We start from the raw sequence: 450852 nt of genomic DNA, 5'->3' as shown, positions 1-450852 counted from the left end.
TTTGGGCGACGTGGCCGCCTGCGGCGCCAGCAAACCGGCGCCGATTTCGGCAAGCACGGCGGCGCACGCGCGGGCCGCCCGGCTGGCATCGGACCGGGGCGAATCGGGCAAGGGCGCGGACAAGGGCGAGGACAACTGTGTGGCGTGTGGCATAGGCGTGGCTGACAGTGTGGGTGAATGGCCGCATCCCTGTGGCAAATGGCGCGGGTTCGCTGCTGCAGATGACATTTTTGTTATGATAGCCGAATATCGATTTGCCGCGGCGCGCGAGCGGAACCCCACGGCTGGCCACGGCCCCGCCCTGCAGCGCTCGCATCGAGTTCATTTCATTACATAAAGGCATCGACCATGTTCATATTTTCCCCAGTCAAGTCCCTGCTGTCGGCGTCGCTGGCCGCCGCCATGTTGTTTGCCGCCGCGCACGCGCAGGCGCAGGCGGTGCTGCGCGTGTCGGCCATCCCGGACGAGGCGCCGACCGAGTTGCAGCGCAAGTTCAAGCCGCTGGGCGAGTACCTGGAAAAGAAAACCGGCATGAAGGTCGAGTTCACCCCGGTGACCGACTATGCCGCCTCGGTCGAGGCGCTGATCAACAAGAAGGTCGACATGGTCTGGTTCGGCGGCTTCACCTTCGTCCAGGCCAACCACCGCAGCAAGGGCCAGATCACGCCGCTGGTACAGCGAGCCGAGGACGAGAAGTTCAAGTCGGTCTTCATCACCACCAACAAGGACATCAACAAGCTCGCCGACCTGAAGGGCAAGACGCTGTCGTTCGGTTCCGAATCGTCGACCTCCGGCCACCTGATGCCGCGCTCCTTCCTGCTGGGCGCGAAGGTCGACCCGGACGCCGACTTGAAGCGCATCGCCTTCTCCGGCGCGCACGACGCGACGGTGGCGGCGGTGGCCGGCGGCAAGGTCGACGCCGGCGCGCTCAACATCTCGGTATGGGAAAAGCTGGTGGCCGAGAAGAAGGTCGACCCGGCCGCCGTGCGGGTGTTCTACACCACCCCCGGCTACTTCGACTACAACTGGAGCGTGCGCTCGGACATGAACGCCGACCTGCGCAAGAAGATCAGCGACGCCTTCCTGGCGCTGGACATCAACAAAGCCGACGACAAGGTGATCCTCGACCTGCAGCGGGCCAGCAAGTTCATCCCGACCAAGGCCGAGAACTATAAGTCGATCGAAGCGGCGGCGAACAACGCCGGCCTGCTCAACAAGTAAGCGGACCCGGGCGGCATGAGCACCATGAGCACCGTGAGTACCTACAGCCTGAAGCAACTGACGGTGCGCCATCTTGGCGCCGGCCGCCCCGCCGCGCTGCACCAGATCAGCCTGGAGGTGGCACAGGGCGAACAGTTGGCGCTGATCGGCCCCTCCGGCGCCGGCAAGACCACGCTGCTGTCCACGCTGGCCTGCGCGCACCGGCCCGAACCGGGCGACGGCCGCTTGCGCGCCTTCGGCGTCGATCCGTGGGCGCTGTCCGAGAAGCAGCGGCACCGCCTGCGCGCGCGCCTGTTCCTGGCCCCGCAAACGCCGCCGCTGCCGCCGCGCCAGCGCGTGGTGACGGCGGTGCTGGCGGCGCGCCTGCCGCAATGGAGCTTGTGGCAGGCGCTGGTGTCACTCATCAAACCGCAAGACCCGGAGGCGGCCTGGCAGGCGCTGTCGCGCTTCCAGCTGGGCGACAAGTTGTACTCGCGGGTCGACCGCCTGTCCGGCGGCGAACGCCAGCGCTGCGCCCTGGCGCGGCTGCTGCTGTCGAACGCGCAGGCGCTGCTGGTCGACGAGCCGCTGTCGGCGCTCGACCCGACGCTGTCGCAATTGACGCTGGCCACGCTGCGCCAGGAGGCCAGCGCGCGCGGCGCCACGCTGATCTGCAGCCTGCACCAGGTCGACATGGCGCGCGCCCACTTCCCGCGCATCGTCGGCCTGAAGGATGGCCGCGTCGTCTTCGACCTGCCGCGCCAGGACGTCAGCGACGCCATGATCACGGAGCTATACCAGAACGAGGCGCTGGGCGAGACGCCCGCCGCGCCGCACGAGACGGCGGCGCGGCTGGCCGTCGGCGCCTGCTTCTAGTTGTCGCCCATGCAGTCGCCGACGCCGCGCTTCGAGCGCCACCCCGACCCCGCCTGGCGCGGCCGCGTGACGATGGCCGCGCTGGCCGTGGCCGTGCTGTGGCCGACGCTGGTGGTGAGCGAATTCAAACCATCCATTTTGTTCGACTGGCAAAGCCTGGCGGCGACCGGGCAATTCCTGGCCGGCTTCGTGCCGCCGGCCCACTCCGCCGAATTCCTGCAGATGCTGCTGCGCGAGACCTGGCAGACCGTCGCCATCGCCACCGCCGGCCTGAGCCTGGCGCTGCTGGGCGCGATCCCGGCCACGCTGCTGGTGACGGAGCGGCTGTCGGTGTCGCGCCTGGGCACCGGCCGCATGCGTACGCTCTCGGCCGCCGTGCGCCAGGGCGTACGCTGGCTGCTGGTGCTGCTGCGCAGCGTGCCCGAGCTGGTATGGGCGCTGCTGTTCGTGCGCATCATCGGCCTGGGGCCGACCGCCGGCGTGCTGGCCATCGCCCTGACCTACTGCGGCATGCTCGGCAAGGTGTACGCCGAAATCCTCGAATCGTCGGAGGCCCACGCCAGCGAGGCGTTGCTGAAAAACGGCGGCGGCCGCCTGGCTGCGCTGCTGTACGGCGCGCTGCCGGAATCGGCCTCGGAACTGGTGTCGTACACCGTCTACCGCTGGGAATGCGCGATCCGCGGCTCGGTGGTGATGGGCTTTGTCGGCGCCGGCGGCCTTGGCCAGCGCATGGACGAGTCGATGAAAATGCTCTCCGGCGGCGAAGTGTCGGCTATGCTGCTGGTGTTCGTGCTGCTGGTGGCGGGCGCCGACGCGGTCTCGAAAATGTTGCGCAGGCGGCTAGGATGAACGCCGCCACGCCCGCCCGCCCCCCAACGGCCACGCCGCCACGGCCCTGGTCCACCATCGCGCTGCTGCTGGCGCTGGCGGCGTTGGTGCTGGCCAGCTTCGCCTCGCTGCCGCTGAAGTGGGCGGCGTTCTTCACTGGCGAGGCCGGCGCCAGCGCGCTGGAATTCCTCGGCGGCTTCGCGCCGCCCGACACCGCCGCGCCCTTCCTGAAAAAGACCGCGTGGGCGGCCGCCGAGACGCTGGCGATGTCGGCGCTGGGCACGCTGCTGGCGGTGGCCGCCGGCATGCTGTTCGCGTTGCCGGCGGCCGGCCGCTTCGACCCGCTCTCGCGCGGCGCCACGCGCGCGCTGCTCAACGTGCTGCGCTCGATCCCGGAACTGGTGTGGGCCTCGATCCTGCTGATCGCCGCCGGCCTGGGGCCGTTCGCCGGCACCCTGGCGCTGGCCTTCCACACCGCCGGCGTGCTGGGCCGGCTGTTCGCCGACGCGCTGGAAAACGCCGCGCCGCTGCCCGAGCACAGCCTGCGCGCCAACGGCGCCACGCCGATGGCCGCCTTCTTCTACGCGACGCTGCCGCAAACGCTGCCGCAAATGCTGTCCTACACGCTGTACCGCTGGGAGAACAACATCCGCGCCGCGGCGATTCTGGGCGTGGTCGGCGCCGGCGGCCTGGGCCAGATGCTGAAATACCACCTGTCGCTGTTCCAGACCCAGAAGGCCGCCACCGTCATCCTGGCAATGCTGCTGCTGGTGGCCCTGGTTGACGCCGTCAGCTTCGCCATGCGGCGCGCCCTGACGCGCTAGCCGTTCGACCCCGCCAACCTTGGATCGCCCCGCCATGCTAGAACTACGCCACCTGTCGAAATCCTACGCCACCGGCCGCCCGGTGCTGGCCAACCTGTCGCACCGCTTCGGCGCCGGCGAATTCGTCGCCATCATGGGCGACTCCGGGGTCGGCAAGTCGACCCTGCTGAACCTGATCGCCGGCCTCGACGCGCCCGACCCCGGCCTTGAAGCCAGCCCGATCCTGATCGACGGCGTCGCCATGTCCGGGCTCGACGACGACGCCGCCACGCGGCTGCGGCGCGAGCGCATGGGCTTTATCTTCCAGGCCTTCCACGTGCTGCCGCACCTGACGCTGCTGCAAAACATCGCCCTGCCGCTGCTGCTGAACGGCCTGCCGCAGGCGCGCGCGGCCGAGATGCTGGCGGCGGTCGGCCTGGCCGGGCGCGGCGACGACTTTCCGCGCCAGTTGTCGGGCGGCGAAATGCAGCGCGTCGCCATCGCCCGCGCGCTGGTGCACCGGCCGGCCCTGGTGCTGGCCGACGAACCGACCGGCAACCTCGACCCGGACACCGCGCACGGCGTGTTGTGCCTGCTGCGCGACGAAATCAAGGCCAACGGCAGCTGTGCGATCATGGTCACGCATTCGCACGCGGCGGCCGAAATGGCCGACCATATCTTGGTATTAAGTAAAGTTGGACTACAAAAAACAACATTCGTCAACCGGGTTGCACAAACTATCAGTTAATTTTTTCAACAATGCGCCACGACAATTCGGAACGTAGTACTATTGAAACATCCTTGCTTCGTTATCAATAATGTACTGGACCTGCGCCACGCATAAAGCAACATTGCTTGGTGTACAAGCACCGGGGCAGCCACCCCTTCTTTTTCCCTTAACCTAATAGGAGGAGTAAATGAACGTACGGCAAAAGAAGCTGGAAATGATAGAAGCGATGAACCGCGCGCGCGCACTCGAACCATCGAGTTTCGTGCCAAACAAACTGCTCGACACGCTCATCGAAAAGATGAACTTGAAGAACGACGCGGAGTTATGCCGCGTATTAGAGGTTCAACCACCTATCATCAGCAAAATCCGGCACAGGAAACTGACCGTCGGCGCGACGATTCTGTTGCGTATGCACGAAAAATCGGATCTCAGCATCCGGGAATTGAAAGAACTGTCGACCCCGTCAATGCACTGAGTAGCCACGCTACTTGCAATGCCAGGCGCCGGCATCACGGTCCACGGCGCCGAAACAACGCGCTCGCACGAAACAGTACCGCTACACAGCAAGTCGTACAGCCCAAACAACGCTGCACGCTTTCCCTCCCCGCCGCTTTCGAGCGCGCCCGCCGCACACTTTCCTTGCTGCAAACAAAATTGGTAATGCGTATTATTCCCATTCTTATTCGCGTTTCATTGGCGCGCCGGTGCTATTCAGTATCGGCGCCTCAGATGAACTGCGGCACGGTGGTCAGCTTGTCCGGATTGCGCATGATGAAGACCGCGACGATGCGACCCTCGTCGACGATGAACGATTGCGCCGACTCGATCTTGCCGGCGACATAGCGCAGCAAGCCGGGCTCGCCGTTGATTAGCGCCGAACGATAAACCACCTGGGACGGGAACTGGTGTTCCAGCGACCAGTACACGCCCGCCACGCGCCCCGCCCCGTGCAACATGTGGAGGAAGGAATTGACCTTGCCGCCGCCGTCGGCCACCAGTTGCACCCGGTCCGACATCATCGCCTTCATGGCGGCGCGGTCGCCGTTGCCGGCGGCCTGCATGAACTTCGCCAGCAGCTCGCGGTGCGTGTCCTTCGGCACGTCGAAGCGCGGGCGCTCCTGCTGCACGCGCGCCTGCGCCCGGTGCACCATCTGACGGCAGCTCGCTTCCGATTTATTCAGCATCGCCGCGATGTCGGCGTAGTCGTGGTCGAACACCTGGCGCATCAGGAAGGCGGCGCGCTCCTCCGGCGACAGGCGTTCCAGCACCCACATGAACGCCACCGAGACCTCGCTCGCCAGTTCGGCGGCGCTTTCCGGCGTGCGTTCGTCCAGCTCCACCAGCGGCTCCGGCAACCACCAGCCGATGTAGGTTTCGCGCTCGGCCTTGCGGGTACGCAGGCGGTCGATGGCCAGGCGCGTGGTGACCGTCACCAGCCACGCCTCGGCCGATTGCAAGGCCGCCGGCTCGCCGCCGTGCCAGCGCAGCCAGGCGTCTTGCACCACGTCTTCGGCGTCGGCGCGGATGCCCAGCATGCGGTAGGCGATGGAGAATAGCCGCGGACGAAGCGCGGCGAAGGTGTGTTCCTCGTGGGGGCTGGCGGGGTCGTTCATGGCGCGCAAAAGATGCTGGTGGGTGGACAAAACGCGGACGCTGCCTGTTGCCTGACAGTGTAGTCCGGCGCGGGCGGGTTTGGCCACCGCCGCGGATCGGCTGGCGCCCGGCTTGACGTCCCTGGCGGACGACAAACCGGGCTGGCCGTTTAGAAGCCCGGCGCCGGCACCTCGGGGATCTGGTTGCGCAGGCTCAGGTTGATCAGGTTCCACCCCTTGATGGCGGCGACCGCATAGCTTAGCTCGGCGATTTCGGTGGCGCTGAAGTACTGCTGCAACTCGGCATAGGCGGCGTCGGTGTCGTCGCGCTGCGGCAGCGCGTTGACGGCTTCGGCCCAGCCCAGCGCGGCGCGTTCGCGGGCACTGAAGAAAGGCGCTTCGCGCCAGCCGGCCAGGGCGTTGATGTGGCGCGGGTTGGCGTCCTGCTTGATCAGCTCGCGCCAGTGCATGTCGACGCAGACGCCGCAGCCGTTGATTTGCGAGACCCGCAATTGCAGCAGTTCGACCAGGCGTTCGCCGAGCGAGCTCTGTTTGACGGAGGTCGACAGGCTGATCATCGCCTTCAGATTGGCGGGGGCGAGCGTGAAGAAGGCGATGCGGGCGGCGTGGGACATGATGGAAACCTTTGGCTTGAGAGCGGAAGGCACCCATTGCGCCTTCCATATCGTATAAGACGCGGGGCTTGGGCAGCTTGTGACAGGAATTCGAATTTTTTTCCGCAGAGGCGTTTTTGTCCCGCTTCCCGGCCTGCTACGCAGCGAAAGCGGGCAACCGTGCTAGCGTACAATCGATGCCGCCAAGCCAGCGCCGGGCTGGTCGCATTTGCTTCGATTCCATGTCGCCTTTCCACCGTAACGATACCCGCAAGGAACGGAACCATGCTCCAGACACTAGCCTTCATATTGCTGCTGGCCGCTAGCGGCTTCGCGGTCGCCACATATGGCAACTACCATTGGAAGCGGGGAACTCGGAATTTGCGCAGCGCCCTCAACGCGGCGCGCATTCCCGTCACGCCTCAATTCGTCGACTTTCACGAACTTGAGGGTTTGCCCGCGCCGGTGCAGCGCTATTTCCGCATCGCGCTCACGGATGGCATGCCCATGGTGGCCAGGGTGGACGTGCGGCACCGCGGCGGCATGAATATGAGCGCGACCTCGACGCAATGGAAGCCGTTTACCTCGGATCAGCAAATAGTGACGAGGCGACCCGGCTTCGATTGGAACGCCCGTATCAATATGTTGCCCGGCGTGGCGGTGCTGGTGCACGACGCCTACGTTGCCGGCGAGGGCTCGCTGCGCGCCGCATTGCTGGGCCTGGTCACCGTGGCGGATATGCGCGGCACAGCTGATCTTGCCAAAGGAGAGTTAATGCGCTTCTTCGCCGAGGCCGCGTGGTATCCCACCGCCCTACTGCCCAGCCAAGGCGTCAGCTGGGAAGCCGTCGACGCGCATTCCGCACGTGCGACGCTGGTCGACGGCGCGGTCACCGTCACGCTGCATTTCGGCTTCGATGAAACGGGCGTCATTGAAACCGTAAGAGCGGATGCTCGTGGCCGCACGGTGGGCGGTCGGACCGTCCCGACGCCTTGGCATGGGCGCTTCTGGAACTATCAGGATAAAGGTGGAATGCGCGTGCCAATCAACGGGGAAGTGGCATGGATTCTGCCTGACGGCGCCCAGCCGTATTGGCGCGGCGAAGTTACCGCCATTGCTCACGAATTCGCCAAATAACGGCATTGAGCTCTGGGGATGTCATGCGCGACGCCGCCGCCCTTACGATAATCAAGGTCATCCACACCATCGCCTGGGCCTTCTTTGCGGCTTGCGTCCTTGCGATTCCGATAGCCGCATGGAGGGGCGATTTGAGTTTGGCCCTGGGTCTTATCTCCATCGTATTGGTGGAAGTCCTTATCCTGGCGGCGAACAAAAGACGTTGTCCGCTCACCAAGGTAGCGGCACGTTACACGGACGACCGCCGCGACAATTTTGATATCTACCTGCCGCTCTGGCTCGCGCGCTACAACAAATAGATCTTCGGCGGGATTTTTGTGGCGGACTTGCTTTTCACGCTGGCTCGATGCCTCAATTTATCGCCCAGCTGAAATTCCTTTCTCGAGAACAAAAAAACCGAGGTGAAGGAGACCCGTTCGCGGGTACCAGCCTGTGGCATATACTGCTACTTTCACAAATGCACCGACGGAGTTTAGTGCCGGCTACAAGGACCTTTCATTGAAAAAATGTCCAAGCCGGAACTGATCCCAGCTTCGTGAGCCCGGCTTCGCGACAGCGCAATATCGCCGACCAGCTCACACAACGAGGCATGGTTTTCGATTCCCAACTACTCCTTTTTTACACTTCGAGTAAGTGCACTTAAGCGTTGACCGTTGGGCTGCCGATGTGGAAATGTGTGTATTTTTCACTTGGGCAACATGGTATCCTTTATCTTCAGGTAGTGTTCGGCCACAACCGGACCTAATCAATACAGAAAGAACAGCCGTATGCCGCCGCTGATGAGCGATACGAAGTGGGACGAACTGAGACTCGCGATGTATGAGTTCGGGCCGCTATCGCCAAAATGGCGCACAGTAGAGTGGATGTAATCGGTGCCACCTTACCGTTCTAGCTACCCAACATTCGGCCAGAAAATGCCTGCTTTTTCTCGTAACAGCCGGCCAAGTACCGAGCGAAATGGGCTGTAGACTGCCAGAAACGCTCATTCACCGGGCCATAGGATGACGTTTAAGACGGACTTGCCGGAAACGGTAAAGTTCATTGATTAATTGCCGGGCGGCCCGCTGCTCAGCTACTCCTTAGGTGTCATAAATATGCAAGTTGAGTCAATGGCCGAGAATCTTTTTTTCACTACCGTGCGAATTGATACGGTTAGCAATGATGGCAACAACGGATCGGGCACCGGGTTCCTGTACACACACCGCATTTCGGAGACAGAGCATGCCATCTTCATCGTGACCAACAAGCACGTTGTCGAAGGGATGCGCGCTGGCGCGCTAACCTTTCATCAACGGAAGGACGGTAAGCCCAACCTTGGAAATGGCTTCCGTCTCGAAGTCCACGACTGGCCCCAAGCATGGTTTGGCCATCCGTTCAAGGATATCGATATTGCCATTTTACCCTTCATTCCGCTGGAAGCCCACATCAAACAACAGTATAATGTCGACCTATTCTTTCGCTGTGTCGACTCTAGCATGGTACCCACGCCAGAGCAATTCGAGCTACTTGATGCTATCGAGTCGGTTACGTTCATCGGCTATCCGAACGGTGTTTGGGATAAGAAGAATTTAATTCCCGTAGCTAGGCGCGGAACAACGGCCACACCGCTATCTGTTAACTTCGAGGGCACCCCGCGTTTCGTTATAGACGCATCTGTTTTTGGTGGGTCTAGCGGTAGTCCAGTGTTCATTCTCAATCAAGGCATGATTACAGATAAGCGCGGTAACACCTCTATCGCTTCGCGTGTCCTCTTCGTGGGTGTCGTCGCCGCTGTATTCTTTCGAACTGCGCTCAACGAAATCATCGCGGTGCCAATTCCGACACAAACTCGACCTATGGTGGTGCAACAAGAGATGATTGATCTGGGCGTTGTTTTCAAGGCTGAAACTGTTGTCGAGACCGTTAAAGCCTATATGAAGGTTCGAGAAGGCACCTAACCCGGCCATCAAGTGACTCCAGAGTGACCTAGAAATTACTGACCGCTTCGGAGCAGAAGCAGAATTCGCATCAAGGATGAGAAATTATTTCATTTCGGCGCCACCCTTTATCTCCTGAACCACAACAAAATAAATCATGGCTAATAAAAAAAAGAACAAGCTGGCGTGGCTGGGGGCTTTTTTGATGCTTTCGCAGGTGTCGCCAGCGAGCCATGCGGAAATATACAAGTGGGTAGATGCGAATGGGAAAACGCAGTATTCAGACAACAAAGACCAGGCAGGCAAGGCCCAGGTGGAAGAGTTGAAGGTCAAGTCGACTCCGGCCCCCTCACCGCCAACGGCTTCATCCATGCCGACTTGGCAGCAGAGGGAAATGGAGTTCAAGCGTCGCCAATTGGAAAAAAACAGGATGCAGGAACCATTCCGGATATCCGAAGGCCCGAAGGCCCGTTGGACGTTTAAGCCAAACCAGCCGGAAACTGACGCAACTCGATGCGACCTCGCCCATGACGTCAAAAGTGGCGCGGTGAGCCACCGTAATGGGGAGCGCATCGATAGCAACGACCGGGAGGTTGCGGATCGCGATATCCGCGCCTATTGCCGCTAATATATACGCCCCGTGGGCAAGGCCTGCCGGCTTATAGCAGGCGCAGCCGCAGGCGCTGCAGCGCTTGCGTGAACGCTGCCGGCCGGTCCAGCGCCCGCGCCAGCACCAGTGCGCCTTGGATCGCGCCCACGACTTCCTCCGACAGCGCCTGCGCTGCGTCGGCGTCGCGGCCGCCGCGCAGCAAGGCCGCGGCCAGCGCGCCTATCCACTCGGCGAAGTAATCGCTGACCTGCGCGGCGAAACGGTCGCGCTCGCATCCGAGCGCGAACACGCCGACCAGGCACACTTTCTGACCCGACAGGAAATACGTCTCGACGGCGTCGAACATGGCGTCGACGCCGGCCCGCGCGTCGGCGCCCTCGCGCAGCGGCGCGAACACTTTCAGGCGGAACCAGCCGTCGATCTCGGCCAGCACAGCGGCGGCCATGTCGTCTTTGCCGCCGGGGAAAAAGTGGTAGATGCTGCCCTTGCCCAAGCCGGTCCCGGCGCTGATCCGCGCCAGGCTGGCGCCCTCGAAGCCGTAGTGGCGGAACACTTCCGCCAGCAGCGGCAGCACGTCGCCGCGTTCCGCGATCGTTCTCGCCATCGTTGTCTACCTATCCGTTCGTTTGTTTTAGAAACCCATTTCGCTCAGCCCCGGGTGCTCGGCCGGGCGCGGGCCGTTCAAGTCCCAGTGGAACCGGCGCTCGGACGGTTCGATCGGGGCGTCGTTGATGCTGGCGTGGCGCCGTTGCATCAGGCCGTTGTCGGCGAAGTCCCAGTTTTCGTTGCCGTACGAGCGATACCACTGGCCGGCGGCGTCGTGCCACTCGTAGGCAAAGCGCACGCCGATGCGCTTGCCGTCTTGCAGCCACAATTCCTTGACCAGGCGGTAGTCCAGTTCGCGCTCCCACTTGCGCGTTAGCAACGCCACTATAGCAGCACGGCCTTGGACGAACTCGTTGCGGTTGCGCCACCAGCTGTCTTCGGTGTAGGCCAGTGCGACTTTTTCGGGGTTGCGGCTGTTCCAGCCGTCTTCCGCGAGGCGTACTTTTTGGGTGGCGCTGTCGAGGGTGAACGGCGGCAGGGGTGGTCGGGTTGGCATGCTGGGCACCTTAAAAATGGGATTTGTGTACTGCTTGGAACACTATGTACCGATCAGTACAATTAGTGTAGCCCGGGCTGCGGCGGAACACAAGCATCTTTTCGTAGGGTGGCTTTGGTATTGAAACAAGCAATGGCACAACCCTGGGGTGTTCTTGCCGACGCCGGTTTGACTAGCAGGATTGATGTGGCGCAAGGTGTTCCCGCATGGCAGGGCCAAGGTGGCTTTATTGCCATTACCGCCCTTGTGCCTGCTTCGCCATGGATACTCCTACTTCTACTCCGCCCCCGGCCGGCACGGCGGCGCGCGCCGCCGCGCCGCTGCTGTGGCTGACGCTGACGCGCGACCCCCACGCCAGCGTCAACGACAACCACGTCGCGCCCGAGTGGGGCACCGAGACGTATGTGCTGTCGGGCGCGCGCGGCCTGGGCAGCGACGAGGTCTCGGTGCCGGTCGGCGAGGCCGACGTGGTCGAGCTGATCCTCACCGACGGCACCCGCCTGCTGGCCGCCGCCGACGATCTCGAACGCTATCTGGGGCCGCCCGCCGGCGGCAACGGCGCGGCCACGCTGGCGGTGGGCCAGGCGCTGCGTCCGAGCGGCCGGCACCTGCCGGCCGGCGCCAGCCGCGACGGCCTGGGCGCGTGGATGCTGAAGGCGCTGCGCATCTACCGCAGCGGCGCCGGCGGCATGACGGCGCTGGCCGCCGCCGGCGCCTTCCAGGACCGCCAGTTGCAGCACCGGCTCGGCCTGTACCGCTGCGGCGTCGAGCGCTGGGAGCTGACGCCGGTGACGGCGCTGGCGCCGGCGCGCGAGCCGCTGCTGGTGCTGCTGCACGGCGCCGCCTCGTCGACCGAGGGCACTTTCGTCGGCCTGTGGACGGCCGGCCTGGCGCCACAACTGGGCGCGCTGTACGGCAACCGCATCTTCGCTTTCGAGCACCGCACGCTGACCGACAGCCCGGTCGCCAACGCGCTCGATCTGGTGCGCCAGCTGCCGGCCGGCAGCGTGCTGCACCTGCTGAGCCATTCGCGCGGCGGCCTGGTCGGCGAGCTGCTGGCGCGCGCCCAGCGCAGCGACAGCCGCGGCGCGGTCGACCTGACCGGCGACGGCGTCGAGCGCCTGAGCGAGAACACCGTCGGCGGCGAGCCCTTCAACCAGCACGACATCGACCATTTCTGTTCGCAGGCGGCGCTGGCCGGGCGGCTCGGCTACCAGGCCGACGCGGCCCGCCTGGCCGAGCTGAACGTCGAGCTGCAGCGGCGCGCCATCCGCGTCGAACGCTTCGTCCGCGTGGCCTGCCCGGCGCGCGGCACCACGCTGCTGTCGGGCCGCCTGGACCGCTGGGCCAGCGTGATGTTCAACCTGCTCGGCGGCGCCCTGCGCGTGGGCAGCCTGGCGCAGCCGGCGCTGGCGCCGCTGGCCGAGGCGGTCGACGTCGGCAGCTCCTTCCTGCTGGCGCTGGTGCAGCAGCGCTGCGACGCCCGCGTGCTGCCGGGGCTGGAGGCGATGATGCCGGACGCGCCGCTGGTGGCGCTGCTGAACGCGCCCGACGTGCGGGTGAAAAGCCCGCTGCACGTCGTCGCCGGCGACTTCAGCGGCACCGGCCTGCTGAAGTGGCTGGCCGACAGCGCCGCCGAGCTCTACTATGGCGGCCAGAGCGACCTGGTGGTCAACACCACCTCGATGACGGGCGGCGCGGCGCGCCAGGCGCCGCTGCTGCAAGCCTTCTTCAGCGGCCCGCGGGTGCACCACTTGAACTACTTCGAGCTGCCGGCCTCGGCCGCCGCGGTGGTGCAGGCGCTGGCCGGCGACGACCAAGCCTACCGCGGCCTGCCGCTACCCGAACACGGCCTGATCGCCCGCGGCGGCGAGGCGCCAAAGCGGCGCGAGCGCGCCCCCATCGTGCTGCTGTTGCCCGGCATGATGGGTAGCCACCTGCAGGTCGGCGCCAGCCGGGTCTGGTTCGACCCGGTCAACCTGGTCGACGGCCAGATCGAGCGCCTGGCCGTGGGCCGGCCCAACATCGTCAGCGCCGGCTGGGTCGAGCAGTACTACGAGCAGTTCGCCCAGTTCCTCGCGCTGAGCCAGGAGGTGCGCCCGTTCACCTTCGACTGGCGCCTGTCGCTGCGCCACACCAGCGCCGCCTTCCTGCCGGTGCTGGACGCGGCCATGAGCGACGCCGAGCAACGCGGCCAGCCGCTGCGCATCGTCGGCCATGCGATGGGCGGGCTGGTGGCGCGGCTGGCGCTGAAGGACCGCTGGCTGCGCTTCGCGGCGATCCCCGGCAGCCGCCTGCTGCAGGCCGGCGCGCCCAACCGCGGCTCGCACGCGATGGCGGCGGTGCTGCTCGGACGCGACGACCTGGTGCAGATGCTGGCCAGCTGGATCGGCTGGCGCCACACGCTGCGCGACTTCCTCGGCTTCATCCGCGCCTTCCCCGGCGTGCTGGAGGCCTTGCCCTGGCCGGCCGACGCCGGCGGCCGCGCCGGCGCCGACGGCAACGACTATTTTTCCGCCGCCACCTGGCAAGCCTGGGCCGACGGCGACCGCGGCGCCGCCCGGCCGGACGGCTGGCAGGCGCCGCTGGCCGAGGCGCTGGAACAGGCCCGCGCCACCGTCGCGCTGCTGGAGGACGCGCCGCTCGACCCGGAGCGCACCAGTTACCTGGCCGGCTGCGCCGAGACGCCGCTGGGCCTGCGACTGCGCGGCGGCCGCGTCGAAATCGCCTACGGCGGCGCCGGCGACGGCCGCGTGGCCTGGGACGGCGCCGCGCCGCCCGGCGTGCGCACCTGGTACGTGGCGGCCGCGCACGGCGACCTGCTGTTGAAAAAGGAAGCCTTCCCGGCCTACCAGCAGTTGCTGGACACCGGCCACACGCTGCTGCTGCCGGAGGCCCCGCCGACGCCGCCGGGCGGCGCCGCGCCGCGCTTTCGCGCCCGCGAGGGCGGCGCCGCGCCACTCTATCCGAGCGCCCAGGAGGTGCTGGCGGCGGCGCTGGGCGGCGCCCGCCCGCTGCTGCAGCGGCCGGCGCCGCCCGAGCACGTCACCCTCGAAATCGTCCACGGCAGCATGGCCAACGCCGACATGCCGGTGCTCGCCGGCTGCTACGCCTACGAGTCGCTGCGCGGCAGCATGTCCTTCCTCGACCGCCTGCTCGACGGCCGCCTGCAGCAAATCTACGCGCTCGGGCGCTTCCCGCAAAGCCCGGACGAGGCGGTGGTGGTGCTGCAACAGGCGCGCGCGCGCCGCCCCGGCGGCGCCATCGTCATCGGCCTGGGCGCGCTGGGCGAATTGACGCCGGGCGAGTTGACGCGCGCCTTCGCCGGCGGCCTGGTCGAATACGCCCGCGTCAACGAGCAGTTGCAGCAGGCCGAACTCAACGCCGCGCCCTGCCCGCAGCGCCCCGGCGAGGCGGCGGCCGAGGCGGCCGCGCGCGCCGAGCCGCCCGACCCGGGCCTGCGGGTGGCCAGCCTGCTGTCCGGTTCCGGCTACGGCGGCCTGAGCATCGCGCTGTGCCTGCGCTCGCTGATCGACGGCCTGCGCGCGGCCAACCGCCGCCTCGAGGACGCCGGCCTGCGCAGCCGCATCCGCCACGTCAGCGTCTACGAGCAGTCGGAGGCGCGCGCCATCGCCGCCGCCGGCGCCATCGAGCACATCATGGGCGAGGCGCGCTACCAGAACGCGCTGGCCTTCGACGGGCGCATCAAGCGCAGCCCGGGCGGCTACCGGCGCGTGCTGCCGGCGCTGTCGGGCGACAACGGCTGGCGCCGCGTCCACATCGTCGCCGCCGACAGCTCCGGCGCGCTGCGCTTCACGCTCGTCACCGACCGCGCCCACAACAGCGTCGACGAGGAACCCAACCAGCGCCAGGCGGTGGACGGCTTGATCATGGACGCCACCGACAACACCACCGACCAGCCCGGCCTGTCGCGCGCGCTCTACGAGTTGATGCTGCCGAACGGCCTGAAGGCGGCGATTCCCGAAATGCGCGGCCTGATCCTGGCGGTCGACCAGAGCGCCGCGATCTACCCGTGGGAATTGATGCGCGACGAGGCCGACGGCGAGGAAAGCCCGCTGTCGACGCGCATCGGCATGGTGCGCCAGCTGGCCACGCCGCGCGAGCGCCCGCGCGGCCTGAGCCCGCTGTCGAACAGCGTGCTGGTGGTCGGCGACACCGACTCCGGCATGGCCGAGCTGGCGGCGGCGCAGGCCGAGGCGCAAGACGTGGCGCGCCTGTTCAGCGCCAACGGCTACAACGTCGTCGACCTGTACCGGCCCAAGGCGCAGCAGGTGCTGGTGCACCTGTTCGATGAAAAGTATTTCGCCATCCACCTGGCCGGCCACGGCGAGGTGGAGGGGCCCAGCACCCCGCTCACCGGCCTGGTGCTGGGGCCGAAGACGCGCCTGACGGCGGCCCAGATCAGCAAGCTGAAACGGGTGCCGCAGTTCGTCTTCATCAACTGCTGCCACCTCGGCGACATGCGCCCGGACGCCGCCGCGCCGTGGTCGAAGCTGGCCGCCAACCTGGCCACCGCCTTCATCGAGATGGGTTCGAAGGCGGTGATCGCGGCCGGCTGGCGCATCGACGACCAGGCCGCCGCCGTGTTCGCCCACAGCTTCTACCAGGCCATGATGGGCGGCGAATACTTCGGCGAGGCGGTGCGGCTGGCGCGCGAAACGGCCTACCTGCGCTTCCCGGCGTCGAACACCTGGGGCGCCTACCAGGCCTACGGCGACGACCGCTACCGCTTCCCCAACACCGAAACGAAGCAGTGGCGCGCGCCCGACTACCACTACCACGGCCAGTTGCTGGCCGACCTGGAGACGCTGCACGCGCGCATCGCCGGCGCCGACGCGGCGCGCCGCAAGTCGCTGCAGGACAAGCTGCACAGCATCGAGGAGGCGGCGCGCATACGCTTTTTCGGCTATGCCGACATCCGCGAAAAAATGGCGGCGATCCGCGCCGACCTGGCCGGGCTGGAGAATACGCTGCGCGCCATCGAGCACTACCGCGCCGCGCAAAGCGCCGCCGACGGCCTGCTGTCGATGCACGCGCTGGAGCACCTGGCGCAACTCGAGGTGGCGCAGGGCGCCGCCCTGCTCGGCGTGGCCGTCGACGACGGCATCGAGCGCCCGCCGGCGCCGCAGCCGGAGGCCGGCGAGGCGCTGATGCAGAACGGCCGCCGGCGCCTGGAGCTGCTGATCGAGCTGGCGCCGACGGCGCGCCGGCTGGCGCTGCTGGGCCTGTATTGGAAGTTGGTGGCGCGCCTGGCCCGCCTGCGCGGCCGGGCGCCCGAGGCGGCGCTGCTGGCGATGACCGCGGCCTACCGCCGCGCGCTGCGGGAGGCCGGCCTGCGCACCGGCGCGGCCGACTACGAGATCATCTTCAACGCGCTCGCCGGCGCCTTCCTGCTGAAGGCGGCCGGGCGCGACGAGGCCTGGCGCGAAATGCGCGGCGGCCTGGCCGCGCTGCTGCAGGGCGCGCTCGCCAACGCGCACCAGCGCTACGCAGAGGAACGCAAGGCGGCCGACATCTGCGTTGAGCTGGAGGCGGCGCTGATCGCCGCGCTGTGGGCCTGCTACGAGGGACCGCCCTACCCGGCCGTGTTCGACGCCGCCGAGCGGCGCAAGGTGGCCGCGCTGTACACCGAGGCGTTGCGGCGCCACGGCACCGTCGGCGAACCGCAGGCGCTGGCGGTACAGGTGCAATTCATGCTGGAGATGCTGCCGCCGCAGGCCGCCGACGGCAGCATCGAAGCGCGCCTGCGCGGCGCGCTGCTGGCGTTCGCGGCGCAGCTGCCGCTGCCGGCGTAGCGCCGCCGCGGATGCGCCGCCAAGCCGTCGCAGGTCGGCTTGGCGCGGCGTAAGCCGACGCCGGGCGGCGGCCGGCGCTTTACCGGCCGGCCGGGGCGACGCCGTAGTGCTTGGCGTAGCGGCCGTCCAGGTTTGCCAGCGGCATCATCATGAACATGTCGGCGCTTTCGAAGTCGGGGTCCCAGGCCGGTTCGCCGCAAATCCAGGCGCCCGAGCGCAGGTAGCCCTTGATCAGCGGCGGCACTTGCGGCTTGTGCGCCGCCTCCACCTTGTGGATCGGGAACGGCAGGTGCGGCGTGACGCGGTACTCGGACGGCGCCATGTGCTTGGCGGCCAGCGCCTGGTACACCGCCACCGCGTTGTGGCCGCCGTCGGCCAGGCTGATGCTGGCACAGCCGACCAGGTAGTCGCAGCGCTCGCGCCGCATGTATTCGGCCAGGCCCGACCAGAGCAGCATGATCACGCCGCCGCCGCGGTATTTCGGATGGATGCAGGCGCGCCCCGCTTCGACCATGCGCCCGCGCACGTTGTTCAGGCGCCCCAGGTCGAACTCGTTTTCGGAATACAGGCGGCCGATCTTGCCGGCCCGCGCCGCGCTTAGCACGCGGTAGGTGCCGACCACTTTCAGGGTGTCGGCGTCGCGCACGATCAGGTGGTCGCAGTGCTCGTCGAACTCGTCGCTGTCGAGGCCGTCGGCGCGCACCAGCGCGGTCAAGCCCATCGTCTCGATAAACACCTTGTAACGCAGGCGCTGGACTTCGCGCAGCTCTTCGGCGGTGCTGGCCACACTGAGGACCAGTTTGGCGGCGTGGCCCTTAACGTCGGCCGATGCGATTAAGTTTTGCATGCTTCATCCTTGGTTATAGAGACGAAGCAAGCGTACTAGTTAATTATTTCAGGGAAATGACATCGGCGCGCCATTTCCCTGAGCTGCCTCAATCCTTCTTTGGACGCCCGGTCTTCAACTGCGGCAGCGCCGACAGCACGCTCTGCAGCGTCGCCATGTCGATCTGGCTGATCAGCGCCACGCCGATACGCAGCAGTTCGCTTTTCTTGATCTCGAACCCGGCTTTCAGGCAGGCTTTTTTCACCTGGCTCAGCACCGCGTATTCGCCCTCCGGCATGGTGAAGCTGTCGCGCACCAGTTTTGGCTTGCGGGCCTTTTCCTTGGCCAGCGCCGCGGCGTCGACCTTGGCGCCGGCCTTGGCGGCGGGCTTGGCCGCTGGTTTGGCGGGCGCTTTCAGCGCCGGCTTGGCAGCCGCTTTCGCCTTGGCGGCGGGCTTAACGGCCGCCTTCGCGGCCGCTGGCGTGGCTTTGGCCGCGGCGGTTTCCGGCGCGGCCTTGACGGCGGCCGGTTTGGCGGCGACTGGTTTGACCGCCTTCACCGCGGCGGCGGGCTTGGCTTTGACGGCAACCGGCTTGGCGCCATCCGGACCGGCCAGGGCCACCGCCTTGCGCGCGCTCAGCGGCGCCTTGGCGGTGCGCTTCGGCGCGGCTTTGACGACGGCGGCGGCGCCGGCATTGTCGGCGGCGGCGCCGATCGACGCGGTGGTCGGGAACGGCGAGCCTTGGCCGTTGGCGGCGCCGGAGGCGTCGGCGGCGATGGCGGGCTGGGCGGTTTTCAATACGCTGATTTTGCTCATTTTCTGTCCATTTGGTAAATAATATAAACAATATATACGATTTATGGAAAAATTGCTTGATCCATATCGGCACAACCTCGGACGGGGCTTGGCTAAGCGGTGGCGCGGATGCTGAAATCAACCCCGACTTCATCCCACAACTCCTGCTCCTTCTCGATCCAGAACGACACCGTTGGATGGTGCGCCACCCAGTCGCGCTTGATTTCCAGTTCGATGCGGTTTTTCATGCGCAGGCGCAGTTCGCTGAAATCGGCGTCGATGCGGGCGTGCATGAACAGGATCGCCAGCCGCAGCGCCAGCACCGCCTTGGCGAAGTCCGGCTCGGCCAGCGCGTCGCCGATTTTGCGCAGATTGCCCTTCTGCGCCATGATCAATTTGCTCATGGTTTTCTGCTCGCGCGTCGTGAAGCCCGGCAGGTCGGCGTTTTCGACGATGTAGGCGGCGTGCTTGTGGTAGCCGGTCTGCGACACCGCCATGCCCACCTCGTGCAGCATGGCGCTCCAGCGCAGGCACTTGTTGAGCGCGTCCGTGTTCGGCTTGAGCTGGGCGTACATCGCCACCGCGTTCTCGGCCACGCGCAGCGCGCGGCCCTCGTCGACGTGGAACTTTTGCAGGCAGGCCTGGACCGACTGCTCGCGCCGGTCGCGCTTGGTCGAGCGCAGGTACAGGTCCCACATCACGCCCATGCGCAGGCCGGCCTCGACCGGCGCCATCGCCTCGATGTCGAGTTCGTGCACCAGCGCGATCAGAATCGCCAGGCCGCCGACGATGGTGCCGGCGCGGTCCAGCTTCAGGCCCGGCATGTCGATTTTACCGACCTGGCCGAACGCGATGAAGCGCTGCTTCAAGGCCTCCAGGCTGGGACCGGACAGGTCGCCGCGGCCCAGGTTGTTCTTGGCGATGATGTCGGCGATGGTGCGGATGGTGCCCGAGGAGCCGTAGGCGTTCTTCCAGTGTTGCGGCCGGTATGGCGGCGCGGCGTCCTCGAAATGGCTGCGCGCCGACAGGATGGCCGCCTCGAACGAGGGCGCGTCGATGCGCCCGCCGACGAAAAACGACAGGCTCTGCTTGACGGTGCCCAGCGAGAACGACTCGACCCGTTCGATGTCGGCGCCGCGCCCGAGTATCAATTCGGTCGAGCCGCCGCCGATGTCGACCACCAGGCGGCGCTCGCCGGGCAGCGCCAGCGCGTTGGCCACGCCCATGTAGATCAGGCGGCCCTCCTCCTCGCCCGAGATGATCTCGATCGGGTGGCCGATGGCCTGTTCGGCCAGCGGCAGGAAGACCGCGCCGTTGCGCGCCACGCGCATGGCCGACGTCGCCACCACGCGCACCGCGTCAAGCTCGTAGCCGGCCAGCATAATGCGGAAATTGTTCAGGCAGGTCAGCGCCGTCTGCATCGCCGCCTCCGTCAAATTGCCGTTCGCGTCCAGGCCGGCGGCCAGGCGGATCGGGTCGCGCACGCTTTTCAGCACGCGGATGGTGTCGCCGTCGTGCTTGCCGATGTGCAGGCGAAAACTGTTGGAACCTAGGTCAACCGCAGCGTACATACCAGCCTCTTATGTTTTATTATCGTGATTCGCACAGGCTTTTGATGAAAAAATCCACCCACGTTACACCAGCGATGTGACCGCCCGGTGACACGCCGCGCGCAACGCGCAGACTGAATCCTACTGCATTGTGAATGGTTTATACCGTTTATTTGAATAGCGGCGGGCGCGCCGTCCGCGGGTCGGCTTAACCCAAGGGGCTTACCCGACAATGTCGGCCGGGAGCGGCGCGTCGCGGTTCGGCCAACGCCGCCCGGAAGCCGGGACAAGGGCCGGCTTTGTCGCTGCCGCGCCGCTCAGGCGTCGAGCGGGGCGGCGGCGGGCGCTTCGACGACGCGGTTGCGCCCCGCGCGCTTGGCTTCTTGCAGCGCTTCGTCGGCGCGCTGGAACAGGCTGACGCTGCTGTCCTCGGCGCGGATGGTGGTCACGCCCAGGCTGGCGGTCAGGGTGATCACCGCGCGCTCCGTCTTCACCGGCATCCGCTCGACGGCGGCGCGCACGCGCTCGGCCACCACCAGGGCGTCGGCCAGGGTGGTGCGCGGCAGTTGGATGGCGAACTCGGCGCCGCCCAGGCGGCCCATCAGGTCGCTGTCGCGCAGTTGCTTCTTGCACACGTCGACGATGGCCTTGAGCACCGCGTCGCCGACCGGGTGGCCGTAGCTGTCGTTGACGCGTTTGAAGTGGTCCAGGTTCAGTACGATCATCGCGGTCGGCGTGCCGGGCCGGCGCGCCAGCGCCATCCACGGCGCCAGCGCGTTGTAAAAGCCGCGCCGGTTCGGCACGTCGGTGAGCGTGTCGAGCACCTCGAGCCGGGCCAGTTCGCGTTCGCCGCGCTCGCGCGACAGCAGCAGGTAGCCAAAGCCGTTGCTAAGCATCATCAGGTAGAACGCGCCGAGGCCGGCCGCCTGCATGCCGGCCGGGGTGATCCAGGACCAGCCGTCCGGCAGCGCCGCCGGCAGCGCGCCGCTGGCGCCGAGCACCAGCGCCAGCGCGCTCAGCGTCACCACCAGGAAGCGCTGCAGCATGCCGGCGCCGGACCAGCCCAGCGCCAGCGCCGCCACGCCGGCCAGGAAGAACACCGCGACGATCAGCGCGCCGACGGCCGAGCGCAGCGCCTGCTCCATGTCGAGCACGTAGCACAGCACGAAGCCGGCCACCGCCAGCACCAGCGCCGGCAGCACCACGCGGCGCCAGCCGCCGCGCCCGGCCGCCTCCCACGAGGCGCCGGCGTCCAGCGCCACGCCGGCGAACAGCAGCGCGCTGCCGACCGGGATCGAGAGGAAGTCGGGGATGATGCCGCGGAAGTACAGCAGCAGCCAGGCCACCGCCTGGCATTGCTTGGCCGCCGACCAGGTCGACAGGCCGGGCGAGGCGGCGCGGCCGTAGCCGAAAAAGAACAGCCCGGCGCACAGGCTCAGATTGCCCAGCGCCAAAGCGAGTACCAGTGTTTTGATGTCCATGTCGTTGCCGGAAAAGGTGGGCGCGCCGATGGCGGGCGGCTCGACCGCCGGGATTGCAGGGGCCCGGTGGTCGGCTCGCCGTCAACCGACACCGTGAATCCGGGGTCAAGCCGCGCGGGTCCGACCCCGGCTCTTCGCCGCGCGCTTAAATCTCGTGTTCGACGTTGTTGCTGCCGTCGCCGATCTTGCTGGCCCAGGCCTGCACGAAAAACTGCTTCTCGTCCTCGCTGGGGGCCTCGTGCCAAAAGACGATCAGGGTGCCCTTGTGGTCGTGGATCTGCGCCACTTTTTCAATGAACAGATGATTCCCGGCCTGGTCGGCCAGCGCCGCCGTGTAGCCGTAGACGCGGGTCAGCCGCTCGATCCGGTCCGGCTCGGTAAAGCTGTTGGTCGCGGTAATAGTCGGGTGGTCCAAAAACATACGCTTCTCTCCATGATGGCCGCCGCGCCGGCCGCGCCGAATCCTGTATGCTGCGTGGATCGGTCAGCCGCCGCGCTGTCGCGACGGGGTGCTTAGGCAGCTTATCAGAATTCTATGCACGAAACAAAATATTGACCACCACCACCCACTGATTTCGCATGCCAGAACCCCTGCGCCACCGCGCCCCGACCGAACCACCCCAGCCGGCCCTGGTGCACACCCGCGGCGACCGCCGTTCGCTGGAGTTCAAGCCGGGCATGATCCAAAGCGAGATGCGGCTCTCGCGCCCGGACGAGCTGGTGCTGCGCTACGCCCGCGCGATGATGTGCTTCACGCTGTTCCAACCGCGCCCGCGGCACATTATCATGGTCGGCCTGGGCGGCGGCTCGCTGGCCAAGTTCTGCTACCGCTACCTGCCCGAGGCGCGCATCACCGTGCTCGAACTGCGCGCCGACGTCATCGCGCTGCGCGAGCAGTTCCTGATTCCGCCCGACGACGCGCGCTTTCGCATCGTCCACGCCGACGCCGTCGACTACCTGGCGCACGCGCCGGCCAGCGCCGACGTGCTGCTGATCGACGGCTTCGACGAGGGCGGCCTGCCGCCGGCGCTGGGCAGCGCGCGCTTCTACGCCGACTGCCGCCGCGCGCTGCTGCCCGGCGGCGTGCTGGTGGCCAACATCTTCAGCTACGACCGCCACTACCGGGCCATGCTGGGGCGCTTGCGCCTGACCTTCCGCAACCGCCTGTGCTGGTTCGACGGCATCGCCGGCAACAACCGCATCCTCTTCGCCGTCAACGAGGCCACGGGCGGCGCCTTCGCCGCGCCCTCGCGCGCGCTGCGGGTGCTGAGCCTGGTGGAATGGCGCCGGCGTTTCGGCCTGGCCTTCCTCAACCCGCTGCTGGCGCGGCTGGTGGTGCGGCGCCTGAGCCGCGCCGCGCCACAGCGCCCGCGCCGCCCGCCGCCTTGATTTTGTTGCAAATGCGCAATTACTATACGTCGGGAACTGTCCGGGGGCGGCGATGTATGACACACTATCGGCAGCCGCGGCAAGTCGCGGCCGTCCCTTTTTTTACCCGTAGGAAAAAACCATGCCGCGTCGCCGCCTGTCCCTGTCGATCTCCGCCGCGGCCGCGCTGACGCTGGGCGCCGGGCTGGGCGTGACGGCGCTGCTGTTTAGCGCCGTCAGCCGGCTCGAATACGACAAGATGGCGCTCAGCTTCCAGCAGCGCGCCACCCTGCGCGCGACGGCCCTGCACAAGGGCCTCGACGACGCCGTCGAGGTGCTGACGGTAACCAACCAGTTGTTCGCCACCGTCGAAGCGGTCTCGCGCGAGCAGTTCCGCGTGTTCACCGCGCCGCTGCTGGCGCGCTACCCCTTCATCCAGGCCTTCAACTTCCACCGCGTGCTGGCGCACGCCGAGCGCGCCGCGTTCGAGGCGGCGCTGCGGCGCGAGCATCCCGGCTACGCGATGACGGAAATGCGCGACGGCAAGCTGGTGCCGGCGCAGCGGCGCGCCAGCTACCTGGTGGTCGACTACCTCGAACCGATGCGCGGCAACGAGGCGGCGCTGGGCATGGACGTGGCGCCGAACCGCTTCTCGCTGGCGGCGCTGGAGCAGTCGCTGCTGCGCGGGCGCGCGAGCGCGACGGCGCTGCTGACGCTGGCGCAGGAAACCACGCGCCAGCGCGGCTTCGTCATCGTCGCGCCGGTGTACCGCCTGGGCGCGCCCACGGCCACGCTGGCCGAGCGCCGCGCCGCGCTGGTCGGCGACACCGCCGCGGTGGTGCGCGCCACCAGCCTGGTGCACAAGGTAATGCAGGGCGCCGACCTGCTCAGCGATCCGCAGATCGAGCTGAGCGTGTACGCCAGCGCGGCCGCCGACCCGGCCCAGTTGATCTACCGCAGCGGCGCGCCGGACGCCGCGCACGCGCCCGCCGCGCCGCTGCCGCGCTGGCTGCTGTTCGACTACCGCGACAGCAGGGAGCACAGCTTCAACGCCGCCGGCCGGCCCTGGCACGTGCGGGTGCAGGCGCGGCCGCGGCCTTTCCTGGCCGACCACGTCGGCTCGCTCTCGACGCTGCTGGGCGGCATCCTGTTCACGCTGCTCACGACCGCCTTCGTGCAGACGCTGGCGCAGCGCTCGCGGCGGGTGCAGCGCCTGGTCGACGAGCGCACCGTCGACCTGAAGCTGAGCAACGAGCGCCTGAGCGCCGACGTGCGCGCGCGCAAGCGCACCGAGCGCGCGCTGCAGGAGAGCGAAAAGCGCTTCCGCCGCCTGCTGGCGCTGTCCTCGGACTGGTACTGGGAGCAGGACGCGCAGTTTCGCTTCACCAACATCACCAGCGGCTTCGCCGACAAGTCGCAGATGCCGCTGGAACGCTTCATCGGCCTGACGCGCTGGGACAACAACGCCGAGATGCGCGAGTCCGAGTGGGGCCAGGCGCACATCGCCGCCGTCAAGGCGCACCAGCCGTTCGCCGACCTGGAGTACCCGATGGCCGACCGGCACGGCCAGATGCGCTGGTTCAGCATCAATGGCGAGCCGCTGTTCGACGACAAGGGCAACTTCGAGGGCTACCGCGGCACCGGCGCCGAGATCACCGAGCGCAAGCTGTCGGAGCAGCGCATCCACCACATCGCCCACCACGACGTGCTCACCGGCCTGCCCAACCGCGCGCTGCTGCGCGAGCGCCTCGGCCAGGCGATCGCCGCCGTCGACCAGGGCGGCGAACCGCTGTGGGTGCTGCTGATCGACCTGGACCGCTTCAAGTTCATCAACGACAGCCTCGGCCACAAGGCCGGCGACCTGCTGCTGAAAACCGTGGCGGCGCGCCTGAAGGCCGGCCTGCGCGAAAGCGACACGGTGGCGCGCCTGTCGGGCGACGAGTTCGTCGCCATCCTCGGCCAGCGCCCGGAGCAGGCGCTGGCCGGCGAGGTGGTGCAGCGCCTGATGGACCAGGTGGCGCAGCCGGTTACGCTGGAGGGCAAGGAAGTGTTCGTCTCCTGCAGCATCGGCGTGGCGGTCTACCCGGGCGCCGGCGGCGGCCAGCAAAACCTGATCGAGCAGGCCGACATCGCCATGTACTGCGCCAAGAAACAGGGCCGCAACAACTTCCAGTTCTACGCCCCGCAGATGAACGAGGCGGCGCAGGAGCGCATGCGCATCGAGGGGGCGCTGCGCAGCGCCCTCGAACGCGACGAGTTCGTGCTGCACTACCAGCCGCAGCTGGACCTGAAGAGCGGCCTGATCGTCGGCGTCGAGGCGCTGCTGCGCTGGCAGCACCCGGAGCTGGGCGTGGTGGCGCCGAGCCGCTTCATCGCGCTGGCCGAGGAAACCGGCCTGATCGTGCCGATCGGCGCCTGGGTCATGCGCACCGCCTGCGCCCAGAACCAAGCTTGGCGGCAGGCCGGCCTGGGGCAGTTGCGCATCGCCGTGAACCTGTCGGCGCGCCAGTTCAGCGAGGCCAACCTGGTGGCCTCGATCGCCGCCGTGCTGGCCGAGACCGGCCTGGCGCCGGCCTGCCTGGAGTTGGAACTGACCGAGAGCCTGTTCATGCACGACATCGGCGTGGCGGTCGACCAGTTGCACGCGATGAAGGCGCTGGGGGTGCAACTGTCGATCGACGACTTCGGCACCGGCTATTCCAGCTTTTCCTACCTGCGGCGCTTCCCGATCGACGTGCTGAAGATCGACCGCACCTTCGTCAACGACATCGCCAACGACGCCGACGACGCCGCCATCGTCGACTCGATCATCGCGCTGGCCCACAACCTGAAGCTGCGCGTCATCGCCGAGGGCGTCGAAACCGAGGCCCAGCTCGACTACCTGCGCCAGCACGGCTGCGACGAAATGCAGGGATATTATTTCAGCCGGCCGCTGCCGCCGGAACAGTTCGAACAGATGCTGCGCCAGGGCCTGCGGCTGGCGCCGGCGCCGGCGTTGCCGCAGCCGCGCCTGGTGACGCGTTAGCGCGCGGCTATTCCTGCAACAGCACCACGGCGCCGCGCACCACCACTTTCGCCAGCGCCAGCACGTCCCAGTTGGTCAGGCGGATACAGCCGTGCGATTGCGTCTTGGCGATGTTGCCCGGCTCCGGCGTGCCGTGGATGCCGTAATGCGGCTTGCTCAACTCGATCCAGGCGGCGCCCACCGGGTTGTTCGGGCCGGCGGCGATCTTCGCCTTGAGCTCGCCCGGCTTGGCGTCCCAGAACAGTTTCGGATTGTATTGATAGACCGGATTGCGGGCCACGCCGCGCACTTGCCACTGGCCGAACGGCAGGGGGTCGTGCGCGCTGCCGGTGCTGGCCGGGAATTGCGCGAACGGCATGCCGGTGCCGTCGAGCAGCGTCAGCGTGCCGTCGGACTGGTCGACCAGGATTGTCGCCGCCTTCGGCAACGGCGCCGCGGCAGCCACGTTCGGCACCGCCAGCGTTTCTCCGGCGCGGCCCAGCACCTTGCCGGGGTTGAGCCGCTTCAGCAAGGCCGGACTGCAATGGAATTTTTCGCCGAGCGCCTCGACCGCGTTGGCGTAGGCCAGCGCGCCGAGCTTGGCTTTCGCCGCCATGCCGGCCGGCACCGGCGCGTACGGGCCGGCGGCGTCCCGCGCGCTGACCGTGTAGGCGACCAGCAACGGCGCGGTGTCGGCGTTGAGCCGCGCCCAGGTCGCGCTATCGATCACGCCGGTGACCGGCAATTGCTTCAGTTTTTGAAAGCCGCGGATGGCCTGGCGCACATTGCCGTCGTAGGAAGCGCCCAGCTCGCCGGATGAATAGTGCGCGCGGTCCAGCAATATGCGCGCGCGCAACACGTTGGCGCCCTTGGCGCCGGGGCCGACCGGCAAGGCGCGCTGGGCCGGCGTCAGCGCGTCGGGCGCCAACGGCGCCGGGCGGGGCGCGGGCGCAGCGGCGGCGGCGGCTGCGCCCAGCGTGGTAAAGACGGACGCAAACGCAGTCAACAGTAACAGTGATCTCAACAAAACTCTTCTTGGCCCGATGGTGCGTTATTACCCTGGTTTACTTTTTAGCGCCGGAGACTTTCTTGCGCGACAGTTTGCGCAATTGCGCCTGCTCGAAGCGCGCCACCTGCTCGGGCGTCACCAGTTCCAGCGCCGGCACGGCGACCGGCTTGCGCTCGGCGTCCACCGCCACCATCGTGAAGTAGCAGCTGTTGGCGTGGCGCACCAGGCGCTGCTGGATGTTTTCGGTGACGACGCGGATACCCACTTCCATCGACGTGGTGCCGGTATAGTTGATCGACGCCAGGAACGTCACCAGTTCGCCGACGTGGATAGGCTGCAGGAACATGACCTGGTCGACCGACAGCGTGACGACGTAGCTGCCGGAATAGCGGCTGGCGCAGGCGTAGGCGACGCTGTCGAGGTATTTCAGGATGGTGCCGCCGTGTACGTTGCCGGAGAAATTCGCCATGTCGGGCGTCATCAGAACCGTCATGGTCAGCTCGTGCGCCGACCAGTTCATTGCATTGTCCAAGCGAACTCTCCATGTGGATGGCGCGCGCCGGCATGGCGCCGCGCCGTTTACTTCTTGCCGATTCTTACATTCCGAGGGTGCCGATGTCGACCAGCGATTCGCGGCCTTTGTCGCTGATGTCGTAGCCTGCGCCCGCTTCGCGCGCGATGATGTGGGCTTTTTTGCCGAGGAAGTAGGCGACGTCCTTTTCCAGCGGCGCCAGCGGGTCGGCGGCGATGGCGCGCAGGCCGTTGATACAGCGCCGCACGAACAGCAGTTGCTGGGCCTTGTCGGTGATCGACAGGCGGCCGTCGCCGCGGAAGCTAAGCAGCTTCAGGCCGGACAGGCGCTTGGTGTTGCGCGCCACGCAGGCACTGACGCGTTCGGTCTTGATGCCGGCCGCAACCTGCTCGAGCGCGTCATATTCGTCTGTTGTGAGTTTCTCGTTCTTCATTACATTTCCATAAGGGACAGCCAATTCGGCCCCCATGGTACGCGCCCGGCAGCGCATCGGCAACAGGCAATTCATTTACGCCGCGCACGACGGGCGCACGCGGCGTGCGCTACGCTTATGCCAGCGCGTGCATGCCGGCCCAAAACAGCCCCGAGCACACCAGCAAGGCCAGGAAAACCAGCGCCGCGACGCCTCTGGAATTGAACGCCCGGGCGCGCCTGCCAAGATAAATCTTATTGTGTAAGGAACTGCCCATGCTGGTCTCCGCTACAAGAATGATGGTGATGTCTTATTATATGAACAGTTTCATGACGGCCGCGTGACGCACCGCAGATACAGTCAACTGTGTAGCTACCGAGCAACATATTCGGGCGCAAAAATGTGCTTCTGAAATCATTCCCGCGCGATGGCAGGGCCGCCCATATCGCGCGCCGCGCGCCGCCGGGCGCTGCTAGGATGGACGCAGGCAGTCGCGCGCCGCAGCGGCTTTCCCGGGTAGCGATTTTCCCTGCGGCCGCGTTCATGCACAGGAGGGGACACGATGAACCAGACCAGCGGGCGGCCAGGCCCGGAGCGGGGCGAGCATCTGTGGGACGAACCGGACATTGGCAGCGGCGAAAAAACCCCGGGGCAAAAAGACACGGAAGAGATCATCAAACAGATTCCGCCGCTACCGGAGACGCGTCCGCGCGGCAAGGACGACGCCGCCCCGCCCGGCCGGAAACGCCGGGCGGGAAACGCTACCACGCCTTGATGGGCGCCTGCGGCGGCGTCGGCTCTTTTACCGGCACCGGCTCGGGGATCGGATCTTCCTCGGGAACCGGGCTGTGCTCGGGATCCTTGTCCGGTGGCGGAATTTCCGGTTCCGGCGTCGAATGCGCCCGTCTGGCGACGCCGCCGTCGCCGCCGCCCGTGCCGATATTGGTCTGTGTTGTCATAGTCCCTCCAGTTCAGCCTAGTGCAAACTGCGCAAAAGCCATGTTAGCGAGTGCCCGAGCGGCGCGTTTGTGCGCGATCAAGGCCGGTGGCGCGCACGACAGCGTGCCGCGCCCTTCCATCAGACTACCCGCAAGTGGCGGCGACTGGCGCAGCGTTGCGCGCGCGGCCACACCCGCGCCGGCGATTCGATACCTTCGGTCATGTTTGCTGGCGACCAGATCGGGCCGTACAATCGGTTCACCCGGAGGTGCCGAGTATGGAGCGAAAGAGGATTCTTTTTGTTGCCGAGGCGGTTACGCTGGCGCATGTCGGCAGGCCGCTCGCCCTGGCGCACATGCTCGATCCGCAGCGTTTCGACATCCATTTCGCCTGCGCCGACGGGTACGACTTTTGTTTCAAGGACAGCGGCTTCACGCGTTGGCGCATCGACAGTATTTCCAGCGCCCAGTTCCTGCAGGCTTTGGCGAAAGGCAAACCCGTCTACAGTGAAGCGACGCTGTCGCAGTACGTCGACGACGACCTGCGACTACTCAAGGAGGTGCGGCCGGACGTGGTGCTGGGCGACTTTCGACTGTCGCTGTCGGTCAGCGCGCGTCTGGCCAGGCTGCCCTACGTGGCGCTGAGCAACGCCTACTGGAGTCCGTACGTGCGGCAGCACTACGAAGTACCCAATCTTCCGCTGACCAAAGCCTTGCCGATCCCCTTGGCCAACGCACTGTTTCGCATGGTGCGCCCGCTGGCCTTCGCCAGCCACACCGTGCCGCTGAACCGGCTGCGGCGTCGACACGGACTGGCCTCGCTGGGCCCCGATCTGCGCCGGGTCTATACCGACGCCGACCATACCGTTTACGCCGACATCCCCGAGCTGTTTCCCGCGCGCGGGCTGCCCGCCAGCCACTCCTATTTGGGAGCGGTAATCTGGTCGCCGCCGCTGTCGACGCCGGAGTGGTGGAACGACCTGCCGCAAGACAAGCCGGTGCTGTACGTGACCTTGGGCAGTTCCGGCCAGGGCCAGCTGCTGCCACAAGTGCTGCGCGCGCTGGCGCCGCTGCCGGTCACGGTGCTGGCCGCGACGGCCGGCAATATCGAACTCGACAACATCCCCGCCAACGCCTTCGTCGCGCCGTTCCTGCCCGGCGCCGAAGCGGCCGGCCGCGCCCGCCTGGTGCTATGCAACGGCGGCAGCCCGACCAGCCAGCAGGCGCTGGCCGCCGGCGTGCCGGTGATCGGCATCGCCAGCAATCTGGACCAGTTCCTGAACATGCATGGCGTCGTCGCCGCCGGCGCCGGCACGCTGCTGCGCGCCGACCGTTTCAGCGAGCGGGCGCTACGCGGCTGCGCCGAGGCCATGCTGAACGACGCCGGCGCGGCGGCGGCGGCCAAGACCGTCGCGCGCCAGTTTCGCGCCTACCAGCCCGGCACGCGCCTGACGGCGCTGCTCGATACGCTGCCGGCCGCCAGATGAGGGCGCCCCCCCCCCCCTTCCCCCGCCACCCCGAGCGTTTTTTCGGCGAAGATGCACCTCACCGCGTCGTGGAAGCGGTCGCTGGTTCGTCGTAGCGCAAGGCCTGCACCACCAGCGAAAATGCCGGAGATGGCTGCCGATCGCGTGGCGCCCAGCGCGGCGGCGGCGGCTTGCCGGACGCGGCGACACCACCAATCAACGCAGTTAACCTTATTGGCAGTCGCCGCACCCTTGCGGAGTCGATGATCGGCTCGATCAAAGAGAGCCGGGAAATGCTCGCCTTCTGCCGCGCAGCCGTCGGCTTTCTTTACAGCCGCCTCGAGCGCAACGCCGGGCCGCTCCGGAAAACGCGCGTAAGCGTTTGATTTTGTTGGCATTCTTCACTCTGGCACGAATTTCGCTGCGTACTGGCTGTGCGGCTCGTTCTACCAGGCGGCGCAAAACAATGAACGTCAATCAACCAGACTATCAGTGAGGTATCGTTATGAAACTGTTTAAACTGAAACTCATCCCGGTGGCAGCCGCCCTGGTGTTGATGAGTGCGGCCGGCAGCGCCAGTGCGGGCGCGTATGGCTACTCCTACGACAATATTTTCGGCCTGACCGTCACCAATCCGACCGGCGTGGTATCGGTTGCCGGCACCACCAACATTTCCCGCGCCACGGCGACGCTGAACGGTACCAGCGTCATCACCGGCGGCTCCGGCATGCTCGACGCGCCGCAAGCCGCGGTGGGCGCCGTCGCGCTCGGCCAAAACAATTTCCAGCAGCAAGGCCCGGTCGGCACCTACTCGCGCGGCGATGCCCAGATCGTCAGCACGCAGTTCCCGCCCTTCCCGCCCGGCGCCACCAGCACCCAGGCGGTGAACGTGGCCGAGGCCCACCTGGACTTCGCCGGCACGGCCGACGCGTCCGGCCGCAACGGCTCGACCACCGGTTTCTCCGTCAATTTCGTCGTTGGCTCGCCAACGGCGACGCTGCGGTTCAACTTCCAGGCCGATCCCTTCATGCAGGTATTCCTGCAAACCCTGGCCGGCCCCGGTTCGTCGGCCGCCGCCAACCTGGTGGCGACCTTCACCATCACCGACGCCGCCGGCGCCATCATCTTCGTCTGGGCGCCGGACGGCGTGGTCGGCTCCGGCATCACGGGCGGCGTCGAAACCGCCGACGCGGCCAGTCTGAACACCAATCTGTCGACCAACTTCCTCACCCGCGGCTCGTTGTTTACCTACAATCCAACGGGCTGCCCCGTACCGGTGGCGCCAGGCACCGGCACCGGTTGCGGCGGCGCCTACACGGCACTGACCAACGCCTTGGAGGCGGGCAACTACACCTTGACCCTGAACGCGGTGGAAAGCGTCGATCTGGTCAAGACGGCGGTGCCGGAGCCTGGCACGCTGGCCCTGCTGGGACTGGGCCTGGCCGGCTTGTGCGTCAGCAAGCGCCGCAAGGCCTAAACAAGTCGGGGAACTCCCCAGCCGTTAAATTGGCACGCTTTTCATCGGTCGGATTACGCTGGCCGCCGCGGCCCGGCATCCGCGCGACGGCACTTGAGCAACAAGGCGGGGAACTCCCCCGCCTTTTTTTGCGTCCGCATTTGCGGGCCCTGTGTATCACAGAGCACATTCCACGGCGTGCTTATTACGACGCTGTGCCGGCAACGGAAGCGGCAGCCACGCCCGATTCAGGCAGCGTCGAATTGCCGTCAGCCTTCTTTACATCTTAATGAAAATACGTCCAGCATCGAGGATGCTAAAACACTAAGTTGTTGATTTTCATGCACATATCTATCCTGGCAGGAAACTTGCATAGTCATATGTAAGTCCCGCCAATCAGGGGCCCAGCGATGTTCCTTTTGACCCACCCGACCATGCGAGGCATCTAAAATGAAACTGTCGTCCCTGAAACTGATCCCGGCCGCCGCCGCCATCGCCCTGCTGTGCGCCACCGGCAACGCCAGCGCGGCCGCCTACGGCTACTCCTACAACAATGTATTCGGCCTGATCATTAACAATCCCACCGGCGTGGTCAGCGTGGCCGGCGTCACCACCGTCTCGCGCTCGACGGCGACGCTGGGCGCCGCCAGCGTCATCCGCGGCGGCGCCGGCTTCCTCGACGCGCCGCAGTCGGCGCTCGGCGCCGTCACCAAGGGCGAGAACAATTTCACTCCGCAAGGCCAGGGCGGCCCGTCGTACTCGCGCGGCGACGCCCAGATCATCAGCACGCAATTCCGGCCCTTTCCGCCCGGCGCCACCAGCACCCACAAGGCCAACGTCGCCGAAGCCTTCCTGGCGGGCGCCGGCACCGCCGACGCGTCCGGGCGCAACGGCTCCACCACCGGTCTTTCCGTGCTGTTCTCGGTTGCCTCGCCAACCGCGACGCTGTCCTTCAACTTCAGTGCCGATCCCTACATGGCGGTGTTTCTGGACGCGATGGCCGGTCTCGGCTCCACCGCGACCGCCAACCTGGTGGTGTCGTTCAGCATCACCAACGCGGCCGGGGTCAACGTCTTCAACTGGACCCCGGATGGCGTGCTCGGCTCGGGCATCTTCGGCGGCGCCGAGAGCGCCGACGGGGCCAACCTGAACACCAACCTGTCGACCAGTACCCTGACCAAGGGCACGCCGTTTACCTTCAACCCGAGTCCCTGCCCCGTACCGACCGGCACCGGCACCTCGACCGCTTGCGGCGCCGCGTTCGCCGCGCTGACCACTCCCTTAAGCGCCGGCAACTATACGCTGACCTTGAATACGATAGAAAGCGTCGACCTGGTCATCACGCAGCAAGTGCCGGAGCCGGGCACGCTGGCCTTGCTGGGGCTGGGGCTGGCCGGCCTGTGCCTCGGCGGCCGCCGCGGCGCGCGCCCGGCGGCATAGGCACATACGCCCGGGCCGGCCCGCCTCAGCCGGGCGGCCCGCCGCGTTTCAGCAGGCGCGCCGGAATCCCGCCCCACACCTCGCCGGGACCGATCTGGCTATCCTTGGTGACGACGGCGCCGGCCGAGACGATCGCGCCGTCGCCGATGCGCACGCCGGCCATCACCACCGCCGACGCGCCGATCGTCACGCCGTCGCCGATGTGTACCGTTTTCAACTCCAGCCGCGCGCCCTCGATCACATGCGCAAAGATCACCGCGTCGTGGCCAATGATGGTGTTCTTGCCGATCCGCGTCAGCGGCGGATCGAGGATCGCGCCGGCGCTGTAGGTGTTGCCGCCCAGCCGGGCGCCGAGCGCCAGGTAGACCAGGCGCATCAGCGGCACCGGCAGCGCATGGGTGCGGATCAACGAATTAAACAATATCAGGTAAAACAGGATGTTGACGTTGGCGATGAACTCGGCGCGCGAGTCCGGCGCCACGTCGCCGTCCAACAGCGGCAGCCAGCACAGGAACAAGCGGTAGACGGCAAACGCGTACAGATAGTTCAGCAGCACGGCGGCGGCGACCAGCGCCACGCCCCGGAAGTCGCCGAGCGGCAGGTCGCCGAACAAGCACGCGGTGCTGGCCAGCGCCAGCGCCAACACCAGCGCCAGCAGCAACAGGAAAAACAGGATCTGGCTTGCCTTGATCTCACGCATGGCGTCTGCCGGAACCGGCTCCGCCCCCGCCCCTGCCCCCGCCCTGTACCAACAAATCCTGGAGCGGCCGGCGCGTCGAGCGCGCCCGCGCCGCGGCGCCCGCGCCGATGCGTCCCATGAACACGGCGCGCTGGCCGCAGTCCTCGCCGATGAGCGCGGCGCAGCGCGCGGCCAACGCGCCGGCGTGTTCCTGCATGCCGGGCACGCGCGAGAACATCCTGCCCTCGCGCACGTAGCGCGCGAAGATCAGCGGCGTCAGTTCCGGTTGCAGTTGCAGTTCGAGCAGGGTCGCGGTCAGCCAGAAGCGCTGCATCGCCCGCCCCGCCGCCACGTAGTCGTCGATCGAGCGCGGCTGCTTGGTGGCGACCAGCGCGAAATGGGCGGCGCAGGCCAGGCCGGGAATCAAGTCCATCTGGATGCGCGGCGCCACCGTGCCGGCCAGGAAGGTGTTGAAAAATTCGACCCGGCGCCAGCTCTGCATGATCCAACGCATCAGTTTGCTCGTCATCGGATCGACCCCCAGCGCCTGGTCGGGAATGCGGTCCTCGCTGTAACGGGCGTTCCATTCGATCACCGCGCGGTGCACCTGGTGCGCCTCGGGCATGGTCAGGCGCAGCTTGGCGTTGGCAAACATCAGCCGCGCCGCCGCCAGGCGCTTGCCGAAGCCCTCCAGCCAGACGATCTGGTAGCCCTCGGGCAAGGCGGCGGCCAGCGCGCTTTTTTCCACCGCGCTCAGCGCGCGCGTGCGCAGCGGCCGGCGCTGCACGCTGCGGCGCTGGATGTAGCCGGACAGCGGATCGGCGGGCTGGCGCGGCGCGGCCTCGAACGCGACGTCGAAGGTCGGCAAGTGCTCGGGGGCGCCGCCGCGCCGCTGGGCGCGTAACCGCAGGCCGTAGCCGCTGGCGGCGATCGCCATGGTCTCAAGCAAGGCGCCGAGCGAGATCTGGCTGGGGTGGCCGTCGAGGTCGTAGACGCAGTGCGCGCGCGTGTCGAAGCCGTGCACGACGATGTGGCGCTCGTCGACGATTTCAAAGCGCCAGGGTTGGGTGTTGTCGCCGCTGGGCGCCCAGCGCGCCAGGTCGAGGATGCGTTCCAGGGTGCCGTCGAGCAGCATGGTCATGGCCTTTCCGCCGCTCTGCGGCGCTTGATTATCATCATCGCCAGGCGCTGCAGCGGATGGCGGTTGCCGCCCGGGCGCCAGGTGCGCACCAGCTTGTTGCGGAAGGCATCGAAGTGCACGCCATGCGGCGCGGCAAGCACTTTTCCTCGTCGCAACAGGATCTTCAGCGCCTCGGTGGCGGCGGCGCCGGCGCACAACTGGCACCCCATGATGGTCGACGGCCCGCGCTGCTCCTTCAGGTTGATGGCCGAGGGGTCGACCAGGTAGGCGCCGTGCAGGCCCGCCGGCGCCAAGCCGACCAGGAAGCGCAGCGCCTTCTCGGCGTCGGGCAGCTCGCCCCAGCCGAAGTATTGCTCGAACGTCATTCGGCCCGGCATGAAATTGAGCAAGGCCGTGCCCATCCCCAGCGGCGCCGCCGTGATCGCGGGAATGCCGAGCCGGGCGCACATGGCGAAGGTCGCCTGGCGGGCGCGGAAGGCGAAAAAATCCAGGCCGTCGACGTACAGGTCGACGCCGGCGAAAAAATCTTCCAGGTTGGCGCCGTTGACGCCGTCGGGAAAGCGCGTGATCGCCATCTCGGGATTGATGTCGCTGGCCATCTCGGCCAGCACGTCGACCTTCGGCCGGCCCAGGGTCGACATCGTCGCGCCGACCTGGCGGTTGAAGTTGGCGATGTCGAAATGGTCGAAATCGGCGATGTGGAAGGCGCCGATGCCGAGCCTGGCCAAGGTCAGCAGGTGCACCCCGCCGACCCCGCCCATGCCGGCGATGGCGACGCGCTTGTGGCGCAACTGCTCTTGCTCGGCCGGCGTGACCCAGCCGATGTTGCGCGAGAAAGCGTCGCGGTAAGAAAAACTGCCTGTCATGTTCACCTCCTTGATTACAGCCGAGCTTGCCAGCGGCTCTAAGGAGATTGGATCAACGGCCCAGGTAAAAAGTTCCGCAAAAAAACAGTTTATTTAACGCACGACGGCCGCCAACGTCGCCGCCAGCTCGCGCCGCAGCCAGCCGAGCACCGTCTGGCGCCGCTCGTCGCCCTCGAAAGGCGTCGGCGAGAGCAGGAAATACACCGAACCGTCCTCGACGAAACCGCCCGGCGGCGCCACCAGGCGCGCGCTGGCCAGTTCCTCCTCGACCATGTAGACCGAGCCGATGGCCACGCCCAGGCCGGCGCCGGCCGCCTGCAGGCTCAGATAAAAATGCTCGTAGCGCGCCGCCGTGGCCGCCGCGACCGGGCGCCCGCTCGCCGCGCCCCAGCGCTGCCAGGCGTCCGGTCGCGACTGCGTGTGCAGCAGGCCCTGTCGCTCCAGATGCAACTGTCCGCCCTGCAACAACGCCGGCGCGCACACCGGCGCGGTCCACTCCCGCGCCACCGGCTCGGCGTGGCAGCCGGCGCCCCAGGCGAAGTCGTTGCGCCGCAGCGCCAGGTCGACATGGCCGCGCTGGAATTGCACCGGGCCGCCGGCGGCGAACAGGTGCAGCTCGATCTGCGGGAAGGTGGCGCGGAAAGCGCCCAGGCGCGGAATCAGCCAGCGCATCGCCAGCGTCGGCTCGCACGACAACACCAGCGGCCGCTGCGGCGCGGCTTGCTGGATGGCGCGCACGCCCTCGGCCAGGCGCGCCATCACGTCGTCGCAGGTGAGCTTGAAGGCGGCGCCCTCGCGCGTGAGAAAAACTGCCCGATTGCGGCGCTCGAACAAGGCTACGCCGAGCGTCTCCTCGAGTAGCTTGATCTGGCGGCTGACGGCGCCGTGCGTCAGGTGCAACTCGTCGGCGGCGCGCACAAAACTCAGGTGGCGGGCCGCGACCGCGAACATGCGCACCGCGTTCAAGGATGGGGCATGCAATGCCATCTGTGATTTTTCCTCAAGTATTTGCTTGAGTATACATCGATTTTCACCCCACCCGAATTCGGCAAAAATGGGTTTTCCCGGCACGCCGGGCTCACCACAAGGAAACGCCATGACCGAATTGCTCGCAGTAGCCGTGATCACCATCCTGGCCGTGATCAGCCCCGGCGCCGACTTTGCCATGGTCACGCGCAACAGTTACCTGCACGGCCGCCGCGCCGGGCTGCTGGCCGCCGCCGGCATCGCGCTCGGCGTGCAAGTGCACGTGTTCTACACCATGCTCGGGGTGGGACTGCTGATCGCCCACACGCCCAGCCTGTTCCTGGCCATCAAGCTGGTCGGCGCGGCCTACCTGGTCTACATCGGCTACCGCACCTTCGTCGCCAAGGCGGTACTGCAACCCGACCTGTCGGCCCAGCCCGCCGGCAGCGCGTTGGCGGCCTTGCGCAGCGGTTTCATGACCAACGCCCTCAACCCGAAAACCACCTTGTTCGTGCTCAGCACCTACACCCAGGTGGTCGGCGCCGACACCGCCACGGCCGCGCAATTTGGCTACGGCCTGTTCATGTCGCTGGCGCACTGGCTTTGGTTCAGCCTGGTTGCGCTGTTTTTTTCGGACCAGCGCCTGCGCGGCGCGATGCTGCGCGGGCAAAACGTACTCAACAAGGGGATCGGCGCGGTCCTGGTCGGCCTCGGCCTGACGCTGGCGCTGGCGCCGATGGCGCGTTGACGAATGGACCCGCGGATAACCGCCGTACAGGCTGCTGATCCTGGCGGTGCCGTTCGCCCCGCAGCGCAGCGCGACGGGGCGCCGGCTTACGCCAGCGCTTCCTTGGCCGCCTCTTCCGGCGTCAAGCCGTCATAGAACTGGTCGGTGAACCATTCAACCTGCTCTTCAATATGCTCCTGGGCCTGGGCCTGCGTTGCGCCGCCCGCCACCAGGAAGCCTTCGACTTCGATACACCAATGTATCAACGCCAGTGTTTCCGGATCCAACTCTTCGTTCTTCTTTGCCATCTTGTTGCCCTATGCGTGGTGTGTCAATGATTCAGTGCTGCGCCGCTAGTTTAACAGCATAGGCCGGACGGGAAACCACGCCGGGGCCGAGCAAGGCGGAAAACAAGGGCGCCCGCGCTTATTTCTCGGGGTACAACACCACCTGGACGTAATTGTCCATGTTGAAGTAGCGCTTGGCGACCGCCTGCAACTCGGCCGGCTGGAGCGCCTTGACCCGTTCCTCGTAGCTGAGAATGGCGGCCGGGTCGCTGCCCTGCAGCAGCGCCGTCTGCAAGCGGCCCAGCCAGTAGCTGTTCTCGCGCATCGATTTCTGGTGGTTCTTGATCCAATTCTCCTGCACCTTGGCCAAGTCGCTCGCCAGCGGGCCGTCCTGCTTCATCCTTTCGATCTCGGCGAACGTCGCGGCAATCACCTTGTCGACATTTTCCGGCGCCGTCGGCAAGCCGGCGCTCAGCGAATAGCTGCCGTAGGGCAGCTTGTTCAGCCCGCCCTGAAAGCCGCCGCCATAAATCAGGCCCATCTTCTCGCGCAGCACCTCGGTCAGCTTGATGTTCAACACCTCCACCAGCGCCTGCACCTGCATCTGCCCGGCGTCGGTGTACTCGGCGTCGCCGCTGAAGGTGATTGAAATGGTGCTCTTCGCCTCGCTGCCCTTGCGCACCTCCTTCTTGACCACGCCGCTGACCGGGCGCACGCCCAGGTCCTTGTAGACCGCCGTCACCTCGCCGGCCGGCAGACTGGCGAGATAAGTGGCGATCAAGGGCTTGATCTGCTCCACGTCGAAGCTGCCGACCAGGAAAAAGGTGGTGCCGCGGGCGCTGGCAAACCGCTCGCGGTAAATCTCCAGCACGCGCGCCAGCGTGATCTTGTCGAAATCCTCGGGCCGCGCCGCCCGCGCCAGGCGCGGATGGTGGTGATACATCGTCGTCTGCACCGTGTCGACGAACACCGACTCCGGCCGCAACATCGTGTTCTTCGCCAGGTCCTGCTGCTTGCCGATGAAGGACTGGTAGAGCGCGTCGTCCTGGCGCGCGTCGGTGTAGCGCAGGTAGACCAGTTGCAGCATGGTTTCCAGGTCGGCGGTGCTGGAACTGCCGGCGACGCCCTCGTTCAGGTTGCCCAAAAAGGCGCCGACGCTGACGGTCTTGCCGGCCAGGATTTTCTGCAAATCCGTCGGCGTGTAAGTCTTCAAGCCCATCTGGCCGACGATGGCGCTGGCGTAGCGGGCGTTGAACACGTCGGCGTCGCTGAACAGCGACTGGCCGCCGAAGCGGGTCGCGCCCATTAACACCTGGTCGTTCTTGAAGTCGGTCGGCTTCAGCACCACCCGCACGCCGTTGCTCAGCGTCAACTCGGTCAGGCCCAGCGCCGCGTCGCGCCGTTCGGCGACGATGCCGCCGGCCGGCGGCGGCGCGTCCATCACGGTGCTGCCCAGCACGCGCTCCTGCTGCGGCTTGACCTCCAGCTTTTCCGCCGCGGCGACCGCCTTCAGCAGGGCCGCGGCGGTCGGCACGACCACGCCGCGGTCCGAACCCATAAACACCACCAGCTTTTTCTGGTCCCGCGGCAAGGCCTCGCGCACCGCCCGGTTGACCTCGTCGAGCGTGATCAGCGGCAGCAACTCTTGCACATAGCGGTACTCGTTCTCGATGCCGGGAATCGCTTCCTGTTCGAGGAAATTGCGTATGTACTCGGCCGTGTAGCCGGCCGAGTCGGACTTGTCGCGTTCCTTGTAGCTGCGCTCGTAGTTGCGCAACATATTCTTGCGGCTACGTTCGAACTCGACGGCGCTAAAGCCGAAGCGGCGCACCCGCTCGCCCGCCTGTATCAGCGCGTTGGCGGCCGGCGCCACGCCGCCCTTGCCCAGCAGCGCGTAGGCGCTGAACGACTGGTAACCGCGCACCAGCTTGCCCATGCCGCTGCCGCCCTGGATGAACGGCGGCTCGGCCTGCTGGGTCAGTTCCTGCATGCGCGCCGCGAGCATCTCGCCGTACAGGCTTTCAATCATCTTTTCGCGGTAGCCGCCGAAGGTCCCGTCGGTGCGTATCGGCCGCACCGGATAGCGGATCAACAAGGTATTGTTGGGGGCCTCCTTGTCGGTCACCACCAGTGCCTCGTCGCGGGCGCGCGTGGCCACCTTGGCGTACACCCGCGGGCGCGCGTTGGCCGGGTTTTTCAGCTTGTCGAAGTGCTTGTGGATCATCTGTTCCGCCTCGGCCGGCTCGATGTCGCCGACCACCACCACGGCCATCAGGTCGGGCCGGTACCAGTCGCGGTAGAAACGCCGCAGCGCGTCGTACTTGAAGTGCTTCAGAATGGCTTCCTTGCCGATCGGCAAACGCTTGCCGTAGCGCGAGTCGTTGAACAGTTTCGGCAACAACACCTTGTTCATGCGGTCGTCGGCGCCCTTGCCCAGGCGCAGTTCCTCAAGCACGATGCCGCGCTCGCTGTCGATGGCCGCGTCGTCCAAGGCCAGGCCGTGGGCCCAGTCTTCCAGCACCAGGAAGCCCTTGTCGATATTGTCCTGCTTGTCGGTGGGAATCGGCAGGATGTAGACGGTCTCGTCGAAACTGGTGTAGGCGTTCAGGTCGGCGCCGAACTTGACGCCGATCGATTGCAGATACGAGATCAGCGCGCTTTTCTTGAAATTGGTCGAGCCGTTAAACGCCATGTGCTCGGTGAAATGGGCCAGCCCCTGCTGGTCGTCGTCCTCCAGCATCGAGCCGGCCTTGACGACCAGGCGCAGCTCGACCTTGTTGGCCGGTTTGCCGTTCTTTTGAATGTAGTAGGTCAGGCCGTTGGCCAGCTTGCCGACCTGCACCTGCGGTCCGACCGGCAGCGGGTCGCCCAGTGTAATGGCGGCGTGCGCCAGGAAGGACAAGGCCAGCATGGCCGCGCCGGAAATAATTCGCAAAGGGTACAGGTTCATTTTTGCCGAGGTAAGGAAAGAATTTTCGTAAGGTACACCGATTCGCCGCGCTTGGGCTTGATTCGCGCGCGCCGGCGAAAAAAATACAGCCCGGCGCCGCGGCCCGCGCACCGCGCCGCGGCGCCGGGGAACTTCTGCTACACTTGGCGCGCCGGCAATTTTGCCGGTAACAATACGTCTTCGGGGCGGGGTGCGATTCCCCACCGGCGGTAAAACCGGCAACGGTGAAGCCCGCGAGCGCTTGCGCAAGCAAGGTCAGCAGATCTGGTGTGACTCCAGAGCCGACGGTATAGTCCGGATGAAAGAAGATGTGCGGTATCCGCAGTCCCGTGTCGAGCGATCGACGCGGGTGGCTGTGCCTATCCGCTTGCCCTGGAGCGTTTTTCGCCATTTGTGCGAGGAGCGTTTCCCATGTTAGTCAATCACTTTTCCCTGACCTCCCCCCACCTTGACCTTGAGGGTCGCATCCACGCGGCGCTGGAGGCCATGCGCGCCGGCGTCCCGGTGATCCTGCTCGACGATTTCGACCGCGAGAACGAGGCCGACCTGATCGTCGCCACCGACAAGCTCAGCGTCGAAACGATGGCGCTGCTGATCCGCGAATGCAGCGGCATCGTCTGCCTGTGCCTGCAGGCCGACACCGTGCGCGCGCTCGAACTGGCGCCGATGGCGCCGGAAAACGGCAGCCGCTACGGCACCCCGTTCACGGTGTCGATCGAGGCGCGCGAGGGCGTCACCACCGGTGTCTCGGCGGCCGACCGCGTCACCACCGTGCGCGCCGCCGTCGCCCGCGCGGCCAAGCCGCACGACCTGGTCAGCCCGGGCCACGTGTTCCCGCTGCGCGCCACGCCCGGCGGCGTGCTGGCGCGCGCCGGCCACACCGAAGGCTCGATCGACCTGGCCATCATGGCCGGCCTGAACCCGGCCGCGGTGCTGTGCGAGCTGATGAACCCGGACGGCAGCATGATGCGCGGCGACGCCATCGAACGCTTCGCCGAACTGCACGGCATGCCGATCCTGACCATCGCCGAAATGATCGAGTGGCGCAGCCGCGAAGCGAGCTAACCCCACCGCCAGCGAGCCGGCAACGCTGAAAATCAACCCGAGGCAAAAAACCGGGGTCAGACCTTCAGGGTCTGCCCCGGCGTCACGCCCTTGGTTTTGATGAATTCAACGGCGAAGCCGCTGAACGCGGGTATGCTTGCCCCCCGCCGCCCGAATTTGTCGCGAATCCGCCGCGCCGCCGCGGCGCCGATGCTAAGATAACAGCATGACTTCACAAGCATCACTTTCCTCCGGCTTCAGGCGACTGCACCGCTCCGCCATGGCGTGGCTGAGCAGTTGGTGGCGCCTGCTGCATTTCGCCGTCCTGTTTTTTTCACTGGCGCTGTCGCCATCCACCTACGGCCGCGCCCACCGGCCCGCGCTGGCGCGCCAACTGGTGCTGGCCACCGCGCCCAACCTGATGTGGTTCACCGTGCTGTCGGCGCTCATCAGCCTGGTGCTGATCCGCATCGTCGTCGTCACAGCGCTCAGCTACGGGCTGTCGCGCTTCGCGCTTGAAATGGTGGTGCGCGTGTTGGTGCTTGAACTGATCCCGCTGACGGCGGCGCTGTTCGTGGCGCTGCGCATCACCCTGCCCGACGGCATCGAGTTCGCCCAACTGCGCGCCCGCGGCACCCTCGACGCCATGCAGCGCGAGGGCGCCGACCTGCTGCACCGCGAATTCTTCCCGCGCGTGGCGGCCGGCGTGTTCGCCGTCTGGATGCTCGCCGCGGTCAGCTGCGTACTCTCGCTGGTGCTGGCCTACCTGACCATCTACGGCTTCACGCCGTGGGCGCTGCAAGGCTACACGCGCACGGTCGGCCAGGTCTTCAACCCGGCCGTGACGCTGATCCTGATGCTCAAGATCGTCTTCTTCAGCTTTGCCGTCGGCCTGATCCCGCTGGCCTCGTCGTTCAACGACGACAGCGCGGCCGGGCGCCGCATCATGCGCCTGCGCAGCGTGCACGGCCTGTCCGAAATGCTGCGCCTGTTCTCGGTCATCCTGCTAATTGAAATCGCCTCCCTGATGGGCAACTACTATTAATAACAACAAGCCACCCATGACCGAACCGACTCCCAACGCCGGCGCCGACGCCGAACTGGCGCCCGACGCGCCGCTGCCAAGCACGCCGCCGGTGCGCAACGCCGAATTCAAGGCGGCCCTGCTGCTGGTGCTGATGTTCGCCCTGGTGGCAGGCTCGGTGTTGTACCTGATGTACGCGCGCGGCGCCTTCGAGGCGACCCAGCAACTGGTGCTGAAAGCCGACGACTCCGACGGCGTCGTGGTCGGCATGGACGTCACCTTTTCCGGCTTCCCGGTGGGGCGCGTGCGCCGCATCGAACTGGGCGCCGACGGCAAGGCCCGGGTCATCGTCGACGTGCCGCGCTCGCAGGCGCACTGGCTGCGCAGCAGCAGCATCTTCACGCTCGAACGCGGCCTGGTCGGCGGCGCCAAGCTGCGCGCCTTCAGCGGCATCCCGGCCGACCCCGAGCTGCCCGACGGCGCCGCGCGCGACCTGCTGGTGGGCGACGCCGGCGCCGAAATCCCGCGCCTGCTGGCCGCCGCCAAGGATCTGCTGCAAAACCTGACGACGCTGACCGCGGCCGACTCCTCGCTCGACGTGGCGCTGCGCAACGTGCAGGGAGTGACCACCAAACTCAACGGCCCGGCCGGCGCGATGGGCCTGATCGGCGGCGACGACAAGAACACGCAGCAACTGGTGGCGCGCGCCAACGCGCTGCTGCTCACGGTCGACAAGGTGGCGCAGAAAGCCGACAGCCTGATCGGCAACGCCGACAGCCGCGTGTTCGGCAAGGGCGGCGTGATGACCGACGCCCAGGCCACCGTGGTGCAACTGAACGCGCTGCTGGCCGACACCCGCAGCAGCCTGAAGAAACTAGACGCCGTGCTGGTCGAGGCGCAGGCCGTCGGCGCCAACGCCAAGGCCGCCACCGCCGACCTGGCGCCGCTGCGCGCCGACGTCGAAAGCAACCTGCGCAAGGTCGAACAACTGGTAAACGAACTGAACCGAAAATGGCCGTTCAAACGCGACACGGAGATCAAACTGCCATGACATTGAACGCCCTGCCCCGCCGCCTGCTGGCGGCCAGCCTGCTGGCGAGCCTGGCCGCCTGCGCCGGCGGCCCGCCGGTGCCGGATTGGCAAATGAACGCGCAAAGCGCCATCGCCCGCTTCGAATCGGCCTACCTGGACGGCAACGCGCGGGTCGAGGCCGCCGAGTTCGCCCGGGCGCGCCAGCAAGTCGCCGCCACCGGCAAGGTCGACCTGCTGGCGCGCGTCGAACTGCTGCGCTGCGCCACCCGCGTGGCCAGCCTGGTGTTCGAGGAATGCGCCGGCTTCGCGCCGCTGCGCCAGGACGCGGCCGCGTCGGAACGGGCCTACGCCGCCTATCTGGCGGGGACGGCCAAACCGGACCAGATAGCCTTGCTGCCGGCCGCCCACCGCGACGCCGCCGGCGCCGCCACCGACGCCGCCGCCGCCGCGGCGGTGGCCGGCATGGGCGAGCCGCTGTCGCAACTGGTGGCGGCGGGCGTACTGCTGCGCGCCGGGCGCGCCAGCCCGGCGCTGCTGGCCACCGCGGTCGAGACGGCGTCGGCGCAAGGCTGGCGCCGCCCGCTGCTGGCCTGGCTCGGCGTGCAGGCGCTGCGCGCCGACAAGGCCGGCGACGCGCAAGAGGCGCAGCGCCTGCGCCGGCGCATGGACCTGGTGCAGGGCGCCGCAACGACGCCCTGACGCCGCCCGGCCGCTACATCAGCCGCGCCGACAAGTCCTGCAAGCCGACGCCACCGCAGAGGGTCTGGCTGGCCGCGCCAAACGCGGCATCGGCCATCATCGCCTGGACCGGCGTTAGCGAGATGTTCGACAGGCCGCCGTATTTGGCATACTGATAGGCCAGGTCGGCGCCAATGGCCGCCGTGTCGCTGCCGCCGAGGTGAAAACTCAGCAGCGACGACGACAGCGCCCAACTGCTCAACGACGGGTTGGCCGCGCGCGCCTGGTCGAATGCCGCCGCCAGGCCGTCGAAACTGAAATGCTCGACTTTCCGGTTGTTCAACTGGCTGGGCGACGCCGCGTTGTAATCCGCCGTGCCCTCGATCAGCAATTGCAAGCTGGCGACGCTGTGCTTGTCCACGCCGAGGTACCAATCCTTGAGGGTCAACTGGTACTCTGTGGGTTCTCTGCCTTAAATGCAAAATAATAGACCATGGCCTGAAATATCTGCGGCAGCGGCAGCCCATGCCCGCCGTCCAGTTCAGTGGATCGGCAACGCCGTCGTTAGTGCCGGCATAAGAAATAACAATGTCGTTTGTTCCATTATTCCTATATGCACCTGCCGAGAAGCCCGTCCATATGTCAAGTTCCCAGTCGAGTTGACTCCAACCGGTGGGGATATCGATCCTATTTTCATCGGAAGCAGCATAAATAATAGTCGCAAGCTGCATGTATTCAAACGCGCTTGGCATGACATACCTCCGGATAATTTATGGTTCTTAGTTTATAAATCACGTAACTAACCGCAAACCATGCGAACTGGCCCGACTTGCCGGAGCGCGATTCGGTAGCCCAAGTTCGCATTTTCACGCTGTTTTTCCTTCAAACTGACGAACTCCGGCATATCAATACCATCTCGAATAAGTAGATTTGTTATGCGCCGTTCGAATTTATCGGGAAGTCTTTCTTCAATCCACGTGCGATTTCTGTAAACATATTTCGTATAGATCTCGCACCCCGCCGAGACGTGGACGCTGGCCACGATCATTGCCTGTCCCGCCTCTAGGTCGAAAATCAACGGTATTTCCGGCCAGGTGCTCGGCGATAATTTCGTGGTTTTCCATTCGATCACCGACGTAGCCCCGTCCGCAGACGCAAATCGAATTCGATGCTCCTTTGGCTTTGTCCCGCTACGGTTATGGGCCCACTCGTCACCGCCACGCGCACGTATCGTTTCCCGCTCAACAACGATGACTCTGCCATCACTCAATTGCACCTCCTCTTTCCATTTTTCGCTACCGCCCACGCACGCGCTCATACTAACCACCATGAAAAAAATCAAACCGACGGCAATGATCGTCTTTAAGCAAGAATTTTCGTCACACATGAGATACTCCTATCGAAGATCAACGCCGGGACGGCCTGCGGCAATTGCGGCTGGTCAGTGGCGCCGCCGGGTTCGACAGGCAACCACGCGACCAATAAAATGAAAATGATAATAGTATTTTTGAAATAGTGCGAATTGGTTTTAGTCACTGGTTCCTAAAGAATCTCACAAAAAAGTTCGATGTCGCGGTACTTGAACGGCAGAGCGCCGCAACGTCCGCGCGTGGCCAGTCTGGTGTTCGGGGACGGATTGGTTAGCGCTGAGGATCGGTACGCATGGGCGCTTGCGCGATTCGTCACTCAAGGCATGAGTGTGCTGAGCGAGTAATGGTGATTGACAAAGAGATGTGGTGGAATCGGCGAGCGACAGGCACCGTATACCTGGTTGGAATGGCGGGCAGGCACAATTCAAGACGCTAGTTGTCGCACACCGTCAGGACCGGCCCCACCTGCCTGAGCGCGGGCCGTTTCCCCATACGGGCGCCGCCAGCTTGCTTTTCCCGCAAACCGACGAGTTGCGGCAGGTCCGCGCCGTCCCGGACCAGCAGGTTCGTCGAGCGCCGCGTGAAAGTGTCGGGCAGCCGTTCTTCCACCCAGATGCCGTTCCAGTAGACGTATTTCGAGTACATTTCGCACCCCGCCGTAAGCTCGACGCTGGACATTACCACCGGTGCGCCGTCCTCGACATCAAAAATCAACGGTACTTCGGGCAAGCCATCCGGGGATTTTTTGGTGGTGTTCCAAACGATCATTTTCTTCGATCCGTTCGCCGGCTCAAGCCGAATTCGTTGCCTCTTTGGCTTGCCGACGCGATCGTTATGCGCCCATTCGCTGCCTTGCTCGAATACGGTCTCGCGCTCGATGACGATAATACGGCCGTCGCTTAGCTGCACCTCCTCTTTCCATATTTCGCTGCCGCCCCGGCATCCGCCGAGCGTAGCCAATAGCAGTGTCAAGCCAACGCAGCCAAGCGTTTGTGCCAAGCGGTGCGGCATGGAAGTTCTCCTTTGATGCTGTCGGCAGACGTGCGGAAACCCGCCTTCGAATTAAAGGATAGCAATTTGCTGGGAATGGAATTTACGATTACTCAAGGGAAAGTCACGCGGCGTGGCGAGCGCATGAAAACCAAGGGCAAGGGCCGGGGTTGGGCCTTCCCGCCTTGGCGCCGAGGGTCCGCGACCCCATGTTTGGGCCGCGGGCTTTTGTCGCGCCTTATTCGGCTTTGGCGGCCGCTTCGCGCAGCTTGTCTTTTTTACTCTTGCGCGCGCCCTTGACGCCGCCGTTGACGGTGTCGGTCGCGGCGTGCTCGACGATGACGGCGGCCGGCTCGACCGGCTCGAAGCCGGCGATGATTTCGCGCGCCAGCAGCACGTTCTGGCGCTTTTCGATCAGCCGGAAATGCGCCTCGGTGTCGGCGCTGACGAAGCTGACCGCGACGCCGCTGTGGCCGGCGCGGCCGGTGCGGCCGATGCGGTGGGTGTAGTCGACCGCCGAGCGCGGCAGGTCGTAGTTGACCACCGCCGGCAATTGCGCGATGTCGATGCCGCGCGCGGCAACATCGGTTGCCACCAGCACCTGGATGCGGCTGGCCTTGAAGTCGGACAGCACCTGGCTGCGCGCGCCCTGGCTGAACTCGCCGTGGAAGGGGTCGGCCTTGATGCCGTTGCGCTGCAGCTTCTCGGCCACGTGCTCGGCGGCGTATTTGGTGGCGACGAACACCAGCACGCGCTCCCATTTCTGTTCCAGGATCAAGTGCTTGAGCAGCATGGTGCGGCGCGACGCGTCGACGGCGATGGCGCGCTGCAAGATGTCGGGCGCGTCCTGCGGCGCCGATTCGACTTCGATGCGCACCGGCGCGCGCAGCAGCGTGTCGGCCAACGCCTGCACCTCGTCCGGGAAGGTGGCCGAAAAGAACAGGGTTTGGCGCTGCGCCGGCATCATGCCCAGCAGGCGGCCGATTTCGTCGCTGAAACCCAGGTCGAGCAAGCGGTCGGCCTCGTCCAGCACCAGCATGGACACGCCCGACAGTGTCAGCGCGTTGTGGTCGATCAGGTCGAGCAGGCGGCCCGGCGTGGCGACGACGATGTCGGCGCCGCCGCGCAGGTCCATCATCTGCGGATTGATCGACACGCCGCCAAACACGATGGCGGTCTTCAGCGGCACCGGCAGGTGCTTGGCCAGCTTGCGGATCGCCTCGCCCACCTGGGCCGCCAGTTCGCGCGTCGGCACCAGCACCAGCGCGCGCACTCGGCGCGGGCCGCTGGCCGGCGCCAGCATCGCCTGCAGCAGCGGCAGCGCGAACGCGGCCGTCTTGCCGGAGCCGGTCTGGGCCGCGCCCAGCAGGTCGCCGCCGCGCAAGATCACGGGAATCGCGCCGGCCTGGATCGCGGTCGGCGCGTTGTAGCCGACTTTGCCGGCGGCGCGCACGAGTGAGGGAATCAGACCCAGTGAGGAAAATGGCATATCGGGCCTTAGCATTCGAAAGTGTGGGATTGGCTGGCTGCGCAGCAAAACGCTGGCGCCATGCCGGTTGAGAGGTGCAAGGACGATAGTATAAATCAAAACCACGGGCGTAACCCCGGGGTCGGACCCCGCGGGCCGACCCCGGCTGGGCGCCAGGGGCTTTTTTTAGCGTTGCCGGCCGGCTAAGTTCGCCGCCTCAGGGCGCCTGCACCGTCTGCAGCGCGGCCTTGCCGGACTCGCTGAGGAAAGGCGCCAGCTTGGCGTATGGTACGACGATGTCCATGTCGCACGCCTGCGCGACGTGCGGGAAGGTGGTGGAGAACACCATGCCCTTGTCGCCCAGCGATAGTTGGTAGTAGCGCGCCGCGGTCAGCAAGGGGCCGCACTCCGGGTCGCTGGTGTCGGCGCCGTCACCGGAGAGGATCAGCTTTTGCAGCGCCGGCGTCGCCTGGCTATCGCCCTTGCCGTCATGCTTGAACCACATCCACAGGTCGACCTCCGTGCCGCCGGCAATGTCGACGGTGCGCTGCTGGAGTTGGTGAAACGGATACGCGCCGCCGCAAAAGCCTTCCCTATGCTGGCCAATGGACAGCCAGTTCTTGCTCCAGTATGTGATGGTCATCGAGGAATTGTAGTCCTGGCCCGGCGCCGCGCAGTCGAAGTACTGCTGCATAGCGGCGCGCGCGAACCGGTCGATCAATTTGTTGACGCCGGCCATGCCTGGCAGCGCCGGCGGGAAAGCCAGCGACTGGATCGAGCCGCCCAGCGTCGACAGCTTCGCGTACGCGCGCCGCCCGAACACGGCCGCTTGCCGCGTCACCTTCTGGGCGTCCAGCCGCGGGCCGTTGAAGGCGTCGGACAGCGCGTTGCCGGCGTCGTCGCAATTGCCCTTGCCGTCAGCGTCCGCATAGCTGCGCGTTAATACTATCGGCGCCTTGCGCTGGCCCTTCGGACCGCTCCACTCCCCTTCCAGCCGGTCCGGCGCGACGGCGCGCACACGCCAGCGGCCGGTGGCGCCGTCGCCGCGGCCCTCGGTCCAGGCAAGGTTCTTGCCGTCGACGGCGCTCAGCGGGATGGTGTTGGAATGCTTCAGGTAGTAATACTTGGCGTCGTCCGATCGGTCGAAGCAAGCCAGCACTTGCTGCTTGCCGACGCTACCGCTCCAGACCCCGGCGCGCGCCGCGATCTGAGCGGCGTCACCGGTGGCCGCCGCCGGTAGCGACGCGGCGACGAAAAAAGCGCACAATAGGCCCTGTAGCAAATTAGTCATGTTGAATATATGAAATGTGAATCGGAATATCGCCAGTATGCCTTTGCGACTGATTTTCAGACGTTCAGCCGGCCATTGGCGCCTTTGTAAATCCTCAAGAATCGTTGGTGCGGGCACTTTGCGACGCGCGTTTGTCCGCGAATTTCTTCTGCCACCGACGTTGGAGTAATCATGCACTGCCTTTCAATTTAATAGGAGAGCAATATGAACCAAGCACAAGTGAAACCTATCCCCGAAGGAATGCACACGCTCACCCCGCACCTGGTGTGCGCCGGCGCGGCCGATGCGATCGAGTTTTACAAGAAGGCGTTCGGCGCGACCGAGGGTGGCCGCATAGCCGGCGCCGACGGCAAGCTGATGCACGCGATGTTGCAGATCGGCGACTCGCACCTGATGCTGGTCGACGAATTCCCCGAATGGGGCAGCTTCGGGCCGAAGTCGCTGAAAGGCTCGCCCGTCACGATCCACATGTATGTGAACGACGTCGACGCCGCCTTCGCGCGGGCGCTGGACGCCGGCGCGACCGTCGCCATGCCGCTGCAAGACATGTTCTGGGGCGACCGTTACGGCGTGCTGCAAGATCCGTTCGGCCATAACTGGTCGCTGGCCACCCATGTGCGCGACGTCAGCCCGGAAGAGATGCACAAGGCGGCCATGCAAGGCTGCGTCGACGCATCGCAAACATAAAGGGGCCGGCCATGCGTTTCATGATCATAGTGAAAGCCAGCGCGCAATCCGAAGCCGGCGTCATGCCGAGTGAGCAATTGCTGACAGACATGGGAAATTTCAACGAGGAATTGTCCAAGGCCGGCGTGCTGCTGGCCGGCGAGGGTCTGCATCCCAGCGCGATGGGCGCCCGCGTCATATTTTCCGGCAGCGACCGAACCGTCGTGGATGGCCCGTTCGGCAATACACAGGACTTGGTCGCCGGCTTCTGGCTGATCAAAGTCGAGTCGAAGGAGGAAGCGATCAAATGGGTCAAGCGCTGCCCGAACCCGATGCCGGGCGATTCGGAAATTGAAATCCGCCAGGTGTTCGAGAGCGAGGATTTCGGCGCCGCCCTGACGCCGGATTTGAAGCTGCAGGAAGAGCGCATGCGGGCCGGCACCAAGCTGGCGGTGTGAGCGTTGGAACAATCAACACCACAGGCCTAACCCCGAGGTCAGACCTAGGGTCTGACCTCGGCTCCGCGCCGTTGGTTTACTATCGGCGTCTCCGGCTCTTTACTTTAAGAAAACATGACATCGAATATCACGCGACGCATGGCGCGGGTCGCCCTGCCGCCGCTGGCGTGCGCCCTGCTCTGTTCCTGCGCCAGCCTGATCGGCCAGCGCCAGTTGGAGCTGCCGCTGGCCAAGCTGCAGCAAGGGCTGGAGCGCCGCTTTCCGCTGGAAAACCGCATGATGGCGCTGCTGCACGTCGAACTGACCCGCCCGCGGTTGGCGCTGTTGCCCGACGACCGTATCGGCCTGGCGTTGGAGGCAAAGATCGCGCCGCCGTTCACCAAGCAATCCTGGCGCGGCGGCATGGCGATGTCGGGCCGGCTGCTGGTCGACGCCAGCCGCAACGCCGTCTTCCTGCGCGAGGCCAGGGTTGATCAATTTACAGTCGACGGCGTCGACGCGGGCGTGCAGCGCCAGCTCGCCAAGGCGGCCAATCTGGTGGCGCAGCAAATCGCCGGCGAGGTGCCCTTGTATAACTTCCGGCCGGAAGAGCTGCGCTACGCCGGCGTCCAATTCGTCCCGACCGGCATCCGCACGACGGCCGAGGCGCTCATCGTTACTTTCGAGGCGGCCAAGTAAGTTGATGCGCAACTATTCCGCTTACGCTTCCGCCATTTCCTTGCGCCGCTCGGTCATGGCTTGGCGCCGGCCGACGTCGGCCGCGGCGTTGAGGTCCGCGGAAAAGTCGTCGACCTGGATCGAGATGTCGGCGTAGCGCGCAAAATCCGATAGCACGTGGCGTTCTTCGGCCGTGATCAGCCCGCTGGCGGCGGCGTCGGCCACCCATTCGCGCATCTCCACCAGGCTTTGCGGAATCGCCGCCAGCGCGCCGGAGTGGACCGCCGGTTTGAAGCGGTGCTCGATCGCCTCGACCTGCGGCAGCAGCGCGAAGGCCAATTCGCCGCAGGCAATCGGGTCGCCGAAGTCGTCGGCGACGAAGCAGTCGGCCAGCAGCCGTTCGCGGCCCGGGCCGGCCGTTTGCATCGCCTCGGCCACCTCGCCGCCGAGCGCGTCGGACGGTTCGCGGTAAGGCAGGCCGAAGGGGAACACCAGCAGCCGCAACGCCAGCGCCAGCGCGCGGTTCGGGAAGTTGTCGAGCACGCCGATCAGCGCGTTCTGGGCGCGCGCCAGCGCGTCCTGCACCGACCAGTGCACGTACGGCGCGTCGGCTTGCGGCCGGCCGTCGTCCTCGAAGCGTTTCAGCGTGGCGGAAATCAAATACATCTGCGACAGGATGTCGCCCAGGCGCGCCGATATGCGCTCGCGCCGCTTCAGCGAACCGCCCAGCACGAACATGGCGAAGTCGGTCATCAGCGCGAACGCCGTCGACAGGCGGTCGACCGCGCGGTAGTAGCGCAGCATGTCTTCGGCGGCGGCGCGCACTTCGGGCTTGAGCAGCGCGCCGGTCAAGCCGTAGCACAGTGCCCGCGCCGCGTTGGCGCACACGAAGCCGACATGGCCGAAGAAGGCGTCGTCGAAGTCCAGCAGGGCTTTGCGGCCGTCGGTTTCGGTGCTGGCGTGCATTTCCTTGAGCACGTAAGGATGCGCGCGGATAGCGCCCTGGCCGAAGATGATCAGGCAACGCGTCAGGATGTTGGCGCCCTCGACCGTGACGGCGATGGGAATTTGCTGGTAGGCGCGCGCCAGGAAGTTGCTCGGCCCCATGCAGATGCCCTTGCCGCCCAGGACGTCCATGCCGTCGTTGACGACCGCGCGGGCGCGCTCGGTGACGTGGTATTTGGCGATGGCCGAGATCACCGCCGGCTTTTCGCCCAGGTCGACCGCCAGCGCCGACAGCTTGCGCGTCGCGTCCATCATGTACAGGTTGCCGCCCATGCGCGCCAGCGCCTCCTGCACCCCTTCGAACTTGCCGATGGCGGTCTTGAACTGGCGGCGGATGGCGGCGTAGGCGCTGGTGCCGCGCACGGCCAGCTTGGCGGTGCCGACGCTGGCCGACGGCAGCGAAATCGCCCGTCCCGCCGCCAGGCATTCCATCAGCATGCGCCAGCCCTTGCCGATCTGCGGCTGGCCGCCGATCACCCACTGCATCGGGATGAAGACGTCGCTGCCGGAGGTCGGGCCGTTCTGGAACACCGCGTTCAGCGGCCAGTGGCGCCGGCCGATGACCACGCCCGCGTGGGTGGTCGGGATCAACGCGCAGCTGATGCCCGGCTCGACGCCGGGCGGCAGCAGCTTGTCGGGGTCGACGGCGCGAAACGCCAGGCCCAGCAGCGTCGCCACCGGCCCCAGCGTGATATAGCGCTTGGTCCAGCTGACGCGCAGCCCCAGCGTTTCGCGGCCCTCGAACTGGCCCATGCAGACCACGCCGGTGTCGGGAATGGCGGCGGCGTCCGAGCCGGCGTACGGGCTGGTCAAGGCGAAGCACGGCACCTCGGTGCCGGCCGCCAGGCGCGGCAGGTAATAGTCTTTTTGCGCGTCGGTGCCGTAGTGCAGCAGCAATTCGGCCGGCCCGAGGGAATTTGGCACCATCACCTGCACCGCCAGCGCCGAGCAGCGCGTCGACAACTTCATCACCACTTGCGAATGCATATAGGCCGAGAATTGCTTGCCGCCGTATTGTTTCGGGATGATCATGCCGAGGAAGCCGCGGTCGCGGGCGAACTGCCATGCCTGCGGCGACAAGCCCTGCCACAGCTGGGTGCTTTCCCAATCGTCCACCAGGGCGCACAATTGGTTGACCTCGTTGCCGAGGAAGGCTTGCTCTTCGTCGCTCAGCGACGGCGCCGGCAGGCTGAGCAGTTTATTCCAGTCGGGCTTGCCGGAGAACAAGTCGGCGTCCCACCAGGTGGTGCCCGCCTCCAGCGCGTCGCGCTCGGTCTCGGACATGCTCGGCAGGATGCGTTTAAACAGGGCCAACAGATGCGGACTGACCAGGCTGCGGCGCAGCGACTTGCTGGCCAGCAGCACCGCCGGCGCGCCCAGCACCACCAGCAGGACCGCGGCGGCGAGCGCGTCAATGACGTCGCCGGCGTAACCGACGACGATCCACAGCGCGATTGCCGCGACCCACAAGGCGCCAGCGGCCTGGAACAACATCAGCGCCACAGTTGCGACGACAGCCGCCAGCATCCACATACCCATCTCATCTCTCCCTTTGCGCAGCGGCCGGAAGTCGAACGCTACAGGCCCACTTTACTGAGATAGGCGGTGGATATCAGTGCGGTATCGCGCATAGGACCCGCGCATTCTGCATATTTATTAAAATTGCCAATCCGGCACGGTTTTACTCAGCCCGCCGCGCGCAGCAACAACTGGCCGCCCAGCGCCATCAGCGCGGTGAAAAAGCAGCGCCGGAACAGCGCCTGCGGCATCTTGCGGCGCAGCCATTGCCCGGTCGCCATGCCGGCCAGGGCCGGCAACAAGGCCAGCGCCGACGCGCCGGCGCCGCGCCAGTGCAGCGCGCCGGACCACGCCAACTGCAGCGCCAGCGCCAGCGTCGACACGGTAAAGGCCAGCCCCATGGCCTGGACCAACTGGTCCCGCCCCAGCCCGAGCGCCTGCAAGTAAGCCACGGCGGGCAATACGAACACCCCGGTCGCGGCGCTGACGACGCCGGTCGCCGCGCCGACCAGCGGCGCCAGCCAGCGCTCGAGCCGGGCCGACACGCTCCAGCTCACCGCCACCAGCCCCAGCGCCGCGTAGACCATCAAGGCCAACCCCAAGGCGCCGCCGGCCCAATCGGCGCGCAGCCGCTGCGCCAGCGCGGCCCCGGCGGCGGTGCCGGCGCACACCCCCAGCAACAGCGGCCACAGCCGACGCAGCAACGGCGTGCAATCCGGCCCGGCGGCCAGTTGCCATAGATTCGTCAGCAACGAAGGCAGTAACAACAAGGCGGCCGCCTCCATCGGCGTCATTAGCAGGCTCAGCAAAGCGATGGCGACGGTCGGCAGACCCAGCCCAACCGCGCCCTTGACGGTGCCGGCCAGCCAGAAGGTCGCCGCGATCAACAATATATTTTCCATGCGCCCAGTCTGCCGGCAAAGGCGGCGCATGGAAATGTGGGATACACTGAGCCAGCCTTCGGCGCAGCCATAGGCCGACGCTGGATTCGACGACCTGACACGACCCGACCATGCGCTTTGATTTGACCGACCTGCAACTCTTCCGCCACGTCGTGGAGGCGGGCAGCATCACCGCCGGCGCCGAGCGCGCGCACCTGGCGCTGGCGTCGGCCAGCGCGCGCCTGCGCGGCATGGAAGACTTGCTGGGCGTGCCGCTGCTGCTGCGCAAACGCCGCGGCGTCGACGCCACCGAGGCCGGGCGTACGCTGTTGCACCACGCCCGGGTGATCCTGGGGCAAGTGGAGAAAATGCGCGGCGACCTCGGCGACTATGCGCAAGGCCTGAAGGGCCAGATACGCCTGTTGTGCAACACCTCGGCGCTCAGCGAATTCCTGCCGCAAGCCTTGGCCGACTACCTGCGCGCGCATCCGCAGGTCCACGTCGAGGTCGAGGAAAGGCGCAGCGGCGACATCGTCCAGGCGCTGTTCGACGGCGTCGCCGACATCGGCATCGTGGCCGACAGCGCCAACAGCGATGGCCTGCAAACCTTCCCTTTCCGCGACGACCCGCTGGTTGTCGTGGCGGCGCCGGCGCACCCGCTACTCGCCGGGCCGGGCGGCGGCGGCGGCGACATCGCGTTCGCGCAAACGCTGGCCTACGACTTCGTCGGCCTGGCCGCCGACAGCGCGCTGCAACAGCACCTGAGCGAACACGCGGCGAAACTCGGGCAGCGCCTGCGCTACCGCCTGCGCCTGCGCAGCTTCGACGCCATTTGCCGGGTCGTCGAAAGCGGCGCCGGCATCGCCATCATTCCGGCGGCGGCGGCGCGGCGCTATGAAAAAATGCTGGCGATCCGGCAGCGGCGCTTGACCGACCCCTGGGCCATGCGCCATTTGCTGGTCTGCGTGCGCCGCCACGACGACTTGTCGGCCCACGCCCGCGCGCTGGTCGGCGCGCTCAAAGCCTGAGCCCGGCCCGGCCGGCGCCGCTGTCGGGCCGGCATTTATCGCGCAAACGGCGACGCCGTGTGCCAAATCAGTTAATATTGCGAGATGGAAATGTTAGCTGGGGTATAAGTTGTTAGTGATTATCGGATTCATCGTCGTTCTGCTCTCCATTTTTGGCGGCTTCGCCCTGCAGGGCGGGCACTTGGGCGCCCTCTTCCAACCGACCGAGTTGCTGATGATAGGCGGCGCGGCCATCGGCACTTTCGTGGTCGGCAACGACTCGAAGGCGATCAAGGCCACCATGGCGGCGTTGCCGTCGCTGATGCACGGCTCGAAATACACCAAGTCGCTGTATATGGAGTTGATGGGCTTGCTTTTCGAAGTGCTCACCAAGATCCGCAAGGAAGGCTTGATGTCGCTGGAAGACGATATCGACAATCCCTACGGCAGCGCGATCTTCCTCCAGTATCCACGCACCATGTCCGACCCGCACATCCTCGAATTCATCACCGACTACCTGCGGTTGATGGTGTCGGGCAATATGGACGCGTTCCAAATCGAAAATCTGATGGACAACGAAATTGAAACCCACCACGAAGACGGCGAAATGCCGATCCAAACCATTGCGCAACTGGCCGACGCGATGCCGGCGTTCGGCATCGTCGCCGCCGTGATGGGCGTGGTGCATACGATGGCCTCGGTCGGGCTGCCGCCGGCCGAGCTGGGCGTGCTGATCGCCAACGCGCTGGTCGGCACCTTCGTCGGCATCCTGCTGGCCTACGGCTTCGTCTCGCCGGTCGCCAGCCTGCTGCGGCGCAAGCACCACGAATCGCAAAAGATGCTGCAGTGTATCAAGGTGACACTGCTGGCCAGCCTGAACGGCTACGCGCCGGCGCTGGCGGTGGAATTCGGCCGCAAGGTCATCTCCAACACCGAACGGCCCTCGTTCGACGAACTGGAAAAGCACGTGCGCCAGGTCAGATACAAGAACTAGGCCGCCGGGCCGAAGCGCGCCCTAGGGGGCCGGCGGACAGGTCCAAGCCTGCGCATCGCGTAGCAGCCCACCACCAGCAGGCAGGCGGCGCCGATGATGCGCTCCGACGACCAGCCATAGTCGTTGACCCGCAGGCCCAGCGCGTACACGCCGTTGGCCCAGATCGGCAACAACAGCATCGCCGCCACGCGCGCGCTGACGGCGACCGTGCGCGCGACGTCGGCGCCTACCGGCCACAGCGCGCCGACGAAGAAGGCGGAAAACAGCAACTGGATCGCCAGTTTCCAGGCGGCGTCGAAATAGCTCGGATAGCGCGCCACGAGGCGACGCTCCAGCGCGCCGGCCAGCACCAGCGCGTGGGCGATGTACAGGCCGACGCCGCAGAACACGAACAGCAAGGTCGACGGCATCGGATCGACGCGCGCGCCGGCGCCAGCGTCATCCCGCCAAGCCGGCGCGCCGTCGAGGCGCCAGATGTCGTACGGCGCCAGCGCGACGACCACCAGCGCCGCCGCCAGCATCCAGGCGGCGGCGCGGCGCGGCGCCAGATGCCCCAGGCTGGTGAGCAACATCGGCGACAGCACGCCGAGCAACACCAGCGGCGCGAACAGATAGGGCTGGGTGGCCGGCCACAACTGGTCCGCTTTCGCCAGATACAACAGATACAGCAGCGCGCCCTGCAACAGCCCGACCGCCAGGCGCGCGGCCGCCACCCTCGGCGTCGCCACCGTGTCGAGCGTGAAGGTGTCTTTCGCGGCGGGCGTGTGCGACATGCGGCAGTCCTGTCTCAATAAGTACGAGCGCCGCCATGATCGCACCTCGTTATGTTTTTTTTAATAATGGCCGGAGCGGCAACAGCTGCGCCAGCCCCCAGGCGAACTCCGGCAGCAAGAACAGCCACAGCACCGGCGCGCCGGTGGCCAGCAGCGCCCACACCATCCACGTCGAAAAGAGCAGCCGCGCCGCGGCGTCGTAACGGCCGAGGCGCGGCTGCGGGTCGCGCACGCGCAACGCCGACCAGACCAGCACAATGCTCCCGAGCAAACAGCAAATAAGCACGTGGAAGGGTTCGAACGCCGGCAGGGCGGCGCCGCCCAGCAACACGTTCACGTTCGACAGTTGCTCGCGCACCAGCGCGAAGCTCCACGGCGTGGCGAAAGGCGCGGTCAGCAGCACATCATAGAGCGCGCTGGCGCGCACGATGTGGCGAAAATCGGACGGCGACACGGACGGCATCATCTTCACACTCCCAGAAAAGTAATACGGCAATGCTAAAGCCTAGAGTACACTCCAAGGTCAAGCGCAATGGAGGCGATGCATGCAAATAGGGGAAATGGCCGCGGCCACCGGGCTTAGCCGCGACACGCTGCGCTATTACGAGAAACGCGGCCTGCTGCGCGCGCGCCGCGCCGGCAACGGCTACCGCGACTACCCGCCCGAGGCGCTCGACTGGCTGCGCTACATCCGCATCGCCCAAAGCCTGGGCTTCACCCTGGCCGAAATCGAAGCCGACTTGCCGCTGCTGAACGCGCCGGAGGCGTCAGCGCCGCAACTGCGCGCCGCGCTGGCGCGCAAACTGGCCGACATCGACGTCCGCATCGCCGGGCTGCACGGCCTGCGCGGCGAACTGGCGCGCCGCCTCGACGACAACATGGCCGCCTGCCCGCTGAGCCCGCCAACACTTCCGGGCTCAAGTCTCGATATGGCGGTGTTGTTGTGAAACGACATTGACGCGGATGGTCGACGCGTAATCCGGCGCGCCGCTCCGGGCCAACGTTGTCGGGTGACGCCGTCGCGGCTGGACCGACCTGCGAAAATCGCGCTCACGGCATTCGGCTCGCCCCCCCCAAGGGCGGCGGGCACGTGGGCAGGCCAACAACGTTATAATAGTTGGGCTTGACCGCGGCCATCCGGCCGCCCTCCCCAACCGCTCTTCCGCTCTGGTCCGCTACGTGAATCCACATCTCGACAAACTGCAATCGTATCCGTTTGAAAAACTGCGCCAATTATTTGCCAAGGTAAGCGTCAATCCGGACTATTCCGCCATCAGCCTGGGCATGGGCGAGCCGAAGCACCCAACCCCGCCGTTCATCCAGCAGGCGCTGGCCGACAACGTCGCCGGACTGGCCAGCTACCCGACCACGATCGGTTCGCAGGCGCTGCGCGTGGCCATCGCCAACTGGCTCGAACGCCGCTACGGCATCGCGCCGCTGGACCCGGCCACGCAGGTGTTGCCGGTCAACGGTTCGCGCGAGGCGCTGTTCGCGCTGGCGCAAACGGTCATCGACCCGGCCGCCAAGTCGCTGGTGGTCAGCCCGAACCCGTTCTACCAGATCTACGAGGGCGCCGCCTACCTGGCCGGCGCCGAGCCGTATTTCGTCAATTCCGATCCGGCGCGTAATTTCGGCTGCGATTACGACAGCATTCCGGCCGCCGTCTGGGAGCGCGTCGCGCTGCTGTTCGTCTGCTCGCCCGGCAACCCGACCGGCGCCACGCTGACCCTGACCGACTGGGAGCACCTGTTCGCGCTGTCCGAGCGCTACAACTTCGTCATCGCCGCCGACGAGTGCTATTCCGAGATCTACCACGGCGACCAGCCGCCGCTGGGCGCGCTGGAGGCGGCCCACACGCTCGGCCTGGCCGGCGCCCCGCGCCCGTACGCGCGCCTGGTGGTGTTCTCCAGCCTGTCGAAGCGCTCCAACGTGCCGGGCATGCGCTCGGGCTTCGTCGCCGGCGACGCCGAGGTGTTGAAAAAATTCCTGCTCTACCGAACCTACCACGGCGGCGCCATGAGCCCCACCGTGCAGGCGGCCTCCGTCGCGGCCTGGAACGACGAAACCCACGTCGAAGAGAATCGCGCAAAGTACCGCGCCAAGTTCGCCGCCATCACGCCGCTGTTGCAGGGCGTGCTGCAAGTGGAACTGCCGGACGCCGGCTTTTACCTGTGGGCCGACGTCAGCCGCACCGGCCTGTCGGACACGCAATTCGCGCAGCGCCTGTACGCCGAATATAATGTCACGGTATTGCCTGGCAGTTACCTGGCGCGCGACGCGCACGGCATCAATCCAGGCAGCAACCGGGTCCGCATGGCGCTGGTCGCCGAGGCCGAGGAAGGCTTGGAGGCGGCGCGCCGCATCGTCCAGTTCTGCCATTCCTTATCAGCATCTTGAACCCCCAACCAAAGAACATCATGAGCCAACAATTAGAGCAAATCATCGAGCAGGCGTGGGAAAACCGCGCCGAGATCACCCCGGCCAACGGCGCCGCCGAGCTGCGTGACGCGGTCGGCCACGTTATCGCCGGCCTCGACGACGGCAGCATCCGCGTCGCGCAAAAAACCGGCGCCGACTGGGTCGTCAACCAGTGGGTCAAGAAAGCCGTGCTGCTGTCGTTCCGCCTGGAAAACAACGTCGTGATGAGCGGCGACGGCACCATGCAGTTCTACGACAAGGTACCGACCAAGTTCGCCAACTACACCGAAGCCGACTTCGTCAAAGGCGGCTTCCGCGTGGTGCCGCCGGCCGTCGCCCGCCGCGGCAGCTTCATCGGCAAGAACGTCGTCATGATGCCGTCGTTCGTCAACATCGGCGCCTACGTCGACGAAGGCACCATGGTCGACGCCTGGGCCACCGTCGGCTCCTGCGCGCAGATCGGCAAGAACGTCCACCTGTCCGGCGGCGTCGGCATCGGCGGCGTGCTGGAACCGATGCAAGCGAACCCGACCATCATCGAGGACAACTGCTTCATCGGCGCCCGCTCGGAAATCGTCGAAGGCGTCATCGTCGAAGAGAACTCGGTGATTTCGATGGGCGTCTACATCGGCCAGTCGACCAAGATCTACGACCGCGCCACCGGCGAAGTGAGCTACGGCCGCGTGCCGGCCGGCTCCGTCGTGGTGTCGGGCAACCTGCCGTCGGACGACGGCAAGTACAGCCTGTACTGCGCCGTCATCGTCAAGCGCGTCGACGCCAAAACCCGCGCCAAGACCGGCATCAACGAGTTGCTGCGCGGGATTTAATTCAGCCACACCGGGGACAGACCACGTTTTCCGAGAAATACTTTCTCGGAAAACGTGGTCTGTCCCCAAACTGATGAAGGGGTACACGATGGCCATGGAACGCTTATTCCAGTTGATGAAGGAAAAGAACGCGTCGGACATGTTTTTCGCGGTCAATTCCCCGGTCCACCTGAAGATCAACGGCAATCTGATTCCCATCAATCAACAAAAGCTGGAGCCGGACAACATCGGCTCGCTGCTCTCTGAAATCTGCACGCCCGAACAAGTGGCCGAGCTGGAACGCGAGAACGAACTCAACATGGGCATCTCGGTGCCCAACTTGGGCCGCTTCCGCCTGTCGGCGTTCCGCCAGCGCGGCAGCATCTCCGCCGTGTTCCGCTACGTGCCCGCCAACATCCCGGCGCTGGCCGACCTCGGCCTGCCGAGCGCGCTCGCCGAGCTGATCATGGAAAAGCGCGGCCTGATGCTGATCGTCGGCTCGACCGGCTCGGGCAAGTCGACCACCATCGCGTCGATGCTGGACCACCGCAACGAGTTGCGCTCCGGCCATATCCTGACCTTGGAAGACCCGATCGAGTACCTGTTCAAGAACAAGCGGTCGATCGTCAACCAGCGCGAGATCGGCAGCGACGCCAAGGACTTCTACACCGCGCTGCGCAATTCGATGCGCCAGGCGCCCGACTGCATCCTGATCGGTGAAATCCGCGACAAGGAAACCATGGCCGCCGCGCTGGCCTACGCCCAGTCCGGCCACCTGGTGCTGGCCACGCTGCACGCCAACAACAGTTACAACGCGCTGAACCGCATTATCAGTTTCTATCCGATCGAGAACCGCGCGTCGCTGCTGCAAGACCTGTCGTCGACGGTCAAGGCCATCGTGTCGCAGCGCCTGGTGCGCTCGATCAACGGCGGCACCCGCACGGCGGCCGTCGAGATCATGGTCAACACCCGCCACATCTCCGACTTGATCGAACGAGGCGACATCAACCAGATCAAGGAGGCGATCGAGAAAAGCATGTCGCCGGGCTCGCAGTCGTTCGAGCTGGCGCTGCTGCAATTGGTCAAGGACGGCATCATCAGCCAGGAGGAGGCGCTGGCCAACGCCGATTCGGCCACCAATTTATTGTGGCTGCTTAACAACGGGCCGGACAGCAAGAGCGCCCAGGCCGAGCCGGAAGCCAAGGCCAGCACCGAGGCGTCGTTTACCGAGTTTACGCTGAACACCTGAGGCGCCCAGCCGCCTCCGCTCGCCCTATTTCACTTCGCGCGCCAGTTTCAGCATTTGGTAGCTCAGCACCAGTCCGCGCCGCTTCGCCTCGGTCTGGTTGATGCGGAACGCCAAGCCGTTCGGCTCCAGTACCAGGCCGATCACGGCGCCGCTGCGAAACGATTCGGCGCTGTCGCCGACGATCAGCACCGGGCCGTCGGCCAGCAACTCGCGCCAGCGCTGCAGCTCGGCCCGCCCTTTCATTCCCAGCACCAGCAACTGGCACTGCGGCACCGCTTGCGGTTCGCTCAGGTACAACAGGCGCACCGGCGCCGCCCCGGGCGCGCCCTGCGTCAGCCCGCGCAAGGCTTCCTGCAACGGCGCGTCGCCGGCCACGCAGTAGGTGAATTCGCGCGGCGGCGCCGGCGGCCATTCGGTCAGTTGCGCGAAGCGGTAGATGAAGGCCGCCTTCAGTTGCACCTCGTCCGGGCCGGCCCACGCCGGCGCGGCCAGGCCCAGCCAGCACAGCGCGGCCAGCCAACAGCGGCGCCTCATGGAAGGAAACGCCGCGTCAGCGACAGCCGCAGCACCCGCCCCTCTTGCAGCAGCGACACGCCCGGCGTCCAGGGCCGGTCGGCATAGCGCTTGTTGGCCAGGTTGTAGAGTCCCAGCGACCACTCCGCCTCGGCGCCCGGGCGCCACAGCAGTACCGCGTTGACCAGCGCGTAGCCGGGCAAGTCCTGCGCGTCGGTGCGGCGCCGGCTGGTGCCGAGCGCCTGCCACGACAGCCGCAGCGCGTCGCCCGCCAGCGGCTGGCTGAACAGGAGTTTGACCAGCGTGCGCGGCGAATTGCTCAAGCCCTGGCCGTGCGCGTCCTTGCTGTCCTGCAGCGACACGGCGGCGCGCAATTGCCGGCCGCCGTCCCAGCGCCGCTCCAGCCCCAGCTCGGCGCCGGCGTTGCGGATCGGGCCGCTGTTCTCGACGAAGCCGGTTTGCTGGTTCACGCCGATCAGGTCGCGCAAGCGCGAAGCGTAGAGCGACAGCCGGTATTGCAGGCGCGGCGTGGGCGCGTGCTCCCACGCCAGTTCCAGCGTGCGTATCCGCTCCGGCGCCGGAACGGCCACCTGGAACGGCGCGTTGACCTGGAACTCGTACAGGTTGGCGGCGCGGAAGGCGCTGCCGTACATCAACTTCAGCGTCGCGTCGGCGACGCCGCTCCAGACCCAGGCCAGGCGCGGATTGCTGCTGCCGCCGCCGGCCGTGGCCTGGTCGCGGCGCCATCCGAGGATCAGGCGGTGCGCGTCGTTGAGGCGCCAGGCGTCCTGCACGAACAGGCCGCGGCGCCGGTTGTTGCCGAAAAACTCGGCCAGCACCGGCTCGCCGACGGTGCCGGCGCTGATTTTTTGCTCGCGGTCGCCCTGGTATTCGACGCCCGCCATCAAGTCGTGGTCGCGCCAGCGCCGCGTGCTCAGGCGCAGGTCGGCGTTGACCCAGCGCCCCAGCGAGACGGTGGCGTATTCGCGTTCCAGCGCGTCATCGCGCAGATACGGTTCAATGTAGCGGTACTCGCTGCGCTTGGCCGAGACGGCGCCGAACAAGGTCCAGTCGTCGCCCAGCGCGCGCTCGTACGCCAGCGCGGCGAAGCTGCCGTTGACGACGGCGCGGGCCTGGCCGAAGTTGTGGCCAGGCTCGGCCCCCAGCGCGCTGGGGAAGCCGCGCTCGCGCTGGCTGACGCCGCCGCGCAAGGTCCAGCCGCCGGCGCGCGCCATGCCCAGCACGCGCTCGCCGCGGTCCCAGTTGCGCTCGGCGGCAAGGTCGCGCTCGGCCGGCGCCACCTCGACCGCCGAGGCGATGCGGTCCTGGCGGAACGCGCTCAGCGCCAGCCAGCCCTCCCAGCCGCGTTCGGAGCGGTGGCCCCAGCTGGCGCGCAGCTGGCGCAGCCGGTCCGAGTCGACGGCGGCGCTCACCTGCGCGCCGCGCAATTTGTCGCTGCCCTTGGTAATGACGTTCACCACGCCGAGGAAGGCGTTGTTGCCGTACAGCGCGGAGCCGGGGCCGGGCGCGAATTCAACCCGCTCGATCAGCCCGACGTCGACCGGGAACTCCGGCCCCAGCACGCCGGCGTCGTAGATGTTCTCGTTGACGCGGATGCCGTCGACCAGGAACAACAGGCGCGAGTTCAGGTCGCCCGGCCGGCCCAGGCCGCGCGCGCCGACGTAGACGAATTCGCCGTCGCCGCTGACGAACAGGCCCGGCATGCTGCGCATGACGTCGGCCATGTTGCGCAGGCCGTAGCGGGCGATGTCGGCGTCGGTGACGACGTAGGTGACAGACGGCGCCTGCGCCGCGCTTTCGGCGTAGCGCGACGAGGTCGACACTTCGACCTCGCGCGGCACCTCGCTCAGCGGCTGGCGCAGCAACTGCTCCAGCGTAGGCTGGGCGGCGCTGGCGGGGGGCTGGGCCGGGGCCGGGGCCGGGACTGGCACTTGAGCTTGCGCTTGCGCTTGCGCCTGTTGCAGCGCCGGCCAGCAGCACGCCGCGGCCAGCGCCAGCCGCAGCGCGGCGCCGCGGCGCCTACTCGGACTGCGCATCGCCGGCCCTCCTGAAGGTGTTTTTGCCAGCCCGCTTGGCCGCGTACATGGCGCGGTCGGAGGCGTTCAGCAAGGCGCTCGGGTCGCCCGCGTCGAGCGGGTAGAAGGCCAGCCCGATGGTGGCGCCGACCGGCATCAACCGGCCGGCGACGTGCAGCGGCGCGCGCACCGCCTCGATGACGCGGCGCGCCAACTGCTCGGCGGCGGCCTGGTCCGGCAGCGCCGGCAAGATCAGCGCGAACTCGTCGCCGCCGAGCCGGCACAACACGTCGCGCGCGCGCACCGCGCCGGCCATGCGCTGCGCCACTTCGCACAGCACGGCGTCGCCGGCCTCGTGGCCGTGCTCGTCGTTGACGACCTTGAAATTGTCCAGGTCGATGAACATCAGCGCCATCAGCTCGGCGGCGTGGGCGCTGTGCACCAGGTGGCGCTGCAACTCGCCCTGGAAGAACAGCCGGTTCGGCAACGCGGTCAGGCTGTCGCGGTGCGCCAGCCGCTGCATCTGCCGGCCGGCCACTTGTTCCTGTTCCAGTTGCTGGTGCAAATCGGCCTGCCAGATCTCGATGCGTTTCAACATCTCGTTGAAGCGTTCGGTCAAGCGCCCCACCTCGTCGCGCCGGTGCACGGTGGCGCGGCGGCTGTAGTTGTGGTCGCGCGAGACGCGCTCGGCCAGGTCGGACAGGTCGACGATGGGCGCCAGCGCCCGCCGCTGCACCGCGCGCAGGCCGCGCGCCGCGACCCAGATCGCCAGCGCGATCAAGGTTCCGGCCAGGCCGGACAGTTGCAGCAGGGTGCGGTGCAGGCTTTGCAGGCTTTCGCGCACCACCAGCGCGCCGACCCGCTCGCCCTTCAGGCGCACCGGCACCCACACCTCCAGCGCCTGCGCCGAGGTGCTGGTGACGCTGGCGCGCGTGGCCAGTTGGCGCGGCGGCGCCAGCCGCGCCAGCGCCGCGCCGGGCTCGGCCTGCCAGTGGGCGAACAGCACGTTCTGGTTGGTTTGCACCTGCACTTCGAGCAGGTCGCTGCGGCGCGAGAACGAAGCCAGCTCGTTGCGCGCGGCGGCGGCGTCGACGAACACCAGCATCGGCGCGACGCTGTTGGCCAGCAGCTGCGCGCCCAGTTCGGCGCTTTGCGCCTGGCGCGCGCGCGCGACGAACCAGGTCGCCGTGGCGATCAGCGTGAACGTCAGCAACATGGTTGCGCTCAGCACCAGCAGGTTCAGCCGCGTCAGGCGCCGTACCAGCGAGTCGCCGGAAGCGCGGGGCTGCGGTACGTGGGTGGCGCTGGTCTGGTCGGTCATGGCTGCGGTGGCGGCTTGGCGGCGGCGTGGTGGCGACTGGGGAAACGGCATGGCGGCGCCGGGAAGGGGCGGTCCGTTCCGGCGCACAATTTCCTCAAGGAATTATCTTTCTATGGGATTGTATGCCGAAAGCCCGCCGCGGTGGCGCAAAAGAGCGGCGATTGCGCCGCGGCGTGGCGCGCCGGCCACCGCAGCCATGGTATTCTAGCGCCCTTCGAGCGGACACTTTGGCCCGATCAACCCTGCCAGCCCCCGATTTCTCATGACAATAACCTTATATGGCATCCCGAACTGCGACACGGTCAAAAAAGCCCGCGTCTGGCTCGCCGACCAGCAGCAAGCGTTTACCTTCCACGATTTCAAAAAGCAGGGCCTGGAGCGCGCCACCGTCGCGCAATGGCTGCAACATCTGCAATGGGAGGCGCTGGTGAACCGCAAGGGCACCACCTGGCGCAATCTGAGCGAGGAACGCAAGGCCGCCGTGGTCGACGCCGACAGCGCGCTGGAACTGATGCTGGAGTCGCCGTCGGTGATCAAGCGGCCGGTGCTGCATGATGGACAACAGTTCCATGTCGCGTTTTCGGACGCGCAGTACCGCGCGATTTTTGGGCTGTAGACTGTCAACCAAGCAACTCCTGTAACCCCGGGGCCAGCCCCCCGGGGTCTGGCCCCGGCCGCACCTCCATAATAAATATATATGACTTATTCCAAGACTCTCGCGCTGACCGAAAAACTGCTGGCCCTGTCCTCCGTCACGCCCGACGACAAGGGCTGCCAGCGCCATCTGATCGACCTGCTCGAGCCGCTCGGCTTCGTCTGCGAAACCATCGAGTCGAACGGCGTCACCAATCTGTGGGCGCGCAAGGGCGCGACGGCGCCGCTGATCGTCTTCGCCGGCCACACCGACGTGGTGCCGACCGGCCCGGTCGAGCAGTGGCGCTCGCAGCCGTTTATTCCGACCCACCGCGACGGCAAGCTGTACGGCCGCGGCTCGGCCGACATGAAGACCTCGATCGCCGCCATGGTCGTGGCCTGCGAGGAATTCGTCGCCGCCCGCCCGGCCCATAGCGGCTCGATCGGCTTCCTCATCACCAGCGACGAGGAGGGCCCGGCCACCGACGGCACCGTGATCGTTTGCAAGATGCTGAAGGAACGCGGCGAACAGATCGACTATTGCCTGGTCGGCGAGCCGACCTCGGCCGACACGCTGGGCGACATGATCAAGAACGGCCGCCGCGGCTCGCTCGGCGGCAGGCTGACCGTCAAGGGCGTGCAGGGCCACATCGCCTACCCGCAACTGGCGAAGAACCCGATCCACCTGGCCGCGCCGGCGCTGGCCGAGCTGGTCGCCGAGCAATGGGACGCCGGCAACGAATACTATTTGCCGACGTCGTGGCAGATGTCCAACATCCACGGCGGCGCCGGCGCCTCCAACGTCATCCCGGGCGAACTGGTGGTCGACTTCAACTTCCGCTTCTCCACCGCCAGCACCTCCGAGGGCTTGAAGGCGCGCGTCCACGCCATCCTCGACAAGCACGGTGTCGAGTACGACATGAAGTGGACGCTGAGCGGCCTGCCCTTCCTGACCCCGCGCGGCGAGCTGAGCGACGCGCTATCGTCGGCGATCCTGGCCGAAACCGGCATCGAAACGGAGTTATCGACCACTGGCGGCACCTCCGATGGCCGTTTCATCGCTCAGATCTGCCCGCAGGTGATAGAATTCGGTCCTCCTAACGCAAGTATCCACAAGATCGACGAGCACATCGAACTGCGCTTCATCGATCCGCTGAAGAATATCTACCGGCGTACGCTGGAGAACTTGCTGCCGTAACCCCAATATCCAGGCCCGCTCGCGGGCCGCCTTTTTTTCGAGAGCGCCCATGAGCCCGACCTCTTTCACCACGCCGCGCGACTTGCTGCGCTACGCCGTGACCCGCTTCAACAGCGCCAAGTTGTTTTTTGGCCACGGCAGCGCCGAAGCGTTCGACGAGGCGGCCTACCTGATCCTGCACACGCTCAAGCTGCCGCTGGACAAGCTGGAACCCTTCCTGGACGCCAAATTGCTGGCCGACGAAGTGGCCGCCGTGCTGGCCGTCATCGAGCGCCGCAGCGTCGAGCGCGTGCCGGCCGCCTATATCACCAAGGAAGGCTGGCTCGGCACGTACAATTTCTACGTCGACGAACGCGTCATCGTGCCGCGCTCCTTCATCGCCGAGCTGGTGCCGGACTTCTTCTCGCCGTGGGTACCCGATCCCGAGGGCGTGGAAAACATCCTGGAACTGTGCACCGGTTCCGGCTGCCTGGCGATCATGCTGGCCGACGCCTTCCAGAACGCCACGGTCGACGCCGTCGACATCTCGCCGGACGCGCTGGCCGTGGCGCGCCGCAACGTCTCCGACTACAAGCTGGAGTCGCGCGTGACGCTGATCGAGAGCGACCTGTACCAGAACGTGCCGGACAAGAAATACGATTTGATCATCACCAATCCGCCGTACGTGAACTCTACGTCGATGGGCAAGTTGCCGCAGGAGTACCTGTGCGAGCCGCGGATCGCCCTCGACGGCGGCAGCGACGGCATGGACCTGGTGCGCAAGATCGTCGCCGGCGCCGCCGAGCGCCTGACCGACGACGGCATTTTGATGGTTGAAATCGGCAACGAGCGCGCATTCGCCGAAGCCGCCTTTGGCGCGCTGGGCCTGACCTGGCTGACCACCAGCGCCGGCGACGACATGGTGTTCCTGCTGACCGCCGACCAGTTGCGTTTGAACTAATAGCATGAAGCCGGGGCGCCGGCGGCTCCGCCGCCGGATGCACGCCTCTGGTTTACACATTGGCATTACCTGAACTGCATTCCCAGCGAGACCGGGGTTGTGTTCTTCACCCCATAACAAAGCATAAAAATGATACGTTTTCTACAAGTAAGCCTGATGCGCGGCATCAAACCGTTGTTGGAGCAAGTCGACGTCACCCTGAACCCGGGCGACAAGATCGGCTTGATCGGCGCCAACGGCGCCGGCAAATCGAGCCTGTTCGGCCTGCTGCGCGGCGAGTTGCACCCGGACCAGGGCGAGATCGACTTCCCGGCCAAGTGGCGCATGGCTTACGTGGCGCAGGAAACCCCGGCGCTGGACCGCGCCGCGCTCGACTACGCGATCGACGGCGACGTCACGCTGCGCAAGCTGGAAAGCGAACTGGCGCGCCTGGAATCGGAGCCTGAAACGACCGAAAACGGCATCGCCATCGGTAATATGTACAGCGCGCTGGCCGACGCCGACGCCTACACCGTGCAGTCGCGCGGCGAACAATTGCTGCTGGGCCTGGGCTTCACGCTGGACCAGATGCAATTGCCGGTGGCCAGCTTCTCCGGCGGCTGGCGCATGCGCCTGAATTTGGCGCAGGCGCTGATGTGCCCGTCCGACCTGCTGCTGCTCGATGAACCGACCAACCATTTGGATTTGGACGCGATCATCTGGCTGGAAGACTGGCTCAAGCGCTACCCCGGCACCCTGATCATTATTTCGCATGACCGCGACTTCCTCGACGAGGTCGTCAACGTCGTCGTGCACATCGACGAGCGCAAGCTCAAACGCTACTCGGGCAACTACTCCGGCTTCGAACGCCAACGCAACGCGCAACTGATCCTGGCCGCCGGCGCGCTGGAAAAGCAAACCCGCCAACGCGCCCATCTGGAATCGTTCGTCAACCGCTTCAAGGCCCAGGCCTCGAAGGCGCGCCAGGCGCAGAGCCGCATGAAGGCGCTGGCGAAAATGGAAGAACTGGCGCCGCTGCGCGCCGCCGCGGAATTCTCGTTTGAATTCCGCGAGCCGCTGAACGCGCCGAACCCGCTGCTGGTGCTGGAAGACGTCGACGCCGGCTACAACATCGAGAACCCCGAGACCGGCGTCGTGACGCAAAAGAAAATCGTCAACGGCATCAACTTCTCGCTGCAAATCGGCCAGCGCATCGGCTTGCTGGGCGTGAACGGCGCCGGTAAGTCGACGCTGATCAAAACCATCGCCGGCGAAATCGGCCCGCTGACCGGCGACGCCGTCATCGGCAAAGGCTTGTCGATCGGCTACTTCGCCCAGCACCAGGTGGAAATGCTGCGCCACGACGAATCGCCGCTGTGGCATCTGGGCAAAATCGCCCCCGGCGTGCGCGAGCAGGAACTGCGCAACTTCCTGGGCGGCTTCAACTTCCCGGGCACCATGGTGACCAGCTCGATCCGCCCCTTCTCCGGCGGCGAGAAGGCGCGCTTGGCGCTGGCCCTGATCGTCTGGCAGCGCCCCAACCTGCTGCTGCTCGATGAGCCGACCAACCATTTGGACCTGGAAACGCGCGAGGCGCTGACGATGGCGCTGGCGCAGTTCGAAGGCACGCTGGTGGTCGTCTCGCATGACCGGCATTTGCTGCGCGCCACCACCGACCAGTTCATCATCGTCGCCGACGGCAAGCTGCAGCCCTTCGACGGCGATTTGGACGACTACAAGGATTGGCTGTTCAAGACCAAGCTGGGCAAGGGCACCACCGTGCTGCCGGCCGCCGGCAAGGACAACAAGACCGACTTCCCGGTCGCCCCGACGGTGGCCGCGGCCGCCCCTGCGGTCGACAAGCGCGACCAGAAACGCGTCGACGCCGAAGAGCGCCAGCGCCTGACCGCGCTGCGCAAGCCGATCGAGAACAAGATCAAGCGCCAGGAAGAGCAGATCGCCAAGCGCAACGTGCAAAAAGAGGAAGTCGACGCCAAGCTCGGCGAGCCGGGCATCTACGACGCCGCCAACAAGGCCAAGCTGAAGCAATTACTGGCCGACCAGACCTTCTTCACCAAGGACCTGGCACAGTTGGAAGCGGAATGGCTGGCCTTGCAGGAACAGCTGGAAGCGCTGGCGGTTTAGTCACGCCAACCCGTTACGCCAGCGCGGGCGGGTCGCCTCAGGCGGCCTGCCTGGCGCCGGCGCCGACCCGGCGGATCGACATCAACTTGTCGATATCCACCAGAATCAGGCGGCGCCCGCCGATCTCCCCCAAACCCAGCAAATAGTCCACCTCGTTCTGCGCTTCCGCGCCGGGAATCGGGTGGATGTCGCTGTTGCACAGCGTAACGATGTCGGTCACGCCGTCGACCACCATACCCATCACGCAATTCGACAATTTCAGAATGATCACGTCGGTCATCGGATCGGTCAGCACCGGCCTGTCGCTGAAAGCGATGCGCATGTCGACCAGCGGCATGATGACCCCGCGCGAGACGGCGACACCGCCGATGATCTCGCCATCGGAGGCGAAACGGTCCAGCTCCTTGAACGGGCGCAGCTCCTGCACCCGGTCGAAGTCGAGGCCGTACTCCAGGCCGCCGAGGCGGAAACTCAGATATTGCCGCTGCGATTCGTCCACCTTGCCGATACGGGCGGCATCGGCAAAGCGCGTAGTCATTGGCTGCATGGGGTTCCTTTCGTCCGGGGGTGGCTGCCGCGAGGAGCCGCGAATACCCATGCTAACCAGACTCCACCCGCGCGGCGTTGAGCGACATCAACATTGCTAGCGGCGGGCGCCGCAACAACGCCGGCGCCGGTGATTCTTGCAAAGCATAAAGAAGGCGCTACAATAAGACCGCCCAGGGCTTTCCCACATGCCGTGAGCGTGTCGTAGATCGGGTTACGCCGTGCCGGCCAACCCGACCTACGACGCGCTATCAACGGCATTCGGGTCTGGCCGCGGATTCACGCCCTTGCTGTTGCTGTTAATCGCAGCCACCGGCGCTCCACCAGCCACTTCATCGACACAGGTAATCACCATGTTCCACTGGCTGCAGCGTGTGTTTTCCCGGCCCGCCGAAGCGCGCCCGCCAACGGCGCCGCCGCTGGCCGCGCCCGTCATGCCGGCGCCATCCGCGCCGCTGTCCGACGGCGTCGCCGTGGCCCGCGCCGCGCCGCCGGCCGGGGTCTCCTTCGAGCAAAAAGACAACGTCAACACCAACTACCACGCCTGGCTGTTCGGCGCGCGCGACGACGGCGACCTCGACGTCACGCCGCAGGAAACCCAGGTGCTCGACGCGCTCGAAGCCATCATGACATCGAAGCAATCCGGCACCGACCTGGTGCGGCGCCTGCCCGGCCTGATCCCGCAGGTGCTGCAAAGCCTGCGCACCGAGCATTTTTCAGGCGCCGAAATCGCCCGCAAGATTTCCAGCGACGTGGTGCTGGTGGCGGCCGTGATCCGCCTCGCCAACAACGCCAGCCAACACCGCGCGCAGCGTATTACCAGCGTCGAGCACGCCGTCATCGTCATCGGCCAGGAAGGCTTGCGCCAACTCGTCACGGCGGTCGCCTTCCACCCCATCATCGACTTGAACTCCGGCCACTTCACGCGCCTGCTGGCGCCGCGCATCTGGGACCAGTCCGAACGCTGCGCCGTGGCCAGCCGCGTCTTCGCCGAGCAACAAGGCATCGATCCCTTCCTCGCCTTCCTGGCGGGCGTGGTGCAAAACGTCGGCCTGCTGGTGTCGCTGCGCATGATGGACCAACTCGCCAAGGACCCGGCCGAACTCGGCTCGACCTTGTTCTGCGCCGGCCTGCTGCGCAACGCCCGCCTGCTGTCGTGCAGCATCGGCCAGGAATGGAACTTTCCCGAAGCGGTCACCCTGGCCATCCGCGAGCAACTGAGCATGCACAAGCGCGCCGCCATATCGCCGCTGGGACAATTGCTGGCGATGACCGACTATCTGAGCAAGGTAAAAATTTTGGTGGAAAACGCGCGCCTCGATGAAAACCAGTCCGGCCTGTTCAACGGCCTGCCGCCGCACGCGCGCGCCTGCTACGACGAACTCGGCGCGCTCGACGCGGTCGAGGCGGCCATCGCCGCCGGCGCGCCATGAGCGGGGCCGGCAACGACGCCGCCGCCCCGCCGCTGGCCGGCATCCGCGTACTCGACCTGACCCGGCTGCTGCCCGGCCCGGTCGCGACGATGCAGCTGGCCGACATGGGCGCCGACGTGCTGAAGATCGAAGACCCCGGCGCCGGCGACTACGCGCGCGCGATGGGGCCGGTGCGCGCCGAGGTCTCGCAATTTTTCGTCGCCGTCAACCGCGGCAAGCGCTTCCTGCGCCTGGACCTGAAGGACCCGGCCCAGCGCGAGCAACTGCTGGCCCTGGTCGAGGACGCCGACGTGCTGGTGGAAAGCTTCCGCCCCGGCGTCATGGCCAAACTCGGCCTGGGCTGGGACGTGCTGCGCCGGCGCAAGCCGACGCTGGTGATGTGCGCCATCTCCGGCTACGGCCAGGATGGCCCGTTCGCGCAACTGGCCGGCCACGACATCAACTACATCGGCTACGCCGGCATGCTGGCCAACAACGCCGGCCCGGACGGTACGCCGGCGCTGCCCAACCTGCAGGTGGGCGACCTGCTGGGCGGCGCCCAGAGCGCGCTGCAAGGCATCCTGGCGGCGCTGCTGGCCGTCAAGATGGGCGGCCCGGGCCGCTTTGTCGACATCTCGATGAGCGACGCCGTGCTGGCCCACAACATCATGCCGCTGGTGGCCGTCAACAACGGCGCCGAGGCGGCGCCGGCGCGCGACCTGCTGACCGGTGGCGTGCCCTGCTACAACGTCTACCGCACCGCCGACGCGCGCTTCATGGCGGTCGGCGCGCTCGAACTGAAGTTCTGGCAACTGTGCTGCGACGTGCTGCAACGCCCCGACCTGAAGGCGCGCCACTGGCAATTGGGACAGCAGGTCGGCGGCGCCGACGCGCTGGCCGTCAAGGCCGAGCTGGACGCCATCTTTGCCGGTCGCAGCTTGGCGCAGTGGACCGAGACCTTCGCCGCCAGCGACTGCTGCGTCACGCCGATATTGACCAGCGCCGAGGCGCTGCGCCACCCGCTGTTCCAGGCGCGCCGCATGGTGTCGCAAGAGCGCCACCCCACCGAGGGGGTATACTGGGCCGTTGCGCACCCGATCAAATTTGAAACCTGATGTATTTAAGCTGATGTATATCGTTAACACCACCGAAGTCGAGTTCAGCGCCATCCGTGCCCAGGGTCCGGGCGGCCAGAACGTCAACAAAGTCTCCAGCGCCATCCACCTGCGCTTCGACGTCGCCAACTCGTCGCTGCCGGACGCGTACAAGGAGCGCTTGTTGGCGCTGCGCGACCAGCGCATCACCAAGGACGGCGTCATCGTGCTGAAGGCGCAGCAGTCGCGCAGCCAGGAGCAGAACAAGGAAGAGGCGATCCGCCGGCTGCAGGAGTTGATCGACAGCATCACCATCCTGCCGACGGTGCGGCGCGCCACCAAACCGACCCGCGGCTCGCAGCGCCGCCGGCTCGACAGCAAGAGCACCCACGGGTTGCAGAAGCAGTTGCGCGGCAAGGTCAGCGGCTAACTGCACTCGGCGAGACGGACGTATCAAGTCCGCACAGCCTGCTAAATACGAAAATTCGATGGAATGTTAACGAACACTCCTTGTGCCAACGCAACTTCCCGTGCGTAATTTCGCATTATAAACATTGCACAATCAATATTTATATGCGTGCCACGGGAGCCATGCAACATGCCACAGAAGACCGATTCCCAGCCCCTTGCGTCCAGCCTCCAAGCCATGCTTGCCGGCTTCACGCAAAGCACCCGCCTGCTGCAACTGACGACACCGCTCGGCCCCGACAAATTACTGGTCGAATGCCTGCGCGGCGAGGAAGGCCTGAGCCAGGGCTACTCGCTCAAGGTCGCGGCGCTGTCCACTGACGCCCGCATCCCCCTGAAATCGCTGGTCGGCCAGCCCGCCCGCGTCGACCTGCTCACCAGCGCCGCCGGCGCCCGGCGCCCCTTCCACGGCCACATCACGGCGGTGGAAATGACCGAGGCGAACGGCGGCTTCGCGCGCTACGCGCTGACCATCGAACCATGGACCGCCTTCCTGGCGTTGAACCAGGACAGCCGCGTCTTCCAGGACATGACGGTGTGCGACATCCTCGACGCCGTCTTCGCCCCCTACTTGGGCCAGGGCCGCCTGATGCCGGCGTGGCGCTTCGACATCGCCGAGCGCGACATCTACCCGCGCCGCAGCCTGACCACCCAATACCAGGAAAGCGACCTCGCCTTCATCCTGCGCCTGATGAGCGAGGAAGGCCTGTTCTACTACTACGAACACAGCGCCGGCGACGGCCCCGGCCTGGGCGGGCACACCCTGGTCGTGGCCGACCACAACGGCAGCTTCCAAGCCAACGTCCAGGCCGACATTGCGTTCACCCAGCCCGGCGCGGTGATGAAGGCGGATAGCCTGGACCGCTGGCGCACCACGCTGACGCAGCGGACCAACGCCATCGAACTGAGTTCCTGGGACTACCGCTCCTGCCGCGACAACCCGGTCGGTGCCTACGGCGACATCGGCGACGGCGTGCGCCTGCTCAGCCGCGACGCCCCCGGCGCCTACGCCTACCAGAGCCGCGCGCAGGGCCAGCGCATCGCCGACAACCAGCTGCAGGCGTTCGAGGCGGGCAGGGAAATCCACACCGCCGCCGGCACCGTGCGCACCGCCCGCGCCCGCACCACCTTCACCCTGCGCGGCCACCACCGGTTCGACGGCGCCCGCGACGACGACGGCCGCAGCTTCCTGATCGTGCGCGCCGTGCACCTGGCGCACAACAACCTGAGCGCCGAGATGCGCGCCGGCATCGTGCGCGAACTGGGCCAGGGCGCGCTGGCCGCCGCCAACGAAAAGGAGCAAGCGCACAGCCTGCACGCCAGCGGCAGGCACATCGGCGAACGGCCGCTGTACCGCTGCCGCCTCGACGCCATCGGCCGCGCCACGCCCTACCGCAGCAGCGGCGTGGACGGCCACGGCCACCTGCTGCACCCGCGCCCGACCGTGCACGGCCAGCAAACGGCCATCGTCGTCGGCCCGCCCGGCAGCGTTATCCACACCGACCGCGACCACCGCATCCTGGTGCAGATGCACTGGCAGCGCGGCGCCGGCAGCCACAGCCGCCTCGACCACCCGGCGCCGGACGGCCACAGCGGCGCGCCGGCCGACCACCGCGCCGGCACCTGGGTGCGCGTGGCCACGCCGATCGCCCCGGTGGCGGGCGCCAACTGGGGCGCCAACGCGCTACCCCGCGTCGGCCAGGAAGTGCTGGTGGACTTCTTTGAAGGTAACATCGACCGTCCCGTCGTCATCGGCGCCGTCTACAACGGCAAGGGCCAGCCCGACGCGCAGCACAACCAGGCGTTCAAGGGCGCCGGCGCGGCCACCGGCAACGCCCCGGCCTGGTTCCCCGGCGAGGGCGGCGGCCACGCCCACCCGGCCGTGCTGTCGGGCTTGAAATCGCAGGCGATGGCCAGCAGCCAGAGCGGCGCCGGCGCCTACAACCAGTTGGTGTTCGACGACAGCCCCGGCCAGCCACGGCTGTCGCTGCAGCGCCACGCCAAGGCGCACCGCGGCAACGACGAGCTGAACCTGGGCCACCTGCGCCACCAGAGCGACAACCAGCGCCTGGCCAAAGCCGGCTTCGGCGCCGAATTGAAAACCGAGCACGCCGCCGCGCTGCGCGCCGGCCAAGGGATGCTGCTGTCGAGCGACGCCCGCAACGGCGCCAGCGGCAGCCAGCTCGACTCGAAGGAGGCGCAGGCGCAGATCGAGCGCAGCCACGAACTGCAACTGAGCATGGCCGGCACCGCGCAAAAGCACAACGCCGGCATCAAGGACGACAAGGGCCAGGCCGAGCCGGCACCGGACACATTGCCGGCAATCGCCCAGATGGTCAACAGCGTCGAGGTGCTCAAGGGCACGAACGGCGGCGGCGGGCAGACTCCGGTGACGGCCTACACGGAGGCGCAGTTGCAACTGTCTAGCGCGGCCGGCATCGCCGCGACCACGCCGACGAACGCCATCCTTGCCGCCGGCAACACCGGCAGCGTCACCGCCGGGCAGGACATCAACTTCGCCGCGCAAGGCAACAGCTACTATCTGGTGAAGGCGGGCATCAGTTTGTTCACCTACGGCAAGGCCGGCAACAAAGACAAGCCGAACCAGGAAACCGGCATCAAACTGCACGCGGCGACCGGCAAGGTCAGCAGCCAGAGCCAGTCGGACAAGACCAGCATCACCGCCGACAAGGCCGTCACCGTGGCCAGCGTCACCCAGAGCGTCAACATCGCCGCGAAAGAGCACGTGCTGATGACGGCGCAGGGCGCTTATTTGAAGCTCGAAGGCGGCAACATCATGGTTCACGGGCCGGGAACGATGGACTTCAAGGCCAGCATGAAGGAGTTGACCGGACCGGCCAGCAGCGACGCGCAACTGGCGGCGCTTCCCAGCCTCTCCGCGATGGCCTCCGTCAATGCCGCCGGCTCCTACACGGGCCGCTACACCCTAAGCAAGAATCTCGACAACGCGTTCCAAGGATATCGATACAAGATCGAATCCAACAAACAGCTACTGGCGGAAGGCAAGACCGATAAGGCCGGTCGCACCGCCTTCATCGACACCGAGCAACGCAGCCAAGTGAAAATCTACAAAACCATCATGCGGGACGACCAAAAAATCGACGAACAATGGGCGGCGGCGCTGGACCGCGCCGCCGACGGCAACCCCGCCAACACCGGCGGCGCCGCGGAGCCGCTGCCCGACGATTATCTCGACCAATATGGGGAGGACGCCTAATGCCGGTTCCACTCATTATTATTGCGCTGGGAGAAATTGCACTGCAAGCCGGCGTGTGGGCTTGGCGCGGCTATCGCGCCTATGACACGGCCCAGACAGCGCTGGAGGCCGCCGAGATGGCCAAGTCGATCGCCCAGAGCAAGGAACTGATCAAGCACAAAATTCGCGGCGTCATCGAAAGCATGTCGCAGGAAATCGAGGTCAAATGCTCGACCTTCGCACTGGTCGACCCCGGCGGAAAAAGCACCGTCTCGCGCCGGGGCAATGAAAACTTCGAGTGGAAGGAATACATCGAGCGCAAGATCCCTTTCCGCCCCGCGATCAGCATCGTGTGCAAGCTGGCGCTGGAGGCACCGATCAAAGTACCCCGGCGTATCCGCAAAAAAATAGGCGGCGAGATTCCCGAAGGTACGATTGAAGTCACACTGAAACAAACCACGGCGTCGCTGATGTTCGAAACCATCGACCTGATGCTCGATTGGAAGAGCCCGCTAAAAGCCGAACCGAACTACAATCGGGCAACGCAAAAAGGGTATCTCGGCACCCCGCCGACGCGCCCGCACCGGATTAGCAGCATATTCCCGTTCTGGCCCCGGCCGCGTGGAAGTTTGGCGCCCGATCTGGTCATTCCGGAGTACCGACAGAAGCCGTGGGAGATCGACAACGTGTTTGCAGCAGTGGAGATCAAGTTTCCAAATGACTGGGTGAAAAAGATTCAAATGGACGACTATGTTGATTTGATGACACCGAAGACCGGATTACATAGAGATAAAATTGGCCACGAGCGAGTCGCACTAATGCGCGTACCAGAAGACTGCACTGCTGTCGTTGCAGACAAGCCTCATGAGAAGAAGCAGAAACAGGCAACCACAACGAGGAATAGAAGATGAGCACTACGGAACGATTTTTTAGTGCTGAAGACGTAGAAGGAATGGTTAAAGATCTCAAGGAATGGCCAAACATGTCGTGTGACGATGGCAATCAAGATTTAGGCGTCTCTCCTTTTATTACTTTCTATTTTTTATACGACACCAAGCAATCGTTAAATACATCGCTGCTTATGGTGGACATTCATGAAGAGTTTGAGCGCTTAACGGGAAAGCCTTACCTTGTCGCCACGCATCCAGATTCTGAACGGCCGCATCCTTACGGGTCCAAGCGCATCCCTGATTTGCGGGATTTTTCGCGCAAGAGGAAAAGTAATCAAGCGTTCATTTTCGATTTTTCTGATCAAAAAAATCATAACTCATCTCCCTCGACTGCCGGATATTTTTGGAAAACCAGGGATTACATGAACGACAAAGAAAATTTTTCAAATAAAATATATTCGTCGATTCAATTCTACTACCGCTGGTCATGGTGGCGCAAAAATAAGAACGACTGGAAAGAATTTATTTTATTGACTATGGAAAAGTTGAAAGCCGACCAGGTTTACAGCGGTTTTGCTATGGCCAACCCGTTGGCGTTCGGTTCGCGATCGGAGGTGACGGTTTGGGAGCGCGCACTGACACCGCGATTCTTTGGTTTGGATATCGATTATCAATTTTCAAGCCGTCATGAATTAACAACAGGAATCCGCCCCCCAACCTGGGGCTTCCTTCTCTCGGACTTTTGGCGCGAAAAACTGGACATCAGCCGTGAGCAAGTCAAGACTACCCTGCACCATCCGCAGATTCGCATCGACGAGCTCAACATCGGTCTGTGGATCGAACTGGGCGAAGAACCGTCCCTCTACCCAGTCGAGGACGGAGTACCCGAATTACCGGTGTTGCTCAACAAGCTTCTCAGGCCAATCCGCCATGACCACATGGGCCTGCTGGGCTTCGGCCAATGGGACGGCGACCCCAACGAACGCTTTACCAACGCCGACGAGTTGCGCTGGGTGCGGCGCTTCGACACCGACAGCGACTGGCCAAGCGCCGAGCTGCGTCAGAGCCGCAAAGACGAGGACGTGGATGCCGCCGCACCGGCGCACGAACCGTTGGAGTTGCGCGCACACGCTGGCGAAGCCTGCCCGAAAACCGGCCAGTGGCAAGCGCTTGACATTCCACCGCAAACCCGGCGATTTGAACAGGGCGAGGTCATGAGCAACCTTGGATCTGCATATGGCTTGACAGTATGGCGATTTCTGAACGAATGAAGTAGTAATACGCTCAGATACACAGCATGGAACGGTTGGAGCTGTTGTTGGTGCCGGCTGCACTGAGCTAAACATCCCTACACAGCAGACAAAGCGGCTCGTTTCAGCGCGGGCGTTTGCTTATTTTTCGGCGCGCTGCAGCGACGGGTCGCCGTTCAAGGCAAACGGCATGGCCCTGGCCCACCGGTTGGAGGAAAGCGAAAACGTCAGCGAGCGGACATAGTGGTACCACCCGGCAGGCACATACAGGAGATCGCCGGAATTGACGGTGCATTCGATCATGGCCGCCCGGCGCGCAAGGGGAAACTTCTCGAAATCCGGCGCCTCGGGGTTGAACGGCGAGCCGAACAGGATGGCATTCGCCTCGCTGGGGTAGAGGAATTCGTCGTGGTGCGGCGGCGACAGGAAAATACGTTTGCTGCCCCATATCTGCGCGAAGATATTGTCGTCATAGTCGCAATGCAGCGGCGTCACCGTTCCCCAATCCACCCAAGTTAAGAATTTTTCTTTAAAAGTAGAGCGAAATACAATAAAAAGCTTGACATGCCAGTGAGGTAGGGCGCGGTCAGTGAGATTTTTTACCTCATTGGCCGCTATGTCCCTTGCCGCACTGTTCAACGATCTTGCCGCGCATTTGCAGTCCGTCGAATTCCTTCTGACGGCCCGACATATTGAACACCCCGCCGCATTTTCCCGCCAGCGAAAATTGCCGTTGCCGGCGCTGGTCGCGTTGATGCTTACCGGTATGCGCATGAGCGTCCAAGCCGAGCTCGACGTATTCTTCGCCCATCTGCAGCAACGTGCGCAATTGGTGCGCAAGGTGTCTGAGCAGGCGTTCGCCCAGGCGCGCGCCAAGCTGTCTCTGACGGCCATTCCCCTGCTCAACGACTGGCTGGTCGCACGCGCCGAGCACCACGGATTTGTGCCGCGCTGGCGCGGCCTGCGTTTGGTCGCCGCTGATGCTTCGACCATGCGATTCGGCTTGCGCGCCAGCCACGTCAAGCGCGCCGCGCTGGCCGATCAAATCCTGTTCGGCCTGTTCCTTCCCGGCGCGGAATTGATGCTTGCGGCCTCGCTGCACGGCATCGAGGACTGCGGCGAGCGGCAAATGCTGGTCGAACACCTGGACCGACTTTCCGGCACCGATCTTCTGCTGCTCGACCGGGGCTACCCGTCCCGATGGCTGGTATCGCTGCTCAAACATCGCCACATTGCGTTCTGCATGCGCGTCGAGAAGGCCGGCAACGGCGGCTTTCCCTGCGTGCGCGACTTCCTGCGCTCCGGTCTGAGCGAGCAGCTCGTCATGCTGCGCGCGCCCGACCGGCGCGACGCCGACGATTATGAATGCCCCCGAGAACCCCAGCAGGTGCGCCTCGTCCGCCATGTCGCGCCGAACGGCAAGGTGCGGGTGTTGATGACCAATTTGTTCGACAGCGCGCGCTTTCCCGCCGACGGCTTCGGCGACCTCTACCACAAGCGCTGGCGTATCGAGGAAGCCTTCAAGCGGCTCAAGCATCGGCTCAATTTGGAGCATGTGTCTGGCCTGTCCCAGCAAGCCGTGGTGCAGGACGTCGCCGCCAAAATCATGTGCGATAACTTGCAAACCCTGGCGGCCTTGACAGCCCACGACAGCGCCGACCTGCGCGCAGCCGAGCGCATCAACCACGCCTATGCGCATACCGCCCTCAAACCATTGTTGCCGGCCCTTCTGCTCGGAAAAAAGGTGGCGAAGTTACTGCGCGAGGTGCTGCGCCTGATTGCGAAACGGACACACATCCATCGGGAAAATCTATCCAAAACACGCAAAACCAGGCCGAAGCCGCACAAGCACATGATCCAAAAACCATGTTAAAAGGTTGGAAAATCCCTAACTTGGGTGGATTGCACCGTTCCCGCGGGGCCTAGCCAAAATCGCGGCGGTCCCATTTTGTCAAAATACGCGGGCCAGTGGCACATGCTGTTCAATTCGCGCAATTCCAGATTGCCCAGGTAGGGCGGCAGGTCTTCGGTACCGGTAGCGACCAGCTCAAGATACTCCAGCATTGTCATATCCTGCATGGCCCGGTCGGGCGCGAATGCCGTGTTGATATAGTCGCCCACGCGCGCGCGCACCGGCACGTGGCTAAAGCGCTCGCGCAGCGTTTGCGGTGTCAGGGCGCACAGCGGCCAGCGGTTGACCACCCCGGTGATCAGGAATGGCGAGCCTTTTTTGGCAAGGGTACGGAACGCCGCGGCGTCGAGCCTGCCCATGCGCGTTACGTCGAAAATAGCCGGAGTGTCACGGCCGACGCGCTTGATCGCCGCACGCATATCCTGGATTGACGTAACGCCGCGCACCTGCGCATCCTTGCGCTCCCGCGCCTGCTTTTTGGCGATGGCATCCTCCGGCGACGTCGACGCCGGCGCCAGTATGGGCGGCGGCAAGCGTGGCGACACGCGCGCTTGATTACCGGCCACCGTATTTTTCTCTTTTGACATATACCTCCACGATCTTCTCCTTGCTACCGCACCGGCAAACAGGCGCGAAAAACCCGCTAGTTTACCACTTTGCCGAGGCGGAAAAGCGATGTTGGGAAGGCGCGGCGGCGGACGGGGCTGAACCGGCGCCGGCCATCGATCCAGCAGCCGTTCTACTTGTGTCAGAATATCGGCAACGACAACGTGGTTGTACCAACCGCGGTCCGCCCGGTTTGACTTTGAGGAAGCACATGCAAAAACTAATTTCAGAATTGACCAGGTTATACCTTCCGGCCGGCACCTTGTCGCCGGAGGTGCTGGCGCAGCACGTGCTGGGCCAGACTACCCTTGCGGTCAATCTGACAACGGACGATGGCCTGACCCGCGCCATGGTGATCGCCTTCGACAAGGTGGGCGATAGCGAGGACGCGCAGCATTGGAGCCTGTTGTGCGCGGTCGCGAATGCCTTCCAGGCCGAACTCGGCTTTCCGGCGCCGGCGGTGAGTATCTCCGGCGCAAACGGTTATGCCCTTTGGCTGTCGCTGGAGACGCCCGTTCCAGCGGCCCAGGCGCAACGGCTCCTCGAACTGCTGCGCAGGGCGTACTTCCCGGACATCGACCTTCGTCCCGAGACGGTGAGCGCGCCGGTCGAGTTGCCGCCCTGCCTGCACCAGCGCACCGGCAAGTGGGCGGCGTTTATCCACCCGGGCATGGGCGCCTCCTTCGCCGACGAGTCGGGGCTGGAGATGGCGCCACCCTTCGCCGGACAAGCCGCTTTCCTAACGGGCTTGCACAGCATCAGCGAGGCACAGTTCCGCCAGGCCCTGGCCAGACTCGAACAGTCGCACGGTGCCGCGCCGGTGCTGCGCGCGCAGGCGCCCGCGCACGCCGCAACCGCGGACGGCTTGCTGCTGAAGGACGCAACGCTGGAGGATATCGTCAAATTCCTGCACGCGAAAAACATCGAGCCGACCTTCCGGCACGTGATCCCAAAGTAGTGGATCTGTAAGGGCCGCGCGGAAATTGCTTTGGCGGCTGTTCCGTGGCAGCATAGCTCATCTGCACCGCAGAGCCGTCGATCTCCGACCGGCTTCGGCCGGCGACAAAGGAAGCCCATGAACCGCAGCACGCTGCTGGCACCGCTCCTGACCACGACGTTGTGCGGCGCCGCGCTGGCCGAGCCGGTGCCGCCGCCGGACTGGAAGCCCGATCCGATGCAGGCGGTGGCGCTGCCGGTCAAGCCGGCGACCAGGCTGGCGCTCGGGCGATTCACCGTCAGCTTGGCGAAAACCACGCTCAAGCAGGTGCGCGACGCGCTCGGCGCCGGCAAGATCGAGGAAAGCGCCGGCGACGGCCGCTCCTGGCTCTGCTATACGGTGCAAACCGGCGCCGCGCCGGAGCGCCTGTGGCTGGTGGCCGACGGCGCGCTCGGCGGCCCCGAGCACCGCGTGACGCTGCTGCACGCGCTGCAATTGCCCGCCCTGCTGCCCTCGCCGCGCTGTCCTCTGCTGCCGCGGCGTTTCCTGCCGGCGCGCTTCGACAAGGACTTGTGGCTGAAACAGCCGTCGCTAAAGGTGACGCAGGCGTTCGGCCAGCCGTCGGTCAACGCCGACGCGCGCTGGTCGTACGCGCACACGGCGAAAACCACCACGGCGGGCAAGGATGGCGCGCCGCAGCTGGAGGTCAGCAACCGGGTCGAGGCGCAGATCAGGGATGGCGCGATCAGCGCCATTATTGCGACGCAAACCAGCGTGGAGTAAACCAGCGGCTAGGGCCGGGGTCAGCCCCTCATGCCGCTAAGTGAAGCTTCCGTGGGTCGGATTGGCGGAACGCGTAATCCGACGCCGAGCCGCTGCCGACGCTACGAAAAGCCTTCACTTAGCGGCGTTAGTTGTGCTGCAGCGTATAGGTCCAGTCCAGGCTGCCGCTGCCGCCGACGAAGATGATGTCGGCGCTGGCCGCGCTGCCGCGCAGTTTGGCTTTGATGTCGCGCGGCGGCTTGTCGTACACGCGCCCGCTCTCCGGGTTGAAGACGACGCTGCGCACGATGATGTCGCCGGCCACTTCCCGCACCAGGCAGTGCGATTCGCCGGCGGTGGCGTGCTTTTGCTGCTCCACCTGCGCCGCCTGCTCCAGCATCGACGCCTGCTGCGCCTCCATGAATTTGAGTTCGATGCCCAGCTTGGCGATCGACTTCAGCGCCGGCGCCACCGTCAGCGCCATCTTGTGGAATAGCGGCACCTGCTCCGGCTGCAGCAGCAGTTGGTGTTTGCGCACCTTGTCGGCCAGCATCAGATAATTGCGCACGTCGAGCGGCTCGCTGACCAGGTCGATCTCGTGCTGGACCTTGACGACGGCGCGGGCGAAGCCCTGCGCGCGCACCAGCAGTTCGGCGATTTTACGGTCCAGCCTGGCCATGTCCGGCACCAGCGCGTACACCAGCATTTCGGTCTGCTTGCGCGGGCCGGCGCTGTCGATCCGCACGGCGCGCCCGGCGATGGCGCAGCCCTCGGCGACGCCCACCACCACCTCGTCGGCGATGATTTCGCAATTGCTGGCGTGGCCGACCACGACCCGGCTGCCGGAGATGACGCAGCTTTCGGCGCGCTCGACGTGCACCGCGCCGTCGCTCGTTTGCAGCACCGAGCCGGAGGCGACGCCCTTGACGACGATGTCGCCGTGGGCGTTGAGGGCGGTGCCGCCGATCAGGTTGCTCAGCAAGGTGATGCTGCCGCCGTGCGAGTGCAGATGGCCGAAGACGTCGCCGTGCACCGTGATGTCGCTGCCGTCGACGCTGCGCTGCTCCTGCACCTCGCCGAATTCCTCGTACTCGGCGCGCAGCTTCAGGTTGCCGGTGGTGCGGCTGCTGACGCCGTCGCGGCTGACGATCTTGACGCCGATCGAGATCACGCCGTCGCCGTCGACGTTGACGAAGCCGTCCTGTAGCGCAACCAGGAACTGTTCGCCGCGCACGCGCTCCAGTACCGTGCCTTCGCCGGCCAGCGCCGCCAGTTCGACTTCCGCCGGCGCCGGCGCCGGCAGCGCCTCGCCCGACAACTCGTAGCCCGGCAAGCCCGGCGCGCTGGGCACCTTCTTGAGCAGGCGGGCGTTCTTTTTCACCTGCGGAAAGCGGTTCTTGAAGGTCAGCAGGTCGAGCCGGCCGTCGGCCGTCTCGCGCGGCGCGTCGTCGCGGTGCATGTCGGCCGAGACTTCGACGATGGCGGCGTCGCGCCCCGGCGTCGGCTCGAACCGGCGCGCGACGACGATGCGCTCGACCTTGCCCGAGGCGATGATGGCGCGCACGGCCGCGGCGTCGATGCCGAAGCACACGCCCTTGCCCCACATGTCGGCGACGAATTCGTCGAAGTCGAGGCTGGCCGGGCGCGCCGGCACCTTGCTGCCGTCGGGCAGTTCGAGCGCCTCCAGGAACTGCGCCTCGAAATAGTATTCGGCAACGCCATGCCGGATCTTGACGAGCTTGTAGAGCGCGCGCCGCGGCGGCGCGAACTGGCACAGCGCGTCGGCGAAGCGGATCAGCGCCTCGCCGTTGGCCGCGCGCGGCAACGCCGGGCCGTGGTTGTAGAGCGCCTTGATGAAGGCGGCGTAGTCCAGGCCGGCGAAGTACTGGTTCGACTGGAATACCTGCCCGACCGCCGCCAGCAGCGCAGGCGCCGCCACGGCGGGGTCGATATACACGCCGTCGCCGCGCCGCAACAGGCCCGGCGGCAGCACGCCGACGCCGCCCGGCGCGCCAACGGCGCGGCTGTCCGTCACGATCGAGTCATCCGACATCAGCGTCCTCCGCGTTCAGGCAGGCCGAGTATAACGATGCCACGTTGTCAATTTTATCGAACAAGTTGATTCCATGGTCAACATTCCGGCGCACGACCACCTTGCACGCAATAAATTAATCTTACACGCAAGCCAAATGGCGTTGGGAATAATTGAAGGAATAAGCAGGCGGCGCGTGCGCCGCGTCAAAGGCCGCGCACGCCAAGTGGGCGCGATTTTCGTAGCTCGGGTGGACCCGCCAGGGCGCGAGCCGGCAACGTTGGCTCGCATCCCGCCCGTTCCGCCGCGGCCAAGCTAGCGGCGCGGCGGCGTCGAGTAGATGTCCTGGCCGGCTTCGTTGATCTGGCGGCGCAGGTCGCGCCGCTCGTCCGGCGTCAGGCGGCCATTGCGACGCGAAGCGTCGGCCCGTTCCTGCATCGCGCGGCGCTGCTCGTCGGCGCGGCCGTCGCGCTGCTCGCCGCGCTCGCGGCTGTCGTTGTTACTGCGCTGGACTTCGTCGCGGCGCTGCGGGACGGGAGCATCGCCGGCCGCGCCGGCCAGACCGCCGCCCAACAGCGACGCGGCAACCAACACGGCGGCAACGGAGGAGTGAACGCAAAAGAGCGCGCGGGCGGCGGCGTGACTGTTTTTGGGTTCGATTTTCATTGTGTTCCTCTTCCGCGATGCCGGGTAAAGATATAAGCTTTAATTCCACTGATGCCCCAGTGTATGATGCTTTACACGGGGCAGTAAGAGCAAATGGGTAAAGTTTGTAACACATTGTAATGGGTCGCCGCGCGCGTTCTCCGACGAGCGCCGAGACGTTACCATAGCAACTTAGATCTGACAACACGACAACCAAATGACCACAACTTCGACGACCAATTCCGCCAACTTGACAACGACGCAGACCAGCAATGGCCACCAGGCCAAGATTATGGTGGTTGACGACGACGTGCGTTTGCGCGATCTGCTGCGCCGCTATCTGACCGAACAGGGTTTCAACGTCTTCACCGCGGAAAGCGCGACGGCGATGAACAAGCTGTGGCTGCGCGAGCGCTACGACCTGCTGGTGCTCGACCTGATGCTGCCGGGCGAGGACGGCCTGTCGATCTGCCGCCGCCTGCGCGGCGCCGGCGACCAGACCCCGATCATCATGCTCACCGCCAAGGGCGAGGACGTCGACCGCATCGTCGGCCTGGAAATGGGCGCCGACGACTACCTGCCCAAACCATTCAACCCGCGCGAGCTGGTGGCGCGCATCGGCGCCGTGCTGCGCCGCAAGGGTCCCGACGAAATCCCCGGCGCGCCGTCGGAGACGCCGCAGACCTTCGAGTTCGGCAATTTCATCCTCGACCTGGGCACCCGCACGCTGAAGAAGAGCGGCGAGACGGTGCCGCTGACCACCGGCGAATTCTCGGTGCTGAAGGTGTTCGCGCGCCACGCGCGCCAGCCGCTGTCGCGCGAGAAGCTGATGGAACTGGCGCGCGGGCGCGAGTACGAGGTGTTCGACCGCAGCCTGGACGTGCAGATTTCGCGGCTGCGCAAGCTGATCGAGCCGGACCCGTCCAGCCCGCTGTACATCCAGACCGTCTGGGGCCTCGGCTACGTCTTCATCCCGGAGGGGCAGCCGCGCTGACCGGCGGCGCGCATGAAGCACCTTCCCGTCATTAGTCTGGCGCGCCTGAAAAGCGGCCTGTTTTGGCGCACCTTTTTCCTGCTCAGCGTGCTCACCACGCTCAGCATGGCCGCCTGGATCGCCATGATCAGCGTGGTCCAGCGCGAGCCGCAGGCGCAGCAGATTGCGGCCCAGGTCATTTCCGTCGTCACCATCACGCACGCCGCGCTGACCCACTCGGCGCCGGAGTTGCGCAAGGAATTGCTGTTCGAACTGGTCAGCAACGAGGGCATCCGCGTGCTGCCGCTGGAACCCGACGACAAGGTCGAGCCGCCGCCGGACAACTGGCTGATGCCCGAAATCGTCGCGATGGTCAAGGACAAGCTGGGCAACGATACGCGCTTCTCGGCGCGCGTCAACAGCGTCCCCGGCTTCTGGGTCAGCTTCAAGATCGACGACGACGAATACTGGCTGATGCTCGAACGCGAGCGCATCCGCGGCTTGACCGGGGTGCAGTGGCTGGGCTGGGCCAGCCTGGTGTCGCTGCTGTCGCTGCTGGGCGCGGCCGTCATCTCGAACCGCATCAACCTGCCGCTGGCGCGCCTGACGGTGGCGGCGCGGGCGATCGCCGCCGGCAAGGCGCCCGAGCCGCTGCCCGAGAGCGGGCCGATTGAAATTATCGAGGCCAACCGCAGCTTCAACCAGATGGTCGACGACCTGCGCCAGGTCGAATCGGACCGCGCGGTGATCCTGGCCGGCATCTCGCACGACCTGCGCACGCCGCTGGCGCGCATGCAGCTCGAAGTCGAGATGGCGCGCCTGTCGGACGAGGCGCGCGAGGGTATCCAGTCCGACATCGCGCAGATGGACGCGATCATCGGCCAGTTCCTCGACTACGCCAAGCCGACCGAGACGGCCAGCTTCACCAGCGTCGACGTCAGCGCGCTGCTGGCCGACAGCGCGCGCGAGGCGATGCGCATACCCGACATGGCGGTGACGACGGCGATCGCGCCGGACGCCCACGTGATGGGCAACGCCACCGACTTGAGACGCGTGATCAACAACCTGATCGAGAACGCCCGGCGCTACGGCCGCAGCGCCGACGGCGAGCGCATCGAGGTCGACATCGGCTGCCACCTGAAGAGCGTGCACGGGGCGCGCCGCGTCGTCATCGACGTGCAGGACCACGGCCAGGGCGTGCCCGACAGCCAGATCGAACAATTGCTGAAACCGTTCACGCGGATGGACACCGCGCGCGGCCAAGCCAACGGCGCCGGGCTTGGCCTGGCCATCGTCGAGCGCGTGCTGCTGCGCCACGGCGCCGAACTCCATCTGAGCAACCGCGCCGGCGGCGGCCTGCGCATCCAGATCACCATGCTGGCGGCCTGAGCGAAGCCTGGCCCCGGGCCGGAGCCCCGTGAACGGGCCGCGCCGGCGCGCCGATGGCGGCCCGGCTACTCGGTCAGCATTTTGCTCATCAACATCTCGGTGGCGCCATAGCCGTACAGCGAATCGCTTTCCAGGCCGGGCGTATCGTAGGGCACCGACTCCTCCCGTTCCAACTTGCCGGGGTCGGCGTCGGAATAGGTGGCGCGCCAGGCCCGCTTGAGCATGTCGGCGCGGCGGATGAACGATGGAATCGGCCAGGCCTCGCGCTCCCACTCGTCGGACACGCCGATCACCGGCCAGCGCTCGTTGACCAGGCCCAGGTCGCCGGTGCGCAGGCGCCGGATGGCCTGGTGCGGCTGCAAGCGCTCCAGCTCGGCCAGGGCCGGCAGCGCGTCGCGTTTCGGCCCAAACAAATACGCCAGGATAATGCGCCCCGACGGCGCCATGCGGGCCACCACGCCGACGGCGTAGCCGCCACCCTTCAACGGTACGGCAAACCAGGTGCCCTCTCGGTACGGCAACAACTTCATTCCAACCCCTCTCTTATTCGACAACTAGGCGGAACAATACGCCAGGATTGAAAATCGCGTCGCAGCGCACTACTCGTATTGGAACTGGGCGACGATCGGACCGGCCTTGAACAGCGCATCCTTGAGCTCCTTGTCGAGCCGGTTGTCGCGCCGGCGCATCCATTCCAACAGCATCGCGGCCTGCCTGCGGCAGACGTCGCCGCGTTGCGCCAGCACGCGGCGCAGCTCCGGATCGGTACACGCCTCGAAGCGCTGGTTGCACAAATCCAGCGCGGCCAGCTCCTCGGCCAGCGTGGCGATGGCGCGGTGCATATCCAGCGTCGGCGCCGGCAAGGCGGCGCCCGCTTCCTGCAATTCCTCTTGTGACATACAGCACTCCCTCAGTTGGCATGAGGCGCATTCTCCACCGCCGGCGCGTAAACCTCAAGCGGCACACATGTTGTAATTCGGCCCACGGCGGGCGCGGCGGCGGGCCGTTCGTGATAAGCTTCGGCTTCGCTAGGGGTCCTGGGAACGCTGTTTCCGGGTGAGAGATACCCTCCGTACCTGATCTGGATAATGCCAGCGAAGGAAAGCGCAAAGTCCCCTCCTTTGATTGCTCCTGCGCTGGCCCCGGCCGAACAAGCAGCTTGTCGGCAGCGCCGACCTGAACCACGAGCATATTATGTCTACACCGAATTTATCGATTTCCCTTATCGCGCTGGCGATCCTGCAAGCTTTCGCCGCGCCCGCCTCGGCCCAGTCGGCCCAGCAGGAGATGCCGGAAGTGGTCGTCACCGGCAACCGCGCCGGCGCCGCCGGCCGCGCCTCGGTGGCCGGCTTTTCCGACGCGCCGCTGCTGCAGACACCCGCCTCGGTCAGCGTGGTCTCGCGCGCCCAGATGCAGGACTTGCAAATCCGCTCGACCAGCGACGCGATGAAGTTCGACGCCAGCGTCAACGATTCCTACAACGCCGTCGGTTACGCCGAGCAGTTCTCGATCCGCGGCTTCGCGCTCGACAACAGTTCGAGCTACCGCAAGGACGGCCTGGCGATCCCCGGCGACACCCAGATTCCGCTGGAGAACAAGGAGCGCATCGAGGTGCTGAAGGGCCTGGCCGGCTTCCAGTCCGGCGTCGCCGCGCCCGGCGGCATCATCGACTTCGTCGTCAAGCGCCCGACCGCCGCGCCGCTGCGCTCGGTCACCGTCGGCGCCAGCGAGCGCGGCACGCTGTACGGCGCCGCCGACCTCGGCGGACGCTTCGAGGACCGCCGCTTCGGCTACCGCATCAACGCCGCCGCCGAGCGCCTGCGCTCCTACATCAAGGGCGCCGACGGCAACCGCAAATTCGTCTCCGGCGCCTTCGACTGGCAGATTTCGCCGCAGGCGCTGCTGCAAATCGACGCCGACTACCAGGACAAGTCGCAGGTTTCGGCGCCCGGCTTCCAGTTACTCAGCGATACCGCGCTGCCGGGCGGCGTCGGCGCCGATGCGATGCTGAACCTGCAGCGCTGGAGCATGCCGGTGCAGACCCAAAGCAGCAACATCGGCCTGCGCTTCCATTACCAGCTCAACCCCGAATGGCACGCCACGCTGTCGGCCAACCGGCACTCCTTCAAGCGCGACGATTACACCGCCTTCCCGTACGGCTGCAGCTCGGGTCCCGAGTATGTCGAGCATTTCTGCGGCAACGGCGACTACGACGTCTACGACTACCGCAGCCTGGGCGAGTCGAAGTCGCCGCTGGCGACCCAGGCGCTGGTCCAGGGCAAGTTCAGCACCGGCGCGCTGCGCCATGAATTCACGGCCGGCACCTCGTACTTCCACCGCCTCGACCGCGCCGGCGTGTACACCTATGACTACGCCGGCACCAGCAATATCTACCGGCCGGTGCTGGTCGCGCCGACCGGCCTGAGCTCCGGGCCGGTGCGCGACCGCCGCACCGAGAACGAGCGCGCCGTCTTCGCCCAGGACATCCTGGCGCTGGCCAGCAACTGGAAGTTGCACGCCGGCCTGCGCTACGTGCAAGTGAAGCGCGACGAGTACCTGCCCAAGTCCGACACCAACGTCAAGACCGACGACAGCTTCCTGCTGCCGAACGCGGCGCTGGTCTACAACCCGCTCGACAACGTCGCCGTGTACGGCGCCTACTCGCAGGGGATGGAACACGGCGGCGTTGCGCCGCACGAGACCTCGAACCACGACACCGCCCTCGCGCCGTCAAAATCGAAGCAGATCGAAGTGGGTGTGAAAGCCGACCTGACGCGCGACTTGACGGTGTCGGCGGCGCTGTTCCAGATCCGCAAGGGCCTGGAGTATACGGACTCCACTGTCGATCCGAAGGGCACGTATGTGCGTAACGGCTTGGCGCAACACCGCGGCCTGGAACTGGCGGCGCAGGGCAAGGCGACGCCGAACCTGAGCTTGGGCGTGTCGGCAACGGCGTTGAACACGCAACAGTCGGGCACCGGCATCGCCGCCATGAACGGCAAGCGCGTCACCAACGTGCCGGCGTTCAAGTCGTCGGTGTACGCCGACTACGCCGTGCCGCAAGTGGCCGGCCTGAAGCTGAACGGCACCTGGCTGTACGCCGGCAAAAAAGCCTTCACCAAGGAAAACACCGTGTTCGTGCCCGCCTACCACGTGCTCAACCTGGGCGCCGCCTACGCCACCAAGATCGGCAACACCGCGGCAACCCTGCGCGCCAACGTCGACAACGCGCTCGACAAGTTCTACTGGCGCGACGTGACGCAGGAATCGGGCGGCTACCTGTTCCCGGGCGCCCCCCGCACCCTCAAGGTGTCGGCGCAGTTCGACTTCTGACGCGTGGCGGCGCCGCGGCGCCGCTGATGCAAGGACAAACCAGCGGCGCGCCGCTGGTTTTTTTTCGTTTCGGCGGCGCCTCAGGGGCGGCTCAACAACAAAGCAATGTTGTAATTTAGAGTTATCAAATACAAATTAATATTGCGTCAACAATTTAACTGTGACAACATTGATTCGCTGTCTGAATGTCAACAGCACGGAGCCGGGAGTAGCCGTTTCCAATCGATGCAGTCGTCGCGTGCACGTCTGCTTTTTTTGTCGTATTTAAGGGGTTTTATGCGTAAAATTATTTTCCTCACTTCGATCCTGGCCACCGGGGCTGCCCACGCCGACTGGGTCCCGCGTATCGAGTCCGCCAGCTACACGGCCAACCTCACCGTCAACGGCAGCAACGCGCTGGCATATTCCGAAGACAAACGCCTCTACGGTCCACTCGGCGGCGTCGCCCGCGAAATGCAGGCCGTGCCCGCCACGCTGCAGAGCGGCCTGAACGCCGTGATGTCGCAGCAAATCACCGCCAACGGCGCCCGTTTCCTCGACGGCACCCTGAGCGGCAACGCCGCCATCACGATCCGCCCGCAAAGCAGCGGCGTGGCCGCGTTGGCGTTGACCGGACTGAGCTACCGGGTCCGCAGCGGCTATTCGGGCAAGAAATGGGGCGTCTTCAGCTACGATTGCGTCAACACGACGACGATGAGCAATATCGCCATCAACGCCCAGTACGGTACCGCCGACGGCAACATGCCGGCCGACCAGGTCGGCATGACCGCCAACGTCAGCTCCTCGACCGATTGCGACTCCAACCTGAGCTGGATTCTGCCGGTGCTGGGCAACCTGCTGATCAAGAACGCCGAAGGCAAAATCTCCAGCGCCGTCCAGGATGGCGTCAAGGGTGGCCTGGCGAAGATCAAGGACGTGCTGTTCTTCCAGCGCGACGCCAACTGGCTGGTCGGCCTGAATCGCCTGATCCCCGCCGACAAAGTGGTTCAATTACCCGATGGCAGCAGCTTCCCGATCGGCCAATATGTGCAAAACAATCTGGGCTATCTGCTGGCCAACAGCCAGATCTCGATTAACTTGGGTGCCGGCGCTCCGGTGCGCCCGGTCTACGGCATGAACGAGCCGCAATCCGACGTCTTCAGCGGCGATATCATCACCCTAGCGGTATCCTCGCCGGCCGTGTCGTTCGCCGTGCAAGTGGGCGAGCGTTCCAACGTCAGCTGGTCGTGGAAGTGCAGTATCCGCGATCCGAGCCGCGTGTGCCAGATTCCTTGATCGGACGCGGCGTCGCACGCCGCCCCACGCCTCACTTGAACTAAGCGGCGCCCGGTGCGGCGCCCGCGCCGCCGCCGGCCACGCCGGCCGGCGCAGCCCCGCCGCACCGTCGCGCGCCCGCCTTTCCCCACATACAAGCGCCACCGCTCAAGCGGGCGCCGGCGCGCCGAGTACGGACTCGGCTTGCAGCAGGCGCCGCGCCAGGGGGCCGTCGACCAGCAGGTAGGGTATCGCCCGCGCGGCCAGCTCGTCGAGCAGCATCCGGTGTACGCTCTGGCGCACGCCCTCCGACTCGCGCTGCAGGCCGTCGGCGACCCACGGGCTGTCGGGCGCCGTCACCAGCGTGACGTCGTAGCGCCGCGCCGCCGTCAACGCGGCCAGGCCGGGGTCGACGCCGCCGAAATAGAAGCGGCTGTAGAGCGCCGTCATCAACGGCGTGGTGTCGCAAAACAGCAAGGCGCCGGCGCGCGGCGCGGCCGCCAGCTCGCGCGCGACCTGGGTGCTGGCGATGAAAAATTGATCCGACTCCAGCGGCACGCGAGCGCGCGTCTCGACGAACTCGCGCAGGTACTCCGGCACCCAGACGGTGTCGTAGCGGGCCGCCAGCGCGGCGGCGAAGGTCGATTTTCCGGACGACTCGGCGCCCAGAATCGCCACCCGCACGCAGCCTGCCCGGCTCACTTCAACACCATTGCGTCGGCGGCGGCGCCGTCCGCCGCGCCCTTCCAAGCGCGCAGGCCGAGCGCCGCCATCACCACGAACACCGCGTATAGGATCGCCGTCAGCATCAGGTTCTTGTACAGGTACAGGCCGACGTAGAGCACGTCGACGACAATCCAGATATGCCAGTTTTCCAGCTTTTTGCGCGACAGCAGCAACTGGCCGAGCAGGCTGCCGGCCGTCAGGAAGCCGTCGGCGCGCGGCACGTCGGTGTCGGTATAGGTTTGCAGGAACCAGGCCAGCACGGCGAAACCGAGCAGCCAGCCGGCGCCGGCCAGCGCCCAGCCGCGCCCGGCCAGCCGCGTCACCGGCAGCTGCGCGCCGTTGGCGGCGCCGCGCAGCCATTGATACCAGCCCCAGGCGGAAACGACGATGAAGACCAGCTGCAAACCCATGTCGCCGTACAGCCTGGAATGGAAAAAAACCATGCCGTAGGTGACCGACGAGACGATGGCGAACAGCCAGGCCCAGTGGCTCTGGCGAATATTGAGCGCAACGTTACACAGCGCCAGCACGAAGGAGACCAATTCCAGCGGGTTGGTGACGAAACCTAAAAGGGCGATCGCTTGGTTCATGAATAGGGGGAAGATGGCGGCAGTGGGATGCCGTCGAGTTAATCGGACGCGGTCCGATCGGCTCGGCCGACTTTGGCGGTATGCGCCCCGGCGGCCGGCCGCGGCGCAGCGCAAGACCGGCAAAACCCGGTGGCGCAGTATGCAAGATTCAGCTTGAATATGCAAGATTCGGCGCGGCGCGGCGAGGCGCCGTTGGCGCGCTCGCCAACGTGTAAAGCAAACCAAAGGCAGAGGGCCGGGGCTACGCCCTTGGTTTCTTATTTGACGTCAGGCGCCGAAGCCGCCGCCTCCCGGGGTTTCGATGGCGAAGACGTCGCCGGCGCCCATCGCCGCCGTGTGGGTGGCGCCGAAGCGTTCGACCGTGCCGTCACTGCGTTCGATCCAGTTGCGTCCCAGCGCCCCCGGCGCGCCGCCCTCCAGCCCGAACGGGGCGATGCGGCGGTGTCCGGCCAGGATGTTGGCGCTCATGCTTTGCAGGAAGCGGATGCGCCGCAGCGCGCCGTCGCCGCCCCGGTGCAGCCCGGCGCCGCCGCTGCCGCGGCGGATCGCGTGGCTTTCCACCAGTACCGGAAAGCGCCACTCCAGCACCTCCGGGTCGGTCATGCGCGAGTTCGTCATGTGCGTCTGCACCGCCGCCGTGCCGTCGAAACCGGGACCGGCGCCGGAGCCGCCGGCGATGGTTTCGTAGTACTGGTGGCGCTCGTCGCCGAAGGTGAAGTTGTTCATCGTGCCCTGCGACGCCGCCATCACGCCGAGCGCGCCGTACAGCGCGTCGGTGACGTATTGCGACACTTCGACGTTGCCGGCCACCACCGCGGCCGGGTAGCGCGGGTTCAGCATCGAGCCCTCGGGGATGATCAGCTTCAGCGGTTTCAGCACGCCCTCGTTCATCGGGATGTCGCTGTCGAGCAGGGTGCGGAACACGTACAACACCGCCGCCTTGCACACCGACAGCGGCGCGTTGAAGTTGCTCGGGCGCTGTTCGCTGGTGCCGCTGAAGTCGACCGTGGCGCTGCGCTCGGCGTGGTCGATGCTCAGCTTGACGCGGATCACGGCGCCGTCGTCCATCTCGTAGGCGAAGCTGGCGTCGCGCAGGCCGCTGATGGCGCCGCGCACGGCCGCCTCGGCGTTGTCTTGCACGTGCCGCATATAGGCCAGCACGACGTCCTCGCCGTAGCGGCCGCAGGCGCGCAGCAGTTCGTTGGCGCCGGTCTCGCAGGCGCCCAGTTGGGCGATCAGGTCGGCGACGTTCTGGTCGATGTTGCGGCTCGGCCAGGGGCCGGCGCCGAACAACTCGCGCACCAGCGCTTCCAGGAAGACGCCGTTGTCGACGATCTTGATATTGTCCAGCAGGACGCCCTCCTCCAGGATGCTGGTGCTGTTGGGCGGCATCGAGCCGGGCGTGATGCCGCCGACGTCGCCGTGGTGGCCGCGCGCCGCCACGAAGAACAGCGGCGCGCCCTGGTCGGCGCCGTAGATCGGGCACACCACCGTGATGTCGGGCAGGTGGGTGCCGCCGTTGTAGGGCACGTTGAGCACGTAGGCGTCGCCCGCCGACATGCTCTCGCCGTGCTGGCGGATCACGCACTGCACACTGTCGCTCATCGACCCCAGGTGCACCGGAATGTGCGGCGCGTTGGCGATCAGGTTGCCGTGGCGGTCGAAGATGGCGCAGGAAAAGTCCAGCCGTTCCTTCATGTTGACGGAATAGGCGGTGTTTTCCAGCGTCGTGCCCATCTGCTTGGCGATCGACATGAACAGGTTGTTGAAGATCTCCAGGTGGATCGGGTGCGCCGCCGTCGTCACCGCGTGGCCGGCGCCGGCGTTGGCCCCGGCCGCCCTTTCAAGCATGATCGAGCGGTCCTCCAGCACCCGCGCCGACCAGCCGGCGTCGACCACGATGGTGGCGATTTCCTCGCGGATGATGGCCGGGCCGGCGACCACGCTGCCCACCGCCAGCGCGGCGCGCACGTGCAGCGCGATCGGCACGGTGGCGCCGCCGACGTAGCTGAGCACCTGGCCCGGCGCCGCTACGGCTGCGGCGGCGCCGGCCGGCACCTCGATGACGAAGTCGCCGCCGTTGCCGGCGCCGATGGCCTCGGCCGAGATCGACTCGATCACCAGCGGCTGGCCCTCCATGGCGAAGCCGAAGCGGCCCTTGTACAGCGCGGCGAAGGCCTCGGCCATCTGCGCGTGGCCGGCGCAGGCGATGACGAAGGCCGAATCGGTGTCCTGGTATTTCAGGCGCGCGCACAGCTCGAGCGTGATGTCGTCCGGCGCCACCTGCTGCGCCAGCAGTTCGGCGCGGGCCTGGCGCGCCAGGCCGTCCAGCCGCGGCTGCAACTGCGCCAGCGCGGCCTCGGACAGCACCTGCTCGACGGCCGCCTCGCGCATCGCGCGGATGTCCGCCAGGCCCATGCCGAAGGCCGACAGCACGCCGGCGAACGGGTGGATGACGATGCGTGTCATGCCCAGCACGTCGGCGACGCGGCAGGCGTGCTGGCCGCCGGCGCCGCCGAAGCAGCACATGGCGTAGTTGCCGACGTCGTAGCCGCGCTCGACCGAGATCGACTTGATCGCTTGCGCCATGTTGTCGACCGCCACCGCCAGGAAACCGTCGGCGACCGCGCTGGGCGACATGCTGGCGCCGGTCTCGCGTTCGATCCGCGCGGCCAGCTCGGTGAAGGTGCGCTCGACCACGGCGCCGTCCAGCGGCAGGTCGCCGTTCGGCCCGAACACGTGCGGGAAGTGCGCCGGCTGCACCCGGCCGAGCATGACGTTGCAGTCGGTGACGGTGAGCGGGCCGCCCTTGCGGTAGCTGGCCGGGCCGGGATTGGCGCCGGCCGACTCCGGCCCGACCTTGAAGCGGCCGTGCTCGAAGCTGCAAACGGAGCCGCCGCCGGCCGCCACGGTGTGGATGTGCATCATCGGCGCGCGCACCCGCACGCCGGCCACCACGGTCTCGAAAACCCGCTCGTAGGCGCCGTCGTAATGCGCCACGTCGGTCGAGGTGCCGCCCATGTCGAAGCCGATCACCTGGCGCAGGCCAACCGCGGCGCAGCTCTTGACGGCGCCGACGATGCCGCCGGCCGGGCCGGACAGGATCGCGTCCTTGCCCTGGAAGCGGGCGGCGTCGGTCAGGCCGCCGTTCGACTGCATGAACATCAGCCGCACCGCGCCGGTTTCGGCCGAGACCCGCGCCACGTAGTCGCGCAGCACCGGCGACAGGTAGGCGTCGACGACGGTGGTGTCGCCGCGCCCGACGATCTTCATCAACGGGCTGACCTGGTGGCTCACCGAGATCTGTGTAAAACCGGCCAGCTCGGCCAGCGCGCGCAGGCGCAACTCGTGCCGCGGGTAGCGGTAGGCGTGCATCAGCACGATGGCGATGGCGGCGACGCCCCTGGCGCGGATCCGCCGGAACTGTTCCAACAGCAGCGCCTCGTCGGGCGCGCGCAGCACTTCGCCGCGCGCGCCGATGCGCTCGTCGACTTCCAGCACCTCCTCGTAGATCAGGTCGGGCAGCTCGATCTTCATGGCGAAGATGTCGGGCCGGTCCTGGTAGCCGATGCGCAGCTGGTCGGCGAAACCGCGGGTGATCGCCAGCGCGGTGCGCGCGCCCTTGCGTTCGAGCAGGGCGTTGGTGGCCACCGTGGTACCCATTTTGACCACCTCGATCCTCTCGACCGGCAGCGCCTCGCCGGCTTGCAGGCCGAGCATGTCGCGCATGCCCTGCACTACCGCGTCGTCGTAGCGCTCGGGGTACTCCGACAGCAGCTTGTGCGTGACCAGCTTGCCGTCCGGACGGCGCGCGACGATGTCGGTGAAGGTGCCGCCGCGGTCGACCCAGAATTGCCAGCGCAGCGGAGCGGGGGAGTTGTGGTTTTTCATGGCGTGTCTCTTTTATGGATAGGTGGTCAGGATTCGAGTTGCTTGCCGCGGGTTTCCGGCAGCGTCAGCGCGGCCAACACCATCACCCCGTACGCGGCGGCGGCGAACAGGCCGATGGCCTCGCCCAGCGGCATGTGCTTGCTGCTCATGCCGATCAACAGCGGGAACAGCGAGCCGACGGCGCGGCCCATGTTGTAGCAAAAGCCCTGCCCGGAGCCGCGGATGCGGGTCGGAAACAGTTCGCTGAGGAAGGCGCCCATGCCGCTGAACACGCCAGAGACGAAAAAGCCCAACGGGAAGCCGAGGAACAGCATCACCGAGTCCGTCACCGGCAGGCGGGTGTAGGCCAGGGCGATGCACAGCGAGCCGACGGCGAACAGGATGAAGTTCTTCTTGCGGCCCAGCTTGTCGGTCAGGAAGGCGCTGACGATGTAGCCGACATACGAGCCGAGGATGACCATGGCCAGGTAGCCGCCGGTGCCGAGCACGGTCAAGTGGCGTTCGGTTTTCAGGAAGGTCGGCAGCCAGGTGGTGATGGCGTAGTAGCCGCCCTGGGCGCCGGTGGTCAGCAGGACGGCGCGCAGCGTGGTGCTGAGCATGGCCGGCGAGAAGATGTCGGTGAACTTGGCGCGCTCGGCGCCGTCCCGCTGTATTTTCTGCTGCGCCACGAACACTTCCGGTTCCTCGACGAAGCGGCGGATGAAGATCACGAACACGGCCGGCAGGATGCCCAGCAGGAACAGCGAGCGCCACGCCAGCTCGGGCGGCAGCAGCGAGAACATCAGCGCGTACAGCAGCGCCGAGGCGCCCCAGCCGATGGCCCAGCCGGCCTGCACCATGCCGACCGCCTTGCCGCGGTCTTTGGCGCGGATCACCTCGGCGATCAGGATGGCGCCGGCGGTCCACTCGCCGCCCATGCCAAAGCCCATCAGGCCGCGCGCCAGCAGCAACTGGCCGAAGTTCTGCGCCAGGCCGCACAACACGGTAAAGACGGCGAACCACAGGATGGTGATTTGCAGCGTGCGGACGCGGCCGATGCGGTCCGACATGACGCCGGCGATCCAGCCGCCGAGCGCCGACGTCAGCAGCGTGACGGTGCCGATCAGGCCGGCGTCGCCCTTGCTCAAGCCCCAGGTGGCGATCAGCGTCGGGATCACGAAGCTGAGGAACTGGGTGTCCATGGCGTCGAGCGCGTAGCCGACCTTGCAGCTCCAGAAGGTGCGGCGCTCCTTGCCCGTCAGCTCGTGGAACCAGGAAAAATAGCCGCCCTTGGCCTCGGCTGGCATCACTTCAGTGTTCATGTGAATCTCCTCTTGTTGTAGTTATGTTGTAGTAAATCGAATGCCCGGGACCGCAAACCCAGCCAGAGGCTCGGAGCATGGGCGGCAGACCCTCGGGGACACGGTGTCCCCGTCTGACCCCAGGTTCACGCCCGTAGTCTTTTTAAAAAGCCGCCAACGACGCGTTGGTAATATCCGTCACCAGCATGTAGCCCGGTTTATGCGTCAGCACCAGCGCCAGGCCGGCGCCGCGGATCGCCTCCTGCGGCGTGACGCCGCAGGCCCAGAACACCGGCAACTCGCCCGGCAGGATGTCGACGGCGTCGCCGAAATCGGGCCGGCCCACATCCACGATACCGATTTCGGCCGGATCGCCAAGGTGTACCGGCGCGCCGTGGATGGCCGGAAAGCGGCTGGTGATCTGCACCGCGCGGATGGCGTCGCGCGCCTTCATCGGCCGCATCGACACCACCATGTTGCCGGCGAACGGCCCGGCCGCCTGGTTCGCAATATTAGTGCGGTACATCGCCACGTTCTTGCGTTGCTCGACGTGGCGCAGCGCGATGCCGGCCTGCATCAGCATCTGCTCGAACGAGAACGAGCAGCCGATGGCGAAGGCCACCATGTCGTCGCGCCACAGCTCGGCCAGCGTCTCGGCCTCGGCCGCCAGCGCGCCGTCGCGGTAGACGTAATAAGCGGGCACGTCGCGGCGCACGTCGAGGTCGCGGCCCAGCGCCGGCAGGTTCCACTGCCCCGGCTCGCCCACCGCCAGCAGCGGGCAGGCCTTCGGATTGCGCTGGCAAAAGCGCAGGAAATCATCGGCGTGGGCCTTCGGCAATATCACCAGGTTGGCCTGCGCAAAGGCGCCGCAATAGCCCGCGGTTGGAACGCGGAAGTGGCCGCTGCGCACGGCGCGCCGCAATTCAAGTGGTGTCATGGTGTGGTCTCGTTGGTCTCGGGGAAAGCAATGAGTCAAGCATAGACTTGATCAAACGACTAGGCCAACTAGTAATTATTGCTGTGGCAGGTAAGTTTTACTTACCTGCCACGGCTATCCGCAGGGGCAAGGTTAAGGTATTCTTGACCGTCAAATCCACCCCGCCCCCGCCCTGGAGCGCCATGAATACCCGCTTCATCGACACCTTTGTGATGCTGGCCCAGCTGCGCAGCTTTCGCGCCACCGCCCGCGCGCTGCACGCGACGCCGGCCGCCATCTCGCTGCGCATCAAAAGCCTGGAAGAGGAGTTGCAGACCGAGCTGATCGACCGCGCCTCGAAGGAATTCCGCCTGACCGCGCACGCCGAATACCTGCTCGGCCACGCCAAGGCGGTGGTCGACGCCACGCGCCGCCTGCAAAGCGCGGCGCGCAAGGAAAGCGCGGTGCGCGGCCGGCTGCGCCTGGGCGTGATCGAGTCGGTGGTGCACAGCTGGCTGGCGCAATACATGCGCGAACTCAACGCCAATTATCCCGAGCTGGAAATCGACCTGGCGGTCGATATGAGCCATGTGTTGGAACGGCGCCTGCGCGCGCGCGAACTGGACCTGGTGATCCAGGTCGAGGGCATCGACAGCAACGAAATCGTCTCGGAGGCGCTGGCGATCTACCCGGTGCACTGGATCGCCAAGAAGGGCCTGCTCGACACGCGCAAGGAGGGGCTGACGCAGCGCCTGCTGCAAACGCCGATCCTGACCTTCGGCCGGGGCACGGCGCCGCAGCGCATGCTGGAGGAAATCGTCGCCAAGATGGCCAACCTGGCGGCGATTCCGCTGGAGCAAACCCGCATCACCTGCTCGCCGTCGGTGGCCGCCATCGTCCAGCTGGTGCGCGACGGCTACGGCGTGGCGGCGATTCCCAGCCTGTTCGTCGCCGGCCTGCTCGACAGCGGCGAATTCATCGAACTGCCGGTGCAACCGGTGCCGCCATCGATCATCGTCTCGATGTGCCTGCACAGCAACGCCGAAATGCTGGTGCACGCCGCCGCCAACACCGCCCGCCTGAGCTGCGCCAACTACTGCGCCCAGATCGCGCCGCGCTACATCGAGGCGGTGCACTAGTGTTTCGGGCGGGCGAGCAGCGCCAGCGACACGGCCAACAGCGCACCCCTCATCGCCCGGACCGCGGGTTTATTTGCGCGGGTATTTGATGCGCATTTCCTTCAGCAGCGCGTCGGCGTGGTCGACTTCTTTCATCACCCACAGCATGTAGCGGATGTCGAGGTGGATCGCGCGCGTGATGTCGCGGTCGAAGTACCAGTCCTTGGTGATCGATTCGTAGGTCGAATCGAAGTTCAGGCCGACCAGTTCGCCGCGCTTGTTCATCACCGCCGAGCCGGAGTTGCCGCCGGTGGTGTCGGCGCTGCTCAGGAAGTTGACCGGCACGGTGCCCAGCGCCGGGTCGAGGAAGGCGCCGTAGCGCTTGGCTTTGACGGCCTCGATCAGCGCCGCCGGCACGATGAACGGTTCCTTGCCGGTGTGCTTGTCGACGATCCCTTCGACGGTCGTAAACGGGCCTTTGCTGATGCCGTCGCGCGGCGAGTACGGCGCCACCGTGCCGTAGGTGACGCGCAGCGTCGAGTTGGCGTCGGGGTAGACCGGCTTGCCCTGCGATTGCTTCCAGGCGATCACGGCCCGCATGTATTGCGGGATCACCCGTTCGAGGTTGCCGTCGACTTCCTTGCGCCGCTCTTCCAGCGCCAGCGCCACCGGATGCAATTTGACCGCCAGTTGCAGGAAGGCGTCGTCGGACTTGGCCAGCGTGGCCGCGTCCTGCTCGACCCCGGCCAGGCGCTTGGCGGTGTCGCCCAGTTGCGTGCGCGGGTACAGCGCGGCGACCGCGTCCGGCGCCGGCAGCAGCGCGTCCAGGCCGGCCGGGTGGGTCTTGGCCGGCAGCGCCGCGTAGCGTTGCAGGCCGGCGGCGAAGCGGGCCTGGTCGACCGGGGTGGCGTAGGATTGCTCCAGCCGCGCCAGGCGCGCCTTGATGAAGCTCAGGTCGCGCTGCTGGTAGCCCGACTCGCGCTGGGCGTCGGCTTTTTCGCGCTCCAGCGCCAGCCGGTACACGGTGCGCGCGCTTTTCAGCAAGTCGCTGTTGGTGGCCACCGACCAGGCGAATTCCTCGTCGCCCAGCGCCATGTCGGCGGCGATCACCGCGTCCAGGTCGGCCAGCAGCGTCGGCGACACGCCCGCCCGCGGGTGCCCCGCCAGCCAGGCGCGCAATGCGGCGTCCTGGCCGTCCTTGACGGCGGCGATGTCCTTGCGGGCAAAACCGTCCAGCAAGCCCTGGGTTTTCTTCAGCCCGTTGTGGAGGCTTTTGACGACGCTGGCGTAGCGCACGTCGAGCGCGGCGTCGCCGGCGCTGGCGGCGGCGATGGTGTCGAGGTCGGCGCGCAGCTCGGCCACCTTGGCCGGGAAGCCGACGTCGCGCGCGGCGCGGATTTCAGCCGGCAGCTTGTAGCGGCTGGTGCGCCCCGGGTAGCCGGCCAGCAGGATAGGGTCGCCGTTTGCCAGGCCCTCGGCCGACACCACCAGGAAGTGCTTCGAATGGTAGGGCACGTTGTCGGGCGACGGCTCGGCCGGGCGGCCGTCCTTGCCGACGTAGGCGCGCAGGAAGGCGTAGTCGCCGGTGTGGCGCGGCCATTCGTAGTTGTCGACGTCGCCGCCGAAGTTGCCGATCTTGTCGGACGGCGCGTACACCAGCCGCACGTCGCGGATCAGCATCTGGCGGATGCGGTAGTACTCCATGCCGCGGTGGAAGCTGGGCACCGAGCAGCGGTACATCTTGTCGGTTTCGCATTCGGCGATCAGGGCCTTGACGCGGCTTTCGACTTCCTCGTGGCGGGCGCGTCCGCTCATGCCGGCGTCCAGGCCCCGCAGCACGCGCGCGCTGACGTTTTCCAGCTTGTCGGTGACGTACACCAGCGTGTTGGGGCCGCCCGGCAGTTCCGCGGCGCGGTTCTTGGCCAGGAAGCCGTCGGCGATGTAATTGTGCGCCGGCGTCGAGTTGCGCTGCACCGCGCCGTAGGCGCAATGGTGGTTGGTCACCACCAGGCCGGCGTCGGAGACGAACGAGGCCGAGCAGCCGCCCAGCGAGACGATCGCGCTCATCGGGTGCTGGGCCAGGTCGGCCAGTTTTGCCGCCGGTATGGCGATGCCGATGCGTTTCAGTTCGGATGTCAGTTGCGGCAATTGGTGTGGTTGCCACTGTCCCTCGTCGGCATGTGCGCCGGCGAAGACGCCGATCAAGGCGACGGGTAGTACGATTGTTTTTAACAAGATATCCCCTATTTGTAAAAAAGCCAGCGCAGTATATCCCTGTTGCTTAGGCCTGGAAGCGCTTTTCTGCCGGGGCGGCGCCGGGGCCGGCGCGCTCGGGCAGCGGCATGCGCATGGTCAGCTGGCAACCGGCGCCCTTGCTGTAGGCGCCGATCTGGAACTGGCCGCCCAGCGCGGCGACCCGCTCGGCGATGCCGATCAGGCCGAAGCACTGGGCCTTGCGGCGCTGCGCCGGCGCGATGCCGACGCCGTCGTCGCGGATCAGCAGCGTCAGTTCGCCTTCGGCGGCGGCCAGTTCGATCTCGGCGCGGCGCGCGGCGGCGTGGCGCAGCACGTTGCTGAGGGCCTCCTGGACGATGCGGAACAGGACGATTTCAATGTCGCCGCCGAGCGCGCCGAAGATCGCCTCGTCGCGCACCAGCAGCCGGCAGTCGATGCCGCTGCGCTTCTTGAAGTCGCCGATCTGCCACTCCATCGCCGCCTGCAGGCCCAGGTCGAGCACCAGCGGGCGCAGCGCGTTCATGATCCCGCGCACGCTCTTGATGGTGGTGTCGACGTTGGCCAGCACCGCGCCGACCTTGCCGTGCAGGCGCGGATGCGCCTGGCCGGTGCGCGCGCTGAGCATCGAGATGTCGATGCGCAGCGCCAGCAGGTTTTGCCCCAGTTCGTCGTGGATGTCGCGCGAGATGCGCTGGCGCTCGTCCTCCTTGGCCGTTTCCAGGTGCTCCGCCAGTTGGCGCAGTTGCGCGTGCGACTGGCGCAGCGCGCCCTCCATCGCCTTGCGCTCGCTGATGTCGGTGTGCGCCACCACCACCCGCAGCGGCCCCGCCGACAGGAAGCGGCTGACCTTGACCTGGAACCAGCGCGCCGCGCCGCCGCTGCGGAACTCGTATTCCAGCGCGAAGGCGGCGCGCGCGCCACCGATGACGCCGCGGATGCCGGCCGACAGCTCGGCGCCGGCGCCGCGTAGCCAGCGCGGGTCGCTTTCGCAGTGCGCCAGGTAGCGCTCGCCGACGCCGCGGTGGCCGGCGAAGGCCAGGCAGGACTGGTTGGCGTGGATGACGCGGCCGTCGCAATCGAGCACCAGCACGCGGTCGGTCAGCGAGTCGATGGTGGCGTGGAAAAAATGCTCGGCGTCGCGCAGCGCCACCTCGGCGCGCTGGCGCTCGCCGACTTCCTGCAGCAGAAGTTGGTTGGTGCGCACCAGTTCGCCGGTGCGCTCGACCACGCGCTGATCCAACTCCTGGTGCAATTGGCGCAGCGCGGTCTCGGCCAGCTTGCGCTCGGTGATGTCGGAGAACACGCCGACGAAATAGTCGGCGCCGCCCTCGGGGGGGTGCATCTGCGTCAGCGACAACGACTGGACGAAGCGGCTGCCGTCCTTCTTGCGGCTGACTACCTCGCCCTGCCAGCCGCCATCGCGGCCCAGGCTGTCCCACATGCCCTCGAATAACGCCGGCGCCTGCAGGCCGAACGCCAGGAAGGCGGGGTTGCGGCCGATCGCCTCCTCGGCCTGGTAGCCGGTGATGGCGGTGAAGGCCGGGTTGACCGAGATGATGCGCCTGGTCGCGTCGGCGATCAGCACGCCCTCCTTGATGGCGTCGAGCACGACGAAGGCGCGCCGCAGCGCCATCTCGCGCGCGCCCGGGCCGCCCAGGTCGGTGACGATCATGCGGCACGCTTGCGAGGCCGGGTCGACGTTGGCCTCGATGCGCACGCGGTCCACCGGCGCGGCGCCGGCGCCGCGGAACAGCGCCACCTCCAGCACCTGCCGCGCGCCGCTGTCGAAGACCGCGTCGATGAAGTCGCGGAAGCGGCGCTGGCCCTCGGGGGCGATGAACTGCTCGAATTGTCGGCCCAACAGCTCGGAGCGCGGGCTGCGCAGCAGCGCCGCGGCGGCGACGTTGGCGCGCGAGATGCGGCCGCCGCGTTCGATCGAGAAATAACTGGCCGGGGCCAGCTCGTAGAGTTCGGCGTAGTGGTTCAGGCCGACCTCGAACTCGTCCTTGATCAACTGCAGTTCGGCCAGCGCGGCGCTCTGCATCTCCAGCTCGATCTGGCTCACGCGCAGCGCGTGCAACTGCCTGTGCATCTCGCCGTGCGGGCCGGGGCCGGCGCCGGCGGCGGGCTGCTCGGCTTGCGCGCGCATCAGCGCCGCCTCGGCCGGACCGCCGGCGGAGCGGTTCACTTCACGCTCTCGAGCGTGGCCTTGCCTTGGCTCAGTATTAGGCGCAACTGCGCTTCGAGCAGCTTGGACTCGGTGATGTTGATGAAGGTGACGACGACGCCGTCGATGACGTTGTCGATGGTACGGTAAGGCATGATGCGCACGTTGTACCAGCGCCCGGTCTTGGTCGGCACCTGGCGCTCGGAAAACACCAGCGAGCGGATCACCTCCTGGGCGTCGGTTTCCAGGTCCGGGTAGTCGAGGTCGTTGACGATGTCGCTGAGCGGGCGCCGCGGGTCGGTGGCGATCAGCTTGTAGATTTGCGTGGCCGGCGCCGTGAAGCGGCGGATGCGCAGGCCGCTATCGAGGAAGATGGTGGCGATGTCGGTGCTGTTGAGCAGGTTCTTCATGTCGCTGTTGACCAGCGACAGGTCGTCGACCTTCGAATGCAGCTCGGCGTTGACGGTGTACAGTTCCTCGTTGAGCGACTGCATCTCCTCCTTCGACGTGGTCAACTCCTCGTTGGTCGATTGCAACTCCTCGTTGGCCGATTTCAATTCCTCGCGCGAGGTTTGCATTTCGTCGCGCACCGCCTGGATCTCGGTCCGGGCCTGCAACAGTTGCTGCTCCAGTTCGAGCACCTTGGGGTTGGGCGAGCGGCCGCGCTTGGCCGCGGGCAGCAGCGGCGCGCTGGCGAAGGTTAGGAACACCATGCCGTGCCGCGACTCGGGCTGGCTCAAAGCCTCGGCGCTCAGGTCGACGCCCTGGGCCAGGCCGAGGTGGTCCTTGACCACCAGCCCCTTCAGGCGGACCACGCCCTCGCTGCCCAGCGCCTGCTTGATCAGGCCGGCCAGCTCGTAGCGCAGGCCCTCGCGCGCCATCGCGTGGATGTTCCAGTTGGCCTTGCCGGCGGCCGGTTCGAGGAAGGCGCCGGTGCGACCGTTGATGTAGAGGATGTCGCCGTCCGGGTTGAGCAGGGCCGCCGCCGGCGAATAGTTTTGAAGCAGCAACTGCTCCACGTGGGATTGAATCTTTCCGGGCATGCTCACTTCTCTCGAGGGTGTGGGGGGGGGACGCGGCCGACAGTTTGGTCGGAAAATACGTCGGCAGGCGCTGGCGCGCCAGGTTGTCGAGGCGGCGGTACAGCCGGGTCGTCGTCGTCAGCGGCGAAAACAGGTCGGTAAAATGGCCCGGCGTGTCGGCGCTGCCCAGCAGCAGCAAGCCGTCGCGCTTGAGCGCGTAGTGGAACAGCGGAATCAGGCGCTGCTGCAGCTTGGCGTTCAGGTAGATCAGCAGGTTGCGGCAGCACAGGATGTCGAGCTTGGTAAACGGCGGGTCCGAAATGATGTTCTGCTGGGCGAAGATGATCATGTTGCGGATCTCCTTCTTGACGTGGTAGCCGTCCTTTTCCGCCACGAAAAAATGCTTCAGCCTCTCGGCCGAGACGTCGTTGGCGATGGCCGGCGCGAAGCGGCCCAGGCGGGCGCGGTCGATGGCGTCGCCCGACAGGTCGGTGGCGAAGATCTGCAGCGAGTATTTCGCCGTCGGGTTGACGTTGGCCACCACCTCGTTGAACACCATCGCCAGCGAATAGGCTTCCTCGCCGGTCGAGCAGGCCGGTATCCAGGCCTTGAACGCGCGCCCCCCGGGGTGGGCCGCCAGCAGCTGCGGCAGCGCCACCGCCTTCAGGTATTCCCACACCTTCTGGTCGCGGAAGAAACTGGTCACGCCGATCAGCATTTCCTTGAACAGCAGGTCGATCTCGGCCGGGTTCTCGCGCAGGTAGGACACGTAGCCCTCCATCGACGAGATTTGGTACAGACTCATACGCCGCTCGATGCGCCGCAGCACCGTGTTGATCTTGTAGTCGGTGAAGCTGTTGCCGGTATGCTCGCCAAGCAGCTCGACGATCTCGTGCAGCGCGTTCTTGCCGCGGTGCTCGTCGCCGGGCAGGTTCAGGAAGCTGCGGAACAGGTAGGAGATGATCTTTTCCGGCATTTTCTCCGGCATGTCGATCAGGTCGACGACCTCGGCGCCGATGGCGCTGGCCGGCATATACTCGAACTTGGCCGAATCGGGGAACTGCGCCAGCGTCAGCCCGTTGCGTTCCTTGATCGCCTGCAGGCCGCGGGTGCCGTCGCCGCCCATGCCGGAAAAGACCACGCCGACCGCCAGTTCGCCGCGCTCGGCCGCCAGGGCGGCGAAAAACAGGTTGATCGGCAGGCGGTGGCCGCGCTGCTGGGACGGCTCGGCCAGCAGCAGGCGGCCGTCGGCGATGCCCAGGTCGGCGTTTGGCGGGATGACGTAGACGCGGTTCGGCCGCACCTCCATCCGGTGGGTGATTTGCGCCACCGGCAGGCTGGTGGCGCGCTGCAGCAGCTCCGGCAGCATCGCCTTGTGGGTCGGGTCGAGGTGCTGGATGACGACGTAGGCGATGCCGCTGTCCTGCGGCACGTTGGCGAGGAAGGCGACGATGGGGTCGAGTCCGCCGGCAGAGGCGCCGATGGCGACGATCGGGAACAGCGGGCGCGGCGGCGCCTTGGCACTTTTCAGCGCGCTCGGTTTGACCGGCTTCGGGCTGGCGTTGATGCGCCCGGTCGTCATCGCGGAACTAAGAGTGAAACGGGCATCCTGGGCACCTGAAAGTTGCGAATCCACATTCTTGCGTTCGACAATTATATGAATGGGATTGCATATCTATCAAGGCGAATGCTTGATTATCGCGCGCCGCGACAACTAAACATGATATTTATCAAGTCAATGTCAAAAAATTCCTAGCCCCGGCGGCGAACGTGTCGTGCCGGCGCGCTCTTGCGCCAACGCGCTTTATTCGCCGGCCCTGTGCGTCCACGGCACTTTTAACGAGGTCGTTCAGTTAGCGCGCTTTTCGTAGATACTATGAATGAAGGCGGGTCGGCAAAAGACGCAAATTAATCCTAAAGTGAAGGTTCGAAGAATCAACTTAGGAGAAAATCATGCAACCGACCCGCGCCAACGATTTTACGCCTGAAGTCGAAGTTTTTGCGGTGGCATTAGAGTTGTCGAGCAAGAGCTGGAAAATTGCCTTGCACGACGGAAAGAGAGAGAAGCCGGCGATTCAGACGGTTTCCGGCGAGACAGCGGCGGGGCGCCTCAACGAAACGGTGCAGGAGATTGAGAAGTTCAAGGCAAAGTGGGGCCTGGCCGTCGAGGTACGCACCGTCGTGCTGTACGAGGCTGGTCAGGATGGCTTCTGGATTGAACGCGCCCTCTCGAAGCTGGGCTACGAGGTGGTGATCTGCGACCCTGCCAGCATTCCCGTCGAGCGGCACAAACGGCGGGCCAAGACCGACCGGCTCGACGCGATCAAGCTGGTGCTGACATTGCGGGGCTGGTTGCGTGGCGAGTACGACCGGATGCACGTGATCCGTGTTCCGACGGTGGAGGCCGAGGCGCAGCGGCACGTGGTACGGGACCGCGGCGAGTTGCAAAAGGAAACGCAGCAGCACCGCGACCGGATCCGCAAGCTGCTGCGCACCGTCGGCTGCTGGGATGGCGTCGGCGGCGATGTGGGGGCGCGGCTGAACAAGCGGGAATTGTGTTGCTACGACGGCGATCCGCTGTCGGCGCAGCTGCAGCAGCGGCTGGAACAGGAGTGCAAACGTTTGGAGTTGGCGCAGCAACAACTGGCCGCGCTGGAAAAAGGGATGGCGGAGCAATTGCCGCCGGAGGTGCGCCAGCGCATTGCCGACCTGGAACGGTTGAAGGCGGTGGGGCCGGTGGGCGCGACGAGGTTGGTGCTGGAGCTGTTCTGGCGCAAATTCGAGAACCGCAGGCAGGTGGGCGCCTGCGTCGGTTTGGTGCCGCAGCCCTACGACAGCGGCGAGAGCCGGGTTGACCAGGGCATCAGCAAGCAGGGCAACCGGCGCGTGCGTGCGCTGTTGATCGAGATGTCTTGGTTCTGGCTGCGCTACCAACCCGACAGCGTGATGACGAAATGGTTCGCCCGGCGCACGCAGGGAGGCCAGAACAAGCGCGGCAAGCGCATCGCCATCGTCGCGGTGGCGCGCAAGCTGGTGGTCGCCCTGTGGCGCTACCTGGAGCATGGGATCGTCCCCGAAGGGGCGCAGTTGAAACGAGCGGCATAAGGGAGTAAGGCGGCACGTTCAGTACCAGTGGTTGGCATTACGTTGCAGTACGCAGCAGCAAGGAGTAGGCAGGCCCGTAACCCGACCTGGTTGCCCATGGCAACCGACCCTAGTAGATGGGGCTTGCACGCATCAAGGTCACTAAGCGCAACGCGCATGCAGAATTAGGCTGGGGTAGCAAAACCAGCGGATAGAAGGTGGTGGGACGTGAAGTCTCACGCAATGATGACCGAGAGCTTCGAACTGGGCTGTACGAACGACGAAAGCAAAGCGCTGGCAATGAACGAAGGCCAAAACGAAACAGGTCGGCATGGCGCCAAGCCGCAATATGCGTCATGGCGCCATGGACCAGCATATTTCGGTATCGGCGGCGTCAAGGGTTCGCTTCGCCGGGCTTCGCCCGCCCTTGACCCCGCCGATACCGAAACAAGGGATAGGATAAATTTGCGAAAAACCAGTTGACTTGGAATTCACCATAGAAGGTCGGGTTAGCGCACAGCGCGTAACCCGACTGGCGTCGTCGGCGGCTCGGCGTCGGATGACGCGTGCCTCATCGGACCTACGATAGGTTGCCGGGGAAGTCTACCATTCCAGGCCGAGGATGGCGTCGTGGTAGTCGGTGGCGCCGACGCGGAAGGTGCGCGTGCCGACCTGCTCGAAGCCGCAGCGCCGGTAGAACGCCAGCGCGTCGTGGTTTTCCGCGTACACGCCCAGCAGCACCCGGCGCGCGCCCCGCTCGCGCGCGTGCGCCAGCGCCGCGTCCATCAGGCGTTTGCCGATGCGCTGGCCGTGGAAGCGGTGCAGCAGGTAGACGCGCTTGATCTCAAGGTCGTCGGCGCGCGGCGCGGCCACCGCCAAGGTGGACGGGCTGAGCACCAGGTAGCCGACCGGGGCGCCGCCCGGCATGGCGTCGGCCAGCCACAGCCGCATCGCCGGCTCGGCCAGCCAGGCGCGGTACAGGCCGACGTCGTGCTGGCGCGCGCAGTGGGCGATGATGTCGGCGCCGTCGAGGATGCCGGCGAACGCCTCCAGGAACGTCGCCTGGCCCACCAGCGCCAGCGCCGTCTCGTCGCCGCCCTTGCATGCCCGGATCTGTATTGCAGCTGGTTTGTCAGTCACTGTCTGCCTTTCAAAATGCGACAAACCGGACGAGTCCGGTTTGTTGTGAATATCGGAACGGCTACTCTACCATCACGGCGAGCCGCACAGGCAGTGCGTCAGCGCGGCGAACGGTTTGCGCTCGACGCCGACGTTGGAGAGCCAGCGCAGGTCGTGCGCGATGCCCAGCGCGGCGCCCGGCGGCAGGCCGGTGCCGGCCGTCAGGCCCAGCTTGACTTGCTCGTCCAGGCCCAGCGCGCGCACCGCCGAGCCGGCGAACAGGCCGAGCACGCGGTCGAACTTGGAGATGTCGCGCTCGATGTAGGCGACCCGGTAGCCGCCCTTGAGCTTGGCGCGCCGGGCGGCCGACGCCAGCGCGTCGCCGTAGCTGCCGACGGTGTCGACCAGGCCGCGCTCCTTGGCCTGCGCGCCGGTCCAGACCCGGCCCTGCGCGACCGCGTCGATTTTCTCCGGCGTGCTCTTGCGCGCCTGCGCGACCTTGCCGGTGAAGTCGGCGTAGATGTGGTTGATGCTACCCTGGATCACCTGGGCGAAGCGCGGGTCGAGCGGACGCAGCGGATTGCTGGCGTCGCCCAGCCAGGTGGTGGTGGTGCCGGCCGTGTGGATGCCCAGCTTGTCGATCACCTTGTCGGCGGTCGGCACGATGGCGAACACGCCGATCGAGCCGGTCACCGTGCTGGCGTCGGCGATCACCTCGTCGGACGCCATCGAGATCCAGTAGCCGCCGGACGCCGCCACGCTGCCCATCGACACCACCACCGGCTTGCCGGCGGCGCGCGTGAGTTCCAGCTCGCGCCGGATCAGCTCGGAGCCGAAGGCGCTGCCGCCGGGCGAGTCGACCCGCAGCACCAGCGCCTTGATGCTGTCGTCTTCGCGCGCCTGGCGGATCAATTTGGAGGTGGACAGGCCGCCGATCGCGCCGGGGCCCTCTTCGCCGTCGCTGATCTCGCCGGAGGCGACGACCACGCCGACGGCGTCGCCCAACAGCTTCGGATGCTGGCGCGCCAGGTACTCGTGGAACGAGACCTGGCGGAAGGACTTGCCGTCGGCTTCGGCGGCGCCGCGCGCCATCATCAGGCGGCGCACCTCGTCGCGGGTTTTCAAACCGTCGACCAGCTTGGCCGACAGCGCCACCTTGGCCATGTCGCCGCCGGCGGCGCTCATCAGCGCCGGCAAATCGTTGATGTCCTTCATCAGCGCGCCCTGCGGCAGCTTGCGGGCCTTTTCCACTTCGCCGGTGTAGGCGCTCCACAGCGCGTTGTTGAGGGAGCTCTCCGCTTCGGTGGCGGCGGCCGACGGCCCGTTCGACACGTACGGCTCGGCGAAGCTTTTATAGGTGCCGACCTTGAGCAGGTTGACGGTGACGCCGACCTTGTCGAGCGCGTCGCGGTAGTAGTTGCGGTAGCGGCCGAAACCGTCCAGCAAGACCCCGCCCATCGGATGCATCAGCACCTCGTTGGCGTGGGCGGCGACCAGGTACTGGCGCTGGTTGTAGCCGGAGCCCCAGGCGGTGACATGCTTGCCGGTGGCGCGGAAGCGGTCCAGCGCCGCGCCCACTTCGCGCAGCGAGGCCAGGCCGCCGCCCTGCAAGTCGTCGAGCACGATCACGGCGCCGCTGATGGCCGGGTCCTTGCCGGCGGCGTCGAGCACCGTCAGCACGTCGCGCAGCTGCACCGCTTTCTTCTCGTCGCCCTGGACGTTCGACCACAACGTGTCGCGCACGCTGCCGCTGTGCTGTTCAAGCAACTGGCCCTGCAGGTCCAGCACCAGCGTGGTCTTGGGCGCGAGCGCTTGCAGGCCGCCGCCGAAAAACGCGTAGGCCACGCCGGCGAGTATCGCCAGGAATAGCAGGTTGAACACGAAGCGGCGCGTCGCGTCGAGCGTGCGCCAGACAAACCGCAGGCCGCGGCCCAAGGGGGGGAAGGGATTCAGGGACATCGATACTCCGGCAGGTAGGTTAACTGGGATGAAGTTGCATATTATTTACTGTAGACCGAATATACAGCACAGCGCGTTCAATTAGACAGGGCGGTGGCCGGTTCGGTTTCCGGCGCCGACATCAATAACAGCGCGCCGAACACCAGCAATCCGTTAATGATAAGCAATTCCAATCCCAGCCGATAGCTGCCGAACAGCTGTTCTTGATAGCGCTCAAGGAAGGCGCACAGCAGCGGCCCGGCCAGCGTGGCCGGCACCACCCGCGGCGCGGCGACGTTGCGGCGCGTCAGCAGGCCGAAGGCGAACAGACCCAGCAAGGGACCGTAGGTGTAGCCGGCCAACTTCAAGATCACGCCTATCATGCTGGCGCTGCCGATCCACTTGAATCCCATCAGCAGCAACAGGAACAGCGCGGCGAAGCCCAGGTGCACGCGGTGGCGCCAGCTGGTCTGGCGCGCCTGCGTCCAGCCGCGCCGCGGCAAGCCGAGGATGTCGATGCAAAAGCTCGACGTCAGCGCCGTGATGGCGCCGTCGGCGCTGGGGAACAGCGCCGAGACCAGCGCGACGAAAAACACCAGTTGCAGCGCCGCCGGCATGTGGCCGAGTACCACCGCCGGGAAAATCTGGTCGCCGACGGCGCCGACGCCGACCAGCGGCGCGTACAGGTACAGCAAGCCGCCCAGGAACAGGAACAGCGACAGCACGCCGACCAGGATCGCGGCCAGGCTGAGCAGGTTCTTCTTCGACTCGGCCAGGGTCTTCACCGAGATGGTCTTTTGCATCATCTCCTGGTCCAGGCCGGTCATCGCGATGACGATGAAGACGCCGGCGAGCACCTGCTTCCAAAAGTACGCGGGGCTGTCGACGGCGCCGGTGACGACGCGGGTCAGGCCGCGCGCCTCCATCCGGCGCAGGCTCGCGGCCACCGACAGGTCCATCGCGTTGAGCAGGAAGACGACGCAGGCGAGCAGTCCCAGCAGCATGGCGGCGGTCTGCAGCGTGTCGGTCCAGACGATGGTCTTGACGCCGCCCTCGTAGGTGTAGAGCAGGATCATCAGCAGGATCGCCGCGCTGCTGAGCCAGAACGGCACGCCCAGGCTGTCGAGGATGCAGGCCTGCAGGATATTGACGACCAGGTACAGGCGCGCGCTCGCGCCCAGCGTGCGCGACAGGATGAAGAAGGCGGCGCCGCTCTGCCCGGCGCGCCGGCCCAGGCGCAGGTCGAGGTAGTGGTAGATCGAGGTCAGGCGCAGCCGGTAATACAGCGGCAGCAGCACGCCGGCCACCACGGCGTAGCCGATCACGTAGCCGAGCACCAGTTGCAGGTAGCCGAAGCCGTCGCGCCCGACCGCGCCGGGCACGCTGACGAAGGTGACGCCGCTGAGGGTGGTGCCGACCATGCCGAAGGCGACCAGCATCCAGTTGCTGCTGCGGTTGCCGATGAAGAAGCTCTGGTTGGTGGCGTTGCGCGAGGTCAGCCACGCCACGCCCAGCAGCAGCGCGGCATAGCCGAGTACGCAGGAAAACAAGATAGCAGGTGACATGGCGCGGTCCGCAATGGTTCAGTTGGCCGGCAATATACACCCGGGCTTCGCCCCCAGCGCGGATAAGTGAGCGTGCCGGCAACGCCGAAACCAAACCGGGGGCCCACGGCCGCGGCCGGACCCTGGGCGTCCGCCCGCGGGGTGGCGCCGGTGGTGTTGCCTATTCAGCGCCGAAGCCGCCCACGCCCGCGTGATAGAATTTCGCCACCCTGCCACTTCGCCACCTTTCCGGGATGCCAATGCGCCTGCTCCACCTCCCCCTCCTCCTCGCCGGCGCGCTTGCGCTGGGTGGTTGCGCCAGCCTGAGCAAAGACCAGTGCCTGGGCGGCGACTGGCGGCAGATCGGCTTCTACGACGGCATCAAGGGCCTGCCCAGCGCCGAACTCGACAAGCACGCCAAGGCCTGCGCCGAGTACGGCGTGCAAACCGACTTCGAGCGCTACCACGCCGGGCGCAGCAAGGGCCTGCTGAACTACTGCCAACCGGAGAGCGCCTTCCAGGAGGGCCGCGCCGGGCGCGCCGACAACGTCGCGGCCTGCCCGCCGAACCTGCAGCGGGACTTCCAAGGCGAGTACCGGCGCGGCGCCGAAATTTACGCGATGGAAAGCCAAATCGCCAACCTGCGCTCGCAGCTGTCTTCGAACGACGACAACATCCGCTCGAACAACCGGCGCATCCACGACATCCGCACCGCGCTGGACCGCTCCGACCTGGGCGCCGACGCCCGCAAGAACCTGCTGAGCGAATTCAACCGCCTGGTCAACGACAACAACGCCATGACGCGCGACAACGGCTACCTGCACCGCGACCTCGACCGGCGCTACGACATGCTGCGCCTGCGCCTGCGCGACTTCGGCCGCTGAGGCCAGCCGCGCAACAACCGCGGCCGCTGTCGCCCCATCGTCGTACTTTCATTCCCTTCCAGCCTTGCCTGGGGTACACTATTTTTCGCGCATGCAGTTTTAGCCGGAAAAGGACGCTAAGACGACGCGGCGCCAGCCATCGCCAGTGAGCAGGAGTGCAACATGACAGTGTTTCGAACGCCGCGTTCGTCCCTGCCGGCGCTGCCGTGCCTGCTGCTGGGCGCCGTGTTGTGCTGCCTGTCGGGCGCGGCCCGGTCGGCGCCGCCGGCGCAGCCGACGCTGCGCCTGGCCAGCCTGGAATGGCTGCCCTACGTCGGCCCGGGCCTTGAGCGCGGCGGCCTGTCCGGCGCGGTGGCCGCCGCCGCCGCCGCGCAGTTCAACTATCACGTCGACATCGAGTACTTCCCGTGGAGCCGGGCGATGCGGGTCGGCCTCGAAGAGCGCCATTTCGCCGGCTACTTCCCGGCCTATTACACCGAGGAGCGGGCCCGGCAATGCTATTTTTCCGCGCCGATGGGACAGAGCACCATCGGCCTGGCCTACCTGAAGGACGCGCCGCTGCATTTTCGCAGCGCGGCCGAGCTGAGCGGCCTGACCATCGGCGTGGTGGCCGGCTACTCGAACGGCGACGCGTTCGACGCGCTGGTCAAACAAGGCAAGCTGCGCACCGATACCTCGCCGGCCGACAGCTTCAATCTGAAAAAACTGCTGGCCGGGCGGGTGCGCGCGGCCGTCGTCGACCAGGCCGTGCTGCGTTACCTGATGCTGGCCGACCCGGACGTGCGCAAGGGGCGCGCGCGGATCGCCTTCCACGAGCAGACGCTGGCGCAGTTGACGCTGCACGTGTGCTTCCAGCGCACCCCGGCCGGGCTGAAGCTGCGGCAAGCGTTCGACGCCGCGCTGCAAGGGCTCGACATCGCCAAGATCGAGAACGCGTATTTCCAGCAGTTGGAAGGCAAGGAACCCGCCGGCGCCAGGTAATCGGGCCGGTCCAGAATCACGCGGCCACGCCGCGGCACCCGCAAGGAGCAACATTAGATGCACCTTAGACTGCGCTCATCCATCGTCCTCACGGTCGTCATCGGGCTGCTGATCCCGGTCTCGATCAGCAGCGTGCTGACGCTGGGCCAGCGCGAGCGGGCGCTGATCCTGCGCAGCGAAAGCAACCACGCGCGCGCCGCCGACATCCTCTCGCTGGGCATGCAGGAACCGCTGTGGAACATCAATCCCGAGGGCGGCCTGCCGCTGCTCGAATCGCTGCTGGGCGACACCCGCGTCGTCGCCATCACCGTGCGCGACGGCAAACAGCGCGAATTCCTGTCGAAATATTATCCGGAGCGGCGCAAGGGCCGCCAGTTCAAACTCGACAAGCCGGTGCTGCACGAGGGCAAGCAGATCGGCGACATCAGCCTGACCATGGACAGCGGCCAGCTCGACGGCGAAGTGGCCAACGACCGCTGGGGCGTGGTCTGGACCGTGCTCGGCCAGCTGCTGTTCAGCGTGGTGCTGATCGTCACGCTGCTGCAGCGGCGCGTGCTGATACCCATCAAGCGGCTGATGCACGAATCGGGCCGGCTGGCCGAGCGCGACCTGTCGACGCCCTTCGTCTGGCAGCAAAAGGACGAGCTGGGCAGCCTGGGCGGCAGCCTGGAGCACACGCGCCAGGCGTTGCAGGCGCTGTTTTCCGAAATCGAAAGCAAGAACCGCATGCTCGAGGCCGACATCCAGCACCGCGCGCTGACCGAACGCGAACTGCAGCGCCACCGCGAGCACCTGGAGGAGCTGGTGCGCGAGCGCACCGCCGAGCTGCAACTGGCCAAGGAGCGCGCCGACGTCGCCAACCAGGCCAAGAGCACCTTCCTGGCCAGCATGACGCACGAACTGCGCACGCCGCTCAACGCGGTGCTCGGCTACGCCCAGATCCTCAAGCGCGACAAGGGCCTGAGCGAGCGCCAGGCGGTCGGCCTGAACACCATCCAGCAAAGCGGCGAGCACCTGCTGATGCTGATCACCGACCTGCTCGACCTGGCGAAAATCGAGGCCGGCAAGTTCGAGCTAGTGCCCGAGCCGGTCAACCTGGCGGCCTTCCTGGCCGGCATCGTCAACATCATCCGCGTCAAGGCCGAGCAAAAACACCTGCGCTTCGTCTTCCAGGGCGACGCGCAACTGCCGCACACCGTGCTGATCGACGAAAAGCGGCTGCGCCAGATCCTGCTGAACCTGCTGGGCAACGCCGTCAAGTTCACCGACGCCGGCGAGGTCCGGCTGCTGGCCTCGGGCGGCAGCGAGGCGGGCGACCGGGTGCGGCTGCGCTTCGACGTCGAGGACACCGGCGTCGGCATGAACCCGGGCCAGCTGGGCCACATCTTCCAGCCGTTCGAGCAGGTCGGCGACACCCAGCGCAAATTCGGCGGCACCGGGCTGGGCCTGTCGATCAGCCGGCAACTGGTGCGCCTGATGGACAGCGACATCGGCGTGCGCAGCGAACTGGGCGCCGGCAGCGCCTTCTTCTTCGAAATCCACGTCGGCCAAAGCGCGATGGAGGTGGCGCCGGCCGGCGAGCGGCGCATGGTCGTCGCCTACCAGGGCGCGCGCAAACGGGTGCTGGTGGTCGACGACATCGCCGCCAACCGCGACATGCTCAAGGAATTGCTCGACACGCTGGGCTTCGACGTCGAGCTGGCCGAGAACGGCCTGGAAGGGGTGCAGCGGGCCGCCGCCAACGCCCCCGACGTGGTCTTGATGGACATCGTCATGCCGGTGATGGACGGGCTGGAGGCGACCCGGCGCATCCGCGCCCTGCCCGGCCTGGCGCGGGTGGCCATCATCGCCATTTCGGCCAGCGTCAGCAAGGAGGAAGAGGAAGACACCCTGCTGGCCGGCGCCAACGCCTTCATGACCAAGCCGGTCGACCAGAACCTGTTGCTGGAAAAAATCGGCGGCTATCTGGGGCTGACGCTGCTCTACGAGGCGGACAGCGAGGCGCCGCCCGCCGCGCCGGGCGGCGCCGACGGCTTGGCCGCGCCGCCCGACCATGAAATCGAGATACTGGTGCAACTGGCCAAGGAAGGAAACATGCGCGACATTCGCCGACAGGCCGACCACATCGAAGCGCTCGACCCGCGCTACCAGGCGTTCGCCGAGCGGCTGCGGCAACTGGCGAGGGCCTACCAGTCCAAGGCCATCCTGGAAATGGTCAACGCCCACGCCAAGGAAAGGGACGCCAGATGAACCCGGCAACCGTGCTGATCATCGACGACACGCCGGCCAACGTCGCCGTGCTGGCCGACTATCTGGAGGACCAGGGTTTGCGCGTGGTGGTGGCGCAGGACGGCGAGGAGGGGCTGGAGCGGGCGCAGTTCGTCCGGCCCGACCTGATCTTGCTCGACGTGATGATGCCGGGCATGGACGGCTTCGAAACCTGCCGGCAATTGAAGCTGCGCGCCGAGCTCAAGGACATCCCGGTCATCTTCATGACCGCGTTGACCGACTCGAGCAATGTGGTGAACGGCTTCGCCGTCGGCGGCGTCGACTACGTCACCAAGCCGATCCAGATCGAGGAGGTGCTGGCGCGCATCAACACCCACCTGTCGATGCGGGCGATGCACCAGCAGTTGAGCGAGCAAAACCTGGTGCTGCGCCAGGAGGTGGCGATGCGGCTGCAAACCGAGGCCGAGTTGCAACTGGTCAGCGACGAGCAGCAATTGCTGATCGCCAAATTGCAGCAAGCCCACGACCAGTTGCTGCAGTCGGAAAAAATGGCCTCGATCGGCCAGCTGGCCGCCGGCATCGCCCACGAAATCAACAACCCGATCGGCTTCGTCAACTCCAACATGGGCGCGGTGCAGGGTTATTTCGACACGCTGTTCAAGGCCATCGACGCCTGCGGGGAGGCCATCGCGCAGGGGCCGGACCAGCGGCAGATCGCGGCGCGCTTCGGCCAGCTCAAGCAGGCCGCCGAATTCGACTACCTGAAGGACGACTTCGCCGAGCTGATGAAGGAGTCGCTGGAGGGCTTGAAGCGGGTCAAGGACATTGTCCAGGCGCTCAAGGATTTCTCCCACGTCGGCGAGTCGAACTGGCTGGCGGCCGACCTGCACCGCGGCCTGGACAGCACCTTGAACATCGTCAACAACGAAATCAAGTACAAGGCCGAGGTCGTCAAGCAATACGGCCAGCTGCCGCTGGTGAAATGCCTGGCCTCGCAGCTGAACCAGGTGTTCATGAACTTGCTGGTCAACGCCGCCCACGCGATCAAGGAATTCGGCGTCATCACGATACGCACCGGTTGCAGCGGCGCGGACTGGGTCTGGGTGGAAATCAGCGACACCGGCCAGGGCATCCCGGCCGACATCATGAAACGCATCTTCGAACCGTTCTTCACCACCAAGGCGGTCGGCAGCGGCACCGGCCTGGGCCTGTCGCTGTCCTACGGCATCGTCAACAAACACGGCGGCCGCATCGAGGTGCGCAGCGAGCCCGGCCAAGGCTGCTGCTTCACCGTGCACCTGCCGGTCAACCCGCCGTAGCGCCGCCCAGTTGCTGTCGCGTAGGTCGGATTAACGCACGCGCAATGCGACAATGTTGGCCGAAGCGTCGACAATGCGGCGCGCCGCCGGCCGCCGTTCTGCTATATTTGCGGCGATTCGCCAACCCGACCCACCACGCACATGTCGACCATGACTCCAGAGTATTTAAGTTTGTTGCTGACCCTTGAGATGCCTTACGGGAAATACAAAGGCCGCGTGATCGCCGACCTGCCCGGCCACTACCTGGGCTGGTTCGCGCGCGAGGGCTTCCCCTCCGGCGATCTGGGCAAGCTGATCGCCCTGATGTACGAGTTGGACCACAACGACCTGCGCCACCTGCTCGACCCGCTGCGGCAGCGCCCGCCGGCCCGCCGCCCGCACTGAACCGGGCGCGCCGCCCGCCACCGCGTCACTGCTTGGAATACACGCCGCGCAGTCCCGAATCGGGGTCGCTGACCTCCAGGCCGCCCTTTTCCAGGCGCAACTGCAAACGCTCGAACGGCGGCGCCCGCAGGTCGCTCTCGTTGACGGCAATGGCGGCGATGTTGTCCTTCGAGCGCGCCGGCGGGATCGCCAGCCATTGCCACTCGCCCTTGGCTTGGGCGCGCCGCAGGCCGGCGCGGGCCCATTGCTCGCTGGCCGGCATCTTGACGATGGCGTCGCCGTTGCGGTCGGTGACGGCCGTCTTGGTCTGGCCGGACTTGCTCTCGAATATCACTTCGATGTCTTGCACCGGCCCCACGCGCGGCACGCCGACGATCGCCACCCACGCGCCCTTTCCGGCCGGTTTGCGGATGTTCAATTCCTCCTCGGTAAACAGGCGGAACGCCATCTTGTCCGGGCGCGGCGTCGCTACCAGCACGACCTTGTCGCCGTCGACCTCCCAACGGCCCTTGGCGGATTGATCGACGGCGCCGTAACTTAACATCCACTCGAATTTGCCGTCTTCGGCCAGCAGCAATTCCGAGCCGACTTCGGTCATGCCCTGCAGGTAATAATGCCCCGGCAGGGTCTTCCCGGCGGCGCCGTCCAGCGCTTGCGCCGGCGCGGCGTGGCCCAGCGCGGCCAGCAACAGCGAGCCGATCCAAACAGTTTTCTTCATCAGGTATCCCATCAAATGTTACCGGGTGCCGTGGCCGGCGGCCCCTCGCACCCCGTGTTCACATTCTAGCGCCGCTTGAGATGGACCGAGGTTCGGTAGCGCGGGCGCGCCGGCGCGCCCGCGCCCGCCCTCACGCCGCCGGGCCCTGCTCGGCGCCCTCGAAGATTTGCGTCAGCGCGCAGCGCAACTCGCGCAGCTTGGGCGGCTTGCTCAGCACGCAGTCGACCTGCACCATGTTGTCGCTCTCCGGCACCAGCCGCTGGCCCCAGCCGGTCAGCATGATCAGCGGCGTCCGCGGCGACATGCCCTTGATCGCCGCGGCCACCTTGCGCCCGTCGACGTAGGGCATGCCGAGGTCGGTGATCACCAGCGCGAACGGCTCGCCCTGCTCCATGGCGGCGCGGAAGGTGTCGATGCCGGCTTGGCCGCCGTCGGCCGCGACCACCGCGTGGCCGTCGATTTCAAGGATGTCGCGCAGCGCCTTGAGCACCATCGGGTCGTCGTCGACCAGCAGGATGCGCAGGCTGGCGGCGATCGGGTAGGAACCGGCCGGCTGCGCCAGCTCGGCGGCGACCGCCGGCAGCAGGAAGCGCAGGCTGACCACGGTGCCCTGCCCCGGCGCGCTGCGGATGTCGATGTGGGCGCCGTGGCGCTCCATCATGCCGTACACCATCGCCAGGCCGAGGCCGGTGCCGCGCTCGCCCTTGGTGGTGAAGAAGGGTTCCAGGCAACGCCGCTTGGTGCTCTCGTCCATGCCGACGCCGCTGTCGCACACTTCCACCAGCACCACCCGCGGCAACGCCGGCGCGCCCGCCGGCGCCAGCTCCGGCTCCGGCGCCAGGCGCGTGCGCACCGTCAGCGCGCCGCCGTCCGGCATGGCGTCGACGCCGTTGAAGATCAGGTTGGTGAGCGCCTCGCGGATCTCTCCCTCGATGCCCATGATCGCCGGCAGCCCCGCCTCGAGCTCGGTGCGCAGGTCGATGACGATGCCGCGCTGCTGCGGCATGTCGCTCCAGCGCGCCCGCGTCAGGTCGACCACCTGCCGCACCAGCAGGTTGGCGTCGACCGGCGAGAGCGACAGCTGGGGCTCGCGCTGGCGGTAGAATTCGCGCATCCGCGCCACCGTCGCGGCGACGTCGTCGATGGCCCGCTCGATCACCTCGAGGCAGTGGCGCCCGTGCGGACTGAGGTTGACCTCGGTCTCGAGCAGCGACTCGGTGTACAGCGCCACCGGCGAGATGGCGTTGTTGATGTCGTGGGCGATGCCGCTGGCCATCTGGCCGAGCGCGCCCAGGCGCTCCTGCTGCATCACCGATTGCTGGGTCTGGCGCAAGTCGTCGTAGGCGCGCTGCAGCGCGCCGTACAACTGGGCCTGGTTGGCGGCCAGCGCGACGTGCTCGCTCAACTGGCGCAGGAATTCGCACTCGCCGCTGGAAAAGCTGTACGGCGCGCGCCGCGCCACCACCAGCACGCCGAACACGGTGTTCTCGGCCAGCAGCGGCGCCATCACCAGCGCGCGCAACTCGCCGCGCGCCAGCCGCTGCGGGAACGGGAACGCCACTTCGCCGATGTCGGCCTCGTAGACCAGCTCGCCGCGCACGCAGCGCGACAGGCCGTTCTCGTCGATCGGGATGCGCGACAGCTCGCTCATGGCGAATTCGCGCGCCAGTTGCTCGCTGAGCAGGCCGACGCTGGTCACCACCAGCATCTTGTTGGCCGGCTCGTACAGGCAGATGCAGCCGAAGTCGAGCGGCAACTGGTCCTCCAGGCTGCGGATGACGACCTGGAAGATGCTGCGCAGGTCTTGCCGCTCGCCGATCGAGCGGGTGATCTGGTGCAGCAGGTTGAGGCGGCCGAGCTGGGCGTGGACCTTCTGCTCGGCCTGCTGGCGCACGATGATCTCGCCGTGCAGCACCTCGTTGGCGTGCACCAGGTCGTCGCGCGAGACGGTGGTGCGCTTGAGCTTTTCGGTCATGTGGTCGAACGCCCGCGCCAGGTCGCCGATCTCGTCGGTGGTGTCGACCCCGAGCGAGAAGTCGAGGTTGCCGGCGCCGACGATCAGGGTGCCCTCGCGCAGCTTGTCGAGCGGGCGCGTGACGCTGCGCAGCGTGATGACGATGACGCCGGCCACCACCAGGATGACGATGCCGCCGAAGGTCGCCACCACCAGGTTGGCGCGCCGCTGCGCCTGCAACACGCCTTCGCGGCTGCGCTCGGACAGGCTCAGCGCCGCCGAGATCATGGCCTGGGTCTTGTTGGTGATTTGCCCGGACAGGCGGGTTTCGAGCTCGTCGAGCACCTCGGCGCCGACCCGGCCGCCGGCGCGGTGCATGCGGTTCGTCACCAGCAGGCCGAACAGGACGTCGACGCGTTCGAGGTTGTGGCGCATGCCGGCGACGACGTCGCGCTCGTCGCCGCCGTCGAAGTCGCGCGTGGCCGCCAGCGACTTGGCCAGCGAGGCGTTGCGCTGCTGCCATTGGATGCGGGTGCGGTTTTGGTGGTGCAGCGCGTACTCGAGCGACAGGTAGCGCAGCGCCGTGACCGCCTGCAGCACCTGGCTGGCGCTCTCGTTCTTGGCCAGCTCGCGCTTCATCTGCTGGCCGGTCAGCCACAGCATCGCGACGATCACCGCCACCACGATCACGCAGAACAGTTCGGCCAGCTTGAGTCGGGTCGAGATTTTCACGGCGCCCTCAATGGATGATCGTCACGGCGGACGGCTGCACCGCCTCGAGGCCGTCGAGGTAGACGTAGTCGAGGTAGTTCGGCACCTCGGTGCGCTGCGTCATCTTGTTCTTGATGGCCCAGCGCGCCTGGTCTTCCAGCGCCAGGATCAGGCCCTGGTCGAGCACCACGCTGAAGCGGTAGCTCGGCCACGAGGCTTGCCACTTGCTCTGGTCGCCCTTGGTGCGGGCGGCCAGCACGGCGCGCGCCGCCTCCGGCTGCCCGGCGCAAAAGCTGGCGCCGCGCACCAGCGCGCGCAGCACCTTCTTGATGGTTTCCGGGCGGCTGGCAACATAGTTGCGCATCGCCGCCAGGTTGTAGATGCTTTCGTACACGTCCTGGCCGTAGAACACCACGGCGTTGCTGCCCAGCTGGCTCTGCATCTGCGTCAGGAACGGCTCCCAGCTGGCCACCGCGTCGACGTCGCCCTGCTCCAGCGCCGCCGCCATCTCCTCCGGCTTGTAGTTGCGCATGATCACCTCGTTCGAACGCAGCAGTTGGCGGTTGAGGAAGGCGTCCAGCGTGAAATGGCCGGAGGTGCTCAAGCTCACGCCGATGCGCTTGCCCTTCAGGCTGGCCGGCGTGACGACGCCGTTGTCGCGCCGGCCGACGATGCCGTGGTCCTTCTCGGTCTTGAAGAAACTGGCGATAACCGACACCGGACTGTCGTTCAGGCCGGCGAACATGATGGGGATGTCGGCCACCGTGCCCAGGTTGGCCTTGCCCTGCAACACCGCCTCCATCGCCGCCTTGCCGCTCGAATGCGCCTGCAGCACGGCGAGGATGCCCTCGTCGGCGAAATAGCCGCGCTCCAGCCCGGCCACCACCGGGCAGCTGCCGACGTAGTCGATATTGGTGGCGATCACCACCTGCTCGGCGTCGCCGTTGCCGGCCGGCCCGGCCGGGCGGTGCAGCCAGGCGTACAGCGCCGCCAGCGTGCCGACGGCCAGCAGCAAGGCCCAGCCCCAGGCGGCGCGGCCGCCGCCGCGGCGCGGCAAGTGCCGTTGCGGCCCGGCCATCATCGCCCCCCCCGCGGCGCGGCGGCGCGCGCCGGCTCGCCGTCGAGCTCGCGCAGCAGCGCCAGGCTGGCCAGCGCCGCCGCGTTGTCGGCGTCGCCCTCCTCGTGCCAGGCCGAGACCGACACGGCGACGATGCCCATGCCGCGCAGCGCGCGGAACAGCGCGTGCATGTCGGCCCAGCTGGGGCCGTGCTTGACGTGGTATTTCAGCGCCGGCGTGTCGGCCTCGGCGTCGACGACGTCGGTGTCCCAGTGCAGGTACAGGCTCTCGTCCGGGCGCAGGTGCGAGAGGACGGCGTCGATGCCGCAGGTGACGATGGCCGAGGCCCGCACCGCCTCGGCCTCGCCGGGGTCGAGCTCGCGCGCGTCCGACAGCACGACGCGGTGCTCCGGGTAGGCTTGCACGCCGACCGCGGCGACGAAGGCGCCGATGGCGTCGCGCCCGGCCTGGCGGCGGTCGCCGCGCCCGACCAGCACCGCCAGCGGCATGCCGCCCAGGTACTGGGTCTGGGTCGTGCCCCAGGTGTGGAAGTCGCCGTGGGCGTCGAGCCAGAGGATGCGCTCGGGCGCGCGGCCGCCCTGTTGCAGCCCGGCCAGCACGCCCGAGGTCGACATGCAGTCGCCGGCGATGCACACCGGCACCAACCCGGCCCGCACGCGCTGTTTGACGGCCTCGGCCAGGCGGGCGTAGATCAGGCCCATCCTGCGCATTTTTTCATTGGCGTCGGCGATATGCGTCTGCCGCAAATCCGGGTCGGCGATGACGTCCCAGTCGTGGCCGTCGAGGTCGGCGACGCGGCACAGGCCGGCGCGCCACTGGCCCATCAGGAAGGGCACGATCAGGTGGCGGTTCATCGCCAGCCCTCCGGCTTCATCGCGTAGCCGAGCGTGGCCATCATCGCCCGCACGTCGCGCCGCTCGCCCAGTTCCAGCATCAGTTGCTGGCGCTTTTTCCAGCGCATCGGCCGCGGCGCGTCGGTCGCCATCATCACCCGCAGCGCCGGCGGCGGCGCCATCGGCCGCGCGCCCAGGTGGTCGGTGATGCGGTTCAGCTGCGCCCCCGGCGAGGCCAGGAATTGCTCGAACGAGATGCGCAGCGCCGCCACGCCGCTGGCCAGCACCGCGCGGTGCGCCGACAACCACTGGTTCAGGCAGACCTGCTCCAGCGTCGCCTCGGTGAATTCGCGCCAGTTCGGCGGCAGGTCGAACTTCCACCAGCGCCGGCCGAACGGCGTCAGTTCGGAATAGCCGCCGATGGCCAGGCGCTGGCCGACCCGGCGCAGGTCGTGCGAGAAAAAGCCGACCGGCGAGAGCCAGCCGTCCATCAGGCCGTTGACCGACTGGGCGTAGCCGCGGCTCAGGTGCAGGTAGTGGACGCGCGCGTGCGGGAACAGTTGCTGGTAGATGCCGATGCGGTAGACGTCCGACGGCGCCTTGAACAGCACGATCTTGTTTTGCGCGTCGTGCGCCGTGAACGGGCGCTGCTGGTGGCGCGGCACGACGAAGGGCGGCTCCTCGATTTTCGCCGCCTCGTCGAAGCACGGGCCGCCGCCGCCGGCGCCGCCGTCGTCGTAGTAGTTCAGGCGCCACGGCGCGTCGCGGTACACCTCCGCCAGCACGCTGCGCTGCAAGCGCTGCTCGTCGCCGACGCCGTCCGCGGCGGCGTCGGCCAGCGCCCGCCCGATCGCCGCCGTCAGCCGCCGGTGGCCGGCCGGCTCGGCGAACAGCGCCGGGAATTGCAGCAGGCAGCGGTTGACCCAGCGCCGCTGCAGCGCCGCCGCCGGCGCGGCGTGCGGCTGCGGCACGCCCAACTCGTCGAAGATGTTGTCGGCCACCGCGGCCGGGTTGGCCAGCGCGTCCAGCGCGTCGCTGTCGGCGTTGTAGCCGAAGCCGTTGCCGGTCAGCGCCAGCAGCGGTTCGATCTCGCCGTCCAGCGAGGCGATGTCGGGATGGCCGGCGAGCACCTCCTTGAGCAGGCTGGAACCGGAGCGCGAATTGCCCAGGATGACGACGACGGTGCGCACCAGCGGCGCCAGCGGCGAGCGGCGCACGCCGCGCAAGCGGTTGACCGCGTCTATCAGTTCGCTCATGCGGCTGCCGTCGCGCGCGCCCGCTTCATGACGAAGGCGTAGAAAGTCTTGGTGCCTGCCTTGTCGGCCGAGGCCGTCGCCATCGCCCGCACCGTGAAGCCGGCCGCCTTGGCCAGCTTGCGCACCGTCTCGACCGAGCCGAAGTTGGCGTGGGCGAAGTAGATGCGCCCGTCCGGCTTCAGGTAGCGCCCGACGTCCTGGAAGAACAGCGTGTTGGTCTGGAAGTCGGTGTCCCACTGCGACTGGGCGACGACGTCGTGCGCCGGCTTGTCGCGAAACGGCAGGTTGGCGGTGATGACGTCGAACTGCTCGTCGCCGACGCCCTCGAACAGGTTGGAGCGGCGCACTTCCATGACGGCGCCGAAACCGTGCTGGCGGGCGTTGTAGCTGGCGCTCTGGATCGCCGCCGGGTTGACGTCGACGGCCAGCACCCGCCCGGCGCCCTGGTAGCAGGCGAACACGGCGATCACGCCCGAGCCGGTGCCGACGTCGAGCACGCTGTCGCCACGGCGGATGCGGAAGTTCTGCACCAGCGGCTGGCTGTCGGTAAACGGCCAGAAGGTGTTCGGGAAGACCAGGAACTCCTTGTCGAGGTAGCGGATCGACTTGCCGCCCTCGGGCACTTCCTTGAACAGCTTCTGCCGGCCTTTTTGCCAGCGGTCTATTTGTGCATCGTTGCTGCCGGTTACGTTGTGCATGTCAGCCACCTTTCAAAAAAACTGCCCGTCGGAAGGAAAGAACTGTTTGAAAATGTGCCGCGCGCCGCTACGCGCGCTGCGGCTCGGCGCCCAGCCGCAACGCGCCGTCGATCGCCTCGCCGAAGCCGGCGACGTCGATCGGTTTGCTGATGTAGCCGAAGAAGCCGGCCGCCATGCCGCGCCGCACGTCGCTGCGCATCGCGCTGGCGGTCAGCGCGATGACCGGGATATGCGCGGTGTTGGGGTCGCTGCGCAACTGGCGCAGCGTTTCCACCCCGTCCATGCCGGGCAGGTCGAGGTCCATCAGGATCAGTTGCGGCGCGTGCAGGCGCGCCAGTTCGATGCCGCGCTGGCCGTCGGTGGCCGTCAGCAGGTCGAGGTCGGCGCGCAGGCGCAGCAATTCGCGCACCAGTTGCACGTTCATCGGGTTGTCCTCGACGTAGAGCAGGCTGCGGCGCGACCGGGCGGCGTGCTGCGGCGGCCCCGCCCGGGCGGCCTCCGGCCCGGGCGCCGCCGCCGCCGCGGCCGGCGCCGGGCCGACCCCGCGCAGCGCCAACTCGACCCAGAAGGTGCTGCCGACGCCGACCGTGCTGGTGACGCCGATCTCGGCCTGCATCGCCTCCGCCAGGCGCTTCGACAGCGCCAGCCCGAGGCCGGTGCCCTCCTCGTTCGAGCCTTCGCGGCCGAGCCGGTTGAAGGACTGGAACACGGCGTCGAGCTGCTCCTGGCTCAGGCCGGCGCCGGTGTCGCGCACGCAGATGCGCACCCGCCCGGGCCGCGCCGGCTGGCACTCCAGGGTCACCGAGCCGTGTTCGCGGTTATACTTGATGCCGTTCGAGAGCAGGTTGACCAGCACCTGCTTGAGCCGGGTGCGGTCGGCCAGCACGTACAGCGCGGCCTGCGGCGGGAACGCCAGCGTGATGCCGCGCTGCTGCGCCAGCGGCGCGATCATGGCCTGGCAGTCGAGCAGGACCTCGGCCAGCGCGACCGGCTCGAGCGAGAGCGACAGCGCGCCGGCCTCGACCTTGGCCAGGTCGAGCACCTCGTTGATCAGCGTCAGCAGGTGGCGCCCGGCGTCGACGATGTGCCAGGCGAATTTTTTCTTTTCCTGCGGCGTCGACGGCAGCACCTCCGACGTCAGCACCTGGGCGAAGCCGAGGATGGCGTTGAGCGGGGTGCGCAGCTCGTGGCTCATGTTCGACAGGAACACCGACTTGGCGACGTTGGCGCGTTCGGCCTCCAGCTTGGCCAGTTCGAGTTCCTTGTTCATCGCGTCGAGTTCGACGGCGTGCTCGCGCGCGCGCTGTTCCAGCATCGCGTTCTTGATGCGCAGCAGGCGCGCCTCCTGCGCCCGCGCCAGGATCGGCAGTAGCGCCGCTACCTTGAACGGCTTGACGATGTAGTCGAGCGCGCCGATTTTCATCGCCAGCACCGCCGAGGCGATGCTGCCCTCGCCGGTCATGATGATGCAGGTCAGGTCGGCGTCGAGCTTGCGCGCCTCCTGCACCAGGGCGATGCCGTCGATGCCGGGCAGCATCAGGTCGGTCAGCAGCAAGTCGAAGGGTTCGCTGCGCAACAGCGTCAGGGCGGCCTCGGCGGTGACTAGGCCGGTGGTTTCATAATGGTGCGCGCCCAGCGTGTCGCACAGCGCCCGCATATGCGCCGCCTCGTCGTCGACGATGAGAATGCGGGGATGCGTGCCGGGTGTGCTCATACAGCCTCCATGCTGCCGCGGAAAATCCGGTACCGGCGATGTGGGGCAGTCCCGTAGCGCGCCCGCCCCCAGTTGGCAATCTGGACGCTCACACTGTCGGCCGGCGTGCGCAACGGCGCATGGCATCCCCTCCTGAACAGCTGAAAATCGCAGCAACTTGTTTCAGAATAGCACCAGCCTAGGCCGCCAATATACGCGCATTGTCACCGTCCTTTGCGGCGGATCAATGAAGCCCGGCCATGGCGGCCATGCCTAGCGCACGTTGATCTTTCGGGCCAGCAACTGTGCCAACTCGCCGCTGTCGAGCAGGCTTTTCAGCTCACTGGCGCCGCCGATCAGCACGCCGTGCACGAACACCATCGGCAGCGTCGGCCAGCCGCTCCACATTTTCAGCGCGGTGCGGCGGCGCCACTGGCTCAGGTAGCTGCCGTATTCCAGGTAGTGGTAGGGCGTGCCGAGCGTGTCGAGGATCTTGCGGGCCTTGCGCGGGAAGGGATTTTGCGCCATGCCGACCAGTACCACCGGATGGGCGGCGACGGCGGCCTTGACCTCGGCGACGATATCGGCGTGGCTGGCGCTGACCCTGGCGCGGATGGCTGGATGTAAATGCGTTTCGTCGAGGATGCTGCGGCTCATGGGAATCCCGTGGTAGAGGTGGTGGCGGCGCCGGATGGCGGCGAGGGTAATGTCTGGCGCATTGTAACGTTTGGCCGGCGCCGCGGCCGCCTCAACCGGCCCGGCCCGGCAAATGCGCGAGCAGGCGCTGGAACAGGCCCGGCTCGCGCATGCGCTCGCGCCACCAGTGCAGCGCGGCGCCGCCCTCGCCGGCGCGCCAGGCCAGATAGAAGGTTTCGGCCGGCTTCGGCTCCTCCACCTGCTTCTCCACCAGCAGGCCGCGGGCGATGGCGGCGCGCGCGCACGGCTCCGGCAGGAAGCCGAAGCCGAGCCCGGCGACCTGGTAGTCGTACTTGCTGTGCATGCTGGGCACGGTCAGCGCGTCCTGGCCCAGCGGCAAGCCGACGGTGCGCGGCGCCAGCTGGCGGGCGGTGTCGGCCACCACCACGGCGCGGTGGTGCTGCAACTGGCCGCGCCCCAGCGGCGCCGGCTCGCGCGCCAGCGGATGGCCGGGCGCGACGGCAAAGACGAAGGACAGCGTGCCCAGCGGCTGGGCCACGTAACCGCCGCCGGCCGGGCCGTCGCCGGGCGCGCCCACCAGCAAGTCGACGCGGCGCTCAAGCAGCGCCTCCCAGGTGCCCGACAGGGCCTCGGCGACCATGCGCAAGCGGGTCTGCTGCGCCACGGCGTAAAAGGCGCGCGCGTCGGACTCGAAGGCCAGCGCCGAAAACATCGAATCGTAGCCGATGCCCAGCTCGGTTTCCCAGCCCGAGGCGACGCGGCGCACGCGCTGTTCCAGGTCGTGCGCCGCCTTCAACAGGTAACGCCCCTCCTTCAACAACTCCTGGCCGGCGCGGGTCAACAGCACGCGCGGACCGTTGCGTTCGAATACTTGCACGCCCAGGTCGCCCTCGAGTTTGGCGACGGTGTAGGAAATCGTCGACGGCACCCGGTGCAATTCCTTGCCGGCCGCCGAGAACGAGCCGCGGCGGTCGATCGCGTCGACGATTTGCAACGCTTCCAGGCTGAGTCTGAGCATTCGATTTTTTCGATAGTAAGGCTGTATATTTTCCGTTTTTTGTTTCCGGAAACGGCGCGTACACTGTGCTTCATCGAGGCGCAGATACGCGAAAGGCGGCAACGGGGCCGGTTGAAATTATCGCATATCAGCCTTAAACCAATGGAGTTAGCCATGTTACAAATTCGTCAAAGTGAAGATCGCGGCCAAGCCAACCACGGCTGGCTGGCCTCGCAGCACAGTTTCTCGTTCGGCCACTACCACGACCCGCTGCACGTCGGTTTCGGAGCGCTGCTGGTGATTAACGAAGACCGCGTCGCGCCGGCCCAGGGTTTCGGCAGCCACGGCCACCGCGACATGGAAATCCTTTCCTACGTGCTGGACGGGGCGCTTGAGCACAAGGACAGCATGGGTAGCGGTTCGGTGCTGCACTACGGCGATGTGCAGCGCATGAGCGCCGGCAAGGGCGTGCGCCACAGCGAGTTCAACCACTCGCACAGCGAAGGCCTGCACTTCCTGCAAATCTGGATCGCCCCCAACGTCAGCGGGATCGAGCCGAGCTACCAGGAAAAGCATTTCGATCCGGCCAGCAAAGCGGGGCAACTGCGCCTGGTGGCGTCGGGCGACGGCCGCGACGGCTCGGTGCTGATCCACCAGGACGCCTCGCTGTACGCCAGCATTCCGGCGCCGGGCCAGCGCCTGCAGCACCGCCTGGCGGCGGGCCGCAACGCGTATGTGCACCTGATCCGCGGCGCGCTGCTGGTCAACGGCGCCGCGCTGAAAGGCGGCGACGCGCTGAAAATCAGCGACACCGAGCTGGTCGTATTGGAACAGGCGGACGACGCCGAAGTGTTGCTGTTCGACCTGCCGCCGGTGTAATCCAGCAAAGGGCCGCGCCCGGCGTTGGCACCCAAGGCAAGCGGCCCCTTGGTTTTTGCTTGCGCCGGCATCGGCCCGGAGTGCTAGCGCTATTTGAATATAGTCGAAAAGCGGACAACGAATTATTTCCCGTCCAAGTTTTGGTATGATGACAGGGCGCGCCGGATCTGATGCAGTCGGATCGGCGCGCCTTTTTACTTTTATCGTTACTTTTTAAGAGCACAGCCATGCAGCGCGCAGACACCCCGGTTAAAGAAGAATTGGACTATATGAGCTCTTGCGCGTTGCCGACGCCGTGGGCCCAGTTCACCCTGCACGCCTTCGTCGAACACGCCACCGGCAAGGAACACCTGGCCATGACGCTGGGCGACATCGGCGACGGCGAACCGGTGCTGGCGCGCGTCCACTCCGAATGCCTGACCGGCGACGTGCTGTTCTCGCAGCGCTGCGACTGCGGCGCCCAGCTCGAGGGCGCGCTGAAGAAGATCGCCGCCGAGGGCCGCGGCATCCTGCTGTACCTGCGCCAGGAGGGGCGCGGCATCGGCCTGATCAACAAGATCCGCGCCTACCGCCTACAGGAGGCCGGCGCCGACACCGTGCAAGCGAACGAGCAACTCGGCTTCAAGGCCGACGCCCGCAACTACGCGCTGTGCCAGCCGATGTTCGGCCAGTTCGGCATCACCAGCCTGCGCCTGATGACGAACAATCCGCGCAAGATCGACGCGATGGAAAAACTCGGCATCAAGGTCGCCGAGCGGGTGCCGCTGCTGGTCAACCGCAACGCCTTCAACCAGCACTATCTGAACACCAAGGCAAGCAAGCTCGGCCATATGATGACGCCGGCCACCCCGCCGGCGCCCGAGGACGGCGCGCTGTAGTCGTTTGTCGCGCCGGCACGATTTCCCAGGAGATGCATGAATTTACCTAAGCTCGCGCTGTGGCTGGCCTGCCTGAGCGGCGCCGCCATCGCGGCGCCGCCGACGCCGGCCGAGGCGCCGCCCACCACCACGGCCACGGCCACGGCCGATACCGGCACGACGGCGGCGTTACCGGCGCCGTCCACCGCCGCGCAAAAACTGTATTCTTCCGCCAAGAACGACATCCTGCAGGTGCGCGTGCTGCTCAAGAGCGGCCGCACCCAATCGTCGGTCGGCTCGGGCTTCCTGATCGGCACCGGCAACCTGGTCGTCACCAATTACCACGTCGTCTCGCAATTCGCGCTGGACCCGGACACCTACGTCGGCGAATGGGTCGACACCGGCGGGCGCCGCGGCAACGTCGAACTGCTCGCCGTCGACGTGCTGCACGACTTGGCCGTGGTGCGGGTCAACCGCAACGGCACCGGCTTTTTCAAGATGCCCGACCAGCTCGCCGCGCTGACCCAGGGCCAGTATTTGTATTCGCTGGGCAATCCGCTCGACCTCGGCTTCGCCATTTCCGAAGGCTCCTACAACGGCGTCATCCTGCGCAGCTTTTACGAACAACTGATGTTTACCGGCCCGATCAACTCGGGCATGAGCGGCGGCCCCAGCGTCACCGTCGACGGCGACGTGGCCGGCGTGAACGTCTCGAAGCGGCTGGACGGCGAGCTGGTGAGCTTCCTGGTGCCGGCCCGCTACGCCCAGCAATTGCTGAACAAGGTGGCGGCGCAGGCCAAACCGCCCAAGGATTTCAAGCCGGTCGTCAGCGAACAATTGCTGGCCCATCAAGCCATGCTGGTCGAGCGCCTGCTGGGCACGCCGCTGACCTTGAAGGCGATGGGGCCGTACCGGGTGCCGGTGCGCGAATCGGAACAAATGCGCTGCTGGGGCCGCTCCAACGTCAAGACCGACACCCCCTTCATGATCGACAACACCAGTTGCGCGATGGAGGCGGCGATTTTCATCTCCGGCACGCTGCAGACCGGGCAAATCTCGATGCGCCACGAATTCCTGCGCAGTAACACGCTGGGGCCGGTGCGCTTCGCCGAACTGGCCGGCGCCGCGTTCAAGAACGAGCACTTTGGCAGCCACAAGGACGCCCACCTGACCGGCCCGAGCTGCACCGAGCAATTCGTCAAGAACCACAGCCTGCCGCTGCGGGCGGTGCTGTGCGTGCGCGCCTACCGCAAATTCGCCGGCCTGTACGACTTCGCGCTGCTGACGGCCAGCGCCGACAGCGGCCTGATGAGCCTGCAAAGCCGCATCGACGCCCGCGGCGTGTCCTACGACAACGGCCTGCGCAGCGCCCGCGTCTTCCTCGACGCCATCGCCCGCGGGGGCAAGCCGTGAGGCCGCCGTACTGGATTGAAACGCTGGCGCGCAACGGCGAGGTGCTGAACCGCCACCAGGCCGGCGCGCTGCCGATCCGCCTCGGGCGCGGCTACGACAACGACGTCATCCTCGACGACGCCCACACCGCCGCGTGCCACGCCGTGATCGAGGCCGACGCCGACGGCCGGCCGGTGCTGCGCGACCTGGGCAGCCAGAACGGCAGCGTCCACCGCGGCAAGCGCCTGGCCAGCATCGCGCTCGACGGCGACACCGTGGTGCGGCTGGGCCACACCAACCTGCGCCTGCGCGGCGCCGACCACCCGGTGCCGGCGGAAGCGGCCGACACCACCATGCACGGCTGGGAGGGCGGCACGCCGGCGCTGCTGGGACTGGGACTGGTCGGCGCCACCACCGTGCTGAGCACCTGGCTCAGCGACGCCCAGCCGTTCCAGGCGGTGGCCTACCTGCTGGTGCTGTCGTACGCGCTGGCCGGCGGCCTGGTGTGGGGCGCCGTCTGGGCCTTCGGCAACCGCCTGTTCGGCCGCCACGCGCGGCTGGGGCGCCACCTGTTCATCCTCGGCTGCGGCATGGTCGCGCTGCAGGCGTGGGAACTGCTCAGCTCCGTGGTAGCCTACTCGTACTCGCTGGAATGGTTGACGCGCTACGGCCGGCACGCGCTGATCGCGATCGTCTGCGGCATGGTGTTTTTCCACCTGCGCACGATCAAGCCGCGCCATCCGCGCCGCCTGGCGGCGACCTGCCTGGCGCTGCTGCTGGTCGGCTCCAGCCTGGCCCTGATGAGCAACCTGCAACAGCACGGCCGCCTGGCAGACGAGCCGTACATGTCGGTGCTGCTGCCGCCGGCGTTCCGGCTCAGCCCGGACCACAGCCCGGACGAGTTCCTCAAGCGCGCCGCCGCGCTGAAAGCCGGCGTCGACGCCGACCGCGCCAAAGCGGCCGCTGGCGGCGAAGCCGACGACAACGACGAGCAGGCGGATTAAACAGCAAGCCGGCGCCGCCCCCACGGGGTCTGGCCCTGGGCTTGCGCCCCGGTTTACCTCAGCGAGCGCAAAAACAAGCCCAGGCCGCCAACGGCCAGCACCAGAATGACCAGCAAATCAAACGCGCTCATGCTGCGCAGACTGAAATTAACCGAAGTGATCACGCCGAACAACAGCGCCGCCAGCGAACCGATCGCCAGCGTCCAACCTAGATAGCTGCCGGCCTTGTAAAACACTATGCCGACGCCAAACACGAACGGCACCAATATCATGCCACCGGACACGCCATACGAGCCGCCGTAACCGGACCAGCCAAAGACGCGCGCGCCCATGCCGAAACTGGAACTGACATCGATCGCCTTGAACAACATGTAAAAACCGGCGCACATCATGACCAAGCCAATGAAAAACTGGCCCACCCCGCCGTCGCTTCCGCCCGCACCCTTCATCTTGCCGCCTCGCCCAATTGGAAAATAGCGTTAACTATAACAAAAAGCCCGCATATCGCGGGATTGAGCTTGGGACACATTGGCCTCAGGCGCCCGACGGCCCCTTCAGTTCGACCGTGTTGCCCTCGGGATCGAGCAGATATATCGACCACCCCTCGCCTTCGGCGCCGTAGCGCAGCGCCGCCGGCCCGCTGGCGACGCCGGCCGCCGCCAGGTCGGCGCGGATGGCGGCCTCGTCGAACGGTTCGACGCGGAAGCAGACGTGGTCCAGGTTGCGCCCCGCGGGTCCGGGCGCGGCGCCGCCCATGCGGCCCAGCTTGCCGTCCACCGGCACCAGGTCGACCAGGCAGGCGCCGGCGCGCAGTTGCAGCAGGCCGATGTCATCGCGGCGCCGCTCGACCGTGCAACCCAGCACATCGCAATAGAAGCGCGCCATCGCCTCTAGGTCAAGTACGCGTAACACAATATGATCGATTTCACGGATGTGAATCATCGTTAGCCCTTTCTTTTCTGATTGCCTACACCGCAGGTTGGAGCCGCGTGGCAAAATACAAGTACGCTTAAGTCCGGCTGAAAAGGCAACGAGGAGACGAGGATCATGGTTGATTTGAACGAGCTGCGCTATCTGGCGCTGTCATTTCCCGACGCGACCGAAGAAGAACACCACGAGCGCCCGTCGTTCCGCGTCGGCGGAAAGATCTTCGCGACCCTGCCGGACGACGACCATATCAACGTGATGCTGGACCCGGAGGCGGCGCGCATCGCCGCCATCATCACCACCGACGGCTGCAAGGAGCTGTGGTGGGGCGAGCGCCTGGCCGGCATCACCGTGACGCTGGAGCTGGCCGAACTGGACATGTTGGCCGCCGTGCTGACCGCCGCCTGGCGCCGCAAGGCGCCCGACGCGCTGGCCAAGTCGATCGATCCGGCGGCGCTGTAGGCGTGCGCTTACCTCCTTTCAAACCAAGGGCGTAAGCCCCCGGGCGCTGCCGGCCCGCCAGCTTAACTGCCGTACGGCCAGCCGAGCAACAATAGCTCGGCCAGTTCGCGCAACTGTTCGCGCGGCACGCCGGCCGCCGCCTGCACCGCCATGCCCTGCGTCACCGTCATCACGTAGCGGGCCAGCTTTTCCGGACATGACCCAGCCGGCAAGTCGCCCTCCCCCTGTGCGCGCGCCAGACGCGTGCGCAATTTCAACTCGCTGCGCAGGCGCCGCGCCGCCAACTCGTCGCGGATCGGCAGCGCGTCGTCGCTGCAGGCCAGCGCCGCGTTGACGCCGAGGCAACCGTGCGGCACGTCCACCCCGGTCTGCGCGTCGACGTAATCAAACAGCAGCCGCTCGACCACCGCGCGGGCGCTCGGCAAGGCCAGCGCCGCGTCGAAAAAGTGCATGCGCGTGTCGCTGTAGCGCTCCAGCGCCTTGTGGAACAGCGCCTCCTTGTTGCCGAACACGGCGTACAGGCTGGGCCGGTTCATGCCCATCGCCTTGGTCAACTCCGGCAACGAACTGCCCTCGTAACCCTTTTCCCAAAACACCTTCATGGCGCAGTCGAGCGCCTCGTCGGCGTCGAAGGTGCGCGGACGGCCGACTTTCATGGGGACTTTAATTTGTTTCATACCGATCGGTAATAAATTAATTGACAAGAACAGCTTCTTGACCGATTATATACTGACCGGTAAAAAACACAAGGAGCCAGCGCCCGCACCAGGGTAGCCGGCCGGGAGACCCGTACCACACCATCCCTAACCCCAACCCTGTCTGGAGATATATATGCACGCCAACCAACACAACGCCGCCGCGCCGCCGCCGGCCGAAGCGCCGACCCCGCCCGGCCTGTCGCCCTGGCTGGCGGTGGCCTCGGTCGGCATCGGCGCCTTTGCGCTGGTCACTTCGGAATTCCTGCCGGTCGGCCTGCTGCCGGCGATGGCGGCCGACCTCGGCATCACCAAGGGCCAGGCCGGGCTGATGATCACCACGCCCGGCGTGGTGGCGGCCTTCGCCGCCGTCCTCGTCACGGTCGGTTCGGGCCGGCTCGACCGCCGCATCGTGCTGCTGGCGCTGACGGCGCTGCTGGTGCTGTCGAACCTGATCGTCGCGCTGGCGCCGTCGTTCGGCTGGATACTCGCCGGGCGCGCCCTGCTCGGCGTCGGCGTCGGCGGCTTCTGGGCCATCGGCACCGCGGTCGGGCCGCGCCTGGTGTCGCCGGCGCACGCCGCGCGCGCCATGGCGATGATCTTCGCCGGCGTCTCGCTGGGCACGGTGGCCGGCGTGCCGGCCGGCGCCCTGATCGGCGAACTGGTCGGCTGGCGCGTCGCGTTCGGCTCGGCCAGCGCGATTGCCGTGCTGGTCCTGCTGGGCCAGGCCTTCCTGCTGCCGGCTCTGCCGCCAACCCAGGCGATCCGCCTGCGCCAGTTGCCGGCCATCCTGGGCATCCGCAAGGCGCGGCTCGGGCTGATCGCCACCGCCTTGCTGTTTGTCGGCCAGTTCGCCGCTTATACCTACATTTCGCCGTTCCTGGCGCAAGTGGCCGACATGCCGGCGACCGTCATCAGCGCCTTGCTGCTGGCCTACGGCGTGACTGGATTCGTCGGCAACATGCTGGGTGGCTGGGCGGTGGGCAAAAGCGAACGCGGCGCGTTGATCGCCACGTCCCTGGTGCTGGGCCTGGCCGCGCTGGCGATGCCGCTGTTCGGCGCCAACCAGATCGCCGCCACGGTGCTGGTGGGAATTTGGGGCCTGGCCTTCGGCGCCATGCCGATCTCGGTGCAGACCTGGATGTACAAGGCCGCGCCCGATCTGATGGAAGGCAGCAGCGCCTTGTTCGTCGCCACCGCCCAAGTGGGGCTGGCGTCGGGCGCGCTGGTGGGCGGCATTGCCGTCGACCATCTCGGCGTCGGCAGCGCGATGGTGGTCGGCGGCCTGTTCGCCCTCGGCTGCACCGCCGTGATCTGGACCTTCGGCCGCGACCGCGTGGCCGCGCTGAAAGTGGTAGCCATGCGCTAACCGGCGCACGCCGCCAAGCCGGCTCCGCTGCGCGCTAGGCGCCGCGGAGCCGGTCCAACACCAGGCAGTATTCACCGCCGTGCTCGCCCGCAACAGCCTTGATGATGCCGCTGCCGCCAACGTTGGCAAACACGCCGGTGCCGCTGCCGGGCACGATGTCGAGTTTGCCGCTGACGCCGGCCAGCGGCGAAAAGCAACCGTCATGTTTGACGATAAAGCTGCCCTCGCGTCCGGCGGCAAGCGAGACGATGCGTTCGTATCCGATAAAAGGCACGTCGCCGCCGGCGACGGCCGGATAGGCCAGTTGGTACTCCAGGGCGCCCTCGCCTTCGATGCCGCCGCTCAGTGCGTTAACAATTGTCGCGCGGCTCAGCTTGCCCGCGCCGGCGACGTCGCTAATCGGCGTTTCGGTCCAGGATGTGGCGCTGAACCGGGAGCTGATATTGACAGGGAAATCGAATGGCATGCTCTGCGTCCTTGCGTGAAAAGATACACAATAAAAATGGCTTGATGGCGCGCCAGGCGATCGCTTGATGGCGCCTTAACACATGTTTACTTTAGCATAATACTGTACGTACACACAGCAATTCGAAGCCGGACGCCATACCGGACTAGGCGCAGCAGCGCCCGGCCCGTGGCAGCCGGTGGTAGCCGGTGGTAGCCGGTTGGGCCGGAAGATTATGGCGAAGGCGGCAACGCTTCCGAGGCGCTGGCATCAGTGGAGGCGGCCGGCGACGCCGCGCCCGCCCGCTCCGAAGCACTGGCATCGACGATGGCGGTGGACGATGCCGTGACCGTCCGCTCCGAAGCACTGGCATCGGTGGAGGCAAGGGACGATCCCGCGGCCGGTGAAGGGGTCGGATTGGCGTCGAGGCCGACCCGCTGGGCCGCGAATTTTGGCGCCGGCGTCGCGCTGCCGGTTTGCTCGCCGCCGCATCCGGCAACGACCGCCGCGACCATCACCGCACCAAGCAGCCCATTATTTAAAAATCGCTTCATTGCTTCTCCATTTGTATAGGCTTGACGCCGCCGCGCGGCATCCGAGCACCACGGCCCGAATTGTAAAGGGCAAGGTTACGAATTGGCAATGTTTAATTTTTGATAGCCATTTTTGATAGCCATGTAGTACTACGGGAACGTAATCTTGCGTTTAGATGCGTCCGCGCTTGAACTCGGCCAGGAAGGCTTTGGCCTGCTTCGGCGACAACACCACGTCGGCGTCGCCGTGGTAGGCGTACAGAAAGGGCGTGCCGCCGAGCCGGTCGGTCAGCTTCGCCGCCAGCAGGAAGGTGGTGCCGAGCGGATACAGGCTGGTGTCGCTCAAGCGGCGTGCACACTGCACCGTCAGCGCCGGTGAAAACGCCTGGCCCGGCACCGGGCGGATCCGCACGGCGGCGCCGACCAGGCGCGACTCAACGGCAACTTGCCGGTATGCATACGTATCACGAACCATCACACTCTCACTCTGCTGACCACGGCGCCCCGCCCGGCCGGGCTGGCGAAGGTCTACATCTTAAGGCAATTCCGCGCCGGGCTGTGGCTCGTCGAGCAGCGGCGCCAGGCGCAACATCGCAAAATCGAGCCCTTCGTGCAGCGCCCGCACGGCCTCCCGGCCGAGCGCCAGTTCCAGTTCGGCCTGGGCGTTGCGCCATGCGGCGCGCGCCAGTTGCGCCTTGGCCCGGCCCGCGTCGGTGATCGTGGCGATGCGCTGGCGGCTGTCCGCGCCCGGCAGCAGCGCCACCCAGCCGGCTTCGATCAGCGGCTTCAGGTTGCGCGTTGCGGTGGTGCGCTCGACGCCGACCAGCAGCGCCAGTTGCGCCACCGGCAGCGCCGCGTGCTGCACGCACTTCAACAAGGAATACTGGGTCGTCTTCAGGCCGACGGCGGCCAGGTGCTGGTCGTACAGGCGCGAGACGATGCGCGCCATTTTACGCAGCGTAAAGCAGGTGCAGGGTAGGCGCCCGACGGCGCCCGCCGCCGGGTCGGGGTGCAAGGTGGCAGTCATATAAATAGGTGCATATACACGCAAATGCCGAAAACCCATTATAGTGCAGATCTGTGGCGGTTTTCCTTCGATTCAAGCAACTCGACAAAAGGCACACTCATGCAAGCACAAGACACCCTGCAAACCTGGCTGGCGGAAGAGGCGCAGATGCGCGCCCGGCTGGCGCCGCCCGGCGTGGCCGAGCGCAGCGCGCTGCGCGAACGCAGCGGCATGGAATTTCTCGGCGGCATAGGCGCCGGCGAGATCCCGCCGGCGCCGATCGCCGATTTGCTCGGCATCGTGCCGATCAGCGTCGAACCGGGCCGCGCGGTATTCCAGGGCACGCCCGCCTTCGCCCACTACAATCCCAGCGGCAGCGTACACGGCGGCTACGCCGCCACCCTGCTCGACACCGCTGTCGGCTGCGCGATCCACACGATGCTACCCGCCGGCAAGGGCTTTACCACGCTGGAGCTGAAGGTTAACTACATCCGCGGCATGAGCGACAGCACCGGGCCGGTGCGCGCCGAGGGCAAGGTCATCAGCGTCGGCGGCCAGGTCGCCATCGCCGAGGGCCGCATCACCGACGCCGCCGGCAAGCTGTACGCGTTCGCCACCACCACCTGCCTGGTGTTCCCGATTTAAGTTGTCCGGCCCGGCCGGCGCCTGCCGGGCTATTTCCCGCCCCGCTCGGCCAGCACGCGCAACGCCGCCTCCAGCACCGTGTCGCGGCCGCGCCGCAGGTCGGCCAGCAGCGGGCGCACCAGCTTGTGCGGCCGCACGCCCACGCCGACGAAGGCGCGCCCGTCCGGGTAGGTGTCGCTTTTGGTACAGACCGGCGCCGAGCCGCCGCCGGGCAAGGCGAAGATCAGCGGCTGCCCGGTACTGCCGCCGGTCGGCTCGCCGACGATGGCGCCGCGCCCGATCGCGTCGAACGCGACGGCGAAATCCTCGGCGGCGGAATAGGTCGCCGCGCCGCTCAACAGCACCACCGGCCCGGCGTAGTACCGGGCGCCGTCGGCCGGCCAGCTGCCGCCGCCGCCCGCAAACGCCGGCATCGGCTTGCCCCAGGCGCGGTAGCTCGGCAGGTACTGCCGCGTCGACCAGGCACTGCCGGCGAACGGCTGGTCCGTCAGCGTCGACAGCACGCGGTAGCCGAACGCGCCGTTGCCGCCGCCGTTGCGGCGCAGGTCGATGATCAGCGCCGGCGCCCTGGCGATTTGCGCAAACGCGGCCATGAAGCCGTCGGCCGCCGTGGCGTCGGCAAAATCGTTCAGCGCGACATACACGACGCCGCCGGCGAGCACGCGCATTTCGAACGAGGCCACGGCGGGCTTCGCGGCATAGCGCACCCGCTCGGTCGGCATCGCCAGCGCCAGCGTGAACGCCCGGCCGTCGGCGGCCCGGAAGCCGACTTCGCGCGCCGGTCCCGCCGTACCGCGCAACAAGCTGGCTGTGAAGGTTTTCAACTCCAGGTCCTGGGCGCTCGACGCGCTCTCGAATGACGCCACCTTCTGCGCCGCATAGGTCTTCACGGCGGCGCCGTCGACCGTGGTGATTTCCACGCCGGGCAGCACGCCGCGCGACCGCAGCGCCCCGTCGAACACCTCGGTGACGACGACGCGCCCCTCGACCAGCGCGGTCTCCAGCATCGGTTTGCCGTACAGGTCCCACATTTGCCCGGGCGGCATAATATTCGTGTGGCCGTCCCGCAGTGTGGCGCACAGCTCGGCGAGCACCTGGTAATACTCGGCGGTGGACCTGCTCGCCCTGACCTTCGGCAGATAGGCCAGGTACTGGGCGTCCCAGTCGAGCGTCTTGAGCTTCTCGACAAACACGAAGTTATACTTCACCTCGGACCAGAACTTGGACAGCCCGGCCACTTTTTCGTCATCGCTGATGTTGTCTCGGTAGGCCGTCGTAAAGGCCGGCGACTCCCACAACAGGGCCTCCGGCGCCGCGATGCCGGCGTGGCCGGCGGCCGATACCAGCGCCAGTGCTGCGAATAAAAGAATGCGTCGCGCCATCGAAGTTCCCAGTCCACATAAAAATCCCGGGATTATATATGGAATAATAACATTTCATTAAAGGCAAACCACTCGGCGGGACCGTTTAGATGCCAACGATGCCGAGCGTTTCGGCGGCGGCCGCGAAGCCGGGGTCCGCCAACAGCTTGGTCGCCGTCGCCATCTGGATTTTCGGTCCGGCGCGGTCGAACAATATCACCGCCATCTCGGTATTCAGGTGCCGCGACATATACACGAAGCCGTCGAACCGGCCCGGGTTGCGATGCACGGCCAGCGACCAGTGCTGCGTCGTCGCATAGTCGCAGGTGCCGCCCAGATCGGCGTGCCCGCCCAGGCGCTTCAGCGGCGCGCCGGTCAGGTTGGCCAGGCGCAAGGCCGAACCCTGGAAACGCCACACATATTTGCCGTCGAGCGTGGTCTGGGCGATACCGTAGCCGCCATCCAACGGCACTTCGTCGTGCAACACCGATTCGGCAATCGCCACCGTCAGGCTGAAACCCAGATAGCAGGCCGAGAATTCGGCCGCGTCGGCCGCCGAACCGGGGGCGTCGAATCGGTTCGCGCCGCTGCGGCCGAAATAAGGTTCGCCGGTGCCGTGGCTCGATATCCTGAACAGCTTGGCCGGATCGCAGCGCTTGAATGCCAATTTTTCGGTGGACAGATAAGGTGGCGGCAGTCCCAGTGCCTCAGCTGCCAAGTCAGCGCTCCGCGAAGCCGGCCGCGGCCACCAGAACGCCGTCGAAGTCGCCGTTGGCAAGCGCCACCAACGGCGTGCGTCCGCCCAGCGAACCCTTGCCCGTCGTGAAGAACTGCCATTTGCTGGGACCGGGCAAATCGCCGAGCGCCTGCGAGACCCGCTCGACTTCGCGGCGGTCGTACTTGGGGTCGGTGAAAAAAGCCGGGTACAACTGCTTGCCGGCGGGGCCATCGAGGGAAAACATGCGGTTTTCCTTGACCGCCTTGCTGACCGCCTGCCGGCTGATCGCCAGCCGCTCCCACACCTCGGCCGGGGTCAACAAACTGCCGTCGGCGACATGCTTGGCGCGCGCGGCCGCCGCTTGCCTGGCGTGGTTCGTCAGGAATGCTTGATTGTCGGCGGCGCCGCTTTCGTTCGCCGCGGCGCGCTTGGCCGGCGCCCCCGCGGGCTTGCCGCCGTCGGCCAGCCTGGCCAGCAGGCGCCTGACCTGGCTCATGGGAATTTCGGGAATCAGCTCGCCGAGCAGGGTTTTCGGCAATTGCTCGGCATTGGCCTCGGCGTCGGCCAGCATGCTGGGATCGACCTTAATGATCAGATAGCCCTGCCCCAGACTGGCCAGGCCCTTGATGTGGGTAATCGGCACCGACTTCACGCCGGCCTTGTCCTTGCCAACCAGTTGCGTGACAGTATGCCGGCCGTGCGGCGCGGCGCCGGCTTGCGACGGCGCCAGTGTACTCTTCTTTGCGTTCGATGCGGGCATGATGAACTCCTGTTGGCTCATACGTCAGTGTACACCAAGACTGAAGCGAGTCAACCATGTCAACCAACAAGTGGGAATAGCCGTGACAGGAGCGGGCGGAGGCGTCAATCCGAGCGCAGCAGCAGCGCGACGGCTTCCGCGGCAATGCCCTCTTCCCGTCCCAGGTAACCGAGCTTTTCGTTGGTCTTGGCTTTGATGTTGACCTGGCCGGCGGCCAGGCCGAGGTCGGCGGCGACGTTGGCCACCATCGCGGCGATGTGCGGCGCCATCTTCGGCCGCTGCGCGATGATGGTGGCGTCGATGTTGCCGATGCTGTAGCCGGTGGCGGCGACGCGCGTGCCGGCCTCGCGCAGCAGCGTGCGCGAGTCGGCGCCCTTGAAGCGCGCGTCGGTGTCGGGGAAGTGCCTGCCGATGTCGCCCAGCGCGGCGGCGCCGAACAGCGCGTCGATGATGGCGTGCAGCAGCACGTCGGCGTCGGAATGGCCGAGCAGGCCGACGTGGTGCGGGATGTTGACGCCGCCGATGATCAGGTCGCGGCCGGCGACCAGCGCGTGGCAGTCGTAACCCTGGCCGATGCGGAACGGGAGTGCGGGTGCGGGTGCGGGGGTCATGTTGTCGGGCCTTATCTAGGGGTTATTGGCCGTGGGCCAGGTACATTTCGGCGATGCGTATATCGGCCGGCAGGGTTACTTTCAGGTTGCGCGGGTGGCCTTCGACCAGCTTCGGCGACAGGCCCAGCGCTTCCACGGCGCTGGCGTCGTCGGTGATGGCGTTGGCGTCCGGCGCCGCGCCCAGCGCGTCGCTGAGCAGGCGGTAGCGGAACATCTGCGGCGTTTGCGCCAGCCACAGGCCGTCGCGCGGCAGCGTCGCCACGCCGGCCGCGGCGGCGCGCTTGACGGTGTCGACCACCGCCAGCGCCAACAGGCCGCCGACCGGGTCGGCGCCGACGCCGGCGATCAGCTTTTCGATCAAGGCCGGCGTCAGCCCGGGGCGCGCCGCGTCGTGCACCAGAATCCAGTCGGTATCGCGCACTTCCCCGGCCAACGCGCGCAGCGCGTTCAGCACCGAGTCCATCCGGGTGGCGCCGCCGCAGCGCAGCACCGTCACGCCGGCAGGCGGCACGACGGCATCGATCTGGCCGTCGTCCGGGCTCACCACCACGTAGGTGTGCGCCACCAGCGCGCTGCCGAGGAAGGCGTCCAGGGTGTGGCGCAGCATCGGCTTGCCGCCTAGCGGCAGGTATTGTTTCGGGCCGTCGGCGGCCATGCGCGCGCCCACGCCGGCGGCGGGGATCAGGGCGAAATAGCGCGCCGGCGCGGCGTTGTCGTTCAAACTTGTCATGGTGTGTTCTCGTGTCGCGGCGCGCACGCCGCCGGCGCTGTATTGGTTGAATTAGCGGGCCTTGTGCCGGCCCTGGAGTATCGACTGGATCTCGCCTTTGCAGGCCCGCCCCAGCCTGGCGTATTCCTCGGCCGAGTCGATGGCCGCCTGCAGCACCTCGACCCGGGCCATTTCAGCCTTGATGTAGGGCATCCAGCCGCTGTCGACCTCGCGCGCCAGCGCGTTGCGCGCGGTGCCGCGCGGCGCATACAGCGGGCGGGCCTCGAAGCGCCGGGCCAGCGCCGCCCGCACCGCCGCCTCGGCCCTCGGCAGGTGCGCCAGATAGGTTTTCATGTGGCGCAGCTCGTGCGCCAGGATTTCTTCGTAGGCGCAACTGCCCTGCTCGAACTCCTTGCCGATGTAGATGACGATAGGCGCGTAGTACAGCTTGACGGTAATCTGCGGCGCCACGCATTCGTAGCCGCTGACCGGATCGAGCAGCATCGGGCCGTCCAGCCCGATGGCCACGCGCGACTCGGTCTTGGTCAGCCCCAGCACGTAGGTGTTGGCACGGGCGCCGCCCTTCATCGCCGTCAGCGAGCGGTACGACAGGTGGCTGTCGATGCTGTAACCGTTCTGCTGCGCCGTCAACACCGAGACGGTCTTGCCGATACTGTCCTCGCAGCGGATTTGAAACGGCGTGCGCTGCGCCAGCGCCGCGCCGGCGGCCAACAGGGCGCCCGCCAGCAGCAGGCGCGGCGCCGTCCCCATGGCCCGGCTTACGCCGCGGTCCATGCCCCGGAGGTGAGCTTCTCCAGCCAGAACGCGCCGATGATGGTTTTGACGTCGGTGATGGCGCCGCTTTTGACCCACTCCAGCATCTGCGGCACGCTGGCGGTGAAGGTTTCCAGGAATTCGCCGTCGTCGAGCTGGCTCTGGCCGGCCACCAGGCCGCGCGCAACGAACAGTTCGAGGTGCTCGTCCGAATAGGCGATGGCGTTGTGGATGGTGCAAACGTATTGCCAGTCGCTGGCGGTGTAGCCGGTTTCCTCCAGCAGCTCGCGCTTGGCGCAGCTGAGGGCGTCCTCGCCGGCGTCAATCTTACCGGCGGGGAATTCGATGAAGACGCGGTCGAGCGGATAGCGGAACTGCCGTTCCAGCAGCACGCTGCCGTCGTCGAGCAGTGGCAGGACGACCACCGCGCCCGGATGCCTGATGTATTCGCGGACGGTGATTTTACCGTCGGGCAGCGCGACGCGATCGCTCTGCACCTTCAGGAAGCCGCCCTCGTAGGCCACTCCGCCGTCGATTTTGCTTTCTTTCAGATGCAGATCCATGCGCGCTCCGGGCGGTCAGATTAAGAAGTAGGCCAGGTTTCGTCGGTCGGGTTGGCCGGCACGGCGCAACCCGGCAACGTTGGCGTCACCGGTACGCCATGACGGTCAGTGGCGGCGCTTGCGCAGGTAGCGTACCACGAAGCCGGGATAAGCCAGCACCACGAACAGGCAGCCGGTGATGGCGTAGAACTCCCACGTGTGCGAAAAGGCGTTGCCGATGCGCGACTCCAGCGCCAACGCCAGCGCGCCGACGATGAAGTACATGAGCACCATTTCCAGCAAGCGCACGGCCAGCGGCTTGCGCCGCGCCGCGCCGTCGGCCGCCGGTTTCAAGGAAACCAGGGCCAGCAGCTTGTCGTTGAAAAACGGCAGGTTGGCGCCCGCCAGGGCCAGCGCGATCACCAACCAGCTTGAGGACGAAACATCCATCGGCTTAGGAAGCCAGCGTCTTGGTCATCGCGCTCAGGCAGGCGCTCAGCAAGGCGCCGGGGAACAGGCCCAGGCCGACGATGGCCAGGCCGTTCAGGCTCAGCACCACGCGCATGTCGAGGTTGACGGCCAGCGGCGCGCTGTCGGTCGGCTCGTCGAACCACATCATTTTCACCACGCGCAGGTAGTAGAACGCGCCGATCAGCGAGAACATCACCGCCAGGATGGTCAGCCAGACCTGGCCGGTGCCCAGCACCGCTTGCAGCACCGAGAACTTGGCGGCAAAGCCCATCATCGGCGGCACGCCGGCCAGCGAGAACATCAAGATCGACATGATCGTGGCGAACCACGGGCTGCGCTTGCTCAGGCCCTTGAAGTCGGCCAGTTCTTCCGCCTCGAAACCGGCGCGCGCCAGCAGCATGATGGCGCCGAAGCTGCCCAGCGTCGTCATCACGTAGGTGATCACGTAGAACATCGCCGAGCTGTAGGCGTTTTCGGTCAGGTGCGATTCAGGGCCGACCCAACCCGACATCAGGCCCAGCAGCACGAAGCCCATTTGCGCGATGGTCGAGTACGCCAGCATGCGCTTCAGGTTGGTTTGCGCGATGGCGGTCAGGTTGCCGATCGCCAGCGACATCACGGCCAGCACCATCAGCATTTGTTGCCAGTCGTGCGCCATCGGCATCAGGCCTTCCACCAGCAGGCGGATGCAGATCGCGAAGGCGGCCAGTTTCGGCGCGCCGCCCAGCAGCAGCGTGACGGCCGTCGGCGAACCCTGGTAGACGTCGGGCACCCACATGTGGAACGGCACGACGCCCAGTTTGAAGGCCAGGCCGGCAACCATGAACACCAGGCCGAAGACCAGGATGGTCGGTTTCGCGCTGCCGTTGGCGGCCGCCTCGGCGACCACGTTCAGATCGAGCGAACCGGTGGCGCCGTACAACATCGAGATGCCGTACAACAGGAAGCCGGAAGCCAGCGCGCCGAGGATGAAGTACTTCATCGCCGCTTCGGTTGCCTTGGCGTTGTCGCGGCGCAGCGCCACCAGCGCGTACAGCGACAGCGACATCAGTTCCAGGCCCAGGTAGATGGTCAAGAAGTTGTTCCCGGAGATCATCACCATCTGGCCCAGCAGGGCAAACAGGGCCAGCACGTAGAACTCGCCGCCCAGGTTACCGGACAACATGCCGCGGTCGCTGGCGTAGCCGCGCGAGTAGATCAGCGTCAGCGCCACGGCGCCGTAGGAGAACAGTTTCAACAGGTTCGACATCGGGTCCGAGACGAACATGTTGGAGAAGGTGTAGACGGTGCTGCCGGCGTTGAAGTCGACCAGGGTGAAGGCGGCGCAGGCGGCCAGCGACAGCAGCGACAGGTAGTAGGTGATCGTACGCTTGCCCTCGGACAGGAACATATCGATCAGCAGGATCGCCGAGGCGGCGACCAGCAGAAAGATTTCTGCGTAGAGCGGGATCAGGTGGGTGTTATTCATGGTGGTGTGTTCCGTCGTGTGTTCTTAAGGCAGCTTAGTCTGGGCGACGTGCGTCAGCAGGTCGGCGACCGAAGTCTGCATTGTGTCGGTGAACGGGGCCGGGTACAGACCCATCGCCAGCACGACAATCGCCAGCACCGCAAACATGAAGAACTCACGCTTGTTGATGTCGGTCAGCTCGTCCACGTGGTGGTTGGCGACTTTGCCGAAGATGACGCGCTTGGCCATCCACAGCGAGTACGCGGCGCCGAAGATCAGCGCGGTCGCGGCCAGCAGGCCGATCCAGAAGTTGTACTGGACCGCGCCCAGGATCACCATGAACTCGCCGACGAAACCGGAGGTCGCGGGCAGGCCGCAGTTGGCCATCGAGAAGAAGATGAAGAAGGCGGCGAACTTCGGCATGCGGTTGACCACCCCGCCGTAGTCGGCGATTTGGCGCGAGTGGGCGCGGTCGTACAGCGCGCCGATCGACAGGAACATCGCCGCCGAGATGAAGCCGTGCGAGATCATTTGCATGATGCCGCCCTGCATCGCCATGCCGCTGCCCTGCAGCGTCGGATCGATGAACATGAAGAAGCCCAGCGTGACGAAGCCCATGTGGGCGATCGACGAATAGGCGACCAGTTTTTTCATGTCCTTCTGTACCAGCGCGACCAGGCCGATATAGATCACGGCGATCAGCGACAGCGTGATCATGAAGCCCGACAGGTTGCGGCTGGCGTCGGGGGCGATCGGCAGCGAGAAACGCAGGAAGCCGTAGGCGCCCAGTTTCAGCATGATCGCCGCCAGCACGGCCGAGCCGCCGGTAGGCGCCTCGACGTGGACGTCCGGCAGCCAGGTGTGGACCGGGAACATCGGCACCTTGACGGCAAACGCCATCAGGAAGGCCAGGAAGATGAAGGTTTGCTCTTTCATCGTCAACGGCAGTTTGTGCCAGGTCTGGATGTCGAAGCTGCCGCCGGAGACGTTGTACAGGTAGATGATGGCGACCAGCGTCAGCAGCGAGCCGAAGAAGGTGTACAGGAAGAACTTGAACGAGGCGTACACGCGGTTCTCGCCGCCCCACACGCCGATGATGATGAACATCGGGATCAGGGTCGCTTCGAAGAAGAAGTAGAACAGCAGGCCGTCCATCGCGGCGAACACGCCGATCATCAGGCCGGACAGGATCAGGAAGGCGCCCATGTACTGCGCGACGCGTTTCTCGATGACCTGCCAGGCCGAGATCACGACGATCACGGTGATGAAGGCCGTCAGCGGCACGAACCACAGCGACAGGCCGTCGATGCCGAGCGAGTACAGGATGTTGAAGCGGCCGATCCACGGCGTTTTTTCGACGAACTGCATGCCGTGGGCGGCGTTGTCGAAGTGCTGGACCAGCGGCAGCGTGACGAGGAAGCTGACGCCGGCGCCGATCAGCGACAGCACGCGGGTGAAGCCGGCTTTTTCATCGCGGCCCAGCGCCAGGACCAGGATCCCGAACAGGACCGGAACCCAGATAGCCAGGCTCAGGTATGGAGGAAGTGTAGAAATCGTAGACTGCATCATGGTTCTCAGTATTCTTTTATCAGGTCAGCTTACTTAGCGGGCCAGAATGGCAGGAAGTAGATCAAGGCACCCAGCACGCCAAGGATCATCACGAACGCGTAGTGGTAGATGTAACCCGTCTGCAGCAAGCGCGACAAGCCCGAGATCCATCCCACCAGTTTGGCGCTGCCGTTGACGACGAGGCCGTCGATCAGGGTCTTGTCACCGACATTCCACAAGCCGTTGCCCAACACGCGGGCGCCGCCGGCGAAGACGACTTCGTTGAACTTGTCCAGGTAGTACTTGTTGTCGAGCAGCGTGTGCACGGCGTGGAACTTCTGGAAGAACCAGGCCGGAACCCGCGGGTTGATCATGTAGCAGTAGTAAGCCGCCGCCACGCCAGCGGCCGCCAGCATCAGCGGCAAGGTGCTGATCGAATGCAACGCCATCGCCAGCGCGCCGTGGAACTCTTCCTTCAGTTCGTGCATCGCGTGGTGGTGTTCGCCGACCGCGATGACGCCCTTGAAGAAGTCGCCGTGCAGCATCGGCTCGATCGTCAGGTAGCCGATGATGACCGAAGGGATCGCCAGCATGACCAGCGGGAACCACACCACGAACGGGGATTCGTGCGGTTTCTGTCCCGGCTCCAGGCCGTGGTGGTGCTCTTCCTCGTCGTGCTCGTCGTGGGCGGCGTGGCCGTCGTCGTGGGCGCCGTGGGCGGCCTTCGGCGCGTGGTGGGCGTCATGGGCGTCGTGGGCGTGGGCCTTGCCGAAACGCTCTTCGCCGTGGAACACCAGGAAGTACATGCGGAAGGAGTAGAACGCCGTGACGAACACGCCGGCCAGCACCGCGAAGTTGGCGAAGCCGGCGCCCCAGATATGCGTGGCGTGGACCGCTTCGATGATGCTGTCCTTCGAATAAAAACCGGAGAAGAACGGCGTGCCGATCAGCGCCAGGGAACCGAGCAGCGAGGTGATCCAGGTGATCGGCATGTACTTGCGCAGGCCGCCCATGTTGCGGATGTCCTGGTCGTGGTGCATGCCGATGATGACCGAACCGGCGCCCAGGAACAGCAGCGCCTTGAAGAAGGCGTGGGTCATCAGGTGGAACACGGCGACCGAGTAGGCCGAGCAACCCAGCGCCACCGTCATGTAGCCCAGTTGCGACAGGGTCGAATAGGCGACGACGCGCTTGATGTCGGTCTGGATGATGCCGAGGAAACCCATGAACAGCGCCGTGATCGAACCGATCACCAGCATGAAGGACAAGGCGGTGTCGGTCAGCTCGAACAGCGGCGACATGCGGGTGACCATGAAGATACCGGCGGTCACCATCGTCGCGGCGTGGATCAGCGCGGAAATCGGGGTCGGGCCTTCCATCGAATCGGGCAGCCAGACGTGCAGCGGGAACTGCGCCGATTTGCCCATCGCACCGATGAACAGGCAGATGCAGGCGACGCTGAGCAGCGCCCAGTCGGTGCCCGGCAGGTGCAGCAGGGCCAGCGCCTCTTTCTTGGCGAACACTTCCTGGTAGTTCATCGTGCCGGCGTAGGCCAGCAGCAGACCGATACCGAGGATGAAGCCGAAGTCGCCGACCCGGTTCACCAGGAAGGCCTTCATGTTGGCGACGATCGCGGTCGGGCGGGTGTACCAGAAACCAATCAGCAGGTAGGAGACCAGGCCGACCGCTTCCCAACCGAAGAACAGTTGCAGGAAGTTGTTGGCCATGACCAGCATCAGCATCGAGAACGTGAACAGCGAAATGTAGGCGAAGAAGCGGTTGTAGCCCTCGTCGTCCTTCATGTAGCCGATCGTGTAGATGTGCACCATCAGCGAGACGAACGTCACCACGCACATCATCATCGCCGACAGGCTGTCGATCTGGAACCCGACTTCGAGTTTCAGTGTGCCGACCGTCATCCAGTTGTAGACGGTGCCGTTGTAGCTGGCGCCGTCGAGTACGCCCATGAGCGTCTGGACCGACAAAATGAATGCAATCAGTACGCCCAAAATCGTCGCGGTATGCGACGTTTTGCGTCCGACCAAATTACCCAGGAACTGGGTGCCAAGCAAGCCCGCAATCGCAGCGCCAGCCAGCGGCGCCAGAGGTACGGCAAGAAGGAGGTTAGGGTTAAGAAGTTGCCCCGCCATGATGAACCTTAATCGTTATTATTCGAGTGTTTCGAGATGAACCGCTTAGCCTTTGAGGCTGTCGAGGTCTTCAACGTTGATGGTGTCCAGATTGCGGAACATGACCACCAAAATAGCCAGGCCGATCGCCGATTCGGCGGCCGCCACTGTCAGGATGAAGAAGACAAAGATCTGCCCGGCCGCATTGTCCAAGTAGTGCGAGAACGCGATGAAGTTCATGTTCACCGCCAACAGCATCAACTCGATGGCCATCAGCAGGACGATGACGTTCTTGCGGTTCAGGAAAATCCCGATGATCGAAATCGCGAACAGGATCGCGCCCAGGACCAGGTAGTGTGCGAGCGATAATGTCATGGTGCCTCCTTGGCTTCTGGCGTTGCCGCCGGACGCTCGACCACCGCGTCCATTTTGACGATGCGCAGACGGTCGTTGCGCTTGACCCGCACCGCTTGGCCCGGATCGAAGTGTTTGGTGTCCTTGCGCTTGCGCAAGGTCAGCGCGACGGCGGCGACGATGGCCACCAGCAGGATGGCGGCGGCGACCTCGAAGGCGAACACATATTGCGTGTAGATCAGCATGCCCAGTTCCTTGGTGCCGCCGATGTTCTTGGTCGGATCGGACGGCAGCTTCGGCTCGACGTTCAGGTAGGCGCGCCACAGCACGGCGGCCATTTCCAGCACGATCACCGCGCCGATGGTGCTGGCCAGCGGCAGGTAGCCCCAGAACCCCTCGCGCATTTTATCCAGATTAATGTCGAGCATCATCACGACGAACAGGAACAGCACCATCACGGCGCCGACATACACCAGCACCAGCACGATGGCCAGGAACTCGGCCTTCAACAGCATCCACAGGCCGGCGGCCGAAAAGAACGACAGCACCAGGAACAGCGCAGCGTGGACCGGATTGCGGGCCGTGATAACGCGGGTCGCGGCCAATATCAATATGGCCGAGAACGCGTAAAACAAAGCAGTTTTAAATTCCATAACAAACCCAGGAGACGTAGAGATTAACGATCATCGCGCCCTTGCCGTCGGCAGGGGCGCGTGCATCAGCGATATGGTGCATCGGCGGCGCGCGCGGCGGCGATTTCGTCTTCGTAACGATCGCCCACGGCCAGCAACATCTCTTTGGTGTAGTACAGATCGCCGCGTTTCTCGCCGTGGTATTCCAGCACGTGGGTCTCGACGATCGAATCGACCGGGCAAGACTCTTCGCAGAAACCGCAGAAAATGCACTTGGTCAGATCGATGTCGTAACGGGTGGTGCGGCGCGAACCGTCCTCGCGCTGCTCCGATTCGATCGTGATGGCCATGGCCGGGCACACCGCTTCGCACAACTTACAGGCGATGCAACGCTCTTCGCCGTTCGGATAGCGGCGCAGCGCGTGCAGGCCGCGGAAACGCGGCGACATCGGCGTCTTCTCTTCCGGGAATTGCACGGTGATCTTGCGGGCGAACATATATTTGCCCGTCAGCGCCATCCCTTTGAATAACTCGGTCAGCATCAGGCTGCCGAAAAAATCTTTTACTCTGTCCATTTGAATTTCGCTCTCTTACTTCCAAATATTCCAGGATGTCTGCATCCAGGCGGCAACGAAGACCAAATAAGCCAATGTCAGCGGGATAAACACTTTCCAGCCCAGGCGCATGATCTGGTCATAGCGATAGCGCGGGAAGGTGCCGCGGGTCCAGATAAACAGGGACACCACCAGGAACGCCTTGCCGAACAACCAGCACCAGCCGGGAATGAAGTTCAGCGCTTCGATCGGCGAAGCCCAGCCGCCCATGAACATCAACGCAGCCAGCACGCCGATCAGTATCATATTGGCGTATTCGGCCAGGAAGAACATCGCGTACGACATGCCGGAGTATTCGACCATGTGGCCGCCGACGATTTCCGACTCGCCCTCGACGACGTCGAATGGATGGCGGTTGCACTCGGCCAGGCCGGACACCAAGTAGACCACGAACACCGGCAGCAGCGGCAGCCAGTTCCACGACAGGAAGTTGACGCCCTTGGAGGCGAAGTAACCCTGGTTTTGGCCGTTGACGATGTCGATGAAGTTCAGGCTGCCCGAGACCATCAGCACGATGACCAGCACGAAGCCCATGGCGATTTCGTAGGAAACCATCTGCGCCGAGGCGCGCATGGCGCCCATGAACGAGTACTTCGAGTTCGAGGCCCAACCGGCGATGATAATGCCGTAGACTTCCATCGAGGTGATCGCCAGCAGCAGCAGCAAGCCGGCGTTGACGTTGGCCAATACCACTTCCGGGCCGAAGGGGATCACCGACCAGGCCGCCAGCGCCGGCATGATGGTCATGATCGGACCGATCACGAACAGCGCCTTGCTCGACTTCGCCGGGATGATGATTTCCTTGAACAGCAACTTGAGCGCGTCGGCGATCGGTTGCAGCAAGCCCATCGGACCGACCCGGTTCGGGCCGATACGGATCTGGATCCAGCCCAGCAATTTACGTTCCCACAGCGTCAGGTAGGCAACCGCGCCCATCAAAGGCAGGGTCACGCACAAGATCTTCGCCAGCGTCCAGAAGAACGGCCAGGCGCCGCCGACCAGGTGCTGGCCGGTGGTATTGATGGTGGTGATGATTTCAGGCAGAGCCATTAGATACCCTCTCCTGCTTTTTCAACGGTGATGGGACCGAACATGCCGCCCAGGGTGGCCGTCGACGGGTGGGCCGCCGAAACGCGCACCACATTGGCCGGCAGGCCGGCTTGGATGGCCGCGACCAGGATGGCGCTGCCGGAGCCTTGCGCAACCTTGACCTTGTCGCCGGACTTGACGCCCAGTTGCCGCGCCAGCGCGGCCGACAGGCCGGCTTGCGGCGCGGCCGCGTCGGTCGTGCGTTGCAGCGGCTCGGAGCGGCGCACCAGCGCGTCGGCGAAGTAAATCGGCACGTCGGTAACGCGTTCCAGCGCGCCGGACGCCGGCGCGAAGGTGGCGGCCTGCAAGGCTTGCTTGCTGACGTTGCTCAGCTTGGCCGACAGGTCGGTGACGCCCTTGCCGAAAGCTTCGTCGCGGATCGCTTCGGCGGTGTCGTAGTCGAAACCGGACAGGCCGAGGATGTTGCCGAGTACGCGCAACACTTTCCAGCCCGGACGGGTTTCGCCCAGCGGCTTGACGGTGCCGTTGAAACTTTGCGCGCGGCCTTCGCAATTGACGAAGGTGCCGGCGGTTTCGGCGAACGGCGCGATCGGCAGCAAGACGTCGGCGTAGTCCATGCCGTGCTGGAAGGCCGACAAGGCGATGACCATCTCGGCCTTGCCCAGGGCGGCCGTGGCCGCCTGCGGGTTAAAGCTGTCGAGTTCCGGTTCGGCGTTCAACAGGATGTAGGCTTTTTTCGGCGCGGCAAAAGCCGGCGCCGCGTTTTTCGCCGTGGCGTTGACCAAATAAGCGCCGACGGTGTTGGCGGCCTCGGTCAGGTAGCCCAGCTTGGCGCCGGTTTGCGCGGCGATCCACTGCGCGGCGGCGTGCAGCGCGGCCGCTTGCGGGTGCTGCGTCGCCGCGTTGCCCAGCAAGACGGCGCCATGGTCGCCGGCCATCAACGACGCCGCGATGCTGCTGGCGACGGCCGATGGTTCGATGTGTTCAAAGCCCGCCGGCGCCGCCACGTCCTTGGCTTTCGCCACCGCGGCAACCACTTCGGACAAGGCCGCCAGCCAGTCGGACGGCGCGGCAATCATTTTGTTGGCGATCTTGATCAGTTGCTCGTCGTCGGAGGCGTGCAGGATCGACAGCTTGGCGCCGGCCTTGACGGAGGCGCGCAGGCGCGTCGCCAGCAATGGATGGTCCTTGCGCAGGAACGAGCCGATGACGAAGGCGCGCTTGATCTGGCCGAATTCGGCGATCGACATGCCCAGCCACGGCTTGACGTCGGCGTCCAGCGCGAAGTCGGTCTGGCGCAGGCGGAAGTCGACGTTCTCGGAACCGAGGCCGCGCACCAGCTTTTGCAGCAGCACCAGTTCTTCCACCGTCGAATGCGGCGTGGCCAGGGCGGCGATGGCGTCGGCGCCGTGTTCGTGCTTGATGTTTTTCAGGCCGTGGGCGACGTATTCCAGCGCCGTCTGCCAGTCGACTTCCTTCCACTCGTTGCCCTGCTTGAGCATCGGATTGGTCAGGCGCTCGGCGCTGTCGAGGCCGTTGTACGAGAAGCGGTCCTTGTCGGAAATCCAGCATTCGTTGATGTCGTCGTTTTCCAGCGGCAGCACGCGCTTGACCTTGCCACCCTTGACCTGAACGATCAGGTTGGTGCCCAGGCCGTCATGCGGGCTGACCGATTTGCGGCGCGACAGTTCCCAGGTACGGGCGCTGTAGCGGAACGGTTTCGAGGTCAGCGCGCCGACCGGGCACAGGTCGATCATGTTGCCCGACAGTTCGGAGTCGACCGACTGGCCGACGAAGGACACGATTTCCGAGTGTTCGCCGCGGCCGATCATGCCCAGCTCCATCACGCCGGCCACTTCCTGGCCGAAACGCACGCAGCGGGTGCACTGGATGCAGCGCGACATCTCTTGCATCGACACCAGCGGACCGGCTTCCTTCGGCGTGACGACGCGCTTGTCTTCCTGGTAGCGCGACTCGCCCTGGCCGTAGCCGACCGCCAGATCCTGCAACTGGCATTCGCCGCCCTGATCGCAGATCGGGCAGTCGAGCGGGTGGTTAATCAACAGGAATTCCATCACGCTCTTCTGTGCCTGGACCGCCTTGTCGCTGTTCGAGCGCACGATCATGCCGGCCGAAACCGGTGTCGCGCACGCTGGCAAAGGCTTCGGCGCCTTTTCCACTTCAACCAGACACATGCGGCAGTTCGCGGCGATCGACAATTTCTTGTGATAGCAGAAGTGCGGGATGTAGGTCCCTAATTTATTGGCGGCGTCCATCACCATGCTACCAGCAGGGACTTCGACTTTTTTGCCGTCTATTTCGATTTCAACCATGGTGATCGTTACCTGACGCAGCTTAGATGTAAGCGGGCACTAAGCAATGCTTGTGCTCGATGTGATATTCAAATTCTTCACGGAAATTCTTAATGAAGGCCCGTACCGGCATCGCCGCCGCGTCGCCCAGCGCGCAAATGGTGCGGCCCTGGATGTTGTCGGCGATCGAGTTCAGCATGTCCAGATCGTCAGGCCGGCCCTGGCCCTGCTCGATACGGTGGACCATGCGGTACATCCAACCCGTGCCTTCGCGGCAAGGGGTGCACTGGCCGCAGGACTCTTCAAAATAGAAGTAGGACAGACGCTCGAGCGCCTTGACCATGCAGCGGGTTTCGTCCATGACGATAACGGCGCCCGAACCGAGCATCGAACCGGCCTTGGCGATCGAGTCGTAGTCCAGGTCGGTGTTCATCATGACGTCGCCGCGGATCACCGGGGCGGACGAGCCGCCCGGGATCACGGCCTTGATCTTTTTGCCGCCGCGCATGCCGCCGGCCAGCTCCAGCAGCTTGGCAAACGACGTGCCGAGCGGCACTTCGTAATTGCCCGGCAGTTCGACGTCGCCGGAGATCGAGAAGATCTTGCTGCCGCCGTTGTTCGGCCGGCCCATCGCCAGGTATTTCTCCGGGCCGATGTTGAGCACGAACGGCACCGCCGCGAAGGTCTCGGTGTTGTTGATGGTGGTGGGCTTGCCGTACAGGCCGAACGAGGCCGGGAACGGCGGCTTGAAGCGCGGCTGGCCTTTTTTGCCTTCCAGCGATTCGAGCAGCGCGGTTTCTTCGCCGCAGATGTAGGCGCCGTAGCCGTGGTGGGCGTGCAACTGGAACGAGAATTCGCTGCCCATGATCTTGTCGCCAAGGAAACCGGCGGCGCGCGCCTCTTCCAGCGCTTCCTCGAAGCGGTCGTACTCGGCGAAGATTTCACCGTGGATATAGTTGTAGCCGACCGTGATGCCCATCGCGTAGGCGCCAATCGCCATGCCTTCGATCAAGGCGTGCGGATTGTAACGAATGATGTCGCGGTCCTTGAAAGTGCCGGGTTCGCCTTCATCTGTATTGCAGACCAGGTATTTCTGGCCCGGGAACTGGCGCGGCATGAAGCTCCACTTCAAGCCGGTCGGGAAACCCGCGCCGCCGCGGCCGCGCAACGACGACGCCTTCAAGTCGGCGATGATCTGCTCGGGCGTGATTTTCTCGTCGAGGATGCGGCGCAGCGCGCTGTAGCCGCCGCGGGCGACGTAGTCTTCCAGGTGCCAGTTCTTGCCGTCCAGACCCTTCAGGATCAATGGATCGATATGCCGATTATGGAGTGACGTCATTTCTTAAGTTCCTCGACCAAAGCGTCGATCTTGTCGTTCGACATCCAGCTGCACATGCGCTTGTTATTCACCAGCATGACCGGTGCGTCGCCGCACGCGCCCATGCACTCGCCTTCGACCAGCGTGAACTGGCCGTCGGCCGAGGTTTCGCGGTAGTCGATGCCGAGCTTGGCTTTCAGGTGCTGGGCGGCGCGCTCGCCGCCCGACAAGGCGCACGGCAGGTTGGTGCAGACCGAGATCTTGTACTTACCGACCGGCTTGGTGTTGTACATATTGTAAAACGTGGCGACTTCTTGCACGGCAATGGCCGGCATGCCGATGTAATCGGCCAGGACCTGCATGGTTTCCGGCGCCAGCCAGCCCAGTTCGTCCTGGGCAATGGCGAGCGCGGCCATGACGGCCGACTGACGCTGGTCGGCCGGATACTTGGCCAACTCGCGGTCGATTTTTTTGTATGACTGCTCTGATAACAACATGTGTATGCCTCTAGGACTTATCTGTCGATTTCGCCGAAGACGATATCTTGTGTACCAATAATCGTGACCGCGTCGGCAATCATGTGCCCGCGCGCCATTTCATCCAGACCCTGCAGATGCGCATAGCCGGGGGCACGAATCTTCATCCGGTACGGCTTGTTGGCGCCGTCCGAGACCAGGTAGATACCGAATTCGCCCTTCGGATGCTCCACCGCGCTGTACGCTTCGCCAGGCGGCACGTGGAAGCCTTCGGTGAACAGTTTGAAGTGGTGAATCAGCGATTCCATATTGGTTTTCATGTCGACGCGGCCCGGAGGCGCCACCTTGCGGTTGTCGGTCATAACCGGACCCGGGTTGTTGCGCAGCCATTCCACGCATTGTTTGATGATGCGGTTGGACTGGCGCATTTCCTCGATGCGCACCAGGTAGCGGTCGTAGCAATCGCCGTTGGTGCCGACCGGAATATCGAAATCCATCAGGTCGTAGACTTCGTAGGGCTGCTTCTTGCGCAGATCCCATTCGACGCCCGAACCGCGCAACATGGCGCCGGTGAAGCCCATCGCCAGCGCCGCTTCCGGCGAGACCACGCCGATGCCGACGGTGCGCTGTTTCCAGATGCGGTTGTCGGTCAGCAGCGTTTCGTATTCGTCGACATAGGTCGGGAAACGGCGGGTGAAGTCTTCGATGAAGTCCAGCAGCGAACCCTGGCGGTTCTCGTTCAACTGCGAAATCGCCTTGGCGTTGCGGATGATCGAGGCCTTGTGCTGCGGCATCGCGTCCGGCAGGTCGCGGTAGACCCCGCCCGGGCGGTAATAGGCGGCGTGCATACGGGCGCCGGAGACAGCCTCGTAGCAATCCATCAAGTCTTCGCGGTCGCGGAAGGCGTACAGGAACGGACCCATCGCGCCGACGTCGAGCGCGTGCGCGCCCAGCCACAGCAGGTGGTTCAGCAGGCGCGTGATCTCGTCGAACATGACGCGGATGTATTGCGCGCGCAGCGGCACGTCCAGCTGCAGCAGCTTTTCAATCGCCATCACGTAGGCGTGCTCGTTGCACATCATCGACACGTAGTCGAGACGGTCCATGTACGGCACCGATTGCAGATAGGTCTTTTGCTCCGCCAGCTTTTCGGTGGCGCGGTGCAGCAGACCGATATGCGGGTCGGCGCGCTGGATCACTTCGCCGTCCAGCTCCAGCACCAGGCGCAACACGCCATGGGCCGCGGGATGCTGGGGACCAAAGTTGAGGGTGTAATTCTTAATTTCAGCCATTATTTCATCCCGTAATGTTCTTCGCGGATCACACGCGGCACGTTTTCCCGCGGCTCGATCGTCACGGGCTGGTAGATCACGCGCTTTTGCTCGGGATCGTAGCGCATCTCGACATAGCCGGAGACCGGGAAGTCCTTGCGGAACGGATGGCCGATGAAACCGTAGTCGGTCAGCAGGCGGCGCAAGTCGTTGTGGCCGTCGAACAGGATACCGTACAGGTCGAACGCTTCGCGCTCGAACCAGTTGGCGGCGCGCCAGACGCCGACGATCGAGGCCACCAGCGGCATGTCGTCGTCGGGCGCGAACACGCGCACGCGCAAGCGCCAGTTGTGCTTGACCGACATCAGGTGGGTAACGGCGGCGAAACGCAAACCATCCCATGTGCCTTCGCCATAGGTTTGGTAGTCGACGCCGCACAAGTCAATCAACTGCTCAAAATGCAAAGCTGCGTCGTCGCGCAGCGTTTGCATCGCTTCCAGGTAATCAGCCGACTTCAGCACCAGGGTAACTTCACCCAGCGCGACGGTGATGCTTGCGCGCTCGCCCAGCGCAGCGCGCAAAGCGATTTCCAAGGCTTCTAATTTTGTTGTCATAGTAAAAAGCTGCCGGTTAGCGTGCGATCGTGTTGGTGCGTTTGATCTTGTTATGCAGTTGCAAGATGCCGTACAGCAGCGCTTCCGCCGTCGGCGGGCAGCCTGGCACATAGACGTCGACCGGTACGATGCGGTCGCAACCGCGCACCACAGAGTAGGAATAGTGATAGTAGCCGCCGCCGTTGGCGCACGAGCCCATCGAAATCACCCAGCGCGGCTCCGGCATCTGGTCGTAGACCTTACGCAGCGCCGGCGCCATCTTGTTGCACAGCGTGCCGGCCACGATCATCACGTCGGACTGACGCGGCGACGGGCGGAACATGAAACCGAAACGTTCGAGATCGTAACGTGCGGCACCTGCATGCATCATCTCCACCGCGCAGCAAGCCAGACCGAACGACATCGGGTACATGGACCCGGTGCGTGCCCAGTTGATCAGCTTGTCGGCCGTGGTGGTGATGAAACCTTCGTTTAATACGCCTTCAATAGACATGGCTTATTCCCAATCAAGGGCACCTTTCTTCCAGATATACCAAAATCCGACCACGAATTCAGCGATGAACACCATCATCGTAACGAAACCGGCCCAACCGAGGTCGCGCATTGCCACGCCCCACGGGAAGAAGAACGCCGTTTCCAGATCGAACAAAATAAAGAGAATTGCGACCAGATAGTAGCGGACGTCGAACTTCATGCGCGCATCTTCGAAAGCTTCGAAGCCGCACTCATACGGGGACAGTTTAGCTACATCAGGATTGTTGGGAGCCAAGAGGCGACCCAGCACTTGCGGGACGATACCCACGCCGAGACCGACGAGGATAAACAACAGGACGGGGAAATAATTTTCGAGGTTCACGATTGATGAGCTTATGTTGAACGATCGGTTAAATGAGGAAACCGCGTTGGACTGCGGGACACTTAACGTTGCGACCCTAATCTAAGCTTGGACCAGGATCGAACGACAATTATCCTCGTAAAAAAGCCAGCTCAGGCACAGCCCTTGCTGGCTTCTAATTTCTGGTGCCGACGACGAGACTCGAACTCGTACAGCTTTCGCCACTACCCCCTCAAGATAGCGTGTCTACCAATTTCACCACGTCGGCGGTAAGGCCCGTATTCTACAGCGACTTGCGCATTTTGTTAATACTCAATTTCAGCAAAACAAGAAGAAATACGATAAATCTCTACACCCGCTTCCGCCACACCGTCTTTTCAGCCTGGGCTGCCAAAACAATGGGCAGATTGCCGCTCGCATACTGCGCTGGCTCGCGGGCTCGCTACTGTTTGCTACGCTGTTACTGCCGGCCACAGCCGATTACCGCCCGCTACTGCCCGCCACTGTCCGCTACTGCTTGCGAGCGGCGGCATTACTTCGGAATCTGCGTCGCCGGCGCGCTCGACGGTGCGACGGGGGCCGGCGCCGGGACCGCCGCGGCGGGCGCTGGCGCGACCGGAGCGGTGGTCGGGATCGCTGCCGAACCCGAGACCGGCGCGGTCTTCACGGCCCGCTCCATGACGCTGTTGCCGACCGCCGCGGTGCGGTTGCTCGACATGTACGACAAGCCCAGGGTGGCGCTGAAGAAAATCGCCGCCGCCACACCCGTCGACTTGGACATGAAGTTCGACGAGCCGGTGGCGCCGAACAAACTACCCGAAGCACCGGAACCGAAGGCGGCGCCCATATCGGCACCCTTACCATGTTGCAGCAACACCAAAGCGATAATGGCCAAAGCCGACAATACCTGCACAACTACAACCAAATTGAACAACATGTTTATTCCATTCTCTGTTTAAATTTAACTCAATCGGCGGCGCGAATAATAGCCAGGAAATCTGCCGCCTTCAATGCCGCCCCGCCGATCAAACCGCCATCGATATCCGGCATCGCCATCAATTCTTTCGCGTTGTCCGGCTTCATGCTGCCGCCGTACAGAATCTGTACGCCGGCCGCCGCTACTGCATTCTTTTTCGCCACCTGCGCGCGCAACACCTGGTGCACGTCTTGCGCCATCTGCGGGGTGGCGGTCTTGCCGGTGCCAATCGCCCAGACCGGCTCGTATGCGAGCACGATCCTGGCGACGTCGTCGGCGCCGATCGCGTCGAGCACGGTGCCCAGTTGCTGGCCAACCACGGCGTCGGTCTGGCCGGCTTCGCGCTGCTCCAGCGTTTCGCCGATGCAAACGATCGGGGTCAGGCCGGCGGCCAGCGCGGCCACGGTTTTCCGCGCCACCAACTGGTCGCTTTCGGCGTGGTAGGCGCGCCGCTCGGAGTGGCCGAGGATGACGTAGCTGCAAGCGAAATCGAGCAGCATGCCGGCGGCCACTTCGCCGGTGTAGGCGCCGTTGGCGTGGGCCGACATGTCTTGCGCCCCCCAAGCCAGCGGCGAGCCGGACAGCTCGGCTTCGCATTGCGCCAGGTACGGCGCCGGCACGCACACGGCGCACGCGGCGCCAGCCGGCGTCAAGCCAGCGACCACCCCCGACAGCAACACCGAATTTGCGGTGCGGGTGCCGTTCATCTTCCAGTTTCCGACAACGAGTTTGCGACGCATATTAGCCTAAATTCTATTAACCCGCTATTTTAACGCGCCCCGCCAACGGCGGTCAAACAAGCGGGCGCGAAAGCTTAGATAACTTGCAACATGATTTTGCCGACGTGGGCGCTGCTCTCCATCAGCGCGTGCGCCTGGGCCGCCTGCGCCAGCGGGAACGTCTGGTAAATCACCGGCTTAATCCTGCCCGCCTCCAGCAAAGGCCAGACCGTGGCGCGCAACTGCGCCGCGATGGCGGCCTTGAAGGCGACCGGGCGCGGCCGCAGCGTCGAGCCGCTGATGGTCAGGCGCCGGCGCAGCACCTGGCCCAGGTCGATGTTCGCCTTGGCGCCGCCCAGCAAAGCGATCAGGGCGATGCGGCCATCGTCGGCCAGGCAACTGATTTCGCGCTGCAAATAGTCGCCGCCGACCATGTCGAGGATCACGTCGACGCCGCGCCCGCCCGTCAGCGCCTTGGCCGACTCGGCAAAATCCTCGGCGCGGTAATTGATGGCGCGCTCGGCGCCCAGCGCTTCGCAGGCGCGGCATTTGTCGTCGCTGCCGGCGGTCGCGAAGACGCGGTGGCCGAGCGCCGCGGCGATCTGGATCGCCGTCACGCCGATGCCGGACGAGCCGCCCTGCACCAGCAGCGTTTCGCCGGCGGTCAAACCGGCGCGGTCGAAGACATTGCTCCAGACCGTGAAATAATTCTCCGGCAACGCGGCCGCCTCCAGCGCGCTCAAGCCCTCCGGCATCGGCAGGCACTGCTGGTACGGCGCGGCGCAATATTCGGCGTAACCGCCGCCCTGCACCAAGGCGCACACCATGTCGCCCAGCTGGAACGGCGTGCCCGCCAGGTCGCCGCCGACGACTTCGCCTGCCACCTCCAGGCCCGGCAAATCGGAGGCGCCCGGCGGCGGCGCGTACTGGCCCAGGCGCTGGAACACGTCGGGCCGGTTGATGCCGGCCGCGTGCACTTTGATCAGCAGCTCGCCCGGCTTGAGTGTCGGAACTGGCCGCTCGGCAAGTCGTAAAACATCGGCTGGGCCGGGCTGGCTGATTTCGATTGCGCGCATGGCTGGAGTCCCTCGGATTGAAAGGGCGATTGTACGACAGCGGCGCCGGGCGCGTCGCGCGCCGCGGCGACGGGGTACTTACTTCCAGCTTACCTTGCCCAGGCCGTCGACGCTGACATTGCGTCCCTGCGGCCGGCCAAACACCGTGACCGAACCGAGTCCGCTCAAGCTCAGCGTGGCGTTTTGCCTGGCGTTCACGGTGGCGTTGCCCAGGCCGCTCAATTCCAACGTCACGTTTTCAACTTGAAACTGCTGGGCGTTCAAGCTACCCAGGCCGCCCATGCTCGCCTTCAGCGCCTTGCTGCGACCGCCCAAGGTAACGTAACCGGCACCACGCAAATCCACGTCGGCGCGGTCGTTGTCGTTGACCCAGATCTGCATGCTGCCGACGCCGCCCAGACTGGCGCTCAGCTTCTTGTAATCACCCACGACCTTCATCGTGCCCGCGCCGTCCAGCGACAGGCTCAGCTCGTCCCCGGTGAAGCCGCTCACATCGCTGGTGCCCAAGCCCTCCGAACTCAGCTGGCGCAGCGCCGGCAGGACCACGTCGACGCGCACCAGGTTGTTGCCGATGAATTTGAAAGCGCCGCCCTCGCTGGCGATATGCAGCGTGTCGCCGGCTTGCACGGTGGTGACTTTTGACAGCAGACGCTTCTCGGCGAAGATGGTCAGCGACGCCGCACTGCCCTGGCGCAGCCGGATGCTGACAGCGCCGTCGAGCTTGACTCGCTCGACGCGCGCGCTCACCGGCCGCGACTCACTGAGCAACTCGTCGGCGCCGGCGCCGCGCGCAATGGCAATGGCGGCCACCACGGCCAGTCCAAGCTGAAGTATTTTCCTCATCCGATCCCTGTTATGGTTTTATTTTCCGCTGGCAGCTACCGGCCAAGCCGCTCGCGCCATCGGCCAGCGTGGCCACTTTAGCATTTTAATGTGCTTTTGAGCAACTCATGCATGCGCCTTACTATGCCCCCACTCTAAGCTCGGGCGGCGCCCGGTCCCGTCCGAATGCGACGAACTGCGGTTTTCGCCTGCCAGCCGAGCTATGTCGAGGGCTGGCCGAGCTGGATTCATCAAGACGTCATATTCCCGCGGCACCATACCGGACGATCCAATCTGTCGCCTGAAGAACGAATCTCGTCGCTTGAAGAACGGCCGGGCCGCAGGGCGATGTTATCTTTTAAATAAAACCAATATTACCCTTTGCTTCCGGCTTCCCGCCAGAGCCAGGCCGCCACCCCCCTCTAGAAAGCCGCACATTTATGACCGCTCGAAAAATCGACATCGCCCTCATCATTGCCGCAAGCATCGGCCTGACCGCCTGCGGCGACAACGCCGTCGAAACGCCGCTGCCAACCCTGGACGGCAAGGCGCCGCTGGTGATCGGACATCGCGGTCTGCCGGGGCTGTATCCGGAACAAACCCGCCCTTCCTACGAGGGCGCGGCCGACGCCGGCGCCGATTCCTTGGAACTGGATGTGCACCTGTCGAAAGACTGCGTGCTGGTGGCGCGCCACAATCCCTGGCTGAGCGACAACACCGACATCGCCACCGTCGCCCTGAGCAACCCCACCGTCGCCGCGCGCAAACGCACCGTGCCGGGCGTGCTGGTCAACGTCGGCTATTCGCTCGCCACCTACGGCGGGCCGGCGCAATACCTGAGCGACCGCGGCAACCCGGCCGACCCGGCTTCGGTCCTGAAATCGCTGGTGGTCGACGGCGAGGACCACACCGGCGACTGGTCGATCAGCGACTTCACCGCCGCCGAATTGCAGCAGTGGATACACGGCACCACCTACGACGCCCGCAATGAACGCCCGACTGCGCTCAACGGCAAGCATCCGTTGTTGACGATGCAGCAAGTGCTCGACATCGCCAAAGCCAAGAGCGCGGCGACCGGACGCAACATCTCGGTCTACCCGGAGGCCAAAAATCCGTACTGGAACAACGCCCAGGCCATCGCCAACGGCTGCGGCAGCGGCAGCCACCCCTTTGAAGACGCCATCATCAAGATCATCAAAGACAACAATCTGAACAGCAAAAGCGCCCCGGTCTTCGTGCAAAGCTTCGACCCGGCCAGCTTGAAATACATGCGCGCGGCCGGCCTCGCCGCCAAACTGGTGCAACTGGTCGACGGCAACGACGTCAACTACAAGACGGGCGAGATGGTCTACAAGACCGACGACGCCTACAACTTCGTCAGCGCGCGCCCCTACAGCTGGACCCTGGCCGGCGACGGCCGCTATTTCGGCACGATGTTGACGCCGGCCGGACTGGCTGAAATCAAGACCTACGCGGACGGCATCGGCCCGTGGAAACCGCAAGTGGTAAAGCTGACGATCGCGCCGTTCAAGGCCAGCAACGCCGACGGCACGTCCTACACCGGCTCGCTGGCCGAGGTGAACAGCGTCGTGCCGACCAGCCTGATCGCCGACGCCCACAAGGCCGGGCTGCTGGTGCACACCTTCACCTTCCGCAACGAACAGAAATATCTGGCCGGTTTTTACAAGGGTGATCCGGGCGCCGAATACCTGACGTTCTTCCGCGCCGGCATTGACGGTGTGTTCAGCGACTTCGCCGGCAGCGGCGTCGCCGCGCGCGCCGCCTACCTGAAGGAAACCGGACGCTGATTGCCGGTCCGATGGATGCCGGGCGGCGCGGTCATATGACGTTCCGTGCGGCGCCGGCATCGGATGATCGGCGCGCCTGACTGTAGGAGTGCTTCGGAAGCGTTACTGCCCTGCTTGGTATTCACGGTAACGCTACCGCGTTAATCGCTCGCTCAAGCGCTGCGCGCGCAAGCAGGCGCGTTGAGTCCAGCGTTGGCAGCGGCGAATTGGCGTCGTTCACGATCAGCGGTATCTCAGTGCAGCCGAGTATGACCGCCTCGCAGCCCTGCTCCCCGAAATTGTGAATGAGCGATTGAAAGTAAGCAAGGCCGTCAGGCGTCGCCACACCGCCAACAAGCTCATCCATGATAATACGGTTGATGTCATCGCGTTCGCGCGGACCGGGCCGGACACACTGGATACCCCGCGCAAGCAGTTTCTGGGGATAGACCTCGCTGTCGACAAGCCAACGGGTGCCCGTGAGTCCCACGCGCCGGTAGCCGCGCCTTGCCGCCTCGGCGGCGACTACCTCGGCGATGTGGAGCCAGGGCAGCGGGGATTTGGCCTGAACGTACGAGAACGCCCGGTGGATCGTGTTGTCCGGGCAAATCAAGAAGTCGGCGCCAATGCTGGCCAGCTTACGCGCCGAGGTGAGCATCAACTCGCCAACGCCCGCCAGGTCGCCACGATCCAGGCATTGGACGTACTCGGCCAACGAAGGGGTGTGCATCGAAATTTCCGGATGCGCGTGCTTGCCTAGCAGGGTAGCCGCTTCCGCGCAGATGGTGCGATAGCAGAGCGACGCGCCCTCGGCCGAACAGCCGACGATTCCAATATGTAATGGCATAGATGACAAGAGCGTCCTTGTGTGATGTGGAGGTTGGCAACGAGCGCCGGCAATTCGCCACAAGTATAGCAATTTAGTCAAGTTTGGTTCAGCTCACTTGAGCACGTTGGCGCGCCCTCCGCGCCAACAAAAAACCGCCAGGCTTGCGCGCTGGCGGTGTCGATGGCTGGCTATGACCAATCCAAGGGGTAGACCTTAAAACTCTTCCCAATCGTCGTTGCCGCCTTGAGCGGGGCTGGCGATCTTCTTCGGCGCCGCGGCCGCTCTGGCCGGTGCGGCCGGGCGCGCCGGCGCGCTGCGCGGTGCCAACGGGCGGACGGCGACGGCAGCGTGCTGGCGCGCCGCCGGCGCCGCCGGGGCGTCCTCGCCCAGGCGGAACACGCCGACCATCTGCGCCAGCGTCACGGCCTGCTCCTGCAGGCTCTCGGCGGCCGCGGCGGCCTGCTCCACCAGCGCGGCGTTCTGCTGCGTCATTTCGTCCATGTGGGTGATGGCGGTGTTGACTTCCTCGATGCCGGCGCTCTGCTCCTGGCTGGCGACGGTGATCTCGCCCATGATGGTGGCGACCTGCTTGACCGAGTCGACGATCAAGTCCATGGTTTGGCCGGCCTCGTCGACCAGCTTGCCGCCGGCGTCGACTTTGTCGACCGAATCGCCGATCAATTCCTTGATTTCCCTGGCGGCGCCGGCCGAGCGCTGCGCCAGGTTGCGCACTTCGGAGGCGACCACGGCGAAGCCGCGGCCCTGCTCGCCGGCCCGGGCCGCTTCCACCGCCGCGTTCAGCGCCAGGATGTTGGTCTGGAAGGCGATGCTGTCGATGACGCCGATAATGTCGACGATCTTGCGCGAGCTTTCCTTGATCGACGCCATGGTGCCGACCACTTGGCCGACGACGTCGCCGCCCTTGACCGCGACGGCCGAGGCCGATACCGCCAGTTGGTTGGCAATGCGCGCGTTGTCGGCGTTTTGCTTGACGGTCGAGGTCAACTCTTCCATCGAGCTGGCGGTCTCTTCCAGCGAGCCGGCCTGCGCTTCGGTGCGCGCCGACAGGTCGGCGTTGCCGGCGGCGATTTCGCTCGAGGCGATCCGCACCGAACCGCTGATCTGGCGGATTTCCACCAGCACCGAGGCGATCTTGTCGACGAACAGGTTGAAGGCGCTGGCGATCTGCGCCAACTCGTCGCCGCCGTCGGCGTCAAGGCGGCGCGTCAGGTCGCCGTCGCCGGTGGCGATGTCGGCCATGGCGTCGCGCACCACGCTGAGGCGGCGCAGCGCGCGCGCCACCAACAGCGTCAGCGTGAAGGCCGCCAGCGCGATCACCAGCGCCGCCGTCACCGCCGAGCTGGCCAGCATCGCGCTCAGCGCCTCGGTCGCCTCTGCGCGGTCCAGCACGGTGGCCAGCAGCCAGTCGCTACCCTCGACCTTGGTCACGTGCAGCATGCCGTCGCGGCCGTTCAGGCGGATCGCCCCGCTTTGCTTGGAGCGCTCGATCTCTTCCAGCACTTGCTGCGTCAAACCGGCGTCGAGTTGCGTCACCGGCTTCAGGGTCAGGCTCTGGTCGGGATGGGCGATGATCTTGCCGCTGCCGTCAAGCAGGAAGGCAAAGCTGCTGGGAGTTGGCTTGATCGAGGCGACGTTGCGCACCACCACGTCGACCATGACGTCGGCGGCCGCCACGGCGGTCGGACTGCCTTTGGGGCCGATCGGCTCGGCGAACGTCACCAGCATCTTGCCGCTGCTGGCGCCGATGTAGGGCGCGGTGATGATCGGGCCGCCGACCTGGCTGGCCTTGGCGTACCACGGACGGGCCGTGGGGTCGTAGTCGGCGGCGCGCTTGCGCTCCTGCGAAAAGACGGCGTGCTTGTCGGCGTAGCCGATATAGGCCATGTCGAAGCTACCGGCCTGCTCGGCCGCCTTCAGGCTGGCCAGCGGCTCGGGCAACTCGGCCGACTGCTTGATCGACGCCACCACCGCCTGCTTCGAACGCATCCAGTCGGCGATCGCCGCGGAATGGCTCTGCGACAGTTGCAACATCTGGCTGTTGAGCGACTCCAGCGTGCGCGAGCGGGTGGTCAGGAAGTTGGCGACGACCACCGCCAGCATGGCCAGCACGATGATCGATACGGAAATGGCAATAAGGCGCCTGCGAAGCGATGAAAACATGGCGATATTCCCCAAATGAAACACAAATTTTACCATACGGCAATATGTCATGGGTAGTAAGCCAGCGGGAAGACCGCGGACTGGCAAATTGAAGCGCAGCGGATAGGGAACGGGCGCGCGGCGCGTATCGCACCAGAAACGCTCTCGGTTCGCGCTTTTTTTAACCGGCAGTTTCCTGCCAATTTCTTGGCGTCGCATCCGGCGTGGTCGGCCGACGGCACCGTTTTGCGGCGCCCCAAGGCCGATGCCGGCGTGATGCCACGCGGGGCAAGGCGGCGCGATCGCCGCCGCGGCGAAAAAAAACCGCCGGGCTTGCGCACCGGCGGCTTTTTTATTTAGCCGAGGCTAAGGGAATTACTGTGCGGCTGCCGCTTCGTTGCCTTCGGCGGCTTTCATCGACAACTTCAAACGACCGCGGTCGTCGGTTTCCAGCACTTTGACGCGCACGACCTGGCCTTCTTTCAGGTAGTCGGCAACGGCGTTGACGCGCTCGTTGGCGATCTGGCTGATGTGCAGCAAGCCGTCTTTGCCTGGCATGACTTGGACGATGGCGCCGAAGTCCAGCAATTTCAGCACGGTGCCTTCGTAGGTCTTGCCCACTTCAACCGAAGCTGTCAATTCCTCGATGCGACGCTTGGCTTCCTGGCCGGCGGCGGCGTCGACGGAAGCGATGGTGACCACGCCTTCGTCGCTGATGTCGATCTGGGTGCCGGTCTCTTCGGTCAGCGCGCGGATGACGGCGCCGCCCTTGCCGATGACGTCACGGATTTTTTCCGGGTTGATCTTGATGGTGATCAGACGCGGCGCGAAATCGGACAATTCGGTTTTGACGTGCGGCATGGCTTTTTGCATTTCGCCCAGGATATGGTCGCGGCCCTCTTTGGCTTGCGCCAGTGCCACTTGCATAATTTCCTTGGTGATGCCCATGATCTTGATGTCCATCTGCAAAGCGGTGATACCGACTGCGGTACCGGCCACTTTGAAGTCCATGTCGCCGAGGTGGTCTTCGTCGCCCAGGATGTCGGACAGAACGGCGAACTTGCCGCCTTCTTTGATCAGGCCCATGGCGATACCGGCCACGTGCGATTTCATCGGCACGCCGGCGTCCATCAGCGCCAGGCAACCGCCGCAGACCGAAGCCATCGACGAGGAACCGTTCGACTCAGTGATTTCGGATACCAGGCGTACCGAGTAGCTGAAATCTTCCGGTGCGGGCAGCGCAGCCAGCAGCGCGCGCTTGGCCAGGCGGCCGTGGCCGATTTCGCGGCGTTTAGGCGTACCGACACGGCCGGTTTCGCCGGTGGCGAACGGAGGCATGTTGTAATGCAGCATGAAGCTGTCGGTGAACTCGCCCATCAGCGCGTCGATCTTCTGGCTGTCGCGCGCGGTGCCCAGGGTGGCAACAACCAAAGCCTGGGTTTCGCCGCGGGTGAACAGGGCCGAACCGTGGGTGCGTGGCAGCACGCTGGTGCGGATCGAGATCGGGCGCACGGTGCGGGTGTCGCGGCCATCGATACGTGGCTCGCCGTCGAGGATCTGCGAACGGACGATCTTCGCTTCCATGTCGAACAGGATGTTGTTGACTTCGGCCGAATCGACCGAACCGTTGCCGGCGGCGGCGGACTCGGCGTTCAGGTCGGCCAGCACGGCGGCGGTGGCCGACTTCAGCTTGGCGGTACGCTCCTGCTTGTCTTTGGTCTGGTAGGCATCGCGCACTTTGGCGCCGCCGAAATGCTCAACGCGGGCGATCAGCGCTTCGTTTTTCGGCGCAGGCGCCCATTCCACTTCCGGCTTGCCGCCGTCGCGCACCAGTTCGTGGATCGCGTCGATGACTGCTTTCATCTGGTCGTGGCCGAAGACGACCGCGCCCAGCATGATTTCTTCGGACAGTTGCTTGGCTTCCGATTCGACCATCAGCACGGCGGTTTCGGTACCGGCGACAACCAGGTCCATTTCCGAGGTTTTCAGCTGCGTGGTGGTCGGGTTCAGGATGTACTGGCCGTTGGCGTAACCGACGCGGGCGGCGCCGATCGGGCCGCTGAACGGCACGCCGGAGACGCACAGGGCGGCCGAAGCGCCGATCATCGCGGCGATGTCGGGATCGATTTCTGGGTTGACCGACAACACGTGAATGATGATTTGCACTTCATTCAGGTAGCCTTCCGGGAACAGAGGGCGGATTGGACGGTCGATCAGGCGGGATGTCAGTGTTTCTTTTTCGGAAGGACGACCTTCGCGTTTGAAAAAACCGCCCGGGATTTTACCGGCAGCGTAGGTTTTTTCAACATAGTCCACGGTCAACGGGAAGAAGTCCTGGCCTGGCTTGGCGTCTTTGCGCGCGACGACGGTTGCCAGAACGACGGTATCTTCGATCGATACCAGCACTGCGCCGGAAGCCTGGCGCGCGATTTCGCCGGTTTCCAGCGTTACTTGGTGTTGACCGTACTGGAAGGTTTTCGTAACTTTATTAAACATGGGTAATCCCTTTCTAATTGCCGACAGATTTTCAGGAGCTGTCGTTCACCTCACCACAGGCGGCGCCCCACGCGTGAGGCGCCGCCTTTACTGCTGATCGGGGATGGCCAATCCGTCTTGCCGGCCGGGCCGGCGGCGTATTGCCGCGCCAGCATATCTCTTGCAAAAAAGAATCAAAAAAGCAATTTCAAATGACAAAAATGCCCGCGTCAGCGAACTGGCGCAGGCATTTCTGTATAAACCGTGTGCGGCAAAAATTACTTGCGCAGGCCGAGTTTAGCGATCAGTTCGCGATAACGGGTAGCGTCTTTCGCCTTCAGGTACGACAGCAGGCTCTTACGACGGTTAACCATCATGATCAGACCGCGACGGGAGTGGTGATCCTTCGAGTGTGCCTTGAAGTGGCCGTTCAGTTCGTTGATACGAGCTGTCAGCAGCGCAACTTGCACTTCCGGGGAGCCAGTGTCGTTCTGACCACGTGCGTTGTCCGCGATGATGGCGGTTTTGTTGATGTTTTCTACAGTCATGATAAACCTTTCACATGCGGTGCAGCGAGTCTGAACCCAAAGCACCGTGAACTACGATTAAAAAATTCCGGCCAAAAGACCAGACGCGCAAGTATATCGGAAAAACCCGCCCGTGTATCCAATCGTGTTGCCTTTTCTTGGTGCAGAATAGGCATGTGCGGCTTTTAAGGATGATCCGATGAATAAAGTAATGAAGTTGGCAACGCTTGGGCTGGCAATCTGCCTGGGCGCCTGCGCCGGATTCGGCGGCCCGCCGCCCATGCCGGGCGAGCCGCGCGCCGCCGTCGAGGCGAAACAGGGCCGGCCCACCGCCGTCTACCCGGCCGGCGAGGACACCTTGCTCGAGTACGCCACCGGCCCCTTCGGCCAATACACGTATATGGCGAGGATCGGCCCGGACGGCTTGCTGAAGTCCTACGGGCAAGTACTGACGGCGGAAAAATACGCCGCCATCAAGGTTGGCGTCGCCACCAAGCAAGACGTGCTGCGCATCATCGGACGCCCGGCCGAAACCTCCTACCTGTCGTGGCAAAAGCTGGAGGTATGGTCGTATCGCTACAAGGAGTCGGGCGTGTGGGATTCGATGATGCACGTGCACTTCGACGGCAACGGCGTGGTGCATTCGCTGATGAACGGGCCCGATCCGCTGAAGGAGGAGCGGCGCGGTTTTTTCAGGTGACGTCAACCAAAAGCGAGGGGACAGACCACGATTTCCGGGGGAAGTTGCTCGGAAAACGTGGTCTGTCCCCGGTTTTACTATCTACAGCTGCGGATTGACCTTTTCAATCTTCGAATGCAGTTTGTTGAGCGCAGACAGGTAGGCTTTGGCCGAGGCGACGATGATGTCCGGGTCGGCGCCGACGCCGTTGACGATGCGCCCGGTCTTGGACAGGCGCATCGTCACTTCGCCCTGCGACTGCGTGCCGGTGCTGATGGCGTTGACGGAGAACAGCACCAGTTCGGCGCCGCTGGCCACTTCGCTTTCGATCGCGTTGACGGTGGCGTCGACCGGGCCGTCGCCCTTGCCTTCGCAGTGGTATTCCTTGCCGTCCATCGAGAACACCACGCTGGCGGCCGGCGTCTCACCCGTTTCCGAGCGCTGCGACAGCGACACGAAGCGGTAGAACTCGCGGTCCTGGGCCTGTTGCTCGTCGGTCACCAGGGCCATGATGTCTTCGTCGAAGATTTCCGATTTGCGGTCGGCCAGCTCCTTGAAGCGCACGAAGGCGGCGTTGATCTCGGCCTCGGACTCGAGCGCGATGCCCAGTTCCAGCAGGCGTTGCTTGAAGGCGTTGCGCCCCGACAGCTTGCCCAGCACGATTTTGTTGGCCGACCAGCCGACGTCTTCGGCGCGCATGATTTCATAGGTCTCGCGCGACTTCAGGATGCCGTCCTGGTGGATGCCGGACGCGTGCGCGAAGGCGTTCGCGCCCACCACCGCCTTGTTCGGCTGCACCGCGAAACCGGTGATTTGCGACACCATCTTCGAGGCGGCGACAATTTGCGTGGTGTCGATGCCCACTTCCAGATTGTAATAGCCGGCGCGGGTGCGCAGCGCCATCACCACCTCTTCCAGCGCGGTGTTGCCGGCGCGCTCGCCCAGGCCGTTGATGGTGCATTCGATCTGGCGCGCGCCGCCTATCATCACGCCGGCCAGCGAGTTGGCCACGGCCAGCCCCAGGTCGTTGTGGCAGTGCACCGACCAGACCGCCTTGTCCGAGTTGGGAATGCGCTCGCGCAGGCGGCGGATGGTCTCGCCGAAGATTTCCGGCACGGCGTAGCCGACGGTGTCGGGGAAATTGATGGTGGTGGCGCCCTCGGCGATGACGCCCTCGAGCACGCGGCACAGGAAGTCCTCGTCCGAGCGGCTGCCGTCTTCCGGGCTGAACTCGATGTCGTCGGTGAACTGGCGCGCGTAGCGCACCGCGTGGCGCGCCTGCAGCAGCACCTCCTCCGGCAGCATGCGCAGCTTCATTTCCATGTGCAGCGGCGAGGTGGCGATGAAGGTGTGGATGCGTTTGCGCTCGGCCGGCGCCAGCGCCTCGGCCGCGCGCGAGATGTCGCGGTCGTTGGCGCGCGACAAGGAGCAGATAGTCGACTCGCGCACCGCCGTGGCGATCGCCTTGATCGCTTCGAAATCGCCCTGCGAGGCGGCGGCGAAGCCGGCCTCGATGACGTCGACCTTCATCCGCTCCAATTGCTTGGCAATGCGCAGCTTCTCCTCTTTGGTCATCGATGCGCCGGGCGATTGCTCGCCGTCGCGCAAGGTGGTGTCAAAAATGATGAGTCGGTTGGCATTGCTCATGGCTGCTCCTGATGGCATGAAAAGAAATTAGCTCACCGACTGCGCCGCCTTCGCGGCAATCCAGCCTAGCGACGCTCGCTGCGGTCGACGGACTCCTTGTCGGTCTGGATGATGCTGACGGGCTTGCCCTTTGCCATGCGCCAGAAATAGACCGCGTAACCGGACAGGCCGTACGCAACAAATATGGGGAACAGCACTTTCGGCGGATCGATCGACACCAACGCGAAGGCCAGCGCGATCAAAAACACCGCAATGAAGGGCACCGACTTGCGGAAGTTGACGTCCTTGAAGCTGTAGAACGGCACGTTGCTGACCATGGTCAGGCCGGCGAACAGGGCGATGCACCAGGACACCCAGGCCAGTTGCACGCCGGACACTTGCACGTCTTCCATCAGCAGGATGTAGCCGGCCACCATGGCGGCCGCGGCCGGGCTGGGCAGCCCCTGGAAGAAGCGCTTGTCGACCACTTCGATATTCGTGTTGAAACGGGCCAGGCGCAGGGCGCCGCCGGCGCAATAGACGAAGGCCGCCAGCCAGCCCATCTTGCCCATGCCGCGCAGCGACCATTCATAGATCACCAGCGCCGGCGCGGCGCCGAAGGACACCATGTCCGACAGGCTGTCGTACTGGGCGCCGAATTCGCTTTGGGTGTTGGTCAGGCGGGCGATACGCCCGTCCAGGCCGTCGAGGATCATGGCAATGAAAATCGCCCAGGCGGCGTGCTCGAACTTCAGGTTCATCGCCATGACAATCGCGTAGAAGCCGCAAAACAGGGCCGCCGTCGTGAACGCGTTCGGCAGCAGGTAAATCCCGCGCCGGCGCAGGGATTTCTTGCCGGCCGCCTCGCCCACTGGCTGGCGCGCGAATTTGCTGAAGCGCGAAGCCTTCGGCGCCGACGGCACGCCGTTCTTGGCTCTACGACGGGGAAAGTTTGCCATATGATTCCATTTCAATGTACTACGGGCTAATCAAATACAGTCGCTGTATCGCTTTAACCGGCGGCAGCGCCGCCGGCGTTCGCCCCCATTATAGAGGAGCGAACAGCAAAGAAAAGCGCTCAAACAGCTTACTTGATTAAGGCAACGCTTACTTGAACTTCAGCTTGCCAACCAGGCGCATTTCCAGCGTCGTCTCGCCCGGCTCGAAGCTCGGCTCTTCGACCTGGGCCGAATCCTTCATCATCGCCCGCATCGCCATCGGCGCCGCCTGGCCGCCCTCGCGCTGGGCGTAATTGCCCGAGCCTTCGAAGTCAACCGTGTCGAGCACGGCGTCGGACACCTTGCGGCCCATCGCCGCGGCGATCGAGGCGACGCGCTCGTTCAGGTTTTGATAGGTGGCGGCAATGCGCTGGTCGTCCAGCTTGCGCGTGGTGGCCGGCGTCAGGCCGAACTGCAGGCCGTTCAAGGTCAGCACGTTTTGCGCGGCGGCCACGGTTTTCGGCAAGGCGGCCAAGTTGCTGGTGGTTACTTGCAGGTATTGGCCGACGCGCCACGAGGTCGGCACGCGCGTCTTGGCGACCGCGCCCGGCGGCAGCGGACGGTCTTCCGGGTAGACCGGATAGGTGTAATAGCCCTGGGTTTTCAGAACGGCCTGCGGATCTTCCTTCTTGACGATCGCCATGCCCTTGTTCATTTTTTGATTCACGCGCGACGCCGCCGCGGCTTTGTCCTTGTCCTGCTCTTCAATCGCCAACGTCGCCACGACCTGGTCGTTGGCATGCTTGACTTCGCCGTATGCGGGCACCACCACCAGCGTGCCGGCGGTCGGCAGGGATTGGGCGTGCACCTGGGCGCTCAGCGCGGCGGCTGCGACGAGAACGGTCTTGAATACGGTCATAAAACACTCCTTGGTTGATGAAACGCAAATGGGGCACGTATGCCCCATTGTTTGCGCGAGACCAGCAAAACTGGCAGTAATTTCAACTTTACCTGAATTTACAACAATCCGGCCCATATTCACAAATAGTTGCAAAGTAGCCAGAATGTCCCGCCATCAACCGAATTCTCGGGGCCGGCATGGCGCCGGCCCGTTGAACCCTGTTTACTTCTTAGTTCTTGGTCTGGTCGACCAGTTTGTTTTTAGCGATCCAAGGCATCATCGAACGCAGCTTCGCGCCGACTTCTTCAATCTGGTGCTCGGAGGTCAGGCGACGACGCGAGATCAGGGTTGGCGCGCCGGCCTTGTTTTCCAGGATGAAGCTCTTGGCGTATTCGCCGGTCTGGATGTCTTTCAGGCATTGGCGCATCGCGTTTTTGGTGTCTTCGGTAACGATCCGTGGACCGGTCACGTATTCGCCGTATTCCGCGTTGTTCGAGATCGAGTAGTTCATGTTGGCGATACCGCCTTCATAGATCAGGTCGACGATCAGTTTCAATTCGTGCAGGCACTCGAAGTACGCCATTTCTGGAGCGTAACCGCCTTCGACCAGGGTTTCGAAGCCGGCCTTGATCAGTTCGACGGCGCCGCCGCACAGAACAGCTTGCTCGCCGAACAAGTCGGTTTCGGTTTCTTCGCGGAAGTTCGTTTCGATGATGCCGGCGCGGCCGCCGCCGTTCGCCATGGCGTACGACAGGGCGATGTTGCGGGCGTTGCCCGATTTATCCTGGTACACGGCGATCAGGTGGGGCACGCCGCCGCCTTGGGCGTAGGTGCCGCGCACGGTGTGGCCCGGCGCTTTAGGGGCGATCATGATGACGTCCAGGTCGGCGCGTGGCACGACTTGGCCGTAATGCACGTTGAAACCGTGGGCGAAGGCCAAGACGGCGCCCTGCTTGGCGTTCGGCGCGATGTTGTCGTTGTAAACCTGGGCGATGTTCTCGTCCGGCAGCAACACCATGATGACGTCGGCGGCTTTGACCGCGTCGTTTACTTCCGCCACTTTCAGACCGGCGTTCTTGACTTTGTTCCACGAAGCGCCATCCTTGCGCAGGCCGACGGTGACGTCGATGCCCGAATCGTTCAAGTTTTGCGCGTGGGCGTGGCCTTGCGAACCGTAGCCGATGATGGCAACTTTCTTACCGGCGATGAGGGAGAGGTCGCAATCTTTGTCGTAAAAAACGTTCATGGTATATCCTGATTTAAATTTTTGTTATGTGCCCGCAAGGGGCACGAAATGATTCGATGCTACTGGATCAAACTTTGAGGATGCGTTCGCCGCGTCCAATGCCGGAACCGCCGGTGCGCACGGTTTCCAAAATCGAGGCGCGGTCGATCGAATCGATGAACGCGTCGAGCTTGACCTTGTTGCCGGTCAGTTCGATCGTGTAAGTCTTTTCGGTGACGTCGATGATGCGGCCGCGGAAGATGTCGGCGGTGCGCTTCATTTCCTCGCGCTCCTTGCCGACCGCCCGCACCTTAATCAGCATCAACTCGCGCTCGATATGCGCGCCCTCGGTCAGGTCGACCACCTTGACGACTTCAATCAGCCGGTTCAAGTGCTTGGTGATCTGCTCGATGATGTCGTCCGAGCCGCTGGTGACGATGGTCATGCGCGACAGCGTCGGATCTTCGGTTGGCGCAACGGTCAAGGTTTCGATGTTGTAGCCGCGGGCCGAGAACAGACCGACCACGCGCGACAGGGCGCCGGCTTCGTTTTCCAGCAAGACAGAAATAATGTGTCTCATCTTATAAGTCCTCCGAACCCAGCATCATTTCGGAAAGGCCCTTGCCCGCCTTCACCATCGGCCACACGTTCTCCGATTGATCGGTGATAAAGTTCATGAACACCAGCCTGTCTTTCATGGCGAACGCCTCTTGCAAGGCGCCATCCACATCGCCGGGTTTTTCAATTTTCATGCCGACGTGGCCATAGGCCTCGGCCAGCTTCTCGAAGTTCGGCAGCGAATCCATGTACGACTCGGAATAGCGCGAGCCGTAGTCGATCTGTTGCCACTGGCGCACCATGCCGAGGAAACGGTTGTTGAGCATGATGATCTTCGGCGTCAGATGGTATTGCTTGCAGGTCGCCAGTTCCTGGATGCACATCTGGATCGAGCCCTCGCCGGTGATGCAGGCAACGGTCGCGTCCGGGTTGGCCATCTGCACGCCCATGGCGTACGGCAAGCCCACGCCCATCGTGCCCAGGCCGCCGGAATTGATCCAGCGCCGCGGCTTGTCGAAGCGGTAATACTGCGCCGCCCACATCTGGTGCTGGCCGACGTCGGAGGTAATGAAGGCGTCGCCCTTGGTGATCTGGAACACTTTCTCGACCACGGACTGCGGCTTGATGACCAGGTCCGAGGTGGCGAACTTCAGGCAATCCTTGCCGCGCCACTCTTCGATCTGCTTCCACCAGGTTTTCAGCGCCGGCGTGTTGACCTTGGCCTCGGCCGCGTCCAACTGCGCCAGGAACTCGATCAGCACGTCCTTGACGTTGCCGACGATGGGAATGTCGACCTTGACGCGTTTCGAGATCGACGAAGGGTCGATGTCGACGTGGATGATTTTGCGCGGATGCGAGGCGAAATGCTTCGGGTTGCCGATCACGCGGTCGTCGAAGCGGGCGCCGATGGCGATCAGGACGTCGCAGTTTTGCATCGCCATGTTCGCTTCGTAGGTGCCGTGCATACCCGGCATGCCGAGGTACTGCTCGCTCGACGCGCGATAGGCGCCCAGGCCCATCAGCGTGTTGGTGACCGGGAAGCCGAGCTTGTCGACCAGCTTGTTCAGCTCGGGCGAAGCGTTGGCCAGGATCACGCCGCCGCCGGTGTAGATCATCGGCCTTTCGGCTTGCAGCAGCAATTGCACCGCCTTGCGGATCTGTCCCGAATGGCCCTTGTCGACCGGACGGTAGGAGCGCATCTCGACCTCTTTCGGGTACGAGAACAGGCACTTGTGCATGCTGATGTCTTTAGGGATGTCGACCAGGACGGGACCCGGACGGCCGGTTTTGGCGATGAAGAAGGCTTTCTTGATCGTTTCGGCCAGATCCTTGACATCCTTGACGAGGAAGTTGTGCTTGACCACCGGACGGGTGATGCCGACGGTGTCGCATTCCTGGAAGGCATCCTGGCCGATGGCGTGGCTCGGCACCTGGCCGGAGATGACCACCATCGGAATCGAATCCATGTACGCGGTCGACAGGCCCGTGACGGCATTGGTGACGCCGGGGCCGGAGGTGACCAGGGCGACGCCAACCTTGTTCGAGCTGCGCGAATAGGCGTCGGCGGCGTGCACGGCGGCCTGTTCGTGGCGCACCAGGATATGCTGGAATTTGTTCTGCTGGAAAATCGCGTCATAGATATACAGGACCGCTCCGCCCGGATAGCCGAAGACGTGCTCGACGCCCTCTTCCGCCAGACAGCGCACCAGTATTTCCGCGCCTGTGATGGGTAATGCTGCTTCGGTATTCATGAAACATTCCTTTCAAGGTCCATTGGGAGATTGATCGGATGCTCTTTCCTGACGAAATACACGGTACGCAACAGTGCTCCCTGCTTCCCTTCTCTCTGCGGTCACGACGTTTCTTTGGGCACCCGTAGATGCCTTACAAAACGACGCTTAACGCAACTCGTTCGGCTGGAGTTTCTGTAGCGCTTTACACGTACCTCTCGCGCTTGTGGCGCGGGTTAGAGCAAACTGCCTACATATGAAAGCGCGTCTTGCCGCTGTTGGCGTTGTGTGCCGAGCGCGACCAGACCATAGAGCTTCGGGATGTTCAAAGCGTTCCATACGTTACTGCGTCGCACCATTCTGGTCAAGATAAATTGTTGGGAAAGTGCTTTTCTGGTGGCGAACGTCGTAAAAATCATGCAAGAACAGGCGTTTTTTGCTAGCATGCGCTCAGTTCGCAAAACGCCGCCAGCCGGGAGGCTTCCGGGCACCGCCGCCAGGCGCGCCGCCGCCTTCCAGACCAGTGTCCCTACCACCCCGTATCCCCGGCAGCCCGCTCCAGATTGCATGGCAACAGATAAAGAACTATCCAACTTTCTCGAGCATGTCGAGCGGCGCGCCTTTAAGCAAGCCGCCTACGCCGTTCGCAAAGACGAGTCCGCGCTCGACATCGTGCAAGACGCGATGATCAAACTCGCCGAAAAATACGGCGACAAGCCGGCCGCCGAGCTGCCGATGCTGTTCCAGCGCATCCTCCAGAACACCATCCTCGACTATTTCCGCAGAGAAAAAGTGCGCAACGCCTGGGTCAGCCTGTTTTCGGGCATGAAGGGAGCCGGCGACGAACACGAGGACTTTGATATACTGGAGTCGTACGAGGCCGAGCAGGGCTCGCAGGCGTCCGAGTCGAGCGCCGACAAGGTGGAGCGGGCACAAACGCTCGATTTGATCGACGAAGCGGTACAAAAGCTGCCGGCGCGTCAACGGGAAGCCTTCCTCATGCGTTACTGGCAAGATATGGACGTGGCTGAAACAGCCGAAGCGATGGGCTGCTCCGAGGGCAGCGTAAAAACGCATTGTTCGCGCGCAACGCACACCCTCGCAGAATCGCTCAAAGCCAAAGGAATAACACTATGAATACCGAGGACCTGAATTTCGCTTACAAGGTGCGGCACGCGCTGAACGAAAAACTGGACAACTTGCCGCCGTCGACAAGCGAGCGGCTGGCCGCCGCGCGCGCGCAGGCGATGGCGCGCAAGAAGGCGCACGCGCCGGCGCCGCTGGCGCACAGCGTTGCGGCGGGCACCATCGGACGCTTCTTCTCGCAACCCTTCGCCCTGTTGGGCCGCATGTCGCTGGTGCTGCCGCTGCTGGCCATGGGCGCCGGCGTGGTGGGCATCTACCAGTACGAGCAAGACCAGCAAATCGCCGAACTGGCCGAACTCGACGCCGAAGTGCTGTCCGACGAGTTGCCGCTGTCGGCCTACCTTGACCACGGCTTCAACGCCTACCTGACGACGAAACGCGAGCAATAAGGATGGCGAGCAACAAGGTTCGGATCGCATTGATCGGTTTGGGCGCGGCGGCATTGGCCGGCGCGTCGTGGGTCAGCGCCACGGCGCCGGCCGCCCTGCCGGCCGCGGCCGCGCCAGTGGCGGCCCCGGCCGTGCCGGCGGCTACGCTCGGCGGGCGCGCCGCCGCGCCCAAGACGGTGCCGAAAGCCCTCGTCAAACCGCTCTGGACCGAGCTGAGCCGCCCGCAGCAGGCGGCGCTGCTGCCGCTGGCGGCCGAATGGGACACCCTGGAAACGCTGCGCAAGCAAAAATGGATGGACATCGCCAACCGCTTCGCCTCGATGAATCCGGACGAGCAGCAGCGCGTACACGAGCGCATGCGCGAATGGATCAAGATGACGCCCGAACAGCGCCGCTTGGTGCGCGAGAATTTCTCGCGCACCAAGAAAATCGAACCCGCCAAAAAATCTGAGCAGTGGGAGCAATACCAGCAGTTGCCCGAGGACGAAAAGAAAAAGCTCGCCGAGGCGGCCGCCAAAAAGCGCCTGGCCAACGTGCCGAGCGCCACGCCCAACAGGTCCAAAGTCATTCCACCGGCCAAGGCCGGCGCCGGCGCGGCGCCTGCCGCTCCCGGCGCCGCGCCGGCGGTGGCGCCAACGCCGGCCGGCGGCGCCGCCACAGGCGCGGCACCGGCCGCGGCCGCGCCGCCGCTTGCGCCCGCAGCCAACAGCGCCGTCCCGTCCACCACCACCCCGGCCAGCCCGGTAGCGCCATCCAATGTCAAATAGCAAGCTGAGCATTACCACCCCCACCCTGCCCCGCCGCCTGATCTGCATGATTTACGAAGCGCTGCTGCTGGTGGCGGTGGAACTGGCCGCCGTCTCGGTCTTCCTGCTGCTGACGCAAAACCGCCAGGGGCCTGTCTACGAGCACGCGCTGCAATGCACGCTGTTCCTGGTGACGGCGGCCTACTTCATCCACTTCTGGACCGACAGCGGACACACGCTGGCAATGAAAACCTGGCGCATCAAACTGGTGAAGCCGGGCTACGCCCGCCTGCCGATCAAGGTCGCGGCGGCGCGCTACATGCTGGCGTGGGGCTGGTTCCTGCCGGCGCTGGTGGCGAGCTACGCCTTGCATCTGAGCCGGCCACAGATGGGCATTGCCTTTGCGCTTGGCATGGCCGCCTGGGCCGGCACCGCCCTCCTCGACAAGAACGGCCAGTTCCTGCACGACAAGCTGCTCGGCACCCGCCTGATCGCGCTGCCGAAGCCGGTAAAACCGGCAAAAACCAAGTCGGCTTCCACGTAATAGCGACCTTAGCTTGCCGGCGGCTCATATCAACCCGACGGCAAAGAGCCGGGCTCAGACCCCAGATTTACGCCAGTGGTTTGAAATATGTCGCCGGCGCCTTGGCGCCGGAACAACCCGGCCGCGGCCCGTAGGTCCAATCCACCCAATATAGTGAATCCGTAGCACACACTCTTGGGATTCCAGGGGTAATTGGTCCCGCTTTTTGTGACACTGAAAGTCAGCTGGCAGGTATCTGTCAGTGAAGGCGGGACATGCGCCTGCGGGCTACGAATAAATCCGCCGAAACACTTGATGTTCTTAACTTAGCTTCGAATCCGCAGGTGCGCTTGGGTTCGTTAACGAATACTCAGGGCTTGTCGTCAACCGGCTCCTATATTGCCTTCGCAGAATCCAAATACCGCATGTCTCAGACATCAATGTAGCACTTCTGGAGGCGTCGTATGAACACTCTTCCCGGCGGTGAATTCACCGCCTACATCGGTCTCGATTGGGCGAACGCCAAGCACGACGTTTGCGCCGCCAACAGCGACAGACGCAAGTCTGGCAAATTTCAACACACTGCCGGCCATATCGATCAATGGGCGCACGAGATCCACCAGCGTTTCGGCGGCGTCATCGCCGTGGCGCTCGAGCTATCCAAGGGGCCGATCGTCTACGCCCTGCAAAAGTACGATTTCTTCGTGCTTTTTTCCATCAATCCTTTCATGCTGGCCAAATATCGCGAAGCGTTTCAGCCCAGCGGCGCAAAGTGTGATCGCAACGACGCCGCCCTTGCGCTCGATCTGCTGGTGCGGCACCGCGACAAGCTGACGCCACTGCGGCCGCAAAGCGCGCCGATGCGCACGCTGCACTGCATGGTTGAGCAACGCAGGCGCCTGGTCGGCGACGTGGTGCGCTGCACTAACCGCCTCGGCGACGCGCTCAAGCAGTATTACCCCCAGGCGCTCGAGTGGTTTGCCCAAAGGGGCAGTATAGTGTTCTGCGACTTCCTGGTCCGTTGGCCGACGCTCTCACGCGTCAAGCTCGCCCGCAAGGCGACCCGCGAAACCTTTTTTTGCGAGCACAACGTGCGCGGCACGAAATGCATCGAGGAACGCATCGGCGCCATTAAAGCGGCGGTTCCGCTCACCAATGACGTCGCCGTCATCATGGCATACCAGTTGCTGGCCTGGGCTGTGGTCGACCAACTGCGCGCCGCCTTGCTGGCCGTTGAGCGCTACGACGAGGGTATTGCGGCCATCGTGCCGACGCTGCCGGACTACGCGCTCTTTAGCGCGCTGCCGGGAGCCGGGGCGCAGCTGGCGCCACGCCTGCTGGTGGCGTTCGGCGAGCAGCGAGAACGCTTCCAATCTGCCTGTGAGTTCAAGCAGTATTGCGGCGTCGCCCCCGTTTTTGAGGGTAACGGCCAGCAATCGTGGGTGCACTGGCGCTGGCAATGTCCCAAGTTCCTGCGCCAGACCATGGTCGAGTGGAGCGCCCAGACCATCACCAGGTCGTACTGGGCCGGCGCCTACTATCGCCAGCAGCGCGACAAAGGGAACACCCGCCAGGCGGCGGTGCGCGCGTTAGCCTTCAAGTGGATCCGCGTCCTCTTTCGCTGCTGGCAGACGCGCACGCCGCATGACGAATCGATCTACTTGAACTCGCTCAGAGTGCGCGGTTCGCCGCTGGTCGGCGCCACCGCAACTGGCTGAGCGACGAACAACTTACGCTCAGAGGAGGTGTCGCCCATTGACGTGAATAGGAGAAACTGAAGACCGTGCCGGACCCGCGCGCCTATCGCTTTCCTGCAAAACATTCAACCGGCGGCCGGTCCGCCGGCGGGGGCGATTTGAGTCGAGCGAATGCGAGGGACGCCCGTTCAGGGCGCCCCCCGCGCATGCCGGGCGCTCCTCCAGAGCGCCCGGCCGCAAACCGTCGATCTGCCTGGAATTTTTTTGAACCGCTGGCACCAACTGCGGTAATGTAATGTACTGCTGCGCCCACGCCGAGTTCGCTAAGTAAAAACCTGCAAAAAGACTTTGTGGACTACCTCAGGGCCTGATGTAGCCGGGCACTGGAGCGCTGCCATATGTGGCCATCGTGGCGCATGAGCCCGTAGTTTCATAGAAACAGAACTAGGCAGTGCCATTTTTTTCTTAATTGATTGAAGCATTGCCGTCCACATAGCGCACGTGGTGGATGACACGCCATCATAGTCCGTTGACAAATTGCGAATCATTGTGTAATCATTCCGCCCCGAGTGCAACACATTAACCATGCCGCTATTATAAACTAGCACATTATGTACCTTGACATCGCATTGATAAGCACCCTGCGCATAGAGCGGCAGCAAGCTTGCGATTAGCAAAGTCATTAAACGTCTAATGAAATTTTCCTTAATATATCTATCCGATTTATTTGTGCAGAAAAAGCAGAACCCAATAAACAATCTGTCTGAATAACATTAATAAATAACACCAGGAATTTGAATCTTCAGCTTAGTTATCCGGATCAACTTGCACAACATTGCAAAAACTATTTGACAAACCATTTGTATAAACCATAATTTTCCGATTCCCACTTGCAATTGCGAGCAAAGTCACAGCCATCATTGCCTTATTCGATTCAGCAATAAACATCCATGTTGCGGAGCCACAATTATCAGGCAGAGCAGTTATCGCTGGATCAAATCGAATTAACATTCCCCCGATAACGGACGAGTGGTCAAAAATAACTCCCGATTGAAATGTTGCTGCCGCATGCGCGGTATTTGTCGATAGCGCGGTCAAGAAAAGTACAGATTTCAAAAGCTTACAAAACATATTCCCGCCTTATTTTTGCGCCACATAAAGAAATATCTCGACAATCCGATATGCCAGCGTTCTCTACACCTGAGACGAGGCTGCCCGCCTCCGGCCCGTTCTTTTTCGAGCCTGCGCCGCTTGTTTCCGTCATTTGTTTTAACCTTAATAGATGACTGCGAATTATCGACGGCACTGGTTAAATTGTCAATAAATACTCATGGGGAACCGGAGTTCCCCATGAGGCAATGAAAGTCAAAATACAGATGGATGTGCAAGACTGCCGGAGGGTGCGAGGGAATGCACCGGTAATCGCGAGATTGCCATTGGCTATCAAGGGGTTTGACCGGGCTTCTTGACAGCGGTTTAATTAGGCTTGCGATGTCTTGAAGTAGTGGGCGAAGACGTCGACCAGGCGCTGCAGGTCTGCGCGCGAGGCGTCCAGGTGCGTGACGAGGCGCAGGTGCGGCCCCATCGACACGCGGATGCCCTCCGCTTTCAGCGCGGCGTTCAGGCCGGCGCAGGCGGCCGCTGGCATGTCGACGTAGAGGATGTTGGTTTGCGGCGTGCTAACGCTGAGGCCGGAAATCCGTCCCAGCGCTTGCGCGAGGAAGGCGGCGTTGGCGTGGTCGTCCGCCAGCCGCGCGACGTTGTGCTCGAGCGCGTAGAGGCCGGCCGCGGCCAGGCCGCCGGCCTGGCGCATGCCGCCACCGAGCATTTTGCGCCAGCGCTTGGCTTGGGCGATGAAGGGGTTGCTGCCGCACAACAGCGAGCCGACCGGCGCGCCCAGCCCTTTCGACAGGCAAACGGAGACGCTGTCGAAGCCGGCCACGGCGGCGCGCAGGCTGACGCCCTGCTTTACGGCGGCGTTGCAGATGCGCGCGCCGTCCAGATGCGTGGCCAGGCCACGGCTGTGCGCCAGCGCGGTGGCTTGCGCCAGGTAGTCGGCGCCCAGCACGCGACCGCCGATGGTGTTTTCCAAGGCCAGCAGTTTAGTGCGCGCGAAGTGGAAGTCGTCGGGTTTGATTTGCGCGGCAATGTCGGCCAGGGCGATGCTGCCTTCGGACTGGTTGAGGATGGGTTGCGGCTGGATGCTGCCCAGCACGGCGGCGCCGCCGGCTTCGTAGCGGTAGGTGTGCGCTTCCTGGCCGACCAGGTATTCGTCGCCGCGGCCGCAGTGGACCAGCAGGCAGATCAAGTTGCTCTGGGTGCCGGACGGGGCGAACAGCGCCGCCTCATAGCCGAACAGTTCGGCCGCGTAGTCTTGCAGACGGTTGACGCTGGGGTCGTCACCGTAGACGTCGTCGCCCACCGGCGCCGCTTGCATCGCTTCGCGCATCGCCGCGCCGGGACGGGTGACGGTGTCGCTGCGCAGGTCCAGCCATTGCTCGGTCATGCCACTCATGGTTCGCCTCGTTTTGCGTTTTTGGGAATTGCGGGCGGCCCGGTTATCGGCCGCTTATAGTGTAGCGCAAGAGGATGCGCCAACGAACGTCGGCTTACGCTACGCTAAGCCGACCTACGGGATACGCCCGCGTCACATCGGGTGTATCCCGACGTGGCGGCTGCGTACGTTGGCAGTTCCCGTAGATACTATGAATGAAGGCGGGTCGGCAAAAGACGCAAATTAATCCTAAAGTGAAGGTTCGAAGAATCAACTTAGGAGAAAATCATGCAACCGACCCGCGCCAACGATTTTACGCCTGCAGGCGAAGTTTTTGCAGTGGCATTAGAGTTGTCGAGCAAAAGCTGGAAGATTGCTTTGCACGACGGAAAGAGAGAGAAGCCGGCGATTCAGACGGTTTCCGGCGAGACAGCGGCGGGGCGCCTCGACGAGACGGTGCAGGAGATTGAGAAGTTCAAGGCAAAGTGGGGCCTGGCCGCCGAGGTGCGCACCGTCGTGCTGTACGAGGCTGGTCAGGATGGCTTCTGGATTGAGCGCGCCCTCTCGAAGCTGGGCTACGAGGTGGTGATCTGCGACCCTGCCAGCATTCCCGTCGAGCGGCACAAACGGCGGGCCAAGACCGACCGGCTCGACGCGATCAAGCTGGTGCTGACATTGCGGGGCTGGTTGCGTGGCGAGTACGACCGGATGCACGTGATCCGTGTTCCGACGGTGGAGGCCGAGGCGCAGCGGCACGTGGTACGGGACCGCGGCGAGTTGCAAAAGGAAACGCAGCAGCACCGCGACCGGATCCGCAAGCTGCTGCACACCGTCGGCTGCTGGGATGGCGTCGGCGGCGATGTGGGGGCGCGGCTGAACAAGCGGGAATTGTGTTGCTACGATGGCGATCCGCTGTCGGCGCAGCTGCAGCAGCGGCTGGAACAGGAGTGCAAACGTTTGGAGTTGGCGCGGCAACAACTGGCCGCGCTGGAAAAAAGAGATGGCGGAGCAATTGCCACCGGAGGTGCGCCAGCGCATTGCCGACCTGGAACGGTTGAAGACGGTGGGGCCGCCGTCTGCCGCTCGCACAGGTAAGCCTCATGCGCCGCCTGCTTGGTGACCCGTTTGACTTTGCGTTCGTATTTCGGCACCGCCGTCAACGCCAGGTGCCGCCGCACCGTGTTCACCGCGCATCCCACCTCGGCGGCGATGCGCCGCAGACTCAACCCATGCTTGTTCAATAATTGGATTTCCACATACACCTCGTTGGGTTTCAAGGCTGCTCCGCAAAGCAGCCATCATCTCAAATCGGTGTATCAGTTTTCAATCGCTGCTGTGTATCAGTTTACAACCGCTGCTGACAGTGGCCGCCCTGTGGCGCTACCTGGAGCATGGGATCGTCCCCGAAGGGGCGCAGTTGAAACGAGCGGCATAAGGGAGTAAGGCGGCACGTTCAGTACCAGCAGTTGGCATTACGTTCAAGTACGCAGCAGCAAGGAGTAGGCAGGCCCGTAACCCGACCTGGTTGCCCATGGCAACCGACCCTAGTAGATGGGGCTTGCACGCATCGAGGTCACTAAGCGCAACGCGCATGCAGAATTAGGCTGGGGTAGCAAAACCAGCGGATAGAAGGTGGTGGGACGTGAAGTCTCACGCAATGATGACCGAGAGCTTCGAACTGGGCTGTACGAACGACGAAAGCAAAGCGCTGGCAATGAACGAAGGCCAAAACGAAACAGGTCGGCATGGCGCCAAGCCGCAATATGCGTCATGGCGCCATGGACCAGCATACTTCGGTATCGGCGGTTAGCCGGAACGGCGTAACCCGACATGTTCGCGTCGCACGGACATATCAACTTCTTCCGCGCCAACAATGTGTCGGCTTACGCTTCGCTAAGCCGACCTACGATTAACCTTTGGGCAGAGCGCGCTTAAAAGCGCTCGAAACCCTGCAGATAACGCCACTGCCCCGACGGCAGCGCCGCCATCGAAATGCGGCCGACGCGCAGCCGCTTCATCGCCACCACCGACAAGCCCACTATCCGGCACATGTGCTCGATCTGCCCGGGCTGCACGCCCTTCAGCGCGAAGCGCAGCCGCGTCTCGTTCTGCCAGCTCACCTTGATCGGCGCCAGCGGCTTGCCGTTGAACGGCAAGCCGTGGTTCAGCAACGCCAGGCCGTTCTGGACGATATCGCCGGCCACCTCGACAATGTATTCCTGCTCGATGCGCGCCGACTCGTCGACCAGCTTGCGCGCCACGCGGAAGTCCTGCGTGAAAATTACCAGCCCGCTGGCCTTGGTGTCGAGCGGATTCGTCAAGGTCAATCCGCCCAGGTGGCGCTTCAGGAAGCGCTGGCCGCTGCGGTCGGTCTCGGTTAGCGCTTCCTGGCCGAGGCAGGTGAGCGCCGGCGCGCCGTCCCTGCCGATGCCGGCGTTGAAACCAGCCGGCTTGTGCAGCAAAATCGTCACCGGCGGAATCTCCTTCAGCGTCGCGCCGGGCGCCAGCTCGACCGCCTGCTCGGGCGCGACGCGCGCGCCGGCCTCCTCCACCAACTGCCCGTCGACGCTGACCCAGCCGCCCTCGATATACAGCTCGGCCTCGCGGCGCGAACATGGAAGCGACTCCGCCAGGCGTTTGGCGAGGCGAACGGTGGTATCTGTACTGGAGGATGTCATTAAAGGAAAGAAAAGCTGAGGAAAAACGACATTGTACCGGCTGCGGCGCGGACCGGCCGCAGAAGCAGTCAAAATCAACGGAGTCAGTCTCTCCGGGCCTGAGCTCATATCGCTATACACAACTCAGCCGTGTCCCTCGCGCAGCGACTATAATAAGGTGGCGACGTCCATGATTCTCTGCAATCCCTGCCAGATCGTTTTAACGCCGGGCTCGCCGTCGCTCTTGCGGCCCAGGAAGCCGCCAAGCTGTGCGATCAGGCGCAGCACTTCGTTGAGGCTTGGCGGTTCGCCCTTCTGGGGCTTCTTCGACAGCAGATACGCGCCACGGATTTCATCGGGATCGAAAAACAGGGCCGCGTCCAGATGCGGCCAGGTGCGTCCAGCGCGCATCAGATATGCCACCCGCCAAGCGACGATCATGAACAGGGCCAGCGCCCGTTCGATCCGATCGATGGCCGACAGTTGCAGCGCTTCGACCTTACAACCATTTTTGAGGATATTGAAATACATTTCTATTTTCCAGCGCGCCCGGTACCAATCGATGAGCTCGATGGCGTCTTCCAGCGTCGGCGCCGCCCGGTTTGTCAGCAGGCGCCACTCCACCGGCTTGCCGTCCTTTGGCGCGCCGATTTCGCGCGCCACGACGCAGGTGACGGCAACGGTGCCGCCCTTGCCGTTCGATATCTCCAGCGTACGCGCCCACAATTGTTGGCGGACCTTGCGTGCTTTTTGCTCTTCCCTTGCCGGCATCGTGAAGGTAACTTCCCCCCATTGCCTCGCCGGCAGTCGTGTGCGCCCACAGTTTCTCGCCGTCGCCATCCGGCAGGCAGCGGTTGTGCTTGGCCCGCACCAGCCAGTCCGCAGGCGTGCCCAGCGCCTGCGCGCGCGCCATCATCGCCACCAGATCGGCCTCCCGGTCGGCGACGTACACCAGGCGCGCCGCGGGCATCTCGGCAACCCGCTCGTATCCCTCGATCCAGCGCGTGCTCTCCTTCTGCCCGTGCCGCACACCGTCCTTGTCGCGCGGTTCCCGCGCCCACATCCAAGCGTCGAGTACGCCGCGCGGCTCGCGTTGCGGTGTGAGCGTCAAGGTCGGATGCACATACATGCCGCGCCTCGTAATTGAGCGGCCCGAGCCCCTCGGCTTGCTGGCCGTTGAAGTCAACTTCGGTGGTGTCCTGCACGCACAGCACCACCGGGCGCGCGCGCACGCGTTGCTGCGTCTGCTCCCAATGCGGCGCCATCATGTCGCGCCATTCAACGTCCGCGCTGCCAAGGAAACGGTAGGCCGCGCACGTTTCCGCCCAACTAAGGCAGGCCAGCGGAATGCTCGCCGTTGGCTTTGCAGTGAATCGTTCCATCAGTATCTTCGCCCTCTCGTTGAGGCGACCATCTCCCAGGTCGAGCCCGGCGAATTCCCGTTCCGTCCAGCGCGTCGATGCCTTGGCCAATGCGTCACCCAAACTCAGACAGTAAACGCGATTTCCGGTTTGTTTACAACCCCGGCCTGCAACCTATTGAAAGTAAACACCTTTTCAGGTGGCCGCTGTCGCCGGCTCAGAGTTGTGTATAACGATATGAGGTAAGCTATGGCGTCAGCTTATAGGGTAACCAGGCTAATAAGGTCGACATCTTCGCCATCCGGCCATCTGCTGCACGTACCATTTCCGCTAACGCTGATCGTTTGCCCAGATAGTTTGGACGCCAACAATGCCGCAACCATTCGCTTACCAACAGCGGAATCTTCCGCCTTGATCATCCAATACGTAACGGTAGCACAGGCAGGCCTTCCCGAAGCAACACCGGTAAGGTAGAAAAATACCAACCCATCGGTGCGAATCAATAACTGCGTGATCGTACCCATCTGAGTGCCGGCCAATGCTGATGAGGTCACCAAAGAACACGTCAGGAAAATAAATGCGGAGGAACGTTTTAAAAATTTCAACATGGCAGGCCTATGGATTAAATTCGCGAATATATGAACATAGAAATATTAAGCGAATATCATATTCCCTTTCCCAAAATAATGAAACATTTACTTTTTGCATTTCTTTTACGTAACTATTTATTTCATACGCAGCGATTGGTATATGTACGAAAGCGCGCCACCACAATACGTCATCGAAGCGGCGCGCACATCGAAAACTTGGGCGGTCTGGCGGCATTCGAATGATGAAAGGCCACGTCACCGGCTCGCTTCTGTTGGTTTTGTGCGCAGTAGCGACGGCGGCGGCCGGGCGACGCGGCGAGGTCGATAACGGCATGTGCCGCGATGCGGAGCGACCATGCCCGGAGCCGGCCATGGTCGCTCTGACGGGCGGGTTATTGAACGGCTTGCGCCTTGGCCACTTGCTCGGCGAAGAAACGGTGACCCATTTCTTCCAGGCCCAGCGTTTCGAGCACCTCTTGCAGGCGCTCGGTCGGGCGCTGGCGCGGCAGGTTTTTGTAGCTGGCGACGATCAACTCGTTTTTCATCGAGTGTTCCCAACCGACCAATTCGGTCACGCTGACCTGGTAGCCGTGCGCTTCCAGTTGCAGGCAACGCAGCACGTTGGTGATCTGGCTGCCGAATTCGCGCGTGTGCAGCGGATGGCGCCACAGTTCGGTCAGCGCGTTCTTGCCCAACGTTTTACCCTTGTTCTTCTTCAGCACGGACGCCACTTCGGCCTGGCAGCACGGCACCAGCACCATGAATTTGGCGCGCTTTTTGAGGGCGAACTGGATGGCGTCGTCGGTCGCCGTGTTGCAGGCGTGCAGAGCGGTGACGACGTCGATTTGCCGCGGCAGCAGGTCCGATTCGGTCGACTCTGCCACCGACAGGTTGAGGAACGACATGCCGGGGAAGTCCAGCTTTTTCGCCAGTTCCTGCGACTTTTCCACCAGCTCTTCGCGCGTTTCGATACCGTAGATGCGCGAGCCGTCGTTCAGCGTCTTGAAGAACAGGTCGTACAGGATGAAGCCCAGATAGGACTTGCCGGCGCCGTGGTCCACCAGCGAGATCGCCGGGTGGTCCTGCTGGATTTCCTTGAGCAGCGGCTCGATGAACTGGTACAGGTGGTAAACCTGCTTCAACTTGCGCCGGCTGTCCTGGTTCATCTTGCCCTCGCGGGTCAGGATGTGCAGCTCTTGCAGCAGGGCGATCGACTGGCCCGGTTTAATCTCGGGCATCGCGGCGAGGTTCGTGGCGGCGTCCGCCACCGGCTTAGCGCGCTTCATCGATCCACGCCGCCTGTATCGCTTCCAGCACTTTTTCGCCGCCGCGGCTGTGGTCGTCGTCGAAACCGTCCAGATCCACCACCCAGTTGTGCAGGTCGGTGAAGCGGATCGTCAGCGGATCGATGTCCGGGAATTTGTCGTACAGCGCTTCCGCGATGACGTTGATGTCACTCCATTTCATGTCGGGCTCCGGTGCATTAGTGGCTGCCTTCGCTGACCTGGTTGATGGTGTACTTCGGAATTTCGATAACCAGGTCGACGTCGGCGACGATGGACTGGCACGACAGGCGCGACACGGCTTCCAAGCCCCAGGCCTTGTCGAGCAAATCCTCTTCCGTTTCGCCGGCTTCGCCGAGCGAGGCGAAGCCTTCGCGCACCAGCACGTGGCAGGTGGTGCAGGCGCACGATTTTTCGCAGGCGTGCTCGATGTTGATGTCGTTCTCGAGCATGATGTCGCACAGCGACTTGCCCGCTGGCGCGTCGACCACGGCGCCCTCAGGGCACAATTTTGGATGGGGCAGGAATACGATTTGTGGCACTTGTTACCTCTACATGTAATGATCTTGGGGCGCTCGAACAATCAGCCGGGTCGGCCCGTTTAGCCGACCTGGTCCAGCGTTTTGCCCTTCAGGGCGCTGCGCACGCTGCGGTCCATGCGGCGTGACGCGAATTCCTCGGTGCCGTTGGCCAGCGCCTCGACGGCCAGCTTCAGGCCGGTGTGGTCGAGCGTGCCGGCCAGCGAGGCGGCGATCGCGCCGCGCACGGCGTCCATCAGCGCGTCGACCGCCACGCGTTCGGCGGCGTCGAGCAGGTTGCCGTCCTCGTCCAGCGCGGACTGGGTCGCCAGCAGGATGCGCTCGGCCTCGACCTGCTCTTCGCGCAGCGCGCGCGCGACCATGTCGACGTCGGCCGACTTGTACGAGTCCTGCAGCATGCGCGCGACGTCGTCGTCGCCCAGGCCGTAGGCCGGCTTGACGCTGATCGACGCCTCGACGCCGGAGCGCAACTCGCGCGCCGACACCGATAGCAGGCCGTCGGCGTCAACCTGGTAGGTGATGCGGATGCGCGCCGCGCCGGCCACCATCGGCGGGATGCCGCGCAGCTCGAAGCGGGCCAGCGAGCGGCAGTCCGACACCAGCTCGCGCTCGCCCTGCAGCACGTGCACGGCCAGGGCGGTCTGGCCGTCCTTGAAGGTGGTGAATTCCTGGGCGCGCGCGCACGGTATCGTCGAATTGCGCGGGATGATCTTCTCGACCAGGCCGCCCATGGTTTCGATCCCCAGCGACAGCGGGATCACGTCCAGCAGCAGCCAGTCGTCGCCGGCGGCGCGGTTGCCGGCCAGCAGATTGGCCTGGATCGCCGCGCCCAGCGCGACCACCTTGTCGGGGTCGATGTTGGCGTGCGGGATGGTCTTGAAATAGTCGCCGACGGCATGCCGCACGTGCGGCATGCGCGTGGCGCCGCCGACCATGACGACGCCGTCGATGTCGTCGACGTCGACGCTGGCGTCGCGCAGCGCCTTCTTGATCGCGTTCATGGTCTTGGCGACCAGGTGCTTGGTGATGTCGGTGAAGGTCTCGGCGCTGACGCGCAGGTGCACTTCCTCGCCGGAGTTGAGGATCGCGTCAACCGTCACTTCGGTGTTGGTCGACAGCTGCTCCTTGGCCTCGCGCGCTTTGACCATCAGGATCGCGGTGTCCTCGTCGGACAGCGGCGCCAGCTTTTCCTGCTCGTGTATCCAGCAGAACAGGCGGTGGTCGAAGTCGTCGCCGCCGAGCGCCGAATCGCCGCCGGTGGAGAGCACTTCGAAGACGCCCTTGCTGAGCTTGAGGATCGAGATGTCGAAGGTGCCGCCGCCCAGGTCGTAGACCGCGAAGGTGCCTTCGGAGGCGTTGTCGAGGCCGTAGGCGATGGCCGCGGCGGTCGGCTCGCTCAGCAGGCGCAGCACGTTCAAGCCGGCCAGCTGGGCCGCGTCCTTGGTGGCCTGGCGCTGGGCGTCGTCGAAATACGCCGGCACCGTGATGACGGCGCCGACCAGTTCGTCGCCGAGGGCGTCTTCGGCGCGCTGGCGCAGCGTGGCCAGGATCTGCGCCGAAATCTCGACCGGGCTTTTGACGCCGGCCACGGTTTTCAGCTGCACCATGCCGGGCGTGTCCTGGAAGTCGTAGGGCAGGTTTTCCGCGTAGGCGATGTCGTGCAGGCCGCGCCCCATGAAGCGCTTGACCGAGACGATGGTGTTCTTCGGGTCGGTGGTCTGGGCCGCCTGGGCCTTGTGGCCGATGTTGGCGTGGCCGTTGGCCAGGTAGCGCACCACGGACGGCAGCAAGGTGCGGCCCTCCTCGTCGGCCAGCACCTCGGGGATGCTGTTGCGCACGGTGGCGACCAGCGAATTGGTGGTGCCAAGGTCGATGCCGACGGCCAGGCGGTGCTGGTGCGGCGCGGTCGACATGCCCGGTTCGGAAATTTGCAGAAGTGCCATGTGATGTATGCCTTGTGGCTTCTAATTAGTTAATTCATTAACGCTTGATGCAGCCTGCCGGGGGCCGCCGGCGGTCGCTTCCTACCGGGAGCGACGCCTACGCCTCGATCGCCTCGAACGCGAAGCGCACTTCCTCGCCGAATTTTTCCAGGAACATCAGCGCGCGCACGCCCTGCGCGGCGGCGTCGAAGTGGCCGGCGTCGAGCTGTTCGCCAACCACCGCCAGGCGCGCCTTGCGCTCGGCCTTGAGCTGCGCGTCGAGCGCGTCGAGCGCCTCGACGTTCTTGCCGGCGCGCGCGTCGCCGAGTTCCTCGCGCCATTCCATCTGCTGCATCAGGAAGGCCATCGGCATCGCCGTGTTCGACTCCGTCTGCAGGTCGACGCCGTTCAACTCGCACAGGTACTGGGCGCGTTTCTGCGGCTTCTTCAGGGTCTGGTAGGCTTCGTTGGCGCGCGTGGCCCACTGCATCGCGACGCGCTTTTCGGCGTCGGTCGCGTTGACGAAGCGGTCCGGGTGGACTTGGCTCTGGACCTCGCGGTAGGCCGCGTCGAGGGCCTTGGCGTCGAGCGCGAACCGCCGCGGCAGGTGGAATAGTTCGAAGTGGTTTTGCATGGCTACGTCTATCTGTTCGCTACTGGATCAATCAGATGACCGCGGCGCATTAAGGTGTTGGCGTGCTAGATGCGGAAGCTTTCGCCGCAGCCGCAGGCGTCTTTCTCGTTCGGGTTGTGGAACTTGAAGCCTTCGTTCAAGCCCTCGCGCGCGAAGTCGAGTTCGGTGCCGTCGATGTACGGCAGGCTTTTCGGGTCGACGAAGACCTTCACGCCGTGCGACTCGAACACGCTGTCCTCGGCGGCGATTTCATCGACATACTCAAGCTTGTAGGCCAGGCCGGAGCAGCCCGTGGTGCGCACGCCAAAACGCAAGCCGACGCCCTTGCCGCGGCGTTCGATGTACCGGCTGATGTGCTTTGCCGCTTTTTCCGTCAGTGTAATTGCCATTCATTCCTCCGCGCCCGCCGCCGTTGCCGGCGGCGGGTATTAAAAACCAATGCTTAAGCCGCCGCAGGGTGGCGTGTCTTGTAGTCCAGTACCGCCGCCTTGATCGCGTCTTCGGCCAGGATCGAGCAGTGGATTTTCACCGGCGGCAGCGCCAGTTCCTCGGCGATCTGGGTGTTCTTGATCGACAGCGCCTGGTCCAGGGTCTTGCCCTTGACCCATTCGGTCACCAGCGAGCTCGAGGCGATGGCCGAACCGCAGCCGTAGGTCTTGAACTTGGCGTCTTCGATCAAGCCGTCGGCGCCGACCTTGATCTGCAGTTTCATCACGTCGCCGCAGGCGGGCGCGCCGACCATGCCGGTGCCGATGGTGTCGTCGCCCTTGTCAAAGGCGCCGACGTTGCGCGGGTTTTCGTAGTGATCGAGTACTTTTTCCGAGTATGCCATTTTGATGCTCCTAAATTAAAACCGGGGCCGCCGCGCACGCGCCGGCCCGTGAACGCAATTAGTGCGCCGCCCATTGGATCGAATTGATGTCGATCCCTTCTTTGAACATGTCCCACAGCGGCGACAGCTCACGTAATTTGGTCACTTTCGCCTTCAGCAAGTCGATGGCGAAGTCGATGTCGGCCTCGGTCGAAAAACGGCCGATGGTGAAGCGGATCGAGCTGTGCGCCAGTTCGTCGCTGCGGCCCAGGGCGCGCAACACGTACGACGGCTCCAGGCTGGCCGAGGTGCAGGCCGAACCGGACGACACCGCCAGGTCCTTGATCGCCATGATCAGCGACTCGCCTTCGACGTAGTTGAAGCTGACGTTCAGGTTGTGCGGCACGCGCTGGTCCATGTCGCCGTTGACGTAGACTTCCTCGATTTCCTGCAAGCCCTTGGCCAGGCGGTCGCGCAAGCCCTTGATGCGGACGATTTCGCCGTCCATCTCTTCCTTGGCCAGGCGGAAGGCCTCGCCCATGCCGACGATCTGGTGGGTCGGCAAGGTGCCCGAGCGCAGGCCGCGCTCGTGGCCGCCGCCGTGCATTTGCGCTTCGATGCGCACGCGCGGTTTGCGGCAGACGTACAAGGCGCCCACGCCCTTCGGGCCGTAGGTTTTGTGGGCGGTGAAGGTCATCAGGTCGACCTTGCTCTTTTGCAGGTCGATGACCAGCTTGCCGGTCGCCTGGGCGGCGTCGCAGTGGAAGATGATGCCCTTCGAGCGGCACAGCGCGCCGATCTCGTCGATCGGCTGGATCACGCCGATTTCATTGTTGACCAGCATCACGGACACCAGGATGGTGTCCGGGCGGATCGCCGCGGTCAGCTGCTCGATGGTGATCAGGCCGTTGTCTTGCGGTTCCAGGTAGGTGGCGTCGAAACCGACGCGTTCCAGTTCGCGCACGGTGTCCAGCACGGCCTTGTGCTCGGTCTTGACGGTGATGATGTGCTTGCCCTTGGTCTTGTAGAACTGGGCCGCGCCCTTGATCGCCAGGTTGTTGCTCTCGGTCGCGCCGGAGGTCCAGATGATCTCGCGCGGATCGGCGTTGACCAGGGCGGCGACGTGGCCGCGCGCCTCTTCCACCGCTTTTTCGGCGGTCCAGCCGTACATGTGGCTGCGCGAAGCCGGATTGCCGAACTGCTCGCGCAGGTAGGGAATCATCTTGTCGGCGACGCGCGGATCGATCGGCGTCGTCGCCGAGTAATCCATATAGATCGGGAAATGCGGCGCGGTTTCAAAGCGCACTACCGGGGCTGGACCAACGTTTTTTTCAGGGGCATTCATCAAATCACTCCATGCAATCAAGCAGACTATATATTCTCTTAACCCAGCGCAACGTGGTTGCGGTGCATCACCATCACGTTTTGATCGGCGTTCTTTTGTCTCTGTTGGTCGACCAGGTCCTGCAGCGACACAGAATCCAGGTAATCGACCATTTTTTCATTCAAAGTGGCCCACAGCTCGTGCGTCATGCAACGCGCGCCGGTGGCCGCGTCGGCGCCGTGGCAATGCTCCTTGCCGCCGCACTGGGTCGCGTCGAGCGGCTCGTCGACGGCGATGATGATGTCGGCCACCGTCACCTTGTCGGCGCGGCGCGCCAGACTGTAGCCGCCGCCCGGGCCGCGGATCGATTCGACGATCTCGTGGCGGCGCAGCTTGCCGAACAATTGTTCCAGGTACGACAGGGAGATCGATTGGCGCTGGCTAATGCCGGACAGCGTGACCGGACCCTTACCCTGGCGCAGGGCAAGATCGATCATCGCGGTCACGGCAAAACGGCCTTTAGTAGTCAGACGCATACCACCTCGGTTCAACTCGGTTAAAATGTCGCTTGTTCAAAAAACGGGCCAGCTACAACCTGATTAGTTGAACGATTTAGTCAAGTATAACAAATCTCGCGCAGGTTTGCCGGAGAGCCCCCAAAAGCCGGCGGATGATGCTCTCGGCATCGGCGCCGCCGCCGGTTAACGTTGTCGGCTTACGCCGTCCCGGCCAACCCGGCCAACGCACATCGCGCTGCCTCACAGGCTGGCGCGCAGGGCCGCCCGTACGTTCATCAGCGCAAACCCCAGCAAATTCAACCCCTTCCAACTGCCGGGCGAGCCGATCGCGGCGTCGTCGGCGGCCATGCCGACGCCCCAGATCGGGTCGACCGGGCTGGCTTCGACGATTACGCTGTTGGCGCTGGACAACAAAAACTTGCGCAGCGGCGGGTTTTGCGCAAACTTCGCCAGGTTGCCGTCGAACACGACGGCTTCGCGCTCGCGCGCCCACCGGGCCGAATCGAAATGGGCCACCTCGCGGCCGAGCTTTTTGACTTCCGCGGGCAGTTTGGCGGCGATGATGCGGCCGGCGATGGCGGCGTCGCCGAACAGCGTCGCCTTGCACGCCATCATGTAATGCTCGGCGGTCGGGTAGCGCACGCCGTCGACGCTGAAGGGGGCCATATACCATTGGCTCAGGCAACTCTTGTCGACCGTCTGCGCATGGCTTGGCGTGTGGCCCCAGAAGCACAGATAGTCGGGTGTGGCGCCGGCGGCGATGGCGGCCAGCAGGTCTTGCGTGTTGTTGATCTTCATAGCGGCCTAGTGAATAGCTTTTTTCAAACCAAGAGCGTAACCCTGGGGGGTCATACCCCTGACGTGGCGCGCCCGGAGCCTCGGCGTCGGACCTCGCGGTCACTTATCCGACGTGTCCCGCCCCGGCGCGCAGCAGGCGCATCGGCCCGAACAGCGCCAGCATCGCGTCGTTGCCGATGAACGTCAGGTTGTACGGGTGCTCGCATTGCACCCGCGGCAGCAGCGAAGTCACCGGCAGGCGCTTGAGTTGCTCGGCGATTTTACCCCACAGCACCAGCGTCGGCGCCGGCGGCCCGGCGCGTTCGGCCAGCGCCGCCAGCACCACTTGCAGGAACGGCAGCCAAGCCTTGGCGTCCTGTACCGGCGGCACATGGGCGCGGAACACCAGCGCCGCGTTCAGCAGCAGGAAGCCGCGCCGCGTCAGGTTGGCCTGCAATTCGGCCAGGGTCTGGATCGAGCCGTTGCCGCGCGCGTTCGCCGCCACCGGCGCCAGCGCCACGCCGGAGGTATCGGCCAGCGCCAGTTGGCCGTCGGCCACCAGCAGCATTTTCATGAAGTTGCGCAGCGAGGTGGCGCGGTTGACCGGCTTCGACAGCCCGGCCTGCGACCACAGGCTGCCGACGGCGCCGTCCATGAAGCACACCCCGGTGGCGCTGGCGGCGCGCGGGTACGGCCCCTCCCCCACCAGTACATAGCGCACCGCGTCCAGCGGCAGCGCGAAGGCGGCGAACAGCCGGCCTTCGGTCGGCAGGAAGGCGTCGACGGCCAGCGCCGGCAAATAAGCCGGGTCGGCGGCGGCGAGCGCCTCCAGCCCGCGCAACAGAATCGGGCGCCAGGAGGCGTCGGCTAGCGACAGCGCGTCGAGGATCGGGGCGGGAATGGTGGCGGTTTTCATCGACGGGAAGGGGGAAAAGAGAAATTGTAGCGCAGCGGCGGCCATAGGCGCGCCGCGTAAAAAGCGAAAAACCAAAGGCTTAGGTCCGGGGTCGGGCCCCAAGGAGCCGACCCCGGCTCTACGCCGTTGGTTTTATGTGAAGCAAGCGGCACTCAGGGAGTGCCACACTTTAGAACGCGTGCGTGATACCGACGTTGAACAGCGTCGAGTAGTCGAACGCGGCGCCGTCGTGGTTGTCGTAGCCGTCGATGCCGAAGGCCGCTTTGCCCTTGTTTTTGATCTTCGCCGCCGACGTGTAGAACGTGGTGCGCTTGGACATCGAGTACAGGTAGCCGACGCCGAACTGGTCGGCGCTGTTGACGGTGGAGTTCTTGCCCTTCGAGCGGTTGAAGCTGGCCAGCACTTGGCCGGATTGGCCCACCGGCGCGCTCAGGCCCAGCAGGAAGTAATCGGCCTTGTCGACCACGCCGGAGGAAACCGCTTTCTTGGCGGCGACCAGGCCGTGGACTTTGACGGCGCCAAAGTCGTAGGTGGCGCCCAGCGCGTCGCTCTTTTGCTTGCTCTTCGGCACGAACGCGTTGGCGCTGTTGTCGTCGATGTGGACATAGCCGACGAACAGCGGGCCCTGGTTGTAGTTGGCGGCGGCGATGCCGAGACGGCCTTCGCTTGCCGATGCCTTTTCACCGGCGCCGTACAGCAGGCTGCCGCTGAAGCCCTGGATGGTCGGGGTATCGTAACGCACGCTGTTGTCGGCGCGGAAGGCGGCCAGGCTCATCCAGCCTTGTTGCACCGCGCCGCCCAGGCGGCCGATCGGGAAGATGCCCTTGTTGCCGGCGTGGATGTTGGCGGACGAACCGGCCAGGCCCACGCCCATCGGATCCACGGTGCCCAGCAGTTCGAAGCCCGGGGTGTCCTGGCGGCCCAGGTGCACGGAACCGAAGCCGCCGTTCAGGCCGACGCGGGCGGCGCGGCCGAACAGGCGACCGCCCTGCTCCGATTTGCCGGTGTCGAGCAACATACCCATTTCCAGCTTGAAGTCGGCGCTCAGGCCGTTGCCCAGATCTTCCTTGCCCTTGAAGCCGAGACGGCTGCCGGCCAGGTTGTTGCCGGCGCTGGAGTCGATGCGGGTTGACGAGCCGTTGTTCTGCAAGCCGCCGTTGTGGCCGCTGAAATGGTTCACCGAAATGTCGGCGATACCGTAGATCGTCACGTTCGATTGCGCCGCCGCGAACGCCGGAATGCTCAGTACTGCCAGTGCTAACAGTGTTTTTTTCATTTTATTGTCGTCTCGTAATGGTCGGTTAGGTGGTGCAGGGCAATGATAACGTCGATTGTTCAGGTCGCCTATACGACTTGGCTCGGGTGTGGCGTTGCTGCAACGCGGCTATAGGGCCGCGCACGACGAAAAAAACCGACGGCGCGATACCGTTGGTTTTGCTTGGGGCTGGCGGCACCGGGGCGCCGCCCGCCGTTACAACTCGGTGCGTACTTCAAACAGCTCGGGGAACAGCACCACGTCGAGCATTTTGCGCAGGTAGCCGACGCCGTCGGTGCCGCCGGTGCCGGCCTTGAAGCCGATCACCCGCTCCACCGTGGTGGCGTGGCGGAAGCGCCAGAAGCGGAACGAGGTTTCCAGGTCGACCAGTTTCTCGGCCAGTTCGTAGAGCGACCAGTACTGCTCGGTGTTGCGGTACACCGTGGTCCAGGCGGCCTTGACGGAGGCGTTCGAGACGGTCGGCTGGCGCCAGTCGGCTTGCAGCCGCGCGGCGTCGACCGGCAAGCCGGCGCGCGCCATCACCATGACGGCTTCGTCGTAGATCGACGGCGCGTTCAAGGCGCCGTCGAGCGCCGCGAGGGCGTCCGCCTTGTGCTGGTGCACTTGCAGGTGGGTCGCGTTCTTGTTGCCGAGCAGGAATTCGATTTCCCGGTACTGGTGCGACTGGAAGCCCGACGAGGCGCCCAGGTAGGGCCGGAACGCGCTGTATTCCGGCGGCGTCAACGTGGCCAGCACGTCCCAGGCGTGGACCAGCTGGTTCATGATGCAGGCCACCCGCGCCAGCATCTTGAAGGTCGCCGGCAACTGGTCGTTCTGGATCGCCGCGCGCACCGCGTGCAGTTCGTGCAGCATCAGCTTCATCCACAGCTCGCTGGTCTGGTGCTGCACGATGAACAGCATTTCATTGTGCTCGGGCGACTTCGGATGCTGCGCCGACAAGATCGTGTCGAGCGACAGGTAGTCGCCGTAGCTCATGGCGTCGCTGAAGTCGAGCTTGGCGCCGTGGTAGTGGCCCGGCGGCGATTTGTTGAATGGGCATTCCATGTCGGTCTCCTCGTTCTGTTTCAGGTCACCGCGCCGCGGGCGGCGTCGATCTCGTAATCGCCCTCGTCGAGGATGCGTTTCAGCGTCTGCACGGCGCCCCACACTTCGCCATAGCTGGTGTACAGCGGCGTGAAGCCAAAGCGCATCACCTGCGGTTCGCGGTAGTCGCCGATGACGCCGTGGGCGATCAGCGACTGCATCACGGCGTAGCCTTGCGGGTGGCTGAAGCTGACGTGGCTGCCGCGCTGCGCGTGCTCGCGCGGCGTCACCAGTTCCAGGCCGTGGCCGCCGCAGTGCTGCTCGACGAGGGCGATGAACAGGTCGGTTAGCGCCAGCGACTTGCGGCGCAGCGCCGCCATCGACACTTGTTCGTAGACGTCCAGGCCGCATTCCACCAGCGCCAGCGAGGTGATCGGCTGGGTGCCGCACAGCGCCCGGCGGACGCCGGCGGTCGGCGCGAACGACGGTTGCATGGCGAACGGCTGGCGGTGCCCCCACCAGCCCGACAGCGGCTGGCTGAAGTCGCCCTGGTGGCGCCGCGGCACCCAGATGAAGGCCGGCGAGCCGGGCCCGCCGTTCAGGTATTTATAGGTGCAGCCGACGGCGAAATCGGCCTTGGCCGCGTTCAGGTCGACCTCGACCGCGCCGGCCGAATGGGCCAGGTCCCAAATCACCAAGGCGCCGGCCTCGTGCGCCAGGGCGGTGACGGACGCCATGTCGAACATGCGCCCGGTGCGGTAGTTGACGTGCGTGAGCATGAGCACGGCGACGTCGTCGTGCAGCGCGGCCGGCAACTGGTCCCACGCGTCGACCAGCTCCAGGCGGTAGCCGCGGTCCAGCCACTCGATCAAGCCCTGCGCCATGTAGATGTCGGTCGGAAAACTGTCGCGTTCGGTGACGATGGCGCGGCGCTGCGCGCGCGCCGGATCGGCCGCCTGCAACTTGATGGCCGCCGCCAGCGCCTTGAACAGGTTCACCGAGGTCGAGTCGGTGATGACGACCTCGTCCTTGTCGGCGCCGACCAGCGGCGCCAGCTTGTCGCCCAGGCGCGACGGCAGCGCGAACCAGCCGGCGCTGTTCCAACTGCGGATCAAGCCGTCGCCCCACTCCGCCTCCAGCACCTGTTGGGCGCGCTTCAGCGCCGCCTTCGGACGCGCGCCCAGCGAGTTGCCGTCGAGGTAGGTGACGCCGGCGGGCAGCGCAAACTGCTCGCGCAGGGCGGCCAGAGGATCGGCGGCGTCGAGCGCCAGGCAGTCGTGTTGTGTCGTCATGGGAAAAACTCCTGTGGGGGCCGGGTGGCTAATTGGATTTGGTAGGAGTATTTTAGGGGAAGGCGGCGCATTTTTTTCTGCAAAATCGGGCGCTTTTGCGGGCCGATTCGCTATATTATTCGAGTATTACCAAATAAATTAGCGAATAATTCGAATGAACGTCGACGTCATCGATTTAAAAATCCTCAAGGCGCTGCAGCGGGACGGCCGCATCAGCAACCTGAAGCTGGCCGAGACGGTCTGCCTGTCGCCGTCGGCCTGCCTGCGCCGCGTCGGCCTGCTGGAGGAGTCCGGCATCATCCGCGGTTATACCGCGCAGCTCGACGCCGGCATGCTGGGGCTGGAGGTGGAGGCCTTCGTGATGATCACGATGCGCCGCGACGCCGACCGCTGGCACGAGCAATTCGCCGCCGCGCTGCAACACCTCGACGAGGTGATCGGCTCCTACGTAGTGACGGGCGAGGCCAACTACCTGCTGCGCGTGCGCACCCGCAACCTGAAGCACTACTCCGACTTCGTGCTGGAGAAGATCTACAAGATACCGGGCGTGCTCGACATCCGCTCCTATATGGTGCTGCAAACCATGCGGGAAAACGCCGTGATCGGCGAGCCGCCGGCGTCCACCAAGGGGTAAGCGGCGCGGCCGCTCACGCCCGGCTACGCTATACTGTTTCTATCTTTACAACTAAGCAAGGCGTTCAGTGATGAACAAGGATCTCAACCGGCCGCTCGAACCCATACTGGGAATCGCCCTGTACGGTCTGTTTTGGCCTGTCTTCAACGCCGTGGCGGTCGGGGTGCTGTCCGAACTGGGCTATGAACTCAAGCTCGGCGGCGGTTTGCTATGGATGTTGTTCAGCGCGCTCTCGCTGTTAATGGGCGTGCTGTTCCTGGTGATTTTCCTGGTCGGCCTGCGCAAGCCGCACCCGCCATTGCCGCTGAACACCGTCGCCGGATGGACGCTGGTGGCGATCCTGGCGAGCAGCGCTTGCCTCAACGCGTCGTGGCTGCGCGGCGATTACTTTTGCCAGAGCGGCGCATGTCCGAGCATGAATTAGCCAAGCGGATGTAACAGCAAGAAGCGGATAGCGCCCGCGGCGCTGACGCGTGAAGATGGAACCGTCCATCCCACACGAAAGACACCGCCATGCCAAACCAGAGCGAGTATCGGATTACCCCCGTCAACAGCACCTTCCTGGACCGGGCCAGGCGCGACGGCCTGGACGACCAGGGCCAGGCCGTGGAACGGCAATTCGCCGCCGGAGGCGAGCCGTGCCGGGACGTCCTGCGCGGTACGCTGCCGGATTTCGTGCTGGCCAGATTCGCCGCGTACGGTCGTTATGGCGGCCGAATCGAGCGATTTCCGTAGGTCGGCTTACGCTACTCGGCGTCCGGCTGGCGCGCCGGGTGCGCGGCGGCGAAGGCCGGGTGCGCGGCGCAGCGCGCGTGGATGCGCGCCACCGTCGGGTAGGCCGCCAGGTCGACTTCGAAGCGCTCGGCGTTGAACGCTTGCGGCTCCAGGCAGCAGTCGGCCAGCGTCGGCGCGTCGCCGTGGCAAAACGCGCCGGTGCGCGGGTCGCGCGCCAGCAGCGCCTCCAGCGTCGCCAGGCCGTCACGCAGCCAGTGGCGATACCATTCCATCTTCGCCTCCTCCGATACGCCCAGCGTCTGCTTCAGGTATTTCAGCACGCGCAGGTTGGTCAGCGGATGGGTGTCGGCTGCCACCGTCAGCGCCAGCGCCCGCACGCGCGCCCGTCCCAGCGCGTCGGCCGGCAGCAGCGGCACGCCCGGATGGGTCTCGTCGAGGTACTCGAGGATCGCCAGCGACTGGGTCAGCGTGGCGCCGTCGTCGTCCAGCGACGGGATCAGCGCGGCCGGATTGACGCTGCGGTAGCCGTCCTGCAGGTGCTCGCCGCCGCTGCGCAGCAGGTGCACCGGAACCGCCTGGTAAGGCAGCCCCTTCAGGTTCAGCGCGATCCGCACCCGGTAGGCGGCGGAGCTGCGGAAGTAGGTGTAGAGCTTCATGTCAGCGGCGGCCCGGGTACGGCGCGACGCTCTGGTCGATGGCGCCGAAGATGCTGGCGCCGGCCGCGTCGAACATTTCAATGCGCACGCTGTCGCCGAACTTCAGGTAGCCGGTCCTCGGCGCACCTTCCTCGATGGTTTCGTACATGCGCACCTCGGCCAGGCAACAGTAGCCGACGCCGCCGTTTTCAATGCTGGAACCGTGCAGGTTGCCCTGCTTGTTCGACACCGTGCCGGAGCCGATGATGGTGCCGGCGGCCAGTTCGCGCGTCTTGGCGGCGTGCGCCACCAGTTGGCCGAAGTTGAAGGTCATGTCTTCGCCGGCGTTCGGCTTGCCGAACGGGCGCTGGTTCAAGGTCACCGTCAGCGGCAGGTGCAACTTGCTGTCGGCCCAGTGCGCGCCCAGCTCGTCCGGCGTCACCGCCACCGGCGAGAAGGCGCTGGCGGCCTTCGACTGGAAGAAGCCGAAGCCCTTGGCCAGCTCGTTGGGAATCAGGTTGCGCAGCGAGACGTCGTTTACCAGCAGCACCAGGCGGACCGCCCGCGCCGCCTGCTCCGCGCTGGCGCCCATCGCCACGTCGGCGGTGATAACGGCCACCTCGGCCTCCAGGTCGATGCCCCACTCTTCCGACTCGGCGTAAATCGGGTCGTGCGGGCCGATGAAGCTGTCCGAGCCGCCCTGGTACATCAGCGGGTCGGTGTAGAACGAGGCCGGCACCTCGGCGTGGCGCGCCTTGCGCACCAGCTCGACGTGGTTGATATAGGCCGAGCCGTCGGCCCACTGGTAGGCGCGCGGCAGCGGCGAATGGCACAGGCGCTCGTCGAACGGCACGGCGTCGGCGGCGGCGCCGGCGTTCAGGGCGGCGTACAACTGCTCCAGTTGCGGCGCCAGCGCGTCCCAGTTGTCGAGCGCCGTTTGCAGGTTGGGCGCGACGGCGGCCGCGCTCGCGTACCGGGTCAGGTCGCGGCTGACCACGATCAGCGCGCCGTCGCGGCTAGCGGTTTTTAATGTTGCGAGTTTCATCGTTATCCTTGTGTTTTCTGGTGGTGTATCCGGCGGCCGGGGCGTACGCCGTGGCGGCGGGCTCGCCGCATCGTTTGCACCATTAGAAGCCAGTTCCAGCTATCATACAAACAATTTTTTTCAATCGATTTATCGGATTACCTTATGAGTCCCAGCCTGCGCCAAATGCGCGCCTTCGTCGCCCTCGCCAAAACCGGCAGTTTCACGCTCGCCGCCGAGTACCTGCACGTGACCCAGTCGGCGCTCAGCGGCCTGATCAAGGAACTCGAGCAAGTGCTGGGCGTGCGCGTGGTCGAGCGCAGCACCCGCAAGACCCAGTTGTCGGAACTGGGCCGCGAACTGTACCCGCTGTTCGACAAGATGATCCAGGACCTCGACGGCGCCATGCTCGACATCGCCAACCGCAAGGCCTTGAAAACCGGCGCGGTGCGCATCGCCGCGCCGCAGATGATGTCGTGCACCCTGTTGCCGGAGGTGATCGCGGCGTACCGGCTGGCCCATCCCGCGGTGCAGGTGAAGCTGGTCGACTGCCCGGTCGAGAACGTCTCGGGCCGGGTCTTCAGCGGCGAAGTCGACTTCGGCATCGGCCCGGAGCGCGACGCCACCGCCGAGATCGCCGCGCAAGTCTTGTTCGAGATGCCCTTCGTGCTGGTGTTCCCCACCGGCCATCCGCTCGAAGGCAAGCAGCGCGTTACCTGGGCCGACGTCAACGACTACCCGTTCATCGCGCTGCAGGGCCAGTTCACCGAACGGCTGCTGCGCGACATGCACATCTCGTTTCGCGAACTCTCGCTCAAGCCCTACAACGAGGTGACGTTCATGACGACGGCGCTGGCGATGGTCAGCGCCAAGCTCGGCGTCACCGCCTGCCTGCCCTACGCCGAGCCGATGGTCAAATTGTACGGCCTGCAGATGCGCCGGTTGTACGAGCCGGCGCTGACGCGCCGCTTCTTCGTCTACACCAAGACGGCGCGCTCGCCGTCGCCGGCGGCCGAGAGTTTCATTGCCTTCCTGGTCAAGTTCGTCGACACCCACGAGTGGAACGTGCCGGCGCCGCGCGCCGCCTGATCCCGGCGCGGGCGCCCCGGCCCGCGCAGCCGGTCCGCCTTGCCTATCCGCCATCCGCCATCCGCAATCCGAACCGTTTAATGCGAATCATTATCATTTGTATTGACATTCATTATGGTAGCGACTAAGCTGCCAGCCTGACTTACATCGCACCATTTCAAACAATCTAGACGGGCCGCCAGTGTCGAACAATCTCTCATTCCTAGCGTATTATCCCGCCGCGAAAGACCGCACGCTGCGCCAATTCATCGAGGCGTTCTGGTGCGAGGGTTTCCTCCAGGGCGAACGCGACGGTGCCACCCTGTGCCTGCGCGGCCGCTCCGACGACGGCCGGGCGCGCGACTACGCCATCGACGTCGGCGGCGCCAGCGCCTTCCAGCGCCTGCGCCTGGTGGGCGCGGTGCGCGGCGCCGACGCCGGCGCCGACCTGAGCATTTCCAATGTGGTCAGGGACATGGTGCGCCACCTGGAGCCGGCGCCACAGGCGCTGGAGCGGTTCGTGGCGGAACTGCAGAACACGGCGCTCAAGCAAGCCTACGCCGGCACCGCCCGGCCCGACGTCACGCTGCAATCGCCCTACCCCTGGCAGGAAGCGCAACTGGGCGGCGGCCACCTGTACCACCCCTGCTTCCGTTCGCGCATGGGTTTTGACGTCGACGACAACCTCGCTTACGGCCCCGAATTTTCCCAGCCGATACAATTGACCTGGCTGGCCATCGACGCGCGCCTGTGCGCGGTGCACGCGCTGGCCGGACTCGACTACACCGATTTCCTCATCGACCAGCTCGGCCGCGCCGAATACGCGCGCCTGCAACGGCGGATCGAGGCGCAGGGCCACGCGCCGGCGGGTTTCCGCCTCATGCCGGCCCACCCGTGGCACTGGCAGCACTGCATCCGCCTGCACTATGCCGACTGGCTGGTCGACGGCCGCCTGCTGTTCCTCGGCGACGGCAACGGCGCGTGGCTGGCGCAGCAGTCGATCCGCTCGCTCAGTTCGCTCGACGGCGAACTGCGCCACAACATCAAACTGCCGCTGGGCATCGCCAACAGCTCGGCCGACCGCATCCTGTCGGACCACCACGTGCACAACGCGCCCATCATTTCCGGCTGGCTCGACGGCATCTGCCGCAAGGATCCGTTTTTCGCCGATGGCGCCCGCCTGGCGATCCTGTCCGAACCGATCGGCATCACGCTCGCCCCCGCCCAGGCGCGGCCCGGCGCCTACGGCCTGCTGGGGGCGATCTGGCGCACCGCGCCGGAAGCGCTGCTGACCCCCGGCGAACAGATCTTCCCGATGACCGGCCTGTGCGACCTGGGCGACGACGGCGCGCTGCGCATCGCGCCGTGGCTGGCGCAACACGGCGCCGAGCGCTGGGTCGACGCCCTGCTCGAAGCGGTGGCGCCGCCCTTCCTGCACCTGATGATGGCGCACGGCGTGCTGCTTGAAGGCCACGCGCAAAACACCCTGCTGATCCTGCGCGACGGCCTGCCCTGCCGCATCGCCGTGCGCGACCTGCCGGGCGGCTTGCACTACCTGCCGGGCGATTGCACCGACGAGGCGATGCTGGCCGGCCTGCGCGGCGCGCCGGCCTATCGCAACGCCCTCAACGCCAGCGCCGGCTTCGCCTTCGACCGCATCGAAGCGCGTGACTATCTGCTGGAAGTGCTGTTCTTCATCAACCTGGGCGAGCTGGCGTACCGGCTCGATCTGTACCATGGTTATGCCGAGGCGCAGTTCTGGCGCCAGGCCGCGCGCACCGTCGCGCACTACCAGGCGGCACAGCCGGCGATGGCGCCGCGGCACCGGCGCTTCGACCTGCTGGGGCCGACGCTGCAGATGGAATGCCTGGCGGCGCGGCGCCTGCTGGGCTGGAGCGCGGCGCGCTACCGGAGCGTCGCCAATCCACTCTGCGCGGCGCAATGAGCTTGCTGACCCGGCCGGTCGTGGTGACGGTGGCGGGGCACTTCGGCGCCGCCTTCGCCGCGCTGTGCATGCCGCCGTTCTACGCCTACATCCTGCAAGCGAATTTCTCCTCGCAGTCGCTGGCGCTGGCGGGCTGGTACTTTACCCTGCCGACGCTGGCCGCAGCCGTCGCCAACCCCTTGTGGGGCCGGCTGGGCGACCGCATCGGCCGGCGCGCCTCGCTGATCCGCGCACACGCCGGCCTGTGCCTGAGCTTTATCCTCACCGGCCTGGCCAGAACGCCGCTTGAATTCGCGCTGGGCTTGACCTTGCAGGGCTTGTTGGGCGGCACCTTCTCCGCCTCCAACGCCTTCCTGGCGGAACAAGTGTCCGCCTCGCGCCTGTCGACCCTGCTTGGCGTGATGCAAGCGTCGGCCAGGACCGCGCTGTTCGCCGGGCCGGCGTTGATCGGCTTGCTGAGCGGACGCGCCAACCTGCTGCACCTGTTCTTCTACCTCGCCGTGTTTCCGGCCGCCGCCAGCCTGATCCTGTGCTTGCTGCCGGACCCGCCCGCGCGGGCGGCGGGGGCGCCGGCCAAGGCCGCCGCCGGCGGCGGCGCCGACTGCGGCGTCGCCGCCGCCACCCTGTATCAGTTGCAAGCCATGTTTACGGTCGGCACCGTGCTGTCCTACCCGTATTTCGTCATCGACCTGGGCGAACGGCTCGGCGTCGGCGCGGCCACGGCGGGACTGTTGTTCGGTTTGCCGCACGCGCTGTTCCTGCTGCTGGCCTGGCCGATCGGCCGCACGCTGGGCTTTGGCAACGCCCGCGCCAGCCTGGCGCGCTACGCCGCGCTGACCTGCGCCGGGCTGCTGCTGCAGCTCGTCGCCGACGACCTGGCCTGGCTGGTCGGCGGCCGTCTGCTGATGGGCGTCGGCATGACCGGCGCCTACCTGTCCATCAATACCCTGGCCGCCGCCACCACCGTCGCCACGCAGGCGGGCAGCCATTTCGGCAAGCTCGAGGGCGCCAACAAATGGGGCGCCGTCGCCGCCGGCCTGCTGGCCAGCGTGCTGGTGGCGCCGCTCGGCTACGCCGCGCCGATGTGGCTGGGCTGCGCACTGCTGGGAATGCTATTTATATTTATGAATTGGAAAATGAGATGAATTCTCCACTCTCGCCGACGCATCGGCAACATATCGAACGCGCCGCCTCGGGCGCCATGACGCAGGGCGGCCGGCGCCGCCAGCGCGGCTACCGGTCGCCCCAGTTCGCCGAGGAACAGCATTGCCGGCTGCTCGTCAATTGCTACGCCCGCGAGGTGGCGATGCAAGAGCACACGCTGGCGGTACTGCCGGCCGCGCGCCTGGCCGAGGCCCTGCCGATGCCGGCCGGCTACCAGGGCCAGGTGCTCGACATCGCCCTGCCGCGCGTCGACAGCCGCCTGCGCGTCGGCGTGCTGCACGTCTCGGCCACCGGCAACTTCGACTACACCACCGCGGTGTTCGTCCAGCGCGGCCAGGGCGCATGGCGCGCCGAGGGCTGGGAAGCGCTGGCGCGCCTAATCATCGAAGACTTGTCGGCGCGCGCCAACACCGACTTCAACGCCGAGCTGCTGCAGCAGATCGGCGACAGCATCGCCACCATGCGCGACTTGCTGGCCTGCCTGCCGGCGCCGCGCCGGCCGGGCGCGCCGGTCTCGCCCCTGCAGGCCTACATCGACAGCGAACAAAGCCTGCTGACCGGCCACCCCTTCCACCCGGCGCCGAAAAGCCGCTCCGACTGGTCCCCCGACGAACAACGCCGTTACTCGCCCGAGCACCAGGCGCGCCTGACGCTGCGCCACTTCCAGGTCCCGCGCGAGTGGGTCGTCAGCGACAGCCTGGACCCAGCGCCGGCGAGCGAGCTGCTGGACCAGTTGAGCGCGCACGGCCTGCACGCCGACGCCGGCTGCGTGATCGTGCCGCTGCATCCGTGGCAGGCCGATTGGCTGGCGCGGCAGGACACCATCGCCGCCGCCATGCGCGCCGGGCTGGTGCGCGACCTCGGCGCCCACGGCCTGCCCTTCCATCCGACCGCGTCGATCCGCACCCTGCTGGCCGAGAACGCCGACTGCTTCCTGAAACTGTCGCTGAGCATGCGCATCACCAATTGCGTGCGCAACAATGCGCGCCACGAGCTGGAGAGCGCCCTGACCGGCACTCGCCTGTACCGCGCCATGAAGGCCGAGATGCAGGGCCATTTCCCGCGCTTCCACGTACTCGAGGAGCGCGCCTTCCTGACCGTGGCCATTCCGGGCGGCCATGGCGAACGGCACAGGGAGCTGGAAAACGGTTTCGGGCTGGTGGTGCGCGAAGGCCTGGGCAAGCTGATACGCGACGGCGTCAACCCCGTCATGTGCGCGGCGCTGTTCGGCAACGGCGAACACGGCCGGCAGCAGGTGTTCGCCCTGATCGAGCGTTTCGCGCTGCACCACGGCCACCCGCTGGAGCGCGCCGCCCGCCTGTGGTTCGCCCGCTATGCCGACGCGGCCGTCTATCCGATCCTGTACCTGCTGTTTGAAAAAGGCGTCGCTTTCGAGCCGCACATGCAAAACACCGTGGTCGGACTGGACCCCGACGGCGCGCCCAGCCATATCGTGCTGCGCGACCTGGAACTGACCCGGCTGGCGCCCAAGGCGCACGCGCTGGCGCACGCCTTGGACCTCGATCCCGCCACGCTGGAGCAGCTGTGCTGCAGCGACGAGCGCGCCTGGACGCGGATCGGCTACTGCCTGTTCGTCAACAACCTGTGCGAGGTCGTCGCCACCATTTCCAACGGCAACCACGCGCTGTACCTGGGGCTGTGGGGCGTGCTGCGCGACACCTTGCAAAACTACCTGCTGCAATTTCCGAATCCCGAGGCGAATCGCCGCATCCAGGGTTTGCTGGCGGGCGAGCCGCTGCCGGCCAAAGGCAATCTGCTGACGCGCTTCCTGCGCCAGGCCGATCGCCAGGCCAGCTATCTGCCGTTGTACCACCCGCTTGGCGTGGTCAACGGCTCGCCGGCCGTGGCGAACTGACAACAACGTCGCCTCATTTCCACACGAAACAATTATTGCGAATCATTATCATTATCATTGATATTCACCGGAGCCGCAGTTATACTCGGAATTGGCAGGTTAATATTTCCTTCCAATAAACACCGACGGAGGCGGCCTAGCCCGCCTCCGGTATATTTCCAACGCCACTTCAACACTCAGCCTTTTCAAGCCATCCATGACGAATCATTGCCTCCAGCTCAAAACCATGCCAGCGCTGATTTCCGCGCTGTTCTTTTTCACCGCCGCGGCCCACGCCGCAGCGCCGCAGACCATGCCGCAAGTCGAGGTCAAGGCGCAGGCCGAGGGAGGCGACGCGCTGGTCAAAGGCGCGACCAAGACCAACACCAGCCTGCTGGAAACGCCGCAGTCGGTCAGCGTCGTCACCCAGGACGCGCTGCGCCGGCGCGGCGCCCTGAGCAGCAAGGACGCGCTTGAATATGTCAGTAGCGTGGTGGCCGGGCAAGGCGAAGGCCGGCGCGACGAATTCTACATCCGTGGTTTCTACTCGCTGCGCGACGCCAGCCTGGACGGCGTGCGCGACGACAACCTGTCTACGCGCGACCTGGCCACGACCGAGCAGATCGAAGTGATCAAGGGCGCGGCGGCGGCCCTGTACGGGCGCGGCTCGGCCGGCGGCCTGGTCAACCGCGTCAGCAAGAAACCGCAAGCCAGGCAGGACAGCGAAGTGAGCGCGACGCTGGGCTCGGAGCGCGAGCGCCGCGTCAGCGTCGACGTCGGCGGCGCCCTCGCCGACGGCGTCAACGCGCGCCTGATCGGCGTCTACGACGCCGGCGACAGTTACCGCGACGTGGTGCGCCACGAGCGCAAGCTGATCGCGCCGTCGCTCGCCTTCAAGCTCGGCTCGGGCAGCAACCTGTTGCTGCAAGCGGAAGTGCAGCGCGAAGACCGCACGCCGGACCGCGGCGTGCCCTCGCTCAACGGGCGCCCGCTGAACGTGGCGCCGAACACTTTCTACGGCGAAAAATTCGACTACACCAAAACCGATACCGAAATGGTCAAGGCCGCGCTGGAGCACCGCGTCAACGATACGATCAAGCTGAGCAACACCTTGCAGTACAGCCACGCCGACCTCGAAGGCGTCAACACCCGCAACCGCCGCGTCAACGCCAACGGCACCGTGTCGCGCCAGGTCACCTACTTCCCGCAGGAACAGCGCAATCTGATCAACCAGACCGAGCTGACCATCGCGCTGCAAAACCACACGATACTGGCCGGAATCGAACTGGCCAAGCAAGAGCGCGACGTCTTCACCGGCCAGACCGGCATTGCCTTCCCGGTCAACCTGTACGCGCCGCAACAACTGCTGGCGGCGCCGGACTTCAAGAGCCTGCCGGTGGCGTTCAACAACCTGTTTGTCGCCAAGACGCAAGCCTTGTACCTGCAAGACCAGATCAACCTCGGCGCGCAGTGGAAGGCCCTGCTCGGCGTGCGTTTCGACCGCTTCCAGCAAGAACAAACCAACCGCCTGAAGAACAACGCGGTGGCCGAACGCGACGACAAGGTGTCGTCGCCGCGCCTCGGCCTGGTGTACCAGCCGCAGGAAAACCAGTCCTGGTATGTCAACCTGAGCCGCTCCTTCCAACCGGGCGGCGGCGATCTTCTCTACTCGGGCAATACGCCGCTGGCGCAGGTGAAACCCCTGCAAACCGACCTGCAGGAAATCGGCTACAAGCGCGACTGGATGGGCAAGCGCCTGTTCACCACCGTCGCGCTGTTCCGCATCGAACAGCGCAACCAGTTGACGCTGGACCCGAGCGATCCCGCCGGCCTGCGCCGGCTGCAGGTGGGCAAGCAGCGCAACCAGGGCGTGGAAGTGGAATTGCAGGGCACGCTGTGGCAAGGCGGCCGCGTGAATGCCTCGTACACCTACAACGACGCGCGCATCGTCGCTTCGCACGACGTGAAGAGCGGCAACCGCGCCGAAATGACGCCGCGCAACCGCGCCAGCGTCTGGCTCGACCAGGCGCTGACGGACGTGTACAGCGTCGGCGTCGGCGTGCTCGCCAGCGGCGACCAATATGCGCTGACCGACAACGCCGTGCGCCTGCCGGGCCACGCGCGGCTCGACGCCGCGTTCAACTACCACCAGAAAAGCTACGACCTGAAGCTCAAGGTGAGCAACATCGGCAACACCCGCTACTACGAATCGGCGAACAACAACGTGCAGATCCAACCGGGCGCGCCGCGCAGCGTCAACCTGACCTTGACCAGCCGCTTCTAAGCATTGCGCCAGCGCATGCCGCGGGCCTGGCCCGCGGCGTCCAAGCGGCGCCGATTCCCCTGTCGCACTATATAATTGCCCCACCGCTACTGTAGCGGGGGGCAGTTAAACCATGCGCACACCATGAGCAGCCAAAAAACCCGCGTCGGCGCCAACACCATCGCCGCCAACAAACTAATGGACCAGTTCGACGGCCACCACAGCGTGTGGCTGTTCGGCTACGGCTCGCTGATCTACAAGGCCGACTTCCCCTTCATCGAGCGGCGCCCCGCCAGCATCGCCAACTGGACGCGGCGCTTCTGGCAAGGCTCGCACGACCACCGCGGCACCGAGGCGGCGCCGGGCCGGGTCGCCACCATCGTGCCGGCGGACGGCGCCGTGTGCCACGGCATGGCGTATCTGGTCGCGCCGGAGGTGTTCGTCCATCTCGACTACCGCGAAAAGAACGGCTATTTGCGCCTGACCACCGCCATCGCCTTCGAGGAGGGCGGCCAAGTCGAGGGCCTGGTCTACATCGCCACCGATGACAACGAGGCTTTCCTCGGCGCCGCCTCCGAACTCGACATCGCCCACCACATTGCCCGCTCAAGCGGACCGAGCGGCCCGAACAGCGAGTATCTGATCCACCTGGCCATGGCGCTGCGCGAGCTGGGCAAGGACGATCCCCACGTGTTCGCCATCGAGGAACATCTGGCGCAGTTGGCCGCGTCTGATGCAACGGATATTAAGATGCTAAAGGCTGCCTTGGCTGGTCGGACGTAAGCCGACGATGCTTTACCTCCTCTGACAATGTTGAGGTGACTGCACATGCCGTTGAGAACCATGCAATACTGCTCAGCGGCCGCTTTCGGCCAGAACCAGCCAGTCGCAAAATTATCCCACTGTGTTATCAAACCTATCTATTAATATGCTAAAACTCCCTTATCGCCCGGCATGGACGTTTTTTCAACTACTGCTTTTGTTTCCCTTTCTTTTTTTGATTTCAGTTTTTTTCGATATGTCGTTTTCTGAACCTAGCAAAGGCTATATCGCAAAGTCTGGACAAGAAATAAAATGTGAAGCGTTGGCTCCGCGTAAGAAATCAGGACAACACTGCTCGACCTTCGGTTCTAAGGAAACGAATCCTACTGGATACGCATTTGTGGTCAGTTCACTCGCTGGCGTAGTTCTACTAGGCTGGTGGTGTGGTCGCCCCGGCCGAGGAATACCGTCGTATCGCACATTTAATCAATCTAAAGTGTAGCTACCACCGTTGCCGGTCTCGGCCAGGAGCTGCCGTTCGTATATTTCGGCTTACCCATCGACATGGAGAAAAGCAATAGAATGACCTATTCGAAAGTTGTGAGCTGCTATGACAGTTCGGCCAACCTTGAGGGCCGCACAATTCAAGCACTCCACTCAGAGTACAGTTTTGCAGCACTTCGGCTCGACAACAATGACGTTATAAGTTTTTCTGTTGAAGAAGTCACCGTGGGCAAATGGTTTGAGGTATTCCCGATTTGCCTGCATGCGCTTAATCGGGACTGTGCCTTCGCATGGAGCGAGCTTGAATCCCCCTTCGCTGTAACGTCCAGCGAATTGTTGTGGCGGGAAGAATGGCTGGAATTCGCGTCGGATACTTCGTCGTTCATGGGTTCTGGGCCGCACTCTGTCCAGTTTGCGAACGTGCTCGGGACGGCGCCGAAATCGAACATCAACGTAGTTAAGGTGCTGGCCGGGGTTAGGCTAAATGGACAGAATGGGCGCGTCCTGGTCGTAAGCAGCTCTGACAATACACCGTTCAAAATCGAATTGGCAACGGGAAAACTAGAAATTGAGCAAGTAATGCAGTCCCATACGCCGGAGAAAATTTGACAGTTCTCGGCCAAATGGAGCCGTTCGGCATGCGCGAATTTATTAAAGAAAAAATGAAGCATGTTTTGCCAATGTTCAAATTGGCAAGCTGCTATGCTGACTGTTTCGGCCGAGTCCGGTCAGAAACGGGTCGTCAGAAATGAAGAATTTCTTTGTGCTTTTAATCCTCGCTGGTCAAGTCACAACTGTCATCGTGAGCGTTCTAGTCGTATCGGCGATTGCGCTGTACGCAACATGGTTGTTGGTATATCGACTACGAAAAGGTAAATCTAAGCGGTTAGCGTTTGGCGAGTGGGTTCGCAATCTCTTTGAAGCGATTTGGGGACTGTAACTTAGACCACCGACGACCGTCCGCTTCGGGGCGGTTGCAGACGGTATTGCCTACCCGAACAGGTCGAGCTGCCCTTCCGACTTTCCGTTGGCCCTGGCGCCCAACGGCGGCACCGCCAGCGGGCGCTTGAATTGCGAGGCGTCGAGCAGCTTGAAGCGGCTGCCCCTGGCGCTGTTCAGGCCGAGCCGCTTGACCGCCTTCTCGAAGCGCTGCCGGATCAGGTCCGCCCACACGCCCTCGCCGTGCATGCGGCTGGCGAAGCTGCTGTCGTAGTCCTTGCCGCCGCGCATGTCGCGCACGCGGTTCATCACGCGCTGGGCCCGGTCCGGAAAGTGCGCCTGTAGCCACTACTGGAACAAGGGGTTCACTTCCCACGGCAGGCGCAGCACCACGTAGTGGGCGTGCAGCGCGCCGGCCTCGCAGACCGCTTCGAGCAGGCGTTCGATCTCCGGCTCGGTGACGAAGGGAATCACCGGGGCGATGCTGACGCCGACCGGAATGCCGGCCTCGGTCAGCGCGCGGATGGTGCGCAGGCGCCGCGCCGGCGCCGCCGCGCGCGGCTCGAGCGTGCGCGCGATGGCCGGGTCGAGCGTGGTCACGGTGATGGCGACCGCCGCCTGGCGCTTCGCCGCCATCGCCGCCAGCAGGTCGATGTCGCGCTCGATCAGCGCCGACTTGGTGATCAGCGCCACCGGGTGTTCGCATTCGTGCAGCACTTCGAGCACGCGCCGGGTCAGTTTAAGCTCGCGCTCGCAGGGCTGGTAGGCGTCGGTGTTGACGCCCAGCGCAATCGGTTCGGGCACGTAGGACGCCTTGGCCAGTTCGCGCCGCAGCAGTTCGGGCGCGTTTACTTTGGCGAAGATTTTGCTTTCGAAGTCGAGTCCCGGCGACAGGCCCAGGTAGCTGTGGGTCGGGCGGGCGAAGCAATAGATGCAACCGTGTTCGCAGCCCCGGTAGGGGTTGAGCGAGACGTTGAACGGGATGTCGGGCGAGGCGTTGCGGCTGAGGATGGTTCTGGCCTGCTCGTCGGTAACGTGGGTTTTCCACGCCGGCGCGGCGCCGTCGGCGTCGGCGTCCTCACCGCCGTCCTCGTCGCCGTCGCTCCAGCCGTCGTCGAAATCCTCGCGCCCGTGCCCCTCGTAGCGTCCCTGCAGGTTCGACACCGCGCCGCGGCCTTTTCTGGCTTTCAGCGGCTGCGGCGGCAGCATGACCTGCCCTTCTTCCTGTTCATTGTGGTCTGGCATTGCGCGCCCCTAATACTGTATATTTATACAGTATTTTATGCCAGTGGCGGCACAATATCAAGCCTCGCGTTCACTTCACGCTGTCGTGACGTAGCGCAATTGCTGGGCCACAAAGCCGTCGAAGGCGTCGATCAGCGGCTGGAAACGGCACCGGTCGTCTTCCAGTTGCATCAAGGCGTAGCAGGTCGCTTCCAACGTCGACAGCTGGTCCGGCGCGTGCGCCTTGCGGATCAGGTAGTGCGACGGCGGCGTGTCGCGCAGGGGCAGGCGCGGCAGTTGTTGCAGCAGCGGGTTGAGGTAGAGCATCTTGCGGCTTTTGCGCCAGGTGCCGTCGAGCACCACCAGGCGCAGCGACGCCGCCTGGTCCACCCAGCCGGGGTCGAACGGCGGCGGCGCCGGGATGCCCAGCGACTGCTCGCCGGCCGTGTCGGGATACAGCAGCACACTGCGTTTGCCCTCCAGCAGCGGCGCCAGTTCGTCCCGCGCGAAGGTTTCGCCGACGATCAGTTTGCTGCCCGGCAGGCTCAGATGCAGCAGGCGCGCGCTGCCCTTGGCGTTCGCCACTTCCAGCGGATGTTGCAGGATCAGCACCTCGAGCGCGTGCGGCACCGGGGCGATCCACCGGCAGATGCAGGTTTGTTGCGGGCGCAGGCAGACGGCGCAGCTGGGACGCCTGGCGCCGGTGCCGGTGTCGGTGCTCATCGCGTCAGTTGTGCGCGACGTGGATCAATTTGCTCGTATCGAAACCGAGCGCCTGGGCCTTGGCCAGCAAGCGGGCTTGGGTGGCAGGGTCCATGGTCGGGCTGCGCGAGAGCAACCAGAAGTAGGATTTGTCCGGCCCGCTGATCATCGAATAGCGGTAGTCTTTCTCGTCGAGGTCGAAAACGATGTAAGAACCGTAGAACGGCCCGAAGAACGACACCTTCAGGTAGCCCTGGTCCGGCGCGCCGACGAAATAAGCTTTGCCGACGGCCTCTTTCCATTGCTTATCGGCGCCCTTGTAGCCGCGATTGACGACTTTCAAGCCGCCGTCGTCGCGCAGGCTGTATTCGGCGCTGACCTGGCTCAGTCCGCGTTCGAACGAGTGGTCCAGGCGCGCGATCTCATACCATTTACCCAGGTATCTGGCGCTGTCGAACTGGCCAACCGGATAGATATTGTCGGGCCGGCCGACGCAGCCCGTTAGCAGCAGCGCCAGAAGCGGCAGCATTTTCTTCATTGTGCATCCCTTGCGAACGGTCACGGCCGGAACTGGCGACGCGCATTGTAGCGCAGGCGCGCGCGGCGCCGCGGCGCGGTCGCCTTATTTAAGCAGGAAGCGCGCGACCAGCTCCTTGATCTCGCCGTTGCGTTTCATCTCGCGGATGACCGCGTTGAATTTCGCGATGAAGTCGTCGCGGTACGGGTATTGTGCCGGTTCGAGGGTGGTATAGCCGAGATAACCCTGCTCGGCGCTCAGTTCGGCCGTTTCGCTCAATGCCAGCGAGGACGGCGTCATCAGGCCGGCCTTCTTGATGCGCTCGACTTCCCACTGGATCGACAGGCGGTCGTTGACATAGCAGTCGGTGCGCCCGAGCATCAGCTTGAGCAGGTTGGCGCGGCTGCCCTGGGCGGCGTCGACGCGCAGCTGGCCGGCCTTGACCGCGTCGTCGAAGGGCTTGCCGCCGATCAGGAAGCCGGCGTTCAGGCCGATGCGCAGCCCGAAGTAGTCGGCCGGCCAGTTTTTCAGGCTGCGTTTGGCGACCACGTCGGCGTTGCAAAACACCGCTAGTTGCTCGGTCAATATAGGCTCCGAGTACTTCACGTTGCGCCGTTCCTCGGGCCGGAAATACGGCGGGTACAGCGCGAAGGCCTCGCCCTTTTCCAGCATCAGCACGCCGCGCTTCCATGGCACCGGCACCAGTTGCACCTGGTACTCGGGCAGGTGGGCCAGCGCCTTTTGCACGATCAGCGTGTAGACGCCGGTCAGCTGGCCGTTTTCAACGTAGGAGTAAGGCGGATAGTTGTCGTCGGCGTAGATGGCCAGGCCGACCGGCGTGGCCGCCGCCGGGCGCCACGCGAGCGCGCCCAACAGTAGCCACAGCGCCGGCCAAAGCCGGCGCGCGGGGCGCGCCACAACGGGCGTGGAGCGGACGATCGCTGTCGATGAGCAAGTCTTCATGGCCCTAGGGTAGCACGACTGCGCGCCGCCGGGGCATGCGACAACGACGGTCCGCTCGCTTAGGCGACCCTGTTGGTGGCCAGGTTCCAACCGCCCGAGGTATTGCCGCCGGCGCCGCCGGTCACTTTTTGCTGCGTGTACTTCCACTTCACCATGGAAAACTTGATGCCGACGCTCTCGGACAGGATGTCGCCCTCGCTGACGCTTGGACTGATCGAGCCGATCAGTACGTTTTCGATCTCGATCTCAAAGTATTTGATGCGCTCGCCCTGGCCGTCGGCGCGCATGAACTCGAAGCGCGCGCGCGGGATCGTCTTGCCGGCTGAACAGGTCTGTAGCAGCATGGGCGAAGCCAGGTCGGATAGCTTGTCGAACGAAATGTCGCTGTGTTCGCAACGCTCGGCGGTGTGGCCGCCGCCGGTCGACGCGGTGGCCGACTTCGGCTGCGACACTTTCCACGCCACCGACTGGCACTCGATCCAGTCTTTGTGGGTGGCGTCGGTGGATTCGCCTTTGATGCCATCGATTTGCAGGTAGACGTCAATTGCCATAATAGTTCCTCGGTAGATGTTAAAGAAGTTAGGTCTTGGTCGACTGCGGCAACTCCGCGACCAAACGGAGGGAAACGGAGAGTTCGTCGAGCTGGAAATGCGGGCGCAGGAAGGACACGGCGCGGTACACGCCGGGGCGGCCCGGCACTTCCGACACTTGCACCGAGGCTTCGCGCAACGGGAACTGGGCCTTCTGCTGCTGGCTGGCGTTGTCGTCGAGCAGCACGTACTGCGTCAGCCAGCGGTTCAGGAAGTCTTCGACGTTCGAGGCGGCGGTGAAGCTGCCGATCTTGTCGCGCATCATCGCCTTCATGTAGTGGGCGATGCGCGAGACGGCGAAGATGTATTGCAGTTGCGACGACAGCACGGCGTTGGCGTTGGCCGATTCGGAACTGTATTTCTTCGCCTTCTGGGCCGACTGCGCGCCGAAAAACGCCGCGTAGGAGGTGTTTTTGCAGTGCACCAGCGAAATGAAGCCGAGGTCGCTCAATTCCTTCTCGCGGCGGTCGGTGATGGCCACCTCGGTCGGACACTTCAGCGCCACCTCGCCCTCGTCGGTCTTGAAGGTGTGGGTTGGCAGGTCGTCGACCAGGCCGCCGCCTTCAACGCCGCGGATCGCCGCGCACCAGCCGAAGTCGTCGAAGGCGCTCGTCAGCCGGGTGCCGAAGGCGTAGGCGGCGTTGCACCACAGGTATTTGTGGTGGTCGCTGCCGTCGACGTCCTCGACGAAGTTGAAGCCCTCGGTGGTGGCGCCGTCCTTCGGGTTGAACGGCAGGCGGCCGAGGAAGCGCGGCAGCGTCAGGCCGACGTAGCGCGAATCCTCGGACTCGCGGAAGGCTTTCCACTTGGTGTATTCGACGGTGTCGAAGACCTTCGACAGGTCGCGCGGTTTGCCCAGGTCGCTATACGTCTCCAGGCCGAACAGCTCCGGCGACGCCGACGAGATGAACGGCGCGTGCGAGGCGGCGGCGACGTGCGACATTTGCTCGATGAAATACATGTCTTCGGGCTGGCGGGTGATCTCGAAGTCGCCCAGCAGCGCGCCGAACGGGGCGCCGCCGAAGGTGCCGAACTCCTCCTCGTAGACTTGCTTGAACATGGTCGACTGGTCGAACTCCAGCGCGCTCTGGAAGTCCTTGACGAGCTCCTTCTTGGTGGCGTTGAGCATCTTGATCTTCAGGTTCTGGCCGGTCGGCGTGTTCTTCACCAGGTAATGCAGGCCGGTCCAACTGCTTTCCAGCGTTTGGAACTCGGGCGCGTGCATGATGGCGCTGAGCTGGCTGGAGATCAGGCGGTCCAGCTCGGCCACGCGGGCGTCGATGCTCGCGGCCAAGTTGTCCGACACCACCACGGTGCCGTCCATGACCTGGCTGACCAGTTCGGAAATGATGTCCTTGGCGCGGGCGTGCTCGACGCCCGACCTGGCCACCTTGCTCTGCTCGACGACGTGGTCGAGCAAGTCCGGCGCCGCCACCGCCGTGTTCGCTTGGGCCGACATATCAATCCTCCCGTTTCGCTGAGTTCGCCTGTAGCGCGGCCAGGCTGGCGGTGTTGCCCAAGACCTCGCCGAGCAGGTCCTCGAGCTTGTCGTTGCCGGCCAGCTTGTTGCGCAGGTCGGCCAGCTTGGTGCGCGCCTCTTGCAGTTTGCGCAGCGGCGCGACCTGGCGCACCACCGCCTCGGGGCGGAAATCGGCCATCGCCCGGAAGCGCAGGTCAACCTCGACGCTGCCGCCGCCAGCGCCGAGCAGATTCGCCACCCGGAAGGCGGCCGCCGGCGCGACCGCGGCCAGCACCTCGTCGAAATTGTCCTGGTCGACGGCGACGAAGCCACGCTCCCGCAGGCGCTTCCTCTCCAGCGCGGGATCGCCGCCGAAGTCGCCGACCACCCCGACCACGAAGGGCAGCTCCTTGTTTTCGGTGGTGCCGCCCACCTCCACGTCGTACGTCATCTGCACCCGCGGCGGACGCACCTGTTGCAGCCGCTTCTGCACACTTTCACCTTTTGCCATGACATCTCCATTCATAACGTATGTGGTTTGCCCACCGCCAGCCGGGCGCCTGCCGGGGCTATTTGCCCAGGCCGCCGAACGGGTCAACGCCGCTGCCCTGCGCCGACGACTTGGCCGCTGCGGCGCCTACCCTCTTAACCGCAGCCTGGCGCCGGCCCGCCGTGCCGCTACCCAGCTGCGGCGCCTGCACGTCCTCGCCCAGGCTGGTGCGCAGCAGCTTGGACAACTCCTGCGCCTCGGAGCGCAGCGAGCCGTTCAGGTTGTTCTGCCGGGTCAGGTCGGTCAGCGCCTTGGTCGACAGGCGCAGCCCGCTGGCGGCGACAATGCTGTTGGCCAGCTTGTCCTCCGGATCGCGTTGCAGCGCCTCGAGGGCGTTGCTGATCGCGTCGCCGTAGTTGGTACGTTCGAACTTCATCTGGGCCAGTTGCAACCACGGCCCCTTGTCGGCCGGGAAGGTGCTGCCGGCACCTTTCAGCAGCGCCTGCGCCTTGTCGTACTGGCCCGATTTGGCGGCCGCGTCGGCCTCGCCCAGCGTGTGTTCAAGCGTCGCCGCCGGCGCCGGGCGCGCGCCGTCGGTGGCGGCGCAGGCCGCCAGCAACAGCATGCTGGCCAAGCCGGGTAACAGGGTGTGGAGTTTCATATTGGATATCCCATGTGGTGGAAAAGGCAGATCAAAACCAAGCATCCAGCGGCGCAGTAAAACTGCCTCGTGGAAACATTTGCATGTTGAAAGCAATCTTAACCGTGGCGTTAGGCGGCCCGTTGCGGTGAATCAGCAATGCAGTAGTTCCGCCAATACTCAGCGGTTTTCATCAGTTAAGCTGACGCAGCGCAGACTTCGTGCGCGCAAGCCTCGCAATGATTCCTATCGACAAGAATAAACTTGCGCGTTCGCAAGTAACGCCGTGGACAACTCCGTTTAAATGACAGCACCGCGCAGCGTTTCCACAAGCGCATGATGTTTTTGACGGAGTAACTATGGGTGTACCATCGAAGGTAGTGCGGGGCGGAGGCCGCTATCTGCGCCCCCGGCAAGGCCGCCAGCGCGGCTGGGGCCGGCGTGTCGCGCCGCGCGGCAACAAGCACAAGGCGGCGTTGCGCTCATGACGCGCCGGGTCTGCGGCGCGTCCGCGTGAAACGCTAGATCACATCTGGAGGTGATATTTTGCAACCGACCAAATCGACATCCCGCCCGCCGAACCTGCTCGGCAAAGCGGTGCCGGACCCGGCCGACTACTGCCGGATTTTGGCCAGCATGGAGCATGGCTTCGTGCATACCGCCGCCGTCGCCGCGCGCGACCATGGCCGCGGCGGGGCGCTGGCACTCGCCGCCGTAATGCTGCTGGGCCTGCTGGGATGGCTGGCCTATCACCCCGCCGGCGTGCCGGCGAGCGCCGACGCGCCGCACATCGCCGCCGCGCCGGCCCCGCTGCTGCCAGCGGAGGCGCCGCACGTGCTGGCGATGGCGGCGACCATCAATGACCTCGTTGTGCCGATGCCGACGCCGATAGCAGTGCCGCCCGCGCTCGCCGCCGACGCCGAGGCCGAGGCCGCCGCGCCGGCGTACACGGCGAAGTCGCCGCGGCCAGCCGCCGCGCCGGAAACCGACAGGGACGTGACTTTGCTGGCCGCCCTGCTCGCCCATGTCAAAGGCCAGGACGACTGACCGCGGTTCAGCGCAACGACTGCCGCCGTGCAACGATTAGCCGGCCATGGCGTCGTGCGCGATCGCGCGGCGGCAGCGCCAGCGCCGCCGCCGCGCCTGCCACGTTGGCGAATGTGCAAGAATGTACAATGCGGCATTCCAACCCCGACGACGACCTTCCTATGCCGCTCTCCATGTACCAATCCAGCGTTCCGGTTTTCACGCGCTACCTGCGCCAATTGTCGGCGCTGGTGCAACTGGCGGCCGACCACGCCGCGGCCGCCGACACCGGCCCGGCAACGCTGCTGCACACCCGCCTGGCGCCGGACATGAACCATTTTCTCAGCCAGGTGCAGACAACGGACGATTTCGCGCTGCGCACCTGCGCGCTGCTCAGCGGCACCGCCAAGCTCGACCACGGCCCGGACGAAACCGGTTTCACCGGCCTGCGCGCCCGCATCGCCCGCAGCGAGGCGCACCTGCGGGCGCTGGCGCCGGCCCTGTTCGAGGGCAGCGAAACGCGCATCCTGCACTCGCAGGCCGGCCAGGCCATGCTGGAGCTGGACGGCCAGACCTTCCTGCAACACTATGCGCTGCCGAACTTCTTCTTCCACCTGACGAGCGCCTACGCCATCCTGCGCCATCTCGGCGCCAGGCTCGGCAAGCAGGACTTCGACGGCTTCCACGACTATCCGCGCGCCTGACGGCGCACGGCCGCCGCAACCATTGCGGCGGCATTCGATTACCGCCGGAAAGTTAGTGTAAGCCGAGTTTGCTTTAGCACAAACCAGCGGCAACAATCCCGCCGTCCAGCCTGTCTATTCGCCGTTTCCCGCCCTAGAATAAATTATTACTTTGTTAATTCGAAGTATGGCAAGCCCCATCGGCCACGCGACCAGGATGGGGCGTCAGGCATCCGACGACACGCGGGCCGCACCACAGGGAGGCAATATCATGGACATGAAAAAAGAGCATCGGACCGGGAGCAACCTGGCCGAAATCGTCACCGACCTGCCGCTGATCATGAAGGGGCCGGACGCCATGGCGGAAGGCGCGGGCGAGCAATCGCTCGAGCTGAGCGGCGCGGCCTTCACCACCTACTACACCTGGCGGGCGAACGGCGTGCATCGCGCGGTGCGCTTCAACAACACCAGGGTCCTCGCCAATTCGCGCGTGTTGCTCAACATCAGCGAGTACAGCACCGACGCGCAGCACCGCTTCATCGGCGCGGCCCGCATGGCGGTCTACAACGTCGCCCCGTTCAACGGCGGCTTCTTCGCCTGGGTCGATATTTCATGGAGCAGCCCGCTGAACGTGCGCTTCGACGTCTTCGTCGATCCCTGAGCGTTGACGCGGCGTAGAGACGAAAAAAAAGCACCCCGATTTCTCGCGGGTGCTTTTTTCTTATTACGTGTTCTGGCTCCCCGACCTGGACTCGAACCAGGGACCTGCGGATTAACAGTCCGTCGCTCTACCAACTGAGCTATCAGGGAAAAGAGGCCATATTATATACGTCGATAGTTGACTTGTCCAGACCATGTTGGTGCAACGAAATATAGCCGCGGTCCGTCCGCCGCCGCGCCCGAGGAAAACAGCGCACGATATGTTCAAGCGCAAAACCGATCGCGCGCTTCCCGATGAATTTGATTGCAAGTCGGGCGAAACCGAGGCAGCATACCAAAACCGCCAAAATGGCGTTCAGCCAACCTTTTTGTCCGGAGGCCCCGTGTATCCGCTGCCCGCCCCACTTTTGCTGCGCCCCGTGCGCGAAGACGACCACGCCTTCCTCGACGCGCTGTACGACTCCACCCGGGGCGACCTGAAGTTAAAGGATACCGACCCCGAGTTCGTCGGGCAATTGATCAAAATGCAGCAACAAATGCAGGCGCACGGCTTCCGCAATATGCACCCTGAAGCCGAATACATGGTGCTGGAGCGGCACGGCGAGCGCATCGGCCGCCTGGTCCTGGAGCGCGATAGCCGCAGCGCGCGCATCGTCGACATCGCCATCTGGCCGGCGGCGCAAAACCAGGGAGTGGGGAAAACCGTGTTGTCGGCGCTGCAAGCGTGGGCCGCCGCACGGCAATTGCCGCTGCTGCTCAACGTCAGCAAAGCCAACCAGCGCGCGCGCCGCCTGTATTTGGCGCTGGGCTTCCAGGCAGGCGCCGCCGATGAAGTCCAGCAAGAGATGAGCTGGAGCGCCGCGTAGGCGCCGCAGCGGTTTAAGCTAAGCACGGGTGAACCGGCGCGCTCGCAACCGACGCTGCGCTTTGTCCTCTCAGCTAGTCCAGTACACATCGGCCAGGCCACCAAGCGAATTGGATGGGTGAAGATCAACTGCCGGCGCAAGCAATCAGCGTATCCAATACCCCGGCCGCGCATAAATCATCTTTAGCCGCTCGACGAAAAAGCGCACCTTGGCCGGCAGGTGGCGCTGCTGCGGGTACACCGCCATGATGTTGTAGTCGGGCAGCGCGAAGTCGTCGAGCACGGTGATCAACTCGCCCGACGCCAGTTGCGACTGGATCTCCCAGGTCGAGCGCCACGCCAGGCCCAGGCCCTCGCTGGCCCAGCGGTGCAGCAACTCGCCGTCGTTGCAATCGAGGTCGCCCTCGACCCGCATCGTCACCGGCTTGCCGTTCTGCTGGAAGTACCAGCCGCGCTGCTGCCCGCCCTGCAGGTTGAAGGCCAGGCAGTTGTGCTGTTCCAGGTCGTCCAGCGTCTGCGGAATGCCCTTGCGGCGCAGGTAGTCCGGCGTCGCGCACACCACCCGCCGGTTGGTCGCCAGTTTGATGGCGACGAAGCTGGGGTCGATCGCGCCGCCGATGCGGATGCTCACGTCGTAACCCTCGCGCACCAGGTCGACCACCCGGTCGGTCAGGTTGAACGAAATCTTCACGTCCGGATGCTCGGCCAGGAACGCCGGCGCGTGCGGCGCCACGTGCGCGCGACCGTACGCGGCCGGCGCCGACACCACCAAATGCCCGGTGGCCTTGTGCCGCCCCTCGGAAATAATCTTCTCGGCGCTGTCCAAATCGCTCAGCAAAGTCTTGCAGTGGTCGAGGAACACCGTGCCCTCCTCGGTCAGCCGCAGGTGCCGCGTGGTGCGGTGCATCAGCTTCACGCCGAGGCGCTTTTCCAGCGCGTCGATGCGCCGCCCCAGCATTACCGGCGTGATGTTTTGCCCCAGCGCCGCGCGCGCCAGGCTGCCGTGCTCGATCACGTCGACGAAGGCTTCTATCTGCTTTAGTTTGTCCATTTTCCGGCGCTCCCCGCATTTCTATTCAATACATCAGGTATCGAATAATACGATTTTTTGTCCCCTTATCAAACTATAAGTTTCGCCTTACGATGTATTTCATCGAAAAGCATTCACAACAGGAGATACCACCATGGCAAAAATGACGGCGGCAGAAGCAGCAATTTACGTCCTTGAAAAAGAAGGCATGACCCAGGCGTTCGGCATTCCGGGCGCGGCGATCAACCCGTTCTACGCGGCGATGAAAAAACGCGGCACCCTGAAGCACATCCTGGCGCGCCACGTCGAAGGCGCCGCCCACATGGCCGAGGGTTACACCCGCGCCGCCGCCGGCAACATCGGCATCTGCATCGGCACCTCCGGCCCGGCCGGCACCGACATGATCACCGGCCTGTACTCGGCCCAGGCCGATTCCATCCCTATCCTTTGCATCACCGGCCAGGCGCCGCGCGCCCGTCTGTACAAAGAGGATTTCCAGGCCGTCGACATCGAGTCGATCGCCAAGCCGGTCACCAAATGGGCCGTCACCGTGCGCGAACCGGCGCTGGTGCCGCGCGTGTTCCAGCAAGCCTGCCACCTGATGCGCTCCGGCCGTCCCGGCCCGGTGCTGATCGACCTGCCGTTCGACGTGCAGATGGGCGAAATCGAATTCGACCCGGACACCTACGAGCCGCTGCCGATCTACAAGCCGGCCGCCAGCCGCGCCCAGATCGAAAAAGCCCTGACGATGCTGAACGAGGCCGAGCGTCCATTGCTGACCGCCGGCGGCGGCATCATCAACGCCAACGCCTCCGAATACCTGGTGGAATTCGCCGAACTCACCGGCGTGCCGGTGATCCCGACGCTGATGGGCTGGGGCACGATCCCCGACGACCACCCTTTGATGGTCGGCATGGTCGGCCTGCAAACCAGCCACCGCTACGGCAACGCCACGATGCTGGCGTCCGACTTCGCGATGGGCATCGGCAACCGCTGGGCCAACCGCCACACCGGCTCGGTCGAAGTGTTCACCAAGGACCGCAAGTTCGTCCACATCGACATCGAACCGACGCAAATCGGCCGCGTCTTCGGCCCCGACTACGGCATCGTCTCCGACGCCGGCTTGGCGCTGAAACTGTTCATCGAAGTGGCCAAGGAATGGAAGGCCGCCGGCAAGCTGAAGGACCGCAGCGCCTGGGTCGCCGAATGCCAGGAACGCAAGCGCACGCTGCAACGCCGCACCCACTTTGAAAACGTGCCGGTCAAACCGCAGCGCGTCTACGAGGAAATGAACAAGGTGTTCGGCCGCAGCACCCGCTACGTCACCACCATCGGCCTGTCGCAGATCGCCGCCGCGCAGTTCCTGCACGTCTACGAGCCGCGCAACTGGATCAACTGCGGCCAGGCCGGCCCGCTGGGCTGGACCATTCCCGCCGCGCTGGGCGTCGTCGCCGCCGATCCGAGCCGCGAAGTGGTCGGCATTTCGGGCGACTACGACTTCCAGTTCATGATCGAGGAACTGGCCGTCGGCGCGCAATTCAAGCTGCCGTACATCCAGGTGGTCGTCAACAACTCCTACCTGGGCCTGATCCGCCAGTCGCAGCGCGGCTTCGACATGGACTTCTGCGTGCAACTGGCGTTCGAGAACATCAACGCGCCCGAGTTGAACGGCTATGGCGTCGACCACGTCGCCGTCGCCGAAGGCCTCGGTTGCAAGGCGATCCGCGTGACCACGCCGGAAGGCATCCTGCCGGCGCTGCAAGAGGCGCGCGCCCTGGCCAAGCTGCACAGCGTGCCGGTGATCGTCGAGATCATCCTGGAACGCGTGACGAATATCTCGATGGGCACCGAGATCAACAACATCAACGAATTCGAAGACCTGGCCAAGGACAAGCTGGACGCCCCGACCGCCATCTCCCTGCTCGATTAATCGAAGGAAGCATCATGACAAAACTGGCAGCCAATCTGACCATGCTGTTCAACGAAGTGCCCTTCATGGAGCGCTTCGAGGCGGCCGCGAAAGCCGGCTTCAAGGGCGTGGAGTTCCTCTTCCCCTACGCTTATCCGGCCGCGGACATCGCCGCCCAGCTGGAAACCCACCGCCTCGAGCTGGTGCTGCACAACCTGCCGGCCGGCAACTGGGAACGCGGCGAGCGCGGCATCGCCTGCCACCCGGACCGGGTCGAGGAATTCAAGGAAGGCGTCGACAGCGCGATCGCCTACGCCACCGCGCTGCGCGTCAAGCAGGTCAACTGCCTGGTCGGCATCCTGCCGCCGGGCGTCAGCCGCGAACAGGCGCAGGCGACCCTGGTCGCCAACCTGGCCTACGCCGCCGGCAAACTGAAGCAGGCCGGCATCCGCCTGCTGGTCGAGCCGATCAACACCTTCGACATTCCCGGCTTCTTCCTGTCGGGCACGGCGCAGGCGCTGGAGCTGATCGCCGCCACCGGTTCGGACAACATCTTTGTGCAGTACGACATCTACCACATGCAAAGGATGGAGGGCGAACTGGCCAACACGATCAAGGCCAACCTGGCCAGCATCGGCCACGTGCAACTGGCCGACAATCCGGGCCGCTTCGAACCGGGCACCGGCGAAATCAACTACCGCTTCCTGTTCACGCTGCTCGACGAGATCGGCTACCAGGGCTGGATCGGCTGCGAATACAAACCGCGCGCCGGCACCGTCGACGGTCTGGGCTGGCGCGCCGCGCACGGTCTGTAAACGCGGCGTTTAATTTCACATCAATATTCAGGAGAATTATCATGGCAAAAATTGGCTTTATCGGTCTCGGCATCATGGGCGCCCCAATGGCGGAAAACCTGCAGCGCGGCGACCATAAACTGTACCTGTTCGACCAGAAGAACCCGCCCTTCAGCCTGATCGAAGGCGGCGCCACCGTCTGCACCTCCGGCGCCGAAGTGGCGAAACGCGCCGACATCATCATCGTCATGGTGCCCGACACGCCGCACGTCGACGCCGTGCTGTTCGGCGAGAACGGCGTCGCCGCCGGCCTCACCGAAGGCAAGATCGTCATCGACATGAGCTCGATCTCGCCGATGGCCACCAAGGAATTCGCCAAGCGCATCAACGCCCTCAAATGCGACTACCTCGACGCCCCGGTTTCCGGCGGCGAAGTGGGCGCCAAGGCGGCCTCGCTGACGATCATGGTCGGCGGCCCGCAGGCGGCGTTCGACAAGGCGCTGCCGCTGTTCGAACTGATGGGCAAGAACATCACCCTGGTCGGCGCCAACGGCGACGGCCAGACCACCAAGGTGGCCAACCAGATCATCGTCGCGCTGAACATCCAGGCCGTCGCCGAAGCGCTGCTGTTCGCCTCCAAGGCCGGCGCCGACCCGGCCAAGGTGCGCCAGGCGCTGATGGGCGGTTTCGCCGCCTCGCGCATTCTGGAAGTGCACGGCGAGCGCATGGTCAAGCGCACCTTCAACCCGGGCTTCCGCATCGAGCTGCACCAGAAGGACTTGAACCTGGCCCTGCAAGGCGCCAAGACGCTCGGCATCTCGCTGCCGAACACCGCCACCGCGCAGGAACTGATGAACTCCTGCGCCGCCCACGGCCTGGGCGGCATGGACCACTCGGCGCTGTGCCGGGCGATCGAAATCATGTCGAACCACCAAATCGCCGAAGCGTAACGGCAGAGGGTAGAACCGCGGGTCGGGCGACGACCCGCGGTCCATCCCGACCCGCGCCGCGTGCGCAACCAGAACCGAGAGACATCCAATGACACCCACCAATCCAAAACAATTTTTACGCAGCGTCTACGACAGCGCCGTCGACGCCGTCAGCGCCGCCAAGTGCCTGCCCGCCTTCCTGCCAACACCGCCGGTCAACGGCCGCACGCTGGTCATCGGCGCCGGCAAGGGCGCGGCCGCCATGGCCAAGGTTGTCGAGGACAACTGGCAGGGCGAATTGAGCGGCCTGGTCGTAACCCGTTACGGCCACGGCGCCGACTGCAAGCGCATCGAGGTGGTCGAGGCGTCCCATCCGGTGCCGGACGAAGCCGGCCAGGCGGCCGCGCAGCGCATCCTCGACATGGTCCAGGGCCTGAGCGAAAACGACCTGGTGATCTGCCTGATCACCGGCGGCGGCTCCTCGCTGCTGGCGCTGCCGGCGCCCGGCATCACGCTGGCGCAGAAGCAGGCGATCAACAAGGCGCTGCTGAAAAGCGGCGCCGCCATCAGCGAAATGAATTGCGTGCGCAAGCACCTGTCGGCCATCAAGGGCGGCCGCCTCGGCCTGGCGTGCGCGCCGGCCCGCGTGGTCACGCTGCTGATCTCCGACGTGCCGGGCGACGACGCCGGCACCATCGCCAGCGGTCCGACCCTGCCCGACGACACCACCTGCGAGCAGGCGCTGGCGATCCTCAACAAATACGCCATCGCGGTGCCCGCCAACATCGAAGAACACCTGAAGAGCGACGCCGGCGCCACCCCGGGTTCCGACGACCCGCGCTTCGCCCGCAACGAGCAGCACATCATCGCCATCGCCCAGGACGCGCTGGAGGCGGCCGCGCAGACCGCGCGCGCGGCCGGCGTCACCGCCCACATCCTGTCCGACGGCATCGAAGGCGAAGCACGCGACGTCGCCATCGTGCACGCCGCGCTGGCCAAACAAATCCACGGCCGCGGCCAGCCGTTCACGCGGCCCTGCCTGGTGCTGTCGGGCGGCGAGACCACCGTCACCGTGCGCGGCAGCGGCCGCGGCGGACGCAACGCCGAGTTCCTGCTCAGCCTCGCGGTGGCGCTGGAGGGCCACCCGGACATCTACGCGCTGGCCTGCGACACCGACGGCATCGACGGCTCCGAAGACAACGCCGGCGCGCTGTACGGCCCGGACTCGGTGCAGCGCGCCGAACGCCAGGACATCCGCGCCAAAAATATGCTGGAGAACAACGACGGCTACGGCTTCTTCCTGGCGCTCGACGACCTGATCGTCAGCGGCCCGACCCGCACCAACGTCAACGACTTCCGCGCCATCCTGATTTTGTAAATCGCCTTGGCGTGTCGTAGGTCGGATGAGCCTAGCGTAATCCGACCTGGTCCGTAGCGGCGCGTGCCGGCTTACCCGACCTACGACATCGCGCCAACTTAGCACCCCGCCCCACCCTCTTCAAGATCGAAAAACCACCATGCGCCGTCTCCGCCAAGCAAAAATCGTCGCCACCCTAGGCCCCGCCAGTTCCGACCGCGCCACCATCCTGGCCCTGTTCGAAGCCGGTGCCGACGTCTTCCGTTTCAATTTCAGCCACGGCACCCACGCCGACCACCAGGCCCGCTACAACATCGTGCGCGACATCGAACGCGCGGTCGGCCGGCCGATCGCCGTGCTGGCCGACATGCAGGGTCCGAAACTGCGCATCGGCCAGTTCGAGGACGGCAAAATCACCCTGAAGACGGACGACGAGTTCACCCTCGACAACGACCCCGCGCCGGGCAACCAGCAGCGCATCTGCCTGCCGCACCCGGAACTGTTCGCCGTCATCACGGCCGGCCAGTCGCTGCTGCTGGACGACGGCAAGCTGCGCCTGCAAGTGCTCGACAGCGACGCCGGCAGCATCCGCACCCGCGTCGTCAACGGCGGCGTACTGTCCGACCGCAAGGGCGTCAACGTGCCCGACGCGGTGCTGCCGATCCCGGCGCTGACGGTGAAAGACCGGCGCGACCTGGCCTTCGCGCTCGACATGGGCGCCGACTGGATCGCGCTGTCGTTCGTCCAGCGCCCGGAAGACGTGATCGAGGCGCGCGCGCTGATCGGCCAGCGCGCCGGCGTGCTCTCGAAGCTGGAAAAACCGGCGGCGCTGCTGCAACTCGACGCCATCGTGCAAGCCTCCGACGCGGTCATGGTCGCGCGCGGCGACCTCGGCGTGGAACTGCCGCCGGAGCAGGTGCCGGGCGCGCAAAAGCGCATCCTGCGCAGCTGCCGCGCGCACGGCGTGCCGGTCGTCATCGCCACGCAGATGCTCGAATCGATGATCACCGCGCCGGTGCCGACCCGCGCCGAGGCGTCCGACGTCGCCAGCGCCATCTACGACGGCGCCGACGCCGTCATGCTGTCGGCCGAATCGGCCAGCGGCGCCTACCCGGTGGAGGCGGTGACGATGATGAACCGCATCATCAACGAAGTCGAAAAAGACCCGCTCTACCGCGACATCATCGACGCCCAGCACGTGCCGCCGCTGTCGAACAAGGGCGACGCCATCTGCGCGGCGCTGCGCAGCGTGACGCAGATCGTCGGCGCGGTCGCCACCGTCACCTACACCACCTCGGGCCACACCAGCCTGCGCGCCGCGCGCGAGCGGCCGTCCGCGCCGATCCTCAGCATCACGCCGAAAATCGCCACCGCGCGCCGCCTCGCGCTGGTCTGGGGCGTCCACTCGACCGTCGGCAGCGACGTCCACAACGTCGACGAAATGGTCTCGGTTGCCTGTCGCACCGCGCTCAAGGAAGCCTTCGCCAAGGCCGGCGACCAGGTCGCCATCGCCGCCGGCATGCCCTTCGGCCAACCCGGCACCACCAACCTGCTGCGCATCGCCGAAGTCTGGCCGCAAGAGGGCGCGAATGTCCCTGCGCACTGGGGCTAACAGCCTGGCGCGGGCCGGCGCCGCGCCCGCGGCGGCGCCGCGCCTGCCGACGGCGCTGCTGGCCAGCGTCGCCCAGGTCTACTTCCAGCAGGCGCCGCTGAGCGGTGCCGCGCTGCTGCTGTGCCTGTGGCTGAGCAGCCCGGCGATGGCGCTCGGCTGCCTGCTGGGCGCGGCCGGCGCCATCGCCGCCGCCTGCGCGGCGCGCCGGCCCGGCGCCGACATCGAACAAGGCCTGTACTCCTACAACGGCGCCCTCGGCGGCGCGGCGCTGGCCGCGCTGTACCAGCCGACGCCGGCGCTGCTGGCGTGGATCGCCGGCGGCGCCGTCGCCACCGCCGCCGCGACCCACTTGTTCCTGCGCCGCGGCGGCGCGCCGGCGCTGACCGCCCCCTTCGTGCTGCTGATGCTGGCGGCGGCCGCGCTCGGCCCGGCCGCCGGCTTGCAGGCGCAGCCCGCCGGCGCCGGTTGCGGCGGCGGCCGCGGCTTGGCCGGCTACGCCTTCTGCGTCATCGGCCAGATCAACTTCATCGACTCGCTTGCGCTCGGCGCGCTGCTGCTGGCGGCGCTCAGCCAGCACGACTGGCGCTACGGCGCCTGGGCCATGGCGGCGGCCGCGCTGGCCTGGTATCTGCTCACGCTGGGCCAATTGTGGCCGCAGGCCGGCAGCGCCGCGCAGGCCACCGGCATGGGCGTGAACTGCGTACTGGCCGTGCTGGGCTTGCGCGCGCAGCGGCGCGGCCGCGCCGCGCGCGTACTCGGCGGCCTGGGCGCAATCGCCTTCAGCCTCGCGCTTGGCAAGCTCGGCCTGCCCTACTTCACGCTGCCCTTCGTGCTGGCGACCTGGGTCACGCTGTACTTGTCCCGGCCGCGAACATCTACAAAAATCACAGTTAAGCCTGCGTAGATCTGTTCGGGGAACGCGCGGCGCACGTTTGCTTCCAGCACACGCCGGAGGGCTTGAGGCGGCGGCGGGCCTTCGACGAGGCGGCCCGGGAGGTCGACCTGGTCAGGATAGAGCGCGACTACTGGCGCAGCCTCGCAGCGGCGCCGCCGCAGCCGGCGTCAACACCGGCGCCCCGGTGAACGACTAGGACGCCATATTGGCCGCCGAATACGCCGCCCTGAAGACGCCGGCCAGGGCCGGCGCGCCGGGGAACAAGGCGGGAACGCGGCTCACGGTGTTCGGCGTGGTCACCCTGGAATGCGGGCTTGCCGGCATTGCCGCAGGACGGCGGCGATGTGGTTGACGCCGGCCTCGATCTCGGCCACGCTCAGGGCGCCATAGCCCAGCACCAAGCCGGGCAGCTTGCGCGCGCCCCGGCAGTAGTGCGACAGCGGCACCACGCGGACGCCCTTGCCGGCCAAGGCGGCGACGATGGCCGGCACGTCGTCGCCGTCGGCCAGGCCCAGCACCGTGTGCAGGCCCGCCTCCGTGCCGAGCACGTCGGCGTGCAGGCCGAAGCGCCGCAGGTTCGCCATCAACGCCGCGCGCTTGCCGGCGTAGACGCGGCGCATGCGCCAAATGTGCTTTTCCAGCTCGCCGGCGTCGACGAAGGCGGCCACCGCCGCCTGCAGCATCGCCGCCGGCTGGTCGCCGCGGATCAGCCGGCGCGCCATGAACTGCTCGCGCAACGCCGCCGGCACCACCACGTAGGCCAGCCGCATCTCCGGCGTCAGCACCTTGGAAAAGGTGCCGATGTAAATGACGCGCTGCGCGTCCAGGCTGCGCAGCGCCGGCAGCGGCAGCGCGTCGAAGCGGAACTCGCTGTCGTAGTCGTCCTCGACGACGTAACCACCCGCCGGGCCGGCCCAATCGAGCAGCGCCTGGCGCCGGCCCAGCGACATGCGGTGGCCCAGCGGGTATTGGTGCGACGGCGTGACATACACCATGCACGGCGAGCCGGCCGCCCGCGGCAGACTGTCCACGCGCAGGCCGTCGCGGTCGACGCCGACGTCGCACAGCCGCAGCCCGTGGCTGGCGATGACGGCGCGGGCGCGCGGATAGCCCGGCTCCTCCATCATCGCCGCGCCGCCGCGCGCCATCACGGCGCCGCAAACGAGGTCCAGGGCGTCGGCCGAACTGCCGGTGATGAAGACGTCGCCGGCGTCGCAGGCAAAGCCGCGCGAGCGCGCCAGGTAGGCGCAAATGGCGCCGCGCAAGGCGATGTCGCCGCGCGGATCGGCGTACTTGCCGCTCATCCCGGCGCGCAAGGCCTGGCGCCAGCAGCGCCGCCAGGCGTCGCCCTGGATGAAGCCGATGTCCGTGTTGCCCGGTTTGAAATCGATCGGGGCCGGCGCCGGCGCGGCGCCGCCGGCGCGCCGCCGGGCCGGTGCGCCCAGGGGCTGCGCCCGCTTGGCCACCAGGTCGTTGGCGATAAAGCTGCCGGCGCCGCGCACCGATTCCAGCAAGCCCTCCGCCGCCAACTGTTCGTAGGCCGCCTGCGTCACCGTGCGCGACACGCCCAGTTGCTCGGCCAGGCGCCGACTGGACGGCAAGCGCAGGCCGGCCACCAGCGCGCCGGCCATGGCCCGGCCGCGCAGCTCGGCGATCAGTTGCGCCGTCAGCGTCGTATCGCTGTCGCGCTGCAGCAACAGGGCAAAGTCAAGCTCGGGAACCGGCAACATGTAATTGGATATCCAAAAATTCCGTCAATTGGATATTGTAACAGGGCCACTGCACGGTAATACTGGGGGCGTTTCATCCATCCACGATCAATTACGCCACAACAGGAGCACACTTGATGACTGCAACAACCGTTCGCGCCCTCACCGCCGCCGATTACGCCAGCTGGAAAACGCTGTGGGACGGCTACCTGGTTTTCTACGAAGCCAGCTTGCCCGACGAGACGACGCAAACGACCTTCCGCCGCCTGCTGGACGGCAACGAACCGATGCACGCGGCGCTGGCCGAAGTCGACGGCGTCGCGGTCGGCCTGGTGCATTTCATCGAGCACCGCACCTCTTGGTCCACGGCCAACACCATGTATCTGCAAGACCTGTTCGTGAGCCCGTCGGCACGGCGCCAGCGCGTCGGCGAAGCGCTCATCGAACACGTCTACCGCGAAGCGCGCGAGCTGGGCTGCGCCAAGGTGTACTGGCTAACGCATGAAACCAACCACACCGCGATGACCTTGTACAACCAGATCGGCGAAAAAACCGGGTTCGTCCACTACCGCAAGGTTTTCTAGGACGCGCCGGCGGCAACCCATTTTCGTCGGTCGGATTACGCTGTCGCCGCGGCGGCGGCGCGCTAGATACGAGCGCGGCTTTAACGCCCCTCAAGCGGGCCGGCGTCGACCGGCGCCCGCGGCATCGGCACGACGGCGGCCGCTTCCGGCGCCGGCATGGCGATGGCCGCTTCCGGCACCAGCACGACGCCGGCCGCCTGCGCCAGCTCGCCTGACGGCGCGGGCGCACTGGCGGCGGGCGGCGGCGCGCTTTTGCGCCCGGGCGCGGATGTCCGGCGCACCGCGTCGGGGTCCCTGCCCCACCAGAACTTACCCGACAGGCGGCGCTCGGCCTCGGCCGGGAACGGCTGCGCCGCGCGGATCGCGGCGGCGACCGCGTGGTCGAAGGCGAGGTAGCGCGAAGCCTGCGTTTTGCGCAGGCGGAACAGGGTACCGTCGAGTTTTAAATCCACTTCATACGCGACGACGCCGGTGCCGGGCGCGTTCGCCGGCGGCGCGTAGCGAATCTTGTCCTTGATGCGGCCAAGCAGCTCGCCGCTGAGCGGTACAAACGGCGGCGACGTGTAGCGCGGCGACTGTACCGGACCGTGGCGCGGAAACGCCACGGTCGGCACCGCGCGCGGCGGCAAGGTCGCGTCCAGCGCGCTGACCAGAATGGCAATGGCGACGACCACGTACAGCGCCGGAAACGACGCCCTGGCGCGCTGCGCCGGCACGCCCTCCGTGCCGGTCAGGCGGTACAGCCGCCGATAACACCAGCGCTTCCACGACGGCACCTGCCGCTCCAGCAAGCGCCACCGCGGCAGCGCCGACGTCGGCGCAAGCAGTTGCAGCCAGTGCGGAAAGCGCAACGCCAGGGTTTCCGCGCCGGGCAGGTAGCGCACCAGTTCGGCGTGGCTCGGCGTCGCCTCGCCGCGCAGCCGCGCCAGCACAACGCGCTGCGCCTCGCGCACCGGCTCCGCCTGGAAGTCGAACAGGTATTTTTCATCGATGGCCCGGTTCAGCAAGACGCCGGCGTCGCCCAGCGCCGCCAGCCTGCGGCGGTCGTGCTGCCATCCGAAATCCAAGGTGGCCGCGTTGAACAGGCCCTCGTGGCCCGGCCGCCAGCCGGCGGCCAGCAAGTCGGCGAGCAAGCTTTCAAACAAGGTGCGCGCGTGAATGTTCAACAGGCGCTCGTCGGCCAGGCTGCGCCGCAACTCGGCCTGCCACAAGCCGGCGTCGTCCGGCGTGGCCCAGGCGGCAATCGCGCCGCCGGCGGACAGCAATTGCTCCAGCACGGCGGCAGCGGCTTGCCGCGGATCGAGGCCGGCAAGCCCGGCGCCAAACGGCGGCGGTGGCGGCGCGGCACGGTACTGTTCGACCCACAGCATGGCCGCGTCGTAGGCTTCGCGCAATTGGTGGAATTCGGCAACGGCGTTGTCGTGGCCGATCAGTTTCAGCTCGCGCGCATAGGCGCGCCTGAGCGCGCGCCGGACCGCGCGCGCGTCGATGCCGTCCTCCAAGTGGAGGCGGCGCGGAAAGTCGATCGCGCTCGGCATGGGCGTTTCCCCTATCGGTGCGTGCACACGGAATGCGCCCTCCACTACGGCGTTGGCGCTACCGAAGCGTAGCTGGAATCGCCCCGCTCCTCCCTGCCAAATATCAAACCGGCCGGAGCGGCGGGCGACGAAAGTTCAAGCATCGACACCGCCCCAGCGCCGCGCGCTTCGATGATCAGATCGGCGGGCCGCCGCGGCGAGCACGCAACCAGACAGTGAAAAATAATGAGTGGAAAAAAAACACAAACCCGAGCTGGACGACACCGACCGCACCGTCCTGCGCCTGCTGCAACAAAGTCGTCGAGCCGGCTGCCGGTGCCCGGCTAAGGCTGCCCGGCGGCGCGCCGGGCAATACTGGCGACGCCTATTTTGTGACGGCCAGCAATTGGCGCTTGCCCTGTTTGTAGGTGTACAGCGTCAACGTGCCCTGTTGCATGTCGCCCCTGGCGTCGAAGGCGATGTCGCCGGTCACGCCCTTGCGGTGGATTTTCGCCAGCTCGGGCAGCCGCCCATGTATTCGGCGGCGGCGTGGTGGCCCGGCGGGCGGCACAGCGCGAAGGCGCCGCGCGCGCCGTCGGCCAGCGCCCGCGCGCCGGTCAGCGCCAGGTTGGCGCTGCTGCGCACCGCCTCCCAGGTGCCGCCGGTGATCGGCACGCCGGCGCCCATCGAATAGAAGCCCGGCTTGCCGTCGATGTGCTCGGGTTCGACATCGGCGCGCAAGTCGCGCACCGGCCAGATCAGCGGCAGCGCGTCGTGCCTGCGCCCGACGGCCAGCCAGTCGGCCCAGGCGTTTTCCAGGAAACGAATGTAACGCGGCGTGTGCGCCGGGCTGTACAGGGACGACGCGTAGTCGGCCGGCCCGACCACGGCGCCAAGGCCGACCGCACCGATGCGCGCCAGCACGGTGTCGGCCCGGCGCGGCATTTCGACGCTGGGTTGGAGGACGCCGTCTTTCAGTTCGGTGCCATGGTGGAGGCGGTGCTTGTCGCTATAAATGGTCAGCATGGGTGTTCGCAGCAGAGCTAAAGGGTGCGAACAGTATGCTGCGCGGCGCAAGAAATTACAGTGCCTTATGGACTAGTAAAATTATCCGTTTTGAGTCTGACAGACTCAAAAATACGAAAAAACCGAATGAATCCCTTCAATTCCCCTAAATCCTCTAAATGGAGGATTTTCGTAGTCGGGTTAGCCCACCAGGGCGTAACCCGACTGGCGTCGGCGGCGGCCCGGCGTCGGCTTACACGTTACGCTAATCCGACCGACGAACGCTGAACTGGCGGTATTAGCAGGCCACCGTCGCGGCCAGGCGGAAGCCGCCGATCTTGACGATCTGGTCGATGCACTCGCGCGCCTCGTCGGCGGGCGCGTTCTCCAGGCGCGCGGCGAACAGCGCCAGGATGCTGTGGCGGTCGTGGCCCTTGACGGCGACCACGAAGGGAAAGCCGAACTTCTCGTTGTACCGCCGGTTCAGCGTGTGCAGCCGGTCGTATTCGTCGGCGTTGCACAGGTCCAGCCCGGCGCCCTTTTGCTCGCGGGTCGACTCCTCCGTCAACTCGCCGCGCACCGCCGCCTGCCCCGCCAACTCCGGGTGGGCCTGGATCAGTTTCAGGCGCTCGGCCTCGGTGGCGCTGCGCACCACGCCGGCCATCGTATCGCGCAGCACGCCCAGGTCGGCGAACGGGCGCTGCGCGGCGGCGCGCCGCGCCACCCACGGCGAGTGCTCGTAGATCGCGCCCAGCGCGGCGGTGAATTCGTCGACGCTCATGTTGTTGAGCGCGGCCATGGAGTAGTTTGTCGTCATGCTGGTTTCCGGTGAGGGTGGTGGGTAATCCAGTGCTGGGCGATGTCGACGCGGCGGCAAATCCACACCTTGTCGTGCGCCTGCACGTAGTCGAGGAAGCGCTGCAGCGCGCGGAAGCGGCCGGGCCGCCCCAGCAGCCGGCAGTGCATGCCGACCGACAGCATCTTCGGCGCGTCCTGCCCCCGCGGGTCGCCCTCGGCGTACAGCACGTCGAAGCTGTCCTTCAAATATTGGTAAAAATGCTCGCCGGTGTTGAAGCCCTGCGCGGTGGCGAAGCGCATGTCGTTGCAGTCCAGCGTGTACGGCACCACCAGGTGCGCCTTCGCCGCGCCATGCGGCGTCGCCACCTCGGTCCAGAACGGCAGGTCGTCGCCGTAGTAATCGGAGTCGTAGGCGAAGCCGCCGTGCTCGACGACCAGTTCGCGCGTGTTCGGCGAGTCGCGCCCGGTGTACCAGCCCAACGGCGCGCTGCCGGTCAGGTCGCGCAAAATCTCGACGGCGGCGCGCAGGTGTTCGCGCTCGGTGGCGCGGTCCATGTTCTGGTAGTGGATCCAGCGCCAGCCGTGGCAGGCGATTTCGTGGCCCAACTCGACGAAGGCCGCCGTCAGCTCCGGGTGGCGCTGCAAGGCCATCGCCACGCCGAACACCGTCAACGGCAGGGCGCGCCGCTCGAACTCGCGCAGGATGCGCCAGACCCCGGCGCGCGAGCCGTATTCGTACATCGACTCCATCGACATGTGGCGCGCCTCGTACGCGGCGGCGCCGACGATCTCGGAGAGGAATTGCTCGGAGCCGGCGTCGCCGTGCAGCACGCAGCTTTCGCCGCCCTCCTCGTAGTTAAGGACAAACTGGACCGCGATGCGGGCCTGGCCCGGCCAGCGGGCGTGCGGGACGTCGCGGCCGTAGCCGACCAGGTCGCGCGGATAAATCGGTGAATTCTGCATGGGGTGAAGGTCGCTCGCTGCCGTGTGGTTGAAGGCGGGATTTTCCGCGCCGTCCTGATTGAAACTCTCAATTCCAGGTTGACAAGGATGCCTACGCCGCCTAATATTGTCAACACTTATTGTATACAACTATTGAATATAGGAGCTGTCGGCAACCGGTCTTTCCGGCGCCGCGCGGCTTCCCACTTCGAGGCGTCACGCGCCTCCCTCACCTTGGAGACCATATGGGCCGTTTAACCACCCACGTTCTGGACACTGCGCACGGCAGGCCGGGCAGCGACGTGCAGATTTACCTGCACCGTATCAGCGACAACGTCCGCACGCAGCTGTGCAGCACCAAAACCAACCAGGACGGCCGTTGCGGCGGTCCGCTGCTCGAGGGCGACGCGCTGCAAGTGGGCGTCTACGAGCTGGAGTTCCACATCGGCCCCTACTTCGCCGCCCTCGGCGTCGAGCTGCCGCAGCCGAACTTCCTCGACGTCATTACGCTGCGCTTCGGCGTGGCCGACGCCGGCGCCCACTACCACGTGCCGCTGACCGTCAGCCCGTGGAGCTACTCGACCTACCGCGGCAGCTGACACGCCCGGCGCACCGTTTTTACACAACACATAGAATAGAGAGAGACAAATGGAAGGTTATTTACTGGATTGGGCCAACCTGCTGCTGCGTTGGCTACATGTGATCGTCGCCATCGCGTGGATTGGATCATCGTTTTACTTCGTCTGGCTGGACAACAGCCTGCGCGCGCCGAAAGACGCGGAACTGAAGGAAAAAGGCGTTGGCGGCGAGCTGTGGGCCGTGCACGGCGGCGGCTTCTACAACCCGCAAAAATACCTGGGCGCGCCGCGCGACCTGCCCAACGACCTGCACTGGTTTTACTGGGAGTCGTACAGCACCTGGCTGTCGGGCTTTGCGCTGTTCTCGGTGCTCTACCTGTTCAACCCGAAGGTATTCCTGATCGACCCGAGCGTGGCCGACCTCAGCCCGGCCACCGCCGTCGGCCTGGCGCTGGCCTTCCTGGTCGGCGGCTGGCTGGTGTATGACAGCGCCTGCCGCGTCCTGCGCAAACAGGAAAAACTGCTGGCGGTGCTGGTGGTGCTGCTGGTGGTCGGCGCGGCATACGCGGCCTGCCACCTGTTCTCCGGCCGCGCCGCCTTCCTGATCGTCGGCGCCATGGTCGCCAGCATCATGAGCGCCAACGTGTTCTTCTGGATCATTCCCGGCCAGCGCACCACCGTCGCCTCGATGAAAGCCGGCGAGCCGGTCGACCCGATCCACGGCCAGCGCGCCAAACAGCGCAGCGTGCACAACACCTATTTCACCCTGCCGGTGCTGCTGGCGATGCTGTCGAACCACTACAGCATGACCTACAGCCACAAGTACAACTGGGCGGTGCTGGTGGCGATCATGGTGGCCGGCGTACTGATCCGCCAGTTCTTCATCATGCGCCACAAGGGCGTCAACAACCTGGTGTTCCCGACCGCCGCGATCGCCCTGCTGGTGGCCGTGATCGCCTGGATCGCGCCGCCCGGCGTCGTCGTGCCGGCCGAGCAGCACGCCGCCCCGGCCGCCGCCGTGGCAGCGCCAACCGCCGCCGCCAACGCGTCGAGCGCGGCCGCGACCGAAGCGTCGACCCCGACCGAGGCCGGCGCCGTGGTCGTGGCCGACGCGCCGGCCGGCGGCATCGACGCGGTGCAGCAAGTCATGACGGCGCGCTGCATCCAGTGCCACTCCGCCAAGCCGACCTTGATGCCGACCGCCGCCAAGGGTCTGATGTTCGAGACCGCGGAGCAGACCAAGGCCAGCGCCCAGCTGATCTACCAGCAGGTGGTGCTGCAAAAGGCCATGCCGCTCGGCAACCTGACCAAGATCACGGACCAGGAACGCGACATCATCGCCAAATGGCATGACGCCGGCTCGAAGTAAACGCCCGCGCGCCGCCGGCTGACAGCACACCGGCGGCGCCAAACCGGGGTCGGACCTTCCGGTCCGACCCCGGGCTTACGCCCTTGGTTTTGTTGCAAAGCCTGCGCCACCCCGCCTCACCCATACGGCCCGCCGAAAGCATCCATGCCTATCCTGCCCTCCCCCCAACGCTCTACCGCCCCGCGCCAGAACGACCACCTCGACACCAACCTGCTGCGGGTGCTGCACACGCTGCTGACCGAACGCAGCGTCACGCGCACCGCGCTCAAGCTGGGCAAGTCGCAGCCGGCGGTGAGCAACATGCTGCGCCGCCTGCGCGACATCACCGGCGACCCGATCCTGGTCGGCGGCAAAAGCGGCATGACGCCGACCGAGCGCGGCGAGGAATTGCTGCTGCTGGCCAAACAGGGCCTGGGCGTGATGGAAAGCATCGCCAACCCGGCGCCCGACTTCACGCCGGCGCTGACCCAGCGCGTGTTCCACCTGGGCGCGCCGGACTACCTGAGCGTGCTGCTGATCCCGCTGATCATGGAAACGGTGCGCGCGCGCGCGCCGCACGCCGGCCTGGTGATCCACTCGCTCAACGCCGGCTTCGACTACTCGTCGGCGCTGGAAAGCGGCGAACTCGACATCGTCATCGGCAACTGGCCCGAGCAGCCGCAGCACCTGCACCTGGCGCACCTGTTCGAGGACGAACTGGTGTGCATGCTCAACAGCGAGCACCCGGTCGTCAAGAAGGGCCTGTCGCTGAAGTACTACCTGGACATGGCGCACCTGGCGCCGACGCCCTACATGATGGGCCACCGCAGCATCATCGACAGCGCGCTGGCCGAGCAAGGCATGAAGCGGCAGATCAAGATGACCATTCCCTACTTCGGCATGGTGCCCTACGTGCTGGCGAAAACCGACCTGATCTTCACCACCAGCCACTGCTTCGCCATGCACTTCGGCCGCCAGTGGCCGATCGCGGTGCTGCCGATGCCCATGCCGATGCCGAAAATGCGCTTTTTCATGCTGTGGCACGAACGCTCGCACAGCGCGCCCGAGGTGCAGTGGTTGCGCAAGCTGGTGGCCGACGCCTCGCGCGAAGTGATGGGCAAGAACCCGTATGAGGTGCTGGGCGGCACGGCCAACGATGTAACGGTGCCACGCTAAGCGGCGCGCCGGGCGGCGGCATAGTAAATATATGGTTGCCCATGTATCATGACGACATCGTTTCCGGGTTCCGCGCCGGCTGGGAAACAGCAGTCAGCCGAGGCAGCCCATCCATCAAAGGTTTATCGTCCTATTTCTATGGCCAACATCAACGCAGCAAGCGAAGAAAAGCAGAGCACAGGCGACAGTTCGAACGAGATCGCCCACGACATCGCCGAGGCCATCGCGGCGCGCAAGCTGCCGCCCGGCACCAAGCTGCGCGAAGAGGCGCTGTGCCGCTTGTACTCGGTCAGCCGGACCAAGATCCGCGCGGCGTTGCTGATCCTGTCGAAAGACAAGCTGATCAACATCATCCCCGACAAGGGCGCCTTCGTCAGCCAGCCCAGCGAAACCGAGTCGCGCGACATCTTCGCCGCGCGGCGCATTATTGAAACGGCGCTGGCGCGCGAATTCGTCGCCAAGGCCAAGCCGGCCGACTACAAGATGCTGGAACGGCACCTGAAGGCCGAACGCAATGCGCTCTCCAGCGACAGCACGAAAGTGCGTTCGCAGCTGCTGGGCGACTTCCACGTGCTGCTGGCCGACGTCGTCGGCAACCAAGTGCTAAAGGAAATCGTACGCGAACTGGTCGGACGCAGCTCGCTGATCACCATGCTGTACCAGTCGGACCGCGACGCGGTCTGCTCGTCCGACGAGCACACCGACTTCCTCGAAGCGGCCAAGGCCGGCGACGCCGACAAGGCGGCGCACCTGATGCTGCACCACCTGAGCCACGTCGAGGCGGCGCTGCAGTTCGACGGCCGCGCCAGCGAAGGCAAAAAAGACCTGGTGTCGGCGCTGCTGATGTAAGGACGGCGCCGGCCCGGCCGGCGCGCTAGTTCGCGAAGCGCGGTCCAGCCGCGGCGCTTCCGGGACGGGCAATCCGCTTCTCGGATTCGACACCGCCGCTGGCGGCGATGCGTAACAAGACCGCCTCGGCGCGTTCAATCTCATCGAGATACTCGCCGCTTGCCGTCCTTGTGCCTAGCTGGCGCCGCACCACGTCGGACAATGCCATCCTCGCCTCCGCGTCGCCCTGCTCGACCAGCGCTTCGAGCTGCCTGACAAGGCTTGCCGCGCCAGCATTCAACTTGACGCACGCCGGCGTTAAATTGTTTATTTGCTGAGGTCCCTGGCAAGACGGCAGCTGGTTCACTTTGGCGTGCAACTCCCTGGCGTCGCCGTTTTCCGCCACCAGCGCCGGCGCGGCGTCGGCGATGCAGTTGGCTTTGTCGCGCGCAAACGGGCTTGCATGTATAACTGCGGCGCAGCCGGCCTGGCCGCCGTCCCCGAACTTGACCGTTTGCGCCATGGCGGCTGGCGCCGCAGCGACGCTTGAGGGCGCACTGGTTTCACCGAAGGTGTAATAGCCCAGCACCACCGCGGCGATCGCCGCCACTCCGACCCACCCGCATTTAATCATAGACATCCCAACCCTCCCGGCTGATACGCGGCTTGTCTTCGCCGAAAGACAAGCCGCGCCATACTGTTTTAATTCGCGCGTTCAAGCAACCAACGCTGGGGAGCCAGGCCGTTGCCGGTCCATTGCTGGATCACGCCACCATCGGCGGTGCTGCCGTCCTTGTTATCCAGCATCAGCCCGCTATGGCGGTTTTTGACGGAAAAATACTGCGACGTGGTTGGTAGCAACTGCCATTGCTGGTTGCTGGCGCCGATGGCTGGATAGGATTTGACGGGCACGCCCGGCGCGGTGCCGAAGTTATAGACATCGGCGACATTGCCGTTGAAGCTAGACGTGAACTGTACGAATCCACTTCCGGCCGGGTCGAGCGTCCAGAGTTGATCCGAATTGTTCAAATTGGCCCACTGCCAGATCGCCGCGCCGTTCGCCGGGTTGGCCAAACGGTCGATACTCATGACCTTGCCGCTGGCCTCGTTACGCAGGCGATAAAGAATCGTCGCGTTGCCTTCCCCGGCGGGACGCGCGACCGGCGTACCGGGCACGCTCGGCGCGCCGATTACCGGCGTGTCGCCATTCCAGGTGATCTTTTGAATCCGCGTGGTGCGCGACAAGCCGCATCCCTGCCCCGTCGCCGGGTTGGCGTGGTAGACGACCCAGTCCTCGGCGCCGTCCGGCGACTTCACAAAACTGTTGTGGCCGGGACCGAACGCCCCGGCGCCCTTTTCCAGAATCGGCGTGGCGGACTTAGTCCAGTTGGACGCCAGCGTCAGGTCGGCGCCGAGGTTGGCGCTCAGCATGCCCAGCTTGTAGTCATCGGTATTGCAGTAGCTGGCGGAAAAACTCATCAGCACCTTGCCGCCGTGGAGGAGGAATTGCGGCCCCTCGTTGACGGGGGCGCCGGAGGTTTCCCAGCCATAGGTCGGCGTGCTAACCACCGTACCGGCGCCGATGAGCGAGGTCGGGCTGCCCATCTTGGCAATACGGATCACTTGCGGCGCGGCGTCGTTCGCCCCGCCCATGCCGGACCAGGCCATGTACAGCTGGCCGTTAATGTTCATTACCGTCTGGTCGATCGCCCATTTGTCGTTGGCGTCGGCCACCTTGACCGGCGCGCTCCAGGTGCCGGTGGTGGGATCGGCGCTGGCGTTGGAAATAACCCAGATCCGGTGGTTCACATGGTTGTTGTCGCCTGCGGAAAAATACAGATACCACTTGCCGTTAATGAAGTTCAGCTCGGGCGCCCAGATCCACTGCGTATTACAGTTTATGCCATAGCAAGGGCCGGCCGGCGGCGTCCAGGCCGTGACCCGCTTGCCGGCGCCGATACCGCTCAGCGACGACGCCTTGGTGATCTCCAATTTGTCCCACGAGGTAAAGACATAATAATAAGCGCCATCGGTGTGGCGCATCACGAAGGGGTCGGCCGACGACGCGCCCGCCGGTCCGACGGGATTGATGAAGGTGCTCGACGCGGCCTGTGCCAGCGGCGCTATCGGGAACAGGCAAGCGAGCGCCGACAACGCCAGAAAACCTTTGCGAACAACAGAAACAGCCATGGTTACGTCTCCTTTATGCTGGGCCGCCTGCGTGACGCACGGCCCTATTTAACAAACTGTCCGATGTGACTTTTAGCGCTTAAGGCGCCTGTTCCAACACCCATTTCTGCGCATCCAAGCCGTTATCCGGCCACTGCCGCACATTCGTGCCGTTGGCCGGCAGCGCCGACTCCAGGTCCAGCGCCTTGCCGCTGTGGCGGGCGATCAACTTGTAGCTGCCGTCGCCGACATACACGGGTTTCCATTGCTGGTTCGCCGCTCCGGTGTAGGTGGCAATGTCGACGTTGGCGCCGTCGGCCGTCGTGTTGCCGGCCACCTGAAGCGCCTTGGCGCCGGCCTGGTTCACCAGTTCCCAGTAGCCATTGCCTACGTCGTAGGCAAACCAGCGCTGTGCGGTATTGCCCAGGTCCTCCCACTGCTGGACGTTGTTGCCGTCGGTCGTACCGAAGTCGGCGTTGTCGAGCACCTTGCCGCTGCTGCGGTTGGTCAGGCGGTACTTGGTGTTGTGGCGAACCGTCGCCCGCAGTTCGATCCGGTCCAGTTCGGCAAAGCCGATTCCCTTGGCCACGCGCACCGTGTTGTTGCCGGCGTTGAGCGGCACGTCGACCGAGGTGGTGCGGTAGCTGGCCCAGGTGTCGCCGGCGTAATACGGATAATTCAGCGTGTAGGCTGTCGCGCCGCCGTTCAGCGTGACCGCATGGGTGCTGTTGGCCGCCGAACCGTTGTCGTAGCGCGCCGCTAGCGTGTAGGTGCCGGCCGTGGGAACGTTGACGTTGAACTGTACATAGCTGCCGGCGAGGTTGAGGTTGCCAACCTTCGCCCCGTTCGACGCCGACGCCTCGTTCACCGCGCCGCCGTTGACGATGCTTGCCGCCTCGGCTTCATAGCGGATCGGATCGACCTGGACGTAATCGACTTCGGCGACGCCGGCGTTAAAACTCAGCGTGAGCGCGTTGGCGCCGGCGTTCAGGTTGACATGGGCCACCGCCGTGGCAAAGCTGCCCCAGCCGGCGCTGGCCGGATAGTTGACGACGCTGGCGGCGCCGCCGTTGACGCTGAGCTTGTGCGAGGCCGCCGCGCCGGCGCCGGTGGCGTAACGCATCGACACGGCATAGGCGCCGGCCACCGGCACGTTCACGTTGTCGAAGCGCACATAGCTGTTGGCGTCGTTGAGGTTGCCGACATCCTTGCCCCGCGACGCATTCGCGTACGACATCACAGTGGCCTGGCCGCCGAGTGCCGCATACTCGGCTTCGAAGCGGTTGTCGCCCGAGGGCGGCGGCAGGACGGTGCCGGCCGAGACCGGCTTGCCGAGGTTGGGCGAACCGTCGGTGTTCCAACCGATTTTCTGCATGCGCATGCTGCGCTGGTCGCCGAAACAGGTATTCACCGTGGCGTCGGAATAGGCGTGGTAAATGATGTAGTCTTCGCTACCGTCCGGCGACTGCGCGAAGGCGTTGTGGCCGGGGCCGTAGGCGTTCGCCGTCGGATTGGACTGGAACACCGGCGTCGCCGACTTGGACCAGGAGGCGGCCGACAGCAAGTTACTGGTATCGGCGGCGCTCAGCATGCCCATCACGTAGCGCGGGTCGCACGAGCTGGCGGAATAGGCAATGAAGATCTTGCCGTTGCGCTTGATGACCTCCGGGGCTTCGTTGACCCACGGCCCTTGCTGCTCCCAGCTCAACACCGGCTTGGTCAGCATGACCTGGGTGCCGGTGTCGACGTGCAGCGGGTCGGTCATGCGGGCGATATACAAGTTCGAGTTGCCGGCGATGTTGGGGTCTTTTTGCGCAAACACCAGGTATTGCAGGTTGTTGTGCATGAAGCTGGTCGCATCGAGCGTAAAACTGTCCCACGCGGTGTGAATGCGCCCGGCCTCGGTCCAGGCGCCGGCGCTCGGGTCGGCGGAACTGTTTTCCAGCGCATACAAGCGCACGTTAAAGGCGTTGCCCGATTCGCCCGCCGTGAAATACACGTACCACTTGTTGTTGATGAAATGGATTTCCGGCGCCCAGATATTGGCGCCCATGATGCCACTGGCGTGCTTGTTCCAGATCACCACCGGCGCGGCGCTACCGACGCCGCTCAGCGTGCGCGACTTGCGCAATTCGAGCCGGTCGAATTCCGGCACCGTCGACATGTAATAGTAATAGCCGTCGGTGTGTTTGTAGACCCAAGGGTCGGCGCGGTGCAGCAGGTTGGCATTGCGAAAGCCCAGGGCATTGGCCGGCCCCTGAATTTCGGCCTGAACGCCCGCAAACGCGCCCCACAACAAAGTGACGGGCAAAAGAAGGGCCACCGCCCGCCGGGCGAGTGTAAAAATTGTCATGGAAAGTCTCCGTTATGGGTGGATATGCCGGGCCATGCACAGCGCCTGGTTTGCATGGCGGATGTACCAGTTCGGAAAGTCATACAACTTGTACGAACTCCACGCCCCGTCGGCCAGGCCAGCCACTTTGTGGAAGGTGGCGTCCGCCTTGAATCCGCTGGTGGCGTCGTTTTTGTTCAGCACTAGGTTGAAGTTGGAATGGCGCAGGGGCCGACGCGCCCAACTTGAATTGGCGACACATGCGGATATGGATGCGCATACCCAAAGCAGAACTTTTGCTACCGCTTGCCTCATCTTCGTCTCCATGCTTAATGAACAGTCAAATTCATTATTTATTATTAGTATGAATTATTGCCGCGCACCATTAAGTAATGATGGGAAGTGATGGATTCTTTTTCAAGCTAACTTGACCCGTCCCCACAAGATCTCAATGGTGGACGATGCTAACTTTTACAAGAAAATATGGCCAATCAATTATTTGGCCAGGCCGATGCCTATTTGCATATCGGTTTCGGCGTGCGCGCGCTGAAAACAAAAAAAACCGGCGGCGTGAAGCCGGGGCCGGACCCTTGGGGGTCGACCCGGACTTACGCATCCGGTTTTTTTTTTGCGGCGGCAGTCTTGAGCGAACGCCGCGCCGTGTTAGCTGGGTTTGACGCCGGCGGCCAGCGCCAGTTCGCGCGCCAGTTCGTTGTGGCGCTCGATGACGAGCGGCAGGTCGACGGTGCCCAGCACGCCGTCGCGCACCACCACTTTGCCGTTGATGATGCTGTACGAGACGTTCGACGGCGTGCAGAACACCAGCGCCGCCACCGGGTCGTGCAGCGCGCCGGCGAAGCCGATCTGGTCCAGTTTGAACATGACGATGTCGGCCGCCATGCCCGGCTTGAGCGCGCCGATGTCGTCGCGGTTGAGCACCTTGGCGCCGCCCAGCGTGGCCACTTCCAGCGCCTGGCGCGCCGTCATCGCGTCCGGCCCGAAGCCGACCCGCTGCAGCAGCATCGCCTGGCGCACTTCGCCGAGCATATGGCCGGAGTCGTTCGAGGCGCAGCCGTCCACCCCCAAGCCGACCGACACGCCCAGGTCGAGCATCTTGCGGATCGGCGCGATGCCGGAGGCCAGCCGCATGTTCGAGCACGGGCAGTGGGCGATGCCGGTGCCGGTGCGGCCGAACATGTAGATGCCGTCGTCGTCGAGCTGGACGCAGTGGGCGTGCCAGACGTCGTGGCCGACCCAGCCGCAGTCCTCGGCGTATTCGGCCGGCGTCATCTTGAATTTTTCGCGGCTGTAGGCGATGTCGTTGGCGTTCTCCGCCAAGTGCGTGTGCAGCGACACGCCGAAGCTGCGCGCCATCGCCGCCGACTCCTTCATCAAGTCGCGCGAGACCGAAAACGGCGAGCACGGCGCCACCACGATGCGCTGCATGGCGTAGCGGCCGGCGTCGTGGTAGGTCTCGATCAGGCGCTGGGTGTCGCGTAAGATCGCGCCCTCCTCCTCGACCACGCAGTCCGGCGGCAGGCCGCCCTTCGACTGGCCCACGCTCATCGAGCCGCGCGCCGCGTGGAAGCGCATGCCGATCTGCCGCGCCGCCGCGATACTGTCGTCCAGCGTGCAGTCGTTCGGGTAAATGTACAGGTGGTCGCTGCTGGTGGTGCAGCCCGACAGGATCAGCTCCGACATCGCGGTCAGGCTGGAAACGCGCACCATGTCGGCGCTGAGGTTGGCCCAGATCGGATACAGGTTGCTCAGCCAATTGAACAATTCGCCGTTTTGCGCCGTTGGAATCACCCGCGTCAGGCTCTGGTACATATGGTGGTGGGTGTTGATCAGGCCCGGCATGACGACGTGGTTGCGCGCGTCGATGACCTCGTCGGCCTCTCGCGGCAGGTCGGCGGAGGCGCCCACCTGCGCGATCACGTTGCCTTGGATGAAGACGGCGCCGTCGACGATTTCGCGGCGCTCGTCGTCCATGGTGACAAGCACGCGCGCGTTTTTGATCAAGAGAGTTTTAGTCATTTTTGTGTAGATGGTAAAGAATGAAAAAACACTGCGGAAACAATGCACGCGCACTGCGGAAACAATGTGAAAAAAACCGCGGCGGGAAAGATCCGCGCCGCGGTTGCCGCTAGTTTACACCGTCTCCAGCTCCTTGGTCACAAACGCTTGCGGCGGCGCGTCCTCGTCCTCTTCGACGGCTTCGACCGGACGCTCCGGCAGCACCAGGTTCAAGGCAATGGCGACCAGGGCGCCGACGGTAATGCCGGAACCGAAGATCTCCTTGACGAAGGCCGGCAGTTGGCCCAGCAGTTCAGGGCGCACCGACACGGCCAGGCCGCAACCGATCGAGACGGCGATGATGATGCCGTTGCGCTTGTTGTGCTCTACGTTGCTGAGCAACTGGATACCGGCCGAAATGATCATCGCGAACATCATCAAGCCGGCGCCGCCGATGACAGGCTTCGGAATCGTCACGACCACCGCGCCCAGCACCGGGAACAGGCCGGCCAAGAACAGCATGACGCCGGTCAGGGCGACGACATGGCGGCTGGCCACGCCGGTCAGCGAAATGATGCCGACGTTTTGCGCGAAGGTCGACACCGGAGGGCTCGACATCACGGCGGTGAAGGCGGAACCGACGCCGTCGCACAGGATGCCGCGGGCCAGACTGCTGCCGCGGATCTTGGTGTTGGTGGCCGCGCCCAGCGCCATGAAGGCGCCGGTGGTTTCCACCATCGTCACCAGGAAGGCGATGCCCATGGCGACAATGCCGCCGACGGGAAAGCTCATGCCGTAGGCCAGCGGCTGCGGTACCGCGAAGATCTGCGCACTGTGCACCGGTGCGAAATTGACCAGGCCCATGGCCAGGCAGACGGCGTAGCCGATCGACATGCCGATCACCACGGCGGCGGCGGAAATGATGCCCTTGCCGAATTGCACCAGCGCGATCACCGTCACGAGGACGAACAGCGCCACGCCCAGGCTGGCGGGGGAGCCGTAGCCGATGCTGCCGCGCGGCACGCCGCCGGCCGCCCAGTCGATCGCCACCGGCGTCAACGACAGGCCGATCATCGTCACGACGACGCCGGTGACGGCGTGCGGGAACAGTTTGCGGATCACCGGCATGAAGCGGCTACCGATGATCATGACCAGCGAGCCGGCCAGCGACGATCCCATAATACCCGGCACGCCGTGTTCGATGCCGACGCTGATGGCCGCGCCGACGAAGGCGAAGCTGGTACCCATCACGCACGGCAGGCGGATGCCGACCGGGCCGACGCCTTTGCACTGCAGGAAGGTGACCACGCCCGAGCCGAGCAGCGCGGCGTTGATCAGGGCGATGATTTGATCGGCCGGCAGTTTGAGGGCGGCGCCCACGACCAGCGGCACGGCGATGATGCCACCGAGGGCGGCCAGCATGTGCTGGGCGGCCAACAGGAGGGAGGTCAGCAGTGGAGGACGATCCTCGACCTGGAACAGCAAGTTATTCATGTTAATTGTCTCCATCTTTTATTGTATTTAGGCGGCGCTTACTACTGAACTACTCGCTCGGCTTGCCCAGGCCGCGCGCAAATCGGGATGGTGTTAAGACTGCGCGGCAAGGATTGCTTGTCGTCGTTGTGCATGGGCGCGCGCGGTGGATGGCCGCACGGTGTCACGCTGCAGAGCGGTAAGAAGGGATGATGGATAGTGCGGAGGCGGCGCCTCGCGGACGTGGTCCGGCGCGGGGCGCGAAGCAGGCGTTGCAGGCACGGCGATGGCTAGCATGGGACGCATATAGTCTCTCTCCAAGTGAGTGTGAGCACTGCTGCGTCGCTTCTGGCGTCGACGTCGTTAGTATTGCCGAACCGGAAAAACTCGGTTCCAACACAAACGATGATGCCCATTCAGCAATGGATTGTCAACCGATTTTGTATACAGCATTTGCGTATTAAAAGTATGGAATGCGCGCCGCGGCGGCGGCGGGGAGAGGTGCCGGCTCAACGGCGCTTGCGCGCGCAAACCACGGGCGTAATCCTGGGGGCGGACTTGGAGGTCGTACCCCGGCTCATTGCCTGTGGTTTTTTGGACGTATCGGCCCGCCAATTTAACGGCATTTGCGGCGCCGGGTCAGCGGAAAAGAAAGCCCGCCAGCACCGTCGTGACGATCTCGTGGTCCTCGGCCTGCGGCAGGCCGGAGATGCTGATGGTGCCGACCATGCCGGTTCCCCTGAGTAGCAAGGGGAAGGCGCCGCCGTGGGCGGCGTAGTGCAAGGGGTCGAGACCGGTGTGGGCGCTGAAGCTCAGGCCCCGGCTCAGATAGTAGTTGCCCATGTAGAAGGAGCTGTGGGCGAAGCGCTGGACCACGTTGTTCTTGCGGCGTATCCAGTCCGCGTTGTCCGGCGTCGTCCCGTCCATCGCGTGCTGGAACAACTGCTGGCCGTTGCGGCTAATATCAACCGCAACGGCTTGTCCCCTGCCCCGTACCGCCGCAACCAGGCGCGTGCCGATGTCCAGCGCGCTGTCGTTGCTGAAGCTGTCGAACTGCAATCTTTCCTCGTGTTCCAGCAAGCTTGCCAGCAGCTTGTCGTAGTCCATGCCCATTCACTTCTCCGATTCGCCGCCCAAAAGGGCATTGTACCGAATAGACAAAACCGGCGAAGCCCGCTGGCCCGGGTGCTTAGCGTGGATGCGTCAGCGCGCGCACGGCCTTGAGGATCGCCTCGCTGGTGGCGGGCGCCTGCAGCGGCGGGTTGACCTTGCCGCCGGCGACGCTGGCGACCGCGTCGCGGATGGCGAAGAACACCGAGAACGGCAGCAGCAGCGGCGGCTCGCCCACCGCCTTCGAGCGGTGGATGCTGTCGGCGACGTTGCGGTTTTTGAACAGCTTGACGCGGAAGTCCTCCGGGCAGTCCGAAATGGCCGGGATCTTGTAGGTCGACGGCGCGTGCGTCATCAGCTTGCCGGCCTTGTTCCACCACAGTTCCTCGGTGGTCAGCCAGCCCATGCCCTGGATGAACGCGCCCTCGACCTGGCCGACGTCGATGGCCGGGTTGAGCGAGTTGCCGGCGTCGTACAGCGCGTCGGCGCGCAGCAGGCGCCATTCGCCCGTCAGCGTGTCGACGATGACCTCGGACACCGCCGCGCCGTAGGCGAAGTAGGAGAACGGGTTGCCGGTCATGGTGTCGCGGTCCCAGTGCAGGTTCGGCGTGGCGTAGAAGCCGTCGGACCACAGTTGCACCCGCGCCAGGTAGGCTTTCCCGACCAGGTCGGCGAAGGTCACGGTGACGCCGTTGACCTCGACGCGCTGGTCTGTGAAGACCACGTCGCCGGCCGCGCCGCCGTAGGTGGTGGCGGCGAACGCCGCCAGGCGCTCGCGGATTTGCCGCGCCGCGTCCTGCGCCGCCTTGCCGTTCAAGTCGGCGCCGGTGGACGCCGCCGTGGCCGAGGTGTTGGCGACCTTGCTGGTGTCGGTGGCGGTGACGCGCACCGAATGCAGCGCCACGCCCAGTTCGTGCGCGACCACCTGCATCACCTTGGTGTTGATGCCCTGCCCCATTTCGGTGCCGCCGTGGTTGACCAGCACCGAGCCGTCGACGTAGACGTGGACCAGCGCGCCGGCCTGGTTCAAATGGGTGACGTTGAAGGCGATGCCGAATTTGTGCGGCGTCAGCGCCAGGCCCTTCTTCAGCACCGGGCTGGTGGCGTTGAAGGCCTCGACGGCCTCGCGGCGGGCGCGGTATTGGCTGCTCTCCTCCAGCTCGGCGACCAGTTCGTGGATGACGTTGTCGACCACTTTCTGGCCGTATTGCGTCACGTTGCGGCCCTCGGCGTCGTTGCGGCCGTAGAAATTCACCTTGCGGATGTCGAGCGCGTCGCGGCCCAGCGTACGGGCGATTTCATCGACGATGTATTCGATGGCGATGGCGCCCTGCGGCCCGCCGAAGCCGCGGAAGGCGGTGTTCGACTGGGTATTGGTCTTGCCGCACATGGCCTTGATATCGACGTCGGACAGGTAGTAGGTGTTGTCGAAGTGGCAGACGGCGCGCGTCGCCACCGGGCCGGACAGGTCGGCCGAGAAGCCGGCGCGCGACACCATTTCCACTTTCGCGCCCAGGATCAGGCCGTTGTCGTCGTAGCCGACCTCGTAGTCGTAGTGGAATTCGTGGCGCTTGCCGGTGACCATCATGTCGTCGTCGCGGTCGGCGCGCAGCTTGACCGGGCGCTTCAGCGCCGCCGCGGCGATGGACGCGCAAGCGGCCCACAGGCCGGACTGCGACTCCTTGCCGCCGAAGCCGCCGCCCATGCGCCGGCATTCGACCTGCACCTTGTGCGAATGCACGCCCAGCGTGTGCGCGACGATGTGCTGCATCTCGCTCGGGTGCTGGGTCGAGCACAGCACGTGCATGCCCTGGTCCTCTTTCGGAATGGCGTAGGAGATCTGCCCTTCCAGGTAAAACTGCTCCTGGCCGCCGACGTTCAGCTGGCCGGCGAGCTTGTGCGGCGCGGCGTCGAGGGCGGAGCGGGCGTCGCCGCGTTTCAGCGACATCGGCGGCAGCACGAAGGACTGCGCCGCCTTCGCCTCCAACGGCGTCAGTATGGCCGGCAATTCCTCGTACACCACCTCGACCTTGCGCACCGCGCGGCGGGCCTGGTCGTGCGAGGCGGCGACGACGATGAACATCGGCTGGCCGACGTACTCGACCAGGCCGTCGGCCAGGATCGGGTCGTCGTGGATGATCGGGCCGCACTCGTTGGCGCCGGGGATGTCGGCGGCGGTGTAGACCGCGACCACGCCGGAAGCGGCCAGCACGGCGTCGAAATGCATCGAGACGATGCGCGCGTGCGCCTTTTGCGACAGGCCCAGCGCCGCGTGCAGCGTGCCTTGCAGTTCGGGCACGTCGTCGGTGTAGGTGGCCTCGCCCAGCACGTGCAGCACGGCCGACTCGTGCGGGTGCGACTTGCCCACTTCGGTCCAGTTGATCGGCGCCGTCGGCGTCAGCAGGAAAGCTTCGGTTTGTTTGTTCATATCATGTCTCCTGGCGTGCTCAAGCGTGGGCAAAGGCGTTGGTGGCGGACGCCGGCAACGGCGCGTCCGGCCGGGTTTCCAGCCAGAAGCGGCGCAGCAGGTTTTGCGCCGTCGTCATACGGTATTCTCCCGAGGCGCGCATGTCGGACAGCGGCGCGTAGTCGCGCGTCATCAACTCCATGGCGGCCTCGACGGCGGCCTCGTCCCAGACCTTGCCCTCCAGCGCCGCCTCGGCGTGGTCGGCGCGCTTCGGCGTGGCGGCCATGCCGCCGAAGGCGATGCGCACGTCGCGCACCGTGTTGCCGTCCAGCGTGGCCGAGAACGCGGCGCAGACGGCGGAGATGTCCTGGTCGAAGCGCTTGGCCAGCTTGTAGGTGCGGAAAATCAATTGCTCGGCCGGCAGGGGCACGCGCACCGCCTCGACGATCTCGTCCGGCTGCATGTCCTTTTTCTGGTACGCCAGGTAGAGTTTTTCCAGCGGCAGCACGCGGCGCCCGCGCACGCCGTTCAGCACCACCTCGGCTCCGAGCGCGATCAACCACGGCATCGAATCGCCGATCGGCGAGCCGTTGGCGACGTTGCCGCCCAAGGTGCCGGCGTTGCGGATCGGCAGCGAGGCGAAGCGTTTCCACATGTCGGTCAATTGCTCCGGGTACAAGGCGGCAATCGCGCCGTAGGCGTCGTTCAGGCTGACGCCGGCGCCCACTTCCAGCATGCCGTCGATGTTGCCCATGCGTTTCAGCTCGGCCACCTGGCCCAGGTAAATCACGTCGACCAGCTCGCGCATTTGCTTGGTGACCCACAGGCCGACGTCGGTCGAGCCGGCCAGGATGACCGCCTGCGGCCGGGCGGCGCGCAGCGCCAGCAATTCGGCCAGCGTGCGCGGCGCGTGGAAGCTCTGGCCGTCGTGGGTGTAGGAAAACGATTCCTTGCGTTCGATCGCGCGCAACGCCGACGTCATGGCGTCGCGGTCGAAGCGTTGTTTGGGTAATTCGCACATGCGTTGCGCCGCCTGGATGAGGGGACGGTAGCCGGTGCAGCGGCACAGATTGCCGGACAGGGCCTCGTCGATTTGCTTACGTTCGGGAATGTTGTCGTCGTCTTCGTGCTTCAGGTACAGGTCCCACAGCGACATCACGAAACCCGGCGTGCAAAAGCCGCATTGGGAGCCGTGGCACTCGACGATGGCCTGCTGCACCGGGTGCAGGGTTTGCTGGTTCTTCAAGTCTTCCACCGTGAACAGCGCCTTGCCGTCCAGCGTGGGCAGCATCTGGATGCAGGCGTTGACGGACTTCATGCGCACTTCGCCGTCCTGCAATTCGCCGATGACGACGGTGCAGGCGCCGCAATCGCCCTCGGCGCAGCCTTCCTTGGTGCCGGTGCAATGCAAGTCCTCGCGCAGATGCTGCAGCACGGTGCGCGTGGGCGAGGCGTTCTCGACGCTGTGGGTGCTGCCTTGGTAGAAAAAGCGGATTGGTTCTGACATGAAATCTCCATCGTGTATTTTTTATAGAGACTGCTGCATATCGCGCGGCCCGGCGCGCCTTTGCACTACAGCTCCTGACGCTTTCAGATTACCATTCGCACCAGGCGCTGCCATATGCGAATTATGATTCTGGGTATCAACGCGGGGGTACAAGGGGGGCACGTTTTAAACCAACGGCGCAACTACGCGGCCAGACCCCGGGGGTCTGGCCGCGTAGTTGCGCCGTTGTTGTTTTTTGCGCCGGCGCGACGCCGGCTTTGATGGGCGGGGCCGGCTCCGACGGAGACGGCCCCGCTTTGACGCGGTCTTAGTGACCGCCGAGGTAGATGAACTTGAACATGAAGACGCCGGAGATGATGGCGGCCAGCGCCGACACCTGCTTGACGCGGCCGGTCAGCACTTTCAGCACCACGTAGGTGATGAAGCCGAACGCGACGCCGTTGGCGATCGAGTAGGTGAACGGCATGATCAGCGCGGTAACGGCCGCCGGCACGCTTTCGGTCGAATCTTCCCAGTCGATTTCGACCAGTTCGCGCAGCATCAGGCAAGCGACATAGAACAGCGCGGGCGCGGTGGCGTAGGCCGGCACGGTGCCGGCCAGCGGCGCGATGAACAGGCAGGCCAGGAACAGCACGGCCACGGCGACGGCCGTCAGGCCGGTGCGGCCGCCCGCCTGCACGCCCGCCGCGCTTTCAATGTAGGCGGTGGTGCTGGAGGTGCCGAGGAAGGAACCGGCGACGATCGCGGTGCTGTCGGCGAGCAGGGATTTGTTCAAACGGTCCATTTTGCCGTTTTTCAGCAAGCCGGCGCGGTTGGCCACGCCCATCAGGGTGCCGGTCGCGTCGAACAGTTCGACCAGGAAGAACACCAGCACGACGTTCAAGATGCCGGCCGACAGTGCGCCCATGATGTCGAGTTTGAACAGGGTTGGCGCCAGCGACGGCGGGGCCGAGAAGACGCCGGCGAATTTATTGTCGGTGAACAGGAAGCTGGCCAGGGTGACGGTGACGATGCCGATCAGGATGGCGCCGCGCACTTTCAGACGGTCCAGCGCGACGATGATGAAAAAGCCGATAATAGCCAGAATCGGTGGCGCCTTGTGCAGGTCGCCCAGCGTGATGAAGGTGGCGGGATTGGCCACGACGAGGCCGGAACTTTTCAGGGAAATGATGGCCAGGAACAAGCCGATGCCGACGGTGATGGCCGTTCGCAGCGATTGCGGGATGGCGTCGATGATCATTTCGCGGATCTTGAAGACGCTGACGACGACGAACAGGCAACCGGAGATGAACACGGAGCCCAGCGCAACCTGCCACGGAATGCCCATGCCGATGACGACGGCGTAGGCGAAGTAGGCGTTCAGGCCCATGCCGGGGGCCAGCGCGATCGGATAGTTTGCGTACAGACCCATGATCAGCGTGCCGATCGCCGCCGCCAGGCAGGTCGCGACGAACACCGAGTCTTTCGGCATACCCGCATCGCCGAGGATGGACGGGTTAACAAAGATGATGTAAGCCATCGTCAAGAAGGTGGTGAGACCGGCGAGCAGCTCGGTGCGAACGTCGGTCCCGTTATCCTTCAGTTTAAAAAATTTCTCCAAGAATTCCATTTCAATCTCCTAATTATTATCAACATCACATCCCATACGCAGTCTACAGTTTTCTGTTCGCAAGTCGGGTGATGTAATGTCGCTCACATCCGGGTCCGGTAGATACTGCTGGCCGACATATGCGGTATTGCGATCCGATGATAGTGGCAGGACACATAGATTTCCACAATGAAATTTTCGCGCCGCAACGGCCTTGGCTGGCACCGGGGGGGGGAGGGCCTTACGCCGCGGGTTTGCCGACTAGCCCTGCCACGGCGTGGATTATCCCCCACTGCGCCCTGCCACGCCACAAAAAACACACACCCCAACATTGCCCCCAAATATTGTATACAATCTTCGAATACCGGAATATAATTTAATCAAACAAGAATGGAGGAGCGACGATGTCTGATAGCAAAGAAAGAAACGCGTCTTGCGGCGCCACAATTATGCGCTGGGCCGAGCAACTGGCGTGCCACAGCGAATCGCCCGGCCTGCTCACGCGCACCTACCTGACCACCGCGCACCGCAGCGCGGCGGCCCAGCTGGCGCAGTGGATGACGCAGGCCGGCATGACAGTGCGCCAGGACGCCGCCGGCAACGTCATCGGCCGCTACGAAGGCAGCGCGCCGGACGCGCCGGCGCTGCTGACCGGTTCGCATTTCGATACCGTGCGCAACGCCGGCAAGTACGACGGCAACCTGGGCATCCTGCTGCCGATCGCCTGCGTCGGCCAGTGGCACCAGCAGCAACGGCGCTTCCCCTTCGCCATCGAAATCGTCGGTTTCGCCGAGGAGGAAGGCGTGCGCTTCAAAGCCACCCTGCTGGGCAGCCGCGCCATCGCCGGCACCTTCGACACCGCCGTGCTGGAAAAGCGCGACGACCAGGGCCAGAGCATGCGTGAGGTGATGGCCGCGGCCGGCTTCGACGCCGGCGAGCTGGGCCGCGCCGCCTTCAAGCCGGAAAACGTGCTCGGCTTCATGGAGGTGCATATAGAACAAGGTCCGGTGCTGTTGGATGAAGACCTGGCGGTCGGCGTCGTCACCGCCATCTCCGGCGCCTCGCGCTTCCTGGTCGCCGCCAACGGCCTGGCCGGTCACGCCGGCACGGTGCCGATGAACCTGCGCCGCGACGCCGCCATGGCCGCCGCCGAAATCGGCCTGTATATCGAAAAACGCTGCTCCGGCGTGCCCGGCCTGGTCGGCACCGTCGGCCAGTTCGACGTGCCCAACGGCGCCGCCAACACGGTGCCGGGCAAGGCCGTCTTCACCATCGACATCCGCGCCGAGAGCGACGCCGTGCGCCTGGCCGCCGTCGCCGACGTGGTGCGCGAAATGCCGCTGATCGCCGCGCGCCGCGGCGTCACGCTCGACGTCAACCGCACCCACGAGGCGGTCAGCGTGCCCTGCGCCGGTTGGCTGCAGGAGCAACTGGCCGGCGCCATCGCCAGCGCTGGCCTGCCGCTGCGGCACCTGCCGTCCGGCGCCGGCCACGACGCCATGGCGATCGCCGCGCTGACCGACGTGGCGATGCTGTTCGTGCGCTGCGGCAACGGCGGCATCAGCCACCACCCGGACGAAACCATGACGGCCGACGACGCCGCCACGGCCGCCGCCGTGTTCAGCCGCTTCGTCGAACAGTTTTCACCCCGCAAATAACAACACAACGGCGCCGCCCACGGCGCCACGACCAGCAACATTGCCCTTGAGAGAGATACCATGAGAGACGACATGAGCACCACCACCCTGATCGACGGCTTCACCCTGACCGCGGCCCAAGTGATTGCCATCGCCCGCGACCCGGCCATCAAGGTCGGCCTGGCGCAATCGTCGCGCGACGCCCTGAAGGAAAGCCGCGACTACATCGAGGCGACCTGGATGCACGACGAGGCGCCGATGATGTACAGCTTCAACACCGGCGTCGGCCTGCTGAAGGACACCCGCGTCAAGGTCGAGGACATCGTGCTGTTCCAGACCCAGTTGATCCGCGCCCACGCGGCCGGCATGGGCGAGCCCTTCGCCGAGGACGTCAGCCGCGCCACCATGCTGCTGCGCGCCAACGCCTTCGCCTCGAACTACTCGGCGCCGCGGGTCGAGGTGGTCGACCGCCTGCTGGCCTTCGTCAACGCCGGCATCCACCCGATCATGCCGCAAAAAGGCTCGGTCGGCGCCTCCGGCGACTTGGCGCCGCTGGCCTATCTGGCCGCCGCCATCGCCGGTTTCGACGAAGCCGAAGTGATGTACCAGGGCAAGCGCATGCCGGCCGCGCAGGCCATCACCGAAGCGGGCATCGGCCCGGTCAAGTTCGACTTGAAGGCCAAGGACGCCTCGGCGCTGATCAACGGCTGCACCGTGTCGCTGGCGGTGGCGGTGCTGGCCGCGCACGACGGGCGCAACCTGTTGTCGGACGCCTGCCTGTCGCTCGGCCTGACGCTGGAGGCGATGCGCGCCGAAATGGCCGCCTTCGATCCGCGCATCCACCAGGCCCGCCCGCACGCCGGCCAGATCAAGACCGCCGCCGTGATGCGCAACCTGCTCGACGGCTCGACCCGCACCACCCACGAGGCGCGCGCCGTGCAATTCCCGGGCGAGCTGCGCCGCACCGACATTCCGTACAGCGCGCGTATCCAGGACGTCTACTCGCTGCGCTGCTCGCCGCAAGTGTACGGCCCGGTGTTCGACGCGCTCGACTATATCGACAACATCGTCGTCAAGGAAATCAACTCGGCCACCGACAATCCGCTGATCTTCGGCAAGGACGGCGGCGGCTTTGAAATCATTTCCGGCGGCAACTTCCACGGCCAATACCTGGCGCAGGCGATGGACTTGCTGGCGATCTCGATCGCCGACCTGGGCAGCATCTGCGAGCGCCGCGTCGCGCGCCTGATCGACCCGACGCTGTCGTGGGGCCTGCCGCGCAACCTGATGAGCGGCACGGCCGGCGTCAACACCGGCTACCCGGTGGTGCAGTGCTCGCTGAGTTCGCTGGTAATGGAAAACCGCACGCTGTGCATGCCGGGCAGCGTCGACAGCATCCCGGCCAAGGGCAACAGCGAAGACCACGTGTCGAACTCGACCTGGTGCGCGCGCAAGGCCGCCACCGTGGTGGCAAACACGCAATATATTGTCGGAGTGGAAATGCTGCTGGCGGCGCAGGCGCTGACGATGACGGAAGACCTGCTGCCGGGCTTCGTGCTGGGCAAGGGCACGCAGGCGGCGTACGAATCGGTGCGCAGCCAGATCCCGGCCTGCCTGGACGGCGACCGCTGGTTCCACAACGACATCGTGGTGGCGCAATCGTTCGTCACCACCGGCTCGGTGCGCCGGGCTGTGGAAGCGAAAATCGGCGCCTTCGTCTGATCGGCGCGGCTGCCGCGTCGGCCCGGCATATGGCCGGGCCGACGCGGCAGCGCTGGAATATCCGTAGTGATCAGTAATGATCAGTAGTTGAGGGCCGACGAGCCGTCGGCAAAGCAGGCGTCGTAGCAGCGCGTGCACTGCGCGCAAAACAAATGGGCGACGCGCACGTCGTGCTGGCGCAGCACCAACTTCAAATGCCGCCCGGTACAGACCGGACAAGTCTCGCGCATGTCGCCCTGGGTCAACACGTCCTCGGCGACATACACGTCGTCGCAACGCGCCCCGACCACTACCGCCAAGGGGTCGAGCTCCTTCAACATCAGCGGCGGCATCTTCACTTGCGGGTCGCGGTGCTCCGCCACCGCGCGTTCGGTCGGGCGCACTTTTTCGTCTTGCTCCATATTTTCTCTCCTGTTGCTGCAGGACACGCCGCTGTAACGGTGTTTTATATGCGGCTGGGGAAGTTAACCTTAGTCAATTAACGCCGCACCCGCAAGCAATACGTGCATAAACTTGACATGATCTTGCGCAATACTGCTGCTGAGTTCGCTCAATAGCAGGCTGCGCGCTTAAGTGCCGGGCCGGCTGTCGCGCGCGCCGGACGCCAGCATGGCCAGCGCCACCTTGCGCGCCTCGGCCGCCGCTTCCTCCTCGCTGTGGAACACCACGCCGACGGCGACGCGCTGGTGCGGGAAAATGCTATTGCGATGCATCGGGTTCGGCGACGGCCCGTAGATGGTCAAGTGGGCGCCCCAGCCCTCGCCGAGCGGCAGCGGCACGCCGGCGTACTCGATGTCGTATTCGCCAAAGTGTTCGGAATGCATAGCGCGTCCTTCCAAGGCCGGATGGTGAGCATGAGCTTAGCACGCGACGCCAATCGGCGAAGCGCGGCAGGCACCGATCTATACCAAACCCCGGCCGCTGGCGTCCTGAGCAATCCGATAGCCGACTGCCGCCCTACTCCGCCGGCTTGAACGCCCACCACCGACTACCGGCGAAATTCCACGCCAGCCCGATCGCCGTCGCCAGAATCTGTGCCAGCCAGTAGTTCCAGCCCATGTTCTGCACCAGCGCCCACATCAAACCGGTGTTCATGCACCAGCCCAGGCCCAGCAGGGTGAAGTATTTGCTGGCGGCCTCGCCGTGCGTTTTACCGCTCTCGAACGTGAAGAAATAGTTGAGGATGTAGTTCACCACCGAACCCAACACATAGCCCACCGCGGAGGCGGCGGCGGCGCTCACCCCGGTCAACTCGACGCCGACCCACAGCACGGAATATTGCACCGCGGTACCGGACGCGCCGACGGCGGCGAAGTGGAGAAACTGGCGTTGAACGGACATCGTAGCTTTCTTTCAAAGACCTGCACGCAGAATTCTTGCGGGTGAATAATATAGCAAAACGACAGCGATCCTCGCAAGCGCCCATCCACGCCGCACAAGCTTGGAATGGCGATGCGAGCGGCTCGCGGCAGCTATAGGCAAAAAAAAACACCCGGATTGCTCGCGGGTGCTTTTTCATACTACGTGTTCTGGCTCCCCGACCTGGACTCGAACCAGGGACCTGCGGATTAACAGTCCGTCGCTCTACCAACTGAGCTATCAGGGAAAAGAGGCCGCATTATATACGTCGCAATTCCGCTTGTACAGATTCCGAGGTGAAAAAATTTACCCACGCTGGAAATGCCGTTCGCCGCGCCAGCCTGCGCCAGAAGGCCAGCAACATTGTCGACTGGAGACTGGACGTGCCGCGCACGTCAAGCCGGGGTCAGACCTGGAGGTCCGACCCCGGATCCGTCGGCGCGTAGTCGACCACCAGCACCTTCGCCAGCGACGGTTTAAGCAGCTCGACAAAACGCAGGTGCGCCGGGTCGATCAGGTAAGCGTCGCGCCCCGCCGCGTCGGCGAATGTCAGCGTGAAGCAGTCGGTGAAGCCGTCGGCCAGGCCTTCCGGGCTGACGTTGACGCCGCATTCGACATGGCGCACCTGCGGGATGTACTCCTTCAGCAGCGCGAATTCCCGCCTCAGCAAGGCGACCTGTTGCTCGGTGGCGTCGTCGCGGAACGCGCACAATACGATGTGGCGCAAGCCCTCTGTCTGGTTCATGCTCATCTCCTCACGTTTACGCGATCAGGATCGCGCGGAAGTCATTAACGTTGGTGTGGGTCGGGCCGCACACCACCAGGTCGCCCAGCGCCGCGAAAGCGCTGTAGGCGTCGTGCCGGTCCAGGTAGCCGCGCAGGTCGACGCCGCCGGCGCGCGCCCGTTCGGCGCTGTCGGCCAGCCACAGCGCGCCGGCGTTGTCTTCGCTGCCGTCGACGCCGTCGGTGTCGCAGGCGATGGCGTTGATGCTGCGCTCGCCGCGCAGCGCCAGCCCCAGCGCCAGCAGGAACTCGACGTTGCGCCCGCCCCGGCCCGGCTTGACGGCGCCGAAGCTGACCTTGGTTTCGCCGCCCGACAGCAGCACGGCCGGACCGGCCAACGGTTCGCCGTAGTGCAGCGCCGACAGCGCAATGCCGGCGTGGACTTCGGCCACCTCGCGCGCCTCGCCCTCGATACAGTCGCTGAGGATCAGCGGCGTCAAGCCCAGCTCCCTGGCGCGGGCGGCGGCCGCGCGCAGGCTTTGCATCGGCGTGGCGATCAACTCGGTGCGGCAATGCGCGAAATCGCCCGGCGGCGCCGTCGCGGCCGCCAGCGCGGCGCGCACGTGCGCCGGCAGCGCCACGCCCAGGCGCCCGGCGATGGCCAGCGCGCTTTCCTCGTCGCTCGACGGCGCCACGGTCGGGCCGGAGGCGACCAGCGCCGGGTCGTCGCCCGGCACGTCGGAAATCACCAGCGTCAGCACCTGCGCCGGCCACGCGGCGGCGGCCAGGCGCCCGCCCTTGACCTGCGACAGCGCCTGGCGCACCCGGTTCAGTTCGCGGATGGTGGCGCCGGCCTGGAACAGGTCGCGCGTCAGTTGCTGTTTGTCTGCCAGGCTGATGCCCGGCACCGGCTCAACCAGCAGGGCCGAGCCGCCGCCGGACATCAGGCTGATGACCAGGTCGTCGGCGCTCAGGCCGGCCAGCGCGGCGCGGATCTCGCGGGCCGCCACGATGCCGTTCTCGTCGGGGAAGGGATGGGCCGCCTCCAGCACGCGGATGTGCCGGCACGGCACGGCGTGGCCGTAGCGTGTGACGACCACGCCTTCGAGCGGGCCGGGCCAGGCCGCTTCAAGCTGCGCCGCCATTTCCGCCGCGGCCTTGCCGGCGCCGATGACGACGGTGCGCCCGCGCGGTGGCGGCGGCAGGAACAGCGGCAGGCGCTTCGACGCTTGCGCGGCGGCGACCGCCGTGTGAAACAGGTCCAGCAGAATGGCGCGAGGAGTCATGGTTTTGTATAGTAAAGGTTGGTACTGCGAACGTGCGATGCAAACGTGTATTGCGCCGGTGTTAGCCGCACTTGGCCGCCCTGGCCAAGTCGGCCACCTGCCGCGGCGCCGCGGCGCCGCTCATCGCGGAACGGAAATACGCGAGCGCGACCCCAATAATCTCACCTTTGACGGCATCCGTGGTGGCGCGTTCGAAGTAGGCAGACTGGAATCCGATGTGAAAATTCATCAAAGATAGTTGTCGGCCGCGCTATGGCAGCGCTGCGCCGGCTGCCAACACCACTGCGTTCACCTCTCTCTTATGTTGGCTTAAACAAACTTCTCGATACGGCGCCGGTATCGTAACCCGGGATTATGATCAAATTCCCACCCAATCTCGCTCTCGACGTTTGCGGCACAGTTATGGATATATGCCGCCGCGCTTTACCGGCAGCCCGCCAAGCGCTCGACATACCAATCGGGAAAGCCGTACTCCCGCGCCACCGCCACCAGGCGTTCCTGGTAGGCGCGGTCGGTTGGCTGGCTGTCGCGCGCCGGCGGGATGTAGCACAGCGCCGGCCGCAGCGCCCCGTCGCGCGTCTCCACCAGCAGCGCTTCCGGCAAGAAGACGCCGACACCGTCCATCGCATATAGCCGGTCCAGCTCGGCGTGGCTGGCGCGCACCAGGACGCCGTAAATGGCGTGCCGGTCGGAGCGGCGGATATTGGCGTGCGGATCGAGATGAATGTCGAAACCGTTCAGTTTGGCAACCTCGATGTGATCGGGTTGGAAGCCGCCGCGCGCCATCACCTCGCGACCCATGAAACTACCGTAGAAGAACACCGCGACGCGTTTCGCCGCCGGTGGCGACGCGCCCTCGGAGTCTGGCTGGCTTGAATATTTGTCGTTTTGCATGTTGGCGCCTTGAAGTGGAATAGGGAACTCCGATATTATGTCGGCATGACAAACCCCGAACGCCAAGATATATCGCCGGTACGCCATGACGCGGATCCGTGGAGCGTGCTGGCGAAAAACCATCCGCAGGGCAGCGTGCTGGCGCGGCACCAGCACCGCGCCGGGCAACTGATCTACGCCACCGCCGGCGTGATGCAGGTCGACACCGGGGATGGCCGCTGGACGGTGCCGCCGCAGCGCGCCCTGTGGGTGCCGCCGCAGCATCCGCACGCGATCCAGATGTTCTCCGACACGCACATGCGCACCGTCTACCTGCAGCCGGCGCTGGTCGAGCAATGCGCCGGGTTCGCGCGCCACGGGCAGGTGCACGCGGTGGTCGCATCGCCACTGATCAGGGAACTGGTACTGGGCTTGTTCGACGCGCAGCGCCGCCACGAGATGCGCGCCCAGATGGCCGCCTTGTTGCCGCACGCCTTGGGCGAAACCCCTGCCCTGCCGACCTACTTGCCGATGCCGAGCGACGCCCGGCTGCGCGAGGTGCTGACGGCGCTGATGGCGGCCAACGACTGGCTGTTGCCGATGGACGCGGTGGCGGCGCGCGCGGCGATGTCCGGGCGCACCTTCACCCGGCGTTTTACGGCTGAAGTGGGCCTGAGTTTCCGGCAATGGCGGCAACGCGCGCGCATCATCGCCTCGCTGGACTTGGTGGCGGCGCATCGCTCCACCAAATTCATCGCCCACGCAATGGGCTTTGCGAACGCCGCCGCCTATGTTGCGGCGTTCCGCGAAGTACTGGGCAGCCCGCCGGGCTTGTTTCGAGGCTTAACGTAAGTCGTCAGAGCGCTGTTGCGCGGGACGCGCGGCGGATCCTGCCGAGTCTCGTTTCCCTTCGGAATTGAGTGCTATTTCTTCCAGCGGCGAGACGGCCGGGCCGTGCAACACCGCGCCGTCCGTGCCGAAACGCGAAGCATGGCATGGACAATCCCAAGAACGCTCAGCCGAATTCCAATGCACCACGCATCCAAGATGGGTGCATTTCGCCGATAGCGCGCGCAGTTCGCCTTGCTCGTCGCGGAAGACCGCCAGCTTGCGGGCGCCGTCCCGGACAATCGCGCCCGCTCCGGCGGCAATCTCTTGCACCGACTCCACTTCTCCGCCCGTCACCCATTCGCCATATTGCGCCAGCGTGTTGGCCTGTTCCATGACAAAGTCGGCGAGTCCGTGTGTTACCTTGCGCGCCGGATCGTAGATCGACCTCCAGGGATTGTCGCGCTCCATGATGAAATCGCTCACGAGCATCGCGCCTATCGTGCAATGCGTCATGCCATTGCCCGAGTCCCCGGTGATGATGTAGACATTCTTGTTATCCATCGGATTGCGCCCTAAATAAGCCGCACCGTCCGACGGCTCCATGACCTCGCCGGACCAGCGGTATTCGACCGACTGCGCCATGGGGAAGCGATGCCGCACCCAGCGTTCGATGTCGTCGTAACGGTGTTCCGGGTGCGCATCCTGGCCGACCTTGTGGTCGGCGCCGCCGACGACGAGAATGTCGTGATCGGCAGCACGGTCGGCGGATTCGAGGCGCACGTAGTAATACGGATCGCCCGTATCCCACAGTAAGATGCGCGGGACCGTTCCCTTGGGAATCCGCATGCCGATGACATAAGTGCGGTAGCCGGTTTGCTTCGTATGCATGACAACCCGGTCGTTGAACGGCGTATTGGTGGCGACCACGACCGCCCTGGCACGAACCTTTCCGTGCGTCGTGCCGACCACCTGAACCTCGCGGTTGCCGTCGATGCTGGTGGCGCGCGTGCCGCAGTAAATTTGCCCGCCGTTGCGGACGAAAGCCTGTGCCAGTCCGCCCAGGTACTGCAAGGGATGACATTGCGCCTGCTTACTGTAGCGCACGCATGGCCCGGTGTCGAAGCTCAAGCCCGGAACCCGCTCCAGCCGCTCAACCTCCACGCCGGCACGCCGCGCCGCCGCATATTCCTTGTCGATTTCCCGGAAACCATTGCCGGACGGCGTGTACAGATAACCGTCGAGACGATCGAATGCACAGTCGATCTGCTCGCGCTGAACAATGGACTCGACCAAATCGATGGCACCTGAAAAGCTACTGGCAATAAGCTTGGCGGAGTCGGTCCCAAACGCTTTTTCAACATCGACATACCATTCGTCCGGAGGGAAAAAGTGCGCGGTAGTCCGGCCGGTTTCGCCGGCGCCGATTCCCAGCGCATCAATCAACACCACCTCGCGCCCCTCCCGGGACAGCAGATAGGCCGTGGTCAGTCCGGCGATGCCGGCGCCGATGACACACACGCTGGTGTCAAGGTCGCCGGCCAACGGCGGGTAGGCGGGAACAGACGCGGTGTCCATCCAGATCGAGGTGGACGCGCCATTGGTAGCTGCCAGCATGATTCTTCCTTTCGATCCAGCACAGGCGAAACGTGATTTTTCAAAAAGGAAATCACGGTAGACGTGCAAATCCAGCCATCCATGGATAGACCATGGCGCGCGCGATTGGTTTAGTAAACCTCCTACCGCCCTGGCGACGCCTGCCGCTTCTACGACATCAAGCCACGCGGGCCGCAGGGAAAGTTATGCCTCACGGACAGAAGGGCGCGCCTCCACGCGGGGCTCATGATACGGCTGCCACAGTCAAGCGATCCAGCACCGGAGCAATGAAGATAATTTTGCGAAGCGACCGTTGTGGCCCGTGCGGTTGCATGCGGAAGTGCCCACGTCGCCAGTGCGCAGACACCTCCCCATGCGCGCGGGGAGCGTGACCGGGCTGCGTGAGCGGTCCCAACAAAATACGGTCGTATAAGTGATCAAGCCGGCGCCGCACTTTCGCAGCCTTCCTTGGTCCAAGTCGCGCGAGTTGCTGCATTGCGTCGGTGTACGCGGTCTCCTCGACGCGGCGTGCCAGCTCCACGTTCCAGTACAAAAATACTTTGGCGCAGATCTGGGCGACGGCTTGGTAGTGAAGGCGATCTTCATGAGCTAATTTGGCGGAAATTCGCTCCATGACGCGTACCAGCGGTTCGTTCTCATTGCCAATTACCAGGTTGATGCCACTGATGCCCCGTCCCGGATGGGCGCCCAGGTCGTAGATCGCGATCAAGGCGAGGTCACGCTCCCCGGCGAACATGGTGTCGAATACGTAGACGCCATCGATGCGGGTGAACGTGACGCCATCCTGGTGGGGCAGCAGAGCGGGTTGCCGCATCTCGTCACCGAAGCGGTCACTAAGTCGTGTCCCATATCGGGCTCTTGCCCTGGCGCGCCATTCGAAACTATGCGCCGCCACACCGGATCGACGCTGATGGCCTCCTTGATCAGTTTGGCGCTCTGATCGAATCGATAGCCCGGGTCGGCAATGAGCTGGTCAGCCGAAGACCGCTCGCCTGGCTTGCCTTCCATATACGCAGTCCAACGCTGCCATGCGGGAACGAGCCCAACGTTGCGGGCGCCCACAGGGTGCGGATCGGCGCTGGGAGCGAGGGCGTTGCCAAGCGCGGCAAGAAAATCCAGCGAAACGGGTGGCGCGGCGCCCGCCATTCCCGCCGTCAAACCGACCATGTTCCTATCCATGCTTGGCGCTGCGCCTGGCGCGCGCAGTTGGGATTGTGCAGGTTTCATGTCCAGTACCCTCCATTCGACGCACCACGCAACGGCCGCCGGTTCCTCGTCCAATTACTTGAGCGACGTGACGAGCTTCGCGCCGCACGCGGTGACGTCATCGTGATACGCATACGCGCGGCCCGCGTGCCGAGCGCCCGCGCCATCCGGCTTGATCGGGAAGTCGCCTTTGCATTTCGGGCAGCGCGTCATGTCATCGGCCAGCGCGGCGGCTTTGCCCATGACGACGGTGCCGGATGACGCCTTGACCACCGTGCCGCCGTGGTCGGTTTTATCGCCCAGGCGGATGACGCCGCGTCCTTGGTGTTGCATGGCTTACTCCTTAACAATTGTCGAACTTCGGATCGAAAAAATCCCCGAACCGACCGTCGGTGAGCCGGTATGGCGGAAAAGAAAACGGGCGTCGAGGAAATAGCGATCCATGCTCAACGACGCGGCGGTGGGCTTTGGTGGCGGTGGCTTTGGCTTCACGCCCGTTGCGGCGTTGAGGAGGGTGTCGCGGTCGCCGTTCCAGTCGGGCAAAGGTGCTGGCGGCAGCGGCAGCACTTGGTCAAGGTTGGGGAAACGGCGGTCGGGGTAGAAGCGTAGATCAGCTTGTATAATCCCATAGCGCTCTGATCTGGCTTTGTCGATATGCGGCGGCAAAATGTCGGCGATACCAAAGGCCCCGTCGAATTCCACTTGCAGGCTGTTTGCGCACTCCTCACAACCTAGTTTTACCCCCTCGTGCAGCACTTTTACCGCCTTGGCGCTGGTCTCCGCGGTGCGGTTGCCCCGGCCGGACGGAGGCCTGTTGCCTGCGATTAATGAACTCAAGCGTCTGGCGGCGGGTCCATAGCCCTGGCCGAATGCGCATTCCAGCATTTTAGTCGCGACTGGAATGTTGGCCCAGAACCCACCGCTAGGACTGTCATAGGTTGCATCCATTTTGTTGGCTAGCAAGGTCATCGCTTGGGGACTGCCGATCTGGGCGGCCTTCTGCCAAAACGCAAATGCTCTCGTGGCGTCACCGCCAACGCCCGTGCCATTCATGTAATAGGTCCCCATGCGGTCATAGGCGGCCGGGATGCCGAGCTGCATTGCGTTTTCCACTAGCTTCAACGCATCTTCCACGCCATGCAGAGGATCGCGCTTTTCGATGTACAGGCTGGCCAGGTTTAACATCGCTTTCCAATGCTTGCGTTCGGCGGCCTGCCACGTCAACTGGACAATTTTCTTGTAGTCGCGGTCTTCCGCTATCGTTTCAGGGCCTTCAAGCGCGCGCGCCTCAAGAAACCATTCCTCGGCCTGCGCATCGATGGCAGGGACTTTAGTCGACTCCACCTCGCAAACGAAGGTCGGCATGTGCGTATCAAATAAAGGCAAACTTTGATTTCGGGGCAGCGGCGTGGATTCGTTTGGCATTTTGCAGGAAATGGATGAAAAGCACAGCAAGGCTGCCAGCACGGCGCGCGGCAGGTGATCGCATAATCGACGTCGCCGTCGCATTGCTAGCCCAACCGCATCGTTGAGCTGCGCTTATCCTCAAGTAGTGGCAAATTTAAGTCTCGGTCGACGACGCCGCGTCCTTGGTGTTTCATGGCTTCCCCCCCTTAGCAACTGTCGAACTCGCCGACAAGCATTCTTCAGCGCCAGCGGCGCGGCTAGACCAAGTTCACGCCCACGTCATCCATCAAGTGCCAAGTGACTTCCCGCTCAGGCAAGGCCAGAAGCCACTCCTGTTCAGGCCGCGGAAACGGTTGGCCCTTGGTCAGCCAGACTTGCCGCCAGTGCTGGTTGACGATGGCGCGCAGCGGGTGCGAGTTATGCACCCAGGGCTGCCACACGCCGCTGGCGGGGCAGGCTCGGCCTGCCGGGCAGGCCATGAGCGGGGCGGCGCCCTGCACTTCACGTATCAAGCCCGATACGGCGCGGGGTTCGACCGCTTCGTCGTTATGCCTTTGCGTATCCCAGCGCTCCCAAACCACGCCAATGACGGGCTGCCGCTCATCGCTCGGATCGAAAAACTGCTCGAACCGCTCGTCGGCGACATACAGGCCGGGTGGCGTCTTGACGAGTTGCTCGCGGATGCGCTCTGGCTGCTGGTGGCCGGTCGGTTGCCAGTAGCCGGCTCGCGGCGCACACGCACCGCTGGTCATCTCGCCGGTATGGCGGAAGAGAAAGGCGGCGTCGAGGAAATGGCGGCCGGTGCGCAACGACGCGGCGCTGGGCTTTGGTGGCGGTGGCTTCGGCTTCACGCCCATTGCCGCGTTCATTAGGGTGTCGCGGTCGCCGTTCCAGTCGGGCAAAGGTGCCGGCGGCAGCGGCAGCACTTGGTCAAGGTTGGGAAAACGGCGGTCAGGGTTAAAGCCTAGGCCATCTTGAATAATGCTATAGCGCGCTGATCTGGCTTTGTCGATATGCGGCGGCAAAATGTCGGCGATGTTAAATTCCCCGTTGAATTCCGACCGCAGGCTGTTTGCGCACTCCTCACAACCTAATTTCACCCCCTCGTGCAGCACTTTTACCGCCCTGGCGCTAGTCTCCGCGGTGCGGTCGCCCCGGCCGGAAGGAGGCCTGTTGCCTGCAATTAAGGAACTCAAGCGCTCGGCGGCGGGTCCATAGCCCTGGCCGAATGCGCATTCCAACATTTTGATCGCGACGGGAATATTGGCCCAGAACCCGCCACTAGGACTGTCATAGGTCGCGTCCATTTTGTTGGCTAGGAAGGTCATCGCGTGGGGACTGCCGATCTGGGCGGCCTTCTGCCAAAACGCGAATGCTCTTGTGGCGTCACCGCCAACGCCCGTGCCATTCATGTAATAGGTCCCCATGCGGTCATAGGCGGCCGGGATGCCGAGCTGCATTGCGTTTTCCACTAGCTTCAACGCATCTTCCACGCCATGCAGAGGATCGCGCTTTTCGAGGTACAGGCTGGCCAGGTTTAACATCGCCTTCCAATGCTTGCGTTCGGCAGCCTGCCGAGTCAACTGGACGATTTTCTTATAGTCGCGGTCTTCCGCTATCGTTTCAGGGCCTTCAAGCGCGCGCGCCTCCAGAAACCATTCCTCGGCCTGCGCGTCGATGGCAGGGACTATAGTCGACTCCACTTCGCAAGCGAAGGTCGGCATGTGCGGATCAAATAAAGGCAAACTTTGATTTCTGGGCAGAGGCGTAGGTTTGTTTGGCATTTTGCAGGCAATTGATGAAAGGCACAGCAAGGCCGCCAGCACAGCACGCGGCAAGTGATCGCATAGTCGACGGGGCCGTCGCATTGCTAGCCCAACCGCATCGTTGAGCTGCGTTTGTCCTCTAGTGGCAGCAAAAATCCAACCATTGCCGCCCCTTCCTTTTTCCGAGCCAAATTTGAGTGCATCAATTTTTTCCATTGCTTAAAAGCCTCCGCAATATCCGCCTGGGTGCCACCATTCCCGTTGATCAGACCACCGCTATGCTGCATCCAGATCCGATTGCGCATGCTCCGGGCAAGCGCGGCATCATTCGTGGCAATGTTGATTTCACTGTCGACGGCCATACTGCGTTGGTTCAGGTTGGCGCTGCCGAGCGTCATAAATCCATCGTCGACCAGCAGCAATTTGGAATGGATGTATATTTCGCGGTAGCGCCAACGGCGCTTGTCATAACCACTCACCTGCAGCATGGCGACGGCAACTTTTGCGCTAAAAATATTCTCCAGTTGTATGGAATCGCGCTTTTCCATTTCATTGGCGTGCCGTACGACGGCGGGGAGATCGACACTGTTATTCGTGGGAATGCCCAGTTCATCCCTGGTAAATAGCGCCCTGGTACTTTTATTGACTTCATCGATCATTTTCACCTGCCCCGTCATGCCGCCCGGCGCCCCCAGCGCGGTGAGCGTATCGTGCGTGGTGGGGATCATTTGAGCCCGCTCCGGCACGGGTATGACGATAAACACGTGCATGACCGGCATGTCTTCCATACTTTTCCCCGCCTTGGCGGCTCCGCGTTTCCATGCGGCTACCACGTCCTTTCGCTTTTGCATCAGACGCTGCGCCCACTCTTCGTTCTGGAAGTACTGATTCTCGACGTAAAGGTAGCCACCGGCCAGGCAGGCCGCGTCGGTTGCGAGATAGTAGATATCCTTGATGCTTTTGTCGTCCTCATCCGGCTGGGTGCGCACGATCTGCACGGTGGAGTTGCCCGGCTCCGCCTTGCGCAGTAGCGCGGGAGGTACTGCCTTGCACTCGTCACGGGCCACGCATTGGTTCGCCGCCGTATGCATACGATCATCTATGGAGCGATCCCAGCCGGTTACAAAATTGTTGTAGACCGCAATCAGCGCCTTGCCGCCGTCGATACGACAGGCGTAGTCCTGGTAGGGCTTGAGGCTAAGAAATCCGGGGTCCGCCTCCCCGTCCTGCACACATTCCTTTGCCGTCAGTTCGGCCCCCTGCTCGCGCCGGGGATCTTCAAGTTTGTGCTCGCACGTGTCCCAGTAGTCGGTAACGGAATTGAGACCCATCACGTAGCCGACCGCCCTGCTGCCGCCCTCGTAGGCGAAGTCGATCAAGATTGTCTTTTGATGGTGGGTGCCGGCAAGGATCAAGCCCGCGCGTTCTATTTCCATTTGAGACATGGAGCCAGGTTGACGTTGCTCCGACGCGAGACTGCGCTTGATCTTGCCCGCGTCGCCGCTACGCTTACGCACTTCGATGCCCGGCAGTAGGCCGTGGAAGGCGGCGTCGCACCAACTGTAGCAGTACTCTTCGCGCGCCAGCAGCGGAATCATCTCCCGGGTAATTTTCCTGATTTTTTGACCTTTGATGTGTGGGCGTGGCTTCTCCCAGTCCGCTTGCAGCATGTCCAGGCTGCGCTTAGCGTTGATCTTGTCGGCCGCCGCGCTGCCGCTGCTGGTGCGCCATGGCGAAGTGCCGTGGGAGTGCCCTGGCATGTTAAGCGTTTTGCCTGCCACACGCCTGTCGAACCAGACCAGCAGGCGCACCTTGACACCACGGTTCCTCGCTTCGATCAGTAGATCGCCATAGGTCTTGCCCCTCGGCCAAGTAGGACCGGCGCCACGCCTTAGTTCCATGCCGGGGTCGAAGCCCCAGCAAACGAGGTCGATGCTTTGCTTCGCGCTTTCGATCTGCGTTGCGATATCGGCGAAGCCTTCTTCGCCGCAAAACAACACCTTGAGCTGGTTGTTATGAGTGATTGGATGGGTGGCATGGCGTTTTTCCGCGAACCACTGGGTGGTACTGGTGGCAGTGCGCCGGACTTCGTCGATGTGCGTGGTTTCAACGCGCCGGATCGGATCGGATGACATGGTTTTCCTTAAGTATCATTCGTTGATGGCGCCGATTGGCGGTCTCGCTCAGTCATGATGGCGACTTTCCGGCGTGTCGTGCAGGGCGCGCATGCCGACGTTTGACTGCGACTCGTCGGCTGAGGCAAGGTTGGCATTGGCATTGAGTGCGATTTCTTCGCCGTTGGGCAGTTTGACGGTGTAGCGCGGTGTACCGGTTTGGTGTTCGACCAGAATGCGCCCGAACTCGTCGGTCAGCCCGTCTTCCACCTTCGCACCGTCCTTGTACAAAGCGTAAGGTACGTGCGCGTAGCGCTTGCCGTCCGTATGCGATTGCAGGGTGTGCTGCAAATGCCCGGGCTTGGGCGCCGTCGCCAGAACCTCGGGCAACACGTCGGGCGGCGGCGGCGCGGTACGCGACGGCAGGGTCTCCAAATTACCGTGAAACAGCACGGGCTTGCGGGTAAAGAATTGGGACGTATCGCTAATTTCAAGCGTGTCGGTTCCGCCCGAGAAGCGCACGCCCAGTTTGCCGCGGATTTCCACCCAGTCCTGTTCACTGATCAAGGCAAGCACCTTCTTCGCGATGATGTCGATTTCGTCGCTCTGGGCCTGTATGCTGACCTTGCCCGACGCCGCGATCAGCTTCATGCCGGCCTTGTGGACGAACAGGCGAAAGGTCTGGCTGACGCTGGCGAAGAAGCTGTCGCCGGTAGCGACGGAAAAATGCTTCCCTGTGGTGATCGCCGTATGCTGGTCGCTGGCAATATGGGTCGATTGCGCCGTGGTGGTTTCGATGCCGGCTGGGCTGGCCAGCACCAGGTGCGGCGCGGCCAGTTCCGGGAAGGCTTCCGCGCTGCCGGCGCCCTTGATGGCGTCGTTCTGCACCTTGATGGCGTCGCTCACATCGGCTTGTTGGCCCGGTTGTTCCTGCGCGCCTTGCTGGCGCGCGGCGGCGGCCTGTTCCTCGTGCTGTTCGCGGGCAGCGGCCAAGCGCTGCAACGTCTCGCCCATGTCCTTGATGTGCGACGCGGCACGCGGCCGCGCCTCGGTCGTAATCAGCAAACCTTTGCCCGCGCGCGCCACGCCCCACCCGTCCGTCGCCAACTCCCAGCCTTCGCCGCGCGCATCGGTGCGGCCGGCATTGCCCTCTATACGGGTAATGGATCCCAGCGAAAGTTGAGAATGCTGATGGTCGCTTTTTAGCTGGACTTGAATTTTTTTGTAGGAGTCGTCGAAAATTAAGTGGTTGCTGCGTCCGGCAGCATTATTCCCACCACCCCCAGGAGTGAGTTCGCGTGTGCGGAAACCGGTCAGCGCCCGCTGGGCCGGCAATGACCACGACGGCATGTAGCGCTCGTTATGGATGGCATTGGCAACGTAGGGCCGGTCCGGCGAGCCGTCCAGCCAGTGAACCACCACCTCGGAACCGACGCGAGGAATGGCGGTCGCGCCAAGCTGGTTGCCCGCCCACCAAGCGCCTACCCGCATCCAGCTAGAACTGCCCTCGTCGTTGCCGCCGACCCGATCCCAGTGGAACTGCACGCGGATTCGGCCGTACTGGTCGGTGTGAATGCTGCCGTCACCCGCCGGCCCAACCACGATGGCGGTTTGCGGGCCCAACATTCTGACGTCAACGCTGTTGTAGCCTCGCCCCGGCCGCCATGGAATGATCTTGCGGATACAGGTCAAGTGATTCCTGTAGTGCGGCGCTTCGTCCGTTTCCTGCAAATAGTTATTTGTTGCGACATGCTGGACTTCGATAATCAGAAACTGGTTTCTGCCGGGGTCATTACCATAGCCGAATGGATTTTCGTCGAGGCGGTCGGCGAAGCTAAACCAGTAGCCAGGCGCCACCCGGCGATTGTTTGTGGCGGCCTTAAATTGCTTGGCCGCCGCTTCCATTTCCTGCATCCGCAAACGCGCTTGGGCGTCACCGTCCGCGCGGTCCTTGAAGCCGTACGCGCCCACATATTCATACGATTCGGTATCGGCCACGCGCCCTTGTCGATTTACAGTAGGCACGGAAACCTGACGAGGATATGGCTGTTTAAAATCGAAGCCCGCCAACGTCACGCTGCTCGGTATGAGCTGCCGCAGCGACGACCATTCACTGATCGCTTCCTCCTCCAGCGAGCCGCCGTGCCGGTGGAAACGGATTTCCGGATCGTCGTCGATCGGATCGGCCCTGGTGGAGTCATCGGAAAGCACGAGTTTGTGCCCCCGGTCCGTATGAATATAATAGTAATGCCAGCCAGCGGCCTCCCAGCGTCGATGCAGGTAGTTATGGTCGCTCTCGCGGAACTGCATGGCGTCCGTCATGGCCGGATCGTCGTGGACAAAACGCAAGTCCCAGTCGGCAGGGACGGCGTAGTCGCCGAACATACTTGCCGTTTGTTCGCGTAGTGTCTTGTTATGGAATAGGTAGTTGTCCTTACCGAAAGTCAGATACTTCAGCCACGGCCCTAGCGTGGCCTCATAATACGAAATATTTCCCGCTTTCTTCAGGCAAAAGGTAAAACAATAACCTGAAAAATAGCGCAGCGTGCCGTTTGCCTGTACTAGCGCGACGGACAACATTTTGCCCTGCATATCCTTGAGCGCGAGGTTGGCGCGGTCGGACAGCAGTTCAATGGTGAATTCAAAATCTCGGGACAGGCTTTCGACCGCGTTCAGTTTGTTGACAACAAGTTCGAATGGCGGCCCGTCGTTGTTGGGGAATGCCAGGCGCAAGATGCGGCTACGCTGACGGGCGCTGATCATCTCTTGCAGGTGTTGGAATTCCGTCCCCATGCGCTTATACCTTTCCAGATACACGTAAGCAAGCTTGACTGATCGCGATGGCGCAGCGTCGACACTTTCTATGGTAGATGCGAGATCGGGGACGAACTTTGAGCAGACTCAACGGCACCGGCTGCCAGTCACAGGGAATGGGGCGCGGATCGGGCGCGAACGGCCCTCTTGAGCGGTTTGGCGCGCTAATCGAATCAAAATCGCTGGGTCCGCAATGGGCTGGTCAGCCAAAGCGTGTTCGCGAAGCGCGTTTCGATTGACAATTACGACGGAACCTCGATAACCAGATTTCCGCGGAATCCCTCCTGCTCGCCTTTACTCAAGTAGCCCAGAGGATTGGCGACAACCCGACACGTCCAAGGCCGGCCATCTTGGTTACCTTGAACGATATAGTCATTCATGCAATGAAGGTGCCCGTGCATCCACACGTCGGCGAGCGGAAAAAGGTCGTCCAGCGCATTGCAGAATCCCGCCGTACCCGGCGTCAGGCCGTATCGCGGGTCGGCGCTCAGCAGCGTGGGGGCAAAATGCGTTACCGCTATGGTTGTGCCGTCGAACGGCACGGACAGCGCGGCGCGAAGCCAAGCCTGGCATGCGAGCGACATGTCACGAATACCCTCGGCCAGCAGAGGCTCGCCACCTTTCAGCGTCGTGTTCTTGCTTAAATAGTAGTTTGCCGCGCGGTAGGCCTTGCTGAGCATTTGCATTTGCTTGGTCGGCGTTTTTTCCTTGCCGGCGAGTGCCTCGAAATCGCTCCATAGCGTGGTGCCAGCGAAACGAACGCGTCCGAGCGTGACGACTTCGCGGTCCAGCCAGGTGATACCGAGACGCTCACACGTCTGGCGCAGGCGAATATACGTTTCATCGAACTCAAGCGTGTCGAATTCGTGATTGCCCGGCACGAACAGGACTGTGGAACACGTTGAGTCCGGCCGCAAAGGTGAAAATCGTTCGAGGCCGAAGTCGCCGGTCTCCAGACACGAGCCCGCTTGATAGGAGCCGATATCGCCGGCCAGCACCACGACGTCGACGTCGGTAGCGATACGGGGGCGGAAGTCGGGATAACGTTCGAGATGGAGGTCTGAGAATAACTGTATGCGCATAGTTCGCCAGTATATAAGACTTACCTAAGACTTACCCGACTCCCCCGGCACAACACCCGCCGTTTGGCGTAAACGACAAAGGCCTTCCGAGGAAGGCCTTTGTATTCACGCTGTGTTCTGGCTCCCCGACCTGGACTCGAACCAGGGACCTGCGGATTAACAGTCCGTCGCTCTACCAACTGAGCTATCAGGGAAAAGAGGCCGCACTATAACGCATCGAATTGAAATTTGCAAAAAAACCGCGCCGTAGCGCGGGATCTCAGGCGACGGCAAGCCCCGTCGTTTTGAGCCGCCGCTTCCTCGCGTCGTGCGATGGCGCCAAGCAGCGCCAAACCGGCCAGCAACATGCCGTAGGTCTCGGCTTCCGGCACGGCGGAGGTGACCGAGATGTTGTCCAGAGCGGCGCCAAAAGCGGAGTTGCTGCTGTCGACGGAGAAATGCAGCTTGCTCATCGCGCTGATGGCCTGGAAGGTGAAACTCCGGCTCGTCCAGCCCATGTTGCCGTGCGACCTGCCGGAAATGTCGAAGGTGAAGGTGTGGTCGCCGGTGACGCCGACGGTGATGATCTTCTGAGCGCCAGGAATAGCGAACGGCCACGCTTGAGCTCACGGCCGGGTCGCTTGCTCGGCATGGAAGGCGCGGTGAAGCTGCTCCACGAAGGACGGCGCCTCGGGCAGGGGCGCCGAGCCGATGCGACGCAGCGCCACGCCCGGCCTCCAGGAATTCATGACCACCGCCCCGGCCAATGCCCGCAGGTCGGCCAGCGTCACCTCTTGGTCGCGTTGGGCGACGCCGAGGCGTGCCAGTTGCCGGCGGACGGTGCCCATCGCAGTGCCTGCCAGCATGTCGGCGATGGGCCACACCACCGCCTCGCCGTCCCAAAAAGTCATATTCCAGATGGAGCCTTCGCTGAGGCGGCCGCGGCGGTCAAGGAAAGCAGCGGCGTCGAAACCCCGTTCGACGGCCTGGCGCAGATAGTATGTCTTGGCCACTTCGCCGACGTGCTTCGAGGCCGGCAGCACGCGCTATCATCCGGTACGTTTGAGTGGCGAAGTTATCCCGGAGACTACGGAATCTCGGTGTTCTCGAAAAGTCGGATGGCTTCGTCAAAATCGGAAGCAAGATTCTTCTCGTCAAATTCAACGCCAAGGTGCTTCAGCTTATCAAGCATGAGGACGAACCCCTCCCTCAAATGCTTACTTAAGAAGCGCTTCAGTTCATCAGTTGACACTCCTTGCCACGTTTCTTTTGACATGAAAATATCGACCGTTGCCGTACCCGCCCTCCGTCCGGCAACATTATCGCATCCAACCTTTTCCCAATGCCAAAACTCGCCATCGACACGCAAAACGAAGCCTAAATCTTTTAATTTCTTGCCATAGCCCCTTGAGCATTTAGCGGACAAGGCACGGTTAATGCTTCTGTGCAACGGAGCGAGCGCTTGATGGGCTGCCCTATCTCCGGCTTGCATTCCCATATCCACATAGGATTGATCTTTATCGTTACTCATAACTGCCATCCTTTCGCTTTCCAGCCCATTTTTCCTTGAAGCAGTACCCTCAGAGCGCTCGAGAATCAACGTAACAGAGCTCACCAATCCTCGACAAATGGGTGACGCACTGTGAGCAGCTTTAACGGCTCGCCCTAGCAGCCGCAGAGTCTTTGGCGCGCGTCGGCGGTGGCGTGCCGGCCCAAGCGGTGGCAATGGTGCGATGGGCGGCGCAAATACGCAGGCGAAAAAAATGGCTACGATTGCTCGTAACCATTTCTTTTTAATTCTGGCTCCCCGACCTGGACTCGAACCAGGGACCTGCGGATTAACAGTCCGTCGCTCTACCAACTGAGCTATCAGGGAAAAGAGGCAACATTATATACTTCTTAAGCGCATCATCAAGCTTTCCGATGACGCCCTTTCGTCGGCGTTTTTGTTACCCTTTCGGATCAATCTTGCGACTAGATCCGAAGAAGCAATATCTTAAAGGACTTTGGCGATCGCGTCAATAACCTTGTCGATATTGCCCATGTTCAAAGGCGCGACGCAGATACGGCCGGTGTCGACGGCGTACACCGAGTGCTCGCGCGCCAGCGTCTCGACCTGGGCCTTGGTCAGGCCGGAGTACGAGAACATGCCGACTTGCTTGTTGACGAAGTCGAAATCGTGGGCCGGGGCCTTCTCTTTCAACTTGCTGACAAACGCTTCGCGCATTTCGCGGATGCGCACGCGCATCGCGGCCAGCTCGTCTTCCCACAGCTGGCGCAGTTCCGGCGTGGTCAGCACGGTGGCGACGACCTTGCCGCCATGCACCGGCGGGTTCGAATAGTTGGTGCGCACCACGCGCTTCAGCTGCGACAGCACGCGCGCCGCTTCTTCGGTGCTGGCGGCAACCACGCTCAGCGCGCCGACGCGCTCGCCGTACAGCGAGAACGACTTCGAGAACGAGTTCGAGATCAGCAGCGGGCCGCCGGCCGCGACGAAGCGACGCACCACGGCGCCGTCTTCGGCGATACCGGCGCCGAAGCCCTGGTAGGCCATGTCGAGGAACGGGATCAGGCCGCCGGCGCTGACGGCGGCGATGACTTCACCCCATTGGTCGGCGTTCAGGTCGGCGCCGGTCGGGTTGTGGCAGCAGGCGTGCATCAGCACGATCGAACCGCGCGGCATCGCCCGCAGGTCGGCCAGCATGCCGTCGAAGTTCACGCCGCGGGTGGCCGCGTCGTAGTAGGCGTAGTTGTTGACGACGAAACCGGCGCTTTCGAACAGCGCGCGGTGGTTTTCCCAGCTCGGGTCGCTGATGTACACTTGCGCGCCCGGCGCGAAGCGCTGCAGGAAGTCGGCGCCGATTTTCAGCGCGCCGGTGCCGCCGATGGCCTGCACGGTGACCGCGCGGCGCTCTTGAATAACCGCGCTGTCGGCGCCAAATACCAGTTCTTGCACGGCGGCGTCGTAGGTGGCCAGGCCGTCGATCGGCAGGTAGGTGCGCGGCGCCGCTTGTTCGATCAGGATCGCTTCGGCCTTGCGGACGCACGAGAGCAGCGGAACTTTGCCGTTTTCGTCATAATAGACGCCGACGCCAAGATTGATCTTGGCAGGGTTTTTATCAGCGTTGAAGGCTTCGGTGATGCCCAGGATCGGGTCACGTGGGGCCATGTCGATGGCACTGAACAGGCTGGCGGGAGCGGAAGGATTCGTCATGATAAGATTGGATTCGATTGGGAAGCAGGGTTCGCAGCGGATTGCTGACAGCGTCTCCAATAAGCGTCGCCAGCAGAGCACTATTCTAACAAAGGTCTGATTCGTATGGCTGATTTATCCTTATCAAATGACGCGACCCCGGTCGTGGTGTCGTTCCCCGACTCGCCGTTCAAGCTGCACCAGCCGTTTTTGCCGGCCGGCGACCAGCCGAGCGCCATCGAGCAGCTGTGCGAGGGCATCGGCGACGGCCTCGCCTACCAGACCCTGCTGGGCGTGACCGGCTCGGGCAAAACCTACACGATGGCCAACGTCATCGCCCGCATGGGCCGCCCGGCCATCATCTTCGCGCCCAACAAGACGCTGGCGGCCCAGCTCTACAGCGAGTTCCGCGAATTCTTCCCGCAGAACGCGGTCGAGTACTTCGTCAGTTACTACGACTACTACCAGCCCGAGGCCTACGTGCCGCAGCGCGACCTGTTCATCGAAAAGGACTCGTCCATCAACGAGCACATCGAGCAGATGCGCCTGTCCTGCACCAAGTCGCTGATGGAGCGGCGCGACGTCGTCATCGTCGCCACCGTGTCGGCCATTTACGGTATCGGTAATCCGAAGGAATACCACCAGATGATCCTGACGCTGCGCGTCAAGGACAGGGTCAGCCAGCGCGACGTCATCGCCCGCCTGATCCAGATGCAGTACACCCGCAACGAGGTCGACTTCGGCCGCGGCACCTTCCGCGTGCGCGGCGACACCATCGACATTTTCCCGGCCGAGCACGCCGAACTGGCGGTGCGCCTGGAGATGTTCGACGACGAGATCGAGTCGATCCAGCTGTTCGACCCGCTCACCGGGCGCGTGCGCCAGAAGATCCCGCGCTTCACCGTCTACCCCGGCTCGCACTACGTGACGCCGCGCGCCACCGTGCTGCGGGCGATCGAGACCATCAAGGACGAGCTGCGCGAGCGGCTGGAATTCTTCCGCCAGGAGAACCGCCTGATCGAAGAGCAGCGCCTGGAGCAGCGCACCCGCTTCGACCTGGAGATGATGGCCGAAATCGGCTTCACCAAGGGTATCGAGAACTACTCGCGCCACCTGAGCGGCGCCCTGCCCGGCGAACCGCCGCCGACGCTGGTCGACTACCTGCCGCCGGACGCGCTGATGTTCCTCGACGAGTCGCACGTGCTGATCGGCCAGCTCAGCGCCATGTACAACGGCGACCGTTCGCGCAAGACCAACCTGGTCGACTACGGCTTCCGGCTGCCGTCGGCGCTCGACAACCGGCCGCTGCGCTTCGACGAGTTCGAGTCGAAGATGCGGCAAACCGTGTTCGTCTCGGCCACCCCGGCCGACTACGAGAAGCAGCGCGCCGACCAGGTGGTCGAGCAGGTGGTGCGCCCGACCGGCCTGGTCGACCCGCAAATCATCGTGCGCCCGGCCAGCAGCCAGGTCGACGACCTGATGTCGGAGATCGTCGACCGCGTCAAGAAGAACGAGCGCGTGCTGGTGACCACGCTGACCAAGCGCATGTCCGAGCAGCTGACCGATTACCTGGGCGACCACGGCATCAAGGTGCGCTACCTGCACAGCGACATCGAGACGGTGGAGCGGGTCGAGATCCTGCGCGACCTGCGCATCGGCACCTTCGACGTGCTGGTCGGCATCAACCTGCTGCGCGAGGGCCTCGACTTGCCCGAGGTGTCGCTGGTGGCGATCCTCGACGCCGACAAGGAGGGCTTCCTGCGCTCCGAGCGCAGCCTGATCCAGACCATCGGCCGCGCCGCGCGCAACCTCAACGGCACGGCGATCCTGTACGGCGACCGCGTCACCGATTCGATGCGCCGGGCGATCGACGAAACCGAGCGCCGCCGCAACAAGCAGATCGCCTTCAACACGGCCAACGGCATCACCCCGGTCGGCGTCAAGAAGAGCATCAAGGAGCTGATCGACGGCGTCTACAGCCCGCAGGAGGCGCGCGACAACCTCGAAGTGGCGCAGGAGGCGGCCAAGTACGAGGCGATGAGCGAGAAGCAAATCAGCAAGGAAATCAAGCGCCTGGAAAAGCTGATGATCGACCACGCCAAGAACCTGGAGTTCGAAAAAGCGGCGCAGGTGCGCGACCAACTGCACCTGCTCAAGCAGCAGCTGTTCGGCGCGCCGGGCAGCGACAACGTCGCCTCGCTGCTGGGCTCCTAAAAACGGCGGGGGCGCCCCAATGCCGCCAAATGAGTTTGCGTAGGTCGGATGAGCGGAACGCGTAATCCGACGATTTCCACCAACACAACAGCGGCACCGCCCCGTCCTTCGCCCTTTCCCGAATATCTTGGGCCGGCGCCCCGCCGCGTGCTACAGTCTGCCGATGGCGCGGCCCACGCCGCCCCATCAGCCACAGCCACACACGCGCACGGGGGAAACATGCTCTCCAACAAATTGCGGACTTTTACGCTGCCGGCCCTGCTCGCCCTGCTACTGGCGGCAGCGCCGCGGGCCGAGCCGCTGGTGACGCTGGCGGCCAGCGAGCGCACCCCCTACATCGGCACCACCCTACCGGAAAACGGCTACGTCTCCGAACTGGCGACGGAGGCGTTCAAGCGCCGCGGCTACCGCGTCAAAATCGCCTTTTACCCGCTGGCGCGGGCGCTGCAACTGGCCCAGACCGGCGAGGTCGACGCGGTGCTGCCGCTGGCGCGCGAGGCCGGCGAGGGCGGCACCGCCGGCCTGGCTTACTCGCTGCCCTTCCCCGGCGATAGCATCGGATTGCTGAGGAAAAAGACCCTTGCGCCGCACCCCGCGCCGGGCGCCGCCGACAAGGGCGAAGGCCTGCTGGCGTCGCTGAACGCGCACCGATTCGGCGTGGTGCGCGGCGCCGCCGCGCCGGCGGCGTTCGACAACGCCAAAATCGCGCACCGGGAGGCGGCCGCGAACGACCTGCAAAACCTCGACAAACTGGAGCGCGACCGCATCGACTTCGCCCTGATCGACAAGTACACGGCGGCCGACCTGATGGTGGGCCGGCGCCCGCACCTGATCGGCGACTACGAGTTCATGACGCCGCCACTGGCCCAGCGCGCATTCCACGTCGCCTTCGCCACCGCCACCGAACGGCAACGGCAATTGCTGGTGGCCTTCAACGAAGGCCTGGCCGACATGACGCGCGACGGCACGCTGACCGGCATCCTGAAAAAGCACGGCCTGTACTCGCCCGCCAAGGCCGCGAAGAACAAGACGCGGCTGGTCATCGCCACCGTCAACAATAGCGACATGCTGGTGATGCGCGCCCTCTCCGTCGAATATCAGAAGCAGCATCCGGGCATCGAACTGGAGTGGCGCGTACTCGACGAGGAGGTGCTGCGCTTGCGCCTGCTAAGCGACCTCGCCATCTCCGACGGCCAGTTCGACATCCTCACCATCGGCACCTACGAAACGCCGATCTGGGCCAAGCGCGGTTGGCTGACGCCGCTGCAACCGCCCGACAACTACGACGTCGACGACCTGCTGCCGGCCGTGCGCAGCGGCCTGTCGTACCAAAAGCAGCTGTACGCGCTGCCGTTTTACGCCGAAAGCGTCATGACGTACTACCGCAAGGACCTGTTCGCCAAGGCGGGCCTGGCCATGCCGGTGGCGCCCAGCTACGACGACATCAAGGCGCTGGCGGCGAAGCTCCACAAGCCGGCGGCCGGGATCTACGGCGTTTGCCTGCGCGGCAAACCCGGCTGGGGCGACAACATGGCCTTGCTGACGTCGATGGCCAGCGCCTACGGCGGGCGCTGGTTCGACGAGCAGGGCCAGCCGGACCTCGATTCCGCCGCTTGGGAAAAGACAGTGGAGATGTACCGCGACCTGCTGACCCGCTACGGCCCGCCCAACCCCGAACGCAACAGCTTCAAGGAAAACCTGAGACTGTTCTCGGACGGCCACTGCGGCATCTGGATCGACGCCACCGTGGCCGCCAGCGTGTTGTCGAACCCGCTACGCTCGAACGTCGCCTCGCAACTGGGCTACGTGGCGGCGCCGGGCGCGCCCGGTAGAAAAGGCGGCGCGTGGCTGTGGAGCTGGGCCCTGGCGGTGCCCAACTCCTCGTTGCACAAGGCCGAGGCGGCGCAGTTCATCGCCTGGGCCACATCGAAAAACTATATCGGCATGGTGGCCAAATACCACGGCTGGGCGGCGATTCCGCCCGGCACGCGCAAGTCGACCTACCAGAACGAGAATTACTTGAAAGCGGCGCCGTTCGCCCAGTTCGTGCTGGGCGCGATCGAAAGCGCCGACCAGCGCGACGCCGGCGTGAAACCGGGACTGTACCGCGAGATGCAGTATGTCAGCATCCCCGAGTTTCCAGCCATCGGCGACCAGGTCGGACAGGAGGTGGCGGCCACGCTGAGCGGCCGGCAAAGCGTCAGGCAAGCGCTCGCCGCCGCGCAGGCGCTGGTGTTGCGGCAAATGAAGGACTCCGGCTACCTCAAGTGACCGGCGCAGCGGGGCCGGCTGGACCGTTTCAGGCGGGCCGGTCGAGGCGGTAGGTCGCGCACGGCTGGTCGTAAAAAGTTTCGATGCCGACGTAGCGCATGCCGAGCCGCTCCATCACCTTGATCGAGGCGGCATTGTCCGGGTTCGCGACGGCGTACAGCACGTCCGCGCCGACCACCTCGAAGGCGAATTCGACAATCGCCCGCGCCGCCTCGGTGGCATAGCCCTTGCCCCAGCAGTTCCGGCCCAGCCGCCAGCCGATCTCGCGCGGCTTGCTGGCGTCGCGGTCGAGGTGCTGCAGGCAGGCCGCGCCGATCAGTTCGCCGGTGTCGTCGGCGATCAGCGCCCACCACGAGTAACCCCACGCCGCCCACGCCGCCATGACGCGCGCGATCATCGCCCGCGTCGCCTCCTCGGTTTCGGGCAGGCCGCCGTTGAGGAAACGCATGACGGCGGGATCGGTGTTCAATTGGCGCAGCCCAGCGTAGTGCTGCTCGGTGACCGGCTCAAGCGTGAGCCGCGCGGTTTTCAGAGTCGTCATAGCGGGTGTCGAAAGCTTATTTGAAGGGCAAGCATATCACGCTCGGGCGGCCATTGCAGGCGCCCGGCGGGCCGGCTGGAAGCGCCTATCTATTCGTCTGCACGGAGAAACTGATCAAGCGTGCCACGACGGCCAGGGCGCACGCATGGGAAGTCGGCGGAATCACGGCGCCGACGCCGGTGCGGGAGCCTAGCGTTGTTGCGCCCATAAAAAATGGCGGGTGAACCGTTAAGCTCACCCGCCATTGTCATCTAACCCGGTCGATTACGCGGCCGTGTCGTCTTTCTTCAGCCACGCCGCCAACTGGTGCGGACGCAGGCCGTCGTAGTCTTCGAACGGCTGGTGTATCCACGGATTGTGCGGCAGGTCTTCCATGCAGTAGTCAGGACGGATCGACGAGCAACCCTTGGTCCAGATGACGGCCGAACGCACTTCGGTGACGCCGGAGAAGTTCGTCTCCAGGTGCTTGGTGACTTTTTCCAGCGTCACGCCGGAGTCGACCAGGTCGTCAACCAGCAGGATGCGGCCGGCCAGCGGTCCCTTGGTCATCGTCATGTATTTGGCGATGTCGAGGTCGCCGCGCACGGTGCCCGCTTCTTCGCGGTACGAGCTGGTCGACAGGATCGCCAGCGGCACGTCGAAGATGCGCGAAAACACGTCGCCCGGACGCACGCCGCCGCGCGCCAGGCACAGCACCTGGTCGAATTTCCAACCCGATTCGTATACTTTGAGCGCCAGGCGCTCGATCAGGCGGTGGTATTCGTCCCAGGACACCCAGAGGTGTTTTTCGTTCGTTTGTGGAGTCGTCATAATACTTTTCCGTCTACTTTTATTATTCGAATGGGTGACGCAGCACGATCGTTTCTTCGCGATCCGGGCCGGTCGAGACCATGTCGATCGGCACGCCGACCAGTTCTTCGATGCGCTTGATGTAGGCGCGTGCGGCGGCAGGCAGCGCGGCCAGCGATTTCGCGCCGACGGTGCTGTCTTTCCAGCCCGGCATTTCTTCGTAGATCGGCACGCAGCGGGCGGCGTCTTCGGCGCCAACCGGGAAGATGTCGACGTTGCGCCCGTCGAGCATGTAGCCGGTGCACAGCTTCAGCGTTTCCAGGCCGTCCAGTACGTCCAGCTTGGTCAGGCACATGCCCGACACGCCGTTGATCTGCACCGAGCGGCGCAGCAGCGCGGCGTCGAACCAGCCGCAGCGGCGGGCGCGGCCGGTGACGGTGCCGAACTCGTGGCCGACCGCCGACAGGTGGTGGCCGACGCCGTCGTCCGTGCTCAGCTCGGACGGGAACGGGCCGGAGCCGACGCGCGTCGTGTAGGCCTTGGTGATGCCCAGGATGTAGTGCAGCATGTTCGGACCGACGCCCGAACCGGCGGCGGCGTTGCCGGCCACGCAGTTCGACGAGGTGACGTACGGGTAGGTGCCGTGGTCGACGTCGAGCAAGCTGCCCTGCGCGCCTTCGAACAGCAGGTTGGCGCCGGCCTTGTGCGCGGCGTACAGCGCGCTGGAGACGTCGGCGACCATGGGGCGCAGGCGCGGCACGTAGGCCAGCGCGTCGTCCAGGGTCTTCTGGTAGTCGACTTTCGGCGCCTTCAGGTAGTTTTCCAGCACGAAGTTATGGTAGTCGAGGTTCTCGGCCAGTTTCTCGGCGAAGCGGCTTTCGTTGAGCAGGTCGGCGATGCGGATCGCGCGGCGTGCCACTTTGTCTTCGTAGGCCGGGCCGATGCCCTTGCCGGTGGTGCCGATCTTGGCGGCGCCGCGGGCCGCTTCGCGCGCCGCGTCCAGAGCCGAGTGGTACGGCAGGATAACCGGCGACGCTTCCGAGATCTTCAGGCGCGAGGCGACTTCAACGCCAACGGCTTGCAGCTTGTCGATTTCGCGCAGCACGTCCGGCACCGACACCACCACGCCGTTGCCGATGTAGCAGGCCACGCCCGGGCGCATGATGCCCGACGGGATCAGTTGCAAGGCGGTTTTGACGCCGCCGATGACCAGCGTGTGGCCGGCGTTGTGGCCGCCCTGGAAGCGCACCACGCCCTGGGCGTGATCGGTCAACCAGTCAACAATCTTGCCCTTACCTTCATCGCCCCATTGGGTGCCGATAACCACAACGTTCTTTGCCATAATTTTCTTTGACATACTTAACCTAAGTTTTTAAGAATCCAGTTACTACCATTATCGTCAAGGACCAGCGCGCGATCGCACTCGAACTCGTCTTGTTCATTGCTGTGACCAGGCATGCTCTGGATCACCACCTCGCCGGCTTTGCGCAGCTCGGCGATTTTTTCCCTCAATTCGGGGGCGTTGCCCCACGGCGCGCGAATCGAATGCTTGCGCTCCGCGGTCGGCAGCAGCCGCGCCAGTTCGCGCAGGTCGAGCGAAAAGCCGGTGGCGGGACGGGCCCGGCCGAACGCTTCGCCGACGTGGTCGTAACGGCCGCCGCGCGCCACCGCGTTCGGCAAGCCCGGCACGTACAGCGCGAACATGGCGCCGCTTTCATATTGGTAGCCGCGCAGGTCGGCCAGGTCGATCGCCACTTCGGCGCGGCCGATGGCCGATCCGGCCAGCGCCGCCAACTCGGCCAGCGCCTTGCCGATGCCGGGCAGCGGCGGCAGCACGTCGCGCGCCCTGGCCAGCACGTCGATGTCGCCGTACAGGCCGGGCAAGGCCAGCAGGGCCGCGCGGGTGACCGGCAGGTAGTTCGCCGTCAGCGCGCCCAGGCCCGGCGCGTCTTTCGCGCGCAGCAGCGTGTACAGCGCCGCCTCGTCCTTGAGGGCGGCGGCGTCGTCGGCGATGATGGCGCGCAGCACGCCGACGTGCGACAGGTCCAGCCGCACTTCGCTAAAGCCGGCCAGGGCCAGCGACGCCAGCGCCAGTTCCTGGATCTCGGCGTCCGCTTCGAGGCCGGCGTGGCCGTAGATCTCGGCGCCGATCTGCAGCGGCTCGCGCGTCGCGTGCAGGCCGGACGGGCGCGTGTGCAGCACACTGCCGGCGTAGCACAGGCGCGTCACCGAAGCCCGGTTCAGCAGGTGGGCGTCGATGCGGGCGACCTGGATCGTCATGTCGGCGCGCAGGCCGAGCATGCGCCCGGACAGCTGGTCGACCAGTTTAAAGGTGCGCAGATCGGTATCCGCGCCGGCGCCTGTCAGCAGCGACTCCAGATACTCCAGCAGCGGCGGCATGACGAGTTCATATCCGTACAGACGGAAATTATCGAGCATGAGCCGACGCAACTCTTCAATCTTGCGCGCTTCCGACGGCAATACATCGGCGATATTTTCGGGCAAAAGCCAATTCGGCATGAGGGGACAAGATACGGAAGAAAGTTGAAAAATGCTTTCTGCGCGACGGAGAAACGCGCACGCAGCAGAAGGCCGAACCTGATATTTTACGCGAAAATGTGTGGCAACAGGGATAAGTTCGCTCGCGGCGACCAGAAAATCCGCCTACAGCCCGGCCGGCAACGATGTCTATACAGCTCGAAACGCCGTCGAAAGGCGTTAAAAAGACCGGGGCCGGGCCTTGCACGCCAGCATTCCCTGAAGAATGTTGGGATGCAAGGACCGGCCCCGGTCCGCGCTGGGACTGCCGCTTACTTCTTCGCCGGCGCCGCCGGGCCGGACGCGCCGGACCCTTTGAAGTATTTGAAGAAGTCCGAGTTGGCGTCCACCACCATGACGTCGCTGTGGCTCTTGAACGTCGCGCGGTAGGCTTCCAAGCTGCGGTAGAACTTGTAGAACTCGGGGTTCTTGCCGAACGCCTCGGAGTAGGTCAGCGAAGCCTTGGCGTCGCCCTCGCCGCGGATTTTCTCCGCCTCGCGGTAGGCTTCGGCCAGGATCACGGTGCGCTGCTTGTCGGCGTCGGCGCGGATCTTCTCGGAGTCGGCCGAACCGGTCGAGCGCAGTTCGTTGGCGACCCGCACGCGTTCCGATTTCATCCGCTCGTACACCGAGTTGTTGATCTGCTCGACGTAGTCGACGCGTTTCAGGCGCACGTCGATGATTTCAATGCCGATCAGTTTCGATTCGGCGACGACCTTGGCGAGGATAGCGTCCATGACCTTGCCGCGCTGGCCGGAAATGACTTCGCGCACCGTGCGCTTGGTGATTTCGTCGTTCAGCGACGCCTTGACGATTTGCGACATGCGGTCGCGCGCCCTGCCCTCGTCGCCGCCGAAGCTGACGAAGTACAGTTTCGGCTCGACGATGCGCCATTTGACGAAGGCGTCGACCAGGATGTTCATCTTCTCGGCCGTGATGAAGCGGTCCGCCTCCGGCGATTCGATGGTCATGATGCGCTTGTCGAGGAACAGCACGTTCTGGAACGGCGGCGGCAGTTTGAAGTGCAGACCCGGCTCCTTGATAACCTGCTTGACCTCGCCCAGCGCGAACACGATGGCGTATTTACGCTGATCGACGATGAAGACGGTCGACGACAGGAGCATCAGCGCGATAAAGCCCGCGACCAAGGCTGTGACGATGCGATTCATTAGCGGCTCTCCCGATCACGCGACGATTCCCGGGAACGGCTGTCGCGGCGCGACCCTTCCACTGTTTGTATCAATTCCGGCGGCAGCGCGGTGCTGGCCTGCGGCGTCGCCGCGGCCTTGGCCGCCGCTGCGCTGGCGTCCTGGGCGGCGCTTTGGGCGATCAGCTTGTCGAGCGGCAGGTACAGCAGGTTGCTGCCGCTTTTCGCGTCGACCATGACCTTGCTGGCGCTGGAGAAGATTTGCTGCATCGTCTCCAGGTACATGCGGTCGCGCGTCACGCCGGGCGCCTTCTGGTACTCGGCCAGCACCTGCTGGAAGCGCGAGGCGTTACCGATGGCGTTTTGCGTGACCATGGAGCGGTAGGCTTCGGCTTCCTGCAGCAGGCGGAAGGCGTTACCGCGCGCCACCGGCACCACCTGGTTGGCGTAGGCCTGGCCCTCGTTTTTCTGGCGCTCGCGGTCCTGGCCCGCCTTGACGGCGTCGTCGAACGCGGTTTGCACCTGCTCGGGCGGTTGCACCGCCTGCATCGTCACGTTGGTGACGACGGCGCCGACGGCGTAGCGGTCGAGGATGTGCTGCATCAGTTGCTGGGTGTCGAAGGCGACTTTTTCGCGGCCCTCGTAGAGCACGAAGTCCATCTTGCTGCGCCCGACGATCTCGCGGATCGAGGTCTCGGCGACCTGGCGCAGGGTCTCTTCCTGTTCGCGGTTGTTGAACAACCAGGCGACCGGGTCCTTGAGCTTGTATTGCACCGCGAACTGGATGTCGATGATGTTTTCATCGTCGGTCAGCATCAGCGATTCCTTGGCCTGCTTGTCGCGCACCGACTTGCGGTAGCCCACCTCGACGGTGCGCACCTGCGACACGTTGACGGTCTCGTCGCTTTGAAACGGGTACGGCCAGCGCCAGTTGAAACCGGCCGGCGTCGAATGGCTGTATTTGCCGAACGTCAGCACCACGCCGGTCTGGCCCTCCTGCACGATAAAGGCGCCGCTGGCGAGCCAGATCAGCGCCGCCACCGAAGCGGCCACGCCGACGGTGATGCCGGCCCCCTTCATGTCGGGCAGCATGCCGCCACCGCCACCGTTGTTGCCGCCGCCGTCGGGCCGGTTCTTCTGGCCGAAAAAGGTGTTCAGGCGGTTGGTGAAGTCGCGCCACAACTGGTCCAGGTCCGGCGGACCTTCGCCGGGCTTTTTGCCCTCTTGGGCTTTGTTGGCGTCGTCCTTCCGATTACCCCAGCGAGGATCGTTCAGGGACAGCTTCAAGCCGATTTTTTTCTTTAGGGAGACAAGCATACTATCGTGTTCCGGCATGGATGTTGGTTGGATTACTATCTGTCGGATCAGCCTCGCAGGCCTGGTCCGAACTGGCGTCGCCCTGCGCGTCGTCCGGCGCTTCGTCCGCGCCCCGGTACTGCGCCGGCTCGTCGTCCGGCTGCTGGTACAGGTGGGCCGAACCGGGCGCGTCCTTGGCCGACTCGACGATCGCCGCGCGCAGCAAATCGAGGCCGATGCCCTTCTGCGCGCTGATGAAGACGCGGTGCAGCTTGCCGTCCTCGTCGCGCTCGACCGCCGGTTCGAGGCCGGCGGCGTCGATTTTGTTCCACACCAGTATCTGCGGAATGTGGTCGGCGCCGATCTCTTTCAAGACCAGGTTGACCTGTTCGATCTGCTCCATGCGCACCGGCGAGGCCGCGTCGACGACGTGCAGCAGCAGGTCGGCGTGGATGGTCTCTTCGAGCGTGGCGCGGAAGGCCGCCACCAGTTGGTGCGGCAGTTCGCGCACGAAGCCGACCGTGTCCGAGATCACCACGTTGCCGACGTCCTGCCCCAGGTAAACCCGGCGCGAGGTGGTGTCGAGCGTGGCGAACAGCTGGTCGGCGACGTACACGCCGGCCTTGGTGACGGCGTTGAACAGCGTCGACTTGCCGGCGTTGGTGTAGCCGACCAGCGACACCGAGAAGGTGTGGCTGCGCCCGCGCGCGCGGCGCTGGGTTTCGCGCTGCTTGTGCAACTTCTCCAGACGCGCGCGCAGCGCCTTGACGCGGTCGCCGATCAGGCGGCGGTCGGTCTCGAGCTGGGTTTCGCCGGGACCGCGCAGGCCGATACCGCCCTTCTGGCGTTCCAGATGGGTCCAGCCGCGGATCAGGCGGGTGGCCAGATGCTGCAACTGGGCCAGCTCGACCTGCAGCTTGCCTTCGTGGCTTTTGGCGCGTTGGGCGAAGATGTCGAGGATCAGGCTGGTGCGGTCGAGCACCCGGATGTTCAGGCGCTTTTCCAGGTTGCGCTGCTGGGCCGGCGACAGCGCGTGGTTGAAAATGACGATTTCAAGCCCGTCATTGACCACCGCGTCGGCGATCTCGCCGGCCTTGCCGCTGCCGACGAAATACGCCGAATCCGGGCTCGACCGCTTGGCCGTGATGGTCGTGATCGGGTCCGCGCCGGCCGAACGCGACAGCAGCATCAATTCCTCGACGCTGGCGGTGAAATCACCGTGACCGAAGTCAACTCCGACTAAGGCTGCGCGCATACGGCATTCTGGCAGGTGGTGGGGAAAGTTTGGCCCAAGGCCTTATTCCGCTTCGGTTTCAATATTGAGATTGACGGCGCGCGCCGGCACCACGGTCGAAATGGCGTGCTTGTACACCATTTGCGTGACCGTATTGCGCAGCAAGACGACGTATTGATCGAATGATTCAATATGGCCCTGCAGTTTAATGCCGTTGACCAGGTAGATAGAAACAGGAACATGCTCTTTGCGTAATGCATTGAGGAATGGGTCTTGTAACAGTTGCCCTTTGTTGCTCATAACAGCTCCGTGATGTTGTTGTAATTAAGAATTGGAGACGACTCGCCCGATTTCAAGTGCCAATGCATCATTCTCCGCAAAGAGAATGATGCTTATTGGCTACTGTAACCTGTTTTGGCGCCGTCCGTCGCACAGGCGGCGACTATTTCTGTGTTTTATTGAACGGGTTCTTGCCGGTGCGCAGCTCGATGCGCAGCGGCGTGCCGACCAGCGAGAAGGTGTCGCGGAAATGCTTCTCCAGGTAACGCTTGTACGGATCGCCGACGGCGTCCAGGGCGTTGCCGTGGATAACAATGATCGGCGGGTTCATGCCGCCCTGGTGCGCGTAACGCAGCTTCGGACGGATCGAACCCTTGCGCCGCGGTTCCTGCTTCTCGACCGCCTCGATCAAGGCGCGCGTCAGCTTCGGCGTCGACAGGTCGCACATGGCGGCCGCGTAGGCCGCGTTGAGCGACTTCATCAGCGGGGCGATGCCGGAGCCCTTCAGCGCCGAGATGAAATGGGTCTGGGCGAAGGACAGGAAGTCGAGCTTGCGGTCGATGTCGATCTTGATCTCGTCGCGCTGGTCCGACTGCAGGCCGTCCCACTTGTTGACGGCCACCACCAGCGCGCGGCCGGTTTCCAGCACGAAGCCGGCGATGTGCGCGTCCTGCTCCGAGATGTCCTGCTGCGCGTCGAGCAGCAGCACCACCACGTTGGCTTCCGAGATCGACTGCAGCGTCTTGATGACCGAGAATTTCTCGATCGCCTCGAACACCTTGCCGCGGCGGCGGATGCCGGCGGTGTCGATCAGCGTGTATTGCTGGCCGTCGCGCTCGAACGGGATCTCGATCGCGTCGCGGGTCGTGCCCGGCATGTCGAAGGCGATCACGCGCTCTTCGCCCAGCAGGGTGTTGACCAGCGTCGACTTGCCGACGTTGGGCCGGCCGACGATGGCGATCTTGATGCCGCGGGCGACCGGGTCGAGCTCTTCAGCCTCTTGCGGACGCAGCGAGAAGGCGGTGTTGAGCGCCTCTTCGATCATGTCGGTGACGCCGTCGCCGTGGGCCGAGGAGATGGCGATCGGATCGCCCATGCCCAGCTCGTAGAACTCCGACACCACGGCGGTGTAGCGCATGCCCTCGGCCTTGTTGACGACCAGGATCACCGGCCGGCCGCTCTTGCGCAGGAAGTCGGTGATGGTCTTGTCGTGCGGCGTCAGGCCCTGGCGGCCGTCGACGATGAAGATCACGATGTCGGCCTCGGCCACGGCCTGCTTGGTCTGCAGCGCCATCTGGTGCATGATGCCTTCCTTGGCGACGGGCTCGAAACCGCCCGTGTCGATGACCAGGAAGGGACGTTCGCCTACCCGACCTTCGCCATAGTGACGATCGCGCGTCAACCCAGGGAGGTCGGCCACCAGCGCGTCGCGCGAGCGGGTCAGACGATTGAATAAAGTCGATTTCCCAACATTGGGTCGACCTACTAGTGCTATTACCGGCTTCATTTGTATTACTCGACCGCGAGAGCGGTCACTGTCCCTGATTGGGTTTGAAAAATCAAATTCGTGCCTGCGACGACGGGAACCGAGATAACCGGGCTGCCGTCGGTGCTGACGCGACCTATTACTGCGCCATCTTCCCGTGACAGGAAGTGGATGTAACCTTCAAAATCGCCGACCGCGACCGCGCGACCGTAAGACAAGGGGGTCGACAGGCGGCGGTAGGCCAGCGCGTCGTTCTTCCACGCGCTCTGGCCGCCTTCGCGACTGAACGCGGCGAGCGCGCCCTTCTCGTCGGCGGTGAAAACAAAACGCTGGTCGACGGCCACGCCGACGTCGGACGAGAGTTCCTTGGTCCAGCGCGGCACGCCGGTGGCGGCGTCGAAGCAAGCGACCCGGCCCTGGTACGAGACCGCGCAAACGTCCTTGTCGAACAGCACCGGCGTGCCGGCGATGTCGGTGACGCGTTCCAGCTCGGTGGCGCCGCGCGGCTCGCCGACCACCGCCTCCCAGCGCGGCACGCCGGCGGCCAGGGTCAGCGCCAGCAGTTTGCCGCCGGGCTGGGCCACGTAGACGTTGTCGCCGCCGATCACCATGCCCGGCGCGTTGCGCAGGGTCAGCGACGGCGTGGTGCGCTGCACGGTCCATTTCTTGGCGCCGGTCTTGGCGTCGAAGGCGACGATGCGGTTGTCGACGCTGCGCACCACCACGACGTCCTGGCCGACCACCGGGGCCGACAGGATTTCGCTCGACGCCTGCTGCTTCCACAACTGCTTGCCATCGGCGTCGAAGGCCAGTACCACGCCCTTGGCGCCGCCGACCACCACCACCGCGCCGTCGCTGCCGACGCCGGCGGTTAGCTCGCCGCCGGCCTTGATGCGCCACACTTCGCGTCCGCTGCCCGCGTCCAGGCGCGCCACGGCGCCGTCCTTGGCGGCCACGTACAGGCTGCCGCCGGCCAGCGCCGGCGTGAACGAATACGCGCCGGCCTTGCCGATCGACTGCTTCCAAACGTTGCGCACGGCAATGCTCGATTTTAACTCGACCAGCTTGGCCGGCAGGTTTTTCGTCTGTTTCGAGGCGAACGGATTCAATGAGGAACAGCCCGCCACCAGAACCAGCAGACCCAGACCAACCAGCTTTTCGGTGATACGCATAAGTTTAACCTTGATCTCTACTATGAATGCACGCCCCGCCGCGGCGGGGCCACGCAACCCGCCGGCCGCAGCCGCGGGCCGTATCGCAGCCGCTTAAGCGGCCGCCTTGGTCTCTGGCACGCTGCCGCCGATGGCTTCGAGCTTGACTTCGATCAACTGGCGGCCCGGGTTCTTCTTGTCGGTCGCGGCCAGCGCGGCCAGGTAGGCGGCGCGCGCCTCGACCAGCTTGTTCTGCGCCACCAGGATGTCGCCCTTGCGGTCGGCCACGGCGCCGGCGAACTGCGCCGGCAGTTCGCCCGCCAGCGCCTTCAGCGCCTCGTCGTAGGCTTTCTCGTCGAGCAGCACGCCGGCCAGGCGCAGTGCCGCGACCGCCTTGAATTCCTCGTTGCCGTGCTCGGCGACCCATTGCAACTGGGCCTTGGCCGCTTTCAAGTCCTTCGCCTCGTAGGCGCTCTTGGCCGCGGCCAGGGCGCTCATCTGCGCATAGGCGGTGCGGCCGAAGCGGCTTTCCATGTCGCCGGCGGCGCGCTGCACCTTGGCGTTGTCCTTGGCGGTGACGGCGTTCTGCACTTCGTCGTACAGCTGCGAAGCCTGGGTGGACTGGCTGCGCTGGTAGTAGTTCCAGCCGGTCCAGGCGCTGTACGAGCCCATGGCGACGATCAGCACCCACGATGTCAGGTTGCCGTACTGGTTCCACCACGCTTTAAGCGAAGCTAATTGTTCTTGTTCTTCGAGGTCGTATGCCATGAGTATCGGTTGTAATGGTTAGCGAAAAAATGCGCGAAAAAAACGTATTTCAGACATCAATGGTGAAAATGGGTGTGGCCGTGGTCGTGGCTCGGGTCGGTGCAACCGGTGATCTGGTCCACCAGGAAGTCGACCACCTGGTCGAACGGCACCGTGCTCTGCTGCTGACCCTCGTCGGAGGCGCGCAGCGCCTTGACGTTGGCCACGTGCTGCGTCACCTCGTCTTCGCCGAGGATGACGGCGAAGGCGGCGCCGCTGGCGTCGGCTTTTTTCATCTGCGTCTTGAAGCTGCCGCCGCCGTTGCTAGCTGCGCAATGTAGCACAACGTCGAGGCCGGCATCGCGAATCCGTTCGGCCAGCACGAAAGCCTGCAGTTGCGCGCCCTCGCCCTGGTGCACCATATACACGTCGCACTGGCCCGGCAGCTCCGGTTCGCCGGCCGCTTTCATCAGCAGCACCAGGCGTTCGATGCCCATCGCGAAGCCGACCGCCGGCGTCGGTTTGCCGCCGAACATTTCCACCATGCCGTCGTAGCGGCCGCCGGCGCAGACGGTGCCTTGCGAGCCGAGCGCGTCGCTGACCCATTCGAACACGGTGCGGTTGTAGTAGTCCAGGCCGCGCACCAGGCGCGGGTTGATGGTGAACGGCACGTTGTTGTGGTTCAAGATCTTCTGCACGCCGTCGAAGTGGGCCAGCGATTCGGCGCCCAGGTAGTCGAGCAGCTTCGGCGCGGCGTTGACCAATTCCTGCATGGCCGGGTTCTTGGTGTCGAGGATGCGCAGCGGATTGCTGTGCAGGCGGCGCTTGGCCTCCTCGTCGAGCACGTCCACGTGGCCTTCGAGGTAGGCGATCAGGTCGGCGCGGTGGCGCAGGCGCTCGCCGGCGTCGCCGATCGAGTTCAGTTCGAGACGGATGTTTTCCAGGCCCAGGTCGTCCCACAGGCGGCGGCACAGCATGATCATTTCGGCGTCGATGTCGGGGCCGGTGAAGCCGACCGCCTCCGCGCCGAACTGGTAGAACTGGCGGTAGCGGCCCTTTTGCGGGCGCTCGTGGCGGAACATCTGGCCCTTGTACCACAGCCGTTTCGGGCCTTCGTAGACCAGATTGTGCTCGACCACGGCGCGCACCACGCCGGCGGTGCCTTCGGGGCGCAAGGTCAGGTTGTCGCCGTTCATCGAATCGGTAAACGAGTACATTTCCTTTTCGACGATGTCGGTGACGGCGCCGATGGCGCGCGCGAACAGCTTGGTCTCTTCGACGATCGGCGTGCGGATCTGCTGGAAGCCGTAGCTTTGCATGATCGACTGGGCGGTGTTCTCGAACAATTCCCACAGCGGCGCGTCGGCCGGCAAGACGTCGTTCATGCCTTTGACGCCGGTGATTTTCTCTGCTTTTTTATTTTCTGACATAGTGTTCTTCTATTCCGTGGTTCGGTGGGGCCGCGTGTGTCGGGTTGCGCCTTCGGCTAACCCGACCTACGTTGAAGCCGGCGCACGCGGCGCCATGATGCGTTTATTTTCCGTAGTGGCTCTTCACGTACGCCAGCACGATGTCCTGGAATTCCTCGACGATGCGCTCGCCGCGCAGGGTCACGCTTTTCTGGCCGTCGACGAACACCGGCGCGGCCGGCGACTCGCCGGTGCCCGGCAGGCTGATGCCGATGTTGGCGTGCTTCGACTCGCCCGGGCCGTTGACGATGCAGCCCATCACGGCGACGTTCATCGCTTCCACGCCCGGATACAGCTTCTTCCATTCCGGCATCTGCTCGCGCAGATAGGTCTGGATGTTGTCGGCCAGCTCCTGGAAGGTGGTCGAGGTGGTGCGCCCGCAACCCGGGCAGGCGATCACCATCGGCGCGAACTTGCGCAGGCCCATGGTTTGCAGGATCTCCTGCGCCACCACGACTTCCTTGCAGCGGTCGCCGCCCGGCTCGGGCGTCAGCGAAATGCGGATGGTGTCGCCGATGCCCTCTTGCAGCAGCACCGACAGCGCCGCCGTCGAGGCGACGATGCCCTTGCTGCCCATGCCGGCCTCGGTCAGGCCCAGGTGCAGCGGGTAGTCGCAGCGGCGCGCCAACTCGCGGTACACGGCGATCAGGTCTTGCACGCCCGACACCTTGCACGACAGGATGATCTGGTCGCGTGCCAGGCCCAGCTCCTCGGCGCGGACGGCGTTCTCCACCGCCGACGTTACCAGCGCCTCGTACATCACCGCCTGCGCGGTCCAGGGGTCGGCGCGCATGGCGTTCTGGTCCATGATGCGGGCCAGCAAGGCCTGGTCCAGGCTGCCCCAGTTGACGCCGATGCGCACCGGCTTGCCGTACTTGCAGGCGGCCTCGATCATCTGGGCGAACTGGGTGTCGCGCTTGGCGCCCTTGCCGACGTTGCCGGGGTTGATGCGGTACTTCGACAGCGCGCGCGCGCAGTCCGGGTAGTCGTTCAACAGCGTGTGGCCGTTGTAATGGAAGTCGCCCACCAGCGGCACGTCGATGCCCATTTTATCCAACTGCTCGCGGATATACGGCACAGCGGCGGCGGCCTCGGGCCGGTCCACCGTCAGGCGCACCAGCTCCGAGCCGGCGCGGGCCAGCTCCTTGATCTGGATGGCCGTGCCGACGGCGTCGGCGGTGTCGGTGTTGGTCATCGACTGCACCACCACGGGGGCGCCGCCGCCGACGACAATGCGGCGCTGGCCGTGCGCGATCAAGACGCTGCGGCTGTCGCGCCGGCCCGACGGGCCCGATCCGATGGCTGTATTCGAGGAGGACATATTATTGAATGTTTAAACGTGAAGTGGTACCACCCGGCACCGGCGTCAGTTCCAGCTTGGCGCCGCGCAGCTTGGCCTCGACGCCGGCCGGCTTGCCGACCACCAGTTGCACCGGCTCGGTGATGTTGAATGTTTCCGTGCCGCCCGCCTTGACGATGCGCGAAATCAGCGGCGCGCCACCGCTGGCGCGGCGGATGTCGACCCAGGAATCCTGCGCCACGGTCAGCACCAGCGCGTTGGCGGTGGCGGCCGGGGCGGCGGCGTCGACGGCCGGCGTCGGCGTGCCGGCGGAGGCCGGCGCGGGCGCCGTCGGGTTGGCCGGGCCGGGCACCGAAATTAGCGGCACCGACGTCGTTTGCAGCGGCGCCAGTTCCTGCCCCGGTTTTATCAAGGTGGTTTCCACCGGCGCGGTGCCGACCGGCGCGGGGGCGCTGGCGGCGACCGGCGCGGCGGCCTTGTCGGACTGCGCGAACATGGCCGGCGAGATATAGCCGAACTTGTAGGCCAGCAGCGCGGCGGCCACCGCCGCGGCCACCGCCGCGACGATCCACACGGTCGGTTTGGTCGACGAACGCTGCGTCATCGACGGGAAGCGCGCCTCGGAGAACGAGGCGGAAATCTCGCGTCGCGCCGGCGCCGCTTCGGCGCTGGGGGTCGGATTGACGTCGATCATCGCCACCAGCGGCACCGGGTCCAGCTTGACCACCTTGGCGTAGGCGCGCACGAAGCCGCGCACCACGGCCAGGTTCGGCAGCGAAGCGAAGTCGCCCTCTTCCAGCGCGACCACTTGGCGCGGCGCCAGCTTGAGCTGGTCGGCCACGTTTTCGACGGTCCAACCCATGGCTTCGCGCTGCGCCTTCAATTGCGCTCCGGGCGCCCCCAGGTTGCCCTGGGACTGCGGCTGTTCTGCCCACTCTGAATTCATTGGTATCCCTGTCTCACTCATCAAACGCCCCACGTTGATAAGCAGCATATTCGGGCGAGGCGGAATGATGGCGGCGCAATTGCGTCGCCATGCTTGCTTCCGCACCCGCATCACCGAGCTGATGCTGCACCTTGATCGCGAGCCACAGCACATCGGCCGTCAGGCTCTCCATTTTCGCTATTTTCGTCAACCGGGAAATGAACAACCCGGCTCGCGCGTAGTCGCGCCGTTCGTAATAGACCCGCGCCAGGTTGACGTTGGTCGCCGGCAGGTCGGGCGTGCTCTTCAGCGCCTGCAGCAAGTAGCGTTCGGCGCCGGCGTTGTCCTTGAGCTGCAGCCCGCACGAGCCGGCGTTGTTGTAGGCCTGGCCCGGCGACTGGTAGGCCGGGTTCTTCAGCGCGGCGTCGAAGTAGGCCATCGCCTCGGCGGCGCGGCCGTTGCGGCACAGGAAGGAGCCGTAATTATTGCTCAGGTCGGCCTGCTGCGGCGCCAATTTCAGCGCGCGCAGGAAATTATCCTCGGCCAGCGCGTTCTGGCCCATGCCCATGTAGATCAGGGCGCGCACGCCGTAGCCGTCGGCCAGGTTGGGGTCGGCCTGCAGGGCCTGCTTAACCTCGTCCAGCGCCACTTCCAGCTGGCCCTGCTCGTAGTAGCCGGCCGCCAGTTGCAGGCGGATCGCCGCGCGCTTTTGCTCGGCCGACTGGTCCGAGCTGGTGGCCAGCTCGGCCTTGCCGCTCTGGCCGACGCCACCGCCCGCCGCGCAGCCGCCCAGCAGCGCGGCCGCGAAGGCGGCGGCCAGGGCCAGCGTGCGGCGGTGAGCGAAGCCCCTCATCAGGAACGGATCTCCACGATCTTGCCGAAGTTGGCGCCGAATTTTTCCTGGTATTCGGCCATTTTTTCCATGCGCTCCTGGACGCGGGTGCGGTCCTTGACCTCGCCGGCCAGCTGGCCGCAGGCGGCGTCGATGTCGTCGCCGCGGGTCTTGCGCACGGTGGTGACGATGCCGGCGTCCATCAGGATCTGCGCGAAGGCCTTGATGCGCGGGTTTTTCGAGCGCAGCAGGCCGGACTCGGCAAACGGGTTGAACGGAATCAAGTTGAATTTGCACGACACGCCGAACTGGCGGTCCTGCACCAGCGCCACCAGTTCACGGGCGCACTCGTCGGTGTCGTTGACGCCGTCGAGCATGCAGTATTCGAAGGTGATGAAGTCGCGCGGCGCGAATTCGAGGTAGCGTTTGCACGCCGCCATCAGTTCGGCCAGCGGATATTTTTTATTCAGCGGAATCAGGCTGTCGCGCAGCTTGTCGTTCGACGCGTGCAGCGACACCGCCAGCGCCACCGGCACTTCCTGCGACAGCTTGTCCATCATCGGTACCACGCCCGAGGTCGACAGGGTGACGCGGCGGCGCGACAGGCCGTAGGCGTTATCGTCGAGCATCAGCTTGAGGGCGGTGACGGTCGGCTCGAAATTCAGCAGCGGCTCGCCCATGCCCATCATCACCACGTTGGTGATCTGGCGCTCGCCCTTCGGGCCGGGTTCGATGCCCTTGGTGCGGCGCAATTCGAATTCCGCCATCCACAGCTGGCCGATGATCTCGGAGACGCTCAGGTTGCGGTTGAAGCCCTGCTTGCCGGTCGAACAGAAACGGCAGTTGACGGCGCAGCCGGCCTGGGTCGAGATACACAGCGTGCCGCGGTTTTCCTCCGGGATGAACACGGTTTCGACCGCGTTGCCGTTACCCACGTCGACCAGCCACTTGCGCGTGCCGTCCAGCGAGGTGTGGTCGCTGATGACGGCCGGCGCGCGCACTTCGGCGCGGGTGGCCAGCTTGTCGCGCAGCGACTTGGCCAGGTCCGTCATGGAATCGAAATCGGCGGCGCCGAACTGGTGGATCCAGCGCTGCAGTTGTTTGGCGCGGAACGGCTTCTCCCCCAACTCGGCGCAGTAGGCGATAAGTTGCGCGGGATCAAAATCCAGCAAGTTGGTGAGGGTAGCGTTCATATTCGTTTTCAAAACAATTCTAAAAATCCATTCCCGCGCGCAAGGCGCGGCGGGAACGGGGGTGTATCAGTGTAACGGGTGCAACTTAGGCTGCGAAGCCTGGGAAGAAGTAAGCGATTTCAACCTTGGCGGCGTCGACGGCGTCGGAACCGTGCACGGCGTTAGCGTCGATCGATTCAGCGAAATCGGCGCGGATCGTGCCTTTTTCCGCTTTCTTAGGATCGGTTGCGCCCATCAGGTCGCGGTGGGCCAGGACGGCGTTTTCGCCTTCCAGGGCCTGGATCATGACGGGACCGGAAACCATGAAGTCAACCAGATCCTTGAAGAAGCCGCGCTCTTTGTGAGCGGCGTAGAAACCTTCAGCTTCTTCGCGCGACAGCTGGGCCATACGGGCAGCGACGATCTTCAGGCCAGCGCCTTCAAAACGGCTGTAGATTTGACCGATGACGTTTTTTGCAACTGCGTCTGGTTTGATGATCGACAGGGTGCGTTCGATAGCCATGTGTAAAAACTCCAATAAAAAGAAAGGTTTAAAACAAGAAATTGATAACTCAATCAACCTTCGATTTTACCATACAACACCCCCTGCAACCCAGAATCGGCCCACGGGAGGGGCGTTTTCGCCGCCAAAGCCTGCGCTTAATTGATTCTTAAGCCAGTATTTTTGTGAAAAACCGCAGCCGTGCTATGCTTTGAACAAGTAGTAACCTGATCCAACGAACTCGGAGGCATTATGACCCAAAACATGCAACGCACCTACGACATGACCGGAGGCATGCAGCAAGTGCGCCACCGCGTACTGCGCAATACTTATTGGCTGCTGGCGCTGTCGATGATCCCAACCGTGCTCGGCGCCTTCATCGGCGTGCAAATGCACCTGCCGATGTTGGGCGGCGGCATGGGCATGCTGCTGTTCATGGCGATCGCGTTCGGCTTCATCTTCGCGATTCAAAAAACCAAGGACTCCGGCCTGGGCGTGGCGTTCCTGCTCGGCTTCACCTTCTTCATGGGCCTGATGCTGACGCCGATCCTGACCCGCACGCTGGGCTACTCGAACGGCGGCATGCTGATCATGACCGCCTTCGGCGGCACCGCCAGCATCCTGGCCGTCATGGCCAGCATCGCCACGGTATCCAAGCGCGACTTCTCGGCGATGGGAAAATGGCTGTTCGCCGGCGTCATCGTTCTGCTGCTGGCGTCGGTTGCCAACATCTTCCTGGGCATGTCGGCGCTGTCGATCGTGATCTCGGTCATGGCCATCGCCATCTTCTCGGCCTACATCCTGTATGACGTGCAGCAGATCATCAACGGCGGCGAAACCAACTACATCACCGCCACGCTGAGCATCTACCTCGACGTCTACAACATCTTCACCAGCCTGCTGTCCCTGCTGGGCATTGGCGGCGGTAGCCGCGACTAAGCGACGCGGCAACGCGGCGTCAAAAAGCCGACCTTCGAGGTCGGCTTTTTTTCGTCCGAGTTTGTCGCAGACGCGGCGAACAACACTTAAAACTCATGGTTAGCGGGGTAGTTGCTGTAGAAGTCGTTGTCCCAACGGAAGTTGGTAAAGGCCACCGTAGCCGAGGTCTCCAGCCCCTCGACGAAGTGCCAGCAACCCACCGGCAGGAACAGGATCTCGCCGCGCTCCAGCACGCACTCCAGCATTTGCGCCTGCGCCGCGTCCGGGAAGCGGCGGAAGTCGAGCTTGCGCCCGTCCAGCTGCGTGAAGCAGTGCTGCTGGTTCGACAGCTTGGCCACCTCGCACGCCGGGATGATGCGCAGCCGTTTGCGCCCCATCACCTGGGCCATGAAGTTATTCGTCAAGTCATGGTGGAACGGCGTGACGGTGCCGGCCGGACCCAGCCACAAAAAGCCGCGCCGGCCGGCGTCCTGGCTCAGGTACTCCGGCAGCTGGCCGATATCGGCCCACAGCTCGGCCAGCGACTGCCGGTTCAACGAGTCGTTGTTGGCGGTCATGTAAAAATCGTTGCCGCCGCCGCAGTCGCGCACCAGGTCGACGTAGTCGCCGAAGGGCATCTTGCGTTTGTGCGCGACACTGTTCATTTCATAGTTGTCGTCGGCGTTGCGGCCGAATTGGACTTCGACGTCGCGCCCGGCAAAATTTTCGCGGAAATAGTCCAGACTCCATTTCCGCATCGCCGGCCAGTCATCCATCATGCCGGTGATGATGACGGGCTGATTCGCCCGGTAATACTCGGACAGGAACTGGTCCGCCGACAAGCGGTGGCGGCGCTCGATGCGCGGCGCCCGCAGGCGGTTCAGCTTGCGGTAAATGTCGAGCACCCAGTCGCGCTTGGCCAGCCGGTTGCGCAACCGGGCCGCGCCTTCGATGTACGGACTGCGCAGCGCCTGCTCAAGCTCGGCGGCGGCGTCGCGCTCGGCAATGCCGGCCTGCACCAGGATCGGAATCAGGCTGGCGGGATGACTGCCCAGTATCAAGTTCTCGGCAATCCAGCGCCGCCATTCGTGGCTTAACTCGGTTGGCGGCGCGGTGTTTATGGCACGCATACGGTCCATTTCTATCTCCTTCCTACAATGACGAAAAAGCGGCGGACATGGTGATCATGTCCGCCGCCCTCACCTGCCACTACGGATTAATGCGCTTTCCATACCTCGGTGGCAAGGACGCCGTTGGCGTCGCCGTCCAGCTCCCACGAAAAGGCGCCGCGCAGGTTCTGGTCCTTGATGTACTGGACCTTGGTGGCGATAACCGTTGGATCGTCATAGCTCCACCACTGCCCGCCGGCGCCGGTGTACAGGTACAACTGCTTGGTGAGCGGATGGTAGTAGCGGGTGCCGGCCTTGGCCACCAGCACCTTGTAGTCCTCGATGCCGGTTTCATAGGCGCCGGGTGCGCCGCCGGTGCCGGTCTGGTACAAGCCGTCGCCTTTCGGGCCGGCCGGCACGCCGGTCCAACCGCGACCGTAGAACGGAATGCCCAGCAACAGTTTGTTGCGCGGCACGCCGGCGCCGATCATGTACTGGATCGCCTTGTCGCCGACGTATTCACGCGCCACGCCAACGGACACGTCGGCCGGATCGGCGTACAGGTGCGCGTTGAAGTTGGTCGTGTTATCCCAGGCTCCATGGAAGTCATAGGTCATGACGTTGATCCAATCCATGTATTGCGAGTACAGGGCCGGCTCGGTGTTGTCGATCTTGTCCTTGCCGGCCCCGACCGCCGCCGTCAACAGGTAGCGCTTGTTGTCGGCCGTGCCCAGCGCGTCGAGTTGCGCGCGGAATTCGGCCATCAGCAAGGTGAAGTTGCGCTTGTCGGCCGGGTTGTAGCCGTTGTACGGCTGGCCGCCCGCGACCGGGTATTCCCAGTCGATGTCGATGCCGTCGAAGACGCCCTTGGCGGCGCCGACGCCGCCACGGCCTTCCTGCACCGGCAAGTTCCCTTTCAGATAGATATTGATGCAGGAACTGACCATTTGCTTGCGCAAGGCGTCGGTTGCCGATCCGGCCGAGAAGTTTTTCGACCAGCTCCAACCGCCCAGCGAAATGATAACCTTCAGTTTCGGATGCAGCGCCTTCAGTTTCCTCAACTGCAAGAAGTTGCCCGACAGCGGAGCGTCCCAAGGAATCACCTGGCCGTCGACCGTGCGCTTCGGCGTACGGATGTAATCGGCCTCGGCATCCCCGCCCGTGCCGGCGTCCGGCGCGTTCGGGTTGGTGGCGCCCGGCTCGGCCTTGGTGATCATGCCGCACTCGTAGCCGCCGTTTTTGGCGTAGATGTTGCCGAAGGCGTAGTTGATGAACGTCAGCTTGTCGGCCACGCCGCTAGTGTGGACGTTCGCCACTTCATAGTCGCGCCCGTAGACGCCCCATTGCGCGAAATACGAACCGACTTCCCTGCCGGCGACCGGCGTTGGCGTCGGCGTCGGTGTGGGCGGCGTCGGGGTTGGCGTGGGTGTTGGCGGAGTCGGCGTCGGCGTCGGGGTTGGCGGCGTCGGCGTCGGCGTCGGGGTTGGCGATACCACGCAGTCGCTGACCTTGGTCCATGGTTTGCCGGTGCCGGCGTCGCCGCTATTGGTCGACGGGACGTCGCCCTTGGTCCAGTAGTTCGATTTGTAATTCACACCCGCATAGGTCACCGTCGTGCCACCGCCGTAGGCTGTGTCCGCGCTCCACGCGGCGAAACAGGCCGCCGGGGTTGGCGTCGGCGTCGGCGTTGGTGTCGGCGTTGGTGTCGGCGTTGGTGTCGGCGTTGGCGTTGGCGTTGGCGTTGGCGTCGGCGTCGGCGTCGGCGTCGGCGTGTCGCCGCAGGTGCCGCCGGCGGACCACAAGCTCGGCGTCGCAGCCGGATTCCATCCGGCGCCAACGTGGTCGGTCTGCGTTACCAGCGCCGTGTAGTTGGACCCAAGATAGCTGACCACCGTGCCGGCGGTGTAGGTGCCGCCGTCCTGCCACAGCACGCAAGACGTCACTGTCGCCGCAAATAATTTGCTTTGGGTGGCCGGCGCGTCACTGCCGCCGGTGCCGCCGCCGCAAGCGGCCAGAATGCCGCCGCTGGAAAGGCACAGTACGATGTTTCTGATCTTATTTCTTATTATAAAGTTTTCCATGATGTCTCCTCTGTCGTTTGGCGGAACCCCACTCCGCGACTCTTCCGGCTGAAAGCGCTCCCGTAGTTGACGATGCGTTGTCGAGGCCGAGCATGTTGCGGAAACAACTGGTGGTCAAGTGGTTTTATAGTGGCATCAAAACCAGTAATACCAATTGTGAGGCAACCATGTATTAAGGAAAAATCAATGCTGCGTTTGCAATAAACGGCAGGAAATCCGCGCCTGGATTGCTTCGGCGCGCACGCGCCGGCGCACACCCGGCATAGGCGGAATCAAACGGGGAATCGAGAAAAAGGGAGCGCCGCGGCCAAAGGTAGCCTATGCGCATGAAAATTGTCCGGGGAGCAAAACCCAGACCAATTTCCAGCGGATTTGAAGTGGTATGGAAGGCCTTGCGCCCTCCTCCGGTATCGCGACTGGCGGCCGGGCCGGCCGCCAGCCATTGCCGGCGTTAAACCAGCTCGAACACCGCCATCGATTCGACGTGCGAGGTGTGCGGGAACATGTTGACCACGCCCGCCTGCTTCAGTACATAACCGGCCTCCAACGTCAGGATGCCGGCGTCGCGCGCCAGCGTCGACGGGCTGCACGACACGTAGACGATGCGCTTTGGCATCATGTCGGGACGGCTCTGGCGCAGGCCGGCCAGCGCCTGGCACACCGCCATCGCGCCGTCGCGCGGCGGATCGATCAACATGCGGTCGAACTTGCCCAACGCGATCAAGTCCTCGGTCGTGACGTCGAACAGGTTGCGCGTCGAGAACGAGGTCTTGGCCGACAGGCCGTTGGCCTTGGCGTTCGCCAGCGCGCGCTCGGTCAGCGTGGTGCTGCCCTCGATACCGACGACTTCGCTGCCCTGGGTGGCCAGCGGCAGCGTGAAGTTGCCCAGGCCGCAAAACAGATCGGCGACGCGGTCTTCCGGCCGCACCGCCAGCAGGCGCAGCGCCTTGGCCACCAGCACGCGGTTGATGTGGTGGTTGACCTGGGTGAAGTCGACCGGCTTGAACGGCATTTTGACGCCGAATTCCGGCAGCAGGTAATACAGTTCCTTGTCCAGCGGATAGAACGGCACCGCCGTTTCGGGCCCTTTGACCTGCAACCACCACTGCACGTCCCAGGCGTCGGCGAAGGCCTTGAGCTTGGCTTCGTCGTCGGCCGTCAGCGGCGCCATGATGCGCAGCACCATCGCCGTGGTTTCCTCGCCGACCGCCAGTTCGATCTGCGGCATGTGCTCGAAGATCGACAGCGAGCCGATCAGCGCGCGCAGCGGCAGCAGCATCGCCGACACGTGCGGCGGCAGGATTTCGCAGCTGCTCATGTCGGCCACGAAGGCCGATTTCTTTTCATGGAAGCCGACCAGCACGGTGTCTTTTTTCTTGACGTGGCGCACCGACAGGCGCGCGCGGTAGCGGTAGCCCCAGGTCGGGCCGTACATCGGCCGCATCACCGTTTCGGCGCGCACCTTGCCGATGTGCCACAGGTTGTCTTCCAGCACGCGCTGCTTGATGGCGACCTGGGCCGACGGCTCCAGATGCTGCATCGAGCAGCCGCCGCAAATTTCGTAGTGCACGCACTTCGGCTTGACCCGCATCGACGATTCGCGGTGCAGCGCGGTCATGCGCGCCGCTTCCCAGCTTTTCTTTTTCTTGAAGGTGAGGAAGCTCACGCGCTCGCCCGGCAGCGCGCCTTCGACAAACACCACCTTGCCCGGGGTGCCGTCCTCGTTTTCCAAATGGCCGACGCCACGGGCGTCCATGTCGAGCGATTCGATTTCGATGATATTTTCTTGCATAACGATCAGTATGTAAAAGTGGGCCAGGCGCGGATGGGATGGGGTGTGCGGACGCCGCGAGCGGGGCGTATGATAGCAGATGCGGCTTTGGGGGGGCGGGCTTTAAACCAGGGGCAAGGGCCGGCGCCAGGGCGAGAAGGTCGGACCCCGAGGGCCTGGACCCGGGGCGGCGGCGCGCTTATAGCAGCGAGTCGCGCACCACGCCGCGGGCGGCCATCGCGCGCTTGAGCTTGACCAGCGCCTCTTGCTGGATCTGCCGCACCCGCTCGCGCGTGACGCCCATTTCCTCGGCCAGCGTTTCCAGCGTGGCCGGGTCGTCGTTGTCGAGCCCGAAGCGGCGCATGATGACGACGCGCTGCTTGTCGGGCAGCTTGGTCAGCCAGTCGCGCACCAGCACCGTCATTTCGCGGTGCTCGGCGCGGGCGTCGGGGCCGGCGTCGGCGTCGCCCGGCAGCATGTCCATCAGCGACGACTGCGGGTCGTTGTCGAGCGGCGCGTCGAGCGAGGTGGCGTGCTCGGACAGCGCCAGGATGTCCTGCACCTCCTCGACCGTGCGCCCGACCAGCTGGGCAATGTCCTCGGCGGTGGCGTCCTTGCCGTTGTGGTGTTGCGCTTCGAGGTGGTATTTGCCGCGCAGGATCTGGTTCAGCTCGCGCACCATGTGCACCGGCAGGCGCACCGTGCGCGCCTGGTTCATGATGGCCCGCTCGATGCTCTGGCGTATCCACCAGGTGGCGTAGGTGGAAAAGCGGAAGCCGCGCTCGGGCTCGAACTTGTCGATCGCCCGCATCAGGCCGATGTTGCCCTCCTCGATCATGTCGAGCAGGACCACGCCGCGGTTGATGTAGTGTTTGGCGATCGACACCACCAGCCGCAGGTTGTGTTCGATCATGGTCTGGCGCGCCTCGAAATTGCCCTGCTTGGCCAGGGTGGCGTAGTGCACCTCCTGCGGCGCGCTGAGCAGCGCGCGCGTGCCGATCTGGTTCAGGTAGTGCTGGGTGGTGTCGGTCGACAGTTCGGCCGCCAGCACCTTCTTCAATTCGTCGACGCTTTCCAGCGCCGCCCCGACCTCGACCGCGCCGTCCTCGTCCGCCGCCTCGCCGGAGTCGACCGCCATGTCGTCGATGGACTCCTCCGGAAACTGGTCCGGTGCCGTATCGTCTTCCAGCTGGTCGGGCGGCATGTGTGTCATTGCGGTATCTAACGGTTAGGCAGGAATTTCGAAGGATCGACCGGCTTGCCCTGCTGCCTGATTTCAAAATGCAGCTTGACGCCGTCGGCGTCGGAGTCGCCCATTTCGGCGATCATCTGACCCTTGTTCACGCTCTGGCCTTCCTTCACAACGATGCTGCGGTTGTGCGCGTAGGCCGACAACAAACTATTACTGTGCTTCACAATAACGAGATTACCATATCCGCGGATACCGCTGCCGGCATACATGACTTTACCGGAGCCGGCCGCCATCACCTGCTGGCCGGCCCTGCCGGCGATGTCGATGCCCTTGTTCTTGCCCTCGTCGAAGCTGGCGATGATGCGCCCTTCGGACGGCCACATCCAGCTCAGCTTGTCGTCTTCGGCGCTCGACGAGGCGGCGGCCGCGGCCGCAACCGGAGCGGCGTTGGCGGCGGCCGCCGTTTCGCGGTCGGCGTTGCGCTCGGGCCTGGCGGCCACGGCCACGGCGGTGCCGGCGGGCGCGCCGTCGACGCGCTGCAACTCGGCCAGCGCGGCGTCGGTGTAGGCGCGCTTGTCGCCGCGCGGCCCGTTCTTCTTCGGCAGCGCCGGCGCCGGCGGCGGCCGCACTTCGACCGGCGGCATCGCCACCGCCACGGTCTGGGCGCCCGAGCCGGCTTCCGGCGGCTGCACGCGCAGCACCTGGTCTACCTTGATGTCGTTCGGATTGGACAGGTTGTTCCAGGCCACCAGGTCGCGGTAGTTCTGGCCGTATTCGAGGGCGATGCGGATCAGCGTGTCGCCCTTCTTGACGGTGTACAGGGCCGGGTCGCGGTCCTTGCCGTCGTCGGCGATGCCCTTGGTGGCCTCGACCGAGGTGCGGTCGACAACCGGCGCGCGGTTCGAAGTCGAGCTGCAGGCGCTCAGCAGGCCCAGCGAAATAGTCAGTACGGCAATGTGGCTTTTTTTAGTCATTCTCATAATGTGTGTCAATTCTGTCCGTCCGGCTTTGTCTCTCGGCAAGCATCATACGATTCCGGGACGCAAGGGCACGAAATGGCAATCCTCCAGTGTATCGCTGCGCCATTCCTGTTTGCCCAGGCGGGTAATCAATTGTAGATGTTGCAAGCGGGCGCCCACCGGTGCCACCAGGCGCCCGCCGATTGTCAGTTGTTCCAGCAGGGCTTGTGGCACTTCCAGACCGGCCGCGGCGAGGATGATGCCGTCAAACGGCGCCGCCTGCGGCAGGCCAAGCATACCATCTCCGTAGTGCAAGCGCAGATTCGCCACGCGCAGCGGCCGCAAATTGCTCTTGGCCAGCTCGTGCAGGGGCTTGATGCGCTCGATCGAATACACCTCCTTGGCCAGCAGCGACAGCACCGCCGCCTGGTAGCCGCAGCCGGTGCCGATTTCCAGCACCCGCTGCAGCGCGCCGCCGTTGCGCATCACCTCGATCATGCGCGCCACGATATAGGGCTGGGAGATGGTTTGGTGGTGGCCGATCGGCAGCGAGGCGTCGATATAGGCTTGCGAGGCCAGCGCCTCCTCCATGAACAGGTGGCGCGGCACCGTTTCCATCGCCGCCAGCACCTGGCCGTCCTTGACGCCCAGCTTGGCCACCCGCGCCACCATGGCGCGCCGCACCGCCGCCGACACCAGCGGATTTTGCCGCGGCGGCGCCGCCGGCGCCTGCGACTGCGCCCGCTCCAGCGCGTAGCCGTGGGCGCGCGACGGCGAGGCGCCGGGCCGCGCTTCCTGGGCGGCCTGCTGGAGCGTGCCGCGGGCCGCGCTTTGCGCCGCGCTCCGGGCCGCGTTCTGCGTCGCCGTCTGCGGCGTGGCCACCCGGGCCGGCGCGAACTCGCCGCTCTTCTTCACCGATTTATCGACCACGGCCGACAAGGACAGCGGGAAATTTCGGTGTTTGTCGCTCATGCCAAGCCTTTTGCCAATGCATCGAGTTGGGTTTTGTGGGTCAGGTCGATTTGCAGCGGCGTGATCGACACCCGCCCCTGCGCCACCGCGTGGAAGTCGGTGCCTTCGCCGGCGTCGCGGGTCGCGCCCGGCGGGCCGATCCAAAAAATTTCGCGCCCGCGCGGGTCGAGCGCCTTGATCACCGGCTCGGCCGCATGGCGCCGCCCCAGGCGCGTGGCGACCACGTTGCCGAGCTGCTCGTACGGCAGGTTGGGGATGTTGACGTTCAGCAGATACGGTTTTTGCAACTCGTCGAAGCGCCGCTGCACGATGTCCCGGGCCAGCCGGGCGGCCGCGTCGACATGGGTCCAGCCGTAGGCGGCCTGGGAAAAGGCGATCGCCGGGATACCGAACAGGTAAGCCTCGGTGGCGGCCGCCACGGTGCCCGAGTACAAGGTGTCGTCGCCCATGTTGGGGCCGTTGTTGATGCCCGACACCACCAGGTCCGGGCGCTCGATCAGCATGCCGGTCAGCGCCACGTGGACGCAGTCGGTCGGCGTTCCGTTGACGAAATAGAAACCGTTGGCGGCCCGCTGCACCGACAGGGGCCGGTCCAGCGACAGCGAGTTGGACGCGCCCGAGCGGTTGCTGTCCGGCGCCACCACCACAATGTCGGCGATGGCGGCGAGCGCCTCGGCGAGCGCGGCGATGCCGGGGGCGAGGTAGCCGTCGTCATTACTGATAAGGATTCTCATGCACCGATTTTACCTGAAGCAACGCTCCGGCTGAGCACGCGGTGCCCCGTTTGAGATTTAAATTTTGCGCCGGGGCGCATTGGCCGGCGGGGCCGCCGCGCAAGGCCGGCCGGGGCGCGCTCAGCGATTGCCGACGCGCGCCTCCAGCGCCCCCTCCAGCGCCAAGACCTCCTCCTCTTGCAGCGCGACCAGCGCGTCCTTGTCGCCCTGCAAGCGGTAGGTGCGCTTCAATACCGTCATGCCGCGCTTGCGCAACTTGCTCGCCACGCCGGGCTTGAACAGCGGCTCGCGCAGGCGGTCGGCCAGTTCGCGCGCCTGGCGCAGCTGCTCGCTGTCGAGCAAGGCTTGCAGCGTGTTGATCATGTGCGCCAGCGTGGCCGGCGGCTCGGCGCCGTGGCCGCCCAGCATCATCGCCTCGTGCAAGCCGTGCGCGCCGTGCAGTTCGACGTCGAGCAGGCGCTCCGGATACGGCGACGCCGCCGCCAGGCTCTGGTGGTGCGCGCTGAGCAGGCTGTCGCTGGCGCCAAGCACCGCGTCTTCCAGCGCGCGCGCGACGTTGTGCCGCTCGCGCTGCTCGCGCCGCTGTTGCTCCCGGTCGTGCGCCGGCTCGTGGCTGGGGCCGGCCTGCTGCGGCCACCAGGACGGCGTGCGCTGGCCGCGCAAGGCTTGCAGCGGCGGCTCGCGGCCGCCGTGCGGCGCCTCCGGCTCGCCATAGCGCGCCAGCGCCTGCGCCAGGTTGCGCCGGCTCATCTGCGTGTCCGGGTGCTCCGCGCCGTTGCTGCGTTCGCGCGCCGCCAGCAGCGTCTCGTGCAGCATGCGCGCCGCCGGCCAGTCGCCCAGCCGGGTCAGCACCTCGCCGAGCCGGTCCAGCGTCGCCAGGGTGGTCGGATGGTCGCCGCCGAGCCGGTGCTGCTGCGCCCTGGCCACGGCGTCGAACAGGCGGCGCGCGCCGGCCAGGTCGTTGAGCCGCGCCAACACCTGCGCCAGCGCGTGCTGGCTGTCGAGGGTGTCGGCGTGCTCGACGCCCAACAGGCGCTCGCGCGCCGCCACCACCGTCTCGAGCAGCGTGCGGGCCTGCTCCAGCCCGCCCATTTGCGCCAGCGTGGCGGCGCGGCTGTCGAGCGCGCCCAGGGTCAGCAAATGCTCCCGCCCGAGCAGGCGCATGTAGGCGGCCAGCACCGCGTCCTGCAGCGCCAGCGCGGTGGCGCAGTCGCCCTGCTGGGCCAGCGTCGCGGCCAGGTTCGCCATGCCGGCCAGCGTGGCCGGATGCTCGGCGCCGAGCAACTGGGTGCGCGCGTCGACGATCGCCTCTTCGAGGAAGCGCGCCTCGTCGAGCTTGCCGCACAGGCGCAGCAGCCGCGCCAGCGCGGCCTTGCTGTCGAGCGTGTCGGCATGGTCCTCGCCGAGCAGGCGCGCGCGCATCGCCAGGCATTCGCGCACGCAGTCGAGGGCCTGGCCGGTCTTGCCCTCTTTGCTATACAGCTCGCCCAGGCGCCCCAGGTCGCGCGCCAGCGGCAGCGCCACCGGCCGGCTCAGGCCGTCGTCGAGGGTGTGGCGGGCCTCGTCGATGGCGGCCAGCAAATGGATTTCCCGGCTCGACTGCCAGGGGAAATAGCCGCCCGTCATCCAGAACAGGAAGGCTTCGAAGGTGCGCGTCAGCGAAAAGCGGTCGCCGCCCTGGTCGATGCGCACCGCCAGTTGCTCGCCGTAGGCGAAGGTTTTGGTTTGTTGTAGCTGGACCTCGTCGAAGTAGCTGTCCAGGTCGATTAGCGGCAGGCCGTAGGACAGGCGCAGCAGGCGCTCGAACATCGGCTGGAAGCCGAAGATGCCCTTGTGCGTATCGCCGCGGCGCCATTGCGCGCGCTGCTCGCCGTCGCCCATTTCAATGCGCGAGGGCAAGGGATACACCAGCAGCGGACGCTGCTCGTCCTCGTGGCTGCGGCGGTATTCGATCGCCCTCGTGACCAGCGCCTCGACCCCTTCCAGGCTTTGGCGGTTGGGGGTGAACACCACCACCAGCTTTTTCGGCAGCAAAGTGGTGCAGATGCCGGCGCTGTCGGTGCGGCCGGTGCGCGAATCGACCAGCACGTAGCGGAAATGCCGCGCCAGGTTGTCGGCGAAGCAACGGAACAGCGCGGGGCAGGCGTGGAACAGGCGGTCCCAGTGCATGTCGGCCAGGCGGTCGCTGTAGCTGGCGTCGAAGCGGCCGGCGCGCATCAGGTACAGCGGGCTGCTCTGGTCGACCCGCACCACATACTGCTGCCAGTCGATGGCGTCGAGCACCCGCTGGGCCAGCACGGTATCGGCCTCGGCGTCGGCCTCGGCGTCGACGCCGCCCGGGTCGGCCGGCTCCAGGTCGAAGCGCTCGAGCTGGGCGCGGCAAGCCTCGAAAAATTCCAGCACCCCGGGGCGCTCCTCGTGCTGGCCGAAATAATGGTGCAGGCCGGGCGCCTCCATGTCCCAGTCGATCATCAGGATCGGCACGGTGGCGTTCTGCCGCCGCGCCAACAGCACGGCGATGTTGGACAGGGCCATGGTGCGGCCGGTACCGCCTTTATACGAGTAGAAGGTGATGACTTCGCCGGGCGCGGTGAGCGGCGGCAGGAACAGTCGGTGGAGTTCCATGGCGAACCTTTAGCGTGGAAAATGGGGGGGCGGAATGGCACGCCATTCCGGCGGAATATCGGGCATCACGAAACGGCTGCAATCGTGGCCGGCTGGGGTCGCGCTTTTCAACAGGTGGTAGTGGCTGGCGATCCGCAGCACGATTTTTTCAATATCGGGCAGGTACGCCACATTGGCCTTCAGGTCGCCGCTGGCCAGCGTGTAGCCGGAAAAATCGGCGTACATGCCAGGCCCGGCGATTTGCTGCGGCAAACCGGCGGGATGGCGCGTCATGATCACCGGGATGATCAGGTGGCTGGGCAGGGTGTACCACTGCTTGCGTTCGTTTTCAATCATTTGCATCGCGGCGAACTCGCGCCGGGTATAGCCGTGCGCTTCGTATTTGGGGGTGTACAGGACCACCATGCAGACGCTCTCGCACAGGGCGCGGGCGATGCGCTGATCCAGGTCGTCGCCGCCGCCGAGCTGCTCGCTGTCGACAAACAGCGCGTATTCGTTGTCGAGGTGCGGTTCCAGGTAACACTTGAGCGCGTCGACCAAGTCGTCCTTGAACTTGCTCATATGCGCATAATGGCCGTGCGCATAGCTTAAGAAACAGCCGTAGCGGATTTTCATATCATCCCCCCCCTGTTTCTTGCCTTCCTCATAACTTCGCTCTTTGAGCCACTGTAGCAAGCTGACCTGGTAGCGCTTTGCGCCGGCGCAAAGTTACATCGGCCTCATGCGTTGCCGGCGCCGGCCGCCGCACGTACGCGGGCGCGCGGATTCAGGCATAATAAAAAATCAAACGGTCGTACTTTTTTATAACAAAGAACAAACGGAGACGCGTACATGAAAGCCATTGTTTGCAAAGCCTGGGGCCCGCCCGACAGCCTGGTGGTGGAAGAGTTGCCGGACTTGCTGGCGGGGCCGGGCCAGGTGGTGCTCGACGTGAAGGCGGCCGCGGTCAACTTCCCCGACGTGCTGATCATCCAGGGCAAGTACCAATTCAAGCCGGCGCTGCCGTTCACGCCGGGCAGCGAAGTGGCCGGCGTGGTGCGCGCCGTCGGCGAGGGCGTGGCCGGCTGGCGGGTGGGCGACCGCGGCATCGCCTTCAGCGCCCAGGGCGGCTTCGCCCAGCAACTGGCGGTGCCGGCGCAGGCCCTGATGCCGATGCCGGCCGGCATGGACTTCGACACGGCGGCCGCCATTACCCTCACCTATGGCACCTCGCACCACGCGGTGGTCGACCGCGCCATGCTCAAAGCTGGCGAGACCATGCTAGTTCTCGGCGCGGCCGGCGGCGTCGGACTGGCGGCGATCGAGATCGGCAAGGCGCTCGGCGCGCGCGTCATCGCCGCCGCCTCCAGCGAAGAAAAGCTGGCGGTGTGCCGCGCCCACGGCGCCGACGCCACCATCAACTACAGCACCGAGGACTTGCGCGAGGCGATCAAGGCGGCCACCGGCGGCAAGGGCCCGGACGTGATTTACGATCCGGTCGGCGGCGTCTACGCCGAGCCGGCCTTCCGCGCCATCGGCTGGCGCGGGCGTTACCTGGTGGTCGGTTTCGCCAACGGCGAGATTCCCAAGCTGCCGTTGAATTTGACGCTGCTCAAGGGCGCCGCGCTGATCGGCGTGTTCTGGGGCGAGTACGCCAAGCGCGAGCCGCAGGCCAACCTGGCGGCGATGCGCCAGTTGATGGGCTGGCTGGCCGAAGGCAAGATCAAGCCGCACATCTCGGCGCGCTACGCGCTGGCCGACACCGCGCGGGCGCTCAACGACATGGCGGCGCGCAAGGTGACGGGGAAAGTGGTGATTTTGCCGGGGTGAGGCGCAGCCGTTAAGCCAGGCCGACGCGGCTCGGCTGCGCGGCGGCGTCACGCGACGCCGGGGCCGCCGCCGACGCCGGCCGGGCGACGCCCACCGGGCCCAGCCGGCCGGCAACCTCGCCGCGCCCGGCTTTATGCGGCGTCGGGTTCGGGCTGCGCTTCGGGCGCGCCGGCGCCTTGCGGGTTCTGGAAGAACGCGATGACGTCGGCCGCTTCGCGCGTGCGCTTGAACGGCGGCAGGCTTTGCCAGATGCGCTTGCCGTACGGCTTGGAGATCAGCCGCGGGTCGCAGATCATCAGCACGCCGCGGTCGCCCTCGTCGCGGATCAGCCGGCCGGCGCCCTGCTTCAGGTTGATGATCGCCTCCGGCAGCGAGTGGTGCATAAAGCCGTTCTTGCCCTGCTTTTCCATCACTTCGATGCGCGCGGCCAGCACCGGGTCGTCCGGCGGCGCGAACGGCAGCTTGTCGATGATCACCAGCGACAAGGCCTCGCCGCGCACGTCGACGCCTTCCCAGAAGCTCTGGCTGCCGATCAGCACGCCGTTGCCGGCGGCGCGGAACTGGTCGAGCAGCTCGGTACGGCCGCGGTCGCCCTGCACGAACAGCGGGTAGTTCAGGCCGCGCGCGGCGAACTCTTCGCGCAAGCGCTCGGCGGCGCGCTTAACCGCCCGCAAAGTGGTGCACAGCAGGAAGGTGCGCCCGCCGGCCGCCTCGATGATCGGCAGCGCGCAGTCGAGCACGGCGTCGGTGTAGCCGAGCGCATTCGGCTGCGGCAGGTTTTGCGGCACGTACAGCAAGCCCTGGCGCGCGTAGTCGAACGGACTGGGCCAGGACTGCGCCGGCTCGCCGGCCAGGCCCATCTGCTCCGAAAAATGCTTGAAGTCGTTCTTCACCGCCAGCGTGGCCGAGGTGAAGATCCAGCTGCGCGGCACGCCCTCGCGCTGGTTGTTGAAGATGGGCGCGATCGACAGCGGGGTCTGGTGCAGTTGCAGCGAGCTGGAAAACGCCTCGACCCAGAACACCGCCTCCTCGCCGGCGGCGACCTTGGCCTTCGGATCGAACTTCCAGCGCGCCAGTTGCTGCGCCAGTTCCACGCCGCGGGTGCGGCACTGCTCCAGCGTCTCGGCGCGCTCGGCCTGGGTTTCCAGCACGGCGACCATGCCGTCGAGCTCGTCCTTCAGGGTCTCCAGCGCCGGGAAGAAGTCGCTCGACGGCGCGATCTGCGCCAGCGACAGGCGCACGATGTCTTGCGGGAACGTCAAGCGCAGGTCGCGCGCCGCCTTCTCGACGACGGTAACGGTCTTGCCCCAGTCGATGCCGCGGGCGTGCGCCAGGCCTTCGGCCAGCACGTCGCGGCACAGTTCGAGCACCTGCGAGGTCGACACGGTGCTGCCGAAAAACAGCGTGGCGGTGTCGGGCAGCTGGTGCGCCTCGTCGAAAATGATGGTGTTGGCCGACGGCAGCAACTCGGCCACGCCGGTGTCCTTCAGCGCCACGTCGGCGAAAAACAGGTGGTGGTTGACGACGACGACGTCGGCCTGCTGGGCCTCCTTGCGCGCCTTCATCACGAAACAATCCTGGTAGTACTGGCATTCGGCGCCCATGCAGGTGTCGCGGGTCGACGTCACCAGGTTCCAGATCAACGCGTTTTCCGGCACCTTGGCCAGCTCGGCCTTGTCGCCGGAGCTGGTCATCTTGATGAAGCGCGAGATTTCGCGCAGGTGGCCGACGTCGTCGCGCGAGGTCATGCGCCCGTTCTGCAAGGTGCGCTCTAGGTGGTAGTGGCAGACGTAGTTCGAGCGGCCCTTGAGCAGCGCCACCGAGACCGGCGCCCGCAGGGCCGCGCGCACGGTCGGGATGTCGCGCAGGAACAGCTGGTCCTGCAAGTTCTTGGTGCCGGTGGAAACAATGGTCTTGCCGCCCCACAGCAACGCCGGCACCAGGTAGGCGAAGGTTTTGCCCGTGCCGGTGCCGGCCTCGGCGATCAAGGTTTTCTGGCCGTCGATGGCGCTGGCGATGGCTTTCGCCATCTCGGTCTGCGAACGGCGCGGACGGTAACTGCCGACGGCGGGGCTGAGCGGGCCGCCGGCGCCGAACAGGCGGTCGATGTCGGCGTCGTGTTTGCCGGCGACGGCGACGGGCTGCGGCGCTTCGCTGGCGCCGGCCGCCGGGGCGGGCATGGTAAGGGGTTCGGTCAAAATAAGCTTCGGTGAGGCGGGGCGCTACTGGCGCCGGTCAGGCCGGGACATCGGGCACTAATTGCATTTTCAACAAAGTAATGTAATCCTTCAGCTGCAATTTACGCTTTTTCAAGCGGCGCAGCTGCAATTCGTCGTGGTGGCCATCGAGTATCAGCAAGTCGATGACGGCGTCCAAATCCCGATGTTCGACATCGAGTTCCACCAGGCGCCGCTGTATTTCCAGTGCATCGGTCATGTGTCGCATTCTTTGCGGTTGAGACAAAACGTTCCGGGAGGCTGAGCGGCGGCGCGTATTGTCGCCAATAGTTTCGCCATAACAACAACCTTTACTTGCAACAAAACTGCTTACAGGTGATAGTTTAATCTACAGCGACGCCGCCGCCAACCTGCATTCACAACGCGGGGGCCGGGCGCGGCGCAACCGGCGGGCGGCAAGACAGCGGAATGGACATGAGCGCATACAAAATCGAAGCAGGAACCGGCCAGCACATCGGCGGCCGCCCCCGGCAACACGACCGCGCCGCGTTGTACGCCGGCGCGCGCGCGCCCGGCTACATGATGGCGGTACTGGCCGACGGCGACGGCGCCGCCTCCGCCGCCGAACAAGTGTTACATACCAGCAAACACCTGTTCGACGGCTTCGCCGCCGGCGCCGACACCAGCCCGGAGCACATGGCGCGCCTGTTGCGCGAGGTGGTGCAGGAGGCGCACGCGATCGTCAAGATGAGTCCGGCCCTCGGCCAGGCCGAGGCGCGCTGCGCGCTGGCGCTGCTGATGCTGGGGCCGCAGCGCCAGGCGGTCTGGGCGCACGTCGGCGATTGCCGCGTGTACCGCTTCGACGGCGCCCGCTGCGCCGCGCGCAGCGGCGACGCCGCCTATGTCGAGCACCTGGTGCGGCAGGACGGCTTGGCGCCCGAGTCGGCCCGCAAGCACCGCAGCTCCGCGCTGCTGGGCAACGCGCTGGGCAACCGCTTCAAGGAGCCGTTTATTACCTTTGGCAGCCACGCCGGCGTGCGCGCCGGCGACGCCTTCATGCTGTGCAGCGACGGCCTGTGGCAATTTTTCGCCGACGCCGAGCTGGCCGCGGTGGTGGCCAAGGAAACCCCGCGCCAAGCCGCCGAGCGGCTGATCGGCAAGGCGCTCGAACGGGCCGGCGGCAAGGGCGACAATTGCAGCATGGCGATTGTCAAACTGGTGGCGCCGGCCGCGTAAAGGCGCCGCCGGCGCCATGTAAAACCACCGGCAACGGGCCGGCTCGGACCCTCGGGGTCGGACCCCGGGCTTACGCCGTTGGCGTAAACAAAGCCATCGGCGGCCCCTACTTCTTGTTTTCGGCGGCGGCGGCGGCAGCCTTGGCCGCCGCCTTGGCGTCCGCCGCGGCCTTGTCGGCGGCGGCCTTGCGCCCCTTCTCCGCCTTCTCGGCCTGCTTGACGGCGACCTTGCGCTGGCGTTCGGCCGCCTCCCGCTGCTTGGCGTCGTACTTGGCGGCGTTGGCGGCGCGCGCGCCGGCCTCGGCGGCGTCGCGCGCCGCCTGGCCCTGCGCCTTGGCGTCGTACTCGGCCTGGCGCTGGGCCGGATTCTTGCCGACGGCCGGCGCGCGGCCAGGGTCGGCCGCCACCGGCAGGCGCTTCGGCGGCGCCGCCGCGCGCGCGATGGCGGTTTCCTGCGCCGTCTTCTGCGCGTCGGCCAGGGCCAGGTCGCGCCGCGCCACCGACTCGGCGCGCTTGAAACGGCTGGCCTCGGCCTCGATGGCGCGCAACTCAGCCAGCACGCCGCGGCGCGCCTCCTTGGCCTTGTCGAGGCAGCGGTTGACGAAGAAGCGGGCGTAGCAAACCTGCTCGCGCGCGGCGAAGGTGGCCTCGGCGGCGGCGCGGCCCTTGGCCACCTCCGCCAGCTTGGCGTCGGCCTGCTCGACCGAATGGGACGGCGGCACGATCGGCGCGCCCACCACCGGCTGGCCGAAGTCCTGCGCGCCGGCGCCCAGCGCGCAGGCGCCCAGCGCCAGTCCCAGCAGGGTAGTTCTGATAGTCGTTGCCATAATCATTGCTTCCTCATTGCTTACTTCCTTGCTCATCCACCTCAGGCGAGCGCGTCGGCCGCGCCCCGCCGCTCTTTTTCCATATATTCGCGCGACTGCATCTCGACAATACGCGAGACGGTGCGGTGAAACTCGTTGGCCAGCATGCCGTTGGTATACAACTGGTCCGGCGCCACCTCGGCCGACATCAGCAACTTCACCTTCTGGTCGTAGAACACGTCGATCAGCCAGGTGAAGCGGCGCGCCTCGGACGACATCCCGGCCGACATCGCCGGTATCGCCGACAATATCACCGTATGGAAGCGGCTGGCGATTTCCAGGTAATCGTTCTGCGAGCGCGGCCCGCCGCACAGGGTGGCGAAATCAAACCAGATCAGCCCGCCGGCGCGGCGCAGGCAGCGGATTTCGCGGTTCTCGATCATCACGTGCGGGTCCTCGTCGGCGGTCTCGGCCACGCTGGCGTAGGCGTGGCGCAGCGACGCGTCGGCCGCCGCGCCCAGCGGCGTGTAATAGCTGTCGACCTGTTCCAGCGCCCGGCCGCGGTAGTCGACGCCGGCGTCGACGTTGAGCACGTCAAGCTTGGCCTTGAGCAGCGCGATGGTCGGCAGCATGCGGTCGCGGTGCAGGCCGTCCGGGTACAGCAGGTCCGGGTCGTAGTTCGACGTCATGATGAAGGAGACGCCGTTCTCGAACAGGGCCGTGAGCAGATTGTACAGAATCATCGCGTCGGCGATGTCGGAGACGTGGAATTCGTCGAAACAAATCAAGCGGTATTTCTTGGCGATGCGCCGCGCCACCTCGTCGAGCGGATTGGCCACGCCCTTGAGTTCGTCCAACTGGCGGTGCACGCCGCGCATGAATTCGTGGAAATGCACGCGGGTCTTGCGCACCAGCGGCACCACCGAATAAAAACTGTCCATCAAAAACGATTTTCCGCGCCCCACCCCGCCCCACATGTAGACGCCGCGCGGCACGTCGGGACGGTTGATCAGGCGCTTGAAGCCGTTCGAGCGCTGCGCCTTGAAGCCGACCCACTCCGCGTAGGCGCGCTGCAGCCGGTCGACCGCGCGGCGCTGCGCCTCGTCGGCCTTGAAATCGCGTTGCTGCAACGCGTTCTGGTAAAACTCTTCAACGTTCATGTGGTTCGCTTCAACGTGCTGCGGCCGCAGCGGCAAGGATATGCCGGCGCGGCCGATGGGACAGTCGTGGGCGTCCGGCGAACCGGCGCAAGGCCGGCCCGCGGCGACGCTTAAAAGTTCAAGGTGCGCTTGTCAACGGCCAGCGCGGCTTCCTTGGTCGCTTCGGACAGGGACGGATGGGCGTGGCAGATGCGGGCGATGTCTTCGGCCGAGGCCTTGAACTCCATCGCCACGACGGCTTCGGAGATCAGCTCGGAAGCCATCGGACCGACGATGTGCACGCCCAGGATTTCGTCGCTGACCGCGTCGGCCAGGAACTTGACCATGCCCGAGGTGTCGCCCAGCGCGCGCGCGCGCCCGTTCGCCATGAACGGGAAGGTGCCGGACTTGTAAGCGATGCCGGCGGCCTTCAATTGCTGCTCCGTCTGGCCGACCCAGGCGATTTCCGGCGAGGTGTAGATGACCCAAGGGATGGTGTTGAAGTTGGTGTGGCCGTGCTGGCCGGCGATACGCTCGGCCACCGCGACGCCCTCTTCCTCCGCCTTGTGCGCCAGCATCGGGCCGCGCACCACGTCGCCCACCGCCCACACGTTCGGCAGGTTGGTCTTGCAGTCGGCGTCGACGGCGACGAAGCCGCGTTCGTCGAGTTGCAGGCCGGCCTTGTCGGCGCCCAGGCCGTTGGTGTTCGGCACGCGGCCGATCGAGATGATCAACTTGTCGAACACGGCTTTCTGCGCCGCGCCCTTGGCGTCGACGTATTCCACCGTGACGTTGTTCTTGCCGGCCTTGATCGCGCCGATTTTGCAACCCAGGCTGATCGCCAGACCCTGCTTGGCGAACAACTTGCCCGCTTCCTTGGCGATTTGCTCGTCGACCGCGCCCAGCAACACAGGCAAGCCTTCCAGCACCGTCACCTTGGCGCCCAGGCGGCGCCAGACGCTGCCCATTTCCAGGCCGATGACGCCGGCGCCGATGACGCCGAGGTTGGCCGGCACGGCGTCGATGGCCAGCGCGCCGGTGTTCGACAGGATCAGCTTCTCGTCAAACGGCGCACCCGGCAGTTCGCGCGGGTTCGAGCCGGTGGCGATGATGACGTGCTTGGCGCTGATCGCCTCGTTGGCGGCGCCGGTGACGGCCAGCGCATACCCTTCCGCGGTGGCGGCGCCGGCGAAGGCGGCGCGGCCGTGGAAGAAGGTGACCTTGTTTTTCTTGAACAGGTACAGGATGCCGTCGTTGTTTTGCTTGACGACCGTGTCCTTGCGCTTGAGCATCTGGCCCAGGTTCAGCGTCAGGCCGGCGACGTCGATGCCGTGCTCGGCGAAGCTGTGGCCGGCGTGTTCGTAGTGCTCGGACGATTGCAGCAGCGCCTTCGACGGAATGCAACCGACGTTGGTGCAGGTGCCGCCCAGCGCGGGCGCGCCCTTGGCGTTGACGGCTTCATCGATACAGGCGACCGAAAAACCCAGTTGCGCGGCGCGGATGGCGGCGATGTAGCCGCCAGGGCCGCCACCGATGACGACGACGTCGAATTGTTTTGTTGTACTCATTGTCTAATTCCCAATCTGTTCTTCTGGAACCAAATCCACAATAGATAAAAAAACCAGGGGCGTGACCCTGGGGTCAGCCCTAAGGGCCGACCCCGACTCCTTGCCGCTGGTCTTTTCTAGTGCGCTGGTGACGTGTTGCCGCTTACAGGTCCAGCAGCAGGCGCGCGGGGTCTTCCAGCGCTTCCTTCATCGCTACCAGGCCCAGCACGGCTTCGCGGCCGTCGATGATGCGGTGGTCGTAGGACATCGCCAGATAGTTCATCGGGCGCACCACGACCTGGCCGTTTTCGACCACGGCGCGGTCCTTGGTCGCGTGCACGCCCAGGATCGCCGACTGTGGCGGGTTGATGATCGGGGTCGACAGCATCGAGCCGAAGGTGCCGCCGTTGGAGATCGAGAAGGTACCGCCGGTCAGGTCGTCCAGGGTCAGCTTGCCCTCTTTCGCCTTGTTGCCGAATTCACCGATTTTTTTCTCGATGTCGGCGATCGACATCTGGTCGGCGTTGCGGATGATCGGCACCACCAGCCCGCGCGGCGAACCGACCGCGATACCGATGTCGAAGTAACCGTGGTAGACGATGTCGTTGCCGTCGACCGAGGCGTTGATGATCGGGTACTTTTTCAGCGCGGCGACGGCGGCCTTGACGAAGAAGGACATGAAGCCCAGCTTGACGCCGTGCTCCTTCTCGAACTTGTCCTTGTACTTGTTGCGCAGGTCGATCACCGGCTGCATGTTCACTTCGTTGAACGTGGTCAGGATCGCGTTGGTCGACTGCGACATCACCAGACGCTCGGCGATGCGGGCGCGCAGGCGGCTCATCGGCACGCGCTCTTCCGGACGCTCGCCCAGGTTGGCGGCGGCCGGCGCGGCCACATGCTGCAGCGCGGCCTTGGCCGGCACGGCCGGCGCGGCGACCGGCGCCACCACCGGCGCCTTGGCGGCCACGGCGTTCAGGACGTCGCCCTTGGTGACGCGGCCGTCCTTACCGGTGCCGCTCACTTGCGCGGCAGTCATGTTGTTTTCCGACAGCAGCTTGGCGGCGGCCGGCATGGCGACGTCGCCCTTGCTGGCGACCGGCGCGGCGCTCGAAGCCGGCGCCTGCGAGGCGTCGGCGGCGGCTTGCGCGGCCGGCTGTGGAATCGACGACACTTCCATCGGACTCACTTTGGCCGGACCTTCGGTGTCGATGATGGCGATGACTTCGCCGGCGACGACGGTGCTGCCGTCGCCCTTGATGATTTGCACGATCACGCCGGCGGACGGCGCCGGCAGCTCGAGCACGACCTTGTCGGTCTCGATGTCGATCATGTTCTCGTCGCGGCCCACAGGTTCGCCGACTTTTTTATGCCATGTCAGCAGGGTTGCTTCTGCAACCGATTCCGATAATTGTGGAACCTTGACTTCGATTTGTGCCATGTATTACTCCGTATATTGTATTGTTGCGGCGCCGCGCTCGCGGCGCGGCGCGCGCGGTGTTTATTTGGTCAGAACAAAACCTTTTAACTTCGAGAATGCCGTTTCCAGCAGGTCCTTTTGCTGCGCGTAGTGCTTGTCGTAGTAACCGACGGCAGGCGACGCGGAGGCGGGACGGCCGGCGTAGGCCAGACGCTGGCCGGCGTCCAGGCTCTCGAAGATATTGTGTTGGATCTGGAACCACGGCCCCTGGTTTTGCGGCTCGTCCTGGGCCCAGACCACTTCGTTCAGGTTCGGGAACTTCTTCAGTTCCGCGGCGAACGACTTGTGCGGGAACGGATACAGCTGCTCGATACGCACGATCGCGGTGTCGCTCTGGCCGCGGGTTTTACGCGCGTTGACCAGGTCGTAGTAAACCTTGCCGGAGCAGGCGATAACGCGCTTGACCTTCTTGGCGTCGATTTTCTCGTCGACTTCGCCGATCACGGTGTGGAAGGCGCCCTTGGCCAGGTCGGTCAGCGGCGAACCGGCGTCCTTGTTGCGCAACAGCGACTTCGGCGTCAGGATGACCAGCGGCTTGCGGAACTGGCGCACCATCTGGCGGCGCAGCAGATGGAAGATCTGCGAAGCCGAAGTCGGCTGCACCACTTGCATGTTGTTGTCGGCGCACAGTTGCAGGAAACGCTCGGGACGCGCGGACGAGTGCTCCGGGCCCTGGCCTTCGTAACCGTGCGGCAGCATCATCACCAGACCGTTGGCGCGGCCCCATTTCACTTCGCCGGAGCTGATGAACTGGTCGATCACCACTTGGGCGCCGTTGGCGAAATCGCCGAACTGGGCTTCCCAGATGGTCAGGGTGTTCGGCTCGGCGCTCGAGTAGCCGTATTCGAAGGCCAATACGGCCTCTTCGGACAGCACCGAGTCGATCACCGTGAACGGCGCCTGGCTCTCGGAGACGTTCGACAGCGGCACGTAGGTGCCGGCGTCCCAACGCTCGCGGTTCTGGTCGTGCAGCACGGCGTGGCGGTGCACGAAGGTGCCGCGGCCGGCGTCCTGGCCGGTCAGGCGGATCGCGTAGCCGGACGAGACCAGCGTGGCGTAGGCCAGGTGCTCGCCCATGCCCCAGTCCAGGTTCATTTCGCCGCGGCCCATGGTGGCGCGGTCGCCCAGGACCTTTTCGACCAGCGAGTGGACCTTGAAGTCTTCCGGCACGGTGGTGATGCGGGTGGCCAGGCGTTTCAGCTCGGTCATCGGCACGGCGGTGTCGGCGCTGTCGGTCCATTTGCGGTTCAGGAACGGCAGCCAGTCGACCGCGTACTTGTTCTTGAAGTTCGAGATGACCGGATCGACCGTGTGCTTGCCGGCGTCCATGGCGTCGCGGAAGGCCGCGACCATCTTGTCGCCGTGGTCGGCGGCGATCACGCCCTGCGCCGCCAGCTTGTCCGCGTACAGCTTGCGGGTGCCCGGATGCTGGCCGATTTTCTTGTACATCAGCGGCTGCGTCAGCGCCGGGGTGTCTTGTTCGTTGTGGCCCAGTTTGCGGTAGCAAATGATGTCGACCACGATGTCCTTCTTGAACTCCATGCGGTAGTCCAAGGCGATCTGCGTGGCCAGCACGACGGCTTCGGGATCGTCGCCGTTGATGTGCAGGACCGGCGCCTCGATCATCTTGACCACGTCCGAGCAATACAGCGTCGAGCGCGAGTCGCGCGGGTCCGACGTGGTGAAGCCGATCTGGTTGTTGATGACGATGTGCACCGTGCCGCCGGTGTGGTAGCCGCGGGTTTGCGCCAGATTCAGCGTTTCCATGACCACGCCCTGGCCGGCGAACGCGGCGTCGCCATGCACCAGGATAGGCAGCACCTGCGCGCCGTCCTTGTCGCCGCGGCGGTCCATGCGCGCCTTGACCGAACCCTCGACGACCGGGTTGACGATCTCCAGGTGCGACGGGTTGAACGCGAGCGACAGGTGGACCGGGCCGCCGGCGGTCGAAATATCGCTGGAGAAGCCCTGGTGATATTTGACGTCGCCCGACGGCAGGTCGTCGCCGTGCTTGCCTTCGAATTCTTCGAACAGTTCCTGCGGACTCTTGCCCAGGGTGTTGACCAGCACGTTCAGGCGGCCGCGGTGGGCCATGCCGATAACGATTTCCTGCACGCCTTTTTCGCCGGCGCGCTGGATGGTTTCATCCATCGAGGCGATGAAGGTCTCGCTGCCTTCGAGCGAGAAGCGCTTCTGGCCGACGTACTTGGTGTGCAGATAGCGTTCCAGGCCTTCGGCCGCGGTCAGGCGGTCGAGGATGTGGATTTTTTTCTCGTTGGTGAAGGTCGGGGTCGAGCGGATCGATTCCAACTTTTCCTGCAACCAGCGCTTTTCGGCCGGGTCCGAGATGTACATGAACTCGGCGCCGATCGAACGGGTGTAGGTTTCGCGCAGGAAGTTCAGCAGATCGCGCAGCGATGCCGTTTCAGGGCCGAAATAGGTGTTACTGATATTGAAGACGGTGTCCATGTCCGCGTCGGTGAAACCGTAGAAGCTCGGTTCCAGTTCCGGGATCATCGGACGTTCCTGGCGCTGCAACGGGTCCAGATTGGCCCAGTGCGAACCGAGGTAGCGGTAAGCGGCGACCAGTTGCGTGGCGGCGACGCGCTTGCGGCCCATTTCGGCGTCCAGCGAGGCGGTGACGACGCGGATAGGACCGGCTTTGGCGCGCTCGGCGAACGAGGCGACCACGGACGCGTGCGCCACGTCGGGCTTGTTGGAACCGTCGACGGCGGGCACGTTCTGCATGGCGTCGAAGTACGCGCGCCAGTTGTCCGGCACCGAGCCTGGGTTGTTCAGGTACGCCTCGTACAGGTCTTCCACGTACGGGGCGTTCCCACCAAACAGGTAGGAGTTGGACGTAAATTGTTGCATCATATTGCTCACCTTTCTTCGCGTTTCGCGAGATTAGCGGGTTAATCTAACCTTCCGCGACACGGCCTGACCGGTTAGCGGATTGCACATCAAGTTGTGGGGAAGGGCTTTAAAACGGGCACTGTTCGAAAAAACGGTGAGGTAGGATAGCACGCGATATTGAATCAGGACAACCGTTCAGGTAATAAATAGTAACAGTGGCCACAATTAGATCGGGTCGCTAGGCATCGCCACGCTGACAAGAAGGCAATAGTATAAAAATCTCAATTATTCTATTGAAACCGTTAAAAGCCGCGCCCTAACGCAACACCACATCGGCGCGCGGCCGGGTCGCCTCCACCAGCAGGGCGTTCGGCTCGTCGGTGCGCAGCACCCAATCGCGCGCCGCCGCCTCGGAGCGGCCGAAGCGCATATGCCGGGCGACCAGCCGCTCGCGGCGCAGCTTGGCGTCGATATCGACATACCAGACGGCGTCCAGTTGCTGTCGCACGCCGGCCCAATGGCCGTCGTCGAGCAGCAGGTAATTGCCCTCGGTGATGACCAGCTCGCACTCGTCGGGCACCGCAATCGCGCCGGCGACGGCCTCGTCGAGTTCGCGGCGGAAGTCCGGCGCGTACACCACCTGCCCCGCCGGCCGCTGGCGCAGCCGGCCCAGCAGGGCGACGTAGCCGGCGCTGTCGAAGGTGTCGGCGGCGCCCTTGCGGTCGCGCCGCCCCATCCGCAGCAGCTCCGAATTGGCCAGGTGGAAACCGTCCATCGGCACCACCACGGCGCGGCCCGGCAACGCGTCGCACAAGGCTTGCGCGACGGTCGACTTGCCGGCGCCGGGCGCGCCCACCAGACCGAGCATAAAGCGGCGGCCGGGAACCAGCAGCGGCGTCAACAAATCGAGCGAGGAAAGGGGCGAAGTGGTGGCGTTCAAGGGGGCGTCCCGGGCAGGTGAATGGTGGCCAAGCTTAGCGGCGATGCCCTGCGGCGTCAATCCGCAAACGGCCGCCGGATAAAAATAAAACAATTTGTTTTATTTATATGGCAGCATCAGCGTGTGGACTTGGCGCGCGGCCGTGGCAACGCCGTCGCGGCCAGCCAGCGCGGATCGCTGGCGAACCAGGCGACCAGGAAATCGAGCATCGCCCGCAACGCCGGCGCCATGTGCTGGCGCGACGTGTAGATGCCGTAAATACCCATTTCCTGCGGCTGGTACGCCGGCAGCAGCGCCACCAGCTGGCCGCTGGCGAGCAGCGGGGCGGCAGAAAACAGCGGCTGCAAGGATATGCCGGCCCCCTCCGCCGTCGCCGTCAACAGCACCATCGACTCGTTGGCCGACAGGTTGCCGCTGACCGGCACCGACAGCGCCGCGCCGTCCCGGCTGAACTGCCACAGGCTCTTGCCGAAGTAGGTGTAGGTCAGGCAGTTGTGCAGCGCCAGGTCCTCGGCCCGCTGCGGCGTGCCGCGCGCGGCCAGATAGGCCGGCGCGGCGCACACCACCGATGCGCAATGGCCGAGCTGGCGGGCGATCAGGTTCGGTTCGAGCGCGTTGGTGATGCGCAACGCCAGGTCGATGCGCTGCTCCACCAGATTGACGGCGCGGTTTTCAATTTGTAGGTCGACGGCGGTGCGCGGATAGCGCCGCAGGTAGGCCGTCACCGCCGGCGCCAGCGCGGTCTGCGCCAGCGTTTGCGAACAGGTGATGCGCAGCAGGCCGTGGGGCGCGTCGGCGGCGCCGTCCGCCCGCACCGCCATCGCGCCGGCCAGCTCCAGCATGCTCCGACAACGCAGCAGCGTCGCGTCGCCGGCGTCGGTCAGGCTGAGCCGGCGCGTGGTCCGGTGCAGCAGCCGGGCGCCGGCCCACTGCTCCATCTCGGCCAGGTAGCGCGTCACCATCGCGCGCGACATGTCGAGCGCGTCGGCGGCGGCGACCATGCTGCCGCGCTCGGCGATTTCCACAAACACCTGTGCGGCCGTGATGCGATCCATGGTTCGTCCGATTCGAGCAATTATTCGACCGAATAATAGCGCAATTTGCTCGGTTTCGACGGCACCGACGAGACGCCCCTTGCTCTAAGCCGCCGCCGCGCGCAACGCCCGACAACATGTGTACTCCCGATCGGATGGCGGATTGCCGCTTGGAATTTCATTGCGCGCCGGCGCCCGCCCGGACGATCAGGACTCGGAGTAGCGCGCCAGGCTCAGCGCGGAGAAATAGCGCAACTCGGCGGCGTAGGCCGGGCTGCCTTCCTGGTGGGCATCGGCCTTGTGGCTGAGCATTGCCGCCGTTTCCAGCCACTCCTTGCGGTTTTTCCGGCGCGTGGCCAGGGCGCCGTTCAGCGCGAATATCGCGGCGACAAGCGCCTGCCCCGCTTGCAGAACGTTTTTGGCGTAGCTGTTGCCCGAGTTCGCCAGGGTGGGATGGTTCGCTGATAATGTCGTCATGGTGCAGTCCTCGTCAATTGGTCTAATGTTGCACTGCAATATATCCGAACCCGAGATATATATCCAATTACATTTAGGAATTCCAGTCATCACGATGTTGAATATCGGCGGCGCGGCGCAAAAAAAGCGAGCCACGCGGGCTCGCTTTTTTTCCGCCGGCCCCGAAGGCCGGCGCGGCACGCTGAGCTTCGCTTACGCGCGCTTGTCGACCGGCAGTACTTCGCGGGTCGTCGCGCCGACGAACAGCTGGCGCGGACGGCCGATTTTCTGTTCCGGATCGGAGATCATCTCGTTCCATTGGGCGATCCAGCCGATGGTGCGGGCCATCGCGAAGATACCGGTGAACAGCGAGACCGGGATGCCCAGCGCCGATTGCACGATGCCGGAGTAGAAGTCGACGTTCGGGTACAGCTTGCGCGACACGAAGTAGTCGTCTTCCAACGCGATTTTTTCCAGCGCCATGGCCAGCTTGAACAGCGGGTCGTCTTGCAGGCCCAACTCTTCCAGCACCTCGTAGCAGGTCTCGCGCATCAGCTTGGCGCGCGGGTCGAAGTTTTTGTAGACGCGGTGGCCGAAGCCCATCAGCTTGACGCCGGAGTTCTTGTCCTTGACCTTGGCGATGAACTCGGGGATCTTGTCGACCGAGCCGATTTCCTTGAGCATGTTCAGTGCCGCCTCGTTGGCGCCGCCGTGCGCCGGGCCCCACAGGCAGGCGATGCCGGCTGCGATACAGGCGAACGGGTTGGCGCCGGACGAACCGGACAGGCGCACGGTCGAGGTCGAGGCGTTCTGCTCGTGGTCGGCGTGCAGGATCAGGATGCGGTCCAGGGCGCGCACCAGCACGTCGTTGACCTTGTACTCTTCGCACGGATTGCCGAACATCATGCGCATGAAGTTGGCGCTGTACGACAGGTCGTTGCGCGGGTACACGAAAGGCTGGCCCATCGAGTACTTGTACGACATCGCCACCAGCGTCGGCATCTTGGCGATCAGGCGGATCGCCGACACTTCGCGGTGGTGCGGATCGTTGATGTCGAGCGAGTCGTGGTAGAACGACGCCAGCGCGCCGACGGTGCCGACCAGCACCGACATCGGATGGGCGTCGCGGCGGAAGCCGCGGAAGAAGAACTGCATCTGCTCGTGCACCATCGTGTGGTTGGTCACGGTGGCAACGAACTTGGCTTTTTCGGCGGCGTTCGGCAGTTCGCCGTTCAGCAGCAGGAAGCAGGTTTCCATGAAGTCGGCGTTGACGGCCAACTGCTCGATCGGGTAGCCGCGGTACAGCAGCTCGCCCTTGTCGCCGTCGATGTAGGTGATCGACGAATTGCAGGCGGCGGTCGACATGAAGCCCGGGTCGTAGGTGAATTTACCGGTGCCGGCGTACAGCTTGCGGATGTCGATGACCTCCGGCCCAACCGTGCCTTCGTAGATAGGGAAGTCGATCGATGGGCTGCCATCGGAGAACGACAGGGTGGCTTTTTTGTCAGTGGTATTCATGGGCTCTTCCTTCGCGGGAGTGAGTCGGGGATAAAAAAATCAAAAATTCTGGTGTCGCTATTCGCCTCGCCGGACGCGGCGCGGGTTACGCGCGTCGCCCTTCCGAGCCTACCGGACCGTATCCGACAGTCCTAGGCGCGGCGCAGTCGCTGCAGCAGTGCGTGCACTTGCGGCAGATCGACTTCGCCTTCCGGCTCCTTGCGGGCCAGCACCAGATCCATTAACGCATTGTCTGACAAGTCGAGCAAGCGCGTCAGCGCGTCCACTTCGTCGTCGGTCAATTCGGTTTCATACGCATCGAGAAAACGGGTCAAGATCAGATCGTTTTCCAACAGGCCGCGGCGCGAACGCCAGCGCAAACGGGCGCGGTTAGCGGGGTCGGACTGATGCGTGGGCAAACTTGATTCTGTCATGTTGTTCAACACTATACGGTGCGCGCGCGGATTCGCGAGCGCGATACGACTGTGCGGGCGGCACGCGCCGCCCGCAAGACGCGCGCGATCAGATCGCGCGGCGGACCATCAACTCTTTGATTTTGCCGATTGCCTTGTTCGGGTTCAAACCCTTGGGGCAAACGTCGACGCAGTTCATGATCGAGTGGCAGCGGAACAGGCGGTACGGGTCTTCCAGGTTGTCCAGGCGCGCGCCGGTGGCTTCGTCGCGGCTGTCGGCGATGAAGCGGTAGGCTTGCAGCAGGCCGGCCGGGCCGACGAACTTGTCCGGGTTCCACCAGAACGACGGGCACGACGTCGAGCAGCAGGCGCACAGGATGCACTCGTACAGGCCGTCGAGTTCCTCGCGCTCGAGCGGCGACTGCAGGCGTTCTTTTTCAGGCGGGATCGACTCGTTGATCAGGAACGGCTTGATCGAATCGTACTGCTTGAAGAACTGCGTCATGTCGACGATCAGGTCGCGGATCACCGGCAGGCCCGGCAGCGGCCGCAGCACGATAGGCTGGGTCAGCTCGTTGAGGTTGGTGGTGCAGGCCAGGCCGTTCTTGCCGTTGATGTTCATCGCGTCCGAACCGCAAACGCCTTCGCGGCACGAGCGGCGCAGCGACAGCGAATCGTCGACGTCGGACTTGATGCGTTGCATCGCGTCGAGCAGCATCTTGTCGCTGTCTTGCAGCTCGACGGTGACGTCCTGCATGTACGGCTTCGCGTCCGTGTCCGGATCGTAGCGGTAGATCTTGAGTTTAACTGTGCGTGTCATGTTCTGACCCTTAGAATGTACGTGGTTTCGGCTTGAAGGTGTCGACCGTCAGCGGCTTGGTGATGACAGGCTTGTACTCGAGGCGGTTGCCTTCCGAGAACCACAGCGTGTGCTTCATCCAGTTCTCGTCGTCGCGCTGCTGGAAGTCGCTGTGCGCGTGGGCGCCGCGCGATTCCTTGCGCGCCACCGCCGAGGTGATGGTCGCTTTCGCCGTTTCAATCAGGTTGTCCAATTCCAGCGCTTCGACGCGGGCGGTGTTGAAGACCTTCGACTTGTCCTTGAACGCGACGTTCTTGCGGCGCTCGTCGAGGACCATGATTTCCTTGTAGCCCTGCTGCAGCAGCGCGTCGGTGCGGAACACGCCGCAGTACTTCTGCATCGTCGCGCGGATGTCGTTGGCGACGCCCTGCACGGTTTCCGTACCGGTCGAGTTCTCCAGGCGCGCCAGGCGGCCCATGGCGAAGTCGGCGGCGCCTTCCGGCAACGGCTTGTTTTCCTTTTGCTTCAGGTTGCTGGCGACGATGTGGTTGCCGGCGGCGCGGCCGAACACCAGCAGGTCGAGCAGCGAGTTGGTGCCCAGGCGGTTGGCGCCGTGCACCGACACGCAGGCGCATTCGCCGATGGCGTACAGGCCGTTGACCACGGCGACCGGGTTGCCGTCCTTCGGCGCGACGACCTGGCCGTGGATGTTGGTCGGAATACCGCCCATCTGGTAGTGAATCGTCGGCACCACCGGGATCGGTTCCTTGGTGGCGTCGACGTTGGCGAACTTGTGGCCGATTTCCAGGATCGACGGCAGGCGCTTGGCGATGGTGTCGGCGCCGATATGGCGCAGGTCCAGCATGACGTGGTCCTTGTTCGGACCGCAGCCGCGGCCTTCCTTGATTTCCTGGTCCATCGAGCGCGACACGAAGTCGCGCGGCGCCAAGTCCTTCAGGGTCGGCGCGTAGCGCTCCATGAAGCGCTCGCCGTCGCTGTTGATCAGGATGCCGCCCTCGCCGCGCACGCCCTCGGTGATCAAGACGCCCGCGCCGGCCACGCCGGTCGGGTGGAACTGCCAGAACTCCATGTCCTGCAGCGGCAGGCCGGCGCGCGCGGCCATGCCCATGCCGTCGCCGGTGTTGATGAAGGCGTTGGTCGAGGCGGCGAAAATGCGCCCGGCGCCGCCGGTGGCGAAGATCGTGGTCTTCGCTTCCAGGATCATGCATTCGCCGGTTTCCATTTCCAGCGCGACCACGCCGACGACGTCGCCGTCGGCGTCGCGGATGATGTCAATGGCCATCCACTCGACGAAGAACTGGGTGCGGGCGCGCACGTTGCGCTGGTACAGGGTGTGCAGCAGCGCGTGGCCGGTGCGGTCGGCCGCGGCGCAGGCGCGCTGCACGGCCTTCTCGCCGAAGTTGGCGGTGTGGCCGCCGAACGGGCGCTGGTAGATGGTGCCGTCGGGGTTGCGGTCGAACGGCATGCCGAAGTGTTCCAGCTCGTAGACCACCTTCGGCGCTTCGCGGCACATGAATTCGATGGCGTCCTGGTCGCCCAGATAGTCGCCGCCCTTGACCGTGTCGAACATGTGCCAGAACCAGTTGTCCTCGGCCATGTTGCCCAGCGAGGCGCCGATGCCGCCCTGCGCGGCGACGGTGTGCGAGCGGGTCGGGAACACTTTCGACAGCACGGCGACGTTCAGGCCGGCCTCGGCCAGTTGCAGCGAGGCGCGCATGCCGGAACCGCCGGCGCCGACGATGACCGCGTCGAAGCGGCGGGTAGGGATTGCAGATTTAATAGCTGCCACGATTACACACTCCAGAGAATTTGCACCGACCACGCGGTGCAGCCGATCAACCACAGCATCGTGGCGATTTGCAAGGTAAGGCGGATGCCGACGGGTTTCACGTAGTCCATCCAGATGTCGCGCATGCCGACCCAGGCGTGGTAGCCCAGCGCCAGGAAGGTCACCAGGCTGAACAATTTAAACCACTGTTGGGCGAACAGGCCGGCCCAGCCTTCGTAGCTGAAGTTGTTGCCGGTGAGGAAAGCGATCAGCAGAATGGCGGTGTAGACGATCATCACCAGTGCCGTGATGCGCTGGGCCAGCCAGTCGCGCAGGCCGTAGTGGGCGCCGACGACCAGGCGTTTCGGTCCGATATTATTGTTAGCCATCAAAATACTCCAAACAGTTTCAAGCCGACCAGGGCGGTCAGCAGCAGGCTGACGGCAATCACGCTGGCGGCCGATTGGCGGGCCGAATCCTTGTCCAGGCCCATATGCAGGTCCATGAACAGGTGGCGCACGCCGGCGCAGAAATGTTGCATATAACCCCAGACCAGGGCCAGCGTCAGCAGGCGCACGAACCAGTGCGAGGCGATGCCCTGGAAGTAGGCAAACGAGATTTCCGAACGCAGGCTCAGTTGCAGCATGTACAGCACGGCCGGCAACAGCAGGAACATCAGCAAACCGCTGATGCGGTGCAGGAAGGAGACGATACCGGCCAGCGGCAGACGGTAGTTGGCCAACTGCGTAACATGAATATTACTGAATTTCGGCCGTTCTTTTTTTGGTGCTTCTCTTACGGCTTCGGACATAACAAGACCCCCCTTGAACTAAAATAAATCATTGAAGCTGCGATTTTCGCCGATTTCGCAACTCCGACCAATATCTATTGTTACATATAACCAAAATAGTGCACTGCAACACACTCCGGGCGCCACTTGGGGTAGTCAGCGTCTTGTTGGCGCCACAACGGCGAGCGCCGCCGCGCCGCGCGGCCTAGCTGAACGCGCGGTTTAATTCAGTTCGTTCTGGTAATGGTGGTGCGCCGTCAGGTACAGGCCGCGGCGCAGCTCGACCGGCTTGTCGCCGTAGGTGAACGAGACGCGTTCCGAGCACAGCAGCGGCGCGCCGGCCGCCACGTTCAGCAGCTGCGCGGCGCCGGCGTCGGCGCAGACGGCGCGGATCTGCTCGGAGGCGCGTATCATGCGGGTGCCGAACTCGGTTTCGAACAGGCCGTACATCGGCCCCTTGTATTCGACCAGGCGCTCGGCGGTCAAGCCCTTGAAGATCAGGCCGGGCAGCCACAGCTCCTCGACGATGGTCGGCACCGAGTCGAACGACTGCACGCGCTTGACGAAGATGACGGCGTCGCCCGATTTGAGTTCCAGCAGGCGCGCCACGTCGGCCGGCGCGCGCACCCGCTTGACCTCGATGAATTTGCTTTCGGGATAATGCGGCACGCCCTCGTCGGGCACCAGGCGCAGGAAGCGGAAATGCGCGCGCGCCTCGTGGTGGGTCGACACGAAGGTGCCCTTGCCCTGGCGGCGCATGACCAGGTTCTCGGCGGCGAGCTCGTCGATCGCCTTGCGCACGGTGCCCTGGCTGACCTTGAAGCGGCCGGCCAGTTCGACCTCGCTGGGGATCAGTTCGCCGGGCTTCCACTCGCCCGACTGCAGGCTTTGCGTGATCAGCGCCTTGATTTGCTGGTACAGCGGGCTGAAGGTCGGCGACCCCGCCGCCGGCGTTCCGGACGCGGCGGGCGTCGGACCGGCTGCCCCGCTGGCGGCGGGAGCATTCATGGTCGGATTGGGCGGGGCTGGGTTCATAGGGCGAGATTTCAACACAAAAGCCCCCCGGAGTCCAGTGAAACCTGCTGTGAGTTATATGTCTTATATAAGACATAAGATATGAATTGACAGATCGCTCCGGCCCGCCTAAACTCGCCGTCACGCCACGCCGCGGCGGGATGTGCCGGTTTTTCCCCGGCCCGCGCGCGGCCCCGGCGGCGGCGATTCGCGCCAATTCGGCGCGCCGCCCCGGTTTTGGTATCATTACAGCTTTTCCGAATAAGCGTAGGCCCAGCTTCGAGCTCGTTTTTTTCCCACTTTGGAGATTCATCATGGCTAAAACCCCAATGCGTGTTGCAGTTACCGGCGCCGCCGGTCAGATCGGTTACTCGCTGCTGTTCCGCATCGCCAACGGCGACATGCTCGGCAAAGACCAACCGGTCATCCTGCAATTGCTTGAAATCCCGGACGAGAAGGCCCAGAAGGCCCTCAAGGGCGTCATGATGGAAATCGACGACTGCGCCTTCCCGCTGCTGGCCGGCATGACCGCGCACGCCGATCCGATGACCGCCTTCAAGGACATCGACGTCGCCCTGCTGGTCGGCGCCCGTCCGCGCGGCCCGGGCATGGAACGCAAGGACCTGCTGGAAGCGAATGCGCAAATCTTCACGGTGCAGGGCAAGGCGCTCGACGCCGTCGCCTCGCGCAACGTCAAGGTACTGGTGGTGGGCAATCCGGCCAACACCAACGCCTACATCGCCATGAAATCGGCGCCGTCGCTGCCGTCGAAGAACTTCACCGCCATGCTGCGCCTGGACCACAACCGCGCGCTGTCGCAGATCGCCGCCAAAACCGGCAAGCCGGTCACGTCGATCGAGAAACTGTTCGTCTGGGGCAACCACTCGCCGACCATGTACGCCGACTACCGCTACGCTGAAATCGACGGCAACTCGGTCAAGGACATGATCAACGACCACGAATGGAACGCCAACACCTTCCTGCCAACGGTCGGCAAGCGCGGCGCCGCGATCATCGAAGCGCGCGGCTTGTCGTCGGCGGCCTCGGCGGCCAACGCGGCCATCGACCACGTGCACGACTGGGTCATCGGCACCAACGGCAAGTGGACCACGATGGGTATCCCGTCGGACGGTTCGTACGGCATTCCCGAAGGCGTCATGTTCGGCTTCCCGGTCACCACCGAGAACGGCGAATACAAGATCGTCCAGGGCCTGAGCGTCGACGCCTTCTCGCAAGAGCGCATCAACGTCACGCTGAACGAGCTGCTGGAAGAGCAAGCCGGCGTCAAACACCTGCTGGGCTGATAGCCTAGCCGCGTCGCGCCGCCAACGGTGGCGCGACGTTCCCATCCACCGCCCCCCCACCTTCAGAATGCGTTAAGCATGCACCCTTCCGAGGTTTTATTCCAAGGCAAACGCCAGCCGCTGCTGCTCGCCGCTTGCGACCACTACGCCGGCTCCGACAAGCTGATGCGTAAATCGATTGCTTTGCAACAAGAGCTTGGCCCCCTGTTCGACATCACCTTCGACTGCGAAGACGGCGCCAGCGCCGGCGCCGAGGAAGCCCACGCGCGCCTGGTCGCGGCCCTGCTGCAGGACGAGGGCAACCGCTTCAACCGCATCGGCGTGCGCGTGCACGACGTCAACAGCGCGTTTTTCGCCCAGGACGTCGAGATCGTCTGCGCGGCCGCGCCGCGCCTGGCCTACCTGGCGCTGCCGAAGGCCAACGGCGTGCAAGAGGTGGCGCGGGCCATCAGCTTCATCAACCTGCACGCGCGCAACGCCGGCCGCGCCGACCTGCCGATCCACGTCATCATCGAAACCCATGGCGCGCTGCGCGAGGTCTACGACATCGCCGCGCTGCCGCAGGTCGAGTGCCTGTCGTTCGGCATCATGGATTTCGTCTCGGCGCACTACGGCGCCATCGCCGCCAACGCCATGCGCACGCCGGGCCAGTTCCAGCACCCGCTGGTGGTGCGCGCCAAGCTGGAAATCGCCGCCGCCTGCCACGCCCACGGCAAGGTGCCGTCGCACAACGTCACCACCGACGTGCGCGACTCGGCCGTGGTGGCCAACGACGCCCAGCGCGCGGCCGCCGAATTCGGCTTCACGCGCATGTGGAGCATCCACCCCGACCAGATCAAACCGATCATCAAAGCCTTCACGCCGCGCCTGTCCGAGGTGAATGAAGCGAACAACATCCTGCACGAGGCCGAGAAGGCCCAATGGGGGCCGATCGCCCAAAATGGCCGCTTGCACGACCGCGCCAGCTACCGATATTATTGGACGGTTTTGCAGCGCGCCAAACTGGCCGGCCTGCCGCTTCCCGAAGCGGCCGCCGCGCTGCTCAACGCAAGCCCCGACGAACACTGACCTGGAACCAACAACGATGTCCATTTTTAAGCTAGCCATTTCCTGCGGCGTCGCCCTGGGCGCACTGACCCTGTCGCTGGCGCCGGCCGCCTTCGCCGCCGACGCCGAGGCCAAACCGGCCAAGGCCGTCAAGGCCAAGGCGAAAGCCAAAAGCGCCGCCAAGCTGGCCGAGTCGAAGCCGGCCGCCGCGGTCGACGAGGAAGCCGACGAGCCGGAAACCGGCGGTTCGACCACCACCGAGTTCCACTGCGAACTGGGCAACAAGATCACCATCTACAGCAACGAAGCCGACGAAAAACACATCGCGCTGCGCTGGAAAAAACGCCTGCACCGCCTGACCCAGGTCGGCACCACCACCGGCGCCCGGCGCTTTGAAAACCGCCTGTACGGCCTGGTCTGGATCGGCATCCCGGCCAAGGGCATGCTGCTCGACTCCAAGCAGAACCGCCAACTGGCCAACGAGTGCAAGGACGCCGAGCAGATCAAGCCGGCGGTACCGGTGGCGGCCGAGGCGGCCACCCCGGCGGCCTGAGGCGGGTCCACGCAAGGAGTGCAAGCGCGCCCGCCCCGGCGCGCCGCAATAATGGTCTAACTTGAATAGCAATAATAGCCGATAGCCAACAAGGAGAAGTCATGTCCCGCAACACTCTGAACACGCTCAAGGATTTCAAGATTTCGGACGGCAAGAAGGGACTGCTCTACTCCCTTCCCGCGCTGGCAAAAAGCCTGGGCGTCGACCTCTCCCGCCTGCCGGTGTCGATTCGTATCGTGCTCGAATCGGTGCTGCGCAACTGCGACGGCAAAAAAGTCACCGAGGAACACGTCAAGCAATTGGCGAACTGGGCCCCGGCAGCCGACCGCACCGATGAGATTCCGTTCGTCGTGGCGCGCGTCGTGCTGCAAGACTTCACCGGCGTGCCGCTGCTGGCCGACCTGGCCGCGATGCGCAACGTCGCCAAGAAAATGGGCTTGAACCCGAAAAACATCGAGCCGCTGGTGCCGGTCGACCTGGTGGTCGACCATTCGGTCACCATCGACCACTACCGCGAGAAAAAAGCGCTGGACCTGAACATGCAGCTGGAATTCTCGCGCAACAACGAGCGCTACCAGTTCATGAAATGGGGCATGCAGGCCTTCGACACCTTCGGCGTCGTGCCACCGGGCTTCGGCATCGTCCACCAGGTCAACCTGGAGTACCTGGCGCGCGGCGTCCACAAGGTGAAGAACAAAAAAGACGACATTTACTACCCCGACACGCTGGTCGGCACCGACTCGCACACCACCATGATCAACGGCATCGGCGTGGTTGGCTGGGGGGTCGGCGGCATCGAAGCGGAAGCGGGCATGCTGGGCCAGCCGGTCTATTTCCTGACCCCGGACGTGATCGGCGTCAACCTGAGCGGCGCGCTGCGCGAAGGCTGCACCGCGACCGACCTGGTGCTGACCATCACCGAACTGCTGCGCAAGGAGAAAGTCGTCGGCAAGTTCGTCGAGTTCTTCGGCGAAGGCACGCAATCGCTGACCTTGACCGACCGCGCCACCATCGCCAACATGGCCCCGGAATACGGCGCCACCATGGGCTTCTTCCCGGTCGACGAAGCAACCATCGAGTACTTCCAGGGCACCGGCCGCAGCAAAGCCGAAATCGCCGCCTTCGAGTCGTATTTCAAGGCGCAGAACCTGTTCGGCATTCCACAAGCCGGCGACATCGACTACACCCGCGTGGTGGCGCTCGACCTGGCGTCGGTGGCGCCGTCGCTGGCCGGCCCGAAGCGTCCGCAAGACCGCATTGAAATCGGCAACGTCAAGGCCAACTTCACCGAGTTGTTCGCCAAGCCGACCTCGGAAAACGGCTTCAACAAGAACCCGGCCGACCTGGGCGCCGTGTATGAAACGACGAACGGCGTCAAGGTGTCGAACGGCGACGTGCTGATCGCCGCGATCACCTCGTGCACCAACACCTCGAACCCGAGCGTGATGCTGGCCGCCGGCCTGCTGGCCAAAAAGGCCGTCGAAGCGGGCCTGAAGGTGGCGCCGCACATCAAGACCTCGCTGGCGCCGGGTTCGCGCGTCGTCACCGAGTACCTGAGCGCCGCCGGCCTGCTGCCCTACATGGAAAAGCTGGGCTTCGGCCTGACCGCCTACGGCTGCACCACCTGCATCGGCAACGCCGGCGACCTGACCCCGGAAATGAACGCGGCCATCGCCGCCAACGACATCGTCGCCTCGGCCGTGCTGTCGGGCAACCGCAACTTCGAAGCGCGCATCCACCCGAACATCCGCTCGAACTTCCTGGCCTCGCCGCCGCTGGTGGTGGCCTACGCCATCGCCGGCAACATGACGCGCGACCTGATGACCGAGCCGGTCGGCAAGGGCAAGGGCGGCAAGGACGTCTACCTGGGCGATATCTGGCCGAGCTCGGCCGAAGTGTCGGCGCTGATGAAGTTCGCGATGAACGGCAAAGTGTTCAAAGAGAACTACGCCGACGTCAAGGGCGCGCCGGGCAAGCTGTGGGAGAAGGTCACCACCGTGTCGGGCCAGGTCTACGACTGGCCGAAGTCGACCTATATCGCCGAGCCGCCGTTCTTCGACGACTTCACGATGACGCCGAAAGCGGTCGCCACCGGCATCCAGGGCGCGCGCGCGCTGGGCGTGTTCGGCGACTCGATCACCACCGACCACATTTCGCCGGCCGGCTCGATCCAGGAAAGCGGCCCGGCCGGCAAATGGCTGCTGGCCAACGGCGTCATGAAAGCCGACTTCAATTCCTACGGTTCGCGCCGCGGCAACCATGAAATCATGATGCGCGGCACCTTCGCCAACGTCCGCATCAAGAACAAGATGATCCCCGCCAAGGCCGACGGTTCCGCCGTCGAAGGCGGCATCACCGTGCACCAGCCGTCCGGCGAGGAAATGTCGATCTACGACGCGGCCATGCGCTACGTTGCCGACGGCACGCCGACGATGGTGTTCGGCGGCGAGGAGTACGGCACCGGCTCGTCGCGCGACTGGGCCGCGAAAGGCACCCAGTTGCTCGGCGTGAAGGCCGTGATTACCCGTTCGTTCGAGCGCATCCATCGCTCCAACCTGGTCGGCATGGGCGTGCTGCCGCTGCAATTCATCGGCGACGACAGCGTACAGAGCCTGGGCATTACCGGCCGGGAAACCTACGACCTGAAGGGCATGGAAGGCGAGATCAAGCCGCAGCAACTGGTAACGCTGGTGATCCACCGCGCCGACGGCAGCAGCCAGGACGTGACGGTGCTGTTGCGCATCGACACGCCGATTGAGGTCGACTACTACAAACACGGCGGCATCCTGCCGTTCGTGCTGCGCCAACTGCTGGCCGCGTAAACCGCGGCCGCCGTCGCAGCACCCAAAACGCCGGCCTCGTCCGGCGTTTTTTTTGCCCAAACCACCTCGCAAACCTTGAAATCGGCGCAATCGACCTTGATCTACCACCGGCAGTCGCATCGACAGCGGCCGAATCCACTACAATAGGAAGCATAAGGGTTTATCATTATCTAATTGGTACTAATCCATTTTTTCCACTCTCCAGAGACTCTTATCCCGCTATGCGTCGTCCATCCAAAGATTCATCCCATAAATTGACTGCCGACAGCCAGCGTCTGGTTACCTTTGCCCAGGCAATCGTCCAGGCCGCCAGCCGTCTCGAAGAGCGGTCATGGGAACACAGCCTGGATACGCAGCTCCAGAAACTACTCAAATCCGGCCACCAGGACACCATCGACACCACCCTGGCCAGCCTGTTCAAGGAAGACTTGAACGCCTATGACGTGCTGATGGACTGCGTTGAAGCCGTCAGCGAAACAACCGTGGTGACGCTGGAGGAAAAAGGCGAGACCAAGCGCTACGACGCCCTGCTGGTGGCCGTGCCGATCCTGGCCTGGACCCGCTTCACAATCGCCTCGGGCGCGATTCCGACCGACCTGTTGGAAACGCTGTCGACCCATTTCGAGGCGCATCTGCTGGCCGACGGCACCTGCATGGCGATGGCGCCGACGCTGTTCTCGATCGACCAGCTGCCGCGCAGCCACGCCGAGACCTACGCCAAGATGCTCAAGCTGGCCCAGGCCGCGTTGAAGGGCACGACGCTGAAGCCGGCCGTGAAGCCGCCGGAAACCGCGCCCTTCCTGGCCGACACCCGCTACCTGCTGGTGGCGGTGGTGGCGCCGGTGGGCGCGCCGCTGTTCCGCTGGCAGGCCCCGGCCAGCCAGGCCGACTTCATCAGCGAACGCACCGCCGCGCTGGACCAATGGCGCGTCCAGGCGACGCCGTCGATCGCCCGCCTGCTACCGGGCTGCGGCATTGAACTGCTGCTGCCGGAAGCCTATTACGTCGCCTGCCGCGAAGCCGACAAGCTGATCCGCCCGGTCTCGATCCGCGCCGCCGTGCACTACCTGACGCACACGCTGGCGGTGGAGCCGTCCGAGCTGCGCGCCGTCATCGCCGGCTTCGGCGAAGAGGCGGCCGACGGCCAGGTCGACGAATACCGCGTCGCGTTCACGCTGCGGCAAACGCCGGAAGTGGTGTACGGCATCGTCTGGCCGCTGTACGGCCAGGAAGACGAGGACGGCACCCCGATCGAAGGCTTGCTGCAAGCCGGCATCGGCGGCCTGGACAAGCAGGTCACGCCGATCGACGAGATCCTGGCGCACCTGAAGGAAGCAGGCGTCACGCAGATCAAGCGCCACAACGAGCGCTACGTCGGCGAATACTGCGACGATTGCGGCGCGCCGCTGTTCGCCGACCCGGCGGGCGAGCTGGTGCACGCGGAGATGCCCGAAGACACGCCGCAAGGCAACGAGCACTTCCACTAATTGTGGTTTGAAGGCGGGGACGGCAACGCGCCCTCCCCGCCGGCTTTGACGCTTGTCTATAGCAGCAACACCGGCGCGGCTTGGCCTGGTGCCGACAATAATATCGACAGAGCAAGAGTAAGGCTCAGCAGACGCGATGCCGAATACGTTGCCCATCAATCTGTAGGATCTGCTACGCCAACGTACCGTCGAGGCCGAGCGCATCGAGTACAAGGCCGGCTGGAATCCCGCTCCGATCTTGCGCTCAGTCTGCGCTTTTGCCAATGATTTCGAGAACTTAGGCGGCAGCTACATCGTGATCGGACAAGACTGCGACGCCCGTGACCAACCGATCTTTCCGCCGGTCGAACTGTCCGACAACCATCTAAATAAAACCCAGCAAGAATTGCTCGCTTGCTGCAACCTGAATCCACCACCCTACTTTCCTATTCTGAGCATCGAGCGGGAGCGCAACCTCCTGCTGCTATGGGAATCTGGCGTTGAGCACCATCACGCGGACCAGGGCCTCGACGTCAAGGCTGTGCCGGGTGCGCCGGAAGATCTGGCGAGAATGGTCGAAGCCGAGCGAGTCCCGCAGTTCGGTCAGCGCCCAGACGTCGCCATAATCGCGGGCCGATTCGAACGCGATCGCCGGGCTGGGCGGCGCTTCCGGTAGCTTCTTCCCCGTCACCCGCGGCATCCCGGAAATGACCGACTCCAACGCTGAGTTGAACTGGTCAAGCCGGCCGAGCGTGGCGACGGTGTGCTGCTTAGGGGCGGCCTTCATCGTCGCGAAACGCTTCGACAAACTGGACGTAGCCGCGCGAACCGGATTTGGTGACTTTGATAAACATGCCGTTACTCTAAAACTGAATTTTTAGAATATCAACAAATATCGATTTTTTGAAAAACGTGCCATTACATAAATTTTCCAGAGGCGCCCGCACAACCCTTATAAACACTCGCGTCCAAGGTGAAAAACGCAGGAGAAATCAATTTTAACTGTCGAACTCGGGAGTGCCGGAATCGCTAATCACTTCAAATATTTGTTTATTTCCGCCGAGAAAATTCATGCAATAAAATCATGACCTCTCCTAACACCAGCATAGAAATTATTTCCCCGTACTCATAATCCCGAATGGAAGAGATATAAGCAATATTAGAAAAATTGATCAAAAATAGAAACACGATCATAACAACCACAAAAATCGCGCAATACTTTATATCACTTCTAGAAATTTTCTTATTAAATTCCATGCTAACCTTCACTAAAAAACAATGCACCGAAATTCTATTTATAATACCGCAGAATCTTAAAAACAGAAGTGCGTTTTGGCAATAGTTTGAGCGCCGTCAGCAGATTGATGTCCCGCTTGATGCGCGAACATAAATACCGCCAGCCTAAGCAATAATATTAATTTACATCAATTATTTTTAATTATTGGAAATTTTTCAATCGGATTCCTTCATGAAATTTCACAACAACATCTCCACAAGTTAAATCGATGCGACCGGATTTTTGTTTTTTTCAATATGTGTCTGCATCGCAAAACTCATCATGATCGGCATCGTCCAAGAGTAACTACACCTTGGGACAGAAAATGGCATCAATCCCCACTCTTCCGTAGCGCGGCTCAGTGTCCGTCAAGCCAAATGGTTGGAAAACAACCGCGCCGAAAACGCGATCCGCCCCTTCGTCATCGGCCGTAAGGCATGGCTGTTCAGCGACACGGTGGCTGGCGCGAACGCCAGCGCCGTCATCTACTCGCTGCTCGAGACGACCAAGGCGAACGGGGTCGAGTCTTATACGTAACTGCGGCGCGTGCTGCGCGACCTGCCTGTCGCGAAAACCGTGGCTCACGTCGAGGCACTGTTGCCGTGGAACGTGAAGGATTTGCATAGCCTGAATTTAACCAGCGATCTGCCATCCTGAATAGGCTGGGGTTCGTGGAGCGCTTACTTTAGTCTGGCGAGCGCGGCCCATGTGGGCAGCGACTGATGGCGGAGGCCGGCGGCCAAGCCGCCATGGAAGTGACCATGGAAGTGGCGGCCCTTTTGACGGCGATCTAGGGTGAAATGAGCCGGCAGGCCCTTCAAAGCACGTTAATGCTCAGAAATGCGGAACACTTCCGGAAACCCTATCTGTTGCCAACCATTGCAGCAGGGTAGCTGGAAATGACCGTACCGGCGCAAGCTACCAGCCGCCTGCAGCGCTATCGGATGACCGATAAAGGACGGAGCTGACTAGACTCAGCTCAGCAGCCAAATAAATAAATAGCGCTGCCATTACGGTTGTTTGGTCCGCCTGGAATGGAGCCGGCATGGAACGCACCGACCACATCCAGCTTGGCAACGCCTATCACGCCAACTTCAGTTCGCATTCGGTTGTCCGCCGCTTGGCGATTCATCGCGTCCAAGCCATGCCGCCGCGCCCGCCCCTGACTGCGTGCGCTGCCGAACGGATCGGATTGCGTATCCCCGGCACAATCGTCGTGTTCGCTACATACGCGAACCGATACGCGCCATACGCACCGCCAAATTTAATCGCCCGCTTTCGCCCCGGAGAGAAAGCGGACGCCTTCACCATTGATACAGAAGCATCGGAGAATCAACTTGAGCACATTGACAGCGTCATCCTTAGAAGAACTGGGTACCCAATTGCGCTTGCGCCGCGCCGAGGTACAGAGCCACATCCACACCCGCCTGCATGGTTCGGAGCAGTCCGAGGCGGCCGCGGCTGACGCCGAGGCCACCGACGGCGACGCCGGCAAGCTTGATCCTACCGACATGGCGCTGCTGGACCATGAATTGATGGCCCTGCGCGACATCGACGGCGCGCTGGAGCGTTTGGACGCCGGCCTTGCCGGTGTGTGCGCCGAATGCGCCGGCACGGTGCCGCTGGCGCGCCTGCTAGCCAACCCGACCGCGCAAACCTGCATTCCCTGCCAGGAAAAAATCGAACACAGCCAAAGCGCCGTGCCCAGCGCGATGAACTGAGCCAGAGCTTTACGCCATTCCCCCGCAACCAACAACAAGGAACACCATGTCACTGAACCACGTTATCGTCTGGCTCGACCAGGCCGAAGCCCACATCATCCATTTCAACCGCGACACGGCTGAATCGGAAACCATCAAAACCGCCTCGAACCAGCACCACAAGGCCGGTGTCGAAGTCAGCACCCAGGCCGCCGACCAGTCGCCGTACTTGAACGAGATCACCACCGCCATCGCGGAGGCGCCGGCCATTTTGATCGTCGGCCCCGGCATCGAAAAAATGCTGTTCATCAAGCACTTGAATAAAAACCACGCCGAGATCGCCGACAAGGTGGTCGGCGTGGAATCGGTCGACCATCCGAGCGACGCCCAACTGCTCGCCTACGCGCGCAAGTACTTCGTCAAAGAAAACCTGAGCTGATCCCGGCGGCGCGCGCCAGCCCGCAGCGGGCCGCCGCTTCGCCACCAACGGCCAGTCCGGCCATCGGCAAGCCCGCGTTCGCTACGCGGGCTTTTTTTGCGTTGCGCGCCACGCTACCACTGCGAATACGGATGCTTGATCAGGCTGGAGTTGAAGTAGCGCGCGTCGTCGGTGACCTCGGCGCCGATCCAGTCCGGCCTGGCGAAGGCCTGCTTCTCCGACTCCAGTTCAATCTCGGCCACCACCAGCCCGGCGTTGGCGCCGAGGAATTCGTCGACTTCCCAGACCATGCCGCCGAACGTGATGCGGCGGCGGTATTTTTCCACCAGCGGCCGCTCGCACAGGCCGTCGAGCAGCTGCTCGGCGTCGGCCAGCGGTATCGGATATTCCCACTCGCCGCGGCTGGCGCCGACGCTGATGCCCTTGATCGTCAGCATCGCGGCGCCGCCCTCGATGCGCACCCGCACCACGCGCTCGCGCTGCGACGACAGATAGCCCTGGCGCAACAGGACCGGCTGGCCCAGTGCGCGCCAGCCGTCGCCGCGCAACAGGAATTTACGTTCGATTTCGACACCCATATCAATCCAGCGACAACAAAATCGGCTGCAGGATCGCCGCGCCCAGGGTCGAGCTGCGCGCGCCGTTCCAGCCGACGTGCGCGTCGGGCAGGTCGGCGTTGTCCTTGAACGGCATCTCCAGCGTCAACGCCAGGCACTGGAAATGGTGGCCGATGTATTTCGACGCTAGCGTCAGCATGTCTTCCTTGTACTTGCTGGCGGCGTAGCCGTATTGGTCCTGGAAATCCGGGCTGGCCTGCTTGTAGCGCTCGATAAAGGCTTTCTGGAAGGCCGCCTGTTCGGGTGTGAAGTTGCTCAGCATCTCGTTGCCGGCCACGAAGTTGTACGGCAGCGCCTCGTCGCCGTGAATATCGAAGAACATGTCGCAACCGACTTCGTGTATCTTGTTTTTCACGCACAGCACTTCCGGGCTGCGCTCCGGCGTCGGCGTCATCCATTCGCGGTTCAGGTTGGCGCCGGCGGCGTTGGTGCGCAGGTTGCCGCGCACCGAGCCGTCCGGGTTCATGTTCGGAACGATGTAGAACACGGCCCGTTGCAGCAGCTTGCGGGCGATCGGGTTGGCGTCGTCCAGTAGCGAATCGATCAAGCCTTCGATGAACCACTCGGCCATCGTCTCGCCCGGATGCTGGCGGGCGATGAACCAGATCTTTTTCTGCGCCTGCGGGTTGCCGATGACGACCAGGTTCATGTCGCGCCCGTCGACGCTGCTGCCCAGGTCGTGTACGCGTGCCAGCGGGTTTTCCGCCACCTCGCCCAGCAGGCGCAGGTGGCGCTCCCACGAGTACGGCTCGAAATACGCGTAGTAGACGCTGTCGAGTTCGGGCGTGTGCAGCACCGTCATCACCTGGCCGTCGAAGGTGGTCGGTACGCGGAACCAGTTTTCGGTGTCGTAGCTGGCCACCACTTGGTAGTGCTCGTAGCCGCGCGCGTAAGTGGCCTGGCCGGCGTTCAGGAAGCGCATCGTGCAAGCTTGGTCGCGCGCGCCCTGCAGGCGGAAGTGGAACCACTGGCGGATGTCGGCGTGCGAATCCTGGCGCAGGTTCAGGTCTATCGCGTTCGCGCCGTCGGCGCGCACCACCTCGATGGCGCCCGAGTCGAAGTTCTGGCTGATTTTAATGGTCATGTGGCGATCCGTAAAAAAAGTAAGTGCCCCGATGGCACCATGGTAGGGCGCCGCCGTTGCTGCGATAAATCATCGTGCCGCTATTTTCCGCGCTTTATTGTCTTTTTCAAAGCGTTACGTCATGCGCCTGCGGCCCGCGCGGCCATTTCAGGGGCCGGCCCGGCCTGCCAGCGGGCATGTTATTATGAATATAATAATTTTGCTTATCTATCCTTTCTGCGCTCGTCGCGCCCTCCCCTCCTTATACTGGAAAAAGTTTCATGAATTTTGATACGATCCCGCTGGCACGAATGTGCGCCGCCATGGCCATCGCCTGCGCCTACCCCCAGGCCCACGCGGATTGGGCGCAATCAACCGAGGTCATCGCCGTCAGGCCCGCCCCGGTCAACCCGCCGGCTCCTTTCGCCAACAAGGCCCAAGTGCAGAACCCGCCGGCGTTCGCCTGGTCGCGGGCCTCTGGCGCGGCCAGCTATGAGCTAGAGTATTGGACGCCATCGACAGACCCGGTGCGCGTCAACGTCGTCCGCAACTGGTATTTGCCGCCGAACGCGCTGGAGATCGGCACCTACATGTGGCGCGTTCGCCCCGTCGGAACCAATCAATGGACGGACACGCGCACATTTAGTATCGATGCCAGTTCGCAGACATTCGAGGTGCCCGATAGCGATACCTTAAAGGATATTGCGAAAAATCGGACGATGCCGCGCATGCTGCCAGAGCAGTTCAGCATCCAGGCCGATTGGAGCGCGGCGATGGCCCAGGAGCGCGCCGCCGCCTTGACCACGGTGGCGGCTGACGTGAAATGGCGCATCACTGAAATGTTGTCGCTGGCCAAGGCCGAAGACGTCAATGGGTTTATGACTCCCGAGCCCGGCACCAGTGCCGAGACGCTAAGGAAGCTGAACACGGCCATGGGGCAGCGCATCCAGACCGCCGCGCATCAGTTGGAAGCGGCGGCGCTGCTGCATCATTTGAAGCCAACCGCCGCGGGCTTCCAGGTCGATTTCCTGGCAGAAGCGATCGAAAGAGGCAACCAATTGGCCGCCTTGGACAAAAACTTTACCGCCGTCACATACACCGCGCAGGACCAGCTCAGCAGGCAAATCGCATTGGCGCTCATCAAAGGCGTCGATTTACTGTACAACCACCTCGACGAGGCAACCCGCAAGCGCTGGCTGGCAAACGTGACCGACCGCACCAAGCAGATGCACGCGGCACTCACCGACCCTAAAAACGCACTGGACCAATATCCCTTCGGCTCGCACGCGACCACCAATATTGGCTATCTGGCGGCGATTGCCACGCTGAGTTTGACACATATCGATGAGGCCGATGCCTGGTTCGATTTCGCCACGCGTGGCTACATCAATTCAATTTCAGCGTGGAGCGGCCCGGAGGGCGGTTTTGCCAACGGCACCGCGTACGCACAATACACCGCCGAAATCTACCTGAACGTCTGGCCGGCGCTGAAACAAGCCACAGGCGTGGACTTGTTCAAGAAACCGTGGTCGGCGGGTTTCGTGAAGTACTTCGCCGAATTCATGCCACCCGGCTCCAGCAACAACATGTTCGGCGACGAGCACGAATTGAAGCACAATTTTGCGATGGTCAAATCCTTCGCCTCGCGCGTGGCCACGCCCGAAGCGGCCTGGTACGTGCGCAACAATCCCGCCACGCAAGACTCGCTGGCACTGCTGCAGGCGCCGTATCCGCTGCCGGTGAACACCATGCCAAACGCCGTTGCGCCGCCGAACGCCGCCTTGTTCCAGAGTATCGGCTGGGCCGCCATGCACAGCGACTTGAACAACACCGCGCGTACCTCGCTGTTCTTCAAGTCCAGCCCTTACGGTTCCTACAACCACAGCCACGGTGATCAAAACAGCATCGTGCTCAGGAGCGGCGGCAAACCCTTGCTGATCGAAGCCGGCTTTGAGGACGCCTATGAAAGCGCCATGGGCAAGGCGTGGTATCGCACCACCCGAGCCCACAATGGCGTCACGTTCGATGGCGGCAAAGGCCAAATAGTTGATGCCGCCGCATGGAAAAATATGGGGTACAACGGCGCGATCACCGGGTTCAAGCCCGGCGCCGATGTCGATTTTGCGCAAGGCGACGCGGTAGCCGCCTACGGCGCTGAATTGACGACCGCGCGGCGCCAGGTATGGTATCTGCGGGGCCAGGACGCCGTCGTGGTACGGGATCAGCTGGCGGGCGCAATGGCCCATTCTTTTGAATGGAACGTGCACGCGGCGGTCGATTTCGAGCCCGACGTCGGCTCGGGAGTTGTCATCAGGAATGGCGACAGCGTGGTATGCATCCGCCCCATCGTCGAAAACGCTACGTTTCAGCGCTTCGTAGTCGACCCGGCGTATACTCCGAAAACAGGGCCCGAATACCATGGCGCCTTTGTCAGCACGGCCAGGGGCACGTCGGCCGACTTCCTGATGCTGCTCGACGTCGGCTGCAAGCGTCCCGACGTGACGCTGGCGCCGGGTGGCGACGCCGGCCGCGTCCTCACGGTCGGCGGGTCCACCATCACGATTCCGAAATAAAGCACGCCGCGCCCCGGCACACGGGGCGCCCCCTCCTTCATGCCGTCGCCCTCCGAACGTCCACTATGCGAGCGCGGCAAGGCCCACTCCCGGCGCGAGCACATCATCGAGGTGGTTAAGAATTTGATCAAGCGGGGCGGCGCGCGCGAAGTGTCGATCTGCAAGGTGGCCGACGCCGCCGGCTTTTCAACCAGCGTGGTGTACGCGTTGTTCCGCGACAAGGCGGCCCTGATCACCCAGGCCATGGGCAGGGATTTGCTGGAGCTGGCGCGGCTGATGTGCCAGGCCTGCGCCGCCAGCGCCGAGCCGTGGCAGCGCATCAAGCTGGCCGGGCGCGCCTACGTGCAGTTCGGCATGCGCCACCCGGACGAGTACGCGCTGGTGTTCATGGAGCGGCGCCCGCACGCGCCGGTGGCGGCCGCGGCGGTCGAGCACGGCAACGCCGAGCAGGACCCGTACGCCTTCGCCCACAGCCTGTACGCCGAGCTGGCGCGGGCCGGCCTGGTGCGCGGCGGCGAGAGCGCGGTGCACGCGATGACGCAGATTTTTTGGCAGGCGCTGCACGGCATGGTATCGCTGCATATCGTCATGGGCGAAGACGACAACTGGATCCCGCACATGGAGCCGGACGGCTATCTGGAGGACCTACTGGAAGTGGTCGCCGCCGGCGTCCGGCTGCGCTTCGCCCCGAGGTAAACAGCCGCGGAAAACCTGGCGGCCAGGTTTTCCGCGAAGACCGACGCTTAAGTTGTCGCCGGCGCCTCTTTGTACATGGCGGCAAAGCGCAGGCCGAAGTACAGAATGAAGGTATAGCAGGCGGCCGGCACCAGGAAGGACATCTGCAAACCAACCTTATCGGCCAGGAATCCTTGCGCGAACGGCACGATGGCGCCGCCGACGATGGCCATGCACAAGATGCCCGAACCCTGGCCGGTGAATGCCCCCAGCTTGTTCAGCGCCATGCTGAAGATGGTCGGGAACATGATCGAGTTGAACAGGCCGACCGCGATCAACGACCACATCGCCACCCCGCCGTGAGCGAAGATGGCCGTGAAGATCAGCGCGATCACGCAGGCCGAGTTGACCGCCAGCGCCTTGCCCGGGCTCACATAGCGCATCACGGCGAAACCGATAAAGCGGCCCACCATCGCGCCACCCCAGTAGTAGCTGACGAAATGCGCGGCGTCGGCCGGGCTCAGGCCGGCGACCTTGCCTTCGCCGAGGAAGTTAATCAGGAAGCTGCCGATGCTGACCTCGCCACCGACGTAGAGGAAAATGGCGACGGCGCCCAACACCAGGTGGCGGTGTGCCCAGATCGAGCTGCCGGCATGCGCGACGTCGGCGGCATCGTCGGCGTGCGAAATCTTCGGCAGCTTGGCCAGTGCGAACAGCACGGCCAGCAGCGCCAGATACGGCCCCTGCACCGCGGCCGCCTCCGTGGCGCGGTAAGCAATTTTGTCGGCGGCCGGCAACAGGTCAAATTCGGCGGCGGTCAGGAGGCCGGCCGACAGGATCAGGATGCCGCCCAGGGTAGGCGCGACCGTGGTGCCGAGCGAGTTGAAGGCTTGCGTCAAGGTCAGGCGGCTCGACGCCGTTTGCGGATCGCCCAGTTCGGTGACGTAGGGATTGGCGGCGACCTGCAAGACCGTGATACCGGAGGCAAGCACGAAAAACGCCAGCAGGAACAGGGCGTAACCGTTGTTGGAGGCCGGATAGAACAGCGCGCAGCCGGCGGCGGCGATCAGCAAGCCGGCGACCACGCCGTTTTGGTAGCCGATTTTCTTGATGAGCATGCCAGCCGGCAGCGAGACGATGAAATACGCGCCGAAGAAACAAAACTGCACCAGCATCGCCTGTACATAGCTGAGCGTGTACACCGACTTCAGATGCGGAATCAGTACGTCGTTCAAAGACGTCAGCAAGCCCCACATGAAGAACAGAACCGTCACGATGATCAGCGGTACCGTGTTGTTGTGTGTGCCTGGCTGCGCGCGCGGCGAGCCCGTTCTTGGCGATACGTGTTCCATACTATTCCTTCGTGTGTGAATCGTAAATAGGGTGCTGGCTTGGGCGCCGGGGAAAGCGGCGAAAAGCGAAAATCAAAGGAGGACCCGCATGACAATCTGACCAAGACGGAGCTCTTTGGTTTGCAACGGCGTCCCGCGCGCGGCGAAGCGGCATAGTGCGCGCGGTCGATGATAGCGCTATCGCGCGCGCGCCGCCGGCATTATGCCCGAAACGCGGCCATTGCGCCTAGCGACGCTCGCCGCGTCCTGGCGAATAGCAGAAATAAGATTTTTGTATAGCTCGTCGAGTTTCGCTGATACTTTTGCGATGAAAAATATTTCTTCGACAGGCAGATAGGCTAAGTTATACGATATTCGAATGCTCGACATTATAAAATGAAAGTATACTTATAACTTGGAATAAGGGATACTGGCATTGCGTTGCAGCAATACCTCAAGTGCGACGCGCCCTTTCACTTAGGAGAACGCCATGTCCGCCACCACCATCACCTTCATCAACGTCCCTGCCTTCGCTCCCGCATCGGGCGCCTTCCTGGTCGACGCCGCCGCCGCCGTGCGCTCGTTCTTTGCCCGTGCCAAAGCCGCCTTGGCGCAATCCGCTGAATCCCGCGAACGCGCTTACGAGGAAGCTTATTTGTCCGAATCAGTCGACCGTTACGACCTGGAATTCCGCATGCGTGAACTGGCCCGCGCCAATCCGCAGCCATACTGGATGACCGGCCTGGGCCGCTAAGCCCACATCAGGCGGATTCGCCCGCGCGCCGCGCCCGCTCGACCGCATCGTCCAGGCGGTCGTTGCCCCAGTACATTTCGGCGCCGACGAAACATGTCGGCGCGCCGAAAATACCCAGCGACGTCGCCCGCACGGTGCGCTCCTTGAGCCTGAGCTTGTTGGCGTCGGCCTGGGCCGCGTCGATGATGGCCGCCGCGTCCAGCCCCAGTTGCAGCAGGACGGCGGCGACGCTGTCGGCGCCGTTGATGTCGAGGTCGGCCGAGAAATTGCGCAGCATCACGCGCCGGCAAAACTCGGCGATCCAAGGTTCTCCTTCGCCATACAAGGCCACGCGCACCGGCAACAGCGAATGGCGCGGAAATTCGGATGGTTGCCGCCAAGGCACACCATACTTGTCGCATTGCCGCGCCATGTCGCGCCACATATAGTTGCCCTTGGCTTTTTGTAGCACGAACGGCGAGTTGTCCCAACCCATCGCCTTGAAAATCGGCCCCAGCACGAACGGGCGCCAGAGCACGGTCACGCCCGCTTGCCGCGCCAGTTGCTCGATCCGCATCACGCTCAGATAGCTGTAGTTGCTGCCGAAGTCGAACCAGAATTCCAGTTCGGCCGGCGCGGCTTGCGGATTCGATTGCATATTCGTTTGCATCACCACTCCCTCAATAGTCAAACACCAGCAGACAACGGATCTCTATGCTTTCGCGCAACGGGGCGCCGGCCGGCGCGTGCGGATGCGCGAAAGCCGCGTGCGGGGTGAAGCAGGCGAAGCGCTCCGCCTGCGAATCGAACTGTTTGAATAGCAGCGTCTCGTCGGACGTCATGGCCGGAAAGTACCACCAGCGATGGTGTTCATTATGCAGCGTCTGGAAGATCTCGCCCCGGCGCGACGGGTAGAAAAGATCGCTCGCCACCAAGTCGGCCGGCGCCACGGTGCGCGCGTCGCACAGCGCCAGCGGCGCGTCCAGCACCGGATGGCGCAGCGTGCGCCACAGGTTAACGATGCTGTAGCGCCGCGGCGGCCGCTCCTCCCCGTCCAGCGCCAGCGCCAGCCGGCGCTGCGCCGACGCCGGCGTGAAGTCGCAATGGACCCGCCCCGCCGCCCCGGGCCGCGCACCGTCGCGCCGGCCGAACGCCTGCGGCGCGCCGGGCTGGCGTTGTCGCACCAGATGGTCGAACACGAAGGCGCGGCTGGCCCCGCTGGCGGCCAGGGCAAGCTCGGCTACCTCGGGATAATAGGTCCGCACCACTTCGTCGTTGTCGTAGAAGTCCTGCACCGCGCTGCGCGAGCGCAGCAGCGCGAAGCCGGCGCCGTCAAGCGACGGCTCGACCCCGCCGCCGCGGGCGTCGCCAACCTGCAGCGAATGCCGCTGGTATTCGCAGTTCTGCCACGCTGCACCGTCCGGCGGCGCGAACATGTAGTTATAAGGACGCGCCGCGGTCGGCCGCAAATACTCCAGTTGCGCCGTGACCACGCCCGGGCGCGTCTCGTTTGTCTTCGTATCCATGTTTTCTCCCTGATTCCATTTGGCTGCCAACAACGCCATTGAAACGCATTGCACGACCCCGCTCAAGCGATATCCACGCGCACTTCACATGCCTGCAGCGAATGCGTCAAGTCGGATAATTTTGACGCCCGCGGCGCTGGCGCCGCGCCACTTCGGCTACACTGGGGTCCCTGCCCATACCCCGAACCGCCATGTCCAATCGCCTTCTCGACCTGCCGCCGCTGGACCTGCTGCGCAGCTTCGTCGCCGTTGGCCGGCGCATGAGTATCACGCTGGCGGCGGCCGAACTGTGCCTGACCCAGTCGGCGGTGAGCCGGCGGATCCAGGCGCTGGAGGCCTTCCTCGGCCACCGCTTGTTCGTGCGCGGCCACCGCAGCATCGAGTTCACCAGCGAAGGCCGGCGCCTGTTCCGCAGCGCCGACGCCTGGCTGGAGCAGCTCGGCGACGTGGTCGCGGCGCTGCGCCCGTCCGGCGCGCAGCAACCCGTCACGGTCAGCGCCAGCGTCGGCGTCACCGCCCTGTGGCTGCTGCCCCGGCTGGGTGCCTTCCAGGCCGCCTGGCCCGAGGTCGACGTGCGCGTCGCCGCCGGCAACCGATTCGTCGACCTGGAACGTGAGAATATCGACCTGGCGCTGCGCTACTGCCGACAATCCGACGCCCCGCCGGACGCGGTGCGCCTGTTCGGCGAGGCGCTGGTGCCGGTGGCCCACCCGTCGCTGGGCGTGTCGGCGATTGAAGACCCGGCGCAGTTGAGCAGGCATGTGCTGCTTGAATTCGACGACGTCTCAATGCCTTGGCTGCAATGGCGCGACTGGTTGCGCGGCGCCGGCGCCGGCAGTGTGAAGCCGAAGGGTGTGCTGCGCTTTAACCAATACGACCAGGTGGTGCAAGCGGCCCTGGCCGGGCAAGGCGTGGCGCTGGGCCGGCTGGAACTGGTGCGCCCGCTATTGGCGGAGCACAAACTGGCACCGGCCAGCGCGCGCGCCAGCACGCTGGTCGACTACGGCTACTGGCTGATAGAGCGCAACAGCCCGGTCAGCGGCCACGCCGGCGTGGTACGCGACTGGCTCTTGGAACAAGCCGGCCATTCATTCGCCAGCGGCATGTGACGTGGCACCCAGCCGCGGCGAACGACAGGGTGCCGTGCAGCAGTCAAAACACCGCGCGCCCATTCTGGTATTGTTAATATCAATTGAAGAATGGTCACGACGATGAAAATACTCGCCCTATCCGGCAGCCTGCGGGCCGCCTCGCTGAACAGCGCGTTGCTGCGCGCGCTCGCCCGCATCGCGCCGGCCGACATTCACGTGCAGCTGTTTGCCGGCGTCGGCGCGCTGCCGCTGTTCAATCCCGACCTCGAGGCCAGCGACCCGGCCCCGGTGGCCGCGCTGCGCCAGGCCATTCTGGCGGCGGACGCCGTGGTCATCGCCAGCCCGGAATACGCCCATGGCGTAAGCGGCGTGATGAAGAACGCGCTCGACTGGATGGTCAGCAATGAATCCTTCATCAACAAGCCGCTGGCACTGTTCAACGCGTCGCCGCGCGCCACGCTGGCCCACGCCGCGCTGCGTGAAACGCTGCTGACCATGTCGGCCCGCGTAGTCGACGCGGCGTCGATCACGCTGCCGCTCATTGGCGCCGGCATCGGCGAGGACGGCATCGCCGAGCACCCCGAGATGCGCGCCGCGCTGCTGGCCGCACTGCGCCGCCTGCAGGCGGACGCCACTTCACAGCCTTAAACCAGCGCTAGGCGAAGGATTTTCGTCGTGCGGATTGAATGTCGTATTGTTATTCCGCTTGGCCGCGCTCGCGCAGCAGGTCGCTCAGGCTGCGCGCGGCCGGCTTCAGCGGCTGGCGGTGCTGGGTCCAACCCAGCTGGCGCGTCGGCGTCAGCGCGCGCAGCCGCGTTGCCGCCCAACGGAACAGGCGGTAGGTGGCGGGGTGGGCGAAGGCGCCGCTCCAGAAGCGCCAGATCAGCTTTTCGCTGCGGCTGAACTTGGCGCCCTGGCCGCGCAGCGGATGGGCCACCTGCTCGTCCGGGTTGCGGTTGGCCTCGGTGCGCAGGCGGATCAGCAGTTGCGGTATCGGGATGCGCACCGGGCACACTTCGCCGCAGGCGCCGCACAGGCTCGACGCGGTGGCCAGGTCGGCCGTCGCGTCCAGGCCCAGCAGATGCGGCGAGATGATCTTGCCGATCGGCCCGGGATAGGTGGTGCCGTAGGCGTGGCCGCCGATGCGGGTGTAGACCGGGCAGTGGTTCATGCAGGCGCCGCAGCGGATGCATTGCAACGTCGTGCGCAATTGCTCGTCGGCATAGGCCTGGCTGCGGCCGTTGTCCAGCAGGACCAGGTGCAGCTCGCGCGGGCCGTCCAGTTCGTCGCCGCGGCGCGGCCCGGAGATCAGGTTGAAGTAGGTGGTGATGGCCTGGCCGGTGGCCGAGCGGGTCAGCAGGCTGGCCAGCGGCACGATGTGCGCCAGCTTAGCGACCACTTTTTCCATGCCCATGATGGCGACGTGCACGTCCGGCACGGTGGTGGTCAGGCGGCCGTTGCCCTCGTTCTCGACCAGCCACAGCGTGCCGGTGTCGGCCGCCGCGAAGTTGACGCCGGACAGGCCGATGTCGGCCTCGGCGAAGGCCTGGCGCAGCGCCCGCCGGCCGGTCTGGATCAGCGCGTCGACGTCCTCCGTGTAGGGCGCGTCGGGGATGTGCTTCTCGAACAGCGCGGCGATGTCGCCGCGGGTCTTGTGGATCGCCGGCATGACGATGTGCGACGGCTTTTCGTCGGCCAGCTGGACGATGTACTCGCCCATGTCGGACTCGATGCAGCGCACGCCGCGCTCGGCCAGGTAATGGTTCAGCTCGATTTCCTCGCTGACCATCGACTTGCCCTTGACGATACGGCTGGCGCGGTGCGCCTCGGCGATGCCGTGTACGATGGCGTTGGCCTGGGCCGCGTCCTCGGCCCAGTGCACCCGCACGCCGGCGGCGCTGAGTTTATCCTCCAGTTGCACCAGCAGCTCGGGCAGGCGCGCCAGCGCGTGCCGGCGCACCGCCTCGCCCAGGTCGCGCAACTGCTCCAGTTCGTCGCCGTCGGGGAATTGCGCGCTGCGCTTGTTTTGCAGGAAGTCCATGGCGCCGCGGAAGCTTTGGCGCAGCTTGGGGTCGTCCAGCGCGGCGCGGGCGCGCGCGTGGAAGTCGGCCGGCGGCACGAAATGCAGGGTGTTGGCGCTCATGCCGCTGGTCCCGTCGCGGCGGCCGCCTGTGCGGCCGGCGCCACCACGATAATCACCCACATCCAGCGCGGGCCGTGCGCGCCGTAGGCCAGGGTTTGCTGGATGTCGGAGGTCTTCGACGGCCCCGACGCCAGCACCAGGTTGCTCGGCATGCCGTCGGCCCAGCGCTCGGCGCGGGCGGCGGCGTGCAGGTCGGCGTGCAGGGTGTCGGCGTGCACCAGCGCCACGTGCAGCGGCGGCACTAGCGAGGCGCTGCGCGGCGAGCCGCGGTCCGGCGCCAGCACCAAGGTGCCGGTGGCGGCGATGCCGGAGCGCGCCACCGTGAAGCCGGCGTCCACGCTGTCGAACAACTCGCCCTTCCAATGCTCCAGCGGACGGGCGAACGGCAGCGCCTCGACGCCCGCCGGCAGCGCCCGCGCCAGCGCCGCGCCCTCGGCGCTGGCCGGGTCCAGCAGCAGGCGCAGCACGCCGTGCGCGGCCAGTTTTTCGGCCAGTTGCGCCGGCCACGCCGCCGCCTCGGCGCACCAGACTTCGGCGTGCGAGGCGGTCAACGCGGCCTGCATCGCGCGCACCAGTTGCGCGTTCGAGGCGCGCGCGCGGCGGCCGTCGTAATGCTCGTCGATGCGCCCGTCGAGTTGTTCGACCGGCGCCGGCGCGCTCGGATTGGCGGCGCGCAGCCGTCCCAGCATGCGCTCGCGCGAGCCCATCGCGCTCATGCCGCCTCCCCGGCGGCGCCGCTGCGCCGCCACAGGAAACTGGCCAGGTGCTCGACCGGCAGCGGCGCGCCCTGGCGGGCGGCGGCGTGGCCGATGTTAAGCAGGCAGCCGCAATCGGCCGAGACCAGGCGTTCGGCGCCGGTGGCGCGGGCCGAGGCGATCTTGTCGGCTACCATCGCGCCGGAGATGTCGGGATGCTTGAGCGAGAAGGTGCCGCCGAAACCGCAGCACTCCGATTCGCGCTGGTGCTCGATGCGGCGCACGCCGGGCAGCGCGTCGAGCAGTTCGACGCCGTGCGCCCGCGTGCCCATTTCGCGCCGCGCCGCGCAGGAGGTGTGCAGCACCACGGCTTCCGGCGCCAGCGCGGCGGCGCCCGCGGCCTTGGCGAAGTCCACCTTCAGCACGCGCACCAGGAATTCGCTCAGCTCATAGACCCGCCCGGCCAATTCGCGCGCCTTCGGGCCGGCCACCGGGTCGTGCTCGAACAGCAGCGGCCAGTGGTGCCGCACCATGCCGGCGCAGGAGCCGGAAGGCACGACCACCGGCCAGGGTTGGGCGAACAGGTCGAGCTGGGCACTGGCGACGGCGCGCGCCTGCTCCGGGTTGCCGCTACTGTAGGCCGGCTGGCCGCAGCAGCTTTGGCCGCGCGGAAAATGCACGGCCACGCCTTCGCGTTCCAGCAAGCGGACCGCGTCCAGCCCGGCCTGCGGCAGGAACAGGTCGACCAGGCAGGTGGCGAACAGGTAGACCTGTTGCGGCGGCTCGGGGTAGTGGCGTTGTTGCCGTGGTTGCATAGCTCGCTCCTAGATGCGACCCGTCCGGTGTGCGGGTCGACGCGTTGTCACCAGCGTTTGTATGTCGCGCTGTGCTTTGAATGTAAGATGCGCCATCATTCCAGCTTCCGCGGCCAAGCTCAAATTGGTCGGACCAGCATGGAAACGGCACAACAAGGGGGACGGCAATGGCGACAGGGATGCAGGCGCGGGGGCGGGTCGAGGCGGTGATGCGCAAGCTGGAAAGCGCGCTGTTGGACGGCAGCCTGCCGGCCGGCGCGCGGCTGCCGGCCGAGCGCGCACTGGCCCAACGTTACGGCGTGTCGCGCAACACGGTGCGCGAGGCAACCCAGCGCCTGGCCGCGCGCGGCCTGGTGCGCAGCCGCCGCGGCGCCGGCGTATTCGTCACCGACCAGCTGCGCACCGGCATCGCCTCGCCGTGGAGCCAACTGGTCGCCGACCACCCCGCCCTGCGCGACGACATCCTCGAATTTCGCCGGGTGCTGGAGGGAGCGACCGCTTACTTCGCGGCGCAGCGCGCCGACCCCGACGACCGCGCGCGCATCGCCGCGCTGATGGCGGAACTGGAGCGCGCCAGGGGCGCCGACGACAAGAGCGGCGAAGCGGCCGCCGACGCCAAGCTGCACGAGGCCATCGCATTGGCATCGCACAACACCATGTTCCTGCACCTGCACACCAGCGTCATCGGCATGCTGCGCGAGCACATCACCATCAACGGCACCGGCTTGCGCGAGGCCGACGCCGACACCTCGGCCCACCTGCTCAGCCAGCACCGCACCGTGTGCGAGGCGATCTGCGGCCAGCGCCCGGAGGAGGCGCGCACGGCGATGCAAAGCCATATCGACTTCGTGCGCAGCCGCGTGCAGCTGGAAGACGATTCAGGCGGATTGGTTGGACCAGTTTAGATAAGCACAATTTATAGGCCGAGCTCCAAGCCGGCGCCCCAGCCCTGCGCCATCGCGGCGACGGCCTGGGCCGGGTCGGCGGCGCGCGCCTGCGCGTTGCGCGCCTGGCTGCCGGCGCGGTCGAGCTGGAACAGCGAGCGCGCCAACTGCCGCCCGCCGTGCGTGATGGCGCCGGTCTTGTCGGCGCGGCGCGCGGTGAAGCCGGCCAGCGCCAGCGACAAATCGCCGCCCGGCTCCAGGCAGCGCGCCAGATGCCAGGCGTCCTCCAACGCCTGGCAGGCGCCCTGGCCCGACGTCGGCAGCGAGGCGTGCGCCGCGTCGCCGATCAATAGCACGTTGTCGCGGTGCCAGCGCGCGACCGGCTCCAGGTCGTAGATCGGAATGCGGCGGATGGCCCCGGCCTCGGTGTGGGCGATGACGCGGCCAACCGGCTCCGGCCAGCCGGCGAACTGCTCGGCCAACGCCGCCTTGAAGTCGCCGCCGCCGCAGGCGCCCGGCGCGGCGGCGGCTTGGGCGCCGGCCCAGTACAGCTTGCGCCGGCCGACCGGCACGATGCCGAAGCGCTCGCCAACGCCCCAAAAGTCGAGCACGGACAAGTCGTCGACCAGGTCGACCGGCGCCTCCACGCTGGCGACCCAGTTGACGAAACCCTGGTACCGCGGCGCGGCGACCTCGGCGCAATGGACGTAGCGCCTGGCGAGCGAATCCATGCGGCCGTCGGCGCCGACGATCAGGTCGGCGCGCTCGATACGGCCGTCGTCGAAGCGCACGGCGGCGGTGCCGTCGCCAACGGCGCGCAGCGCGACCGCGGTGGCGCCGTCGTGGAGCTGGACGCCGAGCCGCGCCATCTCCGCCAGCAAGATCGCCTGCAGGTCGCGCCGCAGCAGGGCGTGGCTGGCGTAGCCCATCGCCCGGTCCAACCCGCCGATGTCCAGGCGCATCAGCAATCGGCCGCACTGGTCCATGCGGCACATGCCGGGCGGGGTGCCGCCGGCCGCCGCCACCTGCGACAACAAGCCCAGCTCCGACAGCACGAAACTGGCGTTCGGCCATAGCACCACCCCGGCGCCGAGGCCGCCGGCCAGGGCGCGGCGTTCGAACACGCGTACCGCGTGGCCGCGCTGGCGCAAGGCAATGGCCGCCGCCGCGCCGGCGACGCCGGCCCCGAGAATGAGAATATCCATCCGTACTCCTTTATATGCGCAGCAAGCGCCCGACGGCACATGCTACGCGCATGCCGGCGGCGGCATAAGCGGGCATAATCGGGATTCTTCATTGCATATTTGGGATAGTCGTGAAAGACCAGCTCGATCTGAACCATCTGCGTTATTTCGTCGCCATCGTCGACGCCGGCAGCTTCGCCGGCGCGGCGCGGGCGATGGCGCTGCCGACCTCGAATGTCAGCCGCCATCTGGCGCAACTGGAGGACAGCCTCTCGGCGCGCCTGCTCGAACGCCACACGCGCGCGCTGCGCCTGACCGAAACCGGGCGCCAGTTATACCAACGGGCCAGGCCGATGATGGACGACATGGCCGCGCTGGAGCGGGAGCTGCGCCACAGCGACGGCGCCTTCAGCGGCACCCTCAAGCTGTGCCTGCCGGCCGAATTCGGCGCGCGCCTGCTCGGTCCCGTGGTCGCCGAGTTCTGCGCCGCGCACCCACGCGTCGACATCGAATGCCACACCGGCATGGCCGGGCGCGACGTGGTGCGCGACGACGTCGACGTCTCGATCTTGTTCCGCCGCGGCGTGCCGGACGACAGCGCGGCGATCCAGCTGCCGCTGCTATCGCTGGCCAGTTGCGTGGTGGCCGCGCCGCAGCTGCTGGCGCGCTGTGGCGTGCCGGTCACGACGCGGCAACTACAACAACTACCCTGCATCTCGACGCTGGCGGCGCTGAACGGCACCCCCTGGCACTTCGTCGACGCCGGCGGACGCGCCCGCCCGGTCGCGGTGCGGGCGCGCTACCGCGTCGACAGCGGCGACATGGCGCGCGCCGCCGCGCTGGCCGGGGTCGGCTTTGCCATGCTGGCCGAGGCCAGTTGCGCCGCCGAGATCGAACGCGGCGCGCTGGTGCGGCTCGACCTGGAGCTGCGCCCGGCGCCGCTGGAACTGGTGGCGGCCTACCCGAGCCGGCGCCACCTGTCGGGCAAGACCCGCGCCCTGCTCGATCTGATGCAGCTGCGGCTACGCCAGTGGCGCTGCTGAACGCGGACGCTGCGGCGCCGACAAAGCGCTTGGCGTTTCGCCGACGGCATGGGAAACTCTGGGAGCGCCGTCGGGTGAGCGTCGTCCCAACCCCGGACACCGGACACCGGAACCTGCCGGCGCCCGAGCGCGCATGCCGCCCGGTGGACGGCGGCGCGCGGCACCGGCGCCGGTGGCCCAACTTTATTCACAGCGGGGGCAACAATGACGCAAGCAAGGACGCGACGGGCGGCGCCGATCCGGCCGCTATTGGCGGCGCTGGCGCTGCTGCTGGCCGCCAGCGCCGCCGCCGACGACGACGTGGTCTATCCGCAAGCGGCGGCGGCGCTCGACAGCCGCTACGAATACGACTGGGCGGTGCTGCGCGCGGTGCTGGAAAAGACGCGCGCGCGCTTCGGCCCGTTCACGCTGCGCCAGGCGGCCGGCAGCATGTCGCCGGCGCGCGCCAGCGAAGAGCTGATGGCGTTGGACGGGCGCATCAACCTGCTCGCGCGCGCCACCACCATCGAACTGGAACAGCAGTTCCTGCCGATTCGCATCCCGATCGACCGCGGCCTGCTGGGCTACCGCATCTTCCTGGTACGCAGCACCGACCTGCCGCGCTTTGCCGCCGTGCGCACGCTCGATCAGTTGCGCACGCTGCGCGCCGGCCAGGGCCGCGCCTGGGCCGACATCGCCATCCTGCGCGCGGCCGGCGTGCCGGTGGTCGAAGGCAGCACCTACGACGGCCTGTTCCCGATGCTCAGCGAGGGACGCTTCGATTTCTTTTCGCGCGCCGTCGACGAGGCGTTGCGCGAATACGACGAGCGCCGCGCCAGCCTGCCCGACCTGGCGGTCGAGCCCACGCTGCTGCTGCACTACCCGCTGCCGCGCTACTTCTTCGTGCGCCGCGACGCCGCCGGCAAGCAACTGGGCGCGCGCATCGAGGCCGGCCTGGAAACGATGCTGCGCGACGGTTCGCTCAACGCCCTGTTCTACCGCTACAAGGGGCCGATGCTCGAACGCGCCGGCTTGCCGCGGCGGCGCGTGCTGCAACTGCCGAACCCCAACCTGCCGCCGCAGACGCCGCTGGCGCGGCGCGAACTGTGGTACGACCCGTTCAGCGGCAAATAAACCCCCGAAGCGGCCGAACGGGCATACCCGCAAGCAAAGCTGGCGCCTCGGGCAATCCGCCGGACATTATATAATTAAATATAATGATTGCCGCAGGCGTCCGCCGGCGCATATGGAGAAGCCCGATGTCGATTGATTGGAATGCCTTCACGCCCTGGTCCGCCCTGCTCGGCGGCACACTGATCGGCGTGGCCGCCGCCATGCTGGTGCTGTTCAACGGCCGCGTCGCCGGTATCAGCGGCATCCTCGGCGGCCTGCTCAAGCCGGTGCGCGGCGACGCCGGTTGGCGCGCCGCCTTCCTGCTCGGCCTGCTGGCCGCGCCGGCGTTGTACGCGCTGTTCGCCACGCTGCCGGCGGTGCGCATCGACGCCGGCGCCGGCGCGCTGCTCGCCGCCGGCCTGCTGGTCGGCCTCGGCACCCGCTACGGCGCCGGTTGCACCAGCGGCCACGGCGTCTGCGGCTTGGCGCGGCTGTCGTCGCGCTCGGCCGTGGCCACCGCCACCTTCATGTGCGCCGGTTACGCCACGGTGTTCGCGCTGCGCCACCTGCCGGCATTTTGAGGGGACGCCATGTTGATCGTTAGCGCATTGCTGGCCGGCCTGGTGTTCGGCCTCGGCCTGATCGTCTCCGGCATGGCCAACCCGGCCAAGGTGCTGGGCTTCCTCGACCTGGCCGGCGCCTGGGACCCGTCGCTGATGCTGGTGATGGGGGGCGCCGTCGGCGTCGCCCTGATCGCTTTTGCGCTGGCGCGGCGGCGCGCCACGTCCCTGCTCGGCGCCGCCATGCGCCTGCCCGGCGCCGGCGCCGTCAACCTGCGCCTGGTGCTGGGCGCGACGCTGTTCGGCGCCGGCTGGGGCGTCGCCGGCTTTTGCCCCGGCCCGGCCCTGGTCGGCCTCGGCATGGGCCAGCCGAAGGCGCTGCTGTTCGTCGCCGCGATGCTGGCCGGGATGGCGCTGTTCGAGCTGTTCGAACTGATCAAGCGCCAACGCCGTCGGTCGGATTAGCGGTACGCGTAATCCGGCAATGTTGGCCGAGGCGAGCCGCGCTGCTCCGGGCCGAGGTTGTCGGGTTGCGCCCTACGGGCTAAGCCAACCTACGAAAGGCGCGCTAACTCTCATGCTTCAGCCCTTGGTGGCGCCGAAGGTGAGGCCGGCGACGAAGTGCTTCTGCATCAGGAAGAACATGGTCACCGACGGCAGCGCCGCCAGGATCGAGCCGGCCGACACCAGGTTCCAGGCGGTGGTCCACTGCCCCTTCAAGCCGGCCACGCCGACCGTGATCGGCGCCGCGCTGTCGCCCTGGGTCAGGCACAGCGCCCAGAAGTAGTCGTTCCAGACGAAGGTAAACACCAGAATGCCGAGCGCGGCCAGGGCCGGGCGTATCAGCGGCAGGATGATGCTGTAGAAAAGCGTCCACTCGCTGGCGCCCTCGATGCGCGCCGCTTCGATCAGTTCGAACGGCAGTTGCTTGATGAAGTTGCGCAGGAACAGGGTGCAAAAGCCGGTCTGGAAGGCGACGTGGAACAGTACCAGGCCCTGCACGGTGTTGAAAACGCCGAAGTCCAGCGACAGGTTGCGCACCGGGATCATCAGTATCTGCACCGGCACGAAGTTGCAGGCGACGAAGGTGGCGAACAGCAGCGTGTTGCCGCGGAAGCGGTAGGTCGACAGCGCGAAACCGGCCATCGCCGCCAGCGTGATCGCGCCGATCACTGAGGGCACCGTGATCAGTACACTGTTCCAGAAATAGTGCAGCATCGGCGAGGCGGTCAGCGCCTCCCGGTAGTTGGCCCACATCGAGAAATCCTCGGGCCAGCCCCAGTAATTGCCCTGTGCAAGTTCCTCGGCGGAGCGCACCGACGTCACCATCACGGCGAGCATCGGCAGCAGCCAGACCAGCAGCGCCAGCGGCAGCGACAGCTTGTAGAGCCTGCGGCTGAGCGGTTTCCATTTATCGATCGGCATGGGATACATGGTGGTCCTCGCTTATTTTTCGGTGCGCAGCATGCGGCGCAGGTGGTAGACGATATACACCAGCATCAGCCCGAACAGCACCACGGCGACGGCGGCCGAATAGCCCTGGCGGTAGTATTTGATGGCCTGGTCGTAGGCGTAGTAGGCCAGCACGGTGGAGCTTTCAAACGGCCCGCCGCCACTCATCACGGCGATCAGGTCGAAGCTGCGCAGCGCGCCGATGATGGTGACGACGACGGCCATGAAGGTGCTCGGGCGCAGCTGCGGCAGGATCACGTAATACAGCATGCTCCAGCCCTTGGCGCCCTCCATGCGCGCCGCCTCGACCTGCTCGGCGTTGATCGAGGTCAGGCCGGTCAGGAACAGAATCATGCAGTAGGCGGTCTGCGGCCACAGCGCGGCGAAGATGATGCCGTAGCTGACGTAGCGCGGGTCGCCCAGCACCGGGATGCCCTCGCCGAGCAGCAGCGCCAGCAGGCCGAAGGTGGGGTCGTAGAACCAGCTGAAGATCAGGCCGACGACCACGCCGGAGAGCACGAAGGGCGCGAAGAACAGCGACTTGACCAGGCGGATGCCCTTGACCTGCTGGTTCAGGTAGAGCGCCACGGCCAGGCCGGCCGGCGGCGCCAGCAGGAACAGCGCCAGCCACAGCACGTTGTTCTTGAGCGCGGCACCGAAGGTGGCGGCGTGGAACAGCTCGACGTAGTTGTCGAGGCCGACGAAGGTCTTCTCGGCCAGGCCGTCCCAGTTGAAGAAGCTCAGGTATAGCGTGCTGAGGATGGGATACACCACGTACAGGCCGACCATCAGGCAGGCCGGCGCGAGGAAGAAGAAGGCGGCGCGGTGGCGCTTGAACGCCATCGAGGTGCGCCGCCGCGGGCGGCGCGCGGCGGCCGGCGCCGATTGTTGGGTTGAGCTGATTGATGTCATCGTGGACCTTGCTGGGGTGCTGTCGGTGTGGCGGGCGCCCTGCGAACGTTGAATCGAAACCAAGGGCGTGGCCCCGGGGCCAGACCCGAAGGTCTGACCCCGGCTCGGCGCCTTGGATTGATTTTTAGCGCCGCCGGCCCGCTGGCTTGGCCTGGTGGCGCGCCGGCATCAGGATTTCTTGTAGATGCGCTTGCGGGTCTGCTCCAGTTGGCCCAGGATCTCGTCGATCGCGTTCGGGTCGTTGATGAACTTCTGCATTCCCTTCATGCCCTCGTCGGCCATTTCCTTGGTCATGTCGCGGTCGTAGAACTGGGCGATGCCGCCCTTGGTGCCGGACAGGATCTCGAAGCCGATACGCGATATCGGCTCGGCAGGCGCCGGCGACCGGGCGTTGGCCGGCAGCGAACCGAGGCCCTCGGCCAGCTTGGCGCTGATCGCAGGGGTACCGGCGAAGGCCAGGAAGCGGCGCGCGTCCGCCTTGTTCTTGGCGCGGCTAGGGATGTGCAACGATTCGATCGGGCCCTCCTCGGCGGTCGGCACGGCGGCGTCGATCACCGGGAACTGGAAGTAACCCATGTTGGCGGCTTGCTTGGCGGGGAAGCCCTTGGCGATGAAGGTGCCCATCAGCATCATCGCGGCCTTGCCCTGGAACATGAACGGCTGCGCCGCGTCGAGGTCGTAGGACAGCGCGTTGTCGATGAAGTATTTGTTGTCGAGCAGGCCCTTCCAGGTGCTGTAGACCTTCTTCACGCGCGGGTCGGTGTAGGCGATCTCGCCCTCCATCAACTTCTGGTGGAAGGCGTTGCCGTTGATGCGCAGGTCGAGGTAGTCGAACCAGCCGGCCAGGGTCCAGGCATCGCGCCCGCCCACGCTGAACGGGCTGATGCCGGCCGCCTTGAGTTTCTTGCACGCCTCCATGAACTCCGCCCAGGTCTTCGGTTCGGCGCCGACGCCGACCTTCTGGAACAGGTCCTTGCGGTAGAACATGCCCCACGAGTAGTACACCGACGGCAGCGCGTACTGCTTGCCCTTGTACGAGGAGGCGTCCTTGCTCGACGCGTACATCTCGTTCCAGTTGTTCTTGTTCCAGTCGGCGCTGAGGTCCTCGAACAGGCCGCGGCTGGCGTAGTAGGCCATGCGCTCGCCGTTGTGCCAGGTGACGACGTCGGGCGCCTCGCTGGAGAGCCAGGCCGGCAGTTGGATCTTGTAGGCTTCCTCGTCGATGAAGGCGGCCTTCACCTCGACGTCCGGGTTGGCCTTTTTGAAGTCGTCGAGGGTCGACTGCCACACGGCGCGCTGGCTGGCGCCCTTGAAGGCGATGTTGACGGCCAGCGTGCCGGCCTGCGCGACGCCGCACAACAGCGCCGCCGAGATGATCCCTGCCTTGAATACTTGTTTCATTTGCCTGTCTCCTTGGATGATGGATGGTTACCGCATACATGGTTCCGGAACTGCGCCCGGTTTGCTGTGTATCCTGTTAATTGCGCGCCGGGATCCGGTACACCGAGACGCCCTGCGGCGGCACGCTGGCGCCGCCGATGACGTACTCGGCGCCCTGTCCCAGCGGCGCCGGCGCCGCCGTGTCGCCGTAGTTAAACACATAGCTCAGATCGCCGCGTCGGCTGATGCGCAGGGTCTCCGGCAAGTCCAGCGTGTCGAGCCCGGCGGCCCGCGCCACCGCGCCGAAGTACGACTGCGTGAAGGCGGCGTCGAACGCGCCCGCCAAATAGTGCAGGCCGGCGTGGCGCACGATGGCCGGATGGCCGTCCTCGAAGGTGGCGGCGACCTCGGTGCCGCCGCCCGGCTCGACCAGGTCGCGCCACATGCCGGCGCTGCCGGCGACGGCCCCGCCCGCCACCGCCACCGCCATGGCGACGTTCGGGCGCAACGACTCGACGCGCCAGACGCGCATCGGCAGCACCGCCGCCAGCGGCCCCGGCGGCAGGTTTGCGGGAATTTGCAGGTCGACGGTCTTGGAGCCGGTGCGCGGACCGAACACCACCTGGGCGCCGCTGTCGCGCAGGCGCGCCGGCAGCGACGCCGGCAGCACCGGCAGCGGCGGCACCACCACCATGCGGTAGCCGTCCAGCGGCGCGTCGACCGGCACCACGTCGACGTCCAGGCCCAGCGCGCGCAGCGCCGAATAGTAGTCGAAGACGAAGCGCGCGTACTGGAAGTCGGCGCCCTGCGGATGCACCTCGAACAACCACTTGGCCTGGTAGTCGAACAGCAGCGCGACGCGGGCCTGGACCTGGGCGCCGGGATGCTCGATGGCGGCCAGCTCGCGCGCCACCAGCGCCGCCTCGGCGCCGCCGACGTCGAGGCGGTCGTCCGGCGTGTGCAGGCCGGCGTGCATCTGCTCCTGGGCGAAGCGGCACTGGCGCCAGCGGAAGTAGGAGACGCAGCCGGCGCCGTGGGCGAACGCTTCCCAGCTCCACAGCCGCACCATGCCGGGCAGCGGCGCCGGGTTCCAGCCGGCCCAGTTGACCGGGCCGGGCTGCTGCTCCATGACCCAGAACGGCTGCTTCGACATGCCGCGGTACAGGTCGTGGTTGAAGGAGGCGAAGTCGGGGTGGCCGGTGCGCAGCCAGCGCGCCTTGGTGGCGGGGTCGAACCAGAATTCCTCCAGCGCGCCCAGCGGATAACTGTCCCAGGTGGCGGCGTCGAGGTCGGCCGCCACCTGGTAATGGTCGAACTCGAAGAAGTTCTGCATGAAGTTGTGCACCATCGCGCGGCCCGGCGCCAGCGGGCGCAGGATCTCCACCTGCATGCGGTTGTAGCGCGCCAGCTCGTCGGAGGCGAAGCGGCGGTAGTCGAGCCGGTGCGCCGGATGGGCCTCGGTGACGCTGCCGACCGGCGCGTCGATCTGCTCGAAGCTGGTGTACTCCATGCTCCAGAACACCGTGCCCCAGGCGGCGTTGAGCGCCGCGACGCTGCCGTAGCGGTCGCGCAGCCACAGACGGAAGCGCTTTAACGCGTCGGCCGAATAACTGACCACGGTGTGGTGGCAGCCGTACTCGTTGTCGGTCTGCCAGGCGGTGACGGCCGGGTGCGCGCCGTAGCGCTGCGCCAGGATGGTGACGATGCGGCGCGACGCCTCGAAGTAGGACTCGGACGAAAAATCGTAGTGGCGGCGCGAGCCGAAGGCGCGCGGGCGGCCGTCGGCGCCAACCGGCAGGATGTCCGGATGCTGGTCGATCAACCACTTCGGCGGCGTCGCCGTTGGCGTGCACATGACCACCTCCAGCCCGGCGGCGCCCAGCACCTCGATGGCGCTGTCGAGCCACTCCCAATTGAACTGGCCGGGCGCCGGTTCGATGCGGCTCCAGGCGAATTCGCCGATGCGCACCTGGGCGATGCCGAGCGCCTTCATGCGCGCGGCGTCTTCCCGCCACATCGATACGGGCCAGTGTTCCGGGTAATAGCAGACTCCTAAACGCATTGCGCTTGCTCCTGTTGGGCTGGGGTGGTGGCGAACACGGCGTCGCCGTCTTCGAGGAAAAGGTGGCAGGCGGCCGGATCCAGGCCCAGCGCCAGCTCGTCGCCGACCTCGACGGCCAGGTTGCCGGGCGCCTTGGCCAGCAGCGGCTCGCCGCCGGCCTGCTCCAGGTGCACATAGGTTTGTTCGCCGAGGCGCTCGACCAGCGCCACCCTGCGGCGCATGCCCTGGGGCGCGTCGGCGGCGACGCTCAGGTGCTCGGGACGCACGCCCAGCACCACCGCCTGGCCCGGGCGCAGCGCGGCGCCGTCGACGGCGACCTCGACCTCCTCGCCGCCGCGCTCGAGCCGCACCCGCACCGAGGAGCCGCCAGCGCCGGCGCCGAGCACGCTGGCCGGCAGGAAGTTCATTTGCGGCGAGCCGATGAAGCCGGCCACGAAGCGGTTGCGCGGCCGGTGGTACAACTCCAACGGCGTGCCGACCTGGGCGATGCTGCCGAGCCGCTCGACGTCCGGGCCGGCGCGCAGCAGCACGATTTTGTCGGCCAGGGTCATCGCCTCGACCTGGTCGTGCGTCACGTACACCACGCTGGCGTTGGCGAACTGCTTGTGCAGGCGGGCGATTTCGACGCGGGTCTGGCCGCGCAGCGTCGCGTCCAGGTTCGACAGCGGCTCGTCGAACAGGAACACGCCGGGCTGGCGGACGATGGCGCGGCCGATCGCCACGCGCTGGCGCTGCCCGCCCGACAGCTCCTTCGGCTTGCGTTCCAGAAGGGCTTCGAGCTGCAGCACCTTGGCCGCCGCCCTTACCCGCTGGTCCAGCTCGGGCTGCGGCGTCTTCGCCAGCTTCAGGCCGAAGCCGATGTTCTGGTACACCGTCATGTGGGGAAACAGCGCGTAGCTCTGGAACACCATCGCCACGCCGCGCTCGGCCGGCGGCACCTCGTTCATCAGCTCGCCGGCTATGCGCAGCTCGCCGCCGCTCAAGTCTTCCAGGCCGGCGATCATGCGCAGCAGGGTCGACTTGCCGCAGCCGGACGGGCCGAGGAAGACGCAAAACTCGTGCGCGCCGATCTCCAAGTCGACGCCGCGTATCACCGCCACGTTGTTGCCGTACACCTTGTGCACGCCCTTCAGGGAAATGCTTGCCATTGTTCTTGTCTCCAACAGAAAATCAATGAGGTTAAGCGCTTAACCAACTAGGGCAAAAAAAAGTGTCGTCCATGTCAACACCGCCGCCTGTTGCTTTTTATTTTGAATAAATATACCAAAGCTCATTTCGCAACGCAATCGTTTTCGCTTTTTTTCGTTTTTACGCCATTCTGCGCGCCAGCCATTGACAGCGACGGCCAAAGCGCTGTTGAATGCGTCTGACCCTCTCTACAGGCAGCCCATGACCACCCTCTCCGAAGTTGCCCAGCGCGCCGGCGTGACCTCCGCCACCGTCTCGAACGTGCTGCGCCAGCGCGGCAAGGTCGGCGCCGAAACGCGCGCGCGCGTGCTGGCCGCCGTCGATGCATTGGGCTACCGCCCGCACCTGACCGCGCGCGCGCTGGCCGAGGGCCGCGCGCCGACGCTGGCGCTGATGGTGTCGAGCATCGCCAACCCCTTCTACCCCGAATTCGCGCTGGCGGCGGAACAGGCGGCGCGCCAGCACGGCCGCTTTCTGATCGTCTGCAACACCAACGACGACCCGGAAATCGGCCGCGCCTACCTCGAGCAGATCGCCGGCACGCTGTCGGATGGCGTGCTGGTGATGAACGCCAACCTGCAATTCGAGGATCTGCGCATGACCCAGCGGCGCGGCGCGCCGGTGGTGCTGTGCATGTGGGAAAAGCCGCACGAGCCGCCCGGCCTGCCCTGCATCGCCGTCGACTTCCACCTGGCCGGCGCGCTGGCGGCGCGCCACCTGATCGAACTGGGGCACAGGCGCATCGGCATCATCGTCGCCGGCGGCGCCGCCTGCATCCACGCCGAGCGCGAGCGCGGCTTCATCGACGAGCTGGCCGTGCTGGGCCACGCCGGCGCCGCCGTCGCCAGCGTGCACGCCGACGACACGGTCGAGGGCGGCCACCAGGGCGCCACCGCGCTGCTGACGGCGGCGCCGGACCTGAGCGCGATCTTCGCCACCAACGACTTGCCGGCGCTGGGCGCGATGCACGCCGCCGCCGACCTCGGCCTGAAAGTGCCGGACCAGTTGTCGGTGATCGGCATCACCGACATCCAGCTGGCGCGCCAGTCGCGCCCGGCCCTGAGCACGGTGGCGGTGCCGACCGCCGAGGCGGCGACGCAGGCCATCGCCCTGCTGCTGGAGCTGATCGCGCAGCAGGCCGGGCCGGCGCCGGTGCGGGTGTGCTCGCCGCCGTTGCTGGTGCAGCGCGCCTCGACGGCCAGGCCGGCCCCGGACGCCGCGGTGTGATGGATTAAGTGACGGTGGGCGCGCCGTCGGGGATCCAGTACACCGTGCGCCAGTTGCCCAGGTCGGCCAGCGCGCCGGCCGCGGCGCGGGCCAGCAAAATGCCAAGCAGCAGCCCGCTCATGATCGTGCCGACAATTTTTCCGCGCTCGGCCGGAGCGTCCAGCGTGGAGGCCAGGGGTATCAAGACTTGCGCCACCACGGACAGGCCGCCGGCGATGGCCGTGCCAAGCAGGATGAAGCCGAAGCTCGGCGCCAACGCCGTCATCAACAAGCCGCAGGCGGACAGGATGGTCATGGCGACGATCAGGCTGCGCCGCTCCAGCATATCGCCCAAGGGGACCAGCAAGATCAGCCCGAGGGCGTAGCTCAGTTGGGCCACGGTGGTGATACTGCCGGCCGCCGCGGTGGACAGGCCGAATTGCGCGCCGATGGTGTGCAACAGCGGCTGGGCGTAATAATTACTGGCCACGGTCAGGCCGGTGGCAACCGCCATGAGCAGCACGATGGGGGAACTCAGGCGCGCCGCGGCAGCGCTGGCGGGACACGGTGGCGGCACGGAACTATGGTGGGGAACGATGCGCATGGACTTTTTGCCTTCTTGAAATGCCTGTAATGTAGCCTGCCAAAAGCGGGCCGGCAATTCAACATTCTCGATTTCCGTTATCTGGAAATCCAGATAACGGCGAGGTCCAAGCTGTACAATCTCCGGCCTGCTATCAAGCATTTTCTGGGGAGGAAACAGTGGAGCGGAATATCGCACTTGATCAACTCAATTTCCGTCTGCTGAACGTCTTTGTCGCCCTCTTTCGCGAGCGCCACGTGGGGCGTGCCGCCGATGCGCTGGGGATGTCGCAGCCGACCGTGTCGACGCTGCTGGCGCGCCTGCGGCAAGTGGCCGGCGATCCGCTGTTTATTCGTAGCGCGCAGGACGACATGCGCGTTAATTGGTGCCGGCGCGGAAGCGCAGGTAGTCGTCGGCGCTTTGCCGCGGCCGTTCGACCATCGGCAGGTGGCCGACGCCGGGCATGACGACGACCTGCGAGCGCGGCATCAGGCGCTGCAGCACGGCGGCGCTGCCGACGTGGATGGCGCGGTCCTGCTGGCCCCAGACGATCAGCGCCGGCGTCGCCAGGCCGCTGGCGCGCGCCTCCACCGATTCGCCCACCAACTGCTTGAAGATGTACTCGGCCAGCGGCGCATTGGCGACGACGCCCTTGGCGATCACGTCGAGGATGGGCCGCGGCACGAACGGCGGATCGTTCATGACGAAGTCGAAGGTCCGCGCGAACTCCTCCTTGCTGCGGGCGATCAGCGGATTGCGTCCGGTGCTCTGGTAGATATCGGCGAGCTCGCTTTTCGGCGCGCTCCACACCCCGGACGGGGCGAGCAGCCACAGGCTGGCCACCTCGGCCGGATACGCGGCCGCGTAGGTCAGCGCGATCTGCCCGCCCATCGAACTGCCGCCCACATGCAGCTTGCCGACGCCGAGCGCGCCGGCGAAGGCGCGCAGCCGCGCCGCCTGCGCCCGCGGCCGGTAGTCGGCGCCGGCCAGGCGCGCCGATTCGCCGAAGCCGGTCAGGTCCGGCACGATGACGCGGTAGTGCGGCGTCAGCAGCCGCGCCACCCGCGTAAAGTTGTCCTTGTCCGCGCCGAAGCCGTGCAGCAGCATTAGCGGCTCGCCCTGCCCGCCCTCGAGGTAGGCGAAGCGCAGGCCGTCCGGCAAGACGATTTCCTTGCGTACCAGGCCGGCGCGCTGGCGGTCGGCGTCGATCGCCAGGCGCGTCACCCACTCGGGCGCGGCGTACACCAGGCCGGTTGCCGCCGCGACCGCGACCAAGCCGGCCGCCAGCAACCATTTCAACACACGCATAGCTTCTCCTGAAGTTGTTGGCAACGATAGTGGGGAGGATGCCGGCGAGGGACGGCGCCGCGCTGCCGCCCGCCAAAAAAATGATTTATTTTACAACATAAAAAACGGCGTGCGCGATCAGGTCCACATGCCGGAACTAAACCGCGTCGCCGCGTCGCCAGCCTTGTCAACCAAGTCACATCGCCCATCATCGTTTATACTCGACGCCTGATGTAGCTCAACACCAATAAACAATGTCGTTATTCAAGGCCGCGTTTGCTAGCTGAAGCGTCTATTTTGAGGAAAACGTGGACGCTTCTTACGATTACGAGATTATCGAAAGCTTGCACAGCAGCGCGCGCTCGCTGGTCTACCGGGCCCGCTCCACGCACGACCGCAGCGCGCTGATCGTCAAAATCCTGAACCAAAATTTCCCGTCGTTCCAGGAAGTCGCCCAGTTCAAGCGCGAATACGCGATCGCCCAGCGCTGCGGCGACGCCGGCGTGGTGCGCCCGCTGGCGCTACGCCGGCAGGCCGGGCGCTGGACCATCATCCAGGAAGACATCGGCGGCGACTCGCTCAACAAGCTGCTGCGCGGGCTGGCCGCCAACGCCGACGCGATGACGCCGGCGGCGCTGCCGCTAGCCGACTTCTTCGAGATCGCCCTGCAACTGTGCGCGGCGCTCGAGGTGGTCCACGCCAACAGCGTCATCCACAAGGACATCAACCCCGCCAACCTGGTCTGGAACGCCGAGCGGCGGCGCCTGCAATTGATCGACTTCGGCATTTCCTGCGAGCTGGAACAGGAAAGCGCGACGGCCGCCCATCCGCGCACGCTGGAGGGCACGCTGCACTACATGGCGCCGGAACAAACCGGGCGCATGAACCGCGTCGTCGATTACCGCGCCGACTACTACGCCATCGGCGCCACCCTGTACGAACTGCTGACCGGCCAACCGCCGTTCGCCGCCGCCGACGCCATGGAGCTGGTGCACTGCCATCTGGCGCGCGCGCCGGACTGGTCGCTGCCGCCGCTGGAGAACTTGCCGGGACCGCTGCTGGCGGTCTTGCAGCGCCTGCTGGAAAAAAACGCCGAGCAGCGCTACCAGAGCCTGCACGGCCTGAAAAGGGACTTGCAACGCTGCCAGGCGCTGGCGCGCCCCCCCGGCCTGGCCGGCGAGGGCGACGGCGACGGCGAACACGGCGCCGGCCGGTCCGACCACAGCGGTCGCCTGCTGATTCCGCAAAAACTGTACGGCCGCGTAGCCGACGTCGCCGCGTTGCTGGACGCCTTCGAGCGGGCCAGCGCCGGCCCCAGCGAGATGCTGCTGCTGGCCGGCTACTCCGGCATCGGCAAGTCGGCCGTGGTCCACGAGGTGCACAAGCCGATCGCCGCGCGGCGCGCCTTTTTCATCTCGGGAAAGTTCGACCAGTACCGCCGCGACCTGCCCTACGCGCCGCTGGTCGAGGCCTTCCGCGGGCTGGTGCGGCAATTGCTGGGCGAGCCGGAGGCGCAGCTGCGCCAGTGGGCGGCGACGCTGCGCGAGGCGCTCGGCGCCGGCCTCGGGGTAATGGTCGAGCTGATCCCCGAACTGGCGCTGGTGGTCGGCGCCACCGAAGCGGCGACGGCGCTGGCGCCCGTCGAGGCGCGGCACCGCCTGCACCGCCTGCTACGCCAATTCGTCCGGGTGTTTGCCTCGACCGCGCATCCGCTCGTGCTGTTCGTCGACGACCTGCAATGGGCCGACGCGGCGACCCTGACGATGCTCGAACTGTTCATCTGCGACCCGCAGCAGCGCCACCTGCTGCTGCTGGGCGCCTACCGCGACAACGAGGTCGACGCCGCGCACCCGCTGGCGGCGTTGGGCGCGCGGCTGCAACAGGCCGGCGTGCGCCTCACCACGTTGACGCTGGGGCCGCTGAGCGAGACCCAGGTGGCGCAGTTGAACGCCGACACCCTGGGCGCGCCGGCCGCCGCGTGCGCCGCGCTGACGGCGCTGTGCTACCGCAAGACCGGCGGCAACCCCTTCTTCCTGAACCAGTTCCTGCAGGCGATCCACGACGCCGGCCACCTGCGCTACCACTTCGAGCTGGACGGCTGGCGCTGGGACATGGCGGCGCTGGAGCGCGCCAACTACACCGACAACGTGGTCGACCTGATGCTGGCGAAAATAGCCCTGCTGCCGCGGCCGACCCGGCACCTGCTGCAACTGGCGGCGGCGCTCGGCAACCGCGTCGGACTGGCGACGCTGGCAATCGTCGCGCAGCGCTCGCCCCAGCAAACCCAGCGGCACTTGTGGCCGGCGCTGCAAGCCGGCCTGATCCACCCGCTCGACCAGCGCTACAAATACCTGGACGCCGACGCCGACGGCGCCGACATCGGCTACCGCTTCCTGCACGACCGCGTGCAGCAGGCCGCGTACGCGGTGGCCGACCCCGACGCGCGCCGGCGCAACCACCTGCACATCGGCCGCCAACTGCTGCGCCACGCGCCGGCCGCGGCGCTCGACGAGCAGGTGTTCGCCATCGCCGAGCAGCTCAACGCCGGCCGCGAGCTGATCGACGCCCCCGACGAGCGCCTGCAACTGGCCGCCCTGAATTGCCGCGCCGGCCTCAAGGCGCGCGCCGCGGCCGCCTTCCAGGCGACGCTGCGGCACATGCGCGTCGGCCTCGAACTGCTGCCGCAGCGCGCCTGGGACAGCCACCGCGAGCTATACCTCGACCTGCAACTGGGCGCGGCCGAGGCGGCCTACCTGTGCGGTGAATTCGACGCCGCCGAGGCGATCTATCCGCTGCTGCCGGCGCGCTGCGCGACGCCGCTGCAGCACACCCGTTGCATCGCCGTGCAGGCGCGCCAGTACCAGTTGCAGGGCCGGCTGGCGGACGCCATCGCCATCCAGCGCGGCGGCCTGGCCCTGCTGGGTATCGAGGTCGGCGCCGACGACGCCGCGCTGCAGGCCGGCGCCGCGGCGATCCTGGCCGACGCCGAGCGCCTGAGCGCCGGGCGCGGCATGGACGAATTGACGGCGGCGCCCGAAATGGCCGATCCGGCCGCGCGCGCCGCGATGGAGATGATGCAGGGGCTGTGGATGGCCAGCTACTACGCCGGCCAGCAGCACCTGAGCCGCGTCATGGCGCTGTCGATGACGCGCCTGTCGCTACAGCAGGGCAACAGCGATTTCACCGCCGTCGCCTACATCAGTTACACCGCCATCCTGGGCGCCCGCGCGCACGACGGCGAGCGCGCCTACCGCTTCGGCGCCATGGCGCTGGCGCTGGCCAAGCGGCGCGACAACCAGCAGGCGCGCACCCTCACCGGCCTGATGTTCGGCGCCCTGATCCAACACTGGACGCGGCCGCTGCGCAGCTGCGACGCGCTGTACGACGACGCCTTCCACGGCGCGCTGGCCGGCGGCGACCCGGTCAACCTCGGCGTGGTGGCGGCGGTGCGCGCCACCGACCGCCTGATCTGGGGCTTGTACCTGCCCGAGCTGCTGCGGGCGGGCGAGCGCGACCTGGCGCTGATGCGCGCCAACGGCCAGCGCGACCTGGCCGACTGCCTGATCGCCGGCGCGCTGCAGCCGGCCAAATGTTTGATGGGCCTGACCCGGCGCGGCGACAGCTACGACGACGACGGCTTCAGCGAGGCGGCGTTCCTGGCCGAGCACGGCGGCTCGCGCCTGTACCAGGCCTATTTCTACCAGGGCAAAATCCGCAACGCCTATCTCTTCGACTGCGCCGACGCCGAGGCGCTGGCCGGCCACCTCGACGTCGTCGCGCAGATCCTGCGCGACCAGTCCAAGGTTCCCGAAACCACCTTCTACACCGCGCTGATCTGGCTGCGCGCGCTGCGCCGCGCGCCTCGGCGCGGCGACGCCGGCGCCGTGCTGGCGCGCGCCCAAGCCATGCTGGCGCAACTGGCGGGGTGGGCGGCGCAAGGGCCGGACAACTACGCCGCCAAACACCTGCTGGCGCGGGCCGAGTACGCCCGCCAGCGCCAGCACGCCGGCGCGGCGGCGCGCTACTACCGACTGGCCATCGAGGCCGCGCGCGACGGCGGCCACGGCAGCGTCGAGGCGCTGGCCAACGAACTGTGCGGCGAATTCTGGCTTGAGCAGGGCCAGCCACGCGTCGCCGGCGTCTTCCTGCACGACGCGCTGGCACAGTACCGCCAGTGGGGCGCCGACGGCAAGGTCGCGCAACTGGGCGCCCGCCACGGGGCGCTGCTGCGCGGCGCCGCCGGCCATCCGGCCGGCGCAATGCGCCTGGGCGACCCGGGCGCGATCACCGTCAACGGCAGCGGCGCGGCCAATAGCGCCCTCGACCTGGCCTCGATCCTGAAGGCGACGCACGCGCTGTCGAACGAAATCGGCCTACGCAACGTGTTGCAACGACTGCTGACGATCGCCCGCGAGAACTCCGGCGCCCAACTGGCGCGTCTGTTGCTGCTACACGAGCAGGTCTGGCGACTGGAAGGCGATATCGGCACCGACAGCGCGGCCGTGCTGCAGCAGCGCCCGCTGGAGCTGGACGGCGCCGGCGACGCCCAATTCCCGCTGTCGCTGCTGCGCTACGTGGCGCGCAGCGGCGCCGAGATCATCGAAGACCGCATCGGCGCCTCGCCCCGCTTCGGCGCCGACCCGTACGTGCTGGCGCGGCGCCCGCGCTCGGTGATGTGCCTGCCGATCAAGCAGGCGGCGCAGGTGGTTGGCATGCTGTACCTGGAAAACAACCTGGCGGAGGCCTCGTTCACCGCCGAGCGCGTCGAATTTTTGCGCATCCTCGGCGCCCAGGCGATGATTTCCATCGCCCACGCGCGCCTGCACGACAGCCTGGAGCTGCGCGTTGCCGAGCGCACCGCGCAGCTGGAGGACGCCAACCGCCGCCTGGCCACCCTGTCGGCCACCGACGGCCTGACCGGGCTGGCCAACCGCCGCCGTTTCGACGAGATGCTGGCCGCCGAATGGGCCCGCGCCGGCCGCACCGGCCAGCCGCTGGCGCTGCTCATGATCGACGTCGACCATTTCAAAAAATACAACGACTGCTATGGCCACCAGCGCGGCGACGCCTGCCTGAAAAGCGTCGCCGCCTTGCTGCTGGCGGGGGCGCGGCGGGCCGGCGACCTAGCGGCGCGCTACGGCGGCGAAGAGTTCGCCATCGTGCTGCCCAACACCGGCGCCGAGGTGGCGGCCAACTTGGCCGAGGCGCTACGCCGGGGGGTTGAACTGCTGGCCATGCCGCATGCGCAAGCGAGCGCCGGCAAGGTCACCGTCAGCGTCGGCGTGGCGGTGCGCCTGGCCGGCGACGGGAGCGGCGCCGAAGCCTTGCTGCGGGCGGCCGACGACGCCCTGTATGGCGCCAAGCGCGCCGGCCGCAACGCGGTGGTGCTGGCGGCGGCCTGATCACGGGAGATGTGATTGTTTACCAAAGGAGATAATTCGTCTACTATATTGGATATTCGAATGTCACCCAAGGGCCAGCTATGCATCTCGTCATGTGCACCGAAGAACGCCACGCCGAGGCCATCCTCGCCATCCTCAACGACGCCATCGTCCACTCGACCGCGCTGTACGACTACCACCCGCGCGCGCTGGCGACGATGGGGCCGTGGTTCGCCGCCAAGAACAACAACCACTTTCCCGTGCTCGGCTACGAGAACGACGACGGCAAGCTGATGGCGTTCGCCAGCTACGGCACCTTCCGCGCGTTCCCGGCCTTCAAGTACAGCGTCGAGCATTCGATCTACGTCCACAACGACCACCGCGGCGCCGGCCTGGGCCGCAAGCTGCTGGAAGAACTCATCAAAGTGGCGCGCGCGCGCGACGTCCACACGCTGGTCGGCGGCATCGACGCCGCCAACGAGGCCAGCATCGCGCTGCACGCCAAGCTGGGCTTCGAGCACGCCGGCACGATCCGCCAAGCCGGCTTCAAGTTCGGCCGCTGGCTCGACCTGGCGTTCTACCAGCTGATCCTCGACACTCCGCTGCAAGCGGTCGACGGCTGAGCCGCGATGAGCGCCACCGATACCGGCGACGCGGCGGCGCCGAACGACCTGACGCTGGCCATCGCCCAACGCGTCAAGCGCGAACGCGCCGCGCGCAACTGGTCGCTGACGGACCTGGCGGAGCGCTCCGGCGTGTCCAAGGCGATGATCAGCAAGATCGAGCGCGGCGAGGCCAGCCCGACGGCCACGGTGCTGGGGCGCCTGTCCGGCGCGCTGGGCCTGGCGCTGTCGGTGCTGCTGGCGCTGGCGGAGCAGTCCGGCAAACGCGTCAGCCGGCGCGCCGAGCAGGTGGTGTGGCGCGACCCCGGAACCGGCTACACCCGGCGCACCATATCGCCGCCCGGCGGCGGCGTGCTGGAGCACCTGGAAATCGAATTGCCGGCGCGCGTGCGCGTGCCCTACCCGGCCAGCGCGTTCAGCTTCCACCACGAACAGATCATTGTCATGCAGGGCACGCTGGTGTTCATCGAAGGCGCGCTGGAGCACCGGCTGGAGGCCGGCGACTGCCTGCAACTGGGCTCGCCCGAAGACTGCACCTTCCTCAACCCGGGCGAGACGCCCTGCCGCTACCTGATCGCCCTGGTGCGGCGCTAACGATGCCAGGACGCGCCGGTGAATAGCAAGCGGCAAGGCCTCGGCTCCGGCTGGATGGTGGTGGCGGCGCTGTGTTTCGCGCTGATGAGCGCCTGCGTGAAATGGGGCGCCGGCGCCTTCGGCGCGGTCGAACTGCTGTTCTGGCGCACCAGCATCGGCGCGCTGTGCCTGGGCGGCGCGATGGCTTGGCGCGGCCACTCGCCATGGAGCGCGCATTGGGGCGCGCACGCCCGCCGCAGCCTGGTCGGCTACCTGGCGCTGCTGGCGACGTTCTACGCCCTGACCCACCTGCCGCTGTCGACCGCCGTCACGCTCAGCTACACCTCGTCGCTGGCCTTCGCGGTGCTGTGCATGGTCAAGCTGCGCGAGCGGCCGACGCCGCTGATCCTGCTGGCCCTGCTACTCGGGTTTGCCGGCATCGCGCTGCTGCTGCGGCCCTCGCTGACGGCGGAACAATGGCTGGCCGGCCTGGTCGGCCTGGCCTCGGGCGTGCTCGGCGCCTTCACCCTGCTGCAAGTATACGAGCTGGGCCTGCTGGGCGAACCGTCATGGCGCACCGTGTTCTGGTTCTTCGCCATCTCCAGCCTTTTCGGCCTGGCCTGGCTGTTGGCCGGTCCGGGCTTCTCACCGGTCGGCGCGGACAACGTCTGGCCGCTGCTCGGGGTGGGCCTGTTCGGCCTGCTGGGCCAACTGGCGATGACGCACGCCTACCAGCGTGGCCGCAAATACCTGGTGGCCAGCTTCGCCTACCTCACCGTGGTGTTTTCGGCGCTGTTCGGGGTCTGGCTGTGGGGCGATGCCTTGGGCTGGGAGGCGCTGCTGGCGATGCTGCTGATCGTCGGCTCGGGCCTGCTGGCCGCGCGCCGCTGACGCCGGGGGCGTCAGTCGAGGCGCTTGATGCGCTGGCCGTACACGGCCCAAACGCAATCGACGCCGTCGACCCGGCCGCGCAGCACCCAGCCGTTGCCCAATTTCTCGACCGTCACTTCAATTTTCAACTCGGCGGCGACCCGCTCGGCCCATTGGGTGGCCGAGCCGCGGCCCTTGAACAGCTCGTTTCCGTCCTGGACGATGGTGGCGTCGAATACGGACATGGCAAATACGGTCATTCTGGTTCTTCCTTTAAGCGTGTGCGCCGCCTCACTGCGGCGGACGAATTTTACACCGCGCCGGCCAGGACATTCCGATTCGGCTCAATCAGCGCCCTGCGCGACGCCGCGATCGGCCCGCCCGCGTATCAGGGTGGCTCCGCGCCAATAGCTAAAGAGCAGCCAGACGCAGCGCCTGAGCCTGAACTCCTCGGCATTGACGTTGCCCTCGCGCCGGTTATCCGGCTGGTTTAACACGCGGAAAATTACCTCGCTGCCGATGCCCTGTTCGGTCATATAGGCCTCGGCCTGGCGCTCCCCCTGCACGGCGGCCAGTTCAATTCCATATTGAACGATTTCCCATCTGCATAAAGCCGCAGAAGCGCTACTTGCCCGTTGCTCGCTCATGACTACCTCCCTTAGGTTGAATCCATTTTGCGATTGGGAAATATTTAAGCTTTTGATAAATATCAACAATATTTCAGTATCAATTACTCAACGTCGTGTCAATACAACAACCATGGCTGCGCCGGATTTGCCGCTGGACATAGTCGCGAGTGGTAAACTGCGGCGCTCCTACGTTTACCCGCCTCCGGCCATCTGCCCATGCACACCCTCGACCAGCTACGCAGCGGAAAACTGATGGGCATTCAACGCCTGCAACTGGCTTGCGGCCTGACCGAGTTCCCGCGCGAGATCTTCGCGCTGGCCGACACCCTCGAAATCCTCGACCTGTCCGGCAACGCCCTGTCGACGCTGCCCGATGATTTGCCGCGCCTGGGCAAGCTGCGCATCATTTTCTGTTCGGACAACCAATTCACCGAACTGCCAGAGGTGCTGGGCCGTTGCCCCCGGTTAAGCATGGTCGGATTCAAGGCCAACCGTATCCACACGGTATCGGCCAAGTCGCTGCCGGCGGCGCTGCGTTGGCTGGTCCTGACCGACAACCAGATAGCCGAATTGCCCGCCGGGATAGGCGCCTGCGCCCAACTCCAGAAGCTGATGCTCGCCGGCAACCAACTGCGCACGCTGCCGGCGCAATTGGCCGCCTGCACCCGCCTGGAATTGCTGCGCATCGCCGCCAACCGCTTGACTGAACTGCCGGACTGGCTGCTGCAACTGCCACGCCTGACGTGGCTGGCGTACGCCGGCAACCCCTTCTGCGAAAAGCGCGAAATCGCCGCGCTGGCCGACACGCCGATCAGCGGCATCGCCTGGCAGCAATTGCAGATCCAGGATCAATTGGGCGAAGGCGCATCCGGCGTCATCCATCGGGCCGCGCACCGGCGCGGCGACCACACGCACGCCGTCGCCGTCAAACTGTTCAAGGGCTCGGTGACCAGCGACGGCTTGCCGCGCTGCGAAATGGCGGCCTGCATCAGCGCCGGCGCCCATCCGAACCTGATCCCGGTGCAAGGCGAAGTGAAAGACCACCCGGCCGACGTGCACGGCCTGGTGATGGCGCTGATCGATCCGCAATTCGGCAATCTGGCGGGGCCGCCGAACTTGGACTCGTGCACGCGCGACATCTACCCGAGCGGCAAGCAATTCGACCTCGACGCGCTGTTTGGCATCGCCCGCGGTATCGCGTCGGCGGCCACGCACCTGCACCGCCGCGGCATCATGCACGGCGACTTGTACGGCCACAACATCCTGCATTGCCAGCGGGGCCGCGCCCTGCTGGGCGACTTCGGCGCCGCATCCTTCTACGACCCGCAAGCGCCGCACGCGGCGGCGCTGCAGCGACTGGAAGTGCGGGCCTTCGGCTTTCTGCTGGAAGAGTTAATCGAACGCTGCGCCGCGCCGGCCCAGTCGCAACAGGTCGTGCAAGGGCTGGAACAATTGAGCGCCGCCTGCCTGAACGAAGACATGGCGTTGAGACCGTTGTTTGGGGAAATCGAACGGACCTTGTCTCAACATGCTGTTCGCGCCACACCTGGTATCGAGCCCCCCCCCCCCCCTCTACAGCGTCCTCTTTGGGTGACCAGACGCAGCGTAAGCCTCACGGTAGTACCTCTACAACGTGAGCTAAGCTGCTATACTATCGAGCTAAATTTTGAGTTGTATGGGCATTAAACTCTGTTAGGGACTATACTAAATTCGTAATTTAAGTACGTCTGCAACGTGCGAAACAACTTTTATTTTGATGGTATTAGGGGGATAGTTATGTACAGGATCGGTTTTCCGTTCTGGAAACAGGCCGCTAGGCTGGGCATCCCCCTGAAGCTGAGAGTCAACCTCTTGCACGACCAGGATGCCGGAGTTTACGTTGCAACGAGCGGGGATCTCAAGGGCTTGGTGTGCGAGGCGCCGACAATGGACGAGCTCCTGAAAGAACTTAATCTGGCAACAGTGGAACTTCTTTCGCTGCAACTTCATTCCCAGCCAGTCGCGCAGCCAGTGACGGATCTGCGACTCTACCCTGGATGAATGGGTATTACAGACTTGTCACGGAGCTCCTGAGAAAGCATGGCTACGAGTTCTTTCGACAAGGAAAGGGGTCTCATGAGATTTGGTGCAAAGGCACTCACCATCAAATTGTTCCGTTCAATTGCGCGTCTCGCCATACTGCAAATGGAATCATGAAGGACTGCAAGATAGATCATCGATTCTAAGCCCGCCCAGAGCGGGCTTTTTTACACCCATCACTCCAAGACAGCCGGCCGCCGGTGTCGTACTAGTTGTCGCCTACCCGTCAAGATAATTGTCGCTTACCAGGCCGTTACACTGGACAAAACCGCCCAGCCCCCTTACCACATGCGGCGCGCCAGTATCGGCCTACGCCATTCGAAACTTGCGTCGGCGGTCGCCCAGGACGGCGCACAGTTCGACGATGGACAGGCCGCTGACCTCGTTCATGCGCAGCAAGAAAAATGCCCGCACAGGCAAATGGCCGTGACGAATCTTGCTGATGACGGGAGCGGCGATTTTCAACACGCGAGACAAGGCTGCGTCGTTGCTAACCCTTAACTGTTCGCTCACCTTGTCGAGTAATTTCCCGGGATTGTAGAACTGGCTACGCGCTGTGGGTTCGCCAGCTTGTTGCGGTGCTGCAGGCTTAAAATCATCTTGCATGCTGAGTTCCTCGTGGTTGTCAGCGCGCCAATATACCGCTATCGGGCCCCAATTGGAACCGCAACCTCTTCCGAGCGTGAGATGGCTAACTTATGGAAGAAAAAACGAATGCAAAACGCCCGGTAAGCGGCACCGGGCGTTCTTGCTTTACAGCGCTTATCGTATCAAGCGCCGAACAATTTGCTGCCGACGATAAAAACCAAACCGATCAACATCCATATGCCGACGGCGATGAGCCGACCGCGCCACTCCCCCCAGGCGGCCGAGCGCTTAAGCTCGGCGTCGGGGCGGGGCGCCGGCCCGCGCAAGGCGGCGTCGTCGGGATGGTCGTACACCTCGTCGACGCTGCGGTAGGTTTCAAACTCTTCGCCCCGCACGCGCGCACCGAGCCGCTGCGCCAACTCGATCATCAAGGCGACGAACGGTTCGCCGGGACTACTACTCCACAGTTCGCCGTCCTGGAGAATGAGCAACTCGCTGCCGTCGCCCTTGGCGGTATCAAACAGCTGCACACCGGCCGTATGCTCCCGGTCGATCGCCAGCCGCCCCCCCATGCCGGCGAGCGCCGCCTCCACCTCATCTTTTGAGATGGGCAGAGGCTGCCCGTTTTTGGTACGAACGATTGATACGTGATAACCCATTATTGGCACACACCTAAATAGCCGGACTCGATGGCGGTCAAGCCCACGCCCGCGCCGGGACGAATCCTGAGAGTGTCAATCATGCCCTTTCCGCGCTCGTAAAGCAAAGGAATCCCTTCGCCGAAGCTCGCGCCGTACTTCCTCACGTGCGCGCCCCACTGGCCGGCCGTGGTCAAGTCGGCCCAGACGCCAGGCGCGTTGGCCCAGGACACGTCCGGCTGGATGCCGCTCGCCCGGTTCGCGCCGGGCAGGAAGTTGCGCGCGTTTTCGCTCAGGTCGACCGCGGCGCCGGTGGCGCGGTGAATCTGCGTGCCCTCGGTCGCGGCCCGGGTCGTGGTGCTGGCCGCTTTGGCGATCGGGTGCGCCACCGCGGCAACATGCGCGACGTCGGTGCCGACCGTCACGGCATTCTTGACGCCGACGCCGGCGCGGTATGCCTTCAGGCCCGCGCTGGCGCCCGCCGGCAGGAACGGCACACCGGTGGCGATGCCGTCATAGACCAGCCCGACGGCATCCACCGCGGCCCATCCATAGTGGCCCTGCTTGATGTTGTAGGCCAGCGAGGCGCCGCCCATCACCAGGTTGGCGATATCCCAGACGGTTTCGGCCACCGCGCCGCTCGGATCGGTCCGGTTGGCGGGATTGTTGCCGACATAGGCATACAGGTTCAAGCCGTCAACGGTGCCGACGGGATCGGTCTGCAGGAAGCGGCCCATGGCCGGCGAGTAGAAGCGCGCCTTGTAGTAAGACAAGCCCAGTTCGCCGAAATGCAACTGCCCCGTATAACCGAAACGCACGTCATTGCTGGCGGCGGCTTCGCCGAACGGCCCGTAGGCCATGGTGGCGCTGGCCGTGCCGGCGCTGTCGGCGTTGGCGACGATCGAGCCCAGATGGTCGGCATACAACCAGCTCTTGTTGGCGGTCGTGGCGCCCTGGTAGCGCACCAGCGGCTCGTCGGCCCCCGCGCCGTGGACATAGCGCTGCAGCAAGTTGCCGGCCGCATCGTATTCACCGACCATCAGGCTACCCGAATACAGGAAGTTTTTGGTGCCGGCGCCGATGACGCTTTGACGCAGGCGCCCCAGCGCATCATAGGCCAGCGTCGCGGCCAGGCCGGTCTTGCTGGCCGACTTCAGGCGGTTGTCGCCGTCGTAGGCATAGGTCCACACGCCGGTGCCGCTGAGATTGCCGTTGGCATCGTGCGCAATGGCCGCCCCGGCCGCCGCGGTGTACTGGTTCAGGCCGTTGGCGGTGTAGTTCCGGCTGCCGTTGGTGAAACCGCTCCACTGGTAGATATCGTTGCTCCACGAATGCCCAGCCAGATCCTGCACCTGGTTGCGGGTGAACGTCCAGGTGTTGTCCTGCGCGGTACCGCCCAGGTTCTGGGCCACGCTGGCCAGGCCGCCTTGCGTGTTGTAGCCGTACGTGGTGCTGGTGCCGTTGCCGAACGTCAGCGTGGCGCGGCGCGACAGGTCGTCGTAGCCGTAGGTGGCCAGCGCCACGCCGCCCATCTCCTTGATGGCGGTGGGGCGGTTCAGCGCGTCGTAGTCGGTGCTCACGTAGAACGGCGTGGCGTCCGGCCAGGTGGTGCGGACGCGGTTGCCGGCCGCATCGTACAGATACGCCAGCACTTTCCCGCCCGCGTTGACGCTGGTGAGGCGGCTGGCGTTGTCGAACACCGAGCTGATGTCGAAACTGCCGTTGGCGTAGCGCGCCGACGTCTGGCGCGACAGCAGGTCGTAGCTGAACTGGACGTTCTCGGCGGCGTTCGGGTAGGAACGCGAGAGCACGCGGCCCAGGTTGTCGTAGCCGACGGCGACCGTCTCGCCGCCGCGTTTCACGTAGCTGGTCAGGTTGCCCGCATTGTTGTACGCGAACTGCTCGACGTCGGTGGCGGACGAGACGCCGGCCGTCACCTTGTCCGGGTACATCGTCTTGAGCTTGCGCTCATGGCCGTCGTACACGTGCGTGGTCAAGTTGTTCTTGGCGTCCGTGATGGTGGCGATCTGGCCGTTCGGCGTGTAGGTGTAACGCGCGTACTGCTGGGCCAGCGCGGTGCCGACGGCGCGGCTGACGAGCTGCACCTTGTTGTCCAGGAAGTAGGCGGTGTCCGTGATCCGGTTCCCGCCTTCGGCCGCGGTCAAGTTCTCGACCACGCGCACGTTCCGGTCCAGGTCGTCGTAACTGTAGTCGGTCACCGACAGCGGAGCGGCCGCAACGGGGCAGGCGGCGTCGGACGCCATGGTGGCCGGCCCCCAATTCTTCAAGACCTTGCCGCTGGCCGAATAGCTGTGGCAAGCCACCAGCCACTGCGGTCCGACCTGGGTTGCGCTGCGCACCTTGCGGCCGTCGGCATCGTAGACGCTCCTGGCCATCTTGCCGAGCGCGTCGGTGACCTGGATCGGCTGGCGGTTCGCATTGTAGGCGATCGCCACCGTATCGCTGACGTCGGCGCGCGGACCGTCCACCAGCGTCAGGTTGCCGACACCGTCATAGGTGGACGTGGTGGTGAGGTTCAACTGGCCCGTGCCGGCGTCGGTGGTGACCGACTGCTGCACGTACTTGTTGCTGGCGTTGTAGGCCGTCGTGCGCAGCACCGTCGCGCTCGCCGAAATCTTGCTGGTATCGGAGGTCTGCAAATAGAACGGCGGGAAGCCGGCCGCCGTGAAGGCGGTGTAGGCAAAGGTCGTCGTCGGCTGCTGGCCAAGGCTGTCCGCCGGGGACGTGACGGTCAAGGGATTGCCCTGCGCCGTGTAGGTATAACTGGTGGTGCGCAACATGGCGTCGGTGGCGCTGGCCAGCTTGTTGAAGGCGCTTTCGTAGCTCATGCTGTCGCTCAGGATCGGCAAGCCCGAACCCGGTTTCGGCAAGTGGCGCACGGTTTTCACGTTATGCGAGCAGCGCAGCTGCGCGGCGCACGGCGCGTCGTCGTAGACGTACTCGATCGCATTGCCTTCAGGCATCACCGTCCGCGTCGGACGGCTGTGCCCGTCGTAGGTGGTGACGTCGACGCGGCCAAGCGGATCGACCGACTTCAGGATCTTGCCCTGGGCATCGAGGTAGGAGACGCGGCTCTGGCCATACGGCCCCACCTCCTCCGAGCGCGATCCGGCGAAGTAGTAGTCGTACAGCTTGCCGTGCACATTGGTCTGGGTCTGCACCCGTCCCAGCGTGTCGTACACATTGGTCAGCGCGGCGAGCGTCGGGTTGGCCGGATAGAAGACCTTGGTCAAGCGGCCCGGCAAATCGTACTGGTAGGTCGTGGTCTGGCTCATCGCGTCCTTCGACGTCGCCAGGTTGCCGCTGCCGTCGTAGGTGAAGTTGACGGTGCGCGCGCCGTCGGAGACCGAACTGACGCGCCCGCCGACATGGGTGATGGTGAGCGAGCGGCCGACGCTATTGCTCACCTGCGTCAACAGGCCGCCGCTGTACCCATACCTGACCGCGATGCCGGCCGGATGGGTATAGGTGGCCAGCTTGCCCGCGCTGTCATAGCTGAGTACCGCCTTGTTGAGCGTTTCGTAGAAATACGTGCCATCGACGTTGACGCCCAGCTTGGCGGCATTGCCTTGCGGGCTGTTGAACTGGCCGCCGGGCAGCTTGACGAACACTTCGCCGTTCAAGCCCTGCTTGACCACCACCGTGTTGTTGATGATCTGTTCGCCGAACCAGCGCTGGCTCAGCGTTGCAAGCACCATATTGGTCAACGGCTTGGCGGTGTCCGTCATCAGGTCGAGCGAGACCAGCTTCGCGGCGATCGCGCCGACCGCGTCCAGCGCCGAGTCCTCGCCCATGCCCTGGAAGCCATCGGAGCCGACCGCCACGCTGGCGAACATATTGCTGCTCCAGCCTTTGCCGAGCGCGCCGTCCTGCGTCCTGTTACCGGACGTATAGGTGCGCGCGAATTTAAGGCTGAGCGGGAACTCGTCGACGCCCGTGGTCAGGTCGCTCTGCAGGTGCAGGTAGTGGCCTTTGGTCATATCGATCGGATCGCCCCAGGCCGAGCCGGTGGCCGGCTTCAGCGTGAACGGGCTCACCGAATTGATCAACGTGTTGCCGGCCGTGGTGGCCGGCGCCAGCGGGCTGGTGGAGAAGCCGCCCGCCATGCCGCCGCCAATGATGGCGCCGATGCTCGAACCGCTGGCGTTGACCAGCACGCTGAAGTAGCCCGCCCCGGTCCAACTGCCCTCGGTCAGGTTGCAGCGGGCCGGCAAAATCAGGCGCCGCCCGGCCGCGACCGCACTCTGGAAGCCGGCCAACCAGCTGGCGCAGCCAACCAGGTTCGGCTGGACCGCCGAGGCGAAGTTGGCGGCCGTGCCGTCGAAGATCTTGTCGTTGGCCGCCACGGCCTGGTCGATCAGCTTGACCGTCGAGACGGCGCTGCCGCCGGTGGTTTGCTGCACGGCGGTGGACTCGAAGATGCTCGAATACATCGACGAGCTGAAGAACACGGCCGCTTCCTTGCCGACGTTGCCTTCCTGGCTCACGACGCTGAGCATATTGCCCGGCAAGTCGACGAAAGCGGCGGTGTTATAACCGGCAATGCCGACCTGGTGGTGGAACAAGGTGTTGGTCTTCGCCAGCCGGTCGGTGATGTAGGTGGAATGGTTGACCTGGCCGAGCCAGCTCGACGACAGCACCGCCAGCGTCGAACCGAGCACCGCTTCGGAGCCGGCGGCCGCACCGGCGGCCAGTGCCTCGTCGAGGCGGCCGCGGTGCAGGTCGACCGGGCCGCGCCCGGCGGGTCCCCATCCGTTACCGATCAGGAAGGTACCGCCGGCCTTGATCTGCTGGGTAAACGACTGGTTGGCGAAGGTCTGGGCGTAGGCGCCGTGGGTGACGACGAAGGAGACGGTGCCGTAGGTGCCGGGCGTGGTGGCCGTGCCCGTCGCCAGCGCCGCGCCGTCGAGCGAAAGCACCGGCTGGTTCGAGGCGTTGTAGCTGATGCTCAGACGGCGGCCATAGATGGCGTCCGAGCTGAAGGTGCTGTCGATGCCCTGATACTGCACGCGCAGGGTCGGCTTGTAATTGGCCGGCACGTCGGCGCTCCATTCGGTCAGCGCGACGGTCGTGTCCTGGTACGGCAAGCTGGCCTGGCGCAGCGCGTTGCCGGCGTGCGGGACGATGCTCATGCCGCCGACGACGTCGTCGAGCGTGCCCGCCGGGTAGTTGGCGCGCAGATGGGTGGCCAGGTTGTTGGCGTAGTTGGTGAGGTTGCCGCGCACATTGCCGCGATTTAGGCCCTGCACGTAATCGGCGGTCACCACGGCGCCCGTGGTGGCGCCGCTCAGGAAACCGCTGGCGTTGTAGCCCGCCGCCGCCGCCACGTTGATGCCCGGCTTGAAGGTGTGCGCCTTGTAGCTCGGATCGAAGTAATAAAAGGTGCCGCCGATGTTCACCTTGACCCACACGTGGTCGAACTTCATGCTGTGCAATGCCGCGGTCGAACCCGGGCAGCTGCCGGCGGCCGTCGCGGTGACCGACGCCACCGGGATTTGCGCCGATCCCATCAGGTTCAGCACCGCGCACACCTTGCTCGTATCGACGCCCAGCCAGTCGTGCACTTGCGCGGCGGTCAGGTTGACGCGGCCCTTGACGAAGCTGGCCGTGTAGCCCGACTGGCGCAGCAGCGCGATCATCAGCGCCGCCTGGTCGAAGGCGGTGCCCTGGTTGTCGAGCAAGGCGCCGTAGCCGCCCTTCAAATGGCCCCAGGTCGGCACGTACTCGATGTTGTTGCGCACGTATTCGTAGATCAGGTCCGGGTTGCCGCGCAAGGCGCGCGCCAGTTCGGGGATCGAGGCCGGCCCCGCGGGCGCCGCGTCGCCGCCGATGCGCAGGGTGCCGAGCGTGCCCTTGGCCCCGCTCTTGGGCCGCGCCGCCTGCGGCGCCACGCCCAGGTTCATGCGCGCCGGCGTGCGCGCCCAAATCGCCTGCTCGGATTGCGCCGGCGACACCGGCGCCATGATGGCCCGGCTATAGCCTGGCTGTTGAGTGCCGGCGCCGGCGCTGCCGGCCTTGCCGGCGCGCTCGCCCGGCGCCGCCTCGTCGTAGGCAATCGCCGGCGCCTGGCCGAAGGTGGTGTTGCCCTGGGCCTGGACGCCGCCTGCGCAGGCGAGCGCAAGCAGCATCCCGGTCGGTCTGAGTGTGTATCGCATGTCCGTTCCCCTTGTGTCGATGCAAGTGCTTGCACCTTTGTTTTATGCAGACGGCAGGACGCCGCCGCCCTGCCGCGCGACAGTGCGTCCTGGTACAACGAATGTAAAACGACGAGGCGGGGACGCTCAGCTTGGCGCGCCGGTCACCACGTAAGTGGTGCGGTTGCCGGCCGCATCGTAGGTGTAGGTAATGACGACCCCGTTGCTATAGGTGATTTTGCTAATGCGGCTCAAGCTGTCGTAGGTGTAGGTGGCGGAGGCCGCGAACACCGTTGCCGCGACCAGGGACAACGCGGCGCCGGCCATGGTGTTGCGCAGCACGCCGCCGCTGAATTTGGAAAGTACCGCCCTCATATGCATCTCCCGTAGATAGTCGAATGGAGCACGCTTCTCCACTCCCGACCTCATCAGTATTTCAGAAATGCGCCACCGGCGGAACTACCAACTCTGATAGCCGGCGGCGCCGCCTGCCTATCACCGCCATGGCAAAATCACCGCCGGCTCGTTGCGGTTGTGCGCCGTTTGGTAGACGAATTTCCAGTCGGCGTATTGGGTCTTGCCGGCAAACAGGGCGTCGCTTTCGCCGAAGTTGGCGCGTTTCAACGGCGCCCCGGCCGACGGGCTGTAGACGCCCATGACGCCGCCGCCGGCGCCGCGCACCAGCGCCCACGGCGCACCCGTGATGGGATCGGCATACAGCCGGCGCAGGTGGTGCCGCGCCGGCGTGACGCGGCTGTCGGCCAGCAGCTCGTTCAGGCTGGCCGGATAGTGCTTGTCGGCGCCCGGCGTGCCCTCGTAGTAGCTGGCGATCGCCTGGCGCACCTGCCCCCCCGCAAACAGCAGTTCGGCTTCGCGGTCGCGCCGCTCGTCGATCGACCACATCGCCAGCGCGCCGCCGAGCACGATGCTGCTGATCGCCACGGCGAACAGCACCGCGAGGTAGGTGAAGCCGCGCTGCGGGCCGGCTGGCATCACCACTGCCGGTAGTCGACGCCGTCGTGGCCCTTGCCCGGGGCGCCGCTGCGGATGTCCGACACCACGCCTTGCGCCTTGTCCTCGGCCGCCACCACCACCCAGGTCGCCGCGCTGCCGGTCAAGGGATCCTCGGGAATCTTGCGCAGATAGCGCTTGCCGACCAGCTCCTCGAGCGACGCCGGATAGACCCCCAGGTCCGCGTAGTAGCGGTCGAGGGTAGAACGCAGCGTGTTCAAATTCTCGCGCAGCACGGCCTCCTTGGTCTTTTCCATGCTGCGAAAATAGCGCGGCGCGGCCAGCGACAGCAAGGTGCCGATAATGCTCAGCACCACCAGCAGTTCGAGTATCGTGAAGCCGGCCGCGCCGCCCCTACCATTGCTTGTATGGCACACCATTGATCCCCTTTCCCTGCGTGAGTGGATAGACGTCGAACACGTCCCGGCCCGGCTGCGGATGGGCGTGCTCGGACGCGTAGCTGCGCAAGCCCCAGGTCTGCTGCGCCGGCACAGCCAGGTCCGCGTTGAGCGGATTGCGCGGCAGGCGGCGCAGGAAGCGCAGCGTGGCGCCGTTCGGGTCTTTCTGGTCGCGCGCGCCGAGCAGGTCGCCCAGCTGCCTCGGATAACCCGATTCGCCGACGGCCATGGCGATACGCCCCTGGTCGCTGGCCTTCTTGTACTCGTCGATCGCGGCGCGCATCGCGCGCAGCACTTCCCTGAGTTCGCGTTCGCGCGCGCGCTGGACGATCAGTTCGCCGGCCGGAATGGCGGCGCTGGCCATGATCGACACCAGCGCCACCGTCACCAGCAGTTCGATGATGGTAAAGCCGCCGCGCCGCCGCCATGCCGCGCCGCCGCTCATGGCGCGATAGTGACGCGATAGGCGGACAGCGCGGCGCCGGCCGCGTTGCCGGCGCCCACCACCTGCAGCGCCGCCGCGCCGGACGACGCTTTGGCTTTCAGTTTCAGCGTCAGCAGCGTGGCGTCGATCTCGGCGCTGCCGTTCATCGCCTGGGCCAGGTTCAGGTCGAGGCGCCCGGCGCCGCCGTCCGGCAGTGCGCCCGCGGCGGCGGCGGGAATGGTCTCGACGAGTTCGAACGCCGCCCTGTCGTAGAGCAGTTGCACCGGCGCCGGCGAGCCCGAGGCCTTGACGCGCAGCGACAGCGTAAAGTCCTCGCCGGCCCTGACCTGGTTCGGCCCGCTCCACAAATATTGCGGCGGCTCGGCCGCCTTGGGCGCGGCGCCGTCGGCGCGCAGCGGGGCCGCGCCGGCGTCGGCGGCCGGCCGCGGCTCGGCCGACAGCCGCAGGGGCCTGACGCTCAGTCCGTTTTCGGTGCCGGACCAGAATTCCACCGCCTGCGCCTGCGGGCGGGCGACGCTGCGCACCACGCGCGGCGTGACCGACAGCACGATCTCGGTTTTCGAGCGGCTGTCGGACGGCGCCGAAAACAGCCGGCCGATGATCGGCAGCTTGCTCAAGCCGGGAATGCCGCTGGCCGAGCGCCGGTCCTGGTCGCTGATCAGCCCCGCCAGCACCTGGGTCTCGCCGTTGTGCAAGCGCAGGAAGGTGGAGGCGTTGCGGGTGCCGACCTGGTAGGCCAGCGTGCCGTTCGGGGTCGACACCTGGCTGGCGATCGAACTCACTTCCAGGCTCAGGCGCAGGGAAACGTCGTCCGACGGATGGATCAGCGGCTCGGCCGCCAGCTTCAGGCCGACGTCGAGGTACTGGACGTTCTCGGCGACGAAACCGGTCGCGGTCGACGTCGTGGTGATGACCGGCACCTTGTCGCCGATCAGGATGCTGGCCTTTTCCCGGTTGTGCACGCGGATGCGCGGATTGGCCAGCAGGTTCGAGACGCCGACATCCTGGCGCAGGCTCACCGACGGATTGGTAAACGACAGGCCCAGCTTCGACGAGTTTAGATTGCGCAGGTCGTCTATCGTCAAGACGCTGCCGCCCGCGCCCAGCGGAATGACGCCGAGCTGGTTCGGCCACTGCACACCCAGCTTCAACAAATCCTCGCGCTGCACCTCGAGCACTTCCAACTCCAACATCACTTCCGGCTCGGCCAGGTCGTGCAGCGCGACCAGCCGTTCGGCCAGGCGCACCGCTTCGGGCGTGTCGCGCACCGTCACCAGGTTCAGACGCTCGTCGATGACGATATCCTTCATGCGCAACAGCCCCTTGAGCACGCTCTGGATCTGCGCGGCGCTGGCGTCCTGCAGATAGAAGGCGCGCACCACCAGCTCCTGGTACTCCTTGCGTTTTTCGACCGTGTCCGGGTACACCTGCACGGTTTTCTTGTTCAACACCTTGCTGCGCAACTGGTTGTTGCGCAAAATGAGGTTGACCACCTCGTCGATCTCGGCGTTCTTCAGCACCACCGTCGTGCGCAGATCGGCGGCAATCTCCTTGTCGACGAGGAAGCTGATGCCGCTGATCTGCGACAGCGCTTCGAGCACCATGCGCACGCTGACGTCGCGGAAGTCGAGGTTGATCGGCTTGGACTGCGCATCCTTCAGGCTGATTTCCTGGAAGTGTTCGCGAAACAGCGGTTCCTCGACGTCGCGCTTGAGGACCTTGGCGGCGCCGTGGCCGGGCTCTTCGGCCAGCACCATGTTGACCATCGACAGCGCCCGTTCGCTGTCGCCATCGCGCAGCGCGGTCCTGGCCGTCGCCAGCGCCTGCTCGTGCTGCTGGCCGCGCCGCAGGCGGTACAAGCCCTGCCGGGCCTGTACATTGGCCGGGTCGAGTTCGAGCACCTTGGCCAGCTCGGCCTGGGCGGCGGCGGCGTCGCCGCGCTCCTGGTGCGCCTGCGCGGCGGCCAGGAACCGGCTGACGACGGTGAACTTGGACGTGTAAAAATCCTTGCGGATCTCGACGTCCTGCGGCGCCGCCTGCACCGCCCGGGCCAGCGCCGCCAGCCCGGCTTCCGGCTTGCCGTCGCCCAGCAGGTCCATGCCGGAGCGATGCAACATTTGCGCCGCGCATCCGCTGAGCATGGCCAGGACGCCCGCGGCGCCCCACAATCGTAGTCGCATTATTTGATTCCAATAACTAGTGTTTGTCGCGCCGCCATCGGCAGGTAGTCGATTTGCAGCGCATCGGGGCCGATTGCATACAGCAGGTAGTGCTCGTCGATATTGCCACCCTCGGAGACGGAAAAAACCTCATTGCCGCGGCGCAGGTGCACCCGCACGACACCGGACCGGCCCGCCACTTCGGTGCGGCCGAGGTACTCGAAGGGCAGCGCCGGCGCCTGCGGCGGCGCCGGGGCCACGGCGGCGGCCGGCGCCGGCGCCGCCGCGGCCGGCGCATCCCAGTTCACCGGCGCGAACAGATCGACCGGCGCGCCGGCCCCGTCCTGCTGCGGCTGCGGCTGCGGCTGCGGCTGCGCCGGCGGCGCAGCCGGCGCGCGCTGGCGGGCCGCGGCGCGCGCGTCGGGCGGCGTGACCGCAACCGCGGCCGCCGTCGCCAGCGCCGGCGCGGCGGCGCCGCGCCAATACGTCCAGCCCGAGGCGAGCAGCGCCAGGCCGAGCCCGACGCCGAGGATGGCCGGGCGGGACGGCCGGGCGCTCATCGGGCGCTCCGGAAATAGGCGGAGAACTGAAGCTGGGCTTCGACGGCCGCGTCGGCCCTGCCGGCGCGGCTGATACTGGCACTGTCGAGCGCGACGTGCGGCAACTCGCGCTGCACCTGGCGCACGAAGCCGCGCACGGCCGGGTAAGCGCCCTTGACGGGCAGGCTGAAGTTATACCGTTCGACGCCGTGGCCGGCGTCGGCGCCGAACTGGTAACTGCCCTTGTCGATCAGCAGGCGGCGCGCGTCGGCGGCGGCCTGGACCTGGATGACCGCCGCGCCGAGCGCCTCGTTGCCGCCCGCCGGAAAGCGCGCCAGCAGGCCGGCGACCTGCGCCTGTTCCGCTGCGCGGCCGGCGTCGGACGCGTGCGCGCGCGCCGTCGCGGCCTGTGCCTGCCGATGGCGTTGCTGTTCCTCGGCCAGCGCCGCCGCGCCGGGCAGCGTGACGGCCCAGTGCAGCAGGGCGGCGCCGAGCAGCAGCGCCACGCTGGCCAGCCGCGCCGGGCCGGCCTGCACCAGCCAGCGCCGCAGATACCACAGCGCGCGCGTCACCGGCGCTCCTCGGCGGGCGCCGCCGCGGCGGCCGCGCGCCAGTTGGCCATGAAGGAAAAACGCAGCACCGGCTGGCCGCCCTCCCGCGCCTGCAGCTCGTGCGAGGCAAGGTGCACGGCGCCGAGTCCCGGCGCCTTGCCCAGTTGCTGCATATACGCGTGCAGCGCCCGGATGTCGCGCGCTTCGCCGCTGACGAGGAGTTCGCGCGTGTCGGCGTCGGCCGACACGCCCAGCAGCGCCACGCCCTCGGCCGGGACCGCTTCGACGGCGCCGAACAAGGCTTCCCACGGGCTCGCCAGCGCCCTGTGCACGCCGGCCAGGTGCTTCGCCTTGCCGGCCAGCTCGTCCCCGGCGGCGTCGGCGGCGGCCGCTTGCTCCGCCACCGGGGGCGCCTCGTCGAGCAGCAACTGCCAGGCGCCGCGCTGGGCGGCATGATCCCAATAAGCCTGCCCGGCCAGCAGGGCGGCGGCGGCGGCGCAGGCGGCCAGCAGCGGGCGCAGCAGGGCCGGCGCGCGCCGCCGCCGCTGGCCGAAGTCGATGCCGATCGCCTTCATCGCCCCGCTCCCATCAGCGCCATGGCGACGCTGGCCGGCTGCGCGGTCGCGCCGGGCGGCATGCCGAGCAGGGATACCGGCAGCGCCGGATCGAGGCCCTGCATGATTTTTTCGCGGAACACCAGGTCGGCGACCACCGCCTCGCTGGTGGCGGCAAATACCGAGCGCAGGCTCGACCAGCCGCCGGCACCGAAACTGCCGATCACCATGTGCTCGGGTTCGACCACGGCGACCAGGCCGTCCCGGCCGGCGCCCTGGCGGCGCCAGCGGTTCCAGCAGGCGACGAAGAAGGGCAGGACGGCGCCGCCGCGCGCGCCGGCCCCCGCCAGCAAGCCGGCGACGCCGTCGGCCAGCGCCAACGGCATCGCGCAGGCGATGCGCGCCTTGCCGTACTCGGGGCGGTCGGCTTGGACGCGCCATTGCGGCATCTCGCCGTACAGCTCTTCAAACCTGGCGCCGAGCAGGGCCGCTTCCTCCTGCTCGCTCAGCGGCATGGCGCTGAAAGGCAGCAGCGCGTAGCGCACCAGCCGGTCGGAGAGCAGCACGTTGACGCGCTGGCGCGCCACGGCGTGCCGCTCAAGCCAGCCGCGCACGGCCTCCAGCAGCGCCGCAAGCGGCGCCTCGCCGGACGCGGCCTGGTAGCAGACCGGCTCCAGCACCTCGGCATGCCCACGCCGGATGCGCACGCCGCCGACTTGGTCGGGACACAGCGCCAGCCACACCGTTTCACTGCGAAAATGTAACACGGTTGACTTCCTCGATGGTGGTAATGCCCGCCAGCGCGGCGTCGACGGCGGCGTCGCGCAGAAAGCGGGTGCCGTTGCGCACTGCCGCGTCCTTGATGGCGCGGATCGGCGCGCGGGCGATGATCAGCTCGCGCAATTCGTCGTTCATGCGCAGGAACTCGCCCACCGCCCTGCGGTTCTTGTAGCCGGTTCCGCGGCACTGGCCGCAACCGCGCCCGGTCACGAACACGCGGCCGGCGCCGCTGACCTCGCTCATGCCGGCGGCGCACAGCTGTTCGTCGCTCGCCTCGTAGCGCGTGGCGCAGTGCGGGCAGACGATGCGCATCAGGCGCTGCGCCAGGATGCCGTTGAGCGCCGAGACGAAACTATAGATGTCCACGCCCATGTGCAGGAAGCGCCCCAGCACGTCGAAGACGTTATTCGCGTGCACGCTGGTAAACACCTGGTGCCCGGTCAGCGCCGACTGGATCGCGATCCTGGCCGTCTCCGGGTCGCGTATCTCGCCGACCAGGATCTTGTCGGGGTCGTGGCGCAGGATGGAACGCAGGCCCAGGGCGAAGGTCAGGCCCTTCTTTTCGTTCACCGGAATTTGCAGAATGCCCGGCAACTGGTACTCGACCGGGTCTTCGATCGTGACGATCTTGTCCTGCCCGCTGTTAATTTCGGTCAGCGCGGCATACAGCGTGGTGGTCTTGCCGCTGCCCGTCGGCCCGGTCACCAGGATCATGCCGTACGGCTCGCGCGCCAGCTGGCGCACCCTGGCCAGCAGGTCCGCGTCGAAGCCCAAATGGTCGAGCCGCAGCCCGACGATCTGGTCGGCCAGCGCATCCTTGTCGAGGATGCGCACCACCACGTCCTCGCCGAACAGGCTGGGCATGATCGAGACCCGGAAATCGATCTGCCGCCCCTTCACGTTGAGCTTGAAGCGGCCGTCCTGCGGCACGCGCCGCTCGGAAATATCCAGCTCCGACATCACCTTCAGGCGCGAGACCACCTGGCCGGCCATGTCGAGCCCCGGCACGAACAGCACGTGCGACAAGACCCCGTCGATACGGTACTTCAGCGTCAAGCCCTTGGCGCCGACCTCGAAATGCATGTCGCTGGCGCCGAGCTTGAGGGCGTCGAAGATCGACGAGTTGACCAGCTTGACGACCGGGCTCGAATCCTTGGAAATGGAACTCAGCGACAGGTCGCCGGCTGCGTCGCGCACGCCCGGCGCAGCCGACGCCTGCTCCGAAAACGTCTCGTCGATGGCCCTGAGCTTTTCCTCGGCGATGGTGAAGTAGGCGGCCAGGTCGTCGGGATGCGCCAGGCACCAGCGCGGCGGGCGCGCCATGCGGGCCTGGACCAGGGTCTGCAGCGCGGCGCCGAAGGGGTCCACCGTCACGCAGATGAGCTGGGCCTGATCGGCGTCGCCCGATACCAGGCATTTGCGCTGCAAGGACTCGGTGTAGCTGAGGATCGAAAAGTTCGGGCTCAGCGCGTGCAGGGAGTCGATATCCAGCGTTTCCATGCGCAGCACGCGCCCCAGCTCCAGCAGGCACTGGGCCGGCGACAGCAACAGCTCGTCCTCAAGCATGCGCCAGAGCGACTGGCCGGCGGCGTCGCGGCGCGCATGCAGGTCGAGCAGAATGGCCGGCGACAGCACGGCCGCTTGAGTGGGCGCGTTCATTTGATATTGCCTGCCAGATCGAAGATCGGCAGGTACATGAGGATCACGATGCCGCCTATCAGGCAACCGATAAAGGTCATCAGCAGAGGCTCGAACAGCTTGGAGAACCAATCGAGCTCGCGCGCGATCTCCTCGTCGTAGAAGGCGGCGATTTTCTCCATCGTCTCGCCGAGCTTGCCGCCGCGTTCGCCCACCACCAACAGGCGCACGCCGATTTCGGTGGCCAGGCCGTGTTCGCGGAACGCCTCGGCCAGCGCGCCGCCTTCGCGGATGGCCGTGCGCGCCGCCTGCAGGCCCGCCCGCAGCGCCGGCTGCTGCAACAACGCGTCGGTCATGTCGAGCGCCGTCACCAAGGGCACGCCGCCGTTGATCAGCATCGCCACGGTGCGCGTGAAGCGCGCCAACTGATAGGTGCGGATCTGTTCGCCCAGGTGCGGCAAGCGCCACAGCAGGCGCTGGAGCGCGGCTTTGAGCGCGGGGCGGCTGAACAGATAGGCCGCCAGTGCGGCCAGCGCCAGGCTGCCCGCCAGCATTTCCACGCCGTGCTCCTTGACCACGCCGCCCCATTCAATGAGCAGGCGCGACAGGAACGGCACCTCGCTCGTCCCCAGGTCGGCGTAGACGCTGCCGAAGCGCGGCACCACGTACGACAACAGGAAGACCACCACCAGCGCACCGACGGCCAGCAGCAGGGCCGGATAGATCGAGGCGGAAACGACCTTGTCGCGCACGCTGTTGAGCTGCTTGAAATAGGCCAGATAGCGCCGCAGCGCTTCCGGCAGGTTGCCGGTCTGTTCGCTTGCCTTGACGGTGGCGACGAACAAGGTCGGGAAGCTGTCCGGCGCGCCGGCCAGCGCGTTCGACAGCGTCTGGCCCTCGAGCAGCAGCACATGGATACGCTGCAATACCTGGCGCGCCTCCGGGTCGCGGTTTTTGGCAATGAGAATGGCGATCGCTTCGACCAATCCCATACCCGCGTCGAGCAGCGCCAGCAGCTCTTGGCCGAACAGCTGCACCTTGAAGCGCGACGCGCCGCCGGCGCGCCAGCGCAGGCGCGACGCGCTCAGCGACAAGACGGTCATGCCCTGTTCGGCGGCCTTGCTGCGCGCGCCAGCCTCATCCGCGGCGACGCAGCGCAAGCGCGTGACGCCATTGAGCGGATGGTAAACCTTCAAATTGAAATCCATCTTCCGCGCATCCCTTCGCCCCCGTCAGTTTGAGATATCGGCGGCCTCGCCGGAGCCGCCGGGCTTGCCATCGCGGCCATAGGAGTAAAGATCGTATTCCCCGCGCGTGCCGGGATGCCGGTAGACATAGGCGTGCCCCCATGGATCTTTCGGCACCGGCTTGGACAGGTAAGGGCCGGCCCAGCTGGCCAGGCCGGCCGGCTTGGCATGCAGCGCCGCCAGGCCGGTCTCGGAACTGGGAAAGCTGCCGACGTCGAGACGATAGGCCACCAGCGCCTTTTGCAGCGCGTCGACCTGCGCCTTGGTCGCCTTGATCTCGGACTTTCCAACGGCGCTGAAGTAGTTGGGGGCGACATACCCCACCAGCAGCCCGATGATGACCATGACGACGAGCAATTCGAGCAGCGTGAATCCCGCGCTGGACGCGCTTCGACCGCGCGCGATTGCCCCCTGCGCCCGGCGATATCGTGATTGTTGCTTCATATTCCCGTCCAAACAGTTGTGTAGCGCGTGATTTGCCAAGCTTGCCCCCTTGGTGGGCGTGGCAAAGTCTCTGTCAACTGTAACAAAACGGCAACTATCAGTTTTCATAGTTGCGTAACGTCTCTTCCACGCCACAGCGCACGCCCCGCGTCGCCCCTGCTCCATATGGAAACGCGGGTGAAAACCTTGTCAATTCTTTATTAATGTTAATTAATTGTTCGTTATATAATATATCAACAGTATCAATTTACTATTAACTTCTCTTGATTGGTGAAGGAAATTGAACGATATGTCGCTCTGGCCGGTCGATAAAAACTTCACTGCCCTCATGCAAGCACAAGACTGGCAGCAACTGGTCCGCGCGTCGCAGGACGCGCTAGCGCCACTGGCCGTCGACAGTTTTCTCAAGATAATGAAAATTGCCGACGGCGCCGGCCGAACCCATTTGCACGTCGTCAGCTCACTGCCCTCGTCGGTGGCCGATCTGTTCCTGGGCGCCGACGAAAACGGCAGCGATCCGGTGATGCGGCACGTGGCCAGAACCGGCATCCCGCTGGCCTGGGATATAGACCAGCTTTGCCGCGAGGGACCGACACAGATCTATCAAGGTTTGAAGGCGTCCGGAATTAGAACCGGACTCAGCATTGCCGGACGCAGCGAACATAATTTCAGCCGCATCGACTTCTACTCCATGGGAAACGCCAGTTTTTCCGGACAGCAGCAGCGCAACCACCTGCTGCTGTTCAGTTGCTACCTGAACGAGGCGGCGCGCACGCTATGGCGGCAGCAAAGCCCGAAGGTCGACACCCCTGTTCTGACCTCGCGCGAGCGGCAGTGCCTGCGCTGGAGCGCCAGCGGGAAAACCAGCAATGAAATCGGCTCGATCCTGGGCATTTCGCAAAACACTGTTTACTACCATCTGAAGAAGGCCGCGTCCAAGTTCCAGGTCTACGGAACCCGGCACGCCATCAGCCGCGCGCTTGAGATGGGGCTGATCTGAGCGGTAGCGGACTCAATCCACCGAACTTAAGGAATTAGCGCCTCGTCAACATGCCTTTTGTGTCAGGTGTTTATGAGGTTTCGGTCTTGATTTGTCCGCGCCAGCGCGCCGTCGAGGCGCTTGCCGGCCGCCTTGGCGAGCTGATGGGCGGCCTGGCCGCGCGCCTCGGCGGCCGCCTTGGCGGGGGCCAGCGCCGACACCGCCCGATTCTGCTCGCGGATGCTGGAGCGCAGGCCCTCGCTAACGCCCTGCTCCGCCGCCAGACTAGCCTGGGCCTGATCCCGGCGCCTGCGCCCGCCAGCGCGATAGCGAGTCCGGCGGTCGCCACCTTCGAGATCGCGCCCGTCACGGCTCTGGCTGCACCGCTGGCCCACTCGCCCAGCGCGATCACGCGGGCCTCCAATCGGGCAGGTCAGCAGTCTGGCCCGCCAGTGCGTGAGTGCAATCGCCGAGGAACTGCATGCGACCGTCAGTAACGAAGCTGTGCCAAACGTCGAGCGGGTCGCCCTCCTCCCAAATGAAAGTCGGGTCGACCGCCCGGCCGGTTTGGACGAGCACCGACGCCGAGAACGTTGGGCGGTCGCCGGAGCCGTTGAAACTCCAGATCGGCCAGCGGCGCGCCGCTGGCCGCCGGCCGCCGGCGTAGTATGGATGCCGTGGGCTCCGTTGCACCCGGGACATTTGAACATGACCAGGCCATCGGCGCCAAGGCGCAGCTTGCTACCCAGCGCGCTTACGCCAGCAGCCGCTGCGCCACAGTGAACAGCGCCAGGCGCTCGGCCAGGCCGTTCGTGGCGCCGTTGACGCGCCGCGTCACGCGCACCTGGTCGCCGGCGTCGGCCAGTTCGTTCACGCCGTGCGCGCGACATCACCAGCGCGCACGGCGGCAGCATCGCCCTCGACAGCGCGACGATCGCCACGCAGACCCAGCCGGGCGCCGCGCCCAGCCACAGCAGCACGGCAGCCACAGTGAAAAGCACCGCCTCGCTGCCTAGGTACATCGCCAGCGGCGCGGCGCGGCCGGTTCTTTGCAGCGCCTCGCCGGCCGGCAGGCGCACGCCGGCCTGCCGGGCGCAGAGCTGCCGCAAAGAGCCTGGCGACGCGCCGACCATCAACCTCTATTCGTTCAAAGCCTAACTCGCCCCGAGACAAGGCCAGCGGCTTGATTTTTGGCGCCGATTAGGCCGGCACCAGTTCTATCCTGATCGTTTTGCCCAAGGCGGCGGCCGCGCCGGCCAGCGTTGTCAGTGTCAGGCTGGTGTCGTTTTCATCCAGCAGGCGATTCAGCGAGGCCCGGCTCGTGTGCATCAATTCCGCGAGACTGGTCTTGGTCAGTTTCTGCTCCTTCATTTCTTGCGCGATCTGCCAGGCGATGACGCGCTTGACCGCTACGGCCGTGGCCTCTTCAAGCATCGATTCCCCGGCCAGGAAGTCATCGAAACTGCTGCCAATATTTTTCTTTTTCATCATTCTCTCCGCGATTACTTCATTCGGTCCACGGCCGTCCTCAAGTCCGCTGCGGGTGTGCGCTGCGACTTCTTAATAAACCCGTGCAGCAGGACCATCGTGCCGTCCTCCACCGTAAAAAGAACGCGCGCGATCCGGCCCGGCAAGCCGATCCGCACCTCCCACAGGCCGGTGCCCATCTTGCGCACCAGCGGCATGCCAAGTGGCCAGCCGTACTGCACCGTCTTGATGTCCTCACCGATGATCTTGCGCTCCGGCGAAGGCAGGGACTTCAACCAGTCGCGCACCGACTCTACACCGGCCCCGGATAGGTAGAAGTTGACTTGCAGGGTAGGTCTGGTCATATATAAATGTATCAAATTTGGTACGAAATATCAAGCGCTATTTGGAGGGCGCTCTTACTTTCGAGGCGAAATGGTGGTCTGTGCCCGGGCTGCGGCAGGTGGCGCCGGGCGCTGATTCGGCGCGAAGCGCCGCCCATGAAGGCCACGAATTCCCGCGAGGTGAACAGCCTAGCCCACTGCCTTAGCACACGCCGTCGGCTTGGATGGAGGACCCGAAGATGCGGCGCTGGTCGGCGATGCGCCAGCGCGCCCTGCCGGCGGTTCCAGGTGGCGATGAAGTGCGGCACCACGGCGATAATGGTCAGGCCGTGCGCGCCGGCCACGCCTTCCAGCCGGGCCAGCAGCGGCCCAGGTGCGGCGGCGTAAAACGGCGCGCCAGTCCGCCAGTCGACGCCCACGCGCCGGCCCGTCCAGCGGCTCGCCGTACAGCGCCTGGAAGCGTATCGCGGCGGCGGCGCCACCTGCCACAGGCGGGTCAGCTCGTCGTCGAGCACCACGCTGGCCGGCCAGCGGGCCAGCAGTTGTTCCAGCGCCGCGCCGATGGCGTCAAGGGCGTCGGCGGCCGGCGCGCCCGGCCAACACGGCGCCGTTAACCGCGGCGGCGTGGTCGATCACGCCGTCGACGCGGTATTTGATGGCCAAACCGGCGGCAGCGCTCTCCAAGTGGATGTCGGAGCCGTTCCATTTGGCGCCGGCGGTGGCCGGCGCGGCCAGCAGCGCGGCCAGACCCTCGTCGGTGATCGGATAGCGGCCAACGTCGAGCCGGTAGGTGTCATGGCGTCCAAGGAGATACTGGATAGCTTGAACTTGGTTCGCAATTGCTGCGATCTTCATCCGTCTGCTGTGCCAAGCAGCGTCCAAATTTTAAGCGTATCAGGCTGTAACGCGGAGATTTTCGTCCGCTGCGCCGCCGTGGTGGACGACGACCTTGACCACCACGCCGGCCGCGTCGCGTACAAATTCCATGTGACCCAAGGTGTTCTTGATGAAAAATCCGTTGCCCGAATAGGCGTGCACCGGCGTGATGTCGCCCCCGGCGCGTTGCATCAGCAACTGGTTGGCATCGCGCCAGAAAATACGTTGCTCGAGGGCGTTGATGGTGTACACGCCGACAAAGGCGTCGAGCGCTGTGGCGTCGAGCTCAATCGCTTCGAAATCGACGAGCGGCTCCCCGATCGTAACCGCGCCGATTTTATGTGCAATACATTCCGGATCGACGACACCGAAGTCAGCATTGCTCAGGACGGCTACGAAAAGCTTGTCTTCTGGCAGGCGTAGCGCGAAGGTCATGAACCCATTAATGCCACCACCGTGGGCGAGCATTGGACGCTGCTGCAGCGTGCGGACTTCCCATCCATAGCCGTACCCGCACGAGTTGCCGTTGGCCAACCTGTAGGGCGTGAACGCCTTGGTCCAGTTCGCTACGCTGATGAGCTTGCCACTAGCAACCGCATTCTCCCAGCGCGCCATGTCGTCCACGTTCGAGACCAGTGCCCCGGCGGCGTATACCTGACTCATGCTAATCGCATCGCACGGAACAAAAGCGCCATTGCGGTAGGTATGCCCGGCAGCCGTGCGCTGCGGGCTTAGTTCGTAACCTTCATAGTAAGTATTGCTCATGCCTAGTGGAACAAAAATGTGCCGTTGCACGTATTTGGCGTAAGACATGCCCGAGAGTTTCTCGATGATTGTTCCCAGCAGAAAGTAGCCGGAGTTATTGTAGTTGAAGGCAGTACCTGGTGCGAACTCAAGCGGATCGTCCTTAAAGCTGTCGATCATCTGGGCAATCGAGAGCTCCTTGGTGATGTTGGCATCAAACCCCTCTTTTCCGGTGAAACTGACAATGCCGGAACTGTGGGTCAACAGGTGCTCGATTGTGATCTGCCTGCCTTGCGCAGGGTAGTCAGACAGAAACTGGGAGATCTTGTCGGAGACACTCAGCTTGCCTTCCTCTACCAGCATCAAAATGGCCACCGCAGTGAATTGCTTGCTAATCGAGCCGAGACGCAACGTTGTCTCTGGCAGCATCGCCTGCTGCTCCACGATGCTGGCCATGCCATACGCCTGGCGGAACACGGTCTTGCCATCAAGCGTTACGATGACCGTCGCGCCTGGGTCATTGGCCTTATAGAACGGAGCGAGAATGGCGTCGATACGCGCAGCAAGGGCTTCCTCTTCGGAGGCCGGTGGAGAAACGCTGCACATCTTGTCCATTATTCATCCTTTCTTATGTGGCGACGCGTATATTAATACAATATTCCAACTCTCTGGCATGATAAGGCGAGCTACACCGCGCCGGACAAGCCGTTGCGGCCTTTAAGCGCCAAAAATCTAGGGTACGGTCAGGGTACGGAGCACAAATAGAAAAAGCCGGATTTCTCCGGCTTCCGCTAAATCTTTGATTTTTTTGGTCGGGACGGAGTGATTCGAACACTCGACCCCTTGCACCCCATGCAAGTACGCTACCAGGCTGCGCTACGCCCCGACTAGATATAAATTATAGCAGAGTACTTTAAGTTTTTGCCATGGTTGCCGCACCTTCGCATACAAAATATCTGTTCCGATCAAGCTTCGCGGTAACACCTCGCGCTACCGTGATCGAAAGCCAGCCATGCCCGAACCAACCAAACAGCAACAGAAGCTCCAGCGCGCCGCCGACCTGATCGCCCAGGCCGACGCGCTGGTCGTCGCGGCCGGTGCAGGCATCGGCGTCGATTCCGGCCTGCCGGGCTTTCGCCGCAGCGACGGTTTCTGGCAAGCCTACCCTGCCCGCGCCCGCGCCCGCATGGCGTTCGCGCGCATCGCCTCGCCGCAGGCGTTTTACGCCACGCCGGCGCTGGCGTGGGGGCTATCTGGCCTGCCGACGGCTTCGTGCCGGACGTCAATGGGGGCCAACGCCGGCTGCGCTTGGCGGCTGTAGAGTCTTTTAGCTGAACAGCAGCGGCGCCAGCGCCAACCGGAAGGCGGCGATAACGCTGGTCTGGTCCATGTCCGGGTGGTGCAGCGCGCGCAACGATATACCCTGGTACAGGCCGATCAGCGCTTCCAGGCGGCCGGCCACGGTGGCGTCGTCCGCCGCCAGCCCGCGTTGCAGCCGCGCGCGCTGCATGATGCTGTGCAGTTCCCCGCGCAGGCGCGTGTCGGCGTCGCGCAGCGCGGTGGCGATGGTCGGGTTGCGCGACGCTTCGGAGAAAATTTCCAGCTGCAGCCCCCACATCTCCGGGTCGAGGTTTTCTTTGACTTGGTGCTCGGCGTTGTCGAGCATCGTTTGCAAGGGGTCTTCCTGTTGGCGCAGGTCGAGCAAAATGGCCGCCACCCGTTCGAGGTTTTTCTCGACGAAGGCGGTGATGATGGCGTCTTTGCTGGCGAAGTAGTTGTAGATGTGGCCGGCGCTCATGCCGGCCGCCTTGGATATTTCCGCCATGCTGGCGCCGTGGAAGCCGCTGCGGCGGAAGCAGCCGGCGGCCGCGTCGAGCACCTGGTTGCGCCGGTTGAGCGTGCGCTCTTGGTCGGCGCGCTGTTTTGCTGTGATTGTCATGTACTTTTCCGTTGTGCCGGCGACGCGCGGGACGGCCCGCGTCGGCGCCGGTCACTTTAACCGATACGGCCGGCGATGGCCACCGAGGACGGCTTCGAATGGTGTTTTTACAACTGGCGGGGCAAAGCCGTCGTCGACGCCAGTCGGGTTACTCCCTTGCGGGCTGACCCGATCTACGAAAATCTCTGCCCACGTCTACTCCAGCAGCAGGGCCGTAAACGCCAGGCGGAAGCCGGCGACCACCGCGGCCTGGTCCATGCCGGGGTTGTGCAGCGCACGCAAGTGCAGCCCCTGGTGCATGGCGACGATGGTTTCGATGCGCCCGTCGAGCAGGCTGTCGTCGGCCGCCAGCCCGCGTTGCAGCCGCGCCGCCTTGAGGATGGCGCGAAAGCGCAGCCGCGTGCGGCGGTCCGCGTCCTGCAGCAAGGCGGCGATTTTCGGGTTGCGCGCCGATTCGGCGAAGATCTCCAGCGGCAGCGCCCACAGCGCCGGGTCCAGGCTGTCGCGCACGCTCTCGCCTACGTTGTCGAGCATTTTCTGCAGCGGGTCGCCGTGCTGTTCCAGGTCGAACATGTGCGCCGCCACGCGCTCCATGTTTTGCTGCACGAACGCGGCGATGATGGCGTCCTTGTTGTCGAAGTAGTTGTAGATGTGGCCGGCGCTCATGCCGGCCGCCTTCGATATTTCGGCCATGCTGGCGCCGTGGAAGCCGCTGCGCCCGAAGCAGCACGCCGCCGCGTCCAGCACCTGCTGGCGCCGGTGCAGCGCGCGCTCCTGGTCCGGGTGGCGCTTCTCGCCCGCGCTCATTGGGTCCGGTCGACGCCCCGCGCGCCGGCCGTCGCCGGCGCCGCGCCCTCCGGCTGCCAGCCGCCGCCCATCACCTTGTACAGCGTCACCAGGTTGCTCTGCTTGAGCAGGCGCGCGCTGATCAGGCTTTGCTGCGCCGCGTACAGCGCGCGCTGCGACACCAGCGCGTTCAGGTAGGATTCGGCGCCCTGGCGGTAGCGGGCCTCGTGGATGCGGTAGCTTTTCGCCGAGGCCTCGGCCAGCGCCTCCTGCGACGCCAGCCGCTCGCCCAGCGTGCCGCGCTGCGCCAGCGCGTCCGCCACTTCGCGGAACGCAATCTGGATCGCCTTGTCGTAGCGCGCCACCGAAATGTCGCGCTCGACCTTGGCGATGTCGAGGTTGGCGCGGTTGACGCCGCCGTCGAAGATCGGCAGGCTAATTTGCGGCAGGAAGCTCCACGCCCCGCTGCCGGCCTTGAACAAACCGGACAGCTTGCCGCTGGCCGAACCGGCCGAACCGGTCAGCGAGATGCGCGGGAAGAAGGCCGCGCGCGCCGCGCCGATGTCGGCGTTGGCGGCGCGCAGCGTGCGCTCGGTTTCGAGCACGTCGGGGCGGCGTTGCAGCAGCTCCGACGGCAGCCCGGCCGGCAGCTCGGTGAGCGCGCCGACGGCGTCCAGCGGGCCTTGCGGCAGCAGCGCCGCCGGCAGCGCCGCGCCGGCCACCAGCGTCAGCGCGTTCTGGTCCAGCGCCACCTGGCTGGTGTACAGCGCGACGTCGGAACGGGCCGCCTCCACGCTGGTCTGCGACTCGTACATGTCCAGCCCGGAGGTGGCGCCGGCCTTGAAGCGGCGCTGGCTCAGGTCGTAGGACAGTTGCTGGCTTTTCAGCGTTTCCTGCGCCAGGCGCAGGCGCTCCTGGTCCGCCGCCAGCGTCAGGTAGTGGCCGGCCACTTCAGCCACCAGGCTGATTTGCGCGGCGCGGCGCGCCTCTTCGGTGCCCAGGTATTGCTGCAGCGCCGAGTCGGACAGGCTGCGCACGCGGCCGAAGAAGTCCAGCTCGAAGGCGGCCGCGCCCAGGTTGGCGCTGTACTGGTGCGCCACCTGCGCCTGGCCGCTGGCGCTCATGCCGGCCGGCGTGCGCTGGCCGCCGCCGCTGCCGTTGGCCGAGATCTTCGGCAGCAGCGCGGCGCGCTCGATGCCGTATTGGGCGCGCGCCTTTTCAATGTTCAGCGTGCTCACGCGCAGGTCGCGGTTGTTGGCCAGCGCCAGCTCGATGACCTGGCGCAGCCGGGCGTCGGCGAAGAACTCGCGCCAGGCGATGTCGGACGCCGGCCGGGCGCCGGCCGCCGCGGCCGCGTCGCCCTGGTAGGCCGGTCCGGCCGGCCAGGCGCCGGCCACCGCGGCGGCCGGGCGCTGATACACCGGCGCCAGGCTGCAACCGGCCAGCAGCGCCAGCGCGGCGAGGGTGAGGATGGATTTTTTCATGTTAATGCGCTTCCGAAATGACTGTTGCGGCCGGCGCCGGCGCGGCCTTCTTCTGTTTGAAGAAGCCGCGCACCAGCACGAAGAACACCGGTACGAAGAAGATGCCGAGGAAGGTGGCCGACAGCATGCCGCCCAACACCCCGACGCCGATGGCGTTCTGGCTGCCGGAGCCGGCGCCGCTGCTGGTCGCCAGCGGCAGCACGCCCAGGCCGAAGGCGATCGAGGTCATCAGGATAGGGCGCAGGCGCAGGCGCACCGCTTGCAGCGTCGCCTCCTTCAGCTCGACACCCTTGTCCTGCAGTTCCTTGGCGAATTCGACGATCAGAATCGCGTTCTTCGCCGACAGGCCGACCACGGTCAGCAGCGCCACCTGGAAGTAGACGTCGTTCGACAGGCCGAAGGCCCAGCTGCCCAGCACCGTGCCGATGACGCCGAGCGGCACCACCAGCAGCACCGAGAACGGGATCGACCAGCTTTCATACAGCGCCGCCAGGCACAGGAACACGATCAGCAGCGAAATGGCGTACAACTGCGGCGTCTGCGAGCCGGAATCGCGCTCCTCGGCCGAGGTGCCGGTCCATTCAAAGCCGATGCCGGGCGGCAGTTGCGCGACCATTTTCTCGACTTCGGCCATCGCCGCGCCCGAGCTCTTGCCCGGCGCCGGCATGCCCAGCACCTCGACCGACGACAAGCCGTTGTAACGCTCCAGCCGCGGCGAGGCGTAGACCCACTCGCCGGAGGCGAAGGCCGAGAACGGCACCATGGCGCCGGCGTTGTTGCGCACGAACCATTTGCCCAGGTCTTCCGGCACCATGCGCGAGTCGGGCTGGCCCTGCATGAACACCTTCTTGACGCGGCCGCGGTCGATGAAGTCGTTGACGTAACTACTGCCCCAGCCGACGCTGAGCACCTTGTTCACTTCGGCCAGCGACAGGCCCAGCGCGCTGGCCTTCTGCTGGTCGATGGTGATCTTGTATTCCGGCGTGTCTTCCTGGCCGTTCGGACGCACGCCGACCAGCAGCGGGTTCTTCGACGCCATGCCCAGCAACTGGTTGCGCGCGCCCATCAAGGCGTCATGCCCCAGGCCGGCCTGGTCCTGCAATTGCAGGTCGAAGCCGCTGGCGTTGCCCAGCTCCAGCACGGCCGGCGGCGCGAAGGCGAACACCATCGCGTCCTTGATCTGCGAGAACGCGCCCATCGCCTTGCCGACCACGCCGGTCACGCGCAGCGCCGGGGTCTTGCGCTCGGACCAGTCCTTCAGGCGGACGAAGGCGATACCGGTGTTCTGGCCGTTGCCGCCGAAGCTGAAGCCGGCCACGGTGAAGATAGAGGCGACCGCGTCCTTCTGGTCGTTCATGAAATGCTGCTCGACTTTTTCAATCACCTTCAGCGTGCGCTCTTGCGTGGCGCCGGTCGGCAACTGGATCTGCGAGAACAGCACGCCCTGGTCCTCGGCCGGCAGGAACGAGGTCGGCAGGCGCAGGAAGACCACCGCCAGCGCCGCCAGCAGCAGCGCGTACATCAGCATCGAGCGGCCGCTGCGGCCGATCATATTGCCCACCCAGCCCTGGTACTTGGCGCTGCTGCGGTCGAAGCCGCGGTTGAACCAGCCGAAGAAGCCCGTGTTGCTGGCGTGGTGGCCCTTTTCAACCGGCTTCAGGAAGGTGGCGCACAGCGCCGGGGTAAACACCATCGCGACGACCACCGACAGCACCATCGCCGAGACGATGGTGATCGAGAACTGGCGGTAGATCACGCCGGTCGAACCGCTGAAGAAGGCCATCGGCACGAATACCGCCGACAGCACCATGGCGATGCCGACCAGCGCGCCGGTGATCTGGCTCATCGATTTGCGCGTCGCCTCGACGGGCGACAGGCCCTCCTCGCTCATGACGCGCTCGACGTTTTCAACGACGACGATGGCGTCGTCGACCAGCAGGCCGATCGCCAGCACCATCGCGAACATCGTCAGCGTGTTGATCGAATAGCCGAACGCCGACAGGATGCCGAAGGTACCCAGCAACACCACCGGCACGGCCAGCGTGGGAATCAGCGTGGCGCGGAAGTTTTGCAGGAACAGGTACATCACCAGGAACACCAGCACGATCGCCTCGGCCAGGGTTTTGACCACTTCCTCGATCGACAGTTTGACGAACGGCGTGGTGTCGAAGGCGATTTGCGCCTTCATGCCCGCAGGGAACTGCTTGCCCAACAGCTCAACCTTTTTCTTGACCAGGTCAGCCGTCTCCAGCGCGTTGGCGCCCGAGGCCAGCTTGATGGCGATACCGGTGGCCGGCTTGCCGTTGAAGCGCGCCACCGTCTTGTAGTTCTCGCTGCCCAGCTCCATGCGGGCGACGTCGCGCAGGTTCACCATGGCGCCGTTGGCGCTGGTTTTCAACAGGATGGCGCCGAACTGCTCGGCCGTTTGCAGCCGGCTCTGGGCCGACACGGTGGCGTTCAACTGCTGCCCCGGCGCGGCCGGCGCGCCGCCCAGTTCGCCGGCGGAGACTTCGGTGTTTTGCGCCGTGATGGCGGCGCTGACGTCGGCCGGCGTCAGTTGGTAGCTTTGCAGCTTGGCCGGGTCGAGCCAGATGCGCATCGCGTACTGCGAGCCGAACAGCGTGACCTCGCCGACGCCCTCGACGCGGCTGAGCGGATCGACGACGTTGGCGGCGACATAGTCGCCCAGGTCGACCTGCTTCATGCTGCCGTTCTCTGAGGTGAAGCCGAGCACCATCAGGAAGTTTTTGGTGGCCTTCGAGACCACCAGACCCTGCTGCGTCACGGCGGCGGGCAGCAGCGGCGTGGCCAGCTGCAGCTTGTTTTGCACCTGCACCTGGGCGATGTCCGGGTTGGTGCCGCTCTTGAAGGTCAGCGTCAGGCTGATGCCGCCGGTCGAATCGCTGCTCGACGACATGTAGCTCAAACCGTCGATGCCCTTCATCTTCTGTTCGATGACCTGGGTCACCGCGTCCTCGACGGTTTTGGCGGAGGCGCCCGGATAACTGCCGCTGATCGAAATCGACGGCGGCGCGATGCTCGGGTACTGCGCGATCGGCAAGCCGAGGATCGCGATCACGCCCGCAAGCATGATCACAATCGCGACCACCCAGGCGAAGATCGGGCGGTCAATAAAGAAACGTGCCATTTTTTATTCTCCTGGATTAGTGGGCGCTTTTGGCGTTCGCGGCGGGCGCGGCGCCGGCCGGCGCACCGGCGACGGCCGGCGCCGGCTTGGCGGCGCTGGCCTGCGCGCCCGGCTTGACCTTTTGCACGCCCTCGACGATGACGCGGTCGCCGGCGGCCAGGCCGGAGGTGACCAGCCATTTGTCGCCCAGCGTGCGCGCGGTGGTCAAGATGCGCTGCTCGACCTTGCCGTCGGGGTTCAGCACCAGCGCGGTGGCCTGGCCCTTCGGGTTGCGCGTCACGCCCTGTTGCGGCACCACGATGGCGTGCTCGTTCAAGCCGCTATCGAGCAGCGCGCGCACGTACATGCCGGGCAGCAGGTCGCCTTTCGGGTTGGGGAACAGCGCGCGCAGCGTCACGTTGCCGGTGCCCGGGTCGACGCTGACGTCGGAGAACTGCAATTTGCCCGCTTCGGCGTAGGTGCTGCCGTCGGCCAGCAGCAGGCTCACCTTGGCCTGGCCGGCGCCGGACTTTTTCAGGCTGCCGCCGTCCAGCTCGCGCTTCAGGCGCAGCAAGTCGTTGCTGGACTGGGTCACGTCGACGTAGATCGGGTCGAGCTGCTGCACGGTGGTCAGCGCGGCGGCCTGGTTGGCCGTCACCAGCGCGCCCGGCGTGACGCTGGAGCGGCTGATGCGCCCGCTGATCGGCGCGAACACGCTGGTGTATTTCAGGTTGATGTTGGCCATCTCCAGCGCCGCCGCCGCCGACTCGACGTCGGCCTTGGCCTGCTCGTTGGCGGCCACCGCGTCCTCGTAGTCCTGGCGGCTGACGCCCTCGATCGCCACCAGCTCTTTATAGCGCGCCACTTTCGGGCCGCTGGTCAGCAGGTTGGCCTTGGCCTTGTTCAGCGCCGCCCTGGCCGAGTTGTACGCCGCCTGGTAACTGGCCGGGTCGATCTGGTACAGCGAGGCGCCGGCCTTGACGTCGGCGCCCTCGACGAACAGGCGCTTCTGGATCAGCCCGCCCACCTGCGGACGCACTTCGGCCACCTGGTAGGCGGCGGTGCGCCCGGGCAATTCGGTGGTCATCGACAAGGCCTGGCTAGTGACCGTGTAGACGCCCACCTCCGGCACCTTGGCCGGCGGCGCGACGGCGGGCGCCTTGCCGCAGGCGGCCAGTATCAGGGCCGCGCACACGGCGGCAACGGCGGTGGCGAGCGCGCGTGGGCGCGGCGTCGGCAGGGAGAAGCGGGATTCCATCATGGATTTTCCTGTAAGAAAACTACGCAAATATCGTCTAATAAAGCTGAATTATATTGTCACACATTTAAAGAATGAACGATCATTCTAATCCAGTCAAGCACGGTTACAATTCCCCACGGGAAATATGGGCGCGCTCCGTGCCGGCATCATCGATAACCAGCGGCGCTACACCCTTCGTTTGGCTGCTCTTCACCGCCTGCAAGCGAACTCAACAACATGCTTGGCAGACAATTCTAATGAATTGTCACTTTTTTGCGCATTGCGGTACTATTTGAACGGGCGCCGGAGCGCCTTGTTTTGTATTGTTTGGAGGGCACCGATGGACCAACAAGACATCCACACCACCGCTTTGCTGTCGACCGGCGTGCCCGGCCTCGACGCCGTCCTCGCCGGCGGCTTGACCCCCGAGCGCCTGTATCTGGTCGAGGGCGAACCCGGCACCGGCAAGACCACGCTGGCGCTGCAGTTCCTCCAGGAAGGCGCGCGCCTGGACGAGCCTGTGCTCTACATCACGCTGGGCGAAAGCGCCGTCGAGCTGCGCGCCAGCGCCCGCTCGCACGGCTGGGACCTGGCCGGGGTGCCCATCGTCGAAATCATCCCCGACGAGGACATGCTCGACCCGGACCAGCAGTACACAATTTTCCAACCGTCCGAAATCGAACTCGGCTTGACCACCCAGCGCATCTTGGCGGCGATCGAACAGCACAAACCGACCCGGCTGGTGCTCGACTCGCTGTCGGAACTGCAGTTGCTGGCGGAGAGGCCGCTGCGCTACCGGCGCCAGGTGCTGGCGCTGAAGCAATACTTGTCGAGCCGCCGCTGCACCACGCTGCTCATCGACGACCGCGCCCCCGCCTGCGACGACATGCGGGTGCGCAGCGTGGCCGAGGGCGTCGTCGCGCTCGATCTGCTGGTGCAAGCCTACGGCGCCGAGCGGCGCCGCGTGCGCATCGTCAAATACCGCGGCGTGTCCTACCGCGGCGGCTACCACGACTACAAGATCGCCACCGGCGGCCTGGTGGTGTTTCCGCGCCTGGTGGCGTCCGACACGCGCTGCGAGGGCCCGCGCGGGCGCCTCTCCAGCGGCTTGGCGGCGCTCGACGCGCTCACCGGCGGCGGCGTCGAGGAAGGTATGAGCACCCTCATTTCCGGCCCGCCCGGCACCGGCAAATCGACCCTGGCGGCGCAGTTCGTGCACGCCGCCACCGCGCGCGGCGAAGCGTGCGCGATGTTCCTGTTCGAGGAGTCGCGCAACAACCTGCTCAACCGCGCCGGCGACATCGGCATGGCGCTGCACGCGGCGATGGACGCGGGCCTGCTGACGATCCAGCAGGTCGACCCGGCCGAACTGGCGCCCGGCGAGTTCTCGCAGGCGGTGGTCGACGCCGCCGCGCGCGGCGTCCGCCTGGTCGTCATCGACAGCCTGAACGGCTACCTGAACGCGGTGCCCGACGAGCGCTACCTGCCCACCTATCTGCACGAGCTGCTGGCCTTCCTCGGCCAGCACGGCGTCGCCACGCTGCTCGTCGGCGTCCAGCAAAGCATCATCGGCACCAGCATGACCACCTCGGCCGACGCCAGCTACGTGGCCGACAACGTCATCATGCTGCGCTATTTCGAGGTCGCGGGCGAGGTGCGGCAAGCCATCTCGGTGTTCAAGAAGCGCGGCAGCCCGCACCAGCGCACCATCCACCGCTTTGAAATCGGCGCCGGGGGCATTGAAATCGGCCCGCCGCTGCGCGGCTTCCACGGCATCCTGACCGGCGTGCCGACCGGCGAGGCGTGCCGCGAGCCCGCCCCGCCCACGGCGGCGGCCGTCAGCGCGCCGCGCTAGTCCATATGGAACAGCGCATCCTGATCTTCGCGCCGACCGGACGCGACGCCGCGCTGGCCGAGCAGGTGCTGGAGCTGGCGATGGTACGCACCGACATTTGCCACAGCGCCGAGCAGTTGGCCGAGCAACTGGAACTGGGCGCGGCCGGCGTGCTGACGGTCGAGGAGGCGTTGCCGGCCGGCGCCTGCGCCGCCCTCACCGGCTACCTCGCCGGCCAGCCGGCCTGGTCCGACCTGCCGGTGATCCTGCTGACGCAACGCCAGGGCGACCCGCAACTGGTGCGCCACGCCATCAACACGCTGGGCAACCTGACGCTGTTCGAGCGCCCGGTCGGCACGCTGACCCTGGTGACGTCGGCGCACGCGCTGCTGCGCGCCCGCGCCCGCCAATACATGGTACGCGAGGCCGAGCGCCGCAAGGACGAATTTCTCGCCAGCCTCGGGCACGAGCTGCGCAACCCCTTGGCGCCGATCAAGACCTCGGTGGCGCTGCTCGGCCACCTGTACCCGCAGGCGCCGGCCGTGGCCAAGGTCAGGGAGGTGATCGAGCGCCAGGTCACGCACCTGACCCGGCTGGTCGACGACCTGCTCGACGTCGCGCGCATCACCAGCGGCAAGACCGAGCTGCGGCGCGAACACGTCCACCTGCGCGCCGTGGTCGAACACGTCAACGAGCTGTGCCTGCAAAGCGCGGCCAGCAAGCGCATCGGCGTCGACTTCGCGCTGCCGCCGCAGGACGTGGTGCTGCACGCCGACTACGCGCGGGTGGTGCAAATCCTCGCCAACATCGTCTCGAACGCGATCAAGTTCACGCCGCCCGACGGCAGCGTTGCGGTGCGCGCCTGGGTCGACGACGCGCAGCTGAGCATCAGCGTCACCGACACCGGCGTCGGCCTGGACGCCGACGCCATCCCGCGGATTTTTTCAATGTTCGAGCAGGGCAACACGGTGTCCGGGCAGATCGCCAGCGGCCTGGGCATCGGCCTGAGCCTGGCGCGCACCTTCGCCGAAATGCACGGCGGCAGCGTGCTGGCGCGCAGCGAAGGCGTCGGCAAGGGCAGCGAATTCCTCATCCGCCTGCCGGTGGTGGTGCTGTCGCGCCAGCCGGCCGAGGGCGGCGGCGGCGCGCGCGTGGACGTGGCGCCGACGTCGGCCGCGCGCGCCGCGCAGGTGCTGGTGGTCGACGACAACTGCGACGCCGCCGACTCGCTGAAGGTGCTGTTCCAGATGGAGGGCTACGAGGCGGCGGCGGCCTACGACGGCTGCGCCGCGCTGGCCGCCGCCAAGGGCGGCACGCCGGACTTGATCGTGATGGACCTGGGCATGCCCGGCATGGACGGCTACGAAACGGCGCGGCAGATCCGCCAACTGCCCGGCGCGGCCGGCGTCCTGATGATCGCGCTAACCGGCTGGGGCCAGGGCGACGCGCGCAGCCGCGCCATCGAGGCCGGTTTCGACTACCACCTGACCAAGCCGGTCGAGTTCAACGACATCATCGGCCTGGTCAAGGGGCGCCTCGACAAGTGAGGCGCAAACGGCATGCAATGCCTACTTCCAATGGCCGCGCAGCTTGCTCACCTGCTGCTGCAAATACTCCGGCGTGGCGTCGACCGGCGCCACCGGCTGGCCGACCGCCAGCGCCAGGCGCGAACGCCAGCCGCCGCGGAAGGTCCGCTCGAACACATTGGCCTTGTTGCGGCTGAGCCAATGCCCCCACAGGCCGCGCAGCGCCATTGGAATCACCGGCACCGGCGAGCGTGCCAGGATCTTCGCAATACCGCCCTTGAACTCGTTCATCTCGCCGGTCGTCGTCAACTTCCCCTCGGGGAAAATGCACACCAGGTCGCCGTCGTGCAGCGCCTGGGCGATGTCGACGAAGGCCTTTTCCATCAACCACGGGTCGTCCTTGGCCGAGGCGATCGGGATCGCCTTGCCGGTGCGGAAAATCCAGCCCAGCAGTGGCAGCTTGAAGATGCGGTGGTCCATGACGAAGCGGATCGGCCGCGGGCTGGCCGCGACGATGACGATGGCGTCGACGAAGCTGACGTGGTTACACACCAGCACGGCGGCGCCCTCGGCCGGGATGCGCTCGGCGTCGACGCACTTGACGCGGTGGATGGTGTGGATCAGTAGCCAGGCCAGGAAGCGCATCAGGAATTCCGGCACCAGCGAGAAGATATACACCGCCACCAGCGCGTTCAAAACCGCCGTCAGGAGGAACAGCTGCGGAATCGTGAAGCCCTGCCCCAACAGCAAAATGGCCACGCCGGCCGCCGCCACCATGAACAGCGCGTTCATGATATTCATGCCGGCGATGGTGCGGGAGATGTGGGCGCGGTCGCAGCGGGTTTGGATCAGCGCGAACAGCGGCACGATGAAGAAGCCGCCGAAAACGCCGATCATGGCGATGTCGAACAGGATGCGCGGCACGCTGTGCTGGGCCAGCAGGGCCAGCACGCCGACCACCTCGGTGTTGCTGTAGCCGATGCTGGCGAAATACAGGTCGATGCCGAACAGCGACAGGCCGATCGAGCCGAACGGCACCAAGCCGATTTCAATCTTGTGCCCCGACAGGCGCTCGCACAACAGCGAACCGGTGCCGATACCCAGCGAGAACACCGTCAGCAGCAGCACGAACACGCCGTGCTCGCCGTGCAGGTAATCCTTGGCGTAAACCGGGAACTGGGCCAGGATCAGGGCGCCGTAGAACCAGAACCAGGAATTGCCCAGCATGGCCAGGAAGACCACCCGGTTCTTGCGCGAAAAGCCGATGTTGCGGATCGATTCGCTAAGCGGGTTCCAGTTGATGTTCAGCCCGGGTTCGGCGGCCGGCGTCAGCGGCACGCGGTAGCTCGCCAGCAGGCCGACCACGGACACCACGATGGTCGCGCCGGCCACCAGCTCGACGCCCCACGGCTTGTACACCACCAGCACCGCGCCGAGGATTTCACCGAGCAGGATGCCGACGAAGGTGCCCATCTCGATCAGGCCATTACCGCCGATTAACTCCTCCGGCTTCAACTGCTGCGGCAGGTAGGCGTATTTCACCGGCCCGAACAGGGTCGAATGGACGCCCATGCCGACCACCGCGGCCACCAGCAACCACAAGGTGTGCGACATCCAGCCCAGCGCCGCCACCGCCATGATGGCCAGCTCCAGCCATTTGACGAAGCGCGCCAGGCCGGCCTTCTCGAACTTGTCGGCGATCTGCCCGGCGGTTGCCGAAAACACCACGTACGGCAGGATGAACAGGCCGGGGATCAGGTTGGTGATGGTGGAGGCGGGCAGCGTGGTCCAGCTCAGCGCGTCGTACGCCAGGATCACCATCAGCGCCGTCTTGAACAGATTGTCGTTGAAGGCGCCAAAGAACTGGGTCCAGAAAAACGGACCGAAGCGGCGCTCGGACAACAGGGCGAACTGGCTGGATTGACTCATGTGATCGGATGGGAAAGGGGAACAGATTGACAAAATACAGGACTACGCCGCCGCCGACAATATTAATTGCCATTCGATCCAGTCGTTCTCCCGGCCGGCTGCGCTGGAACAATCCCGGCCGGGCGCGGCGGGCTTCCGGCGCAACAAGAAAAATACGTTTAGGCGCTTCTACATTATCATTCGGATAATATAGCGGAAATCTGATGTGTCGGGTCGCTCTGGCAGGGTTCGCCGTTCAATCGTATTGCAAGAAACGCATCACAGAAAGCGGGCGGCGCCATGGAATTGTTGGTCAGTATTGTTGTTGTTCTCGGCATTGTGTATTTCCTCCTGCCGTTCATTGCCCTGTCCCGTACCAGCGCGGCGCGCAAGCGCGTCGACGCGCTGTCGTCCGAGACCAGCAGCTTGAGGGCGGAACTGCAGTCCTTGCAGAAGCAAGTGGCGACGCTGCGCAAAGCGGCGGCGCAGAACGGCGCGCCGGCCGCACCCGCCGCACCGGTAACGCAAGCGGCGCCGGTGCCGGCTGCCGCGACCGTTCCCGCGGCGGCGCCCGAGCCGACACCGCCAACGCCGGCACCTGAGCCGGTGCAGGCGGCCGTCGCCGCCGCCATACCGGTAGACGCGAAGGCGTCAGCGCCGGCCAGTGCCGAAGTCCATCAAGCCGCCGCGCCCGCCGCCGACCTGCCCCTGGACGAGTTTTCGCCCGGCTGGAAACAGGAAACGCCGGCCTGGGCCGCCAGCGCCGACGGTTTCGCCGCGAAAGCCAAGAATTGGCTGTTCACCGGCAACCTGGTGGCCAAGCTGGGCTTGCTGATCCTGTTCATCGGCGTCAGCTTCCTGCTGAAATACGTGGCCGCGCAAATCACCGTGCCAATCGAGCTGCGCCTGGCCGGCATCGCGCTGGCCGACATCGCCCTGCTCGGCTGGGCCTGGCGCATCCGCGAATCGCGTCCCGGCATCAGCCTGCCGGTGCAGGGCGCGGCCCTGGCCATCCTGATGATGGTCGTGTTCGGCGCCTTCCGCCTGTACCACCTGATTCCGGGCGGCATGGCCTTCGCCCTGCTGCTGGTGCTAACCGCCTTCACCTGCCTGCTGGCGGTGCTGCAAAACGCCGTCTGGCTGGCCACCTTCGGCATCGTCGGCGGCTTCGCCGTGCCCATCCTCACCTCCACCGGCGGCGGCAGCCACATCGGCCTGTTCAGCTACTACGCCGTGCTCAACGCCGGCGTGTTCGCCATCGCGCTGAAACGCTCGTGGCGCATGCTCAACCTGCTCGGCTTCGCCTTCACCTTCGTCGTCGGCACCGCCTGGGGCGTGTTGAAATACACGCCGGACGACTACCTGTCGGCGCAACTATTCCTGATCCTGTTCTTCCTGTTCTACGTCGGCATCGCGCTGGCCTACGCGGCGCGTCAGGCGCCCCGGCTCAAGCACTACGTCGACGCCACCCTGGTGTTCGGCACGCCGCTGCTGGCGATGGGCTTGCAGTACGGCCTGGTCAAGGCGACGCCGTTCGGCATGGCCTTCTCCGCGCTGGCGCTGGGCCTGTTCTACACCGGCCTGGCGGCGACGCTGTGGCGCCGCGGCGGCAACTTCAAACTGCTGACCGAATCCTTCCTGGCGCTCGGCGTCGCCTTCGGCACGCTGGCGCTGCCGCTGGCGCTCGACGGCCGCTGGACCTCGGCCGCGTGGGCGCTGGAAGGCGCCGGCATCGTCTGGGTCGGCCTGCGCCAGCGCCGTCGGCTGGCCTGGGCCTTCGGCCTGCTGGTCCAGGCCGGCGCGTGGATCTCCTTCCTCGGCGCCACCAGCGGCCTCCACGCCGCCGCCGCGCTGCGCGAGAACCTCTGGCTCGGCTTCCTGGTGCTGGCCGCCAGCGCCTTCTTCATGGCCGCCACGCTGCGCCGCGCGCCGGAGGAATCGGGCGGCAAGCGCCTGCGCGCGCTGTCGCTGTTCTTCCTCGCCGCCGCCGCGCTGTGGCTGCTGGCGGGCGCCTGGACCGAAGCGCTGCTGCGCACCAGCGGCGCCACCCAGCTCAACCTGATGAGCGGCAGCGCCGTGCTGGTCGCCGTCGCGCTCGGCCTCGTCGCCAAGCGCATGGAATGGGCGGCCGCCGCCAAATTCGCCATTGCGGTGCAGGTGATCGGCGCCGTCGCGCTACTCGCGCGCAGCGCCGACGACTGGATCGCCATCACCCCGAACCTGCTCGACGGCCCCTTCCCGAGCGCGCTGATGCTCGGCGCCGCCCTCTTCCTGAGCAGCTGGTTCAGCGAGCGCCAGGGCCGCGCCGACGCCGACCCGGCCTTGTCGGCGATGGCGACGTCGCTGCTGCCCGGCGCCGCCTTCTTCTGGTTCGCGCTGGTGCTGACCTCGTTGGCCAGTTGGTTCACCGCGCTCTACGCGGCGCCGGCCGGCGGCGGCTTCCCGCTGGAAGACTGGCAGGCGGCCTACGCCCTGCTACTGGCCCTGTTCACGCCGCTGTTCGGCTGGCTGGCGCGGCGCCTGGCCTGGCCGACGCTGCGCTGGTTCACGGCGCCGGCGTGGCTGGCGTTGGCGCTGGCCAGCATCAACATGCTGGGCGAGCTGTACGTGGGCGGGCACCTGCCGGGCCGGCTGGCCTGGCTGGCGCTGGCGGCCGTCTGGCTGGCCGGCGAATACCTGCTGCAACTGTGGCCGCGCGCCGGCTGGCACATCGCCACCCGGCCGCTGCAACTGCTGCACGCGGTGCGCACCGGCGCGCCCTGGCTGATGATCTGGCCGGTCGCCGGGCAGCACATCTCGGCTTGGTTGCTGGCCGGCGCCAGCGAGCAACAGCGCCTGCTGGACCTGGCCGGCTGGGAAGTCAGCGGTAGTTGGGCGCGCTACCTGCCGGCCTGGGCCATGATGCTGGCGGTGGCGCTGTTGGCGCGCCGCTGCCGCGCCGGCGGCTGGCCGCTGGCGCCGCTGGAAACGTGGTATCGGCGTTGCCTGATCCCGCTGGCGGCCCTGTGGTCCTGCCTGCTGGTGCTGGACTGGAACCTGAGCTACAACGGCGCAATGGCGCCGCTGCCCTATCTGCCGCTGCTCAACCCGCTCGACCTGAGCACCGGCTTCGCCATGCTGCTGGCCGTCACCGCCTACCGCCTGCTGCGCGCCGGCCAGCCTGCCCTGTCGCCGCTCTGGCAAGGCCGCGTGCCGGTAATCGCCGGCTGCCTCATCTACGCCTGGCTGAACCTGATGCTGCTGCGCAGCGTGTCGAACTACATGGACGTGCCATACCGCTTCGACGCCATGCTGGCCTCGCGCTTCGTGCAAGCGCTGCTGTCGCTGGCGTGGAGCGTCACCGCGCTGGTTCTAATGCGCCACGCCGCGCTGCGCCACGCCCGCAAGCAATGGGGCCTGGGCGCCGGCTTGCTCGCCCTGGTCGTGCTGAAACTGTTCCTGATCGACCTGTCCAACGTCGGCGGCATCGAACGCATCGTTTCCTTCGTCGGCGTCGGCGTGCTGATGCTCATCATCGGCTACCTGGCGCCGTACCCGGGCCAGCCGGCGGAAAATACACAATGAGCGCCGGACAGCCTGGGCGATTTTCCTCGGTCGGGTTCGCCGGAACGGCGTAACCCGACAACGTTGGCCTGTGACAGCGCGTCGCGCGTCGGCCAACATGGTCGGATTACGCTCGCCTCGGCGGCCCCCGCATCCGACCTACGACACACTAACCATAACGATACAGAAAGCGCGACCAAGGATGAACTTCATATTGACCTCGGTGCTGGCACTGGCGCTGGCCGGCCAGGCCGGCGCCGCGGCGCCATCCGACACGCCGGCCGACTATCCACACAGCCTGCCGCTGAGCGTCAGCGGCACAGGCGGCGTGGTCGCCTTCCGCCTGCCGCAGTCGGTCTACCTGCGCGCCGCCACGCCCGACCTGCGCGACCTGCGCCTGTTCGACAAGGACGGCAACAAGCTGGCGTTCGCGCTACAGCGCCCGCCCGCGCAGGCGCGCACCAGCCGCAGCGAGTTGCCGGCCAGGATCTTCCCCGTCACCGGTGCGCGCGGCGACGCCCAAGGCGACGACGCGGGCGGACTCGACATCCGTACCGGCAGCGACGGCCGCCTGCTGTCGGTCACGCGCGCCGCGCGCGCCGGCGAGGTCCCCGGCAAAGCCGAATTGAGCAGCCTGGTGCTCGACATCGGCCAGACCGACGCCGCCGTCAACGCCCTGCGCTTTCGCCTGCCGGCCGGCACCGCCAGCTACCACGCCCAGGTCTGGCTGGAGGTCAGCGACGACCTCAAACGCTGGGAGCCGATCGGCGCGGCCGCGCTGGACTGGCTGGTCAACAGCGACACCCAAACGCTGGCCAACGACCGCATCGAATTCGAAGCGCGCCGCCTCCGCTACGCCCGCCTGAGCTGGCGCGAGGGCGCGCCGTTGCTGTTTGCCGGCATCAGCGCCGAATCGATCAGCCAGACCGACATCGCGCCGCACGCCGAGCGACTGGTATTGCAAGCGGCGCCGGGGAAAGTCGGCCAGGACTTGGTCTACAAGGGCGCCGTGGCGATTCCGGTGGAGAAAATCGGCCTGCAATTTAGCGAACCGAACGTGGTGCTGCCAAGCGTGCTGGGGCGCTACCACGAACTGCCCGGCCGCCAGCTCGGCCAGCCCAGCACGCTGAGTTTCGAGCCGCTGGTGCGCGCCACTTTTTACCAGATCACGCAGGCGGGGCGCACGCGCAGCTCGGGCGACATGGCGGTGGCGCCGCTGCACAACGCGCAATGGGTGCTGCGCCCGCTCAACGGCGCCGGCGGCAAGCCGGCGCTGCGGCTGGTATGGTCGCCGTCGAGCGTGGTGTTCCTGGCCAACGGCAAGCCGCCGTACACGCTGGCGTTCGGCCGCGCCGACGCCGCCGCCGCCGCCGTCGAACTGGAACAAGTCGCGCCCGGCTTCAGCCAGGGCGAACTGCAAACCCTGGAACAGGCGCAGGCGGGGCCGCTGGCCAGCCGCCAGCCGGATTCGGCGGCGCCGGCCGTGGCGGCCGGCGCCGCGCGCGCGGCCCAGTTGCGGCTGGCCGCGCTGTGGGCCGTGCTGCTGCTGGGCGTGGGCGTGCTGGGCTTTTTCGCCTGGCGCCTAATAAAACAAATGAACGACCAGGACAAAGCGCCGTGACGCCGAAATGCCAGAATGCCAGAATGCGGTAGCGCGAAACAATACTACGGCATCCAGTAAGCAGTACCGCGCCGTTTCCGATTGCCAGTTTCGGCGCCGTCGTCAATCATTACCTTGTAAGACCACAATAACGGAGAAAAAATGAAACGCTTAGTGTCCATCTGCCTGCTTTGCGCCGCCGCGGCCAGCGCCCACGCCGGCAACTCGGAACTGTCGACCGCCTCGGAAAACGTCGGCATGGCGTCGGGCATCGTGCTGCTCGGCTCGATGTCCTTGCTGGCCGCCTCTGGTTATGTCTTCGTCGAGGGCGTGGAGGCGGTGGCCGACGGCAGCGTCGTCGTGCTGAAGGGCGCCGCCAACGCCGGCGCCGCCTCGATCAAGCTGACCGGCGAGGCCGCGCGCGGCCTGTCGCTGGCGGCCGGCACCGTGGTCAGCGTAGTGGCGGTCTCGACCGGCCACGCGCTGGTGCTGTCCGGCAAAATCATCGCCTACGTGCCGAACGAAATCGGCAAGTCGCTGCTGCACCACTCGACCGTTCCGGCGGCCGGCATATGAGCGCCACGCGTCTGAACGCGCTGGCGCTGCTGCTGTGCCTGGCAGCCGGCCTGGCCGCGACGGCGCCGGCGCGGGCCGGCCGCTCCTGCGAGCCGCGCCCCGGCGACGCCACCAAGGTCGTCAAGGCGCTGGACCTGGCCTACAAGGCGCGCCAGGCGCTCGACGCCAGCGGCGCGCAGGTCGCGCTGATCGCCCGCGCCGGGCAGGACCTGAGCAAGTACCATTTGACGTACTCGCACATCGGCCTGGCTTGGCGCGACCACCCGTCCGGGCGCTGGCTGGTGGTGCATGAGTTGAACGGCTGCGGCAGCGCCGAGTCGGCGCTCTACAACGAGGGACTGGGCAATTTCTTCCTCGACGACGTGTACGAGTACAAAAGCGTGATCCTGGTGCCGCACTGGGACGTGCAAGAGGCGCTGGCGGTCCAACTGGCGTCGAAAGCGCCGCGCCGCCTGCACGGTGCGCACTACAACATGCTGGCCTACCCGTACTCGACCAAGTACCAGAACTCCAACCAGTGGGTGCTGGAAACGTACGCCGCCGCCAACGCCCCGCCCGGCAAGATCAACACCCGCGCCGAGGCGCAGGCGTGGCTGAAATGGGCCAACTACCAGCCGATCACGCTGCAGATCCCGGCCTCGACCCGGCTCGGCGCGCGCATGTTCCGGGCCAACATCGCCTTCGACGACCAGCCCTTCGACCGGCGCATGGCCAACCAGATCGACACGGTAACGGTCGACTCGATCGTGCGCTTCATCAAGCAGCGCGATCCGGACATGAAGGAGATCGCGCTGGCGGTTGACTGAGGGGATGGAGCAGGCCTCGAAAAACCGTGGAATGCGGGACGCAGCTGCGCCAGGTAATTTTCCTTGGCCGTTAGGCCGGTTCGGTTACGGCTTGTTTGACAGCCACGATGGGTTTGAAGAACAGCTTGCGCTCGTGTGGATCGCCACCTATTGCCAAGATTCGATGAAGCCAATACCCGACTGGAACGTCGACCCGCGCAGCTTGCACGATCTCATTGTCCGTGTGGTCTGGTAACGTCGCTACTTGAACACGAAAGATCCGCTTACCCCAGCGCGAATCGGGGCGGAACACGTCGGAAAGCTGGTAACCGTTTCTCATATACGTGACTTCGTAAAACATGGCGGTTTTCCTCTACCGTTAGACGCCAGCGGCCTGCGCGACCAAGCGTAGGAAATCCGGGCTAACATTGTTTAACTGGCCGGTTTGCGCTGCCAATATTTCGCGCAGCGTGCCCACGCGGCCATGCGCATTGTTCGCGAACGAATAGTGGCAGTGCGGGCATCCCTTGTTACGCTTCGGAATAGCAACGGCACACGCCGGGCATACCGTGCTGTCAATCGTGATCCTGCTGATCGTGGTCATGATGTTTTTCCATATAAACGGTTTATATGGTTTCGCCTCCGCGAAACCATTTTTCCTAGGTAGGCCACTGCCAAGGTTTGCGATTCACTAGCTTCCAGCCACCGCTGATTAGGTGCTCCAACAGCTCATCGAAATCGTAGTCATCAATTCCATCACCTTGGTGTTCATCAGGCATGGCGCAGTCGAATCGCCGCTGATCGAAGTCCCATCGCACAGCTTTCGGTCGTTCTGGCATCAATAAAGGCCAAAAATACTCAACGCTGACACTCGGCGGACAAGGTAATTCGTCATCTCGGACAAGGATTGCCATCTCAGATGCTTGTTGATGCGATGCACTGTCCCAGACTGTTTTGGTGAAGCGAATAGCGAACATTTTTTTCTTTCATTTTCGCGGACGCGAAAAACTGCGCCCGGTTTTCCTTGATGGCTCAAAGAACGTCGTCAAGCGAACGTCCGTTCAACAATTCTTCTAGGTATTCCTCCAAATTGCCTGCGACTTTTTTCAACGCCATTGGCAGGAACCGAACTAAATCCATAAACCCAGCATCCGGATGAACAGGGCCACCGTGGTAACTACGGCAATGATCGAGGATGTCGTCGCGTTCCGCAGGTGGAAGAAGTTGGAGAGGATCACGCTCGTTGCAGTCATGCAATGCGGACAAGTGAATAAACGCGCATCCGAATTTGTAAACTGATGCGGTCCAACCCACCTCGTTATACACAACTCTTGAGCGCCCCCATTTCGCGTAGGGTGCGTATCGTTTCCGCCGCCACGTGAACATCCTTCAATCCAAGCCAGATCGTCTTGACGCCGGGCTCGCCATCGCTCTTGCGAGCGAGGAAGCCGCCGACGCAGGCGACTTGGCGCAGAACGTCGTTCAGGCGTGGCTTGTTCGGTGGCGTCTTTTTGCGCAGCAAATAGGCCGCTTGAATCTCATCCGGATCGAAGAACAGTTCCGCGTCCAGGTCCGGACAGGTCCGGCCCAAGCGCATCAAACGCGCAATGCGCCAAGCCACCACCATGAACAGCGCCAGGGCCCGTTCAAGCTGCGTGATCGAACCCAGTTGCAGCGCCTCGACCCGGCAGGCGTTCTTGAGCACGTCGAACAGCATCTCGATTTCCCAGCGCGCGCGGTACCAGTCGATCAGCTCGACGAGCGCTGCGGGCGTGGCGGCCGCGCGGTTAGTCAGCAAGCGCCATTCGATCGGCTTGACGCCGTCCGGCGCATCGATCTCGCGCGCGATCACGCACGTGGCGAGGACGCTCTTGCCTTTGCCCGCAGGCAGCGTCACCGAGCGTGCCCACAGGTGCTGGCGCACCGTGCGCGCCTTCACCCCGTGCCGCGCCGCCATCGCGAATGTCAGCTCGCCGATCGGCGCGCCTGCTCCCGTGTGCCCCCACAGCCTGTCGCCGTCGGGAAGGCAGCGGTTGTGCTTAGCGCGCACCAGCCAGTCGGCCGGCGCGCCCAGTTCTTGCGCGCGCAGCATCAGCGGCACCAGATCGGCCTCGCGGTCGGCGACATAGACCAAGCGTGTAGCTGGCAACTGCGCGGCCATCTCGGCGATGCGTTCGTAGCCTTCGATCCAGCGCAGGCTTTCCTTCGGCCCGCCGCGCGCACCGGTCTTGTCCTTCTTTTCACGCGCCCACATCCACGCGTCGACGATGCCCAGCGGCTCGCGCGCGGGTGTGACCGCATACGTCGGGTGCAGGTACATGCCGCGCTGGGCTTCATAGCTCAACGGACCGAGGCCGAACGCGCCTTGGCCATTGAAATCGAGTTCGGTCGTGTCCTGCAAGCACAGCACCACCGGCAGCGCAGCCATGCGTTGCTGTGTCTGCTGCCAATGCGGCGCCATAATCGCCTGCCAGTCCACGCTGTCGTTGTCGAAGAAGCGGTAGGCCGCCATCGTCTCGCCCCAGCCTTGGCAGGCCTTCGGCACGCTCGCCGTCGGGTCAGCCGCAAATCGTTCCATCAAGATCCTTGCTCGTTTGTTCAGGCGCGCATCGCCCAAGTCGAGTTGTTCAAATTCCGGCTCGGTCCAAGGTGCTGATGCTGTCGCCAACTCGTCCACGCAAAAGACGAGAGTAAACCTGAATAATGGCAAGTTTACAAGGGGCGCGTTAAGTCATTGAATGTAAACGCGTTTTCAAACCGGCTGGATGTTGGTCCGGACTTGTGTATAACGAGGTGGGTCCAACCTTGCAATTGTTGGGCAAGATCCACCATCTGCCGATCAGTCACATTTTGCCGCCCAATTTTCCATTTATTGCCATTCACAGAATCTGCAATCAACTGAACTCTAATGTCACTTGGTTGGGCAAGCAAGAAGATCACTCGCACCATCGAATCAAGCTCCTGACGCAACACCGAAATCATAGGCCCGTGAGGCTGTGAGCTGCCAGCAAGGACATCGCCTTCAAGTGATCAGAGGAGCGATGACGCACTTGTCTTTCAAATATTTGAATATCGGACATCTATTTTCCTCACCCTGGAGGCCGTCCAGGTGGCGGGCGCAGAAACGCGGGATTTTCCTTACTTGACGAGCTTGAGGACAAGCCCGGCGACCAGTGCCATTTGCAGAATCCCAACCGACACGACCCAGCGGATCAACTCGGCCTTGGTGTCCGAATTCAACGCCTTAAACTCGGCAGCGCTTTGGGAAATTTTTGAATCCAGTTTTTCAATTCCGGCCTTGATTGCAGCCAATTCCACGGCAACGTCCTGCTTGCTGGAAAAACGGTCTACGATGCTCGCGTCTTCGGCGGTAATGACCTCCGCAAGAACAGTTGCCTGCATCTTTGCCTGAGCGGCTGGCATACCAGCACTCTCCAAGCGTTCCGCCATCTTGAGTGTGTCAAACGCAATTGCTGCCATTAAAATCTCCGGTAGAGTGATGCGCACTTGCGCTTCCATGCAAATCATTATATACCCTCAATGGGGGTAGTCAAGCGGTTTTTGCTTCTTTATCCAAAATCTCTTGAATAAACTTCCACGCCATATCAGGCATGCCACGCGCCGATTCACTGGGCGGCAAAAGCCAGTTATCCAGCGTCTTGCGCTTAACTGCGATTCGTTGAGCGAATTCATCCCGAGTCATGCCGAGGCGATGCATAGCGTCCCGCAAAAATTCTTGCTGCGTAAGCTGGCTCTTCGGCATCAGAACACGCTCGCAGCGATCTTGCCCAAGCGTACAGGGTCAGCATCAATCAGCGCCTTTGTGGCTTGTAGCGTCTTCAAGCCCAGCAGAACTTTGATGTGCTTGAGGTCGATATTGTTGTTGTTCAGGCGAACCGCAAACGTTCGGCGACCCGACATCGCGCTCGCACCCTCAACGCCCGCTTGCAAGTGCAGCTTGCGGAAGAGCTGGCTGAGGCTGTCGCACGAGTAGCTTATTGCCCCCGTGCCGGTACGTCTCGGCGTCAGCTTGTACGGCTCGCCTTCGTCTGTGAGAAAGATCGGAGCATCCGGGTCCAAGCTTCTGTAAGCGGCCTTTCGAGTCGTTACGCGATGGCGGTGGTCCACTCGATAGTCGAGGTATTTGTCGATGGCTGCGACAAGCTTCGCATTGGACCAGTACAGCGGGCGCTCGCTGCCGTTGTACGCTATCTCCGCAGGCACTGCGGATTCATCCAACACGGAGCCATCGGCCTTCAGGTATGCCCGTAGCGGCAACCGGGCCAGCTCGGTCAGCATCATGCCGGTGCCATACACACATGTGAGCAACGCGACATTGCGCACTGGAAGTTCGCCGCTTACGGCCGCAACTTTCAGCATGTGCTTTAGTCTGTGATCTTCGATATAGGGTGCTTTTGCCATTTATTCCGCAATTGATTTTAATTGTATTCAGAGTCAATCAAGTGAAGAATACGCGAAATTCCTCCTGCGAGCAAGGCACAGCCTCACTCCTCGGAAAAGCGCGCGCCGACTCCGGCTAGGCATTGGCGCTATAGCCCGTCAACTGGAATTTTACGCATGAAATTTGTCAAAATCCTGCGTGGCCGGTCTGAGTCGTTATCACTTTTCCGGCCAATTTTGGTTGATTTGGTTGATTAATATCGCCATCGCAGTACAATGAAAACTCCCAAGGGAGGAATCATGACTACCAAAATTTCGGCCATGAAGCGCCCCGTAGCTGGCCAAAGCGCAAGTTCATGGCCTGTGCAGCCTGCCCGGATCGAGGCGCTTGCTCCAGCCAACATTGAGCAGGCAGCAGACTTGGGCGCCGGCTACGTCATCATCAAGCTGCGCCCGCAGGCGAAAAGACGCGAATTCATCGGCAAAGACGAAATTCAGAATGAAATACCCGTCATGACACGGGAAGGGCTTGTCGCGGCGCTCCACCGCGGCAACACATTGGCGGGCGTTAAGGAACTGATCAAGCGACCCGCTGAAAACGTGACTTTCATGCGCAACATGGCAATGCAGGAACAGGAACGGCGCACCGAGCTGGCCGAGAGCGGCGCTCTGATCGCCGCGCAGGATCTGGCCGATCGCCTGAACGTGTCACCGCAGGCCGTCAGCAAGGCCCTCAAAGCCGGGCGGGTATTCGCGCTGGAGGGCGGTGGCGGCCGCCTTTTGTATCCAGCGTTCTACTCCGATGGCAAGGTGTCCCGGCGCGATCTGGAGAAGGTGACGCGCGCGTTGGGCGACATACCGGCGTCTAGCAAATGGCAGTTCTTTACCACTCCCAAGGCCTCCCTGAACGGAGTTACCCCGCTGCAGGCGTTGCAGCAGGGTGACCGGCAGGCGGTATTGGTAACGGCTGCCGGGTTCGTGGAACGCTAATTGACCGCCGTCCCGCTTGGCTCGCCGCCGCCGTCTTTAGCCACCGACGATAGCCTTCCCGTCATGCGGCTGGGTCGACGAACTTTGGTGAGGATTTCTAAATATGCTACCGGGGAACCTTACTTCGGTTGCTCGGGGGCCAATCGCTTTGACGCCCCGGGTTGCCTTGCTGGCGCACCGGAATTTCGCTCCTGCTACCTCGGGTTCTCGCTGGAGGTCGCCATTGCTGAATCGCTGCTGCATGACGAAATACCAGTCAATGGCCGGTTCCAGGTCAGCTATACCGCCTTGGAACGGCAGAGTGTTCACAGTTTTACTGGCTCGGCCCTGCGTTTGCTCGAACCACGAACTAACAGGCGCAACGCTCAAGCGCCTGTCTGGACATGCCGACTTGGCTGGAACGGCCTCCTATGCCATCACTCAACAATGGTCACTATCGATTTTCGACAACCCTTTGAATTTCGACGGCTTCGTGTACATGTCGCGCCATCTCAACACTGAACGCGCAGTGATCCTTTTCGATCGGGCGGCTGCTCGACTGCATGCCAAACCATCCGTTCTCGCGCTTCCCGACACCCCGGGTTTTGCCGCGGCCGCGACCGCCTTTAATATCGTCGCCGCGTGAGCCGCATTCAAACGCGTCCCCGGGAAGTACCGCCACACAGTACCAAAATGCCAGTCAGGTAATACACCCTTGGTTTTTATTGCCCGGCACGGCGGGATCGACAATGATGGCGCCGCCCATCCGTAACGATCTGGGCCGCCGCGCCCCCTCACCAGCCAAGGAAATCTGATATGAAACAAGTATTCTCCATCGCCCTGCTCGCCTCCGCCCTGACCATGCCGTTTGCGGCGCAGGCGCAAAGCGCCTATGCCGGCGCCAGCGTCGGCGGCGTCGGTCTCAACATCGACTCCTACAACAAGACCTCGAGCGGCAACAATTTCGGCGGCAAGCTCTACGGCGGCTACCAGTTCAACCCGACCTTTGGCGTCGAAGCCGGCTATGCCATCCTGGGCGACCACGACGCCAGCGTCAACGGCGTCGACGGCGCGCATATCATGCCGTCCGCGCTGTATGTGGCCGGCACCGCCACGATGCCGGTGTCGGAGCAGTTTTCGGTATTCGGCAAAGTCGGCGTGACCGCCAACCGCAACAGGTTCGAGCTGCCGGGCGGCGTACGGACTTTGAAGTACCGGAATAATTCGCCCCTGTTCGGCGTTGGCGCCAGCTACAACTTTACGCCAACGCTGGCGCTGGTGGCCGAGTACGAGCACTTCGGCAAGGTACAAAGCGCCGACCGCACCACCATCAAGGCGCAAATGCTGTCGGCCGGCCTGCGCTACAAGTTCTAAACGACGAGGACCGGGCGCGCCGCCGGCCAACGGTGTACCGGCGGCGCGCCCGGTACAGTCCGTGTAACTATACGGCCAAGTGTACTTGTGCTGTATTGCTGATTCCCATACTATGCGATACCGATAGTTACCAGCCACCGCGCCCTTAGCCCATGCCACCCTCCGCCGACATCGACGCCACCGCCCTCGGCCACGAGAATTGGACCAGGCGATTCCTGGACGGCTGCATCGCCTGCGTACCCACCGTGCTGGGCTACCTGAGCATCGGCTTTTCCGCCGGCGCGCTGGCCCGGGTGTCCGGCCTGAGCACGATGGAGGTGGCGCTGATGTCGCTGATCGTCTACGCCGGCTCGGCCCAATTCATCATCGCCGGCATGGTGCAAAGCCACGCCGCCGCCATCGCCGTGTGCGTCGCGGTGTTCTTCGTCAACCTGCGCCACCTGCTGATGTCGGCCTATCTGGTGCCCTACTTTAAGCACATGGGCAGCCTGCGCAATTTTTTGCTGGGCGCGCAACTGACCGACGAAACCTTCGGCGTGGCCGCGGTCGCCGCGCAGAAAAGCGGCAAGCTGTCGTTTGCGTGGATGGCCGGCCTGAACCTGACGGCCTATCTGAATTGGTTGCTGGGCAATATCATCGGCGCGCTGGCCGCGACCTGGATCCCAGCCAACTTCATGCAAAGCCTGCAATTCGCGTTGGTGGCGATGTTCATCGGCCTGATCGTGCTGCAATTAATGGCGGCCCGCGACCGCGCCGTGCAGATCTTCGCCGCCGTCATGACCGTCGCCTTGCTCGAACCGGTCGCCCTGCTGTTCGGCCGCGAGTTCAGCGTCGTGCTGACCGCCATCATCACCTCGTTTATTGCCATGGGAGCCCTGCGATGGAAGTCCGCTACGAAATCCTCCTAATCATCGCCGGATGCGGCCTGGTCACCCTGGTGCCGCGGGTCTTTCCGCTGCTGTTCCTGCGCAAACAATCGTTCCCAAAATGGTACCAGGAGTGGTTGTCCTTCCTGCCCGTCACCATCATGGCCGGGCTGGTCGCCGAGCAACTCATTCCCCGCCACGGCGACTGGCGCGCGGCCGCGCCGAACATCGTCGCCAGCGTCGCCTGCCTGCTGTGCGCGGTGCTCAGCCGCAGCCTGTTCGCCACCGTGCTGTGCGGCGTGGCGGCGATTGGCTTGCTGACCTACTTCGCCTAACCGCGATTTCCGTAGGTCGGATTAGCCCGCAGGGCGTAATCCGACCATGTTGGCGTGCGCGGCACCGCGCGCGCAGCAAACCTTGCCCTTCCCCTTAGAACGTGGCGCGCAGGCTCAGGCGCACGGTGCGCGGCTCCAGCGGATGCACCAGGCGGCCGTCGATGCCGCCGCCGCAACTGCCGTCGGCCTGTTCGCCGCGCGTGCAGGAGCCGCCCCAATACTCAATATCATTGGCCTTGCGACCCAGCAGATTGAGCACGTCGACGCCCAGTTGCAGCGTCGGCGTGATGCGGTAGCCCAACTTCAGATTGGCCAGCCAGAACGGCGTCGATTTGTGGGTGTTGCTTTCCTCCAGGGCGTAGGCGCCCAGGTAGCGCAGGCGCACGCCGCCGTACCAGTTCCCGCCCGGCTCGTAACCCATCCCCAACGAGGCGGTCAGCGGAATCGCGTTCGGCACGTGCGAGCCACTGCCGTCGACCGGCTCCTTGAAGCGCGCGTGCGACCAGGCCAGGTCGGCGTCGATGTTGACGGCGCTGGTGGGCGCGAAATAATTCGACCACTCCAGGCCGTGCCGGCGCGACGCGCCGCGCGCCTCGGTGACGCCCTCGTCGCCGACGAACACCAGCTCGGACGCCGCGCTCATGCGCCACAGCGACAGGCTGGTGTTCCAGCCCGCCAGCGGCTTGCTGCGCAGGCCCAGTTCCGCGCCGTTGGACTTGGCGAACAGCGACAGTTTTTCAGCCGGGCTGCCGTCGGCCGGATGGGTCGCCGAGGTGGCGCCGCGCACGTCGTTGCTGTGAAATCCGTAGCCCCAGTTGGCGTAGAACTCGGTGTCGCCGCGCGCGCCGGACGGGCGCAGCACCAGGCCCAGTTTCGGGCTGGTCTGGCCGGCGCCGACCTTGCCGCCGTTGTGCATATTGAACTCGCCGGCGGTCGGCGTGACGCTGGCACGGATCTGGTCGCGGCGCAGCCCCACGGTGCTGCGCAACCACGGCGTCCACTGCCGGCGCGCCTCGACGAACAGGCCGACGGCGGTTTCGGTCAGCTGGTCCTGGCGCACGGTGCCGGTGCGCACCCGCCCCTCGGTTTGATACAGGCCGACATGCCCGACCCGGTCCTGGCGCAGCTGCACGCCGGCCGTCAGCTCGACCGCTTGCAGGCGCACGCTGCGGCGCGCCTCGCCGCCCCAGATCAGGCGCTCGTCGGCCTGCTCGTGCTGGTCGCCGCGCGGCCCGCTGGTAAAGCCCGACGGCGCGGCGAAGTAATTCAAGCCGTAGTCGATCACATAGGCGCTGACGCTGCCGGCCCCGGCCTCGTCGCCGCCGGCCCACTCGCCGGACAGGCTATAACGGTGGGTCTTGCCGCCGTCGCTGCCCGACAGCGCGCCGAAGCGGCCGATCCCGCCGCCGCTGATGGCGCGCTCGGGCACGTGCTCGGTGGCGCGCCAGTCCGACTCGTAAGCCATCGCCGTGACGGCGAAACCGTCGCTGGCGCTGCCCTTGGACAGGCGCAGCACGCCGTTGCGCTTGTGCAAATTGGCCGGCAAGTCCCAGGGCCCGTCGTTGCCCGCCACTTCGACCGCGCCCATCACGTCGAACCCGGCGTATACGCCGCTGCCGGCGGCCAGCAGGCGGCGGTGCCGGTGGGCGCCCAGCGTCAGGTCGACGAACGGCGCCTTCACCTGGCGCTGGTAGTCGACGCGCGCCGAACCGGTGTTGGAAAAGTCACCGTCGCGGGCCGCGTAGACGCCCTTGCGGAACTCGATGTTGGCGATCAGCTCCGGCATCAGGAAGTTCAAGTCCATATAGCCCTGGCCGTGGGCGTGGCTGGCGACGTTGGCCGGCATGCCCATCACGGTGGTGGCGAAATCGCTGCCGTGGTCGAGGTTGAAGCCGCGCAGGAAGTACTGGTTGGCCTTGCCGTCGCCCGAGTGCTGGGTGACGATCAGCCCGGGTATCGTTTCCAGTACCTCGGCGGTGCGCAGCAGCGGACGGGTCGCCAGTTGCTTCGCCGTCACCGTGCCGTCGGTGGCGGAGTCGGCGACGCCGATCATGCCGGGCCGGTTGCCCACCACGGTGACTTCCTGCAGCGTGGGCACGCCGGTCGCGCCGGCCAGTTTGCAGCCGGCCAGCAAAGCGGCCAGCAGCGGTGTTCGCGTATAAAAGTGTCGCATCTGTTTCATTTCCTAAGATCACATCGATGATCCGGGCATGACACGAGAAAGAAGTGGCCGTGTGGGCGCTGGCCACAGTCGCAGGCGGACGGCGCGCGCGGGCGCGCATGGGCGCGGTGGCGCCATGCGCGCACGCTGCGGCGGCGGCGGAACGAATCAGGACTCAAGGCACAACGGACAAAACCAAACCCCGGGTTTTGCACCAGCAATACACGCGATGGCCGGTCTTCTGGCTCGCCCTCATCCTTTCCTGCCCTGCCTTCCCATGCAATGGCACAGTGGCGTACGGACAAAATCGTCAGGCATACAGCAGCGGGGGCTGCGCCGGCATGTTAGAGAGCGTGTCTCTTGTCACCGGCTTCCCGTTTCACCCTCCAGCAGACATGCTGGAGGACACCATCGCGTAAGTGGCGCATTTTACATCAGTTGCGCCGCAGCGGCGCCCGGCCGGGGCCGGCAGGGCCATGCGCAAGGCGTTTTTAAACGCGGATATATAAAAACAATAGGAAATCAAGGGCAAATAAACTTATAAGCAATATTCATGAATTAAATATCTAGGCGATTCCGGAATCATAAATACAGCTGCAAGCCTGTGTTTATGCGGCATAGCGATTTTTAACACCGCCACAAGCGCGGAACCTGGCGTCGCTATAAAACAACAAAGTTTTGTTTTATTCTATTTTATTGATGATTTCCAATAGAACGGGCCCGGCCAAGCTATAGAATTCGCCCGTCTGAGTTTGTGGAACGACCAGCAACTCCTTTCATTTAGTGCTCATTGTCACTTATGAGCATTTATTAGCAATTACATACCAGGATTAATCATGAAAACATCGTTTATCGCCGCACTGATCGCCGCCGCAGTCTCCTTCCCAGTCGCAGCCCAGGCTCAAAGCGCCTACGTCGGCATCAACGCCGGCCAGTCCGAGCAAAAAATCAGCGCCGACAAATACTCGGCCAAAGAATCGGCAACCGGCTACAAAGCCTACGCCGGTTACAACTTCGACAAAAACTTCGGCCTGGAAGCCGGCTACGTTGATTCCGGCGAAGCTGACTTCAAATTCGTCGGCGTGCCGTACACTTTGAAAACCCAATCGGCTTACCTGGCAGCAACCGCAACCCTGCCAGTGAACAACGAGTTCTCCTTGTTCGCCAAAGCCGGTATCGCCAACAACCGCATCAAAGGTGCAGTCTCGTTCGGCGGCATCACCGAAAAAGACGACAGCGATGACCGCACCACGGCCATGTTCGGCCTGGGCGCTTCCTACGCCGTTGCGCAAAACATCTCGATCGTCGCTGAATACGAAAACTTCGGCAAAGTCGCCAAAGGCGACAACAGCAACGTGAAAACGGACCTGGTATCGCTGGGCCTGCGTTTCAAGTTCTAATATCGACTTAGTTCGCATGTTGAAAAAAAGCCGGCTCACAGCCGGCTTTTTTACGTCCGCAGCCCGGCTTGTTGCGCTTGCGCTACAATGCGACCCAGTCAACCCAAGGGGAGCCGCTCGTGCCAGCCATTTTTAGCCGCCGCATCCGCCCACTGCTTCTGGTCCTCCTGTGCGCAGCGGGACCGGGGGCCGGCGCGGCCACGACGCCGGCCGATCCGATCCCCTTACGTTTTTTGCTCAGCTTTGACGACGGCCCGAGCGCGGCGGTGGACGACAATCCGACGGCCGGCATTCTCGATGTACTGGCGCGCAACGCGGCGCAGCCCGGCGTCAAGGCGATTTTCTTCGTCCAGACCCGGGCGGCGAACGCCGGCGCCAGCGAGATCGGCGCCAGCCTGCTGCGGCGCGAGCACGACGAGGGGCACTTGCTGGCTTTTCACACCGCCACGCCGCGCCACAGCAACCACCGTTCCTTGGGCGTCGACGCACTGGAGCTGTCGTTGCGGCGCGGCGCGGCCGACTTGCAGGCCGTCACCGGCACGCCGCCCAGCCTGCTGCGCCCGCCGTTCTGGAACTATGACGCCGACACGCTGGCCGCCTACCATCGCCACGGCCTGCACATGCTGCTGACCGACCTGAGCGCCAACGACGGCAAAATCTGGGGCGTCAATTTCAGCTGGCACAAGCGCTCGAACATGCTGGCCGGGCTGACCGAGGTGCGGCGGCGCTGGCGCGACGGCGCCATGCCGGCGGTGGACGGCAGCGTGCCGGTGGTGGTCACGTTCCACGACATCAACACCTACACCGCGCGCCACATCGAGGAATACCTGCTGATCCTGCTCGACGTCGCGCGCGAGCTGGAGCTGCCGCTGGCGGACCCGCCGTTCTACAACGATCGCGGCGCGCTGGAAAAAGCCGCCTTGGCACGCGCGGTGCGCCAGGGCGACGCCAAGCCGGCGCTGCCGGGCCTGTGGAACTGGCTCTGGAATTAGCGTTGAGGCGCCGCCAACGATTTCCGCAGGTCGGCTTAGCCGGAACGGCGTAAGCGGACTGGCGTCGCCGGCGGCTCGGCCTCGGAGCGCGTTCGCCTGGGCCGCGAGCGCCGAAACCAAGCAACGGGTCAGGCCCTAATGCCGCTAAGTTAAACTTCCGTAGGTCGGATGAGCGAAGCGTAATCCAACGCCGAGCCGCTGCCGACGCCAGTCGGGTTACGCCCATGCGGGCTAACCCGACCTACGAAAATCCTTAACTTAGCGGCACCGGGGTCAGACCACTTCGCGCCAAGGCGAGAAGGCACGACCCCGCGGTGACGCCGCTGGTTTTATCAGGCGCAGCGGCGGCGTGCCTGCCAGCGCCCGCGCGCTGCACAGCACCACCGACAGTTCGGCGTGCGGCAGGCTGACGCAGACCGGCGCGGCGCAGGCGCCGAGTTTGTAGCGCGCCTCGCGCTCGCTCCACAACTGGTAAAAACGCGCGGCGCGCTCCACCTCCGGCAGTTGCGCCAGCGCGGCGACGGCGGCGGCGTCGAAGGCTTGCCGCGCCAGCGCCAACACCTCGCGCGCCGGATCGAGCACTTCGATGTCGAGCCCCAGCGCGGTGTCGGCGCTGACCGCGCAAGCGACCCACGGGCCGCTGTGCGACAAGCTGAAAAACGGCACAGGGAGGCTGGCGCCGGCCAGCGCCGCCAGCGGCGCCTGGCCGCGCCGCTCGCTGAGCAGGACCGTTGCCGCCGGCACGCCAACCAACTGGCCGATGGCCTGGCGCAGCAGCGCGCGGCCGGCCAGGAACTGGCTGCGCCGCTCGGGCCGCACGAAACGCCGCTCGCGCAGCGCCTCGCCGGCGCTCAGCGCGGCGCGGCAGGCCGCCAGCTCGGCCTCGCCCAGGTCGCCGTGTCTGAGCAGCCATACGCTGGCGCGCGCCCCCGCCACCCTAGCGGCACCGCTTGAAGATCAACGAGGTGTTGATGCCGCCAAAGGCGAAATTGTTCGACATCACGTACTCGCAATCGAGCGCCCTGCCCTCGCCGACGATGTAGTCGAGCGGCGCGCACAGCGGGTCGACCCGCTCCAGGTTGATGGTCGGCGCGAACCAGCCCTCGCGCATCATCTCGATGCTGATCCACGCCTCCAGCGCGCCGCAGGCGCCGAGCGTGTGGCCCATATAGCTTTTCAGCGAACTGATCGGCGTATCCGGGCCGAACAGCCGCAGCGTCGCCTGCGATTCGGCGACGTCGCCCTGCTGGGTGCCGGTGCCGTGGGCGTTGATGTAACCGATGTCGGACGGCCGCAGGCCGGCGTCGTCGAGCGCCAGCTGCATCACGATCTGCATGGTCGCGGCGTTCGGCTGGGTCACGTGGCTGCCGTCGCTGTTGGTGCCGAAGCCGACCACCTCGGCGTACACGCCGGCGCCGCGCGCCAGCGCGTGCTCGCGCTCCTCCAGGATCAGGCAGCCGGCGCCCTCGCCGATCACCAGGCCGTCGCGGCCGGCGTCGAACGGCCGCGGCGTGGTGTGGCCGGCGTCGTTGCGGGTGCTGGTGGCGAACAGCGTGTCGAACACCGCCGCCTCGGTCGCGCACAGCTCCTCGGCGCCGCCGGCGATCATGGCGCGCTGCTTGCCGGCGCGGATCGCCTCGTAGGCGTAGCCGATGCCCTGGCTACCCGAGGTGCAGGCGCTGGAGGTGGTGATGACGCGCCCGGTGACGCCGAAGAAGACGCCGATGTTGACCGGCGCCGTGTGCGCCATCATCTTGATGTAGGTGGTGGCGTTGATGCCCCTGGTGCTGCGCTCGGCCAGCATGCGGCCAAAGTCGCCGACGGCGCTGGGGCTGCCGGCCGAGGAGCCGAACGCGATGCCCATCTGGCCGCCGCGCAGCAGGGCGTCGTCGAGCAGGCCGGCGTCCTGCAGCGCCAGTTCGCTGGCGCGGGTCGCCATCAGCGCCACCCGGCCCATGCTGCGCAGCGCCTTGCGGTGGTAGCGCAGGTTCAACTCGAACGACGCGGCCGGCGCCCCCAGCTGGGTGTTCAACCCCTCGTAGTCGGCCCAGTCGGGCATGCGCACCACGCCGTTGCGGTATTCGCCCAGGCGCGCGCGCACGCTGGCCCAGTCGTTGCCGATCGGGCTGATGCCGGCCATGCCGGTGACGACCACGCGCCGGCTCATGCCATGCCGCCGTTGACGGAGATGACCTGGCGCGTGATGTAGCCGGCCTCCTCGCCGATCAGGAAGCTGACCGCCGCGGCGACCTCCTCGGGCTTGCCGACGCGGCGCGCCGGGATCAGCTTGAGCGCCTCGTCGAGCGGCACCGCGCCGATCATCTCGGTGTCGATCAGGCCCGGCGCGACGCAGTTGACGGTGATGGCGCGCTTGGCCAGTTCCAGCGCCAGCGCCTTGGTGGCGCCGATGATGCCGGCCTTGGCGGCGCTGTAGTTGACCTGGCCGCGGTTGCCGACCAGGCCGGAGACCGAGGCCAGCGTGACGATGCGCCCCGGTTTGCGGCGCTGCACCAGCGGCATCACCAAGGGGTTGAGCACGTTGTAGAAGCCGTCCAGGTTGGTTTGCAGGACGATGTCCCAGTCCTCGCCGCTCATCGCGGGGAAGGCGTTGTCGCGCGCCACGCCGGCGTTGCACACCACGCCGTAATAGCAGCCGTGCGCGGCGATGTCGGCCGTTAGCGCGGCGGCGGCGGCGGCGCGCTCGCCGATGTCGAATTGCAGCACGCGCACGGCGCGCCCCAGCGCGGCGATCTCCAGCGCGACGGCGTCGGCCTCGTCGCGCCGGCTGCGGCAATGCAGCACCATGTCGTAGCCGTCGCGCGCCAGGCGCAGCGCGATGGCGCGGCCGATGCCGCGCGACGAACCCGTCACCAGCACGCTCAGGCCCTTGCCGGCGCTGTTACCACCCATACTATTCACTTCCATTCGCACTCCCCCGCAAAAATTCACGCGCATTGTCCGGTTTGAACACCGAGATCGTCGCCGTGGCGACGCCGCACGCCGGCGCCGCGCCGTCAATGTGCTCGATACGGCAGTCGAACGCCGCCAGGCCATTGTCGCCCTGCAGCGTGCGGCGCATATGCACGCGCAGCACGCTGCCCACCGCGAAGCCGGGACGCTGCGCCTCGTAGCGCCGCGCGCCCAATAAAAACCCGACCTTGAGCGGCTCGCCGCGCAGCCGCGCCAGATAGCCGGCGTGCGCGGCGATGGCCTGCGCCATGTACTCGACGCCGACCCAGGCGCCGACCGCGGCGCCGTCGCAAAACAGGCTGTCGGCGCGGATCGCCACCTCGGCGCACAAGGCCTCGTCGTCGGCCCAGAGCACGCGGTCCAGCAGGACCATGGCGCCGCCGTGCGGCAGCAGCTCGCGGATATCCGGGTACGTCATCGCGTGCGTCCCAGCAGCAGCGCCGCGTTGGAGCCGCCGAAGGCGAACGAATTGCTCAGCGCCCAGTCGAGCGGGCGCCCCAGCGCCGCGCCGGGGCGCGCCAGGTTCAGCGCCGGCAGGGCCGGGTCGGCCACGCCGTCCCACAGGTGCGGCGGCAGCCGGCCCAGCGGATTGTCGTCCTGCATGGCCAACCAGCACAGCGCCGCCTCCACCGCCGCCGCCGCGCCCAGCGTATGGCCGGTGAACGGTTTGGTCGAGCTGACCGCCACCGCCGTGCCGAACAAGGCATCGACCACGCGCGACTCCATGGCGTCGTTCTGCACCGTCGCGGTGCCGTGCAGGTTGATGTAGTCGACCTGGGCGGCGCCAATCCCGGCGCGCGCCAGGGCCTGGCCGATGGCCAGGCGGGCGCCGCCGCCGAGCGGGTCGGGCGCCGACATGTGGTGGCCGTCGGACGACTCGCCCCAGCCGCGCAGCGCCACCGCGGCCGGCTCGCGGCTCATCAGGAACAGCGCCGCGCCCTCGCCGATGTTGATGCCGTCGCGGTTCGCGCTGAGCGGATTGCACGGCGCCGCGCTGACCGAGGCCAGCGCCGAGAAACCGGACACGGTGAAGGCGCACAGCGAATCGACGCCGCCCGTCAGCACCGCGTCGCACAGGCCCATCTGGATCAGCCGGGCCGCGCTGGCCATCGCCTTCGCCGCCGACGAGCAGGCGCTCGAATGGACGTAGACCGGCCCCTCGACGCCCAGTTCGGCGGCCAGCATGGTGGCCGCCGAACCCATTTCCTGCTGCGCGTAGTGGAACGACGGCGGCAAGCCGTTGCCGGCGGCATGGCTGGCCAGCGCGGTTTCCGCTTCGGCCACGCCCGAGGTGCTGGTGCCGATGACCACGCCGACGCGCTGCGCGCCGTAGCGCGCCAGCGCCGCCTCGACCGCGGCGCGGATCGGCGCCAGCGCCGCCAGCGCCAGGCGGTTGTTGCGGCTGCGCGCCTGCAGCGGCAGGTGCGCGGCCGCCGGCAGCGACGCCACCCGGCCCAGCGCCAGCGCGCGCCCGGGCGACCAGTCATCGGTAACGGCCAGGCCGCTTTCGGCGCGCTCCAGCAGGCGCGCCTTGATCTCGGCGTGGCTGGCGCCGAGCGCGCAGACGATGCCGCATTCGTTCAGATAAAACATCGTGGCTTCCTATTTCACCATTTTTAGTTGGGCGGCGCGGACTGTATCGTCAAGCGGTACTGGTAGCGCAGGTTCTGCAGCACCACCGTGCCGCCCCAGCGCGGCAGCGCGCTGTAGTCGATTTGTACCATCGCGTCGGCGCCATGGTACAGGGTGCGGCGCAAGCCCTGCTCGTCGACGCGCCAGCCGGGCGGCAGCGCCGCCTGGATCGCCGCCGCCGGCCACAGCGTCAGCTGCATGTCCTCCAGCACGTCGTCGGGGCGCACCTGGGCCGGCAGCATCACGTGGCGCCACGACGTCATCTCCTTGCCGTCGTAGCGCAGCGACAGCACGCGCTGGCCGAAGGCCAGGCCGACCAGCTCGAGCCGCTCGGCGTCGACCTCCAGCGCGGCGTCGAGCTCGTCGACGCGGGCGCCGCGCTCGACCTTCAGGTGCTGCTGCACGCTGATGGCCTCGCCCAGCGCCGCCGGCGCCAGCTTCAGGCCCAGCCTGGCCGGCGCCGGCGGCGTGCTGGCGCAGCCGGCCAGCGCCAGGGCCAACGCAGCCGCAACCGCCAGCGTCAGACCGGCGCGCACAGCGCCTCCAGTGCGGCCAGGCGGCGCGCGGTTTCCTTAACGAAGGGGTTGTCCTGGTCCCAGGCGTAGCCGGCCAGGATCGCCGAGATCATGCGGCGGATTTCCGGCTGCTGGCCCTGATGGAAAATGATCTGCTGGAAGCCGCCGGCGTACCACGACTCGACGAAGGCGCGGAAGGTGTCGACGCCTTTGCGCA

The 450852-nt window shown here is 65.3% G+C and carries 411 protein-coding genes, 6 tRNA genes, 11 pseudogenes and 3 riboswitches (2 of these 431 only partly in view); of the genes and pseudogenes, 148 read left to right on the top strand and 280 right to left on the bottom strand.

What is annotated here, in order from left to right:
* Positions 1-57 carry the beginning of an L-histidine N(alpha)-methyltransferase gene (gene egtD / locus JANGC3_RS0102395; RefSeq protein ID WP_017874886.1) on the bottom strand. The gene continues 858 nt to the left of window position 1, outside the view, so 57 of the gene's 915 nt are visible here — the first part of the coding sequence; its start codon is at positions 55-57; the stop codon falls past the left edge of the window.
* Between the two features lie 291 nt (positions 58-348).
* Here egtD and JANGC3_RS0102390 point away from each other — a divergent pair, with 291 nt between their 5' ends.
* The 6 genes from JANGC3_RS0102390 to JANGC3_RS0102365 all read left to right on the top strand — a co-directional run bounded on the left by JANGC3_RS0102390 (position 349) and on the right by JANGC3_RS0102365 (position 4912).
* Complete coding sequence (locus JANGC3_RS0102390; RefSeq protein WP_017874885.1) at positions 349-1221, top strand: putative selenate ABC transporter substrate-binding protein; 873 nt, start codon at positions 349-351, stop codon at positions 1219-1221.
* Positions 1222-1254: 33 nt separating this feature from the next.
* Complete coding sequence (locus tag JANGC3_RS0102385) at positions 1255-2076, top strand: phosphonate ABC transporter ATP-binding protein (protein WP_035788082.1); 822 nt, start codon at positions 1255-1257, stop codon at positions 2074-2076.
* Between the two features lie 9 nt (positions 2077-2085).
* Positions 2086-2925 (top strand): PhnE/PtxC family ABC transporter permease, encoded by an 840-nt coding sequence (locus tag JANGC3_RS0102380; protein ID WP_017874883.1) that lies wholly within the window; start codon positions 2086-2088, stop codon positions 2923-2925.
* Complete coding sequence (gene phnE / locus JANGC3_RS0102375) at positions 2922-3728, top strand: phosphonate ABC transporter, permease protein PhnE (RefSeq protein WP_017874882.1); 807 nt, start codon at positions 2922-2924, stop codon at positions 3726-3728. The genes JANGC3_RS0102380 and phnE overlap by 4 nt, the downstream gene beginning before the upstream one ends.
* A 34-nt stretch (positions 3729-3762) precedes the next feature.
* On the top strand, positions 3763-4455 hold the full coding sequence (locus tag JANGC3_RS0102370) for an ABC transporter ATP-binding protein (RefSeq protein ID WP_017874881.1): 693 nt from the start codon (positions 3763-3765) through the stop codon (positions 4453-4455).
* A gap of 169 nt (positions 4456-4624) precedes the next feature.
* Entirely contained in the window at positions 4625-4912 is a 288-nt protein-coding gene (locus JANGC3_RS0102365; protein ID WP_017874880.1) for a hypothetical protein, read from the top strand.
* A gap of 250 nt (positions 4913-5162) precedes the next feature.
* Here JANGC3_RS0102365 and JANGC3_RS0102360 read toward each other — a convergent pair whose 3' ends face one another.
* Both JANGC3_RS0102360 and JANGC3_RS0102355 read right to left on the bottom strand, forming a co-directional pair.
* Positions 5163-6050 (bottom strand): RNA polymerase sigma-70 factor, encoded by an 888-nt coding sequence (locus JANGC3_RS0102360; protein WP_026132441.1) that lies wholly within the window; start codon positions 6048-6050, stop codon positions 5163-5165.
* A gap of 149 nt (positions 6051-6199) precedes the next feature.
* Entirely contained in the window at positions 6200-6664 is a 465-nt protein-coding gene (locus tag JANGC3_RS0102355; protein ID WP_017874878.1) for a carboxymuconolactone decarboxylase family protein, read from the bottom strand.
* Positions 6665-6928: 264 nt separating this feature from the next.
* Here JANGC3_RS0102355 and JANGC3_RS0102350 point away from each other — a divergent pair, with 264 nt between their 5' ends.
* From JANGC3_RS0102350 to JANGC3_RS31130, 4 genes are all read left to right on the top strand, one after another.
* Positions 6929-7780 carry a DUF6920 family protein gene (locus JANGC3_RS0102350; protein ID WP_017874877.1) on the top strand — a complete coding sequence of 284 codons (852 nt, stop codon included), beginning with the start codon at positions 6929-6931 and terminating at the stop codon, positions 7778-7780.
* A 23-nt stretch (positions 7781-7803) separates the two neighbouring features.
* Entirely contained in the window at positions 7804-8079 is a 276-nt protein-coding gene (locus tag JANGC3_RS28160; protein WP_017874876.1) for a hypothetical protein, read from the top strand.
* 795 nt (positions 8080-8874) lie between these two features.
* Complete coding sequence (locus tag JANGC3_RS0102340; protein ID WP_035788081.1) at positions 8875-9717, top strand: trypsin-like peptidase domain-containing protein; 843 nt, start codon at positions 8875-8877, stop codon at positions 9715-9717.
* Positions 9718-9853: 136 nt separating this feature from the next.
* Positions 9854-10324, top strand: coding sequence for a DUF4124 domain-containing protein (locus tag JANGC3_RS31130; protein WP_081611732.1), 471 nt, complete (start codon positions 9854-9856; stop codon positions 10322-10324).
* 31 nt (positions 10325-10355) lie between these two features.
* Here the strand turns inward: JANGC3_RS31130 and JANGC3_RS0102330 are convergent, their stop codons facing one another.
* Positions 10356-10910, bottom strand: a complete 555-nt coding sequence (locus JANGC3_RS0102330; protein ID WP_017874873.1) for a TetR/AcrR family transcriptional regulator — start codon at positions 10908-10910, stop codon at positions 10356-10358.
* A 27-nt stretch (positions 10911-10937) separates the two neighbouring features.
* Positions 10938-11408, bottom strand: coding sequence for a nuclear transport factor 2 family protein (locus JANGC3_RS0102325; protein WP_017874872.1), 471 nt, complete (start codon positions 11406-11408; stop codon positions 10938-10940).
* A 260-nt stretch (positions 11409-11668) separates the two neighbouring features.
* On the opposite strand from JANGC3_RS0102325, the gene JANGC3_RS0102320 reads away from it, so the two are divergent.
* Positions 11669-17224 (top strand): CHAT domain-containing protein, encoded by a 5556-nt coding sequence (locus JANGC3_RS0102320; RefSeq protein WP_017874871.1) that lies wholly within the window; start codon positions 11669-11671, stop codon positions 17222-17224.
* Positions 17225-17303: 79 nt separating this feature from the next.
* Here the strand turns inward: JANGC3_RS0102320 and JANGC3_RS0102315 are convergent, their stop codons facing one another.
* The 5 genes from JANGC3_RS0102315 to JANGC3_RS0102295 all read right to left on the bottom strand — a co-directional run bounded on the left by JANGC3_RS0102315 (position 17304) and on the right by JANGC3_RS0102295 (position 22298).
* Positions 17304-18071, bottom strand: coding sequence for a GNAT family N-acetyltransferase (locus tag JANGC3_RS0102315; RefSeq protein WP_017874870.1), 768 nt, complete (start codon positions 18069-18071; stop codon positions 17304-17306).
* A gap of 88 nt (positions 18072-18159) precedes the next feature.
* Positions 18160-18867, bottom strand: coding sequence for a hypothetical protein (locus JANGC3_RS28155; RefSeq protein ID WP_017874869.1), 708 nt, complete (start codon positions 18865-18867; stop codon positions 18160-18162).
* A gap of 92 nt (positions 18868-18959) precedes the next feature.
* On the bottom strand, positions 18960-20417 hold the full coding sequence (locus JANGC3_RS0102305; RefSeq protein ID WP_017874868.1) for a Ppx/GppA phosphatase family protein: 1458 nt from the start codon (positions 20415-20417) through the stop codon (positions 18960-18962).
* Between the two features lie 296 nt (positions 20418-20713).
* Positions 20714-21877 carry a GGDEF domain-containing protein gene (locus tag JANGC3_RS0102300; RefSeq protein WP_017874867.1) on the bottom strand — a complete coding sequence of 388 codons (1164 nt, stop codon included), beginning with the start codon at positions 21875-21877 and terminating at the stop codon, positions 20714-20716.
* A gap of 145 nt (positions 21878-22022) precedes the next feature.
* Positions 22023-22298, bottom strand: a complete 276-nt coding sequence (locus tag JANGC3_RS0102295) for a hypothetical protein (protein ID WP_017874866.1) — start codon at positions 22296-22298, stop codon at positions 22023-22025.
* A 158-nt stretch (positions 22299-22456) separates the two neighbouring features.
* On the opposite strand from JANGC3_RS0102295, the gene JANGC3_RS0102290 reads away from it, so the two are divergent.
* Both JANGC3_RS0102290 and JANGC3_RS0102285 read left to right on the top strand, forming a co-directional pair.
* Positions 22457-23266, top strand: a complete 810-nt coding sequence (locus JANGC3_RS0102290) for a hypothetical protein (protein ID WP_017874865.1) — start codon at positions 22457-22459, stop codon at positions 23264-23266.
* A 121-nt stretch (positions 23267-23387) separates the two neighbouring features.
* Positions 23388-26270 carry a bifunctional diguanylate cyclase/phosphodiesterase gene (locus tag JANGC3_RS0102285; RefSeq protein WP_017874864.1) on the top strand — a complete coding sequence of 961 codons (2883 nt, stop codon included), beginning with the start codon at positions 23388-23390 and terminating at the stop codon, positions 26268-26270.
* A 7-nt stretch (positions 26271-26277) separates the two neighbouring features.
* On the opposite strand, the gene JANGC3_RS0102280 is transcribed toward JANGC3_RS0102285, so the two are convergent.
* The 3 genes from JANGC3_RS0102280 to JANGC3_RS0102270 all read right to left on the bottom strand — a co-directional run bounded on the left by JANGC3_RS0102280 (position 26278) and on the right by JANGC3_RS0102270 (position 28223).
* Complete coding sequence (locus JANGC3_RS0102280) at positions 26278-27273, bottom strand: L,D-transpeptidase family protein (protein ID WP_327075780.1); 996 nt, start codon at positions 27271-27273, stop codon at positions 26278-26280.
* Between the two features lie 40 nt (positions 27274-27313).
* Positions 27314-27778 (bottom strand): acyl-CoA thioesterase, encoded by a 465-nt coding sequence (locus tag JANGC3_RS0102275; RefSeq protein WP_017874862.1) that lies wholly within the window; start codon positions 27776-27778, stop codon positions 27314-27316.
* Positions 27779-27854: 76 nt separating this feature from the next.
* Positions 27855-28223, bottom strand: a complete 369-nt coding sequence (locus tag JANGC3_RS0102270; protein WP_017874861.1) for a hypothetical protein — start codon at positions 28221-28223, stop codon at positions 27855-27857.
* A gap of 541 nt (positions 28224-28764) precedes the next feature.
* Here JANGC3_RS0102270 and JANGC3_RS0102260 point away from each other — a divergent pair.
* Positions 28765-28977, top strand: a complete 213-nt coding sequence (locus tag JANGC3_RS0102260) for a hypothetical protein (protein ID WP_017874859.1) — start codon at positions 28765-28767, stop codon at positions 28975-28977.
* On the opposite strand, the gene JANGC3_RS28150 is transcribed toward JANGC3_RS0102260, so the two are convergent.
* Positions 28964-29161: a hypothetical protein gene (locus JANGC3_RS28150; RefSeq protein ID WP_017874858.1), complete on the bottom strand. Its 198-nt coding sequence runs from the start codon at positions 29159-29161 to the stop codon at positions 28964-28966. The genes JANGC3_RS0102260 and JANGC3_RS28150 overlap by 14 nt on opposite strands.
* Before the next feature lie 257 nt (positions 29162-29418).
* On the opposite strand from JANGC3_RS28150, the gene JANGC3_RS0102250 reads away from it, so the two are divergent.
* From JANGC3_RS0102250 to JANGC3_RS0102235, 4 genes are all read left to right on the top strand, one after another.
* Positions 29419-30627, top strand: coding sequence for a glycosyltransferase (locus JANGC3_RS0102250; RefSeq protein ID WP_035787520.1), 1209 nt, complete (start codon positions 29419-29421; stop codon positions 30625-30627).
* A gap of 242 nt (positions 30628-30869) precedes the next feature.
* On the top strand, positions 30870-30992 hold the full coding sequence (locus tag JANGC3_RS34035) for a hypothetical protein (protein ID WP_269746233.1): 123 nt from the start codon (positions 30870-30872) through the stop codon (positions 30990-30992).
* 119 nt (positions 30993-31111) lie between these two features.
* On the top strand, positions 31112-32083 hold the full coding sequence (locus tag JANGC3_RS0102240) for an EDSAP-1 family PEP-CTERM protein (RefSeq protein WP_017874856.1): 972 nt from the start codon (positions 31112-31114) through the stop codon (positions 32081-32083).
* A 429-nt stretch (positions 32084-32512) separates the two neighbouring features.
* The gene (locus JANGC3_RS0102235; RefSeq protein ID WP_017874855.1) at positions 32513-33502 is read left to right on the top strand and encodes an EDSAP-1 family PEP-CTERM protein; all 990 of its coding nucleotides are present in this window, start codon (positions 32513-32515) and stop codon (positions 33500-33502) included.
* Between the two features lie 25 nt (positions 33503-33527).
* Here JANGC3_RS0102235 and JANGC3_RS0102230 read toward each other — a convergent pair whose 3' ends face one another.
* The 4 genes from JANGC3_RS0102230 to JANGC3_RS0102215 all read right to left on the bottom strand — a co-directional run bounded on the left by JANGC3_RS0102230 (position 33528) and on the right by JANGC3_RS0102215 (position 37175).
* On the bottom strand, positions 33528-34202 hold the full coding sequence (locus JANGC3_RS0102230; protein WP_017874854.1) for an acyltransferase: 675 nt from the start codon (positions 34200-34202) through the stop codon (positions 33528-33530).
* Entirely contained in the window at positions 34195-35322 is a 1128-nt protein-coding gene (locus JANGC3_RS0102225) for a nitroreductase family protein (RefSeq protein WP_017874853.1), read from the bottom strand. The genes JANGC3_RS0102230 and JANGC3_RS0102225 overlap by 8 nt, the downstream gene beginning before the upstream one ends.
* The gene (locus tag JANGC3_RS0102220) at positions 35319-36188 is read right to left on the bottom strand and encodes a ThiF family adenylyltransferase (RefSeq protein WP_017874852.1); all 870 of its coding nucleotides are present in this window, start codon (positions 36186-36188) and stop codon (positions 35319-35321) included. The genes JANGC3_RS0102225 and JANGC3_RS0102220 overlap by 4 nt, the downstream gene beginning before the upstream one ends.
* A 93-nt stretch (positions 36189-36281) precedes the next feature.
* Entirely contained in the window at positions 36282-37175 is an 894-nt protein-coding gene (locus JANGC3_RS0102215) for a LysR substrate-binding domain-containing protein (RefSeq protein ID WP_035787519.1), read from the bottom strand.
* 109 nt (positions 37176-37284) lie between these two features.
* On the opposite strand from JANGC3_RS0102215, the gene JANGC3_RS0102210 reads away from it, so the two are divergent.
* A complete protein-coding gene (locus tag JANGC3_RS0102210; RefSeq protein WP_017874850.1) occupies positions 37285-37902 on the top strand; it encodes a LysE family translocator in 618 nt (205 codons plus the stop codon).
* An 86-nt stretch (positions 37903-37988) separates the two neighbouring features.
* Here JANGC3_RS0102210 and JANGC3_RS0102205 read toward each other — a convergent pair whose 3' ends face one another.
* Positions 37989-38189 carry a hypothetical protein gene (locus tag JANGC3_RS0102205; protein WP_017874849.1) on the bottom strand — a complete coding sequence of 67 codons (201 nt, stop codon included), beginning with the start codon at positions 38187-38189 and terminating at the stop codon, positions 37989-37991.
* Between the two features lie 118 nt (positions 38190-38307).
* On the bottom strand, positions 38308-41118 hold the full coding sequence (locus JANGC3_RS0102200) for a M16 family metallopeptidase (RefSeq protein WP_026132438.1): 2811 nt from the start codon (positions 41116-41118) through the stop codon (positions 38308-38310).
* Between the two features lie 172 nt (positions 41119-41290).
* A riboswitch (FMN riboswitch) is annotated at positions 41291-41432 on the top strand.
* Between the two features lie 97 nt (positions 41433-41529).
* Here JANGC3_RS0102200 and ribB point away from each other — a divergent pair.
* The 4 genes from ribB to JANGC3_RS0102180 all read left to right on the top strand — a co-directional run bounded on the left by ribB (position 41530) and on the right by JANGC3_RS0102180 (position 44917).
* Complete coding sequence (gene ribB, locus JANGC3_RS0102195) at positions 41530-42183, top strand: 3,4-dihydroxy-2-butanone-4-phosphate synthase (RefSeq protein ID WP_026132437.1); 654 nt, start codon at positions 41530-41532, stop codon at positions 42181-42183.
* A gap of 205 nt (positions 42184-42388) precedes the next feature.
* Complete coding sequence (locus JANGC3_RS0102190) at positions 42389-43207, top strand: MlaE family ABC transporter permease (RefSeq protein ID WP_026132436.1); 819 nt, start codon at positions 42389-42391, stop codon at positions 43205-43207.
* Positions 43208-43223: 16 nt separating this feature from the next.
* The gene (locus JANGC3_RS0102185; protein WP_017874844.1) at positions 43224-44237 is read left to right on the top strand and encodes an MlaD family protein; all 1014 of its coding nucleotides are present in this window, start codon (positions 43224-43226) and stop codon (positions 44235-44237) included.
* The gene (locus JANGC3_RS0102180; RefSeq protein WP_017874843.1) at positions 44234-44917 is read left to right on the top strand and encodes a hypothetical protein; all 684 of its coding nucleotides are present in this window, start codon (positions 44234-44236) and stop codon (positions 44915-44917) included. Before JANGC3_RS0102185 ends, JANGC3_RS0102180 begins: the two co-directional genes overlap by 4 nt.
* Positions 44918-44930: 13 nt before the next feature.
* Here the strand turns inward: JANGC3_RS0102180 and JANGC3_RS0102175 are convergent, their stop codons facing one another.
* From JANGC3_RS0102175 to JANGC3_RS0102155, 5 genes are all read right to left on the bottom strand, one after another.
* Positions 44931-45344, bottom strand: coding sequence for a hypothetical protein (locus JANGC3_RS0102175; protein ID WP_017874842.1), 414 nt, complete (start codon positions 45342-45344; stop codon positions 44931-44933).
* A gap of 351 nt (positions 45345-45695) precedes the next feature.
* Complete coding sequence (locus JANGC3_RS28145) at positions 45696-46283, bottom strand: hypothetical protein (protein ID WP_035787518.1); 588 nt, start codon at positions 46281-46283, stop codon at positions 45696-45698.
* Positions 46284-46698: 415 nt separating this feature from the next.
* Positions 46699-47277, bottom strand: coding sequence for a hypothetical protein (locus JANGC3_RS0102165; RefSeq protein ID WP_017874840.1), 579 nt, complete (start codon positions 47275-47277; stop codon positions 46699-46701).
* A gap of 217 nt (positions 47278-47494) precedes the next feature.
* Positions 47495-48745, bottom strand: coding sequence for a DEAD/DEAH box helicase (locus tag JANGC3_RS0102160; protein ID WP_026132435.1), 1251 nt, complete (start codon positions 48743-48745; stop codon positions 47495-47497).
* A gap of 196 nt (positions 48746-48941) precedes the next feature.
* Positions 48942-50015, bottom strand: a complete 1074-nt coding sequence (locus tag JANGC3_RS0102155; RefSeq protein WP_157406415.1) for a hypothetical protein — start codon at positions 50013-50015, stop codon at positions 48942-48944.
* Positions 50016-50219: 204 nt separating this feature from the next.
* Here JANGC3_RS0102155 and JANGC3_RS0102150 point away from each other — a divergent pair, with 204 nt between their 5' ends.
* The 3 genes from JANGC3_RS0102150 (at position 50220) to JANGC3_RS0102140 (ending at position 51817) form a co-directional block, all read left to right on the top strand.
* Positions 50220-50702, top strand: coding sequence for a VOC family protein (locus tag JANGC3_RS0102150; protein ID WP_035787517.1), 483 nt, complete (start codon positions 50220-50222; stop codon positions 50700-50702).
* An 11-nt stretch (positions 50703-50713) separates the two neighbouring features.
* A complete protein-coding gene (locus tag JANGC3_RS0102145) occupies positions 50714-51139 on the top strand; it encodes a YciI family protein (RefSeq protein WP_017874836.1) in 426 nt (141 codons plus the stop codon).
* A 114-nt stretch (positions 51140-51253) separates the two neighbouring features.
* Positions 51254-51817, top strand: coding sequence for a DUF1439 domain-containing protein (locus JANGC3_RS0102140; RefSeq protein ID WP_026132434.1), 564 nt, complete (start codon positions 51254-51256; stop codon positions 51815-51817).
* A gap of 21 nt (positions 51818-51838) precedes the next feature.
* Here the strand turns inward: JANGC3_RS0102140 and JANGC3_RS0102135 are convergent, their stop codons facing one another.
* Together JANGC3_RS0102135 and JANGC3_RS0102130 are read right to left on the bottom strand one after the other, a co-directional pair.
* On the bottom strand, positions 51839-54340 hold the full coding sequence (locus tag JANGC3_RS0102135; RefSeq protein ID WP_026132433.1) for an acyl-CoA dehydrogenase: 2502 nt from the start codon (positions 54338-54340) through the stop codon (positions 51839-51841).
* Positions 54341-54486: 146 nt separating this feature from the next.
* Positions 54487-55221: a sulfite exporter TauE/SafE family protein gene (locus JANGC3_RS0102130; RefSeq protein ID WP_017874833.1), complete on the bottom strand. Its 735-nt coding sequence runs from the start codon at positions 55219-55221 to the stop codon at positions 54487-54489.
* A gap of 110 nt (positions 55222-55331) precedes the next feature.
* Between JANGC3_RS0102130 and JANGC3_RS0102125 the strand changes: the two genes are divergently transcribed.
* Both JANGC3_RS0102125 and motA read left to right on the top strand, forming a co-directional pair.
* Positions 55332-56228 carry a LysR family transcriptional regulator gene (locus tag JANGC3_RS0102125; protein ID WP_017874832.1) on the top strand — a complete coding sequence of 299 codons (897 nt, stop codon included), beginning with the start codon at positions 55332-55334 and terminating at the stop codon, positions 56226-56228.
* Between the two features lie 109 nt (positions 56229-56337).
* Positions 56338-57201, top strand: a complete 864-nt coding sequence (gene motA, locus JANGC3_RS0102120; protein ID WP_026132432.1) for a flagellar motor stator protein MotA — start codon at positions 56338-56340, stop codon at positions 57199-57201.
* Here motA and JANGC3_RS0102115 read toward each other — a convergent pair.
* Positions 57198-57974, bottom strand: a complete 777-nt coding sequence (locus JANGC3_RS0102115) for a DUF4153 domain-containing protein (protein WP_017874830.1) — start codon at positions 57972-57974, stop codon at positions 57198-57200. The two genes, motA and JANGC3_RS0102115, sit on opposite strands and share 4 nt — an antisense overlap.
* 49 nt (positions 57975-58023) lie before the next feature.
* Positions 58024-58440 (bottom strand): hypothetical protein, encoded by a 417-nt coding sequence (locus tag JANGC3_RS0102110; RefSeq protein WP_327075779.1) that lies wholly within the window; start codon positions 58438-58440, stop codon positions 58024-58026.
* A 79-nt stretch (positions 58441-58519) separates the two neighbouring features.
* Between JANGC3_RS0102110 and JANGC3_RS0102105 the strand changes: the two genes are divergently transcribed.
* From JANGC3_RS0102105 to JANGC3_RS0102090, 4 genes are all read left to right on the top strand, one after another.
* Positions 58520-58921 (top strand): MerR family transcriptional regulator, encoded by a 402-nt coding sequence (locus JANGC3_RS0102105; protein WP_051068199.1) that lies wholly within the window; start codon positions 58520-58522, stop codon positions 58919-58921.
* 232 nt (positions 58922-59153) lie between these two features.
* On the top strand, positions 59154-60371 hold the full coding sequence (gene dapC / locus JANGC3_RS0102100) for a succinyldiaminopimelate transaminase (protein ID WP_017874827.1): 1218 nt from the start codon (positions 59154-59156) through the stop codon (positions 60369-60371).
* A 20-nt stretch (positions 60372-60391) separates the two neighbouring features.
* Positions 60392-61219, top strand: coding sequence for a 2,3,4,5-tetrahydropyridine-2,6-dicarboxylate N-succinyltransferase (gene dapD / locus JANGC3_RS0102095; protein ID WP_017874826.1), 828 nt, complete (start codon positions 60392-60394; stop codon positions 61217-61219).
* Between the two features lie 88 nt (positions 61220-61307).
* Positions 61308-62447, top strand: coding sequence for a PilT/PilU family type 4a pilus ATPase (locus tag JANGC3_RS0102090; protein WP_026132430.1), 1140 nt, complete (start codon positions 61308-61310; stop codon positions 62445-62447).
* A gap of 24 nt (positions 62448-62471) precedes the next feature.
* On the opposite strand, the gene JANGC3_RS0102085 is transcribed toward JANGC3_RS0102090, so the two are convergent.
* Genes JANGC3_RS0102085 through JANGC3_RS0102075 form a run of 3 tightly spaced genes read right to left on the bottom strand, consistent with a single transcriptional unit; the run spans position 62472 to position 66368 of the window.
* The gene (locus JANGC3_RS0102085; RefSeq protein ID WP_017874824.1) at positions 62472-62981 is read right to left on the bottom strand and encodes a YfiR family protein; all 510 of its coding nucleotides are present in this window, start codon (positions 62979-62981) and stop codon (positions 62472-62474) included.
* Entirely contained in the window at positions 62978-65017 is a 2040-nt protein-coding gene (locus JANGC3_RS0102080) for a TonB-dependent receptor plug domain-containing protein (RefSeq protein ID WP_017874823.1), read from the bottom strand. Before JANGC3_RS0102080 ends, JANGC3_RS0102085 begins: the two co-directional genes overlap by 4 nt.
* Positions 65001-66368 (bottom strand): sensor domain-containing diguanylate cyclase, encoded by a 1368-nt coding sequence (locus JANGC3_RS0102075; RefSeq protein WP_017874822.1) that lies wholly within the window; start codon positions 66366-66368, stop codon positions 65001-65003. The genes JANGC3_RS0102080 and JANGC3_RS0102075 overlap by 17 nt, the downstream gene beginning before the upstream one ends.
* 211 nt (positions 66369-66579) lie before the next feature.
* On the opposite strand from JANGC3_RS0102075, the gene JANGC3_RS0102070 reads away from it, so the two are divergent.
* The 4 genes from JANGC3_RS0102070 to JANGC3_RS0102055 all read left to right on the top strand — a co-directional run bounded on the left by JANGC3_RS0102070 (position 66580) and on the right by JANGC3_RS0102055 (position 71212).
* Positions 66580-66933, top strand: coding sequence for an ArsC family reductase (locus tag JANGC3_RS0102070; protein ID WP_017874821.1), 354 nt, complete (start codon positions 66580-66582; stop codon positions 66931-66933).
* 81 nt (positions 66934-67014) lie between these two features.
* The gene (gene dapE / locus JANGC3_RS0102065; RefSeq protein WP_017874820.1) at positions 67015-68148 is read left to right on the top strand and encodes a succinyl-diaminopimelate desuccinylase; all 1134 of its coding nucleotides are present in this window, start codon (positions 67015-67017) and stop codon (positions 68146-68148) included.
* Between the two features lie 49 nt (positions 68149-68197).
* The gene (gene prmB / locus JANGC3_RS0102060) at positions 68198-69088 is read left to right on the top strand and encodes a 50S ribosomal protein L3 N(5)-glutamine methyltransferase (protein ID WP_017874819.1); all 891 of its coding nucleotides are present in this window, start codon (positions 68198-68200) and stop codon (positions 69086-69088) included.
* A gap of 129 nt (positions 69089-69217) precedes the next feature.
* Positions 69218-71212 (top strand): ATP-binding cassette domain-containing protein, encoded by a 1995-nt coding sequence (locus tag JANGC3_RS0102055; protein ID WP_157406413.1) that lies wholly within the window; start codon positions 69218-69220, stop codon positions 71210-71212.
* A gap of 37 nt (positions 71213-71249) precedes the next feature.
* On the opposite strand, the gene JANGC3_RS0102050 is transcribed toward JANGC3_RS0102055, so the two are convergent.
* Positions 71250-71750 (bottom strand): chemotaxis protein CheW, encoded by a 501-nt coding sequence (locus JANGC3_RS0102050; RefSeq protein WP_017874817.1) that lies wholly within the window; start codon positions 71748-71750, stop codon positions 71250-71252.
* Between the two features lie 361 nt (positions 71751-72111).
* On the opposite strand from JANGC3_RS0102050, the gene JANGC3_RS0102045 reads away from it, so the two are divergent.
* The 6 genes from JANGC3_RS0102045 to JANGC3_RS30540 all read left to right on the top strand — a co-directional run bounded on the left by JANGC3_RS0102045 (position 72112) and on the right by JANGC3_RS30540 (position 80110).
* Positions 72112-73191, top strand: coding sequence for an HDOD domain-containing protein (locus JANGC3_RS0102045; RefSeq protein WP_017874816.1), 1080 nt, complete (start codon positions 72112-72114; stop codon positions 73189-73191).
* Positions 73188-74285 (top strand): CaiB/BaiF CoA transferase family protein, encoded by a 1098-nt coding sequence (locus JANGC3_RS0102040; protein ID WP_017874815.1) that lies wholly within the window; start codon positions 73188-73190, stop codon positions 74283-74285. The genes JANGC3_RS0102045 and JANGC3_RS0102040 overlap by 4 nt, the downstream gene beginning before the upstream one ends.
* A 13-nt stretch (positions 74286-74298) precedes the next feature.
* A complete protein-coding gene (gene arfB, locus JANGC3_RS0102035; protein WP_017874814.1) occupies positions 74299-74694 on the top strand; it encodes an alternative ribosome rescue aminoacyl-tRNA hydrolase ArfB in 396 nt (131 codons plus the stop codon).
* Between the two features lie 168 nt (positions 74695-74862).
* The gene (locus JANGC3_RS0102030) at positions 74863-77970 is read left to right on the top strand and encodes a type VI secretion system Vgr family protein (RefSeq protein ID WP_157406412.1); all 3108 of its coding nucleotides are present in this window, start codon (positions 74863-74865) and stop codon (positions 77968-77970) included.
* Complete coding sequence (locus JANGC3_RS0102025; protein ID WP_017874812.1) at positions 77970-78860, top strand: VRR-NUC domain-containing protein; 891 nt, start codon at positions 77970-77972, stop codon at positions 78858-78860. Before JANGC3_RS0102030 ends, JANGC3_RS0102025 begins: the two co-directional genes overlap by 1 nt.
* Positions 78857-80110 (top strand): type VI immunity family protein, encoded by a 1254-nt coding sequence (locus tag JANGC3_RS30540; RefSeq protein ID WP_035788070.1) that lies wholly within the window; start codon positions 78857-78859, stop codon positions 80108-80110. Before JANGC3_RS0102025 ends, JANGC3_RS30540 begins: the two co-directional genes overlap by 4 nt.
* Before the next feature lie 120 nt (positions 80111-80230).
* Here JANGC3_RS30540 and JANGC3_RS28135 read toward each other — a convergent pair whose 3' ends face one another.
* A complete protein-coding gene (locus tag JANGC3_RS28135; RefSeq protein ID WP_269746232.1) occupies positions 80231-80728 on the bottom strand; it encodes a cupin-like domain-containing protein in 498 nt (165 codons plus the stop codon).
* Between JANGC3_RS28135 and JANGC3_RS0102010 the strand changes: the two genes are divergently transcribed.
* Positions 80706-81962 (top strand): IS4 family transposase, encoded by a 1257-nt coding sequence (locus JANGC3_RS0102010; RefSeq protein ID WP_051068197.1) that lies wholly within the window; start codon positions 80706-80708, stop codon positions 81960-81962. The two genes, JANGC3_RS28135 and JANGC3_RS0102010, sit on opposite strands and share 23 nt — an antisense overlap.
* A 32-nt stretch (positions 81963-81994) precedes the next feature.
* Here JANGC3_RS0102010 and JANGC3_RS28130 read toward each other — a convergent pair.
* Positions 81995-82588 (bottom strand): annotated as a pseudogene (locus JANGC3_RS28130) (cupin-like domain-containing protein); the annotation flags it as partial.
* A gap of 230 nt (positions 82589-82818) precedes the next feature.
* Here JANGC3_RS28130 and JANGC3_RS0102000 point away from each other — a divergent pair.
* Both JANGC3_RS0102000 and JANGC3_RS0101995 read left to right on the top strand, forming a co-directional pair.
* Positions 82819-83565, top strand: coding sequence for a TOTE conflict system archaeo-eukaryotic primase domain-containing protein (locus JANGC3_RS0102000; RefSeq protein ID WP_026132427.1), 747 nt, complete (start codon positions 82819-82821; stop codon positions 83563-83565).
* A 117-nt stretch (positions 83566-83682) separates the two neighbouring features.
* Positions 83683-84327 (top strand): hypothetical protein, encoded by a 645-nt coding sequence (locus JANGC3_RS0101995; RefSeq protein WP_017874805.1) that lies wholly within the window; start codon positions 83683-83685, stop codon positions 84325-84327.
* 127 nt (positions 84328-84454) lie between these two features.
* Here the strand turns inward: JANGC3_RS0101995 and JANGC3_RS0101990 are convergent, their stop codons facing one another.
* Both JANGC3_RS0101990 and JANGC3_RS0101985 read right to left on the bottom strand, forming a co-directional pair.
* Positions 84455-86359, bottom strand: a complete 1905-nt coding sequence (locus JANGC3_RS0101990; RefSeq protein WP_017874804.1) for a flagellar assembly protein A — start codon at positions 86357-86359, stop codon at positions 84455-84457.
* Between the two features lie 294 nt (positions 86360-86653).
* Positions 86654-87004, bottom strand: coding sequence for a hypothetical protein (locus tag JANGC3_RS0101985; RefSeq protein WP_017874803.1), 351 nt, complete (start codon positions 87002-87004; stop codon positions 86654-86656).
* A 271-nt stretch (positions 87005-87275) separates the two neighbouring features.
* Here JANGC3_RS0101985 and ompR point away from each other — a divergent pair, with 271 nt between their 5' ends.
* Together ompR and JANGC3_RS0101975 are read left to right on the top strand one after the other, a co-directional pair.
* Positions 87276-87977 carry an osmolarity response regulator transcription factor OmpR gene (gene ompR / locus JANGC3_RS0101980; RefSeq protein ID WP_232429765.1) on the top strand — a complete coding sequence of 234 codons (702 nt, stop codon included), beginning with the start codon at positions 87276-87278 and terminating at the stop codon, positions 87975-87977.
* A gap of 12 nt (positions 87978-87989) precedes the next feature.
* The gene (locus JANGC3_RS0101975; RefSeq protein ID WP_017874801.1) at positions 87990-89345 is read left to right on the top strand and encodes a sensor histidine kinase; all 1356 of its coding nucleotides are present in this window, start codon (positions 87990-87992) and stop codon (positions 89343-89345) included.
* 65 nt (positions 89346-89410) lie between these two features.
* Here the strand turns inward: JANGC3_RS0101975 and JANGC3_RS0101970 are convergent, their stop codons facing one another.
* Positions 89411-89875: an Imm26 family immunity protein gene (locus JANGC3_RS0101970; RefSeq protein WP_017874800.1), complete on the bottom strand. Its 465-nt coding sequence runs from the start codon at positions 89873-89875 to the stop codon at positions 89411-89413.
* 69 nt (positions 89876-89944) lie between these two features.
* A complete protein-coding gene (locus JANGC3_RS0101965; RefSeq protein ID WP_026132424.1) occupies positions 89945-90244 on the bottom strand; it encodes a ferritin family protein in 300 nt (99 codons plus the stop codon).
* A 121-nt stretch (positions 90245-90365) separates the two neighbouring features.
* A riboswitch (TPP riboswitch) is annotated at positions 90366-90465 on the top strand.
* Positions 90466-90539: 74 nt separating this feature from the next.
* On the opposite strand from JANGC3_RS0101965, the gene JANGC3_RS0101960 reads away from it, so the two are divergent.
* Both JANGC3_RS0101960 and JANGC3_RS0101955 read left to right on the top strand, forming a co-directional pair.
* Positions 90540-92678 carry a TonB-dependent siderophore receptor gene (locus JANGC3_RS0101960; protein ID WP_026132423.1) on the top strand — a complete coding sequence of 713 codons (2139 nt, stop codon included), beginning with the start codon at positions 90540-90542 and terminating at the stop codon, positions 92676-92678.
* A 276-nt stretch (positions 92679-92954) separates the two neighbouring features.
* Positions 92955-93953, top strand: coding sequence for a hypothetical protein (locus JANGC3_RS0101955; protein WP_017874797.1), 999 nt, complete (start codon positions 92955-92957; stop codon positions 93951-93953).
* 147 nt (positions 93954-94100) lie between these two features.
* Here the strand turns inward: JANGC3_RS0101955 and JANGC3_RS0101950 are convergent, their stop codons facing one another.
* The 5 genes from JANGC3_RS0101950 to JANGC3_RS0101930 form a co-directional block, all read right to left on the bottom strand.
* On the bottom strand, positions 94101-94634 hold the full coding sequence (locus JANGC3_RS0101950) for an AAA family ATPase (RefSeq protein WP_157406411.1): 534 nt from the start codon (positions 94632-94634) through the stop codon (positions 94101-94103).
* Positions 94631-95248, bottom strand: a complete 618-nt coding sequence (gene pnuC / locus JANGC3_RS28125; protein WP_017874795.1) for a nicotinamide riboside transporter PnuC — start codon at positions 95246-95248, stop codon at positions 94631-94633. Before pnuC ends, JANGC3_RS0101950 begins: the two co-directional genes overlap by 4 nt.
* Positions 95249-95515: 267 nt before the next feature.
* Positions 95516-99139 carry a hydantoinase B/oxoprolinase family protein gene (locus JANGC3_RS0101940; RefSeq protein WP_017874794.1) on the bottom strand — a complete coding sequence of 1208 codons (3624 nt, stop codon included), beginning with the start codon at positions 99137-99139 and terminating at the stop codon, positions 95516-95518.
* A gap of 26 nt (positions 99140-99165) precedes the next feature.
* A complete protein-coding gene (locus JANGC3_RS0101935) occupies positions 99166-100425 on the bottom strand; it encodes an MFS transporter (RefSeq protein WP_442789086.1) in 1260 nt (419 codons plus the stop codon).
* 157 nt (positions 100426-100582) lie between these two features.
* Positions 100583-101395, bottom strand: coding sequence for a putative hydro-lyase (locus tag JANGC3_RS0101930; RefSeq protein ID WP_269746231.1), 813 nt, complete (start codon positions 101393-101395; stop codon positions 100583-100585).
* Positions 101396-101538: 143 nt separating this feature from the next.
* On the opposite strand from JANGC3_RS0101930, the gene JANGC3_RS0101925 reads away from it, so the two are divergent.
* Positions 101539-102474, top strand: a complete 936-nt coding sequence (locus JANGC3_RS0101925) for a LysR family transcriptional regulator (RefSeq protein ID WP_017874791.1) — start codon at positions 101539-101541, stop codon at positions 102472-102474.
* Between the two features lie 69 nt (positions 102475-102543).
* Here JANGC3_RS0101925 and JANGC3_RS0101920 read toward each other — a convergent pair whose 3' ends face one another.
* From JANGC3_RS0101920 to JANGC3_RS33470, 4 genes and pseudogenes are all read right to left on the bottom strand, one after another.
* On the bottom strand, positions 102544-104688 hold the full coding sequence (locus tag JANGC3_RS0101920; protein ID WP_026132421.1) for a S46 family peptidase: 2145 nt from the start codon (positions 104686-104688) through the stop codon (positions 102544-102546).
* A 46-nt stretch (positions 104689-104734) separates the two neighbouring features.
* Positions 104735-106876 (bottom strand): sensor histidine kinase, encoded by a 2142-nt coding sequence (locus JANGC3_RS0101915; protein ID WP_017874789.1) that lies wholly within the window; start codon positions 106874-106876, stop codon positions 104735-104737.
* On the bottom strand, positions 106873-107898 hold the full coding sequence (locus tag JANGC3_RS33475; protein ID WP_232429638.1) for a PAS domain-containing protein: 1026 nt from the start codon (positions 107896-107898) through the stop codon (positions 106873-106875). Before JANGC3_RS33475 ends, JANGC3_RS0101915 begins: the two co-directional genes overlap by 4 nt.
* 166 nt (positions 107899-108064) lie before the next feature.
* A pseudogene (locus tag JANGC3_RS33470) lies at positions 108065-109459 on the bottom strand (chemotaxis protein CheB); the annotation flags it as partial.
* A gap of 371 nt (positions 109460-109830) precedes the next feature.
* Here JANGC3_RS33470 and JANGC3_RS0101905 point away from each other — a divergent pair.
* The gene (locus tag JANGC3_RS0101905; RefSeq protein WP_017874786.1) at positions 109831-110982 is read left to right on the top strand and encodes an IS110 family transposase; all 1152 of its coding nucleotides are present in this window, start codon (positions 109831-109833) and stop codon (positions 110980-110982) included.
* Between the two features lie 222 nt (positions 110983-111204).
* Positions 111205-111444: a hypothetical protein gene (locus tag JANGC3_RS32250; RefSeq protein ID WP_157406410.1), complete on the top strand. Its 240-nt coding sequence runs from the start codon at positions 111205-111207 to the stop codon at positions 111442-111444.
* A gap of 120 nt (positions 111445-111564) precedes the next feature.
* Here the strand turns inward: JANGC3_RS32250 and JANGC3_RS0101900 are convergent, their stop codons facing one another.
* The 3 genes from JANGC3_RS0101900 to JANGC3_RS0101890 form a co-directional block, all read right to left on the bottom strand.
* On the bottom strand, positions 111565-112101 hold the full coding sequence (locus JANGC3_RS0101900) for a GNAT family N-acetyltransferase (protein ID WP_017874785.1): 537 nt from the start codon (positions 112099-112101) through the stop codon (positions 111565-111567).
* A 72-nt stretch (positions 112102-112173) separates the two neighbouring features.
* Positions 112174-114039 (bottom strand): signal peptide peptidase SppA, encoded by a 1866-nt coding sequence (gene sppA, locus JANGC3_RS0101895; RefSeq protein WP_026132420.1) that lies wholly within the window; start codon positions 114037-114039, stop codon positions 112174-112176.
* Positions 114040-114116: 77 nt separating this feature from the next.
* A complete protein-coding gene (locus JANGC3_RS0101890; protein ID WP_026132419.1) occupies positions 114117-115583 on the bottom strand; it encodes a sodium:solute symporter in 1467 nt (488 codons plus the stop codon).
* Between the two features lie 239 nt (positions 115584-115822).
* Between JANGC3_RS0101890 and JANGC3_RS30535 the strand changes: the two genes are divergently transcribed.
* The 5 genes from JANGC3_RS30535 to JANGC3_RS0101865 all read left to right on the top strand — a co-directional run bounded on the left by JANGC3_RS30535 (position 115823) and on the right by JANGC3_RS0101865 (position 121359).
* Complete coding sequence (locus tag JANGC3_RS30535; RefSeq protein WP_157406409.1) at positions 115823-116446, top strand: DUF2799 domain-containing protein; 624 nt, start codon at positions 115823-115825, stop codon at positions 116444-116446.
* 162 nt (positions 116447-116608) lie between these two features.
* Positions 116609-117427, top strand: a complete 819-nt coding sequence (locus tag JANGC3_RS0101880; protein ID WP_017874781.1) for a substrate-binding periplasmic protein — start codon at positions 116609-116611, stop codon at positions 117425-117427.
* A 57-nt stretch (positions 117428-117484) separates the two neighbouring features.
* Entirely contained in the window at positions 117485-119677 is a 2193-nt protein-coding gene (locus JANGC3_RS28110; protein ID WP_017874780.1) for an ATP-binding protein, read from the top strand.
* Entirely contained in the window at positions 119674-120975 is a 1302-nt protein-coding gene (locus tag JANGC3_RS0101870; protein ID WP_017874779.1) for a response regulator, read from the top strand. The genes JANGC3_RS28110 and JANGC3_RS0101870 overlap by 4 nt, the downstream gene beginning before the upstream one ends.
* A 150-nt stretch (positions 120976-121125) precedes the next feature.
* Entirely contained in the window at positions 121126-121359 is a 234-nt protein-coding gene (locus tag JANGC3_RS0101865; protein WP_035788054.1) for a DUF3820 family protein, read from the top strand.
* 25 nt (positions 121360-121384) lie between these two features.
* On the opposite strand, the gene JANGC3_RS30530 is transcribed toward JANGC3_RS0101865, so the two are convergent.
* The 9 genes from JANGC3_RS30530 to JANGC3_RS0101820 all read right to left on the bottom strand — a co-directional run bounded on the left by JANGC3_RS30530 (position 121385) and on the right by JANGC3_RS0101820 (position 131975).
* A complete protein-coding gene (locus tag JANGC3_RS30530; protein ID WP_017874777.1) occupies positions 121385-122077 on the bottom strand; it encodes a hypothetical protein in 693 nt (230 codons plus the stop codon).
* Positions 122078-122207: 130 nt separating this feature from the next.
* Positions 122208-124763 (bottom strand): ATP-binding protein, encoded by a 2556-nt coding sequence (locus tag JANGC3_RS28100; RefSeq protein ID WP_051068195.1) that lies wholly within the window; start codon positions 124761-124763, stop codon positions 122208-122210.
* A 7-nt stretch (positions 124764-124770) separates the two neighbouring features.
* Positions 124771-125823 carry an ABC transporter substrate-binding protein gene (locus tag JANGC3_RS0101850; RefSeq protein WP_232429637.1) on the bottom strand — a complete coding sequence of 351 codons (1053 nt, stop codon included), beginning with the start codon at positions 125821-125823 and terminating at the stop codon, positions 124771-124773.
* Entirely contained in the window at positions 125820-126674 is an 855-nt protein-coding gene (locus JANGC3_RS0101845) for an arginase family protein (RefSeq protein WP_017874775.1), read from the bottom strand. Before JANGC3_RS0101845 ends, JANGC3_RS0101850 begins: the two co-directional genes overlap by 4 nt.
* Positions 126671-127909, bottom strand: coding sequence for a sulfotransferase (locus JANGC3_RS0101840; RefSeq protein ID WP_017874774.1), 1239 nt, complete (start codon positions 127907-127909; stop codon positions 126671-126673). Before JANGC3_RS0101840 ends, JANGC3_RS0101845 begins: the two co-directional genes overlap by 4 nt.
* Positions 127906-128607: a methyltransferase gene (locus JANGC3_RS0101835; protein WP_017874773.1), complete on the bottom strand. Its 702-nt coding sequence runs from the start codon at positions 128605-128607 to the stop codon at positions 127906-127908. The genes JANGC3_RS0101840 and JANGC3_RS0101835 overlap by 4 nt, the downstream gene beginning before the upstream one ends.
* A gap of 67 nt (positions 128608-128674) precedes the next feature.
* Positions 128675-130321 (bottom strand): response regulator, encoded by a 1647-nt coding sequence (locus JANGC3_RS0101830; protein ID WP_017874772.1) that lies wholly within the window; start codon positions 130319-130321, stop codon positions 128675-128677.
* A 252-nt stretch (positions 130322-130573) separates the two neighbouring features.
* Positions 130574-130957: a glutaredoxin domain-containing protein gene (locus JANGC3_RS0101825; protein ID WP_017874771.1), complete on the bottom strand. Its 384-nt coding sequence runs from the start codon at positions 130955-130957 to the stop codon at positions 130574-130576.
* Between the two features lie 91 nt (positions 130958-131048).
* Positions 131049-131975 (bottom strand): LysR family transcriptional regulator, encoded by a 927-nt coding sequence (locus tag JANGC3_RS0101820; RefSeq protein WP_017874770.1) that lies wholly within the window; start codon positions 131973-131975, stop codon positions 131049-131051.
* A gap of 153 nt (positions 131976-132128) precedes the next feature.
* On the opposite strand from JANGC3_RS0101820, the gene JANGC3_RS0101815 reads away from it, so the two are divergent.
* The 4 genes from JANGC3_RS0101815 (at position 132129) to JANGC3_RS0101800 (ending at position 136086) form a co-directional block, all read left to right on the top strand.
* Positions 132129-132833: a pirin family protein gene (locus JANGC3_RS0101815; RefSeq protein ID WP_017874769.1), complete on the top strand. Its 705-nt coding sequence runs from the start codon at positions 132129-132131 to the stop codon at positions 132831-132833.
* Positions 132834-133102: 269 nt separating this feature from the next.
* The gene (gene ribA, locus JANGC3_RS0101810; RefSeq protein WP_198291976.1) at positions 133103-133711 is read left to right on the top strand and encodes a GTP cyclohydrolase II; all 609 of its coding nucleotides are present in this window, start codon (positions 133103-133105) and stop codon (positions 133709-133711) included.
* A gap of 36 nt (positions 133712-133747) precedes the next feature.
* Positions 133748-135103 carry a S1 family peptidase gene (locus tag JANGC3_RS0101805; RefSeq protein ID WP_017874767.1) on the top strand — a complete coding sequence of 452 codons (1356 nt, stop codon included), beginning with the start codon at positions 133748-133750 and terminating at the stop codon, positions 135101-135103.
* Positions 135100-136086, top strand: a complete 987-nt coding sequence (locus JANGC3_RS0101800) for an FHA domain-containing protein (RefSeq protein WP_017874766.1) — start codon at positions 135100-135102, stop codon at positions 136084-136086. Before JANGC3_RS0101805 ends, JANGC3_RS0101800 begins: the two co-directional genes overlap by 4 nt.
* A gap of 53 nt (positions 136087-136139) precedes the next feature.
* Here JANGC3_RS0101800 and JANGC3_RS0101795 read toward each other — a convergent pair whose 3' ends face one another.
* Together JANGC3_RS0101795 and JANGC3_RS0101790 are read right to left on the bottom strand one after the other, a co-directional pair.
* Positions 136140-136535, bottom strand: a complete 396-nt coding sequence (locus JANGC3_RS0101795; RefSeq protein ID WP_017874765.1) for a hypothetical protein — start codon at positions 136533-136535, stop codon at positions 136140-136142.
* An 85-nt stretch (positions 136536-136620) separates the two neighbouring features.
* Entirely contained in the window at positions 136621-137028 is a 408-nt protein-coding gene (locus tag JANGC3_RS0101790; protein WP_026132418.1) for a VOC family protein, read from the bottom strand.
* A gap of 105 nt (positions 137029-137133) precedes the next feature.
* Here JANGC3_RS0101790 and JANGC3_RS0101785 point away from each other — a divergent pair, with 105 nt between their 5' ends.
* Positions 137134-137475 (top strand): MmcQ/YjbR family DNA-binding protein, encoded by a 342-nt coding sequence (locus JANGC3_RS0101785; RefSeq protein WP_035787516.1) that lies wholly within the window; start codon positions 137134-137136, stop codon positions 137473-137475.
* A 62-nt stretch (positions 137476-137537) separates the two neighbouring features.
* Here the strand turns inward: JANGC3_RS0101785 and JANGC3_RS0101780 are convergent, their stop codons facing one another.
* Positions 137538-138152 carry a TetR/AcrR family transcriptional regulator gene (locus tag JANGC3_RS0101780; RefSeq protein ID WP_081611730.1) on the bottom strand — a complete coding sequence of 205 codons (615 nt, stop codon included), beginning with the start codon at positions 138150-138152 and terminating at the stop codon, positions 137538-137540.
* Between the two features lie 154 nt (positions 138153-138306).
* Between JANGC3_RS0101780 and JANGC3_RS0101775 the strand changes: the two genes are divergently transcribed.
* Positions 138307-139539, top strand: a complete 1233-nt coding sequence (locus JANGC3_RS0101775; protein WP_017874761.1) for an MFS transporter — start codon at positions 138307-138309, stop codon at positions 139537-139539.
* Positions 139540-139573: 34 nt separating this feature from the next.
* On the opposite strand, the gene JANGC3_RS28095 is transcribed toward JANGC3_RS0101775, so the two are convergent.
* The 4 genes from JANGC3_RS28095 to JANGC3_RS0101755 form a co-directional block, all read right to left on the bottom strand.
* Positions 139574-140005 (bottom strand): DUF3224 domain-containing protein, encoded by a 432-nt coding sequence (locus JANGC3_RS28095; protein WP_017874760.1) that lies wholly within the window; start codon positions 140003-140005, stop codon positions 139574-139576.
* A 212-nt stretch (positions 140006-140217) separates the two neighbouring features.
* Positions 140218-140538 (bottom strand): hypothetical protein, encoded by a 321-nt coding sequence (locus tag JANGC3_RS0101765; protein WP_157406408.1) that lies wholly within the window; start codon positions 140536-140538, stop codon positions 140218-140220.
* A 151-nt stretch (positions 140539-140689) separates the two neighbouring features.
* The gene (locus tag JANGC3_RS32245; RefSeq protein WP_026132417.1) at positions 140690-140992 is read right to left on the bottom strand and encodes a hypothetical protein; all 303 of its coding nucleotides are present in this window, start codon (positions 140990-140992) and stop codon (positions 140690-140692) included.
* 60 nt (positions 140993-141052) lie between these two features.
* A complete protein-coding gene (locus tag JANGC3_RS0101755) occupies positions 141053-141544 on the bottom strand; it encodes a MarR family winged helix-turn-helix transcriptional regulator (protein WP_232429636.1) in 492 nt (163 codons plus the stop codon).
* 99 nt (positions 141545-141643) lie between these two features.
* On the opposite strand from JANGC3_RS0101755, the gene JANGC3_RS0101750 reads away from it, so the two are divergent.
* Positions 141644-142168 (top strand): PaaI family thioesterase, encoded by a 525-nt coding sequence (locus JANGC3_RS0101750; protein WP_017874756.1) that lies wholly within the window; start codon positions 141644-141646, stop codon positions 142166-142168.
* A 29-nt stretch (positions 142169-142197) separates the two neighbouring features.
* On the opposite strand, the gene JANGC3_RS0101745 is transcribed toward JANGC3_RS0101750, so the two are convergent.
* The 27 genes from JANGC3_RS0101745 to JANGC3_RS0101615 all read right to left on the bottom strand — a co-directional run bounded on the left by JANGC3_RS0101745 (position 142198) and on the right by JANGC3_RS0101615 (position 166328).
* Complete coding sequence (locus JANGC3_RS0101745) at positions 142198-143550, bottom strand: S41 family peptidase (protein ID WP_017874755.1); 1353 nt, start codon at positions 143548-143550, stop codon at positions 142198-142200.
* 85 nt (positions 143551-143635) lie between these two features.
* The gene (locus tag JANGC3_RS28090) at positions 143636-144247 is read right to left on the bottom strand and encodes an RES family NAD+ phosphorylase (protein WP_157406407.1); all 612 of its coding nucleotides are present in this window, start codon (positions 144245-144247) and stop codon (positions 143636-143638) included.
* Between the two features lies 1 nt (position 144248).
* On the bottom strand, positions 144249-145007 hold the full coding sequence (locus JANGC3_RS32240; RefSeq protein WP_157406406.1) for a hypothetical protein: 759 nt from the start codon (positions 145005-145007) through the stop codon (positions 144249-144251).
* Positions 145008-145111: 104 nt separating this feature from the next.
* Positions 145112-145618, bottom strand: a complete 507-nt coding sequence (ispF, locus tag JANGC3_RS0101730) for a 2-C-methyl-D-erythritol 2,4-cyclodiphosphate synthase (RefSeq protein WP_017874752.1) — start codon at positions 145616-145618, stop codon at positions 145112-145114.
* A 22-nt stretch (positions 145619-145640) separates the two neighbouring features.
* Positions 145641-146348 (bottom strand): 2-C-methyl-D-erythritol 4-phosphate cytidylyltransferase, encoded by a 708-nt coding sequence (ispD, locus tag JANGC3_RS0101725; RefSeq protein WP_035788037.1) that lies wholly within the window; start codon positions 146346-146348, stop codon positions 145641-145643.
* Between the two features lie 51 nt (positions 146349-146399).
* Positions 146400-147122 (bottom strand): hypothetical protein, encoded by a 723-nt coding sequence (locus tag JANGC3_RS0101720; protein ID WP_232429635.1) that lies wholly within the window; start codon positions 147120-147122, stop codon positions 146400-146402.
* On the bottom strand, positions 147107-147664 hold the full coding sequence (locus JANGC3_RS0101715; RefSeq protein WP_017874749.1) for an NUDIX domain-containing protein: 558 nt from the start codon (positions 147662-147664) through the stop codon (positions 147107-147109). The genes JANGC3_RS0101720 and JANGC3_RS0101715 overlap by 16 nt, the downstream gene beginning before the upstream one ends.
* Before the next feature lie 105 nt (positions 147665-147769).
* On the bottom strand, positions 147770-148093 hold the full coding sequence (locus JANGC3_RS0101710) for a DUF2818 family protein (RefSeq protein WP_026132416.1): 324 nt from the start codon (positions 148091-148093) through the stop codon (positions 147770-147772).
* A 4-nt stretch (positions 148094-148097) separates the two neighbouring features.
* The gene (gene nuoN / locus JANGC3_RS0101705; RefSeq protein WP_017874747.1) at positions 148098-149582 is read right to left on the bottom strand and encodes an NADH-quinone oxidoreductase subunit NuoN; all 1485 of its coding nucleotides are present in this window, start codon (positions 149580-149582) and stop codon (positions 148098-148100) included.
* A 24-nt stretch (positions 149583-149606) separates the two neighbouring features.
* On the bottom strand, positions 149607-151130 hold the full coding sequence (locus JANGC3_RS0101700) for an NADH-quinone oxidoreductase subunit M (protein WP_017874746.1): 1524 nt from the start codon (positions 151128-151130) through the stop codon (positions 149607-149609).
* A 29-nt stretch (positions 151131-151159) separates the two neighbouring features.
* Positions 151160-153259, bottom strand: a complete 2100-nt coding sequence (nuoL, locus tag JANGC3_RS0101695; protein WP_026132415.1) for an NADH-quinone oxidoreductase subunit L — start codon at positions 153257-153259, stop codon at positions 151160-151162.
* Between the two features lie 45 nt (positions 153260-153304).
* Positions 153305-153613 carry an NADH-quinone oxidoreductase subunit NuoK gene (nuoK, locus tag JANGC3_RS0101690; protein ID WP_017874744.1) on the bottom strand — a complete coding sequence of 103 codons (309 nt, stop codon included), beginning with the start codon at positions 153611-153613 and terminating at the stop codon, positions 153305-153307.
* Positions 153610-154245, bottom strand: coding sequence for an NADH-quinone oxidoreductase subunit J (locus tag JANGC3_RS0101685; protein WP_026132414.1), 636 nt, complete (start codon positions 154243-154245; stop codon positions 153610-153612). Before JANGC3_RS0101685 ends, nuoK begins: the two co-directional genes overlap by 4 nt.
* 65 nt (positions 154246-154310) lie before the next feature.
* Positions 154311-154799, bottom strand: coding sequence for an NADH-quinone oxidoreductase subunit NuoI (nuoI, locus tag JANGC3_RS0101680; RefSeq protein ID WP_017874742.1), 489 nt, complete (start codon positions 154797-154799; stop codon positions 154311-154313).
* A gap of 15 nt (positions 154800-154814) precedes the next feature.
* Positions 154815-155888 carry an NADH-quinone oxidoreductase subunit NuoH gene (gene nuoH, locus JANGC3_RS0101675; protein ID WP_017874741.1) on the bottom strand — a complete coding sequence of 358 codons (1074 nt, stop codon included), beginning with the start codon at positions 155886-155888 and terminating at the stop codon, positions 154815-154817.
* Complete coding sequence (gene nuoG / locus JANGC3_RS0101670; protein ID WP_017874740.1) at positions 155888-158221, bottom strand: NADH-quinone oxidoreductase subunit NuoG; 2334 nt, start codon at positions 158219-158221, stop codon at positions 155888-155890. The genes nuoH and nuoG overlap by 1 nt, the downstream gene beginning before the upstream one ends.
* 22 nt (positions 158222-158243) lie before the next feature.
* Positions 158244-159539 carry an NADH-quinone oxidoreductase subunit NuoF gene (gene nuoF / locus JANGC3_RS0101665; RefSeq protein WP_026132413.1) on the bottom strand — a complete coding sequence of 432 codons (1296 nt, stop codon included), beginning with the start codon at positions 159537-159539 and terminating at the stop codon, positions 158244-158246.
* Positions 159536-160015 carry an NADH-quinone oxidoreductase subunit NuoE gene (nuoE, locus tag JANGC3_RS0101660; RefSeq protein WP_017874738.1) on the bottom strand — a complete coding sequence of 160 codons (480 nt, stop codon included), beginning with the start codon at positions 160013-160015 and terminating at the stop codon, positions 159536-159538. The genes nuoF and nuoE overlap by 4 nt, the downstream gene beginning before the upstream one ends.
* A gap of 17 nt (positions 160016-160032) precedes the next feature.
* Positions 160033-161286 carry an NADH-quinone oxidoreductase subunit D gene (locus tag JANGC3_RS0101655; protein ID WP_017874737.1) on the bottom strand — a complete coding sequence of 418 codons (1254 nt, stop codon included), beginning with the start codon at positions 161284-161286 and terminating at the stop codon, positions 160033-160035.
* Positions 161286-161879, bottom strand: a complete 594-nt coding sequence (locus JANGC3_RS0101650) for an NADH-quinone oxidoreductase subunit C (RefSeq protein ID WP_026132412.1) — start codon at positions 161877-161879, stop codon at positions 161286-161288. The genes JANGC3_RS0101655 and JANGC3_RS0101650 overlap by 1 nt, the downstream gene beginning before the upstream one ends.
* Positions 161880-161895: 16 nt before the next feature.
* Positions 161896-162372, bottom strand: coding sequence for a NuoB/complex I 20 kDa subunit family protein (locus JANGC3_RS0101645; protein ID WP_017874735.1), 477 nt, complete (start codon positions 162370-162372; stop codon positions 161896-161898).
* 3 nt (positions 162373-162375) lie between these two features.
* Positions 162376-162735 carry an NADH-quinone oxidoreductase subunit A gene (locus JANGC3_RS0101640; RefSeq protein ID WP_017874734.1) on the bottom strand — a complete coding sequence of 120 codons (360 nt, stop codon included), beginning with the start codon at positions 162733-162735 and terminating at the stop codon, positions 162376-162378.
* Between the two features lie 162 nt (positions 162736-162897).
* Positions 162898-162982: transfer RNA gene (locus tag JANGC3_RS0101635), tRNA-Leu, on the bottom strand.
* A gap of 264 nt (positions 162983-163246) precedes the next feature.
* A complete protein-coding gene (secG, locus tag JANGC3_RS0101630; protein ID WP_026132411.1) occupies positions 163247-163657 on the bottom strand; it encodes a preprotein translocase subunit SecG in 411 nt (136 codons plus the stop codon).
* Between the two features lie 23 nt (positions 163658-163680).
* Entirely contained in the window at positions 163681-164430 is a 750-nt protein-coding gene (gene tpiA / locus JANGC3_RS0101625; RefSeq protein ID WP_017874732.1) for a triose-phosphate isomerase, read from the bottom strand.
* A gap of 74 nt (positions 164431-164504) precedes the next feature.
* Positions 164505-165485, bottom strand: coding sequence for an NAD(P)H-quinone oxidoreductase (locus tag JANGC3_RS0101620; RefSeq protein ID WP_017874731.1), 981 nt, complete (start codon positions 165483-165485; stop codon positions 164505-164507).
* A gap of 78 nt (positions 165486-165563) precedes the next feature.
* Positions 165564-166328: a GIN domain-containing protein gene (locus tag JANGC3_RS0101615; RefSeq protein ID WP_026132410.1), complete on the bottom strand. Its 765-nt coding sequence runs from the start codon at positions 166326-166328 to the stop codon at positions 165564-165566.
* Positions 166329-166747: 419 nt separating this feature from the next.
* Here JANGC3_RS0101615 and JANGC3_RS0101610 point away from each other — a divergent pair, with 419 nt between their 5' ends.
* The gene (locus JANGC3_RS0101610) at positions 166748-168115 is read left to right on the top strand and encodes a glycerophosphodiester phosphodiesterase family protein (protein WP_017874729.1); all 1368 of its coding nucleotides are present in this window, start codon (positions 166748-166750) and stop codon (positions 168113-168115) included.
* A 121-nt stretch (positions 168116-168236) separates the two neighbouring features.
* Here the strand turns inward: JANGC3_RS0101610 and JANGC3_RS0101605 are convergent, their stop codons facing one another.
* The 4 genes from JANGC3_RS0101605 to rpsO form a co-directional block, all read right to left on the bottom strand.
* Positions 168237-168941 (bottom strand): aspartate/glutamate racemase family protein, encoded by a 705-nt coding sequence (locus tag JANGC3_RS0101605; RefSeq protein WP_026132409.1) that lies wholly within the window; start codon positions 168939-168941, stop codon positions 168237-168239.
* Between the two features lie 195 nt (positions 168942-169136).
* Complete coding sequence (locus JANGC3_RS0101600; RefSeq protein ID WP_026132408.1) at positions 169137-171104, bottom strand: methyl-accepting chemotaxis protein; 1968 nt, start codon at positions 171102-171104, stop codon at positions 169137-169139.
* Between the two features lie 354 nt (positions 171105-171458).
* The gene (gene pnp / locus JANGC3_RS0101590) at positions 171459-173579 is read right to left on the bottom strand and encodes a polyribonucleotide nucleotidyltransferase (protein WP_017874725.1); all 2121 of its coding nucleotides are present in this window, start codon (positions 173577-173579) and stop codon (positions 171459-171461) included.
* Positions 173580-173836: 257 nt separating this feature from the next.
* Complete coding sequence (rpsO, locus tag JANGC3_RS0101580) at positions 173837-174106, bottom strand: 30S ribosomal protein S15 (RefSeq protein ID WP_017874723.1); 270 nt, start codon at positions 174104-174106, stop codon at positions 173837-173839.
* Between the two features lie 178 nt (positions 174107-174284).
* Between rpsO and bamE the strand changes: the two genes are divergently transcribed.
* A complete protein-coding gene (gene bamE, locus JANGC3_RS0101575; protein ID WP_026132407.1) occupies positions 174285-174785 on the top strand; it encodes an outer membrane protein assembly factor BamE domain-containing protein in 501 nt (166 codons plus the stop codon).
* Positions 174786-174866: 81 nt separating this feature from the next.
* Here the strand turns inward: bamE and JANGC3_RS0101570 are convergent, their stop codons facing one another.
* From JANGC3_RS0101570 to JANGC3_RS0101545, 6 genes are all read right to left on the bottom strand, one after another.
* A complete protein-coding gene (locus tag JANGC3_RS0101570; protein WP_017874721.1) occupies positions 174867-176411 on the bottom strand; it encodes a 2-isopropylmalate synthase in 1545 nt (514 codons plus the stop codon).
* Positions 176412-176476: 65 nt separating this feature from the next.
* Positions 176477-177349: a CDP-diacylglycerol--serine O-phosphatidyltransferase gene (gene pssA, locus JANGC3_RS0101565; protein ID WP_026132406.1), complete on the bottom strand. Its 873-nt coding sequence runs from the start codon at positions 177347-177349 to the stop codon at positions 176477-176479.
* Between the two features lie 148 nt (positions 177350-177497).
* A complete protein-coding gene (locus tag JANGC3_RS0101560; protein WP_017874719.1) occupies positions 177498-178247 on the bottom strand; it encodes an SIMPL domain-containing protein in 750 nt (249 codons plus the stop codon).
* 211 nt (positions 178248-178458) lie between these two features.
* Positions 178459-179475 (bottom strand): ketol-acid reductoisomerase, encoded by a 1017-nt coding sequence (gene ilvC, locus JANGC3_RS0101555; RefSeq protein ID WP_017874718.1) that lies wholly within the window; start codon positions 179473-179475, stop codon positions 178459-178461.
* Positions 179476-179542: 67 nt separating this feature from the next.
* Complete coding sequence (gene ilvN / locus JANGC3_RS0101550; protein ID WP_026132405.1) at positions 179543-180034, bottom strand: acetolactate synthase small subunit; 492 nt, start codon at positions 180032-180034, stop codon at positions 179543-179545.
* A gap of 1 nt (position 180035) precedes the next feature.
* The gene (locus tag JANGC3_RS0101545) at positions 180036-181763 is read right to left on the bottom strand and encodes an acetolactate synthase 3 catalytic subunit (RefSeq protein WP_026132404.1); all 1728 of its coding nucleotides are present in this window, start codon (positions 181761-181763) and stop codon (positions 180036-180038) included.
* 546 nt (positions 181764-182309) lie between these two features.
* On the opposite strand from JANGC3_RS0101545, the gene JANGC3_RS0101540 reads away from it, so the two are divergent.
* From JANGC3_RS0101540 to JANGC3_RS0101520, 5 genes are all read left to right on the top strand, one after another.
* Positions 182310-182879, top strand: coding sequence for an RNA polymerase sigma factor (locus tag JANGC3_RS0101540; protein ID WP_017874715.1), 570 nt, complete (start codon positions 182310-182312; stop codon positions 182877-182879).
* A complete protein-coding gene (locus JANGC3_RS0101535) occupies positions 182876-183277 on the top strand; it encodes a DUF3619 family protein (protein WP_017874714.1) in 402 nt (133 codons plus the stop codon). Before JANGC3_RS0101540 ends, JANGC3_RS0101535 begins: the two co-directional genes overlap by 4 nt.
* Positions 183278-183279: 2 nt before the next feature.
* Positions 183280-184044, top strand: a complete 765-nt coding sequence (locus tag JANGC3_RS0101530; RefSeq protein WP_017874713.1) for a DUF3106 domain-containing protein — start codon at positions 183280-183282, stop codon at positions 184042-184044.
* The gene (locus tag JANGC3_RS0101525) at positions 184034-184567 is read left to right on the top strand and encodes an RDD family protein (RefSeq protein ID WP_035787515.1); all 534 of its coding nucleotides are present in this window, start codon (positions 184034-184036) and stop codon (positions 184565-184567) included. The genes JANGC3_RS0101530 and JANGC3_RS0101525 overlap by 11 nt, the downstream gene beginning before the upstream one ends.
* A gap of 443 nt (positions 184568-185010) precedes the next feature.
* Positions 185011-186264, top strand: a complete 1254-nt coding sequence (locus JANGC3_RS0101520) for an IS110 family transposase (RefSeq protein ID WP_017874711.1) — start codon at positions 185011-185013, stop codon at positions 186262-186264.
* 786 nt (positions 186265-187050) lie between these two features.
* Here JANGC3_RS0101520 and JANGC3_RS32235 read toward each other — a convergent pair.
* Positions 187051-187374 carry a hypothetical protein gene (locus JANGC3_RS32235; RefSeq protein WP_157406405.1) on the bottom strand — a complete coding sequence of 108 codons (324 nt, stop codon included), beginning with the start codon at positions 187372-187374 and terminating at the stop codon, positions 187051-187053.
* 349 nt (positions 187375-187723) lie between these two features.
* Positions 187724-188758, bottom strand: a complete 1035-nt coding sequence (ltaE, locus tag JANGC3_RS0101515) for a low-specificity L-threonine aldolase (RefSeq protein WP_026132403.1) — start codon at positions 188756-188758, stop codon at positions 187724-187726.
* A gap of 267 nt (positions 188759-189025) precedes the next feature.
* Here ltaE and JANGC3_RS31125 point away from each other — a divergent pair, with 267 nt between their 5' ends.
* Positions 189026-189832 (top strand): IS110 family transposase, encoded by an 807-nt coding sequence (locus JANGC3_RS31125; RefSeq protein ID WP_232429634.1) that lies wholly within the window; start codon positions 189026-189028, stop codon positions 189830-189832.
* On the opposite strand, the pseudogene JANGC3_RS32230 reads toward JANGC3_RS31125, so the two are convergent.
* A pseudogene (locus JANGC3_RS32230) lies at positions 189799-190014 on the bottom strand (IS21 family transposase); the annotation flags it as partial. The gene JANGC3_RS31125 and the pseudogene JANGC3_RS32230 overlap by 34 nt on opposite strands.
* 380 nt (positions 190015-190394) lie before the next feature.
* Here JANGC3_RS32230 and JANGC3_RS32225 point away from each other — a divergent pair.
* Positions 190395-190547, top strand: a complete 153-nt coding sequence (locus JANGC3_RS32225) for a hypothetical protein (protein ID WP_157406404.1) — start codon at positions 190395-190397, stop codon at positions 190545-190547.
* Between the two features lie 121 nt (positions 190548-190668).
* On the opposite strand, the gene JANGC3_RS0101505 is transcribed toward JANGC3_RS32225, so the two are convergent.
* The 17 genes and pseudogenes from JANGC3_RS0101505 to kynU all read right to left on the bottom strand — a co-directional run bounded on the left by JANGC3_RS0101505 (position 190669) and on the right by kynU (position 205660).
* A complete protein-coding gene (locus tag JANGC3_RS0101505; RefSeq protein WP_017874709.1) occupies positions 190669-191415 on the bottom strand; it encodes an rRNA pseudouridine synthase in 747 nt (248 codons plus the stop codon).
* 147 nt (positions 191416-191562) lie between these two features.
* Positions 191563-192878: pseudogene (locus JANGC3_RS28075) on the bottom strand (IS4 family transposase).
* Between the two features lie 137 nt (positions 192879-193015).
* On the bottom strand, positions 193016-193363 hold the full coding sequence (locus JANGC3_RS32060; protein ID WP_198291975.1) for a hypothetical protein: 348 nt from the start codon (positions 193361-193363) through the stop codon (positions 193016-193018).
* Positions 193364-193737: 374 nt separating this feature from the next.
* Complete coding sequence (locus JANGC3_RS0101495; RefSeq protein ID WP_035787514.1) at positions 193738-194631, bottom strand: class I SAM-dependent methyltransferase; 894 nt, start codon at positions 194629-194631, stop codon at positions 193738-193740.
* Positions 194618-194812: a Fe-S cluster assembly protein IscX gene (iscX, locus tag JANGC3_RS0101490; protein WP_017874706.1), complete on the bottom strand. Its 195-nt coding sequence runs from the start codon at positions 194810-194812 to the stop codon at positions 194618-194620. Before iscX ends, JANGC3_RS0101495 begins: the two co-directional genes overlap by 14 nt.
* Positions 194813-194828: 16 nt before the next feature.
* Complete coding sequence (gene fdx, locus JANGC3_RS0101485; RefSeq protein ID WP_026132402.1) at positions 194829-195170, bottom strand: ISC system 2Fe-2S type ferredoxin; 342 nt, start codon at positions 195168-195170, stop codon at positions 194829-194831.
* A gap of 59 nt (positions 195171-195229) precedes the next feature.
* Entirely contained in the window at positions 195230-197110 is a 1881-nt protein-coding gene (gene hscA / locus JANGC3_RS0101480) for a Fe-S protein assembly chaperone HscA (RefSeq protein WP_017874704.1), read from the bottom strand.
* Positions 197111-197207: 97 nt separating this feature from the next.
* Positions 197208-197723 carry a Fe-S protein assembly co-chaperone HscB gene (gene hscB, locus JANGC3_RS0101475; RefSeq protein WP_017874703.1) on the bottom strand — a complete coding sequence of 172 codons (516 nt, stop codon included), beginning with the start codon at positions 197721-197723 and terminating at the stop codon, positions 197208-197210.
* A gap of 65 nt (positions 197724-197788) precedes the next feature.
* On the bottom strand, positions 197789-198112 hold the full coding sequence (gene iscA, locus JANGC3_RS0101470) for an iron-sulfur cluster assembly protein IscA (RefSeq protein ID WP_017874702.1): 324 nt from the start codon (positions 198110-198112) through the stop codon (positions 197789-197791).
* A gap of 53 nt (positions 198113-198165) precedes the next feature.
* Positions 198166-198555 (bottom strand): Fe-S cluster assembly scaffold IscU, encoded by a 390-nt coding sequence (iscU, locus tag JANGC3_RS0101465; protein ID WP_017874701.1) that lies wholly within the window; start codon positions 198553-198555, stop codon positions 198166-198168.
* Positions 198556-198613: 58 nt separating this feature from the next.
* Positions 198614-199879, bottom strand: coding sequence for an IscS subfamily cysteine desulfurase (locus tag JANGC3_RS0101460; RefSeq protein ID WP_026132401.1), 1266 nt, complete (start codon positions 199877-199879; stop codon positions 198614-198616).
* A 38-nt stretch (positions 199880-199917) separates the two neighbouring features.
* The gene (gene iscR, locus JANGC3_RS0101455) at positions 199918-200394 is read right to left on the bottom strand and encodes a Fe-S cluster assembly transcriptional regulator IscR (RefSeq protein WP_026132400.1); all 477 of its coding nucleotides are present in this window, start codon (positions 200392-200394) and stop codon (positions 199918-199920) included.
* Between the two features lie 222 nt (positions 200395-200616).
* Entirely contained in the window at positions 200617-201174 is a 558-nt protein-coding gene (locus tag JANGC3_RS0101450) for an NADAR family protein (RefSeq protein ID WP_017874698.1), read from the bottom strand.
* A gap of 103 nt (positions 201175-201277) precedes the next feature.
* Positions 201278-202069 carry a uracil-DNA glycosylase gene (locus JANGC3_RS0101445; RefSeq protein ID WP_017874697.1) on the bottom strand — a complete coding sequence of 264 codons (792 nt, stop codon included), beginning with the start codon at positions 202067-202069 and terminating at the stop codon, positions 201278-201280.
* 169 nt (positions 202070-202238) lie between these two features.
* A complete protein-coding gene (locus JANGC3_RS28070) occupies positions 202239-203345 on the bottom strand; it encodes a porin (RefSeq protein ID WP_017874696.1) in 1107 nt (368 codons plus the stop codon).
* Positions 203346-203540: 195 nt separating this feature from the next.
* Complete coding sequence (gene kynA, locus JANGC3_RS0101435) at positions 203541-204389, bottom strand: tryptophan 2,3-dioxygenase (RefSeq protein WP_017874695.1); 849 nt, start codon at positions 204387-204389, stop codon at positions 203541-203543.
* A 20-nt stretch (positions 204390-204409) separates the two neighbouring features.
* A complete protein-coding gene (gene kynU, locus JANGC3_RS0101430; protein WP_017874694.1) occupies positions 204410-205660 on the bottom strand; it encodes a kynureninase in 1251 nt (416 codons plus the stop codon).
* A 154-nt stretch (positions 205661-205814) separates the two neighbouring features.
* Here kynU and JANGC3_RS0101425 point away from each other — a divergent pair, with 154 nt between their 5' ends.
* The 3 genes from JANGC3_RS0101425 to JANGC3_RS0101410 all read left to right on the top strand — a co-directional run bounded on the left by JANGC3_RS0101425 (position 205815) and on the right by JANGC3_RS0101410 (position 207029).
* Positions 205815-206294, top strand: coding sequence for an Lrp/AsnC family transcriptional regulator (locus JANGC3_RS0101425; RefSeq protein WP_017874693.1), 480 nt, complete (start codon positions 205815-205817; stop codon positions 206292-206294).
* Positions 206295-206364: 70 nt separating this feature from the next.
* Positions 206365-206718 carry a hypothetical protein gene (locus tag JANGC3_RS0101420; RefSeq protein WP_017874692.1) on the top strand — a complete coding sequence of 118 codons (354 nt, stop codon included), beginning with the start codon at positions 206365-206367 and terminating at the stop codon, positions 206716-206718.
* A gap of 89 nt (positions 206719-206807) precedes the next feature.
* Positions 206808-207029 carry a hypothetical protein gene (locus JANGC3_RS0101410; RefSeq protein WP_017874691.1) on the top strand — a complete coding sequence of 74 codons (222 nt, stop codon included), beginning with the start codon at positions 206808-206810 and terminating at the stop codon, positions 207027-207029.
* Between the two features lie 11 nt (positions 207030-207040).
* Here JANGC3_RS0101410 and maiA read toward each other — a convergent pair whose 3' ends face one another.
* Entirely contained in the window at positions 207041-207685 is a 645-nt protein-coding gene (gene maiA / locus JANGC3_RS0101405; RefSeq protein WP_017874690.1) for a maleylacetoacetate isomerase, read from the bottom strand.
* A gap of 1 nt (position 207686) precedes the next feature.
* The gene (locus tag JANGC3_RS0101400; RefSeq protein ID WP_026132398.1) at positions 207687-208709 is read right to left on the bottom strand and encodes a fumarylacetoacetate hydrolase family protein; all 1023 of its coding nucleotides are present in this window, start codon (positions 208707-208709) and stop codon (positions 207687-207689) included.
* A 144-nt stretch (positions 208710-208853) separates the two neighbouring features.
* Here JANGC3_RS0101400 and JANGC3_RS0101395 point away from each other — a divergent pair, with 144 nt between their 5' ends.
* From JANGC3_RS0101395 to JANGC3_RS0101365, 7 genes are all read left to right on the top strand, one after another.
* Positions 208854-209777 carry a LysR family transcriptional regulator gene (locus tag JANGC3_RS0101395; RefSeq protein WP_017874688.1) on the top strand — a complete coding sequence of 308 codons (924 nt, stop codon included), beginning with the start codon at positions 208854-208856 and terminating at the stop codon, positions 209775-209777.
* Positions 209778-209958: 181 nt separating this feature from the next.
* Positions 209959-211701: an IucA/IucC family protein gene (locus tag JANGC3_RS0101390; RefSeq protein ID WP_017874687.1), complete on the top strand. Its 1743-nt coding sequence runs from the start codon at positions 209959-209961 to the stop codon at positions 211699-211701.
* On the top strand, positions 211698-212846 hold the full coding sequence (locus tag JANGC3_RS0101385) for an MFS transporter (RefSeq protein ID WP_017874686.1): 1149 nt from the start codon (positions 211698-211700) through the stop codon (positions 212844-212846). The genes JANGC3_RS0101390 and JANGC3_RS0101385 overlap by 4 nt, the downstream gene beginning before the upstream one ends.
* On the top strand, positions 212843-214741 hold the full coding sequence (locus JANGC3_RS0101380; RefSeq protein ID WP_017874685.1) for an IucA/IucC family protein: 1899 nt from the start codon (positions 212843-212845) through the stop codon (positions 214739-214741). Before JANGC3_RS0101385 ends, JANGC3_RS0101380 begins: the two co-directional genes overlap by 4 nt.
* Positions 214742-214937: 196 nt before the next feature.
* Positions 214938-217004, top strand: coding sequence for a TonB-dependent receptor (locus tag JANGC3_RS0101375; RefSeq protein ID WP_157406403.1), 2067 nt, complete (start codon positions 214938-214940; stop codon positions 217002-217004).
* A gap of 123 nt (positions 217005-217127) precedes the next feature.
* On the top strand, positions 217128-217766 hold the full coding sequence (locus tag JANGC3_RS0101370) for a gamma-glutamylcyclotransferase (protein WP_017874683.1): 639 nt from the start codon (positions 217128-217130) through the stop codon (positions 217764-217766).
* 561 nt (positions 217767-218327) lie between these two features.
* Positions 218328-218858 carry a hypothetical protein gene (locus tag JANGC3_RS0101365; RefSeq protein ID WP_017874682.1) on the top strand — a complete coding sequence of 177 codons (531 nt, stop codon included), beginning with the start codon at positions 218328-218330 and terminating at the stop codon, positions 218856-218858.
* 381 nt (positions 218859-219239) lie between these two features.
* Here the strand turns inward: JANGC3_RS0101365 and JANGC3_RS28065 are convergent.
* From JANGC3_RS28065 to JANGC3_RS0101325, 8 genes and pseudogenes are all read right to left on the bottom strand, one after another.
* Positions 219240-220397 (bottom strand): annotated as a pseudogene (locus JANGC3_RS28065) (PA0069 family radical SAM protein).
* 111 nt (positions 220398-220508) lie between these two features.
* Positions 220509-221135, bottom strand: a complete 627-nt coding sequence (locus JANGC3_RS0101355) for a tRNA-uridine aminocarboxypropyltransferase (protein ID WP_017874679.1) — start codon at positions 221133-221135, stop codon at positions 220509-220511.
* A gap of 4 nt (positions 221136-221139) precedes the next feature.
* Positions 221140-221652 carry a lipocalin family protein gene (locus tag JANGC3_RS0101350; protein ID WP_017874678.1) on the bottom strand — a complete coding sequence of 171 codons (513 nt, stop codon included), beginning with the start codon at positions 221650-221652 and terminating at the stop codon, positions 221140-221142.
* Positions 221653-221736: 84 nt separating this feature from the next.
* Positions 221737-222504 carry a substrate-binding periplasmic protein gene (locus JANGC3_RS0101345; RefSeq protein ID WP_026132397.1) on the bottom strand — a complete coding sequence of 256 codons (768 nt, stop codon included), beginning with the start codon at positions 222502-222504 and terminating at the stop codon, positions 221737-221739.
* A 149-nt stretch (positions 222505-222653) separates the two neighbouring features.
* The gene (locus JANGC3_RS0101340) at positions 222654-223145 is read right to left on the bottom strand and encodes an Hcp family type VI secretion system effector (RefSeq protein WP_017874676.1); all 492 of its coding nucleotides are present in this window, start codon (positions 223143-223145) and stop codon (positions 222654-222656) included.
* Positions 223146-223173: 28 nt separating this feature from the next.
* Positions 223174-224643 (bottom strand): type VI secretion system contractile sheath large subunit, encoded by a 1470-nt coding sequence (tssC, locus tag JANGC3_RS0101335; protein WP_017874675.1) that lies wholly within the window; start codon positions 224641-224643, stop codon positions 223174-223176.
* A 1-nt stretch (position 224644) separates the two neighbouring features.
* The gene (tssB, locus tag JANGC3_RS0101330; RefSeq protein ID WP_026132396.1) at positions 224645-225154 is read right to left on the bottom strand and encodes a type VI secretion system contractile sheath small subunit; all 510 of its coding nucleotides are present in this window, start codon (positions 225152-225154) and stop codon (positions 224645-224647) included.
* Positions 225155-225212: 58 nt separating this feature from the next.
* Positions 225213-225794 carry a hypothetical protein gene (locus JANGC3_RS0101325; RefSeq protein ID WP_017874673.1) on the bottom strand — a complete coding sequence of 194 codons (582 nt, stop codon included), beginning with the start codon at positions 225792-225794 and terminating at the stop codon, positions 225213-225215.
* Between the two features lie 525 nt (positions 225795-226319).
* On the opposite strand from JANGC3_RS0101325, the gene JANGC3_RS0101320 reads away from it, so the two are divergent.
* The 3 genes from JANGC3_RS0101320 to JANGC3_RS0101310 all read left to right on the top strand — a co-directional run bounded on the left by JANGC3_RS0101320 (position 226320) and on the right by JANGC3_RS0101310 (position 228143).
* Positions 226320-226820, top strand: a complete 501-nt coding sequence (locus JANGC3_RS0101320; protein WP_026132395.1) for a hypothetical protein — start codon at positions 226320-226322, stop codon at positions 226818-226820.
* 128 nt (positions 226821-226948) lie between these two features.
* Positions 226949-227503: a DUF1993 domain-containing protein gene (locus JANGC3_RS0101315; protein WP_081611728.1), complete on the top strand. Its 555-nt coding sequence runs from the start codon at positions 226949-226951 to the stop codon at positions 227501-227503.
* A gap of 250 nt (positions 227504-227753) precedes the next feature.
* Complete coding sequence (locus tag JANGC3_RS0101310; RefSeq protein ID WP_232429633.1) at positions 227754-228143, top strand: hypothetical protein; 390 nt, start codon at positions 227754-227756, stop codon at positions 228141-228143.
* 73 nt (positions 228144-228216) lie between these two features.
* Here the strand turns inward: JANGC3_RS0101310 and JANGC3_RS0101305 are convergent.
* A tRNA-Asn gene (locus tag JANGC3_RS0101305) sits at positions 228217-228292 on the bottom strand.
* A gap of 233 nt (positions 228293-228525) precedes the next feature.
* Here JANGC3_RS0101305 and JANGC3_RS28060 point away from each other — a divergent pair.
* Entirely contained in the window at positions 228526-229008 is a 483-nt protein-coding gene (locus tag JANGC3_RS28060; RefSeq protein ID WP_157406400.1) for a GNAT family N-acetyltransferase, read from the top strand.
* Between the two features lie 144 nt (positions 229009-229152).
* Here JANGC3_RS28060 and JANGC3_RS0101295 read toward each other — a convergent pair whose 3' ends face one another.
* Positions 229153-230058, bottom strand: coding sequence for a LysR family transcriptional regulator (locus JANGC3_RS0101295; RefSeq protein ID WP_017874669.1), 906 nt, complete (start codon positions 230056-230058; stop codon positions 229153-229155).
* A 133-nt stretch (positions 230059-230191) separates the two neighbouring features.
* Here JANGC3_RS0101295 and gcl point away from each other — a divergent pair, with 133 nt between their 5' ends.
* The 6 genes from gcl (at position 230192) to JANGC3_RS0101265 (ending at position 237542) form a co-directional block, all read left to right on the top strand.
* Entirely contained in the window at positions 230192-231967 is a 1776-nt protein-coding gene (gcl, locus tag JANGC3_RS0101290) for a glyoxylate carboligase (protein WP_026132393.1), read from the top strand.
* A 14-nt stretch (positions 231968-231981) separates the two neighbouring features.
* Positions 231982-232761 (top strand): hydroxypyruvate isomerase, encoded by a 780-nt coding sequence (hyi, locus tag JANGC3_RS0101285; protein WP_017874667.1) that lies wholly within the window; start codon positions 231982-231984, stop codon positions 232759-232761.
* A 41-nt stretch (positions 232762-232802) separates the two neighbouring features.
* A complete protein-coding gene (locus JANGC3_RS0101280; RefSeq protein ID WP_017874666.1) occupies positions 232803-233690 on the top strand; it encodes a 2-hydroxy-3-oxopropionate reductase in 888 nt (295 codons plus the stop codon).
* Positions 233691-233778: 88 nt separating this feature from the next.
* Positions 233779-235047 (top strand): glycerate kinase type-2 family protein, encoded by a 1269-nt coding sequence (locus tag JANGC3_RS0101275; protein WP_017874665.1) that lies wholly within the window; start codon positions 233779-233781, stop codon positions 235045-235047.
* Positions 235048-235186: 139 nt separating this feature from the next.
* Positions 235187-236638: a pyruvate kinase gene (pyk, locus tag JANGC3_RS0101270; RefSeq protein ID WP_017874664.1), complete on the top strand. Its 1452-nt coding sequence runs from the start codon at positions 235187-235189 to the stop codon at positions 236636-236638.
* Positions 236616-237542 (top strand): urea transporter, encoded by a 927-nt coding sequence (locus JANGC3_RS0101265; protein WP_017874663.1) that lies wholly within the window; start codon positions 236616-236618, stop codon positions 237540-237542. The genes pyk and JANGC3_RS0101265 overlap by 23 nt, the downstream gene beginning before the upstream one ends.
* Before the next feature lie 287 nt (positions 237543-237829).
* Here JANGC3_RS0101265 and pdxR read toward each other — a convergent pair whose 3' ends face one another.
* Positions 237830-239263, bottom strand: coding sequence for a MocR-like pyridoxine biosynthesis transcription factor PdxR (gene pdxR / locus JANGC3_RS28055; RefSeq protein ID WP_017874661.1), 1434 nt, complete (start codon positions 239261-239263; stop codon positions 237830-237832).
* Positions 239264-239379: 116 nt separating this feature from the next.
* On the opposite strand from pdxR, the gene JANGC3_RS0101250 reads away from it, so the two are divergent.
* Positions 239380-239826: a GNAT family N-acetyltransferase gene (locus JANGC3_RS0101250; protein ID WP_017874660.1), complete on the top strand. Its 447-nt coding sequence runs from the start codon at positions 239380-239382 to the stop codon at positions 239824-239826.
* An 80-nt stretch (positions 239827-239906) separates the two neighbouring features.
* Here JANGC3_RS0101250 and JANGC3_RS30515 read toward each other — a convergent pair whose 3' ends face one another.
* The 5 genes and pseudogenes from JANGC3_RS30515 to puuE all read right to left on the bottom strand — a co-directional run bounded on the left by JANGC3_RS30515 (position 239907) and on the right by puuE (position 244109).
* A complete protein-coding gene (locus JANGC3_RS30515) occupies positions 239907-241364 on the bottom strand; it encodes a TonB C-terminal domain-containing protein (protein ID WP_017874659.1) in 1458 nt (485 codons plus the stop codon).
* 364 nt (positions 241365-241728) lie between these two features.
* Positions 241729-241869 (bottom strand): annotated as a pseudogene (locus JANGC3_RS31120) (branched-chain amino acid ABC transporter substrate-binding protein); the annotation flags it as partial.
* Positions 241833-242288: a hypothetical protein gene (locus JANGC3_RS28045; protein ID WP_269746261.1), complete on the bottom strand. Its 456-nt coding sequence runs from the start codon at positions 242286-242288 to the stop codon at positions 241833-241835. The pseudogene JANGC3_RS31120 and the gene JANGC3_RS28045, both read right to left, overlap by 37 nt.
* 358 nt (positions 242289-242646) lie before the next feature.
* Positions 242647-243165: a 2-oxo-4-hydroxy-4-carboxy-5-ureidoimidazoline decarboxylase gene (uraD, locus tag JANGC3_RS0101230; RefSeq protein ID WP_017874656.1), complete on the bottom strand. Its 519-nt coding sequence runs from the start codon at positions 243163-243165 to the stop codon at positions 242647-242649.
* Positions 243162-244109: an allantoinase PuuE gene (gene puuE / locus JANGC3_RS0101225; protein WP_017874655.1), complete on the bottom strand. Its 948-nt coding sequence runs from the start codon at positions 244107-244109 to the stop codon at positions 243162-243164. Before puuE ends, uraD begins: the two co-directional genes overlap by 4 nt.
* Before the next feature lie 224 nt (positions 244110-244333).
* On the opposite strand from puuE, the gene uraH reads away from it, so the two are divergent.
* From uraH to JANGC3_RS0101205, 4 genes are all read left to right on the top strand, one after another.
* Complete coding sequence (gene uraH, locus JANGC3_RS0101220; RefSeq protein WP_017874654.1) at positions 244334-244687, top strand: hydroxyisourate hydrolase; 354 nt, start codon at positions 244334-244336, stop codon at positions 244685-244687.
* Positions 244688-244736: 49 nt separating this feature from the next.
* Complete coding sequence (locus JANGC3_RS0101215) at positions 244737-246035, top strand: urate hydroxylase PuuD (protein ID WP_017874653.1); 1299 nt, start codon at positions 244737-244739, stop codon at positions 246033-246035.
* A gap of 144 nt (positions 246036-246179) precedes the next feature.
* Positions 246180-247190 carry a LysR family transcriptional regulator gene (locus JANGC3_RS0101210; protein WP_017874652.1) on the top strand — a complete coding sequence of 337 codons (1011 nt, stop codon included), beginning with the start codon at positions 246180-246182 and terminating at the stop codon, positions 247188-247190.
* Between the two features lie 138 nt (positions 247191-247328).
* Positions 247329-248039, top strand: a complete 711-nt coding sequence (locus tag JANGC3_RS0101205; RefSeq protein ID WP_017874651.1) for a GntR family transcriptional regulator — start codon at positions 247329-247331, stop codon at positions 248037-248039.
* Positions 248040-248064: 25 nt separating this feature from the next.
* On the opposite strand, the gene JANGC3_RS0101200 is transcribed toward JANGC3_RS0101205, so the two are convergent.
* From JANGC3_RS0101200 to JANGC3_RS0101155, 10 genes are all read right to left on the bottom strand, one after another.
* Positions 248065-248658 carry a hypothetical protein gene (locus JANGC3_RS0101200; protein WP_157406399.1) on the bottom strand — a complete coding sequence of 198 codons (594 nt, stop codon included), beginning with the start codon at positions 248656-248658 and terminating at the stop codon, positions 248065-248067.
* A 62-nt stretch (positions 248659-248720) separates the two neighbouring features.
* Positions 248721-250208 carry a family 43 glycosylhydrolase gene (locus JANGC3_RS0101195; RefSeq protein WP_081611725.1) on the bottom strand — a complete coding sequence of 496 codons (1488 nt, stop codon included), beginning with the start codon at positions 250206-250208 and terminating at the stop codon, positions 248721-248723.
* Positions 250209-250287: 79 nt separating this feature from the next.
* Positions 250288-252540, bottom strand: a complete 2253-nt coding sequence (locus tag JANGC3_RS31115; RefSeq protein ID WP_081611724.1) for a family 43 glycosylhydrolase — start codon at positions 252538-252540, stop codon at positions 250288-250290.
* A 12-nt stretch (positions 252541-252552) separates the two neighbouring features.
* Positions 252553-252834, bottom strand: coding sequence for an AbfB domain-containing protein (locus tag JANGC3_RS31110; RefSeq protein WP_198291974.1), 282 nt, complete (start codon positions 252832-252834; stop codon positions 252553-252555).
* A 348-nt stretch (positions 252835-253182) separates the two neighbouring features.
* Complete coding sequence (locus JANGC3_RS0101180; protein WP_026132392.1) at positions 253183-254556, bottom strand: 8-oxoguanine deaminase; 1374 nt, start codon at positions 254554-254556, stop codon at positions 253183-253185.
* A gap of 114 nt (positions 254557-254670) precedes the next feature.
* The gene (locus JANGC3_RS0101175) at positions 254671-256029 is read right to left on the bottom strand and encodes a uracil-xanthine permease family protein (protein ID WP_017874645.1); all 1359 of its coding nucleotides are present in this window, start codon (positions 256027-256029) and stop codon (positions 254671-254673) included.
* Positions 256030-256647: 618 nt separating this feature from the next.
* Positions 256648-257121, bottom strand: a complete 474-nt coding sequence (locus tag JANGC3_RS0101170; RefSeq protein ID WP_026132391.1) for a heme-degrading domain-containing protein — start codon at positions 257119-257121, stop codon at positions 256648-256650.
* A gap of 76 nt (positions 257122-257197) precedes the next feature.
* On the bottom strand, positions 257198-259546 hold the full coding sequence (gene xdhB / locus JANGC3_RS0101165) for a xanthine dehydrogenase molybdopterin binding subunit (protein ID WP_017874643.1): 2349 nt from the start codon (positions 259544-259546) through the stop codon (positions 257198-257200).
* A gap of 19 nt (positions 259547-259565) precedes the next feature.
* Positions 259566-261032, bottom strand: coding sequence for a xanthine dehydrogenase small subunit (xdhA, locus tag JANGC3_RS0101160; RefSeq protein WP_017874642.1), 1467 nt, complete (start codon positions 261030-261032; stop codon positions 259566-259568).
* Between the two features lie 307 nt (positions 261033-261339).
* Positions 261340-262641 (bottom strand): NCS2 family permease, encoded by a 1302-nt coding sequence (locus JANGC3_RS0101155; protein WP_017874641.1) that lies wholly within the window; start codon positions 262639-262641, stop codon positions 261340-261342.
* A gap of 383 nt (positions 262642-263024) precedes the next feature.
* On the opposite strand from JANGC3_RS0101155, the gene JANGC3_RS0101150 reads away from it, so the two are divergent.
* A complete protein-coding gene (locus JANGC3_RS0101150; RefSeq protein WP_026132390.1) occupies positions 263025-264278 on the top strand; it encodes an allantoate amidohydrolase in 1254 nt (417 codons plus the stop codon).
* Positions 264279-264350: 72 nt separating this feature from the next.
* Entirely contained in the window at positions 264351-265979 is a 1629-nt protein-coding gene (locus JANGC3_RS0101145) for an HAL/PAL/TAL family ammonia-lyase (RefSeq protein ID WP_017874639.1), read from the top strand.
* An 80-nt stretch (positions 265980-266059) separates the two neighbouring features.
* On the opposite strand, the gene JANGC3_RS28035 is transcribed toward JANGC3_RS0101145, so the two are convergent.
* The 8 genes from JANGC3_RS28035 to JANGC3_RS0101105 all read right to left on the bottom strand — a co-directional run bounded on the left by JANGC3_RS28035 (position 266060) and on the right by JANGC3_RS0101105 (position 270241).
* Positions 266060-266380, bottom strand: coding sequence for a hypothetical protein (locus JANGC3_RS28035; protein ID WP_017874638.1), 321 nt, complete (start codon positions 266378-266380; stop codon positions 266060-266062).
* 168 nt (positions 266381-266548) lie between these two features.
* Positions 266549-266803, bottom strand: a complete 255-nt coding sequence (locus JANGC3_RS0101135) for a hypothetical protein (protein ID WP_017874637.1) — start codon at positions 266801-266803, stop codon at positions 266549-266551.
* A gap of 133 nt (positions 266804-266936) precedes the next feature.
* Positions 266937-267320, bottom strand: coding sequence for a GtrA family protein (locus tag JANGC3_RS0101130; RefSeq protein WP_017874636.1), 384 nt, complete (start codon positions 267318-267320; stop codon positions 266937-266939).
* A 189-nt stretch (positions 267321-267509) separates the two neighbouring features.
* Positions 267510-267585 (bottom strand) — tRNA-Asn (locus JANGC3_RS0101125).
* Between the two features lie 159 nt (positions 267586-267744).
* Positions 267745-268083 (bottom strand): Dabb family protein, encoded by a 339-nt coding sequence (locus JANGC3_RS0101120; RefSeq protein WP_157406398.1) that lies wholly within the window; start codon positions 268081-268083, stop codon positions 267745-267747.
* 16 nt (positions 268084-268099) lie between these two features.
* Positions 268100-269347 (bottom strand): glycerate kinase type-2 family protein, encoded by a 1248-nt coding sequence (locus tag JANGC3_RS0101115; RefSeq protein WP_017874634.1) that lies wholly within the window; start codon positions 269345-269347, stop codon positions 268100-268102.
* Positions 269348-269408: 61 nt separating this feature from the next.
* Positions 269409-269576, bottom strand: coding sequence for a hypothetical protein (locus JANGC3_RS32220; RefSeq protein WP_017874633.1), 168 nt, complete (start codon positions 269574-269576; stop codon positions 269409-269411).
* 194 nt (positions 269577-269770) lie between these two features.
* Positions 269771-270241, bottom strand: a complete 471-nt coding sequence (locus JANGC3_RS0101105) for a gamma-glutamylcyclotransferase family protein (RefSeq protein WP_017874632.1) — start codon at positions 270239-270241, stop codon at positions 269771-269773.
* A gap of 105 nt (positions 270242-270346) precedes the next feature.
* On the opposite strand from JANGC3_RS0101105, the gene JANGC3_RS0101100 reads away from it, so the two are divergent.
* A complete protein-coding gene (locus JANGC3_RS0101100; RefSeq protein WP_017874631.1) occupies positions 270347-271072 on the top strand; it encodes an AraC family transcriptional regulator in 726 nt (241 codons plus the stop codon).
* Here JANGC3_RS0101100 and JANGC3_RS0101095 read toward each other — a convergent pair.
* From JANGC3_RS0101095 to JANGC3_RS0101025, 14 genes and pseudogenes are all read right to left on the bottom strand, one after another.
* On the bottom strand, positions 271064-272665 hold the full coding sequence (locus JANGC3_RS0101095) for an FAD-dependent oxidoreductase (protein ID WP_017874630.1): 1602 nt from the start codon (positions 272663-272665) through the stop codon (positions 271064-271066). The genes JANGC3_RS0101100 and JANGC3_RS0101095 overlap by 9 nt on opposite strands.
* Positions 272666-272888: 223 nt before the next feature.
* Positions 272889-273479, bottom strand: coding sequence for a hypothetical protein (locus tag JANGC3_RS0101090; RefSeq protein WP_017874629.1), 591 nt, complete (start codon positions 273477-273479; stop codon positions 272889-272891).
* Between the two features lie 467 nt (positions 273480-273946).
* On the bottom strand, positions 273947-274204 hold the full coding sequence (locus JANGC3_RS0101085) for a PAAR domain-containing protein (RefSeq protein WP_017874628.1): 258 nt from the start codon (positions 274202-274204) through the stop codon (positions 273947-273949).
* A gap of 3 nt (positions 274205-274207) precedes the next feature.
* Positions 274208-275338 (bottom strand): tetratricopeptide repeat protein, encoded by a 1131-nt coding sequence (locus JANGC3_RS28030; protein ID WP_157406397.1) that lies wholly within the window; start codon positions 275336-275338, stop codon positions 274208-274210.
* Positions 275339-275535: 197 nt separating this feature from the next.
* Positions 275536-277023 (bottom strand): tetratricopeptide repeat protein, encoded by a 1488-nt coding sequence (locus tag JANGC3_RS28025; RefSeq protein WP_198291973.1) that lies wholly within the window; start codon positions 277021-277023, stop codon positions 275536-275538.
* A gap of 125 nt (positions 277024-277148) precedes the next feature.
* Positions 277149-279179, bottom strand: coding sequence for a phospholipase D-like domain-containing protein (locus JANGC3_RS0101070; protein ID WP_017874625.1), 2031 nt, complete (start codon positions 279177-279179; stop codon positions 277149-277151).
* A 48-nt stretch (positions 279180-279227) separates the two neighbouring features.
* Positions 279228-281951, bottom strand: coding sequence for a type VI secretion system Vgr family protein (locus JANGC3_RS28020; RefSeq protein ID WP_157406396.1), 2724 nt, complete (start codon positions 281949-281951; stop codon positions 279228-279230).
* 263 nt (positions 281952-282214) lie between these two features.
* The gene (locus tag JANGC3_RS0101060) at positions 282215-283054 is read right to left on the bottom strand and encodes a metallophosphoesterase (protein WP_017874623.1); all 840 of its coding nucleotides are present in this window, start codon (positions 283052-283054) and stop codon (positions 282215-282217) included.
* Between the two features lie 118 nt (positions 283055-283172).
* Positions 283173-283248 (bottom strand) — tRNA-Asn (locus tag JANGC3_RS0101055).
* Between the two features lie 96 nt (positions 283249-283344).
* Positions 283345-283632, bottom strand: a pseudogene (locus JANGC3_RS34275) (PEP-CTERM sorting domain-containing protein); the annotation flags it as partial.
* A 27-nt stretch (positions 283633-283659) separates the two neighbouring features.
* Positions 283660-284079, bottom strand: a pseudogene (locus JANGC3_RS28010) (aminotransferase class IV); the annotation flags it as partial.
* A 41-nt stretch (positions 284080-284120) separates the two neighbouring features.
* The gene (locus JANGC3_RS32215) at positions 284121-284564 is read right to left on the bottom strand and encodes a hypothetical protein (protein WP_157406394.1); all 444 of its coding nucleotides are present in this window, start codon (positions 284562-284564) and stop codon (positions 284121-284123) included.
* A gap of 269 nt (positions 284565-284833) precedes the next feature.
* Positions 284834-284909, bottom strand: a tRNA-Asn gene (locus JANGC3_RS0101030).
* Positions 284910-285029: 120 nt separating this feature from the next.
* A complete protein-coding gene (locus JANGC3_RS0101025; protein ID WP_017874618.1) occupies positions 285030-286247 on the bottom strand; it encodes an amino acid aminotransferase in 1218 nt (405 codons plus the stop codon).
* A 105-nt stretch (positions 286248-286352) separates the two neighbouring features.
* Between JANGC3_RS0101025 and uvrB the strand changes: the two genes are divergently transcribed.
* Together uvrB and JANGC3_RS33465 are read left to right on the top strand one after the other, a co-directional pair.
* Entirely contained in the window at positions 286353-288440 is a 2088-nt protein-coding gene (gene uvrB, locus JANGC3_RS0101020) for an excinuclease ABC subunit UvrB (RefSeq protein ID WP_026132388.1), read from the top strand.
* Positions 288441-288659: 219 nt separating this feature from the next.
* Positions 288660-290711, top strand: a complete 2052-nt coding sequence (locus JANGC3_RS33465) for an extracellular solute-binding protein (RefSeq protein WP_017874616.1) — start codon at positions 288660-288662, stop codon at positions 290709-290711.
* Between the two features lie 28 nt (positions 290712-290739).
* Here JANGC3_RS33465 and JANGC3_RS0101010 read toward each other — a convergent pair whose 3' ends face one another.
* The 17 genes from JANGC3_RS0101010 to ndk all read right to left on the bottom strand — a co-directional run bounded on the left by JANGC3_RS0101010 (position 290740) and on the right by ndk (position 308140).
* The gene (locus tag JANGC3_RS0101010) at positions 290740-291252 is read right to left on the bottom strand and encodes a GNAT family N-acetyltransferase (protein WP_017874615.1); all 513 of its coding nucleotides are present in this window, start codon (positions 291250-291252) and stop codon (positions 290740-290742) included.
* A 264-nt stretch (positions 291253-291516) separates the two neighbouring features.
* The gene (locus JANGC3_RS0101005; RefSeq protein ID WP_026132387.1) at positions 291517-292062 is read right to left on the bottom strand and encodes a phosphoribosyltransferase; all 546 of its coding nucleotides are present in this window, start codon (positions 292060-292062) and stop codon (positions 291517-291519) included.
* Between the two features lie 22 nt (positions 292063-292084).
* Complete coding sequence (locus JANGC3_RS0101000; RefSeq protein ID WP_026132386.1) at positions 292085-293398, bottom strand: adenylosuccinate synthase; 1314 nt, start codon at positions 293396-293398, stop codon at positions 292085-292087.
* Positions 293399-293400: 2 nt separating this feature from the next.
* Complete coding sequence (locus JANGC3_RS0100995) at positions 293401-294561, bottom strand: ATP phosphoribosyltransferase regulatory subunit (protein WP_017874612.1); 1161 nt, start codon at positions 294559-294561, stop codon at positions 293401-293403.
* Between the two features lie 290 nt (positions 294562-294851).
* A complete protein-coding gene (hflC, locus tag JANGC3_RS0100990; RefSeq protein WP_017874611.1) occupies positions 294852-295748 on the bottom strand; it encodes a protease modulator HflC in 897 nt (298 codons plus the stop codon).
* The gene (hflK, locus tag JANGC3_RS0100985) at positions 295748-297043 is read right to left on the bottom strand and encodes an FtsH protease activity modulator HflK (RefSeq protein ID WP_017874610.1); all 1296 of its coding nucleotides are present in this window, start codon (positions 297041-297043) and stop codon (positions 295748-295750) included. The genes hflC and hflK overlap by 1 nt, the downstream gene beginning before the upstream one ends.
* A gap of 1 nt (position 297044) precedes the next feature.
* Complete coding sequence (hflX, locus tag JANGC3_RS0100980) at positions 297045-298277, bottom strand: GTPase HflX (protein WP_026132385.1); 1233 nt, start codon at positions 298275-298277, stop codon at positions 297045-297047.
* 42 nt (positions 298278-298319) lie between these two features.
* Positions 298320-298556, bottom strand: a complete 237-nt coding sequence (gene hfq, locus JANGC3_RS0100975; RefSeq protein ID WP_017874608.1) for an RNA chaperone Hfq — start codon at positions 298554-298556, stop codon at positions 298320-298322.
* A 142-nt stretch (positions 298557-298698) separates the two neighbouring features.
* Entirely contained in the window at positions 298699-300042 is a 1344-nt protein-coding gene (gene der, locus JANGC3_RS0100970) for a ribosome biogenesis GTPase Der (protein ID WP_026132384.1), read from the bottom strand.
* A 5-nt stretch (positions 300043-300047) separates the two neighbouring features.
* Positions 300048-301193, bottom strand: coding sequence for an outer membrane protein assembly factor BamB (gene bamB / locus JANGC3_RS0100965; RefSeq protein WP_017874605.1), 1146 nt, complete (start codon positions 301191-301193; stop codon positions 300048-300050).
* Between the two features lie 93 nt (positions 301194-301286).
* Positions 301287-301940: a tetratricopeptide repeat protein gene (locus JANGC3_RS0100960; RefSeq protein WP_017874604.1), complete on the bottom strand. Its 654-nt coding sequence runs from the start codon at positions 301938-301940 to the stop codon at positions 301287-301289.
* Positions 301941-301996: 56 nt separating this feature from the next.
* Positions 301997-303349: a histidine--tRNA ligase gene (gene hisS, locus JANGC3_RS0100955; protein WP_026132383.1), complete on the bottom strand. Its 1353-nt coding sequence runs from the start codon at positions 303347-303349 to the stop codon at positions 301997-301999.
* 103 nt (positions 303350-303452) lie between these two features.
* Complete coding sequence (gene ispG / locus JANGC3_RS0100950; protein WP_017874602.1) at positions 303453-304709, bottom strand: flavodoxin-dependent (E)-4-hydroxy-3-methylbut-2-enyl-diphosphate synthase; 1257 nt, start codon at positions 304707-304709, stop codon at positions 303453-303455.
* Position 304710: 1 nt separating this feature from the next.
* Positions 304711-305634, bottom strand: a complete 924-nt coding sequence (locus tag JANGC3_RS0100945; protein ID WP_026132382.1) for a helix-turn-helix domain-containing protein — start codon at positions 305632-305634, stop codon at positions 304711-304713.
* A 13-nt stretch (positions 305635-305647) separates the two neighbouring features.
* Positions 305648-306466 carry a type IV pilus biogenesis/stability protein PilW gene (gene pilW, locus JANGC3_RS0100940; protein WP_017874600.1) on the bottom strand — a complete coding sequence of 273 codons (819 nt, stop codon included), beginning with the start codon at positions 306464-306466 and terminating at the stop codon, positions 305648-305650.
* Positions 306466-307638, bottom strand: a complete 1173-nt coding sequence (gene rlmN, locus JANGC3_RS0100935; protein ID WP_017874599.1) for a 23S rRNA (adenine(2503)-C(2))-methyltransferase RlmN — start codon at positions 307636-307638, stop codon at positions 306466-306468. Before rlmN ends, pilW begins: the two co-directional genes overlap by 1 nt.
* 85 nt (positions 307639-307723) lie before the next feature.
* The gene (gene ndk, locus JANGC3_RS0100930) at positions 307724-308140 is read right to left on the bottom strand and encodes a nucleoside-diphosphate kinase (protein WP_017874598.1); all 417 of its coding nucleotides are present in this window, start codon (positions 308138-308140) and stop codon (positions 307724-307726) included.
* Between the two features lie 231 nt (positions 308141-308371).
* On the opposite strand from ndk, the gene JANGC3_RS0100925 reads away from it, so the two are divergent.
* On the top strand, positions 308372-309058 hold the full coding sequence (locus tag JANGC3_RS0100925) for a Bax inhibitor-1 family protein (protein WP_026132381.1): 687 nt from the start codon (positions 308372-308374) through the stop codon (positions 309056-309058).
* Positions 309059-309144: 86 nt separating this feature from the next.
* Here JANGC3_RS0100925 and JANGC3_RS0100920 read toward each other — a convergent pair whose 3' ends face one another.
* The 9 genes from JANGC3_RS0100920 to JANGC3_RS0100880 all read right to left on the bottom strand — a co-directional run bounded on the left by JANGC3_RS0100920 (position 309145) and on the right by JANGC3_RS0100880 (position 321095).
* The gene (locus JANGC3_RS0100920) at positions 309145-310176 is read right to left on the bottom strand and encodes a cupin-like domain-containing protein (RefSeq protein WP_017874596.1); all 1032 of its coding nucleotides are present in this window, start codon (positions 310174-310176) and stop codon (positions 309145-309147) included.
* A gap of 77 nt (positions 310177-310253) precedes the next feature.
* Positions 310254-312227, bottom strand: a complete 1974-nt coding sequence (locus JANGC3_RS34025) for a glycosyl hydrolase family 18 protein (RefSeq protein ID WP_081611722.1) — start codon at positions 312225-312227, stop codon at positions 310254-310256.
* Between the two features lie 451 nt (positions 312228-312678).
* Entirely contained in the window at positions 312679-314019 is a 1341-nt protein-coding gene (gene rlmD / locus JANGC3_RS0100910; protein ID WP_017874594.1) for a 23S rRNA (uracil(1939)-C(5))-methyltransferase RlmD, read from the bottom strand.
* Positions 314020-314197: 178 nt separating this feature from the next.
* Positions 314198-315211 carry an RNA polymerase sigma factor RpoS gene (rpoS, locus tag JANGC3_RS0100905; protein WP_026132379.1) on the bottom strand — a complete coding sequence of 338 codons (1014 nt, stop codon included), beginning with the start codon at positions 315209-315211 and terminating at the stop codon, positions 314198-314200.
* 8 nt (positions 315212-315219) lie between these two features.
* Complete coding sequence (locus JANGC3_RS0100900; RefSeq protein WP_017874592.1) at positions 315220-316164, bottom strand: peptidoglycan DD-metalloendopeptidase family protein; 945 nt, start codon at positions 316162-316164, stop codon at positions 315220-315222.
* Positions 316165-316215: 51 nt separating this feature from the next.
* Positions 316216-317121, bottom strand: a complete 906-nt coding sequence (locus JANGC3_RS0100895; protein WP_017874591.1) for a protein-L-isoaspartate(D-aspartate) O-methyltransferase — start codon at positions 317119-317121, stop codon at positions 316216-316218.
* Complete coding sequence (surE, locus tag JANGC3_RS0100890; RefSeq protein ID WP_017874590.1) at positions 317118-317855, bottom strand: 5'/3'-nucleotidase SurE; 738 nt, start codon at positions 317853-317855, stop codon at positions 317118-317120. The genes JANGC3_RS0100895 and surE overlap by 4 nt, the downstream gene beginning before the upstream one ends.
* 120 nt (positions 317856-317975) lie before the next feature.
* Positions 317976-320480 (bottom strand): tetratricopeptide repeat protein, encoded by a 2505-nt coding sequence (locus JANGC3_RS27990; RefSeq protein ID WP_081611721.1) that lies wholly within the window; start codon positions 320478-320480, stop codon positions 317976-317978.
* 9 nt (positions 320481-320489) lie between these two features.
* Positions 320490-321095: a toll/interleukin-1 receptor domain-containing protein gene (locus JANGC3_RS0100880; protein ID WP_017874589.1), complete on the bottom strand. Its 606-nt coding sequence runs from the start codon at positions 321093-321095 to the stop codon at positions 320490-320492.
* Positions 321096-321311: 216 nt separating this feature from the next.
* Here JANGC3_RS0100880 and JANGC3_RS0100875 point away from each other — a divergent pair, with 216 nt between their 5' ends.
* Entirely contained in the window at positions 321312-322289 is a 978-nt protein-coding gene (locus tag JANGC3_RS0100875; protein WP_017874588.1) for an NADPH:quinone oxidoreductase family protein, read from the top strand.
* Between the two features lie 131 nt (positions 322290-322420).
* Here JANGC3_RS0100875 and JANGC3_RS27985 read toward each other — a convergent pair whose 3' ends face one another.
* Positions 322421-324469: an ATP-dependent DNA helicase gene (locus JANGC3_RS27985; protein WP_017874587.1), complete on the bottom strand. Its 2049-nt coding sequence runs from the start codon at positions 324467-324469 to the stop codon at positions 322421-322423.
* A 55-nt stretch (positions 324470-324524) separates the two neighbouring features.
* The gene (locus JANGC3_RS0100865) at positions 324525-324725 is read right to left on the bottom strand and encodes a YdcH family protein (protein WP_017874586.1); all 201 of its coding nucleotides are present in this window, start codon (positions 324723-324725) and stop codon (positions 324525-324527) included.
* A 215-nt stretch (positions 324726-324940) separates the two neighbouring features.
* Here JANGC3_RS0100865 and JANGC3_RS0100860 point away from each other — a divergent pair, with 215 nt between their 5' ends.
* Positions 324941-325702 carry a PP2C family protein-serine/threonine phosphatase gene (locus JANGC3_RS0100860; protein WP_017874585.1) on the top strand — a complete coding sequence of 254 codons (762 nt, stop codon included), beginning with the start codon at positions 324941-324943 and terminating at the stop codon, positions 325700-325702.
* A 106-nt stretch (positions 325703-325808) separates the two neighbouring features.
* On the opposite strand, the gene JANGC3_RS0100855 is transcribed toward JANGC3_RS0100860, so the two are convergent.
* The 15 genes from JANGC3_RS0100855 to JANGC3_RS0100785 form a co-directional block, all read right to left on the bottom strand.
* Positions 325809-326528: a hypothetical protein gene (locus tag JANGC3_RS0100855; RefSeq protein WP_017874584.1), complete on the bottom strand. Its 720-nt coding sequence runs from the start codon at positions 326526-326528 to the stop codon at positions 325809-325811.
* Between the two features lie 41 nt (positions 326529-326569).
* Positions 326570-327667 (bottom strand): cell division protein ZapE, encoded by a 1098-nt coding sequence (gene zapE, locus JANGC3_RS0100850; RefSeq protein ID WP_017874583.1) that lies wholly within the window; start codon positions 327665-327667, stop codon positions 326570-326572.
* 110 nt (positions 327668-327777) lie between these two features.
* Positions 327778-329214: a dihydrolipoyl dehydrogenase gene (gene lpdA, locus JANGC3_RS0100845; RefSeq protein ID WP_017874582.1), complete on the bottom strand. Its 1437-nt coding sequence runs from the start codon at positions 329212-329214 to the stop codon at positions 327778-327780.
* A gap of 142 nt (positions 329215-329356) precedes the next feature.
* Entirely contained in the window at positions 329357-330631 is a 1275-nt protein-coding gene (gene odhB, locus JANGC3_RS0100840; RefSeq protein ID WP_026132378.1) for a 2-oxoglutarate dehydrogenase complex dihydrolipoyllysine-residue succinyltransferase, read from the bottom strand.
* A gap of 60 nt (positions 330632-330691) precedes the next feature.
* Positions 330692-333547, bottom strand: coding sequence for a 2-oxoglutarate dehydrogenase E1 component (locus JANGC3_RS0100835; protein WP_017874580.1), 2856 nt, complete (start codon positions 333545-333547; stop codon positions 330692-330694).
* A gap of 295 nt (positions 333548-333842) precedes the next feature.
* Complete coding sequence (locus tag JANGC3_RS0100830; RefSeq protein ID WP_017874579.1) at positions 333843-334466, bottom strand: nucleoside/nucleotide kinase family protein; 624 nt, start codon at positions 334464-334466, stop codon at positions 333843-333845.
* A 116-nt stretch (positions 334467-334582) separates the two neighbouring features.
* Positions 334583-335521, bottom strand: coding sequence for a LysR family transcriptional regulator (locus tag JANGC3_RS0100825; RefSeq protein ID WP_017874578.1), 939 nt, complete (start codon positions 335519-335521; stop codon positions 334583-334585).
* A gap of 186 nt (positions 335522-335707) precedes the next feature.
* Entirely contained in the window at positions 335708-335977 is a 270-nt protein-coding gene (locus tag JANGC3_RS0100820; RefSeq protein ID WP_017874577.1) for a hypothetical protein, read from the bottom strand.
* A 192-nt stretch (positions 335978-336169) separates the two neighbouring features.
* Entirely contained in the window at positions 336170-337474 is a 1305-nt protein-coding gene (gene gltA, locus JANGC3_RS0100815; RefSeq protein WP_017874576.1) for a citrate synthase, read from the bottom strand.
* 131 nt (positions 337475-337605) lie between these two features.
* The gene (locus JANGC3_RS0100810) at positions 337606-337887 is read right to left on the bottom strand and encodes an FAD assembly factor SdhE (RefSeq protein ID WP_026132376.1); all 282 of its coding nucleotides are present in this window, start codon (positions 337885-337887) and stop codon (positions 337606-337608) included.
* Between the two features lie 88 nt (positions 337888-337975).
* Positions 337976-338686 carry a succinate dehydrogenase iron-sulfur subunit gene (locus JANGC3_RS0100805; protein ID WP_017874574.1) on the bottom strand — a complete coding sequence of 237 codons (711 nt, stop codon included), beginning with the start codon at positions 338684-338686 and terminating at the stop codon, positions 337976-337978.
* A gap of 10 nt (positions 338687-338696) precedes the next feature.
* Entirely contained in the window at positions 338697-340475 is a 1779-nt protein-coding gene (gene sdhA / locus JANGC3_RS0100800; protein ID WP_026132375.1) for a succinate dehydrogenase flavoprotein subunit, read from the bottom strand.
* Positions 340476-340477: 2 nt separating this feature from the next.
* Positions 340478-340843, bottom strand: a complete 366-nt coding sequence (gene sdhD / locus JANGC3_RS0100795; RefSeq protein ID WP_017874572.1) for a succinate dehydrogenase, hydrophobic membrane anchor protein — start codon at positions 340841-340843, stop codon at positions 340478-340480.
* Positions 340843-341265, bottom strand: coding sequence for a succinate dehydrogenase, cytochrome b556 subunit (sdhC, locus tag JANGC3_RS0100790; RefSeq protein WP_026132374.1), 423 nt, complete (start codon positions 341263-341265; stop codon positions 340843-340845). The genes sdhD and sdhC overlap by 1 nt, the downstream gene beginning before the upstream one ends.
* Before the next feature lie 201 nt (positions 341266-341466).
* The gene (locus JANGC3_RS0100785; protein WP_026132373.1) at positions 341467-342279 is read right to left on the bottom strand and encodes a GntR family transcriptional regulator; all 813 of its coding nucleotides are present in this window, start codon (positions 342277-342279) and stop codon (positions 341467-341469) included.
* A 293-nt stretch (positions 342280-342572) separates the two neighbouring features.
* Here JANGC3_RS0100785 and JANGC3_RS0100780 point away from each other — a divergent pair, with 293 nt between their 5' ends.
* The 5 genes from JANGC3_RS0100780 (at position 342573) to JANGC3_RS0100760 (ending at position 349471) form a co-directional block, all read left to right on the top strand.
* The gene (locus tag JANGC3_RS0100780) at positions 342573-343562 is read left to right on the top strand and encodes a malate dehydrogenase (protein ID WP_026132372.1); all 990 of its coding nucleotides are present in this window, start codon (positions 342573-342575) and stop codon (positions 343560-343562) included.
* Between the two features lie 78 nt (positions 343563-343640).
* Entirely contained in the window at positions 343641-344630 is a 990-nt protein-coding gene (locus JANGC3_RS0100775) for an HpcH/HpaI aldolase/citrate lyase family protein (RefSeq protein WP_017874568.1), read from the top strand.
* A gap of 16 nt (positions 344631-344646) precedes the next feature.
* Complete coding sequence (locus JANGC3_RS0100770; RefSeq protein ID WP_017874567.1) at positions 344647-345162, top strand: hypothetical protein; 516 nt, start codon at positions 344647-344649, stop codon at positions 345160-345162.
* Positions 345163-345263: 101 nt separating this feature from the next.
* Positions 345264-347984, top strand: a complete 2721-nt coding sequence (gene acnA / locus JANGC3_RS0100765) for an aconitate hydratase AcnA (RefSeq protein WP_017874566.1) — start codon at positions 345264-345266, stop codon at positions 347982-347984.
* Positions 347985-348205: 221 nt separating this feature from the next.
* Complete coding sequence (locus tag JANGC3_RS0100760) at positions 348206-349471, top strand: DUF2863 family protein (RefSeq protein ID WP_026132371.1); 1266 nt, start codon at positions 348206-348208, stop codon at positions 349469-349471.
* A 478-nt stretch (positions 349472-349949) separates the two neighbouring features.
* Here the strand turns inward: JANGC3_RS0100760 and JANGC3_RS0100755 are convergent.
* Positions 349950-350304 (bottom strand): annotated as a pseudogene (locus tag JANGC3_RS0100755) (IS1634 family transposase); the annotation flags it as partial.
* A gap of 803 nt (positions 350305-351107) precedes the next feature.
* Here JANGC3_RS0100755 and JANGC3_RS31100 point away from each other — a divergent pair.
* Positions 351108-351383: pseudogene (locus JANGC3_RS31100) on the top strand (transposase domain-containing protein); the annotation flags it as partial.
* 322 nt (positions 351384-351705) lie between these two features.
* On the opposite strand, the gene JANGC3_RS34020 reads toward JANGC3_RS31100, so the two are convergent.
* A complete protein-coding gene (locus tag JANGC3_RS34020) occupies positions 351706-351831 on the bottom strand; it encodes a hypothetical protein (RefSeq protein ID WP_269746219.1) in 126 nt (41 codons plus the stop codon).
* Positions 351832-352063: 232 nt separating this feature from the next.
* Between JANGC3_RS34020 and JANGC3_RS30500 the strand changes: the two genes are divergently transcribed.
* Complete coding sequence (locus JANGC3_RS30500; protein ID WP_157406393.1) at positions 352064-352447, top strand: TraR/DksA family transcriptional regulator; 384 nt, start codon at positions 352064-352066, stop codon at positions 352445-352447.
* Positions 352448-352493: 46 nt separating this feature from the next.
* Positions 352494-352865, top strand: a complete 372-nt coding sequence (locus tag JANGC3_RS0100730) for a hypothetical protein (protein WP_017874560.1) — start codon at positions 352494-352496, stop codon at positions 352863-352865.
* A 113-nt stretch (positions 352866-352978) separates the two neighbouring features.
* Here JANGC3_RS0100730 and JANGC3_RS0100725 read toward each other — a convergent pair whose 3' ends face one another.
* Both JANGC3_RS0100725 and JANGC3_RS0100720 read right to left on the bottom strand, forming a co-directional pair.
* Entirely contained in the window at positions 352979-353443 is a 465-nt protein-coding gene (locus JANGC3_RS0100725) for a CYTH domain-containing protein (RefSeq protein ID WP_017874559.1), read from the bottom strand.
* 1 nt (position 353444) lies between these two features.
* Entirely contained in the window at positions 353445-354566 is a 1122-nt protein-coding gene (locus tag JANGC3_RS0100720; RefSeq protein ID WP_017874558.1) for a M14 family metallopeptidase, read from the bottom strand.
* Positions 354567-354826: 260 nt separating this feature from the next.
* On the opposite strand from JANGC3_RS0100720, the gene JANGC3_RS0100715 reads away from it, so the two are divergent.
* A complete protein-coding gene (locus JANGC3_RS0100715; RefSeq protein ID WP_081611720.1) occupies positions 354827-357118 on the top strand; it encodes a heparinase II/III domain-containing protein in 2292 nt (763 codons plus the stop codon).
* Positions 357119-357157: 39 nt separating this feature from the next.
* A complete protein-coding gene (locus JANGC3_RS0100710) occupies positions 357158-357814 on the top strand; it encodes a TetR/AcrR family transcriptional regulator (RefSeq protein ID WP_081611719.1) in 657 nt (218 codons plus the stop codon).
* Between the two features lie 47 nt (positions 357815-357861).
* Here JANGC3_RS0100710 and JANGC3_RS0100705 read toward each other — a convergent pair whose 3' ends face one another.
* Positions 357862-359145 (bottom strand): sugar MFS transporter, encoded by a 1284-nt coding sequence (locus JANGC3_RS0100705; RefSeq protein ID WP_017874555.1) that lies wholly within the window; start codon positions 359143-359145, stop codon positions 357862-357864.
* 469 nt (positions 359146-359614) lie between these two features.
* Here JANGC3_RS0100705 and JANGC3_RS27975 point away from each other — a divergent pair, with 469 nt between their 5' ends.
* On the top strand, positions 359615-359878 hold the full coding sequence (locus JANGC3_RS27975) for a DUF3563 family protein (RefSeq protein ID WP_017874554.1): 264 nt from the start codon (positions 359615-359617) through the stop codon (positions 359876-359878).
* A 7-nt stretch (positions 359879-359885) separates the two neighbouring features.
* Here JANGC3_RS27975 and JANGC3_RS0100695 read toward each other — a convergent pair whose 3' ends face one another.
* Both JANGC3_RS0100695 and JANGC3_RS0100690 read right to left on the bottom strand, forming a co-directional pair.
* Entirely contained in the window at positions 359886-360527 is a 642-nt protein-coding gene (locus tag JANGC3_RS0100695) for a 2-hydroxychromene-2-carboxylate isomerase (RefSeq protein WP_017874553.1), read from the bottom strand.
* Positions 360528-360537: 10 nt separating this feature from the next.
* Positions 360538-361383: a CmcJ/NvfI family oxidoreductase gene (locus JANGC3_RS0100690; RefSeq protein ID WP_017874552.1), complete on the bottom strand. Its 846-nt coding sequence runs from the start codon at positions 361381-361383 to the stop codon at positions 360538-360540.
* A gap of 191 nt (positions 361384-361574) precedes the next feature.
* Between JANGC3_RS0100690 and JANGC3_RS0100685 the strand changes: the two genes are divergently transcribed.
* Both JANGC3_RS0100685 and JANGC3_RS0100680 read left to right on the top strand, forming a co-directional pair.
* Positions 361575-362492 (top strand): LysR substrate-binding domain-containing protein, encoded by a 918-nt coding sequence (locus tag JANGC3_RS0100685; RefSeq protein ID WP_017874551.1) that lies wholly within the window; start codon positions 361575-361577, stop codon positions 362490-362492.
* A gap of 102 nt (positions 362493-362594) precedes the next feature.
* Positions 362595-363122, top strand: a complete 528-nt coding sequence (locus tag JANGC3_RS0100680; RefSeq protein WP_035787987.1) for an NADPH-dependent FMN reductase — start codon at positions 362595-362597, stop codon at positions 363120-363122.
* Positions 363123-363171: 49 nt separating this feature from the next.
* On the opposite strand, the gene JANGC3_RS0100675 is transcribed toward JANGC3_RS0100680, so the two are convergent.
* Genes JANGC3_RS0100675 through JANGC3_RS0100665 form a run of 3 tightly spaced genes read right to left on the bottom strand, consistent with a single transcriptional unit; the run spans position 363172 to position 366127 of the window.
* Positions 363172-364617: a LutB/LldF family L-lactate oxidation iron-sulfur protein gene (locus tag JANGC3_RS0100675; protein ID WP_017874549.1), complete on the bottom strand. Its 1446-nt coding sequence runs from the start codon at positions 364615-364617 to the stop codon at positions 363172-363174.
* Positions 364614-365333: a LutC/YkgG family protein gene (locus JANGC3_RS0100670; RefSeq protein WP_017874548.1), complete on the bottom strand. Its 720-nt coding sequence runs from the start codon at positions 365331-365333 to the stop codon at positions 364614-364616. The genes JANGC3_RS0100675 and JANGC3_RS0100670 overlap by 4 nt, the downstream gene beginning before the upstream one ends.
* Positions 365330-366127, bottom strand: a complete 798-nt coding sequence (locus JANGC3_RS0100665; RefSeq protein WP_017874547.1) for a (Fe-S)-binding protein — start codon at positions 366125-366127, stop codon at positions 365330-365332. The genes JANGC3_RS0100670 and JANGC3_RS0100665 overlap by 4 nt, the downstream gene beginning before the upstream one ends.
* 167 nt (positions 366128-366294) lie before the next feature.
* Here JANGC3_RS0100665 and JANGC3_RS0100660 point away from each other — a divergent pair, with 167 nt between their 5' ends.
* Positions 366295-367032, top strand: coding sequence for a FadR/GntR family transcriptional regulator (locus JANGC3_RS0100660; protein WP_035787508.1), 738 nt, complete (start codon positions 366295-366297; stop codon positions 367030-367032).
* 11 nt (positions 367033-367043) lie between these two features.
* On the opposite strand, the gene JANGC3_RS27970 is transcribed toward JANGC3_RS0100660, so the two are convergent.
* Entirely contained in the window at positions 367044-368216 is a 1173-nt protein-coding gene (locus JANGC3_RS27970) for an FAD-dependent monooxygenase (RefSeq protein WP_017874545.1), read from the bottom strand.
* Positions 368217-368326: 110 nt separating this feature from the next.
* On the opposite strand from JANGC3_RS27970, the gene JANGC3_RS0100650 reads away from it, so the two are divergent.
* The 4 genes from JANGC3_RS0100650 (at position 368327) to JANGC3_RS0100635 (ending at position 371355) form a co-directional block, all read left to right on the top strand.
* The gene (locus JANGC3_RS0100650) at positions 368327-369238 is read left to right on the top strand and encodes a LysR family transcriptional regulator (RefSeq protein WP_017874544.1); all 912 of its coding nucleotides are present in this window, start codon (positions 368327-368329) and stop codon (positions 369236-369238) included.
* A 204-nt stretch (positions 369239-369442) separates the two neighbouring features.
* Positions 369443-370351, top strand: coding sequence for a hypothetical protein (locus JANGC3_RS0100645; protein ID WP_051068193.1), 909 nt, complete (start codon positions 369443-369445; stop codon positions 370349-370351).
* Positions 370352-370476: 125 nt separating this feature from the next.
* A complete protein-coding gene (locus JANGC3_RS0100640) occupies positions 370477-370911 on the top strand; it encodes a YeeE/YedE family protein (RefSeq protein WP_017874542.1) in 435 nt (144 codons plus the stop codon).
* 9 nt (positions 370912-370920) lie between these two features.
* Positions 370921-371355 (top strand): DUF6691 family protein, encoded by a 435-nt coding sequence (locus JANGC3_RS0100635; RefSeq protein ID WP_017874541.1) that lies wholly within the window; start codon positions 370921-370923, stop codon positions 371353-371355.
* A gap of 117 nt (positions 371356-371472) precedes the next feature.
* On the opposite strand, the gene JANGC3_RS0100630 is transcribed toward JANGC3_RS0100635, so the two are convergent.
* The 5 genes from JANGC3_RS0100630 to JANGC3_RS0100610 form a co-directional block, all read right to left on the bottom strand.
* Positions 371473-372324 carry a carbohydrate ABC transporter permease gene (locus JANGC3_RS0100630; protein WP_026132366.1) on the bottom strand — a complete coding sequence of 284 codons (852 nt, stop codon included), beginning with the start codon at positions 372322-372324 and terminating at the stop codon, positions 371473-371475.
* A 12-nt stretch (positions 372325-372336) separates the two neighbouring features.
* The gene (locus tag JANGC3_RS0100625) at positions 372337-373254 is read right to left on the bottom strand and encodes a carbohydrate ABC transporter permease (protein ID WP_017874539.1); all 918 of its coding nucleotides are present in this window, start codon (positions 373252-373254) and stop codon (positions 372337-372339) included.
* 168 nt (positions 373255-373422) lie between these two features.
* Positions 373423-374655, bottom strand: coding sequence for an ABC transporter substrate-binding protein (locus JANGC3_RS0100620; RefSeq protein WP_017874538.1), 1233 nt, complete (start codon positions 374653-374655; stop codon positions 373423-373425).
* Between the two features lie 76 nt (positions 374656-374731).
* A complete protein-coding gene (locus tag JANGC3_RS0100615; RefSeq protein WP_026132365.1) occupies positions 374732-376696 on the bottom strand; it encodes a beta-galactosidase in 1965 nt (654 codons plus the stop codon).
* Positions 376687-377844 carry an ABC transporter ATP-binding protein gene (locus JANGC3_RS0100610; protein WP_017874536.1) on the bottom strand — a complete coding sequence of 386 codons (1158 nt, stop codon included), beginning with the start codon at positions 377842-377844 and terminating at the stop codon, positions 376687-376689. Before JANGC3_RS0100610 ends, JANGC3_RS0100615 begins: the two co-directional genes overlap by 10 nt.
* Before the next feature lie 241 nt (positions 377845-378085).
* Between JANGC3_RS0100610 and JANGC3_RS0100605 the strand changes: the two genes are divergently transcribed.
* Complete coding sequence (locus JANGC3_RS0100605) at positions 378086-379111, top strand: LacI family DNA-binding transcriptional regulator (protein WP_017874535.1); 1026 nt, start codon at positions 378086-378088, stop codon at positions 379109-379111.
* 31 nt (positions 379112-379142) lie between these two features.
* Here JANGC3_RS0100605 and JANGC3_RS27965 read toward each other — a convergent pair.
* Positions 379143-379604: pseudogene (locus JANGC3_RS27965) on the bottom strand (MFS transporter); the annotation flags it as partial.
* A gap of 248 nt (positions 379605-379852) precedes the next feature.
* Here JANGC3_RS27965 and JANGC3_RS34270 point away from each other — a divergent pair.
* Positions 379853-380140, top strand: a complete 288-nt coding sequence (locus JANGC3_RS34270; RefSeq protein ID WP_157406391.1) for a helix-turn-helix domain-containing protein — start codon at positions 379853-379855, stop codon at positions 380138-380140.
* Here the strand turns inward: JANGC3_RS34270 and JANGC3_RS0100590 are convergent.
* Positions 380052-380981 carry an alpha/beta fold hydrolase gene (locus tag JANGC3_RS0100590; RefSeq protein ID WP_051068191.1) on the bottom strand — a complete coding sequence of 310 codons (930 nt, stop codon included), beginning with the start codon at positions 380979-380981 and terminating at the stop codon, positions 380052-380054. The genes JANGC3_RS34270 and JANGC3_RS0100590 overlap by 89 nt on opposite strands.
* A 287-nt stretch (positions 380982-381268) precedes the next feature.
* Here JANGC3_RS0100590 and JANGC3_RS0100585 point away from each other — a divergent pair, with 287 nt between their 5' ends.
* The 4 genes from JANGC3_RS0100585 to JANGC3_RS0100570 all read left to right on the top strand — a co-directional run bounded on the left by JANGC3_RS0100585 (position 381269) and on the right by JANGC3_RS0100570 (position 388428).
* Entirely contained in the window at positions 381269-386362 is a 5094-nt protein-coding gene (locus JANGC3_RS0100585; protein WP_017874531.1) for a diguanylate cyclase, read from the top strand.
* Positions 386363-386442: 80 nt separating this feature from the next.
* A complete protein-coding gene (locus tag JANGC3_RS0100580; RefSeq protein ID WP_017874530.1) occupies positions 386443-386964 on the top strand; it encodes a GNAT family N-acetyltransferase in 522 nt (173 codons plus the stop codon).
* A gap of 6 nt (positions 386965-386970) precedes the next feature.
* Positions 386971-387558, top strand: a complete 588-nt coding sequence (locus JANGC3_RS0100575) for a helix-turn-helix domain-containing protein (protein WP_017874529.1) — start codon at positions 386971-386973, stop codon at positions 387556-387558.
* Between the two features lie 18 nt (positions 387559-387576).
* A complete protein-coding gene (locus tag JANGC3_RS0100570; RefSeq protein WP_017874528.1) occupies positions 387577-388428 on the top strand; it encodes a DMT family transporter in 852 nt (283 codons plus the stop codon).
* An 11-nt stretch (positions 388429-388439) separates the two neighbouring features.
* On the opposite strand, the gene JANGC3_RS0100565 is transcribed toward JANGC3_RS0100570, so the two are convergent.
* Entirely contained in the window at positions 388440-388667 is a 228-nt protein-coding gene (locus tag JANGC3_RS0100565; RefSeq protein ID WP_026132363.1) for a hypothetical protein, read from the bottom strand.
* An 84-nt stretch (positions 388668-388751) separates the two neighbouring features.
* Positions 388752-389054: a hypothetical protein gene (locus tag JANGC3_RS0100560; RefSeq protein ID WP_157406390.1), complete on the bottom strand. Its 303-nt coding sequence runs from the start codon at positions 389052-389054 to the stop codon at positions 388752-388754.
* A gap of 198 nt (positions 389055-389252) precedes the next feature.
* On the opposite strand from JANGC3_RS0100560, the gene JANGC3_RS0100555 reads away from it, so the two are divergent.
* The 3 genes from JANGC3_RS0100555 to JANGC3_RS34265 all read left to right on the top strand — a co-directional run bounded on the left by JANGC3_RS0100555 (position 389253) and on the right by JANGC3_RS34265 (position 391261).
* The gene (locus JANGC3_RS0100555) at positions 389253-390722 is read left to right on the top strand and encodes a leucine-rich repeat-containing protein kinase family protein (protein WP_017874525.1); all 1470 of its coding nucleotides are present in this window, start codon (positions 389253-389255) and stop codon (positions 390720-390722) included.
* Between the two features lie 90 nt (positions 390723-390812).
* On the top strand, positions 390813-391076 hold the full coding sequence (locus tag JANGC3_RS0100550; protein ID WP_017874524.1) for a DUF1902 domain-containing protein: 264 nt from the start codon (positions 390813-390815) through the stop codon (positions 391074-391076).
* Positions 391073-391261, top strand: a complete 189-nt coding sequence (locus JANGC3_RS34265; RefSeq protein WP_081611717.1) for a type II toxin-antitoxin system HicA family toxin — start codon at positions 391073-391075, stop codon at positions 391259-391261. The genes JANGC3_RS0100550 and JANGC3_RS34265 overlap by 4 nt, the downstream gene beginning before the upstream one ends.
* Before the next feature lie 163 nt (positions 391262-391424).
* Here JANGC3_RS34265 and JANGC3_RS31085 read toward each other — a convergent pair whose 3' ends face one another.
* From JANGC3_RS31085 to gspG, 15 genes are all read right to left on the bottom strand, one after another.
* Complete coding sequence (locus JANGC3_RS31085) at positions 391425-391721, bottom strand: hypothetical protein (RefSeq protein WP_081611716.1); 297 nt, start codon at positions 391719-391721, stop codon at positions 391425-391427.
* Between the two features lie 164 nt (positions 391722-391885).
* On the bottom strand, positions 391886-392362 hold the full coding sequence (locus JANGC3_RS0100540) for a hypothetical protein (RefSeq protein WP_017874522.1): 477 nt from the start codon (positions 392360-392362) through the stop codon (positions 391886-391888).
* On the bottom strand, positions 392362-398517 hold the full coding sequence (locus JANGC3_RS27960; protein WP_157406389.1) for an RHS repeat-associated core domain-containing protein: 6156 nt from the start codon (positions 398515-398517) through the stop codon (positions 392362-392364). Before JANGC3_RS27960 ends, JANGC3_RS0100540 begins: the two co-directional genes overlap by 1 nt.
* A gap of 126 nt (positions 398518-398643) precedes the next feature.
* Entirely contained in the window at positions 398644-398871 is a 228-nt protein-coding gene (locus tag JANGC3_RS27955; protein ID WP_017874520.1) for an RHS repeat domain-containing protein, read from the bottom strand.
* A 120-nt stretch (positions 398872-398991) separates the two neighbouring features.
* Positions 398992-399489, bottom strand: coding sequence for a type II secretion system protein (locus JANGC3_RS0100525; protein ID WP_017874519.1), 498 nt, complete (start codon positions 399487-399489; stop codon positions 398992-398994).
* Entirely contained in the window at positions 399489-399887 is a 399-nt protein-coding gene (locus JANGC3_RS0100520; RefSeq protein WP_026132360.1) for a type II secretion system protein, read from the bottom strand. Before JANGC3_RS0100520 ends, JANGC3_RS0100525 begins: the two co-directional genes overlap by 1 nt.
* A complete protein-coding gene (locus JANGC3_RS0100515) occupies positions 399862-400350 on the bottom strand; it encodes a type II secretion system protein (protein WP_017874517.1) in 489 nt (162 codons plus the stop codon). The genes JANGC3_RS0100520 and JANGC3_RS0100515 overlap by 26 nt, the downstream gene beginning before the upstream one ends.
* Complete coding sequence (locus JANGC3_RS27950; RefSeq protein WP_085945285.1) at positions 400347-402530, bottom strand: secretin N-terminal domain-containing protein; 2184 nt, start codon at positions 402528-402530, stop codon at positions 400347-400349. The genes JANGC3_RS0100515 and JANGC3_RS27950 overlap by 4 nt, the downstream gene beginning before the upstream one ends.
* Positions 402530-403069, bottom strand: a complete 540-nt coding sequence (locus JANGC3_RS30495; protein WP_017874515.1) for a hypothetical protein — start codon at positions 403067-403069, stop codon at positions 402530-402532. Before JANGC3_RS30495 ends, JANGC3_RS27950 begins: the two co-directional genes overlap by 1 nt.
* Positions 403066-403620 (bottom strand): hypothetical protein, encoded by a 555-nt coding sequence (locus tag JANGC3_RS0100500; protein ID WP_017874514.1) that lies wholly within the window; start codon positions 403618-403620, stop codon positions 403066-403068. The genes JANGC3_RS30495 and JANGC3_RS0100500 overlap by 4 nt, the downstream gene beginning before the upstream one ends.
* A complete protein-coding gene (locus JANGC3_RS30490) occupies positions 403617-404174 on the bottom strand; it encodes a PilN domain-containing protein (RefSeq protein WP_017874513.1) in 558 nt (185 codons plus the stop codon). The genes JANGC3_RS0100500 and JANGC3_RS30490 overlap by 4 nt, the downstream gene beginning before the upstream one ends.
* A complete protein-coding gene (locus JANGC3_RS0100490) occupies positions 404171-404920 on the bottom strand; it encodes a hypothetical protein (RefSeq protein ID WP_157406388.1) in 750 nt (249 codons plus the stop codon). The genes JANGC3_RS30490 and JANGC3_RS0100490 overlap by 4 nt, the downstream gene beginning before the upstream one ends.
* Complete coding sequence (locus JANGC3_RS0100485; protein WP_017874511.1) at positions 404901-406592, bottom strand: GspE/PulE family protein; 1692 nt, start codon at positions 406590-406592, stop codon at positions 404901-404903. The genes JANGC3_RS0100490 and JANGC3_RS0100485 overlap by 20 nt, the downstream gene beginning before the upstream one ends.
* Positions 406589-407779 (bottom strand): type II secretion system F family protein, encoded by a 1191-nt coding sequence (locus JANGC3_RS0100480; protein ID WP_017874510.1) that lies wholly within the window; start codon positions 407777-407779, stop codon positions 406589-406591. Before JANGC3_RS0100480 ends, JANGC3_RS0100485 begins: the two co-directional genes overlap by 4 nt.
* A 24-nt stretch (positions 407780-407803) precedes the next feature.
* The gene (gene gspG / locus JANGC3_RS0100475) at positions 407804-408262 is read right to left on the bottom strand and encodes a type II secretion system major pseudopilin GspG (RefSeq protein WP_051068189.1); all 459 of its coding nucleotides are present in this window, start codon (positions 408260-408262) and stop codon (positions 407804-407806) included.
* 289 nt (positions 408263-408551) lie between these two features.
* Here gspG and JANGC3_RS30485 point away from each other — a divergent pair, with 289 nt between their 5' ends.
* Positions 408552-409262 (top strand): helix-turn-helix transcriptional regulator, encoded by a 711-nt coding sequence (locus JANGC3_RS30485; RefSeq protein ID WP_157406387.1) that lies wholly within the window; start codon positions 408552-408554, stop codon positions 409260-409262.
* A gap of 62 nt (positions 409263-409324) precedes the next feature.
* Here the strand turns inward: JANGC3_RS30485 and JANGC3_RS32210 are convergent, their stop codons facing one another.
* The 7 genes from JANGC3_RS32210 to JANGC3_RS0100435 form a co-directional block, all read right to left on the bottom strand.
* Entirely contained in the window at positions 409325-409462 is a 138-nt protein-coding gene (locus JANGC3_RS32210; protein ID WP_157406386.1) for a hypothetical protein, read from the bottom strand.
* A 979-nt stretch (positions 409463-410441) separates the two neighbouring features.
* A complete protein-coding gene (locus tag JANGC3_RS0100455) occupies positions 410442-410732 on the bottom strand; it encodes an XRE family transcriptional regulator (RefSeq protein ID WP_017874506.1) in 291 nt (96 codons plus the stop codon).
* Positions 410733-410743: 11 nt separating this feature from the next.
* Entirely contained in the window at positions 410744-411073 is a 330-nt protein-coding gene (locus tag JANGC3_RS0100450; protein WP_017874505.1) for a type II toxin-antitoxin system RelE/ParE family toxin, read from the bottom strand.
* Positions 411074-411084: 11 nt separating this feature from the next.
* Positions 411085-411567: a hypothetical protein gene (locus JANGC3_RS32205; RefSeq protein WP_198291971.1), complete on the bottom strand. Its 483-nt coding sequence runs from the start codon at positions 411565-411567 to the stop codon at positions 411085-411087.
* A gap of 52 nt (positions 411568-411619) precedes the next feature.
* On the bottom strand, positions 411620-411907 hold the full coding sequence (locus tag JANGC3_RS34260; RefSeq protein ID WP_017874504.1) for a type II secretion system protein GspG: 288 nt from the start codon (positions 411905-411907) through the stop codon (positions 411620-411622).
* 39 nt (positions 411908-411946) lie between these two features.
* Complete coding sequence (locus JANGC3_RS0100440) at positions 411947-413287, bottom strand: serine hydrolase domain-containing protein (RefSeq protein WP_017874503.1); 1341 nt, start codon at positions 413285-413287, stop codon at positions 411947-411949.
* Between the two features lie 194 nt (positions 413288-413481).
* A tRNA-Pro gene (locus tag JANGC3_RS0100435) sits at positions 413482-413558 on the bottom strand.
* Positions 413559-413684: 126 nt separating this feature from the next.
* Here JANGC3_RS0100435 and JANGC3_RS0100430 point away from each other — a divergent pair.
* The gene (locus JANGC3_RS0100430) at positions 413685-413993 is read left to right on the top strand and encodes a hypothetical protein (RefSeq protein WP_017874502.1); all 309 of its coding nucleotides are present in this window, start codon (positions 413685-413687) and stop codon (positions 413991-413993) included.
* Positions 413994-413999: 6 nt separating this feature from the next.
* Here the strand turns inward: JANGC3_RS0100430 and JANGC3_RS0100425 are convergent, their stop codons facing one another.
* From JANGC3_RS0100425 to JANGC3_RS0100405, 5 genes are all read right to left on the bottom strand, one after another.
* Positions 414000-414611, bottom strand: a complete 612-nt coding sequence (locus JANGC3_RS0100425; RefSeq protein WP_017874501.1) for a TetR/AcrR family transcriptional regulator — start codon at positions 414609-414611, stop codon at positions 414000-414002.
* A 195-nt stretch (positions 414612-414806) separates the two neighbouring features.
* Positions 414807-415418 carry a TetR/AcrR family transcriptional regulator gene (locus JANGC3_RS0100420; protein ID WP_017874500.1) on the bottom strand — a complete coding sequence of 204 codons (612 nt, stop codon included), beginning with the start codon at positions 415416-415418 and terminating at the stop codon, positions 414807-414809.
* Positions 415415-416881 carry an AdeC/AdeK/OprM family multidrug efflux complex outer membrane factor gene (adeC, locus tag JANGC3_RS27920; RefSeq protein ID WP_017874499.1) on the bottom strand — a complete coding sequence of 489 codons (1467 nt, stop codon included), beginning with the start codon at positions 416879-416881 and terminating at the stop codon, positions 415415-415417. Before adeC ends, JANGC3_RS0100420 begins: the two co-directional genes overlap by 4 nt.
* Position 416882: 1 nt before the next feature.
* Positions 416883-420029: an efflux RND transporter permease subunit gene (locus tag JANGC3_RS0100410; RefSeq protein WP_017874498.1), complete on the bottom strand. Its 3147-nt coding sequence runs from the start codon at positions 420027-420029 to the stop codon at positions 416883-416885.
* 16 nt (positions 420030-420045) lie between these two features.
* The gene (locus JANGC3_RS0100405; RefSeq protein WP_017874497.1) at positions 420046-421269 is read right to left on the bottom strand and encodes an efflux RND transporter periplasmic adaptor subunit; all 1224 of its coding nucleotides are present in this window, start codon (positions 421267-421269) and stop codon (positions 420046-420048) included.
* A gap of 319 nt (positions 421270-421588) precedes the next feature.
* Here JANGC3_RS0100405 and JANGC3_RS0100400 point away from each other — a divergent pair, with 319 nt between their 5' ends.
* Positions 421589-423103: an ATPase domain-containing protein gene (locus tag JANGC3_RS0100400; protein WP_017874496.1), complete on the top strand. Its 1515-nt coding sequence runs from the start codon at positions 421589-421591 to the stop codon at positions 423101-423103.
* A 5-nt stretch (positions 423104-423108) separates the two neighbouring features.
* On the top strand, positions 423109-424629 hold the full coding sequence (locus JANGC3_RS0100395) for a hybrid sensor histidine kinase/response regulator (RefSeq protein ID WP_026132358.1): 1521 nt from the start codon (positions 423109-423111) through the stop codon (positions 424627-424629).
* A gap of 21 nt (positions 424630-424650) precedes the next feature.
* Here the strand turns inward: JANGC3_RS0100395 and JANGC3_RS0100390 are convergent, their stop codons facing one another.
* Positions 424651-426537, bottom strand: a complete 1887-nt coding sequence (locus JANGC3_RS0100390) for an MFS transporter (RefSeq protein WP_017874494.1) — start codon at positions 426535-426537, stop codon at positions 424651-424653.
* Between the two features lie 279 nt (positions 426538-426816).
* On the opposite strand from JANGC3_RS0100390, the gene JANGC3_RS0100385 reads away from it, so the two are divergent.
* The 4 genes from JANGC3_RS0100385 to JANGC3_RS0100370 all read left to right on the top strand — a co-directional run bounded on the left by JANGC3_RS0100385 (position 426817) and on the right by JANGC3_RS0100370 (position 433041).
* Entirely contained in the window at positions 426817-430080 is a 3264-nt protein-coding gene (locus JANGC3_RS0100385) for a DUF2339 domain-containing protein (RefSeq protein ID WP_035787502.1), read from the top strand.
* A gap of 181 nt (positions 430081-430261) precedes the next feature.
* A complete protein-coding gene (locus JANGC3_RS0100380; protein ID WP_017874492.1) occupies positions 430262-431680 on the top strand; it encodes a DUF3999 family protein in 1419 nt (472 codons plus the stop codon).
* Positions 431681-431821: 141 nt separating this feature from the next.
* Positions 431822-432235, top strand: a complete 414-nt coding sequence (locus JANGC3_RS30475; protein WP_017874491.1) for a hypothetical protein — start codon at positions 431822-431824, stop codon at positions 432233-432235.
* Positions 432232-433041 carry a DUF2145 domain-containing protein gene (locus JANGC3_RS0100370; protein ID WP_017874490.1) on the top strand — a complete coding sequence of 270 codons (810 nt, stop codon included), beginning with the start codon at positions 432232-432234 and terminating at the stop codon, positions 433039-433041. The genes JANGC3_RS30475 and JANGC3_RS0100370 overlap by 4 nt, the downstream gene beginning before the upstream one ends.
* A gap of 70 nt (positions 433042-433111) precedes the next feature.
* On the opposite strand, the gene JANGC3_RS32200 is transcribed toward JANGC3_RS0100370, so the two are convergent.
* The 7 genes from JANGC3_RS32200 to JANGC3_RS0100335 all read right to left on the bottom strand — a co-directional run bounded on the left by JANGC3_RS32200 (position 433112) and on the right by JANGC3_RS0100335 (position 437442).
* Positions 433112-433381 carry a hypothetical protein gene (locus JANGC3_RS32200; protein ID WP_157406384.1) on the bottom strand — a complete coding sequence of 90 codons (270 nt, stop codon included), beginning with the start codon at positions 433379-433381 and terminating at the stop codon, positions 433112-433114.
* 18 nt (positions 433382-433399) lie between these two features.
* Entirely contained in the window at positions 433400-433624 is a 225-nt protein-coding gene (locus JANGC3_RS32195; RefSeq protein ID WP_157406383.1) for a hypothetical protein, read from the bottom strand.
* 55 nt (positions 433625-433679) lie between these two features.
* Positions 433680-433997: a hypothetical protein gene (locus JANGC3_RS32190; RefSeq protein ID WP_157406382.1), complete on the bottom strand. Its 318-nt coding sequence runs from the start codon at positions 433995-433997 to the stop codon at positions 433680-433682.
* A gap of 341 nt (positions 433998-434338) precedes the next feature.
* A complete protein-coding gene (locus JANGC3_RS0100350) occupies positions 434339-435697 on the bottom strand; it encodes an IS4 family transposase (protein WP_442905261.1) in 1359 nt (452 codons plus the stop codon).
* 461 nt (positions 435698-436158) lie between these two features.
* Positions 436159-436539, bottom strand: coding sequence for a hypothetical protein (locus JANGC3_RS0100345; protein ID WP_232429632.1), 381 nt, complete (start codon positions 436537-436539; stop codon positions 436159-436161).
* A gap of 31 nt (positions 436540-436570) precedes the next feature.
* A complete protein-coding gene (locus JANGC3_RS0100340) occupies positions 436571-436783 on the bottom strand; it encodes a transcriptional regulator (protein WP_017874484.1) in 213 nt (70 codons plus the stop codon).
* A complete protein-coding gene (locus tag JANGC3_RS0100335; RefSeq protein ID WP_017874483.1) occupies positions 436783-437442 on the bottom strand; it encodes a site-specific integrase in 660 nt (219 codons plus the stop codon). The genes JANGC3_RS0100340 and JANGC3_RS0100335 overlap by 1 nt, the downstream gene beginning before the upstream one ends.
* A 279-nt stretch (positions 437443-437721) precedes the next feature.
* On the opposite strand from JANGC3_RS0100335, the gene JANGC3_RS30470 reads away from it, so the two are divergent.
* The 5 genes from JANGC3_RS30470 to JANGC3_RS0100310 all read left to right on the top strand — a co-directional run bounded on the left by JANGC3_RS30470 (position 437722) and on the right by JANGC3_RS0100310 (position 440965).
* Positions 437722-438411, top strand: a complete 690-nt coding sequence (locus tag JANGC3_RS30470; RefSeq protein ID WP_157406381.1) for a hypothetical protein — start codon at positions 437722-437724, stop codon at positions 438409-438411.
* A gap of 301 nt (positions 438412-438712) precedes the next feature.
* Entirely contained in the window at positions 438713-439036 is a 324-nt protein-coding gene (locus JANGC3_RS33450) for an RES domain-containing protein (protein WP_157406379.1), read from the top strand.
* A gap of 170 nt (positions 439037-439206) precedes the next feature.
* Positions 439207-439764 (top strand): outer membrane beta-barrel protein, encoded by a 558-nt coding sequence (locus JANGC3_RS27905; RefSeq protein WP_017874480.1) that lies wholly within the window; start codon positions 439207-439209, stop codon positions 439762-439764.
* A 152-nt stretch (positions 439765-439916) separates the two neighbouring features.
* Positions 439917-440672 (top strand): AzlC family ABC transporter permease, encoded by a 756-nt coding sequence (locus JANGC3_RS0100315; protein WP_017874479.1) that lies wholly within the window; start codon positions 439917-439919, stop codon positions 440670-440672.
* Entirely contained in the window at positions 440645-440965 is a 321-nt protein-coding gene (locus JANGC3_RS0100310) for an AzlD domain-containing protein (RefSeq protein WP_017874478.1), read from the top strand. The genes JANGC3_RS0100315 and JANGC3_RS0100310 overlap by 28 nt, the downstream gene beginning before the upstream one ends.
* 94 nt (positions 440966-441059) lie before the next feature.
* Here JANGC3_RS0100310 and JANGC3_RS0100305 read toward each other — a convergent pair whose 3' ends face one another.
* A complete protein-coding gene (locus JANGC3_RS0100305; RefSeq protein ID WP_026132354.1) occupies positions 441060-443138 on the bottom strand; it encodes a TonB-dependent receptor in 2079 nt (692 codons plus the stop codon).
* A 202-nt stretch (positions 443139-443340) separates the two neighbouring features.
* Positions 443341-443554, bottom strand: a riboswitch (cobalamin riboswitch).
* Between the two features lie 408 nt (positions 443555-443962).
* On the opposite strand from JANGC3_RS0100305, the gene JANGC3_RS0100300 reads away from it, so the two are divergent.
* Together JANGC3_RS0100300 and JANGC3_RS0100295 are read left to right on the top strand one after the other, a co-directional pair.
* Positions 443963-444526 (top strand): outer membrane beta-barrel protein, encoded by a 564-nt coding sequence (locus tag JANGC3_RS0100300; RefSeq protein ID WP_017874476.1) that lies wholly within the window; start codon positions 443963-443965, stop codon positions 444524-444526.
* A 119-nt stretch (positions 444527-444645) separates the two neighbouring features.
* Positions 444646-445518, top strand: coding sequence for a polysaccharide deacetylase family protein (locus JANGC3_RS0100295; RefSeq protein WP_157406378.1), 873 nt, complete (start codon positions 444646-444648; stop codon positions 445516-445518).
* 273 nt (positions 445519-445791) lie between these two features.
* Here JANGC3_RS0100295 and JANGC3_RS27900 read toward each other — a convergent pair whose 3' ends face one another.
* The 7 genes in view from JANGC3_RS27900 to JANGC3_RS0100260 are tightly spaced (at most 23 nt apart) and all read right to left on the bottom strand, a layout consistent with a single transcriptional unit that may run on beyond the window.
* Entirely contained in the window at positions 445792-446454 is a 663-nt protein-coding gene (locus tag JANGC3_RS27900; protein ID WP_017874474.1) for a 4'-phosphopantetheinyl transferase family protein, read from the bottom strand.
* 1 nt (position 446455) lies between these two features.
* A complete protein-coding gene (locus JANGC3_RS0100285; RefSeq protein ID WP_017874473.1) occupies positions 446456-447685 on the bottom strand; it encodes a beta-ketoacyl-ACP synthase in 1230 nt (409 codons plus the stop codon).
* Positions 447682-448443 (bottom strand): 3-ketoacyl-ACP reductase FabG2, encoded by a 762-nt coding sequence (locus JANGC3_RS0100280; RefSeq protein WP_232429631.1) that lies wholly within the window; start codon positions 448441-448443, stop codon positions 447682-447684. Before JANGC3_RS0100280 ends, JANGC3_RS0100285 begins: the two co-directional genes overlap by 4 nt.
* Positions 448430-448906: an ApeP family dehydratase gene (locus JANGC3_RS0100275; RefSeq protein ID WP_017874471.1), complete on the bottom strand. Its 477-nt coding sequence runs from the start codon at positions 448904-448906 to the stop codon at positions 448430-448432. Before JANGC3_RS0100275 ends, JANGC3_RS0100280 begins: the two co-directional genes overlap by 14 nt.
* Positions 448903-450081 carry a beta-ketoacyl-ACP synthase gene (locus JANGC3_RS0100270; protein WP_017874470.1) on the bottom strand — a complete coding sequence of 393 codons (1179 nt, stop codon included), beginning with the start codon at positions 450079-450081 and terminating at the stop codon, positions 448903-448905. The genes JANGC3_RS0100275 and JANGC3_RS0100270 overlap by 4 nt, the downstream gene beginning before the upstream one ends.
* 23 nt (positions 450082-450104) lie before the next feature.
* The gene (locus JANGC3_RS0100265) at positions 450105-450656 is read right to left on the bottom strand and encodes a DUF3261 domain-containing protein (protein WP_017874469.1); all 552 of its coding nucleotides are present in this window, start codon (positions 450654-450656) and stop codon (positions 450105-450107) included.
* On the bottom strand, positions 450641-450852 hold the end of the coding sequence (locus JANGC3_RS0100260; protein ID WP_017874468.1) for an NAD(P)/FAD-dependent oxidoreductase. It continues 1045 nt past the right edge of the window; the window shows 212 of its 1257 coding nt (coding positions 1046-1257); its start codon lies off the right edge, out of view; its stop codon occupies positions 450641-450643. The genes JANGC3_RS0100265 and JANGC3_RS0100260 overlap by 16 nt, the downstream gene beginning before the upstream one ends.

This window comes from Janthinobacterium sp. CG3, from assembly GCF_000344615.1.
In the GTDB taxonomy this organism is placed as follows: domain Bacteria; phylum Pseudomonadota; class Gammaproteobacteria; order Burkholderiales; family Burkholderiaceae_D; genus Janthinobacterium.
The sequence above is the reverse complement of the archived record's forward strand: the minus strand, read 5'-3'. Positions and strand labels throughout refer to the sequence as shown.

Excerpts from the sequence above, each read along its gene's own strand:
- JANGC3_RS0100895 (WP_017874591.1), bottom strand. The coding sequence starts at position 317,121 with ATGAGCGACAAACACCGAAATTTCCCGCTGTCCTTGTCGGCCGTGGTC.
- hscB (WP_017874703.1), bottom strand. The coding sequence starts at position 197,723 with ATGCAAAACCACTTCGAACTATTCCACCTGCCGCGGCGGTTCGCGCTC.
- JANGC3_RS0102055 (WP_157406413.1), top strand. The coding sequence starts at position 69,218 with ATGATACGTTTTCTACAAGTAAGCCTGATGCGCGGCATCAAACCGTTG.
- JANGC3_RS31115 (WP_081611724.1), bottom strand. The coding sequence starts at position 252,540 with ATGACAATTTTTACACTCGCCCGGCGGGCGGTGGCCCTTCTTTTGCCC.
- JANGC3_RS0102240 (WP_017874856.1), top strand. The coding sequence starts at position 31,112 with ATGAAACTGTTTAAACTGAAACTCATCCCGGTGGCAGCCGCCCTGGTG.
- iscA (WP_017874702.1), bottom strand. The coding sequence starts at position 198,112 with ATGGCAATTACACTGACGGAAAAAGCGGCAAAGCACATCAGCCGGTAC.
- JANGC3_RS0102270 (WP_017874861.1), bottom strand. The coding sequence starts at position 28,223 with ATGAAGAACGAGAAACTCACAACAGACGAATATGACGCGCTCGAGCAG.
- JANGC3_RS28045 (WP_269746261.1), bottom strand. The coding sequence starts at position 242,288 with ATGCCGCGCCGGGCCGACACCGTGCTGGCGCGCATCGGTGCGGTCGGC.
- JANGC3_RS0102260 (WP_017874859.1), top strand. The coding sequence starts at position 28,765 with ATGAACCAGACCAGCGGGCGGCCAGGCCCGGAGCGGGGCGAGCATCTG.
- JANGC3_RS0101325 (WP_017874673.1), bottom strand. The coding sequence starts at position 225,794 with ATGAAACTCCACACCCTGTTACCCGGCTTGGCCAGCATGCTGTTGCTG.
- JANGC3_RS0100775 (WP_017874568.1), top strand. The coding sequence starts at position 343,641 with ATGCACCCTTCCGAGGTTTTATTCCAAGGCAAACGCCAGCCGCTGCTG.
- JANGC3_RS0102215 (WP_035787519.1), bottom strand. The coding sequence starts at position 37,175 with ATGGCATTGCATGCCCCATCCTTGAACGCGGTGCGCATGTTCGCGGTC.
- JANGC3_RS27905 (WP_017874480.1), top strand. The coding sequence starts at position 439,207 with ATGAAACAAGTATTCTCCATCGCCCTGCTCGCCTCCGCCCTGACCATG.
- JANGC3_RS0101850 (WP_232429637.1), bottom strand. The coding sequence starts at position 125,823 with ATGATGGCCGGGCCGCAACGGCACTTGCCGCGCCGCGGCGGCGGCCGC.
- JANGC3_RS0101265 (WP_017874663.1), top strand. The coding sequence starts at position 236,616 with ATGTCCCTGCGCACTGGGGCTAACAGCCTGGCGCGGGCCGGCGCCGCG.
- JANGC3_RS27975 (WP_017874554.1), top strand. The coding sequence starts at position 359,615 with ATGTCCGCCACCACCATCACCTTCATCAACGTCCCTGCCTTCGCTCCC.
- JANGC3_RS0101120 (WP_157406398.1), bottom strand. The coding sequence starts at position 268,083 with ATGAACCAGACAGAGGGCTTGCGCCACATCGTATTGTGCGCGTTCCGC.
- JANGC3_RS0101960 (WP_026132423.1), top strand. The coding sequence starts at position 90,540 with ATGTCTACACCGAATTTATCGATTTCCCTTATCGCGCTGGCGATCCTG.
- JANGC3_RS30535 (WP_157406409.1), top strand. The coding sequence starts at position 115,823 with ATGCGCCTGCTCCACCTCCCCCTCCTCCTCGCCGGCGCGCTTGCGCTG.
- JANGC3_RS0101095 (WP_017874630.1), bottom strand. The coding sequence starts at position 272,665 with ATGCTGGCAGCTACCAATGGCGCGTCCACCTCGATCTGGATGGACACC.
- ltaE (WP_026132403.1), bottom strand. The coding sequence starts at position 188,758 with ATGAGTGGCATGACCGAGCAATGGCTGGACCTGCGCAGCGACACCGTC.
- nuoH (WP_017874741.1), bottom strand. The coding sequence starts at position 155,888 with ATGGCTCTGCCTGAAATCATCACCACCATCAATACCACCGGCCAGCAC.
- JANGC3_RS0100925 (WP_026132381.1), top strand. The coding sequence starts at position 308,372 with ATGACCCAAAACATGCAACGCACCTACGACATGACCGGAGGCATGCAG.
- JANGC3_RS0100960 (WP_017874604.1), bottom strand. The coding sequence starts at position 301,940 with ATGGCATACGACCTCGAAGAACAAGAACAATTAGCTTCGCTTAAAGCG.
- JANGC3_RS0101250 (WP_017874660.1), top strand. The coding sequence starts at position 239,380 with ATGACTGCAACAACCGTTCGCGCCCTCACCGCCGCCGATTACGCCAGC.
- hfq (WP_017874608.1), bottom strand. The coding sequence starts at position 298,556 with ATGAGCAACAAAGGGCAACTGTTACAAGACCCATTCCTCAATGCATTA.
- JANGC3_RS0101650 (WP_026132412.1), bottom strand. The coding sequence starts at position 161,879 with ATGACAACAAAATTAGAAGCCTTGGAAATCGCTTTGCGCGCTGCGCTG.
- JANGC3_RS0101560 (WP_017874719.1), bottom strand. The coding sequence starts at position 178,247 with ATGACCGTATTCAAGACCGTTCTCGTCGCAGCCGCCGCGCTGAGCGCC.
- JANGC3_RS0102125 (WP_017874832.1), top strand. The coding sequence starts at position 55,332 with ATGCGCTTTGATTTGACCGACCTGCAACTCTTCCGCCACGTCGTGGAG.
- JANGC3_RS0100590 (WP_051068191.1), bottom strand. The coding sequence starts at position 380,981 with ATGCGTGTGTTGAAATGGTTGCTGGCGGCCGGCTTGGTCGCGGTCGCG.
- JANGC3_RS0102045 (WP_017874816.1), top strand. The coding sequence starts at position 72,112 with ATGTTCCACTGGCTGCAGCGTGTGTTTTCCCGGCCCGCCGAAGCGCGC.
- JANGC3_RS27985 (WP_017874587.1), bottom strand. The coding sequence starts at position 324,469 with ATGCCCGCCCCGGCGGCCGGCGCCAGCGAAGCGCCGCAGCCCGTCGCC.
- JANGC3_RS0100720 (WP_017874558.1), bottom strand. The coding sequence starts at position 354,566 with ATGACCATTAAAATCAGCCAGAACTTCGACTCGGGCGCCATCGAGGTG.
- JANGC3_RS0100410 (WP_017874498.1), bottom strand. The coding sequence starts at position 420,029 with ATGGCACGTTTCTTTATTGACCGCCCGATCTTCGCCTGGGTGGTCGCG.
- JANGC3_RS0100715 (WP_081611720.1), top strand. The coding sequence starts at position 354,827 with ATGAATTTTGATACGATCCCGCTGGCACGAATGTGCGCCGCCATGGCC.
- JANGC3_RS0100485 (WP_017874511.1), bottom strand. The coding sequence starts at position 406,592 with ATGAACGCGCCCACTCAAGCGGCCGTGCTGTCGCCGGCCATTCTGCTC.
- JANGC3_RS32235 (WP_157406405.1), bottom strand. The coding sequence starts at position 187,374 with ATGTTTTGTAAGCTTTTGAAATCTGTACTTTTCTTGACCGCGCTATCG.
- JANGC3_RS0100880 (WP_017874589.1), bottom strand. The coding sequence starts at position 321,095 with ATGAAAATCCGCTACGGCTGTTTCTTAAGCTATGCGCACGGCCATTAT.
- JANGC3_RS0100345 (WP_232429632.1), bottom strand. The coding sequence starts at position 436,539 with ATGGAAGCGCAAGTGCGCATCACTCTACCGGAGATTTTAATGGCAGCA.
- JANGC3_RS0101785 (WP_035787516.1), top strand. The coding sequence starts at position 137,134 with ATGGTTGATTTGAACGAGCTGCGCTATCTGGCGCTGTCATTTCCCGAC.
- JANGC3_RS0101115 (WP_017874634.1), bottom strand. The coding sequence starts at position 269,347 with ATGACTCCTCGCGCCATTCTGCTGGACCTGTTTCACACGGCGGTCGCC.
- ispG (WP_017874602.1), bottom strand. The coding sequence starts at position 304,709 with ATGTCCTCCTCGAATACAGCCATCGGATCGGGCCCGTCGGGCCGGCGC.
- JANGC3_RS0102230 (WP_017874854.1), bottom strand. The coding sequence starts at position 34,202 with ATGCGTGAGATCAAGGCAAGCCAGATCCTGTTTTTCCTGTTGCTGCTG.
- JANGC3_RS0101865 (WP_035788054.1), top strand. The coding sequence starts at position 121,126 with ATGACTCCAGAGTATTTAAGTTTGTTGCTGACCCTTGAGATGCCTTAC.
- puuE (WP_017874655.1), bottom strand. The coding sequence starts at position 244,109 with ATGCAGAATTCACCGATTTATCCGCGCGACCTGGTCGGCTACGGCCGC.
- JANGC3_RS0101445 (WP_017874697.1), bottom strand. The coding sequence starts at position 202,069 with ATGAAAACCGCCACCATTCCCGCCCCGATCCTCGACGCGCTGTCGCTA.
- JANGC3_RS0100315 (WP_017874479.1), top strand. The coding sequence starts at position 439,917 with ATGCCACCCTCCGCCGACATCGACGCCACCGCCCTCGGCCACGAGAAT.
- JANGC3_RS0101315 (WP_081611728.1), top strand. The coding sequence starts at position 226,949 with ATGCGGCATTCCAACCCCGACGACGACCTTCCTATGCCGCTCTCCATG.
- JANGC3_RS0100520 (WP_026132360.1), bottom strand. The coding sequence starts at position 399,887 with ATGGTGTGCCATACAAGCAATGGTAGGGGCGGCGCGGCCGGCTTCACG.
- gspG (WP_051068189.1), bottom strand. The coding sequence starts at position 408,262 with ATGAAGCAACAATCACGATATCGCCGGGCGCAGGGGGCAATCGCGCGC.
- JANGC3_RS0101175 (WP_017874645.1), bottom strand. The coding sequence starts at position 256,029 with ATGAATAACTTGCTGTTCCAGGTCGAGGATCGTCCTCCACTGCTGACC.
- JANGC3_RS30540 (WP_035788070.1), top strand. The coding sequence starts at position 78,857 with ATGAGCACTACGGAACGATTTTTTAGTGCTGAAGACGTAGAAGGAATG.
- JANGC3_RS0100395 (WP_026132358.1), top strand. The coding sequence starts at position 423,109 with ATGGAACAGCGCATCCTGATCTTCGCGCCGACCGGACGCGACGCCGCG.
- JANGC3_RS0101210 (WP_017874652.1), top strand. The coding sequence starts at position 246,180 with ATGCCTATCCTGCCCTCCCCCCAACGCTCTACCGCCCCGCGCCAGAAC.
- JANGC3_RS0100770 (WP_017874567.1), top strand. The coding sequence starts at position 344,647 with ATGTCCATTTTTAAGCTAGCCATTTCCTGCGGCGTCGCCCTGGGCGCA.
- uraD (WP_017874656.1), bottom strand. The coding sequence starts at position 243,165 with ATGACGACAAACTACTCCATGGCCGCGCTCAACAACATGAGCGTCGAC.
- JANGC3_RS0100635 (WP_017874541.1), top strand. The coding sequence starts at position 370,921 with ATGTTGATCGTTAGCGCATTGCTGGCCGGCCTGGTGTTCGGCCTCGGC.
- JANGC3_RS0101400 (WP_026132398.1), bottom strand. The coding sequence starts at position 208,709 with ATGAAACTCGCAACATTAAAAACCGCTAGCCGCGACGGCGCGCTGATC.
- JANGC3_RS0100430 (WP_017874502.1), top strand. The coding sequence starts at position 413,685 with ATGCCCGAACCAACCAAACAGCAACAGAAGCTCCAGCGCGCCGCCGAC.
- JANGC3_RS0101605 (WP_026132409.1), bottom strand. The coding sequence starts at position 168,941 with ATGCCATTACATATTGGAATCGTCGGCTGTTCGGCCGAGGGCGCGTCG.
- nuoK (WP_017874744.1), bottom strand. The coding sequence starts at position 153,613 with ATGACATTATCGCTCGCACACTACCTGGTCCTGGGCGCGATCCTGTTC.
- JANGC3_RS0100785 (WP_026132373.1), bottom strand. The coding sequence starts at position 342,279 with ATGAACCCAGCCCCGCCCAATCCGACCATGAATGCTCCCGCCGCCAGC.
- JANGC3_RS0101755 (WP_232429636.1), bottom strand. The coding sequence starts at position 141,544 with ATGACTGCCACCTTGCACCCCGACCCGGCGGCGGGCGCCGTCGGGCGC.
- uvrB (WP_026132388.1), top strand. The coding sequence starts at position 286,353 with ATGGCTGATTTATCCTTATCAAATGACGCGACCCCGGTCGTGGTGTCG.
- JANGC3_RS28070 (WP_017874696.1), bottom strand. The coding sequence starts at position 203,345 with ATGAAAAAAACACTGTTAGCACTGGCAGTACTGAGCATTCCGGCGTTC.
- JANGC3_RS32195 (WP_157406383.1), bottom strand. The coding sequence starts at position 433,624 with ATGACCACGATCAGCAGGATCACGATTGACAGCACGGTATGCCCGGCG.
- JANGC3_RS0101990 (WP_017874804.1), bottom strand. The coding sequence starts at position 86,359 with ATGTCGGATGACTCGATCGTGACGGACAGCCGCGCCGTTGGCGCGCCG.
- JANGC3_RS0101775 (WP_017874761.1), top strand. The coding sequence starts at position 138,307 with ATGCACGCCAACCAACACAACGCCGCCGCGCCGCCGCCGGCCGAAGCG.
- JANGC3_RS0101600 (WP_026132408.1), bottom strand. The coding sequence starts at position 171,104 with ATGTTTTCATCGCTTCGCAGGCGCCTTATTGCCATTTCCGTATCGATC.
- JANGC3_RS27960 (WP_157406389.1), bottom strand. The coding sequence starts at position 398,517 with ATGCGATACACACTCAGACCGACCGGGATGCTGCTTGCGCTCGCCTGC.
- JANGC3_RS0100270 (WP_017874470.1), bottom strand. The coding sequence starts at position 450,081 with ATGTTTTATCTGAACGAATGCGGCATCGTCTGCGCGCTCGGCGCCAGC.
- JANGC3_RS0101805 (WP_017874767.1), top strand. The coding sequence starts at position 133,748 with ATGAATTTACCTAAGCTCGCGCTGTGGCTGGCCTGCCTGAGCGGCGCC.
- JANGC3_RS0100565 (WP_026132363.1), bottom strand. The coding sequence starts at position 388,667 with ATGACCGTATTTGCCATGTCCGTATTCGACGCCACCATCGTCCAGGAC.
- JANGC3_RS30490 (WP_017874513.1), bottom strand. The coding sequence starts at position 404,174 with ATGAAGGCGATCGGCATCGACTTCGGCCAGCGGCGGCGGCGCGCGCCG.
- JANGC3_RS0100280 (WP_232429631.1), bottom strand. The coding sequence starts at position 448,443 with ATGGAAGTGAATAGTATGGGTGGTAACAGCGCCGGCAAGGGCCTGAGC.
- JANGC3_RS0101820 (WP_017874770.1), bottom strand. The coding sequence starts at position 131,975 with ATGCTCAGACTCAGCCTGGAAGCGTTGCAAATCGTCGACGCGATCGAC.
- JANGC3_RS0100835 (WP_017874580.1), bottom strand. The coding sequence starts at position 333,547 with ATGATGCAACAATTTACGTCCAACTCCTACCTGTTTGGTGGGAACGCC.
- JANGC3_RS0101570 (WP_017874721.1), bottom strand. The coding sequence starts at position 176,411 with ATGAGCAATGCCAACCGACTCATCATTTTTGACACCACCTTGCGCGAC.
- nuoE (WP_017874738.1), bottom strand. The coding sequence starts at position 160,015 with ATGTTGTTATCAGAGCAGTCATACAAAAAAATCGACCGCGAGTTGGCC.
- JANGC3_RS0102090 (WP_026132430.1), top strand. The coding sequence starts at position 61,308 with ATGGCCATGGAACGCTTATTCCAGTTGATGAAGGAAAAGAACGCGTCG.
- tssC (WP_017874675.1), bottom strand. The coding sequence starts at position 224,643 with ATGTCGGCCCAAGCGAACACGGCGGTGGCGGCGCCGGACTTGCTCGAC.
- JANGC3_RS0102210 (WP_017874850.1), top strand. The coding sequence starts at position 37,285 with ATGACCGAATTGCTCGCAGTAGCCGTGATCACCATCCTGGCCGTGATC.
- ribA (WP_198291976.1), top strand. The coding sequence starts at position 133,103 with ATGAGCTCTTGCGCGTTGCCGACGCCGTGGGCCCAGTTCACCCTGCAC.
- JANGC3_RS0100335 (WP_017874483.1), bottom strand. The coding sequence starts at position 437,442 with ATGGCAAAAGCACCCTATATCGAAGATCACAGACTAAAGCACATGCTG.
- JANGC3_RS0102320 (WP_017874871.1), top strand. The coding sequence starts at position 11,669 with ATGGATACTCCTACTTCTACTCCGCCCCCGGCCGGCACGGCGGCGCGC.
- pyk (WP_017874664.1), top strand. The coding sequence starts at position 235,187 with ATGCGCCGTCTCCGCCAAGCAAAAATCGTCGCCACCCTAGGCCCCGCC.
- JANGC3_RS0100540 (WP_017874522.1), bottom strand. The coding sequence starts at position 392,362 with ATGGGTTATCACGTATCAATCGTTCGTACCAAAAACGGGCAGCCTCTG.
- JANGC3_RS0101215 (WP_017874653.1), top strand. The coding sequence starts at position 244,737 with ATGGAAGGTTATTTACTGGATTGGGCCAACCTGCTGCTGCGTTGGCTA.
- JANGC3_RS0101780 (WP_081611730.1), bottom strand. The coding sequence starts at position 138,152 with ATGAAACAAATTAAAGTCCCCATGAAAGTCGGCCGTCCGCGCACCTTC.
- surE (WP_017874590.1), bottom strand. The coding sequence starts at position 317,855 with ATGAGAATCCTTATCAGTAATGACGACGGCTACCTCGCCCCCGGCATC.
- JANGC3_RS0100400 (WP_017874496.1), top strand. The coding sequence starts at position 421,589 with ATGGACCAACAAGACATCCACACCACCGCTTTGCTGTCGACCGGCGTG.
- JANGC3_RS0102330 (WP_017874873.1), bottom strand. The coding sequence starts at position 10,910 with ATGGCGAGAACGATCGCGGAACGCGGCGACGTGCTGCCGCTGCTGGCG.
- JANGC3_RS33475 (WP_232429638.1), bottom strand. The coding sequence starts at position 107,898 with ATGCCCGGAAAGATTCAATCCCACGTGGAGCAGTTGCTGCTTCAAAAC.
- JANGC3_RS0100605 (WP_017874535.1), top strand. The coding sequence starts at position 378,086 with ATGACCACCCTCTCCGAAGTTGCCCAGCGCGCCGGCGTGACCTCCGCC.
- JANGC3_RS32060 (WP_198291975.1), bottom strand. The coding sequence starts at position 193,363 with ATGTTGAAATTTTTAAAACGTTCCTCCGCATTTATTTTCCTGACGTGT.
- nuoF (WP_026132413.1), bottom strand. The coding sequence starts at position 159,539 with ATGACGTCACTCCATAATCGGCATATCGATCCATTGATCCTGAAGGGT.
- JANGC3_RS0102105 (WP_051068199.1), top strand. The coding sequence starts at position 58,520 with ATGCAAATAGGGGAAATGGCCGCGGCCACCGGGCTTAGCCGCGACACG.
- JANGC3_RS28150 (WP_017874858.1), bottom strand. The coding sequence starts at position 29,161 with ATGACAACACAGACCAATATCGGCACGGGCGGCGGCGACGGCGGCGTC.
- JANGC3_RS32200 (WP_157406384.1), bottom strand. The coding sequence starts at position 433,381 with ATGTTTTACGAAGTCACGTATATGAGAAACGGTTACCAGCTTTCCGAC.
- JANGC3_RS0100450 (WP_017874505.1), bottom strand. The coding sequence starts at position 411,073 with ATGACCAGACCTACCCTGCAAGTCAACTTCTACCTATCCGGGGCCGGT.
- JANGC3_RS0102140 (WP_026132434.1), top strand. The coding sequence starts at position 51,254 with ATGACATCGAATATCACGCGACGCATGGCGCGGGTCGCCCTGCCGCCG.
- JANGC3_RS0101000 (WP_026132386.1), bottom strand. The coding sequence starts at position 293,398 with ATGTCAAAGAAAATTATGGCAAAGAACGTTGTGGTTATCGGCACCCAA.
- JANGC3_RS27950 (WP_085945285.1), bottom strand. The coding sequence starts at position 402,530 with ATGCGACTACGATTGTGGGGCGCCGCGGGCGTCCTGGCCATGCTCAGC.
- iscX (WP_017874706.1), bottom strand. The coding sequence starts at position 194,812 with ATGAAATGGAGTGACATCAACGTCATCGCGGAAGCGCTGTACGACAAA.
- JANGC3_RS0101085 (WP_017874628.1), bottom strand. The coding sequence starts at position 274,204 with ATGCAACACCAAGGACGCGGCGTCATCCGCCTGGGCGATAAAACCGAC.
- JANGC3_RS0100710 (WP_081611719.1), top strand. The coding sequence starts at position 357,158 with ATGCCGTCGCCCTCCGAACGTCCACTATGCGAGCGCGGCAAGGCCCAC.
- JANGC3_RS0101170 (WP_026132391.1), bottom strand. The coding sequence starts at position 257,121 with ATGGGCATGGACTACGACAAGCTGCTGGCAAGCTTGCTGGAACACGAG.
- kynU (WP_017874694.1), bottom strand. The coding sequence starts at position 205,660 with ATGACGACACAACACGACTGCCTGGCGCTCGACGCCGCCGATCCTCTG.
- JANGC3_RS0102285 (WP_017874864.1), top strand. The coding sequence starts at position 23,388 with ATGCCGCGTCGCCGCCTGTCCCTGTCGATCTCCGCCGCGGCCGCGCTG.
- sdhC (WP_026132374.1), bottom strand. The coding sequence starts at position 341,265 with ATGTCCGAAGCCGTAAGAGAAGCACCAAAAAAAGAACGGCCGAAATTC.
- JANGC3_RS0101425 (WP_017874693.1), top strand. The coding sequence starts at position 205,815 with ATGAACGTCGACGTCATCGATTTAAAAATCCTCAAGGCGCTGCAGCGG.
- JANGC3_RS0100680 (WP_035787987.1), top strand. The coding sequence starts at position 362,595 with ATGAAAATACTCGCCCTATCCGGCAGCCTGCGGGCCGCCTCGCTGAAC.
- JANGC3_RS0101880 (WP_017874781.1), top strand. The coding sequence starts at position 116,609 with ATGACAGTGTTTCGAACGCCGCGTTCGTCCCTGCCGGCGCTGCCGTGC.
- JANGC3_RS0101130 (WP_017874636.1), bottom strand. The coding sequence starts at position 267,320 with ATGTCCGTTCAACGCCAGTTTCTCCACTTCGCCGCCGTCGGCGCGTCC.
- JANGC3_RS0100640 (WP_017874542.1), top strand. The coding sequence starts at position 370,477 with ATGTCGATTGATTGGAATGCCTTCACGCCCTGGTCCGCCCTGCTCGGC.
- ilvC (WP_017874718.1), bottom strand. The coding sequence starts at position 179,475 with ATGAACGTTTTTTACGACAAAGATTGCGACCTCTCCCTCATCGCCGGT.
- JANGC3_RS0102180 (WP_017874843.1), top strand. The coding sequence starts at position 44,234 with ATGACATTGAACGCCCTGCCCCGCCGCCTGCTGGCGGCCAGCCTGCTG.
- JANGC3_RS0100730 (WP_017874560.1), top strand. The coding sequence starts at position 352,494 with ATGTCACTGAACCACGTTATCGTCTGGCTCGACCAGGCCGAAGCCCAC.
- JANGC3_RS34025 (WP_081611722.1), bottom strand. The coding sequence starts at position 312,227 with ATGGAAAACTTTATAATAAGAAATAAGATCAGAAACATCGTACTGTGC.
- JANGC3_RS0101460 (WP_026132401.1), bottom strand. The coding sequence starts at position 199,879 with ATGAATGCCCCTGAAAAAAACGTTGGTCCAGCCCCGGTAGTGCGCTTT.
- JANGC3_RS0101350 (WP_017874678.1), bottom strand. The coding sequence starts at position 221,652 with ATGAAGAAAATGCTGCCGCTTCTGGCGCTGCTGCTAACGGGCTGCGTC.
- JANGC3_RS32250 (WP_157406410.1), top strand. The coding sequence starts at position 111,205 with ATGATGACCGAGAGCTTCGAACTGGGCTGTACGAACGACGAAAGCAAA.
- JANGC3_RS0102350 (WP_017874877.1), top strand. The coding sequence starts at position 6,929 with ATGCTCCAGACACTAGCCTTCATATTGCTGCTGGCCGCTAGCGGCTTC.
- JANGC3_RS0101180 (WP_026132392.1), bottom strand. The coding sequence starts at position 254,556 with ATGACTAAAACTCTCTTGATCAAAAACGCGCGCGTGCTTGTCACCATG.
- JANGC3_RS0101145 (WP_017874639.1), top strand. The coding sequence starts at position 264,351 with ATGAGCACCACCACCCTGATCGACGGCTTCACCCTGACCGCGGCCCAA.
- JANGC3_RS0100630 (WP_026132366.1), bottom strand. The coding sequence starts at position 372,324 with ATGTATCCCATGCCGATCGATAAATGGAAACCGCTCAGCCGCAGGCTC.
- JANGC3_RS0100690 (WP_017874552.1), bottom strand. The coding sequence starts at position 361,383 with ATGGATACGAAGACAAACGAGACGCGCCCGGGCGTGGTCACGGCGCAA.
- JANGC3_RS0101815 (WP_017874769.1), top strand. The coding sequence starts at position 132,129 with ATGTTACAAATTCGTCAAAGTGAAGATCGCGGCCAAGCCAACCACGGC.
- JANGC3_RS0101420 (WP_017874692.1), top strand. The coding sequence starts at position 206,365 with ATGAACAAGGATCTCAACCGGCCGCTCGAACCCATACTGGGAATCGCC.
- JANGC3_RS0101505 (WP_017874709.1), bottom strand. The coding sequence starts at position 191,415 with ATGACATCCTCCAGTACAGATACCACCGTTCGCCTCGCCAAACGCCTG.
- JANGC3_RS0101495 (WP_035787514.1), bottom strand. The coding sequence starts at position 194,631 with ATGAAGCGCGCTAAGCCGGTGGCGGACGCCGCCACGAACCTCGCCGCG.
- JANGC3_RS0100550 (WP_017874524.1), top strand. The coding sequence starts at position 390,813 with ATGTACAGGATCGGTTTTCCGTTCTGGAAACAGGCCGCTAGGCTGGGC.
- JANGC3_RS0101975 (WP_017874801.1), top strand. The coding sequence starts at position 87,990 with ATGAAGCACCTTCCCGTCATTAGTCTGGCGCGCCTGAAAAGCGGCCTG.
- JANGC3_RS0101410 (WP_017874691.1), top strand. The coding sequence starts at position 206,808 with ATGCCAAACCAGAGCGAGTATCGGATTACCCCCGTCAACAGCACCTTC.
- rlmN (WP_017874599.1), bottom strand. The coding sequence starts at position 307,638 with ATGAACGCTACCCTCACCAACTTGCTGGATTTTGATCCCGCGCAACTT.
- pdxR (WP_017874661.1), bottom strand. The coding sequence starts at position 239,263 with ATGTTGCCGGTTCCCGAGCTTGACTTTGCCCTGTTGCTGCAGCGCGAC.
- pssA (WP_026132406.1), bottom strand. The coding sequence starts at position 177,349 with ATGGCAAACTTTCCCCGTCGTAGAGCCAAGAACGGCGTGCCGTCGGCG.
- JANGC3_RS0100645 (WP_051068193.1), top strand. The coding sequence starts at position 369,443 with ATGACGCAAGCAAGGACGCGACGGGCGGCGCCGATCCGGCCGCTATTG.
- rlmD (WP_017874594.1), bottom strand. The coding sequence starts at position 314,019 with ATGCAAGAAAATATCATCGAAATCGAATCGCTCGACATGGACGCCCGT.
- JANGC3_RS0101525 (WP_035787515.1), top strand. The coding sequence starts at position 184,034 with ATGTCAAATAGCAAGCTGAGCATTACCACCCCCACCCTGCCCCGCCGC.
- JANGC3_RS0101935 (WP_442789086.1), bottom strand. The coding sequence starts at position 100,425 with ATGCCAGCCGAGGCCAAGGGCGGCTATTTTTCCTGGTTCCACGAGCTG.
- adeC (WP_017874499.1), bottom strand. The coding sequence starts at position 416,881 with ATGAAAAAATCCATCCTCACCCTCGCCGCGCTGGCGCTGCTGGCCGGT.
- JANGC3_RS0102295 (WP_017874866.1), bottom strand. The coding sequence starts at position 22,298 with ATGTTTTTGGACCACCCGACTATTACCGCGACCAACAGCTTTACCGAG.
- JANGC3_RS0100760 (WP_026132371.1), top strand. The coding sequence starts at position 348,206 with ATGCGTCGTCCATCCAAAGATTCATCCCATAAATTGACTGCCGACAGC.
- acnA (WP_017874566.1), top strand. The coding sequence starts at position 345,264 with ATGTCCCGCAACACTCTGAACACGCTCAAGGATTTCAAGATTTCGGAC.
- JANGC3_RS31085 (WP_081611716.1), bottom strand. The coding sequence starts at position 391,721 with ATGCAAGATGATTTTAAGCCTGCAGCACCGCAACAAGCTGGCGAACCC.
- JANGC3_RS0101940 (WP_017874794.1), bottom strand. The coding sequence starts at position 99,139 with ATGAAAAACCACAACTCCCCCGCTCCGCTGCGCTGGCAATTCTGGGTC.
- JANGC3_RS31125 (WP_232429634.1), top strand. The coding sequence starts at position 189,026 with ATGCAACCGACCCGCGCCAACGATTTTACGCCTGCAGGCGAAGTTTTT.
- JANGC3_RS0102160 (WP_026132435.1), bottom strand. The coding sequence starts at position 48,745 with ATGCCATTTTCCTCACTGGGTCTGATTCCCTCACTCGTGCGCGCCGCC.
- JANGC3_RS0102115 (WP_017874830.1), bottom strand. The coding sequence starts at position 57,974 with ATGTCGCACACGCCCGCCGCGAAAGACACCTTCACGCTCGACACGGTG.
- JANGC3_RS0100900 (WP_017874592.1), bottom strand. The coding sequence starts at position 316,164 with ATGACTAAAAAAAGCCACATTGCCGTACTGACTATTTCGCTGGGCCTG.
- kynA (WP_017874695.1), bottom strand. The coding sequence starts at position 204,389 with ATGGAATGCCCATTCAACAAATCGCCGCCGGGCCACTACCACGGCGCC.
- tssB (WP_026132396.1), bottom strand. The coding sequence starts at position 225,154 with ATGGCAAAAGGTGAAAGTGTGCAGAAGCGGCTGCAACAGGTGCGTCCG.
- JANGC3_RS0101925 (WP_017874791.1), top strand. The coding sequence starts at position 101,539 with ATGAATACCCGCTTCATCGACACCTTTGTGATGCTGGCCCAGCTGCGC.
- JANGC3_RS0101385 (WP_017874686.1), top strand. The coding sequence starts at position 211,698 with ATGAGCTTGCTGACCCGGCCGGTCGTGGTGACGGTGGCGGGGCACTTC.
- JANGC3_RS0100665 (WP_017874547.1), bottom strand. The coding sequence starts at position 366,127 with ATGCAACCACGGCAACAACGCCACTACCCCGAGCCGCCGCAACAGGTC.
- pilW (WP_017874600.1), bottom strand. The coding sequence starts at position 306,466 with ATGAGGGGCTTCGCTCACCGCCGCACGCTGGCCCTGGCCGCCGCCTTC.
- JANGC3_RS0102380 (WP_017874883.1), top strand. The coding sequence starts at position 2,086 with ATGCAGTCGCCGACGCCGCGCTTCGAGCGCCACCCCGACCCCGCCTGG.
- JANGC3_RS0102145 (WP_017874836.1), top strand. The coding sequence starts at position 50,714 with ATGCGTTTCATGATCATAGTGAAAGCCAGCGCGCAATCCGAAGCCGGC.
- JANGC3_RS28110 (WP_017874780.1), top strand. The coding sequence starts at position 117,485 with ATGCACCTTAGACTGCGCTCATCCATCGTCCTCACGGTCGTCATCGGG.
- JANGC3_RS0101970 (WP_017874800.1), bottom strand. The coding sequence starts at position 89,875 with ATGAAGTTGTTGCCGTACCGAGAGGGCACCTGGTTTGCCGTACCGTTG.
- JANGC3_RS0101150 (WP_026132390.1), top strand. The coding sequence starts at position 263,025 with ATGTCTGATAGCAAAGAAAGAAACGCGTCTTGCGGCGCCACAATTATG.
- JANGC3_RS0100695 (WP_017874553.1), bottom strand. The coding sequence starts at position 360,527 with ATGCAAACGAATATGCAATCGAATCCGCAAGCCGCGCCGGCCGAACTG.
- JANGC3_RS28155 (WP_017874869.1), bottom strand. The coding sequence starts at position 18,867 with ATGAGCAAAATCAGCGTATTGAAAACCGCCCAGCCCGCCATCGCCGCC.
- tpiA (WP_017874732.1), bottom strand. The coding sequence starts at position 164,430 with ATGCGTCGCAAACTCGTTGTCGGAAACTGGAAGATGAACGGCACCCGC.
- JANGC3_RS0100920 (WP_017874596.1), bottom strand. The coding sequence starts at position 310,176 with ATGGACCGTATGCGTGCCATAAACACCGCGCCGCCAACCGAGTTAAGC.
- uraH (WP_017874654.1), top strand. The coding sequence starts at position 244,334 with ATGGGCCGTTTAACCACCCACGTTCTGGACACTGCGCACGGCAGGCCG.
- JANGC3_RS0100995 (WP_017874612.1), bottom strand. The coding sequence starts at position 294,561 with ATGCCGAATTGGCTTTTGCCCGAAAATATCGCCGATGTATTGCCGTCG.
- JANGC3_RS30470 (WP_157406381.1), top strand. The coding sequence starts at position 437,722 with ATGACTACCAAAATTTCGGCCATGAAGCGCCCCGTAGCTGGCCAAAGC.
- hscA (WP_017874704.1), bottom strand. The coding sequence starts at position 197,110 with ATGGCACTTCTGCAAATTTCCGAACCGGGCATGTCGACCGCGCCGCAC.
- JANGC3_RS0102220 (WP_017874852.1), bottom strand. The coding sequence starts at position 36,188 with ATGACAGGCAGTTTTTCTTACCGCGACGCTTTCTCGCGCAACATCGGC.
- JANGC3_RS32215 (WP_157406394.1), bottom strand. The coding sequence starts at position 284,564 with ATGAGTAACGATAAAGATCAATCCTATGTGGATATGGGAATGCAAGCC.
- JANGC3_RS0102025 (WP_017874812.1), top strand. The coding sequence starts at position 77,970 with ATGCCGGTTCCACTCATTATTATTGCGCTGGGAGAAATTGCACTGCAA.
- JANGC3_RS0101380 (WP_017874685.1), top strand. The coding sequence starts at position 212,843 with ATGAATTCTCCACTCTCGCCGACGCATCGGCAACATATCGAACGCGCC.
- JANGC3_RS0101450 (WP_017874698.1), bottom strand. The coding sequence starts at position 201,174 with ATGAAGATCAACAACACGCAAGACCTGCTGGCCGCCATCGCCGCCGGC.
- JANGC3_RS0102390 (WP_017874885.1), top strand. The coding sequence starts at position 349 with ATGTTCATATTTTCCCCAGTCAAGTCCCTGCTGTCGGCGTCGCTGGCC.
- JANGC3_RS0101005 (WP_026132387.1), bottom strand. The coding sequence starts at position 292,062 with ATGACGACTCCACAAACGAACGAAAAACACCTCTGGGTGTCCTGGGAC.
- JANGC3_RS0101060 (WP_017874623.1), bottom strand. The coding sequence starts at position 283,054 with ATGCGCATACAGTTATTCTCAGACCTCCATCTCGAACGTTATCCCGAC.
- JANGC3_RS0102250 (WP_035787520.1), top strand. The coding sequence starts at position 29,419 with ATGGAGCGAAAGAGGATTCTTTTTGTTGCCGAGGCGGTTACGCTGGCG.
- JANGC3_RS0101985 (WP_017874803.1), bottom strand. The coding sequence starts at position 87,004 with ATGAAAATCGAACCCAAAAACAGTCACGCCGCCGCCCGCGCGCTCTTT.
- JANGC3_RS28160 (WP_017874876.1), top strand. The coding sequence starts at position 7,804 with ATGCGCGACGCCGCCGCCCTTACGATAATCAAGGTCATCCACACCATC.
- JANGC3_RS0100685 (WP_017874551.1), top strand. The coding sequence starts at position 361,575 with ATGTCCAATCGCCTTCTCGACCTGCCGCCGCTGGACCTGCTGCGCAGC.
- JANGC3_RS31110 (WP_198291974.1), bottom strand. The coding sequence starts at position 252,834 with ATGAGGCAAGCGGTAGCAAAAGTTCTGCTTTGGGTATGCGCATCCATA.
- JANGC3_RS0101365 (WP_017874682.1), top strand. The coding sequence starts at position 218,328 with ATGACCTATTCGAAAGTTGTGAGCTGCTATGACAGTTCGGCCAACCTT.
- ispF (WP_017874752.1), bottom strand. The coding sequence starts at position 145,618 with ATGACCCCCGCACCCGCACCCGCACTCCCGTTCCGCATCGGCCAGGGT.
- JANGC3_RS0101105 (WP_017874632.1), bottom strand. The coding sequence starts at position 270,241 with ATGCAAAACGACAAATATTCAAGCCAGCCAGACTCCGAGGGCGCGTCG.
- JANGC3_RS0102080 (WP_017874823.1), bottom strand. The coding sequence starts at position 65,017 with ATGCGCAGTCCGAGTAGGCGCCGCGGCGCCGCGCTGCGGCTGGCGCTG.
- xdhB (WP_017874643.1), bottom strand. The coding sequence starts at position 259,546 with ATGAACAAACAAACCGAAGCTTTCCTGCTGACGCCGACGGCGCCGATC.
- JANGC3_RS0102030 (WP_157406412.1), top strand. The coding sequence starts at position 74,863 with ATGCCACAGAAGACCGATTCCCAGCCCCTTGCGTCCAGCCTCCAAGCC.
- JANGC3_RS0102110 (WP_327075779.1), bottom strand. The coding sequence starts at position 58,440 with ATGATGCCGTCCGTGTCGCCGTCCGATTTTCGCCACATCGTGCGCGCC.
- JANGC3_RS0102315 (WP_017874870.1), bottom strand. The coding sequence starts at position 18,071 with ATGCAAAACTTAATCGCATCGGCCGACGTTAAGGGCCACGCCGCCAAA.
- JANGC3_RS30530 (WP_017874777.1), bottom strand. The coding sequence starts at position 122,077 with ATGAAGAAAACTGTTTGGATCGGCTCGCTGTTGCTGGCCGCGCTGGGC.
- JANGC3_RS0101275 (WP_017874665.1), top strand. The coding sequence starts at position 233,779 with ATGACACCCACCAATCCAAAACAATTTTTACGCAGCGTCTACGACAGC.
- bamB (WP_017874605.1), bottom strand. The coding sequence starts at position 301,193 with ATGCGTATCACCGAAAAGCTGGTTGGTCTGGGTCTGCTGGTTCTGGTG.
- JANGC3_RS32190 (WP_157406382.1), bottom strand. The coding sequence starts at position 433,997 with ATGTTCGCTATTCGCTTCACCAAAACAGTCTGGGACAGTGCATCGCAT.
- JANGC3_RS30495 (WP_017874515.1), bottom strand. The coding sequence starts at position 403,069 with ATGAGCGCCCGGCCGTCCCGCCCGGCCATCCTCGGCGTCGGGCTCGGC.
- JANGC3_RS34035 (WP_269746233.1), top strand. The coding sequence starts at position 30,870 with ATGATCGGCTCGATCAAAGAGAGCCGGGAAATGCTCGCCTTCTGCCGC.
- odhB (WP_026132378.1), bottom strand. The coding sequence starts at position 330,631 with ATGGCACAAATCGAAGTCAAGGTTCCACAATTATCGGAATCGGTTGCA.
- bamE (WP_026132407.1), top strand. The coding sequence starts at position 174,285 with ATGAATAAAGTAATGAAGTTGGCAACGCTTGGGCTGGCAATCTGCCTG.
- JANGC3_RS0100860 (WP_017874585.1), top strand. The coding sequence starts at position 324,941 with ATGAGCGCATACAAAATCGAAGCAGGAACCGGCCAGCACATCGGCGGC.
- JANGC3_RS0100580 (WP_017874530.1), top strand. The coding sequence starts at position 386,443 with ATGCATCTCGTCATGTGCACCGAAGAACGCCACGCCGAGGCCATCCTC.
- JANGC3_RS0101870 (WP_017874779.1), top strand. The coding sequence starts at position 119,674 with ATGAACCCGGCAACCGTGCTGATCATCGACGACACGCCGGCCAACGTC.
- JANGC3_RS0102325 (WP_017874872.1), bottom strand. The coding sequence starts at position 11,408 with ATGCCAACCCGACCACCCCTGCCGCCGTTCACCCTCGACAGCGCCACC.
- JANGC3_RS34260 (WP_017874504.1), bottom strand. The coding sequence starts at position 411,907 with ATGAAGATCGCAGCAATTGCGAACCAAGTTCAAGCTATCCAGTATCTC.
- JANGC3_RS0101890 (WP_026132419.1), bottom strand. The coding sequence starts at position 115,583 with ATGTCACCTGCTATCTTGTTTTCCTGCGTACTCGGCTATGCCGCGCTG.
- JANGC3_RS0101375 (WP_157406403.1), top strand. The coding sequence starts at position 214,938 with ATGACGAATCATTGCCTCCAGCTCAAAACCATGCCAGCGCTGATTTCC.
- JANGC3_RS0100810 (WP_026132376.1), bottom strand. The coding sequence starts at position 337,887 with ATGACAGAATCAAGTTTGCCCACGCATCAGTCCGACCCCGCTAACCGC.
- JANGC3_RS0100875 (WP_017874588.1), top strand. The coding sequence starts at position 321,312 with ATGAAAGCCATTGTTTGCAAAGCCTGGGGCCCGCCCGACAGCCTGGTG.
- JANGC3_RS0101995 (WP_017874805.1), top strand. The coding sequence starts at position 83,683 with ATGAACCGCAGCACGCTGCTGGCACCGCTCCTGACCACGACGTTGTGC.
- JANGC3_RS0102370 (WP_017874881.1), top strand. The coding sequence starts at position 3,763 with ATGCTAGAACTACGCCACCTGTCGAAATCCTACGCCACCGGCCGCCCG.
- JANGC3_RS0101610 (WP_017874729.1), top strand. The coding sequence starts at position 166,748 with ATGACCGCTCGAAAAATCGACATCGCCCTCATCATTGCCGCAAGCATC.
- JANGC3_RS30485 (WP_157406387.1), top strand. The coding sequence starts at position 408,552 with ATGTCGCTCTGGCCGGTCGATAAAAACTTCACTGCCCTCATGCAAGCA.
- rpoS (WP_026132379.1), bottom strand. The coding sequence starts at position 315,211 with ATGACACACATGCCGCCCGACCAGCTGGAAGACGATACGGCACCGGAC.
- JANGC3_RS0101070 (WP_017874625.1), bottom strand. The coding sequence starts at position 279,179 with ATGTCATCCGATCCGATCCGGCGCGTTGAAACCACGCACATCGACGAA.
- JANGC3_RS0101135 (WP_017874637.1), bottom strand. The coding sequence starts at position 266,803 with ATGCATTCCGAACACTTTGGCGAATACGACATCGAGTACGCCGGCGTG.
- JANGC3_RS0100610 (WP_017874536.1), bottom strand. The coding sequence starts at position 377,844 with ATGGCAAGCATTTCCCTGAAGGGCGTGCACAAGGTGTACGGCAACAAC.
- JANGC3_RS0101090 (WP_017874629.1), bottom strand. The coding sequence starts at position 273,479 with ATGCGGCAACCCGCTCTGCTGCCCCACCAGGATGGCGTCACGTTCACC.
- JANGC3_RS0102075 (WP_017874822.1), bottom strand. The coding sequence starts at position 66,368 with ATGCCGTTTCCCCAGTCGCCACCACGCCGCCGCCAAGCCGCCACCGCA.
- JANGC3_RS0102150 (WP_035787517.1), top strand. The coding sequence starts at position 50,220 with ATGAACCAAGCACAAGTGAAACCTATCCCCGAAGGAATGCACACGCTC.
- JANGC3_RS0100620 (WP_017874538.1), bottom strand. The coding sequence starts at position 374,655 with ATGAAACAAGTATTCAAGGCAGGGATCATCTCGGCGGCGCTGTTGTGC.
- JANGC3_RS0100380 (WP_017874492.1), top strand. The coding sequence starts at position 430,262 with ATGAACTTCATATTGACCTCGGTGCTGGCACTGGCGCTGGCCGGCCAG.
- JANGC3_RS0101310 (WP_232429633.1), top strand. The coding sequence starts at position 227,754 with ATGGACATGAAAAAAGAGCATCGGACCGGGAGCAACCTGGCCGAAATC.
- JANGC3_RS34020 (WP_269746219.1), bottom strand. The coding sequence starts at position 351,831 with ATGCGAACTGAAGTTGGCGTGATAGGCGTTGCCAAGCTGGATGTGGTC.
- JANGC3_RS0102235 (WP_017874855.1), top strand. The coding sequence starts at position 32,513 with ATGAAACTGTCGTCCCTGAAACTGATCCCGGCCGCCGCCGCCATCGCC.
- JANGC3_RS0102365 (WP_017874880.1), top strand. The coding sequence starts at position 4,625 with ATGAACGTACGGCAAAAGAAGCTGGAAATGATAGAAGCGATGAACCGC.
- JANGC3_RS0100300 (WP_017874476.1), top strand. The coding sequence starts at position 443,963 with ATGAAAACATCGTTTATCGCCGCACTGATCGCCGCCGCAGTCTCCTTC.
- JANGC3_RS30475 (WP_017874491.1), top strand. The coding sequence starts at position 431,822 with ATGAAACGCTTAGTGTCCATCTGCCTGCTTTGCGCCGCCGCGGCCAGC.
- xdhA (WP_017874642.1), bottom strand. The coding sequence starts at position 261,032 with ATGTCAGAACCAATCCGCTTTTTCTACCAAGGCAGCACCCACAGCGTC.
- JANGC3_RS0100625 (WP_017874539.1), bottom strand. The coding sequence starts at position 373,254 with ATGACATCAATCAGCTCAACCCAACAATCGGCGCCGGCCGCCGCGCGC.
- JANGC3_RS32240 (WP_157406406.1), bottom strand. The coding sequence starts at position 145,007 with ATGCCCGCATCGAACGCAAAGAAGAGTACACTGGCGCCGTCGCAAGCC.
- JANGC3_RS0101025 (WP_017874618.1), bottom strand. The coding sequence starts at position 286,247 with ATGACGAATCCTTCCGCTCCCGCCAGCCTGTTCAGTGCCATCGACATG.
- JANGC3_RS0102275 (WP_017874862.1), bottom strand. The coding sequence starts at position 27,778 with ATGAACTGGTCGGCGCACGAGCTGACCATGACGGTTCTGATGACGCCC.
- JANGC3_RS0101840 (WP_017874774.1), bottom strand. The coding sequence starts at position 127,909 with ATGAGCGAACTGATAGACGCGGTCAACCGCTTGCGCGGCGTGCGCCGC.
- JANGC3_RS0102040 (WP_017874815.1), top strand. The coding sequence starts at position 73,188 with ATGAGCGGGGCCGGCAACGACGCCGCCGCCCCGCCGCTGGCCGGCATC.
- JANGC3_RS0100575 (WP_017874529.1), top strand. The coding sequence starts at position 386,971 with ATGAGCGCCACCGATACCGGCGACGCGGCGGCGCCGAACGACCTGACG.
- JANGC3_RS0102070 (WP_017874821.1), top strand. The coding sequence starts at position 66,580 with ATGACAATAACCTTATATGGCATCCCGAACTGCGACACGGTCAAAAAA.
- JANGC3_RS27990 (WP_081611721.1), bottom strand. The coding sequence starts at position 320,480 with ATGGAACTCCACCGACTGTTCCTGCCGCCGCTCACCGCGCCCGGCGAA.
- JANGC3_RS0102000 (WP_026132427.1), top strand. The coding sequence starts at position 82,819 with ATGCAAAAACTAATTTCAGAATTGACCAGGTTATACCTTCCGGCCGGC.
- JANGC3_RS0100855 (WP_017874584.1), bottom strand. The coding sequence starts at position 326,528 with ATGGCAACGACTATCAGAACTACCCTGCTGGGACTGGCGCTGGGCGCC.
- JANGC3_RS0102355 (WP_017874878.1), bottom strand. The coding sequence starts at position 6,664 with ATGTCCCACGCCGCCCGCATCGCCTTCTTCACGCTCGCCCCCGCCAAT.
- JANGC3_RS0101530 (WP_017874713.1), top strand. The coding sequence starts at position 183,280 with ATGGCGAGCAACAAGGTTCGGATCGCATTGATCGGTTTGGGCGCGGCG.
- JANGC3_RS0100675 (WP_017874549.1), bottom strand. The coding sequence starts at position 364,617 with ATGAGCGCCAACACCCTGCATTTCGTGCCGCCGGCCGACTTCCACGCG.
- JANGC3_RS0100725 (WP_017874559.1), bottom strand. The coding sequence starts at position 353,443 with ATGGGTGTCGAAATCGAACGTAAATTCCTGTTGCGCGGCGACGGCTGG.
- JANGC3_RS0101340 (WP_017874676.1), bottom strand. The coding sequence starts at position 223,145 with ATGGCAATTGACGTCTACCTGCAAATCGATGGCATCAAAGGCGAATCC.
- JANGC3_RS0100305 (WP_026132354.1), bottom strand. The coding sequence starts at position 443,138 with ATGCGACACTTTTATACGCGAACACCGCTGCTGGCCGCTTTGCTGGCC.
- JANGC3_RS0102010 (WP_051068197.1), top strand. The coding sequence starts at position 80,706 with ATGTCCCTTGCCGCACTGTTCAACGATCTTGCCGCGCATTTGCAGTCC.
- JANGC3_RS0100515 (WP_017874517.1), bottom strand. The coding sequence starts at position 400,350 with ATGAGCGGCGGCGCGGCATGGCGGCGGCGCGGCGGCTTTACCATCATC.
- JANGC3_RS0101205 (WP_017874651.1), top strand. The coding sequence starts at position 247,329 with ATGGCCAACATCAACGCAGCAAGCGAAGAAAAGCAGAGCACAGGCGAC.
- sppA (WP_026132420.1), bottom strand. The coding sequence starts at position 114,039 with ATGTCCCTGAATCCCTTCCCCCCCTTGGGCCGCGGCCTGCGGTTTGTC.
- ilvN (WP_026132405.1), bottom strand. The coding sequence starts at position 180,034 with ATGAGACACATTATTTCTGTCTTGCTGGAAAACGAAGCCGGCGCCCTG.
- hyi (WP_017874667.1), top strand. The coding sequence starts at position 231,982 with ATGACAAAACTGGCAGCCAATCTGACCATGCTGTTCAACGAAGTGCCC.
- JANGC3_RS0100865 (WP_017874586.1), bottom strand. The coding sequence starts at position 324,725 with ATGACCGATGCACTGGAAATACAGCGGCGCCTGGTGGAACTCGATGTC.
- JANGC3_RS0101720 (WP_232429635.1), bottom strand. The coding sequence starts at position 147,122 with ATGGACCGCGGCGTAAGCCGGGCCATGGGGACGGCGCCGCGCCTGCTG.
- JANGC3_RS0100385 (WP_035787502.1), top strand. The coding sequence starts at position 426,817 with ATGGAATTGTTGGTCAGTATTGTTGTTGTTCTCGGCATTGTGTATTTC.
- hflX (WP_026132385.1), bottom strand. The coding sequence starts at position 298,277 with ATGCGCGCAGCCTTAGTCGGAGTTGACTTCGGTCACGGTGATTTCACC.
- JANGC3_RS0100615 (WP_026132365.1), bottom strand. The coding sequence starts at position 376,696 with ATGCGTTTAGGAGTCTGCTATTACCCGGAACACTGGCCCGTATCGATG.
- JANGC3_RS0100310 (WP_017874478.1), top strand. The coding sequence starts at position 440,645 with ATGGAAGTCCGCTACGAAATCCTCCTAATCATCGCCGGATGCGGCCTG.
- JANGC3_RS0100405 (WP_017874497.1), bottom strand. The coding sequence starts at position 421,269 with ATGATGGAATCCCGCTTCTCCCTGCCGACGCCGCGCCCACGCGCGCTC.
- JANGC3_RS0100480 (WP_017874510.1), bottom strand. The coding sequence starts at position 407,779 with ATGGATTTCAATTTGAAGGTTTACCATCCGCTCAATGGCGTCACGCGC.
- JANGC3_RS0102205 (WP_017874849.1), bottom strand. The coding sequence starts at position 38,189 with ATGGCAAAGAAGAACGAAGAGTTGGATCCGGAAACACTGGCGTTGATA.
- lpdA (WP_017874582.1), bottom strand. The coding sequence starts at position 329,214 with ATGAGTACAACAAAACAATTCGACGTCGTCGTCATCGGTGGCGGCCCT.
- JANGC3_RS0101745 (WP_017874755.1), bottom strand. The coding sequence starts at position 143,550 with ATGGCGCGACGCATTCTTTTATTCGCAGCACTGGCGCTGGTATCGGCC.
- ndk (WP_017874598.1), bottom strand. The coding sequence starts at position 308,140 with ATGGCTATCGAACGCACCCTGTCGATCATCAAACCAGACGCAGTTGCA.
- JANGC3_RS0101845 (WP_017874775.1), bottom strand. The coding sequence starts at position 126,674 with ATGAACCGCCACCTGATCGTGCCCTTCCTGATGGGCCAGTGGCGCGCC.
- JANGC3_RS0101295 (WP_017874669.1), bottom strand. The coding sequence starts at position 230,058 with ATGGACAAACTAAAGCAGATAGAAGCCTTCGTCGACGTGATCGAGCAC.
- JANGC3_RS0102225 (WP_017874853.1), bottom strand. The coding sequence starts at position 35,322 with ATGACCATGCTGCTCGACGGCACCCTGGAACGCATCCTCGACCTGGCG.
- JANGC3_RS0100945 (WP_026132382.1), bottom strand. The coding sequence starts at position 305,634 with ATGAATTCAGAGTGGGCAGAACAGCCGCAGTCCCAGGGCAACCTGGGG.
- JANGC3_RS0101620 (WP_017874731.1), bottom strand. The coding sequence starts at position 165,485 with ATGCGCGCAATCGAAATCAGCCAGCCCGGCCCAGCCGATGTTTTACGA.
- JANGC3_RS0102135 (WP_026132433.1), bottom strand. The coding sequence starts at position 54,340 with ATGGGTATGTGGATGCTGGCGGCTGTCGTCGCAACTGTGGCGCTGATG.
- JANGC3_RS0100425 (WP_017874501.1), bottom strand. The coding sequence starts at position 414,611 with ATGACAATCACAGCAAAACAGCGCGCCGACCAAGAGCGCACGCTCAAC.
- prmB (WP_017874819.1), top strand. The coding sequence starts at position 68,198 with ATGAGCCCGACCTCTTTCACCACGCCGCGCGACTTGCTGCGCTACGCC.
- JANGC3_RS0101535 (WP_017874714.1), top strand. The coding sequence starts at position 182,876 with ATGAATACCGAGGACCTGAATTTCGCTTACAAGGTGCGGCACGCGCTG.
- nuoI (WP_017874742.1), bottom strand. The coding sequence starts at position 154,799 with ATGGACAGAGTAAAAGATTTTTTCGGCAGCCTGATGCTGACCGAGTTA.
- JANGC3_RS0101905 (WP_017874786.1), top strand. The coding sequence starts at position 109,831 with ATGCAACCGACCCGCGCCAACGATTTTACGCCTGAAGTCGAAGTTTTT.
- iscR (WP_026132400.1), bottom strand. The coding sequence starts at position 200,394 with ATGCGTCTGACTACTAAAGGCCGTTTTGCCGTGACCGCGATGATCGAT.
- JANGC3_RS0101200 (WP_157406399.1), bottom strand. The coding sequence starts at position 248,658 with ATGTCTATGATTAAATGCGGGTGGGTCGGAGTGGCGGCGATCGCCGCG.
- JANGC3_RS0100275 (WP_017874471.1), bottom strand. The coding sequence starts at position 448,906 with ATGACGTACCCGGATATCCGCGAGCTGCTGCCGCACGGCGGCGCCATG.
- JANGC3_RS0101790 (WP_026132418.1), bottom strand. The coding sequence starts at position 137,028 with ATGATTCACATCCGTGAAATCGATCATATTGTGTTACGCGTACTTGAC.
- sdhD (WP_017874572.1), bottom strand. The coding sequence starts at position 340,843 with ATGGCTAACAATAATATCGGACCGAAACGCCTGGTCGTCGGCGCCCAC.
- JANGC3_RS0102185 (WP_017874844.1), top strand. The coding sequence starts at position 43,224 with ATGACCGAACCGACTCCCAACGCCGGCGCCGACGCCGAACTGGCGCCC.
- JANGC3_RS0101795 (WP_017874765.1), bottom strand. The coding sequence starts at position 136,535 with ATGAAGGGTGCGGGCGGAAGCGACGGCGGGGTGGGCCAGTTTTTCATT.
- JANGC3_RS30515 (WP_017874659.1), bottom strand. The coding sequence starts at position 241,364 with ATGCCGAGCGCGATCGACTTTCCGCGCCGCCTCCACTTGGAGGACGGC.
- JANGC3_RS0101540 (WP_017874715.1), top strand. The coding sequence starts at position 182,310 with ATGGCAACAGATAAAGAACTATCCAACTTTCTCGAGCATGTCGAGCGG.
- JANGC3_RS0101655 (WP_017874737.1), bottom strand. The coding sequence starts at position 161,286 with ATGGCTGAAATTAAGAATTACACCCTCAACTTTGGTCCCCAGCATCCC.
- JANGC3_RS0100780 (WP_026132372.1), top strand. The coding sequence starts at position 342,573 with ATGGCTAAAACCCCAATGCGTGTTGCAGTTACCGGCGCCGCCGGTCAG.
- rpsO (WP_017874723.1), bottom strand. The coding sequence starts at position 174,106 with ATGACTGTAGAAAACATCAACAAAACCGCCATCATCGCGGACAACGCA.
- gcl (WP_026132393.1), top strand. The coding sequence starts at position 230,192 with ATGGCAAAAATGACGGCGGCAGAAGCAGCAATTTACGTCCTTGAAAAA.
- JANGC3_RS0100525 (WP_017874519.1), bottom strand. The coding sequence starts at position 399,489 with ATGCCAGCCGGCCCGCAGCGCGGCTTCACCTACCTCGCGGTGCTGTTC.
- iscU (WP_017874701.1), bottom strand. The coding sequence starts at position 198,555 with ATGGCATACTCGGAAAAAGTACTCGATCACTACGAAAACCCGCGCAAC.
- JANGC3_RS28035 (WP_017874638.1), bottom strand. The coding sequence starts at position 266,380 with ATGGAGCAAGACGAAAAAGTGCGCCCGACCGAACGCGCGGTGGCGGAG.
- JANGC3_RS0102155 (WP_157406415.1), bottom strand. The coding sequence starts at position 50,015 with ATGACTAATTTGCTACAGGGCCTATTGTGCGCTTTTTTCGTCGCCGCG.
- JANGC3_RS0101965 (WP_026132424.1), bottom strand. The coding sequence starts at position 90,244 with ATGTCACAAGAGGAATTGCAGGAAGCGGGCGCCGCCTTGCCGGCGCCG.
- dapE (WP_017874820.1), top strand. The coding sequence starts at position 67,015 with ATGACTTATTCCAAGACTCTCGCGCTGACCGAAAAACTGCTGGCCCTG.
- JANGC3_RS0100285 (WP_017874473.1), bottom strand. The coding sequence starts at position 447,685 with ATGAGCCGGCGCGTGGTCGTCACCGGCATGGCCGGCATCAGCCCGATC.
- JANGC3_RS0101955 (WP_017874797.1), top strand. The coding sequence starts at position 92,955 with ATGCGTAAAATTATTTTCCTCACTTCGATCCTGGCCACCGGGGCTGCC.
- arfB (WP_017874814.1), top strand. The coding sequence starts at position 74,299 with ATGTATATCGTTAACACCACCGAAGTCGAGTTCAGCGCCATCCGTGCC.
- pnp (WP_017874725.1), bottom strand. The coding sequence starts at position 173,579 with ATGTTTAATAAAGTTACGAAAACCTTCCAGTACGGTCAACACCAAGTA.
- JANGC3_RS0101835 (WP_017874773.1), bottom strand. The coding sequence starts at position 128,607 with ATGCACAACGTAACCGGCAGCAACGATGCACAAATAGACCGCTGGCAA.
- gltA (WP_017874576.1), bottom strand. The coding sequence starts at position 337,474 with ATGAATACCACTGACAAAAAAGCCACCCTGTCGTTCTCCGATGGCAGC.
- JANGC3_RS0101750 (WP_017874756.1), top strand. The coding sequence starts at position 141,644 with ATGCAAGCACAAGACACCCTGCAAACCTGGCTGGCGGAAGAGGCGCAG.
- maiA (WP_017874690.1), bottom strand. The coding sequence starts at position 207,685 with ATGAAGCTCTACACCTACTTCCGCAGCTCCGCCGCCTACCGGGTGCGG.
- der (WP_026132384.1), bottom strand. The coding sequence starts at position 300,042 with ATGAAGCCGGTAATAGCACTAGTAGGTCGACCCAATGTTGGGAAATCG.
- JANGC3_RS0101645 (WP_017874735.1), bottom strand. The coding sequence starts at position 162,372 with ATGTCTATTGAAGGCGTATTAAACGAAGGTTTCATCACCACCACGGCC.
- JANGC3_RS32245 (WP_026132417.1), bottom strand. The coding sequence starts at position 140,992 with ATGGTTCGTGATACGTATGCATACCGGCAAGTTGCCGTTGAGTCGCGC.
- JANGC3_RS27955 (WP_017874520.1), bottom strand. The coding sequence starts at position 398,871 with ATGAGGGCGGTACTTTCCAAATTCAGCGGCGGCGTGCTGCGCAACACC.
- JANGC3_RS0100455 (WP_017874506.1), bottom strand. The coding sequence starts at position 410,732 with ATGATGAAAAAGAAAAATATTGGCAGCAGTTTCGATGACTTCCTGGCC.
- JANGC3_RS28020 (WP_157406396.1), bottom strand. The coding sequence starts at position 281,951 with ATGGGGACGGAATTCCAACACCTGCAAGAGATGATCAGCGCCCGTCAG.
- JANGC3_RS0102190 (WP_026132436.1), top strand. The coding sequence starts at position 42,389 with ATGACTTCACAAGCATCACTTTCCTCCGGCTTCAGGCGACTGCACCGC.
- JANGC3_RS0100705 (WP_017874555.1), bottom strand. The coding sequence starts at position 359,145 with ATGGAACACGTATCGCCAAGAACGGGCTCGCCGCGCGCGCAGCCAGGC.
- hflC (WP_017874611.1), bottom strand. The coding sequence starts at position 295,748 with ATGAATCGCATCGTCACAGCCTTGGTCGCGGGCTTTATCGCGCTGATG.
- JANGC3_RS0100660 (WP_035787508.1), top strand. The coding sequence starts at position 366,295 with ATGGCGACAGGGATGCAGGCGCGGGGGCGGGTCGAGGCGGTGATGCGC.
- dapD (WP_017874826.1), top strand. The coding sequence starts at position 60,392 with ATGAGCCAACAATTAGAGCAAATCATCGAGCAGGCGTGGGAAAACCGC.
- JANGC3_RS0101395 (WP_017874688.1), top strand. The coding sequence starts at position 208,854 with ATGAGTCCCAGCCTGCGCCAAATGCGCGCCTTCGTCGCCCTCGCCAAA.
- JANGC3_RS32220 (WP_017874633.1), bottom strand. The coding sequence starts at position 269,576 with ATGAATTTTCACATCGGATTCCAGTCTGCCTACTTCGAACGCGCCACC.
- JANGC3_RS0102165 (WP_017874840.1), bottom strand. The coding sequence starts at position 47,277 with ATGCCGCACCGCTTGGCACAAACGCTTGGCTGCGTTGGCTTGACACTG.
- JANGC3_RS0101370 (WP_017874683.1), top strand. The coding sequence starts at position 217,128 with ATGAGCAGCCAAAAAACCCGCGTCGGCGCCAACACCATCGCCGCCAAC.
- JANGC3_RS0100390 (WP_017874494.1), bottom strand. The coding sequence starts at position 426,537 with ATGAGTCAATCCAGCCAGTTCGCCCTGTTGTCCGAGCGCCGCTTCGGT.
- JANGC3_RS0100440 (WP_017874503.1), bottom strand. The coding sequence starts at position 413,287 with ATGGACAAGATGTGCAGCGTTTCTCCACCGGCCTCCGAAGAGGAAGCC.
- JANGC3_RS0101830 (WP_017874772.1), bottom strand. The coding sequence starts at position 130,321 with ATGAGCACACCCGGCACGCATCCCCGCATTCTCATCGTCGACGACGAG.
- JANGC3_RS0100340 (WP_017874484.1), bottom strand. The coding sequence starts at position 436,783 with ATGCCGAAGAGCCAGCTTACGCAGCAAGAATTTTTGCGGGACGCTATG.
- JANGC3_RS0100555 (WP_017874525.1), top strand. The coding sequence starts at position 389,253 with ATGCACACCCTCGACCAGCTACGCAGCGGAAAACTGATGGGCATTCAA.
- JANGC3_RS0100370 (WP_017874490.1), top strand. The coding sequence starts at position 432,232 with ATGAGCGCCACGCGTCTGAACGCGCTGGCGCTGCTGCTGTGCCTGGCA.
- JANGC3_RS27970 (WP_017874545.1), bottom strand. The coding sequence starts at position 368,216 with ATGGATATTCTCATTCTCGGGGCCGGCGTCGCCGGCGCGGCGGCGGCC.
- zapE (WP_017874583.1), bottom strand. The coding sequence starts at position 327,667 with ATGAACGTTGAAGAGTTTTACCAGAACGCGTTGCAGCAACGCGATTTC.
- hflK (WP_017874610.1), bottom strand. The coding sequence starts at position 297,043 with ATGCTTGTCTCCCTAAAGAAAAAAATCGGCTTGAAGCTGTCCCTGAAC.
- JANGC3_RS0101700 (WP_017874746.1), bottom strand. The coding sequence starts at position 151,130 with ATGATGCAGTCTACGATTTCTACACTTCCTCCATACCTGAGCCTGGCT.
- JANGC3_RS0102050 (WP_017874817.1), bottom strand. The coding sequence starts at position 71,750 with ATGACTACGCGCTTTGCCGATGCCGCCCGTATCGGCAAGGTGGACGAA.
- hisS (WP_026132383.1), bottom strand. The coding sequence starts at position 303,349 with ATGTCAGAAAATAAAAAAGCAGAGAAAATCACCGGCGTCAAAGGCATG.
- JANGC3_RS32225 (WP_157406404.1), top strand. The coding sequence starts at position 190,395 with ATGATGACCGAGAGCTTCGAACTGGGCTGTACGAACGACGAAAGCAAA.
- JANGC3_RS0101195 (WP_081611725.1), bottom strand. The coding sequence starts at position 250,208 with ATGGCTGTTTCTGTTGTTCGCAAAGGTTTTCTGGCGTTGTCGGCGCTC.
- ispD (WP_035788037.1), bottom strand. The coding sequence starts at position 146,348 with ATGACAAGTTTGAACGACAACGCCGCGCCGGCGCGCTATTTCGCCCTG.
- JANGC3_RS0101280 (WP_017874666.1), top strand. The coding sequence starts at position 232,803 with ATGGCAAAAATTGGCTTTATCGGTCTCGGCATCATGGGCGCCCCAATG.
- JANGC3_RS31130 (WP_081611732.1), top strand. The coding sequence starts at position 9,854 with ATGGCTAATAAAAAAAAGAACAAGCTGGCGTGGCTGGGGGCTTTTTTG.
- JANGC3_RS0102360 (WP_026132441.1), bottom strand. The coding sequence starts at position 6,050 with ATGAACGACCCCGCCAGCCCCCACGAGGAACACACCTTCGCCGCGCTT.
- JANGC3_RS0100420 (WP_017874500.1), bottom strand. The coding sequence starts at position 415,418 with ATGAGCGCGGGCGAGAAGCGCCACCCGGACCAGGAGCGCGCGCTGCAC.
- JANGC3_RS0101685 (WP_026132414.1), bottom strand. The coding sequence starts at position 154,245 with ATGGAATTTAAAACTGCTTTGTTTTACGCGTTCTCGGCCATATTGATA.
- JANGC3_RS0100820 (WP_017874577.1), bottom strand. The coding sequence starts at position 335,977 with ATGACGACATTATCAGCGAACCATCCCACCCTGGCGAACTCGGGCAAC.
- JANGC3_RS0101155 (WP_017874641.1), bottom strand. The coding sequence starts at position 262,641 with ATGGAATTCTTGGAGAAATTTTTTAAACTGAAGGATAACGGGACCGAC.
- JANGC3_RS0101715 (WP_017874749.1), bottom strand. The coding sequence starts at position 147,664 with ATGGATCTGCATCTGAAAGAAAGCAAAATCGACGGCGGAGTGGCCTAC.
- JANGC3_RS34265 (WP_081611717.1), top strand. The coding sequence starts at position 391,073 with ATGAATGGGTATTACAGACTTGTCACGGAGCTCCTGAGAAAGCATGGC.
- JANGC3_RS0101825 (WP_017874771.1), bottom strand. The coding sequence starts at position 130,957 with ATGAGCCGCAGCATCCTCGACGAAACGCATTTACATCCAGCCATCCGC.
- JANGC3_RS28145 (WP_035787518.1), bottom strand. The coding sequence starts at position 46,283 with ATGTGTGACGAAAATTCTTGCTTAAAGACGATCATTGCCGTCGGTTTG.
- JANGC3_RS0100805 (WP_017874574.1), bottom strand. The coding sequence starts at position 338,686 with ATGACACGCACAGTTAAACTCAAGATCTACCGCTACGATCCGGACACG.
- JANGC3_RS0101765 (WP_157406408.1), bottom strand. The coding sequence starts at position 140,538 with ATGAAGCGATTTTTAAATAATGGGCTGCTTGGTGCGGTGATGGTCGCG.
- JANGC3_RS0102340 (WP_035788081.1), top strand. The coding sequence starts at position 8,875 with ATGCAAGTTGAGTCAATGGCCGAGAATCTTTTTTTCACTACCGTGCGA.
- JANGC3_RS0102085 (WP_017874824.1), bottom strand. The coding sequence starts at position 62,981 with ATGAGGCGCCGCTGTTGGCTGGCCGCGCTGTGCTGGCTGGGCCTGGCC.
- JANGC3_RS0101710 (WP_026132416.1), bottom strand. The coding sequence starts at position 148,093 with ATGGATGTTTCGTCCTCAAGCTGGTTGGTGATCGCGCTGGCCCTGGCG.
- JANGC3_RS0101520 (WP_017874711.1), top strand. The coding sequence starts at position 185,011 with ATGAACACTCTTCCCGGCGGTGAATTCACCGCCTACATCGGTCTCGAT.
- JANGC3_RS0101615 (WP_026132410.1), bottom strand. The coding sequence starts at position 166,328 with ATGAGGAAAATACTTCAGCTTGGACTGGCCGTGGTGGCCGCCATTGCC.
- ribB (WP_026132437.1), top strand. The coding sequence starts at position 41,530 with ATGTTAGTCAATCACTTTTCCCTGACCTCCCCCCACCTTGACCTTGAG.
- nuoG (WP_017874740.1), bottom strand. The coding sequence starts at position 158,221 with ATGGTTGAAATCGAAATAGACGGCAAAAAAGTCGAAGTCCCTGCTGGT.
- JANGC3_RS0102290 (WP_017874865.1), top strand. The coding sequence starts at position 22,457 with ATGCCAGAACCCCTGCGCCACCGCGCCCCGACCGAACCACCCCAGCCG.
- JANGC3_RS0102200 (WP_026132438.1), bottom strand. The coding sequence starts at position 41,118 with ATGAACCTGTACCCTTTGCGAATTATTTCCGGCGCGGCCATGCTGGCC.
- JANGC3_RS0102300 (WP_017874867.1), bottom strand. The coding sequence starts at position 21,877 with ATGGACATCAAAACACTGGTACTCGCTTTGGCGCTGGGCAATCTGAGC.
- ompR (WP_232429765.1), top strand. The coding sequence starts at position 87,276 with ATGGTGGTTGACGACGACGTGCGTTTGCGCGATCTGCTGCGCCGCTAT.
- phnE (WP_017874882.1), top strand. The coding sequence starts at position 2,922 with ATGAACGCCGCCACGCCCGCCCGCCCCCCAACGGCCACGCCGCCACGG.
- JANGC3_RS0101545 (WP_026132404.1), bottom strand. The coding sequence starts at position 181,763 with ATGAATACCGAAGCAGCATTACCCATCACAGGCGCGGAAATACTGGTG.
- JANGC3_RS0102130 (WP_017874833.1), bottom strand. The coding sequence starts at position 55,221 with ATGGAAAATATATTGTTGATCGCGGCGACCTTCTGGCTGGCCGGCACC.
- JANGC3_RS28095 (WP_017874760.1), bottom strand. The coding sequence starts at position 140,005 with ATGCCATTCGATTTCCCTGTCAATATCAGCTCCCGGTTCAGCGCCACA.
- JANGC3_RS0101010 (WP_017874615.1), bottom strand. The coding sequence starts at position 291,252 with ATGACGACTCTGAAAACCGCGCGGCTCACGCTTGAGCCGGTCACCGAG.
- nuoN (WP_017874747.1), bottom strand. The coding sequence starts at position 149,582 with ATGAATAACACCCACCTGATCCCGCTCTACGCAGAAATCTTTCTGCTG.
- pnuC (WP_017874795.1), bottom strand. The coding sequence starts at position 95,248 with ATGAACCAAGCGATCGCCCTTTTAGGTTTCGTCACCAACCCGCTGGAA.
- JANGC3_RS0100825 (WP_017874578.1), bottom strand. The coding sequence starts at position 335,521 with ATGGATCGCATCACGGCCGCACAGGTGTTTGTGGAAATCGCCGAGCGC.
- JANGC3_RS0102305 (WP_017874868.1), bottom strand. The coding sequence starts at position 20,417 with ATGTACGCTGCGGTTGACCTAGGTTCCAACAGTTTTCGCCTGCACATC.
- nuoL (WP_026132415.1), bottom strand. The coding sequence starts at position 153,259 with ATGGCGGGGCAACTTCTTAACCCTAACCTCCTTCTTGCCGTACCTCTG.
- JANGC3_RS0101355 (WP_017874679.1), bottom strand. The coding sequence starts at position 221,135 with ATGAGCACCGACACCGGCACCGGCGCCAGGCGTCCCAGCTGCGCCGTC.
- JANGC3_RS0100560 (WP_157406390.1), bottom strand. The coding sequence starts at position 389,054 with ATGAGCGAGCAACGGGCAAGTAGCGCTTCTGCGGCTTTATGCAGATGG.
- JANGC3_RS0100670 (WP_017874548.1), bottom strand. The coding sequence starts at position 365,333 with ATGAGCGCGATGGGCTCGCGCGAGCGCATGCTGGGACGGCTGCGCGCC.
- JANGC3_RS33465 (WP_017874616.1), top strand. The coding sequence starts at position 288,660 with ATGCTCTCCAACAAATTGCGGACTTTTACGCTGCCGGCCCTGCTCGCC.